At 56.3% G+C, this 461,373-nt stretch carries 372 protein-coding genes, 9 tRNA genes, 1 other RNA gene and 5 pseudogenes (2 of these 387 running past the window's edge); 132 read left to right on the top strand and 255 right to left on the bottom strand.

What is annotated here, in order from left to right:
• Positions 1 to 740: the 3' portion of an isochorismate synthase gene (locus tag I6J23_RS07495; protein WP_239454866.1), read on the top strand. 409 nt of this gene lie to the left of the window's left edge; 740 of the gene's 1,149 nt are visible here — the last part of the coding sequence; the start codon falls outside the window, past its left edge; the stop codon is at positions 738 to 740.
• Positions 741 to 824: 84 nt separating this feature from the next.
• Here the strand turns inward: I6J23_RS07495 and I6J23_RS07490 are convergent, their stop codons facing one another.
• The 3 genes from I6J23_RS07490 to I6J23_RS07480 form a co-directional block, all read right to left on the bottom strand.
• Positions 825 to 1,622 carry a fumarylacetoacetate hydrolase family protein gene (locus I6J23_RS07490; protein ID WP_204581525.1) on the bottom strand — a complete coding sequence of 266 codons (798 nt, stop codon included), beginning with the start codon at positions 1,620 to 1,622 and terminating at the stop codon, positions 825 to 827.
• A gap of 104 nt (positions 1,623 to 1,726) precedes the next feature.
• The gene (locus tag I6J23_RS07485; protein ID WP_204581524.1) at positions 1,727 to 2,497 is read right to left on the bottom strand and encodes an exonuclease domain-containing protein; all 771 of its coding nucleotides are present in this window, start codon (positions 2,495 to 2,497) and stop codon (positions 1,727 to 1,729) included.
• On the bottom strand, positions 2,494 to 4,407 hold the full coding sequence (locus I6J23_RS07480) for a DUF294 nucleotidyltransferase-like domain-containing protein (RefSeq protein WP_204581523.1): 1,914 nt from the start codon (positions 4,405 to 4,407) through the stop codon (positions 2,494 to 2,496). Before I6J23_RS07480 ends, I6J23_RS07485 begins: the two co-directional genes overlap by 4 nt.
• 111 nt (positions 4,408 to 4,518) lie before the next feature.
• Between I6J23_RS07480 and I6J23_RS07475 the strand changes: the two genes are divergently transcribed.
• Positions 4,519 to 5,913, top strand: coding sequence for an MFS transporter (locus tag I6J23_RS07475; RefSeq protein WP_204581522.1), 1,395 nt, complete (start codon positions 4,519 to 4,521; stop codon positions 5,911 to 5,913).
• 32 nt (positions 5,914 to 5,945) lie between these two features.
• Here I6J23_RS07475 and I6J23_RS07470 read toward each other — a convergent pair whose 3' ends face one another.
• The 7 genes from I6J23_RS07470 to I6J23_RS07440 all read right to left on the bottom strand — a co-directional run bounded on the left by I6J23_RS07470 (position 5,946) and on the right by I6J23_RS07440 (position 14,456).
• Positions 5,946 to 6,608 carry a GNAT family N-acetyltransferase gene (locus tag I6J23_RS07470; RefSeq protein WP_204581521.1) on the bottom strand — a complete coding sequence of 221 codons (663 nt, stop codon included), beginning with the start codon at positions 6,606 to 6,608 and terminating at the stop codon, positions 5,946 to 5,948.
• A 104-nt stretch (positions 6,609 to 6,712) separates the two neighbouring features.
• The gene (locus I6J23_RS07465) at positions 6,713 to 7,741 is read right to left on the bottom strand and encodes a 3-isopropylmalate dehydrogenase (protein ID WP_204581520.1); all 1,029 of its coding nucleotides are present in this window, start codon (positions 7,739 to 7,741) and stop codon (positions 6,713 to 6,715) included.
• A 41-nt stretch (positions 7,742 to 7,782) separates the two neighbouring features.
• Complete coding sequence (locus I6J23_RS07460) at positions 7,783 to 8,892, bottom strand: GTP-binding protein (protein WP_204582986.1); 1,110 nt, start codon at positions 8,890 to 8,892, stop codon at positions 7,783 to 7,785.
• Positions 8,893 to 9,149: 257 nt separating this feature from the next.
• A complete protein-coding gene (gene serA, locus I6J23_RS07455) occupies positions 9,150 to 10,748 on the bottom strand; it encodes a phosphoglycerate dehydrogenase (RefSeq protein WP_204581519.1) in 1,599 nt (532 codons plus the stop codon).
• Positions 10,749 to 10,930: 182 nt separating this feature from the next.
• Positions 10,931 to 11,944: a ketol-acid reductoisomerase gene (gene ilvC, locus I6J23_RS07450; RefSeq protein WP_204581518.1), complete on the bottom strand. Its 1,014-nt coding sequence runs from the start codon at positions 11,942 to 11,944 to the stop codon at positions 10,931 to 10,933.
• 54 nt (positions 11,945 to 11,998) lie between these two features.
• The gene (gene ilvN, locus I6J23_RS07445; protein WP_204581517.1) at positions 11,999 to 12,496 is read right to left on the bottom strand and encodes an acetolactate synthase small subunit; all 498 of its coding nucleotides are present in this window, start codon (positions 12,494 to 12,496) and stop codon (positions 11,999 to 12,001) included.
• Positions 12,497 to 12,500: 4 nt separating this feature from the next.
• Positions 12,501 to 14,456 (bottom strand): acetolactate synthase large subunit, encoded by a 1,956-nt coding sequence (locus I6J23_RS07440; protein WP_204581516.1) that lies wholly within the window; start codon positions 14,454 to 14,456, stop codon positions 12,501 to 12,503.
• A gap of 481 nt (positions 14,457 to 14,937) precedes the next feature.
• On the opposite strand from I6J23_RS07440, the gene I6J23_RS07435 reads away from it, so the two are divergent.
• The 3 genes from I6J23_RS07435 to ilvD are packed head-to-tail and all read left to right on the top strand — an operon-like array spanning position 14,938 to position 19,667.
• Positions 14,938 to 16,983, top strand: a complete 2,046-nt coding sequence (locus I6J23_RS07435; protein WP_204581515.1) for a mechanosensitive ion channel domain-containing protein — start codon at positions 14,938 to 14,940, stop codon at positions 16,981 to 16,983.
• Positions 16,980 to 17,768, top strand: coding sequence for a PH domain-containing protein (locus tag I6J23_RS07430; protein ID WP_204581514.1), 789 nt, complete (start codon positions 16,980 to 16,982; stop codon positions 17,766 to 17,768). The genes I6J23_RS07435 and I6J23_RS07430 overlap by 4 nt, the downstream gene beginning before the upstream one ends.
• Before the next feature lie 48 nt (positions 17,769 to 17,816).
• The gene (gene ilvD, locus I6J23_RS07425) at positions 17,817 to 19,667 is read left to right on the top strand and encodes a dihydroxy-acid dehydratase (RefSeq protein ID WP_204581513.1); all 1,851 of its coding nucleotides are present in this window, start codon (positions 17,817 to 17,819) and stop codon (positions 19,665 to 19,667) included.
• Between the two features lie 133 nt (positions 19,668 to 19,800).
• Here the strand turns inward: ilvD and I6J23_RS07420 are convergent, their stop codons facing one another.
• From I6J23_RS07420 to I6J23_RS07400, 5 genes are all read right to left on the bottom strand, one after another.
• On the bottom strand, positions 19,801 to 21,432 hold the full coding sequence (locus I6J23_RS07420; protein ID WP_204581512.1) for a DoxX family protein: 1,632 nt from the start codon (positions 21,430 to 21,432) through the stop codon (positions 19,801 to 19,803).
• 110 nt (positions 21,433 to 21,542) lie between these two features.
• Complete coding sequence (locus I6J23_RS07415; RefSeq protein WP_204581511.1) at positions 21,543 to 22,967, bottom strand: YkvI family membrane protein; 1,425 nt, start codon at positions 22,965 to 22,967, stop codon at positions 21,543 to 21,545.
• 57 nt (positions 22,968 to 23,024) lie between these two features.
• A complete protein-coding gene (locus I6J23_RS07410) occupies positions 23,025 to 24,377 on the bottom strand; it encodes a YkvI family membrane protein (protein ID WP_204581510.1) in 1,353 nt (450 codons plus the stop codon).
• 84 nt (positions 24,378 to 24,461) lie between these two features.
• Positions 24,462 to 26,021, bottom strand: coding sequence for an Asp-tRNA(Asn)/Glu-tRNA(Gln) amidotransferase subunit GatB (gatB, locus tag I6J23_RS07405; RefSeq protein ID WP_204581509.1), 1,560 nt, complete (start codon positions 26,019 to 26,021; stop codon positions 24,462 to 24,464).
• A 62-nt stretch (positions 26,022 to 26,083) separates the two neighbouring features.
• Positions 26,084 to 27,301, bottom strand: coding sequence for a YkvI family membrane protein (locus I6J23_RS07400; RefSeq protein ID WP_204581508.1), 1,218 nt, complete (start codon positions 27,299 to 27,301; stop codon positions 26,084 to 26,086).
• Positions 27,302 to 27,477: 176 nt separating this feature from the next.
• Between I6J23_RS07400 and I6J23_RS07395 the strand changes: the two genes are divergently transcribed.
• Positions 27,478 to 29,454: a gamma-glutamyltransferase family protein gene (locus I6J23_RS07395; RefSeq protein ID WP_204581507.1), complete on the top strand. Its 1,977-nt coding sequence runs from the start codon at positions 27,478 to 27,480 to the stop codon at positions 29,452 to 29,454.
• 33 nt (positions 29,455 to 29,487) lie between these two features.
• Here I6J23_RS07395 and I6J23_RS07390 read toward each other — a convergent pair whose 3' ends face one another.
• The 5 genes from I6J23_RS07390 to gatC all read right to left on the bottom strand — a co-directional run bounded on the left by I6J23_RS07390 (position 29,488) and on the right by gatC (position 34,855).
• Entirely contained in the window at positions 29,488 to 30,519 is a 1,032-nt protein-coding gene (locus I6J23_RS07390) for a 6-phosphofructokinase (protein ID WP_204581506.1), read from the bottom strand.
• Positions 30,520 to 30,567: 48 nt separating this feature from the next.
• Positions 30,568 to 31,953 (bottom strand): MFS transporter, encoded by a 1,386-nt coding sequence (locus I6J23_RS07385; RefSeq protein ID WP_204582985.1) that lies wholly within the window; start codon positions 31,951 to 31,953, stop codon positions 30,568 to 30,570.
• A 441-nt stretch (positions 31,954 to 32,394) separates the two neighbouring features.
• On the bottom strand, positions 32,395 to 33,036 hold the full coding sequence (locus I6J23_RS07380; protein WP_204581505.1) for an NUDIX hydrolase: 642 nt from the start codon (positions 33,034 to 33,036) through the stop codon (positions 32,395 to 32,397).
• Positions 33,037 to 33,046: 10 nt separating this feature from the next.
• Entirely contained in the window at positions 33,047 to 34,558 is a 1,512-nt protein-coding gene (gene gatA, locus I6J23_RS07375) for an Asp-tRNA(Asn)/Glu-tRNA(Gln) amidotransferase subunit GatA (RefSeq protein ID WP_204581504.1), read from the bottom strand.
• 3 nt (positions 34,559 to 34,561) lie between these two features.
• Positions 34,562 to 34,855 carry an Asp-tRNA(Asn)/Glu-tRNA(Gln) amidotransferase subunit GatC gene (gene gatC, locus I6J23_RS07370; RefSeq protein WP_046202506.1) on the bottom strand — a complete coding sequence of 98 codons (294 nt, stop codon included), beginning with the start codon at positions 34,853 to 34,855 and terminating at the stop codon, positions 34,562 to 34,564.
• A 242-nt stretch (positions 34,856 to 35,097) separates the two neighbouring features.
• Between gatC and I6J23_RS07365 the strand changes: the two genes are divergently transcribed.
• Positions 35,098 to 35,760 carry an amino acid-binding ACT domain protein gene (locus I6J23_RS07365; protein ID WP_204581503.1) on the top strand — a complete coding sequence of 221 codons (663 nt, stop codon included), beginning with the start codon at positions 35,098 to 35,100 and terminating at the stop codon, positions 35,758 to 35,760.
• Positions 35,761 to 35,825: 65 nt separating this feature from the next.
• Here I6J23_RS07365 and ilvA read toward each other — a convergent pair whose 3' ends face one another.
• Positions 35,826 to 37,382 carry a threonine ammonia-lyase, biosynthetic gene (ilvA, locus tag I6J23_RS07360; RefSeq protein WP_204581502.1) on the bottom strand — a complete coding sequence of 519 codons (1,557 nt, stop codon included), beginning with the start codon at positions 37,380 to 37,382 and terminating at the stop codon, positions 35,826 to 35,828.
• Positions 37,383 to 37,471: 89 nt separating this feature from the next.
• Complete coding sequence (ligA, locus tag I6J23_RS07355; protein WP_204582984.1) at positions 37,472 to 39,583, bottom strand: NAD-dependent DNA ligase LigA; 2,112 nt, start codon at positions 39,581 to 39,583, stop codon at positions 37,472 to 37,474.
• Between the two features lie 99 nt (positions 39,584 to 39,682).
• Here ligA and I6J23_RS07350 point away from each other — a divergent pair, with 99 nt between their 5' ends.
• The gene (locus I6J23_RS07350) at positions 39,683 to 40,393 is read left to right on the top strand and encodes a 3'-5' exonuclease (protein ID WP_204581501.1); all 711 of its coding nucleotides are present in this window, start codon (positions 39,683 to 39,685) and stop codon (positions 40,391 to 40,393) included.
• Between the two features lie 91 nt (positions 40,394 to 40,484).
• Positions 40,485 to 41,270, top strand: coding sequence for a TetR/AcrR family transcriptional regulator (locus I6J23_RS07345; protein ID WP_204581500.1), 786 nt, complete (start codon positions 40,485 to 40,487; stop codon positions 41,268 to 41,270).
• A gap of 25 nt (positions 41,271 to 41,295) precedes the next feature.
• Here I6J23_RS07345 and I6J23_RS07340 read toward each other — a convergent pair whose 3' ends face one another.
• From I6J23_RS07340 to I6J23_RS07305, 8 genes are all read right to left on the bottom strand, one after another.
• Positions 41,296 to 42,468, bottom strand: coding sequence for a hypothetical protein (locus tag I6J23_RS07340; protein WP_204581499.1), 1,173 nt, complete (start codon positions 42,466 to 42,468; stop codon positions 41,296 to 41,298).
• A gap of 10 nt (positions 42,469 to 42,478) precedes the next feature.
• The gene (mnmA, locus tag I6J23_RS07335; protein WP_204581498.1) at positions 42,479 to 43,597 is read right to left on the bottom strand and encodes a tRNA 2-thiouridine(34) synthase MnmA; all 1,119 of its coding nucleotides are present in this window, start codon (positions 43,595 to 43,597) and stop codon (positions 42,479 to 42,481) included.
• Between the two features lie 101 nt (positions 43,598 to 43,698).
• Positions 43,699 to 44,892 carry a cysteine desulfurase family protein gene (locus I6J23_RS07330; protein WP_204582983.1) on the bottom strand — a complete coding sequence of 398 codons (1,194 nt, stop codon included), beginning with the start codon at positions 44,890 to 44,892 and terminating at the stop codon, positions 43,699 to 43,701.
• Positions 44,893 to 44,996: 104 nt separating this feature from the next.
• Positions 44,997 to 45,947: an electron transfer flavoprotein subunit alpha/FixB family protein gene (locus I6J23_RS07325; RefSeq protein WP_204581497.1), complete on the bottom strand. Its 951-nt coding sequence runs from the start codon at positions 45,945 to 45,947 to the stop codon at positions 44,997 to 44,999.
• Positions 45,948 to 46,037: 90 nt separating this feature from the next.
• Complete coding sequence (locus I6J23_RS07320; RefSeq protein ID WP_204581496.1) at positions 46,038 to 46,826, bottom strand: electron transfer flavoprotein subunit beta/FixA family protein; 789 nt, start codon at positions 46,824 to 46,826, stop codon at positions 46,038 to 46,040.
• 259 nt (positions 46,827 to 47,085) lie between these two features.
• Complete coding sequence (locus I6J23_RS07315; protein WP_204581495.1) at positions 47,086 to 48,651, bottom strand: hypothetical protein; 1,566 nt, start codon at positions 48,649 to 48,651, stop codon at positions 47,086 to 47,088.
• Positions 48,642 to 49,466: an NUDIX hydrolase gene (locus I6J23_RS07310; RefSeq protein ID WP_204581494.1), complete on the bottom strand. Its 825-nt coding sequence runs from the start codon at positions 49,464 to 49,466 to the stop codon at positions 48,642 to 48,644. The genes I6J23_RS07315 and I6J23_RS07310 overlap by 10 nt, the downstream gene beginning before the upstream one ends.
• Before the next feature lie 113 nt (positions 49,467 to 49,579).
• The gene (locus tag I6J23_RS07305; protein ID WP_204582982.1) at positions 49,580 to 50,392 is read right to left on the bottom strand and encodes an ABC transporter ATP-binding protein; all 813 of its coding nucleotides are present in this window, start codon (positions 50,390 to 50,392) and stop codon (positions 49,580 to 49,582) included.
• Between the two features lie 345 nt (positions 50,393 to 50,737).
• Here I6J23_RS07305 and I6J23_RS07300 point away from each other — a divergent pair, with 345 nt between their 5' ends.
• On the top strand, positions 50,738 to 52,786 hold the full coding sequence (locus I6J23_RS07300) for an alpha-1,4-glucan--maltose-1-phosphate maltosyltransferase (protein ID WP_204581493.1): 2,049 nt from the start codon (positions 50,738 to 50,740) through the stop codon (positions 52,784 to 52,786).
• A 54-nt stretch (positions 52,787 to 52,840) separates the two neighbouring features.
• A complete protein-coding gene (gene glgB, locus I6J23_RS07295) occupies positions 52,841 to 55,015 on the top strand; it encodes a 1,4-alpha-glucan branching protein GlgB (protein WP_204581492.1) in 2,175 nt (724 codons plus the stop codon).
• A 47-nt stretch (positions 55,016 to 55,062) separates the two neighbouring features.
• Here the strand turns inward: glgB and I6J23_RS07290 are convergent, their stop codons facing one another.
• Both I6J23_RS07290 and I6J23_RS07285 read right to left on the bottom strand, forming a co-directional pair.
• A complete protein-coding gene (locus tag I6J23_RS07290; protein WP_204581491.1) occupies positions 55,063 to 56,067 on the bottom strand; it encodes a tetratricopeptide repeat protein in 1,005 nt (334 codons plus the stop codon).
• A gap of 248 nt (positions 56,068 to 56,315) precedes the next feature.
• On the bottom strand, positions 56,316 to 56,630 hold the full coding sequence (locus I6J23_RS07285; protein WP_204581490.1) for a thiamine-binding protein: 315 nt from the start codon (positions 56,628 to 56,630) through the stop codon (positions 56,316 to 56,318).
• Positions 56,631 to 56,734: 104 nt separating this feature from the next.
• Between I6J23_RS07285 and mce the strand changes: the two genes are divergently transcribed.
• On the top strand, positions 56,735 to 57,193 hold the full coding sequence (mce, locus tag I6J23_RS07280) for a methylmalonyl-CoA epimerase (protein WP_204581489.1): 459 nt from the start codon (positions 56,735 to 56,737) through the stop codon (positions 57,191 to 57,193).
• Positions 57,194 to 57,322: 129 nt separating this feature from the next.
• Here mce and nucS read toward each other — a convergent pair whose 3' ends face one another.
• The 16 genes from nucS to rho form a co-directional block, all read right to left on the bottom strand.
• Positions 57,323 to 58,210 carry an endonuclease NucS gene (gene nucS, locus I6J23_RS07275; protein ID WP_204581488.1) on the bottom strand — a complete coding sequence of 296 codons (888 nt, stop codon included), beginning with the start codon at positions 58,208 to 58,210 and terminating at the stop codon, positions 57,323 to 57,325.
• 177 nt (positions 58,211 to 58,387) lie between these two features.
• Entirely contained in the window at positions 58,388 to 58,831 is a 444-nt protein-coding gene (locus I6J23_RS10925) for a DUF2550 family protein (RefSeq protein ID WP_412523825.1), read from the bottom strand.
• Between the two features lie 170 nt (positions 58,832 to 59,001).
• Positions 59,002 to 59,379, bottom strand: a complete 378-nt coding sequence (locus tag I6J23_RS07265; protein ID WP_136662318.1) for a F0F1 ATP synthase subunit epsilon — start codon at positions 59,377 to 59,379, stop codon at positions 59,002 to 59,004.
• A 12-nt stretch (positions 59,380 to 59,391) separates the two neighbouring features.
• The gene (atpD, locus tag I6J23_RS07260; protein ID WP_012731906.1) at positions 59,392 to 60,828 is read right to left on the bottom strand and encodes a F0F1 ATP synthase subunit beta; all 1,437 of its coding nucleotides are present in this window, start codon (positions 60,826 to 60,828) and stop codon (positions 59,392 to 59,394) included.
• A gap of 3 nt (positions 60,829 to 60,831) precedes the next feature.
• Positions 60,832 to 61,815, bottom strand: coding sequence for a F0F1 ATP synthase subunit gamma (locus I6J23_RS07255; RefSeq protein ID WP_204581486.1), 984 nt, complete (start codon positions 61,813 to 61,815; stop codon positions 60,832 to 60,834).
• Between the two features lie 47 nt (positions 61,816 to 61,862).
• On the bottom strand, positions 61,863 to 63,539 hold the full coding sequence (atpA, locus tag I6J23_RS07250) for a F0F1 ATP synthase subunit alpha (protein WP_204581485.1): 1,677 nt from the start codon (positions 63,537 to 63,539) through the stop codon (positions 61,863 to 61,865).
• A 63-nt stretch (positions 63,540 to 63,602) separates the two neighbouring features.
• Positions 63,603 to 64,418, bottom strand: coding sequence for a F0F1 ATP synthase subunit delta (locus tag I6J23_RS07245; protein ID WP_204581484.1), 816 nt, complete (start codon positions 64,416 to 64,418; stop codon positions 63,603 to 63,605).
• A gap of 5 nt (positions 64,419 to 64,423) precedes the next feature.
• On the bottom strand, positions 64,424 to 64,981 hold the full coding sequence (locus tag I6J23_RS07240; protein WP_204581483.1) for a F0F1 ATP synthase subunit B: 558 nt from the start codon (positions 64,979 to 64,981) through the stop codon (positions 64,424 to 64,426).
• Positions 64,982 to 65,033: 52 nt separating this feature from the next.
• Positions 65,034 to 65,270 carry an ATP synthase F0 subunit C gene (locus I6J23_RS07235; RefSeq protein ID WP_204581482.1) on the bottom strand — a complete coding sequence of 79 codons (237 nt, stop codon included), beginning with the start codon at positions 65,268 to 65,270 and terminating at the stop codon, positions 65,034 to 65,036.
• A 77-nt stretch (positions 65,271 to 65,347) separates the two neighbouring features.
• Entirely contained in the window at positions 65,348 to 66,202 is an 855-nt protein-coding gene (gene atpB, locus I6J23_RS07230) for a F0F1 ATP synthase subunit A (protein ID WP_204581481.1), read from the bottom strand.
• A gap of 268 nt (positions 66,203 to 66,470) precedes the next feature.
• Positions 66,471 to 67,217 carry a hypothetical protein gene (locus I6J23_RS10740; protein ID WP_239454864.1) on the bottom strand — a complete coding sequence of 249 codons (747 nt, stop codon included), beginning with the start codon at positions 67,215 to 67,217 and terminating at the stop codon, positions 66,471 to 66,473.
• Positions 67,214 to 68,392 carry a glycosyltransferase family 4 protein gene (locus I6J23_RS07220; RefSeq protein ID WP_204581480.1) on the bottom strand — a complete coding sequence of 393 codons (1,179 nt, stop codon included), beginning with the start codon at positions 68,390 to 68,392 and terminating at the stop codon, positions 67,214 to 67,216. Before I6J23_RS07220 ends, I6J23_RS10740 begins: the two co-directional genes overlap by 4 nt.
• 64 nt (positions 68,393 to 68,456) lie before the next feature.
• Complete coding sequence (locus tag I6J23_RS07215; protein ID WP_204581479.1) at positions 68,457 to 69,113, bottom strand: L-threonylcarbamoyladenylate synthase; 657 nt, start codon at positions 69,111 to 69,113, stop codon at positions 68,457 to 68,459.
• An 8-nt stretch (positions 69,114 to 69,121) separates the two neighbouring features.
• Positions 69,122 to 70,288: a N5-glutamine methyltransferase family protein gene (locus I6J23_RS07210; RefSeq protein WP_204581478.1), complete on the bottom strand. Its 1,167-nt coding sequence runs from the start codon at positions 70,286 to 70,288 to the stop codon at positions 69,122 to 69,124.
• On the bottom strand, positions 70,285 to 71,358 hold the full coding sequence (gene prfA, locus I6J23_RS07205; RefSeq protein ID WP_204581477.1) for a peptide chain release factor 1: 1,074 nt from the start codon (positions 71,356 to 71,358) through the stop codon (positions 70,285 to 70,287). Before prfA ends, I6J23_RS07210 begins: the two co-directional genes overlap by 4 nt.
• Before the next feature lie 241 nt (positions 71,359 to 71,599).
• Entirely contained in the window at positions 71,600 to 73,597 is a 1,998-nt protein-coding gene (gene rho, locus I6J23_RS07200) for a transcription termination factor Rho (RefSeq protein WP_204581476.1), read from the bottom strand.
• Positions 73,598 to 74,228: 631 nt separating this feature from the next.
• Between rho and I6J23_RS07195 the strand changes: the two genes are divergently transcribed.
• Positions 74,229 to 76,013, top strand: a complete 1,785-nt coding sequence (locus I6J23_RS07195; protein ID WP_204581475.1) for a long-chain fatty-acid--CoA ligase — start codon at positions 74,229 to 74,231, stop codon at positions 76,011 to 76,013.
• Between the two features lie 28 nt (positions 76,014 to 76,041).
• Here the strand turns inward: I6J23_RS07195 and thrB are convergent, their stop codons facing one another.
• The 4 genes from thrB to argS all read right to left on the bottom strand — a co-directional run bounded on the left by thrB (position 76,042) and on the right by argS (position 81,655).
• Positions 76,042 to 76,974 carry a homoserine kinase gene (thrB, locus tag I6J23_RS07190; RefSeq protein ID WP_046202535.1) on the bottom strand — a complete coding sequence of 311 codons (933 nt, stop codon included), beginning with the start codon at positions 76,972 to 76,974 and terminating at the stop codon, positions 76,042 to 76,044.
• The gene (locus tag I6J23_RS07185) at positions 76,975 to 78,309 is read right to left on the bottom strand and encodes a homoserine dehydrogenase (RefSeq protein WP_204581474.1); all 1,335 of its coding nucleotides are present in this window, start codon (positions 78,307 to 78,309) and stop codon (positions 76,975 to 76,977) included.
• Between the two features lie 182 nt (positions 78,310 to 78,491).
• Positions 78,492 to 79,874 carry a diaminopimelate decarboxylase family protein gene (locus tag I6J23_RS07180; protein WP_204582980.1) on the bottom strand — a complete coding sequence of 461 codons (1,383 nt, stop codon included), beginning with the start codon at positions 79,872 to 79,874 and terminating at the stop codon, positions 78,492 to 78,494.
• Between the two features lie 116 nt (positions 79,875 to 79,990).
• Positions 79,991 to 81,655, bottom strand: a complete 1,665-nt coding sequence (argS, locus tag I6J23_RS07175) for an arginine--tRNA ligase (RefSeq protein ID WP_204581473.1) — start codon at positions 81,653 to 81,655, stop codon at positions 79,991 to 79,993.
• A 362-nt stretch (positions 81,656 to 82,017) separates the two neighbouring features.
• Here argS and I6J23_RS07170 point away from each other — a divergent pair, with 362 nt between their 5' ends.
• The 4 genes from I6J23_RS07170 to I6J23_RS07155 all read left to right on the top strand — a co-directional run bounded on the left by I6J23_RS07170 (position 82,018) and on the right by I6J23_RS07155 (position 85,367).
• Positions 82,018 to 82,803, top strand: a complete 786-nt coding sequence (locus tag I6J23_RS07170) for a (Fe-S)-binding protein (protein ID WP_204581472.1) — start codon at positions 82,018 to 82,020, stop codon at positions 82,801 to 82,803.
• A complete protein-coding gene (locus I6J23_RS07165; RefSeq protein WP_204581471.1) occupies positions 82,800 to 84,488 on the top strand; it encodes a LutB/LldF family L-lactate oxidation iron-sulfur protein in 1,689 nt (562 codons plus the stop codon). Before I6J23_RS07170 ends, I6J23_RS07165 begins: the two co-directional genes overlap by 4 nt.
• A 2-nt stretch (positions 84,489 to 84,490) precedes the next feature.
• On the top strand, positions 84,491 to 85,138 hold the full coding sequence (locus tag I6J23_RS07160) for a LutC/YkgG family protein (RefSeq protein WP_204581470.1): 648 nt from the start codon (positions 84,491 to 84,493) through the stop codon (positions 85,136 to 85,138).
• 156 nt (positions 85,139 to 85,294) lie between these two features.
• Positions 85,295 to 85,367 (top strand) — tRNA-Arg (locus I6J23_RS07155).
• A 58-nt stretch (positions 85,368 to 85,425) separates the two neighbouring features.
• On the opposite strand, the gene I6J23_RS07150 is transcribed toward I6J23_RS07155, so the two are convergent.
• From I6J23_RS07150 to I6J23_RS07140, 3 genes are all read right to left on the bottom strand, one after another.
• Positions 85,426 to 85,626: a hypothetical protein gene (locus I6J23_RS07150; protein WP_204583086.1), complete on the bottom strand. Its 201-nt coding sequence runs from the start codon at positions 85,624 to 85,626 to the stop codon at positions 85,426 to 85,428.
• A gap of 312 nt (positions 85,627 to 85,938) precedes the next feature.
• Entirely contained in the window at positions 85,939 to 87,246 is a 1,308-nt protein-coding gene (locus I6J23_RS07145) for an anaerobic C4-dicarboxylate transporter (RefSeq protein WP_204581469.1), read from the bottom strand.
• Between the two features lie 303 nt (positions 87,247 to 87,549).
• Positions 87,550 to 89,223 carry a cytochrome b/b6 domain-containing protein gene (locus I6J23_RS07140; protein WP_204581468.1) on the bottom strand — a complete coding sequence of 558 codons (1,674 nt, stop codon included), beginning with the start codon at positions 89,221 to 89,223 and terminating at the stop codon, positions 87,550 to 87,552.
• Between the two features lie 465 nt (positions 89,224 to 89,688).
• On the opposite strand from I6J23_RS07140, the gene I6J23_RS07135 reads away from it, so the two are divergent.
• Together I6J23_RS07135 and I6J23_RS07130 are read left to right on the top strand one after the other, a co-directional pair.
• Positions 89,689 to 89,892, top strand: a complete 204-nt coding sequence (locus I6J23_RS07135; RefSeq protein ID WP_204087203.1) for a DUF2188 domain-containing protein — start codon at positions 89,689 to 89,691, stop codon at positions 89,890 to 89,892.
• Positions 89,893 to 90,068: 176 nt separating this feature from the next.
• Positions 90,069 to 90,845, top strand: coding sequence for an NAD-dependent deacylase (locus I6J23_RS07130; RefSeq protein WP_412523824.1), 777 nt, complete (start codon positions 90,069 to 90,071; stop codon positions 90,843 to 90,845).
• A gap of 7 nt (positions 90,846 to 90,852) precedes the next feature.
• Here I6J23_RS07130 and I6J23_RS07125 read toward each other — a convergent pair whose 3' ends face one another.
• From I6J23_RS07125 to I6J23_RS07105, 5 genes are all read right to left on the bottom strand, one after another.
• On the bottom strand, positions 90,853 to 91,620 hold the full coding sequence (locus I6J23_RS07125) for an HAD-IIA family hydrolase (protein ID WP_204582978.1): 768 nt from the start codon (positions 91,618 to 91,620) through the stop codon (positions 90,853 to 90,855).
• A gap of 268 nt (positions 91,621 to 91,888) precedes the next feature.
• A complete protein-coding gene (locus I6J23_RS07120; protein WP_204581467.1) occupies positions 91,889 to 94,615 on the bottom strand; it encodes an ATP-binding protein in 2,727 nt (908 codons plus the stop codon).
• Positions 94,615 to 95,862, bottom strand: a complete 1,248-nt coding sequence (locus I6J23_RS07115; RefSeq protein WP_204581466.1) for a metallophosphoesterase family protein — start codon at positions 95,860 to 95,862, stop codon at positions 94,615 to 94,617. Before I6J23_RS07115 ends, I6J23_RS07120 begins: the two co-directional genes overlap by 1 nt.
• 16 nt (positions 95,863 to 95,878) lie before the next feature.
• On the bottom strand, positions 95,879 to 97,012 hold the full coding sequence (locus tag I6J23_RS07110) for a hypothetical protein (RefSeq protein ID WP_204581465.1): 1,134 nt from the start codon (positions 97,010 to 97,012) through the stop codon (positions 95,879 to 95,881).
• Entirely contained in the window at positions 97,005 to 100,268 is a 3,264-nt protein-coding gene (locus I6J23_RS07105) for a DEAD/DEAH box helicase (RefSeq protein WP_204581464.1), read from the bottom strand. Before I6J23_RS07105 ends, I6J23_RS07110 begins: the two co-directional genes overlap by 8 nt.
• Positions 100,269 to 100,642: 374 nt before the next feature.
• On the opposite strand from I6J23_RS07105, the gene putP reads away from it, so the two are divergent.
• The 3 genes from putP to I6J23_RS07090 all read left to right on the top strand — a co-directional run bounded on the left by putP (position 100,643) and on the right by I6J23_RS07090 (position 103,614).
• Positions 100,643 to 102,238: a sodium/proline symporter PutP gene (putP, locus tag I6J23_RS07100; protein WP_275431231.1), complete on the top strand. Its 1,596-nt coding sequence runs from the start codon at positions 100,643 to 100,645 to the stop codon at positions 102,236 to 102,238.
• Between the two features lie 127 nt (positions 102,239 to 102,365).
• Positions 102,366 to 102,956 (top strand): HNH endonuclease family protein, encoded by a 591-nt coding sequence (locus I6J23_RS07095; RefSeq protein WP_204581463.1) that lies wholly within the window; start codon positions 102,366 to 102,368, stop codon positions 102,954 to 102,956.
• 175 nt (positions 102,957 to 103,131) lie between these two features.
• Positions 103,132 to 103,614, top strand: a complete 483-nt coding sequence (locus I6J23_RS07090; RefSeq protein WP_012731940.1) for a hypothetical protein — start codon at positions 103,132 to 103,134, stop codon at positions 103,612 to 103,614.
• A gap of 143 nt (positions 103,615 to 103,757) precedes the next feature.
• Here I6J23_RS07090 and I6J23_RS07085 read toward each other — a convergent pair whose 3' ends face one another.
• On the bottom strand, positions 103,758 to 106,148 hold the full coding sequence (locus I6J23_RS07085; RefSeq protein WP_204581462.1) for a DEAD/DEAH box helicase: 2,391 nt from the start codon (positions 106,146 to 106,148) through the stop codon (positions 103,758 to 103,760).
• A gap of 652 nt (positions 106,149 to 106,800) precedes the next feature.
• Positions 106,801 to 108,057: an SLC13 family permease gene (locus tag I6J23_RS07080; RefSeq protein ID WP_204581461.1), complete on the bottom strand. Its 1,257-nt coding sequence runs from the start codon at positions 108,055 to 108,057 to the stop codon at positions 106,801 to 106,803.
• A 158-nt stretch (positions 108,058 to 108,215) separates the two neighbouring features.
• Between I6J23_RS07080 and I6J23_RS07075 the strand changes: the two genes are divergently transcribed.
• Positions 108,216 to 108,986: a hypothetical protein gene (locus I6J23_RS07075; RefSeq protein ID WP_204581460.1), complete on the top strand. Its 771-nt coding sequence runs from the start codon at positions 108,216 to 108,218 to the stop codon at positions 108,984 to 108,986.
• A gap of 49 nt (positions 108,987 to 109,035) precedes the next feature.
• Here I6J23_RS07075 and I6J23_RS07070 read toward each other — a convergent pair whose 3' ends face one another.
• Together I6J23_RS07070 and I6J23_RS07065 are read right to left on the bottom strand one after the other, a co-directional pair.
• A complete protein-coding gene (locus I6J23_RS07070) occupies positions 109,036 to 109,749 on the bottom strand; it encodes a hypothetical protein (protein ID WP_204581459.1) in 714 nt (237 codons plus the stop codon).
• Between the two features lie 151 nt (positions 109,750 to 109,900).
• Positions 109,901 to 110,512 (bottom strand): (2Fe-2S)-binding protein, encoded by a 612-nt coding sequence (locus tag I6J23_RS07065; RefSeq protein WP_204581458.1) that lies wholly within the window; start codon positions 110,510 to 110,512, stop codon positions 109,901 to 109,903.
• Positions 110,513 to 111,139: 627 nt separating this feature from the next.
• Here I6J23_RS07065 and I6J23_RS07060 point away from each other — a divergent pair.
• The gene (locus I6J23_RS07060) at positions 111,140 to 111,562 is read left to right on the top strand and encodes a Fur family transcriptional regulator (RefSeq protein WP_012731946.1); all 423 of its coding nucleotides are present in this window, start codon (positions 111,140 to 111,142) and stop codon (positions 111,560 to 111,562) included.
• 204 nt (positions 111,563 to 111,766) lie between these two features.
• Here the strand turns inward: I6J23_RS07060 and I6J23_RS07055 are convergent, their stop codons facing one another.
• The 13 genes from I6J23_RS07055 to I6J23_RS06995 form a co-directional block, all read right to left on the bottom strand.
• On the bottom strand, positions 111,767 to 112,888 hold the full coding sequence (locus tag I6J23_RS07055; RefSeq protein ID WP_204581457.1) for a VIT1/CCC1 transporter family protein: 1,122 nt from the start codon (positions 112,886 to 112,888) through the stop codon (positions 111,767 to 111,769).
• Positions 112,889 to 112,964: 76 nt separating this feature from the next.
• A complete protein-coding gene (locus I6J23_RS07050) occupies positions 112,965 to 113,720 on the bottom strand; it encodes an isoprenyl transferase (protein ID WP_204581456.1) in 756 nt (251 codons plus the stop codon).
• A gap of 72 nt (positions 113,721 to 113,792) precedes the next feature.
• Positions 113,793 to 114,593, bottom strand: a complete 801-nt coding sequence (recO, locus tag I6J23_RS07045) for a DNA repair protein RecO (RefSeq protein WP_204581455.1) — start codon at positions 114,591 to 114,593, stop codon at positions 113,793 to 113,795.
• Positions 114,594 to 114,600: 7 nt separating this feature from the next.
• A complete protein-coding gene (gene era / locus I6J23_RS07040) occupies positions 114,601 to 115,536 on the bottom strand; it encodes a GTPase Era (RefSeq protein ID WP_204581454.1) in 936 nt (311 codons plus the stop codon).
• Between the two features lie 130 nt (positions 115,537 to 115,666).
• Positions 115,667 to 117,037, bottom strand: a complete 1,371-nt coding sequence (locus tag I6J23_RS07035) for a hemolysin family protein (protein ID WP_204581453.1) — start codon at positions 117,035 to 117,037, stop codon at positions 115,667 to 115,669.
• Between the two features lie 17 nt (positions 117,038 to 117,054).
• On the bottom strand, positions 117,055 to 117,663 hold the full coding sequence (gene ybeY / locus I6J23_RS07030) for an rRNA maturation RNase YbeY (protein WP_204581452.1): 609 nt from the start codon (positions 117,661 to 117,663) through the stop codon (positions 117,055 to 117,057).
• Entirely contained in the window at positions 117,660 to 118,757 is a 1,098-nt protein-coding gene (locus I6J23_RS07025; RefSeq protein ID WP_204581451.1) for a PhoH family protein, read from the bottom strand. The genes ybeY and I6J23_RS07025 overlap by 4 nt, the downstream gene beginning before the upstream one ends.
• Positions 118,758 to 118,926: 169 nt before the next feature.
• Complete coding sequence (locus I6J23_RS07020) at positions 118,927 to 119,811, bottom strand: 16S rRNA (uracil(1498)-N(3))-methyltransferase (protein WP_204581450.1); 885 nt, start codon at positions 119,809 to 119,811, stop codon at positions 118,927 to 118,929.
• Positions 119,812 to 119,819: 8 nt separating this feature from the next.
• Positions 119,820 to 120,965: a molecular chaperone DnaJ gene (gene dnaJ / locus I6J23_RS07015; protein ID WP_204581449.1), complete on the bottom strand. Its 1,146-nt coding sequence runs from the start codon at positions 120,963 to 120,965 to the stop codon at positions 119,820 to 119,822.
• 237 nt (positions 120,966 to 121,202) lie between these two features.
• Positions 121,203 to 122,228 carry a heat-inducible transcriptional repressor HrcA gene (gene hrcA, locus I6J23_RS07010; protein WP_204582976.1) on the bottom strand — a complete coding sequence of 342 codons (1,026 nt, stop codon included), beginning with the start codon at positions 122,226 to 122,228 and terminating at the stop codon, positions 121,203 to 121,205.
• Between the two features lie 65 nt (positions 122,229 to 122,293).
• On the bottom strand, positions 122,294 to 123,466 hold the full coding sequence (hemW, locus tag I6J23_RS07005) for a radical SAM family heme chaperone HemW (RefSeq protein ID WP_204581448.1): 1,173 nt from the start codon (positions 123,464 to 123,466) through the stop codon (positions 122,294 to 122,296).
• Positions 123,456 to 124,169: a hypothetical protein gene (locus tag I6J23_RS07000; RefSeq protein ID WP_204581447.1), complete on the bottom strand. Its 714-nt coding sequence runs from the start codon at positions 124,167 to 124,169 to the stop codon at positions 123,456 to 123,458. Before I6J23_RS07000 ends, hemW begins: the two co-directional genes overlap by 11 nt.
• Before the next feature lie 171 nt (positions 124,170 to 124,340).
• The gene (locus I6J23_RS06995; protein ID WP_204581446.1) at positions 124,341 to 126,173 is read right to left on the bottom strand and encodes an AMP-dependent synthetase/ligase; all 1,833 of its coding nucleotides are present in this window, start codon (positions 126,171 to 126,173) and stop codon (positions 124,341 to 124,343) included.
• A gap of 239 nt (positions 126,174 to 126,412) precedes the next feature.
• On the opposite strand from I6J23_RS06995, the gene malQ reads away from it, so the two are divergent.
• The gene (gene malQ, locus I6J23_RS06990; RefSeq protein WP_204581445.1) at positions 126,413 to 128,650 is read left to right on the top strand and encodes a 4-alpha-glucanotransferase; all 2,238 of its coding nucleotides are present in this window, start codon (positions 126,413 to 126,415) and stop codon (positions 128,648 to 128,650) included.
• A gap of 84 nt (positions 128,651 to 128,734) precedes the next feature.
• Here malQ and I6J23_RS06985 read toward each other — a convergent pair whose 3' ends face one another.
• Positions 128,735 to 128,959 carry a hypothetical protein gene (locus I6J23_RS06985; protein WP_204581444.1) on the bottom strand — a complete coding sequence of 75 codons (225 nt, stop codon included), beginning with the start codon at positions 128,957 to 128,959 and terminating at the stop codon, positions 128,735 to 128,737.
• Between the two features lie 329 nt (positions 128,960 to 129,288).
• On the opposite strand from I6J23_RS06985, the gene I6J23_RS06980 reads away from it, so the two are divergent.
• From I6J23_RS06980 to I6J23_RS06955, 6 genes are all read left to right on the top strand, one after another.
• Positions 129,289 to 130,395: a squalene/phytoene synthase family protein gene (locus I6J23_RS06980; RefSeq protein ID WP_204581443.1), complete on the top strand. Its 1,107-nt coding sequence runs from the start codon at positions 129,289 to 129,291 to the stop codon at positions 130,393 to 130,395.
• A gap of 130 nt (positions 130,396 to 130,525) precedes the next feature.
• Positions 130,526 to 131,899, top strand: coding sequence for a MalY/PatB family protein (locus I6J23_RS06975; protein ID WP_204581442.1), 1,374 nt, complete (start codon positions 130,526 to 130,528; stop codon positions 131,897 to 131,899).
• Between the two features lie 30 nt (positions 131,900 to 131,929).
• Positions 131,930 to 133,531 (top strand): ABC transporter substrate-binding protein, encoded by a 1,602-nt coding sequence (locus I6J23_RS06970; protein ID WP_239454863.1) that lies wholly within the window; start codon positions 131,930 to 131,932, stop codon positions 133,529 to 133,531.
• On the top strand, positions 133,528 to 134,490 hold the full coding sequence (locus I6J23_RS06965) for an ABC transporter permease (RefSeq protein WP_204581441.1): 963 nt from the start codon (positions 133,528 to 133,530) through the stop codon (positions 134,488 to 134,490). The genes I6J23_RS06970 and I6J23_RS06965 overlap by 4 nt, the downstream gene beginning before the upstream one ends.
• A 97-nt stretch (positions 134,491 to 134,587) precedes the next feature.
• The gene (locus I6J23_RS06960) at positions 134,588 to 137,173 is read left to right on the top strand and encodes a dipeptide ABC transporter ATP-binding protein (protein ID WP_204581440.1); all 2,586 of its coding nucleotides are present in this window, start codon (positions 134,588 to 134,590) and stop codon (positions 137,171 to 137,173) included.
• 42 nt (positions 137,174 to 137,215) lie between these two features.
• Entirely contained in the window at positions 137,216 to 138,301 is a 1,086-nt protein-coding gene (locus tag I6J23_RS06955) for a hypothetical protein (protein WP_204581439.1), read from the top strand.
• On the opposite strand, the gene I6J23_RS06950 is transcribed toward I6J23_RS06955, so the two are convergent.
• On the bottom strand, positions 138,291 to 139,214 hold the full coding sequence (locus I6J23_RS06950; protein ID WP_204581438.1) for a 3-hydroxybutyryl-CoA dehydrogenase: 924 nt from the start codon (positions 139,212 to 139,214) through the stop codon (positions 138,291 to 138,293). The two genes, I6J23_RS06955 and I6J23_RS06950, sit on opposite strands and share 11 nt — an antisense overlap.
• Positions 139,215 to 139,402: 188 nt before the next feature.
• The gene (locus tag I6J23_RS06945; RefSeq protein ID WP_204581437.1) at positions 139,403 to 140,281 is read right to left on the bottom strand and encodes a hypothetical protein; all 879 of its coding nucleotides are present in this window, start codon (positions 140,279 to 140,281) and stop codon (positions 139,403 to 139,405) included.
• A gap of 211 nt (positions 140,282 to 140,492) precedes the next feature.
• On the opposite strand from I6J23_RS06945, the gene I6J23_RS10845 reads away from it, so the two are divergent.
• A complete protein-coding gene (locus tag I6J23_RS10845) occupies positions 140,493 to 141,443 on the top strand; it encodes an HNH endonuclease family protein (RefSeq protein ID WP_318744179.1) in 951 nt (316 codons plus the stop codon).
• 23 nt (positions 141,444 to 141,466) lie between these two features.
• Here the strand turns inward: I6J23_RS10845 and lepA are convergent, their stop codons facing one another.
• Complete coding sequence (gene lepA / locus I6J23_RS06935; RefSeq protein WP_204581436.1) at positions 141,467 to 143,314, bottom strand: translation elongation factor 4; 1,848 nt, start codon at positions 143,312 to 143,314, stop codon at positions 141,467 to 141,469.
• A gap of 91 nt (positions 143,315 to 143,405) precedes the next feature.
• Between lepA and I6J23_RS06930 the strand changes: the two genes are divergently transcribed.
• Both I6J23_RS06930 and rpsT read left to right on the top strand, forming a co-directional pair.
• Complete coding sequence (locus I6J23_RS06930; RefSeq protein ID WP_239454862.1) at positions 143,406 to 144,107, top strand: type II toxin-antitoxin system PemK/MazF family toxin; 702 nt, start codon at positions 143,406 to 143,408, stop codon at positions 144,105 to 144,107.
• 272 nt (positions 144,108 to 144,379) lie between these two features.
• Positions 144,380 to 144,643, top strand: coding sequence for a 30S ribosomal protein S20 (gene rpsT, locus I6J23_RS06925; RefSeq protein ID WP_012731973.1), 264 nt, complete (start codon positions 144,380 to 144,382; stop codon positions 144,641 to 144,643).
• A 127-nt stretch (positions 144,644 to 144,770) separates the two neighbouring features.
• Here the strand turns inward: rpsT and holA are convergent, their stop codons facing one another.
• The 21 genes from holA to I6J23_RS06820 form a co-directional block, all read right to left on the bottom strand.
• Positions 144,771 to 145,781 carry a DNA polymerase III subunit delta gene (gene holA, locus I6J23_RS06920; protein WP_204581435.1) on the bottom strand — a complete coding sequence of 337 codons (1,011 nt, stop codon included), beginning with the start codon at positions 145,779 to 145,781 and terminating at the stop codon, positions 144,771 to 144,773.
• 38 nt (positions 145,782 to 145,819) lie between these two features.
• Positions 145,820 to 148,432, bottom strand: a complete 2,613-nt coding sequence (locus tag I6J23_RS06915) for a ComEC/Rec2 family competence protein (protein WP_204581434.1) — start codon at positions 148,430 to 148,432, stop codon at positions 145,820 to 145,822.
• Positions 148,416 to 149,573, bottom strand: a complete 1,158-nt coding sequence (locus I6J23_RS06910) for a helix-hairpin-helix domain-containing protein (RefSeq protein WP_204581433.1) — start codon at positions 149,571 to 149,573, stop codon at positions 148,416 to 148,418. The genes I6J23_RS06915 and I6J23_RS06910 overlap by 17 nt, the downstream gene beginning before the upstream one ends.
• Positions 149,574 to 149,705: 132 nt before the next feature.
• Positions 149,706 to 150,638 carry a DegV family protein gene (locus tag I6J23_RS06905; protein WP_204581432.1) on the bottom strand — a complete coding sequence of 311 codons (933 nt, stop codon included), beginning with the start codon at positions 150,636 to 150,638 and terminating at the stop codon, positions 149,706 to 149,708.
• Positions 150,635 to 151,435: a histidine phosphatase family protein gene (locus tag I6J23_RS06900; RefSeq protein ID WP_204581431.1), complete on the bottom strand. Its 801-nt coding sequence runs from the start codon at positions 151,433 to 151,435 to the stop codon at positions 150,635 to 150,637. Before I6J23_RS06900 ends, I6J23_RS06905 begins: the two co-directional genes overlap by 4 nt.
• Positions 151,436 to 151,444: 9 nt before the next feature.
• A complete protein-coding gene (gene rsfS / locus I6J23_RS06895; RefSeq protein ID WP_204581430.1) occupies positions 151,445 to 151,912 on the bottom strand; it encodes a ribosome silencing factor in 468 nt (155 codons plus the stop codon).
• 179 nt (positions 151,913 to 152,091) lie between these two features.
• Positions 152,092 to 152,727 (bottom strand): nicotinate-nucleotide adenylyltransferase, encoded by a 636-nt coding sequence (nadD, locus tag I6J23_RS06890; RefSeq protein WP_204582972.1) that lies wholly within the window; start codon positions 152,725 to 152,727, stop codon positions 152,092 to 152,094.
• A gap of 13 nt (positions 152,728 to 152,740) precedes the next feature.
• Complete coding sequence (locus tag I6J23_RS06885) at positions 152,741 to 154,072, bottom strand: glutamate-5-semialdehyde dehydrogenase (protein ID WP_204581429.1); 1,332 nt, start codon at positions 154,070 to 154,072, stop codon at positions 152,741 to 152,743.
• A gap of 108 nt (positions 154,073 to 154,180) precedes the next feature.
• On the bottom strand, positions 154,181 to 155,398 hold the full coding sequence (proB, locus tag I6J23_RS06880) for a glutamate 5-kinase (protein ID WP_239455048.1): 1,218 nt from the start codon (positions 155,396 to 155,398) through the stop codon (positions 154,181 to 154,183).
• Between the two features lie 420 nt (positions 155,399 to 155,818).
• Positions 155,819 to 157,360, bottom strand: a complete 1,542-nt coding sequence (gene obgE, locus I6J23_RS06875) for a GTPase ObgE (RefSeq protein WP_204581428.1) — start codon at positions 157,358 to 157,360, stop codon at positions 155,819 to 155,821.
• A gap of 56 nt (positions 157,361 to 157,416) precedes the next feature.
• Complete coding sequence (locus I6J23_RS06870; protein WP_373369105.1) at positions 157,417 to 158,811, bottom strand: amino acid permease; 1,395 nt, start codon at positions 158,809 to 158,811, stop codon at positions 157,417 to 157,419.
• A gap of 212 nt (positions 158,812 to 159,023) precedes the next feature.
• On the bottom strand, positions 159,024 to 159,299 hold the full coding sequence (gene rpmA / locus I6J23_RS06865; RefSeq protein WP_012731987.1) for a 50S ribosomal protein L27: 276 nt from the start codon (positions 159,297 to 159,299) through the stop codon (positions 159,024 to 159,026).
• Between the two features lie 74 nt (positions 159,300 to 159,373).
• Positions 159,374 to 159,676, bottom strand: a complete 303-nt coding sequence (gene rplU, locus I6J23_RS06860) for a 50S ribosomal protein L21 (RefSeq protein WP_204581427.1) — start codon at positions 159,674 to 159,676, stop codon at positions 159,374 to 159,376.
• A gap of 254 nt (positions 159,677 to 159,930) precedes the next feature.
• Entirely contained in the window at positions 159,931 to 163,527 is a 3,597-nt protein-coding gene (locus I6J23_RS06855; RefSeq protein ID WP_204581426.1) for a translation initiation factor IF-2 N-terminal domain-containing protein, read from the bottom strand.
• Positions 163,528 to 164,064: 537 nt separating this feature from the next.
• Complete coding sequence (ndk, locus tag I6J23_RS06850; protein WP_204581425.1) at positions 164,065 to 164,475, bottom strand: nucleoside-diphosphate kinase; 411 nt, start codon at positions 164,473 to 164,475, stop codon at positions 164,065 to 164,067.
• A gap of 114 nt (positions 164,476 to 164,589) precedes the next feature.
• A complete protein-coding gene (locus tag I6J23_RS06845; RefSeq protein ID WP_275431230.1) occupies positions 164,590 to 165,414 on the bottom strand; it encodes an amino acid ABC transporter ATP-binding protein in 825 nt (274 codons plus the stop codon).
• Complete coding sequence (locus I6J23_RS06840) at positions 165,411 to 166,343, bottom strand: amino acid ABC transporter permease (protein WP_204581424.1); 933 nt, start codon at positions 166,341 to 166,343, stop codon at positions 165,411 to 165,413. Before I6J23_RS06840 ends, I6J23_RS06845 begins: the two co-directional genes overlap by 4 nt.
• 288 nt (positions 166,344 to 166,631) lie before the next feature.
• Positions 166,632 to 167,000 (bottom strand): DUF4233 domain-containing protein, encoded by a 369-nt coding sequence (locus I6J23_RS06835; RefSeq protein ID WP_412523823.1) that lies wholly within the window; start codon positions 166,998 to 167,000, stop codon positions 166,632 to 166,634.
• A gap of 107 nt (positions 167,001 to 167,107) precedes the next feature.
• Entirely contained in the window at positions 167,108 to 168,625 is a 1,518-nt protein-coding gene (gene folC / locus I6J23_RS06830) for a bifunctional tetrahydrofolate synthase/dihydrofolate synthase (protein WP_239455047.1), read from the bottom strand.
• Positions 168,626 to 168,810: 185 nt separating this feature from the next.
• Positions 168,811 to 171,582 carry a valine--tRNA ligase gene (locus I6J23_RS06825; protein WP_204581423.1) on the bottom strand — a complete coding sequence of 924 codons (2,772 nt, stop codon included), beginning with the start codon at positions 171,580 to 171,582 and terminating at the stop codon, positions 168,811 to 168,813.
• A 150-nt stretch (positions 171,583 to 171,732) separates the two neighbouring features.
• Positions 171,733 to 172,728, bottom strand: a complete 996-nt coding sequence (locus I6J23_RS06820; RefSeq protein ID WP_204581422.1) for a malate dehydrogenase — start codon at positions 172,726 to 172,728, stop codon at positions 171,733 to 171,735.
• A gap of 680 nt (positions 172,729 to 173,408) precedes the next feature.
• On the opposite strand from I6J23_RS06820, the gene I6J23_RS06815 reads away from it, so the two are divergent.
• A complete protein-coding gene (locus tag I6J23_RS06815; protein ID WP_052722194.1) occupies positions 173,409 to 174,281 on the top strand; it encodes a TetR family transcriptional regulator in 873 nt (290 codons plus the stop codon).
• A gap of 65 nt (positions 174,282 to 174,346) precedes the next feature.
• On the opposite strand, the gene clpX is transcribed toward I6J23_RS06815, so the two are convergent.
• From clpX to I6J23_RS06785, 6 genes are all read right to left on the bottom strand, one after another.
• A complete protein-coding gene (gene clpX / locus I6J23_RS06810; protein ID WP_204581421.1) occupies positions 174,347 to 175,615 on the bottom strand; it encodes an ATP-dependent Clp protease ATP-binding subunit ClpX in 1,269 nt (422 codons plus the stop codon).
• A 192-nt stretch (positions 175,616 to 175,807) separates the two neighbouring features.
• On the bottom strand, positions 175,808 to 176,428 hold the full coding sequence (locus I6J23_RS06805; RefSeq protein WP_041629449.1) for an ATP-dependent Clp protease proteolytic subunit: 621 nt from the start codon (positions 176,426 to 176,428) through the stop codon (positions 175,808 to 175,810).
• A gap of 65 nt (positions 176,429 to 176,493) precedes the next feature.
• The gene (locus tag I6J23_RS06800) at positions 176,494 to 177,132 is read right to left on the bottom strand and encodes an ATP-dependent Clp protease proteolytic subunit (RefSeq protein WP_204581420.1); all 639 of its coding nucleotides are present in this window, start codon (positions 177,130 to 177,132) and stop codon (positions 176,494 to 176,496) included.
• 174 nt (positions 177,133 to 177,306) lie between these two features.
• Positions 177,307 to 178,794, bottom strand: coding sequence for a trigger factor (gene tig / locus I6J23_RS06795; RefSeq protein ID WP_204581419.1), 1,488 nt, complete (start codon positions 178,792 to 178,794; stop codon positions 177,307 to 177,309).
• 104 nt (positions 178,795 to 178,898) lie between these two features.
• Positions 178,899 to 178,975: transfer RNA gene (locus I6J23_RS06790), tRNA-Pro, on the bottom strand.
• Between the two features lie 361 nt (positions 178,976 to 179,336).
• Positions 179,337 to 179,408: transfer RNA gene (locus tag I6J23_RS06785), tRNA-Gly, on the bottom strand.
• A gap of 390 nt (positions 179,409 to 179,798) precedes the next feature.
• Here I6J23_RS06785 and I6J23_RS06780 point away from each other — a divergent pair.
• Together I6J23_RS06780 and I6J23_RS06775 are read left to right on the top strand one after the other, a co-directional pair.
• Positions 179,799 to 181,577: an ABC-F family ATP-binding cassette domain-containing protein gene (locus I6J23_RS06780; RefSeq protein ID WP_204581418.1), complete on the top strand. Its 1,779-nt coding sequence runs from the start codon at positions 179,799 to 179,801 to the stop codon at positions 181,575 to 181,577.
• A gap of 246 nt (positions 181,578 to 181,823) precedes the next feature.
• The gene (locus I6J23_RS06775) at positions 181,824 to 182,060 is read left to right on the top strand and encodes a helix-turn-helix transcriptional regulator (protein WP_204581417.1); all 237 of its coding nucleotides are present in this window, start codon (positions 181,824 to 181,826) and stop codon (positions 182,058 to 182,060) included.
• Between the two features lie 221 nt (positions 182,061 to 182,281).
• On the opposite strand, the gene I6J23_RS06770 is transcribed toward I6J23_RS06775, so the two are convergent.
• Together I6J23_RS06770 and I6J23_RS06765 are read right to left on the bottom strand one after the other, a co-directional pair.
• Positions 182,282 to 182,758, bottom strand: a complete 477-nt coding sequence (locus tag I6J23_RS06770; protein WP_204581416.1) for a ribose-5-phosphate isomerase — start codon at positions 182,756 to 182,758, stop codon at positions 182,282 to 182,284.
• 4 nt (positions 182,759 to 182,762) lie between these two features.
• Entirely contained in the window at positions 182,763 to 183,404 is a 642-nt protein-coding gene (locus I6J23_RS06765; RefSeq protein WP_204581415.1) for a DsbA family protein, read from the bottom strand.
• A 150-nt stretch (positions 183,405 to 183,554) separates the two neighbouring features.
• Between I6J23_RS06765 and pepN the strand changes: the two genes are divergently transcribed.
• Entirely contained in the window at positions 183,555 to 186,284 is a 2,730-nt protein-coding gene (gene pepN / locus I6J23_RS06760; RefSeq protein WP_204581414.1) for an aminopeptidase N, read from the top strand.
• A gap of 28 nt (positions 186,285 to 186,312) precedes the next feature.
• Here the strand turns inward: pepN and I6J23_RS06755 are convergent, their stop codons facing one another.
• The 7 genes from I6J23_RS06755 to I6J23_RS06725 form a co-directional block, all read right to left on the bottom strand.
• Complete coding sequence (locus I6J23_RS06755; protein ID WP_204581413.1) at positions 186,313 to 187,074, bottom strand: hypothetical protein; 762 nt, start codon at positions 187,072 to 187,074, stop codon at positions 186,313 to 186,315.
• Between the two features lie 26 nt (positions 187,075 to 187,100).
• Positions 187,101 to 187,568 (bottom strand): acyl-CoA thioesterase, encoded by a 468-nt coding sequence (locus I6J23_RS06750; RefSeq protein ID WP_239454861.1) that lies wholly within the window; start codon positions 187,566 to 187,568, stop codon positions 187,101 to 187,103.
• 66 nt (positions 187,569 to 187,634) lie between these two features.
• Positions 187,635 to 189,305: an energy-dependent translational throttle protein EttA gene (gene ettA / locus I6J23_RS06745; RefSeq protein ID WP_204581411.1), complete on the bottom strand. Its 1,671-nt coding sequence runs from the start codon at positions 189,303 to 189,305 to the stop codon at positions 187,635 to 187,637.
• 233 nt (positions 189,306 to 189,538) lie between these two features.
• Positions 189,539 to 189,880: a hypothetical protein gene (locus tag I6J23_RS06740; RefSeq protein WP_204581410.1), complete on the bottom strand. Its 342-nt coding sequence runs from the start codon at positions 189,878 to 189,880 to the stop codon at positions 189,539 to 189,541.
• 5 nt (positions 189,881 to 189,885) lie between these two features.
• On the bottom strand, positions 189,886 to 190,269 hold the full coding sequence (locus tag I6J23_RS06735; RefSeq protein ID WP_204581409.1) for a single-stranded DNA-binding protein: 384 nt from the start codon (positions 190,267 to 190,269) through the stop codon (positions 189,886 to 189,888).
• A 515-nt stretch (positions 190,270 to 190,784) separates the two neighbouring features.
• Positions 190,785 to 191,312 (bottom strand): Dps family protein, encoded by a 528-nt coding sequence (locus I6J23_RS06730; protein WP_204581408.1) that lies wholly within the window; start codon positions 191,310 to 191,312, stop codon positions 190,785 to 190,787.
• Between the two features lie 198 nt (positions 191,313 to 191,510).
• A complete protein-coding gene (locus I6J23_RS06725; RefSeq protein ID WP_204581407.1) occupies positions 191,511 to 193,733 on the bottom strand; it encodes a bifunctional copper resistance protein CopD/cytochrome c oxidase assembly protein in 2,223 nt (740 codons plus the stop codon).
• Positions 193,734 to 193,860: 127 nt separating this feature from the next.
• Between I6J23_RS06725 and I6J23_RS06720 the strand changes: the two genes are divergently transcribed.
• Positions 193,861 to 193,937: transfer RNA gene (locus I6J23_RS06720), tRNA-Arg, on the top strand.
• Between the two features lie 1,106 nt (positions 193,938 to 195,043).
• Positions 195,044 to 195,979 (top strand): sugar-binding transcriptional regulator, encoded by a 936-nt coding sequence (locus tag I6J23_RS06715; RefSeq protein ID WP_204581406.1) that lies wholly within the window; start codon positions 195,044 to 195,046, stop codon positions 195,977 to 195,979.
• A gap of 66 nt (positions 195,980 to 196,045) precedes the next feature.
• Here the strand turns inward: I6J23_RS06715 and I6J23_RS06710 are convergent, their stop codons facing one another.
• Together I6J23_RS06710 and I6J23_RS06705 are read right to left on the bottom strand one after the other, a co-directional pair.
• The gene (locus I6J23_RS06710) at positions 196,046 to 197,260 is read right to left on the bottom strand and encodes a NupC/NupG family nucleoside CNT transporter (protein WP_204581405.1); all 1,215 of its coding nucleotides are present in this window, start codon (positions 197,258 to 197,260) and stop codon (positions 196,046 to 196,048) included.
• 2 nt (positions 197,261 to 197,262) lie between these two features.
• The gene (locus I6J23_RS06705; protein WP_239455046.1) at positions 197,263 to 197,649 is read right to left on the bottom strand and encodes a cytidine deaminase; all 387 of its coding nucleotides are present in this window, start codon (positions 197,647 to 197,649) and stop codon (positions 197,263 to 197,265) included.
• 367 nt (positions 197,650 to 198,016) lie between these two features.
• On the opposite strand from I6J23_RS06705, the gene I6J23_RS06700 reads away from it, so the two are divergent.
• From I6J23_RS06700 to I6J23_RS06695, 3 genes and pseudogenes are all read left to right on the top strand, one after another.
• Positions 198,017 to 199,312, top strand: coding sequence for a thymidine phosphorylase (locus tag I6J23_RS06700; RefSeq protein ID WP_204581404.1), 1,296 nt, complete (start codon positions 198,017 to 198,019; stop codon positions 199,310 to 199,312).
• A 67-nt stretch (positions 199,313 to 199,379) separates the two neighbouring features.
• Positions 199,380 to 200,033: pseudogene (gene deoC, locus I6J23_RS10920) on the top strand (deoxyribose-phosphate aldolase); the annotation flags it as partial.
• Between the two features lie 108 nt (positions 200,034 to 200,141).
• A complete protein-coding gene (locus I6J23_RS06695; RefSeq protein WP_412523822.1) occupies positions 200,142 to 201,965 on the top strand; it encodes a phospho-sugar mutase in 1,824 nt (607 codons plus the stop codon).
• 254 nt (positions 201,966 to 202,219) lie between these two features.
• Here I6J23_RS06695 and I6J23_RS06690 read toward each other — a convergent pair.
• A tRNA-Lys gene (locus tag I6J23_RS06690) sits at positions 202,220 to 202,295 on the bottom strand.
• Positions 202,296 to 202,790: 495 nt separating this feature from the next.
• On the opposite strand from I6J23_RS06690, the gene I6J23_RS06685 reads away from it, so the two are divergent.
• Positions 202,791 to 203,993, top strand: coding sequence for a L,D-transpeptidase (locus tag I6J23_RS06685; protein ID WP_204581403.1), 1,203 nt, complete (start codon positions 202,791 to 202,793; stop codon positions 203,991 to 203,993).
• Between the two features lie 241 nt (positions 203,994 to 204,234).
• Here the strand turns inward: I6J23_RS06685 and I6J23_RS06680 are convergent, their stop codons facing one another.
• On the bottom strand, positions 204,235 to 205,152 hold the full coding sequence (locus I6J23_RS06680; RefSeq protein ID WP_204581402.1) for a Cof-type HAD-IIB family hydrolase: 918 nt from the start codon (positions 205,150 to 205,152) through the stop codon (positions 204,235 to 204,237).
• Between the two features lie 149 nt (positions 205,153 to 205,301).
• On the opposite strand from I6J23_RS06680, the gene orn reads away from it, so the two are divergent.
• Positions 205,302 to 205,973, top strand: coding sequence for an oligoribonuclease (gene orn / locus I6J23_RS06675; protein WP_204581401.1), 672 nt, complete (start codon positions 205,302 to 205,304; stop codon positions 205,971 to 205,973).
• 92 nt (positions 205,974 to 206,065) lie between these two features.
• A tRNA-His gene (locus tag I6J23_RS06670) sits at positions 206,066 to 206,141 on the top strand.
• Positions 206,142 to 206,286: 145 nt separating this feature from the next.
• Here I6J23_RS06670 and I6J23_RS06665 read toward each other — a convergent pair.
• Entirely contained in the window at positions 206,287 to 206,571 is a 285-nt protein-coding gene (locus I6J23_RS06665; protein WP_136662419.1) for a DUF3618 domain-containing protein, read from the bottom strand.
• Positions 206,572 to 206,860: 289 nt separating this feature from the next.
• Between I6J23_RS06665 and bcp the strand changes: the two genes are divergently transcribed.
• Positions 206,861 to 207,388 carry a thioredoxin-dependent thiol peroxidase gene (bcp, locus tag I6J23_RS06660; RefSeq protein ID WP_204581400.1) on the top strand — a complete coding sequence of 176 codons (528 nt, stop codon included), beginning with the start codon at positions 206,861 to 206,863 and terminating at the stop codon, positions 207,386 to 207,388.
• Positions 207,389 to 207,469: 81 nt separating this feature from the next.
• On the opposite strand, the gene I6J23_RS06655 is transcribed toward bcp, so the two are convergent.
• On the bottom strand, positions 207,470 to 208,348 hold the full coding sequence (locus I6J23_RS06655; RefSeq protein WP_204581399.1) for a glutamine amidotransferase: 879 nt from the start codon (positions 208,346 to 208,348) through the stop codon (positions 207,470 to 207,472).
• Positions 208,349 to 208,523: 175 nt separating this feature from the next.
• Between I6J23_RS06655 and I6J23_RS06650 the strand changes: the two genes are divergently transcribed.
• Positions 208,524 to 209,639, top strand: a complete 1,116-nt coding sequence (locus I6J23_RS06650; RefSeq protein WP_204581398.1) for a DUF4272 domain-containing protein — start codon at positions 208,524 to 208,526, stop codon at positions 209,637 to 209,639.
• 92 nt (positions 209,640 to 209,731) lie between these two features.
• Here the strand turns inward: I6J23_RS06650 and I6J23_RS06645 are convergent.
• Positions 209,732 to 209,813, bottom strand: a tRNA-Leu gene (locus I6J23_RS06645).
• Between the two features lie 193 nt (positions 209,814 to 210,006).
• Between I6J23_RS06645 and I6J23_RS06640 the strand changes: the two genes are divergently transcribed.
• Together I6J23_RS06640 and I6J23_RS06635 are read left to right on the top strand one after the other, a co-directional pair.
• Entirely contained in the window at positions 210,007 to 210,504 is a 498-nt protein-coding gene (locus tag I6J23_RS06640) for a hypothetical protein (RefSeq protein ID WP_239454859.1), read from the top strand.
• 24 nt (positions 210,505 to 210,528) lie between these two features.
• On the top strand, positions 210,529 to 210,993 hold the full coding sequence (locus I6J23_RS06635; RefSeq protein ID WP_412523808.1) for a DUF3817 domain-containing protein: 465 nt from the start codon (positions 210,529 to 210,531) through the stop codon (positions 210,991 to 210,993).
• A gap of 12 nt (positions 210,994 to 211,005) precedes the next feature.
• On the opposite strand, the gene I6J23_RS06630 is transcribed toward I6J23_RS06635, so the two are convergent.
• The 6 genes from I6J23_RS06630 to clpS all read right to left on the bottom strand — a co-directional run bounded on the left by I6J23_RS06630 (position 211,006) and on the right by clpS (position 215,348).
• Positions 211,006 to 211,809 (bottom strand): non-canonical purine NTP pyrophosphatase, encoded by an 804-nt coding sequence (locus I6J23_RS06630; RefSeq protein ID WP_204581397.1) that lies wholly within the window; start codon positions 211,807 to 211,809, stop codon positions 211,006 to 211,008.
• A gap of 66 nt (positions 211,810 to 211,875) precedes the next feature.
• A complete protein-coding gene (gene rph, locus I6J23_RS06625) occupies positions 211,876 to 212,640 on the bottom strand; it encodes a ribonuclease PH (RefSeq protein ID WP_204581396.1) in 765 nt (254 codons plus the stop codon).
• 35 nt (positions 212,641 to 212,675) lie between these two features.
• The gene (locus I6J23_RS06620; RefSeq protein WP_204581395.1) at positions 212,676 to 213,446 is read right to left on the bottom strand and encodes an MBL fold metallo-hydrolase; all 771 of its coding nucleotides are present in this window, start codon (positions 213,444 to 213,446) and stop codon (positions 212,676 to 212,678) included.
• 108 nt (positions 213,447 to 213,554) lie between these two features.
• Positions 213,555 to 214,421: a glutamate racemase gene (murI, locus tag I6J23_RS06615; protein WP_204581394.1), complete on the bottom strand. Its 867-nt coding sequence runs from the start codon at positions 214,419 to 214,421 to the stop codon at positions 213,555 to 213,557.
• Positions 214,418 to 214,975 (bottom strand): DUF2017 domain-containing protein, encoded by a 558-nt coding sequence (locus I6J23_RS06610; protein ID WP_204581393.1) that lies wholly within the window; start codon positions 214,973 to 214,975, stop codon positions 214,418 to 214,420. Before I6J23_RS06610 ends, murI begins: the two co-directional genes overlap by 4 nt.
• 73 nt (positions 214,976 to 215,048) lie before the next feature.
• A complete protein-coding gene (clpS, locus tag I6J23_RS06605) occupies positions 215,049 to 215,348 on the bottom strand; it encodes an ATP-dependent Clp protease adapter ClpS (protein ID WP_041629461.1) in 300 nt (99 codons plus the stop codon).
• Positions 215,349 to 215,482: 134 nt separating this feature from the next.
• Between clpS and I6J23_RS06600 the strand changes: the two genes are divergently transcribed.
• Together I6J23_RS06600 and I6J23_RS06595 are read left to right on the top strand one after the other, a co-directional pair.
• Complete coding sequence (locus I6J23_RS06600) at positions 215,483 to 216,811, top strand: nicotinate phosphoribosyltransferase (protein ID WP_204581392.1); 1,329 nt, start codon at positions 215,483 to 215,485, stop codon at positions 216,809 to 216,811.
• A gap of 111 nt (positions 216,812 to 216,922) precedes the next feature.
• Complete coding sequence (locus tag I6J23_RS06595; RefSeq protein WP_204582964.1) at positions 216,923 to 218,836, top strand: ATP-dependent DNA helicase; 1,914 nt, start codon at positions 216,923 to 216,925, stop codon at positions 218,834 to 218,836.
• A gap of 23 nt (positions 218,837 to 218,859) precedes the next feature.
• Here the strand turns inward: I6J23_RS06595 and I6J23_RS06590 are convergent, their stop codons facing one another.
• The 4 genes from I6J23_RS06590 to nrdF all read right to left on the bottom strand — a co-directional run bounded on the left by I6J23_RS06590 (position 218,860) and on the right by nrdF (position 224,289).
• The gene (locus tag I6J23_RS06590; protein ID WP_204581391.1) at positions 218,860 to 219,585 is read right to left on the bottom strand and encodes an aminoacyl-tRNA hydrolase; all 726 of its coding nucleotides are present in this window, start codon (positions 219,583 to 219,585) and stop codon (positions 218,860 to 218,862) included.
• Between the two features lie 130 nt (positions 219,586 to 219,715).
• Positions 219,716 to 220,999, bottom strand: coding sequence for a phosphoserine phosphatase SerB (gene serB / locus I6J23_RS06585; RefSeq protein WP_204581390.1), 1,284 nt, complete (start codon positions 220,997 to 220,999; stop codon positions 219,716 to 219,718).
• Positions 221,000 to 221,217: 218 nt separating this feature from the next.
• Complete coding sequence (gene ctaD / locus I6J23_RS06580) at positions 221,218 to 222,915, bottom strand: aa3-type cytochrome oxidase subunit I (RefSeq protein ID WP_204581389.1); 1,698 nt, start codon at positions 222,913 to 222,915, stop codon at positions 221,218 to 221,220.
• 363 nt (positions 222,916 to 223,278) lie between these two features.
• Positions 223,279 to 224,289: a class 1b ribonucleoside-diphosphate reductase subunit beta gene (nrdF, locus tag I6J23_RS06575; protein ID WP_204581388.1), complete on the bottom strand. Its 1,011-nt coding sequence runs from the start codon at positions 224,287 to 224,289 to the stop codon at positions 223,279 to 223,281.
• A 494-nt stretch (positions 224,290 to 224,783) separates the two neighbouring features.
• Here nrdF and I6J23_RS06570 point away from each other — a divergent pair, with 494 nt between their 5' ends.
• Positions 224,784 to 225,272 (top strand): ferritin, encoded by a 489-nt coding sequence (locus I6J23_RS06570; RefSeq protein WP_041628867.1) that lies wholly within the window; start codon positions 224,784 to 224,786, stop codon positions 225,270 to 225,272.
• Between the two features lie 143 nt (positions 225,273 to 225,415).
• Here I6J23_RS06570 and nrdE read toward each other — a convergent pair whose 3' ends face one another.
• From nrdE to ykgO, 4 genes are all read right to left on the bottom strand, one after another.
• Positions 225,416 to 227,572, bottom strand: a complete 2,157-nt coding sequence (gene nrdE, locus I6J23_RS06565) for a class 1b ribonucleoside-diphosphate reductase subunit alpha (protein ID WP_204581387.1) — start codon at positions 227,570 to 227,572, stop codon at positions 225,416 to 225,418.
• Between the two features lie 179 nt (positions 227,573 to 227,751).
• Positions 227,752 to 228,183 (bottom strand): class Ib ribonucleoside-diphosphate reductase assembly flavoprotein NrdI, encoded by a 432-nt coding sequence (nrdI, locus tag I6J23_RS06560; protein WP_204581386.1) that lies wholly within the window; start codon positions 228,181 to 228,183, stop codon positions 227,752 to 227,754.
• 171 nt (positions 228,184 to 228,354) lie between these two features.
• Positions 228,355 to 228,588: a glutaredoxin-like protein NrdH gene (nrdH, locus tag I6J23_RS06555; protein WP_012732040.1), complete on the bottom strand. Its 234-nt coding sequence runs from the start codon at positions 228,586 to 228,588 to the stop codon at positions 228,355 to 228,357.
• Positions 228,589 to 229,142: 554 nt separating this feature from the next.
• Positions 229,143 to 229,265, bottom strand: coding sequence for a type B 50S ribosomal protein L36 (gene ykgO, locus I6J23_RS06550; RefSeq protein WP_012732041.1), 123 nt, complete (start codon positions 229,263 to 229,265; stop codon positions 229,143 to 229,145).
• 384 nt (positions 229,266 to 229,649) lie between these two features.
• Between ykgO and nadE the strand changes: the two genes are divergently transcribed.
• A complete protein-coding gene (gene nadE / locus I6J23_RS06545; protein WP_204581385.1) occupies positions 229,650 to 230,486 on the top strand; it encodes an ammonia-dependent NAD(+) synthetase in 837 nt (278 codons plus the stop codon).
• Between the two features lie 40 nt (positions 230,487 to 230,526).
• On the opposite strand, the gene I6J23_RS06540 is transcribed toward nadE, so the two are convergent.
• The 4 genes from I6J23_RS06540 to I6J23_RS10730 form a co-directional block, all read right to left on the bottom strand.
• Positions 230,527 to 230,979 carry a pyridoxamine 5'-phosphate oxidase family protein gene (locus I6J23_RS06540; RefSeq protein WP_046202606.1) on the bottom strand — a complete coding sequence of 151 codons (453 nt, stop codon included), beginning with the start codon at positions 230,977 to 230,979 and terminating at the stop codon, positions 230,527 to 230,529.
• Positions 230,980 to 231,083: 104 nt separating this feature from the next.
• The gene (locus tag I6J23_RS06535; protein WP_204581384.1) at positions 231,084 to 231,935 is read right to left on the bottom strand and encodes a hypothetical protein; all 852 of its coding nucleotides are present in this window, start codon (positions 231,933 to 231,935) and stop codon (positions 231,084 to 231,086) included.
• Positions 231,919 to 232,815 carry an ABC transporter ATP-binding protein gene (locus I6J23_RS06530; protein ID WP_204581383.1) on the bottom strand — a complete coding sequence of 299 codons (897 nt, stop codon included), beginning with the start codon at positions 232,813 to 232,815 and terminating at the stop codon, positions 231,919 to 231,921. The genes I6J23_RS06535 and I6J23_RS06530 overlap by 17 nt, the downstream gene beginning before the upstream one ends.
• Before the next feature lie 38 nt (positions 232,816 to 232,853).
• The gene (locus I6J23_RS10730) at positions 232,854 to 233,870 is read right to left on the bottom strand and encodes a hypothetical protein (protein WP_239454858.1); all 1,017 of its coding nucleotides are present in this window, start codon (positions 233,868 to 233,870) and stop codon (positions 232,854 to 232,856) included.
• 201 nt (positions 233,871 to 234,071) lie between these two features.
• On the opposite strand from I6J23_RS10730, the gene I6J23_RS06520 reads away from it, so the two are divergent.
• The gene (locus tag I6J23_RS06520; protein ID WP_204581382.1) at positions 234,072 to 235,238 is read left to right on the top strand and encodes a Gfo/Idh/MocA family protein; all 1,167 of its coding nucleotides are present in this window, start codon (positions 234,072 to 234,074) and stop codon (positions 235,236 to 235,238) included.
• A 40-nt stretch (positions 235,239 to 235,278) separates the two neighbouring features.
• On the opposite strand, the gene I6J23_RS06515 is transcribed toward I6J23_RS06520, so the two are convergent.
• From I6J23_RS06515 to I6J23_RS06505, 3 genes are all read right to left on the bottom strand, one after another.
• Positions 235,279 to 235,929, bottom strand: coding sequence for a CE1759 family FMN reductase (locus I6J23_RS06515; RefSeq protein WP_204581381.1), 651 nt, complete (start codon positions 235,927 to 235,929; stop codon positions 235,279 to 235,281).
• A gap of 61 nt (positions 235,930 to 235,990) precedes the next feature.
• The gene (locus I6J23_RS06510) at positions 235,991 to 237,118 is read right to left on the bottom strand and encodes an LLM class flavin-dependent oxidoreductase (protein WP_204581380.1); all 1,128 of its coding nucleotides are present in this window, start codon (positions 237,116 to 237,118) and stop codon (positions 235,991 to 235,993) included.
• Between the two features lie 110 nt (positions 237,119 to 237,228).
• Entirely contained in the window at positions 237,229 to 237,996 is a 768-nt protein-coding gene (locus tag I6J23_RS06505; protein WP_204582963.1) for a (S)-acetoin forming diacetyl reductase, read from the bottom strand.
• A 269-nt stretch (positions 237,997 to 238,265) separates the two neighbouring features.
• Here I6J23_RS06505 and I6J23_RS06500 point away from each other — a divergent pair.
• Positions 238,266 to 238,338 (top strand) — tRNA-Ala (locus I6J23_RS06500).
• Between the two features lie 77 nt (positions 238,339 to 238,415).
• Here I6J23_RS06500 and pgm read toward each other — a convergent pair.
• From pgm to I6J23_RS06485, 3 genes are all read right to left on the bottom strand, one after another.
• A complete protein-coding gene (gene pgm / locus I6J23_RS06495; RefSeq protein ID WP_204581379.1) occupies positions 238,416 to 240,047 on the bottom strand; it encodes a phosphoglucomutase (alpha-D-glucose-1,6-bisphosphate-dependent) in 1,632 nt (543 codons plus the stop codon).
• Positions 240,048 to 240,297: 250 nt separating this feature from the next.
• Positions 240,298 to 241,071: a DsbA family protein gene (locus I6J23_RS06490; RefSeq protein ID WP_204581378.1), complete on the bottom strand. Its 774-nt coding sequence runs from the start codon at positions 241,069 to 241,071 to the stop codon at positions 240,298 to 240,300.
• A gap of 128 nt (positions 241,072 to 241,199) precedes the next feature.
• Positions 241,200 to 241,697 (bottom strand): MauE/DoxX family redox-associated membrane protein, encoded by a 498-nt coding sequence (locus tag I6J23_RS06485; protein WP_239454857.1) that lies wholly within the window; start codon positions 241,695 to 241,697, stop codon positions 241,200 to 241,202.
• A gap of 251 nt (positions 241,698 to 241,948) precedes the next feature.
• Between I6J23_RS06485 and I6J23_RS06480 the strand changes: the two genes are divergently transcribed.
• The 3 genes from I6J23_RS06480 (at position 241,949) to I6J23_RS06470 (ending at position 244,970) form a co-directional block, all read left to right on the top strand.
• Positions 241,949 to 243,367: an alanine/glycine:cation symporter family protein gene (locus tag I6J23_RS06480; protein WP_204581376.1), complete on the top strand. Its 1,419-nt coding sequence runs from the start codon at positions 241,949 to 241,951 to the stop codon at positions 243,365 to 243,367.
• A 104-nt stretch (positions 243,368 to 243,471) separates the two neighbouring features.
• Entirely contained in the window at positions 243,472 to 244,101 is a 630-nt protein-coding gene (locus I6J23_RS06475) for a DNA-3-methyladenine glycosylase I (RefSeq protein ID WP_204581375.1), read from the top strand.
• A 74-nt stretch (positions 244,102 to 244,175) separates the two neighbouring features.
• Positions 244,176 to 244,970: an HdeD family acid-resistance protein gene (locus tag I6J23_RS06470; RefSeq protein WP_204581374.1), complete on the top strand. Its 795-nt coding sequence runs from the start codon at positions 244,176 to 244,178 to the stop codon at positions 244,968 to 244,970.
• 37 nt (positions 244,971 to 245,007) lie between these two features.
• On the opposite strand, the gene I6J23_RS06465 is transcribed toward I6J23_RS06470, so the two are convergent.
• The 7 genes from I6J23_RS06465 to prfB form a co-directional block, all read right to left on the bottom strand.
• A complete protein-coding gene (locus tag I6J23_RS06465) occupies positions 245,008 to 246,459 on the bottom strand; it encodes a glycosyltransferase 87 family protein (RefSeq protein ID WP_204581373.1) in 1,452 nt (483 codons plus the stop codon).
• Positions 246,460 to 246,608: 149 nt separating this feature from the next.
• Positions 246,609 to 246,986: a transfer-messenger RNA gene (gene ssrA / locus I6J23_RS06460) on the bottom strand.
• A 50-nt stretch (positions 246,987 to 247,036) separates the two neighbouring features.
• On the bottom strand, positions 247,037 to 248,245 hold the full coding sequence (locus tag I6J23_RS06455; RefSeq protein WP_204581372.1) for a hypothetical protein: 1,209 nt from the start codon (positions 248,243 to 248,245) through the stop codon (positions 247,037 to 247,039).
• Between the two features lie 87 nt (positions 248,246 to 248,332).
• Positions 248,333 to 248,884: an SsrA-binding protein SmpB gene (gene smpB / locus I6J23_RS06450; RefSeq protein WP_046202618.1), complete on the bottom strand. Its 552-nt coding sequence runs from the start codon at positions 248,882 to 248,884 to the stop codon at positions 248,333 to 248,335.
• A 96-nt stretch (positions 248,885 to 248,980) separates the two neighbouring features.
• A complete protein-coding gene (ftsX, locus tag I6J23_RS06445; RefSeq protein WP_204581371.1) occupies positions 248,981 to 249,883 on the bottom strand; it encodes a permease-like cell division protein FtsX in 903 nt (300 codons plus the stop codon).
• Between the two features lie 11 nt (positions 249,884 to 249,894).
• Entirely contained in the window at positions 249,895 to 250,584 is a 690-nt protein-coding gene (gene ftsE / locus I6J23_RS06440; RefSeq protein ID WP_204581370.1) for a cell division ATP-binding protein FtsE, read from the bottom strand.
• Between the two features lie 68 nt (positions 250,585 to 250,652).
• Complete coding sequence (prfB, locus tag I6J23_RS06435; RefSeq protein ID WP_204581369.1) at positions 250,653 to 251,792, bottom strand: peptide chain release factor 2; 1,140 nt, start codon at positions 251,790 to 251,792, stop codon at positions 250,653 to 250,655.
• Between the two features lie 47 nt (positions 251,793 to 251,839).
• On the opposite strand from prfB, the pseudogene I6J23_RS06430 reads away from it, so the two are divergent.
• Positions 251,840 to 252,736, top strand: a pseudogene (locus I6J23_RS06430) (inositol monophosphatase family protein); the annotation flags it as partial.
• Positions 252,737 to 252,886: 150 nt separating this feature from the next.
• A complete protein-coding gene (locus I6J23_RS06425; protein ID WP_204582962.1) occupies positions 252,887 to 253,624 on the top strand; it encodes an inositol monophosphatase family protein in 738 nt (245 codons plus the stop codon).
• 22 nt (positions 253,625 to 253,646) lie between these two features.
• Here I6J23_RS06425 and I6J23_RS06420 read toward each other — a convergent pair whose 3' ends face one another.
• Positions 253,647 to 254,564, bottom strand: a complete 918-nt coding sequence (locus tag I6J23_RS06420) for a trypsin (RefSeq protein WP_204581368.1) — start codon at positions 254,562 to 254,564, stop codon at positions 253,647 to 253,649.
• A gap of 346 nt (positions 254,565 to 254,910) precedes the next feature.
• On the opposite strand from I6J23_RS06420, the gene I6J23_RS06415 reads away from it, so the two are divergent.
• Both I6J23_RS06415 and I6J23_RS06410 read left to right on the top strand, forming a co-directional pair.
• Positions 254,911 to 258,231, top strand: coding sequence for an acyltransferase family protein (locus I6J23_RS06415; protein ID WP_204581367.1), 3,321 nt, complete (start codon positions 254,911 to 254,913; stop codon positions 258,229 to 258,231).
• An 89-nt stretch (positions 258,232 to 258,320) separates the two neighbouring features.
• The gene (locus I6J23_RS06410) at positions 258,321 to 259,091 is read left to right on the top strand and encodes an SDR family oxidoreductase (protein WP_046202622.1); all 771 of its coding nucleotides are present in this window, start codon (positions 258,321 to 258,323) and stop codon (positions 259,089 to 259,091) included.
• A gap of 100 nt (positions 259,092 to 259,191) precedes the next feature.
• Here the strand turns inward: I6J23_RS06410 and I6J23_RS06405 are convergent, their stop codons facing one another.
• From I6J23_RS06405 to I6J23_RS06375, 7 genes are all read right to left on the bottom strand, one after another.
• On the bottom strand, positions 259,192 to 260,661 hold the full coding sequence (locus tag I6J23_RS06405) for an MATE family efflux transporter (RefSeq protein WP_239454856.1): 1,470 nt from the start codon (positions 260,659 to 260,661) through the stop codon (positions 259,192 to 259,194).
• A gap of 60 nt (positions 260,662 to 260,721) precedes the next feature.
• Entirely contained in the window at positions 260,722 to 261,816 is a 1,095-nt protein-coding gene (locus tag I6J23_RS06400) for a PLP-dependent cysteine synthase family protein (RefSeq protein WP_204581366.1), read from the bottom strand.
• Entirely contained in the window at positions 261,813 to 263,369 is a 1,557-nt protein-coding gene (locus I6J23_RS06395) for a Y4yA family PLP-dependent enzyme (RefSeq protein ID WP_204581365.1), read from the bottom strand. Before I6J23_RS06395 ends, I6J23_RS06400 begins: the two co-directional genes overlap by 4 nt.
• On the bottom strand, positions 263,360 to 264,361 hold the full coding sequence (locus tag I6J23_RS06390; protein WP_204581364.1) for an ornithine cyclodeaminase: 1,002 nt from the start codon (positions 264,359 to 264,361) through the stop codon (positions 263,360 to 263,362). The genes I6J23_RS06395 and I6J23_RS06390 overlap by 10 nt, the downstream gene beginning before the upstream one ends.
• A 102-nt stretch (positions 264,362 to 264,463) precedes the next feature.
• Positions 264,464 to 265,285 carry an ABC transporter ATP-binding protein gene (locus tag I6J23_RS06385; protein WP_204581363.1) on the bottom strand — a complete coding sequence of 274 codons (822 nt, stop codon included), beginning with the start codon at positions 265,283 to 265,285 and terminating at the stop codon, positions 264,464 to 264,466.
• 14 nt (positions 265,286 to 265,299) lie between these two features.
• A complete protein-coding gene (locus tag I6J23_RS06380; protein WP_204581362.1) occupies positions 265,300 to 266,400 on the bottom strand; it encodes a FecCD family ABC transporter permease in 1,101 nt (366 codons plus the stop codon).
• The gene (locus I6J23_RS06375; protein WP_236881191.1) at positions 266,397 to 267,581 is read right to left on the bottom strand and encodes an ABC transporter substrate-binding protein; all 1,185 of its coding nucleotides are present in this window, start codon (positions 267,579 to 267,581) and stop codon (positions 266,397 to 266,399) included. The genes I6J23_RS06380 and I6J23_RS06375 overlap by 4 nt, the downstream gene beginning before the upstream one ends.
• A gap of 348 nt (positions 267,582 to 267,929) precedes the next feature.
• Here I6J23_RS06375 and I6J23_RS06370 point away from each other — a divergent pair, with 348 nt between their 5' ends.
• The 4 genes from I6J23_RS06370 (at position 267,930) to I6J23_RS06355 (ending at position 273,281) form a co-directional block, all read left to right on the top strand.
• Positions 267,930 to 269,609 (top strand): ABC transporter substrate-binding protein, encoded by a 1,680-nt coding sequence (locus tag I6J23_RS06370; RefSeq protein WP_204581361.1) that lies wholly within the window; start codon positions 267,930 to 267,932, stop codon positions 269,607 to 269,609.
• 581 nt (positions 269,610 to 270,190) lie between these two features.
• Positions 270,191 to 270,688 (top strand): ABC transporter permease, encoded by a 498-nt coding sequence (locus I6J23_RS10725; protein ID WP_343287134.1) that lies wholly within the window; start codon positions 270,191 to 270,193, stop codon positions 270,686 to 270,688.
• Positions 270,681 to 271,526, top strand: a complete 846-nt coding sequence (locus tag I6J23_RS06360) for an ABC transporter permease (protein ID WP_204581360.1) — start codon at positions 270,681 to 270,683, stop codon at positions 271,524 to 271,526. The genes I6J23_RS10725 and I6J23_RS06360 overlap by 8 nt, the downstream gene beginning before the upstream one ends.
• Before the next feature lie 3 nt (positions 271,527 to 271,529).
• Positions 271,530 to 273,281, top strand: a complete 1,752-nt coding sequence (locus I6J23_RS06355; RefSeq protein WP_204581359.1) for an ABC transporter ATP-binding protein — start codon at positions 271,530 to 271,532, stop codon at positions 273,279 to 273,281.
• A gap of 62 nt (positions 273,282 to 273,343) precedes the next feature.
• Here the strand turns inward: I6J23_RS06355 and I6J23_RS06350 are convergent.
• A tRNA-Met gene (locus tag I6J23_RS06350) sits at positions 273,344 to 273,417 on the bottom strand.
• Positions 273,418 to 273,503: 86 nt separating this feature from the next.
• Positions 273,504 to 276,563, bottom strand: coding sequence for a UPF0182 family protein (locus I6J23_RS06345; RefSeq protein ID WP_204581358.1), 3,060 nt, complete (start codon positions 276,561 to 276,563; stop codon positions 273,504 to 273,506).
• Positions 276,564 to 276,850: 287 nt separating this feature from the next.
• Between I6J23_RS06345 and I6J23_RS06340 the strand changes: the two genes are divergently transcribed.
• On the top strand, positions 276,851 to 277,378 hold the full coding sequence (locus I6J23_RS06340) for a PPA1309 family protein (RefSeq protein ID WP_046202634.1): 528 nt from the start codon (positions 276,851 to 276,853) through the stop codon (positions 277,376 to 277,378).
• A 129-nt stretch (positions 277,379 to 277,507) separates the two neighbouring features.
• Here the strand turns inward: I6J23_RS06340 and I6J23_RS06335 are convergent, their stop codons facing one another.
• The 3 genes from I6J23_RS06335 to I6J23_RS06325 form a co-directional block, all read right to left on the bottom strand.
• Positions 277,508 to 279,949, bottom strand: coding sequence for a YhgE/Pip domain-containing protein (locus I6J23_RS06335; RefSeq protein WP_012732084.1), 2,442 nt, complete (start codon positions 279,947 to 279,949; stop codon positions 277,508 to 277,510).
• On the bottom strand, positions 279,949 to 280,899 hold the full coding sequence (locus tag I6J23_RS06330) for an ABC transporter ATP-binding protein (protein ID WP_204581357.1): 951 nt from the start codon (positions 280,897 to 280,899) through the stop codon (positions 279,949 to 279,951). Before I6J23_RS06330 ends, I6J23_RS06335 begins: the two co-directional genes overlap by 1 nt.
• 475 nt (positions 280,900 to 281,374) lie before the next feature.
• Entirely contained in the window at positions 281,375 to 282,418 is a 1,044-nt protein-coding gene (locus tag I6J23_RS06325) for a YlbL family protein (protein WP_204582960.1), read from the bottom strand.
• Positions 282,419 to 282,515: 97 nt separating this feature from the next.
• Here I6J23_RS06325 and I6J23_RS06320 point away from each other — a divergent pair, with 97 nt between their 5' ends.
• Together I6J23_RS06320 and bluB are read left to right on the top strand one after the other, a co-directional pair.
• The gene (locus tag I6J23_RS06320; RefSeq protein WP_239454855.1) at positions 282,516 to 284,174 is read left to right on the top strand and encodes a zinc-dependent metalloprotease; all 1,659 of its coding nucleotides are present in this window, start codon (positions 282,516 to 282,518) and stop codon (positions 284,172 to 284,174) included.
• A gap of 53 nt (positions 284,175 to 284,227) precedes the next feature.
• The gene (bluB, locus tag I6J23_RS06315) at positions 284,228 to 286,015 is read left to right on the top strand and encodes a 5,6-dimethylbenzimidazole synthase (protein ID WP_204581356.1); all 1,788 of its coding nucleotides are present in this window, start codon (positions 284,228 to 284,230) and stop codon (positions 286,013 to 286,015) included.
• Positions 286,016 to 286,067: 52 nt separating this feature from the next.
• Here bluB and I6J23_RS06310 read toward each other — a convergent pair whose 3' ends face one another.
• The gene (locus I6J23_RS06310) at positions 286,068 to 286,625 is read right to left on the bottom strand and encodes a M48 metallopeptidase family protein (protein WP_012732090.1); all 558 of its coding nucleotides are present in this window, start codon (positions 286,623 to 286,625) and stop codon (positions 286,068 to 286,070) included.
• Between the two features lie 87 nt (positions 286,626 to 286,712).
• Between I6J23_RS06310 and I6J23_RS06305 the strand changes: the two genes are divergently transcribed.
• On the top strand, positions 286,713 to 287,672 hold the full coding sequence (locus tag I6J23_RS06305) for a hypothetical protein (protein ID WP_204581355.1): 960 nt from the start codon (positions 286,713 to 286,715) through the stop codon (positions 287,670 to 287,672).
• Positions 287,673 to 287,734: 62 nt separating this feature from the next.
• On the opposite strand, the gene I6J23_RS06300 is transcribed toward I6J23_RS06305, so the two are convergent.
• The 7 genes from I6J23_RS06300 to I6J23_RS06270 all read right to left on the bottom strand — a co-directional run bounded on the left by I6J23_RS06300 (position 287,735) and on the right by I6J23_RS06270 (position 300,886).
• Positions 287,735 to 289,852, bottom strand: coding sequence for a UvrD-helicase domain-containing protein (locus tag I6J23_RS06300; RefSeq protein WP_204581354.1), 2,118 nt, complete (start codon positions 289,850 to 289,852; stop codon positions 287,735 to 287,737).
• A gap of 40 nt (positions 289,853 to 289,892) precedes the next feature.
• Positions 289,893 to 291,035 (bottom strand): potassium channel family protein, encoded by a 1,143-nt coding sequence (locus I6J23_RS06295; protein ID WP_204581353.1) that lies wholly within the window; start codon positions 291,033 to 291,035, stop codon positions 289,893 to 289,895.
• Between the two features lie 130 nt (positions 291,036 to 291,165).
• Complete coding sequence (locus I6J23_RS06290) at positions 291,166 to 294,846, bottom strand: ATP-dependent helicase (protein WP_204581352.1); 3,681 nt, start codon at positions 294,844 to 294,846, stop codon at positions 291,166 to 291,168.
• A gap of 94 nt (positions 294,847 to 294,940) precedes the next feature.
• Positions 294,941 to 298,468, bottom strand: coding sequence for an ATP-dependent DNA helicase (locus tag I6J23_RS06285; protein ID WP_204581351.1), 3,528 nt, complete (start codon positions 298,466 to 298,468; stop codon positions 294,941 to 294,943).
• 83 nt (positions 298,469 to 298,551) lie between these two features.
• Complete coding sequence (locus tag I6J23_RS06280; protein WP_204581350.1) at positions 298,552 to 299,487, bottom strand: TIGR02569 family protein; 936 nt, start codon at positions 299,485 to 299,487, stop codon at positions 298,552 to 298,554.
• A gap of 36 nt (positions 299,488 to 299,523) precedes the next feature.
• Positions 299,524 to 300,570, bottom strand: a complete 1,047-nt coding sequence (locus tag I6J23_RS06275) for a DUF3152 domain-containing protein (protein ID WP_204581349.1) — start codon at positions 300,568 to 300,570, stop codon at positions 299,524 to 299,526.
• An 82-nt stretch (positions 300,571 to 300,652) separates the two neighbouring features.
• Positions 300,653 to 300,886 (bottom strand): DUF3107 domain-containing protein, encoded by a 234-nt coding sequence (locus I6J23_RS06270; RefSeq protein ID WP_412523807.1) that lies wholly within the window; start codon positions 300,884 to 300,886, stop codon positions 300,653 to 300,655.
• A 145-nt stretch (positions 300,887 to 301,031) separates the two neighbouring features.
• Between I6J23_RS06270 and I6J23_RS06265 the strand changes: the two genes are divergently transcribed.
• Complete coding sequence (locus I6J23_RS06265; protein ID WP_239454854.1) at positions 301,032 to 302,708, top strand: DEAD/DEAH box helicase; 1,677 nt, start codon at positions 301,032 to 301,034, stop codon at positions 302,706 to 302,708.
• Positions 302,709 to 302,816: 108 nt separating this feature from the next.
• Positions 302,817 to 304,163, top strand: coding sequence for an Rv3212 family protein (locus I6J23_RS06260; protein WP_204581348.1), 1,347 nt, complete (start codon positions 302,817 to 302,819; stop codon positions 304,161 to 304,163).
• Between the two features lie 17 nt (positions 304,164 to 304,180).
• Here I6J23_RS06260 and I6J23_RS06255 read toward each other — a convergent pair whose 3' ends face one another.
• The gene (locus tag I6J23_RS06255; protein WP_239454853.1) at positions 304,181 to 304,729 is read right to left on the bottom strand and encodes a hypothetical protein; all 549 of its coding nucleotides are present in this window, start codon (positions 304,727 to 304,729) and stop codon (positions 304,181 to 304,183) included.
• Between the two features lie 572 nt (positions 304,730 to 305,301).
• On the opposite strand from I6J23_RS06255, the gene I6J23_RS06250 reads away from it, so the two are divergent.
• Positions 305,302 to 305,562, top strand: coding sequence for a WhiB family transcriptional regulator (locus I6J23_RS06250; RefSeq protein WP_046202645.1), 261 nt, complete (start codon positions 305,302 to 305,304; stop codon positions 305,560 to 305,562).
• 223 nt (positions 305,563 to 305,785) lie between these two features.
• Positions 305,786 to 305,860: a 50S ribosomal protein bL37 gene (locus I6J23_RS10915; RefSeq protein ID WP_012732104.1), complete on the top strand. Its 75-nt coding sequence runs from the start codon at positions 305,786 to 305,788 to the stop codon at positions 305,858 to 305,860.
• Between the two features lie 130 nt (positions 305,861 to 305,990).
• Here I6J23_RS10915 and I6J23_RS06245 read toward each other — a convergent pair whose 3' ends face one another.
• Both I6J23_RS06245 and I6J23_RS06240 read right to left on the bottom strand, forming a co-directional pair.
• Positions 305,991 to 306,311, bottom strand: coding sequence for a mycothiol system anti-sigma-R factor (locus I6J23_RS06245; RefSeq protein WP_052292395.1), 321 nt, complete (start codon positions 306,309 to 306,311; stop codon positions 305,991 to 305,993).
• Positions 306,312 to 306,437: 126 nt separating this feature from the next.
• Positions 306,438 to 307,025: a sigma-70 family RNA polymerase sigma factor gene (locus I6J23_RS06240; RefSeq protein WP_412523806.1), complete on the bottom strand. Its 588-nt coding sequence runs from the start codon at positions 307,023 to 307,025 to the stop codon at positions 306,438 to 306,440.
• A 299-nt stretch (positions 307,026 to 307,324) separates the two neighbouring features.
• Here I6J23_RS06240 and I6J23_RS06235 point away from each other — a divergent pair, with 299 nt between their 5' ends.
• From I6J23_RS06235 to I6J23_RS06215, 5 genes are all read left to right on the top strand, one after another.
• Entirely contained in the window at positions 307,325 to 307,888 is a 564-nt protein-coding gene (locus I6J23_RS06235; RefSeq protein ID WP_204582955.1) for an aminoacyl-tRNA deacylase, read from the top strand.
• Between the two features lie 139 nt (positions 307,889 to 308,027).
• Complete coding sequence (locus I6J23_RS06230) at positions 308,028 to 309,491, top strand: 3-phosphoshikimate 1-carboxyvinyltransferase (RefSeq protein WP_239454852.1); 1,464 nt, start codon at positions 308,028 to 308,030, stop codon at positions 309,489 to 309,491.
• Positions 309,488 to 310,558: a ribosome small subunit-dependent GTPase A gene (rsgA, locus tag I6J23_RS06225; protein ID WP_204581345.1), complete on the top strand. Its 1,071-nt coding sequence runs from the start codon at positions 309,488 to 309,490 to the stop codon at positions 310,556 to 310,558. Before I6J23_RS06230 ends, rsgA begins: the two co-directional genes overlap by 4 nt.
• Entirely contained in the window at positions 310,524 to 311,861 is a 1,338-nt protein-coding gene (locus I6J23_RS06220; protein ID WP_204581344.1) for a chloride channel protein, read from the top strand. The genes rsgA and I6J23_RS06220 overlap by 35 nt, the downstream gene beginning before the upstream one ends.
• Before the next feature lie 17 nt (positions 311,862 to 311,878).
• Positions 311,879 to 313,561, top strand: a complete 1,683-nt coding sequence (locus I6J23_RS06215; protein ID WP_204581343.1) for a chloride channel protein — start codon at positions 311,879 to 311,881, stop codon at positions 313,559 to 313,561.
• Here I6J23_RS06215 and I6J23_RS06210 read toward each other — a convergent pair.
• Together I6J23_RS06210 and I6J23_RS06205 are read right to left on the bottom strand one after the other, a co-directional pair.
• Positions 313,491 to 313,997: a DUF6912 family protein gene (locus I6J23_RS06210; RefSeq protein ID WP_204581342.1), complete on the bottom strand. Its 507-nt coding sequence runs from the start codon at positions 313,995 to 313,997 to the stop codon at positions 313,491 to 313,493. The genes I6J23_RS06215 and I6J23_RS06210 overlap by 71 nt on opposite strands.
• A 10-nt stretch (positions 313,998 to 314,007) precedes the next feature.
• On the bottom strand, positions 314,008 to 314,418 hold the full coding sequence (locus tag I6J23_RS06205) for an HAD family hydrolase (RefSeq protein WP_041628875.1): 411 nt from the start codon (positions 314,416 to 314,418) through the stop codon (positions 314,008 to 314,010).
• Between the two features lie 128 nt (positions 314,419 to 314,546).
• Here I6J23_RS06205 and I6J23_RS06200 point away from each other — a divergent pair, with 128 nt between their 5' ends.
• Entirely contained in the window at positions 314,547 to 315,149 is a 603-nt protein-coding gene (locus I6J23_RS06200) for an Rv3235 family protein (protein WP_204581341.1), read from the top strand.
• 32 nt (positions 315,150 to 315,181) lie between these two features.
• Here I6J23_RS06200 and secA read toward each other — a convergent pair whose 3' ends face one another.
• The 6 genes from secA to mtrA all read right to left on the bottom strand — a co-directional run bounded on the left by secA (position 315,182) and on the right by mtrA (position 324,938).
• Positions 315,182 to 317,917, bottom strand: coding sequence for a preprotein translocase subunit SecA (secA, locus tag I6J23_RS06195; RefSeq protein ID WP_204581340.1), 2,736 nt, complete (start codon positions 317,915 to 317,917; stop codon positions 315,182 to 315,184).
• A 289-nt stretch (positions 317,918 to 318,206) separates the two neighbouring features.
• Positions 318,207 to 318,902, bottom strand: a complete 696-nt coding sequence (hpf, locus tag I6J23_RS06190; protein ID WP_204581339.1) for a ribosome hibernation-promoting factor, HPF/YfiA family — start codon at positions 318,900 to 318,902, stop codon at positions 318,207 to 318,209.
• Positions 318,903 to 319,145: 243 nt separating this feature from the next.
• Entirely contained in the window at positions 319,146 to 319,931 is a 786-nt protein-coding gene (locus I6J23_RS06185) for a ComF family protein (RefSeq protein ID WP_204581338.1), read from the bottom strand.
• A gap of 21 nt (positions 319,932 to 319,952) precedes the next feature.
• Positions 319,953 to 321,851: an MtrAB system accessory lipoprotein LpqB gene (gene lpqB, locus I6J23_RS06180; RefSeq protein WP_204581337.1), complete on the bottom strand. Its 1,899-nt coding sequence runs from the start codon at positions 321,849 to 321,851 to the stop codon at positions 319,953 to 319,955.
• Positions 321,848 to 324,271, bottom strand: coding sequence for an MtrAB system histidine kinase MtrB (mtrB, locus tag I6J23_RS06175; protein WP_239454851.1), 2,424 nt, complete (start codon positions 324,269 to 324,271; stop codon positions 321,848 to 321,850). Before mtrB ends, lpqB begins: the two co-directional genes overlap by 4 nt.
• The gene (gene mtrA, locus I6J23_RS06170; protein WP_204581336.1) at positions 324,264 to 324,938 is read right to left on the bottom strand and encodes an MtrAB system response regulator MtrA; all 675 of its coding nucleotides are present in this window, start codon (positions 324,936 to 324,938) and stop codon (positions 324,264 to 324,266) included. Before mtrA ends, mtrB begins: the two co-directional genes overlap by 8 nt.
• Before the next feature lie 94 nt (positions 324,939 to 325,032).
• Here mtrA and I6J23_RS06165 point away from each other — a divergent pair, with 94 nt between their 5' ends.
• A complete protein-coding gene (locus I6J23_RS06165) occupies positions 325,033 to 327,177 on the top strand; it encodes a 6-carboxyhexanoate--CoA ligase (protein WP_239454850.1) in 2,145 nt (714 codons plus the stop codon).
• A gap of 87 nt (positions 327,178 to 327,264) precedes the next feature.
• Here the strand turns inward: I6J23_RS06165 and I6J23_RS06160 are convergent, their stop codons facing one another.
• From I6J23_RS06160 to I6J23_RS06150, 3 genes are all read right to left on the bottom strand, one after another.
• Positions 327,265 to 327,924, bottom strand: a complete 660-nt coding sequence (locus I6J23_RS06160) for a dTMP kinase (RefSeq protein WP_204581335.1) — start codon at positions 327,922 to 327,924, stop codon at positions 327,265 to 327,267.
• Between the two features lie 94 nt (positions 327,925 to 328,018).
• Entirely contained in the window at positions 328,019 to 328,807 is a 789-nt protein-coding gene (mtnN, locus tag I6J23_RS06155; RefSeq protein ID WP_204581334.1) for a 5'-methylthioadenosine/S-adenosylhomocysteine nucleosidase, read from the bottom strand.
• The gene (locus tag I6J23_RS06150) at positions 328,804 to 329,271 is read right to left on the bottom strand and encodes an S-ribosylhomocysteine lyase (protein WP_204581333.1); all 468 of its coding nucleotides are present in this window, start codon (positions 329,269 to 329,271) and stop codon (positions 328,804 to 328,806) included. The genes mtnN and I6J23_RS06150 overlap by 4 nt, the downstream gene beginning before the upstream one ends.
• Before the next feature lie 325 nt (positions 329,272 to 329,596).
• On the opposite strand from I6J23_RS06150, the gene I6J23_RS06145 reads away from it, so the two are divergent.
• Positions 329,597 to 330,988: a hypothetical protein gene (locus I6J23_RS06145; protein WP_204581332.1), complete on the top strand. Its 1,392-nt coding sequence runs from the start codon at positions 329,597 to 329,599 to the stop codon at positions 330,986 to 330,988.
• Positions 330,989 to 330,997: 9 nt separating this feature from the next.
• On the opposite strand, the gene manA is transcribed toward I6J23_RS06145, so the two are convergent.
• From manA to I6J23_RS06125, 4 genes are all read right to left on the bottom strand, one after another.
• The gene (gene manA, locus I6J23_RS06140; RefSeq protein WP_204581331.1) at positions 330,998 to 332,332 is read right to left on the bottom strand and encodes a mannose-6-phosphate isomerase, class I; all 1,335 of its coding nucleotides are present in this window, start codon (positions 332,330 to 332,332) and stop codon (positions 330,998 to 331,000) included.
• A 103-nt stretch (positions 332,333 to 332,435) separates the two neighbouring features.
• Positions 332,436 to 333,668, bottom strand: coding sequence for a hypothetical protein (locus I6J23_RS06135; RefSeq protein ID WP_204581330.1), 1,233 nt, complete (start codon positions 333,666 to 333,668; stop codon positions 332,436 to 332,438).
• 11 nt (positions 333,669 to 333,679) lie between these two features.
• On the bottom strand, positions 333,680 to 335,059 hold the full coding sequence (locus tag I6J23_RS06130) for a phosphomannomutase/phosphoglucomutase (RefSeq protein WP_204581329.1): 1,380 nt from the start codon (positions 335,057 to 335,059) through the stop codon (positions 333,680 to 333,682).
• 60 nt (positions 335,060 to 335,119) lie between these two features.
• Complete coding sequence (locus I6J23_RS06125) at positions 335,120 to 336,073, bottom strand: DUF3499 family protein (protein ID WP_204581328.1); 954 nt, start codon at positions 336,071 to 336,073, stop codon at positions 335,120 to 335,122.
• A gap of 85 nt (positions 336,074 to 336,158) precedes the next feature.
• Here I6J23_RS06125 and I6J23_RS06120 point away from each other — a divergent pair, with 85 nt between their 5' ends.
• On the top strand, positions 336,159 to 336,611 hold the full coding sequence (locus I6J23_RS06120) for a metallopeptidase family protein (RefSeq protein WP_012732132.1): 453 nt from the start codon (positions 336,159 to 336,161) through the stop codon (positions 336,609 to 336,611).
• Between the two features lie 85 nt (positions 336,612 to 336,696).
• On the opposite strand, the gene I6J23_RS06115 is transcribed toward I6J23_RS06120, so the two are convergent.
• The 4 genes from I6J23_RS06115 to I6J23_RS06100 form a co-directional block, all read right to left on the bottom strand.
• Positions 336,697 to 337,008 (bottom strand): WhiB family transcriptional regulator, encoded by a 312-nt coding sequence (locus tag I6J23_RS06115; protein ID WP_239455044.1) that lies wholly within the window; start codon positions 337,006 to 337,008, stop codon positions 336,697 to 336,699.
• 589 nt (positions 337,009 to 337,597) lie between these two features.
• Positions 337,598 to 338,749, bottom strand: coding sequence for a sugar phosphate nucleotidyltransferase (locus tag I6J23_RS06110; protein WP_239454849.1), 1,152 nt, complete (start codon positions 338,747 to 338,749; stop codon positions 337,598 to 337,600).
• A 198-nt stretch (positions 338,750 to 338,947) separates the two neighbouring features.
• A complete protein-coding gene (locus I6J23_RS06105; RefSeq protein WP_204581327.1) occupies positions 338,948 to 339,904 on the bottom strand; it encodes a glycosyltransferase family 2 protein in 957 nt (318 codons plus the stop codon).
• 79 nt (positions 339,905 to 339,983) lie between these two features.
• On the bottom strand, positions 339,984 to 340,982 hold the full coding sequence (locus I6J23_RS06100) for an SDR family oxidoreductase (protein ID WP_204581326.1): 999 nt from the start codon (positions 340,980 to 340,982) through the stop codon (positions 339,984 to 339,986).
• A 218-nt stretch (positions 340,983 to 341,200) separates the two neighbouring features.
• On the opposite strand from I6J23_RS06100, the gene I6J23_RS06095 reads away from it, so the two are divergent.
• Together I6J23_RS06095 and I6J23_RS06090 are read left to right on the top strand one after the other, a co-directional pair.
• The gene (locus I6J23_RS06095; RefSeq protein WP_239454848.1) at positions 341,201 to 343,225 is read left to right on the top strand and encodes an LCP family protein; all 2,025 of its coding nucleotides are present in this window, start codon (positions 341,201 to 341,203) and stop codon (positions 343,223 to 343,225) included.
• A gap of 88 nt (positions 343,226 to 343,313) precedes the next feature.
• Positions 343,314 to 344,270, top strand: coding sequence for a TIGR03089 family protein (locus I6J23_RS06090; protein ID WP_204581325.1), 957 nt, complete (start codon positions 343,314 to 343,316; stop codon positions 344,268 to 344,270).
• 114 nt (positions 344,271 to 344,384) lie between these two features.
• On the opposite strand, the gene I6J23_RS06085 is transcribed toward I6J23_RS06090, so the two are convergent.
• The 6 genes from I6J23_RS06085 to I6J23_RS06060 all read right to left on the bottom strand — a co-directional run bounded on the left by I6J23_RS06085 (position 344,385) and on the right by I6J23_RS06060 (position 350,087).
• Complete coding sequence (locus I6J23_RS06085; protein WP_204581324.1) at positions 344,385 to 344,960, bottom strand: DoxX family protein; 576 nt, start codon at positions 344,958 to 344,960, stop codon at positions 344,385 to 344,387.
• 151 nt (positions 344,961 to 345,111) lie between these two features.
• A complete protein-coding gene (locus I6J23_RS06080; RefSeq protein ID WP_204581323.1) occupies positions 345,112 to 346,098 on the bottom strand; it encodes a YdcF family protein in 987 nt (328 codons plus the stop codon).
• Positions 346,099 to 346,122: 24 nt separating this feature from the next.
• The gene (purE, locus tag I6J23_RS06075) at positions 346,123 to 346,674 is read right to left on the bottom strand and encodes a 5-(carboxyamino)imidazole ribonucleotide mutase (protein ID WP_204581322.1); all 552 of its coding nucleotides are present in this window, start codon (positions 346,672 to 346,674) and stop codon (positions 346,123 to 346,125) included.
• A 162-nt stretch (positions 346,675 to 346,836) separates the two neighbouring features.
• A complete protein-coding gene (locus tag I6J23_RS06070; RefSeq protein ID WP_204581321.1) occupies positions 346,837 to 348,162 on the bottom strand; it encodes a 5-(carboxyamino)imidazole ribonucleotide synthase in 1,326 nt (441 codons plus the stop codon).
• Positions 348,163 to 348,182: 20 nt separating this feature from the next.
• Complete coding sequence (locus I6J23_RS06065; protein WP_204581320.1) at positions 348,183 to 348,830, bottom strand: hypothetical protein; 648 nt, start codon at positions 348,828 to 348,830, stop codon at positions 348,183 to 348,185.
• 159 nt (positions 348,831 to 348,989) lie between these two features.
• Complete coding sequence (locus I6J23_RS06060) at positions 348,990 to 350,087, bottom strand: biotin--[acetyl-CoA-carboxylase] ligase (protein WP_204581319.1); 1,098 nt, start codon at positions 350,085 to 350,087, stop codon at positions 348,990 to 348,992.
• A gap of 193 nt (positions 350,088 to 350,280) precedes the next feature.
• On the opposite strand from I6J23_RS06060, the gene I6J23_RS06055 reads away from it, so the two are divergent.
• From I6J23_RS06055 to I6J23_RS06020, 8 genes are all read left to right on the top strand, one after another.
• Positions 350,281 to 351,909: an acyl-CoA carboxylase subunit beta gene (locus I6J23_RS06055; protein ID WP_204581318.1), complete on the top strand. Its 1,629-nt coding sequence runs from the start codon at positions 350,281 to 350,283 to the stop codon at positions 351,907 to 351,909.
• A 124-nt stretch (positions 351,910 to 352,033) separates the two neighbouring features.
• Entirely contained in the window at positions 352,034 to 352,321 is a 288-nt protein-coding gene (locus tag I6J23_RS06050) for an acyl-CoA carboxylase subunit epsilon (RefSeq protein WP_204581317.1), read from the top strand.
• A gap of 77 nt (positions 352,322 to 352,398) precedes the next feature.
• Positions 352,399 to 353,055, top strand: coding sequence for a Maf family protein (locus I6J23_RS06045; RefSeq protein ID WP_204581316.1), 657 nt, complete (start codon positions 352,399 to 352,401; stop codon positions 353,053 to 353,055).
• 223 nt (positions 353,056 to 353,278) lie between these two features.
• Positions 353,279 to 355,111: an ABC transporter ATP-binding protein gene (locus I6J23_RS06040; RefSeq protein WP_204581315.1), complete on the top strand. Its 1,833-nt coding sequence runs from the start codon at positions 353,279 to 353,281 to the stop codon at positions 355,109 to 355,111.
• On the top strand, positions 355,108 to 356,892 hold the full coding sequence (locus I6J23_RS06035) for an ABC transporter ATP-binding protein (RefSeq protein WP_204581314.1): 1,785 nt from the start codon (positions 355,108 to 355,110) through the stop codon (positions 356,890 to 356,892). Before I6J23_RS06040 ends, I6J23_RS06035 begins: the two co-directional genes overlap by 4 nt.
• On the top strand, positions 356,889 to 357,536 hold the full coding sequence (locus tag I6J23_RS06030; protein ID WP_204581313.1) for a TetR/AcrR family transcriptional regulator: 648 nt from the start codon (positions 356,889 to 356,891) through the stop codon (positions 357,534 to 357,536). Before I6J23_RS06035 ends, I6J23_RS06030 begins: the two co-directional genes overlap by 4 nt.
• Positions 357,537 to 357,649: 113 nt before the next feature.
• A complete protein-coding gene (locus tag I6J23_RS06025; RefSeq protein WP_204581312.1) occupies positions 357,650 to 358,117 on the top strand; it encodes a DUF3151 domain-containing protein in 468 nt (155 codons plus the stop codon).
• Between the two features lie 22 nt (positions 358,118 to 358,139).
• The gene (locus tag I6J23_RS06020; RefSeq protein WP_204581311.1) at positions 358,140 to 358,790 is read left to right on the top strand and encodes a hypothetical protein; all 651 of its coding nucleotides are present in this window, start codon (positions 358,140 to 358,142) and stop codon (positions 358,788 to 358,790) included.
• Between the two features lie 125 nt (positions 358,791 to 358,915).
• On the opposite strand, the gene I6J23_RS06015 is transcribed toward I6J23_RS06020, so the two are convergent.
• A complete protein-coding gene (locus I6J23_RS06015) occupies positions 358,916 to 359,980 on the bottom strand; it encodes a Cj0069 family protein (protein ID WP_204581310.1) in 1,065 nt (354 codons plus the stop codon).
• Between the two features lie 355 nt (positions 359,981 to 360,335).
• On the opposite strand from I6J23_RS06015, the gene I6J23_RS06010 reads away from it, so the two are divergent.
• The 4 genes from I6J23_RS06010 to I6J23_RS05995 all read left to right on the top strand — a co-directional run bounded on the left by I6J23_RS06010 (position 360,336) and on the right by I6J23_RS05995 (position 365,644).
• Positions 360,336 to 361,214, top strand: coding sequence for a sulfurtransferase (locus I6J23_RS06010; RefSeq protein ID WP_204581309.1), 879 nt, complete (start codon positions 360,336 to 360,338; stop codon positions 361,212 to 361,214).
• A 359-nt stretch (positions 361,215 to 361,573) separates the two neighbouring features.
• A complete protein-coding gene (locus I6J23_RS06005; protein ID WP_204581308.1) occupies positions 361,574 to 363,364 on the top strand; it encodes an acetyl/propionyl/methylcrotonyl-CoA carboxylase subunit alpha in 1,791 nt (596 codons plus the stop codon).
• 60 nt (positions 363,365 to 363,424) lie between these two features.
• On the top strand, positions 363,425 to 364,903 hold the full coding sequence (locus I6J23_RS06000) for a nucleobase:cation symporter-2 family protein (RefSeq protein WP_239454847.1): 1,479 nt from the start codon (positions 363,425 to 363,427) through the stop codon (positions 364,901 to 364,903).
• 96 nt (positions 364,904 to 364,999) lie between these two features.
• Complete coding sequence (locus tag I6J23_RS05995) at positions 365,000 to 365,644, top strand: DUF1707 domain-containing protein (RefSeq protein WP_204581306.1); 645 nt, start codon at positions 365,000 to 365,002, stop codon at positions 365,642 to 365,644.
• A 95-nt stretch (positions 365,645 to 365,739) separates the two neighbouring features.
• Here the strand turns inward: I6J23_RS05995 and I6J23_RS05990 are convergent, their stop codons facing one another.
• Entirely contained in the window at positions 365,740 to 365,907 is a 168-nt protein-coding gene (locus tag I6J23_RS05990; RefSeq protein WP_204581305.1) for a hypothetical protein, read from the bottom strand.
• A gap of 99 nt (positions 365,908 to 366,006) precedes the next feature.
• On the opposite strand from I6J23_RS05990, the gene I6J23_RS05985 reads away from it, so the two are divergent.
• Positions 366,007 to 366,546, top strand: a complete 540-nt coding sequence (locus I6J23_RS05985; RefSeq protein WP_204581304.1) for a hypothetical protein — start codon at positions 366,007 to 366,009, stop codon at positions 366,544 to 366,546.
• Between the two features lie 79 nt (positions 366,547 to 366,625).
• Here the strand turns inward: I6J23_RS05985 and I6J23_RS05980 are convergent, their stop codons facing one another.
• Positions 366,626 to 368,032 carry an NAD(P)H-quinone dehydrogenase gene (locus I6J23_RS05980; RefSeq protein ID WP_204581303.1) on the bottom strand — a complete coding sequence of 469 codons (1,407 nt, stop codon included), beginning with the start codon at positions 368,030 to 368,032 and terminating at the stop codon, positions 366,626 to 366,628.
• A gap of 283 nt (positions 368,033 to 368,315) precedes the next feature.
• Complete coding sequence (upp, locus tag I6J23_RS05975) at positions 368,316 to 368,954, bottom strand: uracil phosphoribosyltransferase (protein ID WP_204581302.1); 639 nt, start codon at positions 368,952 to 368,954, stop codon at positions 368,316 to 368,318.
• Positions 368,955 to 369,076: 122 nt separating this feature from the next.
• On the opposite strand from upp, the gene I6J23_RS05970 reads away from it, so the two are divergent.
• From I6J23_RS05970 to I6J23_RS05960, 3 genes are all read left to right on the top strand, one after another.
• Entirely contained in the window at positions 369,077 to 369,433 is a 357-nt protein-coding gene (locus I6J23_RS05970) for a hypothetical protein (protein ID WP_204581301.1), read from the top strand.
• Between the two features lie 3 nt (positions 369,434 to 369,436).
• Positions 369,437 to 370,591, top strand: a complete 1,155-nt coding sequence (locus I6J23_RS10720) for a C40 family peptidase (RefSeq protein ID WP_239454846.1) — start codon at positions 369,437 to 369,439, stop codon at positions 370,589 to 370,591.
• Between the two features lie 63 nt (positions 370,592 to 370,654).
• Positions 370,655 to 372,091, top strand: a complete 1,437-nt coding sequence (locus I6J23_RS05960; protein ID WP_204581300.1) for a hypothetical protein — start codon at positions 370,655 to 370,657, stop codon at positions 372,089 to 372,091.
• 26 nt (positions 372,092 to 372,117) lie between these two features.
• Here I6J23_RS05960 and I6J23_RS05955 read toward each other — a convergent pair whose 3' ends face one another.
• From I6J23_RS05955 to I6J23_RS05940, 4 genes are all read right to left on the bottom strand, one after another.
• On the bottom strand, positions 372,118 to 372,954 hold the full coding sequence (locus I6J23_RS05955) for an ATP-binding cassette domain-containing protein (protein ID WP_204581299.1): 837 nt from the start codon (positions 372,952 to 372,954) through the stop codon (positions 372,118 to 372,120).
• The gene (locus tag I6J23_RS05950; protein WP_239455042.1) at positions 372,951 to 373,919 is read right to left on the bottom strand and encodes an ABC transporter permease; all 969 of its coding nucleotides are present in this window, start codon (positions 373,917 to 373,919) and stop codon (positions 372,951 to 372,953) included. Before I6J23_RS05950 ends, I6J23_RS05955 begins: the two co-directional genes overlap by 4 nt.
• 92 nt (positions 373,920 to 374,011) lie before the next feature.
• Complete coding sequence (locus I6J23_RS05945; RefSeq protein WP_204581297.1) at positions 374,012 to 375,013, bottom strand: substrate-binding domain-containing protein; 1,002 nt, start codon at positions 375,011 to 375,013, stop codon at positions 374,012 to 374,014.
• 229 nt (positions 375,014 to 375,242) lie between these two features.
• On the bottom strand, positions 375,243 to 376,661 hold the full coding sequence (locus tag I6J23_RS05940; protein WP_239454845.1) for an adenosine deaminase: 1,419 nt from the start codon (positions 376,659 to 376,661) through the stop codon (positions 375,243 to 375,245).
• A 108-nt stretch (positions 376,662 to 376,769) separates the two neighbouring features.
• On the opposite strand from I6J23_RS05940, the gene I6J23_RS05935 reads away from it, so the two are divergent.
• Both I6J23_RS05935 and I6J23_RS05930 read left to right on the top strand, forming a co-directional pair.
• Entirely contained in the window at positions 376,770 to 378,179 is a 1,410-nt protein-coding gene (locus I6J23_RS05935; RefSeq protein WP_204581295.1) for a D-alanyl-D-alanine carboxypeptidase family protein, read from the top strand.
• A 183-nt stretch (positions 378,180 to 378,362) separates the two neighbouring features.
• Positions 378,363 to 379,232 (top strand): hypothetical protein, encoded by an 870-nt coding sequence (locus tag I6J23_RS05930; protein ID WP_204581294.1) that lies wholly within the window; start codon positions 378,363 to 378,365, stop codon positions 379,230 to 379,232.
• A gap of 205 nt (positions 379,233 to 379,437) precedes the next feature.
• Here I6J23_RS05930 and I6J23_RS05925 read toward each other — a convergent pair whose 3' ends face one another.
• From I6J23_RS05925 to I6J23_RS05910, 4 genes are all read right to left on the bottom strand, one after another.
• On the bottom strand, positions 379,438 to 380,553 hold the full coding sequence (locus I6J23_RS05925) for a YhjD/YihY/BrkB family envelope integrity protein (RefSeq protein ID WP_239454844.1): 1,116 nt from the start codon (positions 380,551 to 380,553) through the stop codon (positions 379,438 to 379,440).
• A 90-nt stretch (positions 380,554 to 380,643) separates the two neighbouring features.
• The gene (gene trpS, locus I6J23_RS05920; RefSeq protein WP_204581293.1) at positions 380,644 to 381,690 is read right to left on the bottom strand and encodes a tryptophan--tRNA ligase; all 1,047 of its coding nucleotides are present in this window, start codon (positions 381,688 to 381,690) and stop codon (positions 380,644 to 380,646) included.
• Between the two features lie 84 nt (positions 381,691 to 381,774).
• Positions 381,775 to 382,860, bottom strand: a complete 1,086-nt coding sequence (locus I6J23_RS05915) for an exodeoxyribonuclease III (RefSeq protein WP_239455040.1) — start codon at positions 382,858 to 382,860, stop codon at positions 381,775 to 381,777.
• Between the two features lie 144 nt (positions 382,861 to 383,004).
• Positions 383,005 to 384,237 carry an MFS transporter gene (locus I6J23_RS05910; RefSeq protein WP_412845032.1) on the bottom strand — a complete coding sequence of 411 codons (1,233 nt, stop codon included), beginning with the start codon at positions 384,235 to 384,237 and terminating at the stop codon, positions 383,005 to 383,007.
• Between the two features lie 1,211 nt (positions 384,238 to 385,448).
• On the opposite strand from I6J23_RS05910, the gene I6J23_RS05905 reads away from it, so the two are divergent.
• Positions 385,449 to 386,717 carry a low temperature requirement protein A gene (locus I6J23_RS05905; protein ID WP_239454843.1) on the top strand — a complete coding sequence of 423 codons (1,269 nt, stop codon included), beginning with the start codon at positions 385,449 to 385,451 and terminating at the stop codon, positions 386,715 to 386,717.
• Positions 386,718 to 386,730: 13 nt separating this feature from the next.
• Positions 386,731 to 387,417: a DNA-3-methyladenine glycosylase gene (locus tag I6J23_RS05900; protein WP_204581292.1), complete on the top strand. Its 687-nt coding sequence runs from the start codon at positions 386,731 to 386,733 to the stop codon at positions 387,415 to 387,417.
• Here the strand turns inward: I6J23_RS05900 and I6J23_RS05895 are convergent.
• Both I6J23_RS05895 and I6J23_RS05890 read right to left on the bottom strand, forming a co-directional pair.
• Entirely contained in the window at positions 387,361 to 388,257 is an 897-nt protein-coding gene (locus I6J23_RS05895; RefSeq protein ID WP_204581291.1) for an ABC transporter permease, read from the bottom strand. The two genes, I6J23_RS05900 and I6J23_RS05895, sit on opposite strands and share 57 nt — an antisense overlap.
• Complete coding sequence (locus I6J23_RS05890; RefSeq protein WP_204581290.1) at positions 388,241 to 388,492, bottom strand: hypothetical protein; 252 nt, start codon at positions 388,490 to 388,492, stop codon at positions 388,241 to 388,243. The genes I6J23_RS05895 and I6J23_RS05890 overlap by 17 nt, the downstream gene beginning before the upstream one ends.
• A gap of 287 nt (positions 388,493 to 388,779) precedes the next feature.
• Here I6J23_RS05890 and I6J23_RS05885 point away from each other — a divergent pair, with 287 nt between their 5' ends.
• Both I6J23_RS05885 and I6J23_RS05880 read left to right on the top strand, forming a co-directional pair.
• The gene (locus I6J23_RS05885; protein WP_204581289.1) at positions 388,780 to 389,346 is read left to right on the top strand and encodes a TetR/AcrR family transcriptional regulator; all 567 of its coding nucleotides are present in this window, start codon (positions 388,780 to 388,782) and stop codon (positions 389,344 to 389,346) included.
• A gap of 326 nt (positions 389,347 to 389,672) precedes the next feature.
• Positions 389,673 to 391,889 carry an NADP-dependent isocitrate dehydrogenase gene (locus I6J23_RS05880; protein ID WP_204581288.1) on the top strand — a complete coding sequence of 739 codons (2,217 nt, stop codon included), beginning with the start codon at positions 389,673 to 389,675 and terminating at the stop codon, positions 391,887 to 391,889.
• Between the two features lie 138 nt (positions 391,890 to 392,027).
• On the opposite strand, the gene aspA is transcribed toward I6J23_RS05880, so the two are convergent.
• Positions 392,028 to 393,518 carry an aspartate ammonia-lyase gene (gene aspA / locus I6J23_RS05875; RefSeq protein ID WP_239455039.1) on the bottom strand — a complete coding sequence of 497 codons (1,491 nt, stop codon included), beginning with the start codon at positions 393,516 to 393,518 and terminating at the stop codon, positions 392,028 to 392,030.
• A 653-nt stretch (positions 393,519 to 394,171) separates the two neighbouring features.
• The gene (locus tag I6J23_RS05870; protein WP_204581286.1) at positions 394,172 to 394,588 is read right to left on the bottom strand and encodes a hypothetical protein; all 417 of its coding nucleotides are present in this window, start codon (positions 394,586 to 394,588) and stop codon (positions 394,172 to 394,174) included.
• Positions 394,589 to 395,117: 529 nt separating this feature from the next.
• Here I6J23_RS05870 and I6J23_RS05865 point away from each other — a divergent pair.
• A complete protein-coding gene (locus I6J23_RS05865) occupies positions 395,118 to 396,434 on the top strand; it encodes an O-acetylhomoserine/O-acetylserine sulfhydrylase (protein ID WP_046202686.1) in 1,317 nt (438 codons plus the stop codon).
• A gap of 158 nt (positions 396,435 to 396,592) precedes the next feature.
• The gene (metX, locus tag I6J23_RS05860) at positions 396,593 to 397,846 is read left to right on the top strand and encodes a homoserine O-acetyltransferase MetX (protein WP_412523805.1); all 1,254 of its coding nucleotides are present in this window, start codon (positions 396,593 to 396,595) and stop codon (positions 397,844 to 397,846) included.
• Between the two features lie 514 nt (positions 397,847 to 398,360).
• Here metX and I6J23_RS05855 read toward each other — a convergent pair.
• Entirely contained in the window at positions 398,361 to 399,236 is an 876-nt protein-coding gene (locus tag I6J23_RS05855) for a YsnF/AvaK domain-containing protein (protein ID WP_204581285.1), read from the bottom strand.
• 363 nt (positions 399,237 to 399,599) lie between these two features.
• A complete protein-coding gene (locus I6J23_RS05850) occupies positions 399,600 to 400,391 on the bottom strand; it encodes a metal-dependent transcriptional regulator (RefSeq protein WP_204581284.1) in 792 nt (263 codons plus the stop codon).
• A gap of 284 nt (positions 400,392 to 400,675) precedes the next feature.
• Here I6J23_RS05850 and I6J23_RS05845 point away from each other — a divergent pair, with 284 nt between their 5' ends.
• Genes I6J23_RS05845 through I6J23_RS05835 form a run of 3 tightly spaced genes read left to right on the top strand, consistent with a single transcriptional unit; the run spans position 400,676 to position 403,355 of the window.
• Positions 400,676 to 401,689, top strand: a complete 1,014-nt coding sequence (locus I6J23_RS05845) for a metal ABC transporter substrate-binding protein (RefSeq protein WP_204581283.1) — start codon at positions 400,676 to 400,678, stop codon at positions 401,687 to 401,689.
• A complete protein-coding gene (locus I6J23_RS05840; protein WP_204581282.1) occupies positions 401,689 to 402,420 on the top strand; it encodes a metal ABC transporter ATP-binding protein in 732 nt (243 codons plus the stop codon). The genes I6J23_RS05845 and I6J23_RS05840 overlap by 1 nt, the downstream gene beginning before the upstream one ends.
• The gene (locus tag I6J23_RS05835) at positions 402,417 to 403,355 is read left to right on the top strand and encodes a metal ABC transporter permease (protein WP_204581281.1); all 939 of its coding nucleotides are present in this window, start codon (positions 402,417 to 402,419) and stop codon (positions 403,353 to 403,355) included. The genes I6J23_RS05840 and I6J23_RS05835 overlap by 4 nt, the downstream gene beginning before the upstream one ends.
• A gap of 6 nt (positions 403,356 to 403,361) precedes the next feature.
• Here the strand turns inward: I6J23_RS05835 and I6J23_RS05830 are convergent, their stop codons facing one another.
• Both I6J23_RS05830 and I6J23_RS05825 read right to left on the bottom strand, forming a co-directional pair.
• Entirely contained in the window at positions 403,362 to 404,720 is a 1,359-nt protein-coding gene (locus I6J23_RS05830; protein WP_204581280.1) for a glutaminase, read from the bottom strand.
• 27 nt (positions 404,721 to 404,747) lie between these two features.
• The gene (locus I6J23_RS05825) at positions 404,748 to 405,263 is read right to left on the bottom strand and encodes a GNAT family N-acetyltransferase (RefSeq protein WP_204581279.1); all 516 of its coding nucleotides are present in this window, start codon (positions 405,261 to 405,263) and stop codon (positions 404,748 to 404,750) included.
• A gap of 416 nt (positions 405,264 to 405,679) precedes the next feature.
• On the opposite strand from I6J23_RS05825, the gene I6J23_RS05820 reads away from it, so the two are divergent.
• Positions 405,680 to 407,203 (top strand): glycoside hydrolase family 5 protein, encoded by a 1,524-nt coding sequence (locus I6J23_RS05820; protein WP_239454841.1) that lies wholly within the window; start codon positions 405,680 to 405,682, stop codon positions 407,201 to 407,203.
• A 29-nt stretch (positions 407,204 to 407,232) separates the two neighbouring features.
• Here I6J23_RS05820 and I6J23_RS05815 read toward each other — a convergent pair whose 3' ends face one another.
• The 17 genes and pseudogenes from I6J23_RS05815 to dacB all read right to left on the bottom strand — a co-directional run bounded on the left by I6J23_RS05815 (position 407,233) and on the right by dacB (position 426,731).
• Positions 407,233 to 407,625: a DUF3017 domain-containing protein gene (locus tag I6J23_RS05815; RefSeq protein WP_204581278.1), complete on the bottom strand. Its 393-nt coding sequence runs from the start codon at positions 407,623 to 407,625 to the stop codon at positions 407,233 to 407,235.
• Positions 407,625 to 408,479: a bifunctional methylenetetrahydrofolate dehydrogenase/methenyltetrahydrofolate cyclohydrolase gene (locus I6J23_RS05810; protein ID WP_204581277.1), complete on the bottom strand. Its 855-nt coding sequence runs from the start codon at positions 408,477 to 408,479 to the stop codon at positions 407,625 to 407,627. The genes I6J23_RS05815 and I6J23_RS05810 overlap by 1 nt, the downstream gene beginning before the upstream one ends.
• 165 nt (positions 408,480 to 408,644) lie before the next feature.
• Positions 408,645 to 409,031: a DUF1304 domain-containing protein gene (locus I6J23_RS05805; protein ID WP_204581276.1), complete on the bottom strand. Its 387-nt coding sequence runs from the start codon at positions 409,029 to 409,031 to the stop codon at positions 408,645 to 408,647.
• A gap of 779 nt (positions 409,032 to 409,810) precedes the next feature.
• Positions 409,811 to 411,019, bottom strand: a complete 1,209-nt coding sequence (locus I6J23_RS05800) for an acyl-CoA dehydrogenase family protein (protein ID WP_204581275.1) — start codon at positions 411,017 to 411,019, stop codon at positions 409,811 to 409,813.
• Positions 411,020 to 411,176: 157 nt separating this feature from the next.
• Positions 411,177 to 412,691 carry an acyl-CoA dehydrogenase family protein gene (locus I6J23_RS05795; protein WP_239454840.1) on the bottom strand — a complete coding sequence of 505 codons (1,515 nt, stop codon included), beginning with the start codon at positions 412,689 to 412,691 and terminating at the stop codon, positions 411,177 to 411,179.
• 217 nt (positions 412,692 to 412,908) lie between these two features.
• On the bottom strand, positions 412,909 to 414,519 hold the full coding sequence (gene lysS / locus I6J23_RS05790) for a lysine--tRNA ligase (RefSeq protein WP_204581274.1): 1,611 nt from the start codon (positions 414,517 to 414,519) through the stop codon (positions 412,909 to 412,911).
• A gap of 144 nt (positions 414,520 to 414,663) precedes the next feature.
• On the bottom strand, positions 414,664 to 415,581 hold the full coding sequence (panC, locus tag I6J23_RS05785; protein WP_204581273.1) for a pantoate--beta-alanine ligase: 918 nt from the start codon (positions 415,579 to 415,581) through the stop codon (positions 414,664 to 414,666).
• Positions 415,582 to 415,590: 9 nt separating this feature from the next.
• The gene (locus I6J23_RS05780) at positions 415,591 to 417,279 is read right to left on the bottom strand and encodes a DUF6779 domain-containing protein (RefSeq protein WP_204581272.1); all 1,689 of its coding nucleotides are present in this window, start codon (positions 417,277 to 417,279) and stop codon (positions 415,591 to 415,593) included.
• On the bottom strand, positions 417,276 to 417,764 hold the full coding sequence (locus I6J23_RS05775) for a DUF3180 domain-containing protein (RefSeq protein ID WP_204581271.1): 489 nt from the start codon (positions 417,762 to 417,764) through the stop codon (positions 417,276 to 417,278). The genes I6J23_RS05780 and I6J23_RS05775 overlap by 4 nt, the downstream gene beginning before the upstream one ends.
• Positions 417,761 to 418,243: pseudogene (gene folK, locus I6J23_RS10715) on the bottom strand (2-amino-4-hydroxy-6-hydroxymethyldihydropteridine diphosphokinase); the annotation flags it as partial. The pseudogene folK and the gene I6J23_RS05775, both read right to left, overlap by 4 nt.
• Positions 418,244 to 418,261: 18 nt before the next feature.
• A pseudogene (folB, locus tag I6J23_RS10710) lies at positions 418,262 to 418,630 on the bottom strand (dihydroneopterin aldolase); the annotation flags it as partial.
• Complete coding sequence (gene folP, locus I6J23_RS05765; protein ID WP_204581269.1) at positions 418,623 to 419,528, bottom strand: dihydropteroate synthase; 906 nt, start codon at positions 419,526 to 419,528, stop codon at positions 418,623 to 418,625. The gene folP and the pseudogene folB, both read right to left, overlap by 8 nt.
• Before the next feature lie 60 nt (positions 419,529 to 419,588).
• Complete coding sequence (folE, locus tag I6J23_RS05760; protein ID WP_204581268.1) at positions 419,589 to 420,155, bottom strand: GTP cyclohydrolase I FolE; 567 nt, start codon at positions 420,153 to 420,155, stop codon at positions 419,589 to 419,591.
• The gene (gene ftsH / locus I6J23_RS05755; RefSeq protein ID WP_239454839.1) at positions 420,155 to 422,983 is read right to left on the bottom strand and encodes an ATP-dependent zinc metalloprotease FtsH; all 2,829 of its coding nucleotides are present in this window, start codon (positions 422,981 to 422,983) and stop codon (positions 420,155 to 420,157) included. The genes folE and ftsH overlap by 1 nt, the downstream gene beginning before the upstream one ends.
• Before the next feature lie 223 nt (positions 422,984 to 423,206).
• Positions 423,207 to 423,794, bottom strand: a complete 588-nt coding sequence (hpt, locus tag I6J23_RS05750) for a hypoxanthine phosphoribosyltransferase (RefSeq protein WP_204581266.1) — start codon at positions 423,792 to 423,794, stop codon at positions 423,207 to 423,209.
• Positions 423,795 to 423,889: 95 nt separating this feature from the next.
• On the bottom strand, positions 423,890 to 425,089 hold the full coding sequence (gene tilS, locus I6J23_RS05745; protein WP_204581265.1) for a tRNA lysidine(34) synthetase TilS: 1,200 nt from the start codon (positions 425,087 to 425,089) through the stop codon (positions 423,890 to 423,892).
• Positions 425,090 to 425,099: 10 nt separating this feature from the next.
• Positions 425,100 to 426,731 (bottom strand): D-alanyl-D-alanine carboxypeptidase/D-alanyl-D-alanine endopeptidase, encoded by a 1,632-nt coding sequence (gene dacB, locus I6J23_RS05740; RefSeq protein ID WP_239454838.1) that lies wholly within the window; start codon positions 426,729 to 426,731, stop codon positions 425,100 to 425,102.
• A 35-nt stretch (positions 426,732 to 426,766) separates the two neighbouring features.
• Here dacB and I6J23_RS05735 point away from each other — a divergent pair, with 35 nt between their 5' ends.
• Positions 426,767 to 427,243, top strand: coding sequence for an inorganic diphosphatase (locus I6J23_RS05735; protein WP_204581264.1), 477 nt, complete (start codon positions 426,767 to 426,769; stop codon positions 427,241 to 427,243).
• Between the two features lie 380 nt (positions 427,244 to 427,623).
• Here the strand turns inward: I6J23_RS05735 and I6J23_RS05730 are convergent.
• From I6J23_RS05730 to I6J23_RS05715, 4 genes and pseudogenes are all read right to left on the bottom strand, one after another.
• Positions 427,624 to 428,565, bottom strand: a pseudogene (locus I6J23_RS05730) (ABC transporter ATP-binding protein); the annotation flags it as partial.
• A gap of 111 nt (positions 428,566 to 428,676) precedes the next feature.
• Positions 428,677 to 430,023 (bottom strand): ABC transporter substrate-binding protein, encoded by a 1,347-nt coding sequence (locus I6J23_RS05725; RefSeq protein WP_204581262.1) that lies wholly within the window; start codon positions 430,021 to 430,023, stop codon positions 428,677 to 428,679.
• Positions 430,023 to 430,838 carry a carbohydrate ABC transporter permease gene (locus I6J23_RS05720; RefSeq protein ID WP_204581261.1) on the bottom strand — a complete coding sequence of 272 codons (816 nt, stop codon included), beginning with the start codon at positions 430,836 to 430,838 and terminating at the stop codon, positions 430,023 to 430,025. Before I6J23_RS05720 ends, I6J23_RS05725 begins: the two co-directional genes overlap by 1 nt.
• 59 nt (positions 430,839 to 430,897) lie before the next feature.
• Positions 430,898 to 431,818, bottom strand: coding sequence for a carbohydrate ABC transporter permease (locus I6J23_RS05715; RefSeq protein ID WP_204581260.1), 921 nt, complete (start codon positions 431,816 to 431,818; stop codon positions 430,898 to 430,900).
• Between the two features lie 128 nt (positions 431,819 to 431,946).
• Here I6J23_RS05715 and I6J23_RS05710 point away from each other — a divergent pair, with 128 nt between their 5' ends.
• The 4 genes from I6J23_RS05710 to I6J23_RS05695 all read left to right on the top strand — a co-directional run bounded on the left by I6J23_RS05710 (position 431,947) and on the right by I6J23_RS05695 (position 436,091).
• Positions 431,947 to 433,023: an HtaA protein gene (locus I6J23_RS05710; protein ID WP_204581259.1), complete on the top strand. Its 1,077-nt coding sequence runs from the start codon at positions 431,947 to 431,949 to the stop codon at positions 433,021 to 433,023.
• Positions 433,024 to 433,082: 59 nt separating this feature from the next.
• Entirely contained in the window at positions 433,083 to 433,388 is a 306-nt protein-coding gene (locus I6J23_RS05705) for a rhodanese-like domain-containing protein (RefSeq protein WP_204581258.1), read from the top strand.
• Positions 433,389 to 433,662: 274 nt separating this feature from the next.
• Positions 433,663 to 434,205: a MarR family winged helix-turn-helix transcriptional regulator gene (locus I6J23_RS05700; protein ID WP_239454837.1), complete on the top strand. Its 543-nt coding sequence runs from the start codon at positions 433,663 to 433,665 to the stop codon at positions 434,203 to 434,205.
• Positions 434,202 to 436,091, top strand: coding sequence for an AMP-binding protein (locus I6J23_RS05695; protein WP_204581257.1), 1,890 nt, complete (start codon positions 434,202 to 434,204; stop codon positions 436,089 to 436,091). The genes I6J23_RS05700 and I6J23_RS05695 overlap by 4 nt, the downstream gene beginning before the upstream one ends.
• A 9-nt stretch (positions 436,092 to 436,100) precedes the next feature.
• On the opposite strand, the gene ppk2 is transcribed toward I6J23_RS05695, so the two are convergent.
• Complete coding sequence (gene ppk2, locus I6J23_RS05690) at positions 436,101 to 437,060, bottom strand: polyphosphate kinase 2 (protein WP_239454836.1); 960 nt, start codon at positions 437,058 to 437,060, stop codon at positions 436,101 to 436,103.
• A 251-nt stretch (positions 437,061 to 437,311) separates the two neighbouring features.
• Positions 437,312 to 438,955 (bottom strand): chaperonin GroEL, encoded by a 1,644-nt coding sequence (gene groL, locus I6J23_RS05685; protein ID WP_204581256.1) that lies wholly within the window; start codon positions 438,953 to 438,955, stop codon positions 437,312 to 437,314.
• A 338-nt stretch (positions 438,956 to 439,293) separates the two neighbouring features.
• On the opposite strand from groL, the gene I6J23_RS05680 reads away from it, so the two are divergent.
• The 3 genes from I6J23_RS05680 (at position 439,294) to I6J23_RS05670 (ending at position 441,968) form a co-directional block, all read left to right on the top strand.
• Entirely contained in the window at positions 439,294 to 440,736 is a 1,443-nt protein-coding gene (locus tag I6J23_RS05680) for a dipeptidase (protein WP_239454835.1), read from the top strand.
• A 197-nt stretch (positions 440,737 to 440,933) separates the two neighbouring features.
• Complete coding sequence (locus tag I6J23_RS05675; RefSeq protein ID WP_204581255.1) at positions 440,934 to 441,086, top strand: hypothetical protein; 153 nt, start codon at positions 440,934 to 440,936, stop codon at positions 441,084 to 441,086.
• Between the two features lie 303 nt (positions 441,087 to 441,389).
• Positions 441,390 to 441,968, top strand: coding sequence for an acetyl-CoA acetyltransferase (locus tag I6J23_RS05670; RefSeq protein WP_204581254.1), 579 nt, complete (start codon positions 441,390 to 441,392; stop codon positions 441,966 to 441,968).
• Between the two features lie 56 nt (positions 441,969 to 442,024).
• Here I6J23_RS05670 and I6J23_RS05665 read toward each other — a convergent pair whose 3' ends face one another.
• The 3 genes from I6J23_RS05665 to I6J23_RS10705 all read right to left on the bottom strand — a co-directional run bounded on the left by I6J23_RS05665 (position 442,025) and on the right by I6J23_RS10705 (position 445,083).
• The gene (locus I6J23_RS05665) at positions 442,025 to 443,245 is read right to left on the bottom strand and encodes a glutamate--cysteine ligase (RefSeq protein WP_204581253.1); all 1,221 of its coding nucleotides are present in this window, start codon (positions 443,243 to 443,245) and stop codon (positions 442,025 to 442,027) included.
• Between the two features lie 98 nt (positions 443,246 to 443,343).
• Positions 443,344 to 444,573, bottom strand: coding sequence for a LytR C-terminal domain-containing protein (locus I6J23_RS05660; protein ID WP_204581252.1), 1,230 nt, complete (start codon positions 444,571 to 444,573; stop codon positions 443,344 to 443,346).
• Positions 444,574 to 444,699: 126 nt separating this feature from the next.
• Positions 444,700 to 445,083, bottom strand: coding sequence for a DUF3263 domain-containing protein (locus I6J23_RS10705; RefSeq protein ID WP_239454834.1), 384 nt, complete (start codon positions 445,081 to 445,083; stop codon positions 444,700 to 444,702).
• Between the two features lie 129 nt (positions 445,084 to 445,212).
• Here I6J23_RS10705 and I6J23_RS05650 point away from each other — a divergent pair, with 129 nt between their 5' ends.
• From I6J23_RS05650 to I6J23_RS05635, 4 genes are all read left to right on the top strand, one after another.
• Positions 445,213 to 445,845 (top strand): peptide deformylase, encoded by a 633-nt coding sequence (locus I6J23_RS05650; protein WP_204581251.1) that lies wholly within the window; start codon positions 445,213 to 445,215, stop codon positions 445,843 to 445,845.
• Between the two features lie 31 nt (positions 445,846 to 445,876).
• Positions 445,877 to 447,034 (top strand): N-acetylglutamate synthase, CG3035 family, encoded by a 1,158-nt coding sequence (locus I6J23_RS05645; protein WP_204581250.1) that lies wholly within the window; start codon positions 445,877 to 445,879, stop codon positions 447,032 to 447,034.
• A 10-nt stretch (positions 447,035 to 447,044) separates the two neighbouring features.
• On the top strand, positions 447,045 to 447,833 hold the full coding sequence (locus tag I6J23_RS05640) for an exodeoxyribonuclease III (RefSeq protein ID WP_204581249.1): 789 nt from the start codon (positions 447,045 to 447,047) through the stop codon (positions 447,831 to 447,833).
• Between the two features lie 181 nt (positions 447,834 to 448,014).
• On the top strand, positions 448,015 to 448,614 hold the full coding sequence (locus I6J23_RS05635) for a MarR family winged helix-turn-helix transcriptional regulator (protein ID WP_239454833.1): 600 nt from the start codon (positions 448,015 to 448,017) through the stop codon (positions 448,612 to 448,614).
• A 68-nt stretch (positions 448,615 to 448,682) separates the two neighbouring features.
• Here the strand turns inward: I6J23_RS05635 and I6J23_RS05630 are convergent, their stop codons facing one another.
• The 3 genes from I6J23_RS05630 to I6J23_RS05620 all read right to left on the bottom strand — a co-directional run bounded on the left by I6J23_RS05630 (position 448,683) and on the right by I6J23_RS05620 (position 450,748).
• Positions 448,683 to 449,462: an ABC transporter permease gene (locus I6J23_RS05630; RefSeq protein ID WP_204581248.1), complete on the bottom strand. Its 780-nt coding sequence runs from the start codon at positions 449,460 to 449,462 to the stop codon at positions 448,683 to 448,685.
• The gene (locus I6J23_RS05625) at positions 449,462 to 450,397 is read right to left on the bottom strand and encodes an ABC transporter ATP-binding protein (RefSeq protein ID WP_204581247.1); all 936 of its coding nucleotides are present in this window, start codon (positions 450,395 to 450,397) and stop codon (positions 449,462 to 449,464) included. The genes I6J23_RS05630 and I6J23_RS05625 overlap by 1 nt, the downstream gene beginning before the upstream one ends.
• Before the next feature lie 72 nt (positions 450,398 to 450,469).
• Positions 450,470 to 450,748 (bottom strand): hypothetical protein, encoded by a 279-nt coding sequence (locus I6J23_RS05620; RefSeq protein WP_204581246.1) that lies wholly within the window; start codon positions 450,746 to 450,748, stop codon positions 450,470 to 450,472.
• On the opposite strand from I6J23_RS05620, the gene I6J23_RS05615 reads away from it, so the two are divergent.
• From I6J23_RS05615 to I6J23_RS05595, 5 genes are all read left to right on the top strand, one after another.
• Positions 450,747 to 452,150 (top strand): hypothetical protein, encoded by a 1,404-nt coding sequence (locus I6J23_RS05615; RefSeq protein WP_204581245.1) that lies wholly within the window; start codon positions 450,747 to 450,749, stop codon positions 452,148 to 452,150. The two genes, I6J23_RS05620 and I6J23_RS05615, sit on opposite strands and share 2 nt — an antisense overlap.
• Positions 452,147 to 453,259, top strand: coding sequence for a glutamate ABC transporter substrate-binding protein (locus I6J23_RS05610; protein WP_204581244.1), 1,113 nt, complete (start codon positions 452,147 to 452,149; stop codon positions 453,257 to 453,259). The genes I6J23_RS05615 and I6J23_RS05610 overlap by 4 nt, the downstream gene beginning before the upstream one ends.
• Complete coding sequence (locus I6J23_RS05605) at positions 453,256 to 455,751, top strand: serine/threonine protein kinase (protein ID WP_239454832.1); 2,496 nt, start codon at positions 453,256 to 453,258, stop codon at positions 455,749 to 455,751. The genes I6J23_RS05610 and I6J23_RS05605 overlap by 4 nt, the downstream gene beginning before the upstream one ends.
• Before the next feature lie 198 nt (positions 455,752 to 455,949).
• Positions 455,950 to 456,768, top strand: a complete 819-nt coding sequence (locus tag I6J23_RS05600; protein WP_204581243.1) for a L,D-transpeptidase — start codon at positions 455,950 to 455,952, stop codon at positions 456,766 to 456,768.
• A 345-nt stretch (positions 456,769 to 457,113) separates the two neighbouring features.
• A complete protein-coding gene (locus I6J23_RS05595; protein WP_204581242.1) occupies positions 457,114 to 457,350 on the top strand; it encodes a hypothetical protein in 237 nt (78 codons plus the stop codon).
• A gap of 115 nt (positions 457,351 to 457,465) precedes the next feature.
• Here I6J23_RS05595 and I6J23_RS05590 read toward each other — a convergent pair whose 3' ends face one another.
• Both I6J23_RS05590 and pta read right to left on the bottom strand, forming a co-directional pair.
• Complete coding sequence (locus I6J23_RS05590) at positions 457,466 to 458,752, bottom strand: acetate kinase (RefSeq protein WP_239454831.1); 1,287 nt, start codon at positions 458,750 to 458,752, stop codon at positions 457,466 to 457,468.
• Between the two features lie 21 nt (positions 458,753 to 458,773).
• Positions 458,774 to 460,345, bottom strand: coding sequence for a phosphate acetyltransferase (pta, locus tag I6J23_RS05585; protein ID WP_239454829.1), 1,572 nt, complete (start codon positions 460,343 to 460,345; stop codon positions 458,774 to 458,776).
• Between the two features lie 544 nt (positions 460,346 to 460,889).
• Between pta and I6J23_RS05580 the strand changes: the two genes are divergently transcribed.
• A protein-coding gene (locus I6J23_RS05580; protein WP_204581241.1) for an FAD-dependent oxidoreductase crosses the window boundary here: on the top strand, positions 460,890 to 461,373 show its start. The gene runs 887 nt beyond the window's last position; 484 of the gene's 1,371 nt are visible here — the first part of the coding sequence; it begins with the start codon at positions 460,890 to 460,892; its stop codon lies off the right edge, out of view.

The raw sequence follows: 461,373 nt of genomic DNA, 5'->3' as shown, positions 1-461,373 counted from the left end.
ACGACCCCATCGACCCCCGACTGCTAGCCACCCGCCTCATAGACCACGCTCCGAATCTGGACGGTTTTCTTGCGGACCTCTCCCCCGCAGGGGCCGGATACGCAGGCCACTGGCTTGTTGGGTCTTCTCCCGAAATGCTGATCCGACGCCAAGGTCCTGTTGTGTCGGCGTATCCGCTGGCCGGCTCGCTCCCGCGGAGTAGCGATCCCCAGGAAGACGAACAGCGAGGCCAGCAATTACTACACAGCACAAAGAATCTGGACGAGCACCACTATGTTGTCGATCATTATCGACGGGTTCTCGGCCAGCTTTGCCACACGGTTGACATCCCGAGTTCACCAGAGCTCATGCAAACGGCCGAGATGTGGCACTTAGCGACGCCAATCCGGGCGACTATCAACGACGATGGGCCGAGCGCCCTGCACCTTGCGGAGGCCCTCTACCCCACCCCGGCCCTTGGTGGCGTTCCCACCGACGCCGCCATGGAAATTATCCGCACCGCCGAAGGAGACCGACGGTTCTACGGTGGAGCTGTCGGATGGTGTCATGCCAACGGCGACGGAGAGTTCATGGTCAGCATCCGGTGCGCTGAACTGGACAAAGATCTCCAACACGCCCGAGCCTGGGCCGGTGGTGGGATCGTCGAACAATCCAACTCCACTGAGGAAGTTGAGGAAACTCGCGGGAAGATGAGAACAATGCTTCTCGCGATGGGGGCTTCGGAAATCTCCCGCAACTAAGCCTGCGACCGGGGAAAGTGGGGCCGAGAAATAGTGTGGCCGCGGAAAAGTGGGAGCGCGGCCGGGCAAGGGCTTTCAGGCTACCTAGGCCTTAGCAACCGGATTCTTGAGCGAACCCAATCCAGGTATCTCAATCTCAATCTCGTCACCGGGGACCATCTGCGCTGTCCCCGCAGGTGAACCAGTAGAAATAACGTCGCCGGGGAGAAGAGTGAACGCCTGGGAGACCCACTCAATAATCTCCGGAACCGACTTAATCATTTGATTCGAATTGGAATCCTGCTTCACCGTGGTGGTCCCGTCGTGAGTCAGATGAGCACGGATAGGCAGGCCCTCCAAGTCCAGGGCATCGAGGTTGGTCTCGATCCAGGGGCCCATCGGGCAGAACGTATCGAGTCCTTTGGCGCGCGCCCACTGACCATCTGAGAACTGCAGGTCACGGGATGAAACGTCGTTCACGATGGTGTAGCCGAGCACAGCGTCACGCCAATTTTCCGCGGCGACATTCTTGACCGGCCGGCCGATGACGATGGCTAGTTCACCCTCGAATTCAACATTCGTCGCGAAGTCCGGGATCCTAATCGGCGATCCCGGCCCCGTAATCGCTGTCGGAGGCTTCAAGAAAATCGTGGGCGGGAGATGCTCCGCACCCTTTTTAAAGACTTCAGCCACGTGGTCGGCGTAGTTCCGGCCTACCGCAACGACTTTCGGCGCCAAAATCGGGGCCAAAAGCCGGACGTCCGCAAGGGGCCATTCCTTCCCTGTTAATGTTGGTTCCCCAAACGGGTGGCCATCAATCTGGCGGCAGACGATGTCGTCGCCCTCACCCTCGACGGAACAAAATGTCATACCTTCAACAGTGGCGATTCGAGCTATTCGCATGCGAACCAGCCTACATAACCCCTCACAGCTGATAAGGAAAACATCCTAAAAACAGCGAGGCTGCTGCCGGCACAGTGCAGGTGCACTGGGGACGCACTGCCGCGTCACCACCGCGTCGTCCCCTTCTTCCGAATGACACTCCTCAGCTCCGAACCGAAGTGATCGGCCGCCGTTTGTGCCAAGTACAGCTCCGCACATGCCAGAGCATCCACCAACGCATTGTGATTGTGATAGCTCGGCAACCCACGCGAATAGCGAGCATTCATCAACCGGACTTCACCACGGCCGGGTCGACGTCCAAATGACACCGCCGACCGTCGCTCCAAATCCATAGTGTCGACGACACGAAGGGGGCTCCACGGCACACCGACCGCACGCTCACAGGCTGTGGAAATAAAGTCATGCTCAATGAGCGCTAAATGCGCCAATAAAGCACGCCCGGCGGCCGCAGTGACCACATCGGTCAGGATCTCCAATAACGATCGGCCGTTCTCCAGCTGCGAATCCGTGATCCCATGGATAGTCGCCGACTGTCCCACTGAGGCGTCTCCCTCGTGATAGCGCACGAGCCAATGGTCCGCCGATGATAAAGGAATAGCACGACCGTTGATGGCCACCATCCCGACCGACAGCAGACGGTCACGGTCGGCATTCAAACCAGTGGTTTCTACATCCACAGCCAGCAGAGGTAGTTCTGTGAGCGGCGTGTCTAAGGCAGGCGCAGGCGTCGTGTAGAAATGATGAAGCGCTTCCGCTAGAGCACGGCGAGAGCGGTTGCGCGGGTCGTCCTTCTCGCGTAACTGTTCGCACACCTCGCGGGAGCGGTCTGCATAGTCTTCCCACGACACCCGTGGTCGTCGTCGAAAAAACCTCATAGGCCCGTGCTCGATTCAGCCGACTTGAGCTCAGAACGAACCAACCGGAACGCATCGCGGAGCGATTCCCGCTCCAAGTGGGCCAAGGAATCGGGATCGATACGGGCGTTCGTTTCCTTCCCATCCCGCCACTGTGAAGCCTGGTTAGCCAACAAAATGAGCTGGAAAATATCGAACGCATCGACGAGGTCCTCGACCCGACGGTGGCTAATGACCCCAGCCCGCGCCGCAGCCCGCAACCGATCACGCGTGCCGACCTCATCAACCCACGCTTGAATCGCATACAACCGCGCGAGCTGAACGACAGCCGTCAGCCCGCCCCTCTTGATATCAAGAGTGTTGGCGTAGTTGCCGGAGCGATCCAGGACGAATCCACGGAAGAAACCCAGCGGTGGTTCGCGATGACGCGCGATCTTCACCAGCGCGTTAAGGAAGCGTCGGTCCCGGCGCGCAGTCATGAGAGCTGCGGAGCGGACGTCGTCGCACAGTTCACTATCTCCGACTACGGGACGCATGTCGAAGAACGTTTGTGCCTTCATTAATGCCTTCGGACCGAGATCATCAGTCCATCTACTAAATTCTTTTTCCCAGGCACTCGCGGTCAGACGCCACCTGCTATTGGAGGCCATCATGTCACCCGGGCACACGGGCAATCCGGCTTGATGCACCAAGCTACTGAACTTTTCACCCAACTGTTTGAAGTAGAAACCGTGCTTATCGGGGTTGTACTCATCGGACAAAATGATGGCGTGATCCTGGTCGCTAGAGAGCACCATTTCGGAGCGGCCTAGCGACCCCATCACAACAAGGCAGAAAGGTACCGGAGCGGGCCCGATTTCCTCCTGCACGAGCTCGATGACACGCTTCATCATTTCGTCGGTACCCAAGGTCAAAAGCCTCGTGGCCTCGTGTGGGGTGGCTCCGCGATCGATGAACCGCACCGCTACATCGATCACCGCGTTAAAGCACTCAGAAAGCTGGTCTGTTCGTGCTTCACGGAATTGTGCAGCGGCAAAAATGGGATCGCCTTGGAGCTGTCGCATGACGGCGCCCGTCGTCAAGACTCCGACAACATCGTCATCGTCGATAACAGGAAGGTGGTTCACACGAGCTTCCGTTAACTGCAGCATGCCCTCGAACAACGGCATGCTTGCGTAAGTCACCATTGGCTTGGGCGACATGATGCGCTCCACGGGGCCGAACGGATCTGCTCCTTTCGCTAGCACTTCGGACCGCAGCGTTGCATCTGTCACAATGCCGACGATCCTCCTCGGACGCTGACCCTCATCGGCTGCCTTCACAACAATGGCACTGGATAAATTCCGCTCGCTCATTTTGGTCGCGGTGTCGCGGATCGTGCTGTCGGGCGAAACAATGACCGGTTTCACTGCAACCTCGCCGACGGTTCCGCGGAGGGCGTCAATATCGGCGACTCCCCCTGTGCCAGACGCCTCCCGGAGTTCGTTGGCTGAGCTGCGGCGCCTCGTCGTCACTGTCCCAAAGAACGTGGTGACTTCGGGATAGCTCTGGAGGCTTTCGATAACCTCGACGGGAATTTCGATCAGCAAGCTATCTTCGTGGGCCGAGTAGGAATAGTGCTGGGTCGGTTTATCCGATACCCGGCGCGGATATATTTCGCCAGGACCGAAGCGGTCAACCAGTTGATCCCGTTCACCTATGCAGTCGATTGCTCCAGATCTGACGATGCGAACTCCGGTCATGGCGTCGTCAGGTGACGTGCCACGGACGTGACCGTGTGACGTATCAGAAGTGGCATCGGCTTGTTCGCCTGCTTTGACGTAGAGCATCGTTGCATTCCGTGCGACCCGGGCGCGATGATCGTCGGTAATGCTGTCAAAGGGCGGGGTGTGCGCTAAGAAATCGGTGATCTCTGAGACTTCAACCGTCATGTCCCCTACCGTATCGAATTTGCGCGGTGTTTTTTACATGTGTTCCGTACGTACTTCGCTTTCGCTTGCTCTATTTTCACTTCCAGACAAAGCGGTCTATGTTAAAGGACTATGCCTCGCTCCCGACCCTTATCTCCTGATTACATAGCCTCGGAAGAATCTCCTTCCATAGCTGCACGGATGGATCGGCTCCCCGTCCTTCGGTCACACAAATTGATCACCATTGTGATCGGATTGGGAGTCTTCTTCGACCAATACGAGAACTTCCTGGCACCCATCATGTCGACGGTGCTGAAGAAGCACTTCGACCTGGGCGGAACTCAGCTGTCGCTTGTTTTGGCGTCGGCATTCTTGGGACAATTTGTCGGCGCTCTATGGATGGGCCGGTTAGCAGACCGCATAGGGCGGCAGCACACCTTCATCATTAACTTATTGGTCTACTCTCTCGCCTCTATTGTGTGTGGTCTCGCACCGCACGCCTCTGTTCTGGTCCTCGCACGATTTGTCGCAGGTATAGGCATCGGCGGGGAATACGCGCTCGCAGATTCGTACCTTGCTGATATCCTTCCGTCCACAGTGCGCGGCCGCTACATTGTCTGGGCTTATACGGTGAGCTTCTTCGGGGTGCCTCTGTCTGGGTTCCTCGCCCGGTGGCTCGTTCCCCTCGAGCCTTTGGGTGTCGACGGTTGGCGCTGGATGTTCATCATCGGCGGTGTCGGTGGTTTAATCGTGTGGGCGATCCGCAGCTTCCTCCCCGAATCGCCGGTCTGGCTTGAGGCTCATGGCCGCACAGATGAAGCCGAAAAGATCGCGCGTCGTTTTGAGGATGAAGCACGAAAAGAGGGCCACACCCTCGCGGAACCGGACACCCGCGTGCGACCTGTCCACCAGAAGAATGTGCAGTTCTCGGAAGTGTTCGCCCCCGCGGTGAGGAAACGGACGCTCGTTGTCTCCATCATGAGTGTTCTTCAGGTATTCGGGTACTACGGTTTTGGCACCATCGCGACCCTCGCTCTGGCAGCAAAAGGTTTCGATGTTATCGATTCCATTGCATATACCGCAGTGACCTACATCGGTTATCCGGTCGGTTCGTTACTGATGGTGCCGCTGGTTGACCGATTCGAGCGCAAACACCTCATTGTTGCCACTGCCATCATGATGGGGGTGTTCGGTCTCGTCTTCGGATTCTCACCTACACCCGCCATTGTCATGATTGCCGGTGGATTGTTTACAGCGTCAAGCAACATGTTCTCCGGTGTCTACCACACCTATCTGGCGGAAAACTTCCCCACTCGTATTCGGGGTACGGCTGCTGGTTTCGCCTACTCCCTATCAAAAATCTCGGCGGGCGTCATGCCTTTCATCTTGCTGCCCATTCTTCATAGCGCCGGCCCCGGAACAGTATTCACTGTCGTAGCCATCGCAATGGTGATCATGATGATCGACATCGGCCTTTTCGGAGTGCGCACGACGGGACGAAACGCCGACATCGACGACCATCTATGATCGAGGAGTTCTGGTTTCCTAGCCTTATTCTTCTAGCCTTCTCTCGGCTGTATCCCAAGCATGGAAGACAATTCCGGTGTCCACCCGTCGACGTGCACCGAGGTAGACCCACAGTCGAACATTTCTGGGGTGCAATACATTCGCACCTTTTCATTGCCGACACCGCTACTGCCGCCGTCGTTACTCCCAAGGAAGGTATAACCACACGACAGCGATACCGCTTGGGACGCAGCATTCATCGGCCAGCTTTCAGATACCGCGATGTCACAATCGCAATACGCAAATGCCACAGTTAATGCTGCCCGTCGAGCCTGAGTTCCAAAGCCGTGCCCCTGAAAGGGCCTCAAGATATACGACCCAGTTTCGACGTAGCCATCACCAATCTTGAAGCCGAGATCACGAAGTAAAACAGGGAAAGCCTCCACCTCTGGGTACGTGGAGCGGGAAATCCAACGACGACGGAGATCGATAACACCAATAAACTCGCCGTGATGCCGGATAGCTAAGGATAAGGTCCACTCAGATGTGGATGGGTCTCCGGTGCCGAGACTTGCCATTGTGCTGAGATGAAACGCGACATTGGAATACTTCGGCACACCGATCCATGGAAATACCTCAGGGCCGGCGGGATCAGCGAACACATCATCCACTCGTGACACCGCGCGAACAGCGTCGGATATTGCCTGCTCATCCATAGGTCGGAGCTCCAGTGCACCCGTCCTTATCCGGAGGCTGGAGGGCGGCCAAATCTCAGGAGATAACACAGCGACGGTTCCTTACCCTACAGCACCCTACAGCGCTAGCTCTGGAGACTGTCCGCAATCCGGGTTCCAACTTCCTCGGTGCGAGTGCTGCCGTCCCTCGAGGCAACATCATTGCGGACCGCGGCCTCAATGGCATCGGCTTCGTCGGTCTTGCCCAAGTGACGGAATAGCAACGCACCCGACAAAATCGCAGCCGTCGGATCCGCGATTCCCTTACCGGCAATATCAGGAGCAGAGCCATGCACGGGCTCAAACATGGATGGATTCGTGCCGGTCGCGTCGATATTGCCCGATGCAGCCAAGCCGATGCCACCGGTGACAGCTCCAGCTAAGTCGGTGATAATGTCGCCGAAAAGATTATCTGTCACGATGACGTCGAAGCGCGACGGATCGGTGACCATATATATTGTCGCCGCGTCGATGTGGCAATAATCCACGGCAACGTCTGGATACTCCCGGGCAACCTGGTCAACGGTGTGCTGCCACAGTCCACCTGCATACACGAGGACATTGGTTTTGTGCACCAGCGTTAACTTCTTGCGTCGCTCTTGCGCGCGGTCAAAGGCGTAGCGGACAACACGTTCGACCCCGTACCGAGTGTTCACACTTGTTTCGTTGGCAACCTCGTGAGGCGTATCGACCCGAATCGAACCGCCGTTTCCGGCATAGAGTCCCTCGGTGCCCTCACGGACGACGATAAAGTCAACCTTCCCCGGATTCGACAGTGGCGAGGCTACCCCCGGATACAGGACTGATGGGCGTAGATTGACATGGTGATCGAGGGCGAATCGCATCTTCAGCAGAAGGCCACGCTCCAGTACCCCCGATGGAACTGTCCTGGGATCACCAACGGCCCCGAGCAGAATCGCATCATGCTCGCGCAAGGAGGCGAGATCGTCATCAGTAAGAAGCTCCCCGTTGCGAAGGTACCGGCGGGCGCCGAGGTCGTATTCCGTGGTCTCAATGGACTCGCCGCTCCCCGCCAACGCAGCTCGCATCACTTTGAGCGCTTCCGCCGTTACTTCTGTGCCGATCCCGTCGCCAGGGATAACCGCCAGTTTCATATCCTGAGATACCTTTCTCACATCACGGGTTTCTTGTGAGTCTAACCGATCGCCGACGCTCCAGCCATACGTTTAAGCAGCGCGCGGGATTCGTCGTCATTTAGTGTTGCTGCCTGGAGCCGAGCCAGAGCGTCGGCACCATCAAAGTTCACACCAATAAGGACAATTTCCGACGACGGAGCCTCCGATGCCTGCGACCACAACGCTGCAGGTGAGATCGTTAAGTTCGGGCCGGCCTGGGACCACATCTGAATGAGCTCCGGGCGGTCAGCGATCCAACAATGCCCTTTTGACCGAACCAAACCGCGCATTGATTTCACGGCTGCAATGAGACGGCGCTGGTCAAATGGCCGTTGGGACCGAAAGACCACCGAGGAAATCCCGTACTCTTCGGTTTCCGGAGTATGCGGATTCGCGAGCTCATCAAGGTACCCGGGAGCTGCAGCCGACTCCTCAACGTCATAAAGATGCGCATCGAGCACGGCTTCCATCGGAATCGCGCCATTGACGACGCGACGTATGCGGGCACGTGGGTTCATGGCGTGAACTGCGTCTTCAGTTGCCTGGGCGAGTTCATCACGAACCAGGTCGCATTTCGTCACAAAGATCATGTCGGCAAACTCGACTTGGTCGACAAGGAGCTCGGCAACCGTGCGGTCATCATCGGGAGCAGCCTCCAAACCTCGATCAGATAGTCGTCCCCGTTTGTGCATCTGAGGCAGGAACGTCGTCGCATCGACCAATGTGACCATCGTGTCGATCGGAGCGATGCCACCAAGATGTACCCCGTCGGAAAATTCCCACTCGAAAGTTGCGGCGACAGGCATCGGCTCTGAGATGCCCGTTGATTCGATAACGATGTGGTCGAACTTTTGGCTCGCCGCGAGCGACGCCACCGATTCAATGAGGTCCTCCCGCAGCGTGCAACAAATGCAGCCATTGGAGAGCTCGACCATACGGTCACTTCCGCGCTCAAGATGCCCCTCACCCGCGATGAGCGCTGCGTCAATATTCACTTCCGAAAAGTCGTTGACGATCACCGCGATTTTGCGGCCAGCGCGGTTGGCCAACAAGTGGTTGAGGAGCGTGGTTTTCCCCGAACCGAGGAACCCCGACAAAACCGTCACCGGTGTCGGCCGAAAGTCGGCCATGTCGGCGTTTCGGACGTTTTCTTTCACCACATCGTCCATATGGCGCTCTTCAAACACTGTGCATCCCCTTAACGTCTCTCCGCGTCGGTCGCAGCACAAAGCTGGACATAACGCACCAGTTGAGATGGAAGACGGTCGTCAGCCAAAGCTAGTCAGCCAGTTCCCGGCGCAATTGACTGACTGTCCATCCCCCAAAGCGTTAATGATACACACTGTCAATAGCGGTGGCTGTCGCCGATCCAGCCGGACATGCCTTCTTAATCAAAATCGAGCGCAATAGCGTACTCGGCATCCAAAGATGCCTTCATCGATTCCATCACATCGTCAGGAACCGACTTATCCACCCTGAGAACCAAGGTGGCACCAGTTCCGGCCTTATCCTGGGACAATGCCGCAGCCTCAACGTTAATCCCACGCTCACCCAGCTGGGATCCGACGGCACCCAAGGCGCCCGGGCGGTCCTTGTAGTGCAGGAACACGTTCAGACCTTCCGCGCGCAGATCCAACCCTCGATCATTGATCCGGACAATCTTTTCCACACCATCCAAGCCGGTCAAGGCGCCCACCACCGACACGGTGTCGCCTGTGTTCGTCACCAGCCGAACCTCTACAACAGAGCGGTGCAACACCGATTCGGCAGCCGTCGTCACAGCGAGTTGGACCCCGCGATCCTCAGCAATAGCCGGGACATTAACAAATGTCACCTTTTCATCCACCGTGCCCGCGAACACGCCCCGCAACGCTGCAAGGCCCAAGGCGTCGACGTTTTCCGATGACAGCTCACCCCGCGCAATAACTTCCACCGACGTCGTCGCACCATGCTGAATTGCCGACGCCAGCACAGCCAGTTTCCGCGTCAGGTTCAGCCACAGAGAAACCTCTTCGCCAATAGCCCCGCCGGACACGTTCACCGCGTCGGGGACAAATTCTCCCGCGAGGGCAAGCAAGACGGATTTCGCTACATCTGTCCCAGCGCGATCCTGCGCCTCCACCGTCGACGCGCCTAGGTGAGGTGTCACCACGACTTCGGGCCGGTCGAACAGCGGAGAATCCGTGCACGGTTCCGTGGCGTACACATCCACACCCGCGCCACGAATGTGGCCGGAATCGATCGCACGAGCCAGTGCTTCTTCGTCGATAAGACCACCGCGAGCAGCATTAACGATAATCTGCCCCTTCTTCGCCTTCTCAAGGAGAGCGTCATTGAACATGCCCGCCGTCTCCTTGGTCTTGGGGAGGTGGATGGTGACGAAATCAGACACCGCCATCAGCTCCTCGAGGTCAATGAGTTCAACCCCCAACTGTGCGGCACGAGCAGGGTTCGCGTAGGGGTCATAAGCAACAATACGTTCAACATCGAAGGCAGCGAGACGCTGAGCAAAGAGCTGTCCTATGTGGCCAAAGCCGACGATACCCACGGTCTTGCCGTAGACCTCGACACCTTTGAAAGACGACCGTTTCCACTCGCCTTGCCGCAGCGATTGATCAGCCTGGGGGATCTGGCGAGCGGCCGCGAGCAGCAAGGTGATCGCATGTTCGCAGGCTGAGTGGATATTCGACGTGGGCGCATTGACCACCATCACTCCACGCTGCGTTGCGCCCTCAATGTCAACATTGTCCAATCCGACACCCGCTCGGCCAATGATTTTCAGCTCTTTGGCGGCGTCGAGAACTTCTTGATCCACCGTGGTGGCGGAACGTACTAGGAGCGCATCTGCCTCTGGGACGGCAGCCAGGAGCTCAGCACGGTTAGGCCCATCTACCCACCGGACCTCAACGCCATCCCCTAGCGCCTCGATTGTTGATTGAGCAAGCTTGTCAGCGATAAGAACCACAGGTAAGCAGTTGTGATTCACGATTTGGTCCTCCTAGTAAAACAGCGCACGGTCAGGTGCACTCCATCGTGTGGGTTGGGTCTGTGAACAGGTATACGGCCCGGATACGCAGGCGCAGATATACAAAAAGCATAGCCCTCCTACCAGCACATTATGGCGAAATAAGAGGACTATGCTGAATAATATCCCTTTTTTGGGATAATTTAAGCGGTTTCGTCCAACGGGTTAGCGATCCAGCTCATCATGGAGCGCATGTCTTTGCCTGCCTTCTCCAGCGGATGGTTCGCGTATTCTTCGCGCAGCCCTTTCAGTCCAGGCTGGCCAGCGTCAACATCCTTGAACATGGCATCGACAAAGGTGCCGTCCTGGATCTCGGCGAGAACCTTCTTCATCGACTCCTTGACGTGGTCATCAATGATCTTTGGTCCCGAAACATAACCACCGAACTCAGCGGTTTCCGAAATCGAGTAATTCATATTCGACAGGCCACCCTCGAAGATGAGGTCGACGATCAGCTTCATCTCGTGGCACACCTCGAAGAACGCCATCTCCGGTGCGTAACCAGCTTCGACAAGAACCTCGAAGCCCGTCATCATCAGCTTTTCCAAGCCACCACAGAGGACTGCCTGCTCACCGAAGAGGTCGGTTTCGGTCTCTTCGCGGAAGGTGGTCTCGATAACTCCTGCACGTCCAGCGCCGATAGCGGCCGCATAGGACAGTGCCAAGGCTGTGCCCTCTCCGCTCGGATCATTTTCCACGGCAATCAACGACGGAACGCCCTTGCCCTCCGTAAACTGGCGACGAACCAGGTGGCCGGGCCCCTTCGGTGCAACCATGCCCACCGTGACTCCCTTAGGAGCGACGATCTTCTTGAAGTGAATGTTCAAACCGTGGGCGAAGAAAATAGCGTCGCCATCTTTCAGATGAGGTTCAATCTCATTCTTGAAGATCGCGATTTGCGACGTATCGGGAGCCAGGATCATGATCAGATCTGCCCACTCAGCGGCCTCAGCGTTAGATAACACTTCAAAGCCAGCTTCTTTGGCCTTCTCCGCAGACTTCGAGCCCTCGCGCAGGCCGATACGAACCTCGACGCCAGAATCACGCAAGCACTTAGCGTGTGCGTGGCCCTGTGAACCGTAGCCAATCACCGCTACTTTGCGGCCTTGGATAATGCTCAAGTCTGCGTCATCGTCGTAAAAAGTTTTGATTGCCATTGCAACTCCTTTCAAGAGTTCCACTTGTCGAGAAAATCATATCATAGGGTGAGATTAACGTTTGGGCATCATCGGATTCGCACCACGACTTAAAGCGACCACCCCCGAATACACTTGTTCGCGGATACCGAACGGGCGAAGGACATCCAACAAGGCAACCAATTTCCCGGGCTGCCCCGTCGCCTCAATGACCACCGACTCAGGTGCCACATCCACTACGCGAGCACGGAACAGGTTGGCAGCGTCAACGACCTGTGCCCGGTTCTCATTATTCGCCGCAACCTTCACCATCAACAGTGCACGGGAGACCATTTGATCGTCCTTCTGCCGAATAACCTTCAGCACCGGGACCAATTTATTGAGCTGTTTTGTGATCTGCTCAATAGAAACCTCATCTGTTTCAACGACAATGGTGATCCGATTGACCCCCTCCAGATCGGTCGTGCCTGTCGTCATTGAAATAATGTTGAACGATCGCCGAGCAAACATCCCGGACAGCCGAGCAACAATGCCTGGCTGATCTTCCACTAAGAGACTCAACGTGTGTTGCATGCCCCTACTCCTCTCCCCCGCCGCGCTGGTCATCGGTTGCTGCGGTGGTTCCTTCCGCAGCCACCCGAGCCTGGTCCTCTTCAATAACGTCGCTCACCTCAGTAACAGACTCTTCATCAATCATCTGATCTGAGTCGAATAGTGGTCGCAGGTTGAGGGCGTACTGGATCTCATCATTCGAGTGTCCCGAGGCAACCATTGGCCAGACTTGCGCATCCTCACCAACAATGAAATCAATAACCACAGGCCGGTCATTGATCTCACGCGCTTTTTTGATCGTCGGCACGATGTCTTCTTCTTGAGTAACCCGGAAGCTCGCGCACCCCATCGACTCTGCCAACGAGACAAAATCTGGTAAATACTCACCCTTCGGGTGAAGACCGGTGTGCGAATAGTGGCTCTGATAAAACAAATTCTGCCACTGACGAACCATGCCCAAGTTGCCGTTATTAATAACCGCAACTTTAATTGGGAGATCGTTGACCGCGCAGGTCACCAGTTCCTGGTTAGTCATCTGGAAACAACCATCACCATCGATAGCCCAGACTTCTTTCCCCGGAGAGCCGGCTTGGGCACCCATTGCCGCGGGGATGGCATATCCCATCGTCCCCAGACCACCCGAGTTCAACCATGTCCGGGGTTGTTCATAATCGACGAACTGCGCCGCCCACATTTGGTGCTGCCCCACACCAGCACAATAAATTGCGTCAGGGCCAACTTCATCAGAAATAGCCTTAATGACGGCCTGAGGAGCTAACTTGCCATCGTCGGGATTTTCCCATCCCAATGCATAGGTCTTCTGCAAAGAGTGGAGGTAGTCAACCCAGCGACTACATTCAGGCTGCTTCAGGTTCTTTTTCTCGTACATGTTGGTAAGAGACTGAAGAACTTCCCGCGCATCCCCGACAATGGGAACCTCAACTTCACGAATTTTCCCGATCTCCGCGGGATCAATATCAGCATGGATAAACTTCGCCTCCGGAGCGAAGGACTCAACATCGCCTGTAACACGATCATCGAACCGTGTGCCGATGGCTATAACAACATCGGCTTTCTGCAATGAGGCGACAGCCGAGACGCTGCCATGCATTCCCGGCATCCCCATGTGCAGAGGATGAGAATCGGGGAAAGATCCCAGCGCCATTAACGTCGTCACCACGGGAATGCCCGCCGTCTCGACGAACTCTGCAAGCTCCGCGCTGGCATTAGCTTTAATCACCCCACCGCCGACATAAAGCACCGGGCGACGAGATTGCGCGATAAGATCCACAGCCTGCTTAATCTTCCGCGAGTGCGGCGACGTCGTCGGCCTGTAACCAGGAAGCTCTAGCTCAACAGGCCACTGGAACTCAGCAACTTGGTTCTGAATGTCCTTCGGCACATCCACAAGCACCGGGCCAGGCCGACCGGTAGATGCCAAGTGGAATGCTTCAGCAATCAGACGCGGGATGTCCTCGACTTTGGTCACCATGAAGTTGTGCTTCGTAACAGGAAGGGTCACCCCGCAAATATCAGCCTCCTGGAAAGCGTCGGTTCCCAATAAGTGCAGCCCCACCTGACCCGTAATCGCGACGACCGGAACAGAATCAATATTGGCATCGGCCAGCGGCGTAACAAGGTTTGTCGCACCGGGTCCTGATGTCGCAATGCACACACCAACTTCACCAGTTGCTTGGGCATAACCAGTTGCGGCGTGTCCAGCACCCTGCTCGTGGCGGACCAGAATGTGATTGAGGGTGGTCGATTCGTAAAGGGCCTCATAGAGGGGAAGAACAGCACCACCCGGGAGTCCGAAAACAGTCCGGGCGCCCAATACCTCGAGGGTACGGACAATAAGCTCTGCGCCGGTGAGCTTCTCTTTTCGGACTTTCTGGGCGGGTTTCTTATGTGCTCCCGACTGCGTTGCCACAGTTGAAGCCGCAACCGTCGCCGGAGTGGGCGGTTGAGAGGGGGCGTTCACGGTTTTGTGCTCTCCTCACTGTGTTATCAGGGGTATTAGCCTCAGCGGAACTTTATCCCCGACGGATGAGCGCGATAGTGCCATCGTCGCGAGTTCCGACAAAGCATCGGATATGAAAAAAGCCCTTCTCGCGTGGTGCGAAAGGGCGGTGACGAGTAACCAGGAAAGCTAACGCCCTCTCGGTACTACAAGAATGATGGTGGTCATCGTTGCGCTCGTCATATGTAGAACTATAAAGGCACAGAAACGTCAGACCAACTACGACCACGAAAAACCACTGGAATTGCCCGATAATGGCGCACTATCACCCCCAAATGGTAAGAAAAACGCCGAAACTCCGAGGAAGGCGCCACCACGAGAGCGACCTAGCACTCCCCTACCATCCCCGTGCTGATAGTTCACTGAGAATATTTACGGAGATCAGTGAAAAGATCATCCGCATCGTGGCCAACCGCACAATCTGGTGACTAAGTTTAGGTCTATGCCGTTCAAGTTCTATTTGACTTCCATGTGGGAGTGGGTGGCCAACACCGGTCTATCCCTTGCCATCTTGATCTGTATCGCCATACTCATACCGCGCATCGGTCGACTCGTGGTCCGCTGGGCGACGATCAAGATGAACGAGCACGAAGAACGGCGCGGAGAAATTGCCGACACCGAAGGCTACAAGGGGCGGTTAGCCATCCTCGGCGCACTGGTCTACATCGCGGAGGCCATCGCCTTCTTCTTCGTAGCCATCCGGATTCTTAAAGACTTCGGATTCTCGACGACCGGCGCGGCCGTCCCCGCGACCGTTGTTTCTGCTGCCGTTGCGTTTGGCGCACAGAAAATCATTGCCGACTTCCTTGCCGGGTTCTTCATTATTACCGAGCGGCAGTATGGTGTCGGCGACTGGGTCATCCTTCAAAATAAGGACGCCCCGGTGGAGGGAACGGTGACGGCTATCACCTTGCGCTCAACCACGGTGCGAACGATCAACGGCCAAGAAGCGGTTGTGCCCAACTCCGTGCCACTTGTGGCCGTCAATGCTTCCTCCGGGTGGGCGAAGGCTCAGATCGACATCCCCGTTCCCCTCACCGCGGGTGATAACACTGAGGACCTGAACGCGCTCTTCGACGGCTGTGTTAACCGCACTTTGGCCCGGCCCGAAATCGCACGTCTTGTCAGCGATGACCCTGATGCCGTGAGTATCCTGCCAGCGCTGGATCTGATTCCGCCGACGTCGGCCGGCGTACCGTGGAGTATCCAGTATCGCGTCCTTATCCGCGTCGAACCAGGACAGCAATGGACTGTCGAGCGCGCCCTTCGGTCAACTGTCATGGATGAAATGTGGGCATCGTATTCCCGATCAACTATTGAGGGACTACCAGGAGTCACTCAGTCTTTAGGGGATTCGCAACATCGGGACGGAGTTGGACGCGCTGACAACCCCACCGGTTACGGTGCACACGCCCCCAAAACTTCCGACACAGACACGGCAACCAACGGCGAGAAGACTCAGGCTTTAGATACAACACGTCGATGGGCAGCGCCACTGCAACACGAAGAAGACGAGTTCGAAGGACGGTCGTCGGCAACGGGCGTGCCATGGTCTATTTCGCCAAAGACCACCTCTGGTGACGGTCCTAATGCCGGTGGCAATGACAGCGGCAGCCGCACTGCCAGCGACTCGGAAACCGTCGTCTTCCCCTCGGCATCAGGCTCCGGATCAGGCTCTACGTCAGGCTCAACGGCGGAAACGCGAGTCTTCTCAGCCGAAGATGACACCACAGCTGCTGAACGTGCTGCCCAGGCCTCCGATCATGGGGTTAACCCGACCGATCGGGGGACCAGCAGCGCCGATGCTTCAGACGCAACAACGTCGAAGAAGGCAGAAGACACCCGTACGTCGCTAGAAAAAGAAGCGGAAGATGCGCAGCAAAATGGTCTGTTCAGGAGGATTTCGTATGAGCGACGGATCCAACGGCTCTTCTCGATCGGCGGACGGTGCCGCGCATCAACCAGTGCCATCGTGCTGGTTCTCATCATCTTGGTGATCCTCCAAGGGCTCACCTATGACGGCGGCGACCGCGGCTCTGGAATACTAGCCCCCTCGTCGTTCCAATCGCGTTCGGACAAGAAGGAGTCTGACGACAAATCGGAGAGCTCAGCTCCCACGACACCGGAGTCAAATACTCATTCTGAGAATCCGACTACGGAGCGCGATAGCAACAGCGAGAACGGCAGCAACACTCCAACGACAACGCCGAATCGCACGCAGCCCACGACGACCGCCACGAATACGGAGAACAACCGGAACCAACAGAATTCCACGAATGGAAATCAAAATTCCGGGAATAACGGGAATACGGGATCCAATTCTGACGAAGACAACTCCGGTACCGGAGGGGCCAACCAACAGGACACTGATAGCAGCAATCAGGGCTCAGGATCCGGCAACTCCAACACTGGGAATGACAACTCCGGCCAGATGAATCTGAGCCACGCTCAAGGTGGCAATAACACAGCATCTACAATGGCCCCATGAGTTCGACTCCGTCCGGCGAGCACAACCCAGGCTCTCACCCACGCCCACACCACGCACGACCAGCTCAGGGTGCGGGTCGCCAGGCATCTCGCCCTGCGGCATCCTCACCCCACACGCAGAAGGAAAAAATCAGGAAGACGACGACAATCCGTCCCGACCGAATGAACCTCATCGGGGCGATCGTCATGTTCCTGATCTTCCTGATTTTCGTGGGCTATAAGCCCGCATATCTCTTCTGGGTGCTGATCTTCCCTATCCTTTTCGCCGTGTGGGTTCTCCGTGCTCGCACTGAAATCTCACCGGCCGGGGTTACTGCACGATATCTCTTCCGCTCTAGCCGAACACTATCCTGGGAAGACTTCTCCGGTATTCAATTCAGTCGTGGCGGACGAGCTTATGCCGTGCCGACTGTGCCGAATCAGGAAACGACTGATCAGGCTGCGCAACGCACACGCACCAGTCGCCCCAACCGAAAGCGCGATACCATCTCATTACCTGGAGTGACGTTTAATAACCTTCCGAAGCTTGCCAAGGCCTCCGGCGGACTCATCCCTGACCCTGTTACGCCGGGGCGACATCGCGACGATGACGAGTTGACCACCGTCAATCGCGACGGGTACGCCGTCATTAAAACCCACGAGGAGGCGACGAGAGAGCACAACGCCAAACTTATCGCCGCCGAAATAGAACGACGACGTTCCGCCCATCACTCCACCCCTGACGAAACCCCGGAGACAAGCCACCGCGACCGATCAGACACACCGGAAAACCCTGACCAGGGTTAGCAGCGGCGGCCAACCTTCCAGACATCACACTGTTGAGGAGCCAACTCTATGATCCCCCTACGATCGTCGGTCACTACTCAAGGCCGCAACGCCGCTGGAGCTCGCGCGTTATGGCGGGCTGCCGGCTTAAAAGATAGTGACTTTAATAAACCCATCATCGCCATCGCGAACTCCTACACGCAGTTCGTTCCCGGCCACGTGCACCTCAAGGACGTCGGGGACATCGTCGCTAGTGCCATCCAAGAGGCCGGCGGTGTTCCTCGAGAGTTCAACACCATTGCTGTCGACGATGGAATCGCCATGGGCCACGGCGGGATGCTCTACTCGCTTCCTTCTCGCGAAATCATTTCCGATTCCGTGGAGTATATGGTTAATGCGCACACCGCGGACGCAATCGTCTGCATTTCCAACTGTGACAAGATCACTCCAGGAATGCTCAATGCGGCAATGCGTCTCAACATTCCCGCCATCTTCGTGTCCGGCGGCCCCATGGAGGCGGGAAAAGCTGTCGTCGTCGATGGGGTTGCGCATACTCCGACCGACCTCATTACAGCGATTTCCGCGTCGGCAAACGATAGTGTCGACGACCGAGGGCTGTCTATCGTCGAGAATTCGGCATGTCCGACCTGTGGTTCGTGTTCAGGAATGTTTACCGCGAACTCCATGAATAGTTTGACGGAGGCGCTCGGGCTGTCCCTCCCCGGTAATGGCTCCACTCTGGCTACCCATGCGGCCCGGCGCGCGCTCTTTGAGAACGCCGGCCGGATGATCGTTGATATGTGCCAGCGTTACTACAACCATGACGACGATAGTGTCCTCCCACGTAAGGTGGCCAATAAACATGCCTTCGATAACGCCATGACCCTCGACATGGCGATGGGTGGATCCACGAACACTGTTCTGCATATTCTTGCCGCGGCGCAAGAGGGCGACATCGATTTTGATCTTACCGATATCGACCGTCTGTCTAGGGAAGTTCCTTGTCTGTCCAAGGTCGCGCCGAATTCCAATTACCACATGGAAGACGTCCATCGTGCGGGTGGAATCCCTGCGATCCTCGGCGAGCTCAACCGTGCCGGGCTACTCCACGACGATGTCCACGCGGTGCATGCCCAGACTCTGTCAGACTGGTTAGAAACCTGGGATATTCGTACGGATAACCCCACACAAATTGCTTTGGATTTGTTCCATGCTGCCCCAGGTGGCGTGCGAACAACGGTCCCATTCTCCACGGATAATAAGTGGGACGAACTTGACACGGACTCCGAAAACGGGTGCATCCGCGACGTGGACCACGCTTATACCGCCGATAGTGGGCTGGTTATTTTGCGCGGGAACCTCGCTGAGGACGGAGCGGTCATTAAGGCTGCCGGAATTGATGAGTCGCTATGGCACTTCTCTGGACCGGCCCACGTGTTGGAATCACAAGAGGATGCCGTTAACGCTATTTTGAACAAGCAGATCAAACCCGGCGAGGTCGTCGTCATCCGGTATGAGGGCCCCGCCGGTGGTCCTGGGATGCAAGAAATGCTACATCCTACCGCGTTCTTGAAAGGCGCTGGCTTAGGAACCCACTGCGCGCTGATCACGGATGGGCGCTTCTCGGGTGGCTCATCAGGTATTTCTGTTGGACATATTTCACCCGAGGCAGCACACGGTGGCCTGATTGGTCTTATTCACGACGGTGACACCGTGACTATCGACGTCCATCAGCGCCAATTAACCCTTGACGTGCCCGAGGATGTGTTGGCAGAGCGTCGTGAGAACATGAACGCCTCTGAGCATCCGTGGCACCCGCTGAACCGTCAACGACGGGTGAGCAAGGCGCTCCAGGCGTATGCCTCTATGGCTACCAGCGCTGATACGGGTGCTGTGCGGAAAGTCAACGATCGCCGGTAGTTCCCCCGATGTCCGTTTCGCAATAGTGAAGAACCTGCCCGGACTCTCGGAGTTCAACCGTCAGTGTTGAACGCGTAAGAAACCGAAGCGTAGGAATGACGCACGCGAGGCCCCGGCCGATGCGGTTAATGGTTTAGTTGAATGGATTCGACTGGGCGACAACGACCCACACCGCTGCTCCCGCGAGCAATCCAATAATCGTGCTGAACCAGCCGCTCCCCAGCGGACGTCGAGCCCAACCGCGAGCGGCATCCACTCCCCACCTTCCGGGGCCACTGAACGCCACACCGATAGATAATGCGGTGAGCAACAACCACACCTGTACGTGCGGAGCCATGTTAAACGGCGAGAATGCGCCCGGCTGGAGGTCGATGGAGTACATGGCCATAAAGCTCGATACCGCAACCGCCATGCAGGCGCCCAGCGGTGCAAGTACGCCCAGAACAAGGAACGCCCCGGCGGCAGTTTCAATGATGGGCACGGCCCAGGCTAGAAGTTCATTGCCCTTCATGAAGTAAAAGTCGTTGTGCAAACCATCAACGCCAGAGCTACCTCCTAGCTCGAAGAGAGTTCGGACACCGTAGAACAACAGCATCGCTCCCAGAGCCAGGCGAATGAGGAACAGTCCGAAATCGGTGGTTCCCCGGCGCGGGTCCTCATCGTGACCGATTTCGTCATCAACGTCGACATCATCAGTGCTATCAATGGGGCGATCATCCTCCGAGCCCAGTGGAACAGCACCATCCCTATATTCATCGGCGACGTCATTACCCCCCATCACAGCAGTGGCTGCCTTATCACTCTGACGGTCATCGGCATAGCGAACTCTCTCGACGTCGTCACGGTCATAGGCACCCGACGTCGGCATATCGACGCGTGTCTCGTTGATCTGCTCATCGCCTCTATCAACGTATGTGTCGTGGGTCCCGTATCGTGGCGCGGATTCCGACGACACACTCCTGTCCGCCGAAGACGGGGTTGCCGCGACAGGTTCGTCCTCATCCATGCTGGCCATATTTAAATCTGACACCGGAGCGTTAGCGAAAACGGCATCCTCGTCCGACGATGACCGCGCACCCGGAATGTCCTCAGGCTCATCGAACAACGGATCATGAGTCTTCGCTTCCTGAGGCTGCTCACGAGGTGTGATCACCTGTGGTGCCGCCCGCCCCGTCAAGGCATAAATGTCACGCCGGCCCTGCGGACGCTGCTCAACCACCGTGAGTTCGTCGGCTGCATAATCTTCCTCAGATGGCCCTTCAGATTCTGGTTCACTACTAGCGACGTCGTGAGGCACATCGTGAGCTGTGACACGCTCAGGCCCAGTGGCCCTGCGGTCACCTGCGTGATCATCCTGATCATGATCTTCCGCACGATCCTCCGACGTCGCAGAGCTAGCCGAACTAGCAGGCTTGACCGGCCGTGATCCGGCAACCGTCGGAATGTCGTCTAAATCATCCATTGCCTGAAGATCGTCTAAATCGCGTGAGTCACTTGCGTCGGAGGACCCGCGTGACGTGTCATCCCAAGGATCCAGCCCGCGGTGATCTATCGCCCCATACGACAATGACGGCGCGGACTTTTCCTGCACCTTGTGGGAATCCCCTTCCGCCGACGCGCTCCCGCGCACGGCTTCGGCGCTGTTCCCCGTCGATATGGGCTTATCAGATGTAGGCACATCGATCTCGTCGCGAGATTCGCGGTCAGGGATAGGGGTATCAGCTGTAGGGCCACTAGGTTTATTGCGGGACTTTCTTCCGAACATAACCCCACTTTAAAGGTGAACAGTGACACAACGCAGATAATTTACGTGGTGTGTCGATTAATATCCTTACAACCAGGGATAATGGGGTTCGAGAGAGCCTCCGTTGTCAACTAATCCGACGCCGACGCTGGCACACTTCCCGGCCGACCACCGGAGTTATCGGTTGATTTACTGCCGGAGGACTCCGTCGATCGGCTGCCGAAAGTATCCCCATGCGTTTCAGTCTCAGAGGAAGATGATTCGCCTTGTGCAGATGTTCCCCCATCACCCGACGTGTTCTCGTGTGAGGAAGCGTCGTGTGAGTCATCATCTGACTCCTCATCGAGCTCTTTCCTCACTGCTTCCCTCAGCTCCGCATTTTCAATATTTGACGCCCTGACAAGGTGGCGTAATTGTCGACGCTGCTTTGAGGTAAAGCGCTTCTTCGGATTGTCACGGCGCTCGACTAATTCGCTAATTCGATCACGACGTTCAGCCTCATCCTCAATGCGAGAATGCCGGCGGAACCAGGCAATCAACAACACAATAATAAGGAAAACGCCCAGGTAACCTAAGGCAGGATATACCGTCGCAATTAAGGATTTGAACCCCAGAAAGCTCAAAACAAATCCCGCCAATGTCGTGCCAATGAAAATAATGCGGAACTTGTCGGGACGCTTGGCCGATAGGCGTCGTCCCAATGAGTAAAACATTCCAATCGCGGTATTAAAGATCATGCCGTAAATAACCACGGCCATGACCCAACCAAGGCCGCCGTTGATGTTATCCACCAGGGAAAGCATGGGTAATGCGTCATCTTTAACCGTCGCCGTGGAGCACAATAAAGCAACTGCTGAAATGGTGAGCAAAATACCGAAGGTAAGGCCTCCGAAGAAGCCTCCCCACCCCGCCTCACGCGGGTACAGGTGAGAACCGCCAATAACAATGGCCATGGATACCGACAGAATTAATGACAGGCCCACATAGTTCAGACTCGACAACGCAAAGTTCGGGAAGCTATTGGGAATTGATGAGGCTACCTCACTGAGGTGCCCCCAAGAATCACTGCGATCAACGAAGGAATAGATCGACGCGGCGACAACAAAAACGATGATAAATGGCGTAATACCGCCAATGACGGCTGAAACTCTATCAACGTCCAACATGCCGGCTGCTAAAACGAGAACCAGCATGATGACCGAACCAGCCCACACTGGCCACCCCAGCTGCTGTTTGAGGTTCTCCCCCGCACCCGCGAACATCACGAATCCAATACAAAACAGCGTGGCAATAATGGCGAGATCGAGAAACTTGGATACCCAGGTGGGCAATGAGCCGGACAATACTTCATTGTGCTCATCAGCCATGTAATAGCTGCCCAGTTGCAGCACCGTGTACCCTGTTGCCGCCATGATCACCGCGGCAAGAATCGCACCCAGAATTCCCCACGTTCCGTAGGACACGAAATACTGCTGGATCTCCTGCCCCGACGCGAAACCCGCACCAACAATTAATCCAACAAAGGACAACGCAATACTTATTGTGCGTTTAACCACTGATCTAACTTTCTATCTATTCCGAATTTAACGATCGACTGCTATTCCCGATGCCCACTAGTTCACCGGGGTGCTTGACACCGTGGAACTTGAGCCAGTATCTCCCCCAGCGCTAGTACCTCCGCCCGCGCTGTCCTTCGCATCCGGCTCATCGATCTCTTCGGGTTCAGGAGCCTCATCAGACTTGGTATCACTCGTCACGTCGTCGCGAATAAGTTTCCGAAGATCGTCATCGTCCAGATTCGAGTCCCCGATCAGGTGCCGGAGCCGACGAGCTTGTTTCGAGGTAAACCGCACATTCGGATCGAGCTTGCGCTCAGCAAGTTCGCGAGCCTCTTGGCGACGCCCGGCCTCATCATGCAACGCAGTCCGCCCACGGAACCACGCAATGAACAGCAACGCGATAAGCACGAACCCGACGTATCCCATTATCGGATATACGCTGGACAGCAACGCCTTGAATCCGAAGAAGCTGACAGCAAAGCCAATCACGGTGACGACCGTAAACACAATCCGGAATTTCTCCGGGTGACGTGCGGTTAGTCGACGCCCCAAGGAATAGAACAGACCCAGGCAGGTGTTAAAGATCATCCCGTAAATAATCAGGGACATGACCACGCCTAACGCTGGGTGGATGTCGTCAACCAGCGTCAACATGGGCAGGTCGGACCCCTGAACGGTTTTGATCTTCAGGAAAAGCGACAAGGTGCTGATGATGAGCAGCACACCGAACGTGATGCCTCCCACGAGCCCACCGAGGCCGGCTTCACGCGGGTAAAGGTGAGAGCCACCAATAACAATGGCCATCGCCACATTGACCATAAGGACCAGGCCCGCGTAGTTAAGAGCACTGATCCACCAGTTCGGAAGATTGGTATCGACGTTCCGGGTGAGCGGTTCGAGGCTCGATAGGCTTCCATCGGTGTGCGTATATGCCCATATTGCTGCCCCAACAAGGGCGACCACGATGAACGGTGTGATGGCGCCGATCACTGTGCTGACGCGATCGGCATCAAGCATTCCTGCGGCCAACACGAGAACCAGCAGAATCGCAGACCCCACCCACGATGGAATTCCGAACTGTTGGTTGAGGTTAGAGCCGCCCCCGGCCAGCATCACGAAGCCCACGGAAAACAGCGTGAACACAATGCCGATATCCAAAACCCATGACACCGTTTTTGTGCCGATGGTGCGTAAGACACCAGCATGCTCATCAGCTTGGAAATAGCTTCCTAGCTGCAACACAATCATTCCGGCCGCAGACATTAAGACCGCTACAATGACGGCCCCCCACACCCCCATTTTTCCGAAGGCCACGAAATACTGGAGCACTTCCTGGCCAGATGAAAAGCCGGCGCCGACGATAAGGCCAACAACCGACATAGCAACAGCAATTGTTCTTTTGAACATCGAATCCTCAAGAAAGGGTTGATTAGCTTTCTATAGAGGAATCATACCGGGCGAGGGGCTACAACTAATAGTTAGTACAGCGTCCTAACTGCATTTGGCCACAATGAGCTGCTGAACACGAGCCGGATCGGCCTTGCCGCGGGTGGCCTTCATTACTGCACCAACGATCGCGCCCGCTGCCTTCGTCTTCCCGCCCTTGATCTTCTCGACAATGTCGGGGTTAGCCGCCAAAGCCTCGTCGACAGCTTTCTCCAGAGCACCGTCGTCACGGACAACCTCAAGCCCACGATCCTTCACGACATTGTCGACGACGTCCGGGCTATCAGTATCGTCAACGTTCTCCTGACCTTCACCGGCCAGGACGCCATCGATAGCAGAACGAGCCAACTTATTAGTCAGCTTCCCATCGGCGACGAGACCCGCCACGCGAGCAACCTGACGAGGACTGATGGGCAGCGAATCCAGCTCTACTTCCTGCTCATTAGCCTTTTGCGCGAGGTAGGACACCCACCACGAGCGAGCCTCAGTTGGCGTAGCGCCGGCTTCGACAGTGTCAGCCACGAGATCCAAGGCGCCCGCGTTCACGAGATCGCGAAGCTCCTCGTCGGAAAGTTTCCATTCCTTCTGAATCCGGGCACGACGTACCCACGGCAGCTCAGGCAGCGTCGCACGAATGTCCTCCACCCACTCAGATGGAGCGACGACGGGTGGTAAGTCAGGATCGTTAAAGTAGCGGTAATCCGCCATCGTTTCCTTCGGGCGACCTTTCGACGTCGTCCCGTCGGTCTCCTGATAGTGCCGTGTCTCTTGAACAATATCGACGCCGTGCTTCAGACACTGAGCCTGGCGCTGCATCTCAAACCGCACAGCCTGTTCCACTGAGCGGAGCGAATTAATGTTCTTTGTTTCCGTGCGGGTACCGAATTCTTCCGTACCGATCGGCCGCAAAGACAAGTTCGAATCGACACGCATCGATCCCTGATCCATGCGGGCATCCGAGACCTTGAGGGCTTTCATAAGATCACGCACGGCGGTGACATAGGCACGGGCAACTTCTGGTGCCCGTTCACCTGCACCCACGATGGGTTTGGTCACAATTTCGATCAGTGGTACGCCAGCGCGGTTAGCGTCGACAAGGGACTTTGTTGCGCCAGCGATGCGGCCACCCTGCCCACCAATGTGGGTTAATTTACAGGTGTCTTCCTCCATGTGCGCACGCTCAATCTCCACGCGGAACGTAGAACCATCGTCAAGCTGAACATCCAAATAACCGTCATACGCAATGGGCTCGTCGTACTGACTGATCTGGTAGTTCTTCGGCTGATCCGGGTAGAAATAATTCTTCCGCGCAAACCGCGACCGCTCAGCGATCGAGCAATTAAGAGCTAAACCAATTTTAATTGCCCATTCAACGCCCTTCTTGTTCACAACAGGCAAAGCGCCCGGCAAACCTAAACAGCATGGGTCGGCGTGGGAGTTAGGGGCGTCACCGAACTCAACCGAGGACGACGAAAACATCTTCGATTTCGTCGCTAGCTCAACGTGAATTTCCATTCCCATAACGGGATCAAACTGCGCGACGACGTCATCATAGTCCATAACATCGTCGGAATAATCCTGAATCGACTGAGCGGGAGAAGTCATAACCAACAGTGTAGCGCCAGAGTGTTCAACAACGTGTAAAGGGACAATCGGTCACGGAACACCTACACGTCATTGCGGTCGAGGATGTCGCGCAACACATCGTCGTCAATATTGGATTCGCCAATGAGGTGCCGCAGCTGGCGCTTCTGCTTTGACGTGAACCGCTTAGTGGGATCCAATTTCCGCTCAGCTAACTCATGCAATTTCCGACGTCGGTCGCCCTCTTCCTGGATCTGGATCCGCGATTTACGCCACGAATAAACCAAAACAATCATGAGGACGACTCCGACATATCCCAAGATTGGATAGACATTCGACACCAGTGTTTTGAACCCGAAGAAACTGATCACGAAGGCAACCAGGGCTGTCACAATCAGCGTCGGACGGAAACGTTCCTCATGGTTTGCGGTCAACCGACGAGCCAAGGCATAAAAAACACCCAGCGCCGTATTGAAGATCATGCCGTAAATGACGATAGACATGACCCACCCGAACGGGCCGTTAAAATTCGCCGCGAGGGCCAGCATCGGAAGATCTGCGTCTTTGACGTCATCGACCTTCACGTACAGCGAAAATGCGATGACGATCAGCAGGAATCCGAAAATCAGACCTCCGAGGCCGCCACCGATTCCGGCCTGACGCGGATAAAAGTAGGAACCGCCAATCACGATGGCCATGGACACACCACAAATAAGGTTGAAGCCCACATAGTTAAGCGCAGAAATCCACCAGTTCGGCAGATTCGTGTTGATGGCCGTTGAGGACGCGTCTAAGTGACTGAAGTCAGGATGAATTCCGATCAACGTCACCAGTCCGACGACCGTGATACAGACAATGATGAACGGAGTAATCGCTCCAATAATGGCCGAGACTTTGGAAACATCTAGCATCCCTGATACCAGGACGAGGATCAGCAGAATCGTCGCACCCACCCACGTCGGAAGACCATATTGCTGCTTCAGGTTTGAACCCGCGCCTGCGAACATCACAAACCCTAGCGAAAACAGGGTGACCAGGATGCCGATGTCCAAAAAGATGGCCAGCAACTTGGTCGCGGAACTGTCAATGACCCTTTTGTGCTCTTGGGCTCGGTAATAGCTACCTAGGACAAAAACAGAGGTGCCGGCAATGCTCATCAAAACCGCAGCGAGGACCACGCCCCACAAGCCCCAGCGTCCAAAAGCGACGAAAAACTGCAGCCCCTCCTGCCCCGAGGCTGTTCCCGCGCCAACGATCAGCCCCACAAAAGCTAAAGCGATCGAAAGCGTATTTCTGAACATGAGGAGTTCTCCTTGGAACAAGATCACCAGAGAGCCGGAAAGGCTCAGCTACCACCGGGACAGGTTACTCGACTACACGGACAAAAACCGCCATTTAACACGATCGCTCGCATTTGTAACACACTATTAATGAAAAACAATGATGGCTGTCACAGCGGTTCCATAAGGTAAAAAGAATGAATTCGCTCCCCCACCGACAAACGTCGAAAAGCCAGCGAAAACCGTCGACACCACTGGTCGCGACGCAATCACCACAATTACCTCATCGCAGACGGATATGGACATCGTTGTTGGGTACCCTCGTCCTGGTTATTGCCAGCGGATATGCGCAGGCACCCACACTGACAGCACACGCTGCACCGCCGACACCTCCCCGAGATATTTCCGTCGCTCCCGAATCAAATACCGAATACCGCCCAGACATGACGGCGGTGCAGACGGACTCGTACTCCATTTCGACGGCAAATCCCGTCTCGACAGCTGCCGCCCGCGATGTGTTAGCCGCCGGAGGAACCGCTGCTGATGCGCTAATCACAGCGCAACTCGTGTTAGGGCTGGTAGAGCCTCAATCATCGGGTATCGGCGGCGGTGGCTACATCCTGTATCACGACGCCGCGAGTGACTCTGTCACCGCCATCGATGGCCGTGAAATCGCACCCGACGACGCACCTGACACCTACCTGTCGCAGATATCCGCTACCGATACCCGCACGCCGCAGCCCGACGCGCGACGTTCCGGTAGGTCAATCGGCGTACCGGGCATCATGGCCGCCTTAGGTGCACTCCATGCTCAACACGGAAAAACGCAGTGGGGCGACCTTGTTCAACCGGCCATCACCCTCTCTGAGAACGGGTTCGACATCAGCCCTCGGCTCGCGACAACAATTGAGGACAATGCCGCAGACCTCGCTCGCGATCCAGAAGCTGCGGCCTATTACCTCAACCCGGACGGAACCGGAAAGAAAACCGGAACACGCCTCACCAACCCGGCCTATGCCACGACGCTGACATCACTCAAGCTGGGTGGCCCACAAGTGCTGTATACCGGGAAAATAGCCGACGACATCGTCGCCCGAGCACGCAGCAACCACGACGGAACCACGCCATCGTCCTTAACAACGGCTGATCTCGCGAAATATAATCCCACTGTAAAACAAGCGCTGTGTGGCCCCTACCGCACCCATATTGTCTGTGGTGCGCCCCCATCCACCTCGGGTGGCGTTACGGTAGCAGCCACTCTGGGGATTCTTTCTCACGCGAATCTGTCCGCCATGAAACCGCTCAAGGTCGACGAGAATGGTGGTGTTCCCTCCCCCGAAGCGGTCCATACTATTTCTGAAGCAGAGCGACTCACCTACGCGGACCGCGACGCCTACCTTGCTGATACCGATTTCGAGAACCTCCCCGACGGGGACTACACGAAATTACTCAACCCGGAGTACCTCGCGCAGCGATATTCACAGATCAACCCAGAGAAATCCATGGGAACAGCGAAAGCCGGAACATTCGACACGGATCATGCCCGCGGTGAGGATCAACCAGAACACGGGACCAGCCATATTTCCGTCGTCGATTCGTATGGAAACGCGGCCAGCATGACAACGAGTGTGGAATCGGCATTCGGTTCATTCCACATGGTCGATGGGTTCATGCTCAACAATCAACTCACCGATTTCGAGGCAACACCCCGCGACGACGCCGGCCACCTCAAGGCGAACCGAGTGGAAGGCGGTAAACGGCCACGATCGTCCATGTCCCCCACGATCGTGTACACCACGACGAAGACCGGTGAGCGGGGGGACCTCTACGCCGTCGTTGGATCTCCCGGCGGAGCCGTCATTCCGCAATTCGTCATCAAAACATTGGTCGGCATCCTCGACTGGGGGCTAGACCCGCAGCAAGCCGTCGCTCTTCCCAATTTTGGGGCCCGTAACACACCGGACACCGGAATTGGTGGTGAGCATCCGGACATCGGACATAGCGGAACGGCCACGCCAGAGGCTCACGAACTGATCGACGGGCTCGCGTGTCGAGGGCACACCGTCAACCTCGACGAACAATCGAGTGGACTATCCGCCATCGTCCGAACTCGCGACGGACACCTCCTCGGTGGAGCAGATCCGCGTCGGGAAGGAGCCGTCATGGGCGGGTAATGCCCCGCATGGGCGGGTGATTACCCGAAATAATTATCCGAAGAGGGCAGCCGCAGCCTCGTACCGTTCGATCGGAACAACCTTCAGCGTGCCCACGGCATCCTGGAGGCTGACCAGCCCGATGTTCTCTCCCTGGAGGGATGCAACGGTCCCGTATTTACCTTCGTGAGCTGCCCGACAAGCGTGAACACCATAACGCGTAGCCAGAACGCGATCATAAGCAGTCGGCGTTCCACCGCGCTGAATATGGCCCAAGACCGTTGTACGAACATCGTGGCCCAGGCGCTCATGGATGGCATCGGCTACTTGCTGGCCGACGCCGGTGAAAACCTCATGGCCGAATTGGTCAATCCCACCAGTTTTCAGTTCCATGGTTCCTTCTTTCGGGCGGGCACCCTCAGCAACGACAACGATTCCGTATTTCTCGCCCATCTGGAAGCGGCGCTCCATGGCTTTACAGATCTCGTCGATATCGAACGGAACCTCGGGAATCACAGTGTAATGAGCCCCACCGGCCATACCGGAATGAAGTGCAATCCAGCCGACGTGCCGACCCATGACCTCCACGACCATCACACGATTGTGCGACTCTGCGGTGGTGTGCAACCGGTCAATCGCGTCAGTGGCGACGGACACGGCGGTGTCGAAACCGAAGGTGTAGTCCGTCGCGTTGACGTCATTGTCGATGGTTTTAGGGACGCCGACCACAGGAATTCCGTTTTCATGAAGCCAGAGAGCACCTTTCAACGTTCCCTCGCCACCGATGGGGATCAAGGCATCGACCCCGGCGTTCTCTAGGTTTTCCTTAATTTGTTCAATTCCTTCGCGGAATTTGTCGGGGTGCAAACGGCCCGTGCCCAAGATAGTTCCGCCCCGGAGGAGAACCCGGTCAATCTCCTCATCGTCGTAGAGCTGAATTCGGCGTTCCTCGAGGAGCCCCACCCAGCCATCTTCATAGCCGACCACGGTGGAGCCATATTCAGAACTTGCGGTGCGGACAATCCCACGAATCACCGCGTTCAGTCCCGGGCAATCACCACCGGAGGTAAGAGTCGCAATACGCATAGTGACTACCCTAGCCGGATCGCCGCCATGTTGCCTATCCGGGACCACCTACTTCTTTCCGCGCGTTGCAGCTGTTGTTCCTTGGAATTGCGTAACAACGACCAAACCGATCAATAACACTCCTGCTGGGAAAATCATGGTCCAGCCCAATGACGATACTGGATCAGTATGCTGCATGAACACGTCGAGCGTCGCCGCAACAGTAGCTGAACCAATCACTGAACCGACTTGGCGTGTGGTGTTATACACGCCAGACCCCGCGCCCGTTTTCTCCATCGGAAGATCACGCATCGTCGTGGTCGAATTGGGTGCCCACACGAACGCGTTCCCCAGCCCTTGCAAAGCGATGGGCACGAACATCCACCACACCGACGTGTCCGGCTTCATGACCAAGAAGTAGCACAGCATGGACACTGTCATAAAGGTAAATCCAGATAGAGATAGCCGACGCGGCGGAACTGTATCCGACAAACGGCCGACGAATGGAGATAGCACGCCTGATATCAGAGCCATTGGCACCATCATCAGCCCTGCCTTCAAGGCCGACATCTGATGGAACTGCTGGAAGTAAATCATGATCGGAACCATCGGACCTGCCACGGCAAATCCCATCGTCGTGATCGAAATATTCCCCACCGAGAAATTCTTATCCTTAAAGAGGGACAGTGGGACGAGAACCTCGACGCCACGCTGAGCGCCCCACTTTTCAATCATGATGAAAATACCGAAGACAACAACGGACGCTGCGATCATGATCCAAATCCACGGTGCCCAGTCTGCATTACCACCCTCTTGAAGCGCGAAGACCAGCAAGAACACTGCGATGACTGACGTGACAATCCCGCCCCAGTCGTAGCCATGATTTCTGGTCGGCAATTGTGGTACCCATTTGAGCACCATGATGACTGAGACAACTCCGATCGGGACGTTAACGAAGAAAATCCATTCCCAGCCGATCCACGTGGTCAATAACCCACCGAGGACTGGGCCGGCCAAGCCTGCCATGCCGGCGGTGGCACCCCATAAACCCATGGCCGCGCCGCGTCGTTCACGCGCGAAGATTCGGTTAATCACGCTCATAGTTTGAGGGGTCAACAGAGCAGCACCCAGCCCCTGGACAGCGCGAGCAGCTATGAGCCAATGAATATCCGGCGCTAAGCCACACCCCAGGGATGAGAGGGTGAAGACAACCATGCCGGCGACATAGACGTTCTTCGGCCCTATCTGGTCTCCCAATCGACCTGTGACCAAAAGTGGGACAGCGTATGTCAGGAGATACACCGACGTCACCCACAGCACTTGGCTGTAGTCGGCATTTAACGCACTCTGAAAATCAGGGGTCGCCACTGCCACAATGGTTTGGTCCAAGAGGATCATAAAAAAGCCCACACAAAGCGCCACTAACGCACGCCACGCGTCTTTTTCCGAAATCATTCCCTTGGATTGATTCGCCTGAGCCGAGATGGCGGAGGGATTATTCTCTGCTGTGTTTGTTATCGTCTCCCGGTGCGACGATCCGCTGAGGTTACCAGTCAAAAAAGCTTCCTTACCTCTTATCTATTCACCACTATTTATCTACTCATCGCTACAAAAAAAGAGTGAACGCTGACGGCCTTCGGGGTTTGTGCCCCGGGAAAGTCACGGTACATTCCGGCTGCACATTCACAGAAATACTCGAAAAGCGAACTATTTAAGGTGAAAGTCGTGCTCTCAGCAGAGGCTCCACCTTTTCCATCCAGACAGGTTACGCGCACACAAAGACCATCGCGAAACCACGAATCGGGTCCACGATCGGACGGTGGCCACAAGGCTCAGGGGGCATAAGTCGAGCCAGCCCCCGAGTAGCACCTTATACAGCGTGCCTATTCAATTAGGCTACCGAGGCACCACCCAAAGCGCGCCCTCACCAGACTCATTAGCGCGCATCGTCGGCTGAGAAACATCACCATGCTGGACGATACTCGAGGTCATCGGCAACGAACGTCGGAACGGAGCCATTAAATCCAAATTCTCAATCTCAGATTCCGGCACCCACACCAGTTCAATGGACTCATTATTCTTGTGCACCTCAAGCGGATGAGAGGCAAAGGCTGACACCGTCGTATATGTCCACTCACGCACACTGGGGTCCATCAGCCCCACCCAACGCTTCCCCGTCAGCGAGGTGTACCAGGGCAAACGCGGCCAATCTTCAGCTGGTGCCCTCCGCACGGCATAATCCACCGGCACCCGCGTCGTCACTTGCTTTTGTACGACGGTGACATCCTGGGGATTGAGACCGGCTTCTTCAATGGCTTCGCGTAACGCGGCTTCTTCGACTGTCTCATCTGCGTCGCGCGCTCCACCCGGGACACCCCAGGTCAGAGGCATTGATGTCCACTCGGCGCGATATTGCATGAGGACCATGGGAAGACCATCAGGCCCCGGCGCTCGAAGCAACAATCCCGCTGCTCCTTCGACTCCCCAGAACCGCGCACCGTTTGCTTGAATTGCCCAACCGTCTCCACTGTGGTCCATAGGCCCTAACCTACTCTTGTGGCTCTCCCGAGCGAGCAGCCTCATAAGCAGCACCGACGCGATAAAGCCGATCATCCTGGTGCGCTGGGGCCATAATCTGCAGGCCAACGGGAAGATTCGTATCAGAGGCAAGCCCGGAAGGAACAGACATTCCGCACAGACCTGCAAGGTTCAGCGGCAGCGTGCACAGGTCGAATCGATACATCGAAATGGGATCATCGACCTTGGTGCCCAACTTGAACGCCGTCGTCGGCGTAGTCGGAGAGACCAACACATCGACCTTCTCATACGCCTTGGCAAAATCACGGGCAATCAACGCACGGACACGCTGAGCCTGCAGATAGTAGGCGTCATAGTATCCAACAGAGAGCGCATAAGTTCCCAGGATGATGCGTCGCTTCACCTCTGAGCCAAAGCCCTCTTCGCGGGACAGTTCCATCACGTCATTGGCCGAGTGATGACCATCATCACCGACGCGCAGACCGTAGCGCATGCCGTCGAACCGGGCGAGGTTGGAGCTCACCTCACACGGAAGAATGAGGTAGTACGCGCTCAACGCATCGTCGAAGTGAGGACAATCCACATCCACGACCTCAGCACCCAGGCGAGAGAGGGTGCTCACGGCCTCGTTGTACGACTCGAGGACGCCATCCTGGTAGCCATCGCCAGCCAATTGCTTGACGACGCCGACCTTTAGGCCAGACAGATCCCCTTTCGCGCCCTCGCGGGCGGCCTGAACCACCGGCGCAACGGGGCGGTTGACCGAGGTGGAATCATGCGGGTCATACCCCGCGATAACTTCGTGCAAAAGGGCGGTATCCAACACTGTGCGCCCGGTGGGGCCACCCTGGTCAAGCGACGAAGCACAAGCGACGAGGCCATAACGCGACACTGTGCCATAAGTCGGCTTTACCCCGACCGTGTTGGTGAGGGCCGCCGGCTGGCGGATCGATCCGCCCGTATCTGTACCGATCGCCAGGGGTGCCATTCCCGACGCCAACGCCGCGGCCGAGCCACCGCCGGAGCCACCCGGTGTCCGGGCAAGATCCCACGGATTGTGTGTCGGCCCATAGGCGGAGTTTTCCGTGGATGAGCCCATGGCGAATTCATCCATATTGGTCTTTCCGACGATAGGAAGACCGGCCTCGCGCAGACGCTTCGTCACGGTCGCGTCGTACGGGCTCATGTATCCTTCAAGGATTTTTGACGCACACGTCGTCGGTGCGTCCGTCGTCGTAAAGACATCTTTTAGGGCTAAAGGAACACCGGCAAGGGATGAGGATGGCTTCTCACCACGGGCGATACTGTCATCGACTTTCCTAGCCGCCGCGAGAGCTTCGTCGGCAGAAACATGCAAGAAAGCATGAATATCGCCGTCGATCTGTGAAATACGATCGAGATGGGCTTGAGTCGCCTCTACCGACGACACCTCGCCGGAATGGATTTTTTCAGCCAGATCTGCTGCGGTGTACGTCGTTAGATCGTCGGCATTGAAGTTCGCAACGCGATATGTGGTCTCCATGGTTTACTCCCCCAGAATCCGCGGTACTTCGAAACGATCACGCTGGCTAGCCGGAGCCTGATCCAAGGCCTGCTCTGCCGTCAACGTCGGATGAACTTCATCCTCTCGCATAACACCGGCAAGATCAGAGGGATGGCTCATGGGTTCCACGCCCTCAGTATCAACATTCGATACTTTTTGGACGTGCTCGATAATGCCGTCGATCTGGTCAGCGAATTCATTCAGCTCGTCGTCGGTGAGAGAGAGCCGAGACAAGCGCGCAAGGTGCGCAACCTCGTCGCGGGAAATAGAAGACACAGTGGTTCCTTCACCTGGTGTGACAATGATGACTCCCCTAGCTTAGCCGGTTGCGCGGTCTATGTGGGCTTAGGGGGACAGCCGCCGACACTAACCAGGTACACCGGGGTGCGACAGTCCAAAATGCACCAATCTGTCTACTTCTGTCACCCGGTTCCTACGCATGTCACAGAGAAGGCCTACACTGTCTAGTTGATCACAGCGAAATGATCACACCGCATCGTCGAATATAAGGGTTTTCTATGTCGTTCCTCCTCCGCGTCTTCCTGCCTGACACTCCCGGCAGCTTAGGCCGTCTTGCCGCATCTATCGGCGAGGTCGGCGGGGATATCCGCAGCGTCGATGTCGTTAGCCATAATTTTTCCGACGGTGCAGTGGTGGACGATGTGGTGATCGACCTTCCACCCACATCCCTACCGGACACCCTCATTACCGCAGCTCAACAGGTCGACGGCGTCGAAGTCGATTCCATCCGCCCGTTCTCCGGCTCGGTGAACCGCTCCGGGCAAGTCGCCATGTTGGCATCGATCGCCCAGGCACCATCCCGAAGCAAAGCTCTCCAGCTCCTTGTTGACGGACTTCCCACGACAATGTCGGCGGGCTGGGCCATCGTGTTAAGCGGGCGAACGGACGTGCATCGCGTTGCTGCTTCCATGGCCGCCCCCGAGGATGACGGGCGCATTCTTCAGTCCGCCCCGGTGACGACGGCTCGGTGCCTCGACCGCGAAGACGACGATTGGCTACCCGAAAGCTGGACAGTCATGGATTCGGCTCTCGCTGCTGCGCCGATTAGCGACAAGGACGACGTTCTCGTCATCGGCCGCCCGGGCGGGCCGGATTTCTTGGCTGGTGAGGTTGAGCACCTCGGCAAGCTTGGCACCATCCTCAGCTCGGTGATGGACTAAGCCCTATGAAGGGCTAGCGCTCGGGATGGACTAGCACAAAGACCCCTGAGCCTATGGAAAACAGGCTATGACTTGAGGAAATACGTGTAGGACACAGAGTCCGTCACTTCCTTGAACTGATACCCTAGCTCGTGCATGTGATGGTCGAAATCATCGTCTGACCCGTCGCCCGCCGGGTTCTCCGTGTCATCGAATCCGCAGAGTACGCGGCCATAGTCCATCCCGTGGCTCCGGTAATGGAAAAGGCTAATATTCCAGTGTGTACCCAGGACCTTCAGGAAGTGAAGCAAGGCGCCGGGGTGCTCAGGAAACTGGATCGAGAACACTCGCTCGTTGACATGCCTGGAGGCGCGACCACCAATCATGTAGCGCACATGTTCTTTCGCCGCATCGTCACTGGATAAGTCAACGACGTCATAGGAGCGCTGCTGCAAGTCCGCGATAATATCATCGCGCTCTTGATCCCCCTCGTGGAGCTGCACGCCCACGAAGATGCGTGCACGATCATGATCATCCACGCGATAGTTAAATTCCGTCACAGACCTGCCGCCTAGAACCTGGCAGAACTCGAGGAACGCACCCTTTCGTTCCGGAATAGTCACGCCCAAGAGTGCTTCACCGTGTTCACCCAGTTCAGCACGCTCGGAAATATACCGGAGGCCATGGAAATTCAGATTTGCACCAGAGAGCACATGCGCCAGCGTCTCACCGTGCACCCCATGGGTAGTCACGTATTTCTTTAGACCCGCTAAGGCGACGGCCCCCGATGGCTCAGCCACCGCGCGGGTGTCGTCGAAAATATCTTTGACAGCAGCGCTAATTTCGTCGGAATTGACCGTGATGACCTCGTCCAAATTATCCCGACATACACGGAACGTCTCGTCCCCAATGCGAGCAACTGCCACACCTTCCGCATACAACGACACACGATCCAACGTGACAGGCTCGCCGGCTTTCATGGCTGCGGTCAAGCATGCCGATCCCTCGGGCTCCACACCGATAACGCTGATGCGCGGGTTCAACTGCTTCAACACGACAGCTACGCCAGCGGCTAGACCACCACCACCGACGGGAACAAAGACACGGTCAACTGTCGAAGCTTGCTGGAAGATTTCCAGCCCGATGGTTCCCTGACCAGCGATGACATGAGGATCGTCAAAGGGGGGGACAAAAACTCGTCCCTCGGATTGGGCAATTTCAGAAGCGCGTTCCTTAGCCTCGTCGAAATTGTCGCCGAAGAGGAGGACCTCGCCGCCAAAGTTCCGAACCGCGTCAACCTTGATCTGCGGGGTCATCGTCGGCATAACGATTAATGCTGACACATCCATGATGCTGCCGGACAAAGCAATACCCTGCGCATGGTTACCCGCCGAGGCCGTGACCACGCCACGACGCTTCTCGTCATCGGTGAGGGCAGCCATGCGAGCGTAGGCACCACGAACCTTAAAACTATGGACGGGCTGGGTGTCCTCACGCTTGACATACACGTCATTGCCCAACCGCTGCGACATCCGTGGCATACGCTCCAGGAGGGTCCTCTCCGCGGCGTCATATACGGGAGCGCGAACAACTAAGCTCAAATAATCCGAATTGGAGGGGTGAACGTTCTGGGCGGGAGACATGTGGTTACTCCTGGGGGTCGTCTATCTCATGTCGTCTAAGTGATCGTTAGCATCATGGCCGAAAATCCGGCTAAAGAGAAAGCTCCTGCTTAAGCATGGTCACTAACACGGCCTGTTTCTAAAAGCTCTTTAAAACCGTCCTCGTCGAGAATACGCAACCCGAGTTTTCGCGCCTTCGTCTCCTTCGATCCAGCATTAGCCCCGACCACAACATAATCTGTCTTCTTGGACACAGATCCCGCTGCCCGACCACCCCGAGAGATAATCGCTTCCTTCGCCGAGTCGCGGGTGAAATCATCCAAAGTACCTGTGACGACGACGGTCGTGCCCTCCAAAGTCTGGGGCTGCGCCTGCTGCTGGTCATCCTCCATGCGGACACCGGCCGCGGCCCAGGCGTCGACAATTTTTATATGCCAATCGACGGCAAACCATGAACGCAACGACACCGCGATGATACTGCCTACCCCATCGATTCGAGCCAGTTCCTCTTCGGACGCGCTACGAATGGCCTCGAGAGACCCATACTTTGTGGCCAGCGCTCGGGCAGCTGTGGGACCCACGTGACGAATGGAGAGTGCCACGATGACCCGCCATAACTCGGTGGACTTCGCGTCCTCAAGGTTCTTTAGCAACGCTTTCCCCGTCGCATTGACCTTCCCTGCCTTGGTCGTAAAGACCGACGTCAACAGGAGATGCGATTCATCAAGATCAAAGAGTTCGGATTCATTAGTCAACGCTCCCGACCTGATGAGATCCTGAATACCCGACACACCCAAGGCATCGATATCGAACGCAGAGCGGCCAGCCAAATACGTCATCCGGGCAAGTAACTGACCCGGACACCCCTGTGTATTGGGGCATCTCCAATCCGCGTCATCCGCTCTTGCCTGGACTAACGGTGTGCCACACTCTGGACAGACAGTCGAGAACACAAATGGTCTTTCGGACCCGTCGCGCGCATCCGCCACCGGGCCCAGCACTTCAGGGATGACCTCACCAGCCTTGCGAATGGTGACCCTATCGCCGATCAGTACACCTTTGTCGTGAACTTCCGACGGGTTGTGCAGCGTCGCCCGAGCGACCGTTGACCCGGCGACCAAGACAGGATCCAGCACCGCGTACGTCGTCGCACGACCAGTCCGGCCGATGCCGATACGGATATCGCGCAGCGTCGTCACGACCTCTTCTGGCGGGTATTTATAAGCAATAGCCCACCGGGGGGCGCGTGAGGTCTCGCCTAAATCCTCCTGCTCAGCTAAGTCATCAACTTTGACAACTAAACCATCCATTTCGTGGGTCGCGTCGTGACGGTGCTCACCCCAGTACTCCATTTGTTCGATGACCTCGTCTGCGGAGGTCACACGTTTGGTGTACGGCGACACACGAAAACCCCATGCGGCCAAGGCTGCGTACGCATCATGTTGAGTCGCAGGTTCCCACCCTTCACGGGCTCCGATCCCGTGGCAAATCATCGATAAATTTCGCTTCGCCGTCTCCGCAGGGTTCTTTTGGCGCAGGGATCCCGCAGCGGCGTTGCGTGGGTTTGCAAAGGGCTTCCGGCCTTGTTCCACTCGGTCTGCGTTAATGACGGAGAATTCCTCGACGCCAATGAACACTTCGCCACGAACTTCCACCAAAGCTGGTACGGGATAATCGTCCGTCGGGGAAATCGTTTGCGGGATATCTGAGATCGTCCGGGCGTTCGGAGTGATATCTTCCCCGGTTACCCCGTCGCCACGAGTGGCTGCAGAGACGAGCTCACCGTCACGATACACAAGATCGATGGATAAACCGTCGATTTTTAACTCTGTCAAGTACGTCGGCGCGGGAGTTCTATGCAACCACTCCACCAACTCGGACTTCGAAAAAACATTGTCCAAGCTGTACAAGCGCTCCATATGGCGAACCGGAGCAAAGGTTACTTCGCCGCCACTAGCTCCGGCAGAGGTCGGCACGGGCGCGCCCACTTCTGCCGTTGGGGAGCCATTGTTGGCTAACTCCGGATGGTCGGCTTCCAACTCTTGTAGGGCCCTAAAAAGTCGATCGAATTCAGCATCCGAGATCACCGGCTCACTGTTGTAATAAAGGTCACGGTGGTGCCGAACATCAGCAGCAAGCTTGTCCCAATATGCTTGAAGATCGGTGCTCACGTCAGTGGAGTTCCCGGAATTATTCACACGCCCAGCATAGAGGGATTTCATCACCGGCCCACATCCCCAGCGCACATCGCGGGCGTTACCACCACCAATACCGGGCACAGACCTCATGCTTATTCTCGTGTCCGACCCGTCGTCTAATCTATGCCTATGCCGCTTCCATCGTCCGTGCCGAGTCACTTTGATCCCACCTCTATGCTCAGCTTCGATCTGGAGACCACGGGGACCAACCCTCTACAGGCGAGAATTGTGACGTCGGCCCTCGTCTCCATCCACGGTGGATCGGCTAACTCCACAGAATTACTCGCCGACCCTGGTATTGAGATTCCCGAGTCGGCATCGAAAATCCATGGGATCTCGACGGAGTACGCGAAGGAGCATGGTGAACCTCATGACGAAGTCCTCCACAAGACCATTCGTGCGATTTACGACGGATGGGAGCGCGGACAAACGCTCATTGTCTTCAACGCTGCCTATGACCTCACGATTTTGCGGCACCTGGAGCCGTCATTTGTCTGCAGCGGATTAGTGTTCGACCCCCTCGTGATGGATCGGGCGTTGGAGCCACAGCGGAAAGGCGCGCGTAAGTTGGGGACCTTGGTGAAGCGCTATGGGATTCAGTTGGACAATGCCCACAATGCCAGCGCGGATGCCCTCGCGGCTGCTCGGGTGGCGTGGAAAATGGCGCGGATGTGGCCTGACCTGGTCAAGAAAACGTGCGATGAGCTGATGGAATTCCAGGCGGTCTCTTACTTCGACTACCAATTGCATCTGCGTGACTATTTCGCGTCCCAAGGCCGAGAGATGACAGATTTCTCCACCGCGTGGCCAATGCGGGATGGTTCGCACATGTGACCCGCATAAACCAGTAGGGCTGCTACACAATGATGGGGGTTCTTCTTCCCCGCTACTTTCACTCACCACAATTAAAGGTTAGGATAGCCTCATGCCACGGATTTCAGCGAAGTCAGTGATTGAACACCGGCGTCAAACGTCCGAGAAAATCCTCGATGCCGTAGAAGAAATCCTCGAAGAATCCCAAACCGACCAGAACGCAGCCCCACTGACTGTCGGGACTGTCGCCAAGCGCCTCGGTATGGGCAGGTCAAGCCTCTACCGGTACCACAACAATGTCGATGACATGATCGAAGCCGTCGTCGTTCGGGATTTCCCCCGGCGCGCCCAGGTCATCACCGACCAAATGGACGATGCACCAGGGCCGCTGGACGCTATCGAGGCTTATGCCCGCGCCAGTTTCCGCGAAGCCCGCGAGTCCCGGCACTCATGGCGATCAGCTCTTTCCCGGGTTCATCTTGACGACGACGCACGGGCACGAATTGGACGTCTACACGCGAAGCTGACCCAGGCCTTAGCTCGTGAGGTCGATAAACTACCCGATATTCCGGCGGAATTGAAGCCGGAGCTGATCTCGAGCATCCAGTCGCTTATTAATGCTGGGGTCACAGCTATGGGTGGCCCCATGAATGGCCACGGTGGGGGCAAAGGGCAGCACGGCCACGAAGTCACCACGGCATCCGACGGAGAGGGTAAAGCCGATTCAGGACACGACTCTGTCCCGGTTATGCAGCACCACACCGCGGTGGAAACCGAAAATACTCGCGCGGTAGAACCGCTGGATAATACCGAAGTGGAAGATTGGTACGTGACAGCTATTCATGCCGTGATTACTGCCGCACAGAGTTCTGTGCAGCGGCCAACTCAATCTAGGTAACCAGCTCGCCGGCGAGACTGCAGTGCTATAGGTCTCCGCTATCGCGACGGAGCATATCTCGCACGTCGTCAGCTAAACGCAGCGATTGCGCAGTCGACTGCTCCCGCCCACGTCGGCCATGCCCCTCAACAATGTTCACTCGTTCGCCCATCAGAGTCGGGTCAAGTCCCATCGCCTTCCATACGCGGGCGATGCGCACGGCACGATCACGGGCGGGATCCTCACTTGCGTATGCGGTTGTCACGGCAGCCTGATCACGATCACCGACGTCATCACCACCACCGGCTATACTTCCAGGCATAACCTCAGTACCGTCATCGACCACACCATGATCGCCCGCCACTCCGATCACAATCGCCCGACCATCAGCGTCAATACGTTCACCTACTCGGTCGAGCATACGGTGCGTCGACGAACCATTCGCCGTGGCGTGTTCCATTTCTTCCAACCCGATCAGTGGCAACGCCCACGCCGGAATCTCGAGATTGCCCGGTAGCGATGCCCGACAGGACATCACGACATCATCAACGGCGCCCTGTGACGCGTCGCCGATAGTAACCCTTCCCAGCTCGTCGAGCACGCCACTGATGCTCCTGTCCCACTCGGCATTAAGAACATCGTTGTGTACCGGAGGAATAATGTCCCAATCAGTGGTTCCGGCGATACGCCCCTGGGCGAGGGTATCCACGTAGGGTTCCCCAATGTGCAGGACAATGCGCTTGCCAAACCGGCGATGAAGCTCCGAAAGGTAGTCGGCAACACCGCCACTCCACTCGTCGTGGAAACCGCGAACTGCCGAACTTTCCGACACGATGCGGTGACCATCAGATAATTCTGTCGCGACTGCCAATGACCACGGGCCCATGACCTGCACCTTCAATTCCCGGCTAGAGAGCGCAGAGCCCCCTTCCCACGCTTCCTCATACACATCGATATCACGATGGATCTCATCATTGCGGCGACGTGATGCCACCGTCGGGCCCGACATTTGCCACGATCGTGGCCCCTGAACATAGGAGGATGACAACAACGACAACGTCGATCCCGACAATGACGACCCCACACCCCGGTTAATCAACTGCGGGATGAACGGCAACGCAGCCTCCCCCGCAATAATGCGAGCCGCCTCGCGGGGATCACGAGTCTCAAGGGCTCCCCACCCCGACGCCCATGTCGCGCTGGCCGATTTCTGGTTCATGGCCAGCATATTAGCTGTTTGAGGACGCGCCCGCGGTGGTTGGTTGCAGCCGGGAGACCGACACCGTGTCACAAATCGTCCCCGAACCCAACACAATGTCGCCGTCCGGATCGGGACGGTAAATCACCGCAGCTTGACCACGCGCAACCCCGGTCAGCGGAGAATGAAGATCAATCGTTGCAATGCCGTCGTCGATAGTTACCGTAGCATCAACAACACCGCCATGCGCACGGACTTGGACCTGGCACTCCTGCGTCGACCCTTCGTGCTCCTCAAGACGAATGAGGCGATCGGCATACAACCGGCCCACCCGGAGATCGTCGCGGGTGCCGACGGTGACAGTTCCGGTATCAGCATCAATATCGGTGACATATCTTGGCTTACCATCGGGCGCTGGACCAGGTAGGCCAAGACCCTTACGCTGCCCGATCGTGAAACCGTAAATGCCATCGTGATGGCCGATCACGTTGCCATCCTGGTCTTTTAGTTCACCTGACCGGACACCGATGTGATTGCCTAAAAAGGCCTTCGTGTTTCCATCCGGGATGAAGCAAATGTCATGACTATCGGGCTTCGAGGCGGTAATGAGCCCAGCGGCCTCTGCCTCTTTGCGGATATCAGGCTTGCGGGTGTCTCCCAGCGGAAATAAACAATGGGCCAGCTGCTCATCATTCAAAACCCCCAAGACATACGACTGATCTTTCTTATCGTCGATTGCCCGGCGGAGTTCGCCATCCTTCAATCGCGCATAATGGCCCGTCGCCACGGCATCAAAACCCAGTGCGATCCCTCGGTCGAGCAGCGCCTGGAATTTGATCTTTTCATTACACCGGAGACAGGGATTGGGTGTTTCGCCCATCTCATACGAATGAATAAAAGGATCGACGACGTCTTCGCGGAATCGATCTGAGAAGTCCCAGACGTAGAAGGGGATTCCTAACGCATCGGCAACACGACGAGCATCGCCGGAGTCTTCCAGCGAACAGCACCCGCGCGAACCGACGCGCAACGTCGTCGGCGTCGAGGCTAGTGCTAAGTGAACGCCGATGACCTCATGCCCCTCGGCGACCAATCGCGCAGCGGCAACGGAGGAATCAACACCGCCACTCATTGCTGCCATTACACGCATGACAATCCTATCTGTTGAATACGAAACTAAGCCACACACTTTAGGTAGTTGAGCTCACCAGGACAACCCTGCTTACGAAGGTACTGTGCCGTCCTGCCGACTTATGCCATCCCGGCAGCACGCGCTTGTTCGACAATTTTCGAGAGGACCGCTTCCACAGCGGCGACATCATTATCCGACGTCGTCCGGCCCAAGGTAAACCTTAGCGTTCCGCGGGCAGCGACGGGTTCTACACCAATCGCCATGACTACATGGCTCACCCGATTCACGCCAGCCGCACACGCCGACCCCGTCGACGCATCGAAACCCGCCTGGTCCAATAGCATAATTAGGCTGTCGCCTTCCGCGCCCGGAAAACTCACATGGACGTGCCCCGGCAGCGCTGGCTCCGCCGTATGAATAAGCGAGTCCGGAATCTCTCGGCTAATAAATGACAGTAAGCGGTCTCGGAGGCGAGAAATTCGGGCGCGCTCAGTCTCCATCTCATAACAGGCCTCGGTCAATGCGGCAGCGGTCCCCACCGCCCCTGCAACATTCAGTGTTCCTGGGCGGATAGATCGTTCTTGCCCGCCACCACGCAAAATTTTGTGAAGATTCGTAGCACGCCCGCATAACAACAGGCCGGTTGAGCGGGGACCACCAAACTTGTGTGCCGACGCCGCAATCGTCGTTGCACCCGATGAATGGAAGTTCACGGGAACGTGGCCGACGGCCTGCACGGCATCAGCATGCCACGGCACGTCGTGTTCTGCGGCGAGAGAAGCCACCGCATCAACCGGTTGTAACGCACCGGTTTCATTGTTCGCCCACTGGAGAGCCATGAGTGCGGCGGGGCCGTCGGCAAGAACGTCGGCAAGAAAGTCGGTGCGGTAATGGCCGCTGGCATCGACGGGAACTTCAATAACATCTGCTTTCGGACCCGGCGATGACGGATCTGCGCCTAGCGCCTTGGCCGGTTCTAACACGGCGGGATGCTCCACCGATCCGACGATGACACGGTGGGAAGAAGCTGTTCTATGGCCACGTCCCGGTTCCTGTGTGTCTTCGGATTCGTGAGCACGTTCGGCATAAAGCCCCTGCACGGCAAGGTTATCAGCCTCGGTCCCTGACGCTGTGAAAATGACCTCGATCGGCTCGGCCCCCAACAGACGCGCGATAGTCTCGCGAGCTTCTTCCACAGCTTTGCGCGCATCACGCCCTGACGCGTACTGGCCCCCGGGGTTCAAAAGATCCCATGAGTCCATGATGGCGTCTTTGGCTACCTGTCGGAGAGGACTCGTTGCGGCATGATCCATAAAAAAACGAGCTGTAGTCACCCTTCGAAGGGTAATACAGCTCATTCACGCCTTCACCTAGTGCTCACGCAACCTAGGTAGTGCTCTGGGCAGTGCTGGACCACCTAGCGGCTTGTAATGGCTTCGGTAGCCTGAGGAGCTACATCGAATAGGTCCCCAACAATACCTAAGTCGGCGATCTCAAAAATGGCAGCTTCCTCATCCTTGTTGACCGCAACAATGGTCTTGGAGGTCTGCATACCGGCTTTGTGCTGGATGGCACCTGAAATTCCGAGCGCGACATAGAGGTCTGGCGACACTGTCTTACCCGTTTGTCCCACCTGGAACTTGCCTGGGTAGTAATCAGAGTCGACGGCGGCACGGGAAGCACCCACTGCAGCGCCCAAGGCATCGGCCAAGGGCTCGACAACGTCTGCGAACCCGTCTGCGGATCCGACGCCACGACCACCAGAGACCACGATCTTCGCTTCAGTAAGCTCGGGGCGGTCGCCGGCCTCTGCCGGGGAGAAGGATGTGACCTTCACGGCAACCGGGCCCGGCTCCGGCATTTCGACGGGTTCAATATTTCCTGAAGCCGCCTGAGGCTCTGGATCAACCGAACCGGGACGAAGGAGAAAGACCGGGGAGGATCCTCCCGCTGAGAGCTCGACGGTGTAATCGCCACCGAAGATAGAGCTAGCTGCGGTGTGATCGGCATTGATCTCTGTGACATCACAGAGAACGCCAGATGCTACGCGGGCACCAACGCGCCCACCAATTTCTTTGCCCGTGGCGGAAGAAGCGATGATGACGGGCACTTCAAGGCCCGCTGCCAAGGCGGACAATGCGTCGACAGACGGTGTCACCAAGTAATTAGCAGCATAATCATTTTCTGCCGCGTAAATCGTTTCCGCACCCGCAGCAGCTAAGTCGTCCTTTAAAGATTCTGCCGTGCCTTCGGCGCCGACAACTACCGCCCCCACGGAACCGAAAACACGGCCAGCGGTTATCAGTTCATTGGTGTTGTTGGACAAGGCTCCATCAGCATGCTCGACGAGAACTAGTACATCAGTCATGGGAAAGTCCTTTCGTTACCGGCCGTTACTGACCGAATATTCCTGTTAGTAAACAAACAACGATGGTGAGTTAGGGTCTCGATTCCGCGTTTAGATGAGCTTTTCGTTGGCCAAGAATTCCACGAATTTCGTTCCACCGTCGCCTTCGTCGGTAATGATTTCACCAGCGGACTTTTCCGGCTTGGGTGCGTATTCGGTCACGGACGTCGCAGCATTGTCCAATCCGACGTTGGCAGCATCGACTCCAATATCTTCGAGATCGACTTGCTGGATCTTCTTTTTCTTTGCTGCCATGATTCCCTTGAAGGCAGCGAAGCGGGGCTCATTGGCCTTCTCAGTTACGGAGATAATGGCCGGCGTAGGTGCTTCCAGACTGTACACTCCCTCTTCGCGGGCGCTTTCGCCGGTTACCGTGCCATTTTCTACGGAGAATGAACGCAGACCGGTCACCGCGGGGATCTGACGGTATTCCGAGATCAACCCGGGCACGCTTCCCATATTGCCGTCGGTGGATTCGTTGCCGCAGATAATGAGTTCGATGTCATCAACCAAGTTGAGGGCCTGCGACAGTGTCCATGCCGTTCCCAAGACATCAGAGCCGGCAAGCGCTTCATCACAAACGTGGATAGCTTCATCGCATCCCAGCGACAATGCTTTCCGCAATGCTTCCTTAGCACTTTCGGGGCCGACGGTCAGCGCAGTGACTGTGTAATCCCCTCCCGCTTCCTTGAGCTGAAGGGCTGCTTCCACGGCGTTTTCATTGATCTCATCGAGAACTTGATCGGTGCTCTCGCGGTCAACGGTGTAATCGTCCTCGGTGAGCTGCCGCTCGGAGTAGGTGTCCGGTACTTGCTTAACTAACACGACAATGTTCGACATTCATTCACCTTTCTCATGGTGTCGGGGCGAAAAACCGGAGGCTGCAACCGTCGCCGGCATACCTCACATCAATATCTCGCTCGTTTTGAAGACCACTTTAACGCACTTTTGTGGCCTAGCACACAAAATTGTGGTCAAACTCTCTCGACCCGCAACCAATGCCCCCGTTTGTGTGGGCCATCCTCGTCTATACCACTCCTGAGATCCGATCTGCTTCGTACGATCTCATCGTGTTACTGGCGCATTACTGGCGTTGTCGTCAACGGAATTGGCGCGGACCACAGATGAACGCAACCGCAGAACTCTTCCCTTGCCTATCCCCCACCTGTGTGATCACGATCGTGTAACTTCCGTCCGACGATCCATCTGCCGAAGTATCCGCGGTCATCTCTCCTTGACGCCATTGACGAGTAGAGGCTCCTTTGTTGCGCGCTTTGTTCCCCGAATGCTTCCGCACAGCAGACATGATCTTTGCCCGAACATGGTCTGGGTTCGCGGCAACACCGCGCACGAGAATGTCGATTCTCTCCGGAGCGCACTTCGCCATCGTCGACGTCAATTTGGACAGCGGCACCGAATCCAGAACCTCGCACGCCAAAACACCTTTTGGCGGGGTATCTCCCGTTAAGAAAGCGATATGGGGATCAATCTGTCGCATTCCCCACCGATATGCAGCTTGGCGCACCAGTCCTGCCCGAACAATAGCTCCATCTGGATCGACGATGTACCGATCGGTCAAGTTCTTCTTTCCGGTTTCCATGGCCCCGTCTAAATACGGCGGAAACGCCGATTTCGGGACTTCTGGATCCGTATCGGTAAACATATCCACAGATCCATCTGCATGGATCAGAGTGGCCCGACGGGTAACGCCTCGCTCCTGAGCCGCGCTATCGTGATCGGCGCCATCATGATCGGCGCTTTCGTAAGCGGCCGTGTTGGCGTTATCCGTAACCGCCGCACGAATACCCGCCGTTGACGCCGCGATTCCGCGCGTCCACAAACATGCCTCTTTAACCGCACCGGCAACGGAGATAATCTCTACTTCCCCATCCCAACTGGAGTAATCGATCCCAGGGGCACACTTCACAACGAGCTCCGGTGAACCACCGGAGTGAAGCCCCGCGTTGTCCTCAGGCCTTAAACCACTCCATATATCGATCAGGCCAGGTAAGGGCGGAATTAAATCCTGAGGCTGAGAGATTCGTCGGCCTTGAGCACGTCGTGCAGGATCAGCAATGACCACCGTAGGAAAAGACACAGGACACAGAGCATCGGCGCGGACAATTAACGGGCGAGTAAACGGCGCCGGGCCTTCGCCACCTATTCCCAAGCCCGCATTCCTTTGCACTGCTTTCTCGAGCACGGACATGTTGTGCCGGGCCATCGCCACTCGGCCGGGGTCGATATCAGACCCGATGGTGGTCAACCCCTCCCCAGCTAGAGCAGCAAGTTCACTGCCAATGGAGCATGTCACATCGTGCACCAGCCCCCCTGCCTGCAATGACGGCGCCAATGCCAACCGTCGCGCCCTGTACTGAGCAATCACCAGAGCTGTTGCCTGTTGAACCGACTCTGCGTCAACCAACCAGTCGTCAACAACATCTTCAGATACTTTGGCGGCAATCGGCCGAGCGCCCCGCGCTGACCGTCGCGCAACCATTAATTCAGCCAAAGCGCGACCATATTGCCCATATTTCGAGCGTAATCGAGCGCCATCGGCAAATTCAGTGGTTTTTGAAAACTCCAGTGGTTTAGCGTCAGCACACGCGTCAGGGTGGCTGGTTATCCACGCAACGTCGTCTCGCGATAACACTGCTAGGCCCACCCGCGGGCGTAGTACGTGTCAAAGGAGCGTTCCACAGTGAAATACTCATCCATAAAAGGTCGATCCCGAACCGCTCCCGTCACGGGTTCAACAGTCAGATCCGACGCATATCCCAGCACTTCATCAACGGTTCGGAATGTGTCCAGCATGCGCAATTGCACCCACGTGGGTGGGAGAAGACGGATCTTGCGGTACCGCCAGCCATCGAGCAACGTTGATGGCCTAAACCATCCGCTCGACGCGGCCTCTATCGCATCATCATGGGTGTTCTGGCCTTCTGGCTGCGCGGCCACAAAGAAGTGCGTGTCATAGCGTGCCGTGTCGCCAGGAGGGCTCACCCAGTTTGCCCAAGGGCGCAACAAATCAGCACGGAGATACAGGCCGGTGTCGTCCAAAAAATTAGAGAACGCCAACTCGTGGCTTTCTAGACGCGAACGGAAGGGGATATAAGGGTCAGTATCACCAACGACATTGCCGTCGTGAAGGCCGGCTAGAAGGGTTCCCGATTCTTCAAATGTCTCTCGCACCGCGGCACAGACTAGCGCGCGAGCATCGTCTCGGGGGACCTTCAAGTGACGTGCCCACCATGATGTATCGTGACCAACCCAGCGAAGGTCCGGTGAATCCACACCGTCACCGTCGACGTCTCCGGGAAGGTCGCGCTGATCGACGCCCCCGCCCGGGAAAACGGTCATTTCCGGGTAGTGGACCATAGTGGAGGCGCGTTCTTGAACGTAGACCTCCATCCCCCACACCGTGTCCCGCAACAACAGAACGGTAGAGGCACGTCTCTCACCTGTCGGTGTCAGAAACATGACCCTCCCTTTCCGCCAGACAGATAATTCTTACACCACACTGCGGTCTCACAGTTTGGTCCGCGAGCATCTTTCTCTATGAGCATCGTGGATTAGCTCAAACACTACCGGATTTATCGACGATGACGCCGTGAAGATTTCACTCGGTGAGCAAAGAAACGACCGTCGACGGTGTCCAACGTGATCGGCTGATGGAACGCCGTCGTTAAATTCTCTCCCGTGAGGACCTCGTCGATAGGTCCGGCGACAACCTGTTTCCCCTCGTCGAGGAGCATCGCGTGGGTGAAGCCTTGAGGGATCTCTTCTACGTGGTGAGTAACCATAACGATCACGGGAGCATCCGGGTTATTCGCCAGTGTGGACAGGCGTTCGACAAGATCCTCACGCCCCCCAAGGTCAAGACCGGCGCCTGGCTCGTCGAGAAGAAGGAGTTCCGGGTCGGTCATTAAAGAGCGTGCAATTAATACCCGTTTGCGCTCCCCTTCCGACAGGGTCGACCATGTACGGTCGGCTAAATGCATCGCGCCGAGATCTTCGAGGATAAGCGTTGCTTGTTCTTTATCGACGTCGTCGTACTCTTCACGCCACCGACCGAGAATGTTATATCCGGCGGAAATCACCAAATCGAGAACACGCTCACGGCCGGGAATACGCTGGGCCAATGCGGAGGACGACATGCCGATCATTGTGCGCACATCCCGCACATCGGTCTTGCCTAGGACCTCGCCCATGATCACGCTACGACCAGTTGTCGGATACGTCTCCGCACCCGCGACCTTCATCAACGTCGTCTTACCAGCACCATTCGGACCAATAATGACCCACCGTTGCCCGAGTTTAACTACCCAGTTCATGGGCTGCAACAACGTAGAACCATTTCGAACGACGCTCACGTCGTCAAGAGAAATAAGAGCGTCGGGATCAATCGGAAGTGCATCAAGCTCCTCACGAGATCGGACTGTCGCGTGAGGGCGAGAATCATGAGAACCGTGCGTGTGGGAAGAAGTGTCGTGTCGAGTCACATCACCATCTTAGGGCTTCCACCTGACACGTTCCGTCACTTTGTACAACGCGTCGTCACTTTCGGTGGGTATCCTCCGGAATCGATCAGCCCAAAAAGGGGTTCTGTGCTGCGCGATATCTGGGTTGTCCTCTACTCTGTTGGGAAGAAAGAGTGCGGAGTACGACGCACAGCCGTGGCACACGAATACTAGGCTCAAGCCCAGCTGATATATAAGCGATGTGCATAGATCAACCAAAAGGAGATACCTGTGACCGGACGACTCGGAACCGTTGGACGACTAGGCATTGACGACGTCCGCCCCCGCGTATCCAGTGGCGAAGTACCCGCCAAGGCAGTGGTCGGAGAGGTCATTCCCCTCAGCGCTGTCGTGTGGCGCGAGGGTCACGACGCGGTCTCCGCCACAGCCATCGTGAAGAGCCCTACCTCTGCTTCTGGTCCTTCGGCCGTTCAGCGCATCCCTATGGTGCCGGCACACGCTGACCCTGACCTGCTCAACGCGATATTCGTGCCCGACTGTCCGGGGACCTGGACTTTCCGTATTGACGCGTGGTCGGACCCCTACCGCACGTGGCGCCACGCCATCGAGGCCAAAGTTGAAGCTGGGCAAAGCGCCGAAGAGGTCGCGAATGACCTCGAAATTGGCGCGCGAATTATGGAGGACACCGCCAACAACGTCGCCTCCGTCACCGACCGCCCCCACCTCTTGTCTGTCGCCGCGTCATTGCGGTCCGATCGTGATATCCGTGCACGCATCGCCCCGGCACTGTCGGCAGAAACGACGAGCATTTTTCGGCGGACCCCCCTCCGCGAACTCTTGACGCGCGGACGCACCTACGAGGTGTACGTGGAACGTCGACGCGCGCTCGTGGGATCTTGGTATGAGTTCTTCCCACGCTCTACCGGAGGCGTGGAAAATGGCGAACCAGTGCACGGAACGTTTGCGACCTCCACGCAGGCGCTCGACCGCATCGCGAGAATGAACTTTGACGTCGTGTATCTCCCGCCGATCCATCCCATCGGCCATGTCAACCGCAAGGGGAAAAACAACACTCTTGATCCCACCCCGGATGACGTTGGATCCCCCTGGGCCATCGGATCATCCGAGGGCGGTCATGACGCGGTCCACCCCGAGCTCGGCACTCTCGACGACTTTGACGCATTTGTTGCTCGTGCCCGTGACCTCCACCTCGAAGTGGCACTTGATTTCGCTTTGCAGTGTGCTCCCGACCACCCGTGGGCTGCGGCTCACCCCGAATGGTTTACCGTTCTCCCCGACGGCACTATTGCCTATGCGGAGAATCCGCCGAAGAAATATCAAGACATTTACCCCTTGAATTTCGATAATGATCCCGAAGGTTTATTCGCCGAGATTCATCGCGTCCTTATGTTCTGGATCAAGCGTGGAGTCCACATCTTCCGCGTGGATAACCCGCACACCAAGCCCACTGCGTTTTGGGCGCGGCTGATTTCCACTATCCACCAGACCTATCCCGACGTCGTTTTCCTCGCGGAAGCGTTTACGCGTCGGCCAATCCTCTACGGCCTCGCAAAAGCCGGTTTTTCACAGTCGTACACCTATTTCACGTGGCAGACGTCGAAAAAAGAACTAGAAGCATTTGCTGAGGAAATTCGCGATGCGGCCGATGCCTGCCGGCCAAACCTTTTCGTGAATACACCTGACATTCTCCATGCGAGCCTTCAACATGGAGGACAAGCGATGTTCGCAATCCGTGCAGCTCTCGCCACCACCCTGAGCCCATCGTGGGGCATGTACTCCGGTTTCGAGCTTTACGAACACATCGCTGTCAAAGAGGGCAGCGAAGAATACCTCGATAGCGAAAAATACCAGCTCAGGCCACGTGATTTTGAGGGAGCTCGTCTCCGCGGTGAATCACTGGAGCCGTTCGTCACCGTGCTCAACACCATCCGCAGGGAGCAGCCTGCTCTTCAACAGCTCCGAACAATCAGGCTCGTGTCATCAGATAACGACAACATCATGGCGTACACCAAGGTTGATCCGCTCACTGGAAATGCATTGGCCATCGTCGTCAATCTCGATTCTGAGAACGTCCAAGAAACGACGATCCACCTCGACCTCGAATCGCTTGGACTGCCCTCGACTATTGAGGTCCACGACCTTATAACTGACCAAAGATGGACCTGGGGTGAGGACAATTATGTACGCCTCGATCCGACCTTCAACGTGTGTCATATCGTCAAACTGCCGGAAATCCCCACCGACTATCGCGACCGCAGCGGCTTTGCTCCTCACCACGAGTATCGCTACACCTGCTAAAACCTGCTAGAGCAACGGTACGTGTACACGCCACCCACCCCTCGAGGAGAGACCATGCCAACTATCCACCCGAATGACCGCGCACGAATACTTGCAGGTACTCATTACAACCCGCACTCTGTTCTTGGTGCACATCCCCACGACGACGGAACGACGACAATCACAGCATTTCGTCCCGGCGCGCAATCAGTCACCGTCGAGACCCCGTCTGAGACTGTCGACGCCACCGACGCCGGTGATGGTTTCTTTACCGCATCCATACCGGGCGGAGTGACCGACCACCGCCTGCACATCAGCTATCCCAACGGTGAGACCATAACGATTGCTAATGGGTACACGTGGCTACCCACACTCGGGGAAATGGATATCCACCTCATCGGGGAAGGGCGACACGAACGACTATGGGAAGTGTTGGGCGCTCATGTCCGCCATTATGACACTGAGATGGGAAGCGTCGACGGTACATCCTTCGCTGTGTGGGCGCCGAATGCTCAAGGTGTCACCGTAACGGGGTCCTTCTGCGCGTGGAATAAAAACCAGTTCCCCATGCGCTCGTTAGGGTCGTCGGGTATTTGGGAAGTGTTCGTCCCCAATGTCACTGCCGGGGCGTACTACAAATTTTGCGTGACCACCCCTGATGGGAATCGAATTGATAAAGCCGACCCCATGGCACGCCGGGCGGAAGTACCGCCAGCTACCGCGTCGATAGTGGCCGATAGCGATTATTCGTGGTCAGATGATGAATGGATGGCCGAGAAAACGCGAAAGAATCTCCCGGACTCGCCCATCTCTATTTACGAAGTTCATCTGGAGTCCTGGCATAAAGGCCTCTCTTATACCGAACTCACGGATGAATTAGTGTCCTATGTTTCGGATATGGGCTATACGCATGTGGAATTCATGCCGGTCACCGAATATCCGTTCTCAGGATCGTGGGGGTACCAAGTCACCTCGTATTACGCCCCCACCTCGCGCTTCGGCACGCCTGACGAGTTCCGCGCCCTTGTCGATGCATTCCACGAAGCAGGTATCGGGGTCATCATGGACTGGGTTCCCGGGCACTTCCCCAAGGATGAATGGGCACTGGCCCGCTTCGACGGCCGCGCCTGCTATGAGCATCCTGATTGGAGACGAGGAGAACAAAAGGACTGGGGCACCTACGTCTTCGACTTCGGACGGGCAGAAGTGCGCAACTTCCTCGTGGCGAATGCGTTGTATTGGGTGGATCAGTTCCACATTGACGGATTGCGTGTCGACGCCGTCGCCTCGATTTTGTACCTGGATTACAGCCGTAAAGATGGCGAATGGCTACCCAACCAGTACGGTGGCCGCGAGAATCTGGAGGCCGTCCAATTCCTGCAAGAAATGAACGCCACGGTCGCCAGGGCATATCCCGGAACAATGACAGTGGCCGAAGAATCCACCTCATGGCCAGGGGTGACGGCTCCTACCTACGATGGCGGCCTGGGGTTTACGTTTAAGTGGAACATGGGGTGGATGCATGACACCCTGGAATACATTTCTAATGACCCCATCTATCGCCCCTGGCATCACGGGGATATCACTTTTTCCCTGGTCTACGCGTGGTCAGAAAAGTTTATTCTTCCCATCAGCCATGACGAAGTGGTGTACGGGAAGGGGACGCTATGGTCACGGATGCCGGGTGACACGTGGAATAAGGCAGCAGGGCTACGCACATATCTGGCATTTATGTGGGCGCACCCCGGTAAGCAACTTCTGTTCCAAGGGCAAGACTTTGGGCAAACCACCGAGTGGAATCACGACGAATCTCTGCCGTGGGGGCAGCAAGAGGGCTGGGAAGGCGAATACCACGCGGCCGTATCGCGCCTGGTCAAGGACCTCAATGGTCTCTACTCGGCTACTCCTGCGCTCTACACGCAAGACAACGAACCCAGCGGTTTTTCGTGGATTAACGCCAGCGATGCCCAACGTGGCGTGCTGAGCTTCATGCGGTATGGGTCGAACGGACAACGAGTTGCGTGCGTGTTCAATTTCTCGGGAACCACATATCCGCAGTACCAACTAGGCCTCACGAACGCTGGCCGGTGGACAGAGATTCTCAACACCGACTCGTCCGATTATGAAGGCGCTGGTGGTGGCAACCTGGGTCAGATCACGGCGAATAGTGGGGAATACGACGGTTACCCTGCCTCAGCCACTATCTTTGTGCCCGCCATGAGTGCCCTCTTCTTCCGCTTCGATGGGTAATGCGGGGCTGGATGGCCAGCCGGCGGGCTAGCCGACCAGGCTCGGGTTTAGAACAGCGCACTCGCCATTTCCCGCCTGGCTGTAGCTACGCGCGGGTCGGCAGGGTCACACAACGTGAACAATTCGATCAGCCGATCTTTAACCTGGGTCTTTTGATCCCCTGCCGATACCCGCATGAGATCCAGAAGCACACGAAACGCGTCTTCCTCCTTTGAAGAGATCATGTACTGGTCGGCCTGAGCAAAGGTTTTCTCCGGTTCGGATGTCGGGCTATCGGACGCTTGCGTCTCCGACACTCGTTTGAGGAGGGACACATTCGCACGCGCAGCCTTGGCCTCAGTGTTGTGTGGCTCGGCATCAATAATGCTGTCGTAGGCGGCGAGCGCAGCAGCGAAGTCTCCATTATTGAGGGCCTCTTCAGCGGCGTCGACGCGTGGGTCTGATGGGGGTTGCTCCTCCGGGGTGGACGACGCTTTATCAGCATCGGGAATCCCGGGCAATTGACTACCGACTGCCTGCAGGATTTGGTCGATCCACCCTTGTAATTGTTCTTTCGGCTGTTGTCCTTCGAGAACCGAGATAGGACGGCCATTCACCAATGCTATGACTGTCGGGATAGCGCGAACCCTGAAAGCCTGGGCGATCTGAGGGACCGTGTCGGCACTGACATTGGCAAATATCCACTCATAATCAGCCTGGCGCGCCATTACCTCAAGGTTCTGGACGATGTCTTGAGAATCCGGAGATTGTGTTGAACTAATAGCAACAATGACCGGGACCTGCAGTGACCGCTTAAGGACGTCGTTTTCAAAATTTTCCTCAGTAGCGTCGACGGTCATCTGTACTGAGCCACTAGTAGAACCGCTACCAGGAACGCCGGTACCACCATGTGCGTTATTTCCCGCAGATTCAGGTGGCGTACCGCCCGCCCGACGCACTTGGCGCTGGCGTTGTTTTTCCGCCTCCGCCCGAGCTTCGGCGCGCGCTTTAACTTCACCTAAATCGACTGCACCAGCTATAAACCGCTCAGGGCCTTTTCCCGGAGATGTCATTACTGTCCTTTACCCCTCTCAGTGAGAATCTCTCATTTTCCTATGTGTGGTTACTATATTCTTGGTTATACATGTAGCGTCATATATTCAGGCGCTCAAGCGTATCGGTCCGAAACTGCTACAAATCAGTGCCGACGTGTCCCGCACCCTGGATGTGATCGTGCATCGAGATATCCCAGCCACTGCCTTAAAGCTCTAGCCAGTTGCTGTAAGGTACGTTCGTTTCCCACAGTGTTCTCTACCCGCGTTTACTCCGTCGATGAGGATGCGAGACGACGATTCACAGCGTCCACCTTCTCAGTGAGCTGATGGTCGTAGCCCGGGCGAATATCAGCTTTCACCACTAGGGAAGTTCGTGGGCTCACCGAGCTGACGGCTTCCGTCGCCCGCTTCACGACGTCAAAAACCTCGTCCCATTCGCCTTCTATGAGAGTGAACATGGCGTTTGTCTCATTCGGCAGACCCGAATCCCGAACAACTCGGATTGCCTCAGCAACCGCATCCGCGACACCACCATCGTCGTCAGTAGAAGTAGTTGGAGCAACAGAAAACGCAACAATCATGGCCTCGATGCTAGTCCAGCTTGACGGACACTGTCGTACAAAATCACACCCCTGAATGCCCTTACGGAGAGCAATATTGGCCGTGAGAGGCTTAGCATAGAAGCATGAGTAACAACGAGTACAGCACCGAAGTACCGCACGAGCTAGTCAACTGCCTGGACCACGTAGGTATCGCCACAGCTGACTTGGATGCCACGCTGGAGTGGTACCGCACCAACATGGGGTGGATTTGCCACCACATCGAAACAAATGAAGAACAGGGTGTTCAGGAAGCCATGGTAGGCCCGAAGACACTCACGGAGTTACAGGGAATGATTCAGGTTCTGGCTCCGCTGAACGAAAAGTCAACTATCGCTAAGTTCTTGGACAAGAAGGGCCCGGGGCTGCAGCAGATGTGTCTGCGCACGACTGATATCGACGCCCTCTGCGATCACTTACGTCAGCAAGGTACCCGACTTCTTTATGATGAGCCGAAGAACGGAACCGCCGGTGCCCGCATCAACTTCGTCCATCCGAAGGATGCAGGCGGAGTCCTTCTGGAGCTGACTCAACCAGGAAAGTAAGTTTTCTGTCGCTGTGGGGTCCACGGTAGTGGGCCCCGTTTTTGGTGGGGCATGCGCTGATGGTGCTCGTTTTACTGGGCCCCATCTTGTCGCTGTGTACGCGGGCGACCACACACTGGCACGGTAAAGCTAAAAAAGACGAAGCTCCTGCGACGGGGTCCCGCGCAGTTCGTCATAGTCGACGGTCACGCACGTAAAACCACGATCCTCAGCAAGCGTCCGTGCCTGCGGTTTGATCTCCTGCGCTGCAAACAGCCCCTTCACTGGCGCTAAGATTTCATCCCTGTTGAGCAACTCGACGTACCGAGTGAGCTGCTCAACGCCATCAATACCGCCACGCCGCTTCACCTCAACGGCCACCGTCTTCCCGCTAGCGTCCCTGGTCAAAATATCGACGGGACCAATAGGCGTCGGATACTCGCGACGAACGAGGGTAAAGCCCTCCCCCAATGCTTCCGGGTGTTGCGCTAACAGTTCTTGAAGATGCGCTTCCACACCATCCTTCGTGAGGCCGGGATCTTCCCCCAAGTCATACGTTGTGTCAGAAATCTTGTCATGCACTGTGATGCGGAGCTGTTCCCCTTTTTTATTCTCGACGACCCACAGCTCCTCTTCATGCTTCGGTTGCGCCGGTTCCGTCACGGACGAGTGAGAGCCGTTGTGCCATTCCACAATTGGGGTGAGGCCGTCCGGGGCTACCTCATCCAGGGTCGAGCTATCCGCAGCTGGTCCTCCAGGACTGTCGACGGAGCTACCGTCGGTCGAGTCGATGTCGGCTGCCTCTGCATCGATGGGACTTGTGCCCTTCGATGTGATGTCAGAATCATCTATGGCAATGGAGTGGACTGTGAGCGTACACGGCGGGGTCATCCAATTGAGTGGTTTATACGCCCGGTCATCTGCATGGACTGACACTGATCCGTCAGCTTTGACCATGAGTAAACGAGTTGCCTTAGGCAAGTGGGCAGTTAAACGACCAACATAATCGACGGAACACGTAGCGATGACAAGACGCATGAGCGCGAGAGTACCAAATCGCCGTATCCCAGCACCTAATACATCTTGGCCTCGAACGCCACACCGTCCACGCGTGTACTGCGTCTAACCACGTGCCGGCTCAAGACCCCCTAGCCATGTGCTGCGTCAAGACACAACGCGGCTTGGTAGCAACGATCCTAACTGTGTCGAACGATCCTAACTGTGTCGATGGAACCTGTGGCTTCGTTCTTTAACTCGCCGAGGGTGTTTGCTGAGCCGCTGAATTCTGGTACTCGGGGCGGACTCCAGCCACGCCACCAACGCCATATCCATAGCGTGCCCCCCGGCTACATCGACTCGTATATCCCCAGCTTGAAGTTTCAGTATCCGCGGATCAGCTAAAAGCCGTAATACCCCCGTTTTGACGTCTTTTCTGCCAATAATCTCTATGTTGTGTCTTTCACACGATAAGTCTGCCCCCGGTTTGAGCGACCGTAGCAAGTAAAGCTTTGCGGCGTCTTCCCCCAAAATAAAGACCCCGTGGTGCCAGCGATGTCGTCGACCGTCACGGTAAACGGCAGTACAGACTGGTATGCCACGGGGCCGGATCCACGAGAATCGCCATATGGCGACTCCCATTCCCCATACGAGGATGGCCATACACGCCATTGTCACGGTGAAGAGAACCATGGGCCACCTCTCCCATTGCGTCCGGTGACGGCTCGTCATGCCCGTCATTCCTTGAGCTGAGTATAAACGACGAAACCCCCGGGTTCCTAAGAATTGGCCTTAGAAACTACGGGGGCGTAGGTGATCGCTATACAGTCGACCTACTTTTCTTTCGCACGCTGGACTGCTCGCAGCTCGGATTGAGCTTGAGCACGGTCGTGTTGGTCCGTGTCGGAGCCTTCATAGCTACGCTCTGCGCTGGAAACATCCACTTCTGATGACCACGTGGCGTGGTCCGCCAGAATAGATACCTTGTGCTTGCCGACGGAGAGGAAACCGCCCTGTACGGCAGCGACTTTCTTTTCTCCATCGGTGGTACGGATAATGACCACACCGTTTTCTACAAGCTGCCCAAGGATGGGTTCGTGTCCGGGAAGTATGCCGATTTCACCTTCTGTGGTCTGTGCAGTGACAGACGTCGCAGCACCGGACCATAGCGCTCGCTCAACGGAGACTAACTCAGTGGCAATTTCAGCCATGGTGTCCCTACCTTACTTCTCTTGCAGCTTCTTGTATTCGGCTTCGACGTCGTCAAGGCCACCGAGACCGTTGAAGCAGCGCTCGGGGTATGCATCATATTCGCCATCGCAAATACGACGGAAGGCGTCGATGGTGTCCTTCAGCGGAACGTAGGAGCCTGGCAGGCCGGTGAACTTTTCAGCAACGAAGAAGTTCTGGCCAAGGAAGCGCTCGATACGACGTGCACGCTGGACGGTAATCTTGTCTTCTTCAGACAGCTCGTCCATACCAAGAATGGCGATAATATCCTGCAGTTCCTTGTTCTTCTGAAGGATATTGATGACTCGCTGTGCAACCTGGTAGTGCTCCTCACCGACGATTCCTGGCTCGAGGATACGAGACGTGGAGGTCAGTGGGTTCACAGCAGGGTAAATACCCTTTGATGCGATAGAACGGTCAAGCTCTGTGGTCGCATCCAAGTGAGCGAACACGGTCGCAGGAGCCGGGTCGGTGTAGTCGTCGGCGGGGACGTAGACGGCCTGCAGAGAGGTAATCGAACGACCCTTGGTCGACGTAATGCGTTCCTGGAGCTCACCCATCTCATCAGCCAATGTTGGCTGGTAACCCACAGCGGAAGGCATGCGGCCTAACAGCGTGGAAACCTCGGAACCTGCCTGGCTGAAACGGAAGATGTTGTCGATGAAGAGCAGCACGTCCTGGTGCTGAACATCTCGGAAGTACTCCGCCATCGTCAGCCCGGAGAGAGCCACACGCATACGAACTCCCGGCGGCTCGTCCATCTGGCCGAACACGAGGGCCGTATCTTGGAGCACGCCCATCTCTTCCATTTCGAGGAAGAGGTCGGTGCCCTCACGAGTACGCTCACCGACGCCGGCGAATACCGACGTACCGGAGAACTCACGTGCAATACGGGTGATCATTTCCTGGATGAGCACGGTCTTGCCCACACCAGCACCACCGAATAGACCAATCTTTCCACCCTTAACGTAAGGGGTGAGAAGATCGATGACCTTAATACCGGTCTCGAGAATTTCGGTTTTACCTTCGAGTTGGTCGAAAGCCGGTGGCTTACGGTGGATGGACCATTGCTCGCCGTCACGGCCGAGCCCTGGCTCGTCGAGGCAGTCGCCGAGGGCGTTGAACACGTGTCCCTTGACGGTGTCCCCGACGGGAACGGAAATTGGTTTGCCGGTGTCTTTCACTTCGGCACCGCGGATCAAACCATCGGTCGGTGCCATTGAAACGGCACGGACGATGTTGTCACCGAGGTGCTGGGCAACCTCGAGGGTAATTGTCTTGGCGACGGCCTCTAGATCAACGTCGACGGTCAGCGCGTTGAATAGCGCCGGTAGTTCTCCGCGAGGGAATTCCACGTCGACAACCGGGCCGATGACGCGTGCGACACGGCCGCTGAGGCCCGTCTGCTGCTCACTAAGAGCTGTAGTCATTGGTTAGTCACTTTCTCCGCTGTCGTCGAGCGCTCCCGCGCCACCGACGATCTCTGTAATTTCCTGGGTAATTTGTGCCTGACGAGCTTGGTTAGCTGTACGAGACAAGGTGGTGGCAAGCTCAGTTGCGTTATCCGTCGCCGAGCTCATAGCTGTACGGCGTGCCGCGGATTCTGACGCAGCTGACTCCAGCAGCAAGGCATACAAAGCACGAGACACGTAGTGCGGGAGGAGCTCCGACAGCAACGTAGTCGCGTCGGGCTCGAATTCGTAGTTGGCACTAATTTCGGAATCATCTGGGTCAGACAGCATGTCTTCGCCAGTCTCTACTTCCTCATAGTCGATGACCGCTTCCATCGGAAGCATCTGCCGTGCGACGGCCTTCTGAGACAGCATCGACTCGAACTTCGTGTACACGACGTGGAGCTGGTCGAAGCCTTGCACACTCTCACCTTCAGGCGCGGTGAGCCCTGGGCGCCACTCTGCTTTACCCGATGAGCTAGCAACGAATGCGTCGATAAGGTGCCGACGCATCTGGTGCGTGCCTTCGTACTCGGGGTCCTGGGAATACCCAGTCCACGCGCCTTCGAGAGCCTCACCGCGGAAGCGGTAGTAGGTCAGCCCCTTGTTGCCGAAGACATAGAGGGCAACCTCATAACCCTGTTTTTCCAACAAAGCGCGTAGTTCAGCGACTTTCTTGAAAACGTTGTGGTTGTAGCCGCCACACATTCCCCGGTCGCTGGACACCACCAAGATGGCGGCGCGGTTTCCGCCTTCGCGTTCGCGGAGCATGGGGTGATCCCGGGAACTTGCCGATGACAAGCGATGGACTACCTTGGTAATCTCCTCCGCGTACGGTTGCGAGGCAGCTACCCTGGCCTGCGCTTTCGTGATCTTCGAAGTGGCGATCAGCTCTTGGGCCTTCGTGATCTTCTTAGTCGAGTTAACGGACTTAATCCGGTCTCGTAATTCACGTAAAGTAGCCATTTACACTCATCGCCTCCCTTCGTTCTTATCCATTGCGCGCACCGCCCTTACTTGCCCGAGGACTTACGCGACACAGTAATTTGTTCTTTACCCAACTCGGATTGCTCCATTGGGTCTACATCTGGCTCATTGATAACGGGTTTGCCGTCGGAAGCTTGGAAGTTCTGTTTGAACTCATCAACAGCCGAGGAAAGCTCTGACTTGGATTCGTCATTAAGTGGGGATCCACCCTCAACCTGCTCGAAGACACCGGCATGCTTCGAATGGAGGTGCTCGAGGAGCTCAGATTCGAACCGACGAATATCTTCGACGGGAACGGAGTCAAAGTCGCCGTTGCCAGCAAGGTAGATCGACACCATTTGGTCTTCCACAGCTTGCGGGTGATTCTCTGGCTGCTTCAACAGCTCGACCAGGCGGGATCCGCGCTCCAGCTGTGCCTTGGAGGAATCGTCGAGGTCCGAGGCGAAGGCCGCGAATGCTTCCAAGTCGCGGTACGCAGCGAGGTCAATACGCAGCGAGCCCGAAACTTTCTTCATACCCTTCGTCTGAGCGGCACCACCGACACGGGATACCGACACACCGACGTTAATAGCGGGGCGAACACCCTGGTTAAAGAGGTCTGACTCCAAGAAGACCTGACCGTCGGTAATAGAAATGACGTTGGTCGGAATGAAGGCGGACACGTCGTTCGCTTTGGTCTCGATGATCGGCAGGGCCGTCATAGAGCCACCGCCCAAGTCATCAGAGAGCTTAGCTGCACGCTCCAACAAGCGGGAGTGGAGGTAGAAAACGTCACCTGGGTACGCTTCACGTCCCGGCGGACGGCGCAGCAGCAAGGAGATCGCACGGTAGGCCTCGGCCTGCTTGGTTAAGTCATCGTAGATGACCAGCACGTGCTTGCCCTTGTACATCCAGTGCTGTCCCAGTGCGGCACCAGCAAAAGGTGCGAGCCACTTAAAACCAGCTGAATCTGATGCGGGAGCAGCGACAATGGTGGTGTAATCCAGAGCGCCGTTGTCTTCTAGGGTCTTACGGACACCAGCGATTGTGGAGCCCTTCTGACCGATGGCGACATAAATGCAGCGAACCTGCTTTTTCGGGTCCCCAGATTCCCAGTTGGCTTTCTGGTTAATGATGGTATCGAGGCAAACAGCCGTCTTACCGGTTTTGCGGTCACCAATGATGAGCTGTCGCTGACCACGCCCGATTGGGGTCATTGCGTCGATAGCTTTAATACCAGTTTGGAGTGGTTCTTCGACTGGTTGACGCATCAACACTGAGGGCGCCTGCAGCTCCAGGACGCGATCTTCTTCTGCCTCGATGGATCCTAGGCCGTCGATTGGCTGGCCTAGGGGGTTGATAACACGGCCGAGGAATTTATCCCCGACCGGAATGGATAGGACTTCTCCAGTCCTTTTTACTTCGTCGCCTTCCCGCAAGGTCTCGTAGCTTCCCAAGACCACGACACCAACTTTGTCGGTGTCAAGGTTTTGGGCGACGCCGATGACGCCACCTGGGAACTCGAGCAACTCATTAGCCATGACTGATGGCATACCCGAAACCTGGGCGATACCGTCAGCCGCACTAATGACCACGCCGACCTCCTCACGGGAGGCCTCCGCGGAGTAGCTCGAGGTGTAGTTCGCAATCGCGCTACGGATCTCGTCGGAGGAGATCGTCAGCTCCGCCATGTTCTTCCTGCTCTCGGTAGTCTCTTCCAGCATTAATTGTTTATTACGTCGTATTTCTGGTCGCGGTCACGACCGGCATTCCGTCCGCCGTGGGCGTCAGGCAAAAGCTCGCCGCAATTTGTCGAGTTTGCCCGATGTGCTGCCATCGATACGCTCATCTCCGACCCGGATGACCATTCCACCGAGGATGCTGGGATCGACCTCTCCATGGATGGACATCTTGTGACCATAAATTCGACCGAGCTTGTCAGCCAGGGTGGATCGTTGGGTATCGCTCAATTCGCCGGCAGTCACAACATGAGCAACTTCATACCCACGCAGCTGCGCTGCCTCCCGTGATAGCGTTTCGCATGCTTCGACAGGACGTTGTTTAGCACGAGAAATCGCCTGCAAGGCAAGAGTTTCTGTAATTGAAGTAACTTTGCCGTACAAGACTGAGGCCAACAATTGGCGACGTCGGTCCGCACTAGCTTGTCGGTCTGCCAAAAGCATCTCCAGCTGAGGGGCGTCTTCAAGGACCCTCGCCAACTGGAATAACTCAGATTCGACGGTCGTGAGCTTGTCGTCTGCCTCGGCGGCGCGGAACAGGGCCCGGCGACCAAGTTGAACAAGTCCATTACGGAAATCGCGTGTATTCGACCAGTCTTTATCTACTGCAGAACGCAACACGCTGCGCGAAGCCTGATTGAGCTTCTCACCGAAAACGCGATCGGCAAGGTCTGCACGTTTCTCGGAGGACGCTGCGGGATCAATAAGCGCCACACGCAAGTCACGGTTGGAGTCTAAAACCTCAACGACATCGAAGAGCTCGGGTCCGATCTGTGCGCCGTCAACGGCGGCATTGGACTGAGCAACGGTGTTGTCGAGGGTAGTCGCCAACTCGGTCATCGATTCTCGGCTCGCTGCGTGCATACTGATCACTTCCCTGCCGGAATGTCATCCAAGGAAGACAGGAAAGAATCCACTGTCTCCGCGCGCTTGGCATCGTCGGATAGATGAGAGCCGAGGAGCTTCTCCGCCAGATTGACCGAATTCTGACCCATGTCCTTACGCAGGTCAGCGACGACGGCATCACGCTGAGCAGCAAGTTGCTTTTCGCCTTGAGCGATAATGCGGTTGCTTTCCTCCGTTGCTTCGGTCTTCATATCCGCAACGATCTTTTGCCCGTCAGCACGAGCTTCATCGCGAATACGAGCGGCCTCTGCACGAGCCTCAGCGAGCTGGTCATTGTATTTTTGCAGCGCAGCCTTTGCCTCGGATTGCGCGGCCTCCGCACGTTGAATACCGCCTTCAATGCGATCTTCACGCTCAGAAAGAACCTCTTGGAACTTCGGAAGAACAAACTTCCAGAAAAGCCATAGGATCAGTACGAAGCAGACGATGGACCAGACGAGGTCGTATGGCAAAGGGAGAAGCGGCAAGTTGCCCTTGTCGAGAGGCAGCGTGTCCTCAGCCAAAATAAGTGAGTTCGTCATAGTCTCCAGCTTTCGCTATTTCGAATATCAGGATGTAGTGAAAACAACCTGATTAGAACAGGAAGCCGGCGACCAAGCCGATAAGGGCAAGGGCCTCAGTGAAGGCAATGCCCAGGAACATTGTGGTACGCAACTGACCAGCCATCTCCGGCTGACGTGCCATCCCTTCCACCGTCTTTCCGGCGACAATACCGATACCGATACCAGGGCCGATAGCAGCAAGGCCGTAGCCGATAGCACCGAAGCCGTCATAACTATTGGAGTCTGCAGCGAGAAGGATCTCGTTCATGGGGTGTTCCGTTCCCTTTCAAAATGCCGTTGGTTTTCCAACGACGTATTCGTGAAAAACTTCAAGTGGGTGTTCAGTTAGTGTTCGTCCGCATGCAGGGAAAGCTCAATGTACACCGCAGTCAGCAGGGCGAAAATGTACGCCTGCAGGAAAATCACCAAAATCTCAAACAGCGAGAAGGCAAAGGCTGCCGCGATGGTAAAGCCGGAAGCAACGAGCCAGCCGTTCATCTGCCAGAAGAAGAAGTTGGTTGCCGAGTACAAGAGCACCAGCACGATGTGACCTGACAACATGTTGGCCATAAGACGAATGGTCAGCGTGACAGGCCTCAAAATGAAGGTCGAGAAGAACTCAATCGGTACGACCAAGAAATAGAGAAGGAAAGGCAACCCCGGAATTACCAGAGAGCTCTTCATGTACTTACCGAACCCGTACCGCTTGGCACCTGCGTAGATCATGCAGACGTAGGCAACCACGGCCAAAAGCAGTGGCATACCGATACGAGCATTGGGGGAAACGTTCAAGAACGGAATCACCGATGGTGCGTTCATGAACAGTACAAGGAAGAAGATCGTGGAAATAATCGGAAGGAAGCGACGTCCTTCTTTTCGACCAAGAATCTCCTCACTGATGTGGATACGGACGAAATCCAATAAGTACTCAGCGACGTTCTGCACGCCACGCGGAACTAACTTCGGCTTCCGCATAGCGAAGAAGAAGAACAGCCCCATGAGCACCATCACGAGGAGTCGGACGAACATGATGCGGTCGATGGCGAACCAACCGTCGGCAAAATTACCGAACCAGAGGTTGATGTGATCACCAGGCGACGCACCGTCGGGACAGCGTGACTCACCGTCACTGCCGGTCCCACAAACGAACCCCGGGAAAAAGTCGTGGTCCAGATCTGGGGCGTGGAAATGCCCCTTCATGGACAAGGTTGTAACGCTCAGCGTTCTCTCCCGTGTTCGGGCCGCTTTCTGCCTAACAGAAAGCGGTGCGATGGAGGTCTATGTGCATAGCCCACCGCGGATTCCGTCGCACATCATCGCGGGGGCCCGGGGGTTATTCGGGGGTGGCTACGCATAGCGACTTTTCCTTATAACCCGCAGTTGACGATAGCAGCTTAATTCGGGTTTTTCCCAAGCGATCTCTCAATCCGACCCCCCTAAAACTACACCTGATTTACCCCCATGCAGGCTATTGCTGGTGGTCCCGTTCTTCTGCCCATTCTCGGTCAGCGATATACGTCACACGCGCGGTTAACACACCCCATGTTTCTGAGACCAATCCAACGATTAACGCAGCGATGACCGTGACCGCCAACGCCAGGTGGTCAAAGAAATACATGTTCTTCAGGACGACGAGAACGAGTAAGACAACGACAACTTTGAGCAGCCACGTTCCCATCACCACAGCCATCGTCGTTTGGGGATTGGTCCGGGAGGTGATGAGCACACTCACGATAGTGAGCAACACGAAGGCACCCCCGATGACCGAACCGATGAGCGCCCCCCAGACACCTCGCATACCTGATTGCCCACCCCAGGCCAACAGAGAAACCACAGCTAGACAAGCGATTGCGATACCACCGAGCCGCGCAGCTTTCAGTAGCGGCCACCGTGGATCCGACGCATGCCGGTTCCTCTTCGCGATCACATCATCGATAGAAGAACCACCGTCGGTAGACGAGCTACCCGACACATTCGAGGTTTCAGAGGTCTTGCCCCCGCCAGAGTGTTCCGGTTTATTCGCGCCAGAATTCCCCGATCCGAAAGTGGAATATGGAGACGTCGGCTTCGACGAATCGGCGCTCATGTCAGCCCCGATGTCAGCACGGGTGTCGGGAGCAGCGGGCGAAGTCTCACCACGGGAGAGCTCAGAGGACGTCCCCGCGGACGCAGAAGAGGCGCTATTTGGTTCGCCAGAAGAGTGGGAATCAGTCACGCTGGCTGATTGTAGCGACCTGGGTGCCGACGATCACGCGAGCGCGGTACAGACGTTATTCCGACGGCAATGATGATCGCTAGCCCCACCGCAATGAGGGTAATATCCGTCGGCAAAATTGTTGCGGCCACCGCGCTAAATGCGACAACGCTTACCCACGTATAGAGCACGAGAACAACTCGCCGGTGCGTATGCCCCAGTTGAAGCAGCCTGTGGTGCAGGTGCTTTTTATCAGGGGCGAACGGGCTTTTCCCGTGACCGACACGACGGATAACGGCCATGATGAGGTCAAGCATTGGGATGAAGACACTCGCTGCCACCACGATGATCGGGCTGAGCAGCGCGAAAATATCGGCGGCACCATAAAGCGACATCGTGATGCGGCCAGACGCCGAGGTCGATGCCGCTGCGAGGAGGAGACCTATCAGCATGGATCCTGTGTCACCCATGAAAATCCGGCTAGGCTCAAAATTGTGGGGCAAAAAGCCCGCGCACGCTCCGATCAAGACGGCGGAAATAATGGCCGGAGGGTAAGCGCTCACTGCTCCCCCTTGGTCATGAAGAATGGTGAGTGAAAAGGCGAAGAGCGAAATCCCCGCGATTCCTCCGACACCAGCCGCTAAGCCATCAAGGCCGTCGACAAAGTTAATCGCGTTGATCAAGGTGACAGTAAAGACAACAGTCAGGACTGTGGACTGGACTTGATCCAGAATGACGGTGGTGCCCCCATGCCAGGGCACATAGAGGAGGTACCAGCTCAGGCCCAGCAGACTCATGACTGTCGCGCCCGCGATTTGCCCGACCAGTTTCACGAGAGCCGGAATGTCGTACAAGTCATCGATGATGCCGACAACGACGATGATGAGCGCTGCCCATAAGACAGCCCGAAGGTCCGGAGTCATGGGAGGAAATCCACGATTCAACGCCGGTAATTGGTTGGCCACCAGTAACGCTGCAATGACACCGGTGAACATCGCGACCCCACCCAACCGCGGTCGCGGTTGTTTATGGACATCGCGAGCACGTGGGATAGCTACTCTCCCAGTCCGCACCATGACGGATCGAATGCATCCAGTTGTCAGGAACGTCACTATGCAGCCTGTACAGAGAACAAGGATGAGTTCCCGAATCGGCACACCGGTTCCCCCGACCGCTGATTGTGCACAAACGATCATGATGTTTCTCTACCCCGCATTCCCTGGACTATCCGCGCACGTGAAGCCGTTCTTTCCCCTCGGGCTATCCCTGACGGAGGGTAGCAGGACTCGTTCCAATAACGTCAGAAATACGTTCTGCAGAAATCGCTCCTTCACGCAAAAGATGAGGGGTGGGCGATGTGAGGTCAATGATGGTTGAAGGCTCACCAATTGTCGCCTCTCCGTCATCCAAATAGACGGATACTTCGCTTCCCAGCATCTGCTTCGCCGCAATGGCCGACGTCGCCGGGGGCTGCCCCGAAATGTTGGCGGAGCTCACCGCCATGGGGCCTGTGGCTCTCAACAACTCGATCGCCACCGGCTGCAACGGCATCCGAAGCATCACTGATCCGTTTGTATCACCCAGGTCCCACGGTAACGACGGAGCCTGTGTGACCACTATTGACAGTCCCCCCGGCCAAAATGCTTGTACTAATTCACGCATCCGCGGAGTGACTGTCTGCACCAGGCCGTCGACGGTGTCCCATGACCCGACCAACACGGGAACGGGCATGTCAGGGCCACGATGCTTAGCCCGTAACAACGCAGCAACAGCGTCGTTATCAAATGCATCGCACCCTATGCCATACACGGTGTCGGTGGGCATAACAACGAGGCGCCCGCCCTTCACTGCGCTGTGGGCAGCCTCCAAACCACGACCTCGTTCGTCGTGGTCAGTGCAATCGTAAATTGTGCTCATGAGTGTTATTACGCTTTCTTCGTGTGTGAGGCCCGAATCCCAGTCACAAACCTATCGCGTCCCGCTAGGTCCTTATGTATTTCCACATCGGTGAAACCGTGGTCATTCAAGCACTGTGAGGTCACGGAACCATTGAGCTCGTCATGTTCCACGGCCACAACAGTGCCACGGCTAGATAAGTCCTCAACCACAGCCATCATCGGTACGATCACGCTCATTCCGTCGGCCCCCGCAAAAACGGCGTCATGAGGATCGGCCGCGACTTCTGGCGAAATCGCCGTGTTCTCAGGCACATAAGGTGGATTCGACACAACCATATCCACCTTCAGCTCGGGCGTCGGTCCGTGAGTCGTTTCAGGATTGTCGCCGTCACGCTCGTCCCGAACACGCGTGTCACGACCACACATGTCCCGAATGGCTTTCACGATAGTGGGATCTGTGGCATCCCCAGCACAAAGGCTCACCGAGAGCTGATCGGCGTCAGCTTCTGACAGGCCGGCATCCAGCGCTTCGGCCCGCCAATTCTGTATAAAGGCCTCGACGTTGCGACGAGCGTAATCCAGTGCAACGTCGCTCGTGTCAACGCCGACAATGTGGATTCGTGGAAGCTTACCGACGCCTCCCACGTGCGGATTTACTGCCCTCTGTTCTCTAAAATCACGGTGAAGAGCCAACAACGCGTTACCCGCCGCGTGCGCAACGCCCAATGCTAAGGTTCCGGGCCCAGTGCACAGATCGACGATGGTGTAGTCCGTGGGCAGAGATTTCTGCGGCCCGGATTTTTCGGCCCTTTTATCCAACGCGCGGCGGATTTGTTTCCCCGCCCATTCAACAATCAATTCGGTTTCCGGGCGAGGGATAAACGCGCCTGGCCCAACCAGGAGGTCGATCCCAGCGAAACGCACCGTTCCCATGATGTGCTGCAGGGGTTCTCGCTGCTCACGGCGGCTAATACATGCTTCAAAAAACTCAGCCGTGTCAGGATCGACGTGGTCTTGGCGTCGGAAGAATAGCGACGACCGCGTGACGGGCTCTGCACCCGACGCACCCTTAACGGTTAACGCGTGCGCCATAAGAAGCTCAGCATCAACCCGTGGAGAGTCCACTCCAGCAGCGCGCAGCCGTCCGCCGGCATTATTGATCATCTGCCGAACAGATGTACGGGGATATGTCATTCTGCCTCGAGCCGCTCGGCGCGCTCCGCGGACTGCAGCGCAGAGAAGAGGTCATCCAGATCGCCGTCGAGGACCTGGTCAAGATTATGTGCCTTGTAATTAATTCTGTGGTCGGAGATGCGATTTTCGGGGAAATTGTATGTACGGATGCGTTCCGAGCGATCCATGGTCCGTACCTGTGCCGCACGATCAGCCGATGCTGCAGCCTCCGCCTCTTCTTCCTTCATTTGCTGCAACCGGGCGGCTAAAACCTGCATCGCACGCGCCCTGTTTTGGATCTGACTACGTTCCTTCTGACACGTCACAATCAGGCCCGTCGGCAAGTGTGTGATGCGGACAGCGGAGTCAGTTGTGTTCACGCCCTGGCCACCTTTGCCCGATGAGCGATACACATCAACTCGGATGTCTTTGTCATCAATCTCGACATCCTCGATTTCATCAGGTTCCGGGTAGACGAGGACACCGGCGGCAGACGTCTGGATCCGCCCCTGGGACTCCGTGACGGGAACTCGCTGAACACGGTGGACGCCGCCCTCAAACTTAAAGACGCTCCACGCACCGTCCCGAGACGGCTTCTTGGACCTAATAGACATGGTGATGTCTTTAATTCCCCCAAGATCCGTTGGAGCGTCGTCCAGAACGTCGATCGCGAAGCCGTGTTTGTCCGCGTAGCGCTGGTACATTCGCACTAATTCACCGGCAAAGAGGGCTGCTTCTTCCCCGCCCGCACCGGACTTCACTTCCATCACGATGTCATCGCCATCATGGGGATCCCGCGGAGCCAAAAGGTCAGCTAGCTTATCCGATAGCTCCTCTTTTTCCGCCCGGAGACGCTCGGCTTCCGCTGCGAACTCCTGGTCTTCGTGGGCCATTTCTTCCGCAGCTTCGAGATCCTCGGTCACAGCGTTTAACCGGTCATTCGTCTGAATGATGGGCTGGAGTTCAGAGAACCGCTTCCCCACCTTCCGCGCGCGAGCAGCGTCGTTATGTAAATCAGGATCAGCTAATTGAGCTTCGAGCCCTTGATATTCCGAAACAATGTCGTCGACCGCCGAAACATGCGTCGTCATGACCCAGAGTGCTCCTTTAACTGCTCACTACAAATACCGGTAACTACACGAATATAGCGCGACGGCGGCGGCTCAACCGAACCACCGCCCACACTGTGTTCATTGGTAGCGACGTACTCATTCGCCGGGGATATCAGTATGGTGACGCTACCTCCCGTGCCTCCGCAGAGGCTAAGGAAACTTCATCGCTTACCATCACGGATTGGGATCACAGTTTGGGGTCGCGCATGAGGGGGACGTATTACTCATCATCATCGCCGGGAACACTCATCGGCGCCGACGACGCTATTTGCATGAGGAACTCGCCATTGTTCTTAGTCTTGCGCAGCTGCTTGATAAGCAAGTCAATAGCTTGCTGCGGATCCAGGGCTGACAAGATTCGACGCAGCTTGTGCATGACGCGTGCCTCGTCGGGAGCCAAGAGCAGCTCATCCTTACGGGTTCCTGACGGGTTCACGTCGACAGCTGGGAAGACTCGACGCTCCGAAATCTTCCGGTCGAGCTTCAGCTCTGCGTTACCCGTGCCCTTGAATTCCTCGAATATGACAGTGTCGCCCGCGGACCCAGTCTCGACCATCGCCGTCGCAATAATGGTCAGCGAACCACCGTTTTCGATGTTGCGTGCTGCACCCAAGAACCGCTTTGGCGGGTAGAGGGCGTTGGAATCCACACCACCGGAGAGGATCCGTCCCGACGCCGGAGAGGAGTTGTTGTAGGCGCGACCCAGTCGGGTAATGGAATCCAACAGCACAACGACGTCCTGACCAGCTTCAACAAGGCGCTTAGCCCGTTCGATCGCTAGCTCAGCGACGGTGGTGTGCTCGCTCGGCGGACGGTCAAACGTCGAGGCAATCACTTCGCCATTAACCGAACGCTGCATATCGGTAACTTCTTCAGGACGCTCGTCGACAAGAACAACCATGAGATAGCACTCTTGATTATTCGTCGTAATGGCATTAGCGACGTCCTGCAGAATCGTCGTTTTACCGGCCTTCGGCGGGGACACGATCAGCGCGCGCTGCCCCTTACCAATGGGCATGATGAGGTCAATCACACGCGTCGTGAGTTTCTTTTGATCGGTTTCCAACCGCAACCGCTGGTTCGGGTACAGCGGTGTGAGCTTGGCGAACTCGGGGCGCGCCTTGGCTTCCTCCGGCGTCATGCCATTGACCGTGTCCACCCGCGCTAAGGGGGCGAACTTTTGCCGGTTCCGGCCGCGACCATGCTGGGGACGGCTTGACCCGTCCTCACGAACCTTAATCTGACCAGTCACCGCGTCACCGCGACGCATTCCCTGGGAACGTACCATGTTCATGGACACAAAAACATCATTCGGCCCGGACTGGTACCCCGATGTGCGGATGAACGCGGTGTTGTTGTCGACAACATCGAGGATGCCCGCGATGGGCTGGAAAGTTTCACCTTCGCGAAGCTGATTCGGGTTCTGGTTGTCGCGATTATCCCGGTTGCGACGGTTCCGCCGGTTGCCGCGATTATTACGGTCGTTGCGGTTGTTGCGGCCTCCACGGTCGTTCCGATTGTCACGATCATTGCGGTTATTGCGGCCACCCCGGTGGTCCTGGTTGTTGCGGCTACCTCGACCATTGTGGTCGTTGTTGTCACCGGAGTTGTCGTCATTGCGGCCATAACGGTCATCTCGGTCATCATTAGACCGTCGATGATCATTATTGTTATTCCGGTCACCATCATGGCGAGAATTGTTGTCTTCCGACTCATCGGATGAATCGCGGGACGAGGTATTCCGGTCATTACCGTCGTTGGAATGCGTGTTGTGACGAGCACGGTGACGACGCGCACGGCGTGCCTGGGAACGCGATTTGTACCCGTGATGGCGGGAATCGTCAGAATCATCGTTGTCACGACCGTTGTCATCGTCAGAGTGGGAGTCGGAGCCACCAGTGTGCTCGTCTCCGCGACGACCGTCGTTGCTGTTCTGGCGGTTATCGGCGCCGGAGCCACGTCCGTCTCCGTCTGCCGACGATTCGGAATTAGGCGATTCCGAGTTATCCGACTGGTGGGACTCAGCCTTCGGTTCCCCCGCTTTCCGTGTGGATCGACGAGGCCGAGAATACGGCTGACCAGCGTCGGCGGCCTGAATGGCTGCGATAATATCCCCCTTGCGCAGCCCTGAGAGTCCTCGAATCCCCTTTTCGGCAGCTAGCGCCTTCAATTCCGGGATGCGCATAGCGGCCAGGTTGTTCGTGTCCGTATCAGTCACGGATGTCCTTTCGTTGCCAGCCCCTCCGGGGACAATTGTCAGTATTTGTCAGTAGATACGTGTCTCATCACGCGCTGGAGGGTTAGCCCTGTGGTGTTGTCCTATCGCGACGCTGCATCATCGCTCTACCGTCGGTGGCCTCACGATGGTGTTTCTCCGATGGTGCAGCATGTCAATGGAATGTGCGTCATTTCGTGTCCGCTTGTGTCAATGTGCCTCAAAAAAGACACGTGACCTGCCCGAACTGCTATCGCGGATACATACTCACCGTGTCTAGGTAGAACCCGTTCACATGAACAAGTCTTTACCATTAGCCATCGCGGGCGATGCAGATTCGCGGCACTACGCGCGATTACGAAATGAAGGATTCTTTGTAGTGTCCGGTCATCGGTGTTGCATTCAGGGTGGATGAGAAGTCCCCTGGATCCACCACGCTTGCTAGGCCGGAAGCCGATGTTACACATCGTTCAGCTCGATGCCCTAGCGGAGAATACACAACCTGATGAGCAGTCCGAAAACTACAACCAAAGGAATCGCCCATAACCGTACCACTTTCCAGCAAAAGTCGCTGCAATGGCACGCGGATAGGCTTCACCTGTATTTACGGTCTGTCTGACTTAAAGTAAACGGCATGAAGTCGACGATGATGGACGTGCCTCTTTCTGTCACCCAAATTTTCACCTATGGTGCCAGTGTTTTCGGGGACACAGAGGTAACGAGTTGGGGCACATCCGGGCCAGAGACCATCACGTTTTCAGCGCTCGCCGGCCGAGCCGCTGCATGTGCTCATGCTCTACGGTCCCTCTGCGGTATCGACGCCGACCAACGCATCGGAACCATGATGGACAATTGCGCGGAGCATCTCGAAGTATTTTTCGCCTCGTCCTGCATGGGAGCCGTTTTTACCCCCCTGAACTCGCATCTTTCCGACGATCAAATCATCCACATCATCAACTACGCGGACCAAAAAGTCATCGTCGTTTCGCCCCGCAATGCACCGCGCTTGGCCAGGCTCATCGCCGACTGTCCGGGAGTGGATCACATCGTCATTGCTTCCGGATCATCGGTGCAGCGGGCTGAGGCCGTCGCTGCGTTCGATGCTGTCCCTAAGCCCCATTTTTCGGTCACCGATTATGAGGCTTTTATCGACGGACAATCCACGGAGTTTCCGTGGCCCGATCTTCCCGAAGACACCGCTGCTGCCCTCTGTTTTTCGACGGGCACTGAGGGGGCACCCAAGGGGGTGGCCTATTCCCACCGGTCTATGTTCTTGCACTCGCAGTCATTGCTGGGGGTGGATTCCTTCGCCATCACTAATGGCGTGTCCTTCCTGTGTTGTGTTCCCATTTATCACGTTCTGAGCTGGGGCGTTCCTCTTGCAGCCTGGATGGCTGGCGCACCGCTCATCTTTCCTGGCGAGGATCTTTCGGCGCCTCGTCTTGCGCAGGTGATTGCCACCTCTATGCCTCGTACGGCACATGGGGTCCCGACATTATGGGTTTCGCTCTTTTCCTACTATTTCCACAACCCACCGAAGCGTATGAGTCTTCGGGAGATTTTCGCTGGTGGCGCTCCTGTTCCTCCGGTGCTCATTAAAGTGTGGGAAGAAAAGTTTGGTGTCGACGTCATTCATTGCTGGGGAATGACAGAAACGTCACCCGTGGGGACAGTATCGCGCCCACCAGCAGGCTTAAGCGGGGAGACGAGGGATCTATACCGCGAATCCCAGGGTCGTTTCCCTGTCGCTATGAATTTTCGTATTGCCGACGATGCCGGCCATGTTCTGAAAGGTCATGATCGCAACCAAGGCGAAATCCAAGTGCGCGGCAACTGGGTGACCGGGTCCTACTTCCATTCACCGACGGGCGAAGGCGATGGGCCTGCTTCCCGTTTCCGCGGCGAAGCCATCGATTATGCCGATGATCGTTTTACCGACGACGGATGGTTCCGTACAGGAGACGTCGGCTCTATTAACCGTGATGGGTTCTTAACGGTCAATGATCGCATTCGCGATGTCATCCGCTCAGGTGGGGAATGGATTTACTCAGCCGAATTAGAAAACTATGTTGTCGACGCTCCCCCGGTTCTTGAGTGTGCTGTTATTGGGTATCCCGATGAGACATGGGGTGAGCGACCGTTGGCAGTGACTGTCCTTGCCGACGGAGTTGAGCGGTCGGCGGCGACAGCGGAGCGTCTTCGCACACGATTGCGTGGGGTCATTCCCGGGTGGATGATCCCCGAATACTGGGCATTCGTCGACACCATCGATAAGACAAGCGTCGATAAATATGACAAAAAGGACCTGCGGCAACACCTTGCTGACGGAAAGTTGGATGTCATTTCGTTACAAGGCCCCCGTCGCAGTGGCGATAGCTATGGGGATCCGAGTTCCTCTAGCTCACCATCGCAGGGCTAGCGTCTGGGTGGGCAGTCCCGCCACATACTCATCCCAGTTTTTTGCGATTGACCTGGATAGGCCCGGCGATGGGTAGCGTCAGGACACGAAGCCCTTCGGAGGATGCCGTATCGACGATTTCAGCGGGCAGATCCTCGGTAGACAAAACCATGATGGTGGGGCCGGCACCCGATAAATACGCTGCATAACCGCGGTTACGCAGGCGGTTAACCCATTCTGCAGAGACCGGCAAGGCATCTGCACGGTAGGGCTGGTGAAGGCGATCCCTCGTGCCTTCCCACAACAATTCTGGGTTGGTACGCAGTGCGACCGTCATGACTGCCGTTCGGGATACGTTAAATCGTGCGTCAATATGGCTCACGTCACTGGGCAGTACTCGGCGCACCGCATTCGTCGACGCTGTGAAATCGGGTATAAAGGCCGTCGCGCGAATGTCAGGGTGAACATCCACGCCGATCGCATGGTACTGGGGCGCAGTTTCACCATCGACTGGTGTATCTGTCCAGGACACTACTGCACCGCCCAGCACGGATGCTGCCGCATTGTCAGGGTGTCCCTCAAAAGAACTGACTACTTGGACAACCTGATCGGTGGCGAGGGCGTTATCTGCCAGGGCATTGGCAGCACATACCCCAGCAGCTGCAGCCGCCGCTGACGAGCCAAGACCACGTGATTGGGGAATCGCATTTTCACAGGACACCGCCAGACCAGGCACGTCGGCATGTGCCGCGCGGAGCCCTTCACGGATCGCCCGAACCACCAAATGAGTTCCATCGAGGGGGACCTCACCGGCACCTTCACCCTGGACGTCAACGGTTAAACCAGAAGGAGTGACCTCGACGGTCACGATGTCATACAGCCCCACAGCCAAGCCAAGGGTGTCGAATCCAGGTCCTAAATTGGCCGACGACGCTGGCACGCGCACCGTTACTGAGCGCCCCACCGGTATGTCATGTGGCACTTAGTCGTCTCCCTCCATACGCAGCACGCGTTCGACGGAGAGCACCGTATCAATGGATGCGACATCAGCCACGGTTTTCTCAAGGTCTTCTTCCCGCGCCGTGTGGGTGACAACAACCAGACGGGCACCGTTTTCACTGCCCTCCTGGCGGACAGTTTTCAACGATATGCCACGGTTAGCGAAGCACTTGGCGACGTCGGCAAGAACACCAACCTGGTCCTTCACGTGCATCACAACGTGGTACCGGGTGTCAATAGAGCCAAATGAAGCGATTGGCAGCGACGCGTAGACAGATTCTCCCGGGGCGCGACCACCCAAGAGGATATTTCGCGACGCCCCAATCACGTCACCTAAGACAGCTGACGCGGTCGGATTCCCCCCGGCGCCATTTCCGTAAAACATCAGACGCCCCGCGGCTTCCGCCTCAACGAACACCGCATTGAACGACTGCGACACGCTCGCTAACGGGTGGTTACGCGACACCAATGCCGGATACACCCTGGCAGAGGCTGATTCTTTGCCATCGCTATCAACAAGTCGCTCACAGAGGGCAAGCAATTTAATAGTGCATCCGACCGCTTGTGCCGACGCGATATCCGCTGCGGTGATTTCCCGAATGCCCTCGCGGTAGACGTCGTCGGCAGATACGCGAGTGTGGAAAGCAATGGATGCGAGGATGGCCGCCTTGGATGCTGCGTCGTATCCGTCGACATCGGCGGTGGGATCTGCCTCGGCATATCCTAAGCGGGTGGCTTCGGCCAGCATCTCGTCATAGGACGCACCCGACTCATCCATTGCGTCCAGGATGAAGTTCGTCGTCCCATTAACTATGCCCATGACCCTGTTGACACGGTCGCCAGCAAGGGAGCGGCGCAGAGGCCCCACCACAGGGATCGCTGCTGCCACTGCTGCTTCGAAGAACAAATCTGCGCCCGATGCGTCGGCTGCTTCTGCTAACTCGTCCGCATGAGCCGCGACCAGGGCTTTGTTCGCGGTGACTACTGATTTACCCGCACGCAACGCCGCCAACACGAGTTTTCGTGGCAGGTCAATGCCACCGATGACTTCCACGACGAGGTCGATGTCGTCGCGAAGCACCAAGCTCATGGCGTCGTCGGTGAGGAAATTGGAATCAACACCTTCGCGCGGGCGGGATAGATCGGAAACCGCCACACCGCGGATTTCTAAAGGTCCACCAGCTCGCTCGGTAAATTCGTCGGCATACTCATTCATGAGCCGATAGGCCGCCTGCCCGACGGTGCCAAATCCGAGGAGGGCAACTCCGACGGTTTCCCCGGCCCCTTTTCCGGTGTTGTAGCTAGTTTGCTGGGTCATATTCCTATCCCTTGTATTGGTTCCCTTGTGTGGTGTTCGGTAGACGTCGTTGCTGGCTCAACGCCGTCATCCTTTATGCGTCGGCAGACAAAGCTGTATGAAGGATACTATAACTAGTATTTATGCTGTTCTATTCGTGTTTTACGTGACTGTCGGGTTCGATCGGCGGTGTCAGCCTCCCATCAGCAATCTTCATCAAGCGCAAGAAGATCATCAATAGTCTCTCGGCGGACCATCACACGTTCTTGCCCCTGACGCACCGCGACAACAGCCGGACGGCAGAACATGTTGTAGCGCGAAGACATCGAGAAGCAGTAGGCACCAGTACCAGCCAGGGCAATACGATCCCCGACCCGGATATCGTCGGGGTAAATCCCGTCTTCGACGAGGATATCTCCAGACTCACAATGCGATCCCACGAGGCGGGTGGGAATCGGATTTCCATGCATTAGCCGATTAATCACCCGGCCGTCGTAATGGGCGTTGTATAACGCAGGGCGAATATTATCCGACATCCCTCCATCGACGGCGAGGTAGCGCCGCGTCGATCGCTCATCCGTGGGCACATCTTTAATTGTCCCCACTGTGTAGACAGTCACGGTCGACGGGCCGGCAATGGCACGGCCTGGTTCAACCATCAATGTAGGCGGGTCAAAGTGCAGTTCACGGGCTGCTTTATGGACCCGAGATTTAAGATCTTTAGCCACCGATTGAACATTCAGAGGTGAATCCGTCGCGCTGTAGGCAATACCGTAGCCACCACCAAGATCTAAGATGTCCAAAGAATCCTTAACATCATGTGTCTGGGCGTCGGGGTTCTCAGGGTCATCATTGTCGACACGATCATTCCCGACGCCACTGTTCGTGCCGTACCGGCCAAGCCCGTGGTGCAAGTCAGCCATCAAGGCAAGTAAACGTTCGGCCGCAAGCGAGAATCCGTCGGCGTCGAAAACCTGGGATCCGACGTGGCCATGCAGCCCCGAGACCGCCAAAGACTCATATTCCATCGCTGCAAGGACAGCATCCTTAGCCGCCCCAGATGCCAACGACAGGCCGAATTTCTGGTCCTCGTGTGACGTCGCAATAAATTCGTGAGTGTCCGCGTGAACACCTGGTGTCACACGAATCAACACTTCTTGGCGAACACCAGCGTCCCGCGCAATCTTCCCTAACCGATCCACTTCCTGACGAGAGTCGATCACGATGTGGCCCACACCCGCCTGAACGGCCTTGGTCAACGTGCTGTCCAACTTATTATTGCCATGTACGGTGATGCGCTCGGGGGGAAAATCTGCGCGCAATGCCACATCCAGCTCACCATCGGAAGCGACGTCGAGGCATAATCCCTCGCTCGCTACCCATCGGGCAATGCCGACAGTGAGGAATGCTTTGGATGCGTAGTGGACATGGCCGGGGCCGTCGAACGCATCGGCCATGGCCCGGCACCGGGCACGGAAATCGTCCTCATCCACGACCATGAGGGGGGTTCCATATTTATTTGCCAAGTCGGCCAGGCGGACACCGGCAATCGACACCTGACCATCGTCGTCGCGGTGCGCGTTCATAGGCCACACATGAGGTGGCAGAGCATTGAATTGCTCGGTTGAAAACTCGGGCAGGCTTGCATCGGCGTACAGATGCGCGAAGCCTGGTCCTTTACTCAGTAGATCCACGGGGGCTCCTACATACGTTCGGGTGCGCTGACACCGAGAAGGTTCAATGCGTTAGCGATTGTTTGGCGGGTTGCTTGAGCTAATGCCAGCCGTGCGTAGACAATCGGGGCTGCATCATCGCCCGCCGGTTCTGATTTCTTAGGGAGGATCTGGCAGGAGTCATAGAACCGGTGGAATGTCCCCGCGAGCTCCTCCGTATAGCGCGCAATGCGGTGCGGTTCACGGAGCTCCGCTGCGGTTCCCACCACAGAGGGAAACTCGCCCAGAGTGCGGATAAGCGCACCCTCATAGTCATTGGTCAGAAGAGAGTAATCGGGGTCTTTGACCGCGATATCCGCCGCCTGCGCTTTTCTTCCCAATGAGCACAGCCGCGCGTGCGCGTACTGCACATAAAACACGGGATTGTCGTTAGTTTGGCGGGCCCACAGATCCATATCAATATCCAGTGTTTGATCCACTGAGCTGCGGATAAGCGCATAGCGGGCAGCGTCGACACCAATAAGTTCGACAAGGTCATCGAGCGTGATGACCGTTCCGGCGCGTTTGGACATCTTGACAGCTTTGCCTTCGCGCACCAAGTTCACCATCTGGCCGATGAGAACCTCGACTTGGGTGGGGTCATAGCCCAGTGCCTGCGCTGCTGCCTTGAGGCGGGCGATATAACCGTGGTGGTCGGCCCCCAACATATAAATGCATAAGTTATGCCCCCGTTCGATTTTGTCCCTGATGTAGGCAATATCTCCCGCGATATATGCTGCGTCGCCGTCGGACTTGATCACGACGCGGTCTTTGTCGTCACCAAATAAGGTGCTGCGCAGCCACCATGCCCCATCGGCCTCGTAGAGGTTGCCATTGTCCTTCAGTTTTTGTATCGCCTGATCCACCGCACCAGAGTCGAAGAGCGAGTTCTCATGGAAGAACACATCGAAGTCGGTGCCGAATTCGTGGAGGGTGCGCTTAATGTGCGCAAACATGAGGTCCACGCCTTCCTTACGGAAGATTTCCTGACGCTCCTCAGGGGGCAGCTGCGTTGCTTCCGGGTGCTTTTCGACGACGGAGGACGCGATGTCCTGAATGTATTCGCCTCCGTAGCCATCCTCTGGGGTGGGCTGGCCGAGTGCGGCCGCGACGAGCGATCGTGCGAAGCGATCGATCTGCCGCCCGTGGTCGTTGAAGTAATACTCCCTGGTAATCGACGCACCGCGGAATGCAAAAATACGGCCGAGAGCATCGCCGACTGCGGCCCAGCGTGTACCACCCAAGTGGATGGGCCCGGTGGGGTTCGCTGATACGAATTCGAGGTTGATGACCTCGTCGCTGAGTTCTGAGCTGCTTCCAAACCGTTCCCCCTCGGCGAGGATGCGACCCACGATTTCTCCCTGAGCAGCGGCGGCCAAACGAATATTGAGGAACCCGGGGCCGGCGACGTCGACAGTGCCGATGGCGGAATTAGTGGCTAAATCTTCTGCTAACCAACCGGCTAGCTCTCGGGGTGATGTCCCCACTTTCTTGGCAATCTGCAAGGCCAAGTTGGTTGCGTAGTCGCCATGTTCCGGGTTGCGGGGTCGTTCTACTGTCACCGTCGGCGGTAAAACCGAGGCATCTTTCCCGTGGTGTGACAATACGGATTCAGCACGCGTGGCAATGAGAGTCGACAATTCTTCGGGAGTCATAGGCCCACAGTGTACGGCACCACACCAGGGTTCCCTATCACCGCCAAGCGCTGCTCCAGCTCACTGTCAGTTTCGGTTGATTGAACCGTTTGTCACGACGGAGTGTCGCTGCCAGCTCTTCGCTATTCACCCCGAAAGAGGGTAAATCGGAGATTTTATTTCCGAAACGTTGGTATTGCGTTAATACACATACGTTTCTAGGGAATTTCCGTGCACTGCGCGAATGCTTAATAAAGTTTCCCGACAATCATTTCCATTTCATTTTCAACTCATTTACCTGCGCCAATACCCGCTGATCACCTCTGAGGAATGCAGTTTTAGTCCTAAACTGATGATGACGACTTTAACCCTGAGGAGGGCTTGTGCGTATCGCACTATTTTCCACGTGTATCGGGGATGCCCTATTTCCTGACGCTTCCAAGGCGACGGCAGTGATCTTGTCCCGGCTTGGGCACGAAGTAGTATTCCCCGAAGGCCAGACGTGCTGCGGGCAGATGCACGTCAACACTGGCTATCAAAGAGAAATCATCCCCCAGATCCGCGACTACGTTGACGCATTCTCGGATCCTTCCATTGACTACGTCATCGCACCATCGGGCTCATGCACGGGCGCGGTCCGCCACCAGCACCAAATGGTTGCGGAACGCTATGGCGATAAAGCACTCGTCGACGGTGTGAAGAAGACGGCACCGAAGACCTTGGATCTCTCGGAGTTCCTCGTTGATATTGAGGGAAAAACAAACATCGGTGCTTATTTCCCCCACCGCGTGACGTACCACTCAACCTGTCACTCGTTGCGCATGGTGAAGGTGGGCAACCGCCCATATCAGCTGCTCAAAGAGGTAAAGAGTCTGGATCTCGTCCGCCTGCCCGGTGCGGAGGAATGCTGTGGATTCGGCGGAACTTTCTCGGTGAAGAACGCTGATACCTCGGCCGCCATGGTGGGAGACAAAGCTCGCAACGTTGTCTCGACCGGTGCGGAATTCGTAACCGCCGGCGACCCAAGCTGCCTCATGAATATCGGCGGTAGCTTGTCCCGCCAGCGCTCTGGTGTCCGAGCCCTGCACATCGCAGAAATTCTAGCATCGACTGAAGAACACCCCTGGACGCCGGAAGGCGCGTTCTATTCCAAGGAGGCAATGCTGTGACCATCAGTCTTGGTATGCCAACGATGCCGCCCACTGCCCCTGATGGCGTCGGCAATCTTCGCGGTACAGAGAGATTCCCCCAAGCTGCCCGCCATGATTTAAAGAATTCTGTTCAGCGCCACAACTTACGGATGGCGACGCACACGATTCGAGATAAGCGCGCCCGTGTCGTTGGTGAAATCGACGATTGGCAGCAACTTCGCGACGCCGGGTCGGCCATTAAACGTGATGTGATGGCTCGGATGCCCGAGCTTCTGGAGCAATTTGAGGAAGCCGTCACCGCCCGTGGTGGCCATGTGCACTGGGCCCGTGATGCGAAAGAGGCCAACGATATCATCACTGGTCTTGTTAAGGAGACAGGTGAGAAGAAGGTCGTCAAGATCAAGTCGATGGCGACAATGGAGATTGGCCTCAACGATGCTCTCAAAGAAGCTGGAATCGAGGCACGCGAGACGGACCTGGCCGAGCTTATTGTTCAGCTCGGTCATGATCGTCCGTCACACATCGTGGTTCCTGCGATTCACCGCAACCGCGCTGAGATCCGGGACATCTTCATCAAGGAGATGCCCAATACGGATGAGAGTTTGACAGATAATCCTGCAGACTTGGCCGAAGCATCGCGGCTGTTCCTGCGCAAACAATTTATGGATGCGAAGGTAGCTATCTCTGGCGCTAACTTCGGCATCGCAGAGACAGGCACGCTCTCTATCGTCGAGTCCGAGGGCAATGGCCGCATGTGTCTGACCTTGCCTGAAACCTTGATCTCTGTGATGGGGATTGAAAAGCTCTTGCCAACCTTCAAGGACCTCGAGGTGTTCTTGCAGTTGCTTCCTCGGTCCTCCACTGGCGAGCGCATGAACCCCTACACCAGCCTGTGGTCGGGAACGACTGAGGGCGATGGGCCGAAGAACTTCCATATTGTGCTTATTGACAATGGACGGACACATGCGTTGGCGAACGCCATCGGCCGGGAAGCGTTAAAGTGCATCCGCTGCTCCGCCTGTTTGAACGTGTGCCCGGTGTACGAACGGGCTGGTGGTCACGCCTACGGGTCAACCTATCCAGGCCCAATCGGCGCCATTTTGACGCCTCAGCTAGCTGGTATGGAATCCGCCGAGGATCCCAACGCTTCACTCCCTTATGCCTCGTCATTGTGTGGCGCATGCTTCGAGGTCTGCCCCGTTGAGATCGACATCCCGTCTGCGTTGCTCGAGCTTCGCCATCAGAAGATTGAGCACCACCGGCCGAAGTTCGAAGGCATGATCATGAGCAGCATGGGGCTGGTCTTCGGAAACAAACAGATTTGGAACTTCTCTGCCCGGGCCGCTGTGTTGGGACGCGCACTTGGATGGCCGAAAGGGAAGATCACTAGCCTGCCCGGCTTCCTCTCTGGGTGGTCGAATGTCCGGGATACTGCGATTCCGCCGAAGAAATCATTCCGTGCATGGTTTGCTTCCGAGGAAGGCAAGAAGACTCTGGCTGCTGCGCGGAGGGAAGGCATTCCGGATAACAGTTTCCGCCACGCCGATCACAACACTGGTGATGCATCCGAAGTGAAGGTCAGTGAATCTGGTTCACGACACACATCATCGAAGCCTCTTGAGCATGTACTCAACGACGCTACTTCTGAGTCACATGCACACGACAGCAGCAACGCTAAGAATTCGTCGAGAGAGGGGAAGTAGTCATGGGATTCCGGTCGACGTCGGCTAAAGAGGAAATCCTCGGGCGAATCCGCAGTGCAAACAAACTGGCTGGTGTGCCATCAGATCCCTACCCCATTCCACGGGACTACAGGACCAACCGGACTCGGTCCACCCAAGAACTGGTTGATCTCCTCGACGATCGATTGGTGGATTACAAGGCCGACGTTCACATCGTTAAAGAGGCTGAGCTGCCGTCCACGGTGGCTGAGCTCTGTCGCGAACATGGCTTCTCCACGATCGGGGTAGCTGAGGGCATTGACGAGTCTATTTATTCCTCAGTCTCAGCTGACGTTGAGAAGGACGATCGGTCCACTGATCCTCACGCGTTGGGGCGCTTCGATGCGATCATCACTGAGTCTCACGTAAGTTCCGCCCAGACGGGCACGATCTACTTGGATGGGTCAGCGACAAATGGGCGACGTGCGCTGACGCTGGTCCCCGATTGCCACTTGTGCATCGTGCGCGAGGAGTCGATTGTCTATGGTGTTCCTGAGGCTATTGATCGCCTCAACCCGGAAATGCCGATCACCCTTATCTCTGGTCCGTCGGCGACCTCTGATATTGAGTTGAGTCGTGTCGAAGGGGTTCACGGACCACGAACTCTGATTGTGTTGATTGTCCGAAAGTGACTGGTAGACGGGTTATTAACGCGTGATTGCCGGCGTGAGTTACCCCGCGTGTTCATACTTTCATGGCGGAGTGCTAAGGTAGTTTCGTCGTGCGGTGGCCACCCTGTTATTCGCTGATTCAATGTCAGATGGATTGTACTGGTGGTTGCCGACAATGCCTCCGTAGCTCAGGGGATAGAGCGTTGGTTTCCGGTACCAAAGGTCGCAGGTTCGAATCCTGTCGGGGGCACATTAATATCCCGCTTCGATCAGTAGACGTCCTTGGTCGAAGCGGGTTTTAGCCTTTTCTAACTAGCTTTTTTAACAGTCTTTATCTCGGTATCCATTTCATCTTCTTTTATTCCTGCAAGATAAGCGATCGCTTCCCGCATTTCATCCGCAACATCATCAAGGTTTTCCACCTGAGACACAGCACCTACCTCAGGACATACTAAGCCCACGACGTCACTACTCGTGTCGGGCTCAGCTGTGACAGTAAAAGTAGACATTTTTAGCCACCACCCTTCTTTTCCCCAGTCAGGCCCGATAAAACGCTTTATATTGTATTGGTTTTAAACCTGATAGGAGTGAAGGTTAAGCAATGGTGGCTAGCGAGGTAGTCCTGTGGGTCCCCTTGATCACTGTGCCGCCATGAAGTCCGCGGTTTAGTGGGTGCTGAAAACCAAGGGCATATAGATAACACTCGGTCTTCAGGGTAAAGGTCTCGAAATTTTGATCCACAAAGACAGAGACCACACTGGCCAGTCATAGCTTTGCCACACCTCTCCGACGAGGAACCTCGGACGACGGCGCCTGGCGGTTTAAATCAGAAGTTCTCCCAAAACAAAGCCAATACCAACCGCGGTTGCAATCGCCACCGTGCCGGGAATAAGGAACGGGTGGTTAAACACGTATTTTCCGATCCGCGTGGTTCCAGTATCGTCCATTTCCACCGCCGCGAGAAGTGTTGGGTACGTCGGCAAAATAAACAAAGAACTTACTGCTGCGAACGATGCCACCGCTATGACTGGGCTTACGCCCACCGCCAATGCCGCTGGCATGAGAGCCTTCGTCGTAGCCGCCTGGGAGTACAACAAGGCCGCAGCAAGGAACAACACCACAGCGAGCATCCACGGATAGTCCGTCAACACATTCCCGGCTAGATCTTTAATCTGGTCCAAGTGCGCGTCGATAATGGTTGTACCCAGCCACGCAACACCCATCACACATATGCACGCAGACATGCCCGACTTAAACACCTGAGTCGTCAACACTTCAGCGGCGGGTAGCTTACAGACAAGCGTAATGATCGTGGCTGTTGCCAACATCAATGAAATGATGGCTTCATTCCGGGGCAATGTCGGATGTGAAATTAATCCCACTTGGTCAGAAATCAGGGTCGCGTAGACCATGACCGCAATAATTGCGACGAGAAAAATCCACACCGAAAGCTTGGAATTTTTCGTGGGGACATAAGCTTTCCGGCCTTGTGTGCGCTTTGCCAACCCTTTAGCTAGCCGATCTTGATAAATCGGATCATCGCTGAGTTCTTTCCCAAGGTGATTAGTAATGAACGCCGCGGGAAAAATAGCCAAGAAGGTAGATGGAATAACCACAGCGAGGAGCGTCAGATAGCTCACCCCGTGAGGCTCCATCAACGACGCCATCAAAACGACCGCGGCCGAAATCGGCGACGCGGTAATCGCTATCTGGGAGGCGACAACAGAAATGGATAACGGCCTAGACGGTCGAACACCACCCTCTTTAGCTACTTCGGCGATGACCGGAAGCGTCGAGAAAGCGGTATGGCCTGTACCGGCCAATAACGTCATTAGATACGTGACAATCGGGGCAAGGAATGTAACTCGTTTCGGATTTTTCCGCAAGAAACGTTCAGCAGCATGAACCAGGTAGTCCATTCCTCCGGCCAACTGCATGGCCGCAATTGCCGAAATAACGGACATAATGATGCTAATGACGTCAAACGGGATTTGTTCACTGGACACCGGAACCCCGGCCAGTCCGAGGAGAAGTACCCCCAGACCGCCGGCGAAGCCGATTGCTATTGAACCTAAACGGGCCCCCAGGACAATAGCCGCCAAGACGATCAATATCTGCAGTGCAAGCAAAAAATCGAGACTTTCTACTCACGCGTAAACAGGTGAACCAACGGGCGCGACCGCGTCATCATCGCCAACGTCTACACCGGGCCTTCGCCCGAAACGCTTGTGATCCTCCCACACACTAGTACCCCCCGATTCGCATCCCCAACACCCCAGGAAGGAGCCACAATTACACTGACAATCACTCTCGGCAACGGCTCAAACACATGCCAACACGTGTTAAAAAAATGCCAAAAACGCACGATTCGCCGTCGATCATCTACCTATCGACGGCGAATAGATTCTCAATCTGATAACTAAATGTGAGTTCTAGCGTGCGCTCACTTGCCCAAAACGACTTGCGATCGGAGCCAAGACGAGCGGTCGTGCGGCCATCACCGCAGCCACTGCGACAGCAAGGCCACCAATGAACCAGAGGAAACCACCCCAATTCGCTGAGTCATTACCAGCGAACATGTGATTGAGGTTTTCGCGGAAGCCCGTCGTGAAGACGAGGAAGACGTGAATGAAAACGAAGAAAACGAAGAAGATCATCGTCGGGTAGTGAATATGACGGGCGACCGGGGCTGGGTACAGCTTATTCAGGGTTTTTGCCTTTTTCGGCCACCATTCGCTCATGCGCACTCCCGAGATCGCAGCTAAAGGCGCAGCGATGAAGATCACCAGGAAGTACATGATTTGCTGCAAACTATTGAAGTTCTCCCAACCGTGTTCCGCTGGCCAATCGAATGACGCATACTGCAGTGCTGCAGACAAGGCGTTCGGGAAGACTTTCCAACTGGTGGGTACGAGACGCGCCCAATGCCCCGTGGAGAACAAGAGCACAACAAATACCACACCGTTGATCAGCCATAACACATCAATTGAGGTGTGCAACCACAAGAAAATGCTGATTTTCTTACCTCCACGCTTCGATTGCCACACGGCAGGAGGCTTTTGTTGGTGCCGCACTTGCAGACCGGTACGGATGATCAACAACATGAAGAAGAAATTGAGGTAATGCTGCCATCGAGCCCACAACGGGAAACCAGGATCTGGCTCCGGCGATGGATCATAGTCGCCGGGATACCTGTCCACCCATCGAGAGACAGCATCCAGGCTCATCAGCCATCGCGCGGCAACAACCACGATGATTCCAAGGACAATAAGTCCAGCTGCAACAAGGCCAGCGATCTTGCCCCACTGCATCAGACTTTTTTCACCGATCATGATCGGTTCGCGCTGCTTCTTCGAGTCCTTCTTCCCGGACTTCTTGGCCCCATTTTTGCCGGTCTTCCCATTCCCGGCCTTGCCAGTGCCCGATTTCTTGTTGCCCGGCGCTTTCGGGCCACCGGGCTTATTCGCAGCGGGGGCTTTAGCGCCTGGTTTGCCTGGCGCGCCTGCGCCTGGTTTGCCTGGCTTCCCTTGGGCACCAGGTTTCTTAGCTCCGGGTTTACTGGGGGCACCGGGAGCGGCTGCTCCAGCCGCCGTGGGGGCCTTCGGAGCACCTGGAGCGGACGGAGTTTTAGCCGCCCCCGGGGCTTTCGGAGCCGACGGCGCTGATGGCGCTTGAGGTGCACCTGGTGCCTTAGGAGCTCCGCCTGTCTTAGCAGAGGTTGGGGCTTTCGGGGCACCAGGGGCTTGGGGGGCTCCGCCTGTCTTAGCAGAGGTCGGCGCTTTCGGCGCGCCTGGCGCCTTCGCTGTCTTAGGAGCCGAGGGGGCTCCCCCCTCCTTCACATCTCCGGATGTCGATGAAGCCTTCGGAGCACCAGGAGCTTTCGGCGCGCCTGGCGCTGTCGGAGCACCAGGAGCTTGAGACTTAGCACTGAGCTTAGGTTTATCACCTGACCCGGCGTCGTCACCCTGGGTAACTGCGCTATCGACCTCGCGCGGTTCCACCGCTTCTTTCGACGTGTCGTCGCTGCCGGATTCGGCTGGGGCACGTTTTTTCGAGGCCTCCGATGGGGATGGGCTCCCCGGTGGGGGTGGAGGAACTGGCGACATCGTAGATCTCTCCTCATCAATTCAAGCTCGTCATTAAGTCGCGGCAATCCTGGTCCCGGTGTCCGAGTGCGACGGTTGTACCCCACCGCCGGGTTGTCCACGCTGAGATAACCACCGATATACGGTCAGCATCTTTCGCAGATAGCCCAAGCGGGCGGACTCAAAGAACCGTCACGACTGATCGTCGCGATGAAAGAATATCAACAGCTTACTGTGAAGAGTGTCACTAAAGGGCTAAAAGCCACAGATCTGAAAATCGCGGTTCCCCCCGCCCACCCGAGAAAACCGGTATAACCAAGAAAGCCACTCGTGTTGTGGCCGTAATCTCGGTGAACGCAGAGCGCAACGAATTACCTGTCTCTATACTTGATATGTAGCACTGCTTGGTGTTCGGATCCGACCGAATTCATTCGGTCGCCTACCGGAAAGAGCGTCGTCAATTGATTGAAAGGGAAGGATACAGCAATGGCTGACACCGTTATCGAGACCTACAACGAAGATGGTGAATGGAAAAACCGCCCTCAGGGTAATGAGCGCGCAACCAGCACCCACGAGACCAAAGAAGAAGCTGTCGAATATGGCCGTAACCTCGCTAAAGAGCGCAAGGGTGACCACATCATCAAGAATCTGGACGGCACTATTTCTGAGCGCCATTCTTACTCGGAATAACTCAGAGTAATAAAGAACGAGCCCGCGGAGAGCACATGGTTTAATTCCCCACGCCACTTACTGTGAGCGAGCGAACGGGAGGCATAATGACCGGTGCTCTTCTCACGGGCTCAGTTGACCACTCCACCATTTCCAGCAGCATCGCTCTCCCACTGCGCGAGCATCGAATGAATCTGATGTATCCCAATACAACTGTTATCTCCACTACTGACCCACTTCCACACAGTCTTCGCACCACCCGAGACAGAGCACGCAGCGTCGAAATATTTACCGGGGCAGGGATGAGCGCTGATAGCGGTTTAGATACCTTCCGCGATGCAGAGACTGGTCTATGGAGTCACGTGGATCCCCAAGCAATGGCCAGTATTGATTCGTGGCGGGAGGATCCTGATCCCATGTGGGCTTGGTATCAGTGGCGAGAGCACTGTGCACGCGAAGCACAACCACATGCCGGGCACAAAGCGTTGGCTCGGTGGGCTGCGCGCGATGGGGTCTCAATGCACACCACGACACAAAATATCGATGACCTGCACGAACGTGCTGGATCGAAAAACGTGGCGCACCTTCATGGCCGCCTAAACGAGTATCGGTGCAGTGTATGTGGAAAGCCCGCGCCAGGTGAAGAACCCCCTACTCATCCCGTTGAACGGCTCGCTCCCCCTCGCTGCGCGGAGTGCGGAGGAACAGTCCGCCCTAGCGTCGTATGGTTTGGCGAGGCCCTGCCGTCCAAGGATTGGTCAGAGGCAGAGGCAGCCATGAGCGACGCCGACCTGGTGGTCATCATAGGAACGTCCGGCGTTGTCTACCCAGCAGCGTCATTGCCGACGCTCGCTGCCCGCCGTGGCGTACCCATCGTGGAGGTCAGCCCGGCTGAGACTGACCTCACACAATTAGCTACATGGTCGATCCGAGCGAATGCTGCGGAGGGTTTGCCCTGGCTAATCGACCAATAGCTTCCTTTTATTCCTCGAATTCACCGCAGGGATCGTGAACATTTCCGACGAGATCTTTGACTGAGTCAATCACGCGGCTAGGCCGGTAGGGGAAGTTCTCAATCATGTCATCGTCGGTAATACCGGAACGAACGAGGATTGTTTTCATACCGGCTTCCATTCCGGCCTTGATGTCAGTATCCATGCGATCGCCCACCATAACGGTGTTCTCGGAGTGGACACCGATACGGCGAAGCGCCGACCTCATCATCATTGGATTCGGCTTGCCGACATAATAAGGTTCTTTCATTGATGCCGTCTGGATCAGAGACGCAACGGCACCAGTGGCGGGCAGCACCCCTTCCGGCGATGGCCCCGTGATATCAGGGTTAGTACAAATAAATTTTGCACCTCGGCGGATGAGCCGAATCGCTGTCGTAATGGCCTCGAATGAATAGGTGCGAGTCTCCCCAAGCACAACGTATTCGGGATCCGAGTCGGTCAGAATCCACCCTATTTCGTGAAGGGCAGTGGTTAATCCCGATTCACCGACGGCATACGCCGTCGATACTTCTTTCTGGCTAGCGAGAAAAGCAGCAGTGGCTTTAGCAGATGTCCAGATACGTTCGGCAGGAATATCGATCCCCGTCCGCTCCAACCGCGCGGACAAATCGCGTGGGGTATAGATCGAGTTATTGGTGAGCACCATATATTCGACATCATTATCGCGAAGCTCATTAAGGAACTCGTCCGCACCAGGAATGATGTCGCCTTCTTTGACCAACACACCATCCATATCTGTCAGGAAAGAAATGGGATCATCGCGTTGGGGCGGAGCGTTAAGAACATCGGTGACAGGCACGCGTGGCTTTTCGCCTTGATCGACGCTACTAGAGGTCACGCTTTCTGCTTGTCGCGCAGTTTCCGTACTTTTCTTGTCGTCTGACATGGTGTCTATTCTCGTCCTTTCAACAATTGATCCACAATGTAGAACGTGGTGGGTTCGTGCCAGCAGTGCTCGGTTTCGTGAGAGCTCGGTTCCCTTAATCACTCAATTTCAGTGGTTACTTCGTTCCGGTCATTTCGATCCTTTTCGCTGCTTCGACAGATTTATACCGTTCGGGAACACATGTCATGACGATGATCTGGTGTTTCTTTCCTGATTCCGTCAGCAGTTCATTCATTTTCCTGGCCCTCTCACTATCCGCATACCCCAGGGCATCGTCGAGGAAGACAGGTACGCTCTGATCTCCGACTAGCTCCGCGACTGCTAGGCGCTGGACGATCTGCAGTTGCTCGGCAGCGCCACCGGATAGGTCGGCGAGGTTAACTGCTCGGCCATTGAGAACACGCTGCGAGATTGTCGACGCGCTAGTGGCTTTCTTGCCCCTACTTTTCCTGCTTGTTGATCTACCATGACCGGCATCGCCCTCTGACGTGAATGACACGTCCGGGCCAAAAACGTGGCCAGCCTTCTCAGTAAGAAGGTTGATATATGGCTCTAGGTACTCTTTCTTCGCATCTTCGAAATGCTTTTCCACTAAGTCGTATAAGCGGCGGATAGCGTTGGCCCGCATCCTGACAGCATTTAGAGTGTTTTCTTTTTGCTTAAGGATCGTCTTTTTCTCCTGAAGATCTGCATCAGGCGACCCGGATCCTTCAATCAGTCCTTGAAGATGAGACTGTTCTTTCCTCGAGTTTTCGATTGCTTGCATAAGAGCCCGTTCTCGACGTTTGGCGTCCTCGAGTTTCTTAGTGTTCTGCTCGGGGTCAAGTGCCTTGAGATTGCGGACGGCTTTGTCGTATACACCGCGTCGGTAATCCCACTGCTCTTCTGCTTCGTGGAAGTTATTCGTTAGAACCTCGTCGGAGAGAGCAGCCTGCGCTTCGGCTAACTTTTCTAAGGCTCTGTCGCGTTCCTTGTTCGCCGAATCGCGATTGGCTTTCTCGCGCGATAGCTGGACGGCCACATCTTCTTGACGAAGTTTCTCCAGGTCGCGGCGTGCCACAGCAAAAGCATGCTCGGCATGATCTCTCTCCGCCCTAGCTCGATGAATGTCCTCACTCGACGGCACACTCTCGACTTTTAACATTTCATGAGTTCGCCTGCCGGCCATAAGGTCACCATCTGAGTCATGGCTAGAATTACGCTGCGCTTCTCTGTCGAGGAGGTCTTGGTACTGCTCTTCATAGTCATCGGCAGAACGGCGCAACTCTTGTAGCTTCGTCTCGATGACCTCACGCGGTTGGTTTCCCCAAGCTATTTCTTGATCACGCTGTGCGGCATCACGTTCATTGCGAGCCTGTATATAGGCATTATGACGTCGTTCAACGTCATCAAACGAACCCAACTCATGCTTTCTTAACAAACCTGTGAAGACCTCGTGCGCGGAATCGACATCTTTCCTTCGGTCGCGCGTCTCAGCAGAGGGGTGAATTTCCAGTGTGTATTCCCCCAGTTCAATGCGCCGGGGCCTATCCATGGGGTAGTCCCCTACAGCGGGGTCACCGTCAGGACCCTCAATATGGATCTTCCCTACCGCAAAGCCTAAGGCCTCTTCCTGGTTACGCCACGCCTCTTGACTCTTTTTCAGGTCATCAAACGCGTCGTCATCGATAATGGATGAGCCGTCATCGAGTTTGCTCTCAGCTTCGTGTCGACGCTTGTTAGCAGCATCTCCTGACAGTAGCTTGGTTCGAACCTGTTCGGCCTCCTTCATGGACGCGGCCCAATCTCGGTGAGTTTTCAGCTTGTCCAACTCTAAATCCGCATATGTTTTAACCCGCTGCGCGTTGTCATACGTATCTTGAGCAGCTTTAACCCGAGCCTCATAGGATTCAGCTTGTTTTGCTACCTGGTTATATTTCTCTTCTGCCTTCGCTGCCTGCTGTTTGCGTTCAGCATAATCGTCGTGAAGCTGCGTCCGGCTTTGCTTTAACTCTCGCTGACGTTGAAGCGCGGATTCAGCGTCTTTCCGACCTTGTTGCGCCTGCTCCAGTTTCGCCCGAGCCTCATCGATTTTCTTTTTTTCGTTTTTCGCACTATCACGTAATGCACACACGTCGGTAAGTGTTTTTTTATCGTCGTCGAGTTTGTGGGAGATTCTCTCCAACTCTGCTCGCAAATTCGCTAACTTTTCTGCAGCATTTTCAGCATCTTTCTCATCTTCCTTCGCCTTTTCATACTCACTAATAGCGTCTTTATGCACACCTGCTCGTGGTTTGGCCGCTGGTGTGAAGTATTTATCGAACTCACTCTTAATGTCCCCTCGTAAACCAACCGCGTCGCCGTCATCACTACTATCAGATTCGGAGAGACTATTCTCGAGTGCAGCATAGTTCCCAACATCGAGGAAATCCCATGTCCCACTGTTCTGGCTGACCGTCAAGGCATCAAAAGGCATTGATTGGTCGCTTGAGGAAAAAACCTCATTAACCCATGACTCTGCTTCTTTTCCGGTCTTAGTTGTTCGCAGTGGACTAAGAATCCTAAGTTCTGCTTGAGAGTTTTTCAGCCACCTCTTGTACATCGAGAAGTGCTGTCCATCGACAGTCATCTCCACAGTAACTTCGGGGGCAACATCCTTGTCCACGGGTTTGGCAGCTTTAACTTCCGCTTTTGTGCTTGAGTACAAGGCTGACTTCCACATCGTTAGTGCTTTGACAACACTAGATTTCCCCACCTCATTAGGCCCAGAGATCACTGTTACACCAGTATTTGGGAATTCTAAAGTAACGTGGTCGATACCGCGGAAGTTCCTAATATCAATTTTGTGAATTTTCATCACCATTACTCGCTTTCCTGATACCGCTGATTAAGTTGGTAAAGAATTCTTAGCGCTTCCCTATCGGTATCGTCTTCAGGATCAAGATCGTCGAGAACTTTCCGGAAATACCCGTGTAGATTAAAGGCATCCGCATCGAGGGAATCGGGGACAATGCTGAGCTCTGATTTACCCTCATTGTCGTAAAATGCCGCGAATTTCGAAGCTATGCGTTGTCTGTATTCCTCTATCCGGCTATCTTGTTCAAGGCTGATTCTTCCGGAGAGTGTGCTCTTTATGACGGTCGTTGAGGCGTCACGCATGTTATTGAGGTCAGAAAACCATTGTTCTATATCCGCGTCAGCGTTCACTTCGCGCACATCGGAATGAAAGGACCACTCAGCCACGTGGACAGGATCAACTGTCAACGTCGTGGTTCCGTCGGCAACATCAATATCAACAACTAAGCAATATCCCGAGTTTCGTTCACGATCGTCGAAATCAGTTGGCTCAGGGGATCCGGAAAACCACATACCTCCGCGGGAATCAAGTTTTTCTACGGAGTGGGTGTCTCCCATGGCAATGTAGTCAACCTTATGAGTATCCAGTGCTTGGTCTACATTGTCCATGTCGACCGCGTGATCTGCGTGAGCCGTAGACTCATACCAGTCTCGTCGGGGCTGACCGTGTCCTAACAGAACCCGGACCCCAGAAGACGGTTCAAGGTTGCGTAGGACAGCCGACACCGTATCTTCAGTTGGTTTATTGCTGGTCAGTGGCGCTCCCACAACATCAACACCGCCAAGGTGGTGGATGGAATAGTCGGAAATAATGATTCCTCCCGCCTCTTGTATGCGGGTAGCAAATGGCGAGTTCCACATGCTCCCTATCTGGTAAGGGTCATGGTTACCAGGTAAAAATACGATGGGGATCGGAGTGAAGCGTTCAATCGCCTCAATGAAGCGGTTCTGAATCCGCTCCCCTACCTGCGGAGAGTCAAAGACGTCTCCAGCGACAACGACGGCATCACACTGTCGCTCGTGAGCTATATCTGCCATTCGTTTAATGACTGTGAACCGAGCTTGCGTATAGAGCGCTTGAGAATCAAGGCCACCGTCGTCGCTATTCGTGCCTTTGTCTGTTTTCAGGAACCACCGTTCCATTCCGAGCTGCCAGTCGGAAGTGTGAAGAATGCGAGCATGACCGCGCGCTGAGGCATGCCCATGATTAATCGTGCCTGTTACTTTCTCGGGGTGAGAGTGTGAGGGAATCATAATTATCCTTCGTCATTTATCCTTGGTCATCCGGTGGCGTATCGACGTGTTCGTGTTGGTCGTCGGGGTGAGCCATTTCTGGCGGTGCGGTCATGAGGTGGTGATAAACATCTTCGAGGTCACTGCGCGCACTGAGCTGCCCCACCGCGCCATAGGAAACCCAACTGAGAACTTTCATTAATGCTTGTTGGTCATGGTCCTCCAGGGCTGATGCTTTCTGCACGCGTGGTGGGCTTGGGTAGTTCATGGGCACACCCCAAAAAGTGTCCGGGTCGGTCTGCTGGCCATCGACGCCATAAGTAGACGAAGTGCCCACACCTGCGGCCCATCTGCGTCGCGCTGTTGCATTGTCCTGTCCGACTACATCAGAACTCGGGGAATCTAAAGTCCGTGACGGCGTTCTGTATCCATCCCCTGCACGCTCATGAGCCTGATGAACTCGTCGCGAAATGTCCTCTCGTGTGGTGTTTGTCACGCGGAGAATACTGAAGGGGTCGCTGGTAAACCGCTCTTGCAGATATAGACCAACGGCGTAGATGTGTTTGCACCACGGGTCCGGATCAGGGCAGCTGCATGACCACCGTGCATCGTCGAACGGGAACAGCATGCTTTCTAGGCGACGGTCTTCCTGCCCCTGCACAAAATTGTCGTATGCCTGGTCATCATCAGACAGGTACTTAATAGCTTGGTCGACGGCATCGGGGTCATGCGGCACATAGGCATGGATAGTGAATGGCTCTGGCTGGGATCCCATCACCTGGGCGACTATTTGCCAATCCTCGATGTCTACTCGCAGGAGGGAGTCCTGTCGGAAGTAATCGCGGCCTCGCTTCTTCCTCCCGGCCTCGGTGTTGTCATCGAGCTGACGCATGATTACTGACGCTGGCCACGAATGCGCACTGCGGTCGTCGCGCCCACGAGGGCGACGAGAACTAGCACGCCACTTTGCTCCTGATTGTCGGTTCGCTGAAGTCGCGGATCCCCCGCGCTGATACTGACGTGTCCGTTGGTGAGACGCCGAGTTCCCTTCCTCATCTGCGCCAGCGGTGTCCCGGTTTCGGCCGAAGTTCAGGTAGATAACGTTATCGTCGACGGTGAGACGGCGACGCTTATCGCCTGATCGCGAGTGATGATGCGGTGTGTCACTCATGGTGTCTCCCGGCATTGCTGGTCGTTGGCAGGCTATGCCGCGCTCGAGCGTTGGTGTATTCGGACCGAATAGGCTTTGTAGGTTCCTTCATGGTGACCAACTGGAGAAGCTCATCATCTGACAGCTCGGAAATCCATGCTTCACCAGTGCCGACAACAGCGCTGGCCAGTTGGAGTTTCCCTTCGATGATATCGTTAATTTTCTCTTCAATCGTCCCTTTACTAATTAGCTTATAGACGCTGACATCGTGTTCTTGGCCAATGCGATAGGCGCGGTCAGTGGCTTGATTTTCGACAGCCGGATTCCACCACCGGTCCATGTGAATAACAACGCTAGCTCCAGTGAGGTTCAGGCCGGTTCCTCCTGCTCGGAGAGACAGAATCATGATCGGTGGGCCTGCCGGGGAATTAAAAGTGTCTACCATGCGGTCCCGCTCTTTTCTCTCTACCGAGCCGTTAAGAAAAGGGACGTCAATTCCATATCGATTATTGAAATATGTTTTGAGCATGTTTCCGAACACGACAAATTGGGTGAAGATCAGCACTTTTCGGCCTTGCTGAAGCGCTTCATCCACGAGCGGTTCGGCGGTGGCGACTTTACCGGAGCGATGGTGGGATCCATCCAAGAATGGTGAGTCATCCCCCAGATACTGCGCGGGGTGGTTGCATATTTGTTTTAATCCTGTAAGCAGCTTAAATATGAGCCCCCGACGATCGATTCCGCCTTGTTTGGACTCGAGTTCCTTAGCCACTGTGGCCGTGACAGCTTTATACAGGCTCGCCTGCTGCGGAAGCATCTCTGCTACCAATACGGCTTCGTTCTTTTCGGGAAGATCATCGACAACGGCGGGATCTGTTTTTACTCGCCGGAGAATGAATGGTTGCGTGAGCGCCTTTAAATCCGCCGTCAAGTTGTCATCGTGGTACCGCTCAATGGGAATGGAGTACCGGTCGCGAAACTCGTTACGTTTCCCAAAGAGGCCCGGATTACAAAAATCCATCACTGCCCACAGCTCATCTAACCTGTTCTCCACGGGTGTACCAGTAAGTGCAAGCCGGTGAGATGCCTGCAAAGCCCGGACAGCTTTCGCATTCTTCGTCCCGGGATTTTTCACCTGCTGGGCTTCATCTATAACGATGCGGTGAAAATATGTCCGACCTAGGACCTCTTGATCCCGCGTCGCGATCGAGTAGGTGGTGACAATGAGGTCGGTTGCAGCAATCTTATCCGTCAGTGCTTCACCCTCGAGCCGGGCGGGACCGTGGTGTAAGTACGTGCTCAGGTTCGGTGCGAATTTTTTTGCCTCCGCAATCCAATTCCCTATCACTGATGTAGGAGCAATAACAAGGGCCGGCCCTGACGGCACTGCATTTTCTTTCTCATAGGCCAAGAGTGTCAATGTCTGCAGCGTTTTTCCGAGGCCCATATCATCGGCTAGTACACAACCGAGGTGCTGCGACGTCATCCACGCGAGCCAGTCAAAACCTCGACGCTGATAGTCTCTCAGCTCAACAGTTATCCCCGAGGGGGTGTCGATGCGCTGAGGCGCAATGGCTTTATTTACTCCGATGAGCGCACTAATCCACGTCGCTGCTTCCACCATCACGCTGGGGTCGTCTACGCTGGGGTCATCCACGCTAAGTTCATCGGGACCCTCATTCCCGTCGTCAGGTGAAGCAGATATTGCGTCGGCAATAATTGGTCCTGTTTCGCCATCGTCACGAAGATCGCGCCGAATCTCGTCGGTAGCCTGACGTAGCCGGCCTACTGTTACCTGTCCCTCGTCGGTACCGCTGCTGTCCTTGCCCGTGGTTCCGTTCACCAGAGACGATAAGTGCTTCGATGCTGCCTTAAGCACACGGGTATCAGCTTGCACCCATTTCCCTCGAATGTTGACGAGGTCAGTGCTGGATTGAAGGAGGTCGTCTACCTCCGCGGGCGATAGCTGGTTGCCGCCCATGGACGCGGACCATGAGAAGTCTAAGAGCTGATCGAAACCCAGTTGTGCGTCACCTGGTCCGTTCACCACTGCGGGCTGTGCTGACAGCGACACTCGGACTTTTTCTTTTGTCCATGGCGCTGGAACCAAGACCCGGAACCCTATTTGCCGAAGTGTATCTGCACCTCGATCAATAAATTCCACAATGTCGTTCGTGGACAAAAGGTAGTCGCGTGTATCAGGGTCAATGCCATACGTGGCAAGTTGTGGCCACACATGGCTAGCCCGCTCTAATTGCTCATCCACACGCTTGCGAAGCGCGGGGTCATTGATCGGCTGCGGAATCGGTGCGGGTGCGTCGGTACCCGAGCGATAAGCCAACCGAATTCGCCACTGAATTTTGGGTTCAGGCCCTATTACGGCAGTGACACCGTTGTTGTGCACGTTACCTGTCGTATCGGCCAGCCGGGACATGCCTTCATTTCGTTCTATGTCCGCTTCCGCCAGCTCATAGGCGGCACGCGGATCCGCGGGGTTGAAACGCGGTTCTTCCGTTTCCACATCGTCGGGTTCATGAACAATAAAAATAAGGTCATAGCTTTCCGACGACATTTTGCTACGCCACGTATTGATATCGACGACCATCGACCCGGTTGCCCGATCCAAAGGCGACCCGTCAATAAGTGAGCGGACCAGGGGCTGAACGATTTCCTCTTGATCAGGCATGGACACCAAGGTCCGCCGGGCTAAGGCGTCGATAAGTGGGACAGAAATCCGTTCAGCGAGATCACGACCGCCGGACAGTGTCAACACCTCTGGTGTTGCCTCGACCATCTGGGCAAGCCAAACGCGCTCAGCCATGCCAACTGCGGGCTGCCACATCGGAATCCATTCCTGATCAACCCACTGCATTCGGAAGAGAACGCGCCCAGACATGCGGAGTTTTTCCAATCCCCGCAAGAGAGTGAGTACGAATTCCGTCTCCGCCGCAATACCCATGTGCTCAGGAAGCTCGTCATTGTCCTGCAAGCGGGCCAGCGTTATCAGAAAATCAACCGCCTGATCCGGGCTGAACTCTACTGTGGGGATCGTCAACTCACGGAGACGACCTTTTGGTGTTGATAGCACAGCGTGCGCACGCCGTGGCGCCACTGTCCGCCGACCACGATTAGTTAACGCATCCAGAATGACCTGGGGGAACTGGTCACGCGGTAGATCGGAGTAATTAGCCACCACCTTGTGGCCATCAGTCTCCTCCACCCATACATGCATGCCAGAATGCACCGGCCACAAAACATGGAGAAGATACGCAAACATGTTTTCATTGATACCAGGCTCATGAGACAAATCTTCGAGACATCCACATAGCCCCGTCGAACTTATTTTCGATAGAACTGACGAAGCTCCCCCGGCCACACGAAATAATCGCACCACGAAGTGTGCTCTCCCTCCAGGACAATCACGCCGGTACCGCGCGACAACCATGTGAAAACCACGAGAGACTAAGGGTCAATATGGACAAAACAGCCCGCTGGATTTGATACGCCTACTCATCCATGACACCCTGAAAACGCTCTTTTATCAATCCCCAATTTTTCTATTTGTATTTTTTTGTATTCTTTGTCCCTATTCGTAGCGGTTCATGATTGATGGAACTGCTGTCCCAGCACGCTAACCACCGAGGAGTCTTCGTGAGTCAACAAACGTGGTTCATTATCGCCATGGTGATCTATCTGCTCGCCATGCTTGCGATAGGTCTGTATTCGTTCCGGCAAACCGATGAATACGACGATTACATGCTAGGCGGGCGCGGCCTGCATCCTTTCGTCGCCGCACTTTCTGCCGGAGCGTCGGACATGTCCGGCTGGCTCCTCATGGGGCTGCCTGGCGCCATGTACGTATCAGGCTTCGGTCAACTGTGGATGCCCATTGGCCTCCTGATCGGTTGTTGGGCCAACTGGAAGTGGACCGCCCCACGATTGCGTTCCTACACAGAGATCGCGGATAACTCCATCACCATTCCGTCGTTCTTGGAAAAGCGTCTTGATGACAAAACCCATGCGCTGCGCATCGCCGCTGGCCTCATCATTTTGATTTTCTTCACTTTCTACGTGGCGTCGGGAATGGTGTCCGGTGGCAAGTACTTCCAGTCAACGTTTGGTGGCGACTACCTCGTCGGCATGTTGGTCATCGCGTGTGTGACCGTCGCATATACCTTTATCGGCGGATTCTTGGCTGTGTCCTACACGGATACAGTCCAGGGCCTGATTATGTTCATCGCGCTAATTCTGGTCCCCACCTTCGCTTTGCTGCACATGAACGATGCCGCCTCAATCTGGACTTACCAAACCGAGCACAACTACGGCTTCCACGAAGCATTGAGCTCCAACCCTCACTGGTTCTCTCTCTTCAATGGCGTGTCTTTTATCACCGCCATCTCAGGATTGGCATGGGGCTTGGGCTACTTCGGACAGCCGCACATCATCGTGCGCTTCATGGCACTGCGTAAGCCCTCTGAGGCGCGGTCCGGACGTCGCTATGGCGTCGCGTGGATGTTCCTTTGCATCATTGGCGCAACTATGGTGGCTGTCATCGGTCCCGCCTTCTTCGGCAAAGACCCCTCAATCCACATCGACGACACCGTCAACTACGAGACGATCTTCCTGGATATGGGGCAGATCTTGTTCCACCCGCTGATCGCTGGTCTCATTTTGACGGCGGTCCTCGCAGCTATCATGTCGACAATCGCCTCTCAGTTGCTTGTTGTCTCGTCGGCCCTGGTTGAGGACATTTACAACGGGCTGATCAACAAGAACGCGAGCCATAAGACGTTGATCAACCTCTCCCGCGCTGCCGTGATCATGGTGGCTGTGGTCGCAGCTCTGCTGGCTTTGGATCCGAACAGTCAGATTCTCAATCTGGTGTCCTTTGCCTGGGCCGGCTTCGGGTCTGCATTCGGCCCAATGGTTGTGGCCGCACTGTATTGGCGTCGCCTGAACTACCAGGGCGCCCTGGCCGGAATGGTAACCGGTGCGGTCGTGGCCTTCGTCTGGGGTCAGTGGATCGTTGACACGCCATTCGGCAACGGGCTCTACGAGATGATTCCGGGCGTCATTTGCAGCACCATCGCTATCATCGCGGTGACCTTAGCAACCCCCGAACCTGAAAAGAGCATCACTGAGGGCTTCGACGAGGCCTCCCGCCTTGCCCGTGTCGCGGAAGCGAACCCCGAGCTGAACATCGCAACAGCTCAGGAAAAGATCGAGGAAGGCAGCATCAAGGCCTAGTCCTTCCTCGGAACCTCATCACGTGGAGTGCGTCTAAACAGACGTGCTCCACGTTTTCTCATCTACCCGCACTTCTTCTGCACTTCCTTCTTTTCGGCGCAGGCAGAGCGTTATCACTCTCGTCCTGATGACCATGTTTCTTGTTGTAGCAATCGTCGCACTCGGGCACCGCCCTGAAACTAGCGAGCGTCGATCCTTGGACAAGCTTCTGTCGTCGGCTCGAATCATTGACTATCGAACCACAATCCTGGGATATCAACGCGATAAGTTCGGCGATGGGTGGGCGCGATCCCCTACTCCCGAGGGCACATGGTGCACCACTCGGCAACACGTCCTCCGTGAACAACTTGATGACATAAAAACTGCCGACACCTGCGACGTTGTGCGTGGGCATGGGCTCGACCCCTACACGGGCAAGAAACTCACCATCGGGTCTATCAATATCGACCACATTGTGCCACTCGCTGCAGCGTGGGACTTGGGCGCGGCGCGATGGTCTCGCGAGGAACGGATGAGCTTCGCCAACGATAGAAAAAGGAACCTGGTAGTGACCGATTCCCACGTGAACAGGAAAAAGAGCGACAAAACACCAGAAGAATGGATGCCACCGAGCGCAGAGCAAGCCTGCTGGTACGCCACCACCTACGCAAAGGTGATTGTTGCGTACGATCTTGCCCTTACTAAACGAGACGCGAGTGCACTCCGAGATGCCTGTTGAGGAAACTAAATGGCACGCCGCGCCCACCGTCGTACCGAACAAACACACTTATCGTAGGATCGACCTCCTTGTCATGTCAGCGACCCTTCGAGCAGCCACTGCTCGCTGGCAGGTACCCTATTTGATAGACGACATATTAATAGACGACCCCTGACCCCAAGGAAAAGGACACATCGTGCCTGAACATTTCATGGTGCTTATCCACGTCATTGCGGCGATCATTCTGATCGGCCCCGTCATGGTGGCAACCTCCCAATTCCCTAAAGCTGCACAGGCTGCACATAATGGTGATGAGTTAGCGCGAGGCCGAGCCCAATCGCTTCACTCGATCACCAAAGCCTACGGATTGTGGTCCTTGCTCGTTCCCCTTATCGGATTTGGTGCCCTCTTCACCGTCGATGGTGCACTCAAGAACTATTTCATCCACACAGGCATATTGCTGACGGTTATTGGGTGGGGAATCCTCTTCTTCGTCATCGTCCCGAAGCAAAGAACACTGATCGCGGACCTGAATCTCCTCGACGAGGCCGACGACATCGAACCTGACGAGGTTCCTCCGGCACAATGGGATAAGACTCCGGGAATGCTCAATATGTTCTCCGGAATTTTCAACGCCCTGTGGGTGATCACCGCCATCTTGATGTTCTTCCGACCTTGAGTCACTGACACCAGGACGTATGACTGCTTAGAGGCCGACAGCACAATGCTGCCGGCCTCTAATCGTTGTACCACCGGTGACTTAATCACCAGTGGCGTCGTAAAACCAGCTTAGAGTGGATTTAGAACCACCTCACTGCCAGATTAAAACCGGTCGTCGCGACCACGGTTACTGAAGCGATGACCGCGATCATTAAATTGGCGGCCACCACGGTTCCGATCGTTGCGGCCCCCATCACGACGTCGATTCCCACGATCCCACGAATCGCGACCACCGCGACCACCGCGACCACGATCATCACGACCCCGTCCATGGAACCCACGGTCATTGAACCCACGACCACCATCACGACCACGAGAGCGCCGGTCGCCGTGACCACGATCATTGAACCGGCCGCGTCGATCACCCGATTGGCGATCTCGATTACGCGCCCCCGGCCGCCCCGCCGGTGCACCTGGATCCGGCTCAATCTTGATGAGCTGGCCGGACACGCGCGTATCCTCCAACGCCTCAAAAACCTCCATGGGAAGATCCGCCGGAAGCTCAACTAGAGAATGCTCAGAGAAGATCGAGATCTTACCGAAATCACGAGAATTGAGGCCACCTTCATTCGCAATGGCACCCACAATGGCACCGGGTCGAACCTGCTGACGCTTGCCCACTGCAATCTTATACACAGCCATTTCTTTACCAGTGCGATCAGTGAACCGCGGCGGTTCCTTGCCACTAAAACGCTCACTCAAACTACGAGTATCAGGCTCACGGTCATTTCTGCGGCCCCCTCGATCATGACGACGATTATTGCGCCGGATGGTGTCTTCCTTCAGCAAGAATTCGTCACCGGATTGTGATTGAGTTGCGAGTGCAGCAGCAATATCTGCCAGCGGTGTTTCATGTTCCTCGGCGTAGGAGTTGATCAGGCCCCGGAATAAATCGACTTGGGGATCCGCCAAGGACTCCGTGATCGACTGCGCAAACTTCGCCTTGCGGGTCTCATTGACCTCATCAACCGTCGGCAATTGCATTTCCTCAATCGAGGACTTAGTCGCGCGCTCGATGGACCTCAGCAAACGTCGCTCACGCGGGGTCACAAACAAGATCGCTTCACCAGAGCGCCCCGCACGGCCCGTACGTCCAATGCGGTGAACATATGACTCCGTATCATGCGGAATGTCATAGTTAACGACGTGGGAAATGCGCTCCACATCTAAGCCACGGGCCGCCACATCCGTCGCAACCAAAATATCTAGACGGCCATCGCGCAACTGGTCGACGGTACGCTCACGCTGATTCTGCGCCATGTCACCATTAATCGCGGCAGCAGAGAAACCACGGGCACGAAGCTTCTCCGCGAGTTCCTCAGTATTCTGTTTCGTCCGCGCAAACATGATCATCGCGTCAAACTCGGTAACCTCGAGGATACGAGTCAGTGCGTCCAGCTTATAGTGGTGGTTGACCAGCAAATACTGCTGATGAATATTGTCCGCCGTGCGCTGTTGCGAGGTAATCGTGACTTCGCGCGGATCCTCCAGGTACTGCTTTGACAACCGACGGATCGACGCGGGCATCGTCGCGGAGAACAACGCGGTCTGCTTATGCTCCGGGGTGTCAGCGAGAATGCGCTCAACATCCTCCTGGAAACCCATGTTGAGCATCTCGTCCGCCTCATCCAAGACGAGGTATTTGAGCTCGGAAAGATCGAGACTGCCACGTTCCAAATGATCAATCACGCGACCGGGCGTGCCCACCACAATGTGGGCGCCACGACGCAGCCCCGACAACTGAATGCCGTACGACTGCCCACCATAGATCGGGAGAACATGCACACCACCCAAGTGGTCAGCGAATTCCTGGAACGCATCTGCCACCTGCAGCGCGAGCTCACGCGTTGGGGACAACACCAATGCTTGAGGTTTCTTCTGCGACCGGTCCAAACGCGACAGGATCGGCAAAGCGAAGGCAGCAGTCTTACCGGTACCGGTCTGAGCTAAGCCGACAACATCCCTCCCCTGAGCCAGGATCGGAATCGTGGCCGCCTGGATAGGCGACGGGGTCTCAAATCCGACCTTTTTTACAGCACGGACGACGTCCTCGCTTAAGTCAAGATCGTCGAAAGACGGGCCCTCGTCCTTGTCATCATCGGTGTCCGTTGATGCATCTTTGGCCGACGTTTCTTTGTCCGAGGTGTCCTGATCGGACGTGCTCTCCTGCTCAGGCGCATCCTCCGCACGGGTTTCGTCACCGCCGTTTTCAGCCGAAGCGGTGTGTGCCTCATCCCCACTATCTGCCACGTCTGAGCTCGTCGTCGGCTCAGACTTATCCTTCGAATCATCCACCGAATCAGCGGAGATCACGTCGTCCAACGTCAACGCATCATCCTCAGCGCCGCGTTGCTCATCCACATTCTCATTCACACTCATGTCAGTGCCCTGCGTCGGGCCTTCACTCTCATTTCCCATTGCGGAGCTTGCGCTCTCGCCTCCCTTAACGGAGTTTGTCTCAAAGTCGGTCGGGGTGGTGGGCTCGTCAGCCATATATTTTTACCCATCTATTTTCTGCCCGACATATCCGTTTCAACGCTCACATCCAACGCGCGTAACTTCATCGGAGGCCATCACTGGTGAACTCTCAACCAGGCTGGACACTCAACCGCACTTCGTCAATAGTTTTCACACTCAACTCCCGCCAGAGGGTTCTGTCGCAAAATTGGCCCGAGGGTTATCCGAGAGCACGAAAGATCGCAACAGTAGTAGAGGGAGAAGATCAGCGTCGACAAAAAGTAGAACGGTGAACACAGGTCAGAGGTTCACGAGTGAGGACGTAACGGTATTCGTCGGTACTCAACAACGTTTCACATCACAATAGCCACTTACTAGTCACCCAATGTCTCAACAGCAACGGTGAAAAAGCAACTATCACACTCCTACGGGCGGACCTTGTAACAGTCACACCCGTCGGAACCCAAACGCATGGAGGGCAGGTGCCTATTCGCAAGAATTATGAGCCCCAGCCGGTGCGCTCAGTCCCCCACAGGTTACGCGTCCAGCCAGAAAAAAGCGATTCGGCCCAGTAGCTCAGCCCAGTGGCTCGATCTGGTGGCTCGATCTGCCGCTTCAGCCCACCACACCGCAGTATCTCGAGGATCCCACGGGATGGCCGGCGATAAAGCCCAATGGTTAAACCCGTTTAGACCACCATCATCGGATAGGCCAACAGGAAGAGCGGAGCAATCACGCCCATTGAGATTGCCAAGCTAAGCAGCAACCGGAACGTCCTATTCTGCTTGTCTTCCTGCACTTGAGCAACAACAAGGGTCCCGGCAACGTGCACGGGGTTAACCACCATTAACGCCGCGGGCGCTGCAATCGCCGCTATCACCCACGTCATGTGTTCATTCCCCGGGAATGATGACATCGCAATCGGCAAGGCAAGCCCCAGCACTCCCAGCGTCGACGATTCGATATTGCACAACAGGGTGGTCAAGTAGACAATGGCGGCAAGGAGCACAGCCGAGCTGCCGATAGACAACATCGCGTGCTGGATTGAATCCATCGTGCCTATATGCTTCATGACGCCCAAGTACGTCAGCAAACCAGTCAGCAAGATGATGGCATTCCATGGCACCGTTTTCAGCAAGGCCTTTTCCGGCGGGTTAAAGGCCAACTGCAAAATGACGACCATCGCCATCGCGGTCAATCCAACATCCCAGCCGAAAGCAATCACGCAAACAACAAACATGATTAAGGCAAGGCCCGAGCAAATCGCATAAACAGGCCGCTCCACAGCATCATCTGCTGCGCCTTCTATAACCTGTTCAGGCTTCATATTCGCACGAGCACGGCCCCACTTCGTCGCTGTGAAAATGATTTGGAGCACAGCCACAGCGGCCACCGCTGTCACCATCGCGACGGCCCACACGCCCCACTTGGAATAAGACACATTGTGATCAGCAGCGATGGAACTAATCAGCGCCCCGACGGGGTTCAACGGCGACGGACCAGCCATATTCGCCCCGATAATCACAGCGAGTTCATTGACGAAGAACATGTGGCGCGTCCGCGACGAAACATAGGCCACCATGGGTACCAATAACGCAATGGGTGCGGTGGCAAAAGCGCCCGCCGTCGATAATGCCGCACCCAAGATAAACACTGCCCAGGGCAAAACGTAGACTCGATCGCCTACGACGTCGAAAATTTTGACTATCAACCACGTCAACGCGCCCGATTCTTTCATATGAGCGAAGAGCAGCGAGACGCCGGCGATCAAAACAACAAGCTTGCCGTCAAAAAATTCAAAAACTTGCTTGGCATCGACGCCCGCGATCACGGCGAGAGGAAGGGTCGCCGCAAGAGCCAGGATACCGATATTCAGCTTCTTACTAATTGCTAGTAAGAACACAAGAGCCAGGAGTATCAACGAAAGTAACTGGTCAAAGGGCATGAGCGATACCTTCCATCCATGCGCTCCAAGTCAGGGGTGAGCGGGTATCACAGACGTGCCATCGAAACCAGTAACTATAAGCGCGGGCTATAAGCGCGGACTTCGGGGCATCCTCCGTGAACTTCCCACGGTTCTCTTGTAACGGTACGCTCGAGTGAGTGCGATCCATTAAATCCGACCCCATCACATCAACAGATACCACGATGTCAACTGGCCAACAGGCCCCCATTCGAGGGCCCGAGTACCGACGCACGCCGCTGAAAGTACTTGCTGCAGGCGGCTGCGCCATCGCTCTGTGTGGCATTATCACCGGATGTTCATCGGACTCTGACGATGACAACTCCACTACCGTCGTCACGTCGACCTCAACCAGCACCGCCGCCCCATCGGAACAGAAAAGCCCAGCCCCATCAGAGGACAATGGCGCTGGCCCCTCAATTCCGCCTAGCTCCGCTGCAGATCCATCCGACGCTAACCACAGCGGATCGGCGAACGACAATGCGCTACTTAATGCTGTTGTCGGATCTACCAAGAAGAACACCGACGTCAGAGATGTCCGTGGGGCGGGCACAACCAAAGAGTTGGGCGAGCCCGCCTTGGCTAGTGGTATGCCCTTCTATCCCCCGGGCGTGCAATTCACGCGCAATGGCAAGACGATGACTGTCTGTAGTCGTGGAAATGATGCTGCGATTAAAAAAGGTATCGAGCAAGTCGCAGCGCTGGATGGCACAAGTTGCGAGTTTGCTAGCGCCGCTGCAGGCGAACTTTTTAACAAGGTATCTGAATCCAAGAAGCTGAGCCAGGTGACGCCACTGACGATTACCGCAACGTCCCCGGTCAGCAATGAGAAGATCACTCTGAAGTGCGAAAGCCAGGCGGATGTTACTGCCTGTGAAAGCAAGGGTGGCGCATCGGTCTTGATGTGGTAGCAGTGGTGCGGTTGCCGCGTGGTGGTACCCGTAACATAGGAGCCGTCGCTTACACCTCGTTCACCCACGGGGCACGCGCATTGTTTCCCCATGGATCGTTGGCTGAGTTGGTGAGCTCAGCCTCCCAATTTTCCGCTTGGTCAACAGCGACGCTGAGCACGTTGAAAACGGTGTCATAGTCTTTGAATACCCCCAGGTCCATCACTTCCACAGCGACATCATCGTCAGGGACATCATCATCGCTCCCGGACGCATCATGGTCGTTATCATCTGCGTCGTCAGGGTCATCGGCATCTTCGGAGTCGATATAGGTCACAAATGCCACGCTGACCGATGGGGACGAGGAATCCACCGTTGTCACCACTTCCAGGGACGACGACTCCCCCACATCCGCTGATAATAGTGTTGGATCCTCGTCGTCTTGTTCAAAGTCCAAATCGGCAATACGCGCATCGGATCCGTCGAGAAGATCTCGGATAATCGTCACGGCTTGATCCGTCGCAACATGAAAATTCACCGTATCGACGGCATCCTCAACTGTGAATATTGCCGTGACCAGCATGGCGTCGTCATCAGCTGAGTCGTCCCCCGACGCGGCATTTGCCACTGCGACGTACACATTGGCTGCCGGAATGTCGGAATCAATCTCTTCACAACGTAGATCCACATCCGGCGAAATAGGGACATAGAGGGCCCCGCCCGAAATACGGGATTCAATCCCTTCCCCATCGAGAGCCGCCGCGATCAATTCTAGGAAATTCATGTCCCTCCACTACCTCCACAACGCGGGCCGAACCGCCATAGGCGTTGCCCCGAGTGTACGCCGCGCCGGAGCCTTTTACAGGGGATGAGGATAGAGTGAGCTAGCGCTAGATACTTCTCAGTGGCGGGTTATTCCGCAGAAAACGCGGCATCTACAGCTCGAGAAGGTTCCGCCGAGATTCTTTATCCCGACGCGGACAGTTCGTGCACATATCCGCCATCGGCGAGCGATACATCATGCAGCACGATGACCTCACAACGACGACACGCTCCTCTCCCATTGCATCGGTAATCCACTGGGAACGGAATGGAGGTACCCGAGCACCCCATGACGCAGCTTCTTCGCAGAACGCGTGTTCACACGTTGCTGCACACTCTTCCCCTTCTTCCGGTGCGAAGTCGTCGTTTCCCGCTTCCGTGGCGGCGCTTCCTAAAGCGTCGACAGCAATGGCCCGTAGCGGGGCCGGCGAAGCGGACGTCACCTCAGAAAGGGATTCGATGACGGGCCGGATAGTGTCGGCAAAAATTGCGCCGAATTGATCACACGTTGTCATTGCCCCGGGATGGAAGCTCCACCACATGCCTTCGCGGTGCTGGAGAATACCATCGTCAATGTTCGGGCTGGGACACAGTGACTCCTGCACCATAAGCCACAGCGAGGGAGCGACGAGGGTGTTGCAAAAACTGTAGAGCCACAGGTGGGCTGCGTCTTTCTCCGACTCTAACTGGAATTGGCGTTGGGTAGCGGCAATGTTGCAGCTCATTACGCTCGGGTCCACGAGGTCGGAAAGAGTCCATGTGGCCCCGGCACTCTTCTGCTCGGACGTCTGACTGGAGGGATGACGATTTTCATTACTCGACAGGTCACCCTCATCCGGTCTACTATGAACGTCGTTGGGTGATACGCCACCTACTTCAGGGGCGAATCGCGGCTGGCGGGATATGAGCCGAGCGAAAGCGCGGTCTAGTGAATCAGTGCCCATTTCAGAAACCGCCTCCCACTGTGAGAACACTCCGAAAACACGCTGGCTAACGCTAATAACTGTTTTCGTGAGGCACATTCCACAGTACCAATACTCACTAGTTCTCACAGCAGTATTCATTTTCCATCTGAATACTCGCCGTCGTGGACTGCAACTGAGTGGTACACAAGCGTCCCTCAGGGTCTCAGATACTGAAAACTTACAACTTATATATTTAGATGTAACGCACACATATGAATTTCACTAAATATTAAGTGGGTGCATCACAGTATCCGGACGGACGCTGCCGAGAACCCAACACGATGTAACACGTTGCTTGCTCACAGACCACATCGCGAGCCAGACCACAGCCGACTCGCACCCCGAGCAAACGGCACTCGAGCAAACGGCACTAAGGAGAAGAATTACATGACTACGACACCACGCCGTAAAACAATCGGCATACGATCCACCCGTCAAAGGGCAGCCGTCGAGGATACCCTCGCTGACCTTCCTCGGTTTGCCTCTGCCGGCGACATTCACCGTCGCATCGTCGATAAAGGTGAGAGCGTCGGGCTCACCACTGTGTACAGGACACTTCAGGCACTTGCCGACGCCGGAGAAGTCGACGTTCTCAACAGTTTGGGTGGCGAGGCGCTATACCGGAAGTGCAACTCCTCCACGCACCACCACCATCTGGTGTGCACTAACTGTGGCGCCGCAGTAGAGATCGACGGAGGCCCCGTCGAAGAGTGGTCACAACAGGCCGCCGACGAGCACGGCTACGTCCTCACTGGCCACACCGCTGAAGTATTCGGCCTATGCCCACGCTGCCACGGTAAGAAGTCGTAATACATGATGACTCGTTGTGCATGAGTGCACCCACTAACAGCAGATAGTCGCCGGCCGGAGACAAGTTCTCTGGCCGGCTTTATCATTGTGCATCGCTGTTTCGCTGCTTATCTGACGCTCGTTCCTCGAGGTGTCTTGCCAGCACTGGTCGCAGGACAACACAGAAAATTACAGTGGAAAAGCCAGCGCCGAATGGTATCTGAGTTATCCCGCGAAGATACGGCCCAGTAAAAACGTCACGCTGGCCGCGCCAGCACCGATCGCAAGCTGGAATAACGCACGCTTGACCACAGATGTTCCGGAAAGCAAACCGACGGTTCCTCCTGTGCACAAAAGTGCAATCCCCACCAGCGTGCAGGCCACCACCACCGCAGCGAGTCCCGTCATCCCCAATAAGAACGGCAAGACTGGGATGATGGCACCGGAAGCAAAGAACAAGAAGCTAGATATCGCCGCACCCAAGGCAGTGCCCACCACATCATGCGACTCCGCATAAACTGGGTTAGCCATTCGACGTGCAGTATCACGAGCTCCTGGCTGCTCCTGCGCGGACATCGCGCGGGTGACCTCACCAAAAACTTCAACAGCTTTCTGACGGGCGTCTTCAGCGTCATATCCCCTCGCCCGATATACCAAGGCCAACTCATTGGCATTCATGTCCAACTTAGGGACGATCCGCTTCGCTTCCGGATTGGGCTCTGACGCTGCAAGCAGTTTTCGCTGCGAGGACACCGAAACGTACTCCCCAGCCCCCATCGACAAGGCACCAGCTAACAAACCAGACAAGCCCGTCACCAGGACAGTGTGATGCGAAATTCCGGACCCGATCACACCGAGCACCAGCGCCAAGTTCGATACCAGACCATCGTTGGCACCAAATACAGCCGCGCGGAAACTCCCCGACATGTTTTCCCGCCCGCGAGCTGCCAGGCCCCGAACAACCTCGGCATGGATCGCTTCGTCGGCAATCATCTGCTCGGTAGCGTCGGTGTCTTTCAAATACGGGGACCGGGTCTCTGCGGACTGCATAAGTGCCAAGACCCACACGGACCCCATGTTCTTCGCCATCCAACCGAGAAAACGCGTCCCCCAGCTGGGAGAACGCGGCATTCCTACTCGATCACCAAGGCGTTCCAGCCAATACTCTTCGTGACGGTGCTCGGCTTCGGCGATCTCTAAAAGGATGGTGCGTTCTTCCCCCGTTTTCTTTCGGGCAAGTTCGCGATACACAGCAGCTTCAGCGCGTTCATTCGCTAAATAACGCTGCCACCGGTTGATTTGTTTGCGGGTAGGGGTAGAAACATCAGTGGTCTTTTTCGAATTCATCGATCACTCCTCGGTACACACCATCAACCCCACAACCATGCAGCCATCCCCAGGCCGCTACGTCACTTCGTCGCCACTATTTGACCCCACCGAAACGACGGTCACGATGAGCATATTCATCTATAGCGGCCCAAATATGGTTCTTCGTAAAATCGGGGAAAAGAACATCTTGAAAAACATACTCCGCATAGGCGGATTGCCACAAGAGGAAATTTGAGGTTCTTTTTTCTCCTGAAGGACGAAGAAATAAATCTACATCCGGCATTTCTGGATCATATAAGAATGATGAAATATTTTTTTCAGTGATATCTGAAGGAGAAATTTCACCACTCTGAACTTTTTCAGCCACTAATTTCATGGCATCCGCAATTTCCGCGCGACCGCCATAATTAATACACATGTTGAGCGTCATCCGCGTGTTATTCACCGTCTGAGCCTCAGCCCGCTCCAGCTCCCGAATGACTACCCGCCACAAGCGGGGACGACGGCCGATCCAGCGAATACGAACCCCCTTCGCATCCAGCTCATCACGGTGATCATGCAACACCCGCCGGCTAAACCCCATGATGAAGCGAACCTCTTCAGGGCTGCGACGCCAATTCTCAGTCGAAAACGCGTACGCCGACAATGTGGTTACCCCGGCCTCTAGACAACCGTCAACAGCGTCCATCAGCACGGCTTCGCCACGCTTGTGCCCCTCCGTTCGGGGAAGACCACGCTCCCGCGCCCATCGACCGTTCCCATCCATGACCAAAGCGATGTGGCGAGGAATCAATTCAGGGGGAAGATCAGGCGGCGCAGAAGGGAGTTGAACAAATGACGAAGAATTCACATGGAATATTCTGCCAGACCGGTGTCGGTGTTCACGACCACCTGCCTATCCAATCCGACAACCTCCCACGGCCTACCCTTCCATCAACTCCACGGTTCGCAGCTTCATGCCAAGATGCCACTGCAGATGCTCAACAACCAGGTCGTGGCAACCGTCAGCTATACGACGAAACTCCGAGGAATCGCCCGACGACATCCATGCGTCGCGAACCGCCGCGTCGCGGTCATGGGCAAGCCACCACGCCAAACGTAGGGATTCCTCTGGAACTGTCAAGACTCCAGGTGGGCGACACGCACCACACACCGCCCCACCGATCGAGGCGGAAAAAGCGTGGTGCGGGCCTGGTTGGCCGCACCCGGCGCAGGAAAACAGTTGCGGCTCCCATCCCTCGGCGGCCAGGGCACGTAGAACAAACTTGTCGACGCGTAACGTCGGCAAACCGTCGCCGTTCACTCTCGACTGCTCCCCCTGGACAGCTACATCCACAGGCCAGGAGTACGCGATATCGCGGATCGCCGCTGCGGCGTCATCACATGACGTCGCCTCCTCGCCCACAGTCAGTTTCTCGGCCACATCAAGCACCGCACACGCAGCCGTGTATTTAGCGTACGAATCCACAATCAACTGGTTGTAGGAGCGGACTGTTTCCGCCGAGGTCAACGTTGCCAATGAGCCCCGACCAACATAGAGCTGTACATCGACGACGACGAACGGCGCGAGGCGGCCACCAAACCGACTTTTGTTCTTCCGCACACCTTTCGCGACGGCCCTGACGACACCATGCTCATGGGTAAGCAAAACCACGATGCGGTCAGCTTCACTGAAATCGTAATGGCGAACTACTAAGGCTCGGTCGCGATAATTTTGACGCATAAAAGAATTAGAAGCCCAATCTTCCTAAGGACTTAGGATCGGACTGCCAATTATCGAGCACTTTGATCCTCAGATCGACAAACACATTTTGCCCCATGAGATCCATGAGAGATTTGCGCGACTGAGAGATAATCCGTCCCATCCGTCGGTTATTTTTACCCAATAGAATTTTCTTTTGTCCAGGGCGCTCAACATAAATAATGGCATGAACATCGAGAACGTGTAAGCGATCAGGATTGGGTAAAACCTCATCTACTTCCACAGCCACCGAGTGCGGCAACTCGTCCCGCAGCCCTGATAGTGCGGCCTCACGGATTAATTCGGAGATGCGTGTATTACGGTCTTCATCCGTCACGTGCTCATCTGGATAAAACTTTGGCCCCTCGGGAAGATAGCTCGCTAAAACGTCAATAATGGTAGAAAGCTGATAATTATCCTTCGCCGAACACGGTACAACATCTGCACCATCCAGAAGATCATGAAGTGCGAGCAGTTGGGCGCCGATTTCATCCTTTGAGGCCATATCAGCTTTCGTGACAATGCCGATTAACGGCATTGTCGGAGCCACTTTACGGACATTCTCCACAATCCACCGGTCCCCCGGCCCCAATTTCTCATTCGCTGGAACACACACCCCAATGACATCGACATCGGCATACGTATCCTTAACAACTTCATTCAGACGCTCGCCCAACAGGGTTCTCGGGCGGTGCAGCCCGGGTGTATCTACCACGATGATCTGCGCATTATCCTCGTGAATCACACCGCGAATGGGATGCCGAGTGGTCTCTGGTTGGTCTGCAGTAATCGCTATTTTCTCACCCACCAAGGCATTGGTTAACGTCGATTTCCCTGTATTCGGGCGTCCGACGAAGCTAACAAACCCTGATCGAAAACCATCGGGTTGATCGCCCAGGGAACTGCCGCCTTGTGGTGCGTCCATCGTGTTTATTCTCCTTCTCGATAGTGTGACAATGACCTTCCGCGACATGATCCTTCGCACATTGATCGCGGTGCATTGATGTTGTGATCAGCATACGAGCCGGCGTGGTGAAATGTGCTCGCCATTAACATCACTCAGACCCGTGGTTCCCTGCGTCACTGTGGGCGATCACGTTATTCGAATTATCGCCATTCACAGGTTCACTGGACGCGGCCGAACGACTCACAACAACGCTGGTAATGCGAATGCGACCTCGACGATCATGTCCTCCCTCCGCGCGGAAAGTCAGTCCCGCCGTCGTGACCTGGGCACCCGGTAGTGGAACACGGCCTAGCTCAAACGCCAACAAGCCTGCAACAGTCTCGACGTCCTCTAGTTGCTCCTCAGAGAAGTCAATGTCAATTCCCCGCTTCTCGTCGTATAGCTCGACCAGTTCTTCCAAAGAGAATCGCGCAACTACCCGGTATGAACCATCATCGAGTTCCTCGACGGGAGCAACTTCGGCCTCGTCGTATTCATCGCTAATCTCGCCGACGATTTCTTCCAATATATCTTCAATGGAAATCAAACCAGCAATGGCGCCAAATTCGTCGACAAGAAGAGCGATATGGTCATGAGAAGTTTGCATATCGCCCAATAGCTCGTCTAACGGTAGAGAATCGGGAATAAATTCTGCCGGCCGCATGACTTCTTTCACCAGCGTCGAATTTTTACTGGGATCGTCATAAGACAAAGCTACGAGATCCTTCAAATAGACAACTCCCTCAATATCATCGACGTTTTCACCGATGACGGGAATGCGGGAGTGGCCTGAACGGACACACAAACGGGTCGCCTGACGTGCGCTCTTTTCCGATTCGATCCACAACATGTCTGTTCGTGGAACCATCACTTGCCGAGCACGCGTATTAGCTAAGTCAAAAATAGCCTGAATCATTCGTCGTTCTTCGACCTGAACGACACCGCGTTCCGAGGCTATGTCCACCATTTCACGGAGCTCAACCTCGTTAGTAAAAGGCCCTTGTTCGAATTTCTTTCCCGGCGTAAAAACATTTCCCAACCAAATGAGCAACGATGCCAGCGGGCTAAATAATTTAACAATCGGCCGTAAGAAAAAGGCCGCACGCAATCCAACCCGATAGGGATTTTGGCGACCAACAGTCCGTCCGACCACACCCAAGAAAACGTAAGAGAGGACCGTAATCAGGATAATCGCTACAGCCACGGCAGCCTCATGCGCTACCCGGATAGCGAGAACCGTAATGATGACCGATGCTCCCGCCTCGCACGCAGTTCGAACAAGGATGAGGGGGTTAATAAATCGAGCCCGATTATCCACTATCGCCAATAACGTCCGTGTGCTCCGTGTCTCGTCCATATCTTCAACACGGGCGCGTGAAATCGAGATCAATGCAGTCTCGACTGCTGTAAAAATCGCGGCAATAGCCAAAAGGACCACGACAATAACGCAGTCAATGAGGCCTTCAGTCAGAAAATTCACGGGTATGTAACGTCTTCCTATGACTTATCGCGGTCAGCCGGCTCTGCGATCATCCCGCCAACTGTCGACTTGATCATGTCCTGATCCAGTGCCTCACGATCCGCCGCGGTAGGAAACGCACCCGGACCCGTCGGCTTCGGCCCATAGGAAACACCGCGTTCCTCCAGGTCGGTGTACCAATCCGCCAAAATGTCGTTCTGGAGGGCAAACATCCGGCGCTCCTCCTCGGGGGCCACGTGATCATAGCCCAACAGATGCAAAATGCCATGGACAGTCAGTAGGGACAGTTCGTGGCCCACACCGTGTCCGGCACGATGAGCTTGGCGTTCGGCGAAAGCGGGGCACAAAACAATGTCACCTAACATTGCGGGACCGGGAGCATCCGCATCAGGTCTGCCGGAGCCCGGAGTGAGCTCATCCATGGGGAAACTCATGACATCGGTCGGACCTTCCAAATCCAGCCACCGGACGTGGAGATCTTCTATCGTGGCCTCATCAACAATAGAAATGGTCATATCCGCAGCCGGGTGAATATCCATCCGCATGAGAGCAAATTGCGCCACGTCGATGAGCGCTTCTTCGTTGACTCCGTCATACCCAGATTCATTAAAGACTTCGATACTCACTCTGAGTCCTTCCACACGTACCGCTGATGCCGAGGCTGGTCACCCTGCGTGGATCCAGCATTCGCGCGGCTACCACGTTCATTCTGGTGGCTATGACGCTGCTGACGTCGACGTGACGGCACCGAATGCGAGCTCACACTATCGTCGGCATCCTCACACGCAGCGTAGGCGTCGACAATGGCGGACACCAGGTGATGACGAACAACATCTTCAGATTGCAAACGAATCACGCTGATATCTTTAACCCCATCCAACACATTGACGGCGCGAGCCAATCCAGATTCCTGGTGGGGCAAATCAACCTGGGTGAGGTCGCCCGTCACAACCATTGTTGTACCAAAACCTAGACGCGTCAGAAACATCTTCATTTGGGCTGGCGTCGTGTTCTGGGCTTCATCCAAAATGACGAAGGCGTCGTTGAGAGTTCGGCCGCGCATATAAGCCAGCGGGGCGACCTCAATAATCCCGGACTCCATCAGCTTAGGTATGGTTTCCGGTTCAACCATATCCCGAAGAGCGTCATGAAGCGGACGCAAATATGGATCAATTTTTTCGTGCAACGTCCCAGGTAAAAACCCTAAGTTCTCCCCAGCCTCAACAGCCGGCCGCGTCAGAATAATTCGATGCACTTCACGATGTTGTAGTGCCTGCACAGCCTTGGCCATGGCCAAGTAAGTTTTACCTGATCCAGCTGGACCTATCCCGAAAACAATGGTGTTGCTATCTATTGCGTCAACATAATCCCGCTGCCCAGGGGTTTTGGGGTGAATCCCCCGCCCACGTCGCGTCACAATAGCCGCACTGTCCGACGGCAATGTCGCCGCCTCACCCCGAACCAATGCCACCGTTCTGGATACGGCATCAGCAGAGATGGGGTGCCCCCGACGCACCATTGACTGTAGTTCGAGGAAAATTCGACGTACCGCTTGACAATCCGCGGGCCTGCCAGACACCGTGACCCGGGCGCCACGAACATGGACATCGGCATCCACCGACCGCTCCACGATGCGGAGGTTCTGGTCCGCCGGACCTAGAACCTGCGGTGCGTACTCGTCATCAAGGTCGAAGCTTAACGACGATGTCGCCGACGACACGATACTCTCGTGATCGTCACCGGCGAGTGCCCGCGGATTGCCGGACCGTGGGGATTGACGTCGGGATGCCGAATTCGACGTACTCAGTGGAAACCTCCCTGGTTAGTGTGCTCACTCAGTGTAGCGTGCGGTGTGGTTCTCGTCGCCCCAACGCTCATATGGACGCCTATCACGCCGTAGACCAGCGTCCGGCCAGCACGTTTACAGAGCCCAGAGCAACGCTCGCGGCCGTGGCAGTCCGCAACACCTCGGGGCCAAGAACAACGGAGGTAGCACCCGCACGGACAAAAGCGTCATGCTCATCGGGAGCGATGCCACCTTCAGGCCCCACAATGAGAATGATGTGCGACGCCTGACGGAGTGTGTCGGACAGCGCCGTCACAGGCACCGATTCCGATTCCTCCAGCACAAGAGCACAACCGCCTGATTGTGTGACCTGCTCAATAGCATTGACGACGTCATCCGTTGTTGATAAAGCGGCGATTCGTGGAAAGCGCGCGCGTCGAGACTGTTTCGACGACGCGACAGCGGTATCGGCCCACTTGGTACCCGCTTTCCTTTCCTTACCTTTCCACCGGGCAATCGAACGGGACGCTGACCATGGGGCGATAGCGTCGGCGCCCGCCTGGCACGCTAAATCAACCGCTAGTTCGGACCGATCAGATTTTGGAAGAGCTTGGACGACGGTAATGGGCGGAGTGGGCATCGTCGTGTAGCCGGCCTCCAGAACTGTGGCCCTCAGCTGCGTCTTCGACGGGGTGGACTCAACCGTGCACCGTAGCCAATTCCCCTCACCATTAACCAGGACCAGTGCATCCCCCGGCACAAGCCGCTTCACAGTAACGGCATGGCGGCCTTCGGGTCCTGAGAGAAGAACGACATCACCCACGTCATACTGTGTCAGTGGCTTCTGCTGGTGGATATTCGTGTCACCGCCGAGCTGGCCATCGGGCTGACTGTTGCTGTCATCACGGTGACCGATAATGCCGGCTAACGGGGGAAAGACTCCGTCGGGATATCCAACGAAGCCATACACGAAGACGGGATCACTCATGTGAACACTTAACGCCCGGCAAATCGACTACGCAGCCGGGAGAAGAAACCGCCACCCGAATCCCTGTCATTCACGACGGCATCGTCCTTGCAGTGGTTCTTCACCTGCTTCAACAGCTTCTCGGTCTTGGCATCCAGTTTTGTTGGCACGGCAACACTGACGTGGGCCACCACATTGCCTTTGCGGTCAGACCGAATCCGTGGCATGCCACGGCCCTCGACAGTGATCGTTTCATCCGGCTGCGTTCCCGGGGCGATATCGAGGGGGAATTCCTCCCCTACCGGGTCCTTCACGGAAATGGAAGTACCCAAGGCTGCGTCAACCATCGGTACCGAGACGCTCAGGTGAAGGTCATCGCCTTCACGGACAAAAACGGTGTCGGGTGCCACGCGAACCTCAACATAGAGATCACCGGCTGGCCCACCACCGGGGCCGACTTCACCCTGGCCCGAAAGGCGGACACGCATACCGTCGTCAATACCTGCTGGAATATCGACCGTGATAGGGCGACGCTTCTTCACGCGACCATCGCCATCACACTTCGGGCACGGATCTTTAATGATCTCACCGGTGCCACCACAACGGCTGCACTCCCGAACCGTTTGCACATTCCCTAGGAAGCTGCGCTGTGTTTCGACGACTTCACCCCGACCCTGGCACGTCGGACACGTCACTGGCGACTGTCCAGATTGAGAACCTTTGCCCTGGCAGGCGTCGCACAAGATGGCCGTATCGACGGTGACCTCTTTGCGAACACCGGTGTAGCACTCGGCGAGATCGAGCTTCATGCGGACGAGGGCGTCATTACCAGGGCGCACGCGCGGTTTCGGTCCACGCATTCCTGCGCCCGCACCACCGAAGAACTGCTCGAAAATATCTCCCAGGCCGCCACCGCCGAAGCCACCTGAGAATCCGCCTGCGCCACCATAATTCGGCTGTGCCTCGGGGTCACCGCCGGCATCGACAATGCTTCGCTTTTGCGGATCGGTCAGCACCTCTTGGGCGATTTTGAGTTCGTTGAATTTGTCAGCGGCCTCAGCGGAATCATTGACATCGGGGTGATACTTCCGCGCCTTGCGTCGGAAAGCTTTCTTAATGTCCGCGTCAGAAGCATTTCTATCGACGCCTAATATTCCGTAATAGTCTCGAGCCACAGCTCACGTACTCCTTGTTTACCTACGTCAGTGTTCAGGGGTTAGCTTTTTTCACAATTTAATAGAGGTTAAAAGCGGGGAATCTCGCGCCAATACTACGTTCTTCCACTTGTGCTCAGTTTTAGCACTCTTGCACTTAGAGTGCTAGTTTTCGCCAGTCCAGAATCATCCACATGATTGCGCATTCTGGAATCTTCACGACGCGGGCTCTGCAACGAAACTCATGGCCAACTCCACTCACTCCCCGCGGAGAACGTCGCCAACATACTTAGCGACGACGGCAACGTGCGACATCGTACCTGGATAATCCATAAATGTTGGCCCAACGACACCTAAGCCACCCAGCCGCTCAGCCGCACCGCCATACCCAGCAGACACGATGGACGCGCCGCGGAGCTCTTCAGTTTCGTTCTCCTCGCCGATGGACACGTGTACGGACTCCAAATCCCGAGCAGCGGCCAGCAGTTTCAACACCACCACTTGCTCCTCAAGAGCCTCTAACACGGGCCGCAACGCGTTGGATCCCTCCTGGGTACGGGTCAAATTCGACGCCCCGGCAAGAATCAGACGGTCGGAAGGCCGATCAACGAGTGTCTCGACGATGACAGTGGCACACGCAACAATGACAGAACGCAGTTCACGCGGTGCATGAGCCACCAACGATTCCATCGCGTCCGGAGCTTCCGCCAGGGTTTTGCCGCTCAACGCACGGTTCACCGCGTCGCGAACGCGCGGGACATCCTCAGTCGGAATTTCCGACGTGACCTCCACATTCCGCTGTTCCACACGTCCCGTGTCCGTAATTAACACCAAGAGAAGGCGGTGAGGCGTCAGCTGCACGATTTCGCAGTGCTTGACATGGCTGACGGTCAGGGTCGGCACTTGAACCACAGCAACTTGCCTGGTCAACTGGGCGAGCAACTGAACGCTGCGTCGTAAAACATCCTCCAAATCAACACCATCTTGAAGGAACGACAAAATGGCGCGATGCTCCGCCCTGGACAAGGGCTTAATGTCATGGATCGTGTCGACGAAAGCCCGGTAGCCCTTCTCCGTGGGAATGCGCCCGGAACTAGCGTGCTGCTGCGTGATGTAGCCTTCCGCTTCCAACACGCCCATGTCATTGCGAATCGTCGCTGATGACACACCCAATTTATGCCGCTCGACCAACGACTTCGAGCCCACCGGTTCCCGCGACGTAATGTAATCGGTCACGATGGCCCGCAACACCTCAGCACGGCGTTCTTGAGTTCCAGCCATCAGTACCTCCTTATCGTGTCGTCGACCAACCGTGGCCCTCGTGACAGGCCGCTAGCTCTGAGAACCCGCTAGCTATCTTCACTCACCAGGATATCGGTGATGATCCCATCCGCTAATAAACGCCCACGATTCGTGACCGCCACCCGATCGGGAGAAGGACGCCACAACAACCCGTCATCAATAAACCGCTGCACGCATGATGTTGTTGATTCAGGCAGCTGGGATTCCTCGATCCCCTCGGCCAACCGCAAGGCCAACATTACGCGCTCCTCATGGCGTTCAGAGGGGGTTAAATCCTCGACGCCCTTCAAGGCAAGCGCGTCCTCGCTCTGGCTGATCATCGCAGAGTAGCGGGCGGGATGTTTGACATTAACAAACCTCTGGTTGCCGATGTGGCCGTGCGCGCCCGGGCCGGCACCCCACCAGTCGCCGTCGCGCCAATAAACCAAGTTGTGGCGGCACTCACCGCCCGGACGCGACCAGTTGGAGACTTCGTACCAGGAAAAACCCCGCCCACTCAGAGCGTCGTCGATAATGCCGTACCGACGGGCCAAGGTGTCCTCATCGGTTTCGGTCAGCTCACCGTGGCGCACTTTGCGGAACATCGCCGTTCCCCGCTCGATGATCAGCGAATAGGCCGAGACGTGATCAACATCCGCGCTAAGAACCGCATCAACCGAGCGCTTGACGTCATCGTCCACTTCCCCGGGCGTGCCATAAATGAGGTCAAGGTTGACGTGCTCGAACCCCGCCCGGCGCGCCTCCTGAGCAGCAGCAACCGGCCTACCGGGAGTGTGACGCCTGTCCAACACCCGAAGCACTTTCTCCGAGGCCGACTGCATGCCCAAACTCACTCGGGTAAAACCAGCCTCGCGGAGTCCCGAAAAGAACTCTGGCGAAGTGGACTCCGGATTGGCCTCCGTCGTCACCTCTGCTCCTGAGCTCAAGCCCATCGACGAGCGCACGGCGTTGAGTACCCGTGCCAACCCCTGTGCTCCCAGCAGCGATGGCGTCCCTCCCCCGACGAACACTGTATCGGCTGGTGGCAGGTGATAACGCTCTGCAGCTCGGGAGAGTTCACGCTCAACAGCGTCGAGGTATTGGAGGACAGGCGATGATGCGTCATCACGAACACCCAATTCCTTCGGCGTGTAAGTATTGAAATCGCAGTAGCCGCAGCGAGTCACACAAAAAGGGACGTGAATATAAACCCCAAAAGAATCATTCTTCTCAGGAGGCAAAATGGCCACCTTGGCGGCGCGACGCCACACTCGCCACGATACGGTCAACCCGCGCACGCTCTTCCAAAAACGGCGGCGGACAGGTCCCCCGCATCATGCGAGTAAACGGCGGATAAGGCCAGGCCACGGTGTTCTTCCACGCATCAATGGCGCTAACCACATGGTCGTAGGCCCGCGCGAAAACTATCGACAAATTGGTTGATGACGCATCGTCCACGGCCAAGTTTGTCTGGTACTCCACCCAATTCGCCACATCGGCGCACAATCCTGACGCGGTCTCTGTACGACTCGTCAATGCGGTGCTCACTGCGTCCGCATCCACCACCGTCGGGATGGGAAAACGATGAGTCAGCGATTCCACAGTGACCTTGCTCGGCTCATCCCGTAGACCCGTCATCGGACGACCTGAGCGTTCCCGTGCCCCTGGTCCTGCCGAGAGCACCCCACTTTTTAGTCCCGACGTCAACGCGCGACGAATTCCGTCGAGTTCAGGCACAACGCTGCGAATATCCTCGCGGGCCTCCCGGATAATGACGTCACATTCTTCGAGGCAATCGTCGGCAAGATCTGCATCCCAGTCGGCCAGGGCTTCGCCAATGTTATCGATATATGTGGCGACCTCGTCGCCGATATCGGATACCTCCTGAGTGAGCTCGCGAAGCCTTTCCGTGGCGCTACACCGAGCGGGAGACTCTTCAAGCACAGGCGAACTCCTCACAGAATCGACCGAACCAGGCGATGGGAGCAGGAGAAATCATGCTGGAAATCACTGTTTCCGGGCGGCTGATCACCCTGCACAACCGGTATCAAATAGGGACGGGGATAACCATAAGGCAGTGAGTAGCCCATTGCACTGCGGCGCGCCGAGGGGTGGTTACTTCTGATACAGGTTCGCAATATCCCGAGCGAAATGTTGCATCACCACATGCCGCTTGACCTTCAAGGTCGCGGTCAGTTCCCCTTCTTCCTCGGTGAAATCGCGGTCAAGGATATGGAACTTCTTAACCGCCTCCGCATGCGACACCGTGCTATTGGCGTCGTTGATGGCATCCTGAATCTCCGCCCGCAAAACCGGATTGGCGTGCAACTCGCGGTTGCTCACATTGTCATTAACACCGTGGTCGCGCTTCCACTTTTCCACGGCGACTTCATCGAGTGTGACAAGGCATCCGATGAACGGCTGGCCATCTCCCACAAGCATCACTTGACTGATCAGGGGGTGCGTGCGCATGCGATCTTCCAACGGGCCCGGCGACACATTCTTGCCGCCCGCGGTCACCAACAATTCTTTCTTTCGTCCGGTGATTTTGATGTGACCAGAGTCGAGAATCTCCCCCAAATCGCCGGTGTGGAAAAACCCATCCTCATCAAAGCACTCGTTGGTTGCTTCGTCATTATTCCAGTAGCCATCAAAAACAATGGGCCCTTTCAGGCATACTTCGCCTTCGTCAGAAATACGCGCCGTGCAGCCCCCCGACGGGCGCCCCACCGTTCCGATGATGTTGTCGTCATAATTGACGCAAAATGCGGCGGTTGATTCCGTCAAACCATAGCCTTCATAGACGGTGGTTCCGATACCCCGGAAGAAGTGGAGTAGTTCAGAATTCATGGCCGAACCACCGGATATGCCATATTGAACCGCCCCGCCCATGGCGGCACGAACCTTACGGTAGATCAGACGATCATAGAGGGCTCTCCGCCATTTCAGAACCCGTGATGGACCTTCCCCATCTAAAGCCTTCGAGTACTGGATAGCTGTCCCCTCTGCCCGCGAAAACAGTAAAGCCCCTAATGGGCCTTTGCTCTTAGCCTGTGCCTGCACACCATTACGGACTTTTTCAAAGACTCGTGGCACCCCCAAGATCATGTTCGGCTGAACACGCTGAAATTCGATACTGATAGTAGAAAAGTCCGACCAGTGAGATTGCTGTGCCCCACCGATTGCCATTGCCAAGGAAATAGCCCGTGCAAACACATGCGCTAGCGGAAGAAAAGTAATATACCGCATGCCGGGCCGGGCAACGGTCCGGGCAATATTATGAGTCAAAAGAGAACGCGCTTCGGCTAACCAGTTGGCGTGGGTGAGCCGACACCCCTTCGGTCGGCCAGTGGTACCCGAGGTATACACCAAACTCGCTAAATCAGAGGATTTCGTTGCATCGATACGCTCCCAGACGGCGTCATCGGACACATCACGACCTTCAAAAGCGAGGGTATCTAAGGCCGAGGAATTAAATTCCAAAATGCGCCGGAGCTTAGTAGGGGAACCCTTTAGGCGTGGTTTTCCGTCACTATCCAATTCCAAGAACCGCATAAGTTCGGTGTGCTCACGAGTTTCCGTAATCGCGAAGACGGTTCCCGAATCCTCAATAATCCACTGAATCTGACTTGCCGACGAGGAACCATAAATGGGGACAGTCACTGCTCCCGCCGCCCAAATGGCGAAGTCCATGACCGTCCACTCGTATCGCGTTTCCGACAGCAACGCGACACGATCACCATGCTCGACGCCATTAGCAATAAGCCCCTTGGCCACAGCCATGACCTCGGCAATGAACTCTTCGGACGTCACGCTGACCCACTCAAAATTCTTGGGGCGAGTGAATAACGCCAGCTTGGGGCGTCGTTTATTGTTATCCAGAACTGCGGTCAAACAGGTTTCATTCTCGCCCACTGAGTAGAGAGCCTTGGTCGAGCTTTCTTGCATTGTTCATTAACCTCCGAGTACCTGGCTGTGTGACCTACGCTACTTTTGTGATTGGTGAATAATCTACGCTATTCCTCCCACTCAATGTGGGGGATCAAATAATTAATGCTATCCCCCACCACATCCGGGCCACCACCACCCCCACAAGCAGTACTCATTTTCCCGACGGCTGCAGAATGACCCCCGCTACGTCCCCACGCGAGCCTGTTCAGACATCATCTTTCTGCAAGAATGGCCCCGTGACCTACTCAGAAAAACTCCGCTCCCTCAGCGCACACTGTGGCGTTGCAACGTCCTACACCGACTATCGCGGCTCCCACGTGGACGTCGCCGACGAAACACTCGAGAACACCCTGCACGCCCTTGGCCTGAGTTTTTCCCACGACGACGCCGGCATCGATGCAGCTAGCGAATACTTTTACACCAAAGAAGCCACCCGATCCCTTCCCCCCACTGTTATCGGAGTCGAAGGCGAGGACGTCACCTTCCCCGTTCACGTTATCGACGGCGAACCTGTGGACGTCTGGGTAGTCACCGAAGACGGGGGACGATACGACTGCCAGCAAATTGAGGATCTCACCCCCGCGAGGCACGTCGATTATCCCGTTAACCATGCTGGCGAACCACTTACGGGCAATAAACTCGACGCGGGCGCGGACGGGGCAAGCGCGGCCGCTCATGCTTCTGGCGCGGCGAGCTACGGGCAAGCGTCATTTACCGTCCCGAAAGACCTGCCACTGGGATGGCACACCATTTATGCCTCCTCCCCCACACGCGGCCAGGCAGAAACGACCCTCATTATTACGCCCTCCCGCCTCTCTGCCGCCGACGACCTCGGCGCTCATCCCCAAGCGGGTTTGATGGCGCAGCTCTATTCGGTCCGCGATTCCGGGGCCTGGGGAATCGGGGATTTCTACACCTTGGGTACACTCGCCCGCCATGCCGCAGAACAGGGGAGCTCGTTTATCCTGGCCAACCCACTTCACGCAGCGGAACCCGCGCCGCCGGTGGAGGATTCACCGTATCTTCCCACCACGCGTCGCTATATCAACCCGATCTATATTCGTCCCGGCGCGATCCCCGAGGCCGCCCACCTTCCCGACGATGCCGCCGAGGCACTGCAGGAACGGGGACGTCGTCATTACCCAGAGAACACCTCGTCGGCCTATATCAACCGGAACCCTATTTATGCCGACAAGTTGCTGAGCTTGAAAGACATTTACGACGTCGAACGGTCGGCGACGCGGCAACACGCGTTCGATACCTTTGTTGAGCATGAGGGCGAGGGCCTCACACGCTTTGCACAATGGTGCGCTGACCAGTCAGAACCGTGGTGGCGTGAGAAGCTCGGTCATGACAGTGAGGACGATTCGTTCCCGCCGCGCAACTATTGGGTCGGCTTTTACCAGTGGCTCCAGTGGATCGTCGATGAGCAGCTGGAAGCAGCCGACGTGACCGCTCGTGATAGCGGAATGAGCCTCGGGCTGATGGCTGATCTTGCGGTGGGAGTCCACCCGGGTGGATCAGATGCGGAAGCACTGGCCCCCTACCTAGCGCCGGATTGTTCGGTGGGAGCCCCGCCCGATGGGTATAACCAAATGGGTCAGGACTGGTCCCAACCCCCGTGGCACCCGTGGAAGCTAGCGGAAGCAGGGTATCGCCCATGGCGTGACCTGCTGCGCACTGTCCTCCGTCACGCCGGAGGCATCCGAGTTGACCACATCCTGGGGCTCTTCCGCCTGTGGTGGATACACCGCCCTGCACCTGGCGAAGCAGCTGATCCCCGCGCCGGGACGTACGTGAACTACGACCACGCGGCGATGGTGGGCATTCTTGCGCTGGAGGCGGAACGCGTAGGTGCCGTCGTTGTCGGTGAGGATCTCGGCACATTCGAGCCGTGGGTTCAAGACTATTTGCAATCGCGCGGCATCATGGGGACGTCGATTCTCTGGTTTGAAAATGACAACGATGCGCCGCGGCACTCCGAGAATTATCGACGCTTGTGCTTGGCGTCGGTGACGACTCACGATTTGCCCCCGACCGCCGGATACTTGGATGGCGAGCACGTGACGCTGCGTCAGAAGCTGGGAATTTTGACGTCGGATCCGAAAGAAGAGGATGCCAACGATCTGGAGTGGCAGAACCGCGTTCTCGACACGGTGCGCGAGCATGGTGATTTCGACGGAACTCCCGCCGACGTGTCCTACGAGGGGTTGGCGCGCGATGAACGGCCGAATTCGGCGGCCATTATTGCTGGGCTTCATAAATTCCTGGCGGAGTCGCCCGCTGCGCTGACCTGCACGAGTTTGGTCGACATTGTTCACGATCGGCGAGTACAGAACCAGCCGGGAACCACGGCGGATATCTATCCCAACTGGAGGGTTCCGTTGTGCGACGATGATGGGAATGCAGTGGTGCTGGAGGACCTATTTAGGTCCGATGAGTGGGCACAATCCTATTTCCACTCGCGGCGGTAGCGTGCTCTCAGAAATGCGCTACGAGGTAGGCAACCACAATAACCGCGATAAGGAGAAAGAGGAAGTTTCTCACCTGGGAATTCTTCACGAGCCCTCCTTCCCATCATCGCCGTCCGCTGTCAGGTTGCGATCGTTAATAGCATTCTCGATCGGTATACCGACCTTATCAACAAGGTGAAGAACGACCCACGCCACACCCATCGACACGACGACGACAATCGGTATAACGATGGGTGCTTGGCCCCACACGGATAAAGAGGTAATCCACTGTTCTGCCGAATTCCATGCGTCCGCAATGGTCTGGGACAACGGCTAGGGAGAGACGGACGAAGCGTACACGATATCGTGTACATCCCTCGACGCTGCACCAGATAAAGCTAATACATCAGGATGGGTCATCATGGCGCGATACCCGCTCCTCCTCGATACAGGTTCTTAGTCACAGGGCCCTGGGCCAAGCGGTCCCCATATGACCTTTGTTAACAATTGTTATCAAGCGCCCTATTTGTGGGGGCGTTGATGGACGGATCCCATTATGCACGCCTTCGTAATGCAACGAGTCCGTGATCACTACTCACAGATCACTACTCACACGAAAGGCCCCAAGCCTTCCGGCATAAACGTGATTGAATGGTTCTATGACTTCGGAGCCGCCTACCGAACCGTCGAAAGATATGACGCCCCTCGATGACCGTGCGGAACATGATCGCACGGGGAGCACCCACGCGCCCACCGCAGAGAGCAACCATGCGCCCAGCCCAAATGACGATGCTCGGGCTAGTCTCTACGCCTCCACGGCTGAACTCTACGATCGTGTGGCGGCACGCTTGTCTTCCCGGCTAATACACACATACTCAACGTCGTTCACGTTATCGACGCGCCTCCTTGGCCCGCGAGTCCGGCAGGATATCCACAATCTCTACGGAATTGTCCGCGTGGCCGATGAGGTTGTCGACGGCGCAGCAGGCGGACACGGCCTGTCCCCAGAACACATTCGGGACATCCTCAACGATTATGAACAACGTGTTTACGAAGGCTGGGCCACCGGGTTTTCGACCGATCCGATCATTCACGCGTTTGCCGACACAGCGCGGTCATGCGACATCAAAAATAACCATCTCACGGCCTTTTTCGAATCAATGCGTGCTGATATTCCCACGTCTGCTTCCCCATCTACCCCGGCATCGTCGCTCTCCAGCACCCAGCGCTCACCACAGTCCACGACGGTGTACGATGCCGCAGCCCGAGACACATACATTTATGGTTCGGCGGAAGTCATTGGCCTCATGTGCCTGTCAATTTTCTTGCGCGACGAAACACCGTCGTCCGCCGACCGTCACACGATGGAACAGGGTGCTCGCCATCTCGGAGCAGCCTTTCAAAAAATCAATTTTCTTCGGGATTACGCGGCGGATCGTGACGGCCTGAATCGCGATTACCTCGCGCATGGGCAGCCACTCAATGACGAGACCAAAGATTCTTTCCTAACTGAGATATATCGCGATTTATCTATCGCTCACCAGGCTATTCCTCTCCTCCCCACGAGCTCACGTCTCGGGGTACGCGCTGCATATGCTCTCTTTTTGAGGCTTGCTCATGCTCTGGACCATACATCGGCTCAGAAAGTGACCTCTTCCAGAATCCGCGTGGGAAATGCCACCAAAATTCTTACGACGGCGCAGTCTGTGGTGGCCGGGGAGACCCGCCGCTTCCGCACACGCCATCACCGCGGTGCCAATTTTTGACGCTCCTCTCGTCGCCATGACCGTCGCACCAACAATGACGAACCCTCCCGGATGGGTGAAGTAGAGCCAGACTGCCCTGGTTATCCCCTTAATATGTTCGATGTCACCGATAACGACTATCCTTGCTGGCATGCCTGGCCACCAATTTTCCACCCTCTCGATAGAGGAACTGCGTGCCCGCGGAACGACGAAGTGGACTCATTTTCCTCCCGACGTGCTGCCCGTCTGGATCGCGGAATCCGACTTCGATACCTGCCCGGCCGTGATCGACGCGGTTAACGCGGGTGTTCGTCGGCAATATTTCGGTTATCCACCCGAACTCCCTGAGCTCGGGGAAGCCCTCAGTTCGTGGTGCCACGACGCATATGGGTGGGACGTTGACCCGACTACCATCGCAGGCGTGCCCGACGTGGTTCGAGGTCTTCGGCTGGCCATCACGCACTTCACGGATCCTGGCAGCCCCATCGTCATCCCTATCCCCGCATATATGCCGTTTTTCGCGCTGCTGGAGGTATGCGACCGGCCTGGAGTGTTCGTCCCCATGATCCAGGACACCGCGACCAGCCGGTGGGTATTCGACCTCGACGGTCTGGAGCGGGCATTCGCCAATGGTGCTGGCAGCATGATCCTGTGCAACCCGCACAACCCCTTGGGGACCGCTTTTACTGCCGACGAACTTCGCGCGGTGACCGATCTCGCAGCCCGCTATGACGTGCGCGTTTTCTCCGACGAAATCCACGGGCCACTGGTTTATGACCGCCCGCATATCCCGACGGCGAGCGTGTCCGAGACCGCTGCCCGCGTGACGATCACGGCCACGGCTACCTCAAAGGGGTGGAACACGGCCGGCTTGAAATGCGCGCAACTGATTTTCACGAATTCCGCCGACAAATATGTGTGGGATACGCGCATTAACTTCCTGGATAAGGAGGGGGTATCGACGCTCGGCCAGCTGGCAGCGATCGGAGCGTACAGGGATGGCCGGGAATGGCTCCGGGAGGAAATTGATTACCTCCGCGACAACAAGAACCTTCTTGTTGAGGCTCTCAACCGGATTCCGAATGTGCGCACTACTAACCCAGAAGCGACGTTCTTGCTGTGGGTGGACATGACCGATGTGGTCATTCCCGCTGTGCCGGATGAATCTCGGAATGGCGAGGACAACGACACCGCCGACAAGGGAATAACGTTCGGCGACAGTATCCGCCGTGGCGGTCTCAACCCCGAACAATGGCTGGTCAAACACGCGAAGTTAGCACCTAATGACGGTGCTGCTTTCGCTGCACCTCCCGCCGAGTCCGCGCAGGGGAACACGGCACAGGGGAACGGCAACGAATCCCAATCGCTCCCCCACGGATTCGGATGCATTCGGATCAATTTCGCAACCTCGCGCGACATCTGTGAAATGATTGCCACTACGTTGACCCAGCTCTTCGGCTCCACCGAGAATCCGAATGGCACACGACGCCACACCACACTAACCGGTGCCCCAGAGGCTCACTAACCACCAACGCTAACCATCCACGAATAACCCATGGTCGGACTTCTCACAGCACATACGTCGACAACCTCGGCGTCGAAGCGTCGGAAATTGCAACACCTCGCCACAGTCACGGTAACAACCACGGTGGCGGCCCTCTCACTGTTCCTCGGCGGGTGCAGCGCGGGCCACACCGCGGTCCAAACGGGACGCGTCGCCTCCGACGACTCCGCCGTCATCGCGCTGACGGCAGCCCCCGCCACCCTTGACTTCACAAAATCCGGCGGCGCAGCGATAACGCAGGCGTTGATCGGGAATGTGTACGAAGGCCTGGTCCGAATATCGTCCCAAGGAGATATCGAACCCCAGCTGGCGACGTCGTGGGACCTCTCCGCGGACCGCACCACCTACACCTTTCACCTGCGGAAAGGGGTTCATTTTTCCAACGGCGACGAGTTCACCGCCGACACCGCCAAGTTCAGCATCGACCGAGTGAAGTCGGACGCGTGGACCAACGGACTCAAAGCGGGGATGAAACCGGTGACGCGCACGCAGGCCGTCGATAAATACACGTTGGCCGTCGCGCTCTCCGCGCCCAGTAACGGCTGGCTGTGGTCCATGGGCACGCTCATCGGGGCACAGATGACACCCCGTGGCGTCGATCATTTGGCCACCGCACCCGTCGGGACCGGCCCTTTTACCGTCGACGAGTACAAGGTCGGCCGATTCCTCACCTTGACGGCGAACCAGTCATATTGGGGCCAGCAGCCAGCCACCCGCCATGTGGCGTTGCGCTATATGACAGATTCCACCGCTACAGCGAACGCCCTTCGATCAGGTGACGTCGACGCGATTGTCGGGATGGACGCCCCGGAGATGGTTTCGTCCTTCCGCGGGAACAAACGGTATGCCGTTGACGTCGGGACGACCACTGGCAAAGTGCTGCTGACTATGAACAATAAGCGTGCGCCTTTTAATGACGTCCGCGTGAGGCGAGCAGTGATGTACGCAATTAACCGGCAGGCAGTGATCGATACCGCATGGGGTGGGTTTGGTGAAGATACGGGGGGCGTGCCTGCCCCGCCGACGGATCCATGGTCATATCGCTCCACCGAGTACCCCTATGATCCCGATCGGGCTCGGCAGTTGCTGTCCGACGCTGGTGTCCACGACGTCGATATCACCTTCACTGTGCCGGCTCGCGCCTATGCAACGAACGCTGCAGAACTCATCATTTCTGAGCTAGAAGACGTCGGGATTCACGCTCATATCGAATCGCAGGAATTCCCCGCCGTATGGTTGTCTCAAACTCTTACCCAACATGACTACGACATGTCTATCATTGAGCACGCTGAGGCCCGGGACATTCCCACATTGTTCGGAAACCCGGACTACTACCTCGGTTACGACGACGAGCAAACACGCACACTCTTGTCCGCTGCGGATTCCGCTCCCCCTGATCAGTACGCACCTCTCATGCGCACAGCGGTTGATCGGATCATGAATCAAGCAGGTGCTAACACGATATTCATCTATCCCAACATCGTTGTGCGAGATAAAGACCTCACCGGCATCCCCACGACTATTGCCGGACAAGGGCTTGAACTCGCTGGTATCAGTCGCACCCATCACTCAACTGCACGGAGCGAATCATGACAGCTCACGTACGCATCGTAGGCAGGATTGTTCTGCGCTATGTCGTGTCTTTGTGGGCCGCGTCGGTCATCATTTTCATGATCATGCGGTTAATTCCGGGTGATCCCGCAGAAGTTTCCCTGGGCGAGACCGCAACGCCACAAGCCATCGAGTCGATGAAGCACACGCTGGGAACTGATCAACCGCTTATCAACCAGTATTTTTCGTGGATTACCGGGATGCTGCATGGGCAATTCGGGGTCTCCTACTCTAGTGGCACAGATATCGGACCAATACTGATGGACCGGACGGCGGTTAGCCTCATTCTGGTGTTGACCAGTATGGTTCTTGCCATTGTGCTCGCCGTGCCCCTGGGCACCTGGGCGGCCATGCGTAACCACAAACCGGACGGCACTGCCCTATCCGTACTGTCACACGTTGGTATCGCGATTCCAAGTTTCTTGGCCGGTATCCTGTTGATCTCGCTTTTTGCCGTTCATTGGAGCATTCTCCCTGCTAATGGGTGGGTTCCTCCCGACCAGTCCTTCACCGGTTTCCTCCGACGGCTCATCCTTCCCTGTTGCGCATTGGCGTTCATTCAGGCCGCCATCCTGACGCGCTATGTTCGTTCAGCAGTGTTGGAGGTTCTCCACCAGGAATACATCCGTACTGCCCGGTCAACGGGCTTATCGACGCTTCACGCCCTCGTCGTCCATGGTGCGAGAAATGCAGCTGAGCCCATAGTGGCTGTCATTGGCGTCAACATGGCCACACTTGTCGTCGGAGCTGTGCTTATTGAGCAGGTTTTTGTCATCCCCGGATTAGGATCGTACGTCCTTGATGCGGTGAATAGCCGAGACATGATTACCGTCCAGAGCTGCGTCATGATGCTGGTCACCATTACACTGACCGTCACGCTAGCGGCCGATGCCGTAGCGGCGCTGATCGACCCCAGAATGTCGAGGTCACGCCTTGTCTAATTCACCCACACACGCACCACGCCCCGGGACACGGAATCCAGTGATGGAAGGTACAAACCGGCCTCTAAAGACGATTACCGGAGCCAACCATCGCGTCATGTTCGTGGTCGGGGCCGCCATAGTAAGCCTGGTCGTTCTCGTCGCACTGATATCGCTGATATGGACACCGTATGGGCCCCAAGAGGCTAACCCAGCGTCAGCACTGCAGCCACCGAGTTGGGACCATTGGATGGGAACCGACAGATACGGCCGGGATACGTTATCGCGGATCATGGTTGGATCCCAGATTTCACTCGAAGTGAGCGTTCTCGCGGTTGCGATTGGTGCCGGCGTCGGCGTGCCGCTGGGTATACTTGCCGCGGTTCGCGGAGGGTGGCTCGATTCTTTCATCATGCGGCTGTCGGATTTAGCGCTGGCATTCCCGGCTCTCCTTCTGGCGATCATCGCTGGATCGGTCGTCGGCGTCGGTACGTCGTCGGAAATGGTGGCCATTGGGATTGCGTTTATCCCCAGCTTTGCTCGCGTGTCACGCGCTGGAACCCGCCAAGTACTCAGCCAGGACTATATTTTGTCCGCTCGAAGTGCGGGGATGGGGTGGTTCTCCATTGCGGTGAGGCATATCGTGCGCGGAATTACTGGTCTCATCATTGTCCAGGCGACGGTCTCCGTGGCACTCGCCATTCTGGCCGAGGCGGGTTTGTCCTTCTTGGGACTGGGGACACCGCCGCCGCAGGCTTCATGGGGGCGGATGCTCCAGGACGCTCAGGTTTTCCTCGATTCACATGCGGAGCTTGCCCTCTGGCCAGGGCTCGCTATCGCTCTCACGGTGCTGGGGTTCAATCTTCTCGGCGACGGGCTCCGCGATATCCTCGATCCATTCTCTCACCGGGCAATGTATGACGCCCCCGCCACGAGCGCGACTCGTGAGAAGCCCGAGCGGGGACCGGAAACAGAGGAGCCGTCGTTACACGCAGCAGCGGACGGATCGTCGTCGGCAATTCTGCAGGTGAAAGATCTTTCATTGACCACTCCCCGCTCTGCAGATGATGGCACAGGCGAGCGTCGATTAGTTGACTCCCTCAGCTTCAGTCTCGAGCCCGGTGCCAAACTCGGGCTCATCGGCGAGTCCGGATCAGGGAAGTCGTTAACCGCCCTGGCGATCATGGGGCTTTTACCCGATGATGTGCACCCCTCCGGATCGATCAAGTTAACTGGCGAGGACATCATCGGGGCTACCGATAGCGCCCTCAGTCAGTGTCGAAGCGCGCGTATGTCGATGGTTTTCCAAGAGCCTATGACTGCGCTGAATCCTCTCATGACTGTGGGCAAACAAATCGAGCGCGCATGCCGGGCCGGCACACGACAGGCCGGTCACATGGGACGAAACCACCTTCCGCGTGGAAACAATCGCCGGCAGCGTGAAGCCAGAGTCCGTGACCTTCTTGATTCGGTAGGACTCCCCAAGCGCGCCTACCATTCATATCCGTTTGAGCTTTCCGGGGGCCAACGCCAACGAGTTCTCATCGCGATGGCATTTGCCAATGACCCCGAGCTGCTCATTTGCGATGAGCCGACCACGGCATTGGATGTCACAGTTCAGCGGTCTATTTTGATGCTGATTAACCGACTGGTTCGGGACAACAACACCGCGCTGCTGTTCATCACGCATGATTTAACCGTCGTTGCCAACATGTGTGACAACATCCTGGTCTTGAAAGATGGCGTTCCACGCGAATACGGGACGACAGAGCACATCTTGCAGCGCCCCCGAGACGCATACACAGCGATGCTGGTTCAGAATGCGCACGTTCACGATGTGCGTGACGCGCATAAAGAGCACGTTCACAATTCCCGCGCTGAACGTGAGTTTCGTGTCGGGGGCTCCCCGACGCCATCGTCAACCGATCCTCTCATCCAGGTCCACCATGTAAGCCAGGTATTCGATCAACGTCAGAACCGCTTCGGGCCGTCGTCGGCAATCACTGCTGTCGACGATGTGACATTAGACATCCGCCGGGGCGAACGCCTTGGCATCGTCGGCGAATCTGGATCGGGCAAAACTACCCTGCTGAAGATCATGGCGGGGCTCACCCGACCGACATCCGGCGATGTCCGTGTCGACGGGCGCGCCATTACCAATCCGCACGATATGAGCCGCTATGGGCAGGTTGTCTTCCAGGATCCGCGTGGTTCCTTGGATCCCACCATGACTATCGGTGATTCGCTGGCCGAACCACTCCGCGCGCAACCACATCCCCTCCCCCGAGACGAACAGCGCGAACGCATAGCCACCGTGCTCAAGCAGGTGGGGCTGGATCCGTCGGCAATAGATCGGTTCCCTCATCACTTCAGTGGTGGCCAACGGCAGCGGATTTCACTTGCCCGCGCGCTGACTACCCACCCTCATATTCTTCTTGCCGACGAGCCCGTGTCGGCGTTGGACGTCACCGTGCGGAACCGCGTCATTGCGCTTCTCGATGAGCTGGCCGAAGACTATGGACTGACAATGGTGTTCTTATCGCACGACCTTGACGTTGTACGGCACATTTGTGACACAGTCGCTGTGATGAAGGACGGGTGCATCGTCGAAAAGGGGACGAGCGATCGGATTTATCACCATCCTCAGCATGAGTACACGAAGGAACTTATTAGCGCTGCCCGCCAACCGGTCCCACCGACCTAAATCTCGACCGCCCATGACAGAGCGGCTGGTAAGCTCGCCGGCATGAAAGCTAAATATCGTTCTGATCCTAAGGGGGATGATTCCATCACGAATACCAATGACCATTACAACTTTTATGAGCAGCTGAACCTGGATCCATCTCTAGGGCCTGACGAGCTTGTCGACATCTGCACGTCCCGGCTGCGCGAGCTGGAGGACAACGGTGTTCCTGAAACCGATGCGCGCGTGCAAGAGCTTCTAGCGGCTCGGACGATTTTCCACAATGACCGGGCGAAGGCCACCTACGACGATGCGCTGCAGCGGACTGATATCACGGCGATGACTGTTCCGGCGCTGCGTCATCTTGCCCGCACAGGAACATTGCCGGACGAGTATGCCAGTGCGACAGCTTCCGGCACCCAAAGTGATGAGGTCGGCGCACACTGGGGTGAGGGGAACGCGGCGACTGGTCAATCCTCGGAAGAAAGCCTGGACGCACAGGCTGGGTCTGAAGAAGATGGTCAATCCTCCGCCAAGGCGCTGTCGCCATTTAGCGCTGCTCCAACACCAATCAAGATCAGTGTGACGCTGATTGGTCTTATGGGAATCATTGCAGCGGTTGCCGTCGTATGGTCCCGCTTCTCTGATGATGTTCAAGTCATCCGATACAACCCCATGACTGGCGCTGTGATGTATAACCACCCGACGTTCACAGTCAACGAGTCATGGGCGATGCTCACGATGGGGGCCGGCATTCTTATTCCCGCCCTTCTTGTGCCCCAGCTTCGACGCTTCATGCGCGTGCCTGTGCTTGCTTACGCGGTCACGGGGCTGATGCTGTCAGCATTTCCGTATAAGTCCGTCGTCGTTGGTGAGGGCGACAAAATCGTGACCATCATTACCGCTCTGGCGTCGGCCGCGCTGATCGCGCTCGCCATGATGATGACCACTCGTACCCGCACAACACCCGACACATCGGGGCAGGATGGTTTCACTACCGCGGATCCTGATGGCTCTTCCTTCGAGGCGGAGAACGCTGGGGCTAGGACCGCGGGTGCTGAGTCCGCAGCGGCTTCTCGAACTGCAAGCGGCGCAGAGGTTACCGACCAGCACATCTCTGGTACTGCCGGCAAGCAGACTAACGAATAGGTTTGCCTTTCTCGTCGTACGTGTAAAAGCCTCGGCCGGTCTTCTTTCCTAGCCGACCGGCTTGGACCATCCGACGCAGCAGGGGCGGGCAGGCGTACGCCGGGTCGCCGTATTCGTCGACCATGACGTCGGCGATAGACGCGACAGTGTCCAGCCCCACCATGTCGGAAAGCGCAATAGGTCCCATGGGGTGTGCTGCACCATTGCGCATACCAGCGTCGATGTCTTCCTTCGTCGCCACGCCATTTTCCAGCATGCGGATCGCAGAAAGCAGGTAGGGCACCAACAAGAAGTTGACGATAAACCCGGAGCGATCCTTCGCCTTGATCACCGTTTTCTTGAGCACCTCACTGGCCCACTTTTCAGCCCGATCCGCGACGGCATCTGTCGTATCCAAGGTCCGAACGTGCTCAACTAACGGAAGAACCGGAACGGGGTTAAAGAAGTGCAGCCCCATCACGCGACCTGGGTTCGACGTTGCCGACGCAATCTGCTGAATCGGCAGCGACGAGGTGTTAGAACACAAAGGCGCATCGGGATCCGAAACAATCTTGTCGAGCTTCCCAAAAATATCGGCTTTGACCTCGGGATTTTCAACAATCGCTTCACAGACTAACTGGCGGTCCGCAAATTCTTCCAAGTCAGTAGTGATGCGGATACGCCCGAGCGCGGCATCCTTCTCCTTCTCAGACAGCTTGCCTCGTGATACACCGCGCTCGAGGGACTTGGTGATCCTCTCGAGGCCTTTGGCGGCGAACTCCTGGGTAGCTTCCCACGCTACGACGTCGGAACCATGACGGGCAGCAACCTCGATAATGCCTGACCCCATTTGACCAGCACCGACGACACCTACACGCAACGCTGAAATGTCGACCGAGTCCGATGCCTTATCGTTGTTCTTCTGATCTGCCATGAGTATGTTGTCCCCTCTTTTGCTCTTAGCCGCTGTGGTCAGCGTTTCATTGGTGGTTTCCCTTACGGGTGGTTTCCCTCATGGTAAAAACATCACTGGCTTTTCGTCGGAAAATACGAAAGAAAGTGGCAGTCGTACTCGCCCGGGGCCCATCCTCGTACTAGTCCCCCGTCCCAGTGTGGGGGCTTTTACCAGGTCTTATATTGCCTATCGTTGACGAAAAAGCCGTGTCCTTCAGCGCTGGTACACGTCATTCCACTTGCCTTCGATGTGCATGTGTAGCTGGTTGTGTAGTTCCCCTGGACTGGGATTGTTTTCGATTGACCATAAGGCAGCACAGGTCCTGTCCGTGGGAATTCTCCCTGCAAGAGCCAGTGGCACGGTTCCGCGTCGGGACCTCGGCGGAAACCAATCATGGTGTCATTTCTCGCTTCGACACCCAGATATGGGCATCGATTTTCGTCACCCCATCGGGGATGCTGATGGACATCACAGCCATCGTCATCCATCCCGCGGAACTGGCACACGATGTTGCCACTTGGACTCTGAAATACCGTCCGGCCTGGTGACGTCGTGGTTGCACCCCCACCTGCTGCGCCACTGCCGGTCCTGGGAGTTGCTGTCCCATTCTTCGCGGTTCGTGGCAATGCTGCGCGGTTCCCTTGTGCATCGCTCCGTTGTTGCTGGGCAGTTCCATTCGTCGCACCGCGCTGCGTGCCACTATGACGGCTGGTCGTCGTCGAATTGAGACTGGGATGCGGGTTATCTTGCAGGGTCCCTGTCGCCGGATGCGGTGTACGCGAGTTCGAGGTGGAATGAGTCTGCGACTGAGTTGCCGACGCTACCGACGTGTGATCATGGGCGGAATTCGCAACATCATCGCTGCTGCTACACCCAGCTAAGCCACCGCCGACGACAATCCCGACAGCCACCGCGATGCTCGCGCCACGTCGTGTGGTCTGCATGATCCGTCGACAACCGGCACGCCCAAAGAGGCCACGAGACTCGGACACCTCGGGGGTTCCCGTTACCTCGGGTTGGCGACGTCGACCATGGGGAGCATTCATATCACCGACAATACGTGACAACGCCGGGATAGGACACCCCCATTTCGCGCCACGAGATAGGTATGAGGTACGAAGGAAAACTCCACTACAGAGGCCATCGGGGCAAGGGTGCTCACTGTGAATAACGGCCACACCCGACGTGTTATCCGCAGTTTCCCCACGTCACCCCTATCCGAACTCGAGTTCGAATTTTGTGTGTATGATGTCCCTCATGCGAACGACGCGAGCACATTGTTCCAGCCACCATAAACCATTGTTTTCCCACTATTCACTCTCAGCACTGGTGGGCATTGTTCTCAGCCTCGGCCTTGTTATGCCCCTTGCAGGCTGCGGCGATATCGCTACACAGAGCAACAATGGTTCATCGTCCGCTGCCTCCGCAGCCAACAATGATGCCGCTCCCACGAACGATGGCACTGGACCAAACGACAATGGCTCAGCCGACGATGGCTCGTCACCCGCAGATTCTCCTGATCAAGGCGCTAATGAACCACCCGCAACGGATGCTGCTTTCCCCGGTTCCCCACGTGCTGAACACATCGGTCAGCTGAGCAAACAAGAAAGCGCCGATGCACTCACAGCGCTGAATGTCCCCTTCCCCACCGGCGACATTCACGCACTTCTCGCAGCGCTGCCTGAATCACCGCGTCGTGGTGGCGCAGAGCGATACCAGCGCAAGAATTTCGGCCCGTCATGGGCGGATGTGGACCGCAACGGCTGTGACACCCGCAATGACATCCTCCACCGGGACCTCACGGACATCACGACGAAACCGCCACAGGGATGCGTCGTTCTCACGGGGGAATTACATGACCCCTACACGGGCCACACCATCGATTTCCACCGTGGGAAGAAAACCTCGCAGGCCGTACAAATCGACCACGTCGTCGCCCTATCCAATGCATGGGCAAGCGGCGCCTATGCCTTGCCATACGCCGCGCGCACTGCTCTTGCCAACGATCCGCTCAATTTACTGGCAGTGGACGGCCCCACTAACAATGCCAAATCTGACAAGGACGCCGCCGAATGGATGCCGCCAAACACCGCCTACCAGTGCGGATACGCCGACCGGCAAGTTCGCGTGAAGGCGAAATACCATCTACGGGTGACGAGGCAGGAAAAGGAGGCGCTCACTGCCGTGCTTAATCAATGCGCGGCGTAACAAACCTGGCAGCCCGGCGCGACCTATTTCTTCCCCTCGTCCGTCGACAAGGCCGCAACGAACGCTTCCTGAGGAACGGACACGGAACCGATACTTTTCATGCGCTTCTTACCGGCCTTCTGTTTTTCCAGGAGTTTGCGCTTACGAGAAATATCGCCGCCATAGCACTTGGCCAGCACATCCTTGCGAACAGCACGGACATTCTCGCGCGCAATAATTTTCGAGCCGATCGCGGCCTGAATCGGCACCTCAAACTGCTGACGAGGAATAAGCTCCTTGAGCTTCGTCGTCATCTTATTGCCGTACCACTGCGCGTTGTCCCGGTGCACGATCGCAGAGAACGCATCCACTGGATCGCCCTGCAAGAGAATATCGACTTTCACAAGGTCAGCAATCTGCTCGCCTGCATCCTCATAATTTAAGGACGCATACCCCCTTGTGCGAGACTTCAACATGTCGAAGAAGTCGAAGATGATCTCTCCCAGCGGCATGGTGTACCGCAGCTCGACGCGATCCTCTGACAGATAATCCATACCGCCCATCTGGCCGCGCTTCGACTGGCAAAGTTCCATCGTCGGACCCAAGAACTCAGCCGGAACGATGACCGTCATTTTCACAATGGGTTCGTAGATCTCCCGCGGCTTTCCATCGGGCCAATCCGAAGGATTACGCACCTTAATCTCTTCACCGGCCTCCGTCACAACGCGGTACACCACCGACGGCGCCGTCGAGATCAAATCCAAATTGAACTCCCGCTCCAGCCGAACACGAGTAATTTCCATATGGAGCAAGCCCAAAAAGCCACACCGAAAACCAAAGCCCAAAGCCACAGACGACTCCGGCTCATACGTCAATGCAGCGTCATTGAGCTGCAACTTCTCCAAAGCGTCGCGCAAATCCGGGTACTGATCCGCCGAAATGGGGAATAAGCCCGAATACACCATCGGCTTCGGCTCTTCATACCCCTTCAGCGGTTCCGCTGCAGGATCATTCACCACGGTCACGGTGTCGCCCACCTTCGACTGGCGCACATCTTTCACACCTGTGATGAGGTACCCCACTTCTCCCACACCCAAACCGTCGGTTTTCTTAGGCTGCGGAGAGACAACACCAATTTCCAGCGTCTCGTGCGTGGCCCCCGTCGACATCATCTGAATCTTCTCACGAGCCTTCAGCCGACCATCCATCACACGAACATACGTCACGACACCGCGGTAGGTGTCGTACACTGAATCGAAAATCAACGCACGAGCAGGCGCATCCGGATCCCCCGTCGGCGCGGGAACTACATCGCACAACTTGTCTAATAACTCTGGGACGCCGTCACCCGTCTTCGCCGAAACCCGCAACACTTCTTCCGGTTCACAACCAATGATCAAGGCCAGCTCGTCGGCAAACTTGTCGGGATCCGCAGCGGGAAGATCGATCTTGTTCAACACCGGAATTATTTCCAGATCATTTTCCATCGCCAGATACAAGTTCGCGAGCGTCTGTGCCTCGATGCCCTGGGCAGCGTCGACAAGAAGGATGGCCCCCTCACATGCCTCCAATGCACGGGACACTTCATAAGTAAAATCGACGTGACCGGGGGTATCGATGAGATGGAGCACAATCTGCTCACCCGCGTGATCCCCGGTTGTGGGAACCCACGGCAGTCGCACGTTCTGGGCCTTAATTGTGATGCCCCGTTCGCGCTCAATATCCATGTTGTCCAGATATTGGTCGCGCATGTCACGATCACCGACCACCCCGGTGAGCTGCAGGATTCGATCCGCCAAAGTCGATTTCCCGTGGTCGATGTGTGCGATGATGCAAAAGTTCCGGATACGCGCCGGGTCGGTAAACGTTGTTTCCGCGTAGTTGGTGGCCATAAAAGAGCTGTGATCCTCTCCGTCAGTACTCGATGATCACAGTACTAGACGTTGGATTGCACCACTTTTCACACCGAATTATTGTGGGGACATGTTCGTACCGCGAGGAAATTCGGGCCCATTTTCATACGACTCTGAGCCCGAACGCCACACCCAGCGGTCTTCCCTGATCCGTCATCTCACCGGTTTTCTTGCCCACAAACGGGCGACCACGAGTGACGACGACTTCGAACTCCCTGATGCAGCCGGACGGTCCCACTCTCCACGCCGATCTCGTCGCGTGCCGACGTCATTCTCGCGACTATTCCACCACGAAGGTGCCCTGGATCAAGGCCTTGCTTCACTACAGCAGGGATTAGGAATGACGGACTCTAGCGTTTCGACGTTTAACAACGAGGATGAGCCGGTTCTCGCACGTCCCACAGGTGCCTGCGCTTCAACCCTCATTTATGCACCCGATATGGATGGGCAAGCCGATCCTGGCGAGGTGGTCTGGGTTCATTCTCCACACAAGGAATCCGATGGCCGGGAACGGGCGATCGTTATTCTCGGCCACCACGAGCGATACATTCGCGGACTTCTCATTTCGACCAACGACGAGCACTCGACCGATAACAACTGGCTCGAGATCGGTGCGGGGGGCTGGGACATACAAGGCCGACCCGCATGGGTGCGGTTGGACAAGATCATCGAGGTTCCTGACCACATGATTCGTCGGAAGGGAACGGTACTGCCACGGAGGCGGTTTGAACGCATCGCCAGTCGGCTGCGGACGGACTACAACTGGCGTTAGCGTCAGACCTGGTAAGCAACCTGGTATTGGACGCAGTTCTTGAAGCACTGTAAAGTGTCCCAAAGTTCTACCACGCATGTGGACGATGAGCCGGAGCAAGCAGGACCTTGGGTTTGCTCTTGAAGGTCGCTCATGTACGGGCCGATTTCGCGGGCCGATGCCCTTGTGTCGCCCTCCACATCCTCTTCACATGAGAAATGGCATGAAGAGTTTTGGTAGATCGCGTCGTGCGCACCCAGTGCATGACAAGCGTAGAGAAAGAGGTAAATCCCGTGGCAAACATTAAGTCCAAGAAAAAGCGCATCAAGACAAACGAAAAGGCCCGTCAGCGCAACAAGGCCATCCGTTCGCGCTTGCACACCGAAAACCGCAAGTTCCGTGAGCTCGTCGCTGCTGGTGATAAGGCTGGTGCCGAGGCTCAGCTTCGCTTGGCATCTCGCGAGTACGACAAAGCCGTTACTAAGGGCACTCTTCACCGCAACAATGCTGCGAACAAGAAGTCTGCGATGGCTAAGTTGTTCAACTCGATGGACTAATTTTCCTACGAGTCCACTGGTTCGTGTGGGTGGCAAGTCCGTGTGATCTTTCGGTCACCCGCTCTCAGGCCCACTGACTAGATTTTCCCCGCTCCGACCGGAGCGGGGTTTTTCATTGCACTCGCGATTATTGCATCCGCGCAAGCTCCGCCAGACGTCGCACACCTAGCTCGACAGCACTGTCTTGGTCGCCCGCGGCGCCTTTGATTCCTGCTTCCATGCGCGCGGCAACCTGCACAGCCTCGGCAATCGCAGCCTGCGACCATCTCTGGGCTATCGGCGCTGTCCTTTTCAGTTTCCACGGTGGCATTCCTAACCGCGACGCATCACGATAGGGATCAATACGCCGATGGCCACTGAGCCGGGCAACCTCGCTTATCCCCCGACACACCGCCGTTGATATAGCCATATGGGCAACCCCCAACTGGAGAGCCCGACGCACTTTTGCCACCGACTGGTCCACGTTGCCAGCGATAACGTCGTCAGCAATGGAAAAACTGCTAACTTCCGCGGTACCGGTGTAATACCGTCGCACGGCCTCCACATCGACTTTCCCGTCGTTGTCGGCGACCAGTTGGCTCACTGCCGACGCCAATTCACGCACATCAGAACCGACGCTCTCGATGAGGGTAGAGACAACGTCTGGGCTCACCCGCACGCGAAGCCGACGGAATTCTGACTGCACAAAAGTGGGCAATTCACGAACCGGAATGGCGTCAGCCCGGTGTTCTTCTCCCAACTTAAGAAGCTTGGGCACCATGGCCTTCGTCCGTCCTTCACCCGAATGTTGAATGATCAAGGTGATGCCCGGCGCGGGGTCTTGAGCAGCGGCAAGTACAAACGATGCCGGCTCTTTACCCGCATCGTTCATGTTTGTTATGACGACCACGCGGTCCTCACCGAAGAGACTTGGGCTCAGTAACTCAGTGAGTTCGGGACCCGTGATGTCTCCCGCGCGGACTGTGGTGACGGTGAGGTCATCGCCCGTGGGCGAGTTCTCACGCACACGTTTGACGATGGCATGGCGGTGACGATCTGCGAGGAAATCTTCTGTTCCAACGATGATATGCACGGGTGCGGGTACCACCGATCCCTCTGCAGTGCTGAATGTAGTGCGCGACCTCCGTGATGGTGCCATGTTCGTCAGTCTACTGGCCGCTGGGGACATCACGCGGCTCATGGGCAGAACCTCCATGAACAGGTTTGTCCGTTGCTGTGCAGGGCGACAATGCCTTCATCGACAAGCGTGGTAACCGGTGTTCCATTAGCCAGTTGTGTCGGGCGAAAAGATTGTTTACTCGTACTCGAATGGGATGCCGACGATGACGGTGACGGCGGATCGGTGACAATGAACCATCGTGCAGACGACACCCCTGGATCGATCTGTTTTTTATTGCTGACGAATACGACAGCCTCGTCATCCTCACGGTGTGAAACGTCATCGGCAACAAGGCTACGCGGCGATAGTTTCAGCTCACGGGCGCAATCGTTAATACGCCGCTGAAGGCGTGAGGCCACATCGTCAGTGGGTACAAGGGGCTGCTCGTCGACGGTGATGAGGGTGTAGTGACTATCTGGCCATATCGCCACCGAGATCGACGACGAAAACGGACATACGGCGGCGGTCCACTGAGCCGGCGGGAATGAAGGGGGCCTCACTAAGTGGCGCACGGTTCGCAAATGGTCGAAGGCGTCACGTGGTGGTCGCAACGCGTACTCCGGTACGTGATGGCGCGATCCCCCAGCCCTCGTGCTCACTCCTGCGGAGAACTCTCCGGAGCGGTCGCGCTCACCCGCAGCCGTACCGCCCGTTACTGCTACACACGTCGACAGGGCGATCATACTGACTCCGAAGGTCCCCAGTGTTTTGCCCCACCAGCTTGTTATCCATCGGCTCGTCATCCACCGCTGGAGCCGCCCTGGTGCAGAACCGGCTGTCCAGCTAGGAACCCTGAACACCACTCGGATAAAACCACCTGTCCACAGTGTCGACAAGAGGAAGGAGGAACCGGCAACTGTTGCAATAACAATAATTGCTGAACGTGGTGATCCGACGACCAACTGGGCGGCCTCACACCTGGCTATCGCGTGCCCGACCCGACGAATCCACCACAGAACCGGTGTGCACGCAGCCATACCTACTGACGCCAGCCAGGTGGCTCCGTGGCAAAACGAATCGCTTAGCCATTGAATGGTGTCACATACCGTTCCCGCACGTACCCCCACAAGATGAGCTATGACGCTGAGTGCGCACAGAACGAGCGTAATGGTCCCGATGATAGTTACGGGCGCAACGACACACCCGACTAAGGAATTGGCCACGCTTGAAAGGGCCGAGGTTCGGCCAATAACAAGCAAAATAATAGGTTGAGTTACCACATCTGCAGCTACACATACGGCACATCCGGTGATAACAGCCCGAGCGCGCCGCGATACCTCACCGGGCTTCCCGTACGCAGTCAATACACGCACCACAACGTTCTCAATAGCATCGGACAAAGGGGGTGCGAGACAAATAATGCCGGCCGTCGCTGCGCACGATAAGGCAAAACCCAACGACACAGCCATGTCCGGGTTCCATATCACGAGCCCGATGATTCCAGTGCATAAGGCGGGCAAGGCTTGACGACGCCTCCCCGCCATCGCGGCGAGAAGCCCCACCGTGCCCGCGACAGCCGCCCGCAACACGGAAGCATCCAATCCGATGAGAAGAACAAATCCCACCAATGAGCACCCCGCACATAGATAACGAACACGGGGACGCTCGGTGGATACGATCGCGGCAACCACTCCGAGAACAATCGCAACATTCGCCCCGGATACCGCAGACAAGTGGCTGAGACCAGAGGTGACAAAAGCTGCCTTATCATCGTCAGATTGTAACGACGTATCACCAATCACCATCCCCTGAGCCAAGCCCTGCAGATCCTCAGGCACATAGCGACGCGAGGCCTCAAGGAACTCCCGATGGACAGCAGACATCGCTTGACACACGACATTCCATAACCGGCTGACACTCCACCCCATCGGCCAGGAGGGAGGTTGCTGCACGACGTGTAAGCCCTGGCCTGATCCATTTTGCCCCGCAGATGACAGTGTCACTGGTGCAGTGCCCGGCTGGAAAGCTTCTCTTACCGAAACGAGGCCTCCGAGGCGCTGACCAGGGTTAACTGCGCGAAGTTCGGGCCCACCTGAGACGAAAATATCGGCCGGCATCCCTTTGAAAGACACCGACACGCCATAACGCTCCTGCCCTGGGGCGAAGGGACTTTCGGGGAGTCGACGCGGGTAGGACGTAGCAGTGCAGTCCATTGATTGGTCGATAAGCAAGTGGCTGCCCTGTTTACGGGCTAACCAATGGCTTGACGACCGACGCGTGGCATAGATCGATCTGGCCCCACCGATGAGGGCGCCCACTGCAACCATGAGAAGCTGCAGCACCCATGAACGAGCCGCAGCACTCGCGATTCCCCCGCGGTACCTACGCCGACGGCAATTCACGCAACAGCGTGCGGCGATCAGCAACGCTACTGCTAAAGCGGCACACACCACCACAACGAATATGGTATGGCCAAGGCACCAGCCAAGGAAGTCCCCACCACCATGAAAATTGGTCGTTTCTGGCGTTCCCCATCGGAACCACACGACGACACCACTAGCTGTCCATACACCAGCAGCGCAGGGCAGTAGACGGCCATCCAAAGGAGCTTGTGGGTTTACTTCTTTACGGTCCGGATGTGTGGGACGGTTATCCTGCACAGCAGGCGGGTTGTCAGATCGTGACGGCATCGCGCATTGCAGCCAGTTTTGCGGGGCCTATTCCTTTAACTTCGGCCAATTGGTCGACACTTCGAAAAGGTCCATTCTGCTCACGGTAGGCAATAATTGCCGATGCCGTTTTGGGCCCCACACCTGGTATGGCGGTCAGCTCGGCCTCACCTGCGGTATTGATATTCGTCCCGCCCCCCGAGGTAGCTGGTGGCACCTGCCCCGGCGCGGATCCACTGCCCGGACCTCCCACCGAAACCCCCGATTGCGATCCGGTGTTTCCGGCCGGTTCACCACCGATAATTGTGCCGTCTTGTCCCTCCTCTCCCACGCATATTTGTTGTCCATCGAGTAGCTTTTGCGCCCTATTAAGACCATCCCACCGGCCATGATCGGTCAAACCACCGGCCGCGTTGATGGCGTCGTCAACCCGAGCGTGGGCATCCAAGGCCACTAATCCTGGATGAACAACATTGCAGACGACCGCTACCGTAATAGGCTGCGATGCTGCCCCGTGGTTGTCATGCGCTCCCTCCTGAGCCCCGGCCTGTTTTTTATGCGCCGGGACACCTGTTGAATCACGGTCCGACGATTCTGTATCGGTTTTTTCTCTCGCCTCCCCAGGACGGGTCTCTGCATCGGCCGACACCACTTGGGCCGCTTTAGATACGGGGCGCTGACTATTGTCCTTCCCCATCAACGCGAAGCCGATCACAGTGGACACCACGAGTACAGCAAGGACAACTATTCCGACGCACGCCCGCGGCGACATCCCCTGAAGAAGCCGGATACCGCGTCGGGCATGGCCGTCGCGAGAGAAGTCATAAAGGGCAATGCTGCTGTTTCCCTCTGCGCGGTCAGCGTCGAACATCCTGATTCGATCGCGAACCACGCTGCCTCCCAATTGCTTAGGTACAGGTGAGGGCACGGTGTCCTGCGACCCCGACGGTGAATGTCCGCGCTTTAGTTCACGGTGCGAGTGATCGAGTTGCGAGTGATCGAGTTGCGGGTGATGGAACTGCGAACGATCAGGCTGTGAAGGAGCGGGTTGGGAGCGTGGCACGAAGTCGCTTGAAATATAGTCACCCGGACTGCACTCAAGCGAGTTGGCCTCATTGGCGACGTCCGCTCGCGCTATACCCACACTGCCACTGCTATTCATAAGCCGGAGCCTAGATAACGTGCCCCCTCATCGCTGGGCACATCGGCCATCGGGACGATCACGTTGTGGATAAAAGAAGTTATCCACAAAGATTGACAGCGCCCACTACTGCTCAGCGCATGGCAGTGCCCGCTACGACTCAGCAGCGTTACCGGTTTTGGTCACCGAAACCGCAATCGCGCCGGCACCGGTGTGCGCCGCCAAAGCCGGGGAGAGTTCGGCCTGCGTCAGCACCACATCAGCAGACGGGAGCTCATCCATCCCCCATCGTTTTCCCAGGTCAACAAATGTATTGCTTTTTCCTAAGGCTCTTTTCAGCCCCACACTAACAATGCGTGCACGATCATCAGCACCCGAATGGTGAATGCAAATACGCAGGGGCTCCAGATCTGCATTTGCCCTGCGGGAAGTGGTGAGGCCAGTATCCGTGCTGGAGTGATCCGGGTCGTCAACACCGGTGGTCGCCATCGCAGCATCCACCACCATGTCGACAAGTCGAGTAAAGGCTTTTGCCTGCGTACGTGTCCGTGCAACGACGCCGAAACTGCCATCATGCAGGGAAAACAGCGACTTCACGGGCAAAGCGGATGACATCAACGATGTCATCGTGCTCATCCGCCCCGAGCGGCGCAAACTATCCGTGCGCTCGAGGTAGAGAAACAATTGCGAATGCCCGGTGATCATCGACGCACGTCTCGCGCACTCCTCGAGGTCGCCACCATTCTGCGCCGCGCGAGCAGCTGCCGTAGCAGCTTCTCCCACCGGCATCCCGATCGAATCCGTTTCAATAACTCTGACTTTCCCTTCAAAAACCGCAGAGGCGGCCACCGCCGCTGACCAGGTACTACTGAGCTTTTGTCCAAGGTGAACAGCGACGACACCGTCGTCGCCAGAACGTTCCATCTCCCGGCCATAAGCCGCGGCGAGTTCCAAAGCGGTCAGCCCCGACGTTGAACTTGCGTCGTCGGAGGACACGACATGCAGAGGGAGGACGGTGATGCCCCATTTCCGCGCGCGCTCAACGGGCAAACAGGATGAAGAATCAGTAATGACGCGGACAGTCACTGCAGCCCCTCAACAGACGTCCTGGTATACGTCACACCAATACCCTCGGTACCCGGTTGAGCAGGAGCAAAAGGAACACCCAGCGCGGATGCATTCCACGCGTCCAGATACCATTGCGCGTCGTCGATAGTAGATTCAGAGAACGTCGCTACCGGGGTCGTGTCCAACGCGAGATCCGCTGGCCGATCACTGGCTTTGTCGACGGTCGAGTGGTCGTAGTGGAAACGTGGGCGTGCGATCAGCTGAGCCCAGCTCGTATTCCCCAGGCCCGAAAATGACGCGTAGTTGTCCGTCGGCAGCCCCAATAAGGAGCAGGTCAAACCGGCGATGGTGCCTCCATGAGCCACACACACGACGATGCCCCCTTCCCATTCAGGAAAGGAATGCATGAGGTCATCCACAAGGCTGCGTGCACGGGCAGCGACCTCCAAACGCGTTTCTCCCTCCGGCGGGGCCCAATGCGGGTTATGCCGCCACATCGCGCGCTGACCAGGATGAGCAGCGTCAATCTCCTCATGTGACCGAGCCTGCCATGCGCCCAAATGGGTCTCGCGTAAGCGTTGGTCGAGTACGGGAGTAAGCCCATGAGGGGCCGCAATAAGGCCTGCAGTTTCCGCTGCTCGAGACAGGTCAGAGGTCACCACCCGGCGGATATCCCAGCGACTGAATTCGTCAGCCGTCCGCTGGGCTTGTTGTCGCCCCAGATCGCTGAGATGCGTATCCATTTGCCCCTGCATGCGGCCAGTGGCGTTGTAATCCGTCTGGCCATGGCGAAGAAGAATAAGGCGACGAGCCATCGCTACTACCTAAATTTCGCCTGCGTCGGGTTCGCGACCGGCCAACGGAATGTCATCAATCACATCGGCTCTGTGAGCTGCGTCGCTAGTATCAGAAAGCCCACCACGCTGAGGTGGCTCAATACCCTCAACCTCGATAACCGGGCAGTCTTTCCACAGGCTGTCCAGGCCATAAAAATCGCGCTCAGGTTCACGTTGTACATGCACCACAATGTCGTTGTAATCCAAAAGCACCCAGCGAGCTTCACGGCTGCCCTCGCGTCGGACTGGCTTATAGCCCGCTTCAGCGAGTTTGTCTTCAATTTCGTCAGCAATAGACATGACATGGCGCTCATTGTCACCACTACATACGACGAAGCAGTCGGTAATCACCAACTGGCCCGACACGTCCAAAACAACGATGTCCGACGCTATTTTGTCCGATGCGGCACGTGCGGCGATCTGCGCCATGCTCACTGATTCTTTTGATGCAGCCATAAAATCCTTCGTTATTGTCGTTAGTTATTAAAGTTCGATCTTTGTGGTCCGTTGTTGATAATTCGTTTATGTTCCGTCACAACGAATACACGCGGTCAGATCCACGCTAGCTAGGTAGCGAACTCCGCGCAGCAAAACCTTATTGTGGCACGGGATCACGCCTACCACATACCCAACTGCTACCACATACCTAACTCCCCACCCTGTCCCGAGGACTGGTAAAGCCTTTCCTTCGCGATGTATTGCACCACACCATCGGGCACGAGATACCAGATGGGCCGATTCGCCCGCGCACGCGCACGAATGTTCGTGGAGGAAATCGCCATAGCCGGCACCTCCACCATCGTGACGCTGTTCCCCAACGGGCCTAGCTCGGTTTTCTCCAACGAATACCCGGGCCTCGTGACGGCGACGAACGTCGCCAACGACATCATCTCTGAGCAGTCACGCCACGTCGCCATCCTCGCCACAGCATCGGCACCGGTGATGAAGAACAATTCGGCGTTCGGGTATCGCTCGTGCAAATCATGGAGCGTATCGACGGTATATGTGGGGCCACCGCGGTCGATATCCACCCTCGACACACTGAACCGTGGGTTCGACGCCGTCGCGATCGTGGTCATGAGGTAGCGATCTTCAGCCGGCGTCACGGAGCGGTTCTTCTTCTGCCACGGCTGGCCCGTCGGAACGAAAAGTACGCGATCCAAAGAAAAAAGATCCGCGACCTCAGAGGCGGCCACCAGGTGCCCATGATGAATGGGATCAAAGGTGCCGCCCATAATTCCAAGGCGCGGATAGTTCGTCGATGTCTGCATCACGGAAGAAACTCTACGGGCGAGTGTGTCCCTCTCCGTAAATGACCCACTTCGTGGACGTCAATTCCGGCAGCCCCATGGGGCCTCGCGCGTGCAGCTTCTGCGTAGAAATACCGATTTCTGCACCGAAACCAAATTGCTCACCATCGGTGTACGCCGTTGATGCATTGATATACACGGCCGCAGCATCCACAGCAGCTTCAAATTCTTTCGCCGCGGACCAGTCCTGAGTGGCAATGGCCTCCGAGTGGCCCGTTGAATATGTGCGAATCCAGTCCACGGCGCCCTGTTCGTCAGGAACAATCGCTGCAGCAATGTCCATGGACAAGTACTCCGAGGTCCAGTCTTCTTCCTGTGCTTCCACCACATTGTCGACGCCCAGGTCGCGCAATTCCTGACGTCCATGGATGGTTACACCCGCGTCCTGGAGGGCCTTGAGTACAGCAACTTTATCCTCATCAGGCAGGCGGCCGTCGAGAAGAACCGTCTCCGTCGCATTGCACACAGAGCAGCGTCGGGTCTTGCCATTGATCACCATCGCGATGGCGTCGGCAAGATCGGCGTCCTTGTGCACGTAAAAGTGGCAATTCCCGGTGCCCGTTTCAATTGTTGGCACCGTTGCGCCAGTAACGACGGCGTTGATTAAACCGGCACCGCCGCGGGGGATCACGATGTCCACCAGGCCACGGGCTGTGATCAAATCCTGGACGCTGTCGTGGGTTGTGCATGGCAGAAGCTGCACAGCGTCCTCGGGCACTCCTTGATCCGCGCAGGCCTGGCGAAGCACGTTCACCAGGGCGCTATTGGAGTGGACAGCGGATTTCGAGCCTCGGAGCAGTGCGACATTCCCTGACTTGAGGGCCAGACCAAAGGCATCAACCGTCACGTTCGGACGGGCTTCATAAACCATGCCCATGACACCGAGAGGGACGCGCACCTGTTTCAGCTCCAAGCCATTCGGCAAGGTCGAGCCACGAACAATGTCGCCCACGGGGTCTGGCAGCGCAGCCACCTGGCGCAGGCCATCAGCGATTCCCTCAATACGATCCTTATCGAGGATCAGGCGATCGATAAGAGCCTCTGACATCCCCCTCTCACGGCCTGCTGCAACGTCTTTATCATTCGCCTCAATAATTGTTGACGCTGACTTTACTAATGCATCAGCTGCGTGATGAAGCAACTCATTCTTTTGAACAGTTGCTAAACGAAGCGATTGAGCAACGTTATGAGCACGCTGGGCCTTATCGAGGACTTCGGCGCGCTCCTGTGCGCGCTCGTCATCAACCTTGGTGTTGGCGTCGTTCGTGTTCGGGTCGTTCTGGGGATTCTGGCTAGGTGTTGTCATAAAGCCTTTCCTCATTGTGGTTGTCAGTCACGCCGCGATTATCAACCACACCGCGGTTACCAATCACGGCCGTGATGTCCTCACGATGCTTTTAACCTACTGCCCCACCTAGGCGCGGGAAGCGAAATTGGACAAATAATCCCGGTGCACCACGGGACGATGGAGATACTCAGGAAGCTCTTCCGAAGACCGCCCGATCATGTCCGCCAAGGTTGACGAATCGTAATTAACCTCACCGCGGCCAATCACTTGCCCCTTCGGGCCCACGATATCGACAATGTCACCCGCCGTGAAGTCCCCGTCGGCACGGCGAATACCAACAGCAAGAAGCGACGAATGCTTTTCCGTCACAGCCTTCATCGCGCCCGCGTCAAGACGCAACGTACCACTGGCATCGGCAGCATATAGTGCCCAGAATTTCCACGCTGACAAGCGATCTTCGCGTGGCCAGAATGCCGTTCCGACGTCCGCATCATTCAATGCCGGGCCGATGTTAGCCGTCGACGTTAACAGCACCGGAACTCCAGCGCGCGATGCTAACCGAGCAGCCGAGAGTTTTGAGGCCATGCCGCCTGTACCCAATTTGCCGCCGTCGCCCGCAGCGACTTCCTTCAGATCGTTGCCGCTTTTGACCTCGGGCACAAAGCGTGCACCCGGCGAGGACGGATTGCGGTCATACAAGCCATCCACATCGGACAGCAGCACTAACGCGTCCGCTGAGACCAGGTGTGCCACCAGTGCGGCCAGACGGTCATTGTCTCCGAAGCGCATTTCCGAGGTCGCCACCGCGTCGTTCTCGTTAACAATGGGAACGACATGCATACGGCGAAGGCGATCAATCGTGCGCTGTGCGTTGCGAGCACGGTCACGACGGCCCGCATCGGACTGCGTTAACAAAACCTGAGCAATCGGCCTGCCGTAGCGGGCGAAAGTTCGTCCCCATTCTTGTGCCAATAGCACCTGGCCGACGGCGGCAGCTGCCTGTTTCGTCGCTAAGTCGGTGGGTTTCGTCGGCAAGTTAAGTGGCTTCATGCCACACGCCACCGCGCCCGATGACACAACAATCACGTCGCTACCACGAGCCATGCGAGCCTCCAGCGCGTCGCAAATACGGTCCATGGCTTCCGGGTAAACAGCTCCGTTGTCATCCGTTAAAGAAGACGACCCAATCTTGACGACGATTTTCTTAGCGTCGGCAATGCGCTCACGAACGGTGGATTCGTGGCCGGCGGCACGGTCATCTATGCCTTGGTCGGGGTCCGGGAACTGGAATTCTTTCGCCGGAACAACCGGGCCCGGCATATGGACGTGCACATCGTCACGCATAGGTACTCCCTCAGGGGCAGGTGCGTCTGGCTGGAAACTCGAGGGGAGTTCGGGGTCGGGCTGGTGACCCGACACTTCCTGGTCAGACGTTTGTGAATGGTCGGGTGCTACGTCGTTGTCGACGTTCGCGCGATCTGTCGTGTAATTAGTTGTTTGTTCAGGGGTCAGGGTCTGGGTAAAAGAAGGCATCGATCCTGATACATCAGATTGAGAACAGAAAAGTGATGAAGAGATGAGGGCATACGTCTTCTGCCGCTCATCAAGCACGCTATCCAGTATTAGCAAGAAAAGGAGGAGCTGTCATATCCCATCCGCCTATTATCGGCGGTCTGCAGTGTCTTTTTCCTTGCATTGTGGCGGTAATGTTGGGCACGTCACAGCGCGCCAGGTCTACCTATTCCCGTCCACTACCCTCGATACTTATCCTTCCCACCGCTCACGAGACGCTTCTTGCCCAAGGTCATACTCATCAATAAGTCCACGACGAACCTGCGACGCCCGCTTGCGCTCCTCCGCGGTAGCCCGATGGTTTTGCGACAAGCGTGCATCCGAACCACGGCTATCGGGCGCACGATCGATGCCAGCCGAGGTCGTCGGCTCCCACTCAAATGTGATGTCTCCAATAGTCACATCGCACCCTGGCTGGGCGCCGGCGTCGAAGAGAGCATCCTCTACACCGATCCGGGCCAGACGGTCAGCCAAGTACCCCACTGCTTCATCGTTCTCGAAGTCGGTCTGACGAATCCAGCGGTCTAGTTTTTTACCTTCGACGATAAAGCCGCCGAGCTCATTGTCCGTGCCATTGTCTTTGTGGACAACAAAATCTTCCCCAGCGTTTTTCGCTGCGCTCTTTCGACCCAATTTTCCTCGACGCTTGTCTACGGGCTCGGGCCGAAGAACCGCCACCGGTTCCTCGTCGACCGGATGCTCAGACCGATACTTCTTCACGATCTCCCACAAACCGAAGCGAAGCTCGTCCAAGCCCTCGTGGGCGACCGACGAAATCGTGAAAATCGGCCATCCGAACTGTTCGAGGGAATTCTTTTCCAGCTCAGCCATGTCACGCGCGTCAGGAACATCCATTTTCGTCAGAACAATGACACGCGGACGCTCACGTAAATCCCCCAGCCCCGTGTCGTGATCCAACGCGGTTTGGTACGCAGCTAATTCTTCTTCCAACGCACGAATATCGTCAACGGGATTTCGGTCCGCTTCCAGGGCCGCTGGATCAACCACATGGGCGATCACCGCGCACCGTTCAATATGGCGCAAGAAGTCCAAGCCCAGGCCACGGCCTTCAGAGGCACCAGGGATCAAACCGGGAACATCCGCGATGGTAAAAGCGTCATTATCCACCATGACGACGCCGAGGTTCGGCGTCAGCGTCGTGAAGGGATAATCCGCGATCTTCGGCTTCGCTGCCGAGAGCACGCTGATCAGAGACGACTTCCCGGCCGAGGGGTAGCCCACCAGTCCGACGTCGGCAATTGACTTCAGTTCAAGAACGACATCTTTCTCTTCACCAGGCTCGCCCAAGAGAGCAAAACCAGGTGCCCGGCGTGCCTTGGACACGAGGGCAGCGTTCCCTAACCCTCCGTAACCGCCTTCTGCGATGGTGAAACGGGTGCCCACGCCCGTCAAGTCCGCAATCACGGTGCCATCGGGTTCCGTGACCACGGTGCCGTCGGGCACAGGGAGGACTAGGTCTTCGCCCCGGGCACCGTTGCGGTTGTCACCAGCCCCATTACCGCCCCGGGTTGCCTTGATATGCGGGTGAAAGTGGAAATCGACGAGCGTGTGAACCTGATTGCTGACCTCCACAATGACATCACCGCCGTGGCCCCCATTGCCTCCGTCGGGGCCGCCCAAAGGGACGAATTTCTCGCGGCGAATGGACGCGCACCCATGGCCGCCATCGCCGGCCCGGACATGCAGCACAACGCGGTCAACAAACTGAGGCATGAATTCCAATCCTTCCGTGAAACGGCTCGGGTGAACCGGATCAAGCGCTGCCGATCTTACATCTGATGGTGCCGACTAATGTCGACATTGTCGAGGGAAACCATATGGGATCGGGTGGTTAGCTTGTGCCCCACCCACAGCGCAATAAAAAGCGGTAGGCCGATATATGAAGACAGAATGGTAGAGAAACTAGACCAATCAAAGAGCGCTTGATAGTTCTGACCGATAATCACTACAGCACACATCACCAGTGCAACGATCGGCCCTGCGGGGAACCAACGAGCACGGTAGGGCAGGTCAGCGGGGTCATTCCCTTGGGCGATGTAGGCGCGCCGGAAACGATAATGGCTCCACGCAATCGACATCCACGCTAAGAAGCCGGCTAGGCCCGACGCATTGACCAGCCACTCATAGGCTGCCCCTTCTCCAATCAACGACGTCAAGAAGCACAGCAAACCAACCGCCGTCGTGGCGAACAGTGCCGGCCGGGGCACACCACGTTTCGATGTTTTCGCGAAGATGCGGGGTGCAACACCATCTTTCGCCATCGCGTACAGCATTCGTGTCGACGCATAAAGGCCGGAATTCCCTGCCGACAAAATCGAGGTCAAAATAACCGCATTCATGATGGTCGCTGCGGCAAGAACACCCGCGTTTTGGAACACCAAAGTGAAGGGTGAAACGGAGATATTGTCGACGTCGGACCGAAGGAGATTGGGGTCGGTATAGGGAATAAGGAATCCAATGACCGTAATCGCACCGATGTAGAAAAGCATGATCCGGATGAAGACGCTGCGGATAGCGCGGGGAATGTCTTTATCCGGATTTCGCGATTCACCGGCTGCGACTCCGACTAATTCCGTGCCTTGGAATGAAAATCCGGCAATCATGAAGACGTTGAGGATACCTAGGAATCCTGCTTTAAATGGTGCCTCGCCATGGGTCCAGTTGGAGAACCCTGGGGACTTTCCGCCCAAAATACCGGCGATCATGAGCACGCCTAAACCTAGAAAGACAATCACCGCAACAACTTTGATAAGCGCGAACCAGAATTCGCCCTCGCCGTATCCTTTTACTGAGACGATATTCAGCGAAAAGAGGAGCGCGAGGAATATCGCCGACCACACCCACCCCGGAGTCGAGGGGAACCAAAATTTCATGACCAGGGCTGCCGCCACGAGTTCTGCTGCTACAGTGATCGCCCAGTTAAACCAATAATTCCAGCCGGTGGCAAAACCAAATGACGGCGACACATAGGCGCGAGCATAGTGAGCGAAGGCTCCTGACACCGGTGAATACGTCGCCATTTCCCCCAGCGACTGCATCAGTAAGAACACCATGAGACCGATGGCACCGTAGGCGACGAGAGCACCACCTGGACCGGCATCGGCAATCGTGGCACCCGAGGCGACGAAGAGCCCGGTGCCAATGGCGCCCCCGATGGCGATCATGTTCATGTGCCGTGATTCCAACCCCCGGTTCAGAGATTCGCTGTGAGGGGTTGTGGTGCTATTCCGGCTGTGGTGGCTCACGAGTTCTCCCTCAACATCATTGGGGTTGGGGTGGGGTAGGAATGGTTGGCATGCCTGCCGAGTGATTATTCCAGATATAAAAAGAGCTCCCCCGGGCGGAAAGACGCCGGAGGAGCTGCGGAAACGGCGAACTAGGCCTTGGCGGGCTCAGCTTCGACGTTCTCGACGATATTAACGGTGCGACGGTTACGCTTGCGAGCGAACTGAACCGCACCTGCTTTCAAGGCGAAGAGTGTGTCGTCGCCACCGCGACCGACGTTCTCGCCGGGGTGGAATGAGGTACCACGCTGGCGAACAAGAATCTCGCCCGCCTTGACCTGCTGGCCACCGAAGCGCTTCACGCCGAGGCGCTTTGACTCTGAATCGCGACCGTTATTTGAGCTGGCCGCACCTTTCTTGTGTGCCATTGGTTGATTTCCCTCCTTGGAAAAACTCGGGCACGTGGCAGCTGTGAGTGATGAACCCCCAGCGGCCGCGAGACTTACTTGATGCCGGTGATCTTCACAACGGTCAGCGGCTGACGATGCCCCTGGCGACGCTTGTATCCGGTCTTGTTCCTGTAATGCATGTTGCGGATCTTCGGGCCCTTGGTGTGCTCGACGATCTCGGCGTTCACTGACACTGAGGACAGATCATCACCTGAGGTGATTGAGGCACCGTCGACGAGCAAAACCGGGGAGAGAGCCACGGACGAACCCGGCTCACCCTCGATCTTCTCGACCTTGACGAGGTCACCTTCAGCAACCTTGTACTGCTTTCCGCCGGTCTTGACGATCGCGTACATAAGAGGGCTACCCCTTTTTATTTTTCGCTCGGCTCAGGGCTAATCACCCTGACTGGACTATTAACGTGTTCGCGACATGAGACATAAACAGTTGCCCGGGGTGCAATCATGAGCACACACGGGCCTAGGTAGTCGGCCTGCGAACAGCGACTGCTCAAGACTACCCGGTCACCGATGGATAACAAAACCGTCTATATCATTGTTACCAGTGTGAAACGAATCGACGTGTGCTCCCGGGCATCTGAGACTTCCCGTCACTTCGTTGTGGTGGCTCTCCGCCGTGCACGACGTCGGCCATTCTTGCGCGCGGATGATCCGTGCTGAGAGTGAGTTTCCCGCTTGTCGGAGCGCTCCGACTTGGTGTCGGCCGACGCATTATCCGACTGTTTCTGGCCTGACGTGCTGGACGAGCCGCGTCCCGTTGTACCGTCTGAATAGTTGCCCTTTTCCGGCGGCACATCAGACCGGGAGTTTCCACGGGTAGCCCGCCGACGCCGTGGCGACCGTGCAAACTGCCGTTGCGCCTCCTCATACGTCTCCTGATGCTGGGATGACGTGTCTGCTGAGTGAGATCCCTTGCCTCCGGACCGGGACGATGATGTCTTCTTGGCCTGCGATGCCTTCCGCCGGGTCGCGTGACGCCGACCACGCTGCTTACCACCGCGTGTGGTCTTCTCTCCGCTCCCCTTCTTCTCATCGGCATCGGCGTGGTGGGCGGTTTCCTCATCATGCTTCGTCGTGGTCTCCGACTGGTTCGTCTTCACCCCGTCGGACTCGGCATGATCAGCCGTTACCTGGTCCTCACGCTGGGCACGCGATGTGCGGGTCGCCTTACGACGCCGCCTCCGGCGGGGTCGCCCATCTTCCTTACCCGACGAGTCATTCGTCGAGGCATCATCGCCAGCTGAAGCGCCGTCGGCACCACTACCAGCCGGAGCATCACCCGCACCGTCGCCACTGCTCCGAGTCTGTTGCGCAGCTGGGAGATAATCAGCGCCACTCGGTTCATCAGGATCTTCGTCGTCGGCAAGAATTACTGCGGCAGCAGCGATTTCCTCGATAGAACGCCGACGCGTGGTCGACTCGTCAGAGTCGTCCTTCTCCCCAGCACGGCCGTCCCCAGAGCGACTATCCTTGGCATCACTCGACGTATCGTCCGCATGATCGTCGGTGTCGTCGTCAAATGAATACTCAGGAAGATCGTTGTCAACGTTGTCCTGAAGCGCCGCGCTATCATCATCCGATTCATCATCATCCGTGCTGCTCAACAGGATGGGATCGTCGTGGACGATGAACCCGCGGCCATGACACTCACTGCACGGCGTCGAGAAGGTTTCAACCAAGCCTTTGCCGAGTCGCTTGCGGGTAATCTGCACAAGACCCAGGGATGTCACTTCTCCCAACTGATGGCGGGTCCGGTCCTTGGACAGGGCTTCACTGAGCCGGCGGAGCACCAATTCCTGGTTTTCTTCCAGCACCATATCGATGAAGTCGACGACGATCATGCCACCGATGTCACGCAGCCGCATCTGACGGACGATCTCGTCGGCGGCTTCGAGGTTGTTGCGCGTCACGGTTTCTTCGAGGCTGCCGCTCGAGCCGGTAAAACGGCCGGTATTGACGTCAATGACTGTCATGGCCTCGGTCTTCTCGATGACAAGAGTGCCCCCGGACGGCAGGAACACCACGCGGTCCAGCGCTTGTTTCAGTTGCTTATCAATACCCCAGTGGCCGAAGGCGTCCTGCCCATCGTGATCCTGACGCTCATACTTCGATAGCTTTTCTTCCAGGTCCGGCGCAATACGGTGGATGTATGACGACACCATCGACCACGAGCGGTCCCCGTCGACAATAAGCTCGTCGAAGTCCTCATTGAAGAGATCGCGAACGACCTTGACCAGAAGATTTGGCTCTTCATGCAGTGTTTGCGGCCCATCAAAGTGCGGCTTCGACCCTTTTTTACCTCCCCGCGAATCCTTCTTCGCGGAACCATTGCCGGAACCCTTCTCTGAGTCCGCGGTCCCTTTACCCTTCCCGGAAGCCCCTTTCCCGGCGGAAGCGTGTGACCCCGGCAGAGTACGGAGCTCGTCAGCCTTCTCCAGGATCGTGTCCCACACATTTTGCTGACGACGAACATCACGAGCGATGTCCTCGGTATCGACGCCCTCAGCGGCCGTACGGATAATCGCGCCACCCTCATCAGGCAAAATACCTGAGACTGCTTTCTTCAAGCGCTTCCGTTCAGGCTCCGGCAACTTGCGCGACACCCCGTGCGCACGCCCTTCGGGCACGTACACCAGGTACCGGCCAGCCAACGAAATGTGGCTGGTGAGCCGTGGCCCCTTATGTCCGACAGAATCCTTCGTAACTTGCACCAGAATCGGATCGCCCGGCTTGAGCGCTTTTTCGATCTTCCGTTGACGGCCGGTATGCCGAGTATGCCGCCAATCGATATCCCCGGAGTAGATCACACCGTTGCGATCCGTTCCGATATCAACGAACGCAGCTTCCATGCTGGCCAAGACGTTTTGTACTCGTCCTAAGTAAATATTACCGACGAGAGTCCGCGTGCGTTCCGACGTCACGAAGTGTTCGACCAACTGGTCGTCTTCCATGATCGCGACTTGCGTGACTTTTCCAGATCCGTCGGATCGCACTGAATCGCGGACGATCATCCGGCGGTGAACGGCATCCCGGCGCGCCTGAAACTCAGCCGTGCTGATGGTCTGGTGTTTGTCACGCTTGTTTTCTTCCCGACGCTTTCGCGCAGCTGCAGCACGTGTCGAGCCCTTGATCTTGGTGGGCTCATCGGATTTTTGCGGCTCCTGCTTCCCGTCATCTGCGGAGCGATCACTGTTGTCTGAATAATGCCCCTTCTTGTTCTTATCCTTACGTTTGTTGGAGTCACGCTTGTTGGCGTCCTGCTTACTGTCTTTCTTATCCCCCGATTTGCCTTTCTCATTGTTTTTCTTTGACCGCTTCGAGGACGAACCACGCTCATCTCCCGCGGTGTCATCCTCGGTGTGGTCTGTGGAGTTACGAGATTTCGGTGACTCGTCGACGTTTTTCTTGCCCCGACCGCGACGACCCCGGCGGCGTCGATATGTCGAAGGCGAGTCGTCATTGTCCCCATTGTCAATGCCCGAGGTCTCCTCTGCGTTTCCTGACGGCTCCTCATCGGACGTGGAAGAACCGCCTGAATTGCCGTGGGATTCCGAGGACTCCGTGGCAACAGGTGTGGGTGCCATAAAAATGGGAGTCGGAATGGAAATATGATTCGCTTCCTGGCTATCAGCGGTCCCGGAGCTCTCAGTCTCTAGCTCTTCGGCGTTTGATTCGTTAGTATCCGGCTTATCGACGTCGGTTTTTTCCGCCTCAGCCTTGCCGACGTCGGCACGCTCAGTCTTACGTTGCTCAGCCTTATTCGCCTCAGCCTTATCTGCCGCAGCCCTCTCGGTATCCACGTTCTGAGACTCGTCATCACGCGTGTGGTCAGAGCTGTCTTTGTCTGCAGCTTGTACGCGATCACGGAATTCGGCCACTTGCTCACGGGTGACAGTCGATTGCGCACTACGGACGTTGATTCCGACGGCACCGAGGAGGGCGATTACTTCTTTGCTCGTGTGCCCGATGAGTTTCGCTAACTGGTGAACACGTGTTTTTGCAGCTAGGTCACGCTCGTTGAGCGAAGAGATGACTGCTTTTGTCCCGGCAGATAGGGCACTTAATTCGGTAACCATCTCTGTGTGGGCTGCTCGTGGTGCCCGAGTATTTCTCGACTTCGATGGTGATGATGTGTTCGTCGTTCTTCTTGTCGAATTTCGACGGGGTGTACGGCTTGCGTCAGCCACAATTCTCCTTTAGCAGCACCGCATTGGTCGCGCCCTAGATAGCGGCACGGGCCGATGATCCAGTCCGTCATGCGCACGATGGCTTACTCATTCCGAGCGACGTGTGCTCGGCACCCTCGAACGCTGACTAGCACAGTTCGTGTATGAATCCTGTTGGACAGCGTGTGCAGTGCGGTTCTTTTGTCATGGTAAAGCTTGCTGGCGGAACAGAAACGGGGGCGCAGCTTGCAGCTATCTTCTAAGAGCTCGCGGTTATAGACACCTGGGTGAATAAAACAATGCCGAGTAGCTCCTCGCTGTTCAACGACAGATGGGGCACACAATGTGCGGTCATGTACTGCAGCGCAGCTTCGCCCGTCTGCATTCCGAATATTATTTTGTCATAGGTGGACTAGAGGACGGCGCATCAGCAACCCTCGTCCACACAATCCCTCTCAAACAGGCCATCGGCCTGTGAGAATGGGGTGCCGTTATCTTTCCCAGACCTTCAGCATGCGGTCATTTGTCATGCGGTCATGGTGCAGGGCCGATACGAATTTAGAGATTCGGGAACCAGATGCCAATTTCCCGTTCTGCAGATTCGGGCGAGTCCGAACCATGAACGACATTGGCGTCAACGTCGAGTGCGAAATCACCGCGGATGCTTCCCGGTGTCGCTTTCTTCACAGGATCGGTACCTCCAGCAAGCTGTCGCCAGGCCTCGATAGCGTGTGGGCCTTCGACAACTCCAGCAACGAGCGGCCCCGATGTGATGAATTCAATAAGATCTTTGAAGAACGGCTTGTCTTTGTGCTCTTCGTAGTGCTTTTCCGCAGTTTCCCGGTCTACCAGGCGCAGATCCAGGGCGGAGAATGTTAGCCCCTTACTCTCGATACGGGCGAGAATCTCTCCTACGAGGCCTCGTTTAACTGCGTCGGGCTTAATCAGAATGAGGGTACGTTCAGACATACCATCATTGTAAGTCATGAGACGCCTACGCTTGAAAGGCTTAGCAAAGCGTCTTTCCTAGAGGGGACTGCTCGCCCAACATTGGACTGGTCACCCAGCACGGGGTCGCTCGTTTTACAACACCGACTGGAGGAAAGCTTGGAGTCGGTCTGACTTCGGGTTATTGATCACGTCCTGCGGAGCACCTTGCTCCACGATCTGCCCCTCATCCATAAACACGACGTTATCCGCCATTTCGCGGGCGAATCCCATTTCGTGAGTCACCACGATCATGGTCATTCCACTCTCGGCAAGCTCTTGGAGAACGGTGAGAACTTCAGAGACCAGCTCAGGGTCTAATGCTGACGTCGGTTCGTCGAACAGCATAATTTCTGGCTCCATGGCCAACGCACGCGCGATTGCGACACGCTGCTGCTGGCCACCCGACAATTCACCCGGATAGTGCGACGCGCGTTCCCCCAGCCCGACCCGTTCCAGGAGCTCCATCGCCCGTTTCTTGGCCTTTTCCTTGGGCACACCTTTAACTCGGCGGGGCGCTTCCATGACATTTTCCAAGGCAGTCATGTGAGGAAAAAGGTTAAACCGCTGAAACACCATCCCGATACGGGAGCGCTGCCGGGAGATGTCTTTGGCTTTAAGACGTTGGAGCCGACCGTCGGAAAGGGGCTCTGGCTCATACCCCTGCAGCTCTCCATCGATCCGAATGGAACCTGCCTGGATCTGCTCGAGTTGGTTAACGCATCGCAGCAGAGTCGATTTGCCCGACCCTGATGGCCCGATGAGCACGGTGACATCGCCACGATTGACCGATAAAGACACGTCTTTGAGGATGACGAGCTCACCGAAGGCTTTCCACAAACCGTCGATGACAACTAGCGGTTCGCCTGAACCGGCCGTGGCCGTCGATGTACTCTGATCCGGGTTTACGGGCTTACTCACTGTTCAACCTCCGGGATTTTGCTCAGTTTCGACGGGTCAGACGCCACTTTTTGGATTCGTTTAGAGCTACGGTTTTTATCAAAACCGCGGCCGAAGTATCGCTCGAGGAAGTACTGCCCAACCATGAGCACGCTGGTCACAACGAGGTACCACAGCGCCGCAACGATCAACAGCGGGATCGGTGCATAGAGACGGTTGGCAATGGCATTTGTTGCGTATTGCAAATCTAGAGTAAACGGCACGGCCAAAACCAGGGAGGTCGTCTTCAGCATGCCGATGGTTTCATTTCCTAGTGGCGGGATAATGACACGCATAGCCTGCGGAATAATAATTCGACGAAGGACGGTGCTGTGCTTCATACCTAAGGCTCGCGCGGCCTCATGCTGGCCTTCATCCACGCTCTCCAAACCGGATCGGACGATTTCGGCGAGATAGGCACCCTCGTTAAAGCCAAGCCCCAATGTTGCAGCCCAGAACGCGGTAATAATGTCGGATGTATCGAATGTGAAGAACTCTGGGCCGAAGGGGATTCCCATAGACAGCTTCGGATACAGAACAGCCAGCAGTCCCCAGAAAACTAACTGGGTATAGACCGGAATTCCACGGAAAACGAAAATATACGCCCAGGCAACGGAACGAAGGACAGGATTCTCACTTTGCCGCATAATAGCCGCGGTCACGGCGAGCACAATACCAATCGCCATGGCCAGAACGGTCAGCAACAGGGTCCAGCCGACACCTTTAACGACGTTCACGTCGCGGATGTAGTCATTGACCACGTCCCACTGATAGTTAGTGTTTGTGATCAGGCCGTGAATGAACATCGCGACTAAGACTGCAACGATGACAGCTGCAATCCATGTACCCGGATGGAAGACCCCACGTTCCCGGATTCGACCGGGAATAGGATCGGTGTGATGTGAAGCCATGTTGGTGTCTCTCGTTACGTGATCAGTGTGGGGAATGAGGTTCCCGCCAGGCTGGAGCAGCCAGCGACGGCCTAGCGATGACCTATCGAAGGAATAGCCTACAGGCCACAATATTATTGACGTTTGAACATATTATTACATCGACATCCCGAAGAGGCGGTCGGGCTATGAAGCGGTGGCTTGACTAGCCTTCCGACGGTAGCCACGATGATGCCCCATCCGGCCCCCCGGATTACCACCAGTTCTCCCTCCACGTTCCCCCTGTTCTCCCCCACACGTTCTGCGGATTTATGTGTGCTGAGTAGTTAACAACCCACGTTTCATCCGCTCAATCAAGTTTTTGCGCAGGTAAACAATATAAGCCCAGACGAGTGCGAAAACTATCCCCATCACGCCCATCGCTGGATGAACAATGAACCCGATGATGGCGACAATCTGCAAAAACAAGTCGACCCCCAGGGCCCATGACTTCCCCTGCAGGAACGACATCACCAATAAGGCAACGCAAAAGACGATCACCGAAATGATGTTAAAAGGCGTGTTATACGCGCCTTCATCAACGCGGGCTACCACAGGGAGAACCAGTAAAAACGTGATGAACTCCATGATCAAGGTTCCGGCCATCACTCCCCGCAAACCTTTCAACGGATCCTTCACGGGATCGTGCCCAGGTCCTAAGGGCCCATACTCGACAGCGTCGTCACCATTAACGCTGGATCGCTGAGTGCCATCACGCCCCGAATCTGTTTCTCTTCGATTCACCACTACTCCGGTTCCTTTCCTAGCAGTGCACGCGCACGGCCTGCTGAATAAACACTGCCCGTTATCACGACCCCTGTCCCGGCCAAGCCATAGCCTTCATCCTCGCCTTCCTCTTCGGCGAGGGCAACAGCGTCTTCGATGGCATCGGCCATGGAGGCTGAAACATGGACGCGTTCGTCGCCGAAAATAGTGCGCGCTAGCTCGGCTAACTCGTCGACGGGCATAGCTCGAGGCGAGTCGACCTCTGTAACAACGATTTCATCAAACGTGTCGCGCAGCGTTTCTAAAACCCCAACGACGTCTTTGTCTTGGAAAATGCTAACGATGCCTATGAGGCGTCGGAAGGAAAAGTCATCATGAAGGGTTTCAGCTAGAGCCCGGGCGCCTTGGGGGTTATGGGTGGCGTCGACAAAAACGGAGGGCGAGGTTCGTATGCGCTCTAAACGGGCGGGTGAACTGACGTTACCAAAGCCCTCCCGGACAGTGTTGACATCCAATTGACGGCCACTTCCCGCACCGAAGAAAGCCTCAACGGCGGCAAGAGCTGTTGCAGCATTTCTGGCCTGATACGCGCCCGACAATGGTAGGAAGATATTTTCGTATGTTCCACCAAGCCCACGGATAGTTACGGTCTGCCCGCCAACGGCGACGGATCTTTCAACGACGCCATATTCACTGCCGGCGCGAGCCACCGATGCATCGACGGACACCGCTCGTTCCAGGATCACATTCATCGCGGCGGGGTCCTGCTCAGCGATAATTGCGACATTATCCGGGGGAGTCAAAAGATCATCCTTATCCCACCGAGACTTGATAATTCCCGCTTTTTCGGAAGCTATTTCTTCGATGGTGTCACCCAGGTATTCGGAGTGATCCATTCCCACCGGGGTTATCACGGTCACATCCCCGTGCACGACATTGGTTGCGTCCCATCGGCCCCCCATTCCGACCTCAACTACAGCAACGTCGACGGGCGCATCGGCGAACGCGGCGAATGCCATCGTCGTGAGCACCTCAAAGGTACTCATACGTGGTCCCCCGTCATCCTCAGATCGGCGGTCGACCATCTCGACGAAGGGCTTAATGGATGTCCAGGTCTGCACAAAGTCTGCAGGGTGGATGGGCTCCCCATCGATAGCAATTCGTTCAGTCACTGACTGCAGGTGGGGACTGGTGGTACGGCCGGTTCGACGATGGAACGCGCGAAGGAGGGATTCAATCATCCGAGTCACGGAGGTTTTCCCATTAGTCCCCGCAACATGGATAGATGGGTAGGCGTGCTGAGGATCACCCAGCAGATCAAGCACCTGATGCATGCGATCCAGGGTGGGATCAATTTTCGTCTCTGGCCAGCGCGAATTGAGCTGGTCTTCGACATCCGCCAGCGCCTCAAGATCGTCCGGTGTGATGGTGCGGTGCACGACCTCCGGCTTGGTATCGTCGCTCAAGGGCAACGTCAGCCCGGCATCGTTGACTTCGAGATCATCGGAGATCGCAGCGTTGATGTCCTCCGGGCTCATCGATGCCGGATCGACTGAATTACCCTCAACCCTGTCGTGATGGGAATTGGGGATGCCTCCCTCGTTATCGAGGTCATCCTCGTCACGACCTGCCACCATTCATACCTTCTTTCTTGTATCCCGCGTCGTTGTATACCGTTCGTACGCAATGTGTACACATTCTCTGGGGCTTATTCCTCAGGGGCTTATCCGAGGTCTGCCAACCGAGCTGAAATCCGGGCAACCTCTTCCTCGGCAATCGCTCGACGTTCACGGATCTTGTTCACCACGGCGTCCGGCGCTTTCGTGAGGAAGTTCTCGTTGGCTAGCTTCTTACCGGTGGTCTCCAGTTCTTTGTTCGCCGCTTTGAGGTCTTTCTCCATCCGCTTGCGCTCAGCGTCCTTATCGACGGTGTCGGACGTATCCAGTTCGACAGTAATCGTGGTTTGCGATAAGCGCAGTTCAATGGAAGCCGTTGCAGAGAATCCCTCCGAGGGTTCGTCGATACGGGCCAAATTACGGATGGCAGGTTCTTGCGCCTGGAGATCTGCCGCGGAACAATCAACGCGCGCTGGTACCCGCTGTGATGGTTTTACGCCCTGGTCAGAACGGAAACGGCGGATTTCCGTCACCAATTTGATGAGGTCTTCCACACGACGTTGAGCAACAGGGTCTACGTCGGCACCGTTTGTTGTCATCGACGCATCGGGCCAGGCAGAAACAACCAGAGATTCTTTCTGTCCGTCTACTCCATCGGTGAGCGCGGTCCACAGGGTTTCCGTCACATAGGGCATCGTCGGGTGCAGTAGGCGGAGAATGGTGTCCAGCACTCGGCCGATAACGCATTGTGTGGCTTGTCCGGTTGTGTCATTGTCATCAGGGTCGCGAGGGATCTGTGTTTTCGCGATTTCCAAGTACCAGTCGCAGAACTCATCCCACGTAAAGTGGTACAGGGCCTCGCTCGCCTTCGCGAATTCGTACTTTTCCAGGGACTTATCAACGTACTGGCGGGTCGCCTCCAACCGATCCAGAATCCACCGGTCAGCATCCGTGAGGGATGAGCGATCTGGCAACGGACCAACCTGCGCGCCATTCATCAGCGCAAACCGGGTTGCGTTAAAGAGCTTCGTCGCGAAGTTACGTGAGGACTGCGCGGCGTCGTTGCCGAGTGGCAGGTCTGTTCCCGGATTTGCCCCACGGGCCAGCGTGAAGCGCAAGGCGTCGGCGCCATAATCCCGCACCCAGTCCATAGGATCGATACCATTACCCAACGATTTCGACATTTTTCGGCCTTGCTCATCGCGCACAAGACCATGTAGAAAAATATCGGTAAACGGTACCTGGGGACGGCCATCCTTCGCTGTCGCTCCCTGGCCCTTACGAAGGGTTGAATCCTTGAGGGTGTCGGCATAGGTGGCGAACATCATCATTCGGGCTACCCAGAAAAACAGGATGTCATATCCTGTGACCAGCACGGACGTCGGATAGAATTTGTCCAGGTCCTCGGTGTGATCCGGCCAGCCCATCGTCGAGAATGGCCACAGACCAGAGGAAAACCAGGTATCCAACACATCGGGATCCTGATGCCAGCCCTCGCCTGATGGTGGTTCATCATCGGGGCCGCAACAGACGACTTCCCCCTCGGGCCCATACCAAATCGGAATCCGATGCCCCCACCACAACTGCCGAGAAATGCACCAATCGTGCATGTTGTCGACCCAATCGAACCAGCGGGGTGTCTGGCTTTCCGGGTGAATGACGGTATCACCGCTGCTCACTGCTTCGGATGCCATCTTGGCAAGGTCTTCGACTTTAACCCACCATTGCTCGGACAGGCGGGGCTCAATAGCCTCCTTGGTTCGCTCGGAGTGGCCCACTGAGTGGACGTAGGGGCGGATCTCCTTCACAATTCGACCCTGTTCTCGCAGCGCCTCCGTGATAGCCTTCCGCGCCTCGTACCGATCCATGCCATCGAATTGCGTTCCTGTGTCCGCAATATGCGCCGTCTTATCCAGCACGACAGGCATATCGAGGCTATGGCGCTGGCCCATCGCAAAGTCGTTGGGGTCATGAGCCGGTGTGATTTTCACAGCCCCTGTGCCGAATTCCGGGTCGACATAATCGTCGGCAATGACCTTCATCATGCGGCCTTCAATAAAGGGGTGCGGTAACTCTTTACCGACGAGATCCTTGTATCGATCATCGTCGGGGTGGACGGCCACCGCGACGTCACCTAGCATCGTCTCAACACGGGTCGTGGCGACGATGACGTGTGGCTCGTCGTCGTTAAGTGAACCGTATCGGATAGAAACGAGCTCACCCTCATCGTCGGAGTACACGACCTCGATATCCGAGATCGCCGTTTCTAACTTTGGAGACCAATTCACCATTCGGTTCGCGCGGTAAATTAACCCCTGATCATAGAGCTTTTTGAACATGGTCTGAACTGCACGCGAGAGCCCCTCATCGAGGGTAAACCTCTCACGCGACCAGTCCAGAGAATCCCCCAACGCGCGCATCTGGTTGCCGATTCTCTCGGCATAGTCTTTCTTCCACGACCACACCTTGTCGACGAATTCCTCACGGCCGTAATCGAAGCGATCTTTGCCTTCTGTTTCCTTAAGAAGGGCTTCAACCTTGGTTTGGGTGGCGATACCCGCGTGATCCATGCCCGGGAGCCAAAGGACTTCATACCCTAGCATCCTTTTCTGGCGAGCGAGGGCATCCATAATCGTGTGGTCTAGTGCGTGCCCCATGTGCAACTGCCCGGTCACATTCGGCGGCGGTAAAACAATGGAATACGACGGCTTCGATGACGACGCATCCGCCGTGAAGTAGCCCTTGTTTAGCCAGCTCTCATAAAGTTTCTTCTCAACATCCGCGGGATTCCACTGCTTAGGTAAGAGGTCTGCGCGGTTCGTCGTAGAGGATTTCGATGATGACGAGGAGCCTTGCGGCGTGTGACGGGCTGAATTCATGAGGTTCATTCTAAAACGGGCCGAGGACATATGCCGTTTCGGGGCAACGACAGCATAAGGCCCGGCTCTTCCACCAGGGAGAGCCGGGCCTTTATCAACCGTTCATCAACGGCCTAACAACCGATTATGAGCCGTCGAGGGTTGCCAAGGCTAGATCAAGCCGCTATCTTCCACGACCTTCTTCTCGTTACGGAGTTCTTCCACATTGGCGTCGATGAGCTTGCGCTGTGCGTCGGAAATCTCCAGATCCTTAACGACTTCCCATTCGCCATTAACTGAGCGGCACGGCACAGAGGCCACCAGGCCTTCGTCGATACCGTAAGAACCATCCGACGGAAGCGATACCGATACCCAGTCGCCCTCCGGGGTTCCGGCGAACCAATCGCGCATGTGGTCGATGGCCGCTGAAGCTGCTGATGCAGCCGAGGACTTACCCCGCACCTCGATGATCTCAGCCCCACGCTTGGCAACACGCGGACGGAACTCATCGGCTAGCCACTTATCATCGACTTTGTCAGCAACCGACTCCCCATTGACCGTGGCGTAGGTGACGTCGGGGAACTGAGTAGCAGAGTGGTTACCCCACACCGTCATCTTCGCGAAGTCTTTCACCGGGGCACCGAGTTTTTCAGACAGCTGAGCCAAGGACCGATTGTGATCCAGACGGGTCATCGCGGTGAAGTGGTTCGCTGGGATGTCGGGAGCACTAGCCTTCGCAATCAGGCAGTTGGTATTAGCAGGGTTCCCCACGACGAGGACGCGCACGTCCTTAGCAGCGTGATCGTTAATTGCTTTACCTTGGGGCCCGAAAATCTTGCCATTTGCTGCGAGGAGATCCGAACGTTCCTCCCCTTTACCGCGGGGCTTGGAACCAACTAAGAAAACCGCCTGAGCATTCTCGAATGCTTCCTCCGCCTTATCCGTTACGGTGATACCGGTTACGAGCGGGAATGCAGCGTCAAAGAGCTCCATCGCGACACCCTGAGCAGCGGAAACAGCCTGCGGAATATCGAGCAAGCGGAGGTGAACCGGGGTGTCCTTACCAAAGACATCACCGGAAGCAATGCGGAAGAGCAAAGAGTACGAAATTTGTCCGGATGCTCCGGAAACAGCAACGTTGACGGGATTCTTTCCTTCAGCAGTCATTAAAACCTTCCCTAAAAATCGGTGTACCGCGTACCAGCCGTTCATTGTCGGGCCATTCACCTACTACGAGCGGGGTGAGTTGCCCAGAAAAACTACGGAACGGTAGGTCTGCGCTCCCCCAACGATACTCCTTAACCGGGCCACCCTGCATTTACAGATTTTTATTGGAATCCCAGAACACGTCGCCAACTCCTACGGTCTGCGTGACTACGGATGTGGCGTGGCGTCGGCTCCACACCGATCCTTCCACACAGCGACATTGATTGTGCTCTCCACGTGATAGCGATGCTCTCCGCGTGATAGCGATGCTTTCGGCAAGGGGGTAGTTCCTCGCGCCGATCGTATAAAGGCGGGCATTGATCGGAACACTATGCGCTTTACTACCCCCGAAAATGGTCAAAAATCCTCTGCAAACTGCGATAAACCAGGAGATAATGCAGAAAGTAAAAACTAAAGTCTACGATTGTGTTGGTAATTATGGCACCAGGTCGAGACCGTAACTGTTCCTCTACCACCGTTAGTCGATCAGCATCACTAGCACGTGGAGGTTGGTGGCGGACTGGATCATAAGCTCGTCGATAATGTGAACCAGTCGATGAGGGATCAAGGAGCATGAGGCAACAGACTCAGCACGCCGCGAACTGAAGCCATAGATGTCAACCCCGTTCGAAGTAATGAGTATGTCAACATCGCCTATACACAACGACTCCCCCTCAGCACCCGACCTCATTTCCATCGATACCGAACCTATCTCAAATGACGCTGAGACCTCAGCCCCTGAGCATGAGGAAATTCTCGACGCCGCGCTGACCGTTTTTTCTAACGTCGGCTATAACGAGGCTCGCCTTGAAAATATCGCGAGCGCGTCCGGTGTCTCTAAACGGATGATCCATTACTATTACGGCGACAAAAAAGGCCTGTACATGGAGTGTCTGCGCTATGCGGAAACGCTCCTCCATCCCAAGGCAGAAGATCTTATTCCTGACAGTGACGTGCCGGTTGAGGCGATCCGGCAGCTCATTGACATCCTTGTGAGGAAGTTCTTTGCTGAGCCACGGTCGGCGAGGATGCTAGCCATGGAAAACCTGCTTGGGATTCTTCCCCAAGACGCCGATGTACACATCTTTTCTGGTTCACCCGCCGTCCTACAGATCGGACGCCTACTCATGAATGGCCAGGATCACGGTGCGTTTCGGCCGGGAGTTTCCGCGATCGATATTTACTTCATTATCTGCGCGTTAGCGATGTTTCCCGCGTATAACCAGTCGACATTTCGATCTATGTACGACGTAGCCACCGGCGACGAAACCAACCGCGATGGCATTAATGCGCTGATTCAAGATACTGTGATCAGCCTATTAACGACGACGATGGCCACACGCGAGGGAGATTCCTACACCGTCACAACCGAGCAACTTCGCGCCAGTGAGCGTGAGAATACGCCACTATATGGTGACGGTGATCTCTTGGATGGCAGTGATGCACCGGCTCCTAATGAAACGAATCGATTCGACGAACAATTTGGTCCGTTCTCGGAGTTTTACCGCGACTAAGTCCGCGTGAACCGTCTGCAGCCATTCACGTTTGTGAAGTAGCCGGCCTTTGAGGTGACAGGCTCTTAGGCAGACTCCCTCTCTGCTTCCGTAGAGGAAATCAGCCTCGGTTCAGCACCTTCTGTGACGCATTCTTCTGAGATAACCACTTCAGAAACGTCTTCCGAGTCGGGAACCTCGAACATAACTGGCCCCAAGATCTCCTCGAGGATCGCCCTCAGACCACGGGCGCCTGTACCTCGTTCAATGGCTTTGTCGGCAATGGCGTTAAGCGCGCCCTCTTCCATGGTCAGGGTTACGCCGTCCATGTCGAGCAACCTGCTGTACTGCTTAACCAGCGAGTTCTTTGGTTCGGTCAGGACACGAACTAGTGCTTCACGGTCAAGATCATTCACAGTAGCGACGACCGGGAGGCGTCCAATGAACTCAGGAATTAGCCCGAACTTCACCAAGTCTTCTGGCTGGACGTAAGAGAACGCATCGAGTTCGTTTTCCTCTGTGGAGGACACGTTCGCGCCAAATCCAAGCCCCTGCTTTCCGCGTCGCTCACCAATGACTTTCTCCAAACCCGCAAAGGCCCCGGCAACAATGAACAAGACGTTCTTCGTGTCTAGCTGGATAAATTCTTGGTTCGGATGCTTCCGGCCACCCTGCGGCGGGACCGAGGCCACCGTCCCTTCGAGAATTTTCAGCAATGCCTGCTGGACGCCCTCGCCTGACACGTCCCTCGTGATCGAGGGGTTTTCCGATTTACGCGAAATCTTATCGACCTCGTCGATGTAAATAATTCCGCGCTGGGCACGATCAACATCAAAGTCTGCAGCCTGGAGGAGTTTCAGAAGGATGTTCTCCACGTCTTCGCCGACATAGCCGGCCTCAGTCAGGCTGGTTGCGTCGGTCATGGCGAAGGGAACATCAAGCATTCGGGCCAGTGTCTGTGCCAGATAGGTCTTGCCGGAGCCAGTCGGGCCCAGCATGAGGATGTTGGACTTCGCGATTTCTATATCGTCGTCAGACCTGTGATGGTCATTCTCATCGGCTTGAATACGCTTGTAGTGGTTGTAGACCGCCACGGCTAGGGTCCGCTTAGCGTCGTCCTGGCCGATGACGTAGTCGCCGAGAAAGTCGACGATCTGAGACGGTTTCGGTAGCGCCTTGTCCGTCTTCTGTGCGGGTGAATTATCAAATTCTTCTTCGATAATCTCATTGCACAGGTCAATGCATTCATCGCAGATGTACACACCTGGGCCCGCGATCAGTTTGCGGACCTGTTTTTGGCTCTTTCCGCAAAAAGAGCACTTCAGGACATCGGCGCTTTCCTGCATACGTGCCATAAATTACCTTGACCCCTAACGACTTCGTAGGCGTACAACCGTTAATGGTTGTCTATCCGAGACCAAAGCCCAGAATAGCAGCGAAACTCGTCGATTCCGTGCTCATTCTGGGCTCAGCGCCATCTCATTATAAAACTGGGCAGCAAACCGGCACTTCCGGTTCATCGGCCCTGGTGGCGTAGGTATTCCCCCCTACTTCTGTGCAGAGGCCTTCCGGTAATCAAATACTTGATCGATAATTCCGTATTCCTTCGCACCTTCTGCCGTGAGGATCTTGTCGCGGTCGGTATCGATACGGATCTGCTCCGCTGATACGCCAGTATGACGAGCCAAGGTGGTCTCCATCAAGGTCCGCATACGCTCAATCTCTGCGGCCTGAATTTCGAGGTCAGAAACCTGACCTTGCGTACCTTGCGTAGCTGGCTGGTGAATAAGAACGCGCGCGTTCGGCAACGCAGCACGCTTACCCGGAGTGCCGGCTGCCAACAAGACGGCGGCTGCCGACGCAGCTTGCCCCAAGCAGACAGTGACTACGTCGGGACGGACATACTGCATGGTGTCGTAAATGGCCATGAGCGACGTGAACGATCCGCCGGGCGAGTTGATGTACATCGTGATATCGCGGTCCGGATCTAGGCCCTCGAGAACCAATAACTGAGCCATGATGTCGTTAGCGGAGGCGTCGTCGACCTGAGTACCGAGGAAGATGATGCGTTCTTCAAAAAGCTTGTTATACGGATTGGATTCTTTAGCCCCAAACGAGCTGTGCTCGACAAATGATGGGAGAATGTAGCGGCTTTCTGGCATCTGCATGTGGGAAACCCCGTTCAGTTGAGAAGAAGAATACTGGTTGAGTTCATCGCTAGGGTTCGTGGCCACTACTCTGTCTCCTCCTTCGCGGATGTAATCACGTGGTCGACAAAGCCGTACTCTAAGGCTTCCTGGGCATCGAACCAGCGGTCACGGTCGGAGTCCTTTTGAATTCGCTCCAAAGATTGGCCGGTGTGCTGCGCGTTGAGTTCGGCCAAATCGCGCTTGGTGCGAGCGAATTGTTCTGCCTGAATGGCTATATCAGCTGCCGTTCCGCCTACACCTGCCGACGGCTGGTGCATCAAGATGCGAGCGTGAGGCAAAGCGTAGCGTTTGCCCTTCGTCCCCGCTGTGAGGAGGAACTGACCCATTGATGCAGCCAGGCCCATCCCGTACGTGGCGATGTCACACGGTGCGTACGTCATGGTGTCATAAATAGCCATTCCTGCGGTCACAGAGCCACCGGGCGAGTTGATATACAAGGAAATGTCGCGCGTCGGATCCTCGGCAGAGAGCAAGAGGATCTGTGCACACAGCCGATTGGCGATGTCGTCATTAACCTCGGTGCCGAGGAAGATAATGCGTTCCCGGAGCAATCGCTCAAAGACGGAATCGTTAAGGTTCAATCCTGCTGTCCCATTGTCCATGGTGGGGGCAGAATATTCCTTCTGAGTACTAACTCCAGTGTCATTTGAGGAAAAGTTCATTATGTACTCTCACTTTCCAATGTTTTTGGGTGCACCCCAGACTAGCTAATTCGGTCAAGAGTAGCTCGCCTTTTGTGCTCTGTTCGCTGTTAGCGTGCGTCGGTATGAGATGACGATGCCCCCACACCATTCGGGGCGTGGGGGCAGTGTCGAAATTATCCGCTAGTCAGCGGTTTATTTTTCAGTGTCCTCTGACTCGTCATCGGTGGGGGTTGCCACGGGAGCTTCCGCCGCTTGATCGAATTCAGCTGGCTCTTCAGTCTCGGTACCCGACGGCGTTGCTTCGCTGTTTTCAGAAGCATCAACATCGGCGGACCCGGTAGAAGTCTCATCGGTGTTTTCTTCTTCACCGAAGTATTCTTTCGGGTCGATCTCGTTGCCATCTGTGTCCTTGACTGAGACCGTGCAAATGGATTCAGCCAAAGCCTTGCCACGACGAACATCGGCGTAAAGGGCACCGATCTGGTCCGACGCCTGAATAGCCTGCATGAACTGCTGCGGTTCCATGCCGTACCGCTGGGCGGTGAACATGATGTGCTCGGTAAATTCCTGCTGGCTCACTTCTGGCTGGAGCTCGTCAGCAAGGGTGTCGAGGAACAACTGAGTCCGCACGGCCTCTTCGGCGCTGGATCGAGTGTCGCGATCGAACTCTTCGCGGCTGCTGCCCTGTGCGGCGAGAAGCTGGTCGAAGGCTTTCTCATCACCATTGAACTGCTGCAGAAGCTGGTTAAGTTGTCCTTTAACTTGCTCTTCGACGACGGCTTCAGGCAACTCGAACTCGGTCTTTTCCAGAGCCTTCTCAAGAACCTTGTCCCGGATCGACGAGGCCTGCTCAGCCTTCTTGTTTTCCTCGACCTGCTTTGCCAGGGACTCACGGAGCTCACCGATGGTGTCGAATTCCGAGGCGAGCTGAGCGAAGTCATCGTCTGCTTCGGGAAGCTCACGTTCTTTGAGCGACTTTACAGTGACAGTGACCTCGGCCTCTTCGCCTTCGTGGTCACCAGCAACGAGATTCGACGTAAAGGTCTTTGATTCATCAACCTTCATGCCCTCCAGGGCGTCGTCCAAGCCCTCAATGAGCTCACCGTTGCCAACCTGATGGGAAAGGCCTTCAGTCGTGGCTTCGTCAACGGGTTCGCCACCCACAGTCGCGGACAGATCGATGGAGACGAAGTCATCCTTCTGAACTGGGCGCTCCACTGCCTTCAAAGTGCCGAAACGTGCACGGAGGTTATCCAGCTCAGCGTCAACAGCGGCATCGTCTGCAACGAGCGGATCAACTTCGACAGCGATTGTGGAAAAATCGGGAAGGTCAATCTCCGGGCGGACATCAGCCTCCGCGGTGAACTCAACGAGCTCATTATCTTCCAACCGGGTGATGTCGATGGTCGGCTGCGTGAGGACCTTGAGGTCGTGCTCTTCGACGGCTTGGCTGTAGCGGCTGGGCAGCATATTGTTGATAGCTTGGTCGAGGATCGCCCCACGCCCGAGCCGAGCTTCAAGAACACGCGGAGGAACCTTGCCTTTACGGAAGCCAGGGAGTGTGACCTGCTGCGCCAGCGAGCGATAGGCTTGGTCGATCTCCGGCTGCAGCTCGTCAAAAGGAACTTCGACAGTAAGCTTTACGCGAGTCGCGCTCTGTTGCTCAACGGAGCTCTTCACGGATGCACACTCCTGTGGTGTCGTTGGTTATTCGGAAAACAATTTCTCTCTATTTGTGGAGACCCGGCCTGCCAAACCTCGCGTCTGACCGGCCGGGCCACTCCTGGTCGGGGTAGCGGGATTCGAACCCACGACCCCTCGCTCCCAAAGCGAGTGCGCTACCAAGCTGCGCCATACCCCGGTATGAAAGAAAGTCCACCGGCTACGTGCGCCGAAGACAACTAGAGTCTACGGGCACCGTTTTAGCCACTTTCAATGACCCCCACTATTCAGCGTTATCCACCGCAAAATACGTGGTGAAAGAGCTTTCGCTGATACTACACGGTCACCACGGCGATGGGCAATGGAGCGCAACGACGTCGTTCACTCCACTCCACCATGACAACAGCTCTCTGCCTTACGACGGCCCCTACGACTAGACGACGCTGCGGGCATCACGCAACCGCATTGCTACATGACGAAACCCGGCTAGTCCTCCACGATTGTGGAAAACTGGCCGGGCGTTCATGCCATCGGGACTTCTAATGTCTCCGATACAACGGAGGGAATGACGGGAATCGAACCCGCGTCTTCAGCTTGGAAGGCTGAGGTATTAGCCACTATACGACATTCCCATTGCGAAAAACGGCAGCTGAGCGAAATGCTACTAACATGCATTCCGAAGCCCACGAACCTTCTTTCCGCGGTGTGGTGCCATAGTACATTCTGTTCGCGGTTTCACCAAACCCGAACTTCCCGCAAATTATCCACTTCTATAGTTCACTTTCCGTAGTTCACTCTGCAGTGCACTCTACGACGTCGTTATTTACAAGCGACTCACATGCGACTCACGGTCGAAACGCTCACTAGCGCGGACACGTCATCCTCAAGCAAGCAACCACGTCAAGCAAGCAACCACGTCGCCCGTTACGCGAGCACCACCAGTAGCAATACCCCACAGAATAACGGTCACCCGCAGACCCGGCGCGTAAAATAAGGGTGACGACACTACCCCTGGAGGAACCATGCCTACCGATACTCCCCCCGCCCCGCTATCAGGCGATTCTTCCGCATCACTAACAGCAACGACTCTCTCCACTGATTTATCCCAGACGCAACTTATCGCCAACGGAGTCAGTTTTGATTATTCGGGGGTCCCGGTTCTCCGCAACGTCGATCTGACATTGTCAGCGGGCGACGTTCTCGGGCTGGTCGGCGATAACGGTGCTGGTAAATCGGCGTTAATGTGGGTTCTCTCTGGCCGACGCAAACCCACGAGTGGCGTCGTCACCCATGTCGGGCAACGTGTTCTTGGCTCGCAGGAATTAGAGGCGCCCTTCGATTCAACGGGCACAATGCTCGTTCACGAGGCTCTGGGGCCGTCACTACGCCGCCTGCAAGCATTCGAGGAGGCGACGGAGGCGCTCGCCAACGCGGACACCGGCGAGGAGGTTGCTCGAGCAAATGAGCGCTACTCCACCATCTTCTCCGATGTCACAGCCCACGATGACTGGAATGCCGAACATAATGCGGACATCATTCTCGACAGCTTGGGCCTCACCAATGACGACTCCACGACTGTTGATGGCCAACCATTACTCACCCGCAGAACAGCCAATCTATCTGGTGGTCAGCGGGCGCGGCTTGGACTAGCACTTACCCTCATTCGCAATCCCGAGATCCTCCTTCTCGACGAGCCCACGAACCACCTCGACGATCGCGGCAGAGAACTTGTTATCGATCACATTCGTAACCACGCTGGCGTAGTTGTCGTCGCTACGCATGATCGAGATTTTCTCGATGCGGTATGTACCCACATCGGCGATATCGTGCCCCGACGAGAGGGAATCCACATATTCAGGGGAAACTACACCGCTTATGACAAGCACCGTCGGCATGAGCGCGCGCTGTGGGAGCATCAATGGAGGACGGAGCAAAGGGAGAAAAATCAGTTAGAACAGGATATTGAGGCGCATCACGAGTCAGCCGGTCCGAAGAAGGCAAAGAGGGACAACGAAAAACTTATGTACGGAATGGCCGGTAACCGGGCCGAACGTCAATTATCCCGCCGAATCCGTGCAGCACGTCAGCGTCTCACCGAACTCGAGGAGAACGGCGTTGAACAGCCTCCTGCAGTTCTCGGCCTCGATGCGCCTTTGACTGCCCCCATCCCGCGTCGTCGGGTCGCCGCAGGATCAGACGAGGATTTCGCCGTTAAATTACAAGGACTCGTTGTCCCTGATCGTGTTCGCGTGGGGTCTTTGACTATTCGTCCTGGTGAAAAAGTGGTGATTACTGGCCCGAATGGAGCAGGAAAATCGTCGTTACTGGGGGCTATCGCCGGCGCGGTGCCAACAGAGAGCGGCCAAGTTCGCATTGGGGAAGACCAGCACATTGGCGTTCTCCGCCAAGAACAGCGATGGGAGGACCCCACACAATCAGCAGAAAATCTGTATGCGTTAGCACCCCACCCCACCGTGAGCTTCGACGAGCTTGGGCTGTTAGCACCAGAGGACGCTATTCGGCCAGTTGGAGACCTGTCTATAGGCCAGCAACGGCGGGTGGCACTTGCCCTGATCGCAGCCCGTCCTCCCCATATTCTCCTTCTCGACGAACCAACGAACCATCTCTCCGTCGACTTGATCGAGGAAGTACAGGATGCCATCGCGACCGCTGAGGGTACAGTGCTCGTTGTCACTCACGACCGCCGAATGATTAGCCGGTTGGAAGCTCGGCACCTGATTGTTGACCATCACGAGGTGGTGGAAGGGCAACGAGGGCACCGTACAGTCGAGTTCCAATAATTAGTTTTGGCAACCATATCGTTATCAGCACCCCTACTATGGGGTAACTTTTTTACCATCTCGATAACGAATGGTTAACGGTTCTTTATCGGGGCGACAACTACAGATTCTTTGGTAAGCAGCGCCTTTAAACGTAGGTTGAACACATACGGGGGTGTAATAAGTAGTTTAACGGATTTCAACCCGATTTAGCTGGAGTTTTGCTACATAGCGCTCCCCCATTTTTCGGGCGTACACTCCTGACTCATGACACCGATCCTTCTTGACAAAGACTCAGGACACGAGCTGTGGACCGCAGCGCAATGCGCTGAGTTTTCTGGTACAGCGCGGGGAACATTCACCAGTTACGCGGGTCGTGGTCGCGCACCGAAGCCAGTGGCAAAGTTCCAAGGGTTGACTCTCTGGGATTCTGAAGAAGTTAAGCACTGGCACGAAAATCGAGTTGACCGCAGGAGAAAAAACGACTCCGATACCCACGGTTAAGCGCCACCCTTATCAGGTTCTGCACACCGCTCTCTGATGATAAATTCTTCCCTTTGCTGGAGGGAGAACTGATAGAAGATAACACCAGTAAAGCAAAAGCATCTCTCGCGAACTACTACGCAAGAGATGCTTTCTTTTTATGGCAAGTTTATGCCCGAGCAGCCGGGTGCAGGCGACCAACGAGACAAACTACCGGCAACGCACACGGCCGTCCACACAAACTACTGGTCTTCAGGCAAAGCGGGCGCCATCCCCGTCCGTTCAAACTCCGCGAGAATATCGAGCCGCCGCTGATGGCGTTCCTCATTTGACCACGGCGTCTCGATGAAAGCGTCGACAATTTTTAGGGCTTCGTCCTCGGAGTGCTGACGGGCCCCTACGCCGATCAGCTGAGCGTTGTTATGTTCCCGGGCGAGCTTGGCGGTCTCCACGGACCACGCTAAAGCACACCGGGCTCCCTTGACCTTATTGGCGGCAATCTGCTCACCGTTCCCGGAACCGCCGATTACGATGCCCAATGATCCGGGATCATTCACGACCCGGGCAGAGGCCTCGATGCAGTAAGCGGGGTAATCATCCTTGGGATCAAAGGAATGAGCCCCGCAATCAACGATCTCGTGGCCGTTCTTTTCCAAATGAGCAGCAATAATATTCTTCAACTCGAACCCAGCATGGTCCGCACCAAGATAAACGCGCATATCTCTAGGGTAGCTCAGCAGTCTTGTTTTCTGGCATCTCTGTGCGAGATCGTTTCAATTCGAAGAAGTGCGGGAACCCTGCCAGGGCCACTGCCCCGTCGAAGATTCGTCCAGCATCTTCCCCACGCGGTACACGGGTGATTACCGGCCCGAAGAAAGCGTTATCACCCAACTTGAGCACTGGAGTCCCTACGTCGTCTCCTACCGCATCCATCGCGCCCTGATGGTGACGACGTAACGAATCGTCCTGCTCGGTGGAGTGCGCCACGTCAAGGTACGACGACGGAAGACCAATCTCTTTTAGGGCATCCCGGAGCACGTCGTCGAATTCCTCCCCAGCGTGCGCGTCGACTTCTTTCTTATCGTGAACTCGCGTGCCCATTGCGGTGTAGTAAGCGTCTAACTTCGCCGGATCCTCATCCGCAATGAGAGCAGCAACGCGCGCGGGGCCCCACGTCGCTTTCATCATCTTCTTGTAATCGTCGGGAAGATCATCATTGTTCTCATTGAGGACAGACAAGCTCATAGGATGCCAAACCACAGTGATATCCCGGACTTTTTCTACCTCTTTAATCCACCGGGATGTTACCCAGCAAAACGGGCACGAGACATCAAACCAAAAATCGACTCGTTGTTTATCGGCCATGTCATTACCTCCATATATCTGTGCGTTGTCGTTGTGTCCACCGAAAGCTCATTGCTCTCACAATTTTTGATCACCTAGTAGTCTCAATATCTGGGAAGGTTATGCTCTCACATAATTCAAACCCCTCCAATGAAAGGACACAACGTAGGAATGTCATCAACTAATCTCACCTGGCAAGAAGCTAAAAACCGGGCCGCACTCATCGGAGTGGACCGATACTCCATCATTTTAGACTTCACTGACGGACACGGGCTTCCTGGAGAAGAAACTTTTACATCGAAGACCACAGTGTGGTTCCACACACGCGACGGTGTGTCGGAGGGCGATCTGGAGCAAGGAACCTTCCTAGATCTCCGAGCCTCGCGAGTAACATCCGTTCAGCTCAACGGAGCCGATGTTACGACCGATGCGATCCGTTATTCGGATAACCAGTATGACGAAGAATCCGGTATCCAGCTTCGCAATCTACAACCTGGCGACAACCGCGTCACCGTGTGCGCCGAATGCCGCTATTCAACCTCAGGCGAAGGGCTTCACCGGTTCGTCGACCCATCGGACAACGGCGTCTACCTCTATACACAATTCGAAACCGCCGACGCCAAACGCGTCTTCGCTTGCTTCGATCAGCCGGATCTCAAAGCTACGTACCGTGTGCAGGTCATCACTCCTGATTCGTGGCGGCTCATTACAAATGGCCCTGTCAGTACAACGGTGACCTCTCCCCGAGCGGGGATTCTCACGACCGATGGTGACAACTCTCACACGACGGTCGCCATTCATGAAGCTGAGGTTGACTATCCTCTTTCTACCTATTTAATTGCTTTTATGGCCGGGCCATACACCGAAGCCACCGATGTCTGGCGCGGAACCATTACCCCACACCCCGAAACGTCGGACGAATCAGCCGGCTCAGCCAGCCACGAAATCGAAATTCCCCTCGGACTTTATTGCCGGCGGGCGTTAGCCGAGCACCTCGATTCTGACGAACTATTTAAGGAAACAAAACAGGGTTTCGATTTCTACGCTAAGCACTTCGGCATCCCGTATCCATTTAAGAAATACGACCAGGTTTTCTGCCCCGAATACAACATGGGGGCAATGGAAAACGCCGGCGCCGTCACTATCCGTGAGGATTATGTGTTCCGGTCGGCCACTACTCGATATCTCTACGAGCGCCGCAATGACACCATCCTCCACGAGATGGCGCATATGTGGTTCGGAGATCTCGTCACCATGAAGTGGTGGAATGACCTCTGGCTCAATGAATCGTTCGCCACCTGGTCTTCAGCGCAGGCACAAACTGAGGTCAGTGAATACACCACTGCTTGGGTCACATTTGCCCATGTCGAAAAGGCTTGGGCTTATGCGCAAGATCAGTTGTCGTCCACGCACCCTATTTCGACGGACGCGTCGGACATCGAAACTGTCGACCAGAATTTTGACGGGATTACCTACGCCAAGGGTGCATCTGTTCTCAAGCAGCTAGCCGCCTATGTCGGGCTCGACGAATTCTTCGCCGGTGTACGGCTCCATTTCCAGCGCCATCAGTACGGCAACGCCACGTTCGATGATCTCCTTGATGCACTCGAGGAATCATCGGGGCGCGATCTGTCCCAATGGGCTGATCAATGGCTTAAGACCACCGGCGTCAATACTTTGTCCGTGGATGCGCATACTAAGGACGGGGTCTACGCCTCCGTTGCTGTCAAACAAAGTGGCGCGCAACCGGGTGAGGGCGAGCATCGCGATCACCGCATCGGCGTCGGCGTCTATTCCCTTAAGAATGGTGACGTCGTTCGAACAGCTCGCACTGAGTTGGACATCCACGGTGAGAGCACCGAGGTTCCAGAGCTCGTCGGTACTCCCGTGGGTGATCTCATTCTGCCCAATGATGGCGATCTGACATATGCACTCATCGATCTCGACGATGCTTCGAACGAGTTTGTCCTGGATCACCTGCCGTCCATTAAAGATCCCATGGCCCGCGCGCTCTGCTGGTCAGCGGAATGGGAACGTCTGCGCGCTGGTCGTTTGCGCGCACGCGATTTCATCGCGCTTGTGGAACGAGGCCTACCTCATGAGACGGAGACCGCCGTCGTTCAGCAATTAGTTCGACAAGTTGTGTCCGCAGCTAAAAACTATGCCGACCCAACGTGGCTTGCCGACGAAGGCTGGGATGCGGTTACTCATGCTTTGGTATCAACGGCACGGGCGGCTGCTCCGGGCAGCGATACCCAACTCGCGGCAGTAAAAGAGCTGCCCAATGTGGAGCCCACCCCGGAGACTGTTGCTATCGCGCGCGCGATTGTCGATGGAACTCCTGAGGCTGTCGCACTGGACGGCCTCTCAATCGATACCGATATGACGTGGCTTGCTATCAAAATGCTCGCTGCTTCCAGCGGTTCCTACGAGGTCTCACAGGACGAGGTCATAACACTTATCGACGAAACCTCAGCAAACGATCGTTCGTCGTTGGGCGAACAAGCGGCAATTGCAGCACGGGCGCTCATACCGACGGCGGAGAATAAGTCTCGCGTGTGGGATCACATCATGGGCGAGGATGCGTCGACGCTGTCAAACCGCCAGTTGTTGTCTAATGTCGCAGGATTTAGGACTGCTGGTAGCGATGAGCTCTTAGCCGACTACCGCGATCGTTATTTCGATGAAGCCCTTGGTGTATGGGAGAACCTCAACGGCGAAATGGCTCTGCGGGTGCTGGCGGGGATGTATCCGTCATGGGATACATCAGACGAGGCTATCGCTAGAGCCGAGAAACTGGTCAACGACGAAGAATTGCCCGCCGGCTTCCGTCGGCTGATCGCAGAGGGTAAGGATAATCAGCACCGTTTCGCTGCGGCGCGCGAGTACGACCGTAGCTAACGGCTACGCTATACGGGCTGGGCTGGGCTTACATATTAAGCAGGTTTAACCGGTGCCTGCGTTGTGCAAGAACTGTCCCCAGCCTTGTGTCGGCCCTCACCCAAAGAGGCGATACAGAGACCCGCATGACGTCCCCTCCAATGAATCCAAGGCTCCCGAGAGCAATAATGGCTCGCGATGTCAGCTGAGCCGTCTGCTCCGCCGTTGATGATTCGACGGTCATCACCTTCTGGTCCAGGAGCGATTGAGCTATCCCCGCTGGCCCTGACTCTGCCTCAGCTGTATCACGAACATCGTTAAATAATGTCGCAACGGTGTCCATGATCACGTCATCGACGTGAGTGAATGTCTCTGTCAGTGGCACAGGCCCGGGCCACATTCCCGACGTACCGGGGCGCTCCAACGACAGAGTTATGGGGCCACCCTGTGGGGAGTGGAAATGGGTCATTGCATCGATGGCTCGTCGCACGTTCGAACAGTGGGTGATGATGTCACGGACGCCTTCTGCCACATTAGGTTGAGAATCCGCGACCGTTGATTGAGCTGAGTCATTCTCCCACACAGCGCGGATCCGGCGCAGTCCAAATGGGCCTAATGGAGTGGTGACATAAATATCGAACCACTCATGGCGCTGATCGTGAGACTCCACGGCCGTACCCGCAGCATTAGGTTGGCAGGCGCCGCCAACTGCGGGATGGATCCGAACCAGGGCCGCAGAATCCAAGTGCTCTGCACGAGACATGAATGTGAAGAGGTCTCGAGCAACGCCGTGCTCAATGATTATCGGCATGGTGTCCCCTGGATGAGATCTCTGAGTTACTCCGTAGAATCAGGAGGCACGAGTTGATCGATATCGGGTTCATTATCTTGGCCTCGTTCGATTTCTTTCACAGGCCGAGTAATCATGGACTCAAGAATCTGCCGTTCGCTGTCCGTAATTTCACGCGGAGAACTCGACCTTAAGTCCACAGCTACTTGCGTGATCTTCACTTCGCAACACACAATCCCGTCACTATCAAGGACAAGTTGGCGAACCCCAAAAGATGTTCGTCCAATCCGAGTCACTTCCGAGTTCACGGTCACAGTGTGGGAAGATGGCGAAATTCCGCGACGGTAATCCAATTCTGCATGGCGCACAAACACCTGTGGCACCGACCCCTTCCCGGCGATCGACTCCATTTCTTTCAGGAAAGCGACGCGGGAATCTTGTGAGAACTCGAGGTACGCCGAATTGTTGACGTGGCCATACATGTCGAAGTCGGACCACCGAAGTGGTAGTGACACTGTATGAACCCGGCCAGTACGTCCGAGTACTTCACGAAACGGCATAATTTACCATGACCTAACGAATTAGCGGGTTAACTTCCGATGAGTCACACGGTGGGGACGCGCGGCTTCTTCACCGAGCCTATCGATCTTGTTCTTCTCATAATCCTCGAAGTTACCTTCAAACCAATACCACTGGCCTTCAGCAACATTGCCTTCCCAGGCCAGAATATGTGTACACGTGCGATCCAAGAACCACCTATCGTGGGAGATCACGACGGCACAACCTGGGAATTGCTCAAGGGCGTTTTCCAAGCTGGAGAGAGTTTCGACATCCAGATCGTTGGTGGGCTCATCCAATAGGATCAGGTTACCACCCTGTTTCAAGGTCAGCGCCAAGTTCAAGCGGTTACGCTCACCACCAGACAGCACCTTGGCTGGCTTTTGCTGATCGGCACCTTTGAAGCCGAAAGCTGAAATATAAGCGCGCGATGGCATTTCGTTCTGGCCGACAATGATGTAATCCAGCCCGTCAGAAACAACTTCCCACACGGTCTTTTCGGGGTCAATGTTTTCACGGTTCTGGTCCACATAGCTGATGTCGACAGTTTTACCGACTTTCACCTCACCGGAATCCGGCTCCTCAAGCCCCACAATCGTCTTGAACAAGGTGGATTTACCCACACCGTTAGGGCCGATAACACCGACGATGCCGTTACGGGGCAACGTGAAGGACAAATCTTTAATCAACGTGCGACCATCGAAGCCTTTGTTGAGGTGGCTGACCTCCACAACCTGATTACCAAGACGCTGCGGAGTTGGGATTTGGATTTCCTCAAAATCGAGCTTCTTGTATTTCTCGGCCTCCGCGGCCATTTCCTCATATCGCTGCAAGCGCGCCTTATTCTTCGCCTGACGTGCTTTCGCACCCGAGCGCACCCACTGCAGTTCTTGCTTCAGCCGCTTCTGCAGCTTGGCATCTTTCTTGCCTGCAACCTGTAGTCGCTCAGATTTCTTCTCGAGATACGTGGAGTAGTTACCTTCGTAGGGATAAAGCTTTCCGCGGTCAACCTCACAAATCCACTGGGCAACGTGGTCGAGGAAGTAACGGTCGTGGGTAACCGCCAAAACCGCACCCGGGTAAGTACGCAGATGCTGCTCAAGCCAGAGCACGGACTCGGCGTCTAAATGGTTGGTGGGCTCATCGAGCAGCAATAAATCTGGCTCAGCCAAGAGAAGCTTGGCTAGTGCTACACGACGACGCTCACCACCAGATAGCGTCGTCACTGGTGAGTCAGACGGCGGGCACCGCAACGCATCCATGGCCTGGTCGATCTTCGAATCCAATTCCCAAGCATCGGCAGTGTCGATTTTCTCCTGCAGGACGGTCATGCGTTCCATGAGTTCGTCGGAATAATCCGTCGCCATCTTTTCGGCGATTTCTTCATATTCACGCTTGACTTCCCAAATTTCTCCGAGGCCTTCTTCCACGTTGCCCCGGACAGTCTTTTCCTCGTTGAGCGGAGGCTCCTGCGGTAAGATTCCCACAGAAGCACCGGGATCGAGGAACGCCTCACCATTGGATGGCTGATCAATTCCCGCCATAATTTTCAAGATCGACGATTTTCCGGCACCGTTTGGTCCCACCACGCCGATCTTGGCCCCCGGATAAAAAGCCATGGTGACGTCGTCGAGAATGACTTTTTCTCCATGCGCCTTGCGCACGTTTTTCATTGTGTAAATGAATTCACCCATACAGTCCTCAACTCATTTTTCTATGCCGCGCGAACCTAGCATTCTCTGCTCACCTACTATGGCCGATAACCACAAGATCCACCACCTCGAGAGTTAATCTCAAGGGCTAGCCTCGAGGCTTAAAAGGTGGGGCGGTCCCACGCCAGTTCCTCAGCAAAGTCTAATCGTTGAGGGTACGCAAGCACGGTGCTAACAACAACCAGTTACCACGACTCACCCACGGTGCCTCGAACTCATGCGCTGGCCAAGGCGACATCCCGGCTGTAAGAATCCCCCTGACCGCTCAGAGCTGTGGAGTCTTTCAGTACTGCGGAGTCTTTTAGTGCTGCGGAGGCCGTGGAAATTACAGAGCCTGAAGTACCATCGTGGATTTGAGTTGATGTGCGGTTAGCATCCATTTCTTTACGGCGTTGCCTGTGATCTGCCTCGATGGAACTACTCGAATTACCTGATGAATCCTCGGGGAATGGATTTCCGTCCGACACCACAGTCCCGTCCCAATCAGTGGAGAGACTCGTCGACTCTTTTGATTCCTTGGCTACTTCAGAAGAGGACCCGACTGCCAGTGGGACCAACCGCCCTAGACGGCTCTGGTCATTGCGGCCGTAATGACGATCTTGTTGAGATCAACCCCGACGTGCGAGGCCTTTATTCTCACGGAACTCCGAGTAATTTTTTCTCCCGACTCCGACGTCGCTTCCCACGAATGAGTGATCAAACGGCCGTATATAACAACTGGCATCCCCTTCGATACCGATTTCAAACAATGCGTAGCCAGCGGACCCGACATCTGAACATCGATAAATAATGAGTCAGATGACTGCCATACACCATCGTCGTCACGCCATCGGCGATCCGAAGCAACGCGCATGGTTGCGAAAGGGGTTCGACCTGATGGTGTTCGATCAACTGGGTCACTGACGACGTTTCCCATGACGGTGACCATTGCAAAATTTTGTGCCATGACGTACCTACTCTCCCTCCCACGAAGGGTGCTCCTGGTAGAGGCTGATTAGCGCGGTACCGTGAACCCCTCATCGATAGAGACGATCTGATAATGACAAACACAGAGTGGCACACCAAGGTCTGAAAATTGGGTCCATAAAGACCTCAACAGACGGGCGCTGTGGATAACCAAAGTTATCCACATTTTCAACCATACGTTCTTATCCACACGATGAAACACAAGATCGGTGACCCAAGACGAAAGAAGGGCTAGTCACCGTAAAACACGTGTGTAGATACACCGAGTACAGGTGCGTCGATACACCGAGTACAGGTGCGTCGATACACCGAGTACAGGTGCGTCGATACAACAAGTAAACGAATAACGATAAAGAAAAGCCGGGCTGTGCTATCGCACAGCCCGGCTTATGTCACCGAGAAGCCTCGTCATGACCTCCAATGACAAACAGGGAAACACGCTGCTGAAACACTGTTTAAAGGTTCAGCTGGGCGCACAGTGAAGATCGATACGTACTACTTTCCAGATGGAGTACGGGTCTCAGCGCTGATGAACCAAGCCTGCTGCTCCAGCTGCTTGATGTATTCGTGCAGCAGATCAGCACTAGTCGGGTCAGCCTCGTCAACGCGGTCGTGAACCTCACGCATGGTGTTGGTTGTCGCGTTAATAGCCTCAACGACGTGGGAAATAGCGTCATGAGTAAGAATTTCTCCTGCCGGGAACTCCGGAAGGGATGAACCTGCTGCTACAACGGCCGTGCGACCATCGGGAATGCCATTCAAAGCACGCATACGCTCAGCGATTTCATCAGTGCCTTCACGGGCAACCGAGACAAGCTCATCTAAGTTCAAATGCAGGTCACGGAAATTCGGCCCAAGGATGTTCCAGTGAGCTTCCTTGGCAACCAGGCTCAAATCAATAAAATCAACGAGAACCTTCTGCAGATCAGAAACAACGTCGCTTGGAGCATTAAAGGCTGGAGTTGTTTGAACTGTGCTTTCAGCGGAAGCCGAATGCCCAACGGATGCTTGCGCGGAAGTCATATCTTTCCTTCTCTCGATAAATTGGTTTGTCGTCTCAGAGCTGAGAAAACTGTGCCCGCAACCGGGCATTTCCTTCGCTCTGCCCTTAGTTATACACCCTTCCTATACGCCTGGCAACTATTAATAAGCTGCCTTTAGATAGGGCTTGTCTATTACAGGCATTGACCCTCGGACAGGCCCAGCCAGCCGGCTATCAGGTCAATCCTCTTTGCCGGACCTACCCTTTCCTTCCCTATCTCCAGTATCATCCCGATGTTCAGCATCACCAGTGCCGGTTGGTTTATCGACAGTAGTTTTCGCTGATGAGCGCCGTGCCTTCGGCACGTTATGGTGCTCAAACTTCTTCTGATGGAAGTAACTCCGTACCTCGTCAGACGAATAATCTGAGCCGTAATAGTCCTGTAGATCCTGGTCCCCCGTGCCAGAGTTCAGCGCTGCAAGCATCTCGTTATAAGCGTTGAGCTCGGCCTCGTGGGTTCGATCAGCGCGCCGCTCATAGCGTGCTGTTTCTCTCCTATCTTCCTGACGCCACTGCAGGAAATGGGCTGCTGTCACGATTAACAATGGGATTTCACCAGTTGCCCACGCGATCTTGCCTCCCAGATTCTGATCGGCCATGTAGTCGATGTTCCAGGGGATCCCGAAGGTTTCATACATCGACTGTCCAATCGGATAGTTCAACTGCATCAAGGCGATCGCAAACCACGCATGGAACGGCATCGTTCCTAAGATGGTCACCATTTTGATAAACGGAGAGGTGTGACGAGGTGCCGCGTCGATCCCTATTGATATCCAATAGAAAATATATCCGGAGACCAAGAAGTGGGCGATCATAAATAGGTGACCGAAGTGATACTTCATCAGAGCCTCAAACAGAGGGGTGAAGTACATGATGTAAAACCCAATTACGAATTGCGCAGCAGCCACAACCGGATTCGTTAAAAACCGCGACACTGGATTGTTGATAAAAGCCACAATCCACTCACGTGGCCCCTGGACGCCATCGCGTCCCGCAACGGGCAAGGCACGGAGGAATAAAGTCACCGGACCAGCCAAAACCCAGGCAATGGGAATCGCCATCGACAAAATCATGTGCTGAATCATGTGCATCGAAAACGACACCATCGCGTACATCCCGAGGCCAGAAGAAGTCGCGAAGAGTAGAAGGATGTTACCTAGTGTCCACCACAACACTCGGTTAAAAGGCCACTCCCCACCTTTCTTCAGGAGATGGACGTAAGCCCACACATACACAACTTCCGCGATTATTGCGACAGTTCCGTACATCATGTCGAACCGAACCATGCCGAACAAACCGCCCCACGACGGTGGCTTCGTCAGGCTGAAGCCCAGTTCGAGCTCCATGACGTTAAGGTTCAGCTCTTTCGGCAAGGGTGGCGGAATGCGAGACAAAGACACTGCGACGCCGATTGTCGCTGCCATCACAACCAATTCCATGATCGCTATTTGGGAAAAGGCGAGTCGGTCTGACGGATTCTTTTCCAGCTTGGGAATTGTCATTCGTCGATGAAGGAATCCAAAAATACCTAGGACGATAAGCAAAACCGCTTTGGCTGTAATTACTCGCCCATAATTAGTGGTCAGGAGTTCATCAACACGAATGCGAAGCAACGCGTTAACTACTCCCGAGATTGCCAAAACAATAATCGACACCAATGCTAAAAAGCTGTATCGCTTGACAATGACGTCCATATGAGGCCCTTTGCGCAGGGCATGCTGGATCATCGCCGCCAGGCCACCGACCCACAGTGCACAAAACACAAAGTGCCACAAGTACGAATTAACGCCATAGTCGTGATTACCACCGGCCGCTGAGTGTCCTTCAAGGCTGATAGGAATCAACGTCACCAGCGAGAAAGCGAAGAATAGCATCTGGAAAATCCAGCGCCGCGTTCCCAAGGACCACACCACAGTAATAAGTGCGAAGATAGCAACCCACATCCAGGAACGCGCCACGGATACTTGATCAATCGCTTCGCCCCAGTATGCTGGGCTGAGCGTCGTCGAAAGTGGGGCTCCGGAAACGTCTGACAAACTCATCGGGATGAGGAGCAACGCGAGAACAGCCCAAATAAATAAGCACCATGTGCCGGTTCTGCTTGCTTTATACCCATCGACGTCGAGGAAACCATCTTTCCGCGGTGGCGTGCCAAAAGCCGACATCAAGAATGATCCGACTCCAATGAAACCGAACATCGTAGCCAAACCACGGACAAACGGGAGGCCGAACGATACCGAGAAACCCGGATCGGGAATTCCAAGAGCAGACAATGATTCGCTATACAAGGAATATCCGATGGCCGCCCCCACTATCCCAGCTACAAGCCCGGCGAGCACAAAGTAACCGGTAGCTGACCGCACAGGCACCGAAGTAGCAGGTTTCGTCTTTACCTCCGTCATACTCCCAACCCTACCCAGCACGGAGACAATCTCATCAACCCGAAGGACCAGTTATCAGCAAAGAGTTCAGTACTGTTATATTCGTCTAGTGGATTGTGGCAAGCGCGCAACCCACGATCGATAAAATGCCCCTGTAGCTCAGTGGATTAGAGCATCCGGCTTCTACCCGGAGTGGCGCGGGTTCGAATCCTGCCAGGGGCACCATTCCCCTCACTTTGGCCAGGTAGAAAACTCTGATCGGCGTGTTTTACTTGTTGGGCCTGGGGCTTCTGAACACGGTTGGTCGGCTCAGGCCAAAGAGTCCCCTCCTAGAAATTCCACGACAAGCCACGGGCGCATGTGGATTTTTAATTTTTAATGCCGAGTGTCTGTACCGTGAAGCTTTATTTCCTAGGTCGACTGTAAATCCAATATATAACTCCGACGAGGGTCCCGAACGCGACCGTTTTGCCCCATTCAGCCCACGAAAACGGGTCATCTCTGAATACCAAAGACCACACATAGAAGAACACCATGAGTCCAACAGCCATTTCGATCCACCATCGAACAGCTTTCAAGGCTTCACTCGTTCGCTTCTGCACCGGACTCTCCTTTCAGCTAGTCCACCCACTTCCAGGAACTGCACTTGCCCCCTAAAAAGCTAGCAAGACGACAATGGCCACGCCCTTCCGCTTACTAACCGCTTTCGTCAAGGAAAGCACTGGGTCACAAGCCATGGCAGGAATGCTCTGTCTAGAGGCGATCGGCTAAGAGCAACCCACATTTTGAGCCGCCTCCGTCGATGAGTTTTGAGGGCGTAGATCGTAAGCTTGTTCGATCTTACGTAATGCGGCCTAAACTTTCTGCATAGATTACGCACGGGTTATTAGTAGAACCTCACACGGAGAGTTGGTCGAGCCTTCCTTAGTGGCTCTCTGATTGCCCATCCACACACATCAGCTGGACAATAGCGACGACCATGCTGCTGTTATCTGGCCCATAGCAGAAGCTCCCAGCACACGACGACACAATTCCAGGTGGCCCGCTGCTTCGGAAATGGTTATCGATCTTCTAGCACCACCGATCGGCGTCCAGCATCGTTGATAGCTTCTGCTCTCGTAACACCCATCCGTATATTCCTCGAAGGAAGACCGGCGTTAAATAATGTGTGCATTGCTCTACCGATTAAGTTGGGGCAGTAGCCGTACACCGAAAGGCTGTTCGCTGTGGACCCCGCGATCGCCATGAACCCAGCTATATCAGGCAAACTAAAGGCAAGTTAAATAAAGCATGCGTACAAGCACTCAGCATTAACTGATTGAGGTCGAACTGTGGACAGTCGTGATGAGCAATCCCTACGCGCGGCAAAAATGTATTACCGCGACAACCTTAGCCAAGCGGAAGTCGCTTTGGCTTTAGGTATTTCGCGACCAACGACATCCAAGCTCATTCAGCATGCCCACGACCGCGGCTTCGTAACGATTACCATTCGCGACCCGCGGGAAGCTTCGTCCACCACAGCAACTGCATTAGCAACTAAATACGGCTTAACATCTGTGCGGCTCGCGCAACCGGTATCACAAACTACCGATGATATCGTCGATGCTCTCGGCCATGTTGGTGCACAATCGCTCCGCTCCCTTGTCGTCGACGGGTCACGTGTCGGCGTGTCATGGGGGAGGACAATGTATTCCATCGCCCAGCATCTCACTGAAAAAAGTGTTCACGATGTGACGATTGTTCAGCTTAAAGGCGGGATGTCATATACAGACCGGAAAACAAACGATATCGAAACGATCACGTTGTTTTGTAAAGCCTTTCACGCGTATGCCCATACCCTGCCCCTTCCCGTCATCTTTGATAACGCCGAGACTAAAGAACTTGTAGAAAAGGACCGGTTTATAGCCAATGTTCTCAAACAAGGGAAGGAAACTGACATCGCCGTCTTTACGGTGGGATCAGCGGGAGAAAACAGTCTCGCCCTTAATCTTGGCAGCGTTACGCCCTCTGAGCGTGCACAGCTTCGTGAACGGGCAGTAGGTGATATTTGCTCGCGGTTTTTCGATGCCAACGCATCCACCGCCGTGCAATCAGTGGACGAGCGCACGGTTGGAATCACCATGGAAGACTTGGCACAGCGCCCAGTCCGGCTCCTCGTCGCAGGCGGATTACACAAAGTGCGCGCCTTGAAAGTTGCGCTACAAGCTGGAATGGCGACGCACTTAGTTACTGACCAGGCATGTGCAGAACGCTTACTCGAGGAATGATTGCGGATTCTAAGCCCGGATCCAGATGTATTTCCGAAATCCGGAGTGCTCAGAGTCAGTTATCAATTAACTTGCGACAACTCCCACAATTGCAGCGTTAATCATGTTGACGCAAAAACCTGCGAGAAGGGCAAACATCCCAAATTTAGCTATCTCACCGCGACGCTCCGGCGCTAATCCGCCTATCGATCCCATTTGGATTGCGATAGAAGAGAAGTTGGCAAATCCAGCTAGTGCGAAGGTTGAGATCATAACAGCTTTATCGGATAGCTCATTCACGTGCTCACCAAAAGAGGTGTAGCCCACGAACTCATTGAGCACCGTCTTTTGCCCGATAAAATTACCGACGTCAACGGCATCATTCCATGGAACGCCAATAGCCCAGACAAGGGGGGCAAGTGCCCAGCCAAATATTCCTTCCAAGCTCCATTCGGAATGACCGAACCAGCTACCGATTCCCCCGATAATTGCTGACAAGAACGCAATGACCGCGATAAAGGCGATCAAAAGGCATCCCACGGTGACAGCGATGCGTCCACCATTCATGGCCCCGCGGCCCAGAGCATCAATGACGTTCTTTGATTCCTCATCGCGGACATCCCGGACGGTTGCGTCCAGTTGACTTTCTTCTGTTTCCGGGAAGAATGCTTTGGCCATGAGTAAAGAGCCCGGGGCATTCATAACGCTCGCAGCCAAGAGATATGGGAGTGGGGCACCCAGGAGAGAGTAGCCAATTAAGGTGGACCCCGCGACAGAAGCAAAACCGCCGGTCATACAGGTGAATAATTCGGATTTGGTCAGCTTCTTGATATACGGCTGGATAAGGAGTGGTGCTTCGCTCTGCCCCAGAAAAATAACGGTTGCGGCAAAAACCGATTCAACCTTGGACGTACCCATGAGTTTCCCGAGGGCACCGCCGACGTATTCAACAACAATTTGAATAACGCGGAGGTAGTAAAGAACACCAATGATGGCACCCAGGAAAATGATGACCGGGAGAACATTGAGTGCAAAGACAAAACCAATTTTGTCCCCGAATAGTGGCCCAAAAACGAATTCTGTCCCTTTGTCGGTATAACCGATGAGCTGATCGATGCCCTCAGCTAGCCACTTGAGAGCGTGATACCCGGGCCCCCACTTCAGGACTAACAGAGCCAAAATTACTTGAAGGGCAAGTCCGGTGCCCAGCGTCCGCCAATTAATTTTGGATCGATGTTTAGATACCGCAACGCCGAGGGCAAGGATAACGGCAATACCAATTAGCCCTTGAAATCGTTCCATGACTACCCCTCCAGGTCTTCAGGGCCGAAGGAAAACGGGAGAATTGATTCAAAGGGTAATACAAATGGGCGCGATTCTTTCTCTACGATGACACGCGAACAGCCGAATTCCCTCAAAACCTGCCGACACGCACCACAAGGCCAACACGGTTCGGCTTTGAGCCCGACAATGGCCACTGTGTCAATACGGGGAACATCCCCACTTTCCGCAATCATACGAAAGGATGCTGTTCGCTCCGCGCAGTTCGTTAAACCATAGCTGGCGTTTTCTATGTTGCACCCAGTGATAATCCTCCCCTCCATGGTGCGAATAGCAGCACCGACGGGGAACTCACTGTATGGCACGTATGCACCTTTGGCAGCGTCACGTGCTTGTTCTAGCAATGAGATATCCGCTGCAGCATCAGAAAAATCACCCCGAGAACTGCCGACGGCGGAAGCGTCGTGAATGATCGAATCATCGGTAGCCGGTGCCGATGCCCCATGCCTTACCGAGCTACTCCCACCAGCGTCGGATTCGTTCTTTTTAATCATGATGTGTCCTCACGATCAAGGAGCCACGAAGGGTGGCGTCGTCAAGTAAGCCTGCGAACATATGTGAAAAAAGATATTGACATACGTTCCGACTGTTATGATAATTGAGATCACAACGGGGAAACAAGAGTTGGTTACGTCACACCTCAGGTCTAATGCCATTTCCCCGCTCCCACCTCATAAATCACCTCACGGTACACCGGAACACTGATTGGAGCACCACATGGCTGAGCATTTCGATGCCGTCGACGTTATCCGTACCAAACGAGATAAGGGGGAGCTTTCCCACGATCAGATTGATTGGGTTATCGACGCGTATACCCGTGGCGTCGTCGCTGATGAACAAATGTCTGCTCTCGCAATGGGTATCTTCCTCAATGGAATGAACCGTCGAGAGATCGCGCAATGGACTCAGGCGATGATTAATTCGGGTGAGACTATGTCGTTTAACTCGCTTTCGCGTCCGACAGCGGACAAGCATTCGACCGGCGGTGTGGGTGACAAAATTACCCTCCCCCTCGCTCCACTGGTGGCATCATTCGGAGTATCGGTTCCACAACTCTCTGGACGGGGGCTTGGCCACACCGGCGGAACACTGGACAAACTGGAATCGATTCCGGGCTGGCAGGCAAACCTGTCTAACGATCGCATGATGCAGATGCTCGAAGACCCGGGCTGCGTCATCTGTGCTGCCGGCTCAGGTTTGGCACCAGCGGATAAAAAGCTCTATGCGCTGCGTGACATCACCAGTACCGTGGATTGTATCCCCCTGATTGCAAGTTCAATCATGAGCAAAAAGATCGCGGAGGGCACGGGCGCACTCGTCCTCGATGTCAAAGTTGGTTCAGGGGCTTTCATGAAAACTCTTAACGACGCTCGCGAACTGGCTCAAACAATGGTGAACTTAGGAAATGACGCCGGAGTCAAAACCGTCGCACTGCTCACCGATATGTCCACGCCACTAGGAAAGACCGTGGGAAATGCCCTTGAGGTTAGAGAATCGCTAGACGTTCTCGCCGGTGGAGGCCCTACTGACGTCGTAGAGCTCACCTGTGAATTAGCCCGTGAAATGCTCAGTCTGGCCGGAGTTCACGACGCTGACGTCGAACAAGCTTTGAAGAACGGTCGCGCGATGGACACTTGGAAGTCTATGATTCGCGCCCAAGGTGGCGACCCCGATGCTCCGCTGCCCATCGCACAACACACAGACACTGTGTACGCGGACGCAGATGGCGTGATCACCGAACTCGACGCTCTTGCCATCGGTGTGGCTAGCTGGCGATTAGGCGCCGGGCGCGCACGCAAAGAAGATCCAGTTCAAGCTGGCGCTGGGATTGAAATCTTGGTGGACCGCGGCCAAAAGGTCACGAAAGGCACGCCCTTGTTCACCCTTCACTCTGACGATACAGACCGATTCGAACGTGCTCTGGAATCACTCAACCAAGGCTGGAGTATTGCTCCTAGCGACGAGAACCTGTCTACACCAACTCAGTCTGTAGTTATCGAAAAAATCAACTAGCCCAGTCGGTTGTTCGATGTCCGTGAAAGGCATCGGACAACTTTTGATTATTCTTTAGGAGAAAACTGTGCCTACTACGCCAGGCGGTCTTTCATCTGGTACGAATCACACGCCATCGCGCGACGAGGTCGCATCAATCGTCGACCACACTCTTCTCAAACCTGAATCAACGCATCACGACGTCGACGAGCTTATCCACGAGGCCATCGAGCTCGGAACGTATTCCATTTGCGTCTCTCCGTCGATGCTTCCTGTCAGCGTTCCGGACGGACTCCATGTGACTGCGGTATGCGGTTTTCCTTCCGGAGCACACACCAGTGAGATCAAAGCCAAGGAAGCACGCCTGGCAGTACGCAATGGTGCAGATGAAATCGACATGGTCATCAACCTGGCGGCAGCAGCCGAAGGTGATTGGAAGACCGTCGAAAAGGACATTCGCACCGTTCGGGATGCAGTCCCCTCGCCCACTGTCCTCAAAGTCATCCTAGAAACTGCTCTTCTTTCCGACGAGGCTATTGTTGCCGCATGTAACGCTGCCAAAGATGCTGGCGCGGATTTCGTCAAGACGTCGACAGGTTTCCACCCCAGTGGTGGCGCGAGTGCTCACGCCATTCGCCTGATGCGCGATACTGTGGGACCAAACATGGGGGTTAAAGCGTCTGGTGGAATTCGTACAGCAGAGAAAGCCCTTCAGATGATCGCTGCGGGAGCCAACCGCCTCGGGCTCTCTGGAACACGAGCCGTTCTGGATGGACTCACAACCTCCCCTGAAAGTGATGACTCGAAAAACGGCGACTCAGAAACATGTGAAGACTCCGCACAACATGACATCCTCGCCCGGGCGGAACAATGGGCGGACAACGATGTTGATTCCACAGATGCTGAGACGATCTGTGAACTCATCAAAACACGGAACATCGACGAATTAGCCGCTCGCTTCTCTGGGCCACTGCAATTCGGAACTGCTGGTTTACGAGGAGAAATCGGTGCCGGGGAATCACGGATGAATCGATCCGTTATCATCAAGGCCACCGCAGGACTCGTCTCCTACTTAACCGAATCCATCGGATCCGCACCCGTTATCGTTATTGGCCATGATGCTCGCCATGGGTCGGCAGAATTCGCTACCGATGCAGCTGAGGTCATTAATGCTGCTGGGGGCCGTGCACTACGTTTACCGAGCCATTTGCCCACCCCGTTACTTGCATTCGCAGTTCGGCATCTCAAGGCGGATGCCGGCATTATGGTCACCGCTTCTCACAATCCACCGCGGGATAATGGATACAAGGTCTATCTAGGTGGACGAATGACCGATGAGTGGGGAAACGGTGTACAAATCGTCCCTCCAGATGACAGCAACATTGCTAACGCGATCGCACAAACGGGCCCAGCGAACGAAATTCCGCGGTCATCGGAGGGTATTACCTTCCTTGGCGAAGAAGTGCGAGAAGCCTACCTCGCAGCCCTTGAGACAGAAACGGAGCCATTCCGCACGGCGGAAACCGCTAGCAACGGTGAGGATTCCCCCGAGTCCAACGAATCCCACAGTTCGTTCCACAGTGATATTTCCATCACCCTCACCGCAATGCACGGTGTTGGGGCCGAAACCGCCACAAAGGCCCTCAACAAAGCAGGGTTCACCAACATCACCCTCGTTAAGGAACAAGCTCAACCGGACCCAGACTTCCCCACCGTCTCCTTCCCCAATCCGGAAGAGAAGGGAGCCCTGGATCTCGCTCTCAGCACCGCTCAACGCAGTCAGGCTGACGTCGTGATCGCCCTGGACCCCGACGCTGATCGGTGCTCCGTCGCCATCCCTACAAAGACCAGCGACGCCAACGCAACGGATGAGTCGTCGACGACGCCAACGTATCGCCAACTAACTGGTGACCAAATCGGTGGTCTGCTCGGTGATTTCGTCGCACGCACAAAGTTGCGTCCAGTTCACGAGGATTCAGGGTCGGAGTCAGATGCAGCCTCAGGCGATGCCACCTTCGAGGCATCGGATTCAGTCTTTGCCAACTCCATCGTCTCGTCTCGCCTTCTAGGAGCTATTGCAAGCCACTATGGCCTCGATTACGCCCCTACGTTGACGGGCTTCAAATGGATAGGGCGCACCCCGGACTTGGCATTTGGTTACGAAGAAGCGATTGGCTACTGCACCTACCCACACATCGTCCGCGACAAAGATGGAGTATCGGCAGCCGTCACCATTGCGTACCTCGTCGACTCTCTTCATCGGGAAGGCAAAACAGTAGACGACCGGCTCACAGAAATCGCACGAAACAACGGCGTCTACGCCACGACCCAGGCCGCATTCCGGGTTGAGAACCGCCAAAGAATCATCGATGGCATGTCCAAACTGAGGACAACACCACCCGCAGAATTTGCAGGATCGCCCATCACAGAGTTCGCGGATCTCGCGGACGGTTACCACAGCTTGCCGGCGACCGATGGTGTGTTGTTCCTTACCGAGGACAACTCGCGCGTCATCTGTCGACCTTCTGGGACTGAGCCGAAACTCAAGTGCTATCTCGAGGTTGTCTTACCCGTTGACGAAAACGCAACAACAGAAATCATAGCGCTACAAACTACAGCTCAGGCAAAGCTCGAACAGATCCGGGCAGAAATAACTGTGGCTACTGGATTTTAAGCACCTTCGTGAATGACGGACCTTGTGGATTTCTAGTGTCCGCTGGCAGCAGGTTTCGCACCGACTGTTTCAACAGTTGGGGGCCCGCCCCAGGTCGCATGTCACATAGAGTCATCCACAAGGGCTCACAATCACATGAGCCCTTTAGCGACACGCCGAGGGAACACACTTTTTGTCGTGTAACCCCCATTTTTGGACGCTTTTGGGCAAAAAATCCCCAGCTAGAGGCTTACATGCTGTTCTAGCTGGGGCTTTGGTGCGCCATCAGGGACTCGAACCCCGAACCCGCTGATTAAGAGTCAGCTGCTCTGCCAGTTGAGCTAATGGCGCAAAACAACGATCACTTTGGTGATACACGTCGCACTGAAGCAATACAAGAACCGGGTAACACCCCGGTGTTGCAACGAGGAAAAACTATAGCAACCTCTCACGCAACCAACAAATGTCCAGCTCATTACGATGTATACTGCAGACCGCAATACCTCATCGTGGGCAAACCTCGTACCGGCTAGGTAACCCATCTCGCCCGCGGGTAAGTCAACTGCCCGAGCAATCATGAGCCTCCGTTAGAGCGCTCGAACAACCACATTGAACTCCACACAAAGCGTTATGGAGTCGTTCAGGGATTGTTCCCAAGTTGTTACCGCGCAAACACCCCAATTCTTCACGATGTCGCTTAAAGTTCTCTAGTACGATAAGAATCAACTTTATGGACACATCACTAAAGACAAGTGATCCAGAAGGTGTAACGCGAGGATGCCTCGCTGATATATCGTGTATGAATGGCTGCACACGCAGCGAATGACGAATGTGTAAGGGTGGAAAATGCCACAACGTAGGTTCATGCGTAGCAGGCACGCACGCATGATCATTTCCGCTTTGGTGGTCACCGGAGTGATCGGAGTATCAGGTTGCACACTCCAAAAGGTTGAAAGCGGAAGTACGTCCAACAGAGCTAAAACCTCAGAGATGAAAGAGGACGCCAAGCCTGTTTCCAACATTTCCGACGGCGACACCGATGTTTCCGTAATCGATCCGGTCACCGTAAAGGCTGGCAGTAAACTATCCGACGTTTCGCTGACTTCGTCGGATGGGACAGAGGTTAAAGGTCAATCAGAAAACGACGGCAAGTCGTGGAAAACTGATGAAGACCTTGGCTACGGCAAAACCTATACCTTGACCGCAACAGCCAAAGACAAGAAGCTTAATTCGACGTTCACAACGGTGTCCCCAACGTATCCGATGTCGCCAACTATCACCCCTAGTGATGGCATGAAGGTCGGCGTTGGACAGCCCTTGAGTATCGACTTCGGCGATTACGTCACCAACAAGAAGAAGATCCAAGACAATGTTGAGGTCACCACAGAACCCCACGTCGACGGATCCTTCTATTGGGTGAACGAACGTCTTTTACGCTGGCGCCCCAAGGACTATTGGCAGCCTGGCACAAAGGTCACCGTCAAAACTAAGCTCTACGGTAAAGATCTCGGCGAAGGCTCCTATGTCAACGACGATGTCAGCACCAGCTTCACCATCGGTGATCAGATCATTGCCACTGCCGACGACAACACCAAAGAAATGGTTGTCAAGAAAAACGGCGAAGTCGTGAAAACCATGCCGATCTCCATGGGTTCATCCTCCTACCCAACCCCGAACGGTGTGTACTTCCTGGGAGACCACAACCCATCCATGATCATGGATTCCTCGACGTTCGGCCTACCGACCACGTCGGCCGGCGGATACCGCAGCACAGTGAACTACGCGACCCAGATGTCATTCTCCGGCATCTACGTCCACTCAGCACCGTGGTCGATCGCCCAACAGGGAAATACGAACGTTTCTCACGGTTGCCTGAACGTCAGTCCTGACAACGCGAAGTGGTTCCTTGAGAACACCACCATTGGTGACATTGTCGAGGTGAAGAACACGCAAGGTGGGCAGCTTTCTGGCACCGACGGACTCGGCGACTGGAACATTCCATACGACAAGATCGTGGAAAGCGGTAAAAACGGGTCAGTAGTCCAGTAATTGCCTATTGCCCTTCACGCTAATGATGGCCGACAGCTATGCCCCCTGGCTGCCGGCCATCATTGCATTCGTAAACCAATGCGGGCGCTCCCCACGCGCATCGTGCAGGCGCCCCCGCGTCGCCGGACCACGGGAAGTCCGACGCGAAATTAACGTCGCTTATAACCAACGATGTCTGTCGACGGGTAGGGTTCGTAGGCAGAAAACCGTCGATAAAGAGCAACACCCACCCTCAGGTGACCTAGTGATCCCCAGAGGTTCCGTCGAAAAGATAACGAAGAACCTGAACAACCCCCGCCTCCGTATTTGCGGGAGCATAGTAGTTAGCTTCCTTCATGATCGTGGGATGCGCGTTCTCCATAGCGAACGAATATTGTCCCTCAGCAATCATTTCGCGGTCATTGAGATAATCACCAAACACTACTGTCTGCTCACACGTCACCCCCAGGGCCTGCTGTAACCGACGCAGCGCCACCCCCTTATTCACGCTGCTATCCATGACGTCGATCCAATGCTGCCCGGACACCACCGGTCGGTAACGTTCATCAAGCGAGCCAAACACGCTTTCTGCCGCGGACTCGGCATCGTCGAAATCATAAATAGCGAATTTGAGAAAATCGTCCTCAACATCGGCAACATTGGAGACGACGTCTAACGACGCGTAGTACTTACGCGCTTCGGCCAGGAAAGCGTCGTCGTCCCTATCAACATATGCACCGTCTGCAGCACACATGACTAATCCCAGATTGCGCCCGTCATCCACTCCCCTACGGACAGCATGAATCACTTCTTGGGCAATCGATTCTGGAATGACGCTCTGCCACACTTTCTCACCCGAATGGATAACGAGGTTACCGTTTTCGGCGATGAAGTCGTTCGTTCGGGGCAGAGAAACCTCTGAGTGAGCACCTTTAACGTCTTCCACGCCTTCCACACCGCTATCGGCCGGCTGAAACATGTTAATTAACGTCGCTAATTGACGCCCACTAGCAGGTACGAACGTGACATTATGCTCAGTTAACAGTCTATATACCTCCCAAAATCCCTCGGGAAGTTGCGAATCACCATCCAACAGAGTGCCATCCATATCGCACACAACGAGGCGAATGTCGAGCTCACGGGGATCTATATCCCTCCACATAATTCCGCGATGCTGCATAATCCACAGCTTACGGAAAGGCTATGTCGAGCTGTCACCGTGTCCCGCACCGTCGGGCGGACTTTGCCACTAGGGCGAACTACACTAGCAGCCGTAAAGAGACCACACATCAATTGACGACAAACGGCACACGTAGGAGGGCAGCAATAATGACAGAACCCAACAGGTCAGACACCACCATAGAACCTTCCGCACACAAACCCGAGGACTCAAAGCTGGACCGCATTGTATGGATCGATTGCGAAATGACCGGCCTTGATCCCAGCACACATGTTCTTGTAGAAATCGCCGCCATCGTTACCGACGCGAACCTCACTATCCTTGACGAGGGCCTGGATATTGTCATTCACGCCACTGATGACGAGCTGGCGAAGATGGACGATTTTGTTACCCAGATGCACACCAAGAACGGCCTCACTGATGAGATCCGTCAGTCCCCTGTGTCCGTGGGTGAGGCAGAGAATGCGGTTCTCGATTACGTCAAGAAGTGGGTCAACGCGCCACGGACGGCACCGCTAGCAGGTAATTCCATCGCTAGTGACCGGAAATTCATTGCAGCTTACATGCCGACGCTGGACGAATTCTTGCACTACCGCATGATTGACGTCAGCTCCATTAAAGAACTTGCCCACCGTTGGTACCCCAAGGTGTATCAGAACCAGCCCAAGAAGGGACTGGCCCACAGAGCATTAGCCGACATCAAAGAGTCAATCAGAGAACTGGACTATTACCGCCGAGCCGTCTTCATCACAGATGATCAGGATGCCGACGAGCGAATCAAATCAGCGGCAGATGAGGCCTCTCGACGCTACCCGATTTAGCAGTTCACGACGTGATTTGGGAACTGCCCACCATCTGTTCTAGTATTTACAGCGCTGCGCAGCGTTCTTGTGAGAACAGCGTCGCAGCAATGGTGACTGTAGTTCAGCTGGTAGAGCACCAGGTTGTGATCCTGGGTGTCGCGGGTTCGAGCCCCGTCAGTCACCCCAACTAGTCCCTCCAGCACTTCGGTGCTGGAGGGACTTCCGTCATTCCGAGGCCGCTCTACGGTAAGAACCTCGCAGCCCCACACAAAAACGGCACAACAAAACCGCACTCCATGATGAAGTGCGGTTACTGTAAACCTGCTAAAGGCTAACTATTCCGGTGAGCCGACAGGAGCTTCTGGATTTCCTTAATCTCCTTGGATTGCTTCCTCTTGCTCCGCATTGTTAGCAGAACCACGCCAGCCACGGCAACGCCGATACCGATGAGGACTTTTTGAACCTTTGGGTCCTGAATCAGCGATGTTGCCTTTTCTTTGGCGTCGTCGGCAATCGTATTCGGGTTAGCCCGATCTGCAAGCTCATCGAGGGTGCTGGCTAATTGGCTACGAGTACGTTCAAGATCACTCTGGATTGCATCAATGCTGCGAGCCACAGGGTCTCCTTAATCCGGTCACGGATGCTAGTCCCACGGGCATTACATGGCCCACGAAATAGCACTTCTCTGCTCTTACTCTACGGTAATGGACAACCACAATGCACGACTAACCAGGGTGCGGCACTACCAAAATTTCGCAAAACAGAAAACCGTGTGTTCGCTCGTCAGAACCATGACACAGCCACTACGCGAAAAGCTCCCTACGCTGTATCCGGTCGGAGCGCACGCCCTCCCCCATGAGATGGATCGACCCTCGACGATCCACTTCCGGGTACTCTCAAAAACTATGAGTGATTCACAGTCACATACCCAGTCATCAACTGAGCACACCTCATCGGACCCACGGCGACTGGAGAAAGGCGATCCTGCGCCCCAGTTTTCGTTGACCTCAGACACGCAAACACAGGTGTCGCTGTCGGATTATTCGGGCAGAAAACTGCTGGCCTACTTCTATCCCCGCGCGAACACACCCGGATGCACTAAAGAAGCATGCGATTTCCGGGACAATCTTACTGTGCTTGCCGACGCGGGAATTGCCGTCGTCGGTATATCCCCCGATTCTCCTGACAAGCTCACGAAATTCAAGGAGAAGTACGAGCTGCCTTTCCCCTTGCTATCGGATCCTGACAAAGAAGTTATGAAAGTATGGGGCGCGTTCGGACCAAAGAAGAATTACGGCAAACTTATCCACGGTGTCATCCGCTCCACCTTCGTCGTTGGTGAAGATCAGACAATCGAGTTGGCAAAGTACAACGTCCGGGCTACCGGCCACGTTGTCCGCATTCTTAAAGATCTTGGCCTAAGCGATAAATAATTCGTGACGGTATTCGACCTCAAGGGTGCCCTACCCCGGCAGCATCTTTACCTCACGAGCCCGACTACTCCACGAGTGCTATTACTCCACAAGCCCAGCCCGGCGGAGCCATTCAGTCATCATCACTATCGACGCGCTCCTCAGAGCTTGTCCTTTGTTAGCCGCATCTCTACGTAGAGACACAATGTCAACCCCTTGGGCGCGCAGGTCACTCGTATGCCCTATTAACCACTTTTCGACGGCAGACGAGTCGAATTCCGGGTGGAATTGGAGGCCCAGCGCCCAGGCGTCAACCGCAAAGGCTTGATTGGGATATCCAGGCGTATTGGCGAGGTTCACCGCGCCCGGGGGCGTCGAAAAACAATCACCGTGCCAGTGGAGGACGTCAACGCCCGCAAGCGCTTTCAGAGGCGACTGAGCGCCATCCTCGGTGACGTTGAGAGGCGAAAACCCGATCTCCATGGCGCCGGGTGAACCGCCTAATCCGCTCCCCGCGGGTTTCACTTCGCCTCCCGCAGCTAGCGCCATCAGTTGAGCGCCCAGGCAGATTCCGATGATCGGCGCCTCCTGCGACATCCGTCGCTTGATCGCGCGTTCTTCGTCGACAAGAAATGGGTAAAGCTCTTTATCGTGAACACCGATGGGACCGCCGAGAACGATCAGTAAAGCTGCATTCATGGCTCGGGTTTCGTTAAGAGGATCGACGCCCATCTCGATGTAGGAAACTCGAAAGCCCAGTTGAGAGAGGGTTTCTTCCCAGGTTCCCAGGTCCTCAAACGCTAGATGTCGCAGAACGAGAACCTCGCGTGGTGATGCACCATGACTGGGGTCATCGTGAGTTGACTGTAATTGTTCCGAACCTTTATGTATTTTATGACCCTGTAACGGATCTTTCTGAGGATCAGCGCTGGTACATTCGCCGGACTCTGGATAAAAGTTCTGGGCGGAAGCCGTGTTCATGTGCTTATTCTAACCGCCAGAAGCTCTACTCTGGAGCGCACAGTGTATAGGAAATGCTCAGCGTGACGCATGCAGACGGGGCGAATCCGCATAAGAAAATGAAGAACGAGAATCGGAGATTATGATAATGGAAATTAATGCCTACTCCACTCTCACGGAATACAGTGAGCCACGGGTGGCATCTAGCCCTGTACAAAGCCAGGGTTTGCCCCATATCAATCCCACTAATTCTTCATCCGACTATCCGGTTGACTTAGAATCCTCGGACGTCACCGAATCCGACTCCGCCACATCAGAGGAACAGGATTCGAGCGATACCGAAGGTACCGAAAAGAGGTCGAGAAATCTCGATTATGAAGCGCTAAATACTTTTAGCGCTCACATTCACGAGCTTTACGAATACATTTTTTCTCGCTTTAACGTCAGCGCGGGAAGTGGGCAATTCCCTCAAGAAGCTTTAGATCTTCTGGAACACTTACGGTCAACGCAATGGCACTACAGTTTCGAAGCCAATGCATCAGACCCTTCCACTTATCGTCAGCTTTTGCAGTGGTCAGCACAAAACAATGCTGTGCTTCTTATGGAAGATGGGATGTTTATTGACCCCTCTGGACAGCCGTTGCTTCCTACGGCCAGTGTTACGACACTGGGGCATCCGCCCATTATTGACTCTGCTCAGGAGCGGTTTACAACAATTCAGCAACAGATTCGCGACAATATCGGCGTCGATATTCCCGATACTTTCACGCCTGTCCGCGCTCCGGAGGAACTCGCTATTAAACCGGCGAAGGACATTCAGCTGCGCGCTATTGCCCTGTGCATGGTCGCGGATTACGCGGATTCCGTTCTCCGTGGCGACCCCATTGACCCCTCTCTTATGGAGGAAACATCCCCCGAAGGGTTTGCCGCACGAACTAAAGAGGAGAAGAAGCTCTTCGAGACCGCGGATCCGGGGCTAGCAGAAAAGCTGTCCTGGCGAAGTGAGGCCGTCGGGGCGCTGACCTGGGCGCTCGGTCGATATGAACTGCCCTCGGCTTTCACTGGGGAGCCGACCGACGGTGCACAAGCATTTCCCACTGCCTTGGACATGGATGAGGCCCCAACTATCCGAGATATCGACGAGCTTCTCGACGCACAGCAGACGTACCGGAGCCTCATGGCTGCTGCGCGACGCGGGATGGTCAGAGGAACGAACTTTGACCCCAACAGCGGTATTGAACGTCTATGGGCCCTTAACTGGCTACTCGACGGACACACCCTGGAGTGGGACACCACCGACGTATCGGTGTAGCGGTTGCGGTCGTAAGAATCACGACCGAGTGAAACCCGTTCTGGAACATTAAAAATGCCCTCTCCCCTGGGGTATTAGGTAAGAGGGCTTAGTGCGCTTGGGGGGACTTGAACCCCCACGTCCGAAGACACTGGAACCTAAATCCAGCGCGTCTGCCAATTCCGCCACAAGCGCAAAGCACATGAAAACCCAACCAATCAACCACAGCACCACATGGTGCACCAGCTGGTGTGGGAATTCGGAGATGCGAGCCGACTGACCGACCCGAACATGCGCGACGTAATACTAGCTGACAATATCAGCCAAAGGAAACCTCCAGCACAAACGCCACTCACGCCCTGGCACAGCAACGGGTAGACTGTGGCACGTGAGTACAGAGGACAAAGCCGACCGCGTGCACGGGGATGACACCCTAACCAGTGCCGACGGAGGACAGCAAGAGGTGCACCCCCAGCACACGATGCCGTCCGTTCGGGTTCGCATTGTTCAAATCATTTTTCTCATTGCAGCAGTGGCCACGACCTTATTCCTAGCCCACTGGCAATGGGACCGGTACACGTCGGACTCGGGTACCGCTCAAAATCTTGGCTATGTTTTACAATGGCCAGCCATTGGGGCCTTTTTCATTATCGCGTATCGGAAGTACCTCCAGTACGAACGTGAGCTCGCGGAAGGTAATGCTGAACCCGGCGCGAGGCGTGAAACATCGCGTTCTCGCCGTAAGGGGTCGTCGCGCAAAGGAGTGGCAAACACACCCTCTCGCGAGGACGATGCTCCTATGCGGGAGATACCTGAGGATTTCTTGCCTCAGCGATCCCGCCCCCAGCCTGAGCAAACCCCGGAGCACCCCAAAAAAACTCATTAAACGTAGGTACGCAGGAATTTCACTATGACTAACAACACCCCTGTGAATGATGCACAGTCGACTGGTGAGCCCAATGACAATGCACGCCAAGCCGATGCACAATCATCCGACGCGACTCGCGCAACCAATCAACGACAACGCGACACGCCGCGGATTAATCCTGCTCGGCAGGCGCGGGTCGCTTCCGCACTAAAACGCTACTCAGTAGCCGCCTATGTAACAGGTGTGTGGCTGCTCCTCCTGTGCGTGGAGATAGTTTTCGACCACCTGATTCTTGATAATCCTCCCGACTGGTTCATGTACATCGGCATGGCCCACGGTTTCTTCTTCATGGTCTACCTCATCATGACGCTGGACCTCGGAACCAAAGCGCGGTGGAAGCCAGTCAAATGGCTCACCACATGCTTAGCAGGAACCGTCCCGTTCCTCTCTTTTGTGGTAGAAGCACGTCGTCGGCACGAGGTCCAGAAGACATTTAACCTCTCATAGCACCGCCAGTGCCTACATATCCCCTATTGATCGCAAAATCGGCACCAATTGAGCCAAAGCACGCCCTCGGTGTGATTGGGCATCCTTCTCTTCAGCGGATAGCTCGGCAGAGGTTCGCGGCGCAACATGGGGGCGTCGTCTCCTCACCGAATCATCCGACTGATTAACGCCTTCGGCATCCTCATTATCCGCATCCCTCGGAGAATGCTGAATATGAGCGCGCGTGTCTTCCTCCTCAGGAACAAAAATCGGGTCATAACCAAAGCCATTCGTGCCCCGAGGCTCACGAATAATGCGACCCCGCCACTGGCCGCGAACGACAAATTCGCCAGGTTCAGCGGCAGCCGAAAGAGAAACACCCTCACTGAACTTTCGTAGCGAAGGAACCGTAAGGCCTGCCGCCTTCGCCCGAGGCATCAAGCTCTTCGGAATAACCAAAGCGCATACCGAAACGAACGCAGCCCCACGTCGTTCATCGGGGACATCATTCATCTGCCCCAAAATCAGGTTCGTGTTGGCGTCATCATCGCCATGCCTACCTGACCACCGAGCCGAGAGCACCCCGGGCATGCCATTGAGCTCGTCGATACTCAAGCCTGAATCGTCGGCAATAGACACCAAATTAGTGTGATTGGCAGCTTCCCTAGCCTTCAACAGAGCATTATCACCGAACTTCCGGCCAGTCTCTGGGGCTTCAGGATACTCAACGACATCTTTCAGACTGAGCAACTCAATCCCAGCAACATGCCGCGTATCCAGAACCCTTTGGAGCTCTCTCAGTTTCTTAGCATTCCGACTGGCAACAAGGACCTGCACATTTCCTCCTCGTCCTTGGTTAAGCGCTCGCCTATAAAGCGCCCATCCTCTATTACGCGTTCTTCGTTACGCGTTCTTCCGGTTCGGTAAAGGCTTCGGATACGGCTTCGACAGAGCTTCCTTCTGAGCACTAATCAGCTCCGAACATCCTTTTTCTGCCGCATCCATAAACTGCATCAAATGCTCACGAGAAAATGTGCTGTGTTCCCCCGTGCCCTGGATCTCCACGAACTCGCCCGATTCCGTCATCACAACGTTCATATCGACCTCCGCACGCGAGTCCTCTTCATATGGCAGGTCCAGACACACATGCCCGTCGATAAGACCGACGGACACTGCAGCAACCGGGGGAAGCAGGGCATTCTTAGAAACCAGCCCCTCCGCTTCCAGGTAGGTCAACGCATCGGCGAGAGCAACATAGGCGCCGGTAATAGAGGCGGTCCGAGTACCACCATCCGCCTGAAGGACATCGCAATCCAAAGCAATGGTGTTCTCCCCCAGCGCTTTCAAATCGATGGCAGCTCGAAGCGAGCGCCCCACCAGACGGGAAATCTCATGCGTCCGCCCCTTGACCTTCCCCCGCATTGACTCGCGTGGCATCCGCTCCGCCGTCGCCGAGGGAAGCATCGAATACTCGGCCGTCAACCACCCTTCACCGCTGTCCTTTTTAAAACGAGGCACACGGTCCTCCACAGAGGCAGTACACATCACCCGCGTGTTTCCGAATTCCACTAAGACAGAACCAGCGGGATTCGTCGTAAAGCCACGAACAATACGAACAGGGCGCATTTCATCAAGGGCACGGCCATCAGCGCGTACAAAATCACTCATGGTCCCCACCCTACCGGTCCCCCCGGACACAACCGCTAAAACTCGTACGTCTTCTTCGGGGTGGCTACATCGATCTCACCCGAAAAATGGTCCTGAGCAGCACCAACAGTGGCCAGCGCATCGATCCATGGCGGGATGTGAGTCAAAATCAATCGCTCCACACCAGCCCGCGTTGCAGTCATCGCCGCCTCCGGGCCACTCATATGCATGTCAGGTGCTGCATTCTCCGACAACACTCCCCACGACGCCTCACATAAAAGCGTGTGCGCTCCCCGAGCCAACTGGATCAGCTGATCACAATAAGCGGTGTCCGCAGAAAACACCAAGGTGTGGCCGGTCTCACGTTCAACGGCCCGCAGCGCGTACGTCTCCGTCGGATGAATGACGCGTACCGGTGTGAAATCGAATGCCCCCACCGACTGAACAACACCCTCACGCCAACTATGGATGACGAAGCTATCTGAGAAATCGTCCACGTCACCTGGTGCATCGGCACTGGCTAGACCCAAATGCTCAGCAGAAAAGGCCGGACCGACGAAGGTATGTTTGGACTTCGCTGCTAATTGAGGATGGAACCGACGCCACACCAGCAGCGATGGAAAATCCAAGCAATGGTCAGCATGCAAGTGGGTAAAGACGATATGCGCTCGACCGGGGTCAGTAACCTGCGGGAGAACCCCCATCGCCCCGGGCCCCAGATCCATGATGACGGGATCCGACCCATCGTCCGGCGTCAATAAATAACTCGATGCCGGAGACTGCGGACCAGCGAGGCTTCCTGAAGAACCGATAATCGTCAACCGCATGTGTTTATAGTGCCAGACCAGCGCACATCATGGCGATTAAAGCTGCAATTTTGAGCGCTTTTGTCTCGATGATCACTCCGTCATCCGGGTGAGATGAAGATCACGGTTCTACATATCCGTCAGGCCTTCAACGTGACTCACTTGGGTGATCGACGGGCCCAAAAAACGCCTAGCTAGCCTGGCAAACCGATGGGGATCACCGGTCGACTCGAACGTCCGAACAGGTTCAGGGCCGGCATACTCATTCACCACGTTGGCATCAACCACGTCTAATGACTCCGCCTCAGGGTTCGCGTCATTAAACAAGTCCTCCTGATAAAGGACCCGCGGAACCTCCTTGCCTTCTTCCTCGGAGCTACTGACCAGGGTTACATTATCCCCCATCACCAGCTGAATCACCCCGGTAAGCAGCGGATAATGAGTACACCCCAACACCACAGTGTCGACGCCGACATCCTGCAAGGGCTCCAAATACGCCTCCGCTAAGCCCATGATCTGCCGCCCCGTCGTGATGCCACGCTCGACAAAGGGCACAAATTGGGGACAATCAACGGCATGGACTTCAATGTTCGGATCAAGATTCGCTATGCACCGCTGATACGCTCCCGACGCGATCGTTCCTGTCGTTCCAATCACCCCGACGCGGCCATTCCGCGTTGCTGCGACCGCGCGTCGCGAAGCCGGCTCGATCACCCCCACAACGGGGACGTCGTAAAGCTCCCGCGCTCTATCCAAAAACACCGACGCAGCCGTATTACACGCGATCACGATCATTTTGGCGCCACGGGCGACGAGGTCGTCGGCAATCGCCGTCGAATACCGGATAACATCTTCGCGGGGCTTGGGCCCATACGGGGCGTGCGCGGTATCTCCGACATACATGATTGACTCTGTCGGAGCTTGGTCCACAATCGTCCTAGCAACAGTTAAACCACCTACCCCGGAATCAAAGACTCCGATAGGGCTATTTTTCATGAGCGCCACGCTTCAAGTAGGGACTCCTGGCACACCGCTAGCCATTCGACGAAATTTCGATCAAACCCTACGTCGGGGCCAGCTTCGGGCAAATGCCCCTCGTCGTCGATAAAGGCTGCGGCCTTATAGATGCGGATATCGTTGAGGCCGGCTAACCACTGTGGAACGTCGTCATAGGTTAACGAGACATTTACCGAACCATCCGGCCCTAAAGCGTCGACTATATAACGAAGATTAGTGAGCTTCTGGGAAATAATATCCGGTTCATGGAGTTGACGGAGCATCCCATTATCGCCCTCAAACTCTTCGGCTTCCGACGTTTCAAAGTCGGGAAGCAGCCGCGCCAAACCTGGATCCCCCGGTTTTTCGGAGTGGCCCGAACTGATCCCCGTCATTTCCTCGAGGACGTCCTTGGGAGCACTTCTCTGGCGTTCAATTAATGCATTGCACAGGTCTGCCGCCGCGTCGCCCAGAAGTTCCCGCTCCATGGGTTCAAAGGTCGTGTTAATTGTCCTCTTCTTCAGCAACCCTTTACGGGGTTTCCACGGCTCCACAGCTTATCCCTCACGTGATTCGTCGGTACGTCTTACGAAGCAGATACAACTCAAGGCAGCTTACCGCCTAGCTTTAGCCCTCAGAACGCTGCATGGTGGCCCATAAACCCGCGGTCTGCAGCTTTTTGACATCGACTTCTACCTTATCGCGCTCCCCCGACGACACGACTGCCTTGCCCTCCGTATGTACTTTCATCATCAACTCCGTCGCTCGAGCACGCCCGTAGCCCAGCACAGTTTCAAACACATACGTGACATAACTCATCAGATTGACGGGGTCATCCCATACAATGCACAGCCATGGGAGATCAGGTTCCGTCATCGTCTGTGTGTCTGTTTCGGGGGTAGCTAAGGGAGCTGCGGCAGGACTCATGGTGTCCACTTTAGCCAGAAACCGTGCCGACTCACAGGAACCCAGCGAACCATACCGACGTCTCACACCGCGACTAGGTAGATGGGTTCTCCATTCATATACGTTTGTCCCCGGCACCCACTATTATGATCGCCATGAACGCTTCCCACCCCCAGGACACCACTCGACGCTCCAGCGCACTGCTCACCGACAAGTACGAACTCACAATGCTCGACGCTGCCATTCAAGATGGTACAGCAGATCGACAGGTGAGTTTCGAAGTTTTCGCCAGACGACTACCCGGGCAACGTCGGTACGGAGTTGTTGCGGGCACTGACCGGGTTTTACGCACTGTTCGCGATTTCGTTTTTACCGACGAACAACTCGCTTACCTTGATTTCCTCAGCGATGACACAATTGAATACCTGCGTAATTACCGTTTCTCAGGCCATATTGACGGGTACTGCGAAGGCGAACTCTATTTCCCGTATTCCCCCATTTTGACGGTCCGCGGGACGTTCGCTGAGTGCGTGGTGCTGGAAACAGTCATTCTATCCATCATGAACGCGGACTCCGCCGTCGCAACGGCAGCAGCACGGATGGTTACCGCCGCGGAGGGGCGCCCCATTATGGAGATGGGATCCCGACGCACGCACGAATATGCTGCCGTTACAGCCACCCGCGCCGCCTATCTCGCAGGCTTCTCGTCCACCAGTAACTTGGAGGCAGCGTACCGCTACAACATCCCCTCAGCGGGAACGGCAGCACACGCATGGACTTTGGCGCATACCACCAGCGACGGTGCCCATGAGGACGAAGCATTCCGCACGCAGATCGAGACTCTCGGCATAGGAACGACACTTCTTGTCGACACGTACGACATTGCCGCCGGCGTGCGCACCGCCATCGATGTAGCAGGCACTGACCTGGGAGGCATTAGGATTGACTCTGGCGAGCTGGGCGTTTTGGCACGCCAGGTCCGCGACCAGTTAGATTCCTTGGGAGCGACGAATACCAAGATTGTGGTGTCCTCTGACCTCGATGAATTCGCGATCGCTGCGCTGCGTTCCGAGCCAGTCGACGCGTATGGCGTCGGCACGTCTGTGGTGACCGGTTCTGGTCATCCTACCGCCGAAATGGTGTACAAGCTCGTTGAGGTCGACGGTATTCCTGTGGCGAAACGGTCAAGCCACAAGATCTCTCATGGGGGTACCAAACGTGCATATCGTGCCGTCCGAGAATCTGGAACCGCAGTTGAGGAAGTTATTACCCATTTCGACGACGACGCGCCGAAGCTATATAACGGCCTGCATGCGCGCCCGCTGACTGTGGCCCTCATGCGCGACGGAGAAATGACAGGCAATCTCCCTTCCCTCGAGGCTTGCCGCGAGTACCTCTCTCAAGCGCTTATCACGTTGCCATGGGAGGGGCTCGCCCTGTCCGCCGATGAGCCGGCTATTTCCACGCGTTTCGTCGGGTTCTAGGCGGCTCACCAGACACATATGGGTGCACATACTCCTAAAGCCGATACTCAACCGAACAGTGATGATGAGAAGTACGACGCTGAACGCTTACTCGACACCGTTGTCACTGCGATGGGAGGTGCCCGGCGCGACGGTCAATCCCGTATGACCTCATCCATCCAAAAAGCAATCAGGATGGAAAAGCATCTAGCGGTGCAGGCAGGTACCGGAACTGGTAAGTCGTTGGCTTACCTTATTCCGGCGATCGCACATGCCGTCGAAACGGATACCACGATCGTCGTGTCGACAGCGACGATCGCGTTGCAACGCCAGCTGATTTCCCGAGACCTTCCCCGCATCGCAGCGGCATTGAAACCGGAGCTGGGTGAGATCAACTTCGCTATCCTCAAAGGACGGTCTAATTACCTGTGTCTCAACAAGCTCGGCGTCGAGGATGACAGCGAAAGTCCACTGATAGATCCCGGTCAGATTTCGCGCGTCGGACGGCAGGTCAAGGAATTGCACGAATGGGCATCTGACACCGACGACGGCGACCGCGACAGCTTGGAGAGCAGTGTTTCAGATCTGGCGTGGAAGCAAGTCAGTGTGACAGCAAGTGAGTGCATTGGTGCGTCGCGGTGCCCACATGGCGAGGATTGTTTCGCGGAGCGTGCGCGCGCTAAAACGCGTGACGCACATGTCATCGTCACGAACCACGCCCTGCTCGCCATCGATGCTTTGTCCGACGGGCATATCCTGCCCGAACATGACATCGTTATTGTCGACGAGGCGCACGAACTGGACGGGCGTATCACGTCGGTGGCAACGCAGGAGCTGGCAGCACCGGGGATGAGGGCGACGGCACGTCGTGTCGCCAAGTTTGATGACGAGGCGTCATCGTCGCTGATGAATAGCATTGACGATTGGCAGTCGTACGTCGACGCTGTTGTTGATGACGGGCGGTGGAAACCATTTCCGGATGACGCTGCCGCCAATGTGGAGGATTTGCGCAAACATATCAACACCGCGTTTACGGCGGTGCATAGTGTGTCCTCCGATTCCCTGTCGAATGATCCGGAGAAGGCGGCGGAGCGGCAAGCTGTGCTCTCGGCTCTGGATGAGCTGCAGAATACGTGCACGCGGATTCTTTCGTATGGCAATCAACTCGCGCAACAAGGTCGCAGTACCTCCCTCGAACCGGACGATGTGGTGTGGAAAGAGAATGGGGAAAACGGCAGAGTCATGGTGGCGCCCCTCTCGGTCGCGCCGCTGCTAAGCAAGAATCTTTTCGACGCCAATACCGTGATCCTGACCTCCGCAACGCTGGCCCTTGGTGGGAAGTTTGATGCCATGGCAGCGCAGTGGGGTTTGCGCAAAAACACCTACACCACGCTCGACGTAGGGACACCTTTTGATGCACGGCGCTCGGGAATCCTTTATGTGGCAGACCACTTACCTCCTCCCGGCCGCGACGGCATGCCGCACCAGGCTGTCGAGGAAATGCGCACCCTCATCACCGCGGCTGGTGGAAGGACACTGGGCTTATTTTCGTCCCGGCGCGCGGCCGATGCTGCCGCACACGCCATGCGGGAAGTTTTGCCCTTCGACATTTATTGCCAAGGTGAGGACTCGATAGGCGCGCTGGTCACCTCATTTTCCAACAATGAGAACTCAGTGTTGTTTGGCACGTTGTCGTTATGGCAAGGCGTTGATGTCCCCGGCCCATCGTTATCTTTGGTTATTATCGACAGACTTCCGTTTCCACGGCCCGATGATCCCCTTCTAAAAGCTCGTGCCGACGCGGCCAACGCGGCAGGACGCAACGGGTTTATGGAGGTATCGGCAGCGCACGCGGCACTTCTTATGGCACAAGGATCCGGGCGGCTGCTGCGGGCCATCGATGATCGCGGGGTCGTCGCTGTTCTGGATCCCAGGCTCGCCACCAAACGCTATGGCTCATTTATCGCAGCATCCATGCCGGATCTGTGGCGCACAACCTCGCTAGAACAAACGCGAGATGCACTCAGGCGGCTTGTTAAGAAATAGGTGCGTCATGACGGTTGTTTCCCCTACGCCTCAGGGTCGAAGGCGACCGCGGTTCTACTACCGGGCGCTACTTCAGTGAAGCCGGCATCGACCACCTCAACATAGTGGCCCGCCCCATGGCGACGAGCAGCCGCCTCCAGTTCACTACTCGGCACCTCTACGATGGTGAATCGCGGGTCATGAAGCCACCGTTCAACGGTGGGGAACGCAGTATGAGCAGCCCATAGCATCGCAGCATGCCCCACCTGAGCTGCAGCTTTTCCGACTGACATCTCCAAGTCCTCGTTCAGTGCAATGGTTGGCCGCAAACATTCACTGCCATCTATACGTTCAGGCTGAGGAGCGTCGTCACGCGGAAGATCAGTGCCGGAAATCTGCAGTTTTCCAATTCTCGGGTCAACATCGCGGACCGGACCGGGGAGAAAAGCACGCGCAGACGACGCGCCAACCGTGACTGTTACTCCCAGAATATCCTGCACTTTCGACCACTGCCCCGACGTCCGAGCACGTCGTGCGATTTTCCGAATCCGCGCTCCGTACCACCGGGATAACGATTCCCTCCATAGTCCGTCGCGTCCAGCACGAGGGTCAAGACACACCAGTACCGACGCTAACGCTGCGGCCTCCAAGAGTTCCCGCCGACGCGGCGGCGACGATTTGGGCATGTTCAACACGATTGGCATCGCTTGAACAGTGTTTGGGTTATGGGGATCTTCCCTATCGGGCTGGTTAGCACCGTCATCGAACATTGAGGCTAACAGTGAATATGCGTGTCTGACGCCGGATGTTGAGCTGTTCTCCCTTGTTTTCGACGCATCTGACTCCAGTACATCTACCCTAGACGTATCGTTGACTGCGCATTCCGTGTGCCCGTCACCATCAGTCACAACGTGCCTCCTGAGACGTCGTTTTTTCGTCGGATGCCTTATCAGCATTTTCTTTGTCTTCGGAAGCCGCATCAATGTCGTCGCGGTCGATGCCCAAAATACTCAATACTTCATCGAGGAACGGGAAGTTCACGGAGGCGTCAGCTACCTCTTGCAAAGCTTTCTTGGCGTTAAAGGCGATACCGAGCCCCGCCGCAGACAACATGTCGATATCATTTGCGCCGTCCCCCACAGCAACGGTCTGGTACATTGCTAATCCCGATGTTGCGGCGAACTCCTTGAGGTATCGGGCTTTAGCTTCTCGACCCACGATATCGCCGACGACTTTTCCGGTCAGCTTGCCATCGACAATCTCTAAAGTGTTGGCCCGGACGAAATCAATGTCGAGGTCGTCAATCATTGGTTGAATAACCTGGATAAACCCCCCTGAGACGACCGCCGTTCGGTATCCCATACGCTTGAGGGTCCGGATAGTCGTTCGGGCTCCAGGTGTGAGGACAATGTTTTTCGCGACGTCGTCGATGACCGCGCTGTCTAAACCGCGGAGGGTAGCGACGCGCTCCCGTAATGATTCTTCGAAGTCGATTTCTCCCCGCATGGCCCGCGCCGTCACTTCTGCTACTTCTTGTTCTCTGCCTGCGTGGGCTGCCAACATTTCGATGACTTCACCCCGAATTAACGTCGAATCGCAATCGAAGCAGATCAGGCGCTTAGACCGACGGGCCAAGCCCGCGCGCTCAATAGCAATGTCGACACCGATCCGAGTGCTGAGCTCAGCGAGAGCTTTGCGGAGCGCAATACTACCGCCGGGTCGGGGATCCCGCACCGACACTTTAAGCTCAACACCAGTCACTGGATAATCAGAAATACCCCGGTAGGTATCAATATTCGCCCCGTAATCAGCGAGAACTTGCCCAATCTGTGAAATATGCTCCGCAGTAACTGGACTACCTAATACAACGACGGCATGGCTGGAATATGGGCGTGATGGTACAGCCTGATCATCAAATTCAATCTCGACGGTGCAGTCATAGGTGGCTAGCGTTTCGACAAGATCGTCACGCAATCGTCCTATTTTGTGAGGTGGGCATCCGACGAGTGCCGCCAGGGATAGGTGACCACGGAAGATGGACTGTTCGATGTCGAGCAATTGGCTGCCATGTGCAGCGAGAACACGAAACAGAGCCGCACTGACACCTGGGCGGTCGGGGCCGGAGGCGATGACGACGGCGGGGCGAAAGCCGTCGATGAGATTAATGGAGAGCTTGGGGGCCATGGTCTACTTCAGGTGCTCCTATGCGTCGATGGAGAGGCGGGCATTTTACAGATGAGCGATGCTGATGGGCTTTAAAACCGATTTGGAACTATGCCTATGTGCGAGGTGGTAATAGCAGAAACGGCCCCCACCCATGCGGATGGGGGCCGTCTCATTTATTCAGGAGGTCTGAATCCTTTGTTTCTCACGTTTAGCGAGCAAATACGGAACCACTCTCATTAAATCTGCCGACCGATGTGGGCTTCAGCTCGCATCTTTTCAACCATCTGCGGATGGTGAAGCTCGAAGGCTGGGCGCTCGGAACGAATGCGAGGCAGCGAGGTGAAGTTGTGGGCCGGGGGCGGGCAGGACGTAGCCCATTCGAGAGAGTTTCCGTAACCCCACGGATCATCGACGGTCACGATTTCGCCGTAGCGGAACGACTTGAACACGTTCCAGATGAACGGCAGGAAACCGATGCCGAGGATGAAGGAGAAGATCGTGGAGAACTGGTTCAAACCTGTGAATCCATCGGTCGGAAGGTAGTCAGCGTAACGACGTGGCATACCTTCGTCACCGAGCCAGTGCTGGACCAAGAATGTTCCATTGAATCCGATGACTGTTAACCAGAAGTGGATCTTACCGAGGCGCTCGTCCAACATCCGCCCCGTCATCTTCGGGAACCAGTAGTAGACGCCTGCACACGAAGCGAACACGATGGTACCGAACAGGGTGTAGTGGAAGTGAGCGACCACGAAGTAGGTATCCGACACGTGGAAGTCCAGCGGCGGTGAAGCCAGCATGATGCCGGTCAAGCCACCGAAGAGGAACGTCACCAAGAAGCCCATTGTCCAGAGCATCGGGGTCTCAAAGGTGATATGTCCACGCCACATCGTTCCTACCCAGTTGAAGAACTTCACACCGGTGGGCACCGAGATCAGGTACGTCATGAATGAGAAGAACGGAAGCAGGATAGCGCCGGTGACGAACATGTGGTGAGCCCACACAGCAACCGACAAAGCGGCAATCGACAGGGTCGCGAAAACCAGCCCGGCGTAACCGAACATCGGCTTGCGGGAGAAGACCGGGACAATCTCGGACACAATACCGAAGAACGGAAGGGCCAAGACGTAAACCTCAGGGTGACCGAAGAACCAGAACAGGTGCTGCCACAGAATTGCGCCACCATTAGCAGGGTCGTAAATGTGGCCACCGAGTTTGCGGTCGTACAGCACACCGAGGGCAGCCGCGGTCAGCATTGGGAAGATCAACAGAACGATAATCGAGGTAACCAGGACGTTCCAGGTGAAGATCGGCAGACGGAACATTGTCATGCCCGGGGCACGGAGGCACACGATCGTCGTGATCATGTTAATTGCCGACGCGATGGTTCCGACGCCACCAGCACCGACGCCAACGATCCACATGTCAGAACCGATGCCCGGCGAGTGAAGAGAGTCGGACAGCGGAGAATACATGGTCCAGCCGAAGTCAGCGGCTCCACCAGGGGTAAAGAAGCCCGACAGCATCAGTATGCCGCCACCGAGTGTGAGCCAAAAGCCCAGTGCATTCAACCTAGGGAATGCCACATCGGGGGCACCGATTTGCAACGGCATAATGTAGTTCGCGAAGCCCCACACCACTGGCGTGCCGTATAGCAGCAACATGACGGTGCCGTGCATGGTAAACAGCTGGTTGAACTGTTCATTGGACAAGAACTGAAGACCCGGGCTGAAAAGCTCAGCACGAATCAACAGGGCCATGAGACCACCGAGGAAGAAGAAACAGAACGACGTGATGATGTACATCATCCCGAGCTGCTTATGGTCCGTCGTGGTCAGCATGCGCCAGGCAAATCCCCCCTTCGGGGTGGTTCCTGACGGCTTTGGCCTAGCAGGGGCGACCGGTTGGTCAACCTTAGGCGCTACAGCAGTCATACTTTCCTCCTGAATTCGGAAGCTGCTTCGTGCCTTCACGTGAAGCAGATTCCTCGTCATTGTCATTGCCGGCGTGCGTCGACCACGCCCCGCCCAATCACTCAGAACACTGTCACCAGCGCAAACAACGTCGAACAGGTTGTTGCGATGTCCAACAACTCGACGAGGGCGCCTGAAAGTTTTCTGAAGATCGGCGGACAATAGCCTTAAGTACACCAACGATGTTCAACATAGTAACGCTGTGTACCGCATAATGGCTAGTCCTCTAAGCCATTTTTCACACGGTAGGGGGAAGAGACCTGTCGTCCGCGGGAACTAAAGATCGGTTGTGGGCGTTATCTTCGACGTTGTCTCCGAGCCGTCTTAGAAATCCCAGTCTTCGTCGGTCGTGGATTCCGCTTTACCTATTACATAGGACGATCCCGACCCCGAGAAAAAGTCATGGTTTTCGTCGGCCCCGGGGTTGAGGGACGAAATAATCGCCGGGCTCACGCGGGTTTCGTCTGCAGGGAACAACGCTTCATAACCCAGGTTGTTTAAGGCCTTATTAGCGTTGTAGCGCAAAAAACGCTTTACGTCTTCCGTCCACCCCAACTCGTCATAGAGGTCTTCAGTGTACTGCGTTTCGTTGTCATACAACTCGTAGAGGAGATCGAAGGTGTATTCCTTCAGCCCATCCCGTTCGGACTGCGTCAAGGCCTCCTGACCGCGCTGGTACTTATAGCCGATGTAATACCCGTGGACTGCTTCGTCGCGAATAATAAGACGAATGACGTCGGCAGTGTTTGTTAGCTTGCCATGACTAGACCAATACATCGGCAAATAAAAGCCCGAGTAGAAGAGGAAGGACTCAAGCAGTGTCGACGCAACCTTCCGCTTGAAAGGATTGTCGCCCTCGTAATAGTCGAGAACGATACGGGCCTTGTCTTGAAGGTTCTCATTCTCCTCGGACCACCGGAAGGCGTCGTTGATCTCCGGCGTCGACGACAGCGTCATAAAAATCGACGAGTAGGAGCGGGCGTGGACAGACTCCATAAACGCAATATTCGTGTAGACGGCTTCTTCGTGGGGCGTGAGTGCGTCAGGAATGAGAGAAACCGCGCCAACGGTGCCCTGGATAGTATCCAGCATGGTGAGACCGGTAAATACACGCATCGTGGTGCGCTGTTCTAGTTCGTTGAGAGTGCCCCAGCTCTTGATGTCATTAGACAGGGGAACTTTTTCTGGTAACCAAAAATTTCCGGTCAACCTATCCCACACCTCTTGGTCTTTGTCATCCGGGATTGTATTCCAATCAATGGCAGCAATGGGGCGATCATGGTTGGTAGCGTTTGTCCCCCATCGGACTGGTGTGATTGCGTTGGTCTTCTTCATCAGAGTGCCCCTTTCAACACTGTAAACATTAAAAATATCGAACTTGCCGCACAATCGGTGGGATAGATAGTGGCCAAGCCGAGCTAAGCCCTGTGGCTAGGGCCACGTGGTACCCCATCGAATGCCCGCATCCGTCATCCCGTCCCGGCCAAGTCTAGCCCTCGGGCGCCGACATAGGCTCCCCTGTCATCACTCGAATAAAACCTTTAGCGTAAGTGGCAGTTTTGTGCCGGGCAATCGTTCGACCTCCTTTGCCCAAAACTGTAAATTTTAGATTCATAGGACAACGCCAACTTCCCTAATAACTAGACGTAGGTTTAATTCTAAAATTGTGAATCCAGAGAGAGGGTAACGAAAGATCTTGAAGGATAAACCGGACGGTAGCAAACCCTAAAACCAGCAATCTGATTGTTTTTTGCTTAAACTAAAAAATTCAATCATAAAATTTTTCACAAATAATTGGCCAAAACAAAGAAATTTTATATAATCGTGACATGGCTATCAGTGACACAATGCAAAAAGCATTCAATGACCAATTCAATGCCGAACTCCAGGCGGCACTCGTTTACAAGCAACTGGGGCTGGAACTTGATCGCCTTAGCTTGGTAGGCATGCGGGACTGGATGCGCGAACAAGTTGATGAGGAATTCGGACATGCTCACGCTTTCAGCGACCACATCTTGGCTCGTGGCGGTCAAGTGACCATCTCCACCCTTTCAGTCCCTGAGCTCAATATTCAGTCGGCAAAGGATGCATTCCAAGCCGCTCTCGAACACGAGAAGAAGGTATCGGGTCTGATTCGCGATCTTGCTAAGACAGCAGATGCTGAAGGAGATCTCGACTCTCGTCAGTTAATCGACCGCTTTTTGACCGAACAGATCGAAGAAGAAGACACGGTTAACGAGATTCTCGATCGCCTTGAGCTTGTTGGCGATGACGGTGCGGGCATTCTCCGCCTCGATGCTGAGCTAGGTCAACGTTAAAATTAACTAGACAAAACTAGGTGGCTTGTGCCGGCTAGTCAGGCATTCAACGGCCCCATATCATCAGGATATGGGGCCTATTTTATGCCCGTTTCCGCACCATTGTGTCAGCACGGCTGTAAAGGCTAGTGCATCGCACACCGTTACAGCATGCAGGAAACGCAACCTTCAACCTCGGTACCCTCTAATGCCGCTTGTCGCAGGCGAATGTAATACAGGGTCTTAATTCCGTTCTTCCACGCGTAAATCTGCGCCCGGTTAATATCGCGGGTCGTTGCAGTGTCTTTGAAGAACAACGTCAGCGACAACCCTTGGTCGACATATTTCGTTGCTACGGCATACGTGTCGATAACCTTTTCATATCCTATTTCATAAGCATCTTTGAAATAGTCGAGGTTGTCATTGTTCATGTGCGGGGCAGGATAGTACACGCGCCCGATCTTGCCCTCTTTACGGATTTCAATTCTCGACGCGATCGGGTGAATCGATGATGTCGAGTTGTTGATATACGAAATAGAACCCGTCGGAGGAATCGCCTGCAGATTACGGTTATAGAGGCCATATTGCTGGACATCCTCCCGCAACTGAGCCCACTGTGCTGCCGTCGTCACGGAGATCGACGATTCCTCAAAGATGCGCTTGACTTTCTCCGTCTTCGGGGCGAAGTCCTGCGGATCATAGCGATCAAAGAAAGCACCAGACGCGTAATCAGAATCCTCGAAACCGGTGAAGGTAACTCCCCTTTCCCGGGCGAGGCGATTGGATGCCTTGAGGCAGGCCACCATGACGGCGGCGAAATACGCGTTAGTGAAGTCGAGCGCTTCTTCACTGCCGTAGTAAATGTGCTCACGGCCTAAGTAACCGTGAAGGTTCATTTGGCCCAAACCGATCGCGTGGGAATGTTCATTGCCCTGCCGGACGGATGGGACCGAATCGATAGACGTCTGATCCGACACCGCAGTCAAACCGCGGATGGCCGTATCGATGGTTCCGTCGAAGTCGTCGCTATCCATGACCATCGCAATATTTAACGAACCCAGGTTGCACGAGATGTCGTCGCCAATACGCTGATATGTTAGGTCCGCGTTAAATTCGGACGGGCTATTGACCTGGAGGATTTCTGAGCAAAGATTGGACATATTAATGCGCCCAGAAATGGGATTAGCGCGGTTAACTGTATCCTCAAACATGATGTACGGATAACCGGACTCAAATTGAATCTCAGCCAGCGTCTGGAAAAACTGCCGCGCATTGATTTTCGACTTCTTGATGCGAGGATCTTCCACCATCTCGTCGTAGTGCTCAGAGATGCCGATGTCCGAGAATGGTTTCCCATAGACTCGTTCAACATCATAAGGCGAGAACAAGTACATGTCATCATTACGCTTGGCTAATTCAAACGTAATATCGGGGATAACTACTCCCAGTGACAAGGTTTTAATACGGATTTTTTCATCAGCATTTTCACGCTTGGTGTCCAAGAAACGCAGAATATCCGGATGGTGGGCGTGTAAGTAAACCGCACCTGCTCCTTGACGAGCACCTAACTGGTTGGCATAGGAGAAGGAGTCTTCCAGGAGCTTCATTACGGGAATGACGCCAGATGACTGGTTCTCAATTTTCTTAATCGGGGCACCTTGTTCACGCAGGTTAGACAGGAGAAGTGCCACTCCCCCGCCACGCTTAGATAGCTGCAAAGCAGAGTTGATAGAGCGACCGATCGACTCCATGTTATCTTCAATACGAAGAAGGAAACAGGAAACCGGTTCACCGCGCTGCGCTTTACCGATATTGAGGAACGTCGGGGTTGCGGGCTGAAAACGGCCCTGAATAATTTCGTCGACGAGCCGACGGGCTAGAGAAATGTCACCGTCGGCAAGCCCCAAGGCAACCATGCACACTCTGTCCTCATACCGCTCTAGGTAACGGTTTCCATCAAAAGTACGCAACGTGTATGAGGTGTAATACTTGTATGCACCTAAGAACGTTTTAAAGCGAAACTTATAGCTATAGGCCTGCTTGAACAGATCTTTAATGTCGGAAAAGTCGTATTTCTCGACGATGTCACCATTGTAGTAGTTATTCTTAATCAAGTAGTCAAATTTTTCTTCCAAATCATGAAAGAATACCGTGTTCTGATTAACATGCTGAAGAAAAAATTGATTAGCGGCTTCGCGGTCTTTGTCGAACTGAATTTTGCCATTCTCGTCATAGAGGTTAAGAATGGCATTGAGAGCGTGGAAATCTAACTGCTCTGTAGACCGAACAGGCTCTGCTACTGTTTTGCCGAGATCTGACACCTAGAATCTCCTAACTGTTGAGGGGGAAAACTTCTGTATTGGCAAAGAACGGTGTAGGGGATACAACCTACGGACGCGATCGTCCTGAGGCTTATTCATCCCGTTCTATTTGTGTGTATTGACGCGAAATGACTGATGTTCGGCCTTTAAAAAGAGCCCATACAGGCGATTTGGATTATTTATGCTGCGTGTCGCCTCATCCCGTTGGCTTCAAATGCCGCTAAGCCCTGCTTCACAATGGCCACATCCTCCTGGGTTCCCATCAATTCGAACCGATAAAGATAAGGAACGTGACACTTCTCTGAAATAATGTCGCCCGCGACTCCGTAATCTGGGCCAAAGTTGGTGTTACCCGATGCGATAACACCCCGAATCAAACTGCGGTTCTGCTCATTGTTCAGGAAATGGATAACCTGGGTGGGCACAGGCCTTGTTTCCTGCCGGCTTATCGACGCTCCACCACCATATGTTGGGCATATAAGAACATATGGCTCATGGACAACCAGGTCGGGTTCAGTACGCCGAAGCGGTATCCGATCTGCGCGCATGCCCAACTTATCGACGAACCGCTGCGTGTTATTCGTCGCCGAAGAAAAATAGACGAGGTACATGATTATTTTTCATCTTTTCTGGTGACTGAAACTATTGAAAACGGGAAGGAAATGAAAATGAGGCGGGGCCGCGCATTGCAGTTAACCGCCTATTAACTCTGCAGAACAACCAAAAGATAAGATTTCGCGCTACTTGATCCCTCATCGCACGACGACGTGTGCAGCGATGTCCTATGCAGCGGAGGTGACCAGGCTCTTGATGCGATCCGGGCGAAAACCTGACCAGTGCTCATCCTGAGCGACAACGACCGGTGCCTGCAGGTAACCCAGAGCCATCACGTAGTCGCGAGCGTCGCTGTCCATGGTGATATCGACAGTTTCGTAGTCCACGCCTGCACGATCGAGAGCCTTCTTTGTAGCAGTGCACTGAACACAGGCGGGCTTGGTGTAGACGGTGACGGCCATAGAAAATTCTCCCTCTGTTGATGCACTACTTTTTGCTGCGGCAATTATTTTTGACGGGCACTTGTACCGCGAGAACTCGGTGATGTTCCACCCGAAATCAGACGGCTATCCGGTAGATATCCGGCGGATCCTCAACCTTTGTTCGGCCCGTGCAACGGGAATTAACTTTATCCCACCGACAGCGAAAACACAATAGATAGAATTAGAATCGGCCCAGCACCACTACATGTAGTAATTACAAAGACGGAATTCCAAGGTCGTGACTATTACGAATCACTACATGTATACCGGACCGATTTAAGCATCAGTTTTGCTACATAGTTGTTCATCATCCACGAGCCACACAACCTCGTCCATGAGCACACGGCCACGACCCTAGACCAAAGCACCTACGCCCCACCTTGCCAACAAGACACAGAAACCGCGAAAAGCAAAAACCGGCAACCTTCCTCATGGAAAGCTGCCGGTTCGGCGCTTCTTCAGCGCTCAACTCACTGACGGCCATCGGCATCTGCACAGCTCTCGCTGGCTGCCATGTGTGGCCTACGAGTCAATTAGCCCTGGCGGGCCTTGAAACGCGGATCCTTTTTGTTGATCACAAAAACCTTGCCGTGACGGCGCACAACCTGAGCGCCCGGCTTGTTCTTCAGCGACCGAAGGGACTTACGGACCTTCATCGGGCGCTCCTTTCTTCGTCGGCTGGGCTAGTAAAAACCAACCACCAGTGGTGATCGGCCACTACACAACACAGTCTGATGTGGATAATCCCTGCGAGATCATCGCAGTTCACGCACATGACTATGACACGAAGCGCTATGGTACCTCGACCAGGCCAAAATCCAAAACTTTAAGCCCAATTCCTTTTATCCCCAATCCCTCGGCGCTTCGCCCCACACAATCCTTTACGCGACAACTCTTTAACAGTGTTTTCATGGAAGCAACGTTTTGCTCTAACAATGTTTTCACAAACACCACGTTCATACGTCACCTACCCCACACCGATGTACGTGGATTATCGACACCGGTGTACATCAGCGACCCAACCGTTTTACCATGGGGGAATGACAAGCGATCTTCGCGACGACATACGACGCTCCCTCGGCGTCCAGTCCACCATTGATCCACAGGAAGAAATCGAACGACGAGTTTCATTCCTGGCAGAGTACCTCATTTCTACGCAGGCTAAAGGCTTTATCCTGGGCATTTCGGGAGGTCAGGATTCGACGCTCGCCGGCCGCCTGGCCCAGCTCGCCGTCGAGCGTGTCCGTGAACAAGAAGGAACCAAGGTACGCTTCCATGCCGTGCGGCTCCCCTACGGAGAACAAGCAGATGAGGACGACGCCCAGCGTGCGCTCAACTTCATCGAGCCCGATCGAACCGTCGCGATCAATATCAAAGATGCGACCCAAGCGTTACAAAAGACGGTATCGGCGTCGCTAGGAATTCACTGTCTCACAGATTTCAACAGGGGAAATGTCAAAGCGCGCATCCGGATGGTTGCCCAATACGCGGCAGCCGGGCAGCTTGGCCTCCTTGTCGTCGGCACTGATCATGCCGCAGAAGCCGTGACCGGTTTTTACACAAAGTACGGTGACGGCGGAGCAGATATTCTCCCCCTGTCAGGACTGACAAAACGGCAGGGTGCAGCACTGCTTCAAGAACTCGGCGCACCCCCCAGCACCTGGAGCAAGGTTCCCACAGCCGATTTGGAAGACAACCGCCCCGCACTGCCCGATGAAGAAGCACTCGGCGTGACCTACTCACAAATCGATGATTACCTCGAAGGCGTCGACGGGCTGCCACAGGAGGCCATCGATCGCATCGAGCATCTCTACACGGTGAGCCGCCATAAGCGGAGCATGCCGGTCGACCCTACCGACACATGGTGGAAACAATGATGTGTGCCGGCGGTCTCATTGACCCAGGCATCATGCGCGTCTAGTACTTCGTGCTCATATACCGGTCAGGTTCGTCGCCAAGTTTGAAGTGACGGCCTGACACGGAGTCTGGGACGACCCGTACATAGTTGTATTTCAGCGTGGGAAGCCACGGCTTGAGCTCAAGTTTGTCTGCTTCGTTGATCTCTGCGGTGCTGGTCAGGCGATGTGCCCGACCGCGAATGACGACCGATGTGGCGTCGGACTCGTCAAAAGAGTCAACCTCGAAAAGGACCTTATCGTTGACGGTCAGCGAGACTAGTTTTGACCCCTCTGACGTGCGGAAAAGGATGGACTTCGGGCGGTCACCGTCGCCGGGATCAACAACGTAATTGACCGGGTAAATGTCGATGTCCTCACCGGACCGAACAACCAGGCGCCCCAGTTTTACAGAAGAGAGGAAGTCGAAGACTTCCTCGTCGGACAGTTCAGTGATGATGTTCTCGTCGCTCATGTGTCTATTCTGCTCTAAAAACACGTTCGTCACAGCGAAATCCCCCTTTCGGGTGCCAACGCGACACGACGAACCCCCTAGTCCTGGTGCATGTTAGGCGCCTGCTAGCGGGGCCGACGCGACCATCTAACCGCTGAGCAGATGCCCAAAAGCATAATCACTGCAGCCCACCCCATGACGTAGAGCAACGAGCCGTTACTGCTCCACGGCGGCTCGAGAGCTATCTCTTGACCTGTGCCATAAATTCCGTTCAGAAACGGCATCCACCCCACAAGTTCACCCCCGCGAGGGACGAACACGATGGCGTTCTCGATCAAGAGCGACCACACCGTGATAACGGTAATCGCGGCCGCCGGGACCGCAACGAGGGCGCCGATTCCCACACCGATCCCGCACGCCGCGACCGCATAGAGGGGCGCCGCCCACAAGAACCGCAGACCCTCGACGCTTGAGGCGGACACAGATCCGTACACCTGCGGGTATAACGCCGGCAAGGCAACCATCACCATGAGGACGGAGAAAAACGATCCGATGGCCGCAGCGACCGACACGACTAGCCAGCGAGCGATGATCGACGGGACTGGTTGTGGGTGCAGTACGGAGTCCAGCTCGCCAACGGGCCCTCGCATCGAGGAGGCTTGGGCGTAGGTCGCGACGACGGCATACATGGTTATTCCCAGGTAGATCACCCAATAGTTCGCGTTCAGCGTCGATACTTCACGAACCTGAATCAAGCCACCGTTACCGTGCAGCGATTCCGCGACACCGCCGATGACCAGCGTCACCACCAAGGGAAGAATGATGCCCAATGGCACGAGAACACGTATAAAAGGTCCTCGCCAGCCGCTTAGCCGCACCCACTCTGAGGTCCATGCGGAATAGAACGCGCGCCAGGGAAACGGTCCCGACTTACTCGTGGCATTGTTCATCTGGGCGCTGTCAGATATGGCCGGCATGGCCACTCTCCCTCCCAGCATTATTGTGGCCGACGGGCATCACGCCGTTGCTCCCAACTGCTACCGCGTGATTGAGCGCGCGGGGAATCGCGTCGATAAACGCTTCCTCCAACGAAGCATAAGCCCCGACCACATCGCGTACCGAACCTTGCGACACGATAGTCCCACCCTCGAGCAAAACAACCCGATCCGCAGTCCGCTCCACATTTGCGAAATGGTGGGAGGCCACCACAACGCAGTGACCACGCTCGGCCAGATCCCGCATCAAGGACCGCAACCACAACATGCCCGCGAGGTCCAAGCCATTCATCGGCTCGTCCATAATGATGTTCCGCGGCCACCCGAGCAGCGCAGTCGCAACGCCCAACCGCTGACGCATACCGAGCGAATAACTGAGCACTGGCCTATCTGCCACGGCCTCGAGCCCAACCCGCACAATCATGTCGTCGGCTTCATCCCAAGACAGCCGTTTTGCCGACGCTACCCAATGCAAATGATGGCGCCCTGATTGCTTCATTTCGCTAGCCGTTGTGTCCAGGAACACCCCCAATGAGCGACCGGGCCCGTCCCATCGTCGCGGGTCGGCGCCATCCACACTGACCGCTCCGGACGCGACAGGCACAATTCCTGCCATGATCTTTAACAGCGTCGACTTACCCACGCCATTAAGCCCGACGAGATAGGTGATCGTGGAATTATCAAAACGCAGTGACACATCTGACAATGCGAAGTCCGGCCGCCTGCCTCGCGTACCTACATTCCGGCCATGGATCAATCCGCGGTGTGTGCCAGATCCGCGGTGTTTACTAATCGTCGTTCTGGAATAGAATCGACGGCCACCTGAGCCGACTTCATAACGAATGTTATCCAGCAGAATCACGACGCTGACCTTTTCTTAACACTCATCACGCCGATTACCTAAGCGTTGCAATAAATGGGGAGGCCAACGGTCTTCACACCTTGGCACATTGATGAACTCGCCAACCGCCAATTCCCATCCTTATAGACAAAGTCGATAGGCATTGAAATGTCGGGAATCCCCGCAGAAAAGGAGTGAAGTTGAACAGTAATGGTGTCGCCATGTCGCTCCATTGGCTCCGTTAAGCGACTACCACCGCGTGGCGCACGGAATAGACCAATTCGCGAGACAGTCTTCGGAACAACCACGGCATCGGGTGCCTCAATATTCGCTTTCTTGGCTTCATCCGAGGCATCCGTGGCAGTCAGGAAGTAAACAATCCCGTTAAGCTCGTCGAGCGAAGGATTAGGGTCAGTCACGGTGTAGTTGGCTGGCAACGGTGACGACGGCGTCCACCTGCGGTTCCCAGAATCTGAATCCGATACGCCACTATCATCGGCATCATCATCCCCGGCGTTGGACTCATCCTGCCCATTCTGAGATGAATCAGACCCTGACTCACGACCATTACCATTCAATCCAGAACCCGATCTCGAGTCCGAGTTTCCGCCCGACGATGCTTTCTTCCCCTCAGTCGGAGCGCCCAGGGCACCACCACCAGTGGCACCCTTGCTCGTCCCATTCTTATCGTGCCCATTTTTGCCAGTAGCATGTTTCGATTTCTTCGCACTCGACGGGACCGGCGACTTCTTCAGGACCTTATGTCCCTGGGCATCGGTCGACTCCTCCGCGACGTACGTGGCTGAATTGTCATCTCCGTGGCGGGACAACCCGACGACACCAATCGCCAGGATGACCGCCGCAACGATAGCCGCTACCCCGCCGGCCATCATGACGGTCGGCCAGTTAACGCGGTGGTTCACGCCGCTTTGCTGAGTGCTCTCCCCCAGGCCGAAATTCTCCGTCGGGGCATTATCGGGCTGATTACCATAACCTGACTGGCCGACGGAACCATCATAGGGTGGGTCGAATTCTGACGGGCTGGACTGATCTGGCCCCAGGCGATTGGAGGACATGTGCGGTGCCACCTATGTGCAGTTTAACCTTGAACAAAAAGGAATATGTGTGTAGATTAGCCTAATTTTTTAAATACGCATAATAATTTCTTATTTACTATCGCGAGCCTCACAGCTCTCATGCGCACAGCTCTCGCAGACCCGCAGCCGTCACCCTCGTACACTCGACGCGACCGAGGATCCCGACCTACGCTGGCTTCTATGTCGGATAACACCGTGGAAAACACATCATCGAACACGACCCCAGACTCACCTGGCCACCCTTATCGTTTTGCCGTGGTTGGACTCGGACAAATCGCGCAACAAGCCTTCCTTCCTGGACTCGCGCAATTACCCGAGGCACAGCTAGACGCCGTCGTCACGTCGGATCCCAACAAGGCCGAGCGCTATCACGTCCCCGGCTATTCCTATGACCGATACCAGGAACTCCTCGACTCCGGCGATATCGACGCTGTCTACGTTGCGACGCCGGTTGACCGTCACCGCGAATTCACCATCCCCGCACTTCACGCTGGCATTCCCGTGTTGTGTGAAAAGCCAATGGCTCCGTCGGTCGACGACTGTCAAGCTATGCTCGACGCGGCCGATAAAACGGGCACAACGCTCATGCTCGCCTACCGCATGCATACGGACCCGTTCATGACTGACCTTGTGGAGCTTGTCCGCTCGGGCAAACTTGGCGAGGCGCGTTATTTCACATCCCAGTTCAGCCACACCATTAACCCGGAGAATCACCGCGCCAACCACGGATTCTGGGGTGGCCCGGTTCCCGATCTCGGGGTCTATGCACTCAATATGGCTCGGAACCTATATGAAGAGGAACCGACGACCGTGTACGCGATCGGTGGCCACCACGAGGGTACCGGCCTGGACACCACACCCACGGTCAGTGTTTCTCTTGGATTCGATAGTGGACGGACTGCCCAATTTACGACGAGCTATTCGACGTCCTCAGCCGAAGGTTTCACACTGGCAGCGTCGAAGGGAACGGTGGTATCCCCGTCGGCGTACATGTGGGGTGAAGGCTCCGATCTTCACGCGACTGTTTCAATTGCCGACGAAGAAGGCAGCGGTACTGATACCACCGAAGAATGGCATTACAATGCCAAGGATCAATTCGCTGGTGAGACCCGCTATTTCCTGAGATGCGTCAACGAGAACAAATCCCCGGAGCCCAACGGAGAGGAGGGCCTGCTCGACATACGCGTGTGTGAAGCGGTTAAGGAGTCGCTGGAAACCGGGCGTCCAGTCTCACTGGAGCCTCGGACGCGGGAACGTCGAATTAGTCCTGATGAAGCACAAAAAATCCCCGCCCCATCAAAGCCGGGCGAGGATGACATCGCTGTGCAGGCGACTGAGGAACTCTAGCTCACCGGAGTTTCCCCAGCACCACGCCTCTCAGCAACCGTTACCCCTCGTGACCACGTAAAAGGTCCTCAAAGTCGCGGGAGTGGGAGACTTTCACGCCGTCCTTGCGCTCAGGGGCCGCCTCTGTCAGGTCTGGGCCGAATCCCTCCACAGCTCCCGTCGTCGCCAAGAGATAACCGGCAAGTTCCGAAGCCGCACGATTGGCCCGGCGCGTGAGGTCAGTCTCTTGGCCAAAGTCCTCTGTAGCAGCAAAGACACCTGTGGGCATGACCGTGGCGCGCAAGTATGTAAACAGTGGACGCATCGAGTAATCGAGCATGAGCGCATGGCGAGGACTACCCGCTGTGGCCGCGATCAAGACCGGCATGCCGTTGAGGGCATTGGTGTCCAAGGAATCCATGAACATCTTGAATAGTCCGGTGTAACTCGAGGTAAACACGGGGGAGGCTGCGATCACGCCGTCGGCAGCTGAGAGCGTTTTCTTTGCTTGGGTTAACTTCTCACCGGCCATACCAGTGGTCATCACTGTGGCTAATTCTTTAGCGAGCGGCCGCAAGTTAATTATCTCAATCTCGACTGCGTCGCCGCGCTTGGACACTTGGGACTCCAATGCTCCAGTAATAGAGTCAATTAGCATCTTGGTGTTCGAAGGGGTCCCCACGCCTGCGTTAATAACCGCGACCTTCTTCATTATTCGTTACGCCTTTCTGCTTCACCGATGAATTAATGGCTAGCTACGAATGCACGGTAGCTTAGCTATTTTCTTCATATGCCTTAACCGGCTGGACGAGGTGGAACGGAGAATCCGGCCCTTGAGCCACCAGCGATGCATGCGTCGGGGGATCCGATGGGACGTGCGCTGGGCGTCGCGCCTCAAACTCGCGACGCAACACCGGGACGACTTCCTTCCCCAGGATTTCGATCTGCTCCAGTACGTTGTCCAGCGGCACACCGGCATGATCAACCAGGAATAGCTGACGCTGATAGTCCCCAACAGCATCGGCGTACCCCAGGTACTTTTCTATAACTTGCTCCGGCGTACCAACGGTCAACGGGGTCATGGCTTCAAACTCTTCGAGCGTTGGGCCGTGGCCATAAACAGGTGCATTATCAAAATAGGGGCGGAAGAACTTTTTAGCTTCTGCTTCCGTCTCCGCCATAAAAACGTGACCACCAAGGCCGACGATTGCTTCGTCGGCAGATCCGTGGCCGTAGTGCTCATAGCGCTCGCGGTAAAGCTTCACCATCTGCTGGGTGTGCTCGATATTCCAGAAAATGTTGTTGTGGAAGAAACCGTCGCTATAATAAGCGGCCTGCTCTGCGATTTCTGGCGAGCGGATGGAACCATGCCACACAAATGGTGGCGTATCGTCCAACGGTCGCGGGGTGCTCGTAAAGCTTTGGAGTGAGGTACGAAACTCACCCTTCCAATTCACCACGTCTTCGCGCCATAGCCGGCGCAGTAGGTGGTAGTTCTCAATAGCCAGCGGAATACCCTTACGGATATCTTTACCGAACCACGGGTACACCGCACCGGTGTTGCCCCGTCCCATCATGAGATCGATGTTGCCGTCAGTGAGGTGCTGCAGCATGGCGTAGTCTTCAGCGATCTTCACTGGATCATTGGTGGTAATCAGCGTGGTAGACGTCGAATACAGCAGTTTCGGGTATTTGGCGGCGAGGTGCGCCAGTGCCGTCGTGGGGCTCGAGGAGAAGAACGGAGGGTTGTGATGCTCGCCGATCGCGAAAACATCTAAGCCAACCTCTTCCGCTTTGCGGGCCATCGCGTCCCAAGCCTGGATGCGCTCATGCTCGGTAGGCGTCTTTCCAGTAGTGGGATCAGTAGTGATGTCGCTAACAGTGAATAGTCCGAACTGCATCGTTCAATCCTTCCCTCGATGGTGGGAAAAACATTTACATGACATATCAACAAACCGTCATGAAAAGTATTCCCATGCACCACTGACTGGCACTATCGCAGCTAAGGGGCCTAATTAAAGACCATGCCACCATCAATCAGGAGCGCTTGCCCTGTCATGTAATCCGAGTCTGGGCCGGCAAGATATGACACACATGCCGCTACATCCTCGGGCTTTGACAAACGACCCAACGTAATATTCTGCGCGAACTGCTCCATCCCCCACTCGAATGGCTTATCAGCGTTGTCAGCAACCTCCTGAGCAATACCACGCATCATCGGCGTATCCACAATGCCCGGGCAGTAAGCGTTGACCGTAATCCCATACTTCGCAAGATCACGAGCAGCCGTCTGAGTAATACCCCGAATAGCGAACTTCGTAGCACCGTAAACGGCCAATTCAGGGTTACCCACCTGGCCTGCCTGCGACGACGCGTTAATAATCTTTCCGCCAGTCTCTTTCATGTACTTCATCGCAGCCTGGATTCCCCAGAGGGTTCCGCCAACGTTAACGTCGAACACCTTGTGGTACAGCTCAGGGGTGATATCTTCCAGCGGGGTCGTCGGGCCAAGACCAGCATTATTAACGACGACGTCCAGACGCCCCAGTTTCTCAACGGTCTCGTCGACAGCCGCGAAGACAGAATCGCGATCCGATGCATCAACGTGTACAGCGATAGCCTTACCACCATCCTGCGCCGAAATGTCCTGGGCGACTTTTTCTGCCGTGTCATTGTTAAAATCCGCCACGGCGATGGCAAAACCGTCGTCGGCTAACCGCTTTGCGATAGCCTCACCAATACCCTGACCAGCGCCGGTTATAAATGCGACCTTCTGCATCATGAATCCTTCCGTAACGCTATTTCCCCACTCATTCGAAGCAGCGCACCATCGATATCGGGGGGTAAGTGACCAGAAAGACACATCAAGTGAGTGGACACTTACTTACACACTCAGTGTACGCGGAAAAGAGACCCCAGACCGACAAAATTTGCGCACGTACGCCGACACTCTGCTGACTCATTAGCAACTATCTGTCAACGGAATAAACCTACCCACCTGGTGATTTGTCTAAAATCTTCTTGATGAGTAAATTAATCGTGGTCTAAGGGGCTATGGCGCAGCTGGTAGCGCACCACACTGGCAGTGTGGGGGTCACGGGTTCGAGTCCCGTTAGCTCCACATCATCCCTGGTCAATGTTGACCAGGGATTTTGTTGTACGTACTGGAAAAGACCGGGCCTTGATAAGGCCAGGCCTTTATTTGCCTAGAACGCCTTCAACAAGCTGCTGCGCCTCGTGCTGAACGTCGGCCAAGTGATCGTCACCTTTGAAGGACTCCGCATAAATCTTGTATTTATCTTCGGTGCCCGAGGGCCGAGCAGCGAACCACGCGTTCTCTGTCACGACTTTCAGTCCGCCAATCGCCGCATTGTTACCGGGCGCTTCGGTCAGCTTGTTCGTGATCTCCTCCCCAGCCAGAGTCGTCGCGGTGACGTCCGACGGGGACAACTTCTTCAACCGATCTTTCTGTTCACGGTTAGCCTCGGCGTCGGTACGCGCGTAGGCGGGAGCGCCAAACTCCTCCGTCAATTCCGCGTACCGCTCGGACGGCGTCTTGCCCGTTACCGCTTTGATTTCGCTGGCCAGCAGGTTAAGAATCAACCCGTCCTTATCCGTTGACCACACGGTTCCGTCGAAGCGGAGGAATGAAGCCCCCGCCGACTCTTCGCCACCGAAACCAATCTCGCCTGATATCAGACCCGGGACGAACCACTTAAAACCAACAGGAACCTCAACAAGCTTGCGGCCGAGTTTTTCCACGACACGGTCAATCATCGACGACGACACCACCGTCTTCCCGACGGCCGTCGAATCTGCCCACTGCGGGCGATGCGCGAAAAGATAATCAATGACGACGGCCAGATAGTGGTTCGGATTCATCAGACCAGCGTCGGGAGTAACTATGCCGTGGCGGTCAGAATCGGCATCATTGCCCGTCGCGATGTCGTACTTATCGCGGTTATGCACCAACGACGCCATTGAATTCGGGCTGGAGCAATCCATGCGGATTTTACCGTCTGTATCCAGGGTCATGAAGCGCCATGTCGCATCGACCAGCGGGTTAACCACGGTGAGATCTAGCCGGTGCTTATCTGCAATCGCACCCCAGTAATCGACCGATGCACCACCCATCGGATCAGCACCAATGCGGACCCCTGCATCGCGAATCGCATCAAGATTGACGATCGACGGAAGGTCATCAATGTAATCCGACATGAAATCGAAGGGCCGGAGGTAATCTCCCCAATCCGTGACGCCGCTGACAGGCGTGCGTGTGACCCCTTTGAGCCCCTGCGCGATGTACTCGTTAGCACGATCCGCGATCCACCCGGTTGCATCCGTCCCGGCAGGGCCACCCGTCGGGGGATTGTATTTAAAGCCTCCGTCCCGCGGTGGATTGTGAGACGGCGTGATCACAATGCCATCAGCCTTCGGATGCTCATGCGTAAGAATCGCGTGGGACACAGCAGGCGTCGGCGTGTACTTCCCCGCGGAATCCACAAGCGTCGTCACTTTGTTGCCGACGAGGACCTCCAGGGCAGAAATCATCGCTGGCTCTGACAAACCATGCGTATCCCGCCCAACAAATAGCGGACCGTCTATGCCTTCTTTTGTGCGGTAATCGACGATGGCCTGCGTCGTTGCAAGAATGTGATCCTCATTAAAGGCGGTGTCCAGTGATGACCCCCGGTGCCCCGACGTGCCAAAAACGACCTGCTGATCGATGTTTTCCGGATCAGGATGTTTCGTGTAATACGCAGTGACAAGTTCGGCGAGGTCAATAAGATCCTCGGGCTGAGCTAGCTGGCCAGCGCGGGGGTGTGCCATGATGGGCCTCCTCAGAAATAAGACAACGCTGATAATTGGCGACAATACAAACTTTCATCCTCCAGTTTCCCCCTTTTCGACGAAAGCCGCACCCTCATATCCCCACGTGGGGGCTTTTCACAAGCGGTATCTGTAGCCGCCACAGGGGACACCGAAGAGGGCAGAGAAAAAGGGAACCAGTCTCTTGTTGACTGATTCCCTCATATGACGCGTCTTAATTGAGAGTCTTTTCGGGCCCGGTGAATATCGCTTATTCGACCTTGCCACTTTCGGCTCGGGGCACCCAATCTTCGAAAGTGTGCTGGTCAGAGGACTGCAACTTGAGTTCTTTACCGTTGACGAAGACGCGCGGGCTAGACACCTGCCCATCGCCTTCCTTGGTTAGCTTCTTTTCATTGTCCTCAGCCAATTTCAGGGCGTCCTTGTGATACTTCGCGTCCTTGATGTCTTTCACGACACCCTTGGATGCACCCATATCCTTGGCAAGGTCTGCAAAGTTGTCATAGCCCCACGAACCATAAACTTTCTGCTGGTTTTCAAACAGGCTGGCTCGATAGTTCCAATACAGCTTTCCGTCACCCGACTTGGCCACCGCGTACAGCGCCGTCAAAGCCTTGGTTGCTGGGCCCTGCTCGTCAAGCTTTCCGTTCTGACCTTTATCCAGGAAGTTCATCGTGCGGATATTCAGGTTCAGCTTTCCCTGATTGACAGCGTCGAGAAGGGATGACCCAGTGCTCGATTCCAAGTCTGCACAGTGAGGACACGTTAAGTCGTCATACAGGTCGACGGTGGGAACGTCTGATTTAGCATCGCTGCTCTTAAAGTTCGCTGTCGAGCCGTCAAGAGTGAAGTCGGCTGTGACATCGGCTTGATCTTTCGCGGCGTCACTTGAGGACGAGCTGTTGTTCTTGTCATTAATAATGACAAAGCCAATCACCACGGCGATAATGATAACGATGACGGCAATTGCCCAGATAAAGCCGTTGTTTTTCTCATTTGGCGCTTTAATCTTGTTACTACTCAATGAAGTCCTCGCAGTTTACTTTTCAAGTGGTGACGCGAACCAGCATCGCGCCCATAGCTTTCCTAGTTTACGTATTCCTTTCATGTAGGGAACCCTCCGGTGCCCTCTTTAGAACCCGTCAGTGCAAACTACGGGTGCAATGCGAACCTCTTGTACGGCCGCCACACGGTCCATAACGAAAGTACTATAAACCCGAGGTCGCGTCCTATCTCGGTTAAATAGGTAGCCGGGCCCGCGTTAGGATCCGCTCCGCCACCGCCGAAACACCCGCAATCAATACTGAGCCCTCGGGCCCACGCAGAAATGATCGCGATAATAAATACAGTCAATAGACCGATCGAGATCACCGCAGCTGGGCGCAAGAAAATCCCGAGAAGGAACAGCACACCCAACGCGATTTCAAACACCGGCAACCCTGCCGCGAGAGGTGAAATAAGATCTCTAGGAAGAATCTCATACGCATTTATTGCCTGCTGAGTCTGTAATGAATCACTCAACTTTGAAAATCCACTGATGATCCATACAGCAGCCATAGCCAGCCGAGTAATCAAGCTGATGATGTCGAGAATGAGAGACCTATGGCTTTCTTGTGAGCCCGCGTTTCCGCTCTGTACCACCGTATCCATGTACTTCCATCTTTCGTGTGAACGGCACATCCGTTTCCGGGTACCTCGCAATGGAGCTCTAGCATAGCCTCACGGGCATTGCCACGGTAACCCACTCCTGGTCGATTCTCGCCGCCGATCCCTTTTCTTTTTTGATTAAGCCTGGTAAGAACTACCTCACCGACGTGGCGCGATGCTACATCTATGTTAATTCTTCACATTTTCCGAGGATTTAATAAGTTTCTTCACAGGCAATCTGTATCTTTTTATCCATGGATTCCTTCTCCTCCTGGCTCTCCGACGTCGATTCCGTCGTATGGGGCCCATTCGTCCTCATCCCCCTGCTGCTGGGGACCGGCCTGTGGCTGACCTACCGCCTACGAGCCGTGCAGTTCCGTAAACTCTTCTCAGCCTTACGGTTGGGGTTGCTCGACCGCGAAGACGATGGCGGGGAAGGCGATATCACGCAGTACCAAGCCTTAACGACGGCCCTCGCCGCGACTGTCGGTGTCGGCAATATTGTCGGTGTTGCGACAGCTATTTCAGTGGGTGGCCCCGGTGCTCTGGTATGGATGTGGATCACCGGCCTCGTGGGGATGGCCTCTAAGTATTCCGAAGCCTTCCTTGGAGTTCGGTTCCGCGAAACTGACAGTCAGGGCACGATGTCCGGCGGTCCGATGCGATACCTGACCAAAGGAATCCCCAACGGTTTTGGCACCTTTCTAGGATGGTTCTTCACCATCGCTGCGATCATCGCCAGCTTCGGTATCGGCAATTTAACCCAAGCCAATGCTATCGCGTCAGGACTTGAGGATTCGTTCGACATTGACCCATGGGTGTCCGGAATCTTCATGTTTATTCTGGTTGGTGCGGTGTTACTCGGCGGAATCCAAGCGATCGGGAAAATCACATCTGGTTTCGTCCCGTTGATGATCCTGGTGTACATCGTTGGCGGCACTGTAGTCCTAGCTATGAAAGCCGATCAGATTCCTCACGCCCTCGGTCTTATCTTTACCGACGCATTCACGGGTACTGCCGCAGTAGGCGGATTTGCCGGATCGTCGATCATCATTGCCATTCAAATGGGTGTAGCCCGAGGCATTTTCTCTAACGAATCCGGCATGGGTTCTGCAGCTATCGCAGCCGGAGCGGCCAAAACCACTCACCCGGTGCGACAGGGCCTCGTGTCTATGACTCAGACCTTCATCGACACGATCATAGTGGTAACGTTCACCGGGCTCGTCGTCATTACGACGGGGGTGTGGGACCACGGTGAAGATGCTGCCGGCACCATGACAGCTGATGCATTCTCCTCCGCACTCCCCGGCCAGTGGGGCGGAACAATCGTGTCATTATCCATCGTTTTCTTCGCCTTTTCCACGATCTTGGGGTGGTCCTATTACGGCGAGCGATGCGCACAGCGGGCCTTCGGGCGCTGGGGATCTCTCCCCTACCGGATGGTGTTTACCGCAATTGTCTTTGTCGGAGCAACGACGGAGCTAAGCACAGTGTGGACATTCGCCGACCTCGCAAACGGCCTGATGGCCATTCCTAACTTGATCGGTCTACTCGTACTTTCAGGCCTCATCGCCCGCGAAACCAAGGCTTACCTCGACTGGGATCCGCGATTGAAAGCAAATGCAGAGCAATGTGCGGCATTCCTCAAAGAACAGGGAACCGACTGGCGGTGATCCCTTCGCTGGCGGTGGCCCTTCCCTGGAAAAGCCGCAACCGGTCGGGAAAGCCGCAACCGTTACTGGGGCATATCGAGCTCACGGTATGCCACACTCGTAGTATGTCTGGTCTAGAAGGTAGGGACACCTCACACGAACGTCGGTCTCCTGATCTCGTGATTGGCGCAGACGGGCGAGCACGTCCTCCATGGGCAGCATCGGATCCGCTGCTGATGGAGTACTACGACACGGAATGGGGCGTACCGGTGAAATCAGAATCGGGCGTGTTCGAACGCCTTACTCTAGAGGCGTTTCAATCCGGATTATCGTGGTCTACCATCTTGCGTAAGCGACCCGCTTTTCGGGAAGCGTTCGCCAACTTTGACCCACACATCGTCGCTACTTTCAACGACGATGCGGTGGCATCACTGATGACAAACCCGAAAATCATTCGTAATGAACAAAAAATTCGAGCAACTATTAGGAACGCACAGGCAACTCTTAACCTTCACGAAGAAAATTCTTATCTTTCTGACGTGGTCTGGTCCTATGCTTCCCCGACAGCGTCCAGGCCTTTCCGATTATCCGACATCCCCTCACACACGCCAGAGTCAACAAGACTAGCGGACACGTTGAAGAAGAAGGGCTTTTCTTTCGTCGGCCCGACCACAATGTTTGCACTTATGGAAGCATTGGGAATCGTCGATACCCATCTCGTCGGCGCTTATCACCCCATGAATTCCGTCCATTAATTACCTTCCTTACAAGGAGGTAGGGGACGGAAATAAAGAAACACAGAAATGCAGCAATAGAGAACTGGAGAATCATGACTAATAATTCATCAACGCCAGGCGATAGCAACAAGAAAGGCAAGGGAACTCCCGACGATCCCTTCGAGCCCGACGCTGTCTACGGCCCGGATGGCCGACGGGCTGACGGTGGCTCGACGCATAATAACAACCGGTCCTCAGATGGTTACGATCGCGCTGGGGGATATTCCTCAAGGTATACCTCCGGGAGTGGAAGCAGCTCAGGCTTTGGTGGGCTTGGGTCTTTAATGAGCGAAAGCCCTATAGCTGCGGTTGCATCCAAAGGATCTGGATGGCTGGCACTGTTAGGAGGACTAGCAACGGTCGTCGGCCTCGTTGTGGCGATCTGGCCTCATGCTGGAATCAGCGTTTTTGCGTGGGCCGCTGGGATCTTCTCCATTCTCGCAGGAGGCACACTTGTTTGGTTTGGTCTCACTAACAGATCCATCCCCGTCCTCCCCGGTATCGGTGCCTTCTTCGGCATCCTCCTAGTACTAGCCGGCATCGGCGCCCTGATTTCACCCCAAAGTTTTGGCGCAGTCATTGTGATCGCAATCGGCTTCATGGCTTTAGCTCAAGGTTTCACAACGTTTAGCACCGGCCGAGTGATCTCCCGGGTGTCGGGATCCTCCAGCTACCTGACGTGGAGCGGAATCCTCTCCATCATTTTGGGTGTCATCTTTATCATCGCTCCCCTGACGAGCCTCTATAGTTTGACCATCTTGATGGGGATCATGCTCGCCGCCTTTGGGGTCATGATGATCATCGCGGGCGTCCGTGGCCGGAGGTTCTTTTCGTCGTCTCGCCGATAGCGTCCGGACGTAATCATCCACCTAGTGCCTATCAGCACTACTTGATCTCTGGGCCGTAATAGGCCCAGGCTTCATGCTCTCTAAAATCACTTTGCCCCTGCGACACGAAGATTGGGGACTCCCGATCTATCCTGCCCGACCCATCGCCAAACCATGTGTTATCTGGTGACGCCGCCTGCTCATCGCGGCCACGAACCGCGTCGATAACCAGAACCACCGAATACCACAGGGCAACTACAACGAGAATAGCGATACCGGTGTACACAAAACTTCCACGAATAATCGCTGGATCCGAGGACTTATTCTGTTGGAAGTGCTTGAAAGCAGGCACGCTGTACTGACTGACAAACGGGATGTACATCACGCTGACGAGGACCACAGCGCATAACCCCACCAGCTGGTCTAGTGACCACCGCACACGCTCGTTCTGAATCAACCTGATTGGCGCCGTGAGACCACGCGTAATGGCGTCGATAAGCAAGACTGCTAGGGGGACGAGGAAAACCCAATGATGGAACCATGAAAATGGGGCAATAATTGGCGCAGTTATTCCCGAGAGGCACATGGCCATCGCTAAGTTACCGCGTTTAATAGCGCCATAGGCTGCAATGCAGAAAACCAGGACGATCGCAATCGACAGCTCGATCCATACCGTCATTTGGTTGTCGATATGCAGCCGATACAGTACTCCGCGGAGGGACTGAGCCCCTGGGTTACTTTGGGGCCCAATCCGGTCCGTATTGAACATGTAGTGGGTCCAATACTTCGCTCCGTCCGGGATAATGACGCACCCGGCAACGATTGTTGAAGCAAAAACGACGACAGCGGTGATCACCGCCTTCCATCGTCGCTCGAGGATAAAAATGAGTATCGAGAACGCGGGGGTAAGTTTTATACCTGCGGCAAGGCCAGTTCCTATTCCACGCCCAAAATTCGTTTTGCGACGAAGAAAATCCAAAGCCACGAGGCCCATCAAATAAATATTGACCTGGCCAAAAAAGAAGGTGCCTTGAACTGCTGAGAGATTAAATGAGGCGAATACCGTGGCCAAGGAAATGATAATAAGTGAAAACGACCATTTATAGCCACGTTGTCTCAAAATCCCTAAGATCACCGCGAAGAGGACAATCAAGGAGCCTATCTGCCAATATACGGCAAGAGTTTTGCGATCAACCAATGTCATTGGGGTGAACGCAACAGCCGCGAAGGGCGGGTAGGTAAAGGGTAAGTTGAAAATATAGTTCTTGCCATACAAATTATGTCCCTCGGAAACGTGCTGGACAGCCTTGTAATAAATGGAAAAGTCCAAGGGCCAGACAAACAAATTGCCGAGATCTTTATTCCGTACACTGGACGAGGTGTAACGAATAATCGCCCAAACCGCTAAAAAGATCATCCCGAGAGATATGCCAAGCCCACCTCGGATGGGCTTTCTCTCTAGAGCCGGTTCATGAGTCGGCTCGTATTTTTGCGGACGACGAATTTGCACAGCGTCGATAATATATTGTGACCTCGCCACGTCCTAGCCCAGCCCGACCTCACTCATAAACACCCTTGAAGCACGTTCGATACAACGTTGATGACTGGGGATTATGACTTGTACGACGAAACCCCGGTCTGTTACGACCGGGGTGTGTCTGGTGGAGCCGCCGAGAATCGAACTCGGGTCCTCCGTCATCGCGCCAGGGCTTCTCCGTGCGCAGTTCGCGCGGAGTCTCTGCTCGACCTTCCAGATCAGGCGAACTTGTCTGGATGACAGGCCCAGTTGTCAGTAAGAAGTCCCACAACGCCCCGACAACACAACGGTGTGGCGAGTTCCCTCAACGATGCCAGGATCCAGGCCGGGAACGAACCTGGGCTGACAGACACGCTTCGCTAGATTAGGCAGCGAGAGCGTAGTCGCGCTGAGTATTCTCGGCGCTTATCAATGTGCTACGACGCTTAACGGTGGTCTCTAGCCTGCACCGGCACGCTTCCCCTGGCTTGAAGAACGGAGTCGAAACCAAAATCGGCCCCTCATCACACGTTTGCGGGTACGCATGCGAAACAAACGTGGAGAATCGAAGTTACTCCGGGTTCTCAGATGAGTCAAGGGGCTGGGAACTTGGCTCATCATTTTCAACGGCGACGTCATTCCCCTTAGACTTCTTGACGGGGGACGCGTTATCAGAAGATGTGGTGTCAGGCTGAGCCGCCGCGAAGTTGCGTTTCGTGTTCTTCGCGCGCTCCGATTTCCTATGATTCCGCCACGCCGTCACACCGACGACGAGCCCGATAACGATGGGAACCCACATCCTCGGATGGTCAATAAGGAAAACAAGCCAATCCGGAAGAGGGATTGACGGTAGGTTCCAATCTGGCCATGGAATGTGAGGCCATGAAATATGGGGCCACGGGATATGTGGCAACGATATCGAAGGCCAGGGAATATGCGGCAACGGTATGGAAGGCCACGGAATATTGAAGTCAGGCAATAGACCAAGAAGCCAATCGACTATTCGGCCGAGGAGCGGAAGAACAATAAAGACAAAGATCGCCCATCCAGCCTTTGATGTGCCCGCGATCATGGGATAGAGAAATCCCTTCCACGGCGATTCTTGCATCTCCGCAAAACGGCGTGCTGACCGGGAATCTGCAGGCGGTTCGAGGGCTAAAACAGTATCCTTATCCTTTTTATAGAAGGCCGACATCAGCTCCCCCAAAGGATTCACATCGACCTGAACACGCGGTTTATCTCGGGGAGAGCGACTATTGGTGTATTCACCGGGCTTGAGGGGCTTCTCGGCGGGCAATACATATTTCGACAGCTTCTCTAAACGGGCATAGGGTTCGTCTTCAATCTCAAGGAGCAATCCCTTGGATGCTGACGCTTCCCATCGTTCAAGAAAGCTTCCTGTTTTGCGCCCTAGTCTCCCCCGCTTCGTGACCCATTTGATTCGCCGCGCCATCGAAGTCTTAAACTCGCGGTCGGATTTCGCGAACGCTTGGGCAACTTCTACTTGATTCCGTCGCTTCTTTTCTTCCTTATCCTTTGGGGCGTCCTTGTCTTTTTCGACGTCCTCGCCGACTCCCTTGTCGACGTCCTTCGAGCCCCCTTTACCCTTTGCGTCCTTCTCTTTCCCGTCCTCGTCTTTGTCATCGGTGATGATCTCCGGCCAACCCGCGTCGATAGTGCGCAGATGTTCAGGGGTAGCGGTGGTTAACTTGATGGCACCACGGGTCGGATGCTGGGCGGCCCATACTTCGGGAGCGAACAGATCTGAGTCCCCCATCATTGCTCCTCCCTCAAGTAGGCCAGTACAGCTAAGTATTTTTCATACTCAATCACATCTGGCCAGCAATTACTACCCCGAAACCGGCCCCTAGCCCGTCAGGCCCTTCACGCGCCTGCCGAGGGCACGAGTTGCCTCCCGCTCTTCGGTCCGACGCTTGATATCTTGGCGACGGTCATAGTCCTGTTTACCGCGGCCCAGAGCTAATTCCACTTTCAATTTCCCGTCGGAAAAATACAGGCTCAACGGAATCAGCGTGTTATTGCCGTCGCGCACCTTGCCCATGATGGAATCAATCTCGTTGCGGTGGAGCAGCAACTTTCGCGTCCGCCGGGGCGAATGGTTCGTCCAGTGCCCTTTGGAATACTCCGGAATGTGGAGGTGCTGCAACCACACTTCGCCGTCGTCAATCGTCGCGAAGGAATCAATTAACGACGCTTTCCCCTCGCGGAGGGACTTCACCTCAGTCCCGACGAGCTGAATCCCAGCTTCCCACGTATCAAGGATGGTGTAGTCGTGACGCGCCCGCCGGTTAGTAGCAACAACCAACCGTTTGTTCGCGTTCTTTTTCGACGCCTTCGACTGGGCTTTCTTTTTACCCTTAGCCGCCCCGTGGTCAACTAATGTCGCTTTTTTCGCCACGTCGAACTCCTCACAACTACATTTCCATCATCGACACAGTGCGCACCGAACGCGATGCGCACAACGCACATCGCGCTACGTGCTACGCACAGCGTGCTAATCCCTTACGTACCAGCGCAATGTTGCTTGCGCGGTAATGGCCGCAAACACTACGCCCACAATAATGATGATCGGCGAGACCATTCCAATATCGGCTAAAGTCAGCCGCACAATCAAACGGGAATCATACAAGCTCTTGAGCGTCTTATCGAGAACAAATTCCTTGCCCAAGATAAGCCCACCGATTGCCACCAGCGATCCCAGGAATGACGCCAACACCGCTTCCAAGACGAACGGGGCTTGAGTAAACCACCGAGTAGCACCCACCATCCGCATGATCGTTGTTTCTTGCCGTCGGGAATAAGCCGCAATCTGGACCATGTTCACGATCAAGAACACCGCAGCGATCGCCTGTACAAACGCCACCACGAAGGTCGCATTTCTAATGGCATTGAGGTTATTCGTGGCACCGCGGAGGTCATCAACCTGGTCAACGACCTCGGAGACCTGTGGCATATCCTTCACGCCATCAAGAGGCTTCGTATCCAGCGGATCTTTCAACCGCACGTGTAAGGCGGCCGGTAGAGCGTCAGGGCTCGTATCTGCTACAAGACGGGGATCAGAGTCCTGAAACAGCTCCTTGAAATGCTCATAGGACTGCTCGCGGCTACGGAATGTCACCGATTCGACACCGTCATCGGACTTCAGCTTATCCTGAACTTCCTTACATTCCTTGCTAGAGCAGTTTTTGTCATTAGCCGAAATGTTGTCATCAAGCTGGACCATGACTTCAACACGATCCAGATAAATGTCCTTAGTTTTTGCCGTCACTGAGGTCACTAGAAACCCGGTGGCCAGCAAAGCCAACGAGATCGCCGTCGTAATAATCATGGCGATAGTCATCGTCATGTTACGACTCAACCCCGAAAAGGCCTCGCGAAAAACAAATCTAGTCTTCATTGGGCCCTCCCCTACTTTCCGACGCCATACAGGCCGCGGGCATCGTCACGAACGAGCTTTCCGGAATGAAGCTCCAGCACACGCTGGCGCATGGCGTTCACAGCACCTGCGTCATGTGTCGACATAATAACCGTCGTCCCCATCTGATTAATCCGGTTAAGCAGCGTCAAGATGTCGGCACTGGTGTCCGGGTCAAGGTTGCCCGTGGGCTCGTCGGCAAGAAGAACTAGAGGGCGGTTGACCGAGGCTCGAGCGATAGCGACGCGCTGTTGCTCTCCCCCGGACAGCTCATTCGGCATGCGGTTGCGCTTGCTCCCCAACCCCACAAGGTCAAGTACTTCCTTCACACGCTTGTCAATTGCCGAGCGTCGTGTCCCAATAACTTCCAGGGCGAAAGCGACATTGTCATAAACATTCTTCTTCGGGAGGAGCCGAAAGTCCTGGAACACGTAGCCGATCTTTTGGCGTAGCTGTGGCACCTTCTTCCTGGGCAACTTATTGACGTGGAAATCCTCAACCCACAAGTCCCCGCTACTGACATTCTGTTCCTTCAACATTAGCTGAAGGAAGGTGGATTTGCCGGATCCCGATGGTCCAATCAGGAAGACAAATTCGCCCTTGTCAATGGTCACAGAGACGGCATCCAGGGCCGGGCGGGTGGACGTCCGGTACATCTTGGTAACCGCGTCGTACTTAATCACGGAGCCAGACTAACGCACTACTGGGACAATTGGTAACCCTTGTTGTGAATGTGAATCATGTGGGAAAGCTAGTTATTGTCTTGTCCATGCTGCTGAGCCATTCGCCAACGAATCCCTGCTTCCAGGAACCCGTCCAGGTCACCATCCAGCACCTTCGACGGATCATTGACCTCAAAATTCGTGCGCAAATCCTTCACCATCTGGTAGGGATGCAGCACATAGGAGCGCATCTGGTTCCCCCATGAATTGGAGCCATCCCCCTTCAGCGCATTCATTTCTGCTTGCTCTTCTTCACGCTTCCGCTCTAAGAGCTTCGCAGCTAACACCCGCATAGCCGACGCCCGGTTCTGGATCTGGGATTTCTCGTTCTGGCACGTCACAACAATCCCCGTCGGGATATGCGTCAACCGCACCGCCGAGTCGGTCGTATTCACCGACTGCCCACCCGGACCCGATGATCGGTACACATCAACCCGGACGTCATTGTCGTCAATATCTATATGGTCGGTTTTTTCCACTACCGGTAGAACCTCAACCTCAGCGAACGATGTTTGCCGACGCCCCTGGTTGTCGAATGGGCTTATTCGGACGAGGCGGTGCGTTCCCTGTTCAACGGATAGCTGACCATACATGTAATCGCCATGCACAATGAATGTAGCCGACTTAATGCCAGCCTCTTCGGCATACGAAATATCGAACACGTCGATCTTATGCCCATGCTGTTCCGCCCACCGCGTGTACATGCGCATCAACATTTCCGCCCAGTCCGCGGCATCCACACCACCTGCAGCTGACCGGATATTAACGACGGCCTCACGCTCATCGTATTCCCCCGACAACATCGTCTGGACCTCGAGGGATTCAATCTCGTGGCGCAAGGTTTCGCGCTCGCTATCAGCCATCTCTCGCGCTTCGTCAGCAGCGTCAGTATCCCCCGCCTCGACGGCGTCGTCGGCAAGCTCATACATCACCGGCATGTCGTCGACGCGCTGGCGTAACGCCGTGACTTTTTTGATCTGCGCTTGCACGTGGCTCAGTTTCGACGTCACCTGTTGGGCGTGATCAGGATCATCCCACAAGGAGGGATCGGACGCCTGGGCTTCAAGTTCGCGTACCTGATCCTTGAGGTCATCGACGTCCACCACTTTTTCAATGGTCGTCAGGGTGGAATTGAGGTCTTCGAGATCTTGAGAAACGTCCGGATTCACGTGGGTAATCCTAACAGTGTGTCATAGAGGTAGTGCACAATAAGAGTATGGATTCTTCGGAGGAGCAGGTACCGCACACCATGACGGAGATGGTCAGCGCGCTGGCTAAAACCTTCGCCATCGCCCGCGAGGGGGTGGATGACCAACGGCTCGCACGGGACATCGTGTACAACGCTGGGCGCCTGGCGTGGCGTTTACGCGAAGGAAAGCAGGCTCGCGGCGGGTTGGCCACGGAGTACAAAACGTCGGTGTCCGACGTTGTGACCGAAGCTGACCGGGCGGCGGAACAATTTGTCGCTGAGGTACTGGAATTACTACGTCCCGACGATGGGGTCGTCGGTGAAGAAGGAGCGTCGCGCCCCTCACAGTCTGGCCGGGTGTGGGTGATCGATCCCGTCGATGGGACCTACAACTTCACTCGCGGATCAGATTACTGGTGTTCTGCGATTGCGCTGGTGGAAGGAGGTGATGACACCCCCGAAGCCGTTGCCGAGAATCCTGATCGGCTGATTTTGGGAGCCGTCCACCGCCCGGCAATGGGATATACCTGGATCGGCGGCCCCTCCATTCCCACCACTCTGGATGATAAAGCGCTGCCCCGGCTTGATTCCACGGCTCACTCGGCAGATCACGAATGCTTGGGCACATATTTGCACCCCACTTTTATGAAGCAGCCGGATATTAGCTCCGCGTGGATGGGTGTTGTCGAAGAGTTCGCCAGTGTGCGGATGTTGGGGTCTGGGTCGGTCGATTTGGCGTCGGTGGCACATGGTGAACTCGGCGCGTGGATTCAGCACTCGGTGAAATCATGGGATTGGCTTCCGGGGAAAGCGCTGGTCGAAGGTGTCGGGGGAACGACCCGCCGCGTTGATGCCCAAGGCGTGACCTGGTCGATCGCTGGGCCTGAGGGAATTGTCGATACGATTGAGCACACGCTCCATGCGGATGGGGCTAGTTCATCTACTTCATTTATTGCCGACGAGGGCGATCATGCGGGTACTGCCAATGCGACCCCACGGCCGTGGTCAAGCAGTGCATATGGCGATGACGTTGACCGCGCGCTTCGGCTCGCTGATGCCGCCGACGCGATCACGATGAAGCGATTCCTCTCCACTGAGCTTCAGGTCAACGCTAAGCCCGACATGACCCCGGTGTCCGACGCGGACTTGGACACCGAGCGCACCCTCCGTCGCCTCTTGAGCACGGAATGCCCTGATGACGAGGTCCTTGGGGAAGAGTTCGGGGGCGAGCCGGTACTATCGGGCCGCCAGTGGGTGATTGACCCAATCGACGGGACGAAGAACTATGTCCGCGGGGTCCCCGTATGGGCGACGCTCATTTCGTTGATGGTGGACGGATACCCACAAGTCGGTGTCGTGTCCGCACCTGCTCTCGGACGCAAGTGGATTGGCGTCACTGGTGAAGCCGCCTGGGCTCTGGGTAATGGTGCAACGCCCAATGGCGCCCTGCGACAACTGTGCGTTTCCACGGTCAGCGATGTGGGCGATAGCTCGATCTCCATGTCGTCGCTTGAGGGGTGGAAGGATCGAGGCTTGCTCGATGTGTTCGTATCTCTCACCGACGACGCCTGGCGCTTGCGAGGATTCGGCGATTTTTACTCGTACTGCCTGGTGGCAGAGGGCGCCGTCGATATCGCCGCGGAGCCGGAAGTGTCGCTGTGGGATTTAGCTGCACTGGTGCCCGTCGTCGAGGGAGCTGGCGGAACGTTTACGTCCCTTGCCGGTGAACACGGCCCGCATGGTGGCGATGCTCTGGCCACCAACGGACTTCTCCACGAGACTGTTCAGCGCCGGTTAACTAATCAGGGTTAGCCCAGCGCGGTTCACCACGCTGCTACCCTAGGCGGAATCCGTTTCCAGGGCCGGCCGTTGCGTTGAGTGAATTCAACACGGCCTGCATGTCAATAACATCGGTCGGCGTGAACAGAGAACCCTGCGCTGGGAAACGACAGGAAATCGGCCCCGGGCTTCCTTCAACAAGTCCAACAATCCGGTTCCCGAGCAGAACTGGGGCACCAGAGTCGCCGTGCGTTGCGCACACTTGCGTGAGATAGTGCGAATCTGCGGGAGCCTCCCACGCCTGTCCGCATGTCCAGCCGGTAGAAATACCGTTCTTGCATAATTGCACGCCAGGCGCGACACCGCCGCCACCAATGCCGTCGGCAGTGACCTGTCCATAGGAGGAGCTCACACGGGCATTGTCTTTGAGCTCAATAACAGAATACTTCGGGTTCTCGCTGGTGCGGACGACGGTGCCTGAAACTCCGACATCCTGCGAGTCCATCGAGGTCACTGGACTTCCGGCTGGTCCGCAGTGCCCAGCAGTAATAGCCATAGCCCGACCGTTAGAGTCGTGGCCGGCTGCAGTGACTGTACAAATCGCGTTGCCAACAAACACGGGGGTTCCCGGGCCGTAAAGGGAAATTCCCTGTTTAGCGAGCTCCACCGCCTCAGCGGGTGCCGATGGGGAGGGGAAATAAACGCCTTGAATTCGGTGCTCGCCAGCCATTCCGGTCTGAGCGACAATGTCATCGAAAAGGCCGTACTCCGCCGAAGGTGCAGCATCGGATGCCGTAGCTGCAGTGTCGGGGTCAGCGTCGTTAATTATCGGTGACTCGGAAGCGGCCGGATTATCTGCCGAGGTATCCGTCGGCGCGTCTGATGCATGAGCTGCCCCACCAACACCGACACACAACGCCGCCGAGGCGAGCACTGCTAAACCAGCACGACTTACTGAGTTAACCAAAGACATAACGACATCCTTGCTGTACATGTCCGTATATAGCGGACCGAAAACCACTGGAATAAGTCCAGAAAACATGGCTACACAGGGAATACCCTATGCTGCGACAAGCTCAGTATATCTCTCTGTTCACAGCATTCCCCTATCTTCTATGCAACAAATTAATAACATTGTGACAACGCGACATTGAAGATGCACGAGGCTGCTTCTGAAGGGGGCTACGATCAAATCCGTCTCCCGTTCCGACGGGGTCATTTACGGCAACATGGCCCTATCGGCGCGTATGTGGTCAGCGGCCAAAGTGCGTTAGACTTTGCACTCTGCCATCTCACTCACGAGCTAAACGAAACCTAGAATGCGTCTTCCAAAACTCTCACCTGCAGGTTTGGGCAAAGCCACCCGCCGAGCGGCACAAGCGGTGCAATCCGCTGCTCAACAGGGAAGTTCTCTGCTGAAGTCTGGCTCCACCATCGGTAACTCTCCGAGACCTAGCCAGCCCGCAACGGCTCAGCAGTCCGATCCTAAGCCAGGTCATTCCGGTTCTTCCACTTCATCCGCGAGCGCGCCCTCCGATTCCTCCGCGACCGCGTCATCTGGAACCCTTGCGACGGAATCGTCCGAGGTTGGGTCGTCCAAGGCTGGATCGTCTACGACACGCTCGTCCGGTTCAGCAAAAAGTGGTTCATCGGCCTCATCACAACAATCGACGACGCCTGACGACGGGGCTGCTGACGAAACCAGACGCGCAAGTAACAACGGCGAGCGGCAAGGCCGTGGTGAGGTTCGACGCCGTGACAGCCGGAACGACGATCACGCCGGTGTAGAGACGCATTTTTTTGCTTCCCGCACGTCAACGCCCGTGAGTGCGCGACGTCGCACCTCGGAGTCGCAGAGTTCAACCCGTGAGAGTGACACACCATCTTTTCGGCACGTCGGCCGTGCTCCGGCCGGTGCTCGTCGTTTAGCTGACGCGCGGACTACTCCTTCGGGAACGTCCGGGATCACGGGCGCAGGTTCCGTCGGGAAGAAAAATGTTGGACGCAATCGTGCTGTGGGATCTTCGCTGACACGATCACATAGGCAATCAGAGGTTGGTAGTGCTCCGCGGCTTTCATTGCGACGCCCGAAACCGCAGGTGTCGGGGGCAACAGCACGCCCATTAAGCTCCGTTGAGAAACGCGATACCCAACCAGGGGGTTCGTCGGATAAAAAATCGGCACAAGCGATCCGAACCAAGCAAGCAGGCAGTGCTCCGGTAAAGGGCAAAGCGGACAAGGCGCAACGTAAAACGGACGCCACGCGAGACAAAGCGCACGCCGCACAGGCGCATACTGCCGATGAAGACGCGAGGGCTTCGCAAAAAGATGCTACGGCTCCACAAGAACGTGCGGAGGATTCAGGATCAGAGAAGGTATCTGAGGGAGATGCTCCCGAAATAAGCCGAAAGTCGCCTGCCCCTCCGCGACCGTCTAAAGCGGATTATGTCTCCGTCGAGGTCCCACGGGCCACCGGAATATCGCGATTTACACAGGGCACTGCCCGGCCGCAGCGGATCGAACCACGGTCGGACCGCAAATCCGGCAAAGGACAATCCGGCAAAGGACGCGGGAAGAAGTCATCGCGCGCGGGAGGGTCCACCACCCCGTCGTCGGTTCATCAAACAGAAACACCGGCGGCTAGAACTCAAACCATGGCCGCGCCACAACAAGCGGCCACGACCCGAGTGAAGGGTGAAGGCCGTCCCACGGCATCGCAGCCCAGCCCAGCCGGAGGCAAGACTTCCACCGCAGGAAAGACGTCAACCAAGGGCGCTCCGACAGGGATTAGACATGTCCCCGGGATTGATGGGCTCCGTGGGCTCGCTGTTATCTCGGTGGTGATTTACCACCTTTTCGGCAACGTACTCCCCGGCGGTTATCTGGGCGTCGACGTATTCTTCGTACTCAGTGGATTCCTCATCACATCCCTGCTGCTTCGGGAATTCGTTTATTCCCGCACCATTAGCCTTAAGAACTTCTGGATACGCCGCGTAAGGCGTATTGCCCCCGCGGCCATCAGCACGCTTGTCATTTGCGCAGCTATCGCGGGAGTAATCGGCGGCGACGTCAATGTGAACCTGGGCAGACAGTTCTGGTCGTCGGCACTCTTTGTGAACAACTGGGTTCAGATCGCCCACTCGCAGAGCTATTTCGCACAGTCTGAGCTGCCGATCTTCGCTCACTACTGGTCCCTCTCGGTTGAGGAACAGTTCTACATCATTTGGCCGCTCATCGTTTCACTATTGCTCGTGATCTTACGCAAAACACCGCGGTTAATCGGGAAACTGGCCCTCCTGGGTGCCGTTGTGTCTGCGCTAGCGATGGCCATCATTGTCGACCCCGGACACGACGCAACCCGCGTGTACTACGGCACCGACACCCACGCATTCGGGCTGCTCATCGGCGCGGCTTTGGCGTCGATCACCATTTCGTCGTCAACCGAAAAACGTGGCGACACCTGGGGATACCGCGAGGGGCTCCTGCAACATGGGCGGATCTTAAGTCTTTTGGCTATCCCCGCGCTCGCGGTGCAGATCTTCTACTTCTTCTGGCTTGGTGACCAAGACACCTTCACGTACCGAGGCGGCCTCATCAGCAGTTCCTTGATCGTCGCCATCATCATTGCATCTGTCGTCCGGAACAATGGCCCGGTAGCGGCGATTTTCCGGAACAAGGTTTTGCGCCACCTCGGTTTCATTTCGTTCTCGCTGTATTTGTGGCACGTCCCGGCCAACCTGTTCGTCGTATCACTGTTCCAGGATTATGAATGGGGACGGAAGAAATGGATCACGGGGCTCATCGCGATCGTGATTTCGTTAGTCGCGGCTGAGCTGAGCTTCCGCTTCATTGAGACACCGATTCGCCGGTACGGGTTCATTGAAAGTACACGCAAACTGAGCTACGCAATTTTCGGAGAACGTTCCACCAACCAGCAGCGGTTCGGCGGCGCGATGGTGCCGGCAGCTATGATCCTGTGCTGTGTTTTCACAGGTCTAGCTATTCACAACACTAACCACGGAACTGCGCTGGAATCCGAATTAGAGCGCTTACAGGCGGAAAACCGCTCCGAGCGGGGTGCTGTCAAACCGGCTCCAAAAGTCGTTACACATGACGTGCCTAAAGACGGGACAAATATCAACGCGATTGGGGATTCCGTCATGCTCGCTTCCCAAGCCGAGCTACAAAAGCGCTTTCCCGGTATAGACATCAACGCCGAGGTATCCCGCCACTACCAGGCAGCTCCCGCGATCATAGCCGACCTCAAAGCCCAGGACGCGCTGCGTCAGTTCGTCTTCCTAGGGTTCGGTACGAATGGACAAGCCTTCCCCGGCCAGCTGGACGAGATTATAAAGGCGATTGGACCGAAACATACCATCGTTATCGCGATGCCCTATGGCGACCGTTGGTACATGCAAAACGCTCAACAACAAGTTGTCGACGCCGCCAAGAAATACCCGAACGTCTACGCAGCTGACTGGTGTGCGTACGCCGACGACCACGTAAGTGAACTCGCGAGCGATGAGATACACCCGCGCGGGAACGCCACGGTGGGGTATACCAATGCGTTCGTCGCTGCACTCAAGCAGTGGGCAAGTGGAAAGAAAGATGTACCACCGATTTGCCCGCCGGCAGCATAAGACAATAATCCCGGAGTTCACTACTTTCGGGGGCGACAAACAGATAGTTGCTATGTCCATCATGTGGGTAAAGAGCCTACGGTAAGGGTATGGATACCAAACAAGGACGCGTTCAAGACAAAGTCACACTGATCACCGGAGCTGCCTCGGGCATGGGTGAGTCCCACGCCCGGGTATTGGCTTCGCAGGGAGCCAAGGTAGCCCTGGCAGATATCGCAGATGACAAGGGCACCGAGCTCGCCAAGGACCTCAACGAGAAGTACGGCGACGGCACAGCTGTTTTTGTCCACCTCGATGTCACCGATTTCGATAACTGGACCGAGGCAGTGGAGAAAACCGTAGAGGCCTTCGGACACCTGGATGTTTTGGTCAATAATGCCGGGGTTTTCACCGCAGGCGACGTGGAAGAGGCTTCGCTGAAGGACTGGGACCTGACCCTGGCCATCGACCTCACCGGGACGTTCTACGGCATGAAGGCTGCGGTTCCGGAGCTCAAGAAGAGGGAAACCTCCTCGATCATTAACATTTCTTCCATCGCGGGGCTCGTCGGCTTTAAACACCGTGCGGCCTACGCCACCGCTAAGTGGGGTGTTCAAGGCCTAACCAAGACCTCGGCTCTGGACCTGGGTAAGTACGGCATCCGAGTCAACTCTGTCCACCCCGGCAGCGTGAATACTCCGTTGACCGCGAACCTCAAGCGCGGCTTCGGCCAGATTCCGCTAGACCGCGCTGCCGAACCGACCGAAATCTCCCAGCTCATCGTGTACTTAGCTTCCGACGAATCTACGTTCGCATCCGGTGGATCCTTCGTCTTGGACGGTGGAGAGACCGCTGGAAACAACTTGCGCGACGATCAGTAGGTCGCGGGAGTTTTCACAGACCAAACATCCCACCTACCAGCGTTTTTTCTGATAGGTGGGACGTTTTTAAAAAAGTGTGGGTATGCTCGTAAGCCCTTCATCACAAACTTGAGTTTTGCGTGGCGGGGAGCACCCGAACCCTTCGACGAAGTACGCGCATCAACAGCAACGTCGTCGTTCCGAAGCCGAGGATCAACCCGAGCCAAACTCCGTACGCTTCCCAACGGAGGCCTAATCCGAGTATGAATAGTGCAGGAATTCCCACACACCAGTATCCGATTAATGTGGCTTTGAGCCCCGAACTTGTATCGCGCAGCCCCCGCAAAAGGCCTACCGCAACATTCTGGGAGCCCTTAGCGAACTGCTGCAGGATGGCAAAGAACATCAAGATTATTGCGACGGTCATAACTTCGTCAGTTGCCTTCCAGGCAAAGATTCGGACGACCCACCGTCCACAGGTCGCCCATACAAGCCCTATAAAGCCCAGGTAGATACCCACAAGGATCGCCACTCGACGCACGGTCTCAGTGATAACAACGCGCGGATGGTTCGCCTGGAGTCCCCTACTCACGAGTATCGAACTTCCATGAGAAAACCCGATACAAACTTGATACACGATATAAGCGATCTGATTAACGACAGTGTGGGCTGCAAGCATCGTCGGGCTAACCATTGACATTGCAATCCCAGCGATCGTAGTCAAAGCGGCTTCCGAACCATAGGTTAAGGAGACAGGCCACCCGACACGGAGTAGCTCACGTGCTGCTGTCATATCTCCTGTTTGAGGTCTAAATTCCACGTAGTCACCAAGATCAGGATCTTTTCGAATCTTGAGAGAAAATGCCACCAAAGTAAAAACCTGGACAACCGTAGTCGAGAGACCAATTCCGGCCACAGCCCAGGCCGTAGTAGGGGCAACGGTCACCATCAACCAGTTCACCGCAGCATTGACCGCTATTGACCACAGGGTAACAACAAGTAACGATCCTGGCTTTCGCATCCCTACCGCGTACTGTCGTAACACGTTCAGCCACAGCATTGGAACCAGTCCCGGGGCCAAAGCGACCGTCATACCGAAAGCTATTCGGGCAGTGTCACCATGGACCGGTAAAGCAAATAGACTCGCCCCCAGAAGAGCAACAATAATCGCACCCAATGCAGATATGACCGTCGCTACTTCGAATGAGACGCGTACTTGCTTGCTAATTCCTGCTTTAAGAACGTCACGGCGAGAATCATCGATTGCCCCTCGCGCCTCTGCGTTCTCTAGTTTTGCGACTGCTTCAGCGACCTTATTTCCGCTAGCAGTAACCATACCGACGCACATAGTCCGAATTTGGTTATAGAACTGCATCGCCAGTCCGCCGGCTCCGATAGCCACCACACTCAGCGTGCCCAGCATGGCCACATCGGTCGAGGTCAATGCAACTGTGGCTAGCTGAACTCCAGCAATAGGCAACGAAAGCCTAGAGATCTCCAGATAACTAGGAGTCTGGGCGTCTAAGCGCTCTTTTTCACCGGAATTCTTATTTAGCTCATAGCTTGTTTCAACACGATCTTTAGAGCCCACGCGCAAAAGCTCCCTCTGCCGTAGACCAATATCTATTCAGATTCGCTGTCTGACGGTTAGCTAGGGCAATAGAGTCTCAAAAGCCCTTAACATTCCACTAACCTGGTGTTCTGCAATATCCGACAATAATTTATTGGCAATCATCCACCGGTCATCAAATATCGTATTTTGATACTTTTCACCGGCATCGCAGGCGATCACTACCATCGTCGTACCAGCAGGAAAGCTCGGCAATTGTCTCAGCGCCTCATAGATGGCTGCTCCCGAGGTACCACCCAGCATCAGGCCTTTCTCACGTGCTAGGACTCGGCAGGTAGCGAAGGCTTTCACATCATTTATCTTTAAACCTTGGTCAATAGCTTCCGTATCGACATTGCAGCCCACCGGAAACCCTCCTGGAGCTCCAGCTCCACTTTGCTTGTAAGACCCAGCTGGCGGACCAAATATGATCGAGCCTTCTGGTTCGACTCCAATCGTGGTTAATGAATGGCCTAGCTCACGCAAACGGCGTGCCGTTCCGCAAAGGGTTCCCCCTGTGCCCACCGAAGCAACCAGGACGTCGATATTGGCCGAAATAGCACTATCCAATTCCTCAGCTAGGTGTGAGTAGCCTAGAGGATTATTCGGATTACTATGCTGGTCAGGCCACCACACATATGGGGACGAGGAACAAATCTCCTCGGCCTTCTTCCGTCGGAGCATTGTCGAGGGGCGATCTGACGGCCCATCAACAACTATTAGTTCCGCTCCATATGCTTTCATAGCTGCCAATTTCGACGGCGCCGCGTGGGAATCGACCACCCCAATGAACTTATAGCCCAGTTGAACAGCAGCAATAGCCAGGCCTAGCCCGGTATTCCCAGAAGTAGGCTCAACGATGGTATACCCCGGTTTTATCTGTCCCCGACGTTCAGCACTGCGCACCATGGCTAGAGCCATCCGAATCTTTGCCGATCCAGTTGGATTAAAACACTCCAACTTAATCAACAGACGACTGCCGTTGCCGACCCTAGCTAGCTCGAGAAGCGGCGTTCTGCCGACAAGATCACATACCGAACGAGGAAAGCTGTAATCTTTGGGGACTTTTCGTACGGGGCTTGAGCTTAAGCCACTTGGCGGCAGCAGGTGGTTCTGATCTTCAGGTCGATTGCTCATAGCCAGCCTCTCTCCACTAATGGCCGATCAATTCGTAAAGTCCACCGGTCTGCCCAATTGGAAATACCTAAACGGCCGAACGTTGGCACAGATACACTGATGTTTTCTGGTGACAAGCCGTCTTCGGACAGCTCTTCGAGCACGAACCGGGTGGGTAAAGGTAATTGGTGGAATTGACTCTCGTTCTTATCCATCTGATAGCCGGCGGTGTTGTGATAGATGAGCAGGTCGCCGACTTCTGCTGGTCTGTCAAACCATACCTTTCGCCAAGTCAACATGTCGTATTCCATGCAGCTCGCTCCCCCTACCGCAGCGCGCCATGACTTTGTTTTTGTGCTACCGATTGATCGTTGTTCTCTCTGCCGCGATTCCCTAGGCCATAGTGTTGGATCGGGAGAAAACTCCCGTCCTTTCCACTGCTCAGACAGACTCATCGATAGCCCATCCACAACGATGAGCGAATATGGGTCGGGCAGACTAACTGATCCCCCCGGTTCTGAATTGAGACAAGGTTCGATTTCCGAGTTCACCCGATCTTTGACACCTTGCACGGAGAAGACCGTATCGCCAGCCCCAGCTAAAAGGCCACGGCCAGGTTCTATGCATACGAAAATACTGTTCTCACGTAAGGCCGGGCCCACTTTGTCAAAGATTGAACTCAACATCGCGGAGCCCGTAGGAAGTGGATTACCATAGGGATATGTGCCTGAAGGGACCCGCCCAGCGTGGTAATCCCCGGTACTTATCGTGCTCTGAAAACTCTCCCACTCATCATGGCCTGTATATGGAGCAGTGAAGCCGCCCCCAATGTCGACGGTGACTGCGGAGTGCCCTCGTCGTCGCAGCTCAGCAATCTGATCGACGGCTTTGCGAATGGCGCGTACACGTTCGTCTATGTCGTAGCCATCGAGATGGAAGCAAACCCCCTCTATAGATAAGCAAACTCTCTCAGTAAAATCTTTCGATGGGAAACTCGATGTTAAACGCTGTGCCACACTTTCATGGCTCAGCCATTCAGAAAACGAAAGACCGAATCTTGTGTTCGGCTGAGTATCAGGCCGTAGTCGTAGAAGAACCCGAGCAACTCGAGAACTTTGGCTGGCGATTTTTCTTACACGTTCGAGTTCAACCAAAGAGTCAAGCGCAAAAAGGCACTCGTGTCGTATACCTAGCCAAATGAGGGTTTCACTTTTATCGGCCCCGGTGATGGTGAGCCGACTCGGGTCAATACCTTCAGCTAGGGCACCCACGAGTTCAGGCCCACTCGCAACATCACACCCCTGTTCGGAGAGCGCTACCTCATGAAGCCAGCACTGGGCTTTATTGGCTTTTCGTGCAAAGAGAACGTGTCCTTCCACTCCATGATGGTCAAAGACGTCAATGTATGCGGCTAAGTTTTTACTGAATGTAGCCGGATGCAAAAGGTGAAACGGTTTTCCAGACAATCTGCGGAGAAAATACAAGAAATGCGGGTCGTCTATTACTTCTTCCTCCCAGCTTTCCAACATGGGCTCGAGGCACAGGTGTGGATCCGCTTGTTCCGCTAATCCCATAGCCGTACCTCCCGCCCTCGTCCAGCTGCCAGCGCCCTCATAGCAAGCTCATCAGCAACTGGGATATCAGTCACAATCATCCCCGAACTAAAAGCGAACACCTTTTCATCGGCATGACTTCGGATGGTTCGACCTGATGAAATGAGTTCTGGAAGTACGCCATCGAGCTGGTTGCTACCCTGGCGTAGACGTTTTCCGACTAAGGCATATTGCCCCTCACTCGTGGCCACGACACGATCAGCTTCTGCAACTGCCCCATCTGCTACGCCCTTTGATGCCACTGAAATGAGTAGGCCACCCTTGGGAAGCCAGTCAGTATGGATGGGTGGATGACATGCGCGACCGGAAGCGACTACAACGATGTCAGATTCCTGAACCGCCTCCTTAACATCCTCAGCGAACCTGAGGTCCAGATCGGGAAACCACCTACGAAAGTGCTCGCGAGTTGAGTGGATGCCACCTTCATGTGTTCCGTGAAACGTGAATGTGGACAGGGAAGGTAGCGCTGTCGCCAGGTAAGGCAACGTGTTGACGGCTTGAATTCCGGTACCCAGCATCAACACCGACCGAGGATCGGGTTTACTGCACTGTCGGGCTATGAGTGCAGTCGTCGCAGGTGTTCGGAGTGCTCCTACTTTCTGACAGTCCATCAAAGCATACGGCAAACCTGTTGAATCGTCGTACAAGGTTATGGTCGTGTAGTAATGGTCGGGATTATCGCCACCCTTTCGATACGACGTTTTGTAGCCGACAAGGTCGCGATAACCATCAAAGCCAAGCATCGAAAACGCAATCGAATCCCGGCTTTTAACTGGTAATTCAATCATCATTTTCGTAGGACATCGAGATTGTCCTTCATCCAAGGCACGATAGCCGTCTTCGACAAGTTCAATAACCTTTGACGGTTCAAGCTCTATGTCTTTTAAATCCGATCTAGTCAGCAGACGGAGACTCCGATCAGAGCGAAGTTCTGGCGTTCCAACAGCGGGCATGAGGTTTCCTTCCTTGGGATGGGGAAAACGGGTGGAGCGGCATGTATTTCGGTGGGAATTCGCAAAGTAAGGCAAAGTAAGAAATGACTGGGCAATGGCCGGCTAGGTCAACGGAGATAGGGCGTCGATGAATAATCCCGCCTCCCCTCGAGTGATATGAGAGCGGACACGATACACCGAGGCGAGCATGGATTCGGTGATGGTCTCCTCAGGTAAGCCTGAGCCGACGTTTCTCCCCTGGTCGAGGACTACTACTTGGTCAGCAATTCTGGCGGCCTGGGTAAGGTCATGAACCGTGAGCACCACTGCAGCTGGCGTAGCCACCGCATAATCACGAACCCACTCCAGTAGCGATAGTTGGTTTTTCAAGTCCAGAGCGCTCGTAGGTTCGTCGAGTAACAAAACCTTAGGGCGCCGAATCAAGGCTTGCGCACAGCTGACAAGCTGACGTTGTCCTCCCGAGAGCTGCCCCATCGGCCGATGCTCTAATTCAGCTAGCCCCATTGTGGCGAGCACAGTTCGAACTTTGGCGCGGGTTTCCGGCGATACGCGCAACCCCGCGAATCCTTTAAGACTTTGTTGGTGGGCTAGCAGAACGGTCTCAAACACAGTTAAGGCACTTTTAGGCGGAGGATCTTGCGGAAGATACAAGGCCTTCGGCCCGATTACTGTTCCTTCGCTTTTCTCTAGCCCAGCTAGACATCTCAAAAGTGTTGACTTGCCTGAACCGTTCGGCCCAATCAAAGCCGTGATGGTTCCCGGGGAGCATGGTGGGATCGTGACATCCTGAAGCGTTGGAGTCGTTTCTCGAGCGGAATAGGAAAAGGTGATGTTGCGTCCTTGGAAAAATTCTTCTTTACCGTCGATCGTCGTTACAGATCGAGTATTGAAACGACGACTCCTAGAAGCTGGCTCATGTGACATGGTCGATACCTCTACTAGGACCAGTTTCGCGTTCGGGAGGAGGCAATAATGGCGACGAATACAGGCACGCCAACCACTGCGGTAATAATGCCAACAGGAAGAATCACCCCGGGCTGGATGAGCTTTGCGCACACCGAGGCGCTCACCAGCAACACCGAGCCCGACAGAACGGAAGCGGTCAGGAAGTACCGCTGATCCTCCCCAACGACAATTCGCGCGATATGCGGCCCAACCAACCCGATGAAACCGATAGTTCCGGCCATAGCAACTGACGTCGCAGCCAATAAGCTAACGGCCACCAAAGTTACATTGCGGACGCGAGGGACATTGATGCCCATCGACATTGCCCTGTCATCGCCCAACCTGAAGGCTGTAAGGACCCACGCATTGCGGTAAAAGCCTGCTAGGCAAATCACTAGGAGAACAGCGAGGACTCCAATTTGCGGCCACGTCGCACGCGTTAAACTGCCTAGGGTCCAGAAAACGACTTGCTCAAGCTGCACTTCAGAGGCCATGTACTGCATCAGAGCGAGCATCGCGTCAAAGAAAAATACGATCGCGATACCAAGCAAGATCATTGTCTCGGCTCCGCTTCCACGCAGCCGAGAAAAGATGATGATGATTCCGCACGCGGCGATCCCAAAGATCCACGAAGCCCCAGACATTCCCAGTGTTCCACCGATCGTGGTCGCCGAGAAGCCGGTAACTACTGCCAGCGCTGCGCCAAAGCTGGCCGCTGCGGATATGCCCAATGTGTAGGGTTCCGCGAGTGGATTTCCCAGAATTGTTTGCATTTGGGCGCCGGCGGCTGCAAGTGCTCCTCCCACGAGCACAGCAGTTACTGTCATCGGTAGGCGAATATCCCAAATTATCTGATAGTCAATGGGCCGTGAGTGAGAAGGATTGAAAAGTGTCGATAGCGCATCGGAAGCAGGCATCGAGCCTCCGCCTATCAAGAAATCGCAGACAGTGAAAATGACTAGTGCGACAGCCAGAACTGCGATAAATAAAAGCTTTTTCCGAGACGAAGCAGCATAAAGTTCTTCTTCCATTTCGTCGTCAGAAAGGGCATTAACGGCGGAGGCTACCGACGGCTCAAACTCAACTGAACTCATGACAACTGAGTCCAGAATGTACCTGAGTATTTCACAGGCAAGAACTGCTCATGCAGCGTCTTCATGTCAGCATCAGGATCCAGGTCCCCAAAGAGTTCCGGATGCATCGCCTTAGCCATCCATTCAATGGCGATGACGTTGTAAGGGGAATCGTAAAAGTGGTGCCACATGGCATAAGTGCGGTGGTTTTTCACGGCGTCAACCTGAGAAACAGCAGCTTGACTGGAGACAACCTCGCTAAGTTGTTGTTTGGCCTTATCTGCGGGTTCGTCATAACCAAGGGCCACGTACTTCTTTCCCTTGACGGGTGAACGATCTGGCGACCAATCCGCACCGGTAGCCACGATCACATCTGGGTTCTTCCCGGCGAGGGATTCGGGAGAGACTTGCCCTTGTTTAGTATCAATCATGCTGTCACCAAGATTGTTACCACCAGCTTCGTTCACTAACGTCGCCAAGTTCGATTTATTGAAGGTTGAACAGCAATCAAAGTAGCCCGGTGCCCGCCACAAGAACGTGTCTGTCGCCGGTTGATTAGAGTCCTTCAGACGTTTTTGAACTCGATCGAGTTTCTCCTGATAAAAATCCGTGTAGTTCTTGGCTTCATCGGTGTGCCCCGTGAGTTTCCCCATCAACGTGACCGAAGGAACCGTATTTTTCGCGGGATCGATGAAATAATCGACCGTGACGGTCGGCACACCGGCTTTCTCAAGTCCCTCGATTAACCCAGCTTCTTTGGCAGCATCAAAACTTCCCGCACTGACGACGAAGACGTCTGGACGAGCCTGGAGAGCTTGCTCTAGTGACATCGAGCCGTCCCACACTTCACCAGTCTTCGTGATGTTGGCTATATCTGGGAATTTCTCTCTGTATTTCTTGTATGTAGCCATGTCATTTTGTTCGAGATCATCTGGCCAGGCGACGATGTTCTCAAGCGGATTTTCTTTATCGAGTAGTGCAGTGGTGTACAGCAACCGTTGACCACCGAATAGAAGTCGCTCTGGGTGAGCCGGTATCTCAACGGTCCTGCCCATCACGTCTTTCACAGACTGCTTTTCATCCGCCTTGGAGTCATTGTCAGAATTCGGGCCCGAACACCCTGCTATAGCCATCGATGCGGCAAGGATACTAGCGAGGATTGCCCTCCTAGCTCGACGTTTTGACGTATTCAGTATTTTCACAATTCTTCCTGGGGAGCATTAGTTCTACGAGGGATCACGTGAGAAACAAAAGTATTGGAGCCTTACCTAAGTAAGTCAACAGGTTTCTGAGATTTCTTTAGAGTGAGACTCCACCTAGCGACGAACACTCCCCTAATTACAGCGGCTTGTAAGCCCTAATGCGTCAGCTAACACCTCCAATGACCTGCGAATTCGCAAATCGGACTTTAGTTCATAACCTAATGTTTTATCGAATTATATTTTCACCCCCATACGTGGTTGGTAAGATTTGACCAGGCGGAACTTCCTTAGCATGCTCTAACTCACATCACTTTTCATTTCCAATGTCTCCCCTGCGAAAGACCTGCCGTGTCCCGAACTCACTCCTCACCCAGCTTCCGCTCTCCCCTGAAGAAGTCACGAAGCCGCCACTTCACCACCGCACTTGCCGCCGTAGCATCCCTCTCCCTGGCCCTTTCAGCATGCTCAACGCCGTCCACCGGCGGAGACGGCGAAAGCTCAGACAAATCCACCAAGCAATTCGTCGTCCTGGAAAATATGAAGCTCGGTAACTACAACCCACTTCTTGGACACGGACGAAACGGAGAGTCCCACATCTACGACTCGCTCTACCGTGTTTCCCCAGGAAAAAACTCCAAGCCGAAGCCGGTGCTCGCCGATGGCGAAGCCAAATCCAACGATGATTTGACGGAATGGACCGTCCCGTTGAAGAAAGACATTTCCTTCTCGGACGGATCGTCCTTCGGGCCGGAGGATGTCGTCGCCACTTATAAAGCGATCATCGATCCGCGCTTCGCCTCCACAGAGGCCACGGCAGTTGAATCAATCGACGACGTCACACCGGACGGGGACCACGCCGTCAAGTTCCACCTCAAGCACCCTGATTCCGAGTTCGACCGTCGCATCTACCGAGCTATCGCTCCGTCTGAAGCCTTCGATTTCACCAACCCGGCGAAGGCAGAGGACATGAAGATTAACTCAGATCCCATTGGAACGGGCCCATACAAGGTCACCTCTCTACGTCCAGATGAAGCGATCCTCGAGGCGCGCGATGGCTACTGGGGCGATGCCCCCGAGACCGAGAAGATCGTCATCCGGCACAACACCGACGACAACACCCGGGCGCAGCAGATGCGCGTCGGCGAAGGCGATGGCACTATGCTCGAAGCCAAGCTGGCCGACACCGTCGCCAAATCCAAGGACATTTCCGCGGAGCATATTGATTCCCTGGATTGGCGGGGCATCTCCCTTCCCGCTGCTCACCCCGTCGCCGGTGACGACGCGATCCGCATGGCCATGAACCTCAGCGTCGATCGACAAAAGATGATTGACGACATTTATGCAGGCCACGGAACCCCAACCAGTACCTTCATCACCGACGCCTATGGCGATGCCTACGACAAAGATTCGGAGATCCCCCACGACACAAAGAAGGCGGAAAAAATTCTCGACGACGCCGGTTGGGTTAAAGAATCCGACGGCATCAGAGTCAAGGACGGCCAGCGGGCGGAAATGGATGTTATCTACTTCCCTAACCGCGATGCCGCCCGAAAGGATTTAACCCTCGCCGCAGCCTCGGACCTGAAGGCCATTGGCATTCAGATCAACCCGGTGGCCAAGGACTCCAGCGCGGTGACCGAAGAGGTGTACAACTCCACGCCGGTCATGCTGGGCGGCGGCGGTGAGCCTTACACCATCGACGGACAGATCTATCATATTTTGCATTCGAAGTATGCAGCCGATGGCGTCGGGGCAAAGTGGGATAACGCGTCGGACTACGTCAATCCAGAAATCGACAAGCTGCTGGACCAGGCGCGATCCGAGTCCAACAAGGACAAGCGCAACAAGATCTACAAAAAAGTCCAACAGGAGTATCGGAAGAAGCCAGCCATGCTCGCACTCACGTACGGCGCTCACTCCTACGTGCTCAATAGCCATGGCATGAAAACTGGCGACCAGATTGTCGAACCGCATTCCCACGGCTCCTTGTTCGGGCCTTGGTACAACATTGAGGAATGGCACAACTAAACCGTGTCTACACCGAGACTGCGCCGAATTTCCCCAGGTCAAAAGCCTATCGATAATCCGACCGATCGCCATCGTCGACGATCGATCTCGGCGTCTAGCCACAGCCGCCGGCGTGACATAGGAATCCTTATGCTCCGCCGGATCTGTTCCCTGCCGCTTCTCGCGTTGGCCGTCACGGCCGCGATGTTTTTCTTGGCATCGCTAAGCCCCTTCGACCCGCTCGAAGCCTATACCCACGGCAACGCCGGTGCTTTAACCGACGAACAACGTGAGGATCTGATCCGGACCCTCAACATTGGAGGCCCCTGGTACGCCTCCTGGTGGTCATGGGTGACCAGCGTCTGCACAGGTGACCTGGGAACATCACGGTTCTACCGCATGCCAGTAGCCGACGTCCTAGCGCAGCGTCTGGGGTGGTCAATTCTACTGGGAGCGCTGGCTTTAACCCTTACTCTGGTCGTCTCATTCGTGCTCGGTGTCGTGGCTGGCCTTCGTGAAGGTGGTCTTGTCGACCGAATCGCCGGGTTTATCGCCACTTTGCTTCAGTCCCTCCCCCCTTTGTCCTTGCCCTTGTTGCTCTATTGGTCTTTTGTTTGTGGATCCCTATCGCTCCTGCTGGTGGGCTCACAGATCCAGGACAACCTGTTACGTTCGCTGGCACTCTCCGCCATGTCGCTCTCCCCGCAGTCATCCTGGGAATCAGCCAGCTGCCCTGGTTCCTTTTGAGCCTCAGAGCCTCCGTTCGCGAAGCAATTCAATCCGAAGCAATGACTGGTACCCGTGTCCGTGGGCTTGATCGACGCACGGTAATGCTGCACCACATCGTTCCGCTGTCATTACCCTCGTACTTTGCGCTCATCGGATCTCGGTTACCGGAACTCATTGTCGGATCAACCATTATCGAATCGATTTTCGGCTGGCCGGGCCTTGGCCAGGCGATGGTCGACTCCGCGAAATCCCTCGATTTCATGTTGTTATCGACGCTGACCCTCCTCATCACCATCGCAGTACTAATCGGAAACATGCTTGCCGACGCCTGCGTCGTCCTCACAGATCCGAGGGTCGATGCCAATGTTTAAGCGTCTGTTTAAGCGTCGGTCATCGGGGTTACCACTCGTCTGGATTTCAGTGCTCACGATTGCGGTGATTGTTGCCTACGCGATCGTCGTTCCCGTTGCCCTGCCGGAGGATCAAACAACCGTTAGTTTCGGCAATGCGTATAGTCCCCCGAGCTCGGACTACTGGTTTGGTACTGATTCCGGCGGGCATGATCTATTCGTCCGCACCGCACAGGCGCTGAGGATTTCGCTCATCATCGCGGTCGTCACGGCTGTGTTCTCCGCGATAATTGGGACGTTAATTGGGGTTACCGCTGCTCTCGCCGGCGGATTCCTTGATCGCCTGACCATGCGTTTCGTTGATGGAATGAATTCGCTACCCCATCTGATTCTCGTCCTTGTTGTGGTCTCTTTTTTCAAAGGATCAGCCACCGCGATCGTGCTGGCTCTCGTTGCCACCCACTGGATTCCTATCGCCCGTATTACCCGCGCGCAAGTGCTCACTATTAGACACTCGGATTACATCCAAGCTGCTTACCTCGGCGGACGTGGTCACCTGTGGGTAATCGGACACCACCTTGTCCCAGCTGCATTAAGCCAGTCTGTCGTGGGACTTATTCTATTAGTCCCTCATGCGATTTGGCATGAATCGACCTTGTCGTTCCTGGGGGTCGGACTTCCCGCACACAGAGCCGCCCTCGGCACTCTCCTCCGCGATGCTCAAGGCGGAGTACTGCTTGGCAGCTGGTGGATTCTGGTCTTCCCAGCATTGTTCCTCGTCGTTTTTTCGTTAGCAGTATCAAACGTCGGGCACTCGCTAGTTTCCCGTGTTAATGACTATGGCGAAGGGAAGGTCTAGCTAATGTCTGCCCCCCTTGACGAAACTCTCACCCCTAATCAAGGGCGTATCCCCTCGGTCGACATCCGGCATCTGAGCGTGAGAATTCCTGCCCCCGGCCACCGTGGGCGGTTCCACGGTCGCGGCCATGCGGACCGTGGCTGGGTTCATGCGAACACAGACATTTCCCTCACCGTATGCCCAGGTGAAGTCCATGCGGTGATCGGCGAATCCGGGTGCGGTAAGTCCATCATCGCGAATACCGTCGTCGGCACGGTGCCGTCGTCTGCCCACGTGGAAGGCACGGTCATTGTTCAAGAATCGTCGCCATCGCCGGGCTGGTCCCAAGACATGGTTGCCTACCACCACGCCAAGCACGGCGATTGGCGGGACAAGCCGAGTCCCCTCGCCGGCCACCACGTCGGCCTGATCCCGCAGTCCGCGGCAACTTTTCTCACCCCGGTCCGAACAGTCGGAAGCCAACTCATAGAAACGATCACCGAGCTCACCCCGTCTGCCGACGCACCTCAGAAAATCGAGACGCTGCTGGATCAGGTTTACCTCTCTACCCGAGTGGCAAACCTTTATCCTCATGAGCTCTCCGGCGGAATGGTCCAACGAGTAGCCGTCGCCTTCGCCCTTGCCGGCGATCCCGAAGTCGTGATTGCCGACGAGCCCACGGCCTCCTTGGACCCGGAATTGAAATCCTCCCTGTTCTCTCTGTTGCGAGATATTGCCGACGCGGACCGCGCGGTCCTTTTAATCACGCACGATGTAACGGAACTGCGGGACGCTGGCATCGCCGACCGTTTAAGCGTGATGTACGCCTCCCGTTTTGTGGAACAAGGCGCAGCGTCAACAATCCTGGACCACCCTCATGACCCATATACTCGGGCTCTGCTTGCCGCGCTTCCCTCCGGCGGCATGGTTCCGATCCCTGGCTTCCCTCCCTCGCTGGTGGACCTGGGCGACTCCGTCACCTTCGAATCACGTCTGAAGGAAGCGGCAGCACTGTCCGCCGCTTCGCACGACGGTTCGTCCACCTCGCATGACGACGCACGCGGTTCACACGAAAACTCACCCGCGAAGTTAGCGTCGGAAAGAAAAATGCATCCCAAAGTGTGGGAGGGGTCGAAGATCACGAAGAGCTTTAGTGGCAAGAAAGCGTCGATCCCCGTTCTGAACCAACTGGATATTTCTATCCACTCTGGAGAAATTGTGGGGCTCGCAGGCCCGTCAGGATCCGGTAAGACGACGCTGGCCAGGATCATGTGTGGGCTGCTTGATGCTGACCACGGAACCGTGACATGCGGCGGAGAGGAAATCCGGAATATTACGTCCGTTATCGGGGGCCGGAGGCAGGCGCGTGGAAAGATCAATATGCTCTTTCAGTCGCCGCGGAAGGCGTGCAATCCGCGGTTCACTCTGCGGCAAATCATCGAAGAAACCAGCCACGGAATGACGGCCGAAGAAGCGGCGATGGAAGTCCAGGTGACACCGGACCTTCTGGATCGTCGCCCCTCCCAGGTTTCAGACGGCCAGCTCCAGCGAGCAATATTGGCGCGTGTGTTGGCAAGCGAACCGGACTTTGTCGTGTGCGATGAGGTCACCGCCATGCTGGACCCGGGAACAGCTGCGCACACGATGACCATGCTGACGTCCTGGGCGCGCGACGGCGGAATTGGGATTCTAATCATCAGCCATAGCCCCGAGCTTCTTCGCACCTGCTGTGACCGGCAGATTTATATCGAGAGCCTTGCGCAAAGCCACGATTGACAGCAGCGCTTAGCGACGAAAACCCCCTACCGGCATTACCTGCCGATAGGGGGCTTGTTTTGTAGCGGGGGATGGATTCGAACCATCGACCTCTGGGTTATGAGCCCAGCGAGCTACCGAGCTGCTCCACCCCGCGACAGTCGCACGGAGACCGTGTCTCCGTCAGCGACAAGAGATAATTTAACGCATCGCGGAACAAATGTGAAATCGCCTGCGCACTGGCTATGAACCACTACCCGATGGCTTCGGCCCCTCGGTATCCGTCAGCTGCGTCGACCCACTGGAGCCAGTGTCGCTCTGGTATTTCTCCAAGGCCTTTTGCAGCTCGTCCAAGGCTTTACCGTAGTCCTCAAACGATCCACTGTTTTTCGCGTCGCGGACCTTCTGAACAGCGTCATCAAGTTCCTTCACATCATCGCTGGATGGGCTGACCGCGGTGGAACTCGAGTCGTTCTTATCAGAGTCATCCTTGTTGTCACCAGAGGTGTCATCGGAGTTGGATCCGGAATCGGAATCCGAATCATTCTGGTCGGACTTATCCTTATCGGATCCGTCCACTTCCTTCGTCGTCGTCGTTTCCTTCGGGTCAATGCCGACCTGGCTCAACGCCTCACCGATCGTCGGCGCGTACCCAACCTGCCCGTTGTAGAACACGAGCACACGCAACAGCTTCGGGAAGGCAGATTCCTGCTCCTTACGCTTCGAATACACCGGCTCAACGTAAAGGATCCCGCCGTCGCCCACAGGCAAGGTCAGCAAGTTGCCATTGATCAACGTACTGGACCCCTCAAGCAAGGTGCGCTCACGCGAAATCTGGTCCGACGACATCATCGTGTCTTGAGCCTGCTTTGGCCCCTGCGTCTGAGTGTCCGTCGGCAAGACACGAACGGTGATCTTCCCGTAGGTCTTCGGGTCCGACGACACCGCCATGTGAGCAGAGAGGAACTCGCGCTTCAACCCGCGCAACGGGGTAATCAGCTGGAAACTGGGATCCCCGGTCGTCGGATCCGACGCGACGACGTAGTAGGGCGGCTGGTTCTTATCCCTCAGCCCCTGCTCAGAAGCAGTCGGGTCCAGGGGAACCGACCAGAACGAGTCGTTCGTGAAGAACACGCCCGGGTCCGACACGTGATACCGCGTTAACAATTCACGCTGAATCTTAAACAGATCCTCCGGGTAGCGGAGGTGCTTCATCAACTCATCAGAAATATCGGACTTCGGCTTCACCGTCCCCGGGAAACTGCGCCGCCACGACTTCAAAATCGGGTCAGATTCATCAAAGGCATAGAGGTCAACTGTCCCGTCATAAGCATCCACCGTCGCCTTCACAGAGTTACGGATGTAACTCACACTATTGCCGACGGTGTTCTGCTCCGTCCCATCAGGGTTGAGAGAATCCTCCGTCGCGCCCGAAATCTGAGTGTGCTCCGAATAAGGCAAGTTATTCACGGACGTATATCCGTCGACAATCCACTTAATACGACCATCAATGACAGCCGGGTAAGTTTGCGAATCCGTCGTCAACCACGGAGCTACCTTATGCACGCGATCGCGAGGGTCACGGTCATATACAATCTTCGAATCGTTGCCCACGGCTTCCGATAACAACAGATTCATCGACTGATACTTCAGGGAATACATGGCACGCGACACGATGTTTCCGATGCCGACGCCACCTTTACCTTCATAGGTGTAATTCGACCCGTCAGTGTCGTACTCACGCGGTTTTCCAGACCCGTCGTCGCCGACAATGGCGTAATCCTGATCAGTATCAGCCACACGGGGGCCATAATAAATACGCGGCTGATCAACCTTGATCTTCAACGTATCCGGGTCATCCGACTTAGTACGGTCCTTCGACTGCAAGTCAGCCACGGTATAAATTGGGTATCCGCCGCGGGACGATCCGACATCGCGGGCAACCTCATCGACTTTGTTCGCCGGCGCAGCGATAAAACCGTTACCGTGCGTGTACACCGTGTGCTTGTTTATCCAGTCTTGCTGGTTACCGGAAAGCGATTTGGGATCAAGCTCACGGGCAGCGACCACATAATCTTGCATCTCACCGTTGTGTTCATAACGATCAATGCTCAGATCACTGGGGAACCCGTAGAAATTCTTCAGCTGCTGCTGCTGAGTAAACGTCGCCGAAATCGCTTCGGGGTCCAGCAGCCGAATGTTCGAAATGGTCGCGGAATCATTCGCTACCGACTCGTTTTGATCCGACTTCGATTTCTCATCAGCACCCCAATTGCGGTCGTAGGTGACGTGCTCGTCAGTCAGGCCATAGTTGTACCGCGTCGACTTAATATTCCGCTCAATGTAGTCGCGTTCTTTAGCAGCACGGTTCGGGGACACATTGAACTGCTCCACCACCAAGGGCCATGCGACTCCAATAATTCCTGCCGACGCGACCATCAGCACCGCTGCCATCGCGGGAATCCTGAGATCCCGGAGGAAAATTGCCGCGAAGAACGCTGCGGCCACTACAACAGAAAGGACGAGCAAGACAATCTTTGCGGGCAACACAGCATTGATGTCAGTGAAGGAGCCGCCCGTGAATGTCGAATGGTCCTTAGACAGCAAGCGATAGCGATCGAACCAATAGTCGACGGCCTTCACGACCATGAAAATTCCGGCGATCGACGCCATCTGCACGCGAGCTTGGCTCATCACCGTCGCCCGCTTACCGGCGCGGGGATCCCCCGTCCGGATACCCCCCAACAGCCAGTTCATGACGAGGTTAACGACGAACGCCACAACCGTCAGCGTCAACAGGACCGAGAGCAGCCATGACCAGAACGGCACGCTAAATGCATAGAACCCGTAGTCGTGGTGGAACTGCGGATCCGATTCGCCGAAGCTCTCACGATGCATAAACATCAAGATCATGCGCCACTCGGACTGTGCAGCTAATCCGGCGAATAGCCCGACGACCAGCGGCAAACCCACCAGAACAGCCCGTGAGGATCGAACAATAACCTGCCGATAGGCCTCGAGCGGACTGTGGGGGTCTGCGTCTTCGGGAACAAGAGGGCGATACTTAATGGCTACCCACGCGGCTGCCCATATCGACGCGCCGGCAAGCAGCCCAACCACGACGAACAGCACGATCCGAGTGACGAGTTCGGTGACGTACACTCGGCCAAAGTTCATGGAGTTAAACCATGCGACATCAGTAAAAACAGCTACTGCGACAGGCAACAGCATGACGACAATAGCCAGTACCACCGCTACAACGGCCCACCGGCGGGGAGCCTTTCGCTTAACCGACTTGGGCACCTTTTCGCTTCTCCTAATCAGAGGGTCATTGCTGTTCACTGTACTTGAACCTGGGCCGGCGTCGATAACCTAGGAGCTCGACGTACGCCTAAGTCCGACAAGAGTGTTTCTTGCAAGCCAACCGGCACGGCATGAATACTTTCTATATGTCCGAATTTAGTCCTTTTTCCTCGTCATCAGACTCGTCATCAACGCCTGCTACATCACCCAATACGACGCGATCTTCAACTCATACTTCGCATTTCACCCGGCACCAACCCACCACACAGCAGCTCCTAGAACGAGCGATGCGTGAAGCTGTTGACTTTATTCACGCCGAAGGGTGGGATCAGCCCCCAACATTGTTTGGCTTAGTTCCGGGGACAATTATTGCCCGAGAAACGGGAAACCTCATTAATGAGGAGGAGGAACAAAATTTAACGCTCGTTGTCCAAGACCTACCGGAGATCGGCTCCGGAGACGAGCTTCACGATTACGTCGCCCGGACCGCCTGGCCGCCAACCGTGGCTGGCGCGATCCTGGCCCACGAAATTATGTTCACGAATGCCGCGGAGCCAGGTTCACGTCCTCGCAAAGCTCGGCTATTTAGCGGGATGATTAACGGCGGGCCCGACCTTACCTTGCTTCAGCTACGGCCTACCGAAGAAGAATTGGATGCAGCCGGCGCGTTCGGTCAAGACAACATCGAACTCCTTGGAGGTCCCGATATCGCTCCCGAGATTGTTGAGCTCCTGCGTTCGACGTTTGAGCCTGTCGAAGACAGTGACGAGACGCCCGTCGATAACGCCTCCTTCACGACTGACTCGGACTACTAGAGCCTTACTCCCCTGTTGGTTGCCCGTATTACATCCCAACTGATGACACCGAGTAGTAACTAAGCAGTAGCTACCAAACCTAAAAAGAGCGCCCCGGCTATACAGCTGGGGCGCTCTGGCATCAGCACACTAAATATCGATCGCGGGGTGTAACCGCTCCACCGTCCACTTCCGGTCACGGTAGGCACACAGCGCGGTGATGCCAATACAAATGGCACCAATGATGATAAGCGCCAGTATTGATTGAGGCAGACGCTGATCAATGTTGCCGTACATCAATTGGCGGAACCCGTTCACTGAGTAAGTCCAGGGGTTAACTGGGTGTAGCCACTGGAAAAGTTTAGGCTCCGTCTCAACAGGGTAGAGCCCGTTTGACGAAAGAATCTGCAACATCAGCAACGCCATCGCTGCAACCTTACCGGGCCCAGGCCCCAATGCGACGTTCAACATTTGGTTAATAGCAGCGAACACAATGGAAACGCCGATTGAGAAGATCCATAGTGCCCACGGGTGTGCCACATCCATTCCCACTAGAGTTAGCGTGACCACAATAATCATCGTCGCTTGAAGGATAGCGATGATGCTGGCCGGCCATAGGCCATCAAGCGCCGCGCGCAAGGGGGCAACACCCGATGCTACGGCCCGGTTCTGAAGTGGCCGGAGCAATAAGAATGTAATGAGGCCACCGATGAACATTGCTAATGAGAAGAAGAACGGAGCTAGGCCGGAACCGAAGACTTGATCCCCTGAAAAATCCTTTGCTGACAACTTTGCAGGATCAGACATGACGCGCGCTGACGCCTCACGCTGAGGTGTCGTCCATGAGGGAACCTTCTTAGCCCCATCGCCCAACTTGTCCTTCAATTCACCCAAGCCGGTGGAAATCTTACCTGAGCCATCCTGTAACTTGCCGGCACCATCGGAAAGCTTATGCGCTCCCTGTTGAAGCCGGGTAGTGCCGCTTGACAATTGAGTAGCACCATCTTTAAGCCGATTCGTGCCAGCAGCCAGTTGCTTACCCCCATCGGCTAGTTTCGCAGATCCTTGAACAGCCTGGGGCATTCCTGCCTTAAGAGTCTGGGCACCAGAATCCAACTGTCCCAAACCGGAACTTAACTGACCCGAAGCGTTAACAAGGGGTGTTGTGCCCTCCTTACGCAGCTGACTTGACCCTGATGCCACAGTGTTAGCGCCTTCACTTAACTGGTCAAGCCCCGTGTTGAGCTCATTAATTTTACTCTGAATTGGTCCTGCACCATTAGCAAGCTGGTTAATCCCACCACGGAACTCAGCAGAAGGATCGTTAAGCTGATAAGCCAGCGCAGACGTCCCCTGAGAAAGCTGGTTAACTTTGGCGAGGTTTTCTGAATTCTTACCTAACCCCTGCGAGTCAATTTGCACCGCGAGCCCGTCAAGCTGGTTCGCAACGTTCTGTGCTGTAGGATCTGACGATTTATGCAGCTGACTAGCGATAGCCCTAACTTTGTCTGACTGACCAGTTTGGGCCTTCGACGCTTGCTGGGCGATACCGTTAATTTGCTGAACGCCACCGTTGACTTGCGTTGCGACGGTACCGAGCTGATCGAGGCCACCAGTGAGCTGCCCCATTTTTGCATCGATCCCTGCCAACGGCGCAGTACTTTGCTGGACCTGGGCCTTTATCTGGTCTGCACCCGCCGCAACTTTAGCTGATCCCTCAGAAACCTCACCGAGTTTTTGATCAACCTGACCAATTCCGTCGTGAATCTTATCTGAGCCTGCTTTGGCCTCACCCATCTTTTCCGAAAGAGTGTTCACTCCTGTGCTAGCCTCAGCCAACTTGTCGTGCAGCGTCGATGCCCCTTGGGAAAGATCATTTGCCCCGCTATTCACTTTTGTTGCACCTGACGCTAATTGGTTCGCGCCATCATGCGCGTTGCCGAGACCAGAATCTAGTTGATCAGCTCCATCCTTAAGATCTCCCAGTTTGTCCCCAACTTGATTAGATCCATCCTGCAACTTGTCAGCAGCGTCAGCGGCCTGACCAATCCCCGCACCAGCTTCTTGCATACTGACCAAAACTTTTCCTACAACCTGTTCTCCGAGGGTTGATGAAATCACGGGCACCATTTCACGCATGGTGTTCTGTCCGATCAGCGTTGCCAGGTAGCCGTTAGTCGTGTTGTAGTTAGTTTGAATAACGGCCTGCTCAGCTTTTGTACCACTGGGGGATGCGACTGCTTTAGAAAAGTCCGGCGTAAGACGGACCATAAAGTAATAGTCTCCGTCTTCAACCCCCTTCGTGGCCTTATCATTACTGACAAAGTCAAAGTCAATGCGCTTATCGTCTTTTAACTTATCGGAAATCTGGTCACCTGCACGTAACTCCTTTCCCTGAACATTCGCACCTTTATCGTCGTTAACGAATGCAACAGGAAGCTTCTCCACGTGCCCAAAAGGGTTCCAAAAAGCCCACAAATAAAGGCAGGAATAAAGAAGAGGAATAAAGATAATGGCACCAACTGCCAGACGCCCCAATTTGGAACGACGAAAACGGCGGAGCTCTGAGCCCAAATTCAAACCAGAAATCATTAAAGTGTCTCCTCATCGGATCCAGCGGCTACCGCATCAAACCTGGCAGTCTCGTTATTATTTATATCGTCCTGGGTATCAGGGGATGGATTAACGGATACAGAATCAGTGGAACGGGCAGTGTTTCTGTCTTGCAGAACCCCCGGGGGTAACTCCTCAACTATTGGAACAACGCTGTTATTATCCGTATTAAAGAGTTCAATCAACGTGTGATCTGGCATGAGTGAATCTGGAATCGGATTGACCGTATTCACGATCACTGGCATTCGTTGAGCTAATCTCGAGAGAACATGAATGAGAACAAGGCGCAAGTCATACTCTCGAACTTGCTCGAGATCATCCATGACCAATAGTCCGATTTCTTCGGAATTTGCCGGAGCCAGCGCAAGAGAAATTCTGATCAATATGTTGTCCAGGCTGGTCAATTCAGCGACATAAGAGTCTAATGACGGTAAGGCTCGGTCGCCGAAGACATCCCCGCACAACGATTCATAGTATTCCTGATCAGCGGGCTTCGTCCACACTATCCATGGGTGTGACCAACTCTTATGCTCAGTCAACACCGTTCGGAGACGAACATCGCCATCCAGGCCATCGATCTCATCGACCCCGGCAATTGCCACCATTTTATTAATTTTGTTAGGCTTTCGCTCCCCAAGCACGGTCAACGTACCAGCGTCCAACTTCATCCGCCCAGAAATACTCAACGCTAGTGATGTTCGGCCTGATCCTCCGCGGCCGGAAAGAATAGTCAACCCGCTACCGGGCACGGTGAAATTAAGATGCCCAAATACTCGGCCTTCGGCAGCTGACAGCGCGATATCTTCGGCGACCACTGCTGGAGCACTTTCGCCGTCAGCATGAGATTTTCTGTGTGTTCGAGCTGACGTCGCGGCAAATTTACCCACGCCTTTGATGGGCTGGCTTCCGTCAGATTGACGCTCTCGCACGTTAACTCCTTCGTATAAGACGAAACTGTGAATCACGGGGCAACCCTGACTCCACAGCTCTTCAGATCTGACTAGACCAATTTAGCTATAAAGATATAAGCGTACTCATTGGGGGTTTGGCAAACGATACATGCCACTCTATTCCCACCATGTCCTTCCAGCACCATCCAAAATTGTGCCACTCGACATGTCTCCCGCATCGCGACTCGCCACCGGGGTTGAATACTGCTGCTCGACCACAAATGTACTCGGCCACGCCATGACGTTTCATGGATGTACCGTACGCATTTGTAGAAACTTAGCATCCAGTACGAAAGCCTTCTTTCCGCATGATAACCCCCATCTCTCCACGATCACACAGCATTATGGCGGCACACGACATCCTGAGAGAGCGGGCGTTGTACATTTTCCTCTGATCACTAACGATCGCCAACTGCTTGCCACAGGACACGCCGATTGCCAACACCGCGATCCGTTACTCCGAACAGCTCTTCGGCTTCTTGCCCGCCTTGACCTCTTTCAACGCGGCAACAGCGTCGGAAAGGTTATTGACCTTCGCCAGCACAACGCCATCATGGTCACCCGACAGCGCCTCCGTACAGTTATCGGACGGAGTCATAAACATCGTCGCCCCCGCCTTCTTCGCAGCGTCAATCTTGTGGGAGACTCCACCGATCGGCCCAACGTCACCGTTCGCGTCGATCGTGCCCGTCCCTGCGATGAATTTTCCATCGGTAAGGTTGTCGGGGGTCAGCTTGTCGACGACCGCCAAAGTAAACATCAGCCCCGCTGATGGGCCACCAATGTCGTCCAGGTGGTAGTCGATCGTCGTCCCGTCGGCAGGCTCTTGTTTGATGGTGATGCCCAAAATCGGAGTGTCATCAGACTCCCCTTGTCGCACGGGAACGGAGACGTCCTCGGATTTGCCGTCACGCTGAACCTGAAGGGTGACCTGATCTCCCACTTTATGGTCACGTACAACCTTGACCAGATCCTGTGGCTGGTCGATTTTCTTGCCATCGATCCCCTCAATGATGTCCCCCTTATGGATCTGATCGGACCCCTCGGGCTGGGACATCACCGTGACCGCCATCGGTCGATGAAGGTACTTCATCGCTGCGGACGTCGCATTATTTTCCGACGACGCAAACGCGGCCTGATTTTCCTTATTCACTTCCTCCGGCGACTGATTGGAGGGGAAAATCTGCTCAATCGGAACCAGTGTGTCGTTCGTTGTTGCCCACCGAGTAATCGCCTGTGGCAGCGACATGCCATGACGAACAGACACCGTGGTCATATTCAAATGGCCGGACGTCGGATAGGTTTTTGTTCCCGAAATGTCGACGACACTCTTACCGCCCGTTGTGCCCAGCGTATTAAATGTCGGACCAGGACCTTCTGCAGCATAGGGCACAGAAAGATCAATCGAGGTGCCGGGGATTTCCGTCAAACTCAGTGCAACAGCAGACGCAACCACGGGAATTGCACCGAGAATAATTGTCTTGTTGCGCAGACTCACAGCGATCAAGCGTACCGGATGCCGCACCAGCAACGACGACGGCCGTTCGCTATTAGCATGTGGAGAGATGCTTTCCAAAGCCGGTACCGTAGAGGGTATGAGTAACCACGGTTTCGGTTTTTCTTCGAACAATAACGACAACAACGACGGTAACGACGGTAACGACCACAGCGACAAGAACAACAATAACCAGAACGGCGATAGCGGCCAGGGCAATCCTTCTAGCGGAAACAGTGGTCGCGGGGATAGCGGCAATGAACGCCACGAAGGCAATGATGGCGGCAACTCCCCTGGTGGCAGCGGTAACCCCTTTGAGGCATTCTTCAATATGGGTGGTGGCTCGGGTGGCGATATACCCGGTTTTAGCGCATTTCCCGGCGGTTTCGCTGTAAGTGGATCCTCTGGTCAGGGCGGTTTAGGTGACATTCTTAGCCAGTTCGGGACGATGCTGTCTGGGATGGGGTCTTCGATGAACTCCCCTGATGCCAAAGGCCCCATCAATTTTGCGATGGCCGATAAGATTGCCCGCCAGACCATTAAGCAATCCAATCCGGCACCTGTCCGACAGTCTGATCAGAAGGCTGTCGAAGATTCCACGAGCCTGGTTGAATTGTGGCTCAGCAATGCGACGATCCTGCCGAGCAACGGAAAAATCCCTGAAGTATGGGATCCGTCGGAGTGGCTGTCCCGCACGCTCCCCACCTGGAAGCGCTTTATAAATCCTGTGGCAGAAAGCCTTAATGAAGCACAAAAGGATGCCCTCCCCGAAGAAGCGAAGCAGATGGCTGGTTCGCTGCTCGGCATGTTAGCCCAGGTCGGTGGCATGAACATGGGGATGCAACTGGGACGCATCTTGGGGGATATTGCCACCTCTGTCACGAGCGTCTCCGAGTGGGGGTTCTCCTTAGATGAGAAGCATGGCAGCGCACTGCTCACTGGCCAGCTGAGCACTCTTGCCGAGGAATTTAACAAACCCAAGCGTGAGGTGCTTATTTACCTGTGCGCACGGGAACTAGCCCACCAGCGACTATTCGCCTACGTTCCGTGGCTCGAAGAGCGTCTGCTTCTCGCCGTCGAAACGTATTCACGTGGACTGTCGCTGGATACGTCCGCGATGGAAGAAGCCTCCCGGTCCATTGACCCCGAGGCACTCTCGGACCCATCGCGGATGCAAGACATGTTCCAGCAGATTCAAAACATGGATCTCTCGCCCCAAATTGTCGCCTCGAATGAGCACGCGGGCATCCAGTTAGACACCATGCTGTCCCTCGTTGAAGGCTGGGTGGACAACGTTCTTGCCGACGCTCTCTTCGACCGCATCCCGGTCATGGAGTCAATCCAAAAATCCTGGTCAGCCCGGCGCGCGATGAAACCCGGATTGGAAAACATGGCGGGGAACACCGGACTGGACTTCTCTGCTAGCCACGCCGACGAAGCGGCAGAACTGTGGCGGCGGCTCACTGTTGCGGTGGGTATTGATCGACGTGACCATGTGTGGGACCACCCCGATTTCCTTCCCACGGCTGACGATATCGCCCATCCGGCCGAATTCATCGACGGCATTCTGGGAGAATCGGACGACGACGAGTTCAACCCTATTAGCGAAATTGAAAAATTAGAGCGTGAACTCAATGAACAGTCCGGTAACACACCTAGTGATGGCGATGATGCAGACGAGGATGGTTCTACCCGCGGGAAGGGCTCGAGTGGCGGTGATGAAGACAACACCGATGGGTCCGGCGACGACGACAAATAGACACTCGCACGACATACTCACACTAGATATTCACAGCGGAAGACAAGCAGCACATGAATAACGACCGTCGATGGGAGCGCCCGACCCCCGTCATAGGCGATACAACCTCAGCCACCGAGCGCGCTGAAAAACCAGACGGATGGGCGTTGCCAGAGGACGTGCGCGCTGCGTTGGACCGCGTTATTGGAGCACGACGCGATATACGCCGCTACCGCTCAGAACCGGTGCCTGACCACCTTGTCCGAACTGTCATCGACGCTGGCCATGCTGCACCTAGCGTCGGACATAGCCAGCCATGGCGGTTCATCATCGTCGATGATCCCGCTCTTCGCGATAAAGCCGCCATGCTGGCCGACGTCGAAAAGCTAAAACAAGCCGAGCTGCTGACACCCGATAGGAAACAGCGGCTGCTTGACCTGCAACTCGACGGGATTAAGGAGGCACCGCTGGGAATTGTGGTCGCCTGTGATCGGCGAACCCCAGCGTCCGGGGTCTTGGGGCGCAACACTTTTGTTGATACCGACCTGTGGAGTTGCGCGGCAGCCATCGAGAACATGTGGTTGACCGCGAGGGCCTATGGGCTCGGTATGGGGTGGGTGACACTATTCCGCCCCGATGACCTGGCCGAGCTGCTGCATCTGCCCGAGGGGGTTGAAACGCTGGGGTGGATGTGCATGGGGTGGCCGGACGAGCGCCCGCCGTCGCCTGGGCTCGAGCGGCGTGCGTGGTCCAAGAAACTTCCCGTTGAGAACCTCATTATGCGGAATGGGTGGCGCGACGGAGCCGAGTCACCAGCAAATGCGATCGCGACGCCCGATGACGGCCATATGCCAGATCAGGCGCATGTTGTCGCAGCTCACGATTCTTCCGACCGGCTTCTCACCCCTCCCGGTTCGCTGGGCATCCTGGATACGACCATGGACAAAGTTGCCGCGGTCGGTGATATACATAACGCCCAGCACATTCTTATCGGGGCTGACCATCCCGTGACAGCGCATGGTGTCTCATCATTTTCGCCGTCCGTCACGCGGGAAATTATGGACGCGTCAGCCGTTGGAGAAAGCCTGGGTGTGACGACGGCAGCTGGGGCAGGAATCCCGTCGCTTCTTATTGACGCGGGTATTGAGGGCGATTCAAGCCACGGTGACCAGCGGAACCGTAAATGTCGCGAAGGACGCAACGATTGTGCCCATCCTATTCGTTATGTCCACGCTCACGATGCGCGTGGGGATATCGCTACAGCCCCGGCCCTATCCGCTGCGGATACCCGCGCGTTTGTTGACTATGGCCGGAAACTAGCCGGCGAATTCACTGAACCCACGCTGTTTGCCGTCGGTGAGGTTGGAATCGGGAACACCACTCCTGCCTCCATTGTGGCAGCGCATTTCACCGGGCTTGATGTGAACGATGCCGTCGGCATTGGCGCCCACTCCGATACTTCCATGATGGAGCGGAAACGTGAGGTGGCCCGGCAAGCTTTATCGCGCGTTCATCCTTCCTCCCCGATTGATGCTCTTGCTGAGTTCGGTGGTCCTGAGTTCGCGGTCACGACGGGATTGTGCTTGGGGGCGTTGGACAATAACCACGTCGTCGTCCTCGATGGACTCGCCATTTCTGTGGCCGCGTTGGCTGCGGTGCAGATTAATCCCGCGGTCCAATCGCATCTGGTCGCGGCTCATGTGAGCCGGGAAAAAGCTCATCGCACTGTCATTACGCACTTGGGGTTGGAGCCTTTGCTTGCTCTTCGTTTCCGGTGCGGTGAAGGGGTCGGCGCCATTCTGGCCACACAAATGATCATGACGGGGCTTAGTGCTCGACGCCACACCGGACGCACCGCTTAGGCCGCCTTTCAACTAGTCCATCCTTTGGACTCGGCGCGGATCGTCGTCGTTACTACGAGGACTGTCTACCTCCGCGGCCCCACCGCTGGTAAGCCTCCAAGTACCCATCAGCGCGCTCCCAATAATCAATGCGGTGCGCCCACGCGTAAAATTCTGCCGAGTGGTTCGGAATGAAGGTATGCACTAGCTCATGAACAATAACCTGGTCAAGGACGTAATCGGGAACGTCCTTCAGGTAATGACTAATCCGAATTCTCCCCGTATCCGTGGAACATGAAGCCCACCGACGCTCCATATTGGTCACCCACCGAATATCCGTCCATTCCGCACGGTTTTCCAAATATTTCGCATTCAGACGACGGGCCCGCCGGTGGAGATCGTCATCTGACTTATCCGCGACGGACGATTTCTTTTCCACCCTACGAACAAGGGACTCAACAGAATCACGCAACGCTGCGGCCGACATTCTCGCCGGTGCCATGACGACGATCCGACCAGACTCTCGGCGGGCGGACAATGTTTTCTTCCTCCGCGACGACAGACGTATTTCTACCTCTGGCGCAAAGTCCTCCACGACCGTAGCGACGTCTCGCTTGACTCTGGGGGGCATAGTTTCACTCTACAGTGTGGCCAAGGGGGTGCCGGTACACTACACATAGCACTGTGCCGCAGAGCACAGCCGGGGAAATCCAGATCAATGAATCGTTCACAAAACCAAGGGGGCACCGTGCGGTGGCCACACACTATCTGCTTATCATCCGGGACCCGCGTTTTTGTTCAACCCGACGGGTGGCTTCGCGTCGGTGCAGACACCTCTACGGCGGTAGTCATTCCCATGGCCGACCGACCCACCGCCCAGCGCGTCGCCCGGGCACTCCTCGCTTGTTCATCGCCGCAACCGACGTCGGCAATTATCGGCAGAATCGAGCGGGTGGTGTCTTCATCGTTCGCACTCACCCTTATCGACGAACTCCTGCGCACTCCCCTGCTAGTTGCTGGAAATGTCCGCCCCGGGCAAAGCAGAACGAGCGTCACGCCCCCACACAGGATCATTGCTGTAGAGCCATTGTCGCACGTACTTGCCGATATATTTCCCGGTCAGCGCACCCTTTCGCCCAACGTTGTTGAGACTACCGGCGGGGCGCTGGCGTCCGACACGGACCTGCCTGAGCCGAATGAACCACGGGATTCGGAACGCACCACCCCTCGGGCGAGTATCGTTGCGGTGGCTGTACCTTCCCCCGGTCTGCTGGCCAGCGTCGATGAGCCGTATTTATTCGTGACCATTCGTGATGGTGCGCTCAGGATTGGCCCTGCCATGACCGGGTCATCCGCACATCTAGTCGGCAATGCCAGCGGGTGCCCGCTGTGTATGCATATGGCGACGGCGTCTCCTGATCTGGTCAACGAGGCGATTTCTGGCCGCAGTGCTGGCACGCTAACGCTCACGTACGAGATGGTCACTGTCGCCCGCGGGATCATCTCGGCGCAGTGGTCGGTCTTTAGTGACTGGCTCGCTCTTCCGTCGCTCCCGACCCCGCCGACGGTGGGCGCGTCGATAAGTATGAATCCTCGGACGTTGGAGGTCGTGCGGTCGCCGATTGCCAGAGACCCTCATTGCCCTGTGTGCGGCATTATCGGTCCGCGCTGGCTGTAACAGCGCGGTGATCTGACATCACCGTTGGCTGGTTACGTCAACCCCCTTCTTAATCCTCCGCCTTATGTTGAATCAGCGATGATGCGGAGAATATCGTCCCCGTAGAGTTCCAGTTTCGCGGGGCCAATGCCGCTGATGTCCAGGAGTTCTTGTGCGGTGGATGGTTGCCGCTCTGCAATGGCCATCATGGTGGCATTACTGAACACGGTGTAGCTAGGCGTTCCCTGCTGGTGCGCGCGCCTTAGCCTCCAGCGCTGCAGAGCGTCAACAAGGTTGGCGTCGACGTCGTTGCCACACCTGCTGCAATGCCCCATCACCTTCTCGGCTGGGGTTTGTAGCGTGGCCCCACACTCCGAGCACAAGCGTGAACTACGCTTCCTTTTCCGCTGGTGGTCAGCCGAACTCTTCGACGTCGGGGCGATGCTGTCAAGGAACCGCGTGCGTTTCCGGGATGCCCTGCCCCCTGACTCGCGTGCCAGCGACCAGCTCAGTTGCAGATGCTCACGCGCACGGGTCACCGCCACATACAGTAATCGGCGTTCTTCTTCGATTGCCGACGATCCCAGGGCGATAGCCTGCCGGATGGGTAGTGTTCCTTCCACAAGGCCAACGACAAATACGGCGTCCCACTCCAGGCCTTTTGCAGCGTGGATCGTCGCCAGGGTGACGCCTTCTACCCCAGCTGGGGGCCGGTTCGATTGGGCGCGCTCGCGGAGGATGCTCATCACGGCGGGCATGTCCGCGCCGGGCGAGGCGTGAACAATATCCGCGATCAGGTGGTAGAGGGAGGATAACGATTCCCACCGCTCGCGTGCCCGCTCTCCGGCCGGGGCTTGGGCGGACAGTCCTTGGCGAGCCAACACGGCCTTGATGTCCGAAACCAGCGCATCGCCGGTGTGAATAGTCCCCGACTCCATGTGAGCACTGGCCAGACGCTCTAAGGCTGCCAGTGAACCGGTGATCTCAGAGCGGTCGAAGAAGCTCTTTCCACCGCGGACATGGTGCGGGATGTTGGCTTCATCCAGGGCGTGCTCAAATTTTTCCGATTGCGCATTGAGCCGGAACAGTATTGCTATTTCCGACGGCGGAGCGCCGGATTCAATGAGCCGGCGAATTCTGCGCGCGACGACGGCGGCTTCCAGGGATTCGTCGTCGAATTCTTCAAAGACGGGCTCCGGGCCGGCGGGGCGTTGCCCTTCGAGTGTGAAATCCGCCGTTGATACTCCGTCGCGTGACTGAGAAATAACTTTGTTGGCCAGGCCGACCACTTGAGGCGTGGAGCGGTAATCGCGCTGCAACCGGACGACGGTGGCATTCTCGAAGCGTTGGGGGAACCGAAGTAGAAATGATGGATCGGCGCCAGTGAACGAGTAGATCGTTTGGTTTGCGTCTCCAACGACGGTGATATCGTCGCGGTCTCCTAACCACCCGTCTAACACGCGTTGTTGCAGGGGCGTGACGTCCTGGAATTCGTCGACCACGAAGCTTCGGTATCGTGCGCGGAATTCCTCTGCGACTTCCGGCAGGTTTTCCATTGCACCGGCGACGTAGAGAAGAAGGTCGTCGAAATCGAGGAAGACGCCTTCCGGTGTCGCCTTAATGTCTTCGTAGACGCGGTACGCGTCGGCAACTTTGTCTGCCGCAATGGGGGGCTCACGGTGGAGTTGTTCGACACGTTTTTCGTAGTCGGCGGCGGAAATCAGCCTAGCTTTGGACCATTCGATTTCACCGATGACGTCGCGGATGGTCTCTTTCCCGGCTTTGATTCCGGTGTGGCGAAGTGCCCTGGACACCATGCGGAATTTGTCATCGAGGATTCTCCACGGCAGGTCGCCTGCTATTCGTGGCCAGAAGTAGGAGAGCTGTTTGCGGGCTGCAGCGTGGAATGTTCGTGCTTGGACTGCGCCTGCGCCCATGATGCGGAGGCGTTCTCTCATTTCCTCGGCAGCTTTGGTGGTGAAGGTGACGGCATGGACTTGTTGTGGAGTAACAAATCCTTGATTTATCAGATATGCGATGCGATGGGTGATCGTGCGTGTTTTGCCGGTTCCTGCTCCGGCGACGATGGCGAGGGGGCCTCGTGGGGCAGTTGCAGCTTCATATTGGTCGGAATCGAGTTCCTCGAGTGAGAGGTTAAGGCGATTCCCTGCCCCATTGCGGGGGCTACGATAAGGGGCCATCCTTCTCCTTCCCATGGTTGGCCATCGTCGTAGAAGCTTGCTACTTCTTTTCCGCCCCGGACTTGCGGGGTTTCACATTTTTCGCGCTGGGGTTGCGTGGGGTATTTGCCTGTCCGTCGCTGCCTTCGGCGGGATACACGCGCCGCACGTAGAGCAACCGGTCGCCCTGTTCGACGACGTTGGCTTCGGGGGAATCGATGCGGTACAGCTCGCCGGAGCGCACCACACCGAGCACGATGTCGGAGAGGTTTCTTGGGTGGCCGCCGACTTCGTCGTCTCGTACGACGCGCTCAGCGATGGAGAATCCTTCATCGGGGCTGAGGAGGTCTTCCATCATCTCAACAACGGAGGGGGTCATCGTGGCCAAGCCCAACATTCGGCCCGCGGTTTCGGAGGAAATAACAACTGAGTCTGCGCCCGATTGTCGCACCAAGTGGACGTTTTCTGATTCGCGGACACTGGCCACGATAGTGGCGGAGGGCGCAATTTCACGGACCGATAGCGTGACGAGGACGGCGGTGTCGTCCATGTTGGGTGCGACAACCACGGACCGGGCCCGTGATACACCTGCTAGGCGGAGGACATCGGCTTTGGTGGCGGACCCGTTGACTGTCACGAGGCCTCTGTTTTCGGCGGCGGCCAGAGAATCTTTGTCGGTGTCGACGACGACGATCTGGCTCGGGGGAACCCCGTCTTCAACGAGGGCAGAGACGGCGGATCGGCCTTTGGTGCCGTAGCCGACGACGACGGTATGGTTACGCAAGTGTCTCCTCCACCTTTGGATTTGTAATGCTCGACGGGATGCTTCGGTTAAGACGGACAGTGTCGTACCGACCAATAAGACCAGGAATACGATACGCATTGGTGTGATGACCAGGATGTTGACAATGCGCGCGTTTTCTGTGACGGGTGTGATGTCGCCGTACCCTGTTGTTGTCAAGGAAACAGTGGAATAGTACAGCGCATCGATGAACGTCAGGTGCTCTGAGTACCCGTCTTTGTCCAACCAACAAATGACCGATGCTACAAGGAGCAGGACCAGCGCATAGAAGAATCGACGAACGATCAGCCACCAAGGACTCAAGGGTGCTTGCGAGGGAATCCGGACGATGTTGACCAGCGCATGCACGGGCAAATTGTTGAGGGGTGCCTGATCCCCGCGCACTTTGAAGCGCTCACGCATTATGTATCACCCGCATGGCGTTTCATTCTCCTTACTCGCTGGTGGTCGGTGTGCTGGTTTGGAACGTGGCTAATTTCAGGGACAGGTGCAAACTGTCCTCCCCCATTACGTCGCACGTTCACACGGTTACTCACTGCATACTATCGCCAGATTGTTCATTATCTGAGTCGTCCAGTGTAGAAAGGACACTCTGAGCGAGTTCGTCCGGGGATGGTAAGTCAGTGGGTTCGTAGGTCTCGTTAAGCCTGACGTAGTGAAAAGCTGCCCTGATAGTGGCGTTCGGTGTACCTGTGTCAGCTAACTGTCGGCGCAGAGCTTCTTTATACATCGCAAGTTGGATCTCTGCTCTTTTCATATCTTGACCAGTAGGTTTCTTACCAGTCTTCCAGTCGACGATGAACCATTCTGGTGTGCCATTCTTCTCGCTCTTGAAGATGGCATCCATGCGGCCACGGATGAAGTAGCCTCCCAGATTCAGAGTAAATGGGCGTTCAACGTCCCACGCTGTTTTCCCAGCCCATGGTGACTTCATAAATGCTTTTTTGAGGTGATCGAGTTCGGGCTGAGAGATAGGAATATCGTCGTCGCTATCCTCCATTGCGCCTAGCAATTCATCATCGTCGATGAGCGCAGAGGCACCGCCCAGCTCTGCCTCCAACCAGTTATGAAATGCCGTGCCTCTCTTGGCGTATGGGTTGGGTTTGAAGGGCACTGGCCGAGCACGACGACGCGCAAATGCTTCGGGGTCAGCTGAAGCTAGCATCATTTCCGAGGTCGTCAACTCCAAACCGAGGGGAACATCGGTGTGGCTCACGTAGGCGGCTCGTGCTTCTTCGATCAGTGCGGTGGTCTCATTTTCCCACGTGGCGGCCAAAGTACCGGGGTCCGCCTGTGGCGTGTAGCCCTTTCCGGGGTCAGCAGACTCAGCCTTGAGATCTTCCATAGCTGCCCGTACTAACTCAGCTGCTTTGTCGACGGCTTCACGACGCTCTCCTAGCGGATCGGATGGCCATATAGGAGCTTCACTCTGAGGTTCATCGCTCACGGTCTCTAAAGGCGGTTCCGTGAGGTCGAGGTTCCACGTTGGGTGATCTCCACCGGAATGTGCTGTGATCCGAAGTGGCTCCTCTGCATGAGTTGCTTGGAGTTCTTCGAAACGCGCATTGACATCAATGCCCAATTTGCCTGCGACGATGTTCTGGACCTGAAAGAAGCGGTGTGACTTCTGAAGGTAGTTTTTACTAGCTGGGTTAACACTGTGCCCGGAAACAAGCAGTCGGCGCGCACTCCTAGTGATGGCTACGTAAAAGAGGAAATCAGAATCCCTTATGTCAACGCTCTCAATCTCTTTTTTATATTCTTTTTCTGCTGACTGAATGTCCTTCCATGTCGCCAGCTCGGTGTCCTTGAATACAGGGAAGCCTAGTGGGTTAGCGGGTGAACGGGGGTCGCCTCGGAGCGCGGAGGGCAGAATTTTCGAGCTTCGCAACCACGTCCCGGTCCAGTTTCCTTTTTTCTTCCCCTTCTTCTGCTTCGAACCTGAACTTAGATCTGGACTGTTATACGTTGAGTCATCACAAAACGGAACAGCAACGACATCCCATTCCAATCCCTTCGCACTGTGAACAGTGAGAATTTGAACCTGATCCGAATGAACAGAGACTTCTCCGGCTTCTATAGTCGTTCCCGGTGCCTCATCCGCCGCTCTTAGATACTCGAGAAATTCCTGTGTACTTCCCCCACGTGCTGTGAAGTCTTCGGCAACATCACGTAGTCGATCAAGGTGAATGGTTCCTGCGGCACCATCCTCGGACGGATCTTGGCGAGCAAGCACCTCAGTTCTGATGCTTAAGGTGCTCTCAATCTGGGCAAGAAGGTCCGGAAGCGGCACCGTCATACTCTGCCGACGCAGCCACCGCAGTTCAGCTGATAATGCCTGTAACCGCATGCGCCCTTCATCGCTGAACGCCGATTTATTTCCCTGGTCTGATGATATTCCAAGATCCGCAATTGCATCAGCCAGACTAACTTCCGTTCCATCTCCCGGAAGTTCAAGCTCGTTAGCTTTTTCTTCAAATATTTCGATGGAATCAATTTCTTTGTGTTTCGATTTCCTCGTCCCGGATTGATTGTCGGATCCTCGAGCAAGGTCCTTAGCCCTGTTACTGAGGGTTTTGATATCCCGGGTTCCCATCCGCCATCGCGGGCTACTGAGCACTTCGAGCGTAGCTTCATCATCACTTGGATCAACCACTACTCGCAGTACAGACAAGACCTCCCTGACTTCGGGGATGTCATAGAGTGAGTCTGGCGACATACCAACGGGAATGCCTCGCTTCATAAGAGCTTCAGCAAATGGGGTTATGTGGTCATTTTTTCGCACAAGGATCGCGCCTGTAAATGGCTTAGTTGGCTCACCCTGTGACTTATTCTGCATCGCAGATCGGTATTCCTGTTCAAAAACGTCGGCAACCCACTCGACTTCATCGCGCTCATCTAGAGCCCATTTCACGGAGACGACCCCAGCGCTACCTTCTTTACCGCTACTCAACGTCGGTACAAGTGCCGAAGAGTCAGCGTCAACAGCATCAAAGCCACAGCCTTCCCCACCAGACAAGGCATCGTGCGATATAGCATTGGCTAGTTCGAGTACTTCATCCGGGTTGCGAAATGATTGAGAGAGAGCCCTCTTTTCACAGGGAACAAGAACACCACCCTGATACCGGGGAAAATCATCCAGGAATTGATACAAATTGCCGGGGCTTGCACCACGGAAACCGTAGATACTTTGCATTGGGTCCCCCACCGCTGTCACCCCAACAGGTTTATCGACTGAACCCGTGGCCTCTAAGTCAGGCTGAGAACCAAAAAGACTACTTAAAAAAGCATGCTGTGCGTAGTTGGTGTCCTGATATTCGTCGAGGAAAATAGCATGGTACCGCGTACGCAATTCCTGTCCTATCTCAGGGTACTTTCGGACTAGCTGCGTAGCTTTTGCAGTAATCTGTCCATACGTCATCAGCAGTTTGTCAGAGAGTCTCTTGTAGAACTCTTGCTGATATTTAAGAAGCATCAAGCGATCTTGATGAGGTGTACAGAGTTTATTTACATCGCTTTTCAGCCTGCCACGGTTTGAACCGCGTGTGGAGATAACGCCTTCTGCGTTCACGACGTTGTCAATAAATGCCTGGGATTCGTCAATCACTTGTTGAGGAGTCGCCAGGTGGTTGTCCATCGCTTCAGACAGCGCGAGCATGTATTGTCTGGCGGTCGATTTTGCCTGTGAAAAGCTACAGTCATCGGACTCATCCTCGTATCCGAGATCGCTGATGACTCGGTTAGCGGTTAACCATTGTTCCGGGCCATCAGCTACTTGAGCAGCTGGTTCGATAGGCAAGAGGAGACCGAATTCGTGAACGACCTTCTGCATAAAAGAGTCATAGGTGACCACCGTTTGCTGGATGTCGTGCATGTTTTTCCGGCGTGGGTCATTCGGAGGAAGGGATTGGATGAGGTCGCTCGCAGCCAGTTGAGTGAGACGATGGCGAATACGAGTATTAAGTTCACCCGCAGCTTTTCGGGTGAATGTTAGGCCCAGTATTTGATCCGTGGATACCCATCCATTAGCGACGAGAAAGACCGCACGTGCTGCCATCGTCTCGGTCTTTCCAGCACCCGCGCCTGCGACAACGAGCTGTGGCTCTAAATCTGCCTCAATGACAGCAGCTTGCTCGCGTGTAGGTACAGGGCGGTGTAACGCCTCAGCAATGTCTTTCGCGTGAAAAGCAATCCCATCGGGAATGTGGGGCATGGGGATATCATCCAATCTCTTTACCAACGGTGTTCATAAATATGGTTGATGGAAAATGGTGCTAGGCATCGAAAACGTAGACCTCGGAATCGAGCTAATCCGCGTCTTCGATATTCGACGAGGAGAAACTCGGGGCCAATGCGGATTTTCTGACCAGCACACGGCTAAGGGAACGAGCGCGAGAGTTCTGATCTGGTTGAGAATCAGAACTGCCAGCGAAGTGCGGGCCCGCCATAACAAGTGCAAGATCAACGAGCTGGCTAGCCCATCCGTCAACATCGTCGTTTGTCAACGGATCCTGGACAGTAGGCTTCCGCGGATTTTTATGAGGGTAAATAAGTTCCGCGCCTGCCAAACAATTGTCCGCTGAGCATTCCTCCGACATACGAGAAGAAGACAGGGAGGACACAGAGCTGGAGGGAGTATTCTGCGGATCTATCGATTTGGCCACCGCGGTCTGATAAGTCTTGAGTTGTGGATTATCAGGTATATCCTTTGCTACCTGATTGCCTGTTTTGAAATCGATAATGTAGTACTTTCCAACGTCACTGATCTCGAGACGATCAATTTTCCCTCTGACATAGACATCGTCGCCTGAGCTTGTCTGGCCGATCCGGGACTCAATTACTTGTTCAACCTCTGCGTGGCCGGTTACAGCCGCATATCGAAGATGTAGCTTTTCCACCAGACGGTCGAACATGTCCGTCCACTTATCGATTTGATCGTGCTTTTTCCACGTGAGAGTCCCTAAAAGACGAGGTACTGTCGCTAAAAAGACATCGCGAACGTCCCCCTCATCGACCCCGCGCTCCATAGCCTCAGCCGCCATGTGGGTTAATGTACCTAGCAGAGTTGCAGTAGTATCGCGGCCTGCGGTTTCGACACTCTGTAGAAAAGCCTCAAGCGGGCATTCGAGGTATCTTTCCACCTGAGATGGACTAATAAAGTACGCAGTCTCGGGGTCATGCAGATTCTTAGTCGTCGATAACTCCTGAGCACCCCACCAATGATCAGGGTTGGCTGCTGTGATCACCGATTCCCTAGAAGGTGCGTCACCCGCCGCTAAAGCCAGACGGGCTAGCTGCCGAGCAGCATGGTGTCGCTCATGACCAGACGAGTCCTCAGACTCAACTACACGCCTAAGTTCGGCGATGAGGGAATCCGGTGATAGAACTCGTGGAAATTCGCACTCTGGAAGTACTGACAGCGGGGACTGAGTCTGCGACCCACCGCTGCTTGTAAGAGCTCGTAAGTCAGCACTATCAGAGGACTCAGCATCGGGCTCACCGTGCGAACTCGCTAAAGCTTGATCGCCTGCAAGCTCTTCCAAGAACCGGGAGCGTATATCTGCGTCGCTATCAACTGTTCCGTCGTCTGAGACATGAGGTCCTACAGCTGTCACCAGCAAGGATCGGCGTGCGCGTGTCACTGCTACCAAGAACAGGCGGCGCTCTTCAGCCAAGCGATCGTCATACCGGCCACGCCTATTCTCGGGACGGCCCGGTTCGACACCACGATCCAAAAAATCAACAAATTCTTCTTGCCGAAAGATAGTTCCCGTCTCGGACAGCGACGGCCATACATCTTCCTGTAAACCAGCAACGACGACGGTATCCCACTCTTTTCCTACGGTGGCGTGGGCCGGAGACACGTCGACCGCTTCTCGAACCGGACCACGTCTATCACGAGCCCCCGTCGGTAATTCTTGTTCCACGATAAATCGAACGAACGAGGTTATCGTGCTGTGTGGATGACGTTCAACATAATCCCCAGCGGCATCAAATAAAGACATGACAGCGTCCAAATGCTGGTCGGCCATCGATCCCACAGCACCGCCCCGTAGCGATTGATTAGCCAACGCTTCCGACAAACCAGCTGCATCCCATACCGCCCACAAGATTGCCTCAACACTCTCACCGCCATAGAAGGCTTCCTGACCAGCTTGAATGACGCTGCGCACCCGCATGATCAGATCTTTTTCCCGGGCAGTGAGGTTCTCTGTGAGATCAATAAGCTCACCGCCTAAGAGAATGAACCGCAGGGCATCAATCGCGCGAAAAACCGAGCGGCCGTAATCTTCATCGTCGGTCGTAGTTATGGCCGTCAGCTCAGCCGCTCTTACGGGATTATCAAACTCAACTTTCATGAACCCACGACGAAGACCGCGCAAAATACAGCGGAAGGTAATTGGGTCCCCGCCACCGATCGGGCTGAGGACCAGTCGCTCTAGCTCGTCGTTTGTAAGGTCTTCACCAACCGCGCACCTGACCGCTTGCAGAATTGCCCGAACCATCGGTTGTTCCAACAAGACAATCTCCGTGGGATCATCAGCTACTGGCACCCCCGCCGCCAATAGCCCCCGCCTCATCGGTGCAGCTTGACTCTTTGAACGAACAATAACGGCAATGTCTTTCCACTGAACATTATCGACGATATGGGCGCGCCGAACGCGATCCACCACCGCAGCGACCTCCGCAGATGGTGAAACAAGAACCCGCACATCGGCCTCACCGAATTCGGCACTATGGTCGGATAACCGCTCGGCGTCCTGATGCCGGATTTCTTTCGCCCACCTTAAGCTTTCGGGGTGGCGCGTCGCGTCGGCTACGCGGGCAGCCAGTTCGGCTACCGGAGGAGCCAGTCGTTTGGTCCCCGACAAATGGATAGTATTTTCTGTTTTCGCCAGCTTGTCCGCGTACGTCGTGCTGCCACCACGAAATCGAAACACTGACTCCGATTGCTCGCTAGCAACTAGCGTTAGTCGCGCACGAGATCGGAAACGTTCCACCAGCTCTGACGACAGAGGATCGAAGAACTGGGAATCGTCGATAAGAATGACATCGAAGTTTAACGACTCTGCTAATTCTTCATCACTGTCCAGGGCATCAACTGCAGCACGGACGAGCTCTGAGGCGTTAAGAGCATTCGACCCCATGAGACGAGCCGTGGCTCGATACTCATCGTAAAAGTCAGCGGCAGCACTCCATTCATCACGAGAACAGCCCTGGCCATACTGCCGAAGTTCCTCCGACGTACACCCCCGCTCAGCTACACGTAGCAAAAAGTCACGGAGCTGACGGGCAAAACCAAGAGTTGTCAGAGCAGACCGCAACCGCTCTGGCCATATATCCGCCCCTCTTTCGCTGTGCTCACGGAGCATGTCACGAACCAGAGAGTCATGTTCTGCACCTGTTAATAAGCGCGGAGCAAGCGCTCCCGGTGTATGCGCCGCTTGATGGCGTAATACAGCAAAAGCAAACGAGTGCACTGACCGGGCGATCAAGCCGGAAAACACTCTCTCTATCGCAATATCATTATCGAACTCTTGTTCGATTGCACTTAAAAGCCACCGATTAGTCTGTACAGCAGCCTCTTTCGACGCAGTGAGAAATAAGATCGAATCCGGATTTGTGCCGGACATGATCTCCGCCCGGGCAACATCCCGTAAAAACGACGAACGCCCGGCACCAGGTCCACCTTTTACCACAAACGTCCCTGATGAAGAGCCTGCTAAGTTGATAACGTCCGACGCTATCCCCTGCCACTGGAATTCAGTGTGAGCGGCAGTTTCTTTAGTCGGGTGGATGTGGAGCGGTCTCCGTGTAGGCGTCGATGTCAACATGGTGCTGATTATTGCACTTGGCTAGGACACGCTAGATCATTTTTCGTTCACGTCACCTAGAAACGCTCGACGCAACCGCTGCCCTACGACGTGCGCGCCCCAGAACCGCGACGCGCACGGACGACCTCAACCATGCGTCCCAACCCCACCAGTGAGCTCTCCTTAGCATCGGGATGCAGCGCGTGGACGAACAACCGATAGAGCACCGCGCGAACCATCATTTCGTCGAAGTCCGGCAGGTGTGACCACCGCGCTGCTAAACCGTCGTCGGCATTTCCCCAGGCCATCCCGTCGACGACGGTCAACGCAACGGGCCACGCATGCGGATGAAACACCGGCGGAATCTCGGTCACAACGGCCGGGGAGGAACCATCAAACACCGTCGTCCCGACCATGTCGGAGGACACCACGCGGTTCGGAGCCTGCACTTCGTCACGCAATGCCGCCACCGAGGACGCCAACTCCAATGCCTGAGCAACGGTAGAACTCGCCACTGCGGAGACGTCGAGCCCCGGCGCGATCACCTGCGATGGGTCCTCGGAAAACGCCGCCTGATCGGCTGCGGCGAAGAGGTGTTGCGTTGTCCACGGGCGTTCGTCGAGGTCAATCTGCGGGAGTGGGTTCTCGCTGAAACGGTTGTTTCCGCCCACCCCCATCGCCTGGTCGATCGATTCCGACAGCAGAAGCGATGCGGCGGCGATTTCATCAAACCGCGGAGCGGGGTGCCCCTGTACCCATGTATCCGCGTGCCACCCTCCGAGGATGTAGCGTCCATCAGAGGAGCTCAGTGGGCGGACGACGCCAATCCCCGATGGCTTCAATTTGTGGCGCATTTTCGCCGACCAAATTGCCGTATCCGCATGGTGTGCGCGTCGAAGAACGGCGGATTGAACTTTCCACCCGTACCCCCATTCGCGCCCCAAGAGTTCGGGGGTTCCGCGATCTGCCCGGAAGCCCATCAGGATGGGGTCCGACGGTGGGGCCATGTCATGAAGTGGTGTCGGCTCCGCTGAAGTCATGGGTTCCATCCTTAAGTACGTTCTGTCCCTTACGCACTACGATTTCGACGCTTGCGGGTACGGCCATGCATTGTATTTACAGACTTTATTGTCCTCGGGGTACACCTGGGCGGATTCTTTATCAAGCTTATGCAATGGGTTATTAGCCAACCCCAGTGTCTGCTGCATCATGATAGGCGCTAAACCGCCATCGTCTTCACATGCTTTGTGGTGAGCGTAGCCGATTCCGTGCCCGACCTCGTGGTTGATCATGTATTCGCGATATGAACCAAGATCCCCATTAAAAGCCCCAGAGCCACCAACCCACCGGGCCTCATTGAGAACAACACGATTACCTGCCGCGGTAAAACAACTTGTTTCTATTTTGATGCTATCCCCACATGCCTGGCGGGCTGTTTCCGGACTGGAAATCTGGATGCGCAGATCGGGCGACTGTGTCGGATCATCGATATCGATGTGTTCAAACGCGATGTTCTTATCGTGTGTCCAGCTCCGAGGATCGGAAAGGGTGCTATCTATCATCGTCGAGATCGCGTCGTCCCCACCGTAACTATTGGTATCGAGCCCATTTTCAGCCTCGATAACAAATTTCACACGTTTGGTTTTACCCTCGCCGACCTTCATCCCAGGTTTACCGATCGCACGGTACGTCCCCTCACCAGCCTCGGTGTACGGGCCACCTTTAGGCAACTCCTTCTGCAGGCCTTTTTCTACCTCTGGCGAGGACGGAACCGGATTATCACCCAGCCCATGGGGGCCATCGCCTTGTGCCCCATCACCATCACCCTGGCTAAAGGGAGAATCTTGCACTGTCGACGCGCGAAATGGGTTCCCTACCCCTGTCATGGCAGCAACAATCAACCACAGGACAAGTACCGCGACAACAGGAATAACTAGCGCGCCCCAGCCCCATCGACGGGCGAGCAAGATTGGTGTGGATTCCGCAGGGGCGGCTCTCCCGGACCGGCGTTTCTTCCTCAAAGGGGTACGGGTCATCGGCGCAGGGCCGTCGGGGTCGATAGCAGAGTTGTTAGCGCGACCGGCACTAGCGCGATCACGGTGCACGTCGTTGTTGTGGCTCATTCGATAATGACTCTTTAGGGGATACCTCGTGGGGCGGAAACGCGAAGCCAGCGGGCGAATAGTAAAACAGCGGGTACGTTGTTTACGCGAAGCCGACGGGGCGGGCGGACTCTGTGCCGATTTCTACGTAGGCAATGGCGGCACGGCGAATCAAATGGGTGTGTCCTTTGGCATCATCGATGCTCAACACAGCGCTGGTATCCGTCGGCTTGGACAAGGCGTCGTTAATTGTGTTGGTGATTTCTTCTTTTTTCCCCTTGGCATTAATGACCAGTTCACGGGGGTTATCTGTAAAACCAATCTTGATTTCCATCATCAATCCTTATCATCAACGTCAGGGTTTTCTCTATGGCGCCTATGACCTGATCAGGACAGCACCATAACGGCTATTTTTGGCAGATGCGAACACGCCTCACCAGCCCAGCACCGGCCATTGTAGGCACCACGATAGGATAACCACCATGACGGACAAGCGGCGTTCGCAGCAAACACGTACATCATCGCGACGGCGGAGAGCTGTCCGGCGTTCATCACGCTCGGCAGCGCCTCGGACGACATCACCTAATCAAGGGACGAACAATACCACTCCCGCGGCCACCTTCGCTCCCAAGGACGCGCCCGACCCCAATAACGTGACCGCGAATGTTAATGCAGCCGCTTCCAACACCACACCACAGCCCATTGACATCGCACGCTGGGGAACAGCGCAATCGGGAACAGAGCAATCCGGAACACCGACGTTTGAGGAACTCGGCGTAGCGGCAGAAATCGTCGACGCGCTGGCCGAACACGGTATCACGCACACATTTGCTATCCAGGAGCTCACTCTACCTCTGGCCCTCGACGGTAAAGACCTCATCGGACAAGCGCGAACCGGGATGGGGAAAACGCTGGCATACGGGGTGCCACTGCTTGATCGCATTTTTGACGACGCGGCCATCCCCGAGCTGGACGGAACGCCTAGAGCATTAGTCGTCGCCCCCACCCGCGAGCTGGCCTACCAGGTTGCCGATGACCTCACTCTGGCCGCGAGGCATCTGGCCAATTTCAATGAGGAGCATCGTTCACTGCGCGTGACCACGATTTGTGGCGGCCATCCCTTTGAGAAGCAGATCGCACAGCTCCGCGAGGGAACAGACTGCATCGTCGGCACACCGGGTCGACTGCTGGATTTGTGCAAGAACCGTGAGCTCAACCTCTCCCACGTCGCTGTTCTGGTACTCGACGAAGCCGACGAAATGCTTGACCTCGGTTTCCTTCCCGATATCGAGAAAATCCTTCAACAGGTTCCTGAGAAGCGCCAAACGATGTTGTTCTCGGCGACAATGCCAGCGCCAATCATGGCCTTGGCCAGGACTTTTATGAATAAGCCTGTGCATATCCGCGCTGAGGGTACGGATGATTCGACGACGCACACGACCACGAAGCAAGTGGCGTTTAAGAATCATAAGCTCAACAAGCTGGCCACCTTGTCCGCAATTTTGCAGGCGCATAATCGAGGCCGAACCATCATTTTCACGCGCACCAAGCGCTCCGCCGCTGATGTTGCCGATGACCTCGCCCAACGTGGTTTCCTCGTCGGCGCGGTCCATGGCGATATGGCTCAGCCTGCGCGGGAAAAATCCCTTAACGCCTTCCGCAGCAAGAAGATTGAGGTTCTCGTCGCGACGGATGTTGCAGCTCGTGGCATCGACGTGGACGACGTTACCCACGTCATCAACTATCAAGTGCCGGACGACGCGATGACCTATGTGCACCGTATCGGCAGAACTGGCCGCGCGGGGCACACCGGAACAGCGGTGACCCTGGTCGGTTGGGATGAGGTCGCCAAGTGGAAAGTCATCGATGACGAACTCGACCTCAACATCGGCGAACTGGATGAGTGGTTTTCGACGTCACCTGAGTTGCGTGAGGCTTTAGACATTCCCGATGACGTTGACGAACGTGTCGGAGAATCCCGGCCGGTCTATGGCGGCGCAAAGGCGCTGAGCCCGCAGAGGAAGAGCGCGAAGCGAGCCTCTCGCCCGCGTCGTGATAACCGGCGTCAAGGCGATCCCCACCGACGGTCTGAGTCGCGATCGCGTCGTTCACGGTCCGGATCCCGTTCGCATTCCCACTCCCGGTCGCAACGTCGTTAATAACGATTCACCCCGCCGTGCTCGACAATGAAACGTTGTAAGCACTGTCGTAAGCAACAGTGAAGCCCAATGAGGGTGGCGCTGACATCACACGTAAGGTCACAGTTTATGAAGAGTTTCAGGCCCCGGGTTCCGGCGGAACGTTCTACGCGCACTGACCGGATCGCAGTAGCTGTAATCACACTCATTGTGGTCGTGTGGCTCCTCGGGGTGTGGGTGACATCTGAGGCCCGTCATTCTCACCTCTCCACCGCGGACAGCGCACCCCAAGCTGAAGACCAGCTCACTAGTGTCCCCGCCCAACTACACCGAACGTGGACCCACGAGATTTCCGGCCCCGCCCCTGAAGGCCCTGTTGTCAGCGGCCCGACAGTTGTGGCAACAGAAGAGAAAAAAGTGGAAGGCCTGGACCCAGCCACAGGATCGGTCCGGTGGTCATACACCCGCAACCAAAACCTTTGCGGGATAACGGCATCATTCTCTCAAATTATCCCCGTCTTCAAAGGTCCTGGGGGCTGTGGTGAAGTCAGCTCTCTCGACGACGCGACTGGTGAATACTCGCATAGCCGGGAGTCGGCGAACTCGGGCCCCGTCTCAATGGTGCGTTCCAACGATAACGTCGGTGTCGTCACACCTACCCGGATGGAACTGTGGCGTAATGATCTCGTGCGCACAGTTGAATTCGGCGATGTCGAAGACCAAGCCGAACCTGATATGCAGCCCTTCCCCCATTGCACTATCCGTTCCGCACTAACCCGATCTGACTTACTCGCCGTCGTCGAAAATTGTCCCGACGACAAAGACACCGAGGGCCACGCTATGTTCCGGCTGATGAAAGCTGTGCCGGATGATTCCCGCAAGCCTGAAATGATTAAGTCGTACAACCTAGGTGCCGACACCGCGCAGATTGTTGCCATTAGTGAAAGCAAAGCGGCCGTGTACGTGGACGCACCTACGCCCCGAATTGACGTCGTTGATAAGAAAGGCCATGTGACCTCATCCCAGGTTGTCGAACCATCCCCCCTAATCAAAGCCCACAAGCGTGCTAACGCGGATGCCGCTGGCAAGGGAAAACCCAAGAACACCTTCGAACCCGCTATTAACGATGGCCCTCACAACATGTTCTGGTGGGATGGAGAGCGTCTTTACGCCTTCGACCCCGAGGACCTTTCCGTTCAGTTTGTTGTTGCCGATGCGTTAGGAACTGGCGATGTCGTCGGCGATAATCACCTTCTAGTACCTGTTAAGGGAGGCGTTAGCGTCGTCGATACTAAGAAGGGCGAGGCGGGTAAAACTATCCCAGTCAATAGGGCTTCCAGGGGTGATGCCGTGTCTACCGGTGGGGATGACTCCACAGCCATTGCCGACGCCGTGAGCTTGCGCGTGGCAGGCAAAACTATTGTGGAACGGCAGGGTAACGCCCTGGTGGGATATCGTTCCGAGAACGCGGATTAATGCAGGCTGGTGGCCGGCTATTGACCGTAACGTGATGCCGCCCAGGACACGGCGGCGGGGTTAAAGATAAGCCCGAGGCCGACCAAGGACACAAGAAGGGTGGGAATACCCAGGTCCGGCCGGGATGAGGAGAGCATATACCAGGCCACCGGCAGAAGAAGCATATTCAGCATTGCCACCGGAGCGCGCCCCCACCGCTTACCACGCGTCAACGCCCATCCGGCCGCAGCAACAGCGCCGAAGATGATGACGAACCATAACGCCGTTCCATAACCACTGCCCCAGCTGGCCAACACTCCCTCAACTTTCGCATCGCCATCGCCTTGTCCCCGGGCGGTTTGAATGACCATCACAATGGCGGCGACCAGCCCCACAGCACCTTCTATTAGACCGACGTAACCTGCCCACTTCACGGTCGACGGGAGCGTAAATTCTGCCTCCCGGGCATCCTTATGTTGGTCGTGTGCCGCCTGTGCATCTTTGCGGGATTGTTCTGGCGACGGCCGCTGGTCAGATTTCCGTCGCACACCACGATTGACGGAACGCTTCTTACGGGAACTAGACACACGCTCACTGTAGCAACCTCGGCCCAGACGACGCCCCAGACGCGGGTTGACCGTCGTCAATCAGGCCGGCTGACATACCGCGGCTAACTCAGGCGGAACGCGAGTGTGAAACATGGGCATATAAAGCCGTTCCACCCCTCAGCTACCCTATGTTTACCTTTTATTTCCGTGATATTCACCTGAATATCCAGCGCTTTTAAGGTGACACTCTGTCGCTTTTTATCCTTAAGGAAGCTATTACAAACAATCCAAATAATGCTAGAGGCTGACGACTCACTGTCAAAACTAGTTCCTGTGACTTTTAACACAATTTACCCCCGAACCCTAGAAATGCTGGCCAAGCCGTGCCATAGTTTCCAAGTACGCACATCAGCGAGACACACGTTTCTGCTGACGAAGGTGCTGCTTCGAGGACTAGATCCCGGATTTTTCCCGGTATCCCTCACCTAATCCACATTCGACGCCATGGCCATGGCTGCTTTTGGCGTGCCTGCCGGCCGAAGCATCGGCCGAGTTAGCGATAACCGGACACAGTACCTTCCACCCCCACCACACGTAACAAGGAGAATTTCATGGATTGGCGCCACAAAGCCGTTTGTCGTGATGAAGACCCCGAGCTTTTCTTCCCCGTCGGAAACTCCGGCCCCGCACTGGCACAAATCGCTCGTGCGAAAGTTGTTTGCAACCGTTGCCCAGTAACCTCGCAGTGCCTCGCCTGGGCCATCGAAACCGGCCAGGACGCCGGTGTCTGGGGTGGTATGAGCGAAGACGAGCGACGCACCCTGAAGCGCCGCCGCAACCGCAACAACTCGCGTCGTCGCGCTACGGTCTAAAGCTCATTCACTTCGCGACGCGGCCCAAAAAACCCGTCAGCTCACCTGGCGATCCGCGACACATAACTGAAACCCGGGACTAGACCGCGTTAGCTATCACAATGGCCATTCGATAAAATCACCTTCCTATGGCGTCGTGACCGCCCGCGCGTGGCCCGGCCCCTAAAAAGACGACGTGCACTGCACGTGCACTGCCCCCCCAATCAAGTAAAGGAGAGCCGCGATGAGCAAACGTGGACGCAAACGCAAGGACCGTCGCAAGAAGAAGGCTAACCACGGCAAGCGCCCCAGCGCATAAAGTCCCTGGTGGAGCTGCCGAATAGCTTACGCAATTCATAGTAAAAAGGGTGAACCCATCATCGGGTTCACCCTTTTTTCGTCTCATGAACATCGTCTACGCAGCCGGTGGCGGAGACAGGATACCCCACTCACTCGAAACGAATTTGCTCCGTGATCGCCACGTGAATCCGGGCGCGCAACTCGCGTGACGCAGGCTCTGAGCAGCTGCGGCGAAGAAGGCTACGGACGGTTTGTTCAATCCCGTAGGCCTCAAAATACTCCGGGCAACTATTCACCCTTTCCATTAATGCCTCACGCCGCTCCGGATTACATGGCTCGTCCAGAAGATCATTCAGCTCGTCGATAATGTCGTGACAACAGCTATCGAGCGCATACCCACCGGCAGATGCTGAGGAGTCTGACGCGCCAGGCTCCTCATCCTTGGGTTCATTCCCGCAGTGATGAGTCATGGGGGTCGTTCCTTTCATACATGTGACGGTACTTATTTCGGGTTTAATTATGTATACGTACTCGTGGCGTACTCGCGGCCATCACCCGTGGTGTTAGGCACCTCAGGTACACAAGTCCATCCTGAATCAAGAACTACCTTCAGAAGATCCAGCAGGTTGGACGCCGCCTATGCCACGTTCCGAGGCCACTTCTTTTAACGCTTCCCGCAGCTTTTTTCTTCCGCGGTGAAGGCGGCTCATCACCGTTCCCACCGGAGTACCCATCACATGAGCGATCTCCTTATACGGCATTCCCTCAACATCGGCATAGTAAACAACCATCCGATTATCCTCGGGAAGATCCATGAGAGCATCGCGGATACGCTCGTCGGGAATGTTCTTTAATGCTTCAACCTCGGTCGACTCCAGCCCCGTCGAGTCATGCTCTGCGTTAGCAGCCAGTTGCCAATCTGTAATCTCATCAGTCGGAGATTCTGTCGGCCGGCGCTGTGCCTTGCGGTAAACATTGATGTACGCATTTGTCATGATGCGATACATCCAGGCCTTTAAATTCGTGCCTTCCTTAAAAGACCCGAAATTGCGATACGCCTTCATATAGGTTTCTTGGACAAGGTCCTCCGCATCGGGTGGATTTCGTGTCATCCGCAGCGCACCCGCATAAAGCTGGTCCAACAGCGGCATTGCTTGCCCTTCAAAATCGGCTTGATTAGCCACAGAGAACCTCCTCACGACGTGCACCTTGAAGACTCTCTCCTGTGCCCATACTCGCGAATAAGCCGCGTCCCCACGCGTCGTGGTTGCCAGCGAAACAACGCATGTGGTTATTCCCTACCATCAGCCGAATCCCCGACATCGATCGACACAGAACAGTCGCAACATTCGCAGTCATCGTTCCTTATCGTAACCGACATGGGGCCCACCGTGTATTCGCTGTGTGGTTCCGGACCACCGTCGACCGTCGTCAGATAGCCACGCTTTTCGCCAACTTCGGTAACGGTGTACAAATAGCAGCCATGAGTGGCAAGAAGGGTCATGCGAAATCGGTGTCAGGGAAGAAAACAGGCCGAGCCGCAACACCTGCATTACAAGTGTGCGCAGATGCCGACATCGATCATGAGGTGCGGGAATTCGACCATCACACAACCAATTACGGCGAAGAAGCCGCCGAGATGCTAGCGAACGAGGGGATCGAGGCCGACCAAATTTTCAAAACCCTGCTCATTGACCTCGCTGCCGGCAAAGAACCCAAGCCCGAACTTGCCGTCGCGGTTGTCCCCGTCACGGGGAGGCTGTCCCTCAAACACGCCGCCACCGCCTTGAAAAACCGCGGGTACGGGCACGGAAAAGCCAGCATGGCGAAGCCCAAGGATGCAGAGCGCAGCAGTGGATATATCACTGGCGGGATTTCTCCAATCGGGCAAAAGCAACCTCTTCCCACCGTTATCGACGAAACCGCCCTTCTCTGCGACACCATGTACGTCTCTGGGGGCAAACGCGGACTCGATATCGGCTTATCCCCCCAGGACCTTATTTCACTCACCGACGCCACCACCGCCGACATACTCGAAGGCCACTAGGGTCAGTCACTAGGGTCAGTCACTAAGGGCCGCCACGAGGTTCCGGACATTTTACTGTGCCCCCTCACAACGACAATCGCACCAGAACCAACCCCCGCCATGACGCACTCCTATGCAGTCCCGCACCGATAATGCAACAATGACAAACGTGAAAGCGCAGTCACCCGACACACCACTGTGGGAGGCCCCCACTCCCCGCTACCCTGTCACCGCCACCGTGACCATCCCCGGCTCCAAATCCATGACTAACCGGGCACTCATTCTCGCAGCTTTGGCGTCGGGCTCTTCCACCATCACAGGTGCACTGCGCAGCCGAGACACGGACCTCATGATCGCCGCACTGCGAACCATGGGTGTCACTATCGAAGAAAGCGATTCATCGTCAATAGACAATGACTTTCACCGAACACCACCGGCGTCCCCTACCCTTCGAGTCACCCCGACGCCTCACCTGCACGGCGCAACTATCGACTGTGGGCTGGCGGGAACCGTGATGCGCTTCCTGCCCCCTGTAGCAGCTCTCGCCGACGGACCAGTTCTTATCGACGGAGACCCACACGCGCGCAAACGCCCACTACAAACCATGGCCGACGCACTGCGTCAGTTTGGCGTCACCGTGGAGGGAGAATCGCTTCCGCTGCGGATTATGGGCTCATCAGCGGCTTCGTCGGATTCGCACTCGTCGGCCGGTGATGCGCATGCGACATACGTAGGCACCACTGAGGGGCCGCGCGGGGGAGCTATACACATTGATGCGTCCTCGAGCTCGCAATTCATCTCCGGGCTGCTTCTCTCTGCGGCGCGCTTTACTCATGGGATAACCGTGACGCACACTGGGGCTACGCTCCCCTCGCAACCGCATATCGACATGACTATAGACATGCTTCGGGACGCGGGTATTGACGTCACGACGCCAGAACCCCACACGTGGCAGGTCGCCCCTGGGGACATTCAGCCGAACCGGTGGGTTATCGAACCCGACCTGTCCACCGCCACCCCATTTATGGCCGCCGCGGCCGTCACAGGTGGGCGAGTCGTCATTCCGAACTGGCCAACCAGCACAACCCAACCGGGAGACCAATTCCGCACCATCCTGGAGAACATGGGGGCCCATTGCGAGCTCGTCGATCATGATCTCGTCGTCACTGGTCCTGATCCCTCCACGAGCCATCGCGCATCCGGTACCGGACACACCGGATGCACCGGCCTCACCGGAATTACGGTGGACCTTCACGACATCGGCGAGCTCACCCCCACCATCGCAGCTCTCGCCGCCCTCGCGGACACCCCCTCCCACCTGTACGGAATTGCTCACCTGCGTGGCCACGAAACCGACCGACTTCACGCCCTAGCCACCAACATCAACGCACTCGGCGGTCAGGTCGAGGAAACCGACGACGGCCTCATCATCACCCCGGCACCCCTACATGGTGGCGTCTGGCCCACCTACGACGATCACCGCATGGCAACAGCCGGCGCGGTCATCGGTTTGGCCGTGGCCGGGGTTCGCGTCGAAAATATAAGAACCACATCGAAAACCTTCCCCGACTTTGCACGAACCTGGCTAACAGCCACGAAGTCTGCAGAAGGCGGCCCTGAATGAGCGCTCGACGACGCCCCTCACGCGACTGGGATGAAAGCGATGTCCATATTCGCCCAGGTAAAGGCTCCCGGCCACGCACCAAAGACCGCCCCTCCCACAAGAACGCACAGTGGGGCATGGTCATCACCAAAGACCGCGGACGGTGGGGCGTTGTCCTTGACGACACGCCCGACGGCTCCCGCACCATTGTGTGCATGCGTGCCCGCGAACTCGGACGAACTCCCATCGTCGTCGGAGACCGTGTGGGGGTCGTCGGTGACACATCAGGAACTCCGGGGACGCTAGCGCGCATCGTAAAACTGGCCGATCGACACTCCATCCTCCGACGCACCGCGGACGACAATGACCCCTACGAACGCATCGTCGTCGCCAACGCCGATCAGCTGCTCATCGTCTCCTCCGTCGCTGATCCGCCTCCCCGGGCGGGCTTCGTAGAGCGCGCCCTCGTTGCAGCTTTCGCCGGTGGCATCTCCCCCATACTGTGCCTGACTAAGAGCGACCTCACCGATCCCGCACCCTTCGCGCGCGAATTCGAGGATCTAGACATCCGGATCGTTATCGCTGGACAAGATGACGATATTACCGACGTCCAACGCCTGACGCGCGGTCACATCACAGCGCTCATAGGGCACTCCGGTGTCGGCAAATCGACCCTCGTCAACCGCCTCGTACCGAACGCTGACCGAGCTACCGGAGAAGTGTCCGGCGTCGGCAAAGGAAAACACACATCGACGCAATCGGTAGCCCTCTGCCTCCCCGGGAGCACATCGCCGAACACGACGGCAGACGAATCAGCCGATCCTGGGTGGATCATCGACACACCAGGAATCCGCTCCTTCGGACTGGCCCACGTCGACCCCGATACGGTCATCGCCGCGTTCGAGGACCTCGCCGAGCTCATCACCGACTGCCCGCGAGGATGCACCCACATGGGGCCGCCCGCAGACCCCGAGTGCGCGCTCGATACCGCCACCGGCGCAACCGCCCGGCGCGTCCACGCGATCCGATCCGTCTTAGAAACCCTACGATCCAATGACGAGTGGGACCTCAATCGGGATGACTCGTAGCCGCCACCTTGCTGTCCTCAGTCTGTGCGTTGCCGGGATCGCTGTGCTCACTGGCATATCCGCAGCACTCCTCACCATTCTTTTTCTCGCCGTGGAGAAACTCTCTTTCGGTGCCGACGAATCCAGCGCTCCAATTCCTACCGACGTCACCTCTCCCGGCCGCATCCTGACCGTGTACATCGCGTCGGGTGTCGTCGGAAGTATTGCGTGGTGGAGCCTCCAGCGCTGGGGGCGCCCCCAGCCATCGGTGCCACGATCGCTCGACGGATACCACTCCGTCATTCCTGAGACCAGCGCAAACGTGGCCCTTCAGGTGGCGCAGGTGGGCACTGGAGCTTCCGTGGGGCGGGAAAATGCACCGCGCGTGGCTGGCGCGCTATGGGCCGATCGTGTGGCCGCATGGGCACGGATGTCTCCCGAGCTCCGTCGACTTCTTATTGCGTCCGCCGCGGGCGCGGGACTTGCTGCGGCCTATCGCGTCCCCCTGGCCGGTATTGCATTCGCGATCGAGTTGTGCGGAGTGAGCATCCGGCTTAGCAAAGTCATCGTCGTGAGTGCGACTTGCCTCATAGCGACCGCCATATCTGCTCTTATCGAACCTACCGGGCTGCAATACAGCGCGCCACACGTGGCTTGCTCATGGACTACCCTGTTGGTCGCCATACTGATGGGTGTGATCATTGGCCCTCTAGGTGGTGCATTCCGCCGCCTTGCTCGTTGGTGTCAACGCTGGGCCACCCACGACGCTCGCGTGCTGTATCGCATGCCTGTGGGGTTCGCCCTGGTCGGTATCGCCGCCATGAGTTTTCCCGCTCTTGCTGGCAACGGAAAATACGCGGCGGTATCAGTGTTCGATGCGTCGATGGGCTGGAAAGCTCTAGTGCTGTTGTGTGTGCTCAACGTCGTCGTCACGCTCATTAGCCTCGCCAGTGGAGCGTTGGGCGGGATCCTGACTCCGAGCTTCTCTATCGGCGTGATGGCGGGGGGATTAGCGGGCATTGCTCTCTCGGGCGCCATGAGTACCGTCGGAAATGCCATCACCACGGCCGACGTTCTCACTGAGAGTGTCAACGGAACACCGATCCTCGCCTGCGCTGTCCTCGGCGGGGCAGCATTCCTGGCGACGGCACAACGCGCTCCCCTCTTCGCCCTCCTCATCACCGCGGAATTCACAGGGCAAGGGCTCTCCAGCATTCCCGCCATCGCCGTCGCGGTGATCGTCGCAAGTCTGCCCCTGATCTACCCCACATTGAGTAAAAAATGTCGCGGGGCAGGCACCTTTTCTTTCTTGACACGCCAGTGAACCCTTAACCTATTTTCATGTGGTGGCGCAGGGCGGTGAACAACTGGCAACAGAGAAACACGCACGCCACCGACTCGTCGTGCGAACATCCCCTCCGCACCCGCTTGCGGTCGTACTCCATCGCGTCGGCCGGCGATGATGACATTTCGCAATTCCCGCCCGTGCCCACCTCCAGCGTGTCACGGTCCCCCATCGGGCTCGTCGCCGTCTACGCCACCATCATCGGGATTATCGTGGGGGCATTCATCGCCGGAGTGGCCCAACTGATCTTGTTCACTGAGCGGTTGGTGTACGGTTCCGACCATCAAAACGAGATATCTCCACTTGATTCACTCGGCCCCACTGTCAATTTGCTCATTCACCTTATTGCTGTCGGATTCATCTCAGGGGTGGGGTGGGCAGCGTTGCATTGGAAATCCACTAGACGCGTCTCTATCCCACAGGCTATGCAGGGCAGTACGATGCCCGTCGGCTCCACACTTTCCAGCTCATTGCTGCAAATTATCAGTGTTTCTGCGGGGGTTCCGATTGGTCGAGAGCAGGCTCCCCGTCAGATTGGGGCGCTGATAGCGTCAGCCTTCTCACGGCTTTGGGAGGTCGATAGGCGAACTCTCCGGCTGCTCGTTGCGTCGGCCGCCGGAGCAGGCATGGCAGCGTCATTCCACTTACCCCTGGCCGGCGCTCTGTTCACTATCGAGCTGCTCCTCGTGTCTGCCTCCGTACGGTCGGTGGTGACGACGATGACGTGTTCTGTGGTAGCGACAACGGTCTCAGGGCTCCTAGGAGCACCGCGAACCACCTATAACGCGGCCCAATTAAACGAAAGTGCACTGACCTTACTCTGCGCTATCGTCGTCGGTTCTATAGCAGGCCTAGCCGGCGACTATTTCGCGCGCCTGGCCCATCGAACATCTGCGCGGCCGGTTTCTGCGCGGTGGCAATGGCTGGCCGTGACAGGTGTGATGGCCATTGTTGGGGTTCTATCCCTCTTTTTCTTGGGGTCTAGTGGGAATGGTGCATATTCCGCCAACCTTGCGCTCACCGCACAGGTGACACTCGGCGGAGCCATCGCAGTTTTTATCATCCGGCTGGCGGTAACTTGTGCGAGTTTCTGGGCGGGCGCCGTCGGAGGGATTCTGACGCCCTCCTTCGCCTTGGGTGCCTTACTCGGATGTGCTTTGGGCTACGCAGGGCAATGGATGTTCCCCAGCATCGATCCCCGCGCGTGTGCCCTACTAGGCGCGGCCGCATTCCTCTCGACGACGATGGCCGCACCGCTATTTGGGCTGGTCGCAGCCGTCGAGTTCACCAATCAGGGTGCCGACGGTTACCTCGCCATGTTCGTCGCTGTCATTGCTGCAGCGCTCGCTGTCCGCGCGACACAGAAGGGCCAAAACTGGCTATTCCGGCGCACTGTCACACCCAATAAGGCCGGCGTCGCCACTGCTCAGCACGGGCCCTTTGCCGACGATATGCGGTCGCAAAAGGCTGCTCGACCGTCACGAAGCACTCACACCACAGAGCCAGGCTGGCATCGGGTTGAAAAGGTGATGGAAGACGGCGCCCAGGATCAGGGCACGCACTTTCCGTCAGCAGGATCTCCGCCTGCAGGATCGGCGTCAGCAGGTTCTACAACAGCTGAGCCACCATCGACAGCTCCTGAGGGTCATACCAGGCGAGATCGTGATCCTCGCAGTTAGCCAGGAGATGTTCCGCATCGTCATCGCCCAGGTCGGCTTCATCAATGACACGTAATGCCTGCGCGGTGTCATCTTCGGCCTGCTTAACATCGATATGAATGGACGCAAGATCGTCGGCAGATAATGTCGGTGGATCCAATCGCACCGTTGATTCGCCCGCCGTCGGATCCGGAGTCACTGTGGACTCATCCACCTCAAAAGTGAGGATGACGCGACGGTGAGGAAACCGGTCTTCATCCCCCACCGATAACAAGCGCAAGGAGGCCCGACCTGCATCTAAGTACGCCTGGTAGCCCAGCTCTTCGTCGTCTCCCGACGTGAAGTACTCGCGCAATGCCGGGGTGACGGCAAAGGCTACACCGCTACGTACTGGAATGGATTTTTTCTCCGCCAGCTCCTGCAACGCACTGAATGTAGCCGGCACATAAATCCGCATTGTTGCCAACCTAGAAGTCACCATCCAGACCGAACAGGCCCGTTACCTGCACAACCGTCCGGTCAAACTGCTGGTACAGCACTCCGACCATCCCGGATTCCACAGCGCCCTTGACATTTTCAATCGAATCATCCACCAGAACACAATCATTCAGTGGAAGTTCAATGGCATCGGCGGCTGCCTGGAATACTTCCTCCGACGGCTTATCGGCGCCGACTTCGCCGGAAAGGACGACGGCATCGACGGTGCCAGAGCGTTCCCACTCGCGGATGGGATCTGCTTGGGGTCCGCCGGGATCATTCGACAAAATAGCGGTGGCCACGCCATTTGCTTTCGCTGCTTGGAGCAGGGCGCGCCACCGGTCCGCGTCCTCCTCGGACACGTCTAAAACGCCACAATAATCCACAATCAAACCTCTCATGTCGCACTATCGTAACCGAACTTCGGGTTCGATGCCCTGTCTCAGTGTGGGCGTGGCATAGATAGCTGTGGACGTGACGTTTATGGCGGCGGATGGAACCATAAGCGCATTTTTACGTCGAACCAACTATGAGCACCGCAACCACCATGACCTCGGCAGCAGATGCGATAGCCACTCGGCAGGCTCGACATATAACTGAACCGGGCTGGCTAACGCCCATTCCAGGGTTCACCTTGTTACATCAGGCCACTCGCCATACAGCTCTGGATGCCGCCACGTACGCGGATACCAACGACTACGTGGAGGATCCCCCAGCACAACCTGTCCTTCTTACTCCGACACCGTCTGAGACCAGTGACTCACCGATTCCGCTGGCAACCCCCACCGCCGTTATTCGCAGACTCGTTACCATCGCCCTCGAGACCGCGAGTGGCCACCGACCTCCATCCAAGTTATCCCCTGAGGATTTCGCCCCTGTGGTTCGGCAATCGCTTACGACGCTATCCCGATTGAGCAGTAGCCCCCATGCACCCGTCGTGGCGGGGCGCCTCATCATGGTTCATTGCTCAACGAATGAGATGGAAGGAGAGCGCCCCCGCTTTGTTGAATTCTGCGGGACGTGGCAAGCACGACTCCCCCGCTCCCACCAGCCAGGGCGGGTGCGAATACTGGCTGGTAAGGCGGCCAAAACCCGGTCGTCCTACCGGGTGACGACACTCCGGTTTATGTGACCACTGAGCCCTCTATACAGGAGGGCACGCGACTACCGGGCATGACGTCCACTCTTGCGCTGGGCCCGTGCAGCCGCGCGACGCTCACGGCGGTTCTTCGGCTGGGCCTCTGCGTCACCCTCATTGACTGCCGACGCAGAACCGGTCTCATCCGGCCCGGAGTAGCTCATCTGCACTTCCTGGCGCTCGCCCGCGAAGTCTGTCGCATCGACTTCGCCGTCACCGTTGACATCTGCATTTTGCTGCATCTTATTAGCTTCGATCTGCTGGCGAACCATGAACAGCTGCCGGACGGCCTCTTCCTTGATGCCGTCCTCCATCTTGCGGAACATGTCGCCACCCTCGCGCTGATACTCAACAAGGGGATCGCGCTGAGCCATCGCACGCAAACCGATACCCTCTTTGAGGTAATCCATCTCGTAGAGGTGTTCACGCCACTTCTGATCCACGACGTTCAACAGGGTGTAGCGCTCCAGGTTACGCATCTGCTCGTCGCCACCGATGGCCTCGACGACCTTCTCAAGGTCCTCGTACTGGGCCAACGCGTCGTCAATCAATGCCCGACGCAGATCTTCGACAGGAAGCTCCCCCGCCGGACCGTATTCAGACGAATCGATAAGAGACTGCCAACTCATCGTCGGCCCATAGAGGCTCTCCAGGGCGTTCCACAATGCACCCAGGTCCCAATCCTCGACGTACCCGTCGGCTGTTTCTGCGTAGACGTACGCGGAAATGGTGTCGTCGATCATGGCGCGAACTTGGTCGCGCAAATCCAGGCCTTCGAGAATCTGACGACGTTCTGCGTAGATGACTTTGCGCTGGGAGTTCATGACTTCGTCGTACTTCAAGACGTTCTTCCGCATCTCGAAGTTCTGGCTTTCGACCTGCGTCTGCGCACTCTTGATGGCGTTCGTCACCATTTTCGCCTCAATCGGAACATCGTCCGGCACGTTAAGGCGATTCATCATGGCTTCCATCGATGGCCCCACGAACCGCGTCATCAGCTCGTCACGCATCGACAGGTAGAACCGCGTTTCACCGGGGTCGCCCTGTCGAGCACAACGACCACGCAACTGGTTATCAATGCGGCGGGACTCGTGACGTTCCGTGCCTAGCACGTACAGGCCACCCGCTTCGCAGACCTCCTTCGCTTCTTTCTTCGAGGCATCGCGGACGCGTGCAATCTCCTCATCCCACGCTTGCTCGTACTCTTCGGGAGTCTCTACTGGGTCAAGTCCCCGCTGACGCAGATTAATATCCGCGATAATGTCCGGGTTACCGCCGAGCACGATGTCCGTACCACGGCCAGCCATGTTCGTGGCGACGGTGACCGCACCCAATCGGCCGGCCTGCGCAACAACCTGCGCTTCTTCCTCGTGGTGCTTGGCGTTCAGCACACTGTGCCGGACACCTTTCGACTGCAGCAGGTGCGATAAGTACTCGGAGCGCTCGACTGAGGTCGTACCGACCAGCACCGGCTGCCCCTTCTGCACGCGCTCTTCGATGTCGTCGGCCACAGCGCGGAATTTCGCTTCCTGCGTCTTGTAGACCAGGTCACTCTTGTCGATACGCTGGTTGGGCCGGTTGGTCGGAATCTGGTTCACGTCGAGCTTGTAGATCTGGTGCAGCTCAGACGCCTCAGTCTCCGCGGTACCAGTCATGCCGGCCAGTTTGTCGTACAGGCGGAAGTAATTCTGCAGGGTAATCGTCGCCAACGTTTGGTTTTCCGCTTGAATTTCTACACCTTCTTTGGCCTCAATGGCCTGGTGCATACCTTCGTTATAGCGACGCCCCGACAAAACACGGCCCGTGAACTCGTCGACAATAAGAACCTCACCGTTGCGGACGATGTAATCCTTATCGCGGACAAAGAGCTCCTTCGCCTTAATGGCGTTGTTTAAATACCCAACTAATTGCGAATTCTGGGGTGCGTACAAGTTATCGATGCCCAGCTGATCTTCGACCAGCTCAACACCTTCCTCGCGAATCCCGACAGTTCGCTTACGCTCATCCACTTCGTAGTGAATATCACGGCTCATCCGGGGCACAATCCGCGCGAACGCCGTGTACCACTCCGACGTTCCCTCTGCGGGACCGGAGATAATCAGCGGGGTACGTGCTTCGTCGATAAGAATGGAGTCAACTTCGTCGACGATGGCGTAATGGTGACCACGCTGCACCAACTCGTCCAGGGAGTGGGCCATATTGTCGCGCAGGTAGTCGAAGCCGAACTCGTTGTTCGTGCCGTAGGTAATGTCCGCGTTGTAGGCCTGGCGGCGCTCCTCCGGAGTCATGCCAGAGAGAATGACATCAACTTTAAGGCCCAAGAAACGGTGAACACGGCCCATCCACTCCGAGTCACGTTTAGCCAAATAGTCATTCACCGTCACGACGTGCGCGCCCTTGCCCTCCAGCGCATTGAGGTATGCGGGAAGCACACAAGTCAAGGTCTTACCTTCACCGGTTTTCATCTCGGCGACGGAACCGAAGTGTAAGGACGCAGCGCCCATCACTTGCACAGGGAAGTGCTTTTGTCCCAGAACTCGCCACGACGCTTCACGAGCAGTGGCGAAGGCCTCCAAGAGCAGATCGTTGACCGTTTCGCCATCTTTCAGGCGCTGTTTGAATTCATCGGTCTTCGCGGCCAATTCCGCGTCACTCAACGCTGCATAATCATCTTCAAGGGCGATGACGCGGTCTGAGATGTTTTTCAGCCTTTTGACGGCGCGTCCTTCGCCAACACGGAGGATCGAGGAGAGTCCAAGCACAGGGAATGGTCCTTTAACAACTGTCGATTAATGGATGGATAATGCTACCAGCGAGTGTATGCCCCACCAGGTGAGCATGAATAACACAGGCAGTCTACTCGGTTGGCAGTATACGGTGTTGACCACTAGCGGGTGAACCACGCCAACTTATCTGCCACCTTATCTTTGGCCACACATGGGAAAGCCGGCCCCACGGGGGAGCCGGACTGGTCGCTAGCCATCGTCGCAGCGCGGCGAGCTATACGGCAAGAATGCTATCGCCGCGCAGCGTTGATGCTACGTACGGGCGTTATTTGTCTGCTTCGGCAGCCTCTGCCTCAACTTCTTCCTCAGAGCCGAGGGTAATCAGGCCGTAGTCAAAAGCGTGACGACGGTACACAACGGACGGCTTGTTGTTTTCTTCATTCACAAACAGGAAGAAGTCGTGCCCCACCAATTCCATCTCGCTGAGTGCTTCGTCGACGCTAATCGGTGTCGACGGGTGAGTCTTACGGCGGACAATCTTGCCCGGCTCGAAGTCCGCTGCGTAGGGATCAACGTCGTACTTGCCAGGTTGCTCCGTCTTCTGCTCATCTTTGGCGTCTTGCACCAGTTGAGCCGTCGCCTCACCCACGGAAATTGGTGTGCGGTGGCCGGAACGGCTAATCTGCCGGCGCACTTTCACCTTCCGGAGGCTACGTTCCATGCGGCCAATTGCACTTTCCAAGGCCGCGTAGAAACTATCTTCCTTTGCTTCCGCCCGAGCGATATGACCTTTGCCAGACGCCGTGATCTGAATGCGATCAGCACGGTCAGCGCGGCGCGGGTTAGGTTCATGCAGCAGCTCGACGTGGAAGGAGGTCAACGTAGGATCCAGGCGTTCAATTTTGGCCAATTTTGCGTTAACCCTATCGGCGAAGTGATCGGGAATGTCAACGTTACGGCCAGTGAGGTGTACCTGGGCTTGTGGTGTGACAGCCTCATCTTTCTCAGCAGGTGTGGTCACGAGCTCTACCTCCAACACTAGGGGCGCCAGTGTCGCACGGGCTGAATCACGATCGCCTTATATGGCTTCTATCCAGCTCTTTTCCTGCGGCACTGTCTATGGCGCCGGTTCCACGGCAACCCGACGGTTGCCTTCAAGGACACTTTCAAGACTACCTGGACGAGCTCGAACTCGGGGGTGGGGGTACCCACAATCACGGGTCCGAGGAGCGCTAAACGGACATTATCAAGGGGGTTTAGTGGGCTAAGCGCTACACAACGCTACCCCCATCACCGGATACCACCCATGCGCACGGAGGACGAGTACGGATTCAGCGCACGTCGATCCCGTCGTGACCACATCGTCCACAAGGATCACCTGTGGAGCGTGGGCACCCGTCTGCCCTATGTTTGTCCGCGTATTCCTGGTGCACCGCTCCCACTCACTTTTATCTACGGTGACTGCGCCGGAGAGGTTCTCCCTTCGCGCGACGGCAGAGAGCCCTACCTGGTCTCGCTTCGTCCCTTTGCTCCGCAACACCGGGGCGACGGTGATATCGCCACTTATCGCTTGGCTGGTGTCCTGGCACCATCGCGTCACCAGGTCGCCCCCACGTTGACGCGATGCCCGACGCGTTGTCGGCGCAGGGACAAGTACCCACGGCACCACGCGGGGATCGGGCAGGTACCCGTTAGCCCACAGCCACCGGAAGGTGCCCACCATCAGCGCACCGCACACGTCACGGGCGTCACGTCGGCCACGTTCCTTCGCGCCCAACAGCACCTGGCGATGCACACCTCCATACGACCGACTCACCACGATGGGAATACCGGGGTCCAGACGTGGCGTCGTGAAGAAGGGAGGATCCTGCTGGCACAGGCGCTCACACCGGATGCACAACCCCGGCGGTTCTCCCGGCACGCCGGGACACCCGCATGCCGGACAATCAGCGGGGAGAAGGAGATCCATTGTTGCTCGCGCGACCGCGCCTATAGTCCACCGCACTGACGTATTCCCCCCGGCCGCGTTATACCCACGTTGTGCCCCCATCGCGTCGTGCCCCCGGTAGCGTTACCGGGAGACGATCGGCTGCGCGCGAACGCCCTGAAGGCCAGGCACTTCACGCCAGTTCTGCGTTGCTGTATCCGAGGAGTTGTTCCGTTCTAGCTGGAGTACAGAACGCGAATCAGTGATGTAGAGCTCATTGCGGGCGGAGGCCACCGCCGATACCGGGGCCTGCACATTGTTCGAGGTCAACCTCGTGGCATCGGAGCCGTCGGGTTGAACGCTCCATATCGGCGCGTCTTGTGACTGCGTGCCAATTAAGAGCGAACCATCTGGTTGCCAATCCACACTCGTCGCGGTGTCCCCCACAAAAACCTCCCTCAGCTCACGAGGGGACATGATGCGCCGCTTGCCGCCCTCGCCCGGCGCGATGATCGCAGTGAACACACGACCACCGATGATCATGGCCGCCCGCACACCGTCGTTAGCAACGCGGAATTCGCTGATTTTATGGTCGTTATTTTCATCGTCACCGTCGTCGTCACTGCGTAACTGGCCACGAAGGGCGTCATTATCCACGATGTATTCGTTCTTGACGCTACCGGAACCGGACTTGCTGTCCGTCCCGGTTTGGTATTCAACGCGGTGGATTTCCTTACCATTGGCAACAGTCCACGCCACTGTTCCGTTTTCTGACCACGAGGGGCGCGTAAGCGTTTGACCCCGCACAATGGGTTGCCCCGCCTCATCGGATTCTTCCGCGGGTTTCCGGCTGGCGGCGTCGGTATCCATTAGGTGCCCGATCCGCAACACACTGCTATCTTTTCCTGGCTGGCCGTTGTCTTCGTCATCGTCACCGGTGTTATCGCGCTCCACGGCGGCAGCTAGACCACCATTCGGAGTAATCCCAGCGGAGAGAATTGTGCCAGCATGCCCGAACGGGCCATGGTCAACAGCCGCACCCGAATCCGAAATCGTCACGATATTTCCGTTCGCAACGGCGTGGAGGGTTTTCATGTCTGACGGCTCAGGATTGAGGTCCGCGACGTCGGACGCGCTCAGCGATTTGTGCGTCTGATCAAGCAGGGGCGCTCCATCCGCCATGAGGGTGAATGGTCCGCGCACGTCAGCGTGAATAAGTGTCCACACTATTTGCCCGGCAATTTTTTGGCGGTCATCGCTACTGACTTGGGATAGCCCCTTAATGTCGACAGTAGATCCACCGTCTTTTTCACTTTTCGCAGTGATTGATGTTCCCGCAGGTAACGCGGTACCGATGCCGGGCGCGAGTTCCTGGCGTGGCCCGCTAGCAAGCAGCGACATAAGGCTTGACTCAATCGTGTCCTGCTGGGAATAGATCCACCGTCGGTCGGATACCAAGTATCGCCCGGTGTGATCCAAGAAGTACACCGAGTAGGCCCGATAGGTCTGTTCGAAGTCGATACTCTGCAGAATGATGCCCTCGGGAACCGATGAGATCCTCCATTCCCCGTTCACTTTCTTCAATTTGAATTGAGAACGGTAGAAGCCGCTCCGTGGGGTGAACGTTCCCCCATCGCCCAGCACGCCCACTGTGGAGCCCGACACATCGAATGTGGCTTCATCATCCGACGGTTTACCGGAGGAATTAATGTTGAGCTGCTGAACGATGAACGCATCATTGCCGTCTTTCCATGAATCTGACGACTTGGTGGTCAGGAACGCGCGAGCAGCCTTGTGACTGTGCGAAGGATGCGCCGAGGCCGAGAAAAATCCGCGGAGCACTTCGTCGGGGGCGTCTCCCTTTTGGGGCCCGGGAACCGTTGTTCCAGATTCCCCCGGCGCATAGGACCGGATTGCTTTCGGATCGCTGTGACCGGGCAAGGTGGCACACCCTGATAATGACGACGCCACCGCGACACAGAATGCTGTGCTGACGGCAACGACACGGCCCCGTCGCGACGAGGGCCACGGCTTGTTCATCATTGGTCCTCCTCAGTGGCGGTGGGATGAGCAGTATCGGTAAAGGAGTCAGTATCAGCGGGTGTGTCGACAGGCCGTGCCTCGGACGGTTCAGGGTCAAAGTCATCCATTTCAGCGGCCGCACGGAGTTCTTCTTCGCTAATTTCCTCTAACTCCGTATCGTAATAATCGTTTTCAGCGGAAGAATTGTTTTCACGGGATTCGGCACCAACAGTATCTACGGCTTCCTCGCCGGTCACAGCACTGTTTTCAACCTCACTACCGGCGTCGGAGCCAAGATGTATCGTCGCCCGTTGTTCACTCAGAATGACTTCATCTGGGGTCATCTCGTCCGGGGCCACTGTTGGTTGTACAGATTCGGCTGGTTTCTCAGTCTGCTCGGCTGATGGCACACTGGCCTCACTCGACTCATCCACATCCGAACTTTCTGCCTGAGAGTTCTGTGTGGATTCACTCAGGGTGAACTCTGTCGACGGCGCGAATAACGCCTGCTGACCATCTGACGCTCCGCGTTCGGCAGCCGTATCAGCATCCGCTGCGCCTGCACCGCTGGGCTCGCCACCAACATTGGCATCGCCACCAGTGCGCACATCATCACCAAGTAGAGCGTCATCACCGGCAGCCACCTCGCCGTCGGTTGGTTCAGTGACGGCGTGGTCGACAGCACCATACGTCTTCACGACCAGCTCCGGGTAAGCCGCTAAAGTTGCGTCGGCCTCCTCCCCCACAGCGAGATCCAAGGCAGCGTCATCCGCAGTGACAGGAACGTCGGGATCGATCGGGAGTGTTAGGCGGAAACAGGAGCCGACCTTAATTTCGCCAATGGCGTCGAGTTTTCCACCATGCAAGGCGGCGTTTTCGCGAGCAATGGCCAGGCCCAGTCCGGTGCCCCCACGGTGGCGCACACGGGAAGGATCGGCACGCCAAAACCGGTTGAAAACGAGCTCTTCTTCGCCCGCTTTCAACCCGACACCGTGATCCAACACGATGATCGATACCGCCCGATCATTGCGTCGAACAGCGATATCGACGGGCTTACCTTCGGCATGGTCCAGCGCGTTCTCAATGAGATTGCGGAAAATGCGTTGGACCCGTCGAGTATCAATGGGCATAAACAGTGGCTCGCTGGGCACATGGAAACGCACAAGGACGTTGAGTTTCTTCGCCAGTTGGACGTTCAGCAGCCACGCATCATGCAACGCACCCAGCAAATCAACCTGTTCGAGCGACAACTCCTCAACTCCGGAATCGTGTCGGGAAATGTCCAGAAGGTCGCTGAGCAGCCCCTCGAAACGCCCCAATTCCTTATTCATCAACGACGAGGCACGACGCATCACGGGGTCAAGATTGTCGGCGTTGTCTTCGATGATGTCCGCAGCCATCCGAACCGTCGTCAAAGGTGACCTCAGTTCGTGAGACACATCCGACGTGAACTGTTTTTGCAGGTCACCATACTCTTCGAGCTGTTTAATCTGCTTAGATAGCGAGTCTGCCATGGAGTTAAAACTCGTGGCCAAGCGCGCCATCTCGTCACGGCCGTTCACGGCCATGCGTTCACTCAAGTGCCCTTGAGAAAACCTTTCAGCAGTACGGCTGGCCGTACGCACAGGGGTGGTGACCTGCTGTGCGAATGTCCAGACGATGCCGACCAGCACGACTAGCAGAATAATCCCGCCACTGGATATCAGCCCGCGCATCAGTGCCAAGGTGGATTCATCATTATCCATCGGCAAGATCAAATACAGCTCCAGCCCCTGCACATCAGAGGACACCGGGGAGCCAATAATCAAGGCTTTATATCGACTGCCATCGGGGCGTCGCAGCGTATCGAACTGGTACGCGACTTGATTGTCGTGAATAAAATTCCTGAGGCTTTTCGGTATTTGAGCGTTGTCAGGAGAAACGACGTCCTCACCGTTGATATCCGGCGCAATCAGAACCGGCTCATAGGCTGAGTTGACCGGTCCGGATGACGAATCCGACGTCTCGGATCCCCCACCGCGCTCGGTCAGGGCAGTCCTGGCTGCGTTGATACGCACCTGAACTGAGTTAGAGGTATCCGACGCGTCGATCTGCTGCTCCACGGCGCGACGGGCTCTATCGATGCCGTCTTGAGCGGCCTCTACCTTGGATTGGGTGAGCCGAGTCGTCATAAAAGAAATGAGTGTGAAGCACAGAACGAACAGGACGATGGCTGACGCAATAAACATCCGCCCCACGGTCTTCACCTGGGCGGATGTCTGCCACTTGTCTATTATTCGACGCCACACACGCCTGATGCTCAGTGGCCAGTGGCTGTGCCCGTCGGGGTCATTATCGCGCAGCGAAGGGCGGACCAGCGCGCTAAGCCCCTCTTGATTCTTCGGATCAAAGAGGGGGTGTCGCAATCGTCCCGGACGGGACTCTGGATTACCGCTACTCACCGATCTTGTAACCCACTCCTCGGACAGCCTGGATTAGCTTCGGATTTTTGTGATCCTTTTCGACCTTGATCCGTAAGCGGTTGATATGAACATTCAAAACACGGGTGTCCGTGGGCTGCTTATACCCCCATACTTCCCTGAGCAGTTCCTCACGCGTGAGCACTTGCTTCGGCCGGCTAGCCAATTGGGTGAGTAGGTCGAACTCAATGGGAGTTAATGAAATTTCCTTACCATCGCGTTTCACGATGTGTCCCGGGACGTCAATAACCAAATCACCGACGTGGATGGTATCTCCCGTGGCTTGTTCGCGTCGCCGCAACTGCGCACGGACGCGCGCAACAAGTTCTTTCGGCTTAAACGGTTTATTGATGTAATCGTCCGCGCCGGACTCCAGACCCAAGACAACGTCGACAGTGTCAGTCCGAGCACTCAACATCACGATGGGCACTGCTGACGACTTACGTATAGCCCGGCACACATCAACCCCGTTCATGCTGGGCAGCATGACGTCGAGCAAAATGAGATCCGGTTCCTCGTTGGATGCGGCAGTAACGGCCTCTGCACCATCACCCACCACGACCGTATCGAACCCTTCACCTTGAAGGACGATCATGAGCATTTCCGCAATGGCTGGGTCATCATCGACAACGAGGATCTTTGTCTTCATATTTATATATTCTGGCATATGGCTGAGACACAGTCGCAGCAACTTACGATAGCTCCGGGTAGTACCCTTCATCAGATCCTGATAAAAGGAGTATATGGTGCGATTTAGCATCAAAATGCGGGCGAGCGCACGAGTCTCTTCATCGCCCAACAACAATGGCGGTACATCATGTGACCATTCTGATCGGCATATCTCTGGTGCAGAGCGCATTGTGTCCGCATCCGACATCATGCGTACCGTGGCCGAATTAGAACACCGAGCATGGACACACTCGAATGGGCAACCCGACGATGTTGTTGTCAGTGTTCACCGTGTCGATGAGGACGAGATCACGCATATTCCCGCTCTCACCCGCGAGACGCGCCATACCAAGACTGTCGACGACGCACACCACACCATTACAAATATCCTCCGCGAAGTGGGGATTCCTACCGCAAAGCACGCACTCGAAGTTCTGACACGTATCCGGGGGATGCGTGGCGCGATGCTCCTTGACGCCGATACCGGCGAGCGCCGAGATACGAAAGATATCCGCGGAGTACGTGTGACGGCGTTGGATAACGACATGCCAGCCGGGGCCGACGCTGCTAAGGAAATGTCGTCCTCGGTGGCGTCGAAACCGTATTACTGTGAGGCGTTGACGCTGGCGTCGAAAGTGCAGTACCACCCCGCTGTGTGCGCGGAGCTGTGTATTTCTGATGACCCCGAGTACACCACCGGATATGTGAGCACACCGGGATGTTACGTGCGGATTGAGAACATCAAACCCATGGGCAGCCCCCAGGGCGGACGGGTGTTCCTTGTGCGGGGAACTGACGACGACATTGCTGACTGCATAAACTATCTCGAGAACACGGCGGTCATTGTGCATGGCATCCCATGGCCACCACAGGGCACTCATTCACCGCACCGTGACACATCCGACCCCACCCCTGCTACTGATCTCACAACCTTCGCCGAACGATCCCTCACCACGTGGGAAAACAGGGGTTTGCGGCGTTATCCGCTGGAATTCTCATCTGCGCCTACACCACACACAACAGTGTCGGGATCCGACACCGTGCTCTTCTCTTCCAGCAATTATCTGGGACTGAGTGAACATCCCAATGTCATCGCAGCCGCAACCGATGCCCTCAACCGCTTTGGCGCCGGAACTGGTGGTAGCCGCCTCACCACAGGGAACTTCACCATCCACACCAGTACGGAACGAACCCTAGCCGAGTTCACCGGGTACGACGACGCCGTGCTGTTCGGTACCGGGTATCAAGCAAACGGTGCTGTTCTGGCCACCCTGGCTACTGATATCCCCGAGACCCCCAGAACCGCCCCCGCACACACGCCCGGAATGACCATATTCTCCGATGAGCTCAACCACGCGAGCCTCATTGATGGCATCCGAATGGCTACTCGGGGAAACGCAGAGGTGCATATTTACCCCCACAAAGACATGGAGCACCTTGACAACGCACTCACCCAGTGCGCAAGCCCCAGAACACTCATTGTGTCGGACGGCGTATTTTCCATGAATGGCGACATCGCCCCGCTACCCAGCATCATGCGACTAGCCCGAGCTCATGGTTCATGGGTCCTTATCGACGATGCGCATGGCACGGGAACACTGGGGAGAACTGGTCGCGGCATCATCGAGTATTGGAGCGACGCTCGACGTCAGAATGGTGACGTGGATCGTTCACGCGGCGCAGATAGTTCGGCCGAAGCAGAATTATCAGATGACTCTGATGTGCGCCCGGACCTGCTCGTCATTACCGCATCCAAGGCCCTCGGATCGGAAGGCGCAGCAGTGTGCTGTTCCACCCCGGTGGCTGAGTTCTTGCGAAATCGCGCACGCGGCTATGTGTTTTCTACGTCCTCAGCACCGGCCTCGGTGGCGGCGACACAAGCAGCGGTCATGACAATTCTGCACGAGCCCGAACGTGTCCACCAGCTGCAGGATAATTCCCGCTACCTGCGCGATCAGCTACGAGAGCACGGTATCCCACTGGTCGATGGGACGAGCGATAGCACACCGATCATTCCGATTTTTATTGGCGACGAAGCCGATGCCGTTCGCATTTCCCAAGGCCTATCCGACCGCGGATTCCACGTCCCCGGGATTCGGTATCCCACGGTCCCCCGCGGACGGGCGATTCTCCGCGTGACGACGATGGCAACCCACACGCACGATGATCTTGAACGCTTGGTCGACGCCCTGCACGACCTGATGCCTCACTCAGTGTGACGTCTCACCCGTTGTGACGCTTGATAGTGATAACGCGATACGCATCGAGGCGACGTCGCCTTCCGTCGCGCAAGGGATAGGCAGCTATCACGCATGTCGCATGATGGCTTCGGCAACGTCCGTGGCCTGCCGAGTGAGTTCACCCGGCTCAACAACAATCCACGGGGACTGCCATTGGTCGCGCGCTAACGCTTCATACGCCGCAGCAGTCCGCTGCTGAAGATCACTATCTTTCTCAAACGCGTCGCGAGCGCGGGAAGCATCCTCACTCTCGCGGGCCTCTGCTCGTTCAGAGGCGAGGCGCGGTGGCGTCGATAAGAAAACGTGAAGATCCGGAACCGGAATGCCTAACCGCTCGAACTCGAGCTCAGTAATCCACGACACTATAGGGTTGTCCTGCGACGGCGATTGCCCATCCCACCCCGATCGCGCTGCGGCATAAGCAGCATTGGATGCCACAAAACGGTCGATGAGCACGAAGTATCCGTCTTCCGACAACTCCGCGATGTCATCGGCGATCTCCGCCCGATCAAGGGCGAAGAGGGTCGCCATTCCACATGCCGAATCGACGAGATCCCCCATCCCCCCATACAGCGCAGATCGGGCTAACTTGGCATGAACAGAATCGCTATAGCGGGGAAAAGACACCAGTGCGACAGGCTTTTCCCTCTCCACCAACTCTTTTTCTATGGCCGTGACTAAGGTGTTCTTGCCAGCGCCGTCGATGCCCTCACACGCAACAATCATGCACCGAGCCTACCGCGCGGCCAGGACATGTTCGACAGTAAGGCCAATGCGCCTTCCGCACACGGAGGCGCGGATTCCCCAACGGGTGCAAGTCCTACACGCGACCAAGGATGTCGAGTGCGGCATCAGCCGCCCGGACTGAGGAATTATCAACCTCATCGACATGCACGGACGTTTCCGACTCCCCTATGACGTCGGTCACCGACCGCACTGAGATAAACGGCGTTTCATGAAGAACCGCCGTCTGCGCGAGGGCCGAGGATTCCATATCGACGACGGACGCGTCCGGAAAAATCTCACGTATCGCGTCGGCCTCGGGGATGCCGACGAAGCGATCCACGCTGACGAATCCCAGCCCCTTCGCACCAATGGCATCTGCGGCTGCTAAGAGATCGCGGTCGCCTGGGTAGCCTGCGGTAAGACCCGGTACCTGACCGCGCTCATAGCCGAACGCTGTGAGATCAAAATCGCCCGGGACAACCTTGTTGCTGACCACGACGTCGCCAATCGAGGCGCGCCCCGGTACAACACCGGCTGTGCCGATCGACATAACGCAGCCGATCTCACTAGGCTGGGCGGGCTGGCCCGATCCGTCGCTAACAACAGAAGGTCCTAAGCACAACCCGACAGAGGCCGCGTGTGCCGCGTTCACCAACCCGATACCGCTGAGAAGCAGCAGGATGTCCTTGCCACCGTGACGCCCCATAACTGCGTCGTGGATACCGGGAAGTTGGACGTTGCGCGCGTCACCCAAACGAGCTTTCAGGGGCTCGAATTCCTCTGGCATCGCCGCAATAAGCAGAGCTACGGATGAATCAGATTCGCCATAGGTACGCCCCGGGCGTGGAACGTCGGACATGACCGATGGTTCGTCACCGCTCACGCGAAAACCTGATTCCACTCATCGCTGCGGGCGCCAAAGTCCGCTAGCTCTTTTTTAGCGCCGTCGAGATCGTGATGCTCCGCCCAACCGCACGACTTAATTCCCGCGCCGGGCACGGAATCCCACTTCTCAATATCCGCGATGGCCTTCTTGACAGCGTCGGCAACTTCATCCCAGGTGGGACCGTCGGCAGTCGTGTCTACGGTCAAGTAAAAGCCGGTCTGGCACCCCATCGGACCAAAGTCGATGACTCCCTTTAAGTGGTCACGGAGTGCCTCGGCCATGCTGTGTTCGATCGCGTGCATCGTGGACATCTCGATGTGCGACTTATTCGGCTGGCGGAACCGCAGGTCGTACTTGACGATCGTGTGGCCATCAGCGATCTCGTAATCGGATGCGCGCCGGATATAAGGCGCAGCCACCTTCGTGTGGTCTAATTCAAAGCTTTCAACGTTCTTTGGCACAGTGTTCACTCCTAACAATGTGGGTAGATATCGAGCTACCGTTGTGTTTCGAGACACTTCTTGAAGTGATTTTCATCACTTTATAGTTTATGTCATGCCCCATTTATGGCACTCTACCCACGCTGCAATCCAGGCTATCACTGCTTTGCCTTTACCTTCGTGGCCTGATGGTGCACTAACGCGGCCTGCCAGCGCTACTCACATAAACCAGCACGTCCGTAGCTATTTTGTAACTCTTTTGTTATTCTCTTTCGCAGTTATTGATGCGAGTGCCAATTCCCGCGGAAACAAGGGATGACGGCCGTCACTCAAGGGAGGCCACGGATTGACCAACAACAATCCAACCACGGGGAATAATTCCGAGTCCGAACAGCCCGAGGACTCACTACGCGCGAACCCGTCATCACGCTCTGCATCATCCGCCGACGATTCCTCGTTTTCTCATTCCAGTGACACATCTCAGTCGGTGTCGTCGGAACGCGTCGTATATAACGGCACTCCGCCGTCACGCGGTCGCCTTCCCATTTACACATTCGTCGGAACTGGCTTGGTCTTCGCATGCGCTATCGGAGTAGGCGTCTGGAAGCTGTCGTCACCCGAGACGGCTTCCTCAACCCCGAAGCACCCCACCACCGTCGATACAGAATCGGTCTCATCAAACGACAAGACCAACGACGTTGAAGCCGCCGGTTCACAAGGATCGAACGATGGTGGCACGTCCAACTCTGGGCAAGGCAAAAAGAACTCCGGGAACGCTCAGAACAACAGTGACACGCGGTCAGGCAACCAATCCAACAACCGGACTAACAGCGGCGATAAGAGCAACCGACGCTCGAACGAGAACCGCTCACACGAGAGCAACTCACAAGGGAACAATTCACAATCCCATGAGGAGTCGAACTCTAGCGCTCAGTGGGACGAGGATCCCATTTTGCCTCCCGGCACCAAGCGGGGCGAAACACATCTCGGTGCACTCGGTGTTCCGCGGGACAACGGCAACACTTCGATGGGACAGCACAGTGGCACATCTAATGCCAGCGATTCCACGGCGGACTCAGATAACGCGCCGGGGATCGGGCTGTGGTTTACCAACACACCCGACAGTCTGCAACGCGTCTTGAGCAATAGTCAGTTGCACCAAGCTAGGGAAATTATCGACAAGTCGGCCGCACAAGCACAGTCCGAAGCTGTCCACATGTATCGAAACAAAGATGGAGTGTGGATCGCGGACAACAAGGGGGACAACCCCACGGAGATAACAAAGCCCGCCAACCCCTCGGAGCCGCACAGCATCCACCCGTCTAGTAGCGCGAAGCCCACCCCCGCATCAGATGATTCCCACGGTTCGTCGCACGCGCCGACGCCATCCGAACCATCTGCTCAGCCGTCACACGAACCCACTCCGACGGATAATCCAAATGACACGCATTCTGGAGGGGGAGCTGCCCAACCGACGACTACCCACCCGAGTGCGATACAAGCGCCAACTAATCAGGGCAACCAAAACGCTGGCCAGAGCAACGAGGATGGAGTCCCGACGCAGGAGCGTACCGCGACCACTACTGGCACACCTGACACTCAACCACGGTCTGCCGGCAACGCTGCCTCAGCGACTCGCGAGGCGCCCACTCCCACCGTGCCGCACACCTCTGGTGCAAACACCCCTGGGCCGAACAGCGCTGGGCCGAACAGCGCCGGCGACGGTTCTGAGGAATAAGCTCCCGGGCTAACCTGCGACCGTCGCAACGAAAATTTCAGCGACCTCATCGCTATCATTCGTCACGAGAGTGCTTTCTGCGTCGTCGGGAACCCACGCGGCCTGGCTGGGGGTGAGATCCAGCGGCCCGAAACCATCACCGCGAAGGTGGCCGCCACCCTCCGACGCTGGTACGTCATCAACTGACGGTTGCGAAACATGAACAGTGCCGCGCGTACACAAGACAATCGCAGGCCCAACCAATGTCTCCGACAATGATCGTCCATCAGTGGCCACACTCGAGACCGCAACGGATTGACCCGAATTCAACTCCCAGCGCTGCAAACGGAACTCAGGAGCCGGCGTCGGATAATAAACACCCTGCGCAGAGGCCTGCGAACCTGCAGACTCCCCCGAACCACCCGTCGTCAAGCGATTCGGAGTGATTACAGGATCCGGCAGAGGATCAAACGACAACACGCGAACCAACTCGGGAACATCAATATGCTTCGAGGTCAACCCGCCTCGCAGCACGTTGTCCGAGTTCGCCATGATCTCCACGCCGAACCCGTGAACGTATGCGTGCAACTGGCCCGCGTTGAGATAAATCCCCTCCCCTGGTTCAAGACGAATGTGATTAAGCAACAACGCACAGAGCACGCCAGGGTCGGACGGGTAACGGTCAGCCAGCTCGATCAGATGGTCGGCCACGATCGCGAATTCCGTCTTACCGGTATCACGGTAGGCCCGAGCTCCCTCCACGACAGCAGCGATCAGTGTTTTGCGCTGGTCAGAGGGGAGAGTAATCCACGTTGTGACCAGGCTGCGCAACCCTTCAGAGGGAAGAATCCCGGAGATCAACACGCGGTAGCGCTCTAATTCCGGGACGGACAATGCGTCGAAAAGCTTGAGGGTCTGCTCAATCGGGCGGAAGCCACACATCGCATCGAACTGAGTGAGTGCCACGATCAATTCGGGCTTGTGATTATCATCGCGATAATTCCGCTCCAACGCATCACGTGCGATACCCAGGGTGTCCTCCCGGGCACACCCCTCCTCTGCCTGCTCTTTCGTCGGATGAGCTTGCAAACTCAATGGCTTATCCGCCGCAAGCAACTTGAGTAAGAACGGCAGCCGTCCCTCGTACGCTCGGGACATGCCAGCACCCAGCGCACTGACGGAATCCGAAGCGATGAGAACATCCAGGGGTTCGCCGTCCACTGTTGCCGGGGCGCCCGGATGGGCACCAAACCACATTTCGGCCTCCGGGTGGGCCGACGGCGTTGGCCGACCAGCCATCTGCGCTATCGCCGTGCGCGACCCCCACGGATACGTACGAATTGCCCCAGTGAGCGGCTGAACCATCTAAACCTCCGTTAAAAATATCTACCGTGCAGTGTGACGAGCTAGCCAAAATAACGTGCTGGCCATAACCAATATCGACTACATACAGCTACCTACACCGTCATCACTCCTGAGCGACAACATAGGCAGCAGCGGCGGCGCACCGCGCAGCCAACACACAGATATACGCGACGGCGGAATGAAGATCCGATGCCGTCAGATCCACCACTGTCACCGGCCGCGCATCAAAATACCTATCGAGTCTACTGAGCTCCTGCTCCGAAGGATATGCCCGCGACACCCCCGTATCAGGCTCATCATTTCTCCCCCGACCTGAATATCCCCCTGGCCCCGGCACCACCACGGCAGCCAGCGGCTGAACCGCGGGAGCATCCAAAAACGGATCATAAAAAATTGACTTATCGACGTCACTACTAGCCCCACTACCCGACCTGGTCATCGTTTCCGACGACGAATCGATCGCCGTATCCATCGACGTCCCCCGGTGAAGATAGGAATAGAACCGGGCAAGCTCAGCTGTATCGGCGGTAGCAGCGACAATGCCATGCTGGAGCAGCCGCCTTGCCGCGAAAGAGGCAACATGCCGAGTAGCGCCATCGCCTGCAATGACCACCCGGTGATCTTTCATACGCAAACCCAGCTGACGCGCAGGATTCACGGACTCGTCACGGTCGGGACCACTAGCTTCCATCTCGCGATCGACGGCATCTGCCGCATAATCCAGCACACCTTGAATCGGCAGCTGGCCGACAAGGCCACACCCGCCCGTCACAGTGGCCACGTACCGCCCCCACGATTCTTCGACAGCACCCGGAATGTCCGGAACAACAAGGCCGTACCCCCTACCTGCCTCCGCGACAGGTCCCGACGTCGGTGCAGCCACAATAACCATCGCCCCCACCTGCCGACACCGCACCACGGCTTCCTCCGCTTCACGGTCCGCAGGATCCGGCGTCAGGACAATCACGCAATCCATCGCCCTCACGTACCGGGGCAGACGGTCCACCACCACGATGGGTACCGATGGATCCGGAATCAATGCGACCGCGGCGCGAGCAGCGTGGACTGCGCTATCCGAACAAGCCACGATCACGACGCCACGCGCAACGTCGGGAATACTTTTCGCGAAGGAACGGAGATCCTCAGAGGAATTGTCGGTAGCGTCGTCGGCGATACCAAAGAAGTCGGAACGCAGACTTTCTGTGCTGGGGCCGTCGGGCGTGCTCTCGATCGTCGGGCGACCAATGACTGCCATGACATCAGATAGTGATCGGGCAACGGCACGAATGCGCGCGCCTTCTTGAGCTACCGTTACAAGCGTTTCGCGGGGGTACACAGCGGCCTATTCTAGGCGCGAATAACCGCTAAAACATCCGAGGTGAGGGCATCAACTTCCTCACGGGTCTTGGCCTCTGCGTTCAACCTGAGGAGGGGTTCCGTGTTCGAGGCGCGCACATTAAACCACTCACCATCCCCAAGTTCGACAGTGAGGCCGTCAAGCTCATCCATACTCGTCGCACGGTCTGCGTACGCTGCACGCACGGCCTCGACCCGCTCGTGCTGCGCCTCAGCGGAATCCAAACGAGAGTTGATCTCACCGGAGGCTTCGTACCGCGAGTAGTGGTCCATTAGCTCCGACAGGGGCTTGTCCTGTGAGCCCAGCGCGGCGAGCACATGGAGGGCCGCCAACATTCCGGAGTCAGCATTGAAGAATTCGGTGAAGTAATAGTGAGCAGAGTGCTCACCACCGAAAATGGCGCCCGTGTCTGCCATCGTCGCTTTAATGAAGGAATGACCGACGCGGGTACGCACTGGCTTCCCACCGTTTTCCGTGATCATTTCGGGAACCGTGTGAGACGTAATCAGGTTATGAATGATGGTCGCCCCCGGCTTCTGACTCAGATAGCGCTCGGCGATGAGAGCGCAGATCGCGGACGGGGTTACAGGATTGCCCTTTTCGTTAACCACGAAGCACCGATCCGCGTCGCCGTCAAAGGCCAGGCCGATGTCGGCATGCTGGTCAACCACGAATTTCTGGAGATCCACAAGATTCTTCGGCTCCAAGGGATTGGCCACGTGGTTCGGGAAGGTTCCGTCAAGTTCGAAGTACAACGGGCGAATATCCAGAGGGAGGCCACCCAGAACTGCGGGAACTGTGTATCCACCCATCCCGTTGCCGGCATCAACTGCAACAACGAGGGGACGCGAGGAGGTCAGGTCGACGAGGCTATTGAGGAATTTTGCGTAGCCGGGCAACACATCTTTGTCTGTGGATTTACCCCGATCGCCGTCATACACCGGAACACCGCGCACGAGGTCATCTTTGATCGCAGCTAATCCGGTTTGCTCCCCCACCGGCCGAGCTCCCGCGCGACACATCTTGATGCCGTTGTACTGGGATGGATTGTGGGAGGCGGTGAACATTGCTCCTGCACACGTCATGCTCCCGGAGGCGTAGTACAGCTCGTCAGTCGAGCACAGATGCACCTTGACGACGTCGAGCCCCTGATCCATGACTCCCTCGGCGAAGGCATCGGACAACGACGGGGAGCTTTCCCTCATATCGTGTCCCACGGCCACTGTGGATTCCCCCTCCGACCGGAGCAGACGAGCAAACGCGGCGCCGACTTCTTTCACAAAAGCTTCATCGATGTGCTCCCCGACGACCCCCCGGACGTCGTAAGCCTTGATAACGGAGTCAACAAATGAGCGATCGCGCGCAGGCACGGGAATCCTTTCGTCTGAATAATGTTCGCAGTTATCTTACACGGGGTTGACTTATCAATGTCACCTATCACCATCCGGGTCCGGGTCCGGAACAGCGTGAAGGTGACCACGCTTACGCCCCGGAATGTTGTGCAGTGAGGGGTGCCGAACGTCCGACGATTCATGCGTCCATGACTGTCCCTGGAGGGTTTCACGTGCGCCCGAGTGGTTATCCGCGTGATTTTCCGCATACCGTGAGTATTGTCCCGCGTACTGTTTGCGGTCATCCCCGGTCTGATCCGAAACCCCGTGACGCATCGTTCTTATCGACAATTCCTGATCTGTTTCAGGGCTATGGGATACCGCCCGGTTGTGGGGTGCGACGTGGGACGCGTGGTGGTTGTCCGGCCGCCGGTGTCGGCCCGTTTGTCCCGTCGTGATGACAGACCTCCCGTGTGAGGACTCCACGGTCGGTTCTTCCCCGCGACCTCGCCACATGCGACGGCGACGCTCTCGTTCCTTCGCCGCTTGCAGGAGAGGGGATTCGATCTCCCACTCGGCGTCATCCTCGGGATCGGTGTCAGCGTCTGCGGCATAACCGTCGACGTGCGGTCTCATAGTCGACGGTTCTGCCGAGGTGGTGGCGCTGCGGCCGTGCCTGTGTCCGTTTAAGCGCGAAATGGTGTTTTGAATATCAGCAACTGCACCCTGGGGTGCCTCGGTGACTCGAGAACCAGAACGAGCATTGAAACGATGGTCGTCACTCCGAGGATCATTGACACTATCCAAGAGCGCGGTGAATTCATCGACATCATCAACGTCGGGTTCGTCGCGAATAACTGTCCATCCTTCGGGCGGACGGAACTGTGTGGAATGGTGGGCACACAAATCCCAGCTGTGGGGATTGCCGTCTGACGAGAGGGGACCGACAATGACTGTTTCCTCCGCGTGCGAATACACCAAGGTCGCAGCTGCGGGTCGGCCACAACCGGGGCGGCAGCACAGTCGCTTCTTATTCACGCGCTTTTCGTTCACGACGCATTAGTCTAGCCGCCCATGTCATCAACACCGACGGCGTGGATGATTCATCCTGTCTGCGGTGTTCATTAGGGTTGGTGTTATGGATTATTCCCGCCGAGCTGAGCGCCACGGTCGTGGCATACGTGGGCCTATCTTGCCCCCCGAAGTTCCGCGGTGGACCAGCCGCCCGGCAGAATTCGACCAGGCCGTTTTAGATGCCTACGCCCCGATCCACGAGCAATGGTCGGAAGAATTAGAACACCTGGACATCGCATTAGACACCGTGCCACGAATGCGCTCCCGTCAATTGACGACGGTATGGCCCGACGAAGTCGTCGCCGACGGCGCAGTCCCTCTGGGCCGGCTGATACCTGCCGGTGTCGACGATGATGGCCGTCCGACGCGGCCCCGGATCGTTGTCTTCCGACGCCCCATTGAAATGCGCACACAAAACATGACAGAGCGCTCGGAATTACTCCACTACATCATCGGAAAACTAGTGGCCACGTATTTGAACGTCGAACCGCGCATGATCGATCCGGATTTAGAATGAGGCGAGCGTAGAGGCTCCTGACCACGAACCGACGTAGGCCACTGCCCGCGTAAACAGCGAATGCTGATGGGCCGGGGGCTAGTTTTTACCCGATCTGCCGCTTCAAGCGTCGACGCTCACGCTCGGATAACCCACCCCAAATACCGAAGCGTTCGTCATGCTCGAGGGCATATTCAAGGCATTCGTCACGAACCGCGCAGGCTCTACAAATGCGTTTTGCCTCGCGGGTTGAACCACCCTTCTCAGGAAAGAAAGCCTCGGGATCTGTTTCTGCGCAAAGGGCTTGTTCTTGCCACTCTTGCTCCACAGAATCGAAAAGGATATCAAAGTCCTCGGCAAGGTCGGACGAGTAGGAGGCGTCACCAGGCTGGTCCGGCTGTGTAACTTCCTCTCCCATGAGCGCATGGAGGGTAGCGCGAGGGAAGTGCGCGGATGAATCAGCCATGCCTCTCCTTTTTGGTCAAACGACGTGGGCGCGCCGGGGTGGATGGCTACTGGCACGCGTCGCGATATTCACATCAAGGGTCATTCATGCGGTCAACAGGCCGACCAGCTAGCACTACATCTTGTGGGGTCTCATGTTGTGTCAGACGGCAAGCTTCTCGCACACTTTCCGCCCGGTCTGTGCCCTTCGCCCTGATAGAGAGTCAGATTCGCCCAGCGAAACCGGGCATTACCACTCTCATGAGAACAAACCAAGCACATTTTCCGTGTCGGCGGAAAGTCTTTCTACAGGACGATTACACACGTGTAATTCGAATACGTCAAGCCCCGTAACCTGCACAAACACACCACATAAACCCCTTTAGTAACATCCGTAACACGGGTTACATGGTGGCATTGACCCTTTTTTGAAGAAAACACGACATACCCTCACACTTGCCACATAGAACACTAGATGTTGTGGTCTATGGGCGTTGCGTGATTAATATACGTTTCCTTACCAATTTTTCATCAATGGGTGGGATAGAGCCCTGCCGCAGAGGCTAAACGTCGGTAGAAAACCTAATTCCACTGTCGGGGATATTCACCCCGGGCCACACACGGACACCATCGATGAGCTCGCACCGCGCACCGATCACTGCTCCCTCGCCAATAACCGCGTCACGAAGAACAGCCCGAGCACCAATCCTGGCTCCGGCGGCAACGATGCACCGCTCCAAGGTTGCGCCTGCCTCAACTTCAACACCGTCGAAAAGAACCGTCGTATCTAAGCGAGAGCCACCGCCAACTTCACACCCGCGGCCCACGTAGGTGCCGCCGAGCAGGAGCGCACCTCCGCCGATCTGTGCCGACGAGTCCACTAAAGCTTCCCCTGTCTTCCCCACTAAAATCGGCGAATACGCAATGCCACGAACTAGGTCCGAACTACCACGGACAAAATCGGCCGGCGTACCCATGTCGCGCCAATATGCTTGGTCAACGTGGCCATACACCCGTAAACCATCGTCAAGGAGTTTCGGGAACACTTCCCGCTCAACGGACACAACCCGGTTTTCCGGAATGCGCCCAATAATCTCCCGCTTAAAGACGTAGCAACCGGCATTGATTTGATCCGTCGGCGGATCCATCGTCTTCTCTAAGAACGCCGTCACCCGGCCGTCTTCATTTGTCGGAACGCAACCAAATGCTCGCGGATCCGGAACGCGCACCAGATGCATGGTGACGTCCGCATCCTTCGTCGCATGAGTGCCTAAAACTGCGCGAAGATCCGTGCCACCCAACACATCGCCGTTAAAAACGAGCGCGTTATCGTGCCGAAGCGATGGCAGCACGTTACGAATGCCACCACCCGTGCCTAGGGCCTCTTCCTCAACGACATACTCGATCTCCAGGCCGAGGTCCGAGCCGTCACCAAAATGTTCCTGGAACACTTCCGCTTTAAACGACGTTCCCAGCACGACGTGGGTCATCCCGGCCGCTTTAATCCGGCCCAGCAAATGCTGAAGAAAAGGCACCCCCGCCGTCGGCATCATTGGCTTCGGGACAGAATTCGTCAAAGGACGCAGGCGCGTCCCTTTACCCCCCACAAGAATGACAGCATCCGTGTTCTCCGCGAGATGCGCACCGACTTCTAGTTGCTGTTGATCTGCAGAATCCTGTGCCCATCCATGGGCACCCCTGAAATCAACGACCATTTTTTCATGCCTTTCTACACGTGCGTAACACTAAGCTGAGTCAACAGCCTGTGTCATCGCTATCAATGGACGCGCGAAAAGTGGCCGACGCGCGTGCGTACAACGATTCGCGATTAAACTACCACTCACCTAGGACAAAACCGTGCTCCCGCGCCTAGGGACGACGACGTGGCCATTCCCACGACATCCACGAAAGCTTTAGCTCTGATGCCCTCTGGTATGACTATCCAGACCAGCCCACGCCACAGAAATCCCAGTTCGCGCTTTCAATCCGCACCACAGCGCGACACGTAACGGCAACCATCGAAGCCCCGGGTGCCTATCCGCCTGAAATCGGTAGGCACTGTCATGATGGGCAGGAAGCATCGCTGATTTGTGCTTATTCGCGGAATGGCCTTGTGCGTGAGTCACCGTCGCTTCTGGAGTGAAGATGTTTTGCCACCCGGCGTGGGTCATACGATCACCCAAATCAACATCTTCCATATACATGAAGTACCGCTCGTCGAACCCGCCGATGGATTCAAATGCATCCCACCGCACTAATAAGCAGGAACCAGACACCCATCCCGCTTCCCGTTCGCGGTCAAGATCAGCACCCCGTCGATACTTTTTTGACCAGGGGTTATTCTTCCATATCGGCCCCAGCAACGCATGCCCGATCCCACTAATAACCTCCGGCACTTCCCGGGCGGACGGATACACATTGCCGTCAGGCTCCACGATTTTCGGCCCCACCGCTCCGGCCCGCGGGTGACGAGACGCTGCCTCAATCATGCGGTCAATCGACCCCGGCGAAAACTCCACATCGGGATTCGCGATCACAAAGAATTCGCTATCCACCGCATTCTCGTGGCCCCGCCGTCGGGCCAACAGGCGAGCCGCAATGTTCACCGCGGTTCCGTACCCTACATTTCCGCCCGTGTGAAGTAGCTCCACATTGGGCGCCACAGCTGCTTCCGGGGCGCCATCGGTCGATCCATTATCAGCCATAACGACGACGAACTCCCGGCTGGTCGCGTCGGCAAGAGAATCAAGGAAATGACGGAGGTGATCCCCTGGCGAATAGGTCACGGTCACGATGGCTAGTGGAGCTCGATCCCCCTTGAGCTGATGTTCTGCTGGTGACTCTGCCTGTTTATCGCTCACAGGTTCCATACTGTACTCGATATCCAGACATGACTCGATACTCTGACGTCCGCCTCGGGAGACCAGCTGCACTCAAAACCTCGGGCGATCAACAGGCACCGGAGACAGCACGATCGACACCGTCCTCCCAGGCCGGTAATGGCGTAAGCCCTAGCGCGAGCCACGACGAATTGTCCAGGACAGACCACTGTGGACGCGCCGCAGCCGTTGGATAATCCTGGGTCGAAATCGGGATAACGCGATCCGGATCTGCCCCAACACCTGCAAATACTCGACGCGCCACGTCCCACCAGGTGCATGCTCCCGCCCCTGTGCAATGCACGATGCTGCCGGGGGCAAGGATTGCGGGAAAATTGATCGTCGCTGACGAGGCACCCGAGAGCTCCCACAGGCCCCGGGCAAGATCAAAAACATTGGTGGGGCTTCCCCACTGATCATTAACGACGCGAACGTGGGGGCTAGCGTCGTTACGGGACTGCTGTTCCAGGCGCATCATGGTGGAAACAAAATCGTGGTGGTTAGGTAAGGCCGATCCGGAATAAACCCACGCGGTTCGGACGATGACACACGGGACGTCAGTATTCTCAAATGCGGCCTGAACAGCACGGTCCCCAGCTAACTTGGTACGGCCATAAACCGACTGCGGGTGAGTGGGGGCATCCACACGCAACGGTGTGTGTCCACCAATGAAGGGCTCTGAGGTTTCTGTCTGACTATCAGCCTGATCGTTCCCCTCCCGGTCTATTGGGTCGTTCTGGCCGTAGACGTAATCCGTCGAGATGTGGACAAAAGGTATGCCCGCCTGCGCGGCCGCCTGCGCCATATACGCTGCTCCATCCGTGTTGACGGCTTGTGCAACGTCCTGGTGGGCAGGATCTTCGGCGCGATCCACGGCGGTGTAGGCGGCAGCATTAATGATCATGTCTGGTTGTTCCGAGCCCAGAACATCATAAATGACGTCCTGCTTGGTGATGTCCAATTCCGTCCGCCCTAAACACGAAATACGCCCACGACATACCGGTGCCGGAGCGGTCATTGCTAGCGCGGTTCCGAGTTGACCTCGCCCTCCGGCGATGAGGATATTCACTTTGCTTAATCTCCTTGTGCCTGTGTACACGGAGCCGGTTCACACCACCCGTGTGCGCACCCCATGTGTGCTCCGCCATAACGGTCATGACGTTCGACATGCCAAACGGTTCTCGCGTCTCGCATAAACTACAGCGTAAGCTGTATATTCTCGAAAAGCTTCACGGTCATGCCGCCTTAATGTGTAGGCATAGTTATCGACCAAAGGAAATTTTTTGTATGGGTAGGACTGACGATTCTCGGGGCCAGGGCCCGAAAGGACATTACTGGCGCGGTGACGACTCACACGGACGCTCGTCGCATGAACACAGCGACGATGCATCGCGGCGGGGTTCATATCGCCACGAGTCACATCCGTCCGGAGCCGGGGCCACTGACGCCAGCAGTGACCAGCCTGGCGCTGGGCGTCGCGGCTACAACGGATCTACCCGCTATTCCTCCTCACGTCATAGCCCTGAGGACCGCTCTGGTCACGAGAATTTACGCGACCGAACCCCCCGTGAGCGCGGCAATCACCGCCATCGGTCCACCGACGCGTACCGACGGCGGACTTCCTATGCGGAATCCTCCCAACCGTCACGCAATCGGGGCCGCCCTGCGAACCGGGCGGCCGGTGCCAGAGTCATTCAGGCGCCACCGAATGCACGCCCCAGTCACAAACAGGTGGGATCGCGGACAGTCAAGTCGCTCTTAGTGGTTATGGCGTTGGTCTGTGTCATACTGCCGGCCATCGGATATAAGGCAATTGGTGGCTTGGGCAATGAGATGGCCTCCGCCGGAAACCTCAAGCTGGGCGAAAAAGGCAAAGCTAAGGACGGCGCCACCGATATCCTCCTCGTCGGCGCGGATTCACGCACCGATGCCAAAGGGAATCCATTAAGTGAGGAAGAAGCGAAAATGCTCCGCGCCGGAGACGACGTCGCAACCCTCAATACAGACACCATCGTCCTCATCCGTGTACCTAATGACGGATCGTCGGCAACAGCGATCTCCATCCCCCGCGATTCCTACATCCATACAAAAGACTTGGGCAATACGAAGATCAACGCGGTTTTCGGGGCAACCAAGTTTGAAAAAGAAAAGGATCTCCAAGAGGAGGGGAAAGACAAGGACGATATCGATAAGGAGTCAACAGAAGCTGGCCGGTCAGCACTGATCGATGCCGTGGCGAACCTCACGGGAATCACAGTCGATCATTACGCCGAAGTCGGGCTTCTGGGGTTCGTACTACTCACCAACGCTGTCGGTGGCGTGGAGGTATGTCTGAATAACGACGTTGATGATGACTTCTCCGGAGCACATTTCAAAAAGGGCAAACAAACCCTTGATGGGGCGGATGCTCTGTCCTTCGTCCGCCAGCGCCACGGTCTTCCTCGTGGCGATCTTGACCGCATCGCGCGACAGCAAGCGTTCATGGCGTCACTGGCTCACAAGGTTCTTTCGACCGGAACGCTGACTAATACGTCGAAAATCTCGAAACTTTCTGAAGCCGTTGAGCGATCAGTGGTCTTAGACAACGACTGGGATGTCATGAGCTTTGCGACGCAGATGCAGGATGTTGCTGGCGGCCATGTGTCATTCCAAACCATTCCGACAACCAGCTTAGATGGAACGGGTGACAATGGAGAATCCATCGTCACGGTCGATCCCGATGCCGTGAAAGCGTTCGTCGCTAAAACTGTCGGCGAGGAACCACCAAAGAAGAGCGACGATAACCACAAAGATTCGGACGAGTCACAATCCGAGAGCTCGACTGATGACGAAGAACCAATCGAACGGGACTTCATGGCCTCGCAATACACCGTGACAGTGACGAATGGCTCATCCATCACTGGGCTGGCCAGCCGGATTTCGAAGATCGCCACCAGCGAGGGTTACGCTGAAGGCAACACAGCCAATGACATGGAAGGCACCTCACAAACCAGCGTCGTTAAGGCTGCCGATCCCGACTCTCGTCCTGCAAAGTTCCTGGCTCAGAAGTTGCATCTCAAGGTGGAACAGGACTCGTCGCTCTCGGATAACGAGATCAACGTGTACTTGACTAACGATTACACCGGGCCGGGCAAGACCGAGGATTCTCTGCAGAATTACCTTGATGGAGAAGAATCCGACGACAGCAACGACGGGGATGCATATGCCGGGAGCAGTAGCGATGCGGCTCCTGGAGAGAAGGGTGACATCAACACTCAGCCCGGTGAATCACCGAAGTTTGATGCTGGCGACAGCCCCAAGTGCGTCAATTAACCGATGTGCGACGGGGCACTAGTCAAACGCACGCCCGAGGAACAACGCGAGACCTAGACAACGACGCAACCCTAGAAATGGAGTACTGATGGACCTTCTGAGAGCTGCGTTGAACCACGACCCCAGTGCGCCGCGCCTGACTGTCTACGTGGATGCCCCCGAACCACGACAATCGTCCCGGATGGAGTTCAGCACCATTACCCTGGACAATTGGGCGTCCAAGCTCGGGAATTATTTTCTCGACGAGGCCATGATGGAGCCCGGCGACTCGCTCGCTGTGGCTATGCCGGCCCGGTGGCAAACCGCCGCAGTCATCCTTGGAGCGGTTCGGGCTGGGGTCACACTTGTCGACGACGAGACTGCTGCTGACGCGGAGGCCGATGGCCTCGTCGCGTTCGTTGAATCGTTGCGTCATGCGACCTCGGGTGAGGAGGCCAATAGCGCGGAACTGGGCGAAGCAGCACCCTCCGACGACGAGAAGGATGCCAGCACGCGGGCCAACAATGCATTCTTGCGCTATACGGCCAACATAACGGCATATTCTGAGGCCTCGGTTTATCTCTGCACCGATGACCCCTTCGGACGTTCAGTTGAAGATACTGGGGTTGACCTGGACGAACTTGGCATCGGGGAACCGGTAGATCTCTTCGGCGAGGCCCGCCTGTGCCCGGATGCTTTTATGGGCGACGACGCTGGGGCGGACAACCCCGACCACATCGTTCTTCGCGACCACAACGGATCTCTGACCGCCGGCGAACTCTACGTCGCTGGTCAGCACTGGTACCAGACGCAGATCAACGTCAGTGACGTGGCAGCGCACGCCAGTGACAACGCACTTCAGGCACACCGTGCGCTTCTCGGCGCGTGGCCAACCATTCGTGATTTCTTGGTCGTCGCCGTCGGGACCTGGATGAATAATGGGTCGCTCGTCATTTATTCCGATGAAAAAGACGCCAACCAGCGCCACGATGCCATTCTGAATCAGGGCCGCTATCACGATATTGCGGCAACAGAAAAAGCCACTATCGGCCATTACCCGCACTGAGGGCAGCATCGGGATATCGGGACACCACCCAGTGCCCGGCATGACTACATCACCGCACGACAAAAGCGGATGCCTTGTCGGCATCCGCTTCGTCTAAAAACTACCAAACAGAATTTACTTGGAGTGGCAGTTCGAGTGGCACTTGGTCAGGAAAGCCAGCTTCCCACCGGTGTGGCCAACTTTCTTCAAGCCACTGGTCTTGGCTGATTCAACCTTGGCCTTACGCTCTGCACGTGCAGCTTTCTTCTCTGCCTTGCGTGCACGGCGAGATTCCTTCTTAGACACTTCCTTGTGCTTCGTGCGCGGAGCCGCAACGATGTTCAGCAAACCACCGGCGATAGCGGTATTCAGAGCGAAGCTTAGAGCCTGGGTGTTCTTCTTCTCCGGTTCCTTTTCTTCCCAGAAGCGGTGGCCGGCGTAGGTCGTCGGCACGAGGGAACCCACCAAGCCCAGTGCTGCTAAGCGCGGGAAGATACCAAGGCCCAGAGCAGTTCCCAAGCCCATCATCGATACACCATTTGCTTGAACAAGAAGGTTGGAGGAAACCGGAAGTTCCTTAATTCCCAGCTTGTCAGCGGCCTGCTCAACAACACCAGACAACTGCTCAGAGTTATCCAATGCGTTCTTTCCGCCGACGATAAAAACAGGAGCGATGGCCGCGCGGCCAATGAAACGCAGAAGCTTAGACATAGATGTTCACCTCATGAGTCGGATTGGTTCAGTAATAGTTCTGGTGAAGGTCAGTTGTCGATTGTAGGCGCATTCAGGACATTAATCACCATCCACGCGCCTGTGGTGAGGTTTTCGTTGCACATACGACCACACTCCACACATGGCCACACTATTGACGGAACACGTTTTTCACGTAATGCATTCCTACCGCGGCGTATTCCCTCAGCAAACTGTGGTTCTGCACGCTGCGGGGATTCGTCGCTCCCACAACCTCGACGTCGCACTCACGGAAAAGCCCGTCCCGACGCAACCGTTCCACCATCATGTCAATGCGTATGCAGTGGAAATCCGTGCTCACCACCACGAGCGCCCCCGGTTCCCTCCCCAACCGCTGCGTCATCAACTCGTGAGCATGCCGGAGGTTTTCCTCCGTCGTCGTTGAGGTGTCTTCAATCACAATATGCTTCGACTGCATGCCTTGTTCGCGCGCATACTCCGCCATCGCCTCCGCCTCAGGACGCGGCTCATCGTTCCCCCGCCCACCACAGAGCACCAAAACTGGCTCGCGCTTCCCGCCGCGGTGGCTTTCCGACAAATGTGCGCGCTCTATTTCACGCCAGACTTCTATTCCCTTGTCGACGCGATACGCCAGGACGCGGGACACCCGGCCTTGGATGAGCCCGGCGCCGCAGACGACGATCCCCTCCGGAACGTCTCCGTGATGCTGGCCATAACTGTCCAGCTTCCCCGAACGATGGGAGCGAGATGTTGAGTGGTGGCGCCGCACGGCACGCACAAAACACACAAACCCGGCACTCAGTGCAACGAACACCAGCGAATACCCACCGGCGATAACCCTAACGAGTGGCTGGACGCCCGTAGCTATCAGCGCAACCCATGCAGCCGGAATGATGGTGGACGTCCACCACGCTGTCGCCGTCACCGCAGCCAGGTGGATAGGCCCTCGACCGTCAGGTGTGCGGAGGGCTCGGCCCATCTTCCGCGCTGTCCACACACCCACTGCACCAGTCAGAGCAAGCCCCGCGGGAAGTACACGCCACGTCCCCGCGTCGATAAGAAAAGACAGTGACCAACCGATCGCCCCAGCTGTGGTCAGCGCAACAGCAGCTGCAGGAGTCCGCGTGGTCTTCTTCACTGGCGGCTCGCTTTCACTACCAGCTCACTCCCCGTCAGACATGAGCTTCTGGCGGAGCGCAAGGTCCTTTTTCAGGACACTGGTCTCCATCTCTTCCTGATACTTCACCATCTTTGTGATTAACGACTGATCCCCTGCAGAAAGAATCCGCACGGCCAGGAGGCCCGCATTTTTAGCGCCACCGACACTCACCGTCGCGACGGGAACACCGCTCGGCATCTGGACGATAGAAAGGAGAGAGTCAATGCCTTCCAAGTTGTCCAAGGGACGTGGGACGCCGATGACTGGAAGTGGCGTCGCTGCCGCCACCATGCCTGGCAAATGCGCTGCCCCGCCGGCTCCGGCAATGATGCACGATAGGCCCCGCTTATGTGCCTGACGTGCATAATCTAGCATGCGCTGTGGGGTCCGGTGCGCTGAGACCACGCCTACCTCGAAGGGGATTCCGAACTCCTGAAGAATATCGGCGGCCGGCTTCATTGTTGGCCAGTCTGAATCCGAGCCCATGATGAGGCCCACCTTGGGGCCGCTTGGCTGCGAATTAGCGGTAGCTTTTTGTCCACTGTTGTCACTCATGTCAATTGTCCTCTCTCGCCCAGAAGCTCGTGCTGAACGTGTGGCATTGTGCTTGGCGCCATCGTGCTTTGTACCGTCGTGCTTGGTGCCGTCGTGCTTGGTGCCGTCGTGCTTGGTGCCGTCGTGGCCGGCGCCTAGATGCGCCAGAGCTAAAGCACAGACCTAATGGGTAGCCTCCGGCCAGTGCCCGTGAACCAAGAAATAGGCAGCGTCCTGCGCTTTCTTTCGAACATCATCAGGGGATACCGTATTCGACGGACCACCTGAAGACTCCTCAGAAGAGTGCAGTGAATCGGTTGAATCTACCGAAGCATCTGACACGTGAGATGCCGAAATGTTCACATGCCCTATCTTGCGTCCAGGCCGGAACCCTTTGCCATAGAAATGGATTTTTGCTTCGGGGAACTGCTTCCACACGTGAACCATGCGCTCTGACCAGGCCATATCGGGATCATCATCGCCACCCAACACATTGGCCATCACCGTGCACTCAGCAGTCATCGCGGTGCTACCGAGTGGCATGTCCGCCACCGCCCGCACATGCTGCTCAAATTGGCTGGTCACGCACCCATCTTGTGTCCAATGGCCAGTGTTATGCGGGCGCATCGCCAGTTCGTTAACCACCACGGCCGGATCGCCGTCCACATCTGTCGTCTCGAAAAGTTCGACGGCCATCACACCGGTCACGCCGAGTTCTGTCGCAATGCGCGTAGCGATTCGTTGTGCTTCGTCGTGAAGAGAAGGCTTCAACCCCGGCGCGGGAGCGATAGCCAGCCAACAAATGCCATCTTTTTGTACAGATTCGACGACGGGCCATAACGCGGTTTCTCCTGATGGTGTCCGCGCAATCATCGCGGATAGCTCGCGAACCAAGTGAACTTTGCGCTCGGCCATGACGGGGGTGCCGTCGTCAAGGAGGGTAGCGACGAGGTCCGCGCACTCGTCTTCAGATTCGGGGAACCAGACGCCGTGTCCGTCGTACCCGCCGCGGCAGGCTTTGATGCACACTTCCCCGTCCATGACATGCCAAAATTGACGCGCATCGTCGATTGAGTCCATCGCCATGAAGGGAGGAACAAGTAGGCCCATCGCGCGGAGTTTCTTTCGCTGGGCCAACTTGTCCTGGGCGTAGAGCAGCGCGTCCGGACCGGGCTCCACATTCACGCCCTCGGCTTGCAAAGTTCGCAAATGCTCCGGGGGTACGTGCTCATGATCGAAAGTGACAGCGGTCGCTCCCGATGCCACACGATGTAAGTCGTCGAGATTGGTGTAATCACCAACGACCACGTCGGGAATAATCTGGGCAGCAGACGCTGAGGTATCTGAGGCGAGCAATCGTAAAGACTGCCCCAATTCCGCTGCGGCAGGCTGCATCATGCGAGCCAATTGCCCGTCGCCGACGACAGCAATGGTGGGCTGGCCATCGATGTGCGAGTCCGACGCGACCCGATCTGCCTTATCTACGGTGTCTTCCGATCTAGCACTCACCCGGTTAAGTATAGGGCCCGCTACCAGCGGTGGCGCAGACGTCTGGTGGTCACTCGTTTTACTCTGCGTACTTTAGCAACATTGGGGACCATCAAGGGGGGCATGCGGTAGACGTCGAAAATAAGGGTTGATCGACGACGATGTAGCCCAGTGACCTGGTCCAATGGGATATCGACAACATCGTCTTTAGCGAACCTCGCGACGACGCGATAGTTCGTAACGACTAAGCGATTGCGCCACCACTTCATCACCGGTCGAGCGAAAAACCAAGCTATGGCGATGACCCAGGCTATGAGAAGAAACTGACGCAGCCCGCCGAAGCCACCATCGACGAAGGGACCGGCGGCGCCATCGATCATTCCGATGATTCCCCACATAATTCCGCTGATGAGAATTGTCTCCAGAACCGGAAAAACGAGTGTTCCACGTTTGGAATGGACATCAACGAGAACTCTTTCGTCATCCGCGATGCGGTATTCGGGGAAACCGCCGCTGAAAGATGGCCGTGTATCCAACGAGTCGTCGTCGAGGGGTTCACCACCGTCATCCTGACCCCACAGGTCAGGACTTCCCGAGCGGTACTCCGGCACCGAGCTTCGGTAGCCTCTGCGGCCATAGTGTTCATCAAGGTCGTCCGTCGGTCGGTACGCATGGCTTCGGAGGGCCAAAGTGGAGCACCTCCTTTCCCGGCGTGGGTCCCTTCACGACGTGATTGTCGACAAAGCTACCAGTTTTACCAATTGTCACATGATTAACGTCAGTATCCCAGTGTTGTCCGCTGCAACAGCATAATGGGTGGCGGGACACACCCTCATGGGCAGCGTTCCTTATGAGTAACGCAAATGGGTGATATCGCCGGCAGCCACCGTGTGAATTTGCCTCGTAGCATCACGGATCAGCAGTTCGCCCGCGTCGCTAATATCCACCGCCGTGCCGGTAAGCTTTCCGCCATTGGGCAATCCAGCGCTGACCGATTCATTCAGAGTCGCAGACACCGCCTTGTAATCGTCGATAAACGACGATGCCGATCCTCCAACATTCCGCCATTGCCGCTGTCTCTCGAGCAGCGAGCCCAGAACGGCGATGGTGACCTCTGTCCTATCAACATGCTTCCCTTCCAAGGCAAACGAGGTCGCGTTGTCGATGGGCAGTTCTGCCTTCGTGAGATCAATATTGAGCCCAAACCCGACGACGACTGTGGGATTATCAGACATACTGACCGCTTCGGCGAGGATTCCGCACATCTTGTCCCCCCGCACCAAAATGTCGTTCGGCCACTTCACGCGGGCATCAATCCCATACTTACGGACCGTATCGGCCACCGCCACCCCAGTCAGAAGTGGGAGCAACCCGAGTTTCGTCGGCGGCACTTCCGGCCGGAGAAGCACACTCAGTGTGACCTGGCTGTGCCGCGGCGCGCTCCACGCTCTTCCCAAACGGCCACGTCCAGCCATCTGTTCTTCGGCAATGAGAACGGAGAGATCAGGCAAGGCGCTGGCCGACGCATGGAGATCAGTGTTGGTCGATCCGGTTGACTCAACAATCGCGACATTGTTCCACCCCTGGGCGCGCAGAGCCTTCACCAGACGCTCATGATCTAACGGTGGCCTTACCCCCGCGTTTTCACTTTCATTATCATTTGGCGACGGTACGTTGTTAACGTCGGCCTGGTCGCTGGAGCGTCCTCGCGCCCCTTCATTCCATTTGCCCGGAGGAACCTGCGCACCCTTAACTACCGCGTCACTCTCACCCGACCATTTACCGGGTGGAACCTGAGCACCTTTCGCGGACGGATCACTTCCGTCGGACCACTTTCCGGGCGGTACCTGCGCACCCTTAGCAGACGGATCACCGCCCGCGCCCTGCCGATTCCGCTGGTCGTCGCCCGTGTCGTCGTTCTTACTATGCTTATCGTCGTGAGCCATGCTTCTTATTCTTCACCATAAGGGTCAAGAATAAGTATCGAGAGAGCAGTGAGGACGCCCGACCACCGTTGAGAGCCTGCAGCAGCACCACATGACTCTTTCCGTTACTTTCCCTCTTTATGGGGGGCTCATCCGGGGGAATTGCAGACGTTTCAGTCTGTTTTTGTTGGTATTTGGGCCTAGACTTAACCACATGACAGCCGCCACACTCACCGCGGATACAACCGCACAAGACATCCACACCACCGCCGGCAAGTTGGCCGATTTACGGTCGCGTCTCGCAGAGACCCAGATGCCTATGGGCCAAGCTTCCATCGACAAGATTCATGACCGGGGCAAACTTTCCGCCCGCGAACGCATCGAATACCTCCTTGACGACGGATCCTTCGTCGAAGTTGATTCCCTGGCTCGACACCGATCCACGAACTTCGGGCTCGACGCTAAACGCCCTCTCACCGACGGTGTTGTCACGGGCTACGGAACGATCGATGGCCGCAAGGTCTGCGTGTTCTCACAAGACGTCGCCATCTTCGGTGGCGCGCTCGGCGAAGTATATGGCGAAAAAATCGTCAAGATCATGGACTTGGCCATTAAAACCGGTGTGCCGCTGATCGGCATCAACGAAGGTGCTGGCGCCCGTATTCAAGAGGGAGTTGTATCCCTGGGCCTGTACTCAAAGATCTTCTTCCGCAATACCCGGGCATCAGGCGTTATCCCGCAGATCTCCCTGATTATGGGTGCTTGTGCAGGTGGCCACGTGTACTCGCCAGCTCTGACTGACTTCATCATCATGGTGGACAAAACCTCCAAGATGTTCATCACCGGACCAGACGTCATCAAGACCGTGACCGGCGAGGAAATCACTCAGGAGGAACTCGGTGGTGCTTCAACCCACATGAGCTCCTCGGGTACATCCCACTACACCGCGGAGAACGATGAGGACGCCCTGGACTTCGTGCAGGAACTCATCAGCTACCTGCCACAGAATAACCGGGCCGAGACACCTCGAGTCCCTGCCGATCCGTTCGAAGGGTCCATTGAGGACAATGTCACCGACGCGGACCGTGAACTGGACACGATAATCCCCGACTCCCCCAACCAGCCGTATGACATGAAAGATGTCATCACCCATATCTCCGACGATGAGGAGTTCCTGGAGATCCAGGAAGGTTACGCCGAAAACGTCATCATTGGGTTCGGCCGGGTCGAGGGACGTGCCGTCGGATTCGTCGCCAATCAGCCCATGCAATACGCGGGATGTTTGGACATTAAGGCCTCTGAGAAGGCTGCGCGATTTGTTCGTACCTGCGATGCCTTCAATATTCCGATCATTGAGCTTGTCGACGTCCCTGGGTTCCTGCCCGGCACGAACCAAGAGTTCGACGGCATTATCCGTCGCGGTGCTAAATTGCTATACGCCTACGCGGAGGCCACCGTTCCGAAGATTACGGTGATCACGCGTAAGGGCTACGGCGGAGCATACTGCGTCATGGGGTCCAAGGACATGGGCGCGGATATTTCGCTCGCATGGCCCACGGCGCAAATTGCCGTGATGGGTGCCGCCGGTGCCGTTGGATTCGTCTACCGCAAAGAGCTAAAGAAAGCGGCTAAAGAAGGCAAGGACGTTGCTGCTCTGCAGAAGTCATATGAGCAGGAGTACGAAGACACCCTGGTCAACCCCTATGTCGCTGCAGAGCGGGGGTTCGTCGACGCCGTTATTCCGCCCAGCGAAACCCGTGGCCAGATCATCGAAGGCTTGCGTCTACTGGACCGCAAGGTGGAAAACGTCCCAGCAAAGAAGCACGGAAACATTCCGCTGTAACCAACGTGGTCGAGGGGCGATCACCTTCCCCGCCCCTCCGTCGTTAGCAACCGTTATTAACCGTTATCAACTGTTATTAACGACGACGACCTCCACGGGAGTAACAGCGAGAAATGGAGTTTATATGTCTGACGGCTTACACGCGGACGACACCACACCCGGCGCTGGCGACACGGGCGCACCCGGTGACGGAACAGCAACCGAGAAGAAGCCTGTTTTCCTCAAAGTGATCAAGGGAAATCCCACCGCGCCACAAGTGGCAGCCCTGACGGCTTTATTTGCGGGTATGTCAGCTAACGCGAGCGACGATGGCGAACCCGAGACACCGAACAATTGGGGACGCTTCGACGAGAAGTTCACGAACACGCACACGTCGAATGCCGGAAACTTCCCTAACCTGAGGTTCTACTAGAGCCTCCTGGTTTTGCTGCGGCCTAACGTTTCAGCTAGGCCCGCTGATCTCATGGTCCCTCATGTTTTAATAGGACCATGATCATTCTGGCGTCCTCGTCCCCCTCGCGGTTATCCGTCCTCCGCTCTGCTGGCGTCGAGCCGACCATCGAACCGCCCGGGGTCGACGAAGACGCCATTATGCGCACTATGCGGGATCAATCTCCCGAAGACCAAGTCTGCGCTCTCGCCCACGCAAAAGCCACAGCCATTGCGTCGCGGCATCTCACATCGGTCCACCCCGGAGGCGATAACTCCACGCCGCGTGTGGTTATTGGTGCGGATTCAATGCTCTATCTCGATGGTGAACTTCAAGGCAAGCCCCATACCGTCGAGGAAACAATCCGTCGCTGGACTAACCAGCGTGGGAAAACCGCGCGACTCATTACCGGGCACTGCATTATCAACCTTGACACCACGGCGACAGATGAGGATACCTTCCTCCGCGCTGTCTCCACCACAGTGCATTATGCACATGCTTCCGACGCCGATATCCGCGCGTACGCGAATTCTGGGGAACCCTTAAACTGTGCTGGAGCGTTCACGCTTGAGGCTATGGGCGGATGGTTCATTGACCGCATCGAGGGGGATCCGTCGTCCGTCATTGGTCTCTCACTCCCCCTTGTCCGAGAGGCGTTATACAGCTTCGGCTACGAAGTTTCTGAGTTCTGGAACCGCTCTGAGCACGCGAACTAAGCCCACCGTCACTGTGCATCACACCCGGCACTCTCGTCGGCTCGTCGGGTGAGATATATCAAATAAAACCTTATTGACACCCAAGCTCACCTGCCCTATATTTATTAATTGCTTTAATTTTTCATAATGTAGTTAGGGCTAACACATGTGGACGCAATTACTCAGAGGCGTGTATGCGGATCCACGAACCCGCGCGCGGTAATCCGTCACCAAGGAGAAAACAATGACTTCAGTTACCGCTGACAAATCCACACCATCACCATCGCCACTCTCGGCACCAACGGTTGACGCCGAGAGTTACTCGAACAAAAGGAAAGCCTGCCAAGCCGCACTCAAACAGCTCATTAAGCCAGTTCAGAGCCGGCTGCTAGTGTGCAGGATCCTGGCTTTCGCATCGTGCATCGTCGCCGTTGCCCCCTATGTCGCACTCACCCACATCGGTGATCTTCTTCTTAACGACGGTAGCCACGACGACATCAAACGCAGCGCCATCATTCTCGTCTACGCCTTCCTGACGCAGGCATTCTTGTACACGCTTGCGCTGGCTATTTCGCACTTCGCAGATTTGCGTTTGCGCGACACAATCCAAAGCAACATGGTGAAAACCCTGGCGCGGGCGCCCTTGTCGTGGTTCAGTGACACCTCAACCGGCAAAGTGCGCAAAGCAATTAACGACGACGTCAAACAAGTGCATACGCTCATCGCCCACGCTCCCGTGGAACAAACCGCAGCGGTCGCCGGGCCACTGGTTCTCCTGGCGTACGCGTTCATCGTCGACTGGAGGCTCGGTCTCCTCTCCATCGCTACGTTCCCCATTTACGGCGCACTGCAGGCACTCACCATGCGAGGGATGGGCACCAAAACCGCCGAAATGGACGACAAGCTGGGCGATATTTCCTCCGCAGCGGTCGAACTGACCGAGGGCATCTACGTCGTCAAGAACTTCGGACGAACCGGAGAAACACATGCCCGCTTTACTCAGGCATGTAAAGACTTTGCCTCCTTCTACTGGGAATGGTGCGGGCCGCTCATCCGCGCCTCTGCCCTATCGCTCTCGTTCATCTCAGTCTCGACGCTCATGGCCATCAACGTGGGGTGTGGCCTGCTCATGGCCAGTGCGGGATGGGTCACGGTCCCCGAGGTTCTCACCTGCTCCCTCATCGCACTCATCCTCCCGCGGACGATTGAGGTTCTGGGATCGACGGCGTGGGCGTACCAGCAGGCAGGGAACGCAGCGCTACGCCTCAAGGGAGTGCTGGATACCGAACAAATTCCTTATCCCGAAGATGACAATCCCAAAGAGGACAATGCTTCAGCCAGCGCCGGTGACCAGGACATCGTCTTCTCCGACGTTTCCTTTGCCTATTCCACTGCCGACGGCAAAGTTGACGCCCTGCGCGATATCAATCTCCGGCTTCGCCCCAATACGGTGACAGCCCTCGTCGGCCCGTCGGGTTCCGGAAAATCCACCCTTGCAACAATGCTCGCCCGCTTCCGTGATCCCGATTCGGGAACGATCACCATCGGCGGCACACCGTTAACAGAGTTAACCGAACGGGAACTCTATTCCACGGTCTCATTCGTCCTTCAAAACCCCTACTTGCAAGATCTCTCGATTCGCGACATCATCTCTCTGCCCCGCCCCGACGCGTCCGACGAAGCACTACGCGAGGCCGCACGTCAGGCAAACATTCTCGACGACATCGAAGCCCTTCCCCACGGTTTTGATACCACCCTCGGCGGGCAAACAGACTTTTCCGGAGGCCAGAAGCAACGGCTCGCCATCGCCCGCGCTCTCCTGGCCGACACTCCTGTCCTCGTCCTCGATGAAGCCACTACATCCACCGACCCGGATTGTGAGGCGGACATCCAACGTGCGCTCGCCCACCTTGCACGCGGTCGGACAGTCCTCGCGATCGGGCACCACGCCGAATCCGTCGCAGGTGCTGACCATATTTGCGTCATGGAGCACGGACGCATCGATGCCCAAGGCACCGCCGATGAGCTTGCCGAGCAGCCCTTCTGGAAGCATCTCACACAAGGAGTCGCACAATGAGCTCTGAATCTCAATCCACCCTTGCGTGGGCACGAAATCTCCTTCTTATCAAGGACTTCCGGCACATCCTCACCGCCGAAGGGTACAAGCGGTTCATCCGCAGCCTGTGGTTCGCGGTCATTCTTGGAATTATCGAAGGTGTGGGCATCTTCGCGGTGATCCCCGCTATCACCGCCTATAGCAATAGCGATACCTCCATGGGGCTCACATGGCCGCAATGGATCCTAGTGCTCATTGTTCTCGCGATCGCCGGCGCCATCATGACCTACGCCCAGCAAACAACCGGGTATATGGCGGCCATGGATCTACTGCGCAATTGCACTATTAACGTCGGCAATAAAGTAGCCCGGCTTCCCCTGGGATGGTTTGACCGCACGGTGTCATCGCGGTTATCCATCCTCCTCACCCAATCCCTCATGCAGATTGGTGAGGGCGCGGCACACTTCCTCGGCCCACTCGTTCGTGGCTTAACCACCATGATTGTGATGACCGTCCTCGCCTGGTTCTGGGCTTGGCAGCTCGGCCTCGTCTTCTTGATCGCCATCCCGGTCATACTTTTATTAACGACGGCAACCCGCGCTCTGAAGCGAGCCGGCGAACGGATGACCATTCCGACCGAAATCGACTTCGCCAGCCGCGTCGTGGAATTCGCGCGCACGCAGCCGTCGCTTCGGGCCTCCGGACGAGCGCAATCGTACGAACCGCTCAACCGTGCACGAACTGACAATTACCGCAGCCATGCTAAAGACCTGTGGGTGAGCCTGGCGGGCAATGTGATCTCAGGGATCGGCGCGCAAGCTATCACCGTGGCGCTCATTATTGTGGCCGTGGTGTTGGGCACAAGCGGCACGTTGACCCCGATTGCGACGGTGGCGTTCATTGGTGTGTCGCTCCGGTTCTCCACAATCCTTGAGGCGATCGTCGGCAATACTCTGGCCATTGAAGTTGCGCGTCAACCCATTGGGCAGGTCGAAGAGGTCATGTCCGCACCCGAATTACCGACGCCTGCCAAACGTGTGTCGCTCCCCGAGCCGGGCACAGTGGCGATGAAGTCAGCCACGTTCGGGTACCACAGCGGCAACCCCGTCATTCATGACGTTTCCTTCACTGCCCCTCGTCACGGTCTTACTGCGATCGTCGGCCCGTCGGGAAGCGGAAAGACAACGCTCTTCCGCCTCATAGCACGCTTCTGGGATGTCGACTCGGGCAGTGTCAGTGTCGGTGGCGTCGATGTTAAGGATCAGCCCACTGAGCAGCTGATGGAGCAAATAGCCATGGTGTTTCAGGATGTGTATCTCTACGACACCACCCTGTACGACAACATCAAAGTCGGAAACGACGATGCCACCGCCGACGACGTGTACCACGCTGGAGCTTTAGCGGGTGTGCATGAGATCGCTGAGCGGCTCCCCGGCGGGTGGCACTCCACCGTGGGTGAGGGCGGAAACCGCCTCTCAGGTGGCGAACGTCAAAGGGTGTCTATTGCCCGCGCTCTGCTCAAACGGGCACCCATCGTTCTATTCGATGAGGCGACGTCGGCATTGGATCCCGATAATGAGGCGCACATCGAGCAGGCCATTAATGATCTCCGGGACCGCTCAACGGTGCTGGTCATTGCACATAAGCTCAATACGATCCGCAATGCTGACACGATCGTTGTTCTCGATGAGGATGGTAACGTTGTGCAGGTCGGCACCCACGATGAACTCATTGCATCGGATGGACTGTATCACCACCTATGGAGTGCCCGCGAAGCAGCACAAGGATGGTCACTAATTTGAGTCCCGGGCCCGGTCGCAAACCCGTCTTCGATAAAGAACAAGCTATACAAGCCGCACTCGAGGAAGGCGTCGCTACTTTTAGTCTCCGGGGTGTTGCCGACAAACTAGGAATTAAACCCCCGGCGCTGTATCGGATGTTTTCCTCCCGAGACGAGCTCCAAGCAGCGGCGATGCAAAAGCTTGCCGAGCACATCAATGACCCGGCCGTGGCCACGACGTGGCAGGACGCCTTAAGACTGTTTAGCTCGCGATCATGGGACCTGTTTTCGCGTTACCCCGAGGCACCCACGGTCATTATGACCAAACCCGAGGCGATTATCGGTGTTCTGCCTGGCTTCAGGAGGCTCATTGACCGGCTTGTTCGCCTCAATATTCCCGGCGGATTCCCGTGCGCATCGTTCGCCGTGGACTTTATTGGCGACATCACCATCACCACCTTTATTCAGATGCAGTCCTTCACGAGAACCGACGACACTGGAGAAACTCCGCTTGACCGGTACACCACATCGGCTGATGACCACGATGATGTCTTCGGTATGAAAGACATGCCAGGAACAGGTTTTCTGGAAAGTAAAGTTGAATTCATCATTGCCGGTATTGAACACGGAATCGGACCGGGGAACAGCACTACTAGCGCTAGTTAGCACCCCTGGCGCTCAGTAAATAATGGTTTAGCTGACGACGGAGCCACGGACGCGCCGAAGGGCAGGCAACCCAGTCCCTAGCATTGTTATGTAGGCGCATTTAAACTGAGCTTATGAGTGAGCACCGTGATTTCCTAGCCCCCGCGCCCGTCGAACTACCCGCCGATCCCGCGGCGACGCTGATTGAAGAAGGGAAGAACCTCAACGACGTCATCGTCAGTGTGCCCACAAGTTCACTCGCATGGGCAGAACTTGCCGAAGATGCACTGCGTTCCGTAGACGCGACCGCTGCTCAAAATTCAGATGACCATCTCGACGCGGCCGTTGCAGCCTACGCGTATGCGCGGACTGGTTATCACCGTGGCCTTGACGCCTTGCGTGCGAACGGGTGGAAAGGTTGGGGCCGGGTGCCGTGGTCTCATGAGCCGAACCGTGGGGTTCTCCGGGCTATTGCTGCTCTTGCGCTAGCTGCCCGGGCTATCGGGGAAAATAACGAATACGACCGCTGCCGAAAACTGCTCGAGGACTCCGATCCCTCATGCGTTTCATCGCTGATCGACGATCAGCTCGACACAGAGTAGATGAGATAGGGAGTGACAGCTAATGTCAGTTCTACTCAGTGTCTTATTCCTTCTCGGGCTTCCGCTGATGGTGTGGTACGTCATTATCCGCGCCACCTACAGGATTGAGACAGCGGGTCGAGCACCTCACCGACGTGAAGCACCGTATAACCAACCCGGCGCTCAGGCAGCGGAGGACGTAGCATCACGCGCTCGAGCAGAACACCGCGAGGCATATAAAGCCCCGGATGGTGCCACAGCTACCGCAACCGCCGTCCCCGCGACACGAGAGTTCACCGTTTTCTTCTGGTCAATCGTGGCGTCCCTGGTGTCTGCTGGTGTGTGTTTAACCTGGTCACCGACGACAACACCAACATGGCCTCCTCCGACGGACACCGCGCCCTACCAAATAGTTGCCGTCATGATTCTGGTGGTGGGATCGGCATCTGCCCTGTCCTGCCTCACACCGCGTATCTACACGGGTGCATATGCAGCCGCGGCGGGAATTTACGCCGGGTTCGCCATCCCGTTCATCTACCTTGCGCATCAGGACCCGACCGGCCAGAGCGGTATCGGCGTCGTCATCCTCGACGTCTTTGGCAACATCGGCCTCGTCATTGCGCTGTCCATTTTCGGCGCTGCCCGCGTGTGGTGGTTACGCCACAAAGCTCGTCGCACACCCAAGCAGCAATAACGCCATTTACAAAACGCCATATAAAAAGGATGATAAAGCGGCAATATAACGCTGCCACACACAAACCAATTACCCCCACCGTTAACACATCGATGGGGGCAGATTGTTAAAACAAGACAGAGCTCTTAGGCGTTGGCTTCCTCAACGCGACGGATTGCTTCATCAGCAACCATTTCCTGGATGCCCATGTCCAGCTCAGAGGTGAATCCCACGCACGAGCAGTTGATTTCGCCCAGGACGTAAGTGTCCTCGCCGTTCTCACCGTCGTCAAGCATGAAGTCTGCGGTCCAGATCAGCGGCACGTTGCCGTCGCCACCCAACTTGTCGGCAATGACGGGGCGGACAGCAGCGAATTCGTCGATTAGGTCCTGCCACTCTTCCGGCTTGTCGTAAGTGTACTGCGCGCCAGAGAACAGGGTGGCCGAGAAGTTTTCACCACCTGCAGCTGGCTTCTTGTGAACAACGAAGACGGGCTTGTCGCCGACCAGGAGGATGCGGATTTCGCCCTCCACGATGCGGGGCATGAAGCGCATGTCCACGAGCATGCCGTTATCGCCGACGATGTATTGGTCACAGAAGTCCATGAACTCGCCGAGCTTCTTGTGCTCAGTGTGGTTGTCGACGGCTTCCGTGCAGACCAGCATGGTGTCGAGCGGAAGAGCGGTGCCCGGCTCAACGGAGTCAGCGAGTTCCTTGTCTTCGATACGAACACGCCAGATGCCGGAACCCGTGGATCCGCGGTTCTGCTTAAGCACGCGCTCGCCGTATGAGAGCGACTTCGGGAAGGTCTCGTGGAAGCTCTCAACGTCGTAGTACGCAGCCGTGTCTGAGGGCACCAGCGACGTGTCGTTGAGCTTCACCAGCGCATCTTTTGCGCCATAGTCCATCATCTTCTCGGGGCTTGACATGCCAACGAGGCCGGCGTCGCTCAGACGGGTGAGCAAGTCGAAGTAGCCCTTTTCACCACCGGGAATATTGCCGGGGTTCACTCGAGAAATGTAGCCGCCTGAGGACTTGGATACTTTCTCGAAGATGTCGTCGGCCTTGGTGTTGTCGTAGTAGATGACCTCCGAATCCCAGCCGTCGTGAGCTTTAATTGCGTTAACGATGGGCATCGTGTCTTTACGGTGACCATCGGGTCCCTTGTCGTTTCCGCCTTCAACTTCGAACACAACAATGTTCTTCTGCACTGGCTATTCTCCTCGGTATTGCCGTCGGTTGGTGTTATCGACGTAAATCTGGCTCTCCGCTGTGGGATATAGGGTGAGCGTTGTCTACGTCTCGCACCCCCATGTGGTGTGGGTGCAGGTCACTACCATCTTCAGAGTCCTCTAATCCCTACTGCACAAGCCCTGAATTAATGGATGTACCAGCTAAAACACTAATAGACCTCCCCTAGTCACGCTGGATATTGAGCTGTGGGAAATAACACCACCTGTTTTCACCCCCGAGTGCGGTTATATTGCACCGCAGTTACTTGCATAGAAGGGATAGCTACCCACTGTCCACTTCCCCCACCCCCGGTTTCTTATAGGATTGGGAACCATGGCCGCGCCACTTGACCCCCACCCATTACTTCAGGATTACGCCCACCCGGAAAAAGTTGTTACCTCACAATGGTTGGGGGCAAAATTGGGCACCCCCGACGTTCGCGTCGTCGAATCGGACGAAGACAGTTTGCTCTACGATCTCGGCCACATTCCCACGGCTATTCGTATTGATTGGCGTCGGGACCTGTCCGATCCGATAACCAGAAACGTCATTTCCCCCGAAGCGTTTGCACAATTGATGCGCGATAAAGGGATCCACCGAGAAGATACGGTCATCATTTATGGAGACCATTCCAACTGGTGGGCAGCCTTCGCGTTCTGGGTTTTCACACTCTATGGGCACCCGGATGTCCGCCTGCTTAACGGCGGTCGGGACGCGTGGATCAGGGCCGAGCGGGAAACAACATTCGCCGTCCCAGAGAACCCGGAATCCACATACCCCGTACCAGATAGGTGCACGACCGGGCTGATCTCCGTGGATGATTTGCGCGGATCCTACGAATCATCCCAGCTTATCGACGTCCGAACACCCGAGGAATACCGTGGCGGAACCTCCGACGACGCCTCTTCCTCAACCGCGAAGTTGACGCTGCGGACGGGCCACATTCCCGGCGCGGTGAATATCCCGTGGGACTCAACGGTGTATCCGAATAGCAATTTCCGCAGCATGGATGAATTGCGGGAGATTTTTGGGACGCTGGATTCGTCGAACCCGACGGTGACCTATTGTGTGACGGGTGAGCGCAGTGCCCATACATGGTTCGTGTTGCGTTATTTGTTGGGTTGGGACGACGTGAAGAGCTATTACGGCTCGTGGGCTGAGTGGGGAAATATGGTCGGGATGCCGATCGCCCGGGGTGACCGCCCACTCTGATGTAGAGCGCGTATCGCTACCACCCCCACATTTACCCCTTATTGATATTCATAGTGAACTTATTTTGCATTTAACGTGGTGCAGTTACTGGCTATTTCCTCATCATTCCCCCCAATGAGGGCAATACAGCCGCTAAAGTTCACAGTTCTTCGTCACCACTGTGCCACAATTGAAGCTGTCCATTGAATATGTGCATCTGGACACGATTACAGCGAGTTCGCCCACGCTTGACTGGACAGCGAGCACCTTTGAGCCCTGATGATGGGGTGTTGACATCGTTTACCAGCCCTGGCCTGCCCGCGTGACCGACTACCGATGTACACCAGCCGAGAGTTGCACAGCGAATACAGGAGGGTTTCGTGTCCGCCGACAGTAAGACAATCGAGACCAAAAAAATCACCAAAGTTCTCGTCGCCAACCGTGGTGAGATCGCGGTTCGTGTGATCCGCGCCGCGAAGGATGCTGGAATCCCCAGCGTCGCGGTGTATGCCGAACCTGATGCCGAGGCGCCTTTCGTTCATCTTGCCGACGAAGCCTTCGCACTGGGCGGCCAAACATCTGCGGATTCTTACTTGAATTTCGACAAGATTTTGGACGCGGCGAAGAAATCGGGCGCGAATGCGATTCACCCCGGTTATGGCTTCTTGTCCGAGAACGGTGACTTCGCGGAGGCCGTCGAGAATGCTGGCTTAATCTGGATCGGTCCGTCTCCTGAATCAATTCGGAAGCTGGGCGACAAGGTGACGGCTCGTCATATCGCACTTGCTGCTAACGCTCCTATGGCTCCGGGGACGAAGGAACCCGTCAAGGATGCGGACGAGGTTGTCGCGTTCGCCAAGGAGCATGGGCTTCCCATTGCGATTAAGGCGGCGTTTGGTGGTGGTGGCCGTGGTATGAAGGTCGCTCACAGCTTGGATGAGGTTCGTGATCTCTACGACTCCGCTGTTCGTGAGTCCATGGCAGCGTTCGGTAGGTCAGAGTGCTTCGTGGAGCGGTATCTGGATAAGGCTCGTCACGTGGAATGCCAGGTAGTGGCGGACATGCATGGCAACTACGTGGTGGTCTCCACCCGTGACTGCTCGTTGCAGCGTCGTTTCCAGAAACTCGTCGAGGAGGCACCCGCCCCCTTCTTGACGGATGAGCAAAATGAGCGTTTGCACCAGTCTGCGAAGGATATTTGCCGTGAGGCTGGGTACTACGGCGCTGGCACCGTGGAGTACATGGTTGCCGACGATGGCCTGATTTCCTTCCTTGAGGTGAACACCCGTTTGCAGGTGGAGCACCCCGTGTCGGAAGAAGTAACCGGGTGGGATCTTGTCCAAGAGCAGTTCCGCATCGCTGAGGGTAAGGAATTGTCGCGCAAGGAAGATCCTATTCCGAATGGCCACGCCATTGAATTCCGTATTAATGGTGAGGATCCGGGCAGCAACTTCATGCCGGCTCCCGGTACGGTCACGAAGTATGTTGAGCCTTCTGGCCCGGGTGTCCGTATGGATTCCGGCATTAATGAGGGCGAAGTCATTGGTGGCCAGTTTGACTCGATGCTGGCCAAACTCATCGTGTGGGGTAAGGATCGCGACCAGGCGCTTGCCCGCTCAGCCCGTGCTCTAGACGAGTACCAGGTTGAAGGCTTGGCGACGGTTATTCCGTTCGACCGCCACATTGTAAAGAACCCTGCCTTTGTGGGCGACGGCTCCTCCTTCGATATTTACACAAAGTGGATTGAGCAAGAGTGGATGGAGACCAACCCCATCGAGCCGTACGCGGGTGACACCGATGCGGATGAGGACACCACCCCGTCCCAGAAGGTTGTTGTAGAAATCGACGGCCGACGGGTTGAGGTTGCGCTGCCGGGGGATCTGGCACTTGGTGGCGGTAATGGGGGCGCTAAGAAGAAGAAGTCAAAGAAGCGTCGCGGTGGCGGCAAGGCCGTGTCGGGCGATGCCGTTGTGGCCCCGATGCAGGGAACCATTATCAAGGTCAATGTTGAGGAAGGCCAGGAAGTCCAGGAAGGCGAGACTGTCGTCGTCCTGGAGGCCATGAAGATGGAGAACCCTGTGAAGGCCACGAAGTCCGGTACGGTAACTGGATTGGACGTGGAAGAGGGCAAGGGTGTCTCCAAGGGAGATCCGCTGATGGAGCTCAAGTAGGCGGTGGAGGTCTGCGGGCAGTGAACGTGGACAGGGGGTGCATGACTAACCTAAGTGTGTGTGAGCTCCCCTGCTAACACCACATCACGCTCGGATTCTAACCACTCCCCCAACCCATCGGGCCAAGCAATCGCCGTCGACGCCTGGCCTGGCACAGTCAGAGCACTCATCCTAGGTTTCCAGCATGTGCTAGCAGCCTACGCGGGTGCGGTGGCTGTGCCTCTTTTTGTTGGCTATGCGTTAGTTGATGCCGGCCGGATGTCATCGGCAGACATTCCGCACTTAATCGCCGCCGATCTCTTCGTCGCGGGCATCGCAACAATCGTGCAGTCTGTCGGTCTATGGCGGTTCGGTGTCCGCCTGCCCCTAATCCAAGGGTGTACCTTCTCTGCAGCAATCCCTATGGTGAGTATCGGGTCACACTATGGTCTGCCTGCCATCTACGGATCGGTGATTGCCTCCGGTCTGTTCATGATCATTTTCGCGCCGCTGTTTTCTAGCTTGTTACGGCTCTTCCCGCCCCTGGTCACGGGAACTGTGCTATTGATTATTGGGTCGACTCTCATGCCAGTGGCTGCCGAATGGATTGGTGGCGGGTCCGAGGCGAAAGGCACCCACAAGTTCGGTACAGGCAAGAACCTGCTTATCGCTACTTTCGTCTTGGTGTTAATCCTCGTGATTGAGCGTTGGGGGCCCGCGTGGCTTGCCCGTATTTCTGTATTGGTGGGGATGCTATCCGGCCTGGTGGCATGTATTCCGCTGGGAATGGTGAACTGGGATTCCACGACGTCCGCGCGGTGGATCGGGGCCACACAGCCGTTTTATTTTGGCGCGCCGCATTTTATTCCGTCGGCCATCGGCGCAATGTGCATCGTTTCCCTGGTCACCATGGTGGAGGCCACCGGTGACATCGTAGCCATTGGGGAGATCACCGAATCACGCATTAACGACAAGAGAATAGCCGACGGCCTCCGTGCCGACGGAGCTGCCACTGTGCTGGGTGGTGTCTTCAACACGTTCCAGTACACCGCGTTTGCCCAAAATATTGGCGTGCTGTCGATTACTGGTGTGCGGTCGCGGTGGGTGACGTCGGTTGCCGGCGGGATGTTGATTGTCCTCGGTGTGATCCCAAAGACCGCGTCCGTGGTGGCCGCTATTCCGGCACCCGTGTTAGGTGGCGCTGGTATTGCGTTATTCGGAATGGTGGCGGCGTCGGGGGTGCGGACCTTATCTACGGTCCGATTTAATTCGTCGAACATTGTGGTCGTCGCCATTCCGTTAGCGCTAGCACTCTTACCGGCGACGTCCCCAACGTTGTTTTCCCAGATGCCGGCGTGGGCCCAGACTTTCTTGGGGTCCGGGATTTGCATTGGGTCAGTTGCTGCCATTGTGTTGAACCTGATGTTTAATACCGGTACGCGGGCCCCCGCATCGCACAAAGATGGCACGACGGCTCATGACACGCCGCGCGGGTCATCCCATGGCCTAGCCGATGCTAACGATGACGGCTTCGGTGATCATCCCGCTGCGCAATCTTGACGTGTACCGCTATCCTGAGAGATAAGGGGATGTCCGGCGCATGAGCTCCGGTTTCCCCACCAGTGACGACGCCGATGACACCAAGGAGCGCTTCGGATGCCTACCAACACGGGGCCTTTCCCTTCGGGCACCTACCGAGTAAGCGATGAGGATCGCCAGCATGCCATCGAGTTATTGGGCATCCACTTCTCGCAAGGCCGTTTGACGATTGACGAATATGACCAGAGGGTGTCGGCAGCCTCTGCTGCGCTGAGCAATGAGGACTTAAATGCCCTGTTCACAGACTTGCCCGGCCTTCCGTCTGCAACCGTCACGAAGGGCTCTCAATCGCTGGTGACGTTGTCCGATGGCACTGTACTTCCTCCAGCGTCGTACGGGCGGAATATCCGGTTAGGGTTATTACTGGGGTCATCAACGCTCCTGGCTATTCCCGTCGCAATTAGTAGCGCGTTGGCACCAATTTTGTTTTTGATTCCCCTGATTTTCATTCTTTTGTACATCATGAAGATTGGGCCGGAATCGTGGCATACCGCGTCGCGGATTCGTCAAGCGAAGCGAATGGAGCGCGATCAGTTGCGGCTGCAAAAGGAAGAACTGGAGTTGGAGCGCCGGAAGCTGCAGCTAGAACAGAAACAACGTCGGCGGGAAATCCAACACGAAGCGATGGGTTCCGCCATGGATTTTGCGCACACTGTGATGAAGTCTGCGAAGGGAATTTCTACTCGCCGACGCCGCTTGTAGACTTTTATGCTCGCGCTTGTAGCCTTCCATGCTCATGCTCTTAGCGGGTGGCACCATGAATCTGCGGATAGCAAAAAGCAAAAGGAACAAGAAAACTACAACCACCGTGTATAGGCGATGAGGTTGAAGTAAATTCTGGCGCCGAATTGAATTGGATATGTCCCGCTACCGTCATTAATGGCGGAAAAATACGCAGCGCCAAAAATGCCTGATTTGTCGATATTCCTGACCCCACTGGTAAAGGCGGTAAGGAGCATTGCCATACTAAAAGCTGCTACAAATAACGTTTGGTCTCACCATGCGCTCAATGTCACTCGACGACGCTACGCTGAGCTTCACACTGCCTCCTAAAATTGACTCTCATGGAACCCATGCAATTGAACGGTGGCCGCTTTTATCTGCGCCCTTTGTCCGCCGATGACCGCATTAACGACGTCCCAGCTCTGACGCTAGCTGCCGACTGGGCGGATCATTCTCAGGATAGTTCCGCTTCTCATGGCAATCCCGGCAACGCAATTGATGAGAGCTTTATAGAACTTCGTCGCAATCAATGGTTGACGGGGACAGCGCTGTCCTGGGCAGTGTGTGAACAAACACAGGTCGAAATGCTCGCCGAGGCCATCCTTTTTTCCGACGACGGTATCATTGTGGATCCGTCCGAGGACAGCGCAGGCCCAAATGGTGGTGCAGTGAGCGATGGTGCACCGAGCGATAGTGTGCACAGTGCCCCCAAGGCCACGCATGCAACTCTTTCGATTCGCCCCGCGGGCGACCCCACGCGCGTCGTTCCTAATGAACCGGACGCAGAGAAGAAAACTGTCGGCGATGCTGTTAAGGAAGCCGAGGGAACGATCAAACGATGGGCCGAAGGCTACCTCGGGCTCACCGTCACCCTCATTTAACGGGGCTTCATGGTGCGCGGGCTTATGTTTCACACGGGAGCCCGCCCACGCCTCTAAGGCAAAGCCCCGGATGCCGGCGTTAATCCAGGTCGTCGTGAGCGACTAAGTGACGCGCAGCCTCTGTCACCGAACCTGATAATGACGGGTACACAGAGAACGTCCGGCTCAGGTCCTCCACGGTTAACCGGTTCGTCACCGCAATAGCGATCGGCAAGATCAATTCAGACGCCGATGGGGCGACCACCACACCACCAATGACTATGCCGGAGTTCTTGCGACAGAAAACCTTGACAAAACCATGGTTAAGGGACCGCATCTTCGCCCGCGGATTGCCCTTTAGCGAATATGTCTCAATTCGCGCCGACACTTCCCCTGACTCAATTTGTTTCTGGGAAACCCCCACCGTTGCCAGCTCAGGGCGGGTAAACACTGCCGACGCCACCGTCCGCAACCGAATCGGCGTGACACCTTCACCCAGAGCGTGATACATAGCAATGCGTCCCTGCATAGCGGCAACGGACGCCAGCGGGAACAAGTCAGTGCAGTCCCCCGCCGCATAAATGCCAGGTACCGACGTCCTGGACACACGGTCGACCTTGATGTGGCCCGAACGTGTGAGGTCAACCCCCACCTTGTCGAGCCCCAAATCGCGCGTATTCGGCACAGAACCAACGGTCATCAACGCGTGAGACCCCTCCACTTCACGCCCGTCGTTAAGAATAACCTTGATCCCGTTATCGGTGTACTCTACGGCCCTACACCGGCCACGCTTGACCAGGTGAACGCCACGCTCATCCAGCACATTTTCCAATACGCGCGCAGCGTCTGAATCCTCATGCGGAAGAATTTGATCCCCCGAGGCCACCATCGTGACCTCTACCCCCAGTTCTGTGAACGCCGACACAAATTCTGCGCCTGTCACACCAGACCCGACAACAATGAGATGTTCCGGCACCTCCTCCAGGTCATAAATCTGACGCCAGGTGAGGATGCGGTTACCATCGGGTTTCGCGCCGGGAAGGATACGAGGCGTGGCCCCCGTCGCCAAGAGAACAAGGTCACATTCGATTGTTTCTTCCGAACCATCGGCCTGCTCCACCAAAACGCGGTGAATCGTACGGCCCGGCTCATAATCGTTCAATCTGGCCGTACCAGGAATCAGACGAATCTCCGAGGCGATCATTTGCCGTTGCACGTCATCCGACTGGGTTTTAGCCAGATGCTTAACACGTTTGTTCACTTCCGCATACGGCAGCCGCTTGCCGTCGTAACCTGCGTGGAAGCCCATCGCGTCCGCCCGGCGCATATCTGTGCGAATACCCGTGGCGGCTATAAAGCTCTTCGACGGTACGCAGTCGTGCAGAACACATGATCCCCCCATGCCCTGATCCTCAACGACCGTGACCTCCGCCCCATATTTCGCACCTGCTAATGCGGCTTCATAGCCTGCCGGGCCTCCGCCGATAATCACGATCCGTTTAGCCACCAGTTCGCTCCTCGATGTGATGATGTTTCAGGGGCATACTCAGCGCCCAGAGACAAGGACCGAACCCGGCACACGTCAAAAGTCCAAGCAGTACTTGCTCGCTTAGGTTTTATGTCAGTCGCATGTGCGAGGCTCACTACGGCCGTCGTCAAGGCGCAGCTCGTCTCTTTCAGAATAAACTAAACCCCACACAAAACCCTGGTTCACCCTAAAAGCAGACACCCCCGACGCCACAAAGAGGGGTAAGCCGTCGCGACTGAGCACCTACGGGTCGACCCCATAGCTACAGATCGATGTTGCGCGGACCATACAAACGATCGCCGGCGTCGCCTAGACCGGGGACAATGTAGGCATTCTCATTCAACGACGGATCAATCGTCGCTGTAACCAACCGCGTGACTGGAAGATCGGCATTCTTCAACGCCTGCACCCCCGGTTCGGCAGCCACCATGCAGATACAGGTGATATCGTCCGCGCCCCGGCTGGCCAGCAGACGGATCGCGTGAAGCAGCGAACCACCCGTCGCCAACATGGGATCAACAAGGAAAACGGGGCGGCCGGCGAGGTCATCCGGCAGCGCCTCCAAATAGGGCACCGGCTTGTGCGTCTCCTCGTCACGAGCCAGCCCGACGAACCCCACTTGGGCGTCGGGAATCATGGACAATGCTGGGTCCACCATGCCAAGCCCGGCGCGGATAATCGGAACGATAATTGGGGGCTCGGTCAGGCGGAATCCATCAGCCTGGTCTACCGGGGTGGACACGGGGAAGGTATCCACTGCAAGATCTCGGCTGGCCTCATACACCAGCATCGTGCCTAAATCTGACAACGCCGCGCGAAAAACATCATTTGTACTGCGCTTATCGCGCATGATGGTCAGCCTCGACGACACCAACGGATGATCAACGACCCTAATCTCCATAAAAACCAGCTTACCTGTGGGGAACCATAACGGAACTCACGCGTCTAACCCCACCGCACGACATACATCAGATATCTCACCAGGTACACCTGGCACGTCCAATACATCAGGAGGACACCGCAATGATGGAGACAGGCTCTATTGCCGCCCGACCTGACGCTTTACGCACGGCGGCCGATCAAGTGGCCGGCTGCGCAGATACTGTCAGCCACCTTCGCGACGGCCATGAGGCCCATCCCCCGGACTTTGCCAGGTGTTCTACTCACATACCGGCTCTTCAGCGCGCTCTCGAGCTGTTGGGGCAAAACCATGACCGTCTCAGGCACGAATTGGGGCAGCTTAACGAATCACTGTTATCGATCTCGCGGGGCACGCGGGCACTAGCCGATGCCGTCGATCACTCTGACACGGTTGCTGCCATGCGTATGAACACACTGACCGGCGCGATTCCAGGTAATCCCGAGGAAGGGCAGCGGTAACTCATGCCTTCGTTTATTGGTTCGCCCGTATCGTCCGAGGCCGCAGCGCTCATTGAAGATACTGTTCACTACATCACGTCTTTACTCCCGATCACCCCCGAGACGCCACTGCCAGATTTCACTCACCACTACCCACTTTTCGACGCTACGCATCGCGAACTCGGTGCGATGCTATCTGGACCATGGAAAGAGAGCACGTCCACTATTGATAGTGCCCTGGTCGGCGAGGCAGGGAATGTGTGGAACGACGGACTGGGCCGGACCAGCGCCGGCGGGGAATCGCTCCGACGCTCGGCCGAGGAGGCGTCACACGCCAGCATCCACATCGCCAACACCATTATCACGGGCGCGCTCGACATCTCCGGTATTGCTAACCGATATCTCACGACCGCGACATCTTTGCTCACTGGAAGCATGAGCATCCCCATTCTCATGGGCCCCATTCCCTTACAACCCGGAACCGGGATCCTACCGGCATTGAAAGAGGCCTCCGCCGAAGCACGACACGAAGCCGATAAGGCAGCAGACCGCATCAATTCCGAACTCGAACGCGATGGTGCAACACTTCAGCGGTTACTCGAGAAACCGTCACCTGCCTTCCCACAATGCGAGGTGAACATACCGCCCGATTCGCCACAGAAATCCGACACGGCCCCTGCCGTGGCCTCACCGGCATCTATCGCTGCGAATGATGTGACCGCGTCACCGGGGGCGGCAGCATCATCGCTGGGCGACCACGTAACGGTCGCCCAGCCACCGTCACCATCGGCTGCGCCTCCACCACCATCACATGCGGCGGCCAGCGGGGCCTCGCCTCAAGCACAGCAAGCGGTAGAGGCCGCGCGCAGTGCCATCGGAACCCCGTACCAATGGGGAGGAAACACACCCGGCGTCGGTCTTGACTGCTCAGGACTCACCCACTGGGCCTATGCCCAAGCGGGAGTGGATATTCCGCGGCTTGCCGAGGCGCAAACCGTCGGCACCCCGGTTACCCACGATCAACTTCTCCCTGGTGATCTTGTGGTGTGGGACGGGCACGTCGCCATGTATGCCGGTGACGGCATGATGATAGAAGCAGGTGATCCCGTCCAAACCTCACCCCTGCGAACCACCAACATGGGGATGAACTTCCTCGGCTTCTACCGGCCCACCGGGTAAGTACCGGCACTAACGCACCCAACCTGTTAGCACTAACGATAAAGCACGCTACGATGAGGGGTCATGGCCACCGAGAGCATAATCCCAGTCCAACTGGAACTGACCAGCGGAACGTACTACACCCTATGGGCACCGTCCTGGAAAGAGAACGGTGAAGAATGGCAGGCGTTTCTCGGTTCAGACGATAGCCTCTACTTCTTCACCTCGCCCGCCGAACTTTTGGCGTATCTCAACTCCGGCGCCCCCATCGACCTCGCCGAACATCCCAAATGGCGCGCATTCCTTCATAAGGACGCAGAATCACAGGCTGTGCCCACACCCCGCCACGTCTACGACCTGGTCGCCGTTCCCGCCATGCTGGCTGAGAAGCCCAGCTATGCCTCCGTCGACAAAGTAGAGCGAAACCTCGCAATGGCGCGCTCCCTCGGTCGGGTCTGCGGAATCGACAGCATCAACGGGTTCTTCAACAGCTATTCGCTGTTGTCCAACCTTAGCCGAGGAGCTGAACACTTCACCGGAGACGACGGCAATGGTGAATGGTCTGCCATCGGCCAAACAATTCTGTCCAACTGGGGCTCCGTCCTCGACGCCCTCGACAATGAAGCCGTGAATGACGAGGACGCCGACTACAGTGCCGCTGGGGGTTTCTCCGCCACCACCAGCGCAGCAGGTGATGCTTCCGCCGTATCGTCTACCTGCACAAGTGTCCCCGTCGGCGCGCCGACCGGCGACGCAGCAGGCAACGCCGGCGCAACTGGAACGCGCACTGCTCCTGTCTTTGTCACTCCTACCATTCCGGGGAACAATCCCACGGGTTCCATCGACAATGCCCAGCGCAGCATCGACGACGCTATTGCTGCACGCGAGGACCACGAAAAAGAGGTCGCCGCGGAACGTGCCTCGCAGGCAGAGAACGATGAGGCCAGCTCTACACCGGCCACCGACCCCTATGACTCCACCATTTGGGCGTCCGTCGGCATTGATCCGATCACGATCGTCATGGGTGGACGGACTCTTTACACACTGCGGTGTTACATCAATGACCGCCCCGTGTTCCTCGGCAAATTCGGCCAGATTTACACATTTACATCTGGACGCGCCCTCACCCGCTGGATCGTTGACCACAAGGACCACGACCTGACGACTGTCTCCACCTGGGGAGAACTTGTCGACAAAGCTAACGTCGGTGAGCTCAAAGTAGAAACGCACCCCACCAACAACTACGTCTTCACCAACTTGGCGGAATCCATTGCTAAAGGCCCCAACGCGGTCGACACTGACCAGCTCGGCCAGGCCTACGAGGTCATTGCCGACGCCTCCGACTGGGCAGAAGACGACGCCGTGAACTCCGTGCTCCTCGCCGTACCCGAGCTGCAGGAATACATCTCATACATGCTGGGGACGTCGTCGAATTACCTTCCCTCGGCGCCGTATGACACCGAGGCCGACGGATGGCGTCGTCTGGAGGAAACGTTGAGCGAACGGTTCAGCAAGTCCTAGGCGCGGACCTACAACCCACGCGCGAACTAGGCTCGGACCTGTCCGAGCTCGTGAGATAAGGATTCGAGCTCCTCACCGCCAGCCATTTGCGCGGTGAGCTGCTCCAACGTGACGTCCTGGCGGCCCGCATCCAGCTGCATCCGTCCATGCCCCAACAACACGAAGTGGTCTCCCACTAAATAGGCGTGGTGGGGATTGTGGGTAATCAAGATAACGCCCAGTCCCCGTGCCTTCGCCTGCTGAACAAAACGCAGAACCATGCCCGATTGTTTCACGCCCAGCGCGGCCGTCGGCTCATCCAGGATGATCGCCCGCGCCCCAAAGTGAACCGCTCGGGCGATCGCCACAACCTGACGCTGCCCACCGGACAACGTCGAAATCGGCACTGTCACGTCGGGTAAATCAATACCCATCGACTTCAAAGCACTATCTGTGGTTGTCTTCATATGCTCGGCGTCCAAGGGAGCAACCATACCCAGCCAGTTCGGCCCACGAACCACCTCATGCCCGAGATAGAAATTGCGCCATACCGGCATATCCGGTACCACTGCCAAATCCTGGAAAACAGTGGAAATACCTCGGGCGATTGCATCTTTTGGGGACTTCAGCGCCACGGTCTCGCCGTCGATAAGAACACGCCCCTGGGTGGGTTTGTGTAGACCCGATAACGTCTTGATGAGCGTCGACTTACCGGCGCCATTGTCCCCGAGCACGCAGGTCACCTCGCCAGCATAGACGGACAGTGTCATATGCGAGAGCGCTACATGCGTCCCGTACGCCTTGGTGACGTCGTCAAGAGCAAGAATCGGGGTTGGTGACTCTGCCGCCGGGGTTGCTGGTGGTGTCATCGCGGTATCAGTCATCGTGTACTGTTCCTTTTCTCCATGGCACGATTCGACAGCACCGCCAGCAGTAACATGGCCCCCAAGAAGAACTTAAACCAATCCGGATTCCACCCCGCATAGACAATGCCCTGGTTGATCATGCCGAAAATGAACGCGCCGATAGCGGTGCCAATCGCGGTTCCTTTTCCGCCCTTCATCGAAACCCCACCGATGACAGCGCCGATAATGTACAGAAACTCATTGCCGACGCCTTGACCCGCCTGAACAGAATCGAAGGCAAAAAGCGTGTGCATACCAACAAACCACGCAGCAACCGATACCCCGACGAAGAGGAGGACTTTGACCCGAGTCACGGGGATACCCTGCGCACGGGCGGAGTCATGATCCCCACCGACAGCAAAAATCCAATTGCCAAAACGAGTGGAATACAGAACGTAAGTCGCGATAGCGACGAAGACAAGCCACCACAGCACCGTGATTTTCACCGATACCGAGCCGATGGTGATGGACGATGCAAACACATTTTTGGCACTATCGAAACCCTGCATGTCTGAAATTGACGGCGTAGACACTGCATTGGTGACCCACTTGGTGATCGCCAAATTGAGGCCTTGAAGCATCAGGAAGCTGGCTAGGGTGATGAGGAAACTGTCCAGCCCTGTCTTCATCACCAGAACACCGTTGAAGGTCCCGATCGCGATGGCGAGCAGCAATGACAACACCACACCGGTCCATGAATTGAGGTGCCAGTTGTAGTTCATCATCGTCGCAGCCAGCGCTCCCGTGGTGACGGCAACGCCGGAGGAAAGGTCAAACTCGCCACCGATCATGAGTAGGCCAACGGCCAAGGACATAATGCCGATGGTTGACGACGCATATAAGACTGTCGAGAACGCTGCGAACGAACGGAATGACGGGGCTACCGCCATGAACAGGGCGAAGACAATGACGGCACCTAAGATGGACGCCGCTTCCGGCCTCATGAGGGTTCTCTGCCATAAGGGCCGGCGCACCGGTACAGGGGATGTCGGTACCGAGGATTCGGACGCGGGTACCGAAGGAACATCAGTCGTCGTCATCGCAGCCCCTCCTTAGCAGCATCCGCAATGGAATCCACGTTGGAGGAGTCGACGAAAGACGGTCCCGAGTACACAGGACGGCCCCCTCCGATCGATGTTCCGTTGCGTTTATGCAACCACAGCGAGTCCACAGCCATGTATCCCTGCAAATATGGTTGCTGATCCACGGCGAACTGAACGTTTCCCGATTTGATGGCGTTCACCAGTTCCGCATTGGTGTCGAAGGTGGCAATCTTAGCCTGTGAACCGGCGTCACGGGCAGAATCCACCGCGCGGAGAGCGACCGGCGCAACCAGCCCCATCACCCAGTCGATACTCTTGTCTTGCGCTAATTTGGATTCGATGGTGGCTTGCGCGGATGGCAAGTCTTGCCCATTCACGTAGAGGATCTCCGTATTCACCTTGTCTTTGATGCCACCACAGCGGGCTTCCTGGCTGGAATTGCCTTGCTCATGAATGACGCACAAGGTGTGCTGAGCGCGTTGTTCTTTGAGCTTGTCACCCACTGCTTCCCCAGCGACTTTCTCGTCCTGGCCGAAGAATCCTTGTAATCCATACTTCTGCCAGACGTCCATTCCGGCGTTCAGCCCAACTGCCGGAATGTTCGCGCCTTCGGCTTTCTTGGCAACGGGGCCAATGGCCTCCGGGTTCGGCATGGTAACAGCGATTCCATCCACCTTGGAGTCGATAGCGTTCTGAACCAGGTTCGCCTGGTTGGGCGCTTGGGGGTCCGAGGAATACTTGAAGTCAACGTTATCTTTTTTTGCCGCGTCCTCGGCACCTTTGCGCACGAGGTCCCAGAACGTATCACCTGGCGCACCGTGGGTGACCATTGCCACTGTCATCCGGGGAGTATCGACGGTCCCGCCTCCACCGGAGTTTCCGGAACTCCGAGGAGCTCCGCCAGTGGAGGAGCATGCTGCGCCCACACAAGCTACGGCACCGACTACGAGGGCGACGGCACACCGTCGAACGGTATAAGAAAGACGGTGGTGCACAAGTATCCCGATCCTTATTAGTGTCACTGGCTAGATCCTGTTATCCGCGCGTGCGAATAACGGATATGTCTGATCAATCTCGCTATTTCACCCTCCTCAGTGGGGGTGGTCAAATCTGTTTCTGCTGGTGTTGAACGATTCAGATAACCTGAACAGGGATAGCTGCGACCGATTACCGTCATTTTTACCCCCTTTTGCGCCCGGCATCCTGTAGCTCACGTCTGCTTAGTTATTCACGCTTGTCTGAACCACGATCACCTAAATCCAGTCCGTCTAGACCGGCGAGCCCGTCAAGATCATCGAGGCCTAAATCTCCCAGATCAATATTTAAGGTGCCCGCACCCGAGTGACCGTGATTCGCTCCGTGAGCGTGGTCATGCGAATGCCCCTTCACATCATTCGCTTCAGCAGCACCGTCGTCATCATGACCGGATCCATCGGTTCGGCTGGTGTCCCGGATATCGGGATCCCCAACGAGTTCCTCATATGCCGGAATGATGAGGTCTCTAGCCAAGCGCTGCCGATCTGGCAAGGGGAGGAATGCAGCGTCCATCGCGTTCAGGGTCAAGTGCAGCAGCTCGTCGTAACCGAAGTCGAAATACTCGCCGAGCAGCAGCATTTCGTCGGTCATCGTGGTGCCGGATACCGTCCGATTATCCGTGTTCACTGTGCAGGTAAAACCCAGTTCATACAAAAGGGACAAGGGGTGATCGTCCAGCGAGTCGACCAAGCCGGTCTGACGGTTCGACGTCGGGCAGAGCTCCAGGGCCACGGTGCGATCACGAACTCGGGCAGCCACGGGGCCCAGTTCGATCCCTTCGAGTGACGCACCGAAGTCCTCGTAGATGCGCGCACCGTGTCCGATACGTGATGCCCCCAGTGCTAATGCGTTCTTCATCGACTCCACACCGTCAGCTTCGCCCGCGTGGATGGTGAAGGGGACGAGGTTTTCGCGAAGCAGCTCCAATGCTTCGGCATGCTCACGGACCGAGAACCCTTCTTCCGGGCCTGCCAAATCAAAGCCGACAACATATCCGGACCCATCACCCGCATTATCAACGACGAGGCGCGCGATCTCTGTAGACCGATTGTTATTTCTCATCGCGCACAGAATGAGTCGAGCAACGATCGGGTTGTCCTCCGTGGCAGCACTCCGCTCACCAGCGCGAACGCCGGCAATGGCGGCGTCGACAATATGTTGAAGATCTAGCCCCTGCTCTTGGTGCTGTTCCGGCGCGAAACGGAGTTCGGCATACACAACACCATCCCGGGCAAGGTCTTCAACAGCTTCACATGTCACTCGCTCGATAGCTTCGGCCGTTTGCATCACGGCGGTGGTGTGGGCGAATAATTCCAGGTACGACAGGAGATCCCCTGATTCGGCAGACGTGCGGAACCATTCCTCTAAAGCTTCAGCACGCGCGGCCTTAGGCTGAGACATGATGGCGTCCGGTAAACCGGAGTAGCCGGATTGCTGAGCAAGGTCCAGAAGCGTGGAAGGCCTTAGACCACCATCAATGTGGTCATGAAGCTCCACTTTGGGAAGCTGGGAGACCGTGTCGCGATCGAGAGTTTTGTGATCTGGGCTAATCGATGGTCGCGGCCCCATGCTGGCGGAATACGGTGATTTCTGCGCGTTCATTGCCATAGGGATCAGGCTAGCCGATGGGGAGGACACGTCGTTGAGGCCACAACATTAAGGCACCCCGAAGTGTCATATATGTCCAGGGCCGAATTTTTCCTAAGATTCTGGATTATGGCTTCCCAGCACTTTGCCCACCACATTCAGCGATACACACCATCGCTAACCACTCTACGTCGAACCATCGAGGCCAGCACGGTGGGCATCGCACTGGGCTGCACCTCGTTTTTCCCAGGAACGGCATTAATCACAACATCCGCTACAGCCACAACATCCGCTGCGGCGTCGGCACCCTCGGTATCCGTCTTAGCCCAGGATGAGACCACCCCAACTCGCCCGGTTGATCCCAACTGGATTCCCCTCGAAGTGCCTTCCGACCAGCCACTGCCCGACGATCCCACTCTCCACACCGATTCTTGCCCTTTCCGCGAGCACACTCCCCCGGCTGTCGATGAATCCGAGACGGTCCACCCCGGCAACACCAGCCCCACCCCTATCCCGATCAACAGGGACCCCGAAGGGGGTAAGAAACTACAGTCGTGCGGCGTTATTGTTCCGGAAGGGTTTAAGGTTCCTGAGCGGCTTACTGTCGGAGCGTGGCTTATTTACGACGTCGACTCTGGCGATGTTATTGCCGCAAAAGACCCACATGGGCGGTACCGGCCAGCCTCCATTTTCAAAGTGCTATTAGCTCGGGAGGCCATTGATCGTTTGCCGCTGGACAAGGTGCTAACAGCGACGCAAGAGGACGCCAATATGGAGGGCTCTCGTGCTGGAATTGGCCCGGATGGGAAATATACGGTGAAGCAGGCATTGCAGGGGCTGCTGATGCGGTCCGGCAATGACTGTGCCCATCTGCTCATGCGCACCTTGGGCGGCGAGAAAAAAGTTTTGGCTGACTTGCAAAAACGGGCTGATAGTCTGGGTACGCAGGACACGCGAGTCACGTCATATTCGGGGCTTGACGCGCCGGGGTTACAAACATCCGCCTACGATTTGGCGCTCCTATACCGCGAGGCGTTCCACAACAAAACGTTTAACGAAATAGTCAATACGAAACTCGTTGATTTCCCTGGCTATCAAGATAACCCCGGTTTCCAAATTTCTAACGATAACGAGATGCTCTTCAACTATGAAGGCGCTTTTGGCGGAAAAACCGGATTTACCGACGACGCCCGCCACACGTATTCCGGTGGCGCAGAGCGCAACGGGCGGAAACTAGCGGTCATCGAGCTGAACGCCACCAACGCTGCCGGCAAGGGCTGGGATCAAGCCACACGACTTCTTGATGCAGCGTGGCCCGTTCAAGACTCCGTGGGGTATCTCGTTGGCTCCCCTGCTGCCAAGAAAGCGGGGAAGAATGAAAACTTTAGCGGGAATAGCGCGGAGGACAACCACTCTGCGTCACAGAGTGGAAACGAGCTGCGTCGGCACCCGAAAGCGTTTAGTATCACGGCTGGAATTGCCGTGCTCGTTATTGCCGCTGCGGTCTGGAGTGTGCGGCGCGGGCGACGCCGGAAGTGATAACTAATCTCATATCCGGGATCCACAAATCGTGAACAAATCGTTATTTTTATTCTTTTTTTATCACAATTGATACAAAGTTGAGCATTCTGCTTATGTTGAAACGTCGCAGTGATTATGTTGTGAAATATGGATACGAAAACATTGTCCCCTTGTGAATCCCCCGCTCCTATTCATTCCGGCATGACTGCTCGGACGCGTCGTGTAGCGGCGTCGTCAGCGGCCATTATGGCGTCCGCAGCCTTGGTACTCGGTGGCGCTAATGTGGCTGTGGCGCACCCCACGTCGATGCCTGAGCACCCTGTTGACACCGCACTCGCGACGGCAATCGACAATGCTCACCACGATGCTCACCGGATAGTCAAAGCTGAAGCTGCTAAGGAATCTGCAGCCAACGCTGCTCAAGCTGCGCGACAAAATGATCGCATCGATGCGATCCACGGCCACGCTAGAGAGTCCGTCGGGACTGTCGTCACCCCGGTTTACGATTCCCTGACCAGCACCTACGACACGGTGGCACAGGTCAACGCCGATACCGCTACGCGTATTGCGACCGCGGCTAACTCGGTGCGCGAGCAGTCAGAGGCCCACCACAATCCTGTCGGTGCACGCATCGCTGACACTGTCACGCAGGGCACAGCTACTGCTTCCAACAACTTCGCTGGTGCTCAACTTGCTGTCCACAATGCTGCAGGTGCCGCCGTCGACAACGCTGTCTCTGCGGCTAACCAAACAATCGATGGTGTAGCCGACCGTGCGCACGCGTCCGTCGACAACCGCGCTGCACAGAAGCAGGCATCGATCGATGCTCGGGCGGCTCAAGCCAATGAAGTCATCCACCACGTTTCTGACGCAGCGCAAGTAGCCGGTAACCAATTCGCAACGGCAGTTGGAACAGTCCAGAATGCGGCCCAAGCAGCACAAGAAACTGCTCAGCTGACACGCCAGGCCGTCGTATCCACGGTCAATCAGTTCGACCAAGTTCTCATTAACACTGGTACGCAGCTTGGTGCTCCGAGCGTTGCCCACCAGGGCCCGGCACCCGCACAGTAAAAACTATGCAGTAGAGGCAGCAGGTAACTACTGCAGCCATATCACCCGATAATGAGTTCTGCGGGGCGCGATGGTTATATTCATCGCGCCCCGCAGAGCTATATGGATTTAAAAAGCCTCACCAGGCATCTCCGACGACGATCGACGCCGCCAAAACCTGCCCAACGTAGCGGGCGTACCAGTCGCACCCGGTGTACCCGCTCTACTACGCGTCGTTCTTCTTACCGCGCGCTTTACGCATCGCCGAGCCGACGGCCAGAGCCCCAACCAGGGCGCCAACGCCTACCAAACCGGCCTTCTTCGTCGTCGACGATTCTTCCTCGACCTCTGCCCCACGAATAGAAATGACCGCCGGTGGCGGGGTGTGAACGTCGACCACTTTTCGGGATTCTTGAGTTGTTGCGGCCCACGCCGAGCAATAGAGCACAACGCGCCAGATCAGGTAGAAGAGAACCATGATGGCGATGACCGGCCCGAAGGCAGCGGCCGCGGGATTGTTCATCGTGGCAGAAATGAATACCGCACCGAACTGTTTGATCAACTCAAACGCGACTGCCCCGATAATCGCCGCCTGAAGCACCGATTTCCAGGGCACTTTTTCCCGCGGCAAGAACTTCAGCAGCCAAACAAACACAATATAGTTGGCGAGCAAACCAACAATGAATGCGATCAACCACGTCACGAAATGAATTCCCGGCACTGAATCTAGCTCAATATACTTCAGGAATTTCTTGGTCAGGCTCGACGACCCAATAGCGGTGACAACAAAGGCCACCATAAAAGCAACCAACAGCCCGATCAGGCCGATAAGATCGGATAATTTCCCCTTCACAAAATTGTCCGGGGTGATCTTCACCTTCCACATCTCAGAGACGCCGAGACGGAGGTTCCCCATCCAGCCGAGGCCGGTCCACAGTGCGGTCAAAAGACCGATAACACCAATGGAGCTGCGCCGTTCAACGGCTGTGTCCACCAACGTTTGCAATGTGTCTTTAAGCCCGCTGGTGCCAAGATCCAATATCTGCTGCTCAACTTTGTCCATGGCAGCGTCGTTCCCCGCCAGAACAAAACCAAAGCCGGCGAAGACGATCAACATAATGGGGATTAGGGACAAAACGGAGAAATAGGTAATTCCCGCCGCAAAGTGGTTGCCACCTTGTGCGCTATACCGGTCTTGCATGCGCATGAGGTGATCGAACCACGGGAACCGCAGCCGAGCCTTTTCGATTTTGCTCAGTTCGTCGTCGTGCGAGCGTTCCATGCCGCTGTAATCGTCCGCTCGCCCGGTATCTTTTTCTGCCGCGTTTTTCGCTGGAGCCACAATAGCCCTTCCTTTATGGTTTCAGCTTGTGATTCAGCCAAAAATGCGGCTGACTCCGCCTCGTTCTGTTCTCTCGTATTGTTCTTAGGGCTATTTGCTTTCTGGCAAAAACCCAATTTTCTTATGCACTTTACGCAAAGTTTTGTGTGCTTCATAGCGGGCACGCTCTGCGCCGTCGGCAAGAATCTTCTCCAATTGTGCCCGATCGGACATGAATTCTTCGTAGCGGGCTTTCAGCGGAGTCGTGAAGGCTTCAAGGGCTTCCGCCGTGTCCTTCTTCAATTCGCCATAACCAACACCGGATTCCTGGTATTGAGCCGCAAGTTCCTTGGGATCCTTGTCTGTCAATGCACCCTGGATAACAAGCAGGTTCGATACGCCGGGTTTGTTGTCACGATCGTAGCGGATCTCGGCATCGTTATCAGTGACAGCAGAACGAATTCGCTTTGCCGACACTTTTGGATCGTCGAGCAAATTAACAATCCCTTTAGGATTCGACCCAGACTTCGACATTTTCGACGTGGGTTCCTGAAGATCGTAAATCTTCGCCGCCCCCTCCGGAATAAAACCGTCGGGAACAACAAATGTTTCCCCAAACCGAGAATTGAACCGCTGTGCTAAGTTTCGGGTGAGCTCCATGTGTTGGCGCTGATCCTCCCCCACAGGAACCAGCTCCGGCTTGTACAGCAGAATATCGGCAGCCATCAACATGGGATAAGCGAACAAACCGGCACTGGTCCGCTCAGTCCCCTGCTTAGACGACTTGTCTTTAAACTGCGTCATGCGGCTGGCCTCGCCGAAGCCGGTCAGGCATGTCATGATCCACCCGAGTTGAGCGTGCTCGGGGACGTGAGACTGCACGAAAAGCGTCGACCGCTCAGGATCAATACCCAAAGCCAACAATTGCGCAACACCAGATAAGGTACGCTTTCGCAATTGCTGCGGATCCTGATCCACGGTGATCGCGTGAAGATCCGGGATAAAATAAAAAGCATCGTAGTTATCCTGCAATTTAATGAATTGCCGGACTGCACCCAGATAATTACCTAAATGATACGAATCTGACGTTGGTTGCAGCCCCGAGACAACGCGAGCCTTATGTCCTTGTGCGCTATGTTGTTCATTCTCACTAGCCATGGGGTTTACAGTACTTCTTGCCGCAGCCGTTTCTACAACCGGCCATCAGACACGTTTGATACCGGGCGCGTGACATACATATTTTTATTGAAAACCGACGACAACGGGCGAATGGTCCGACCAGCGAAGATCATACGTATCCGCGACATCCGTGCGGGCAGCGACCGCCCGCTCAGCCAAACTCCGTGTCGCTGCATGAACGTCAATACGCCACCCAGCACCCGTGTCAAAAGCCTGCCCGCGCCAGGTGTACCAGCTATACGGGCCTTCTTCGTTCTCGTGGAATGAGCGTTGAACATCGATCCATTTCGGATCCGACGCCGGCCCCCGCAGGCTCGCCGCGGACGGTTTATAGTCCTTCGACGCGAAGAAATCACCAATCGCGCCCGCGTTCCCCTGCCGGCGGCCGTCACTCAGCGTCACGCCTCGTGGCGCCTCGGTGGCATCGTTAATCTCCGAAACCGTCGCACCTGGCCCCGGACCGAATATGGAGTCCATGAATGCGCGCTCATCAGGCAAAAACCCCGCTTTTTTGCGGTTGCCTTTCCAGCTCTTCAGATCCTCACGCCGGTGACAAATGTTCCAATCACCCGCGACGAGCATCTTGTCGTACTGTTTTGCCCGGTGCTCCAGCACGGGAGCGAGAGAGTCCAGATACGCGTATTTTTCGTCCTGCTTTTCGTTCCACCCGCCGCTCGGGAGATACAGAGATGCCAGGCGGACATCCCCTAAATCTCCACCCGCGTGAATTGTTCCTTCGATCCAGCGGCCTGCGTCTTCAAAATCGGGAATCCCAATCTCGACGTCGTCCACGGGGTATGTCGACAAAATCCCCACCCCGGCGCGGCCCCGACTTGCTGCCGGCGCCACGGTGAGCGACCATCCGTCGTCGAGGGCCGGTTGGAGAGCATTCTCAGCCTGTTTTTCCGATGCCCGCACCTCTTGTAGGAGCACAACGTCCACGTTGGCGTGTGCCAACCACTCATGGAAGCCACGGTTCTCTTCCGATCGGTGCTTGACCGCTGCGCGAATGCCATTCACGTTAATCGACGCGACAGTCAGCGACGCGTCGGCAAACGATCCGGCGGACGCGGCAAACGAATTACGATGCCCGGGGGTGTTGTCATCATTGGGTTTTATTGGCGCACTGTGGGGAGACATGTCGGACATCGTAGCGGATGCGCTGGGCTTGGCTTCATCTGGGCATGCGACACCGGGGCAATCAGCCGCATGAACGATAGGCGTCGACAATTATGAGACCACTCTTACGCACCTTTGTGCCCGATGTAACTAGCGTCTTAGCTGGCTGGCATTTTAGCTGGCTGGAGCCTTGACGGGCTGCACTGATGCTGTTGCTCGCCGACGAACCAGCGCGGTGGGAGCCCAGACAATCATCGACAGCAACGCCATGAGGGCTCCGGCCAGCCCGCCACTGGAGTAACCGAAGCCGGCGGACACGACCCAGCCGCCGACGACCGCGCCCCCGGCATTCGCCAGGTTCAAGGCAGATTGGTTAAGCGCTGACGCGAGGGTTTGCGCCTCACCGGCCGTGTCCATGAGTCGGGACTGCAGGTTCGGGGTGAGTAGCGATCCTGACATTCCGATCAGCGCGAAGTTGATGGTGCCGAGCCACGGGTTGTGGGAGGTGAAGAAGAACGCGGTCAAAATCACCATCATGACGATGAGCGAGAAGAAAATTCCACGCTCCGGGTTGTAGTCCACCAGCTTTCCGCCGAACCAGGTGCCGATAATCATGCCGACGCCATAAGACATCAACACGATCCACATGAGGCTTGCCGGCAGCCCAGCAACTTCCGTCATCGTCCACGATATGTAGGTGTAGACGGCGAACATGCCACCAAATCCGACGGTGCCCATGAGCAATGTGAGCAAAACCTGTGGCTTAATGAGCGCACTGAGCTCGGTCAACGGGTTGGTCGTCAACATGAGCGTCATGTGCGGTAGCGCGATCCAAATAGAGACCAAGGTGGCTAACCCGATCAAGGACACCATGGCATAGGCATAATGCCAGCTCATGGACTGGCCGATCGCCTGTGCAAGTGGAACACCAATCAACGTGGCGATAGGCAACCCCAGGTTCACAATGGCGATTGCTTGGCCTCGCTTACCAGGTTTGGACAGGGACACCGCAACCAGCGAGGACACTCCGAAGAAAGCACCATGCGGGATCCCGGCGATAAACCGGGCTGTTATCAGGAAGGGATAGTTCGGCGCGAAAACACTCAAACCATTGCCGACGGTGAATGCCCCCATCAATAAGAGGAGGAGCCTTCGACGGGGGATTTTGCCGGTCAGAGCGGTGATCAGCGGCGCGCCGACGACAACGCCCATCGCGTAGGCGGTAACGATACGTCCGGCGGCGCCGTCGGAAATGCCATAGTCGGCGCCGATGTACTTCAATAACCCCATGGAGACGAACTCGGTGGTGCCGATGCCGAACCCTCCGATGGAGAGCGCAATCAGAGCGAAAAGGGCACGTCGTGATCCCATTTCGGTTTGTCGCGGGATCGGTTTGCGCTCCGGCATGCGCTCCACGACGACCTGCTTGCTGCTGTTATACGCGTGCCGTGACGCCTGACCAGTTTTTACAGCAGCAGCGCGGGACGTGTGCGCGGTTTTCGCCGCGACGGCCCGAGAGGTGTGCGCCGTCTTTGCTGCAGCGGCACGTGACGAGTGGGCAGTTTTCGCGACTGCTTTCTTCGACGCCTGCGTGCTCTTTGCAACGGCCTTCTTGGATGCCTGCGTGCTCTTTGCCACGACCTCTTTGCGCGCCTGAGCGCGGCGGGCGCGGTTATCGCGACGCTGCTGCGCTTTCGCAGCCTTGCGGGCGGCTTTGTCCTCTGCGGTGCCGTGCGTGGCAGCGCCGTGCTCGTCGTCACCTGCGTCGTCAAGGGAGTATCCGTTGCCGTGGGCCTGCGGGTGGTCATCGATGTCGATACTCAGCGACTGGTGGACCAGCGTTGCGTACGGCTCTTGAGGAGCCCCCGACGCGTCGCCAAATTCACGCCCCGATTCACGCTCGTCGGACGCCTCCATGCCCTCCGGCGCATGGGCATCTCCCGTAGCAACAGGCTCGGTCAATGCGCGTGGCGCAATGATGTAGTTGTCTGCGTCCATATAGTCGCGAAAAACGTCGACGGCTCTACGGATGAGGCTCCCCACAGGCATCACACTTCCTCTTCTCTTGACGTCGGTGCGTCATGTACTCGTGATCGTGTGTCGATGTAGTCGGTGTAAACGTGAATTTATCGGTCTTGCGTCGGTATTAGTTCGGTCGAAATCAGGGGGTTATGCGGACGCGGAATTGACGGAATTGACGGGCGAAGCGACACATTCTCATGTCTCCGGAGGTTTCCTTGTGGTCGCGTTCGAGTTGCCTACATTTGCACATACGTGTGCCATCGTGCAATGCGAAATGGGCATTTTCCCCTGCACAATTCATTACATTCCCGTGCGGAGTGTGATTCGTTTTACTTTGTCGAGCTTCGAGACGGGGTAATTTCAGCTCTCCTGGGCGAAGTATCTCAGCTGCAGCCGCGACGGGTCGGCTGGCTCGGCTTTGTCCGACTTTATGGCCCGACCGACGTCGTCCGTCTCTGTGAGGGAAGCCGTGTCCGGTTTTGTCGGGACCGACAGGTAATCTTGACTCTGCATTTAGGCACGACCTCGCGCCTTCATCACGCTGTCATCCCGACGCCCCCAATGCGGCCGCCCCCTCACTAACAGAAGGACCTCCAGTGAGCTCATCTGACGTGCGAACACAGGACACTCGACGCCCCCGCTTTTACCTCACCCCGATGCGCCCGCGTGATCCTGAGCAACCCCATCGCGCTGCGACCGTTCTGGAGCTCTTCTTCGACCTGGTCTTCGTCGTTGCCGTATCGACGGCTGGCGTGCAGTTGCACCATGCCCTCACCGAAGGCCACGCGGGCAAGGGCATTGGCCTATATCTCATGGTGTTCTTCACCATTTGGTGGGCGTGGATGAACTTCACCTGGTTTGCCACCAGTTTCGATAGCGACGACTGGCTCTACCGCTTAAGCACGTTCGTGCAGATGGCGGGCGTGCTGGTTCTCACCGCGGGGATCAGCGACGTGTTTGAAGACCGTAATTTCAGCATCATGGCCATTGGCTATGTCATTATGCGCGTTGCCATGGGAGCCCAGTGGCTTCGCGCTTCACGCGCTAAGGGGCGGGAAGGCCGTTCTGCGTTGACGTACGCCATCGGTATTTTGTCGGCGCAGGTGTTGTGGGTGATCGCGGCGGTGGTCACGTCGGGACACATTCCCCTGTGGATATTCGTGGTTTTCGTCCTCGTGGAACTGTCGGTTCCTCTGGTCGCCGAGGTCACGGGTGGGACGCCGTGGCACCGGGAGCACATTGCGGAACGGTACGGCCTGTTCACCATCATTGTTTTAGGTGAGTCGCTGCTGGGGTCGGCCAATGCGATTATCGAGGCGCTTGATGAGGGTGAGCACATTGGCCAGCTGATCGATGTGTCGATCATGACCATCGTGATCAGCGCGGGTATTTGGTGGATCTACTTTTATCCGCGGCATACGGAGCGGTTATCGAACTCGTCGATTCTGTTGTCTGTCCGGTGGGGTTATGCACACTACCTGATTTTCGCCTCTGCCGGCGCGTTCTCAGCGGGGATCGAGGCGCTCGTGGACTATGTGACCGGCTCGTCGGAGCTTTCCTATGTCGCTGTGTCACTGACGGTGACTGTGCCGGTGGCTGTTTTCATTCTCGCGATTTGGGCGGTCGCGTACCCTGGGACTCCGCGAATCGTGCGCACCGTAATTCCGATCGGTGCGGTAGTGACGGTCGCTTCCACGTGGGTACCGGTGCCCATCGCTGGGGTGGCCGTGGTCATCGTGGCGATGGTCGTTGTGTTGGTGTGCAACCCGGTCGATGGCGAGGATGACACGGACCATGAGCGCAAGGCCGACAAACAAGAAGTCGCCGAACACGAGACCAACAAAGTCAACGAGGCCCGGAGCTGAGGAGGTGTTATCGGTGGGATTTCCGCCGGACTTGTTTTCCCACCCCGCGGACACCGTCGCACCGTACGTCTTGGGGTCGACACTTCGTCGCGGCCCGGTAGCGCTGATGATTACTGAGGTCGAGGCGTACTTAGGGGAAGCCGATCCCGCGTCACATGCTTCTCGGGGTCCGACGCCACGCTGCGCGACGATGTTCGGCCCACCGCTGCATCTTTACGTTTATGCCAGCTACGGCATTCATCGGGCGGGCAATGTGGTGTGTTGCCCCGAAGGCGTGGCGTCGGGACTTTTGCTGCGGGCCGGGCGTGTGATTGATGGTTATGACGTCGTTCGATCTCGACGAGGAGACCGGCCCGAGGACGATGGACTCGCCCGCGGGCCGGGGAATGTGGGATCCGCGCTGGGGTTAGATCTTCATCTCGACGGGATGCCCATCATCGTGGATGATGCCGGAAGAACAGACCGCGAAGCACAGGTGGATATCGGCCCGCACGTGGCCGACGTCGATAATCCCGAAGCTCCGGAGCTGCGGCTGAGCCGTGCCCGCGCTGAGGACGACATTGTTCCTTATGTCACGGGCCCGCGGATCGGGATCTCGAAGAACAAAGAGGCACCGCTACGATTTTGGATTCCTGGCGATCGTTCAGTGACTCCGCCTCGCGGCCGTCCACGCAGACCACCCAGCGAGCGCTATTCCTAACAAAGCCCAACAGGTGAGCACGAGGCCGTGGATGCCCCACCCTGCGCCGTCAAAGAATCCGACGGATCGCAGCGCTGAACCGGCCGCACCTAGCGGGAGAAATTGTCCAATCGCTCCCCACGGTGAAGGCAGCCATGTGGGGCCTGTTTGCATTCCGGATAGCGGGTTCGACACGAACATAACAACCACAGCGCCGATGCCTAATCCCGCGTAGCCGAACTTAGACTCCATGCCGAGGACGAACATCGACACCCCGGCGACGGCCAGCGATAACGTTCCGGCCACTTCCCAATAATTTCCGCCGACGACGTCGAAGCCGAAGCGCATCACAGCCGCCAAAATGAATCCAGCGATGATGGCGAATGCCCCGGAGGCGAGGAATCGACGTGCGCGTCCTCCGTGGACCTGGGTAGACAAGATGACCGCTGAGATCATGCCGCCGAACGCCATCGGGAGAGCCAGGGTGGCGAAGGCGGTGCCGTGTTCGTCGCCGGATGCTGGCGGAGCCACATCTGTCGTGGTGACCTGGGCGCCTTGCGTCGTGAGCGCTTGAGTGACCCCATTCATGACCTGGAGATAGGTGGTTCCGGCACCCGTCGCCGTAATCACCTCGGCGGTGGGAACAGGGGTGCCGTTCGGCCCGGCTGTCGGCTGCCCCAGAGCGATGCCTCCGATGGCCTCGCGGTCGTGAACGGCCTGTTTGGCATCGTCAACATGCTTGATCTCAAAGACCCCCGGCTGGTTGCTCTCCATGTTTTGAGTGAGCTGGGTAACCGCCTGATCTGGCCCGCTGACGGCAAGAGGCAGGTCTTTCGCGCCAGAATTAGCTGCCGGTCCCAAAAAAGGACAACAGCATGAGCGTGACGATGGCGGCGAGGCCGAGCACAATGCCCATTACTTTTCCACTCGACGTATGCTCAGTGGTTTTCGACGTGGTCTCCGGCGCCTGATTTGTGCTGTTAGGCGTCTGGTTCGTGGCGTTGTTAGATGCCTCGTTCGTGGTGTGATCAGTGGCGCGTTCGGTGGCCCGGGTGCTCTTGGTGGTCACCTCCGTGGAACCGCTGTTACTTGCCATAAGGTCTCCCCTTTTCCAATGTGTTTTGCCGTGCAACGCGGCTGTCGTCGTTTTCCGCTTGTATTTCGCGGTACGACGTGGCCGTTGACGTGGATGACTGTGGCTAACTAGTAGGCATGACCAGTAGGTACTACCTGTAGGCCTCGCCCAAATAAACGGAACATTCCGCTCCGTATACAAATGGAGCATAGCGCTCCGTTTATTTTGGTGCAAACGTGCCCGACGTGACAGAATGTGGCCTCATCAACGGTTTCACTCACTGAGACCCCACCACTAGGAGAAACATCGTGCGTGCAGACGCGACTGCCAGCCGTGCCGCCATCATCGACGCTGCGTGGCAAGGTTTTGCCACCTACGGTCCAGACATTTCACTGCGATCCATCGCCCAGGACGCTGGAGTCGGAATCGCCACTCTCTACCGGCACTTCCCCACGCGCGACGATCTCTTTATAGGTGTCGGCGAAGAAATGTTGGCCCGGCTGACGTCGGTATGTAATCGCTATGTTGATGCGCCGTCCTGGGATGAAGACCCGGCCGGCACGTGGTCAGATTTCATTGCCGACGACTACGGCTTACAAATCGGCACACTGGCAGCAAAAATGGCCGAAAGCATCAATGTGTCTCCCGAGCTTCATGGCCGGATCAAAGCGCTCCGCAAAGAGGCTTTTTCCCAGGTGGAGCCTATCTTGGATCGCGCTAAGAACGCTGGACTGGTTCGCCCGGAGATCACCACAGCACGATTACAGATGGGGATTGGCCTTCTTAGTAGACCCCTCCCGGAGATGGTGGAGAAACTCGAACCCGGCGTTTCAACTTGGCTACTCGATACCTTTGCGCGGGGAATAGCGCCGTAGCGTTCCCCTCTCCAGCCCCAGCTGCGGGGACCAACCGTCACTTCCCTATTTCCCGACGAGCGTATCGCTGCCCCGTCTGTGGGGGTGCTCCGCATCGTAGAGTCGCATTTGTATCGTCGTCACGTACTCTAGAAAAAGGAACTATCCACTATGTTGATAGCTTTGCTACCCAGGCCCTGTCTAGGTGACGACGGCACGCCCGAATCCGCAGATAAACGCTATATCTGCACACCTCCGGCGGCGTTCTAACCCGGACACCGGCCTCGGCACGCACAGCCCGCATAATCCTGAACAATATTTAGCGAGTAAGGGAGTTTTGCCCCACCATGGGAACAATTATCTACACCCGTACCGATGAAGCGCCTTTGATGGCAACGTATTCGTTGAAGCCAGTGGTGGAAGCGTTTGCGTCAACCGCCGGTGTCGACGTCGAAACCCGGGATATTTCATTGGCGGCGCGCACGTTGGCGGCGTTCAATGATGTGCTGCCGGAGGACCAGCGGGTCAATGATGCGCTGGCAGAACTGGGTGCACTGGCAAAGACTCCGGACGCAAATATTGTGAAGCTGCCAAACATTTCGGCGTCGGTACCGCAGCTGAAGGCGACGATTAAGGAGCTTCAGGCCGCTGGCTACGATCTTCCGGATTACCCCGAGGAACCGTCGACAGACAAGGAACGCGATGCCCGCGCCCGCTACGACTCAGTCAAGGGCTCCGCTGTTAACCCCGTTTTGCGTGAAGGAAACTCGGACCGCCGTGCCCCGAAGGCCGTGAAGAACTTCGCTCGCAAGCACCCACACACGATGGGTGAATGGAGCAAAGACTCAAAGACCAATGTGTCGACAATGGAGTCGGATGATTTCCGGCACAACGAGCAGTCAGTTGTCCTTGAAAACGACGACGAGCTACGGATTCAGTTGGTCGCCCCTAATGGCGAAACCACCGTCCTTAAGGAATCCCTCCCCGTTCTGAAGGGCGAAATTGTCGACGGCACAGTGTTGAGCGCGAAGGCCCTGGACACGTTCCTCCGCGCTCAGGTCAGTCGCGCAAAAGCAGAGGGCGTACTGTTCTCCGTCCACCTGAAGGCAACCATGATGAAGGTATCGGATCCCGTGATCTTCGGTCATGTGGTCCGCGCATACTTCCATGATGTTTTCGACCAATACGGCGAGGAACTGCTGGCAGCCGGGCTCAATGGCGAAAACGGGTTAGGGGCCATCCTTGAAGGTCTGTCAGGTCTCGAACATGGGGACGAGATTAAGGACGCGTTCGATCAGGCCCTCAAGGACAATGCTGCTCTAGCGATGGTGAATTCTCACAAGGGCATCACGAACCTTCACGTCCCGTCGGACGTCATTATCGACGCCTCCATGCCCGCGATGATCCGCACCTCGGGCCACATGTGGAACGCCGATGATAAAGAACAAGATACTCTGGCAGTCATTCCAGATTCGTCATATGCCGGTGTTTACCAGGCAGTTATTGACGATTGCCGTGATAACGGCGCTTTCGATCCGACGACAATGGGCACGGTGCCGAACGTCGGGCTGATGGCTCAAAAGGCAGAAGAATACGGTTCACACGACAAAACGTTCGTCATGCCGACCGACGGCAAGGTGCAGGTCGTCGACAAATCCGGCACCGTGCTCATGGAGCACGATGTTGAGGCCAACGACATCTGGCGTGCCTGCCAGACGAAGGATATTCCGGTGCGCAACTGGGTCAGCCTGGCTGTTGAGCGTGCACGCCTGTCGGGAATGCCGGCCGTCTTCTGGCTCGACCCAGAGCGCGCACATGACAACAACGTGCGGGCAAAGGTCGAAGAATACCTGAAGGACGAGGACACCGATGATCTGGACATCCAGATCATGGATCCCGTGTCCGCCACGAAGTACTCGATCGATCGCATCCGCAAGGGCGAGGACACCATTTCGGTCACCGGCAACGTGCTGCGCGATTACTTGACCGACCTCTTCCCCATCATGGAACTGAGCACGTCGGCAAAGATGCTGTCTGTTGTTCCCTTGATCGCTGGTGGCGGGCTCTTCGAGACCGGCGCGGGCGGATCTGCACCGAAGCACGTGCAGCAGTTGCAGGAGGAAAACCACCTGCGTTGGGACTCGCTGGGTGAGTTCCTTGCCCTGGCGGAGTCGTTCCGCTTCTTCGCCCGTAAGGACGGGAACGATCGCGCCGGGATTCTTGCCGATGCGCTGGATAAGGCCACCGAGAGTGTGCTGGAAGAGGGGCATTCTCCGTCGCGTAAGGTTAACGAGATCGATAACCGCGGCTCGCACTTCTACCTCGCGTTGGGGTGGGCGAAGGCGTTGGCTCAGCAGACCGACGATGCCGATTTGGCTGCTGCATTCAAGCCGATTGCCGACGCTCTCGACGAGAAGAAGGATCAGATCGCGGAGGAGCTGCTCTCTGTGCAGGGCTCCGAGGTCGACTTGGGCGGCTACTACTGGCCGTCGGATGACAAGGTGAACGCGGTAATGCGGCCGTCGAAGACGTTCAACACGATCATTGACGATTTGCACCAGTAGGGGCTTAGGCGGGGATCCGCACCGGTAGGTTTCGGTGAGTAGGGCGGAGGTGGCGGCAAGTCCGCGGCCCCCGCCTTCAGCGTATCTCCAGTCTTCAGCGCGTTCTCAGTTTTTGGCGCACCTATGTCGAGCGCACTGTCAGTCTTCCTCGTCCCCGTTGTACAGCTTTCCGTGGAAGCTGGGGTTCAGTAGGTTGTGATGGCTGAGGACGTCGTCAAGGGTGTCCTTATCCAGCAGCCCTTTCTCCAGGACGAGGTCGCGCACGGATCGGCCCGTCCGAGCCGCTTCTTTACCAATCACATCGCCCCAGTGGTGGCCGATCAGCGGGTTCAGATAGGTGATAATTCCGATCGAATTGTCGACGTACCGGCGGCAAACGTCGTCGTTAGCGGTGATTCCGATGACGCAGCGGGTGCGCAGCGTCGTGCAGGCTCGCACGAGGAACCGCACCGATTCGAACGCACATTGCGCGATCACCGGTTCCATCACGTTCAACTGCAATTGTCCGGCTTCCGCAGCCATCGCGACGGTGACGTCGTTTCCAAAGACTTTGAAACAAATTTGATTAACGACTTCCGGAATAACCGGGTTAACCTTCGCCGGCATAATCGACGAACCCGCCTGGCGTTCTGGGAGATTAATTTCGTTTAATCCTGCGCGCGGCCCCGACGATAGAAGACGCAAATCATTGCAAATCTTCGATAGTTTCATTGCCAGACGTTTGACAGCCGAATGTGCATTGACATACGCGCCCGTGTCGCTGGTCGCCTCGATGAGGTCACGTGCAGGCTTAATATCCAGACCGGACACAGTGCTTAGTGCGCGGATCACCGCTGCTTGATACCCCGCAGGGGTGTTCAGGCCGGTGCCGATGGCCGTAGCGCCCATGTTCATTTCACGCAACTGGCTCTGGGCACGTTCCAGCTGACTGCGCTCTTCAGCCAAGTTGTTTCCAAGCGCGCGGAATTCTTGTCCTAATGACATGGGGACGGCATCTTGCAATTGCGTCCGCCCCATTTTCATGACGTCGTTGAATTCATTTCCTTTGGCCAGGAATGCGCGTTCCAGGGCGTCGACATGGTTAGCCAATTGTTCAATCGCGAAGTGTAAACCTAAACGGAAACCGGTTGGGTAAGCGTCATTCGTCGATTGGGACATATTGACGTCGTCGTTTGGATTAATAACGTCGTAATTGCCCTTCGGCTCCCCCAAATATTCGAGCGCGAAATTCGCAATAACCTCATTCGTGTTCATATTCACCGACGTGCCCGCGCCACCCTGGAACACGTCGATAGGAAACTGATCCATCCCGCGGTGTTTGTCGAGAATTTGGTCGCAAGCCCAAATAATCGCCTCCGCCTTTTTAGCTGGCAGAGCATGGACTTCGCGGTTCGCGATGGCGGCGGCTTTCTTGACCATCACCATGCCGCGAATGAGCTCCGGAACGTGGTTGATGTTCGTCCGCGAAATCTGGAAATTGTCGACCGCGCGCAGCGTGTGCACACCGTAGTAGGCGTCGGCAGGGACCTGCAGAGTGCCCAGCAGATCGGTTTCCTCACGAAAACTCTGCGCACTCTTCGCCCGCTGGGAGTGCGTTTCCGCCGACGTAATGATGTCCGTCGAGGTCATGACGACCCCGATTCTTTCCGACGACGACCCCGGCGCGGCTACCGGGACGTCCCAGGCTTCGGACGACGAAGTGTAGTGGTCGGCGGATTCCGATGAGGCCACCGTCGGCGATACCTCGTTGTGTTGATCAGTTGGTTCGTTGCCCTGATTGTCGGAGGGCCGGGATGCGGGTTGCTCGGACACTGTAAACCTCGATCTGTCATCGGTGTAACAACATGCTGCATGGGTGGGCAGCGCGTTGACCTGGCTTATTCCCCCTCGATGCGGAAGCTCTCCCCCGAGTGCCGACAATCCATTCGCGCACCCTCACATTACTAATCAGTTACTGATCACTTGCGTGAGTGTCATCAGGCTACCTTTGCCTCGAGCGAATGTTCACTTGAGACACGTCGAGGATGATCTACCTCAACGACGGGTTATTACCCCACTTTGTAGCAGGGTGTTTATTACAGCCCCACGGTTGGAGGGGCCGACGCCCCACTATCTTCGGGGCGGATGCCTCGATCCCTCGGGTCGCGAGGGTGGCATCATAAACAAGTTCCCGCCGACATAAGGCCACTTCATCGACCCCTTTTCTTAGCGGGGTACCATCTTGTTTCACTGCCTTGCCAGCGGGAACTCGCTCTGCAACCAAGAATAGCCGCTCCCCACAGCTAGCGGGAAGAGATATTTGATTCCGAGCCCAAACGGGGGTGGATGGCTCTCGCATCACGGATAGCGAATATGGCGTTCCCCGGTTTGCATCTTGGTGTTCGCTGCCCTGTCACAGATACACCGCGCCCACGGACCTCCGGTTGACCCCCGCCCGAACAAACCCCAGCAACGTCGGCAACCTGAACCGCTCTCACGATCCCCAGTGGCAGGCCGGGAATGGGCGGGGTCGGCCACCACACAGCCCCGCGGAATGCCGATGTCACGGCGGTCACCAGCGTGAGCTCCAAAGTCAGCAGGCGCAGGCCCGGCGTGACGTCGTCGAAAAGAACTGTCTCGATTGACGCAGGATCGAAGCGCGCCGATGGACTGACTGCCAGACCACGACCCGCCGACGCATCAAAACCCACCGACGACACCTGGAGCGGAGTCCTCGCCCGCCTGCGCTCGGCCCGAACCTCAAACGAGTCCGCCTCGTCGACGAAATAGCGACACCCGTACAGTTTTCACAACCGACCCTGATATACCCCCACAGTTTTCCAGCGCGCGGGCGCAAAGCCCGCGCGACAACATCTGGCTAGCCGAATCGGTCAACGCGTGAGCATCACCAACGTAAGATTCCCATCCCACTGAACATGAAGGAAAACGTCGTACAGCACACAATCTACATACCGCTTGGTCTAGATTTTTTCATAGCTCTCACCTGCGTGTATATGCGCAAAATAGACAGAGCGGTTTGCACTAGACCGAGCAGTACATTAATCTCGTTTTACGAGTTCGAAAGAGCTCACCGCCGGGCACGACCGCACCCTTTTCTACAAGCGGTTACGCCGCCTCGGAAGGCAGGAAAACGTTTGGGGCAAACGCCCCGAGAACCGACGGCCACACAAGCTCGGCGGCAACAAAACCACCACACAAAACCAACACAACGAATCACGAGGAAACACCATGACAACCAAGTACGACAACAGCAACGCCGACCAGTGGGGCTTCGAGACCCGCGCCATCCACGCCGGCCAGCCCGTCGATAGTGAGACAAGCTCACGAAACCTCCCCATTTACCTCACGTCCTCATACGTTTTCGACTCCGCCGAGCACGCCAAACAGCGCTTCGGCCTGGAGGACGAGGGCCCGATTTACTCGCGCCTGACAAATCCGACGGTGGCCGCCGTCGAAAATAGGTTGGCTTCCCTTGAGGGTGGAACGCATGCGGTCCTCTTCGCATCCGGCCAGGCGGCGGAGACGGCGGCGTTCCTGAATATCGCGAGGTCAGGGTCGCATATTGTGTCGTCGCCGCGCTTGTACGGCGGCACGGAGACGCTGTTGGCGCACACGTTCCGTCGGCTCGGGATTGAGGTCACGTTCGTGGAGGATCCGGACGATCCGCAGTCGTGGGACGCGGCCGCGAAGGACAACACGGTGGCGTTTTATGGCGAGACGTTCGCGAACCCGCAGGCCGATATCCTGGACATTCCCGCGATCGCGGAGGTTGCTCATAAGCATTCCGTACCGTTGATTGTCGACAATACTGTGGCGACGGCGGCTGCTGTTCGTCCTTTGGAGCTCGGTGCCGACGTTGTTGTGGCGTCGTTGACGAAGTTTTACACCGGCAACGGGTCCGGGCTTGGTGGTGTGCTGATCGACGGCGGAAAGTTCGATTGGACGGTCGAGCGCGACGGCAAGCCGCTGTTCCCCGATTTTGTCGAGCCGGATCCCGCCTACCACGGGTTGAAGTACGCGGACCTGGGGAATGTGGCGTTCGGGTTGAAGGCTCGCGCGGGGTTGCTCCGCGATACGGGTGCGACGCCATCGCCGTTTAACGCGTGGGTCACGGCCCAAGGGTTGGATACCTTATCTCTGCGCATCGCAAAACATAACGAAAATGCGCAGAAAGTCGCTGAATATCTGGAAAGCAATCCGAAGGTCACGAAGGTTAACTTCCCTGGGCTGAAGAGTTCGCCATGGTATTCGGTCAAGGAGAAGCTGGGGCTGAAATACCCGGGCTCGGTGTTCTCATTCGACATCGATGGCGGGCGCGACACGGCATGGAAGTTCATCGATGCCTTGAAACTGCACTCGGACCTGGCCAATGTGGGCGACGTGCGGTCGCTGGTTGTCCACCCGGCCTCGACCACGCACTCCCAGTCCGATGAGCCGGCGCTGCGTGCCGCGGGAATCAACGAGTCGACCATCCGACTCTCCGTCGGCATCGAGGACATCGACGACATCATCAACGACCTCAAACAGGCCTTTGAGCAGGTTTAATCTTCTAGGCTAATTTTCTTTGAGGTTAATCTTCTCCGGGTTAATCTTCTTGCCGACGAAGGGCTGGCCGCGCAACGATGGCCGGCCCTTTGGTTGTGTTTCGTACACCCGTGTGTTGTGCGGGGTGGGGCGCGCCAGACAATAAGGAGGTGTCGGCCGTGGCCGAACAGGTAGAGCTTCCGCCCAATGGGCAGTACGTCGACGTGCCTTTCTCACCGGCCGACGACCCATGGGTGACGGAGGCTGGTGTGCCACTACCTGGTGCGTCACTCCGCATCTACGCTTTTTACACAACCCCGACCAACGCCACACCGGACATAGCACCAGGCGACGTCGCGCCCGACACCAGCGATGCAGCCGACGCGCCCGATCTAACGCCAGACGCCACCCCTCTCCCAAACCCTCTCGACCGCCCGATAATCCTCATCGAGCATGCTCTCACGGGCGATGGCAACGCCGCCGAATGGTGGCAAGGGCTCATCGGCCCAGGCCTCGGCTTCGACACAGACCGCTACCTCATCCTTTGCACGAATGTCCTGGGAGGCTGCAATGGCAGCACGGGCCCGTCGTCGATAAGTCCTGATGGAGCACCGTGGGGGTCGCGCTTCCCGGCCCTATCCATGCGGGACATGGTCGACGCCGAACACTGCGCGCTGGAACAACTCGGCATCCGGCGGCTTCACGCCGTCGTCGGCGCATCGATGGGCGGGGCGCGGGCCCTGGAATGGTGCATCATGTTCCCCGACGTGGTCGCGTCGGCACTGGTTATCGCGGTTTCCGCCCGAGCGAGCGCGTGGCAAATCGGCATTCAGTCTGCGCAAATCCGGTTCATCGAGGCCGACCCCGATTGGCAGGGCGGCGACTATTACGGCACCGGGCGCGCGCCCACTCACGGAATCGGCCAGGCGCGTCGCATTGCACACCTAACTTATCGGGGTGAGCTTGAGCTCGACGAGCGATTCGGCGCCGACCCGCAGCGCAACGAAGACCCGTACGGCCCCTACCGGTCCCGTGACCAGCGCTTTTCCATCGAAAGCTACCTGGATTCGCAGGCTTCCAAGCTTGCCGCGCGGTTCGACGCCGGAAGCTACGTGATCCTCACCGACGCGCTCAACCGCCACGACATCGGACGCGGGCGCGGCGGCATGAACGCCGTCCTCGGCGAATGCACCGTCCCGATCATGGTTGTCGGCGTCGATTCTGACATCCTCTACCCGTTTCACCAGCAAGAACACCTGTCGCGCAACCTTGGTAACTTCATTGGCCTGTCAAAAATCACCACACCGACCGGGCACGACGGCTTCCTCACCGAGACGCTACAGACCCGGCGGATTGTCGAAAAATTCCTTAGCAAGGTTTCCGATGACAGAAACCGAAGGGAGCGTCGCGACGACGGCCACAGGGAACGATGAGAGATCGTGATGGGACGTGGGGGCCGGGCAGGAGACAGTGGTGAGAACCGCGAGGAACGGTGAGAGATGGGCGATTGGGGAAAGTTAGCGGGACACGGCTAGGAGTTGTCACGCCTGGGATAGAGAACTGCGGGGGGATATGGGCGAAAAATCGCCAAAAATTGACCATATTCCCCCGCAGTTCTCAGTGTTGACCCAGATATACCCCCGCAGTTTTCCAACCCGCAGGCACAAAACCCCGGGCAGCCACACACCACCTGGGAGCCACAGAGGAACCCCTCAGACCGAGGTAAGAACACAAAACAAAACACAAAACAGGGTCAAACACCAGCACACGGTCCCAGACAAAGCAAAAGGCGTGCCCACCGCACTGGTAGGCACGCCTTAAGGCCACTTGTGAAGGGGAACCAATCCCCCGAGTCCCGTGAATATGGCTCCACACTGGAGTCTCGTGAGCCCCCACGGACTCAAGGACTCATGGACTTACAGGGCCATGGTGCTCGTAGGCCCAGGACTACTTCTTGCCGTCCTTGGTCTCGTCCTGGAACTCGACGCGTTCCTTCTTGAGGTCCTCGGAAACCTTCTGCTTGTCGGTGACGGTCTCCTTGTTCAGGTTGACCTTCTCCACCGGTACGGTCTCTTTGTCTACGTTGACCTGCTCCTCGTGAAGCACAACGTCGGCGTTCTCTTCGCCAATACGGGCGTTGCCCAGCTTCTTGGCTTCCTCCGGCGAGAGCTTCTCGCGCTCAACCTTGACCTCTTCGCGGCTAACGGGGACCTCAACGGTCTCGGTGTCCTCGACGACGTACTTGCGCAGGCGAGCACGGCCGGAAGCAACCTTCTCCTTGTTAACGTTCAGCTGCTCTTCGGAACGGATCACGGAGCCGTCGTCAGCGGTAGCAGCTTTCTTTCCGCTCGTGTCCGCGGAGGTCTTCTTGGTATCAGCGGATGTTGTCTTCGCAGACTCTTCACGGCGACCGGCCGTGCCAGCAGCTGTTCCAGCGGCAGCACCGGTACCAGCGGCGGTTCCGGCCTGAGCAGCGTTTCCACGATCGGTGGTCTGTGCGGAGTCCTGAGTGGTCAGACCGTAGTGCTTGTAGAGGCGCTCCTCTTCCTCAGGCTCCAAGCCTTCGTCGGTGTCGGAGATGTTCGGAGCGTCCGAGATCTCATCCTTCGTGTGAGCAACATGCAGTTCCTCGTTGTTCAGCTTGGCACCTGCCAGGGGAACTAGGGAACTGTTGCGACCAAAGAGTCCGGTGTTCACGGCAACGAACGTCGGCTCACCGCTATTGCTGTCGACGAAAAGCTGGCCAACTTTGCCGACCTTGTCGCCATTTTTGTCGAAAGCGGTGGACTCGAGAACTGCCTGAATGAACTTCTGATCAGCCACGTAAATCTCCTTTACTGATTGTTACACAAAAAAATTTAATAACACTGTTTAAACAACGTAGAAAGAACACTGCCCGATGGACGCCACCGTACGGTGAAGCATCAAGCGTGTGTCCGCACAACTACGTTAGGTTGCCTGAACGCTTTCGCGTACCGAACACACCTCACACTAGTTGGCTTATCTCAGCTCCGCTACCATATCGCGACAAAAGGGGTGGTTTTACTACTTATCTGCAGCTTTTAAACTAACCTTAAAAGTTCTCGACCTGCGATTATAAGGTCTACGTAACGATCAAGTAACAATTAACGGATTTTCTTGTGTCCCCCTGTAGAAGGCTTGCCGACGGGGGCTGCACCTCATCGTCTATTTGACCCTGATATCCCTCGCCGACGCCGCGCTGATACTTGCTATACCAACCCCGTTTTCGGTACCCGCTGGCGCGAAAGTTTTCTCCACGAAATTTTTTGCGCCGGTCGCGCCGGTCTCACGAGCCGCACCGGTCTGGCGAGCTGCGCGAGCCGCGCCGGAGGTACCCTCCCCCTCAGGCACCAGCTGGATGTTCATCATCCCCCCATAGGGACGTGGCAAGACAGCGACGTTGACCCCCGGGACAATTCCCTTCGTCGCTAAGTAACGCAAAAGACCGGAGTCACGGTCAGCAATGCGCACGATACGAACGACATCGCCTTCTTGAGCTGTATCTAGCGGCAAGCCAGGATCAGTCTCGGCAACATTGCCCTCTTTGTCCGGAATGGGATCACCATGCGGATCGCTGGTGGGATTGCCCATTAGGGCCGCGATGCGCTCAACAAATGTGTCCGATACCGCGTGTTCAAGGTGCTCGGCCTCGTCATGGACTTCATCCCAGCTATAGCCGACGTACTCGCACAGATACATCTCCAATAACCGGTGTCGTCGCACCATTTGCAACGCCAACGGGCGGCCAGTTGAAGAGAGCTCAATGGGCTTGTACGCCTCATGAACGATAAGCCCCTGCTGCACCAGCCTCTTCAATGCTTCTGACACCGTCGACGCTTTCTGCCCCAGGACGTCGCCGATCCGCGTCGACGTGACCGGCCCCGAGTTCCACTCGCCCAGGTCGTAAATCACCTTCAGGTAATCCTGAGTACGGTCCGGCAAATCAGAAACGTGCATGCCCCTCATCGTATTAGGAGACCAGCACATCAAGCTAGGGGTAATCACGCTAAGTGTCCTTGACACACTCGGCGGATGTACATAAGATTCCCCCCAGTTTAAAATACATTGCATTGAACTTTTAGAATGACCGTGATGAATTTTTTGTTCAGGGGGTTGGCATCTTCACACGATATCTCCCACTAAACACCTGATAAACAGGCAATCCATCAGGTTCCCAATCCCCAACAACCGACAATTACCAACCGACGACCACCAACTGACAACTGACCGTAAGGATTCACATGGCTCCCTCACTCGGCCTTTCCTCCCCGACGCACATTCCACGCACCCGATCAACCAGCACACGATCCACCGCGGCCAAACACCCACGTTCATACGCACACCCACGTCGACACGCAAAAATCTTCTCCACCCTCGCGACCGCACTCGTCGTCGGACTAACTGCCAGCGGCTGTAGCGCACTCTCCGACGATGACAACGGGAAGAAAGACGTTTTAGCAACGTTCACGGTTTTGGCCGACATTGCCCGGAACGTCGCCGGAGACCACGTCAACGTCAATTCACTGACCAAGCCGGGCACCGAAATTCACGGATACGACCCCACACCGTCGGACCTCAAATCGGCAGCAAAAGCAGATCTCATTATCGCCAACGGTCTCGGGCTAGAGCATTGGCTGGACAAGCTCACCAGCAATTCCGACGCCAAACGCGTCGTCGCCACGGATGGGATTGAGCCCCTCCCGATCACCGATGGTGAAGCCAGCGGCGAAGACAACCCCCATGCCTGGATGAGCCCCACCAACGTTAAAAAGTACGCAAGCACCATCGCGAAGGCCCTAGGGGACATCGATCCCGACCACAAAGACGACTACAACGACAACGCGAAGAAATACTCCGCCAAGCTGGACACCATTGGCAACGACCTCCGCGCCGACCTCGAAACCGTCCCCAAGGACAAACGTGCGCTTGTGACCTGCGAAGGGGCGTTCTCCTACCTCGCCAAAGACGCGGGACTCACCGAGCACTACATCTGGCCCGTCAACGCAGAAACCGAAGCCACACCTCAACGCATGAAGGACACCGAAGAGTTCGTGCGCGAACACCAGGTTCCCGCTGTGTTCTGCGAATCGACCGTTGACTCCGGCCCCCGCGAACAAATCGTCCGCGCCACCGGGGCGAAGGACGGTGGCATCCTCTACGTCGATTCACTATCTGATCAAGATGGCCCCGTCCCTACGTATTTAGATCTCATCCGGTACGACGCCGACACCATCAGCAAAGGACTCACCAGCTAATGCAGGACAGAACACCGCAAGAACCCCTGGTTAGCGTCGATAAGCTCGGGGTTACCTACACGCACAACTCCGGAGAGCCAGTGATCGCACTGCGCGACGTGACTGCGTCGTTCTTCCCCGGAACCATGACCGCGATCATCGGGGCGAATGGTGCGGGCAAATCCACGCTTTTCAACGCCATCACCGGCCAACTGCGCCCCACCACGGGCACCATGAACGTCGACGGACGCATCACCTACATGCCGCAAACAGAGGCCGTGAACTGGGACTTCCCCATGACCGTGCGTGACGTTGTCCTCACCGCATTCCGACACCCCACTCGCGACGACAAAGCCACTGCCGACGAAGCCCTAGCCAGCGTAGGAATGACCGCCTACGCCACCCGCTCCATCCGACAGCTTTCTGGGGGTCAGAAGAAGCGCGTTTTCATCGCTCGTGCACTCGCCACCCAGGCTCCCATTCTTATCTTGGACGAGCCCTTCGCCGGCGTTGATCAGGACACCGAAGAAGTGCTGTTCCGAGTCCTGACCGCCCGGCGCGATCGTGGCGCCCTCATCCTGCTCTCGACGCACCACCTCGGTACGCTCCGCTCGATGGATCGGATCGTTGTCCTACAAAAAACAATCATTAGCGACGGGGCCCCAGATGACACTCTCTTCGCCGCCTCGCCCAGCGTTCTGTTGGGCACCGCGCTGATGGAGGACATGAGGAAGGACGGCGACACAGAATGAGCACCTTTGCGTTAACCGGCGCGTTCCCTGGCGCACCGATCCACGCATCACTCGCAACAGCTTTTATCGAACCATTCACCTATAGCTTTATGCAGCGCGCTGTCATCGTCACGTCTGTGACAGCACTGTGCACCGGACTTCTCTCCGCCTGGATAATCTTGCTCGGATGGTCGCTCTTAGGCGACGCGATCTCTCACGCCGTTCTTCCCGGCGTCGTCATCTCCTATATCTTGGGCATCCCATTTTCCATCGGCGCGCTGATCGCCGCACTGCTCACCGTCGGCCTCATCGGAACCATCCGCGGAAAAACGAACCTGAAGGACGACACCGCCATCGGCATTGTCTTCACCACATTTTTCGCGTTCGGCCTGGTGCTCATTTCCATGACGCCATCGACAACCGACCTACACTCCATCCTCTTCGGAAATCTCCTGGGTGTACGACAATCCGCTCTCATCCAAGTTGTCGTCATCGCGTTACTAGCGTCGGCACTTGTACTGATTAAACGCCGCGACATTACTCTCTGGAGTTTCGACGCGATCAATGCCCGATCGCTCGGCATCAATCCCACACTTATGCGCGGATTCATGCTGACTATGCTCGCGCTCGTCATTGTGGCGTCGATGCAGGCAGTCGGTGTGATCCTCGTTGTCGCCATGCTGATCACACCGGGTGCAATAAGCCTTCTCATCTTCGCGCGCATGCGTAGCACTCTCATCTGGACACCAGTCATTAGCTGGGTGACCGCCATGACAGGCTTACTGATCAGCTACTGGACCGACGTATCCAGCGGAGGCATGATCGTCGTCGTTCAGGGCTGCACATTCATGGTCGTGTTTGCGACAAAGCACTGGGTATCGCGTGTACGGCACCGGACTCACCAGAACGCGTCGAAACAACAGAGCGTGCCACCGGAACGTACCCCACAGGCTTGACGTCAGCTATGTGTTCTTTTTCTTCTTTCCTTTCTTCGCCTTCTTACGTTTCTCAGGCTGGTGAGCTCTGAGCTCCGCGCGGTCCTGGACAACAATGACCTGCCCACCATCACCCGGATCAGGTTTCGGAATGACATCGGCCGGATCGATCAGATACACGCGCTTGCCATCCAGAGTTAAACGACGCGCGACCTCCAGAATCATGCGCCGCGCGACCGCGTCCAACGCGTGAACATCAGTCAAATCTAAGGCCACAGCCGGCTCTTTAATCATCGTGCTAGAGAACTCACGCACGATCTTCTCCGCACCCGCAAAACGCAAACTCCCCTGAATCGAGTAGACCTTAATCTTCTGCGGCTTCATCCCCTGCGACTTTTCGTCATCAGTCAGGTCCTGGACCAGCACCGTCGTGTTCCGAATCACCGTCTGCACCGACGGCGGAACCTCCATGAGGTGGATTCCCATGTCCCGAGACATCCGCTCAAAAAGTCGGACGCCGCGCACACTATTCCCGTGTTCATCCAGCCGAGGCGAAAACGTCGCCACCCCGATCTGGCCAGGCAACGCGCCGATCAGACCACCAGCGACGCCCGACTTAGCCGGGATGCCGACCTGGGTCACCCAGTCCCCTGCCGCGTCATACATGCCGCACGTCGTCATGACGCTCAAGACCTGGCGGACCACGCGACCCGAAACCACCTTCTCGCCGGTGATCGGGTTCATGCCCTTGTTCGCCAAGGTCGCGGCCATAATCGCCAGGTCCCGCGTCGAAACCAGAAGAGAGCACGACCGCGTGTATCCCTCCACGATCACCCGCGGATCCTGGGGGAATATGTCGTAGCTGCGGAGCATGTGGGCGATAGACAAGTTCCGGTGAGCGTGGTCCAGCTCCGAGCCGCACACCCGCTCGTCAACCTGCAGCCGACGGCCAGCGAAAGCCGACAACCCATCGATGATCCTCTGCAGGCGCTGCCCCTGGGTCCAATCGTCCCCACCTACTAAGGAGTGCGTCGTCAGCGCGCCCGCATTAATCATCGGGTTAAGCGGGCGACCTTCCTCGTCCAGGGACACCTCGTTAAACGCCTCACCGGATGGTTCCACGCTGACACGCTTCAACACATCACGAAAACCACGGTCTTCCAGGGCAAGCGCATACACAAATGGCTTCGCGATCGACTGGATGGTGAACTCGGTCTCGGTATCACCCGAGCCGTACACCTTACCGTCGATCGTCGCCAAGCTGACACCGAATCTTTCGGGGTCAACGTTGGCTAGTTCTGGAATATAGCTCGCGGGAGCACCCCGATCACCCGGGCGAACGTCCTCGAGAACTTCGTCCAAATAATCAGTGACCATGGATTTCATAGAGTTTTGCTCCGATCATTCATACGATCATTCAAAGGTGTGAACCATCACCGTGTACGTACTACCCTCAGACTCCCTCGTCGTCACGTAGCGAAAACCCAGTTTCTCATACAACGCCTGGGCGCGGTCGTTACCTTTTTCTACACATAGACTCACCCCCGGCCGCCCATCATCCCGCGCCTGATCCAGCGCCGCGCTCAACAAACGACGGCCAAGCCCACCGCCGGTGTGGCCTGGCGCCAATGCGATCGCCACCTCCGGATACTTATCTTCCACAAAGCCGGTCCCCGGATCATCGGCGACAAACGTACGCAGCCATGCCGCGCCAATCGGCTCATCGCCACAAAGCGCAATTACTCCGCCCTGGTCAGGAGTCCACTTGCCGACGTAGTGACGGTCGGATTCGGAAAAGTCTCGCTCCTCGGCAGCGTCCTCATCTCCCCACGTCTCCGTCAAGTGATTCATCCGGATAAGGAAATCCCGATCCTCCTCTTGCGCACGCCGGAGGGTTACGTCCTCGTCACCGCGGGCAATCCCTGCCATTCTTCCTTTAACCTCCTCATAAATTAAGCCCTCTCCACGCGGGTCGATTCACGCAGGCTAATCCCACGCGGGCCGATTCACGCAGGCTAATCCCACGCAGGCTAATCCCACGCGGGCTAATTCCACGCGGGTCGATTCCTTGCGGGGCCGGCCCCACGCGGCCCGACTACCGCACAACAACGATCATGTCGCCGGCTTTTGCGTCGGCTTTGAGCGAATTCAACCTTGATACAGTGACCCCACCCTAACGCCCGCTGGCGAACCCTTCCACTACCCACATTCTGGTGCACCAAAACACACTCGCGCCCAGTACGATAACAACTATGAAAACTCATTCCCCGGGTGCACTCCCCCGCCCGAGCAGCTCCCCCGTGCCACATACCCACATAACATTTGCAACACGCACCCGTGGGTTGGTGGCAACACATAGTCGCGCATTGTTCGCCATCATCGCAGCCGCCATGCTGGTCGCGTCGGCAATGACCTTGCTACCACGCACAGCCCTGGCCGGAAGCCAAAAGGAACCGGCCTCCATCACTGCCCGAGGACACATCGGACAAAGTGGTAGATGGTATACCGATGGCAGCGGCCGGGCGATCCTCACTCAGGGCGTTAACATGGTGTACAAACACCCGCCATACACAGCCGAAGCCGGCGGCTTCAACGAGGACGACGCTGACTGGCTTGCCAAAGAAGGTTTTGACTCCGTCCGTCTGGGCATCATTTGGAAAGCCGTCGAACCTGAGCCGGGACAGTACGACGACGCATACCTGGACTCCATCGCCAACACCGTCACGATGCTGAGCAAACGCGGCATCATGACCCTTATCGACGCCCACCAGGACATGTACAACGAAAAGTTCGAAGGCGAATTCGCCCCTGATTGGGCAGTTATCGACGACGGTCTGCCGAGCCTGCTGAAAGTTGGCTTCCCGACTAACCAAGCGGTCAATATCGGGTTGATTCGGGCATACGACAACTTCCTCACCAACAAGCCCGGCCCCGGCGGCGTTGGCCTGCAAGAACGCTATGCCGCCATGTGGAAGCACGTCGCCGAAAAAATGGGCTCACTACCAGGCATGATGGGGTACGACATCATGAATGAACCGTGGCCCGGCAGCGCTTACCCCCTGTGCTACCTCGCCCTCGGCAATTGTGGAGCGGCAACCCAGCACCTCGACGCGCTTCACCAAAAAGCCGCTGATTCCATCACCGCCGCCGACCCCCACGCAATTGTTCATTACGAGCCCTACTCCATATGGAATATGGGCTTCAACACCCGCCCAACCGCGCCGCGCGTCCCGGCATCGGCGGGAACCGCGCTCAGTTGGCACGTGTACTGTCCCACCAACGCTCTCGCTGGCACATACACGGGATGCACCATCCCCGATGGCATCACCTTCAACAATGCCGACAAGGTGTCCGCGGCTAACAATTCAGCAACACTGCTCTCCGAATTCGGAGCGACCGACGACGCTGATACCCTGCTCGGCGTGACAGGTCTCGCCCGACAGCACCTCACCGGATGGCAATACTGGTCCTACTGTGGGTGTGACGACCCGACCACCCAGAACCAAAAAGAACAAGGCATCGTCGCCGATCCCACCGTTGGTGGACCCGTCACTGCCGACGCCGTCAACAAGGACAAGCTCGCCATTGTTGCGGCGCCGCACCTACGTGCAGCTGCCGGAACGCCAACGTCAACAAACTGGGATCCAAAGGCAAAAACCTATACCGCCAGCTGGACGACGGACCGCGTGGACGGCAAGGGAACGTTCGATAGCGACATCACCAGCGAGATCGTCGTTCCCACCGTGAACTACCCCAACGGATTCGCCATCAATGTTGACGGTGGAACGGCTGAGGTCGCCAAGGACGGCACGACGGTGCATGTCACGGCGCACGACAAGAACGTGCGGATCACGGTCACGCCGAAATAGGTGTTTCGAGGCCGAGGGGCGCGGGCGGGCTACCCGGCCATTGCGTCCATCGACACCGCCAAGTACAGCACCACCAGGCCCACTCCAAAACAAAAAGCAACGTCAAAGCGACGCGACCGGACGGAGAGAACGCCGAGCGTTTCCGAATCGCACGTCGCCCGGGTGATGGCCAGCCACACCATGCTGGCCCCCATCACAAGCGACCCCCGACGCCAGTGCTCGAACGCGACGAAGAGCGCAGCAACAGACATCCCCACCACGAATACGGCCACCGCGATACGCTGGTACACCAACGGGATGCGGGAGACAAAATCCCCGTCATGCGGGTTCGACAACATTGACTTCTGCCGGGTGGTTCCCCGCAGATGGTCCCCCCACTTCACGTATGCGTCGGGAATGGGCGGCTTCGCAGTGCTACTCATTAAGCTATCCCCGCCAAGCGCTCACCACGTTCCACCACATTCGCCATCAAGAACGAGCGGGTCATAGGCCCGACGCCCCCGGGGTTCGGGCTCACCCATGCTGCTTTTTCCCACACGTCGGGCGCAACATCGCCAGTCAGCTTGCCGTCAACACGAGAGACACCCACATCCAACACGGCCGCACCGGGTTTAATCATGTCCGCGGTCAGCATATGCGGTTTACCAGCCGCGGCAATAACGACGTCGGCCGCACGGGTCTCGGCCGCCACATCTTTCGTCCCGGTGTGGCACAAGGTCACCGTGCTGTTCTCACTTCGGCGGGTCAGCATCAACCCGAGCGGTCGGCCGACGGTAATTCCCCTGCCGATGATGACGACTTTCGCGCCATTCAGCTCCACACCGAAACGTCGCAACAAATGAATACACCCGTTGGGTGTACACGGCAACGGGGCCGGCTCATTCAATACCAGCTTCCCCAAGTTCACCGGGTGCAGTCCATCGGCGTCTTTCTCGGGGTCAATCTGCTCCAACACGGAGTTTTCATCAAGGTGCTTCGGCAAAGGCAGCTGCACAATATAGCCTGTGCAGGCGTCATCGGCATTAAGTTCCTCAATAACAGCGGAGAGGTCCTCCTGGGAAATGTCCGACGGGAGGTCCTTCCGAATGGAACGAATACCGATCTGCTCGCAGTCCTTGTGCTTCATGCGGACGTACGCTTGGCTGCCGGGATCATCACCAACCAGTACTGTGCCTAAACCCGGCTGGTAACCAGTGTCTTTTAATGCTGCAACACGACGGGTGAGATCCTCGATAATCTCCGAGCGGTACAAACGTCCATCAAGCGAAGAAGCCATGCCGACAGTATAACGAACCCTCTTATTCTCGTTTCCAGGTTCTTTATGGGATCTTTCCGGGATTTCTCCGGGTGAAGAACTCGTGGGCGCGCTTGTGGTGGCGCGTTGTTTCTCGAGAGGCACAGCGCGAGCACACGGGGCACAAGCCAGGCGACAGCACTATTGCTATACGCAGAGTCCGATGGCGATGAGGATGACAGCGAGGAGGGGCAACGACCCCTGTTTGACGGCTGCACTGCGGTTATTGGGTGACCACACCCACAAAACGAGCGCCGCAGCAAGCATCGACCCCACGCCTGCGAGGGCTAAGGCACCGCCGACGGCCGTGGCCCCGGCAACCAAGAAACCGAGAGCCACAAACACCTCAAGGGCGAGGAAGAGGTTATAAAATCCCTGGTTAAACGCTAGATCTTTCGTCGACGCTGCTTCGTCTTCGCTCAACCCGAACACTGATCGCGCACGGGGACCCGTCCACCCCACCGACTCTAAATAAAAGATGAATACATGAAGAAGGGCCGCCAGAGCAGCAACAACTGCGCCTAAGAAGATCATGAGTGGATACTCTACTTAACGTCTCTAGCTAAAGTGTCCGCAGATACGACAGGGCTGTCGTCATGCGCACCAGCACTCCAGCTAAGCAACCACATCACACGCTGAGTCACTCACCATAACCACCGTGACCATCTAAATATGAGACCGCCCCTTCACCATGAAGACAACACGGGCATTGAAGAAGCTAATACAGGAATTGTCACGCAGCTACGAGATAGTTCGCTGCGCGATCTGTCATAGCGCCGGTCGCCTTCATAAAAATCGGCAACAGTTGCTGAAACTCTGAGTGGAAGGTCGGCAATAATAAATCCTGTGGCGTTCATTTTGCTGGACAGGGTTACCGCAATGCCTTTTAACGATATTTTCTAAATTCTTGGCCGAGCAGGGGGGAAGTACTTCGGGCACGTTCTTCTCCAGCGTTCAGCAGGCCAATGAGCTATTTGTCCAGCACATGCTGTTCGGCAGCTGAGTTTTCCAAAGAATCAGAAGTACTGTACGTATTGACCAGTCGTTATCTCCGGTAGATCCATCCATCAGCTGTGCACGCTATCGACGCAGGTCACTGTCACTCTGCACTGTGAATAGTGGCGCGGACATTGCTCACGCCTCCCCCTTTTTAGCTAGTCCCCGCACTGGGCTGTTTCGTGACTTTAGGACTAGCCGGCCAGTAGGACATACACGATGGAGCCCTATTTCACACCATCTAGTTCCTGAGTGGGCGTCCCCCGCGCCCACTGTCAAGAAGGCCTAAGCGTGGTCTGGGTACGTCGTTGCCCCGCCTACTTCAGTTCTTTAGAGCTCAGCCCCAGCTCACGGCGAGCAACAACCAACTGCTGGATCTGCTGCGTCCCCTCGAAGATGTCCAGGATCTTAGAATCGCGCGACCACTTTTCCAGAAGCTCGCGTTCAGAGTAGCCCCACGGTCCAGCCAGTTCCACAGCCTTGAGGGTGATATGCGTGCCGACACGCCCCGCCTTCGCCTTCGCAATCGACGCTTCCTTGGTGTTGGGCTTCTTATTATCCGCCATCCACGCCGCACGCAGCGTCAACAAGTACGCGGATTCCCAGTCGCTCTCCAAATCGAGGTATTCCGCGACCGCGGCTGACTGAGCATACTTAGGCTTGTCATAATCAATGACCTCACCAGCATCTTCCAGCACCTCGCGGAGCTTTTCCAACGCGCCACGAGCACACCCGATAGCCATCGCCGCCACCAGCGGACGCGTGTTATCGAACGTCGCCATTGCACCAGCAAAGCCCTTCTTCGTGCTCACCTCTGGCGAACCCAACAGGTTTTCCTTCGGTACGCGCACATTATCCAGCCGCAATACCGCAGTGTCCGACGCCTTAATACCTAACTTGTGCTCCAAGCGTTCCACTGTGAAGCCGTCAGCTGACTTCGGAACGACGAACGACTTAATAGCCGCCCGGCCTTTGGATTTATCCACACTCGCCCACACGACGACGTGGTCAGAGCGCTCGCCGGCCGTTACGAAAATCTTTTCACCATTAATGACATACTCGTCGCCGTCGAGAGTGGCTGTTGTTGACACGGCAGCGGAGTCCGAGCCGAAACCAGGCTCGGTGATGGCCATCGATGCCCACACTTTGCCGATACGCTCCAACTGCTCATCCGTCGCGACGGCCGCAATGGCAGAGTTTCCGAGGCCCTGATACGGGATGGAGAGCGTGAGAGCCACATCGCCCCAGCACAGCTCCAACACGTTCAGCACCGCGGCCATATTTCCGCCATTGCGAATGCCGTCGGACTTTTTCTTCTTATCTCCACGACCTCCCGACGCGCCAGCCATTCCACGGCCGGCGTCGGCCATACCTTCCACCATGCTAGCCATGGTGTCCAGTTCCACCGGGCGCTCGTGCTCGGCGAGATCGTACTTGCGGGAAATGGGTCGGAAGACTTCGGCGGCTGCCTGGTGCCCAGGGTTTGCGCTCTTCTTCAGGAAGCCAGGAAGTTCTAGGTTAATCATGATTGTGTCCCTCCGGGGTCACATAAAAGCGTTCAACGCTGCGGTTCTTATTCGGTTGACAACATCGTGTTCATGTGTGCGTACATCGCGGGCCAGGTGCCTGCTCACGCCGGTTCTGCCGGCTTGGCTGCGTGGCCTCACTTGGCTGTTTGGCCGTTTACAGGACAATCGTCCCTTCAGCGACGCCGATTGCACGCAAATCCCTGTACCACCGCTCCACGGGATGCTCCTTGGTATAACCATGACCACCCAGCAACTGGACTCCGTCTGACCCGATCGCCATGCCTTTCTCGGCCGCCAAGTCACGGGCCAGGGCGGCCTCGCGGTGGAAGGTCAGCCCCTGGTCCGCACGGGAGCAGCCACGCAGAGCAACCAGACGCATGCCGTCGAGTTCAATGCGGATATTCGCCACCGCAAAAGCCACCGCCTGACGGTGAGAAATCGGCTCACCAAACGCTTGACGCTCATTGACGTACGGCTTCACATAATCCAGCACTGCCGAACATGCACCCACAGCCAACGCAGCCCATCCCAACCGGGACCGTCGAATAATATTCCGGTAATCGCTCTCCCTATCCTCAGCAGAACGATCCGCCCCACCAAGAATGTTCGACGCGGGAACACGCACGTCGTTGAGAAGCAGCCGTCCCAGTCCTGCCGCACGCAATCCCATACTCGGGTCGGGTTCCACTACGACGCCATCAGCATCAGATTCGACAATGACCATCGTCGGAGCATCGTCCAGCATGGTGGCGACGACGAACAGCTCGCAATTACCGGCGTCGGGAACTAAGGCCTTGACGCCCTCGATCACCACGTCATCACCCTCGCGACGAGCAGTTGTCGTCAAGGAGAAAGGATCGAACAGTGGCTGGGGCTCGGCGACGGACACCGCGGAGATCGGAATGTCCTCACCCGCGAATGCAGGCAAATACGTCCGCTGCTGTTCGTCCGAGCCATAGGCGGTCAACGTCGCGGCGACACCGGCCGGAGCCATCACAGACAAGGCAATCCCCGGATCCGCGTGGGCCAAGGCCTCGGTGACTAAGAAATTCGTTGTGAGATTAGACCCGGTGGCGATCCCCTCGAATTCCTCCGGAACGTTCACCATAGAAATTCCCAGGCCAAGTGCTTCTTTGCGGAGGTCTTCGGAGACAGTTGCCGCTTCGTCGGCATCGTGCGCTGCTGGGCTAATGCGCTTTTCGGCGAAATCCTTAATCGTCTCGACGATCATCTCCTGATCCTCGTCGGGCGTAAGGTCCCACATGACTTTCTTGGATTCCGCAGCTTTTTCCTCGGCCTGGGCATCGGGTTTTTCGTCGCCAATCTTCTTATCATCACCCAAGCCGAGGAAGGGGAGACGGATCGGGGACTGGCCGCTGGTTACCCGCTTAAATTCACGGGTTGCCGCCCCAAGAGACTTCATGCCGGTCTTCGTCGACTCATAGGCAATGCGATCAATGCGTTCATTGAGGCCATACTTCGCGGCGAAATCGGAGCCCGTTACTCGCGTCAACAGGCGCATCGCCGTGCCCATCGCGTCCCGCTTAATGCTATTTTTCCCAACGGTTGAATCGTTGCCGTCGGAATTCTTGCCGCGGGATTTCGCAGCGTTGTCGCGGGCGCCTGCCGCAGAGCCAGAGCCATTGTCGTGTTCATTTGTTGAAGACATTAAAGGCCTTTCGGTCGTTCGTATCGGCTACACACCGGTCGACGATGCATTGCCAGGAAGCTTACATAAGCATAACGCACAATCAGGTGACCGGTGTCACAATTACCAAAGAAAACTGACAAAGCCACGTTCACGGTGCCTCTGACAGCGATCTCACGAGAAAAGCCCCAGGTGAATACTCACCCAGGGCAACGGCACACCGTTTACGTCGTAAGGCTTACCGTTCCGGCTTCACCAAGGGGAACAACACGGTTTCCCGAATCCCCAACCCAGTTAATGCCATCAACAACCGGTCGATACCCATTCCGGTTCCCGCCGTCGGGGGCATGCCCTGCTCCATCGCCTGAAGGAAGTCCTCGTCCAAAACCATTGCTTCATCATCACCACCAGCAGCTAAACGAGCTTGATCCTCAAAGCGCTGACGCTGGATCACGGGGTCAATCAACTCCGAGTAGCCCGTCGCTAACTCAAAACCACGGACATACAAATCCCATTTCTCAGTCACACCGGGCTTCGAGCGGTGATCGCGCGTCAAGGGCGACGTCTCGACTGGGAAGTTACGGACGAACACTGGCCCATCCAGTTGGTCCGCGCACAGCTCTTCCCAGATTTCCTCGACGAATTTCCCGTGGCCCCATCCCGTGCCCGGTTCCACACCAATCGCATGCGCGATCGTCTTTAATTCATCGACGGTCGAGTGAATGGTCACCTCGGGCTGGCCGGGGAACTTGCGCTGCAAAGCCTCGTTCAAGCTGTCATACATGTCCAGCTTCGGCCACTCGCCACCAAAGTCGTAGGTGGAGCCGTCGGCAAGAGTGACGACCAGTGAATCCGGGTCCTGCTCCGGGTCCCAGTTGTCGTGCACCAACGTGTTGACGGCACGCGCGCAGTGCTGGATCAGGCCCTGAGTCGAGGCAGCGTTATCGTCATACGTGGCATAGGCCTGATAGGTTTCCAACATGGCGAACTCCGGGCTGTGGGAGGAGTCGATGCCCTCGTTCCGGAAATTCCTATTGACCTCGAAAACCTTCTCAATACCGCCGACGACGCAGCGCTTCAGGTACAGCTCCGGCGCAATGCGCAGGTAAAGATCCATATCTAAAGCGTTGGAATGCGTCACAAACGGGCGCGCGGCCGCGCCACCATGCAACGTCTGCAACATGGGAGTTTCTACCTCGAGGAAGCCTAGATCCTGCAGGTATTCACGAAGGGCGCGCACAACGGTTACGCGGGTCACCATCATGCGGCGGGCGTCGTCCCGCATAATCAAATCCGTGTAGCGATAGCGAATGCGGGTGTCTTCATTCATATCGGCGAAGGACACAGGCAGGGGGCGCAGCGCTTTCGACGCCAAGGTCCACGTCGACGCAAACACGGATAGCTCTCCGCGACGCGACGACACCACGCGACCACGAATCGACACAAAGTCGCCCATGTCGACGTCGGACTTCCAGCGTTTGAGGGCGTCCTCCCCCACCTCGGCGAGCGATAGCATCGCCTGAAGCTGCGTCCCATCCCCCTCTTGCAGCGTGGCGAAACACAACTTGCCGGTATTACGCATGAAAATCACGCGTCCGGCCACGGCCACCTCGGTGTCCGTTTCATCACCGATATCTAAATAACGACGAACGGTGCCGTCGGCACGTTGCTCAGTGGTCCCTGCTTTGTCTTCATCGACGACGAAGGCGTCGCGAATGTGTTTCAGCGTGTGGGTGCGCTCTACGTCGACTGGGTACGGCGCAGTGCCCTCAGAGAGCAACCGCTCTCTTTTTGCCTTGCGAACTTTAACTTGCTCTGGGACATCCTGGTTTTTCGTCGCTTTACTCACGCGATAAAGAGTAGCTGACCTCACCCCACAGGCAACCGGTGGGCCGTCCCTAGTCGGCTTTCTGTAATCAGACGGACACATGTATCACGCACGTAACACACGCGCTTCACACGCGTTTCACACGTGCCGCCGGCAACCACGTGGCTACGCACCGGAGATATCAGCACCGCCGGCGATGGTGTCGTCGGGAAGCTCGCCCAACATGACGCCGGTGTTATCAATCAACCGCACGCCCCCCACCCGTGCGGCGACGAGTAGACGCCCCTCCCCGTTCTCGGGAGCCGGCCCCAAATCTTTCCCGCGGACGACGGCGTAGAGAACATCAATGCCTTCGCCCTCCATGATCTGCCGTGCTTCCGCCTCTACAGCGCGAGCACCATCTTTTGCTTTATATAGCGCTGCGGTCATCGCAGCCGAAATCGCCGTCGCGGTAACACGAGCCTCAGGATCCAGGCGAACGTTGCGCGACGAGAGCGCCAGCCCATCATGTTCCCGCACGATGGGCACCCCATGCACCGTGACCTCCATATTGAGGTCGGTCACTAACTGCTGGATGATCACCAGCTGCTGATAATCCTTTTCCCCCATTACGATGTCCGTGGCGTGGGATATGTTGAGCAGCTTGGAGACCACCGTAGCCACGCCGACAAAGTGGCCATCCCGGTCCCCTTCCAGCCCCTCAGCGACGGGACCGGGGTGGACCATCGTCCGGGCCCCATGAGGATACATGTCCTCAGCCTTGGGGGTGAATGCTAGGGAAACCCCTTCCTCACGGAGGATGTCCAGGTCGCGTTGCAGCGTGACGGGATATTTTTCGAAGTCGTCGGGGTTATCGAACTGTGCCGGATTGACAAAAATCGACGACGCCACCACGGCCCCAGGGAGCCTGTGCGCTGCACGGAGGAGTGCACGGTGACCCGCATGCAGAGCTCCCATTGTGGGAACAAGAACGATACGCTTCCCCGTTTTACGCAAAGCCCTTGTTGTTGCTGCAAATGCCTCGGCGGAATCATGAACACGCAGCTCACCAGCCGCAAAACCGGGATTCGTCGGTGTGGTCATGGTGTGTTACTACTTCTCGCTATTCTTCTTCAGCTGTTCGAGTAAGGATGCGACGGTGACGTTGTGGCTTGGGTCTCCATTATCTGCCCGACGCCGACGGCCACCCGACGATGAGTCCTGTGGGCCTTCGTGACGGCCGCGCGGATCGACGGAATCCGGGGAGCTTGCTGACGAGCCATAATTCTGGTTTCCCGTGAACATCCCGTCGTGCGGAGAGTGACCACCGGCTTGGCTGCCGGATGCTGATGTCGACCCTGAAGTGGGCGATTGCGCCCGGAAACCACCCGTAGTTGGAGCGTGGGTTCGATCATAGGACGGTGCCGAAGAGCGGCCTGAACCGAAAGCTGCGAAGGAACCTGTATCGGGGTCCGTGCTCCGGCGAGATCCACCTGCCGCGGTGCTGCTGCTCTGTGCGGTGCCGACGCGCTGCGAGTTGCTGCCGCTCTGCGCTGAACTGACGTTTGGATTGGGACCGCGATGGGAACCGACATAGGGCGTCGATTCTGTTCGCGACGACTGAGCCTGGGCCGATCCAGATGTCGACGCAGGCTGAGCCGAGGAGTTCTGGGCCGAACGGTCGCGGGTCGATGACGCTGGCGACGAACCCGCCCCAAAGGCAAAGAATTGCGAGTTGTCACGGTCCGCGCCGCGGTACACCGCGCTCCCCTGTGTCGTGGTTGACCGTTGGTTGGTCTGAGCAGCACGGTCAGGCTGCCGCGTGGGCTGTTGCTGCTGCGACGGCTGAGATGCGTGCGGGTTCGCTTTTTTCTCCACAGAAGGTAGCACCGTGGTTTGATCCGCAGAGTATCCCGAGCCTGAGCGACGTGATGGCTGGGCGGTCCACTTCACTGCGTTGAATGAACCAGTGCGCAAGGAGTTATCACTCTGCTGTGCGGAGGCCGAATCAGCTGCCCGCGATCCAGACGAAGATTGGTTCGCCCGCCCTTGCTGCGTGGCCGACGCGCGCCCAACGCCCGATGATTGCTCTGCACCCCGTGTTTGTCCAGCTCCCCGTGTTTGTCCAGCTCCACCACGGTTCTGCCCACGCTTACCCGATGGCTTGTGTGACGATGCCGGCACAGATGACGTCCTTGACGTTGACCCGCTCGTGCGTGCTTCCGTCGTCGAGGATGAATCTTTGGTGTCACGTTCCAATTCCAGAATGCGCTGCGCCTCGGCTTTGAGGGCCGTGCGCTCGGTGTCCAGATCGGTTCCCATCATGGCGGACAAGTTTTCACGAAGCACGGTGAGTTCCGCGCGAATATCAGCAAGGGTGTTCTGCTCTTGTTCCTGCAGCGAGTCGTAGTAGTTCTGCTCCAGGATGAGTTCTTGCTCGCGATGGGTGGCCAGTTCCCGCTCGAGCTCGGCTTGGTGCAACCGTTCAAGGTTGTCGGTGTCCCGCTGCTGGTTGTCCACCTGTTTACGCAGTCGTGCTACAGCAATACACCCGACGATGGCGGCCCAGAGGGCGCAGAGGACAGCGATTTTTGTCCATGTTTCACTGTCCGTAAAGAGCATGAGGATCGTCGCAACAACGGCAAAGACCAGCATGACGACGATGGCCGCGAAGGAAAACTTGCCGCTACCGCCTGTGTTGGCGGGCGGGTAATCGTCGCGATAGTCAGGCGACTGGTCGTCATAGTGTCCCTGGTTGTTGGAGCTGTCGTAACCATCGTGGGATTGCTGTGGGCCGGTCATGAACTCCACACTACATTGCTAGACTGCGTATCTTCATCGTTTGGTGGGGGTGCCCCACAACACCGCTCCAGCCATAAACCTGATGCAGCAACGAGAATGGCGGCAATAAGTCCGACGACCACGGCGGGGGTATCCTCCCGTGCGGCGATCAGCCGGCTGTAGTTGATCCAGAGGTAGACGGCTATACCCGCATACGATCCTGCACAAATGGACCCAAACCACGCCGTGGAGGTTCCCATGACGAAGCATCGGGCGATGGTGAGCGGATGTATTTGCGATCGATCTTGTCCGACTTCGTTATCGGCTATGCGTTTTCTGACGATGAATCCCGTGACGGTACAGATCACAGCGAGGACGATCAGGATGACCGGGAGGGTAAAATTAAATCCCGGGATAGACCCGTAAAAGCGCCAGATCAGCATAAACGTGCCTAAGCCGACGATGAGAGCGGTGGCGACAAGGTAGGTGGGCTTCGTGGAGGTCATTGGGGTTTCACCTCTTCTACCTCGCGGGGATCCAAGTTGTCCAACAGAGACGCAATACGCTGGCGTCCTAACCGAGCGTGGGGTTCCACTTCCAACCACGGCTTGAGTACGAAGGCACGTTGGTGCGCCCACGGGTGCGGAAGCGTGAGGTTGTCGGTGTCGTAGTGTTCTTCAGATCCGTTGTTGATACTGGTGATGAGGTCAATATCGAGGGTTCTCGGCCCCCAGTGAATATCGCGCGTTCGGTGCGCTTCGCGTTCAAGTTCGTGTGCATCGTCGAGAATGTCGAGGGGTGTTTTCATGGTTTCGACGACGGCGATGGAGTTCATGAAGTCGTCCTGGTCAACGCCTCCCCAGGCTGGTGTGGCGTAGAGCGAGGACGTTGCGATGACGCGGTAGCTCGCACTGGTTTCAAACCAGTGCATGGCACGCTCTACCCGTTGGTGTGGCGTGATCCCATCGGCGGTGATGTTGGAGCCGAAGGATAGTACGACGTGGCGGAGGTCTTTTCGGCTTCGACGTGCGACGACGGCGACGTCAGCGAAGGGATGAGGTATGGGGGCGTCGGGTTTGTGGATGGTGACTTCGACGGCGTGGACGCGGTTGTTGAGAATGAGGGTGTCGGCGATCTCGCTGGCGACGGTTTCTATGAGGTCGCGGCTGGGGCCGGCAACGGTGGTGTGGATGAGGTCGGCGATGTCGGCGTAGCTGATGGTGTGTGTGAGGTCGTCGGTGGCGGCTGCGTGATGGAAGTCGGTCCACACGGTGACATCGGTGAGAAAGCGCTGGCCCTCACGTTTTTCGTGCGGAAATACCCCGTGGTGTCCATATACCTCGACGCCTGTGAGTTCTATTCGGTCAGCCACGTCGTGCTCTCCATCCTTGGGGTACGTCGGGTCCGTGGGCTGTGGCCCAGGCGTGGGCGACTTTGATGGCGTCCACGTTGGGACGCACGTTGTGTACGCGGACGGCCCATGCCCCGTGGCTGGCGGCCAGTGTACTGACGGCTGCGGTGGCTGCGTCGGCGTCGGCTGGAGCGGTGGGGATGCCATCAGATCCGGCGATGAGGCTGGTCAGGAAACGTTTTCGGGAAACTCCGATGAGGACAGGATATCCGAGGTCGGTGAGCTGGTCGAGGCCGTGCAACAGCGACCAGTTGCCGAGAGCTGACTTGGCGAACCCGATTCCGGGGTCAATGATGATTTTTTCCTTGTCGACGCCGTGCTCGCTGGCGTAGGTGGCGCGTTGGTGGAGGAATTCCGCGACGCGCCGGACGAAGTGCGGGCCGTGGTCGGCTCCTCGGTTGGCTCCGGCTGCGCCGTGGGAGTCGGCGTCGCCGAAGCGGTCTGTTTCCCAGTGCATGAGGCACAGGTATGCCCCGGTGTCTGCAGCGACACGGATCATGTTTGGGTCGGCAAGCCCCCCTGACACGTCATTGATGAGCGTCGCTCCTGCTTGGATAGCTTTTCGGGCGACAGTCGCGCGCATGGTGTCGACGGAGAGCATGACGTCGTCATTCGCGAGGGCTTCGACGACGGGGATGACGCGCTGGAGTTCGGTTTGCTCGGCGACGCGGACGGCACCGGGGCGGGTGGATTCGCCGCCGATGTCGATGATGGTGGCTCCATCACGGATCATGTCACGGGCGTGAGTGATGGCGATGTCGGGGCGTGTGAGGTCGGCGGGAAGCCATTGGCCGCCGTCGGAGAAGGAGTCGTCGGTGATGTTAAGGACACCCATCACGTGCGTACGCGGTGCATCCATGATGTTCGTTGAGGCTCCTTCCGCCTGTTGTGTTCGGTGTGTGCTCCGACGCTGACGAGGTTACCCGCGGATGAGACTGAGTACTTCGGCACGGCTGGCGGGGTTTGTTTCGAATCCCCCACGAACCGCGGACGTGGTGGTTGTCGCCCCAGGTTTGCGAATGCCACGCATTGCCATGCACAGGTGTTCACATTCGATAACGACGATGACCGCTTGAGGATGTAGCCGTTCAACCATGGCGTCCGCGACTTGTTTGGTCAGGCGTTCTTGCACTTGTGGTCGTTTGGCGTAAAGGTCTACCAGTCGAGCGAGCTTGGAGAGTCCGGTGACTTTCCCCGATGTCCCCGGGATGTAACCGATGTGGGCTTTCCCGTAGAACGGGACTAGGTGGTGTTCGCACGTGGAGTAGACGGGAATATCTCGGACGAGGACGAGTTCGCGATGGTCTTCGTTGAAGGTCTTGGTAAGAACCTCCGACGGGTCCTGATGGAGGCCCGCGAAGATTTCTTCATAGGCTCGTGCCACGCGCTCCGGTGTATCAACGAGTCCTTCTCTATCGGGATCTTCCCCTACGGCGATTAACAGGTCGCGGACGGCTGCCCGCGCCCGTTCATGGTCGATGGCCATTAGTGGTCACCGTCTTCACGCCGGTTACCATCCTCAGCGGAACCGTTGTGATCACGCCGTTGATCACCAGACACGTCGCGGTTGTGTCCGCTTCCGCTCGGCGCATCTGAGTTCGGCTCCCCTGTGCGGTGGCGACCATCGTCCCAGGGGTGATCTGGGCGTTCGTTCTCCGGGAATCGGAAACCGTGGAGCCCACTGTCTGCGGGTTCATGTGGTTGGCCGACGCCGTAATTCTGCATTCCCGGGTGCTGGCCCGCGTGCCCTGTTGTGGCGCCGCGGTTGTCGGCAGAGTGTCGAGCTCCTGTCTGATGAGCCCCCGGCGTCTGGGATTGCGGCTGGTATTCCGAAGCACCTTGCCCGCCACCCTGCTCATTGCCCTGGGTATTGCCATAGTGGTAGCCGGATCCGGCGGTCGAGGACGAGCCTGAGTCCGAGTACCGGGGGGCGCGGTCCGATGGCGGCCATCCTGGGGCAGTCCATCCGGCTGGCGGTGGGGTTCCACCGTAGACGGGCGTGCTGTCGTCGTTGGTTGAACCCTGTGCCGGCTGATCCGTTGGTGCTCCGGCTGGGTAGCTACCGTACGCGGACGACCCATTACTGCGGGGTATGACCGTCGTTTGGCCTTCATATCCCGCGTTGGAATTGCCATTCGGATTACTCGTTCCGGTGGGATCGTGGTGAGCTGTCGCATCGTTGGCCGACCAGCCACGGGCGTCGGAGCCTTGCGTACCAAATCCCTGTTGCATCGATTGTTGCTGACCAGCCCCCACGGCGTTACTAGCGCCGCCGGCTGTTACCGACTGAGCGTTCGCCTGGTTGGCAGCGGATTCGCGTTCACGTCGTGCCTGCCGGGACGCTTCCAGGAAATCGTGTCGCTTGGGTGGCTCTTCGCCACGTTCACGAGCTAATTCCACAGGGGTTTTGACAGGGTCTCTGTCATCCTTCGGATGGAGGACGTCTTCATTCGTGAAGATTTCCAGCCGCTCGCGCGGTTTCACATTCGTAAAGATGGCTTCGAGGTCAGGGCGCCGCAGAGTTTCTTTTTCCAGCAGTTTCTGGGCCAAGAGGTCGAAGGTTTCGCGGTTTTCTTTCAGAATCGCGTACGCCTCGTCGTGGGCTTTCTCAATGAGGTAGCGCACCTGCTTGTCAATGGTCGCCGCGACGTCGTCGGAGTACTCCAGCTTTCCGCCACTTCCTCGCCCGGAGAACGGGTCGCCTTGTTCCTCACCGTACTTAACGGCTCCTAGGTCGGGGCTCATGCCGTACTCGGTCACCATGGCGCGGGCGATTTTTGTCGCCTGCTCGATATCTGCGGAGGCGCCCGTCGTCGGGTTGCCGAAGATAAGCTCTTCACCGGACCTGCCACCCATGGCGAAGACTAACCGCGCGAAAAGCTCTGCCCGGTTGTACATTTCCTTGTCGTCTTCGCTCGCGGTCATGGCGTGGCCGCCGGTTCGTCCACGGGCCAGAATGGTCACCTTGTACACGCGTTCGATATCCTGCATCGCCCAAGCGGCAAGCGTGTGCCCGCCTTCGTGATAGGCGGTGACTTTCTTCTCATGCTCGGAGATGATCTTCGAGCTTCGACGTGGCCCACCGACAACACGGTCGGTCGCTTCTTCCAGCGCGTCGGCGGTGATGATATTGCCGTTCACGCGGGCGGTGAGCAGCGCTGCTTCGTTGAGCACGTTGGCTAAGTCCGCACCGGACATACCGGCGGTTCGCTTAGCCAACGAGCTTAGATCCACGTCCGGGCCCAAGGGCTTGTTCTTGGCGTGAACACGGAGAATCTGCTCACGGCCTGCAAGATCCGGATTAGTCACCGGAATCTGCCGGTCAAAGCGCCCCGGCCGCAACAATGCGGGATCCAGGATGTCCGGCCGGTTCGTTGCAGCGATCAGGATGACACCCTGGCGGTCACCGAAGCCATCCATTTCGACCAGCAGCTGGTTCAGGGTTTGCTCGCGCTCATCATGGCCACCGCCCATTCCGGAGCCTCGTTGACGTCCGACGGCGTCGATCTCGTCAATGAAGATGATGCATGGCGAGTTTTCTTTAGCTTGAGTGAACAGGTCACGAACGCGAGATGCTCCCACACCGACGAACATTTCGACGAAGTCTGACCCGGAGATGGAATAGAAGGGCACACCAGCTTCACCGGCGACTGCGCGTGCCAGAAGGGTTTTACCGGTACCGGGCGGTCCATAGAGCAGGACGCCACGGGGGATCTTTGCGCCGAGGCGTTCATACCGTTCCGGTCCCTGGAGGAAGTCGCGAATTTCGGTGAGCTCCTCGACGGCTTCTTCTTCACCGGCGACATCGCCGAAGTTAGTTTTCGGCATGTCTTTGGTCAGTTCTTTGGCCTTCGATTTGCCGAAGCCGAACATGCCGCCCATGCCGGATCCGCCCTGCATGCGGGAGAAGAAGAACATGATCAGCAGGAAGAAGAGGATCATGGGGCCAAGAACGACGAACATCTGGCCCAACCATGAATCCTGAGTGACCTTGGTTGTGTAGCTCTCAGGATTGGATTTTTGAACCGCGTCGAAAACCTGGTCCGACGTCCTTGCCGGGTATTTCGCTATGACTTTGTCGACATTTTTGTGGTCGCCCTCGTCAATTTTCTTCTTCAGGTCTAGTTGGAGTTGTTGTTCCCTATCGTTAATCTGAGCTTTTTTGACGTTGCCGTCTTTGAGCTGCTTCAGGGCGACGGAGGTATCAACATCTTGATACCCGCGCGTCGAGCTAGAGAACACCGAGAAAGCGAAAATCCCGAGCATGATGATAGCGATGACCGTCGCTATGCGCATGACTTTCTTGCGGTCCATGGAACCTCTCATTGGGAAAAGTATGAATACCTGTCGTCGCAGGTACGGTGGCGATTGCTACCAGGGTAGTCGAACCCTAGGACACGTCGACCAGCCAGGCGTTCGCTGTGCGCGAACAGCGCGGATTCTTCGGCCGCTTGCCTGCTCTGGCCTCTACGTCCTTCGGGCTACACATCGTCTCGTATTCAGTTATCTTGGCACCGATGTTTTGGCACCGGCTGGGCTATTTTTCGTACACCCGCGATTTCAATGTCCCTACCCACGGGATGTCACGATATCGCTCGGCATAATCCAATCCATATCCGACGACGAACTCGTTGGGGATATCAAAGCCGACGTCAAAGAGGTCAATGTCCACTTTGATGGCGTCGGGCTTACGGAGGAGCGTCACAATCCGCAGCGAGTTGGGCTTCCGGCTCTTCAAGTTCTTGATGAGCCAGTGCAAAGTCAAACCAGAATCGATAACATCCTCAATGATGACGACGTTTCGGCCCTGGATATCGCGGTCGAGGTCTTTGAGAATGCGCACGACACCCGACGAGCTGGTGGCATTGCCGTAGGACGATACGGCCATGAACTCTAGCTGTGTCGGGATGCTCATCTGCCGGGAAATGTCGGTGATGAAGTACACCGCACCTTTGAGCACGCATACCAGGATGAGGTCGTCATCCTCATCGGCGTAGGTTTCGGAGAGGCGATCGGCCATCTCTGCGATGCGGTTATGGAGTTGCTCTTCGGTGATGAGGACGTGGTCAACATCGTCGCCATAGCCGTGTTCGGGGACGGGGACGGGTTGATGGGATTGCATCATTAGCTCTCGATCATGTGGCGTTGTTGTCTGTGTGGTCCGTAAATATATGGTCGCTTATAGGCGCCCGTCTGGCAATTTTCGCTGAACACTAACGGTCACCCGTAACGATAAGGGTCACGCATAACCTCAACGGTCAGCCGTAGTTCATCGTGGCGACGAACGACGAGTAAGCGACCAGGTGGCGCGGGCGTGCGCGCCCAGGGAATAGCGACTCCCCCCTGCCCATGCCATTGGGCGGCAAGCGCATCGATCGCCTTGACGTGTGCCCTGGTCAGAGGCCCGGCGCGGTGGTGAAGCCACTGTTTAATGATTCTTCCACGCAAAGCCTGAGGCTGATGTAGATATGTGGTGACGTCCAGACCAGTACTTCCGGGACTATCTGGAAGGAAATCGTGGTGTGTATCCCGGGCACTCCCTTGCAGAGAGGCCCCTTCGGAGCCGTGCCGTTCACATTCTTTCAAGGCGCCGGCGGCCTGCTCTGCCAGGTAATCGTGGTCAGTGCGGGCCATTGCCGAGGTCGTAATTGCATTATCGACGGCATCCGCCCCCAGAACAGAGCGGACCTGAGGAATGAGCTGCGTGCGGACCCGTGATCGGAGGTTATCCCCGGAGGTATTGGTGGGATCGTGCCAGGGCGTGATGCCTAGTTCGGCACACGCTCCGAGGGTGTTGTCTCGACGAATGGAGAGGAGCGGGCGTCCAAGCGCCGTGGCTCCGGCATCGACGACGGGATGGTGGAAAAGGATGGGTGGCATCCCGGCGATACTTCCCAGTCCGGCACCTCGCGCTAGCCCTAGGAATAGTGATTCCGCCTGGTCATCCCCGGTGTGTGCGACGAGGACGGGGAGGCCACCATGCTCTTGCGCTATTTGGCCTAGGGCACGATAGCGTTCTTCTCGCGCGGCAGCTTCAGTGGCTTCCCGGGGCCGCACTTTCACGACCTCAGAGGTCGCTCCCAGTGCCTGGCACACATGCGCAGCTCGCATCGCTACGCCGTCTGAACCCTCTTGTAGACCGTGGTCAATAACCACGGCGTGGACGCTCCAGCCTTGCTTGGTCGCGCAGCCCACTAAGGATAAGGAATCGGCGCCGCCGGAGCATCCGATGAGGCATGACAAGCCCAGCTCATCGTCTTTAGATTGCTCTGGCGCCGTCAGTCGAGGGCTCCAGGTTTTGTGCCATGCCTCGAGCGCGTGGCGGATGCGCAACACATGGGGCCCCGGTTTGGTTGAGGGCGGCGTATAGGAGGGTGTGGGGGCATCGTTGAGGTTCGGCTTCATAGCGGTCTTCGTCACAGCGCGTTTCCTATGACGACATCCTCAGCGCGGACGCAAGATCATCCAAGGCAGAACGAGCAGGCTCAATGTCCGAGCCATTCGACATAAATGCAAAGGTCAAGACGCGACCTTGCTGGTTCATGACTGTTCCGACCAGTGCGGAGACTCCCTCAAGAGTCCCTGTTTTCGCACGAACCCATCCTGCTCCGGACCCCGATGATGAACCGGGGGTGAACCGGCCAGCGAGAGTTCCGTTACCGCCCGCGACGGGCAAACCGTCAAGAATGGGCCGAAGGTCATGACTTTCGCTATCTGCCGGGGAAGAACCAGAATCACCTTCACCGGCCACGGGGGATGCGGCTTTCACCATGATGCGGTCGAGAAGGCGTGGGGTAATGCGGTTATCTGGGCTCATTCCCGAATTGTCTTTGAGAACCACACTCTCGAGGGGGAAACCATGCTTCGAGAGGACTTGTTTAGTCGCGGACGTCGCGCCGTCGAATGTCAAGGGCTTGCCTTCTTTGTCCGCAATTTCTCGGCCGATCGCCTCGGCTTCCATATTGTCAGAATTGACGAGCATGTCGTGGATCCTGATATCTAACGGGGCCGATTCCACAGCACCGAGTTCGTCGTCTTCGGTATCCACAGATTTCGTGGACACGGACACTCCCTGGGTGTTGTCATCGCCGCCACCCGAGTTAGCAGCCTCATCATCGGTTTCGCCGGAGTCGCCGGCATTGTCAGCTCCGTCGGAACCGCCACCAGCGAGTCCTACAGCATTGGCTAGCGCTTGTCCGGCTACCAACGCCGGATTGTCGGTGCGCGGGGAATCGGCGTCGCTGGGGTCCTGGCGTCCCCCATTGAGCATGACAGAGTCCACAGAAGTCACGTTGCCCCCGGAAATATCCCCGCGACTCCACGTCGAATTAAAGGTATCGCCCTGTCCGGCGCGCGAATTATCAACCACCACACTTGTCACGGGCTGGCCACCCATGTTTTTCTTCACTTGGCTCGCCAGGTCCTGGATCGTGGGGGCGTTCGTGTAAAACGCATTGTCTTTCGAGGCAGCGAGCGTTACGTCACCGCCACCGACCAGCACGATCTGCCCCGGTTTCGTGCCACGTTTCACTACCGTGCGAACTTTGTCCTTCGGACCAAGAGTTAACAGTGCAGCAGCCGTCGTCATCATCTTTGTTGACGACGCTGGAACCATTGCAGTGGACGAATTCTTGTCCCACAACGTTTTCCCAGAGGATGCGTCGGTAACCTGGCCAGCCAACTGGCCCAAAGCACCATTAGAGGCCGGCCCCTGAAGGGCTTTCGTGATGTCGGGAATAGGGGCGTCCGCATTCGGCCCGGACACGGAGACGCCACTATCGGCCGGTCCTGCCGGGTCGGCGGAGGTGTATGCGTTGCGCTGCTGGTACATGACCACAGCCCCAACGATCACCGCCGCCACCACGATAATGGCGAGCACGGTGACGACAGAAGAGACAGCGGAACGTCGAAAAGAGCCAGTACGAACGGCTGTCGACCCACCAGAGTTCTTCTTACCTTTTTTCACGGTGGTGAGTTTAGCCGAGACCCCGGACACAACGCGGAACACTTCAACTTCCGGCCAGATGGTCGACGAAATTACGCTGGTTCTCCAGCGTGGCACCCCCGGTTGCGTGGCGGTTCAGTACAGTGGGTCTTATGAGTATTGAAGTCACGATCGAAATCCCGAAGGGATCACGCAACAAGTACGAAGTTGATCACGAAACGGGCAAGGTCTACCTGGATCGGTACCTTTTCACCCCTATGGCTTATCCTGCCGACTACGGCTTTATTGATCACACGCTCGGCGAAGATGGCGATCCACTCGACGCGCTGGTCATTCTTCCTGAGCCGGTATTCCCCGGCGTGATCGTTGAGGCCCGCCCGGTCGGTGTGTTCAAGATGACCGACGAAGCAGGCGGCGACGACAAGCTACTCTGCGTCATCGACGATGTCCGCTACGAGAAGTACCAAGACATCAACGACGTCGAAGATCACATTAAGGACGAGGTGGAGCACTTCTTCGTCCACTACAAGGATCTGGAACCGAATAAGGAAGTCAGTGGCTCTGGCTGGGGCGATAAAGCAGAAGCTGAGCGCATCCTGCAAGAAGCTAAGGACCGCTACGAGGACTAGCAGCGCCCTTGCGCACCGGGGGGATCACGTGGGGACTGCTAACGTGCAGAGCCAGCGGTGGGATCAATTCGGTTGCCAGTTTCTGGGTCGAAATAGTGGGTTCGTGTCGCACGAACAGTAATCACAGATCCGACGGCCACATCGGCAGCCGTAACCTGCCCGTTGTTGTGAACGACGTCCGACGTGACGAGGTCCTTCCCTCTCCCTGCGGCACTATCTCGCGGGAGGAGCACGGCGAGCGCGTCCCTGCCCGTCATGGGGTTGATGTGGACACCGCGATGGGACCCCGTTGTTTCGCCAGGTTGTCCACTTATTCCATTCGCTGTTCCAGTGGCGTCTGTCATGACCCCAGCTGCCTGGCTAACACGCGAATCATGGCGTCCTCGAGAAACCGTGGGGGTGCCATAGGCAAACGATTGCGCCCCGAGCTCCTCGATGTGCGTGACCGTAAGGTGGAGTAGAGGTGCGTCTCCTGGCACACCCGCATCCTGCACACGTTCCTCCCCCGTCGTCGTTGCCGCGTTGTCCCCCGATACGACCGATAGCACCTCCCAGTCCTCCGGACGCACACCCATAATTGGCCCACCATCAATCGTGAAGAGGCCCATCGTCGGCGATCCAATAAACGACGCCACAAACGTGTTTGCAGGATTCTGATAAACATCACGCGGCGAGTCGACCTGCTGCAACACGCCGTCTTTGAGTACAGCCACGCGGTCGCCCATGGTCATCGCTTCAACTTGGTCGTGCGTCACATATACGGTCGTCGTACGGAGCTTTTTCTGCAAAGAAAGAATCTGGGACCGCGTCGATACTCGAAGTTTCGCATCAAGGTTTGATAGCGGCTCATCCATGCAGAAAACCGCGGGGTCACGAACTATCGCCCGCCCCATCGCCACGCGTTGCCGCTGCCCACCCGACAAGGCTGCGGGTTTGCGGTCCAGCAGATCGGTAAGCTCCAGCATCGCCGCAGCCTCATGGACACGTCGTCGCGTTTCCTTCTTCCCCATCCCGCGGTTGCGGAGAGCAAAGCTCATATTCCCCTCAACCGTCATGTTGGGGTACAGGGCGTAATTCTGAAACACCATTGCCACATCGCGTTCGCGAGGAGGTACCCCCGTTGCATCCCTATTGCCAATAAAAATTGACCCCTGATCAGTAGGTTCCAGGCCCGCAAGCATTCGCAGACTCGTGGACTTGCCACAGCCGGAGGGTCCTACGACAACTAGAAATTCACCATCAGCGATATCTAAATTAAGATTATCCACGGCTTTGCGGTCACCGTAAATTCGAGAGACATTATTAAATCGTATCGACGCCATTCTTGTGCTCTTTCTTTCTGGAGTTACGTCTTATCAACAATTTCGCGTACGTCCCATCAGCAATGATGCGGTTGCCAGGGCGATGAATGGAGGTGATGGTTTGAAAAATCATCACGACGGCATTTTCGGTTTAATTTGCGTCTCATAAGCCCGGCTGATTTCTTTATCAACCTTTTTCATCGTGGAACGAATATCGGCATTATTCGTTAAGATCGATTCGAAAGCGCCTCCAATGACCTGGTCTGCACCAGGAACGAAAACACGGGCGGGATCTTGAATACGCGTATGCGGAAGCTGGTCGATAGCGGTCTGATAGTTAGGGTGGTCATCCAAAAATGTCTTCATCTCTGGATCGTCCGACGCATCTTTTCGTACCGGCATATACCCCACTTCTCTCGACCAGAAGCAGGTATTAACTGTGCTCGTTATGTAGTTAATAAACGTTGCCGCGTTTTTCTTCCTCTTATCGGAAATGATGGCCGGTATAGCTAATCCAGCCCCACCCGTCGGACACCCACCGGTCCCACGCGGATTGGGCAAGGCCGCCGTCCCCACAGGAAATGAGGCGTTGGATACAATCCCGTTCAGGTCTCCCGTCGACGCGATCACCGAGGCATATAAACCGGCTGAGAAATCATTGGCCAATGACTGAGAAATAGCAGCGTACCCATTATTCGACACGGTACGTTTGAGCCACTCTACCGCGGCGATCGTTTCATCGGAGGTGAAAGTAAAATCCCATTCCTTTGAGTACGCTCCGCCTTTTGTCCACAAAGGGCCTTCAAAGGTCCATGACAAATAATCGACGGCATTGCCCCACCCGTGACCTTTTTGTTGATCCGTCTGGAGTCGCGAACCCCATTCATCCATTTCATCCCACGATTCAGGCCCACGGTCGGGAAGCCCTGCTCTTTTCCACGCGTCTTTGTTGTAAAAGAACAACGGAGTCGAGCGTGCAAAGGGAAGCGCAAAATGCTTACCATTGAATGCATAGTCTTCATAAAGAGATGTCACGTATGTTGACGTATCCAGCCCCACTGCAGACGCCACATCTTCAATCGGCGTGATCTGCTCATTCAGCGCAAAGTTAAACCACCATACGTCCGAGAGCATGACGATATCGGGAACCGTTCTTCCCGTCAGAGCAGCGTTGAATTTTTGAGCACATTCTTCATAATTTTTCCCCGCATCAATGAGATTGACCGTGAGGTCTGGATGATCCTTTTCGAAACGGCGGATCAATTCTTGTTCAACGGGCTTTGACTGCCCCGGGTGCGACGACCACCACGTGATCGTGTTGTCGTCTTGGTGTGCCTGGCCTCCCGGGGAGAATCGTGTCCCCGCACACCCACTCAGCGCCGTTGCCGCCAACGCAGTTCCCGCTAGTCCTAAGAAAGAACGACGCGATATGCCCGCGCGCTGTGAATCTGACCGTTGTCCCCAATACGAAGATGTCATTAACCTTTCACCGCCCCCGTCGTTAAGCCTTTAATCATGTATTTCTGTAGGAAAATGAACAGGAGGACAATCGGAACCATGGTGAGCAGCGTTGCCGCCATCACGGGGCCCCAGTTCGTTACCCCATCTGAGTTTTGGAGTAGTGCCAGTCCGACAGGTAGCGGCGCAACCTTGTCCGTATCAGCCATAACATAGGGCCACAAGTATTGGTTCCACTCATTAACCACGGTGATCATGGCGAAAGCCACCAATGTGGGGCCTGATACCGGGAGAAGTACTCGAAAGAGCAATTGCATGGGTCCAGCGCCATCCATCCGTGCCGCCTCAATTAACTCTTTCGGCAGGCTCATGAAGTGGTTACGCATTAAGAACGTCCCAAATGCGATTCCAGCGAGAGGGATAATGATGCCTTGGAAAGTGTTTCTCCACCCCAGCCCAGCAACCAATGCATAGTTAGAAATCACAGTAATTTCACTAGGAACCATGAGGGCAGAGATGATAATGATGAAAACAAGGTTGCGCCCTGGGAATCGGAGAATAGCGAGTGCATACGCGCTCAGGACTCCCAGGGTGATTTTTATCGTGCACAGAATAACTGTGATGATGACCGAGTTTCGCAAGTAATGCCAAAAGGGCACCCGCTGTGTTGCTTCATCATAGTTTTGTGGATGCATCTGGTGGGGATACCACGTTACCGGGTTGGTGTAGATTTCTGGATGCGTTTTCAATGATCCACTGAGAGTCCAATATAAGGGCAACCCAATGAGTACAAGGATAAAAATCATTCCGGCATAGCCCACGGCTTTCTTTCCCATGTCACCTCTTCCTGTCTTGGTATAGCCAGATATCGAGCTCTTTACGACACTCACCGTCTTTATCTCCCGTTATCCATCTGCCGGTCCATATAACGAACCTGAACCAGAGTCAGGCACAACAGGATGAGAAAAAGGATCGTGGCGACGGTGGCTCCATACCCTGCCCTGAAATTCGTGAATGTTTCCTGGTAGACCTGGTACACCAACGTGGTGGTGCCTGTTGTTTGCGGGCCACCTCGAGTCATCACTGAAATAATGTCGAAGACCTGAACAGAGTTCAGCGTCACGGTGATAGATAAGAAAAAAGTGCTCGGACGCAACTGGGGAAGAATGACCTTCCATAATCGTGTCCAGGGCCCAGCACCATCAATTGCCGCTGCCTCATCAAGTTCTTTATTCACGCCCTGCAATGCGGCGAGATAAATGACGAATGTGTATCCCAGATTCTTCCAAATAAAGGTGAAGGTCACCATAAAAAGCGCCCATGCTGGCTCCGAGTAGAAGTTCGGCACAGGGACATGAAGCCGGCTGAGGATGTCCTGTATAAGTCCAAAGTGAGGATCGAAAATAAACTGAAAAGCAACCCCGATGGCAGCTCCAGATAAGGCAAAGGGAGCAAAAGCAATGGACCGGACAGCATTACGACCAAACAACTTTTGATCCAATATCAAGGCAAGAATAAGGCCCAAGGCCATGGAACCGATCACGGCAAAGCCGGTAAACACAAGGGTATTAAGAACAATGGTTCGGGTGTCGTCCCGAGTTAGCCATTCCTTATAGTTATCAAACCCCACAAATGTCGCCGACGGCGACGAAATATTCCACCGAAAGAATGATAAACGGATGTTGTCTATTAAAGGCCGATACGTAAACACGGTCAGCAGCAGGAGATTAGGAAAAAGTAGTGCTGCAGCTAGTAGCGCTTCCTTCCTTTGAGCCCGCTTGGTGTCTGGTGCGTGAACTGTTTGACTATCGAGCACCCGTGCAGACTAGCTCCCCTAACGAATATTCCAGTGACCACAGCGTAAACCGTCAAGAACGTTTAGGTGAACAAACGGAAAACTCCCACGCCCTTCCGTTTAGGGCAGGCTAGGTTTAAAATTTAAGTATGTTCTCTCGTTCACGCTCCCCACTGGTACTTATTGCCAGTTCCACAGCCCTCACCGCAGCTCTTGCAGTGGGTGTGCCAGCACTAACGGCACCGGCGCCCGCAACAGCGGCACCGAGTATCCCGGATAATCTCCCCGTTTTCCCTCAGGTTCAGGAGAATCCATCCATCACTGTCACCTTTGAAGATGGAACTCCCGCCGAAGGCGCAACCGTGCACCGCGGCGACGTTCTCCTGGTCCACGGTTCCGGGTTCTCCCCGCAGGCCAATAAGGGCGGCTTCCCACTTCCGGTACCTCCGGGAACGTCCAACGGCGTATTCGTTCTTTTCAGTGGGTTCCCCGATCAGTGGAAACCCAGTGAAAACGCCGATTCCTCTACCCGTAAGCACCCCCATGATCGGGTGGCGTGGGTCATGCCTAACGGGACGCTGGACGCAATCCCTCAGCAGCCGATTGACATGCACCGCTCAATCGCCCGCCAAGCCCAGCCAATGAATGACGACGGCACCTTCACCGCTCGACTCGTCGTCGATCCCCCTGAGCAGACACCCGGCACCAACTTCGGTGTGTACACCTACGCCGGTGGCGGATCCGTCAACCCCGCCGAGGAGCTCTACGTTCCTATTAACTACTCCCCCGAGCCAGGCCCGAACACCCCGCCAGCACCCACGGAGGATCTCGTCGTCAAGGCGAACGAACTTTTCACGGCGACGAAGCTGGCGCAGGGTGGCGTTAACCCCAAGGATGGGGCGGCCAAGCAGGACGAGGCCCAGACAGTGTCGTTCAGCCGTGATCGTGACGCCGAAGAAGCCGCTAACGATGGGATCCGTCGGTACAAAGGCTCCGTCACAGGGTCGGCACGCTTCAATGTTGTCGAGCTAACGGTCGCTAATCCGTGGATCATTACGCTGCCCAATGGCACCGAAATCCTGACTGCAGAGACATCAGACGGTAACGTGGGGCCAGACTCGTTGACTCGGCGTCCTATCGGTATCCTCTCACCCGCCAACGAGAATGGTGCGAAGACCTACGGCATCGGACCACTGCAGTACGGCGAGTTGACCGAGCAGCAGTAAGAGCCGTACGACAGGTACGCCGAGATCGACTGCCATCTACCCTATAAGGAGCTATATCTATGGAAAGCGTGACAGTCCACGACATTCCCGACGGAGCGCAATTTGTCGACGTCCGCGAGCCAGATGAATATGCTGACGGCCATGCCGCGGGTGCTATCAACATTCCGCTCAGCGAATTAATGGGTCGCTACCAAGAACTGGACTTCGATCAACCGGCGTACATTATCTGCCTCTCCGGAGGCCGGTCCACCAAGGCCTGCCAATTCCTAGAGCAAAACGGCCTCGACGTCATCAACGTTAAGGGTGGAACCCTAGCATGGCGCGAAGCTAATCTTCCTATGGAAACAGGTCCCGGCAACGACTAGATCCCAGCAGCTCTCATAAACCTCGGTTGATCTCTGCACACTCATCGAGTTGTGCTCGGCACCGGGGTTTTTCGTCGTTCATCATCTTCATTGCTGAAGATTGACGGTAAGCCTTCCTCGGCATCCGAGTTATTACTAGCGCAATTCCATTCGCAGGCGCTGGAGTCACTACGTTGTCGTAGTCAATTCGCAATGACGGAAGATGGTAACGGAGTCGTTTTTGTGGGAAATATCAATTGTTTTTAATACCCCACTTTCGGCTAAGATCAGCAATATGGCGAAGTCGAGCAAGAAAAAGAAATCTGGTCATAAGCCAGATAAATCAAACAAGGATGAGAACAAGGCTGTCCAAGGCGCAACCGACAGTGCCGAAACTGCACCTGCTACCCTCACCTCGGAAGTCGAAGACTCGCTTTTTTACCAGGTGTATCAACTGAACAAAATGTTCAGAGAAGTCGCCGATAACACCCTTAATGAATTCGAACTTTCGCAACGAGCATATTGGCTTCTCGAATGCGTCCGGCGAGACAAAGGCTATTCCCAAAGTGAGCTCGGAGAACTCCTCGGCGTTGACCGTTCTGACATGGTCCGCCTCATCGACTCATTAGAAGAAGACAACCTGCTCCAGCGTGTACGCTCGACAGAGGACCGTCGAAAACAACTTATTACGATTACGCCTGACGGTATTACTGTTCGACACAAAATTCGTCACGCACTGACCGACGCGGAGAATGATCTCCTCGACGAACTCAACGACAAGCAGAGCAACCGACTACGGAAATACACCAGCAAGCTGACCACGGGAGTGTCATTGTGAATTCGCGGAGAGTGTTGGGGGACCATTCGCTCGCTTCACAACCCCACACTCTCACCCGGATCTTTGCTGATCAGGCCGATGCCACACCCGATGCCCTCGCCATCGATACGGGCAACCAAGCCATCACATACTCTGACCTCACACAGCGGTACCGCGAGATTGCCGACGAGCTTCGTGCTGACGCCGGACGAGGCGACCGCGTCGGCATTGCCATCGCCGACCCTATCGATTACTACGCTGCCCTCCTTGCGACCATGTCTATCGGCGCAGCGTACGTCCCTGTTTCGACGACTTCCCTAAACCGCCGCCAGGGTAAAGATCAGGGCTCCACCACACCGTCCGCAGAAGACGCTGCCCACGATTCTCCTAGCTCACGGGACCCGATCATCCGCCGGTCGGCCGCTGAGGACAATGGCCGACACTCATCATCCCACATGCGCGGTGGAACAGTCCCTTATTCGGCTTTGACATCACGCCCACGTGCCATTCCTCGGTCACCCGAACCGGCCTCTGGATATTCCCTCGCCGAGGTGAGCGCTGGGCTTCGACTCACCGCCGCTGTCACAGAGTCGGGCGTTCAATCTCTGCGGCCCGCAACACGTCAGGCGCACAAGCCCTCCCCTTCAGACGCCGCCGCTGTGTTCTTCGGCCGCCGATCATTGGTGCTTCCCCATCGTTGTGCCACCGCGGGGATCAGCGCAGAGACCCGCCTATTTGTTCCCGACGATCCCATTAGCGAGGGCGACCGGATCGGCGCGATAGCACCACACACAGATCCACGCAGCGTCGAAGAAATGTGGCTGGCCTGGTCCACCGGCGCGTGTCTGGTACCTTACACGAATGATGCCACACACGAGGCTCCTGGCCCCACGGCCATTGATCACTGGATCGCAGACCGTAGCATCTCTGTCATTTCAACGACGCCCAGCGACGTGCTGTCCTGGCACACCGACCCCGCCGCGTTACGGCTCCTCATCTTGGGTGGCGAGCCCTGCCCTGCCGACATCACGCGCGTCATGGCCGGACGTGAGGTGTGGAATACGTACCGCACTGAAGCGACCGGGGTCACGTCGGCAGCCAAAATAACCCCGGAAACTCCCCTATCGCTAATGGGGCAGCCGCTCGCTGGATGGGAAGCAACCGTCATCGATGAAGTGGGACACCCAGTCGAGCCGGGGCGGGCCGGCGAACTTGTGATCAGCGGTGTTGGCCTGGCCCACTACTTCGATCTCATTCATGATGCGGAGACCTTCGCGCCCGTGTCCCAATTCGGGTGGAACCGCGCGTACAGGACTGGCGACCTCGTCACCGTCGGCGACGATGGGCTGCACTTTGTGAGGCATATCGACGAACAAACGCGCATCAGTGGGCATCGCGTGGATCTCATTCATGTCGATGCTGTTCTCCATGACCTTCCAGGTGCCGACGGCACCACGGCGGCGTTAACGACATCAACGCAGGGGCCGAAACTGCTGGGGTACGTCCAGAGCAGAAGCCTGACGGAAAAATCGGCGCGCACCTATCTTGCCCGGCGCGTACCCCGAGCGCTAATGCCTTCCATTCATGTTGTCAGTACACTCCCCCATCAGCCTGAGGCCTCTGATCAGCCGGCATCCTCAGGGAAGCGCATGTCACCTGAGGATCAGGCCCATCATGAGGACGCACAGTTGACCTCTGAACATCAGTCTCAGAACTCCAACCAAAGAGCCGACGACGCGTCGACGCCTGATACGTCGGACGCCACTACCGCAACGCCCCCGCGGGAGAGTGCCACTACTGCGGTTGTGCCGATGGCGCAGAGCTCGTCGTCGCAACGAAAAATGAGCTTCCGCGCCAAATGGCGGAAGCTCATGGCAACGATCGGTCGCTGGGTCAGGGGGAACTAATCACCGGGACTAGTCACCGATTTGGTCGCGGCCGCGCTTGACAATTTTCGGATCGGGCTGCCCGACAATGTCGTAGTCTTTATCAGTGTATTCAAACTTGGAGAGCAAATAGCGCATAGCGTTAATACGTGCGCGCTTCTTGTCATTGGATTTAATCGTGATCCACGGCGACTCATTCGTGTCTGTATAGCGGAACTGTTCTTCCTTAGCCCGCGTATAGTCATCCCACTTATCCAGGGATGCTAAGTCCATTGGTGATAGCTTCCATTGCCGCACGGGGTCCACCTGGCGGATAGCGAAGCGCGTGCGCTGTTCTTTCTGTGTGACCGAGAACCACAGCTTGGTCAAGCTAATTCCGGATCCCATAATCATGTTTTCCAGCATGGGAACCTCGCGCAGGAACTCCGCATGCTGCGATTCTGTACAAAATCCCATCACGCGCTCGACGCCGGACCTGTTGTACCACGAGCGGTCGAAGAACACGATCTCGCCGGCTGCGGGATAGTGCTCGATGTAGCGCTGGAAATACCATGACGTCGATTCACGTGGCGATGGCTTTTCCAAAGCGACGGTACGCGCACCACGAGGATTTAGGTGCTCATTGAATCGCTTGATCGTGCCACCCTTACCTGCGGCGTCACGCCCTTCGAAGAGAATGATGTGCTTCTGCCCCGTATCCTTCGTCCAGTTCTGCCATTTCAGCAACTCGATCTGGAGGGCACGCTTAATATGCTCGTATTCCTTACGAGTCATGCGTTCGTCGTAGGGGTAATTTTCACGCCATGTATCTACACGATGCCCATCGGGGGTAATAAGTACGGGGTCATCTTCATCGGAGTCATCGACGATATAGCCTTCGGTATCGGCAAGGTCGACGACGTGGAACTCCTCATCGTTTGAGGTTTTTCCCTCCTTAGCACCGTCCTCAGCGCTAGTGGTGTCCTTTTTCCGATCGTCTTCATCAGCCATATCCAAAGTCTATGACGAACGGGCGTTCAACCGGACATCAACTAAGCAGGTCGGGGGGTTTATATGGGGGTTATCTCCCCCACACCACCGTGATCCTCACGAATCCTCACGGTGACACGAGGACGATACGAAAAACGAAACAGACTGTTCCGAGTTCGGAACAGTCTGTCAGTGTTTAACCGACCTTAGGGTCATTGACCACACGGTCAGAAGACTAGCGGGCCAATAACTCGGCCTTTAGGTGGTTCTAATTAGAATCCACCCATGCCGGCCATCTCATCGGCACCCGGTGCAGCTGGCGCAGCAGGCTCGGGCTTGTCCGCGACGACGGCCTCCGTGGTCAAGAACAGGGAGGCGATGGAGGATGCGTTCTGCAGTGCGGAACGTGTCACCTTCACCGGATCGTTAATGCCTGCATCCATCAGGTTGACGTATTCGCCCGTGGCTGCATTCAAACCGAAGCCTTCGTCGAGGTTAGCAACCTTGTCGGCCACGACGCCGGGCTCGAAGCCAGCGTTGATAGCGATCTGCTTCAACGGAGCCTCCAGGGCGGCACGGAGGATGCGAACACCGATGGCTTCGTCGCCAGAGAATCCGAGGTCATCATCCAACACGGAGGATGCCTGCAGCAGTGCGGATCCACCACCAGCAACGATGCCTTCCTCAGCAGCGGCCTTAGCGTTACGCACGGCGTCCTCAATGCGGTGCTTACGCTCCTTCAACTCAACCTCGGTTGCGGCACCCACCTTCAGGACAGCGACGCCACCAGCCAGCTTGGCCAAGCGCTCCTGAAGCTTTTCGCGGTCGTAGTCCGAGTCAGAGTTCTCGATCTCTGCACGGATCTGCTTGACGCGGCCTTCAATTTGGTCGGAGGAGCCAGCGCCCTCAACGATGGTGGTCTCGTCCTTCGTGACGACGACCTTGCGGGCACGCCCCAGCATCGGGAGGTCTGCGTTCTCCAGGGTGAGCCCAACTTCTTCGGAAATAACCTGGCCACCGGTCAGAATCGCGATGTCCTGCAGCTGAGCCTTCCGACGGTCACCGAAGCCCGGAGCCTTAACAGCAACCGACTTGAAGGTTCCACGAATCTTGTTAACAACCAGGGTGGACAGAGCCTCGCCCTCAACGTCCTCAGCGACGATCAGCAACGGCTTCCCGGACTGCATGACCTTTTCAAGCAGCGGGAGAAGGTCCTTCACATTACCGATCTTGGAGGACACGAGCAGAATGTACGGATCCTCAAGAACGGCTTCCTGGCGCTCCATGTCGGTGGCGAAGTAACCGGAAATGTAGCCCTTGTCGAAGCGCATGCCTTCGGTGACTTCGAGGTCAACGCCAAAGGTGTTGGACTCTTCGACGGTGATAACGCCGTCTTTGTTGAGTTTTCCGTCGCCCACCTTGTACATGGCCTTGGCGATCAGTTCACCAATGGTCTGGTCGGCGGCAGAGATGCCAGCAGTTGCGGCGATTTCTTCCTCAGTTTCGATGTCCTTAGCGGAGTCCAGCAGCTGCTTGGTCACGGCCTTAGTAGCAGCCTGGATACCACGCTTGATGCCCATCGGGTTAGATCCCGCGGCAACGTTGCGCAGGCCCTCACGGACCAGCGACTGCGCCAGAACGGTTGCTGTCGTGGTACCGTCGCCGGCAACGTCGTCGGTCTTCTTCGCAACCTCTTTAACGAGCTCCGCACCGATCTTCTCGTACGGATCCTCAAGTTCGATTTCGCGGGCGATAGTCACACCATCATTGGTGATCGTGGGAGCGCCCCACTTCTTCTCTAGGACGACGTTACGACCTTTTGGCCCCAACGTCACCTTGACTGCATCAGCAAGGGTATTGAGTCCCTTTTCCAATCCGCGGCGAGCTTCCTCGTCGAAAGCAATGATCTTGGCCATGAGGCTTTCCGATCCTCCGTTTATGTTGACGACACACGATCCGGCAGCGGCGCCCGCGACGGCACGAGAAATATGTGTCTTCTATTTCTCTCACCACAGCCGGTGAACATTTGTTGTAAATCTCTGGCACTCACAGTCCCGGAGTGCTAACTCTTGTTTAGCAGTCTCGGGCTTAGAGTGCAAGGTTTCTGGTTGAACGGGTTGAAATGGTGCGCCACGATTCATACCGACGCTAACCGCGTGATTACATACCACGTGATCACATACCGCGTGATTACATACCGCGTGGGCACCACACCGACACTGCCCCTCCACTCGATGACGCTACTCTAGGGAACATGACTCACGACGCTGCAGACAGCAAAGACACAAACTCGACGGATACGGCGGGCATCTATTCCCCCGAGGAAGCCACCCGCTACGTCACCTCACGGATGGACGACGTTCGCTCGTGGTTAACCGAGCTCGTGGGCTGCGCTTCTGTCCACGACTTCGCCGGCCTCGAGGAGGAAACAACCCGCGCCGCTAACTGGGTGGTCGACGCGTTTACAGCCGCCGGCATCCCCGTCGAAAAGTACCAAACTGCCGACGGTTCCACCGCCGTGATTGGCTTGCGCCAACCCAGCGAGGGTATGCCGACCGTCATGCTGTACTCGCATTATGACGTCCAGCCGGCCACCGATACCGACGCCTGGGATTCCGATCCGTGGACGCTCACCGAACGCAATGGGCGGTGGTACGGGCGCGGCACTGCGGATTGCAAAGGTAATGTCGTGATGCACCTCGCCGCTCTTCATGGGCTCAAAGCGTGGGAGGAACTGCACCCCGAGGCACCGAAGCTCGGCATCCGCGTTGTTGTTGAAGGGTCCGAAGAACGTGGCGGTGCCGGATTAGACGCACTATTAGAGGAGCGCCCCGAGCTTTTCTCTGCCGACGACATCCTGATCGCCGATTCCGGTTCCGATCGTGTTGGTGAACCCGCGCTGTGCACGTCGTTACGCGGTAGTGCAGGAGTAAAAGTCACCTTGCACACACTGGAAGGGCCAGTTCACTCGGGGCAATTCGGCGGAGCTGCGCCCGATGCTCTTCTGGCGATGATCCACCTTCTCGGCACACTGCACGATGACAATGGGTTGCTCACTGTCAATGGTTTGGATACCTCAGGTCACTGGGATGGTAACCAAGCCGACCCCAAGAACTTCCGTAAGGACGCGTCTGTCCTGGATGGTGTCGAACTTTATGGGGCCGCGGGCACCACACGAGGCGACGGCCCCAGCGTCACTGACCTCACCGTCGCACAACCGGCAATCACGGTCACGGCTCTGGACGCGGTTCCTACCAAAGACGTCATCAATGCCGTGCCGGCGAGCTGTGCTGCTATGTTGAACCTGCGCGTCCCCTCAACCATGGACCCCGTTGAGGCTCAAGACAAACTCGTCAAGCACCTGGAAGACCACGTTCCGTGGGGCGCCCACATCACCATCGAGCGCGAGTCAATTGGCGAGCCGTTCCGCGCCGATACCTCGGGACCACTTCACGCCACTCTTGGCCAAGCCATGAGCGACGCCTTCCGCACGGACGTCGTGTATAACGCCTCTGGCGGATCGATCCCGCTCTGCGCGGGCCTTCTCAAGGCCAATCCCAACGCTGAGCTCGCACTCTTCGGCGTCGAGGAACCCGAAGCGCGGATCCACAGCGCTAATGAATCAGTCGACCCCTCCGAGATCAAGCACTTCGCTATCGCGGAATTGCTCTTCCTCGCGCGGTTCGGAAGGGACTAACTGCGCCCCTTTCACTACCCCCGCTGTGACCCCCTCAAGCAGATATTCCATAGTGTGAGAATCTGCATGTTCAGGGGGTATTTTCATGCACTACCTCTCTAGTCACAGCTCACGCGCCACATCGTTTTACCCCCGATTCACCACCGCCTATCCGAACCATGTTGCGTGGGTCACACGACGCCGATACAGTTGCCACCATGCTTAAGGCGAACCTTAAGGGACTTCGCAACCTCAAGCACTCGGCTCCGGCCACCTCGAGCATCCTCGAGGCCACCGCCGCGTCGGCCCTCATCGCGGCCCCCGCGCTACGAGTACTTAAGGCTAGCGACCTCGGTGGCGAGCAGGACTGACCTCGTCCGCCCAGGATTGAGCCCAGAACCCCAGGCCCCGTCAGTCCGCCCGCCCATGATGGCCACCGCGCTATCACCCCCGGCTACAACTGACGATGGCACCGTCCGATGACGACGGATCCGCTCGATCCTGATGGCCCAACCACACGGCCCCTGATTTCCCGGAGCGGCCCACCACGACGACTGGCCACAATCGTCCAGCGTCATCACAATCCCATCGTGGCCTTATCGACGCAGAACAGTGCCGAAACAGGACAAAGCTGTAACCAGGGTGAAGCGCCAACGTAATAAGGATTTCGCCCCGTGATTATCTATACTTCCAGCCGACGCCGGACACATTCGTTCACCCGGGACACCACCAGAGCTTTTTCCACATCCAACCAGGGCACGAACTTTGAGACGCAGCCCACACGTACCTTCGCCGACGACCCCTTCCGCGCCCGGTTCGGCCACCGACTGCCCCGCGGGTTACGGGAGCAAGCCCACGGCATGGCCTGGCGGACGTTCACGGAAACATTTTGCGCTCCTGGTGGCGCACTGAGCCTACAATCACTCACCCACGAACAGCTGCGCGCAGGCCGTCGTCGCTACACCATCACCCTGGCTGACAGCACGCAGCCTTCCTCCCAGCGCATCTCCACCCACACCATCACATCGATGGGCGCTATCAGCGCCATGACCAACATCTTGGCTGATAATGGGCGTCGCGTTGAAATCCTCGAATTCCACCAATTCACGATTTTCGAAGCAACCGTCACCATGATCTATGCGGCCCATGATCGTCGAAAAGTCTGGACCGTCGGTTTCGGTTCTCACCCCGATATTTCTGCCGCCAATTCCCTGGTCAATGCTGCTAATCGTCTATACCCGACGGTTAAATAAGCGAGCCACCCGAAAGAAATGCGGCCTAGACGATCCGACCGCCCTTCGGCCGAGAGTCATCTCTCATCGGAAAAGTTCTCTTTCAACTCGTTGATCGACGCCCGCACGGCAGCCTTCCACGCGTCCGGCGTCGCGAATCCATCCAACGCCCCGGCTTCGCCTGCCAAACGGACGCCGGGTTCGCGCGCGGCACCTGCTGCACGGGCGATCCGTCGCAAGCGCTCATATGCTGCCCCTTCCTTCACAATCGTCAGAACGTCCTCCAACTCGCGTCGGCACGATAAGTCGTCGGCGATTGGCCGAAGCCGCTTAACCCACTCGCGAATATCATCGCGCACATCTTTCTCATTGGTGTCTCGATCCACGATGACAATCGCATCCAGGCCATACCGCGCCGCACGCCATTTATTTTCGACGATGTGCCATTGCTGCAGACTCGGCAAGTCCTCCCCACGGTCGTAGGCGCGATCAAAATACACCACTGCACAATGAACAAAAGCAACAATCGCGCTGAGGTCGCGCATGTTTGTTGTGGTGTCGGCAAAACGGACCTCAATCGTCCCCCATTTACCTGCCGGGCGAATATCCAAATGCATAGCGTCGGGTTTATCGATGACCCCGCTGCGCAACTGGTCACGGGTGAATTCCTCCCACTCATCCCAGGTTTTCGTGGGATACGGGAGCCCCGCCGTCGGCAATTGTTGATACAGGAGCGTCCGATTGCTGGCATACCCGGTGTCCATCCCCTCCCAGGCGGGCGAGGAAGCAGACATTGCCAAAATGTGGGGATATAAAGTCAGCATCGCGTTGATGATCGGCCATACCCGATCCTTCGAACGGACCCCTACGTGCACATGTATCCCCCAGATCAGCATCTGGCGGCCCCACCATTGGGTGCGCTCAATGATTTGCTGATAGTTCGTCTTGTCCGAGAGCTCCTGATCACCCCAGTGGGCAAACGGGTGGGTGCCCACGGACAGCAATTCGACGCCAATATCGTCCGCGGCCCGGAGAGCGAGATCAAGCGATTCTCGCAGGTCGTTTTCGACATCGGCCACCGTCTCACATACGGCCGTGACGAATTCAATCGTGTTCGAGAGGAATTCGCGGACAACGCGGTGATTGGGATCCATTGTGGACATCACTTGCAGCAGTTCTCCTGCACGCGGCGTGAGATCCAAGGTCGTGGGGTCCACCAAGGCCAGTTCCCACTCCACGCCCAATGTCGGCGCAGGAGAAGCGTTGAAGGTGAGAGTCGGAGGCTTTTCCGATGTCACTGTGGTCTACCTTCCGGGCGTAAGACGACGACGCTGGGCCTCTCAGCCGAGCGTCGTAATGTTCATAAGTCGTGCGGTAGAACCGATAGGTCAGCCCGCTACTGATTCATATCAGCCGTCGTCACAACAACAACGGAGCCCGGGTGCTGGCCGGACACCATTTCCGCATTAGCCAATTGCTGGTTAGTTTGGTCAGTTTTTGGCTGAGCCTTGAGCCCCAACGTCGTGGCTACCTCAGTGGCAGCAGCTTTGCTTTCAGCGTTGTCGTCATACAGAACGACAGAACCAGGGAAAGCCGCAGCCCCATCGGCCGGCAAGTTACCGAAAGAGGTATTGCTCCAGCTATCGGCGTTGAGGTTTTTCGATACCTTCTCCGCCAAACCTTGAACTCTCGAGTTGTTCAGAACGGTGACCTGAACTTTACCCTTATCTACCTTTTTATCGGTACCGGTGCCGTTGCTTCCGGTGTTTCCGTCCTGTGCAGCCGCACCATTATCATCGGTGTTCTGCGCCCCCTGAGTGCTGGACGTGTTCTGCCCCTGGTCGGCTGTGCTGTCAGGATTGCTGGCATTATCGCTCGGTTGTTGTTGCCCTGTGGCAGCTCCCGCCCCGGGTGCAGCGGTGTTCCCGGGGTTCACGGGTGCCGACGACGACGTCGAACTTGCCGATGAGTTGTCATCATCCTTGTCGCCACTCACCAGGTGGTAGATACCGAAAGCGATCAGTGCGACGGCCACTATTAACAGAATTACGCCGATTGTGCGCAGCGGAACTTTGGACTTCTGAGTCTTCTGTGTCTGATCCCCTGCCGACGCAACACGTGCGGGCTCAGATGCGGCGGGCTCAGATGCGGCGGGTTTCGACGCTAGGGGTGCTGCTGCCTCGTCATAGTCGGCGGGTTTATCGGGTTCAGCAGGTTCCGATGCAGCCACATGCGAAGTTGATGCCGTTTCCCTGACGGAGCCATGGTGTGGGGTGGCGTTACCATCGCGGAGACCCGCCCCGGGTGCAGCCTCTGAATCAGCGCTTTCATGATGATGAGGGGTCTCGTCATACGAACCATAGCCGGCGAAACCGGTGTACCCACCTTGAGCAGCATTGTCACCTGCATAATAATCGCCCGCTTCAGCGGGGGAATAGCCGGATTCCCCCTGATCAGCAAAGAATCCGTCGTTAAACGCTTCATCCTCATAGGCGCCATCGCGCGCACCCTCGGTATGCACGTCGTCGTCAAATAAATCATCGTTATCGCGGTGATTATCGACGCGACCATGAGAGTGATTGCGATGGTTGCGGTGTGATTGTCCAGGTTCGTTATCGAAATTCACAAAACAATAATAACTTATTTCCCATTAGTCACTTTTATTTCATTCCCTGTGTCGGCTATACCGATGCACATCCGCTGCATCGCATTGATTAACAGAGCCGGTGAGTACGGATAGTCAATGAGACGATCAGTACGGACGATCAGAATTCGCAATCCGAAGCAAACGGGACACCGTCGTCGGGAATTCCTCAAGCGCTTCTCTACGCTGAATCAACCGGAAAAGACGCTGGTAATAGCGGATCGGGCTCAGATTGAACCGACGGCGAATCAACTCATCTTTCGCGGAATCTCTCCTCCACACACGCCGCTCGAATTCCAACATGCGTCGCTCGTCGTCAGTGAGCCCACGTTGTGTCTTATCCTCATTGGGGGCATCGCTAGTCGTGTCGTCCACATCATGCCCGTTAACGTAATCATCGGCGTTTCCGGAAGCGTCGTCCTCATCGTGTACAGATCCCGTGTCATTCGTCGTCACCCTATTGTTCACCCCGCAATCATTCTTCTCGTCCACTACGTCCGTCGATATCCGCAGACGATATCCGCAGTTCAACCACCATGAGCTCGGCACATAGGGCGCACGCCTTCCCTATCTGACCGTCCGTATCTGACCGTGTCAGGAACTGCCACTACTCTATACCCCATGACTGTGCGCCCAATTGTTATCGCTGGTGATCCTGTCCTCCATAACCCCACCCAGCCTGTTACCGAGTCACCCGAGGAAATTGCCGAACTCGTTGCAGACATGTATGAAACTCTCGAGCTCTCTCATGGAGTCGGCCTCGCCGCAAACCAAGTCGGAGTTGCCAAGCGGCTCTTCGTTTACGACTGCCCCGATATCGAAGGACCCGACGGCGACTCCAAGTCAGAGGAAGAACTCAAAGCTCAAGGGGGACCGCGACGTAAAGGATGCGTGGTCAATCCTGTTCTAGAAACTTCCGAGATCCCCGAGACAATGCCGGCCACCGACGGCTCCGACGCGGAAGGCTGTCTCTCTGTACCTGGCTTGGACTTCCCCACAGGACGCGCACACTGGGCTCGCGTCACCGGAACCGACGAACACGGGGAGCCAGTGAGCATCGAGGGCTACGGGTTCTTCGCGCGGTGCTTGCAGCACGAGGTCGGCCACCTGGACGGCTACCTCTACACCGACATGCTCATCGGCCGCTGGGCACGCATGGCGAAGAAGAAAATTAAACGCAACGGATGGACCGTTCCCGGAAATACCTGGACACCGGGGGTTGATCCCGATCCCTTCGGCGAAGACGATGAGTAAAACGATCAAGACGATTAAAGAGTGACCGCCCATGGCTGACTCCACACCGGCACATCTCCCGATCTCCCGCTGGTCCGACCCTGCCTCACTCGTCGTCGGAGCGCGCGTTGTCATCCGACGACGGCTCACCGACGCCAGCCCTCACGGGGACCACTTCACCGACGTCATCGGGACGCTCATCTCACTCGACCCGCTGGTGGTTCGTCGGCACAACACCGGGATCCCCGGCGAAGAGATTACCATCGATCCACAACTTATCGACGTTATTAAACCCCTGCCTGCGAAACCTGTGCGCAACAGCGATATCCGGGCCGTGGAATACGCCTACGCGCTCGCGTTCCCCGGCGTGATCCACCACGAGTGGGTACATGGGTGGCTGGTTCGCGTCGGCGATGGAGTGACCGAGAGGTCTAACAGCGCTGTCCCGTTGGAACCTCACACGGCGTTTGACGACGTTCCCGTCGACGCGATTCGCAACATATATAAGAAATACGGGTTGCCGACGCTGATTGCCGCACCGGATCGCATCGCGCGGCCCGCTTTCCGTATGCCCGGCGCGTGGACACGCGGGCCCGAAATCATCACGATGACTAAGGACTTAGAGACCGCACCGGCGTCGGAGGGTGCGTCGGCAAAAGACGGCTCCGCGGAAGGGAACCCGGCGGAAGACGATTCAGCGATTAGGAACATCGCCGCGCACACTGTGTCCGACGAGCTCCTCTCGCGAAGCATTACCTGGGAGGTTGCCCAGCAACCGAATGACGACTGGCTATCTCTTTACCACTTCCGTGGCCAGCCTCTTCCAGAGTCGGCCCTGCGGCAACTATCGCACGAAATCGACGGACTCCTCGGCTTCGGACGCATCGTTATTGATGGAGAGACCGTCGCTATCACGAGAGGAACCATCACTCACTCGCCCGATGGCCGCGCATGGCTGGGGTACTCCGCCGTGGAGGTAGCCGAACACTATCGTCGGCAAGGATTGGGCACACTCATGGGTGCCATCATGATGGATTGGGGCCGACAGCACGGCGCGGACACCGCATACCTGCACGTCATCGAATCGAACACTCCCGGACGCAATCTATATCACAAGCTGGGCTTCGGCGAACACCATCGCCATCGCTACCTGTCGGATGCGTCCACCGCGCGCACCACCACCCACCCGGATACGTCACACACGAAGTAAGCTCACCCCTATGCGATTGGCCACCTGGAACGTCAACTCCGTCCGCACCCGACTCCCACGGATCGTCGATGTACTCAACCGACACGACATCGACGTCCTCGCCATGCAAGAAACAAAATGCAGCGAGGACCAATTTCCCCGCGACGCCTTCACCGACGCCGGTTATCAGGTAGCCGTCAGTGGAACGAACCAGTGGAATGGGGTCGCGATCGCCTCCCGCGTTGGCCTCACAGACGTCCATACACTCCCCCATCAACCCGGATTCTCGAAGGACCTCACCGCGGAGCAAACGGTCGAACCCCGATCGATCGCGGCGACCTGTGGTGGCATCACCGTCATGAGCCTCTACGTCCCCAATGGCCGAGAAATCAGCAACATCCACTTCACCTACAAACTTCGGTTCCTCGATGCGGTCCGCACCTACGCCGCCACGGCCGTCGATAATGACCCCGAATTACGCCTGGCCCTCGTCGGAGATTGGAATATCGCTCCCCATGACACCGATGTATGGGATCCCCACTTCTTCATTGGGCACACCCACGTCACACCGCGTGAGCGTAGCGCTCTCACAGCGCTCGAGGATGAAGGATTTACCGACGTCACCCACAATTCGGGCTACACCTACTGGGACTACACAGCGGGACGTTTCGGGCGAAACCAAGGTATGCGCATCGACATGCAATGGGCATCACCTGCGCTCGCGGAAGGCGCTGGAGCGGTCAACGTCGATAAGGATGAACGTGCTGCGAAAGGTAGCAGCGATCACGCCCCACTCATCGTCGACTACGACGGGATTTAACCAGGCCAGTGGTCGGTCGATGTGCCGGTGACAAATGAGGCCAGCACGTGTCTCAACCAGTGGTCTAAACCAGTGATTGATAGGAAGCGTATCTCGGGGCAGTTCAGATGTGACGACTATAACCCTCACATCGAGGAGATCCGTGGTTAGCTGTTTCGATTAATTTCCTAAGATATAACTCGTGACTTCCGACAGCATGACCGCACCCGTCTCTAGCGCATCACCATCCCCGGCCGCCGACCACGACGGCCACGATAAAGAAACGCGCCATGACCAGGACGCGAACATCGCCGGTGGGTACCCCTCACCGCTCAGTAGAGAAGAGATTCACGTCCTCTCCGCCGCGATGTATAACTTCCTGTCGGCCACGCGGCGGCTAGTGGAACAGCCCCTTCACTCCATGGAGGTCAATCAATCGGAAATCGAAGTCCTCTACTTCGTGCATAACCACCCCGGCGTCGGGGTATCCGACATCGCACGTATGCGTTTCCTGCGAGTATCTAATGTCTCGACAACGGTTCGCGCTCTCATCGCCAACGGCCTTCTTAACCGGGCATCCAACCCCGACGATAAACGCACTCAAATGCTCCAAGTGACCGAAAAGGGGACGCAGGTTCTCAACGATATTGCTGAGCGATGGGCCACATTAATCAACAAAATTACCGACGAAATGAACCCCGACAGCGTCCGAATACTTCACGAGGCATCGGAGCGCCTTAACGAAACAGCCTTTGCCACCGAGCACGTCATTGACGTTATGCAAACGCAGTCAGGAGAATAAAGCGAACCCACAGTACGGTCACGCCATGCGAGGCGAGACCATATGGGGCCATACGAAATGTCGCCGTGCTACGCGTCCCGCTTCACGAACACGACCACCCCGATGACGAAGAGCACAAGTGCCCACACCGCGAAGTAAATGACGCCCCCCGTCGTCCCCCACGGTGCACCATCGAGTTTTCCATCGCTCACCCACGCACTGAGGTTAGCGAAAGGCCGGTAGCCTTTGATGTGATTGCCCACCTTTGGGATCAAGGTGATCAAGTCCTCGAGGACGAGCTTCCACAGCAGCATGATGGCGATAGCCCCTGCAGTCTGTCGGACAAGGAACGCCACACCAATTGCCATCACGACGACCAGCAAGGCCTCCACGGCCGTCGTCACATATGCCCGTCCTGAGGAGCCGGAGAACACTTTCATTTCGGAGCCATGGTCACCAGCCAACCACTTGAAGACCAACACGCTGGTGATCGTCGAAAAGAAGGACAAAACTACTGCGACCAGGCCATAAACGATCGTTTTCGCTATCGCAATGATCGGCCGCTTCGGGGTCATCATGATCGTCTCATTGATGGTCTTGAAGCGGTACTCCGTTGTCACCAAGAGAGTGGCCATGATGATGATCACCATGACACCAAATAGCTCGAACCCCTGAATAGCGGTGATGGCGTCTATCCTCGGCACGTCCGTCATGTCCTCCGGATCCATCGAATCCAGGGCAGTTTTCGAACCCCACCCCATCAGAGCGGCGAACGCCCAGCTCAAAACAACAATTAAGATCGACGTCCACGCAAACGATTTTGTCGACGCTAGCTTCGTCCACTCAGCACGAATCGAGTTAACCATCATCAGTTCTGTCCTCCCTGAGCTGCCGCGCCGTGGTATTCGACGTCATCACCTGTGAGTTGCAAAAACGCGTCTTCCAAAGATCCGTGGTGTTCTTCCAACTGAAGGACAGGGATCCCATAGGAGTAAGCCACCTTGCCGACGTCATCAGTGGATACCCCGGAGACAACGAACACCTCACGGCCGACGTTATCGCGGTCCATCGTGAAGGTGATATTTTCCTGTTTAAGGGCCTGCGCCATGTGCTCGTGGTCGCCAACGCGCAAGCGCGTCGCGCTATCGCCCCGCGATGACGTGAACTCCTCCACCGTCGTATCGGCGACGAGTTTGCCCCGGCCAATGACAACCAAGTTATCCGCAGTCAACGCCATCTCAGAGAGCATGTGCGAGCTAACAAACACCGTGCGCCCCTCGGCAGCAAGATTCTTGAGGAAGGTGCGCACCCAACGGATACCCTCCGGGTCCAAACCGTTGACCGGTTCATCCAGGATCAACGTCTCGGGATCGCCTAAAAGCGCTCCGGCCAATCCCAGCCGCTGGCTCATACCCAGGGAGAATCCCCCCGCTTTTTTGGAGGCCACATCGGTTAATCCCACTAAACGCAAAACTTCCTCGACACGATCAGTAGAAATGCCACTGGCCTGTGCCATCCACTTCAGGTGAGTGCGAGCGGACCGGTTCGGATGGACCCATTTGGCCTCTAATAGTGCCCCCACTTCCTTGGCAGGCGCCGGAAATGACTGATAATTCTTCCCGTTCACCGTTGCCGTGCCCTTTGTTGGACGATCCAGCCCGGTAATCATCCGCATCGTGGTCGATTTACCAGCCCCATTCGGGCCAAGAAAACCAGTAACAACACCTGGCTTCACCGTGAAGTCGAGCGAATCTACCGCTACCTTGTCCCCATACCTCTTTGTGAGGCCACGTATTTCGATCATAGAAACCAGTTTGGCATATTTTCAGCAACGAAGACAGACTTCAATCACACTCGCGTCCGTGTAACGCTTAGACTAGAGAGACAGATGTGACAATTGTGCTACCGACGCGCGACCGGCCTCCCCGCCAAGCACAACGATCGCGCACACGGCACGAGCACCGATGCCGAGCAACGGTACAGAAACGTTGCAGCGACGGAAACGTACCGCATCGGCAAAGAAGTAGCACAACGGCATACAAACTGGCGACAGGCGCAACACGTAGGGGGCCCGTATGGCACGAGAACGAGGAACAGGGCGCAACCGCGGCCCATCCCACTCCTCCGACGCAAGCCATATCCGGCTCAGTGCCATGGACGATTCCCTCGAACCCGAAGACGCCGATGCACAGCCAAGCCGCTGGCACTTCCTTCACGATGCCCTAGCCCCCGCATTGAAATTCCCTGGCCGAACGTGGGCCTATTTGCGCACATCCCCAGGTCGGCTAACAGCAATGACAACCATCCTGGTCATAGCCATCGTTGCCGCCGGTGGCGCCCTGACCTACGCCTCATCAACCCGACAAGACCAACTAAACAACTTGGTCAAGAACACAGAGCCACTTTCCAACGCCGCGCAACGGCTATACGGGTCACTTTCCGTGGCAGACTCCACCGCCACTATCGGATTCCTTGAGGGTGGTGTCGGGTCCCAATCGGAAGACGAACGCTACACCACCGCCATCCAAACCGCGTCGACTGCGCTCGTCGAGGCAGGTGCCGGCGCGAACTCCGACGACCACGAAGTCCTCCAGCTCCTCGCGGTGGTCAATCAGCGGCTTCCCATTTACACGGGACTCATCGCTCAGGCACGCACGAATAACCGGGAAGGCAACCCCATTGGCGCCTCCTATCTCACCGAGGCCAGCGCCATCATGCAGAACTCCATCATTCCCGCCGCGTCGCGCCTGTACACCATCACCTCCGACCGCGTCCGTCACCAAGCCAGATCGCTGACGCGGCCCATGTGGTTCCCCGCGTCGGGCCTCCTTGCAGCCATCATCCTCCTAGTCATCGCGCAATTGTGGCTCGCTGCACTCACCAACCGACGCCTCAACGGCGGTCTGCTCTTCGCCACCGTCGCCATGACCATCGCACTGTTCTGGCTGGCGATATCATCGATCGTCATCGTCGCGGTGGGTAATGCGGACTTCAACCGCGCCTCCGACCCCCTCCACGAGCTAACCGCCTCCCGCATCAGTGCACAAGAAGCCCGAACCGACGAAGCCCTCATGCTGGTGCGGCGAAGCGCGGATCAATCGTCAGCGGATTTCTCCACCACGGTAAGCGACGTCCAAAAGACACTGACACAGCTGAAAGATGACGGCACGCTCGACGACGCGGACGACAACCAAAACACTGACACATCGTCGACCACGAAACCATCAGATGCCCTCGACGACGCAATCGTCGCCGCGAATTCGTGGAAAGTGTCGCATCAGGAACTCGCGAACCGAATTGGCCGCGGGGATTACACCGGGGCCGTCAATATCGCCGTCGGTCGCGATGAGTCCACCTTGAATTCGGAGCGGCAATTCATTCAGCTCGATCACTCCCTGAGGGCACTAATCCAAGACACCCGCAGCAACCTGCGGACCTACCTCGAAAATAGCCAGGACACCTCGCAAAATATCACCCGCGCGGTGCTCATCTTGTCCGTTCTTTCTGTCGTTGGTGTCCTCATCGGCGTTCGTCCTCGTATGCAGGAGTACACATGATCCGCCTGCCGCACACCCCACCCCCATTCCGACACCGAGCACACACCTCCGCCTGCCACCGACTACACCTCCACGCTCGACGCACCCATCACCCCTGGATCGTGGCCGCCGTCATTACCCTCGCGATTCTTCCGCTTGCGGCATGTTCCAACATCAGCGGTTCGCACCGCGGGCACAACGGCATCGATATCTCCGTCGCACCATTCACACCCATTCCCGATGGTGCAATGTATGCCGATCCGCCGAACGAAACGCCGACAAGCCAAACACCCACACCACACACCACCGCCGACGCTGACACGTACGCCACTCTCGCACCCGACAACTCCACCCCCGACGAGCGCATACCGGATATCGTCCGACGCGGACGCATCATTGTCGGAGTATCGTCGTCACTCAATTTTCTCGGCTTTCAAGACCCCAGTAGCGGTAATCTCGAGGGCTTCGATGTTTCCCTCGCCCGTGAAATTGCGCGCGACATTTTCGGCGATCCCGAACGAATCGACTTCCGCTTCCTCTCCTCCGCCGAACGCGTAGACGCACTTCAACACGGCAATGTCGACATTGTCGTCCGCACCATGACCATCGACCGCGAACGCCGATCTAAAGTGGCCTTCTCAGCGCCATATCTCCATGCCCAAGCGCGAATTTTGGCGTCAACCAGCTCACCTATTCAATCCGCCGATGACCTGCGGGACGCCACCGTCTGCGTCACCAAAGACTCGACCTTCCAGCACAATGCGCAAGTCATTGCTCCACACTCACGATTCCTCTTTACGAATGACTGGTCCGACTGCCTCGTAGCCATGCAGCAGCACCAAGTTCAGGCCATTATTTCCGACGACTCCATCCTCTCCGGTCTGGCGGCGCAAGATTCCAACACACACCTGGTAGGCCAGCCGTATGGGTCCAGCGACTATGCCGTGGGAATCGCGAAATCCACGCCGGGGAAGAACACCGACGGGCTCGTCCGGCAGGTCAATTCGACCCTAATGCGCATCCGATCCGACGGAACATGGCAACGTCTCTATGACAAGTGGTTAGGCAACTATCTAGGGAATTCCGGCGTTCCACCCGAACCCACCTACGTCCAGGAGGAACCACAATGAGCGATTCCGAACCGATCCCCCGCGACGCCAGGCAGGATTCCGAGGACAATGCTCGGGAAGCTAACAATCATCAGCCCGATGACAATGGCCAGCCCACCGAAGCTGCCACGGTTATGGGAACACGGGCTGTCCCCTTTGACCCATTCGCAGACGATGATGACGACGATGAAATCGATATCGACATCAACGACATTGGTTCACTCTTGCGGTCTGACAATCCTGCGAATACACCGTCGTCGGATGATGAGAATGAGATAACGGGCGCCGGCCCCGGAAGCGCCAAAACCGTGGCCCGTCCGCGTGGGAGCGCGAACGATGCCGGACATGACCCCAGCCGGGCGTCCCGGGAGCGCGCGCTCTCCACATTCCGTGAGCGCAGGGCAGCGTCCCGGCGCGGAAAAGTGGTTGCTGATGGGATGGTGTCGTTGCCGTTCATCGTGCCAACGGATCCGCGGGAATCCGTCATGGATTCCGACACGATTAAGGAAACTGATGCCAAGGCACCGTCGCTCCACAAGGGGGACATGGTTGCCGGGCAGTATGAGGTGGTGGGGGCACTCGCCAACGGTGGCGTCGGGTGGATTTACCTGGCTATTGACCATTATGTTTCCGATCGGTGGGTTGTCCTCAAGGGGATGAAGGCAACGGCCAATGAGCAGGATCGGGCGGTGGCCGGCGCGGAGCGCGCGTTCCTAGCGGATATTACGCACACGAGCATCGTCAAGATTTACAACTTCGTCGATGATGACCGCTCCCCCGGCGGGTTCATTGTGATGGAGTACGTGGGCGGCCCGTCATTGCGCTCGCAGCGGAAAAAGCAGCGGGACAGCCTTTTCGCGGTCGATGTTGCTATTGGCTACATGCTTGAGGTTCTGGAGGCGCTGGATTATCTGCACTCGCGCGGCGTCGTTTATAACGATCTCAAGCCGGACAACATCATCATCACGGAGGAGCAGGTCAAGCTCATCGACTTGGGCGCGGTGACGGGGATCGGCGCGTTTGGGCACATTTACGGTACGCCGGGTTTCCAGGCTCCCGAGATCACGGAAACTGGGCCGACGGTGCGCAGTGACATTTACACGGTTGGCCGTACACTGGCGTCGCTTATTGTTCACTTGCCGACGGTTGACGGGCGGTATAAGGACGGTTTGCCTACTCCGACCAACGAGCCGGTATTTCGTCGCTACCTGTCGCTTTATCGTTTGCTACTGAGGGCGACGGATCCGGATCCGGAGAAGCGTTTTGCGTCGGCGTCGTCGATGGCGAATCAGCTGACTGGTGTGCTGCGTGAAATTCGTGCGGTTCGCGATCAGGTGCATTTCCCGCATTTACATTCACAATTTGCTCCCCAAAGGACAACGTATGGCACGAAGCACTTGGTTTTCCGTACTGATCAATTAGTGGATGGCATTGAGAGATCCATTGAGATTACGGCTCCGGAGGTGGTGGCGGCGCTGCCAGTTCCCATGGTAGACGCCACGGATCCGGGTGCTTATGTACTCTCTACTATCAGCTATACCGAGCCCTCTGAAGCTATCGATTCGCTGTACGCAAAAATGAAAATGCCTGAGTATGCGGAGAGCGTGGAGATTCCGCTGTCCATTGTGAGGGCAATGCTCGATCTCGGGCTTGTCGACGAAGCTCATAATTATTTATCGACATTCGAATCATCTTTTACTCGAGATTGGCGATACGAATGGTACTCGGGAATTACTGCTTTGCTGCTCAATGATTACGAGCAAGCCCAGCGACATTTTGAGAAAGTAATTTTTATTCTTCCCGGGGAGCCCGCGGCCAAGCTTGCCATCGCGGCGACGTCCGAGTTGTGGCTTCAGGCCAAGGGACTGTCAATGACGTCGGTGCTGGATAAGCAGACCGCCATAGCAGCAGCAACCTTGGGGCATGCCTCCGCACTGCCATCGGATAGTGCCCTTAAAGCCATGGGTGATCGGTGGGACCCTGTCGGCGACGACCCTGTGGCCCTGCGTTTTCACGCGACCCGGTTGTACGGCCTGGTGTGGGCGACCAACCCGACCACAGTGTCGTCGGCGTTTGGTTTGTCGCGCCAGTTCATTGCGGAGGGTGATGTTGCCCGGGCTGTCGAGGCGTTGGACCAGGTTCCGCAGGCGTCCCGGCACCACCGATTAGCCCGCTTGACGACGGTTCTTCATCTCATTTCCGGGCCACCAAAGGACTTGACTGAAGAGCGGATTATCGACGCTGCGCAGCGGCTCGATGAGATCCCGACGAATGAACCGCGGATGGCCCAAGTGCGTGTGGCTGTCATGTCCGCTGGGCTTAATTGGCTGCGCGCAACGAATCGAACTCACGCTACCGTACCGACGTTGTTCGGCCAGCCCTTCGAGGTGCGTGGTTTACGGCTCGGGGTGGAGGCGGACCTGCGTCGGATGGCACGAAGTGTTCAGTACCCTAGCCACAGGTATCACCTGGTGGATATGGCGAATGCGATTCGGCCACGGACGTGGTGGTAGGGCGAGGGCAGCGCTTCCGCCAGGAAGCTCACACGTAAGCAATGTCCCGCACGTAGGTTGTGCGTCACATTTCATGTTGTCTGGGAACCAACCGCCATCGACGATGGGTGGTTTTTCGGGTGTAATTTTGGTAGAGAGTATGCTAGAAAATGCCTTTCAAGTAGGAAAACCCTGTCAAACAGTTTAAAGTAAGGCACTATGTCTAAAGCTCATCGCCGAATTTCCACCCGTATCGGCGTCTCCGCAGCCGCGTCGCTTACCGCCATCGCAGCTCTCGCGGGCGGCGCCACAGTTGCTAACCCTGCTCCCGCTCGTGCGGAGGACCTGCCGGCTATTTCGTCGACGAACCCGCAGGATTTTCTCAACCAGGCGCGAGATCAGTTCAATGAGTTCGCCCGCACTGCGTCAGACCGCGGCAAGACCATCGCCCTGGATTGGCGCAACAGCGTCTACCAGAACACTGAGCAGCTAGACCCGAACGCTGCTAACTGGATCCGCACCACCGTCGATGGCTGGATCAACGCCATCTGGCCGAACGCAATTGCTGACCAGGAAGCTCAGCAGGCTGCTGCACGCGATGCCGCTGCCCGCGCTGCTGAGGAGCAGGCGCGCCAGGCTGCTGAAGCAGAGGCCGCTCAGCGCGCTGCTGAAGAGAATGCAGTAACTGCGCCCTGTGAGGATGGCGCAGAGGCTTGCGTGAACCTCGGCGCTCGTCGCTCCTGGTTGACCGATGGCCACAAGAACATCACCTACGGCCCGGTTCCCATCACTGCTGGCGCTCCGGGACAGGAAACGACTCCAGGCTGGCACAAGGTTCTTCGTAAGGTGAAGGACGAGGTGAGCCATGAGTTCAATAATGCTCCGATGCCTTACTCGGTGTACTTCACGAACTCCGGCATGGCATTCCACGAAGGATCTCTGAACCGCGAGTCCGCAGGATGCATCCACCTCTCCCACCAGGATGCTGAGCACTACTTCAATACTCTCCAAGTTGGCGACGACGTCTTTATCTTCTAAACAACGTCGGCCTTGGAGGTAGCCGGCACGTCATCGCTGCCTAGAAATAGCAGCCTAAAGGTATGACATCCTTGGAAGCGCCATGACGCGCTGAAATATCGGCTTGTGCATCGACGATGAGCGCAGCCGAGCCTGCGCCGTATGATGTGTTCTCTATTGGACACCCAGGTGCTTGGTGTAGCACCATATAGTCCCCGTTACGACGGGGACTTTTTGATAACCTCACACGACGCCATCGGGCTATCGCCGACGAATGAGTGCCGCTTATTCCCGACAAATGTACGGTGGCGGTTGCCGACGAGAGTAACGGCGAATGACCTTGCAACAAGAACTGGACGGAGAGATGTGACGATGCAATATAACGACAAAGTCTTCGCAGCCGTCATGTTCTTCGCCGGCGTTCTCTTACTGGTCGTTCGCGCCCAGGGCTACATCGACGAGTCATGGACTAACCGCCTTTTCGCAGGAATCATCATCGCTGCGTCTGTTTTTCAATTTATCCGCTGGTCGCTCAACCGCCGGGCCACTCGGCCAGACACCACAGAGACGCCCTCACAGGCGCAACAGGGCCCTCGGGCATAGCACGTCGAAATCGGCACCCGTGCCCCACGCAAAGCACACCACACGTAACACCCCACGCGTGGCGTTCTTACCAGAGGCCAGAACCCTCGTCATACATCTCGCTGTAACCCCATCGCTAATGGTGAGCGAAGCCCGCGGCATAACGCGCGATAGCTAGTTCCTCATTCGTCGGAATGACAAATACTTTTACGCGAGAGTCGTCAGAAGAAATGAGCCGCGCTTCACGGGACGGCGAGTTGTTTCGCTCGTCGTCGATAATGATGCCGAAATTCTCCAGTTCAGCCATGGTGTCGCGGCGAATTCCGGCGTGATTCTCGCCAACTCCTGCCGTGAACGTGATGGCATCTAAGCGCCCAAGAATGAGCATGTATGCCCCTACGAAACGTCGAATGGAGTGCACATACATGTTGTAAGCACTCCACGCGTCCTGGTCCTCGCGGTCGATCTTTTCCTGGAGGGCACGGAAGTCGTTCACTCCGCTCATGCCTTTGAGGCCGGACCGGCGGTTGAGCAAGTCGTCGATCTCGTCGATGGTCATGCCGTTGCGGGCAAGGTGGAAGACGATGCCGGGGTCGATGTCACCGGAACGGGTGCCCATCATGATGCCCGCCAAGGGGGTCATTCCCATTGAGGTGTCCACGGCGTGGCCGCCACGGACTGCCGCCACGGAGGCACCGTTCCCCAGGTGCAGAGTAATTTGGTTCACTTGGTGGGGTGGTTTACCCAGCAGATCGGGCACATGTTGGGAAACGTACTCGTGGCTCGTACCGTGGAACCCGTACCGCCGGATGGCGTAGTTCATGGCCGTTTCGGCATCGATGGGATAGAGAGCGGCTGCGGGCGGGAGCGAGTGGAAAAAGGCGGTATCGAAAATCGCGACATGGGGGATGTCGGGCAGGATTTTCCGCGCGACCGTGATGCCATCCAGGTTGGCAGGGTTGTGTAGCGGGGCCAGCGGAATAAGGTCCCTGATCAAACCGACAACCTCGTCGTCGATAAGGACGGGGCTGTTAAACAGGCGCCCACCGTGGACAACGCGGTGCCCACACGCCACCAGGTTCAGTGTGGATAGCCCGACGCCGAGTGAGTCCAAAAAGTTCAGAGCTTCATCGAGCCCCACTGTGTGGTTGAGAATGGGCAGCTCACGGGTGTGCTTCTCCCCTGCGTACTTGATAGTGATGTGCCCTGATTCCTCACCGATCTGCTCCACAAGCCCGGAGACAAAGGGTTCATCTGTGGCGTGATTAGCCGGGTTGACCAGCTGAAACTTTATTGACGACGAACCCGAGTTGAGCACCAACACCAGTTCTTCATTGTGGTTGTCAGATGCTTCGGTCTGGGTGGATGTGTCTGCCGCCACGGAGGTGCCTGCCGGGGTCGGTGTGTCGCTTGTCTTCATCATGTCGCTTCTCTCTGTGGCGGGTCAGGACTGTGCGGAATCGCGGGTGCTGGTCTGTGCGGCCACTTGCACTGCTGTGACGGCCACAGTGTTGATGATGTCCGGCACCGTGGCTCCGCGGGAGAGATCATTGACTGGTTTGTTCAGGCCCTGAAGTACCGGCCCCACAGCCAATGCGTTAGCGGTGCGCTGGACCGCTTTATACGCGATATTCCCTGCGTCGAGAGTGGGAAAAACGAAGACCGTGGCCTGCCCAGCAACGTCAGAGTCGGGCATTTTTTTCTTGCCGACGGATGGCTCAACGGCGGCATCGAACTGGATTGGCCCGTCAATAGCGATGGGACTGCCATTCCGTGGCGCATCGGCGGCTTTACGCTGCGCCAGTTCTACCGCGCGGGTGACTTTATCGACGTCATCGCCCGCTCCTGAGGAACCCGTCGAGTAAGACAAGAGGGCGACGCGGGGGTTGATTCCGAAGCTGGCGGCGGTATCTGCGGAGGTGACGGCTATTTCTGCCAGCTGTTCGGAGGTGGGGTTCGGGTTAACAGCGCAATCTCCGAAGGCCCAGAGTTTCCCACGCATGACCATGAGGAAGATGGAGGAGACGACGGAGGAACCCGGCGCGGTCTTGATGATTTGTAGCGCTGGTCTAATGGTGTGTGCGGTGGTGTGCGCGGCACCGGACACCATGCCGTCGGCTTGGCCGTCGTAGATCATCATGGTGGCGTAGTAGGAGATGTCTTTCATTGTCTCCCGAGCATCGTCGAGGGTGATGCCTTTCTTTTTCCTCAGTTCAGCGAAGGTAGCAGCGAATTTTTCCGCCTGCTCGACGGATTCGTCGTCGGTGCCTTGAGGGTTGGCGATGGTGGCGTCGCTGAGGTTGAGGCCCAGTTCCTTAGACCGTGCCGCAATGTCATCGGGGTTGCCGAGGATGGTGAGGTCGCAGACGTGGTGTTCTAGGAGCCAGTCGGCGGCGCGGAGGATACGGTCGTCGTCGCCTTCGGGGAGGACAATGCGCGCTCCGGAGGCGCGTGCTTGGTCAATGAGGTTGTGCTGAAAAACTTCCGGGCCGATGACTGGGTCGAGGTGTCCGCTCTCCCCCACTGCCGACGACACCGCGGAGTCGAGCGCGGCCTCGTCGGAGGCTGCGATGACGGGGATGCTGGTTGGGACGCCGTCGATAGCAAGGCCGTCGCGGGTCACGACGGCTGCGACCTTGGCCCCTTCATGGGCGGCTGTAGAGATGCTAAGTGAGACGCGAAGTGGGGCGGGTGCGGCGTCGGTAAGGAACAGGAGAACGACTGGGACGCCGATGCTGGCCGCGATGCGTGAATCGACGGTGATGTCTCCGGTGGCAACGAGTGCGCCCTGCGTTCCGTTGGGGTGGGATGTGTCCTGTTCGGATGCCTCCGCCTGGGATGTTTTCGCCTGGGATACCTTCTCCACTGCCTCTGCAACAAGCGCTGCGGAGTCAGCGGATGATCCTGACTCTCCGGAGATAATTCGGGTGACTTCTCCCTGAAGGGGTGCGGGTAGGGCGTCGCCTGCCGACGATCCGAAAGCTCCTCCGACGTCGATGTATAGGGCACGCGGCATATGATTAAACCTCCACAATTACTCAGCGCTACGCGTTGATGACGCAGTCTGGTTACTCGGCTTACTCGCTGTTCCGGCGCACGTGTGCTGAACCACCGATGATTCACCTTTGTGGGGTTTGGCACATATGCGGATATGCCCTTCATTATTCCGTTTGTGTGTGTCTTTCGCGACTATTTGCCACTTTCGCGGGGATTGACGCGCCATGAATTTGCAGTAACGTACCAACGGGCAGCCGCTGGGGTACCCGACCCCACAACAAAAGTAGACAGAGTGGTATAGTTTCGGATTCGTGGAGTTCAACCGCCATCGATCGTGCCGGTTACCCACGGGTTATTGCCGCCGTCGGTAATTGCCGTCGTCGGGTATCCGTCATTAATCGCGGTCGTCGAGCAGCGAATCACGATTCCGCGAGTCACGATTACGCGGATGACATAAACGCAACGTCGATGCTCCCCGGCTCGTCGTCGGAAGCATTCCGGATACAAGCGCATCGCATGACAAACATCTCAATTACATCGCAATAAAAGGAGAACCTCAGTCCATGGATCGACCTCTACGTGTGGCCGTCATTGGCTCCGGGCCAGCTGGTATTTACGCTTCAGATGCCCTCATGAAGAAATTTGACGGCGACGTCGCCATTGATCTTTTTGAGAAAATGCCAGCCCCCTTTGGCCTTATCCGCTACGGCGTTGCGCCCGACCACCCACGCATCAAGGGAATTATTAAGTCGCTCCACAAGGTGATGAACAAACCTGAGCTCCGGTTGATCGGGAATGTGGAATACGGCAAGGACATCACCCTGTCCGAACTCCAATCTCTGTACGACGCCGTGATTTTCGCGACGGGAGCCACCGGGGATCGCTCGCTGAACGTTCCTGGTGAAGGTGCCGACGGTTCCTGGGGTGCGGGAGAATTCGTTGGCTTTTATGATGGCAACCCCCTTTTCCAGCGCGATTGGGATTTACACGCCGAGAAAGTCGGAGTTGTTGGTGTCGGTAACGTCGCGGTCGATATCGCACGTGTGT

Source organism: Corynebacterium kroppenstedtii (assembly GCF_016894245.1).
Lineage (GTDB): Bacteria > Actinomycetota > Actinomycetes > Mycobacteriales > Mycobacteriaceae > Corynebacterium.
Note: the sequence above shows the minus strand (reverse complement) of the source record. Positions and strands in the feature narration are given on the sequence as shown.

Excerpts from the sequence above, each read along its gene's own strand:
- I6J23_RS07490 (WP_204581525.1), bottom strand. The coding sequence starts at position 1,622 with ATGCGAATAGCTCGAATCGCCACTGTTGAAGGTATGACATTTTGTTCC.
- I6J23_RS07485 (WP_204581524.1), bottom strand. The coding sequence starts at position 2,497 with ATGAGGTTTTTTCGACGACGACCACGGGTGTCGTGGGAAGACTATGCA.
- I6J23_RS07480 (WP_204581523.1), bottom strand. The coding sequence starts at position 4,407 with ATGACGGTTGAAGTCTCAGAGATCACCGATTTCTTAGCGCACACCCCG.
- I6J23_RS07475 (WP_204581522.1), top strand. The coding sequence starts at position 4,519 with ATGCCTCGCTCCCGACCCTTATCTCCTGATTACATAGCCTCGGAAGAA.
- I6J23_RS07470 (WP_204581521.1), bottom strand. The coding sequence starts at position 6,608 with ATGGATGAGCAGGCAATATCCGACGCTGTTCGCGCGGTGTCACGAGTG.
- I6J23_RS07465 (WP_204581520.1), bottom strand. The coding sequence starts at position 7,741 with ATGAAACTGGCGGTTATCCCTGGCGACGGGATCGGCACAGAAGTAACG.
- I6J23_RS07460 (WP_204582986.1), bottom strand. The coding sequence starts at position 8,892 with ATGGCCGACTTTCGGCCGACACCGGTGACGGTTTTGTCGGGGTTCCTC.
- ilvC (WP_204581518.1), bottom strand. The coding sequence starts at position 11,944 with ATGGCAATCAAAACTTTTTACGACGATGACGCAGACTTGAGCATTATC.
- ilvN (WP_204581517.1), bottom strand. The coding sequence starts at position 12,496 with ATGCAACACACGTTGAGTCTCTTAGTGGAAGATCAGCCAGGCATTGTT.
- I6J23_RS07435 (WP_204581515.1), top strand. The coding sequence starts at position 14,938 with ATGCCGTTCAAGTTCTATTTGACTTCCATGTGGGAGTGGGTGGCCAAC.
- I6J23_RS07430 (WP_204581514.1), top strand. The coding sequence starts at position 16,980 with ATGAGTTCGACTCCGTCCGGCGAGCACAACCCAGGCTCTCACCCACGC.
- ilvD (WP_204581513.1), top strand. The coding sequence starts at position 17,817 with ATGATCCCCCTACGATCGTCGGTCACTACTCAAGGCCGCAACGCCGCT.
- I6J23_RS07420 (WP_204581512.1), bottom strand. The coding sequence starts at position 21,432 with ATGTTCGGAAGAAAGTCCCGCAATAAACCTAGTGGCCCTACAGCTGAT.
- I6J23_RS07410 (WP_204581510.1), bottom strand. The coding sequence starts at position 24,377 with ATGTTCAAAAGAACAATTGCTGTTGCTATGTCGGTTGTTGGCCTTATC.
- gatB (WP_204581509.1), bottom strand. The coding sequence starts at position 26,021 with ATGACTTCTCCCGCTCAGTCGATTCAGGATTATTCCGACGATGTTATG.
- I6J23_RS07400 (WP_204581508.1), bottom strand. The coding sequence starts at position 27,301 with ATGTTCAGAAATACGCTTTCGATCGCTTTAGCTTTTGTGGGGCTGATC.
- I6J23_RS07395 (WP_204581507.1), top strand. The coding sequence starts at position 27,478 with ATGAATTCGCTCCCCCACCGACAAACGTCGAAAAGCCAGCGAAAACCG.
- I6J23_RS07390 (WP_204581506.1), bottom strand. The coding sequence starts at position 30,519 with ATGCGTATTGCGACTCTTACCTCCGGTGGTGATTGCCCGGGACTGAAC.
- I6J23_RS07385 (WP_204582985.1), bottom strand. The coding sequence starts at position 31,953 with ATGATTTCGGAAAAAGACGCGTGGCGTGCGTTAGTGGCGCTTTGTGTG.
- I6J23_RS07380 (WP_204581505.1), bottom strand. The coding sequence starts at position 33,036 with ATGGACCACAGTGGAGACGGTTGGGCAATTCAAGCAAACGGTGCGCGG.
- gatA (WP_204581504.1), bottom strand. The coding sequence starts at position 34,558 with ATGGAGACCACATATCGCGTTGCGAACTTCAATGCCGACGATCTAACG.
- I6J23_RS07365 (WP_204581503.1), top strand. The coding sequence starts at position 35,098 with ATGTCGTTCCTCCTCCGCGTCTTCCTGCCTGACACTCCCGGCAGCTTA.
- ilvA (WP_204581502.1), bottom strand. The coding sequence starts at position 37,382 with ATGTCTCCCGCCCAGAACGTTCACCCCTCCAATTCGGATTATTTGAGC.
- ligA (WP_204582984.1), bottom strand. The coding sequence starts at position 39,583 with ATGAAATCCCTCTATGCTGGGCGTGTGAATAATTCCGGGAACTCCACT.
- I6J23_RS07350 (WP_204581501.1), top strand. The coding sequence starts at position 39,683 with ATGCCTATGCCGCTTCCATCGTCCGTGCCGAGTCACTTTGATCCCACC.
- I6J23_RS07345 (WP_204581500.1), top strand. The coding sequence starts at position 40,485 with ATGCCACGGATTTCAGCGAAGTCAGTGATTGAACACCGGCGTCAAACG.
- I6J23_RS07340 (WP_204581499.1), bottom strand. The coding sequence starts at position 42,468 with ATGAACCAGAAATCGGCCAGCGCGACATGGGCGTCGGGGTGGGGAGCC.
- mnmA (WP_204581498.1), bottom strand. The coding sequence starts at position 43,597 with ATGCGTGTAATGGCAGCAATGAGTGGCGGTGTTGATTCCTCCGTTGCC.
- I6J23_RS07330 (WP_204582983.1), bottom strand. The coding sequence starts at position 44,892 with ATGGATCATGCCGCAACGAGTCCTCTCCGACAGGTAGCCAAAGACGCC.
- I6J23_RS07325 (WP_204581497.1), bottom strand. The coding sequence starts at position 45,947 with ATGACTGATGTACTAGTTCTCGTCGAGCATGCTGATGGAGCCTTGTCC.
- I6J23_RS07320 (WP_204581496.1), bottom strand. The coding sequence starts at position 46,826 with ATGTCGAACATTGTCGTGTTAGTTAAGCAAGTACCGGACACCTACTCC.
- I6J23_RS07310 (WP_204581494.1), bottom strand. The coding sequence starts at position 49,466 with ATGTTTCTGACACCGACAGGTGAGAGACGTGCCTCTACCGTTCTGTTG.
- glgB (WP_204581492.1), top strand. The coding sequence starts at position 52,841 with ATGCCAACTATCCACCCGAATGACCGCGCACGAATACTTGCAGGTACT.
- I6J23_RS07290 (WP_204581491.1), bottom strand. The coding sequence starts at position 56,067 with ATGACATCTCCGGGAAAAGGCCCTGAGCGGTTTATAGCTGGTGCAGTC.
- I6J23_RS07285 (WP_204581490.1), bottom strand. The coding sequence starts at position 56,630 with ATGATTGTTGCGTTTTCTGTTGCTCCAACTACTTCTACTGACGACGAT.
- mce (WP_204581489.1), top strand. The coding sequence starts at position 56,735 with ATGAGTAACAACGAGTACAGCACCGAAGTACCGCACGAGCTAGTCAAC.
- nucS (WP_204581488.1), bottom strand. The coding sequence starts at position 58,210 with ATGCGTCTTGTCATCGCTACGTGTTCCGTCGATTATGTTGGTCGTTTA.
- I6J23_RS10925 (WP_412523825.1), bottom strand. The coding sequence starts at position 58,831 with ATGGCCATCCTCGTATGGGGAATGGGAGTCGCCATATGGCGATTCTCG.
- I6J23_RS07265 (WP_136662318.1), bottom strand. The coding sequence starts at position 59,379 with ATGGCTGAAATTGCCACTGAGTTAGTCTCCGTTGAGCGAGCGCTATGG.
- atpD (WP_012731906.1), bottom strand. The coding sequence starts at position 60,828 with ATGACTACAGCTCTTAGTGAGCAGCAGACGGGCCTCAGCGGCCGTGTC.
- I6J23_RS07255 (WP_204581486.1), bottom strand. The coding sequence starts at position 61,815 with ATGGCTACTTTACGTGAATTACGAGACCGGATTAAGTCCGTTAACTCG.
- atpA (WP_204581485.1), bottom strand. The coding sequence starts at position 63,539 with ATGCTGGAAGAGACTACCGAGAGCAGGAAGAACATGGCGGAGCTGACG.
- I6J23_RS07245 (WP_204581484.1), bottom strand. The coding sequence starts at position 64,418 with ATGCACGCAGCGAGCCGAGAATCGATGACCGAGTTGGCGACTACCCTC.
- I6J23_RS07240 (WP_204581483.1), bottom strand. The coding sequence starts at position 64,981 with ATGACGAACTCACTTATTTTGGCTGAGGACACGCTGCCTCTCGACAAG.
- I6J23_RS07235 (WP_204581482.1), bottom strand. The coding sequence starts at position 65,270 with ATGAACGAGATCCTTCTCGCTGCAGACTCCAATAGTTATGACGGCTTC.
- atpB (WP_204581481.1), bottom strand. The coding sequence starts at position 66,202 with ATGAAGGGGCATTTCCACGCCCCAGATCTGGACCACGACTTTTTCCCG.
- I6J23_RS07220 (WP_204581480.1), bottom strand. The coding sequence starts at position 68,392 with ATGATCGTTTGTGCACAATCAGCGGTCGGGGGAACCGGTGTGCCGATT.
- I6J23_RS07215 (WP_204581479.1), bottom strand. The coding sequence starts at position 69,113 with ATGAGCACAATTTACGATTGCACTGACCACGACGAACGAGGTCGTGGT.
- I6J23_RS07210 (WP_204581478.1), bottom strand. The coding sequence starts at position 70,288 with ATGACATATCCCCGTACATCTGTTCGGCAGATGATCAATAATGCCGGC.
- prfA (WP_204581477.1), bottom strand. The coding sequence starts at position 71,358 with ATGACGACGCATGTTTCGGCGGTCGACGACATTGTTTCGGAATATCAA.
- I6J23_RS07195 (WP_204581475.1), top strand. The coding sequence starts at position 74,229 with ATGAAGTCGACGATGATGGACGTGCCTCTTTCTGTCACCCAAATTTTC.
- I6J23_RS07185 (WP_204581474.1), bottom strand. The coding sequence starts at position 78,309 with ATGACCCAGCAAACTAGCTACAACACCGGAAAAGGGGCCGGGGAAACC.
- I6J23_RS07180 (WP_204582980.1), bottom strand. The coding sequence starts at position 79,874 with ATGAACGCGCACCGCGACGACGATGGTCAGGTGTCGATTGCCGGTGTC.
- argS (WP_204581473.1), bottom strand. The coding sequence starts at position 81,655 with ATGACTCCCGAAGAATTGTCGACTCTCATTGCCACGCGTGCTGAATCC.
- I6J23_RS07160 (WP_204581470.1), top strand. The coding sequence starts at position 84,491 with ATGGGATTCCGGTCGACGTCGGCTAAAGAGGAAATCCTCGGGCGAATC.
- I6J23_RS07150 (WP_204583086.1), bottom strand. The coding sequence starts at position 85,626 with ATGTCTACTTTTACTGTCACAGCTGAGCCCGACACGAGTAGTGACGTC.
- I6J23_RS07140 (WP_204581468.1), bottom strand. The coding sequence starts at position 89,223 with ATGTCGCCAGTTCCTCCACCCCCACCGGGGAGCCCATCCCCATCGGAG.
- I6J23_RS07135 (WP_204087203.1), top strand. The coding sequence starts at position 89,689 with ATGGCTGACACCGTTATCGAGACCTACAACGAAGATGGTGAATGGAAA.
- I6J23_RS07130 (WP_412523824.1), top strand. The coding sequence starts at position 90,069 with ATGTATCCCAATACAACTGTTATCTCCACTACTGACCCACTTCCACAC.
- I6J23_RS07125 (WP_204582978.1), bottom strand. The coding sequence starts at position 91,620 with ATGGATGGTGTGTTGGTCAAAGAAGGCGACATCATTCCTGGTGCGGAC.
- I6J23_RS07120 (WP_204581467.1), bottom strand. The coding sequence starts at position 94,615 with ATGGTGATGAAAATTCACAAAATTGATATTAGGAACTTCCGCGGTATC.
- I6J23_RS07115 (WP_204581466.1), bottom strand. The coding sequence starts at position 95,862 with ATGATTCCCTCACACTCTCACCCCGAGAAAGTAACAGGCACGATTAAT.
- I6J23_RS07110 (WP_204581465.1), bottom strand. The coding sequence starts at position 97,012 with ATGAGTGACACACCGCATCATCACTCGCGATCAGGCGATAAGCGTCGC.
- I6J23_RS07105 (WP_204581464.1), bottom strand. The coding sequence starts at position 100,268 with ATGTTTGCGTATCTTCTCCATGTTTTGTGGCCGGTGCATTCTGGCATG.
- I6J23_RS07095 (WP_204581463.1), top strand. The coding sequence starts at position 102,366 with ATGACCATGTTTCTTGTTGTAGCAATCGTCGCACTCGGGCACCGCCCT.
- I6J23_RS07085 (WP_204581462.1), bottom strand. The coding sequence starts at position 106,148 with ATGGCTGACGAGCCCACCACCCCGACCGACTTTGAGACAAACTCCGTT.
- I6J23_RS07080 (WP_204581461.1), bottom strand. The coding sequence starts at position 108,057 with ATGCCCTTTGACCAGTTACTTTCGTTGATACTCCTGGCTCTTGTGTTC.
- I6J23_RS07070 (WP_204581459.1), bottom strand. The coding sequence starts at position 109,749 with ATGAATTTCCTAGAATTGATCGCGGCGGCTCTCGATGGGGAAGGGATT.
- I6J23_RS07065 (WP_204581458.1), bottom strand. The coding sequence starts at position 110,512 with ATGAGCTGCAACATTGCCGCTACCCAACGCCAATTCCAGTTAGAGTCG.
- I6J23_RS07060 (WP_012731946.1), top strand. The coding sequence starts at position 111,140 with ATGACTACGACACCACGCCGTAAAACAATCGGCATACGATCCACCCGT.
- I6J23_RS07055 (WP_204581457.1), bottom strand. The coding sequence starts at position 112,888 with ATGAATTCGAAAAAGACCACTGATGTTTCTACCCCTACCCGCAAACAA.
- recO (WP_204581455.1), bottom strand. The coding sequence starts at position 114,593 with ATGCGTCAAAATTATCGCGACCGAGCCTTAGTAGTTCGCCATTACGAT.
- era (WP_204581454.1), bottom strand. The coding sequence starts at position 115,536 with ATGGACGCACCACAAGGCGGCAGTTCCCTGGGCGATCAACCCGATGGT.
- I6J23_RS07020 (WP_204581450.1), bottom strand. The coding sequence starts at position 119,811 with ATGAGTGATCCCGTCTTCGTGTATGGCTTCGTTGGATATCCCGACGGA.
- I6J23_RS06995 (WP_204581446.1), bottom strand. The coding sequence starts at position 126,173 with ATGCAAGAAAGCTCGACCAAGGCTCTCTACTCAGTGGGCGAGAATGAA.
- I6J23_RS06980 (WP_204581443.1), top strand. The coding sequence starts at position 129,289 with ATGACTTCGGAGCCGCCTACCGAACCGTCGAAAGATATGACGCCCCTC.
- I6J23_RS06975 (WP_204581442.1), top strand. The coding sequence starts at position 130,526 with ATGCCTGGCCACCAATTTTCCACCCTCTCGATAGAGGAACTGCGTGCC.
- I6J23_RS06970 (WP_239454863.1), top strand. The coding sequence starts at position 131,930 with ATGGTCGGACTTCTCACAGCACATACGTCGACAACCTCGGCGTCGAAG.
- I6J23_RS06965 (WP_204581441.1), top strand. The coding sequence starts at position 133,528 with ATGACAGCTCACGTACGCATCGTAGGCAGGATTGTTCTGCGCTATGTC.
- I6J23_RS06960 (WP_204581440.1), top strand. The coding sequence starts at position 134,588 with ATGTTCGTGGTCGGGGCCGCCATAGTAAGCCTGGTCGTTCTCGTCGCA.
- I6J23_RS06955 (WP_204581439.1), top strand. The coding sequence starts at position 137,216 with ATGAAAGCTAAATATCGTTCTGATCCTAAGGGGGATGATTCCATCACG.
- I6J23_RS06950 (WP_204581438.1), bottom strand. The coding sequence starts at position 139,214 with ATGGCAGATCAGAAGAACAACGATAAGGCATCGGACTCGGTCGACATT.
- I6J23_RS06945 (WP_204581437.1), bottom strand. The coding sequence starts at position 140,281 with ATGAATGCTCCCCATGGTCGACGTCGCCAACCCGAGGTAACGGGAACC.
- I6J23_RS10845 (WP_318744179.1), top strand. The coding sequence starts at position 140,493 with ATGCGAACGACGCGAGCACATTGTTCCAGCCACCATAAACCATTGTTT.
- lepA (WP_204581436.1), bottom strand. The coding sequence starts at position 143,314 with ATGGCCACCAACTACGCGGAAACAACGTTTACCGACCCGGCGCGTATC.
- I6J23_RS06930 (WP_239454862.1), top strand. The coding sequence starts at position 143,406 with ATGTTCGTACCGCGAGGAAATTCGGGCCCATTTTCATACGACTCTGAG.
- holA (WP_204581435.1), bottom strand. The coding sequence starts at position 145,781 with ATGGCACCATCACGGAGGTCGCGCACTACATTCAGCACTGCAGAGGGA.
- I6J23_RS06915 (WP_204581434.1), bottom strand. The coding sequence starts at position 148,432 with ATGCCGTCACGATCTGACAACCCGCCTGCTGTGCAGGATAACCGTCCC.
- I6J23_RS06910 (WP_204581433.1), bottom strand. The coding sequence starts at position 149,573 with ATGAATAGCAGTGGCAGTGTGGGTATAGCGCGAGCGGACGTCGCCAAT.
- I6J23_RS06900 (WP_204581431.1), bottom strand. The coding sequence starts at position 151,435 with ATGGCTCGTCGCCTTATTCTTCTTCGCCATGGCCAGACGGATTACAAC.
- rsfS (WP_204581430.1), bottom strand. The coding sequence starts at position 151,912 with ATGGCTGCATCAAAAGAATCAGTGAGCATGGCGCAGATCGCCGCACGT.
- nadD (WP_204582972.1), bottom strand. The coding sequence starts at position 152,727 with ATGCAGACATCGACGAACTATCCGCGCCTTGGAATTATGGGCGGCACC.
- I6J23_RS06885 (WP_204581429.1), bottom strand. The coding sequence starts at position 154,072 with ATGACAACACCTAGCCAGAATCCCCAGAACGACCCGAACACGAACGAC.
- proB (WP_239455048.1), bottom strand. The coding sequence starts at position 155,398 with ATGCGTGACGATGTGCACGTCCATATGCCGGGCCCGGTTGTTCCGGCG.
- obgE (WP_204581428.1), bottom strand. The coding sequence starts at position 157,360 with ATGCCTCAGTTTGTTGACCGCGTTGTGCTGCATGTCCGGGCCGGCGAT.
- I6J23_RS06870 (WP_373369105.1), bottom strand. The coding sequence starts at position 158,811 with ATGATCGCCATCGGGGGCGCCATTGGCACCGGGCTCTTCGTCGCCTCG.
- rpmA (WP_012731987.1), bottom strand. The coding sequence starts at position 159,299 with ATGGCACACAAGAAAGGTGCGGCCAGCTCAAATAACGGTCGCGATTCA.
- rplU (WP_204581427.1), bottom strand. The coding sequence starts at position 159,676 with ATGTACGCGATCGTCAAGACCGGCGGAAAGCAGTACAAGGTTGCTGAA.
- ndk (WP_204581425.1), bottom strand. The coding sequence starts at position 164,475 with ATGTCTGAACGTACCCTCATTCTGATTAAGCCCGACGCAGTTAAACGA.
- I6J23_RS06840 (WP_204581424.1), bottom strand. The coding sequence starts at position 166,343 with ATGGCTTCACATCACACCGATCCTATTCCCGGTCGAATCCGGGAACGT.
- folC (WP_239455047.1), bottom strand. The coding sequence starts at position 168,625 with ATGAGCCCGGAGGACATCAACGCTGCGATCTCCGATGATCTCGAAGTC.
- I6J23_RS06825 (WP_204581423.1), bottom strand. The coding sequence starts at position 171,582 with ATGAATTCAGCCCGTCACACGCCGCAAGGCTCCTCGTCATCATCGAAA.
- I6J23_RS06820 (WP_204581422.1), bottom strand. The coding sequence starts at position 172,728 with ATGACTGCTGAAGGAAAGAATCCCGTCAACGTTGCTGTTTCCGGAGCA.
- I6J23_RS06815 (WP_052722194.1), top strand. The coding sequence starts at position 173,409 with ATGTCAACATCGCCTATACACAACGACTCCCCCTCAGCACCCGACCTC.
- clpX (WP_204581421.1), bottom strand. The coding sequence starts at position 175,615 with ATGGCACGTATGCAGGAAAGCGCCGATGTCCTGAAGTGCTCTTTTTGC.
- I6J23_RS06805 (WP_041629449.1), bottom strand. The coding sequence starts at position 176,428 with ATGCAGATGCCAGAAAGCCGCTACATTCTCCCATCATTTGTCGAGCAC.
- I6J23_RS06800 (WP_204581420.1), bottom strand. The coding sequence starts at position 177,132 with ATGAACTTTTCCTCAAATGACACTGGAGTTAGTACTCAGAAGGAATAT.
- I6J23_RS06780 (WP_204581418.1), top strand. The coding sequence starts at position 179,799 with ATGCCTACCGATACTCCCCCCGCCCCGCTATCAGGCGATTCTTCCGCA.
- I6J23_RS06775 (WP_204581417.1), top strand. The coding sequence starts at position 181,824 with ATGACACCGATCCTTCTTGACAAAGACTCAGGACACGAGCTGTGGACC.
- I6J23_RS06770 (WP_204581416.1), bottom strand. The coding sequence starts at position 182,758 with ATGCGCGTTTATCTTGGTGCGGACCATGCTGGGTTCGAGTTGAAGAAT.
- I6J23_RS06765 (WP_204581415.1), bottom strand. The coding sequence starts at position 183,404 with ATGGCCGATAAACAACGAGTCGATTTTTGGTTTGATGTCTCGTGCCCG.
- pepN (WP_204581414.1), top strand. The coding sequence starts at position 183,555 with ATGTCATCAACTAATCTCACCTGGCAAGAAGCTAAAAACCGGGCCGCA.
- I6J23_RS06755 (WP_204581413.1), bottom strand. The coding sequence starts at position 187,074 with ATGCCGATAATCATTGAGCACGGCGTTGCTCGAGACCTCTTCACATTC.
- ettA (WP_204581411.1), bottom strand. The coding sequence starts at position 189,305 with ATGGGTGAATTCATTTACACAATGAAAAACGTGCGCAAGGCGCATGGA.
- I6J23_RS06735 (WP_204581409.1), bottom strand. The coding sequence starts at position 190,269 with ATGGCACAAAATTTTGCAATGGTCACCGTCATGGGAAACGTCGTCAGT.
- I6J23_RS06730 (WP_204581408.1), bottom strand. The coding sequence starts at position 191,312 with ATGACTTCCGCGCAAGCATCCGTTGGGCATTCGGCTTCCGCTGAAAGC.
- I6J23_RS06725 (WP_204581407.1), bottom strand. The coding sequence starts at position 193,733 with ATGACGGAGGTAAAGACGAAACCTGCTACTTCGGTGCCTGTGCGGTCA.
- I6J23_RS06710 (WP_204581405.1), bottom strand. The coding sequence starts at position 197,260 with ATGGAACGATTTCAAGGGCTAATTGGTATTGCCGTTATCCTTGCCCTC.
- I6J23_RS06700 (WP_204581404.1), top strand. The coding sequence starts at position 198,017 with ATGGCTGAGCATTTCGATGCCGTCGACGTTATCCGTACCAAACGAGAT.
- I6J23_RS06685 (WP_204581403.1), top strand. The coding sequence starts at position 202,791 with ATGCCACAACGTAGGTTCATGCGTAGCAGGCACGCACGCATGATCATT.
- I6J23_RS06680 (WP_204581402.1), bottom strand. The coding sequence starts at position 205,152 with ATGCAGCATCGCGGAATTATGTGGAGGGATATAGATCCCCGTGAGCTC.
- orn (WP_204581401.1), top strand. The coding sequence starts at position 205,302 with ATGACAGAACCCAACAGGTCAGACACCACCATAGAACCTTCCGCACAC.
- bcp (WP_204581400.1), top strand. The coding sequence starts at position 206,861 with ATGAGTGATTCACAGTCACATACCCAGTCATCAACTGAGCACACCTCA.
- I6J23_RS06655 (WP_204581399.1), bottom strand. The coding sequence starts at position 208,348 with ATGAACACGGCTTCCGCCCAGAACTTTTATCCAGAGTCCGGCGAATGT.
- I6J23_RS06635 (WP_412523808.1), top strand. The coding sequence starts at position 210,529 with ATGACTAACAACACCCCTGTGAATGATGCACAGTCGACTGGTGAGCCC.
- rph (WP_204581396.1), bottom strand. The coding sequence starts at position 212,640 with ATGAGTGATTTTGTACGCGCTGATGGCCGTGCCCTTGATGAAATGCGC.
- I6J23_RS06620 (WP_204581395.1), bottom strand. The coding sequence starts at position 213,446 with ATGCGGTTGACGATTATCGGTTCTTCAGGAAGCCTCGCTGGTCCGCAG.
- murI (WP_204581394.1), bottom strand. The coding sequence starts at position 214,421 with ATGAAAAATAGCCCTATCGGAGTCTTTGATTCCGGGGTAGGTGGTTTA.
- clpS (WP_041629461.1), bottom strand. The coding sequence starts at position 215,348 with ATGAGTCCTGCCGCAGCTCCCTTAGCTACCCCCGAAACAGACACACAG.
- I6J23_RS06600 (WP_204581392.1), top strand. The coding sequence starts at position 215,483 with ATGAACGCTTCCCACCCCCAGGACACCACTCGACGCTCCAGCGCACTG.
- I6J23_RS06595 (WP_204582964.1), top strand. The coding sequence starts at position 216,923 with ATGGGAGGTGCCCGGCGCGACGGTCAATCCCGTATGACCTCATCCATC.
- I6J23_RS06590 (WP_204581391.1), bottom strand. The coding sequence starts at position 219,585 with ATGTTCGATGACGGTGCTAACCAGCCCGATAGGGAAGATCCCCATAAC.
- serB (WP_204581390.1), bottom strand. The coding sequence starts at position 220,999 with ATGGCCCCCAAGCTCTCCATTAATCTCATCGACGGCTTTCGCCCCGCC.
- ctaD (WP_204581389.1), bottom strand. The coding sequence starts at position 222,915 with ATGACTGCTGTAGCGCCTAAGGTTGACCAACCGGTCGCCCCTGCTAGG.
- nrdF (WP_204581388.1), bottom strand. The coding sequence starts at position 224,289 with ATGAAGAAGACCAACGCAATCACACCAGTCCGATGGGGGACAAACGCT.
- I6J23_RS06570 (WP_041628867.1), top strand. The coding sequence starts at position 224,784 with ATGGCTATCAGTGACACAATGCAAAAAGCATTCAATGACCAATTCAAT.
- nrdI (WP_204581386.1), bottom strand. The coding sequence starts at position 228,183 with ATGTACCTCGTCTATTTTTCTTCGGCGACGAATAACACGCAGCGGTTC.
- nrdH (WP_012732040.1), bottom strand. The coding sequence starts at position 228,588 with ATGGCCGTCACCGTCTACACCAAGCCCGCCTGTGTTCAGTGCACTGCT.
- ykgO (WP_012732041.1), bottom strand. The coding sequence starts at position 229,265 with ATGAAGGTCCGTAAGTCCCTTCGGTCGCTGAAGAACAAGCCGGGCGCT.
- nadE (WP_204581385.1), top strand. The coding sequence starts at position 229,650 with ATGACAAGCGATCTTCGCGACGACATACGACGCTCCCTCGGCGTCCAG.
- I6J23_RS06540 (WP_046202606.1), bottom strand. The coding sequence starts at position 230,979 with ATGAGCGACGAGAACATCATCACTGAACTGTCCGACGAGGAAGTCTTC.
- I6J23_RS06535 (WP_204581384.1), bottom strand. The coding sequence starts at position 231,935 with ATGCCGGCCATATCTGACAGCGCCCAGATGAACAATGCCACGAGTAAG.
- I6J23_RS10730 (WP_239454858.1), bottom strand. The coding sequence starts at position 233,870 with ATGTCCTCCAATCGCCTGGGGCCAGATCAGTCCAGCCCGTCAGAATTC.
- I6J23_RS06520 (WP_204581382.1), top strand. The coding sequence starts at position 234,072 with ATGTCGGATAACACCGTGGAAAACACATCATCGAACACGACCCCAGAC.
- I6J23_RS06515 (WP_204581381.1), bottom strand. The coding sequence starts at position 235,929 with ATGAAGAAGGTCGCGGTTATTAACGCAGGCGTGGGGACCCCTTCGAAC.
- I6J23_RS06510 (WP_204581380.1), bottom strand. The coding sequence starts at position 237,118 with ATGCAGTTCGGACTATTCACTGTTAGCGACATCACTACTGATCCCACT.
- I6J23_RS06505 (WP_204582963.1), bottom strand. The coding sequence starts at position 237,996 with ATGCAGAAGGTCGCATTTATAACCGGCGCTGGTCAGGGTATTGGTGAG.
- pgm (WP_204581379.1), bottom strand. The coding sequence starts at position 240,047 with ATGGCACACCCCCGCGCTGGCCAGCTAGCTCAGCCCGAGGATCTTATT.
- I6J23_RS06485 (WP_239454857.1), bottom strand. The coding sequence starts at position 241,697 with ATGGATACGGTGGTACAGAGCGGAAACGCGGGCTCACAAGAAAGCCAT.
- I6J23_RS06480 (WP_204581376.1), top strand. The coding sequence starts at position 241,949 with ATGGATTCCTTCTCCTCCTGGCTCTCCGACGTCGATTCCGTCGTATGG.
- I6J23_RS06475 (WP_204581375.1), top strand. The coding sequence starts at position 243,472 with ATGTCTGGTCTAGAAGGTAGGGACACCTCACACGAACGTCGGTCTCCT.
- I6J23_RS06470 (WP_204581374.1), top strand. The coding sequence starts at position 244,176 with ATGACTAATAATTCATCAACGCCAGGCGATAGCAACAAGAAAGGCAAG.
- I6J23_RS06455 (WP_204581372.1), bottom strand. The coding sequence starts at position 248,245 with ATGATGGGGGACTCAGATCTGTTCGCTCCCGAAGTATGGGCCGCCCAG.
- ftsX (WP_204581371.1), bottom strand. The coding sequence starts at position 249,883 with ATGAAGACTAGATTTGTTTTTCGCGAGGCCTTTTCGGGGTTGAGTCGT.
- I6J23_RS06425 (WP_204582962.1), top strand. The coding sequence starts at position 252,887 with ATGAAGCGATTCCTCTCCACTGAGCTTCAGGTCAACGCTAAGCCCGAC.
- I6J23_RS06420 (WP_204581368.1), bottom strand. The coding sequence starts at position 254,564 with ATGTCTTTGGTTAACTCAGTAAGTCGTGCTGGTTTAGCAGTGCTCGCC.
- I6J23_RS06415 (WP_204581367.1), top strand. The coding sequence starts at position 254,911 with ATGCGTCTTCCAAAACTCTCACCTGCAGGTTTGGGCAAAGCCACCCGC.
- I6J23_RS06410 (WP_046202622.1), top strand. The coding sequence starts at position 258,321 with ATGGATACCAAACAAGGACGCGTTCAAGACAAAGTCACACTGATCACC.
- I6J23_RS06400 (WP_204581366.1), bottom strand. The coding sequence starts at position 261,816 with ATGAGCAATCGACCTGAAGATCAGAACCACCTGCTGCCGCCAAGTGGC.
- I6J23_RS06395 (WP_204581365.1), bottom strand. The coding sequence starts at position 263,369 with ATGGGATTAGCGGAACAAGCGGATCCACACCTGTGCCTCGAGCCCATG.
- I6J23_RS06390 (WP_204581364.1), bottom strand. The coding sequence starts at position 264,361 with ATGCCCGCTGTTGGAACGCCAGAACTTCGCTCTGATCGGAGTCTCCGT.
- I6J23_RS06385 (WP_204581363.1), bottom strand. The coding sequence starts at position 265,285 with ATGTCACATGAGCCAGCTTCTAGGAGTCGTCGTTTCAATACTCGATCT.
- I6J23_RS06380 (WP_204581362.1), bottom strand. The coding sequence starts at position 266,400 with ATGAGTTCAGTTGAGTTTGAGCCGTCGGTAGCCTCCGCCGTTAATGCC.
- I6J23_RS06360 (WP_204581360.1), top strand. The coding sequence starts at position 270,681 with ATGTTTAAGCGTCTGTTTAAGCGTCGGTCATCGGGGTTACCACTCGTC.
- I6J23_RS06355 (WP_204581359.1), top strand. The coding sequence starts at position 271,530 with ATGTCTGCCCCCCTTGACGAAACTCTCACCCCTAATCAAGGGCGTATC.
- I6J23_RS06340 (WP_046202634.1), top strand. The coding sequence starts at position 276,851 with ATGCGTGAAGCTGTTGACTTTATTCACGCCGAAGGGTGGGATCAGCCC.
- I6J23_RS06335 (WP_012732084.1), bottom strand. The coding sequence starts at position 279,949 with ATGATTTCTGGTTTGAATTTGGGCTCAGAGCTCCGCCGTTTTCGTCGT.
- I6J23_RS06320 (WP_239454855.1), top strand. The coding sequence starts at position 282,516 with ATGAGTAACCACGGTTTCGGTTTTTCTTCGAACAATAACGACAACAAC.
- bluB (WP_204581356.1), top strand. The coding sequence starts at position 284,228 with ATGAATAACGACCGTCGATGGGAGCGCCCGACCCCCGTCATAGGCGAT.
- I6J23_RS06310 (WP_012732090.1), bottom strand. The coding sequence starts at position 286,625 with ATGCCCCCCAGAGTCAAGCGAGACGTCGCTACGGTCGTGGAGGACTTT.
- I6J23_RS06305 (WP_204581355.1), top strand. The coding sequence starts at position 286,713 with ATGAATCGTTCACAAAACCAAGGGGGCACCGTGCGGTGGCCACACACT.
- I6J23_RS06300 (WP_204581354.1), bottom strand. The coding sequence starts at position 289,852 with ATGGCCCCTTATCGTAGCCCCCGCAATGGGGCAGGGAATCGCCTTAAC.
- I6J23_RS06295 (WP_204581353.1), bottom strand. The coding sequence starts at position 291,035 with ATGCGTGAGCGCTTCAAAGTGCGCGGGGATCAGGCACCCCTCAACAAT.
- I6J23_RS06290 (WP_204581352.1), bottom strand. The coding sequence starts at position 294,846 with ATGCCCCACATTCCCGATGGGATTGCTTTTCACGCGAAAGACATTGCT.
- I6J23_RS06285 (WP_204581351.1), bottom strand. The coding sequence starts at position 298,468 with ATGTTGACATCGACGCCTACACGGAGACCGCTCCACATCCACCCGACT.
- I6J23_RS06280 (WP_204581350.1), bottom strand. The coding sequence starts at position 299,487 with ATGACTTCAGCGGAGCCGACACCACTTCATGACATGGCCCCACCGTCG.
- I6J23_RS06275 (WP_204581349.1), bottom strand. The coding sequence starts at position 300,570 with ATGAGCCACAACAACGACGTGCACCGTGATCGCGCTAGTGCCGGTCGC.
- I6J23_RS06270 (WP_412523807.1), bottom strand. The coding sequence starts at position 300,886 with ATGATGGAAATCAAGATTGGTTTTACAGATAACCCCCGTGAACTGGTC.
- I6J23_RS06265 (WP_239454854.1), top strand. The coding sequence starts at position 301,032 with ATGACGGACAAGCGGCGTTCGCAGCAAACACGTACATCATCGCGACGG.
- I6J23_RS06260 (WP_204581348.1), top strand. The coding sequence starts at position 302,817 with ATGAAGAGTTTCAGGCCCCGGGTTCCGGCGGAACGTTCTACGCGCACT.
- I6J23_RS06250 (WP_046202645.1), top strand. The coding sequence starts at position 305,302 with ATGGATTGGCGCCACAAAGCCGTTTGTCGTGATGAAGACCCCGAGCTT.
- I6J23_RS06245 (WP_052292395.1), bottom strand. The coding sequence starts at position 306,311 with ATGACTCATCACTGCGGGAATGAACCCAAGGATGAGGAGCCTGGCGCG.
- I6J23_RS06235 (WP_204582955.1), top strand. The coding sequence starts at position 307,325 with ATGAGTGGCAAGAAGGGTCATGCGAAATCGGTGTCAGGGAAGAAAACA.
- I6J23_RS06230 (WP_239454852.1), top strand. The coding sequence starts at position 308,028 with ATGACAAACGTGAAAGCGCAGTCACCCGACACACCACTGTGGGAGGCC.
- rsgA (WP_204581345.1), top strand. The coding sequence starts at position 309,488 with ATGAGCGCTCGACGACGCCCCTCACGCGACTGGGATGAAAGCGATGTC.
- I6J23_RS06220 (WP_204581344.1), top strand. The coding sequence starts at position 310,524 with ATGACGAGTGGGACCTCAATCGGGATGACTCGTAGCCGCCACCTTGCT.
- I6J23_RS06215 (WP_204581343.1), top strand. The coding sequence starts at position 311,879 with ATGTGGTGGCGCAGGGCGGTGAACAACTGGCAACAGAGAAACACGCAC.
- I6J23_RS06210 (WP_204581342.1), bottom strand. The coding sequence starts at position 313,997 with ATGCGGATTTATGTGCCGGCTACATTCAGTGCGTTGCAGGAGCTGGCG.
- I6J23_RS06205 (WP_041628875.1), bottom strand. The coding sequence starts at position 314,418 with ATGAGAGGTTTGATTGTGGATTATTGTGGCGTTTTAGACGTGTCCGAG.
- I6J23_RS06200 (WP_204581341.1), top strand. The coding sequence starts at position 314,547 with ATGAGCACCGCAACCACCATGACCTCGGCAGCAGATGCGATAGCCACT.
- I6J23_RS06185 (WP_204581338.1), bottom strand. The coding sequence starts at position 319,931 with ATGGGGGCACAACGTGGGTATAACGCGGCCGGGGGGAATACGTCAGTG.
- lpqB (WP_204581337.1), bottom strand. The coding sequence starts at position 321,851 with ATGATGAACAAGCCGTGGCCCTCGTCGCGACGGGGCCGTGTCGTTGCC.
- mtrA (WP_204581336.1), bottom strand. The coding sequence starts at position 324,938 with ATGAAGACAAAGATCCTCGTTGTCGATGATGACCCAGCCATTGCGGAA.
- I6J23_RS06165 (WP_239454850.1), top strand. The coding sequence starts at position 325,033 with ATGGTGCGATTTAGCATCAAAATGCGGGCGAGCGCACGAGTCTCTTCA.
- I6J23_RS06160 (WP_204581335.1), bottom strand. The coding sequence starts at position 327,924 with ATGATTGTTGCGTGTGAGGGCATCGACGGCGCTGGCAAGAACACCTTA.
- manA (WP_204581331.1), bottom strand. The coding sequence starts at position 332,332 with ATGGTTCAGCCGCTCACTGGGGCAATTCGTACGTATCCGTGGGGGTCG.
- I6J23_RS06120 (WP_012732132.1), top strand. The coding sequence starts at position 336,159 with ATGGATTATTCCCGCCGAGCTGAGCGCCACGGTCGTGGCATACGTGGG.
- I6J23_RS06115 (WP_239455044.1), bottom strand. The coding sequence starts at position 337,008 with ATGGGAGAGGAAGTTACACAGCCGGACCAGCCTGGTGACGCCTCCTAC.
- I6J23_RS06110 (WP_239454849.1), bottom strand. The coding sequence starts at position 338,749 with ATGGTCGTTGATTTCAGGGGTGCCCATGGATGGGCACAGGATTCTGCA.
- I6J23_RS06105 (WP_204581327.1), bottom strand. The coding sequence starts at position 339,904 with ATGGAACCTGTGAGCGATAAACAGGCAGAGTCACCAGCAGAACATCAG.
- I6J23_RS06095 (WP_239454848.1), top strand. The coding sequence starts at position 341,201 with ATGGGTAGGACTGACGATTCTCGGGGCCAGGGCCCGAAAGGACATTAC.
- I6J23_RS06090 (WP_204581325.1), top strand. The coding sequence starts at position 343,314 with ATGGACCTTCTGAGAGCTGCGTTGAACCACGACCCCAGTGCGCCGCGC.
- I6J23_RS06085 (WP_204581324.1), bottom strand. The coding sequence starts at position 344,960 with ATGTCTAAGCTTCTGCGTTTCATTGGCCGCGCGGCCATCGCTCCTGTT.
- purE (WP_204581322.1), bottom strand. The coding sequence starts at position 346,674 with ATGAGTGACAACAGTGGACAAAAAGCTACCGCTAATTCGCAGCCAAGC.
- I6J23_RS06060 (WP_204581319.1), bottom strand. The coding sequence starts at position 350,087 with ATGGCTCACGACGATAAGCATAGTAAGAACGACGACACGGGCGACGAC.
- I6J23_RS06055 (WP_204581318.1), top strand. The coding sequence starts at position 350,281 with ATGACAGCCGCCACACTCACCGCGGATACAACCGCACAAGACATCCAC.
- I6J23_RS06050 (WP_204581317.1), top strand. The coding sequence starts at position 352,034 with ATGTCTGACGGCTTACACGCGGACGACACCACACCCGGCGCTGGCGAC.
- I6J23_RS06045 (WP_204581316.1), top strand. The coding sequence starts at position 352,399 with ATGATCATTCTGGCGTCCTCGTCCCCCTCGCGGTTATCCGTCCTCCGC.
- I6J23_RS06040 (WP_204581315.1), top strand. The coding sequence starts at position 353,279 with ATGACTTCAGTTACCGCTGACAAATCCACACCATCACCATCGCCACTC.
- I6J23_RS06035 (WP_204581314.1), top strand. The coding sequence starts at position 355,108 with ATGAGCTCTGAATCTCAATCCACCCTTGCGTGGGCACGAAATCTCCTT.
- I6J23_RS06025 (WP_204581312.1), top strand. The coding sequence starts at position 357,650 with ATGAGTGAGCACCGTGATTTCCTAGCCCCCGCGCCCGTCGAACTACCC.
- I6J23_RS06020 (WP_204581311.1), top strand. The coding sequence starts at position 358,140 with ATGTCAGTTCTACTCAGTGTCTTATTCCTTCTCGGGCTTCCGCTGATG.
- I6J23_RS06010 (WP_204581309.1), top strand. The coding sequence starts at position 360,336 with ATGGCCGCGCCACTTGACCCCCACCCATTACTTCAGGATTACGCCCAC.
- I6J23_RS05995 (WP_204581306.1), top strand. The coding sequence starts at position 365,000 with ATGCCTACCAACACGGGGCCTTTCCCTTCGGGCACCTACCGAGTAAGC.
- I6J23_RS05990 (WP_204581305.1), bottom strand. The coding sequence starts at position 365,907 with ATGGCAATGCTCCTTACCGCCTTTACCAGTGGGGTCAGGAATATCGAC.
- I6J23_RS05985 (WP_204581304.1), top strand. The coding sequence starts at position 366,007 with ATGGAACCCATGCAATTGAACGGTGGCCGCTTTTATCTGCGCCCTTTG.
- upp (WP_204581302.1), bottom strand. The coding sequence starts at position 368,954 with ATGGAGATTAGGGTCGTTGATCATCCGTTGGTGTCGTCGAGGCTGACC.
- I6J23_RS05970 (WP_204581301.1), top strand. The coding sequence starts at position 369,077 with ATGATGGAGACAGGCTCTATTGCCGCCCGACCTGACGCTTTACGCACG.
- I6J23_RS10720 (WP_239454846.1), top strand. The coding sequence starts at position 369,437 with ATGCCTTCGTTTATTGGTTCGCCCGTATCGTCCGAGGCCGCAGCGCTC.
- I6J23_RS05960 (WP_204581300.1), top strand. The coding sequence starts at position 370,655 with ATGGCCACCGAGAGCATAATCCCAGTCCAACTGGAACTGACCAGCGGA.
- I6J23_RS05955 (WP_204581299.1), bottom strand. The coding sequence starts at position 372,954 with ATGACTGATACCGCGATGACACCACCAGCAACCCCGGCGGCAGAGTCA.
- I6J23_RS05950 (WP_239455042.1), bottom strand. The coding sequence starts at position 373,919 with ATGAGGCCGGAAGCGGCGTCCATCTTAGGTGCCGTCATTGTCTTCGCC.
- I6J23_RS05940 (WP_239454845.1), bottom strand. The coding sequence starts at position 376,661 with ATGGCAATGAACGCGCAGAAATCACCGTATTCCGCCAGCATGGGGCCG.
- I6J23_RS05935 (WP_204581295.1), top strand. The coding sequence starts at position 376,770 with ATGGCTTCCCAGCACTTTGCCCACCACATTCAGCGATACACACCATCG.
- I6J23_RS05930 (WP_204581294.1), top strand. The coding sequence starts at position 378,363 with ATGACTGCTCGGACGCGTCGTGTAGCGGCGTCGTCAGCGGCCATTATG.
- trpS (WP_204581293.1), bottom strand. The coding sequence starts at position 381,690 with ATGGCTAGTGAGAATGAACAACATAGCGCACAAGGACATAAGGCTCGC.
- I6J23_RS05915 (WP_239455040.1), bottom strand. The coding sequence starts at position 382,860 with ATGTCCGACATGTCTCCCCACAGTGCGCCAATAAAACCCAATGATGAC.
- I6J23_RS05910 (WP_412845032.1), bottom strand. The coding sequence starts at position 384,237 with ATGCCGGAGCGCAAACCGATCCCGCGACAAACCGAAATGGGATCACGA.
- I6J23_RS05890 (WP_204581290.1), bottom strand. The coding sequence starts at position 388,492 with ATGGCAAGTAACAGCGGTTCCACGGAGGTGACCACCAAGAGCACCCGG.
- I6J23_RS05880 (WP_204581288.1), top strand. The coding sequence starts at position 389,673 with ATGGGAACAATTATCTACACCCGTACCGATGAAGCGCCTTTGATGGCA.
- aspA (WP_239455039.1), bottom strand. The coding sequence starts at position 393,518 with ATGACCTCGACGGACATCATTACGTCGGCGGAAACGCACTCCCAGCGG.
- I6J23_RS05865 (WP_046202686.1), top strand. The coding sequence starts at position 395,118 with ATGACAACCAAGTACGACAACAGCAACGCCGACCAGTGGGGCTTCGAG.
- I6J23_RS05850 (WP_204581284.1), bottom strand. The coding sequence starts at position 400,391 with ATGCACGTTTCTGATTTGCCGGACCGTACTCAGGATTACCTGAAGGTG.
- I6J23_RS05845 (WP_204581283.1), top strand. The coding sequence starts at position 400,676 with ATGGCTCCCTCACTCGGCCTTTCCTCCCCGACGCACATTCCACGCACC.
- I6J23_RS05840 (WP_204581282.1), top strand. The coding sequence starts at position 401,689 with ATGCAGGACAGAACACCGCAAGAACCCCTGGTTAGCGTCGATAAGCTC.
- I6J23_RS05835 (WP_204581281.1), top strand. The coding sequence starts at position 402,417 with ATGAGCACCTTTGCGTTAACCGGCGCGTTCCCTGGCGCACCGATCCAC.
- I6J23_RS05830 (WP_204581280.1), bottom strand. The coding sequence starts at position 404,720 with ATGAAATCCATGGTCACTGATTATTTGGACGAAGTTCTCGAGGACGTT.
- I6J23_RS05825 (WP_204581279.1), bottom strand. The coding sequence starts at position 405,263 with ATGGCAGGGATTGCCCGCGGTGACGAGGACGTAACCCTCCGGCGTGCG.
- I6J23_RS05815 (WP_204581278.1), bottom strand. The coding sequence starts at position 407,625 with ATGAGTAGCACTGCGAAGCCGCCCATTCCCGACGCATACGTGAAGTGG.
- I6J23_RS05810 (WP_204581277.1), bottom strand. The coding sequence starts at position 408,479 with ATGGCTTCTTCGCTTGATGGACGTTTGTACCGCTCGGAGATTATCGAG.
- I6J23_RS05805 (WP_204581276.1), bottom strand. The coding sequence starts at position 409,031 with ATGATCTTCTTAGGCGCAGTTGTTGCTGCTCTGGCGGCCCTTCTTCAT.
- I6J23_RS05800 (WP_204581275.1), bottom strand. The coding sequence starts at position 411,019 with ATGATTAACCTAGAACTTCCTGGCTTCCTGAAGAAGAGCGCAAACCCT.
- I6J23_RS05795 (WP_239454840.1), bottom strand. The coding sequence starts at position 412,691 with ATGTCTTCAACAAATGAACACGACAATGGCTCTGGCTCTGCGGCAGGC.
- panC (WP_204581273.1), bottom strand. The coding sequence starts at position 415,581 with ATGACCACACCGACGAATCCCGGTTTTGCGGCTGGTGAGCTGCGTGTT.
- I6J23_RS05780 (WP_204581272.1), bottom strand. The coding sequence starts at position 417,279 with ATGACCGGCCCACAGCAATCCCACGATGGTTACGACAGCTCCAACAAC.
- I6J23_RS05775 (WP_204581271.1), bottom strand. The coding sequence starts at position 417,764 with ATGACCTCCACGAAGCCCACCTACCTTGTCGCCACCGCTCTCATCGTC.
- folP (WP_204581269.1), bottom strand. The coding sequence starts at position 419,528 with ATGGATGCACCGCGTACGCACGTGATGGGTGTCCTTAACATCACCGAC.
- folE (WP_204581268.1), bottom strand. The coding sequence starts at position 420,155 with ATGGCCATCGACCATGAACGGGCGCGGGCAGCCGTCCGCGACCTGTTA.
- ftsH (WP_239454839.1), bottom strand. The coding sequence starts at position 422,983 with ATGGACCGCAAGAAAGTCATGCGCATAGCGACGGTCATCGCTATCATC.
- hpt (WP_204581266.1), bottom strand. The coding sequence starts at position 423,794 with ATGATGCAATCCCATCAACCCGTCCCCGTCCCCGAACACGGCTATGGC.
- I6J23_RS05735 (WP_204581264.1), top strand. The coding sequence starts at position 426,767 with ATGAGTATTGAAGTCACGATCGAAATCCCGAAGGGATCACGCAACAAG.
- I6J23_RS05725 (WP_204581262.1), bottom strand. The coding sequence starts at position 430,023 with ATGACATCTTCGTATTGGGGACAACGGTCAGATTCACAGCGCGCGGGC.
- I6J23_RS05720 (WP_204581261.1), bottom strand. The coding sequence starts at position 430,838 with ATGGGAAAGAAAGCCGTGGGCTATGCCGGAATGATTTTTATCCTTGTA.
- I6J23_RS05710 (WP_204581259.1), top strand. The coding sequence starts at position 431,947 with ATGTTCTCTCGTTCACGCTCCCCACTGGTACTTATTGCCAGTTCCACA.
- I6J23_RS05705 (WP_204581258.1), top strand. The coding sequence starts at position 433,083 with ATGGAAAGCGTGACAGTCCACGACATTCCCGACGGAGCGCAATTTGTC.
- I6J23_RS05700 (WP_239454837.1), top strand. The coding sequence starts at position 433,663 with ATGGCGAAGTCGAGCAAGAAAAAGAAATCTGGTCATAAGCCAGATAAA.
- ppk2 (WP_239454836.1), bottom strand. The coding sequence starts at position 437,060 with ATGGCTGATGAAGACGATCGGAAAAAGGACACCACTAGCGCTGAGGAC.
- groL (WP_204581256.1), bottom strand. The coding sequence starts at position 438,955 with ATGGCCAAGATCATTGCTTTCGACGAGGAAGCTCGCCGCGGATTGGAA.
- I6J23_RS05680 (WP_239454835.1), top strand. The coding sequence starts at position 439,294 with ATGACTCACGACGCTGCAGACAGCAAAGACACAAACTCGACGGATACG.
- I6J23_RS05675 (WP_204581255.1), top strand. The coding sequence starts at position 440,934 with ATGCTTAAGGCGAACCTTAAGGGACTTCGCAACCTCAAGCACTCGGCT.
- I6J23_RS05650 (WP_204581251.1), top strand. The coding sequence starts at position 445,213 with ATGACTGTGCGCCCAATTGTTATCGCTGGTGATCCTGTCCTCCATAAC.
- I6J23_RS05645 (WP_204581250.1), top strand. The coding sequence starts at position 445,877 with ATGGCTGACTCCACACCGGCACATCTCCCGATCTCCCGCTGGTCCGAC.
- I6J23_RS05640 (WP_204581249.1), top strand. The coding sequence starts at position 447,045 with ATGCGATTGGCCACCTGGAACGTCAACTCCGTCCGCACCCGACTCCCA.
- I6J23_RS05630 (WP_204581248.1), bottom strand. The coding sequence starts at position 449,462 with ATGATGGTTAACTCGATTCGTGCTGAGTGGACGAAGCTAGCGTCGACA.
- I6J23_RS05625 (WP_204581247.1), bottom strand. The coding sequence starts at position 450,397 with ATGATCGAAATACGTGGCCTCACAAAGAGGTATGGGGACAAGGTAGCG.
- I6J23_RS05615 (WP_204581245.1), top strand. The coding sequence starts at position 450,747 with ATGGACGATTCCCTCGAACCCGAAGACGCCGATGCACAGCCAAGCCGC.
- I6J23_RS05620 (WP_204581246.1), bottom strand. The coding sequence starts at position 450,748 with ATGGCACTGAGCCGGATATGGCTTGCGTCGGAGGAGTGGGATGGGCCG.
- I6J23_RS05610 (WP_204581244.1), top strand. The coding sequence starts at position 452,147 with ATGATCCGCCTGCCGCACACCCCACCCCCATTCCGACACCGAGCACAC.
- I6J23_RS05605 (WP_239454832.1), top strand. The coding sequence starts at position 453,256 with ATGAGCGATTCCGAACCGATCCCCCGCGACGCCAGGCAGGATTCCGAG.
- I6J23_RS05600 (WP_204581243.1), top strand. The coding sequence starts at position 455,950 with ATGTCTAAAGCTCATCGCCGAATTTCCACCCGTATCGGCGTCTCCGCA.
- I6J23_RS05590 (WP_239454831.1), bottom strand. The coding sequence starts at position 458,752 with ATGATGAAGACAAGCGACACACCGACCCCGGCAGGCACCTCCGTGGCG.
- pta (WP_239454829.1), bottom strand. The coding sequence starts at position 460,345 with ATGCCGCGTGCCCTATACATCGACGTCGGAGGAGCTTTCGGATCGTCG.